The organism is Amycolatopsis saalfeldensis, assembly GCF_900110575.1.
Taxonomy (GTDB): Bacteria; Actinomycetota; Actinomycetes; order Mycobacteriales; family Pseudonocardiaceae; genus Amycolatopsis; species Amycolatopsis saalfeldensis.
Genome location: NZ_FOEF01000002.1, coordinates 1 through 461,373 on the forward strand (window position 1 = coordinate 1; position 461,373 = coordinate 461,373).

The window sequence follows — 461,373 nt, forward strand, 5'->3', positions numbered from 1 at the left end:
GTGGAGTTGAATGCGCGGGCGAATCGGCTGGCGCGGTGGCTCTGTGAGCGGGGTGCTGGTCCGGAGTCGGTGGTCGCGGTGTCGTTACCGCGTTCGGTCGAGTTGGTTGTGGCGTTGTATGCGATTCACAAGGCGGGTGCCGCGTATTTGCCGTTGGATCCGGACTATCCGGTGGCGCGTCGGGAGTTCATGCTGGCTGATGCGTCTCCGGTGGTGGTGCTGGACGCTGCGGTGGATGTGAGTGGGTATGACGGTTCGGATTTGGGTGTGCGGGTGTCGCCGGAGGCTGCGGCGTATGTGATTTATACGTCGGGTTCGACGGGGCGTCCGAAGGGGGTGGTGGTGCCGCATTCGGGGATTGTGAATCGTTTGTTGTGGATGCAGGGGGAGTATGGGTTGGCTGGTGATGATCGGGTTTTGCAGAAGACTCCGTCGAGTTTTGATGTGTCGGTGTGGGAGTTTTTCTGGCCGTTGATCACGGGTGCCACGCTTGTGGTGGCGAGGCCGGAGGGGCACAAGGATCCGGCGTATCTGGCTGAGCTGATTCGGACGGCGGGGGTGACGACCGTCCACTTCGTCCCGTCGATGTTGCGGCTCTTCCTGGAGGAGCCTGCCGCGGTGGGGTGCACCGGTCTGCGGCGGGTGATCTGCAGCGGTGAGGCCCTGCCGTCGGAGCTGGCGTCGCGCTTCCAGGACGTGCTTCCCGCTGGGCTGCACAACCTGTACGGGCCGACTGAGGCTTCGGTCGACGTCACGGCGTTCCGGGTCACCGGGCCGTTCGCCGGTGCGGGGGTTCCGATCGGGCGGCCGGTGTGGAATACGGGCGCTCAGGTGCTGGATGGGCGGCTGTGTCGGGTTCCGGTGGGAGTGGCGGGGGAGTTGTATTTGTCGGGTGTTCAGTTGGCGCGGGGTTATCTCGCGCGGCCCGGGCTCACTGCTGAGCGGTTTGTGGCGAACCCGTTTGGTGATGGTGGGCGGTTGTATCGCACGGGTGATCTGGCGCGGTGGACGGCGGGCGGGGTGCTGGAGTTCCTCGGCCGCGCCGACGACCAGGTCAAGGTGCGCGGGTTCCGGGTGGAGCTGGGTGAGATCGAGGCGGCACTGACCGAGTGTGACCCGGTCGGGACCGCTGCGGTGATCGCCCGGGAGGACCGGCTGATCGCGTACGTGACCGGTGCGGAGGTTGTCGTCGACGAGCTGCGGGCGCAGGTCGCGCGGCGGCTGCCCGAGCACATGGTGCCGGCGGCGGTCGTGGTGCTCGGCGAACTGCCCCTCACGCCGAGCGGCAAGCTGGACCGCGCGGCACTGCCGGACCCGGAGTTCACCGCCGGGGTCGGCCGCTCGGCCCGCGACGACCGTGAGCGGACCCTGATCGGGCTCTTCGCGGACCTGCTCGACGTGGCCGCCCCGTCGATCGACGACGACTTCTTCGCCCTCGGTGGCCACTCGCTGCTGGTGATGCGGCTCGTCTCGCGGATCCGGGCGGTGCTGGGTGCCGAGGTGAGCGTGCGCGACGTCTTCGAGGCGCCGACTGTCGCCCGGCTGGTCGAACGATTCGGCGCGCCTGCTTCACGGCCGGAGCTGGAATCGCGGGATCGGCCGGAGGTGCTGCCGCTCTCGGCCGCGCAACAGCGGCTGTGGTTCCTGCACCAGCTGGAAGGCCCGACCACGACGTACTCGATCCCGTACGCCTGGCGGCTGACCGGCCCGCTCGGCACCGGAGCGTTGCGTGCCGCCTTCGGCGATGTGGTCGAGCGGCACGAGGTGCTGCGGACGGTGTTCACCGCGCAGGGCGGTGTCCCGGCACAGCGGGTCCTGGACGAGGCCGTGGTGGATTTCGCGGTGGAACGCGCGGACGTCGCGGCGCGAATCCGGGCCGAAGTGGACATTCCGTTCCGGCTCGATGAGCCGCCGGTGCGCGTGCGCCTGTTCGAGGCGGGTTCCGAGGAGCACGTCCTGCTGGTGCTGCTGCACCACGTGGTCACCGACGAGTGGTCGGAAGGCCCGCTGCTGGCCGACCTGACCGTGGCCTATCGCGCCCGGCTGGCCGGTGAGGCTCCTAAGTGGACACCGATGCCCGTCCAGTACGCGGACTATGCCTTGTGGCATCGGGACTTGCTGTCCGATGTGGAGGAACGGCAGGCCGCCTTCTGGCGTGACCGCCTGGCCGGGCTGCCGGACGAACTGGCGCTGCCCGCGGACCGGCCACGGCCGGCGGAGGCGAGCCACCGAGGCGGCACCGTGACGTTCCCGGTGCCCGCCGGGCTCGCGGCCGACCTGCGGGCGCTCGCACGGCGGCACGACGTCAGCATGTTCATGCTCGCCCAGGCCGCGGTCGCCGTGCTGCTGCACCGGCTCGGCGCGGGCACGGACATCCCGCTCGGCGCACCGGTGTCCGGCCGGTCCGACGAGCGGCTGAACGACCTGGTCGGCTTCTTCGTGAACTCGCTGGTGCTGCGCACCGACCTGGCCGGCGACCCGGCGTTCGGCGAGCTGCTGCGCCGGGTGCGCACGGCCGACCTCGCCGCGTTCGACCACCAGGACCTGCCGTTCGACCGGGTCGTCGAGCTGGCCGACCCGGAACGGTCGCTGGCCCGGCACCCGTTGTTCCAGGTCATGGTCGTGTACCTGCCCGAGGCGGGCGGCACACCGGACCTGCCGGGACTCACCGCGACCCGCGAGGAACTGACGTCCGGCGCGGCGAAGTTCGACCTCGAGTTCGGCTTCCTGGAGCAGTCGGACGGCGGCATCGCCGGCGCGATCGAGTACAGCGCCGACCGGTTCGACCACACCACGGCCGAGGCGCTCGGCGGCCGGCTGGTGCGGCTGCTGGCCCAGGTCGCTGCCGACCCGGCCGTGCGGATCGGTGCGCTGGATGTGCTGGGTGAGGATGAGTCCGCGCGGTTGGTTTTGTGGAATGCGACGGCGCGTGGGGTGCCGTGGGTGAGTTTGCCGGAGTTGTTCGAGGGTCAGGTTTCGCGGACGCCGGATGCTGTGGCGGTGGTTTTCGAGGGGACCACTCTGTCCTATGTGGAGTTGAATGCGCGGGCGAATCGGCTGGCGCGGTGGCTCTGTGAGCGGGGTGCTGGTCCGGAGTCGGTGGTCGCGGTGTCGTTACCGCGTTCACTTGAGCTGGTTGTGGCGTTGTACGCGATTCACAAGGCGGGTGCCGCGTATCTGCCGTTGGATCCGGATTATCCGGTGGCGCGTCGGGAATTCATGCTCGCGGACGCGTCCCCGGCGGTGGTCCTGGACGCTCCGGTGGACGTGAGCGCCTATGACGACTCCGACCTGGGCGTTCGGGTCGACCCGCTGGCGCCGGCGTATGTGATTTACACGTCGGGTTCGACGGGCCACCCCAAGGGGGTGGTGGTGCCTCATGCGGGCATCGTGAACCGCCTGTTGTGGATGCAGGGGGAGTATGAGCTGGCCTGCGATGATCGGGTTTTGCAGAAGACTCCGTCGAGTTTTGATGTGTCGGTGTGGGAGTTCTTCTGGCCGTTGATCACGGGTGCCACGCTTGTGGTGGCGAAGCCGGAGGGGCACAAGGATCCGGCGTATCTGGCTGAGCTGATTCGGACGGCGGGGGTGACGACCGTCCACTTCGTCCCGTCGATGCTGGAGGTCTGGCTCGCCGAGCCGAAGGCGGCGAACTGCACCGGACTACGCCGAGTGCTGTGCAGCGGTGAGGCGCTGCCCGCCGACGTGGTGACCCGGTTCCACGAGCTGCTGCCCGCGGAACTGCACAACCTCTACGGCCCCACCGAGGCTTCCGTCGACGTCACAGCAGCACCGGCGCGGGTGGCGGCGTCCGGACGAGTTCCGATCGGGCGTCCGGTGTGGAATACGGGTGCTCAGGTGCTGGATGCCCAGCTGCGGGCGGTTCCGGTGGGAGTGGTGGGGGAGTTGTATTTGTCGGGTGTTCAGTTGGCGCGGGGTTATCTTGCGCGGCCGGGTTTGACGGCTGAGCGGTTTGTGGCGAGTCCGTTCGGTGACGGTGAACGGTTGTATCGCACGGGGGATCTGGCGCGGTGGACGGCGGACGGGGTGCTGGAGTTCCTCGGCCGCGCCGACGACCAGGTCAAGCTCCGGGGCTTCCGCGTCGAACTAGGGGAGATCGAGGCCGCGCTCGCCGCGCACCCGGCGGTCGCGCAGGCTCGGGTGACTGTCCACGATGGACGACAGCTGGTCGCGTACGTGGTGCCGGTCAGGGAGACCGTGGACGCCGGGGAACTGCTCGCTCACCTCGCCCGGACGCTGCCCGAGCACATGGTGCCCGCGGCGGTCGTCCCGCTGGAGCGCTTGCCGCTCGGCCCGAGCGGCAAGCTGGACCGCCGGGCGCTGCCCGCGCCGGAGTTCGAGGTCACCGACGACGCCCCGGCCACCGGTGACGAGGCCACCCTGGCGGAGCTGATGGCCGGCGTGCTCGGGCTGCCGAAGGTCGGCGTGCGCGACGACTTCTTCCGCCTCGGCGGGGACAGCATCGTCGCGATGCAGCTGGTGGCGCGCGCCCGCGAGGCCGGGCTGGTGCTCAGCCCGCGGGACGTGTTCCGGCACCGCACCGTCACCGGGCTCGCCGGGGCGGCGGGCACGCCGCTCGCCACGCCGGCGACCGGGGACGGCCGTCCGCTGCTGGAGCTGGACGAGGCCGAGCGCGCCGAGCTCGGTTCGGTCGCGGCCGAGGTCTGGCCGCTCACCCCGTTGCAGTCCGGCCTGCTGTTCCTGGCCACTGTGGACACCGAGGGACCGGACGTCTACACCGTCCAGTTCGGATTCGATCTCACTGGCCCGCTGAACGAGGCGCGGTTGCACGACGCCGTGCGGAAGCTGTTGGCGCGGCACCCGAACCTGCGCACCAGCTACCGCTACCTCGGCTCCGGCCGCCCGGTCGCGCTTGTCTCACGCTCGGCCGAGCCCGAATGGCGGGAGACGACCGGCGAGGCGCTGGAGGACGAGCTGGCCCGCGAGCGGCGCCGGTTCGACGTCGAGTCCGGGCCACTGCTGCGCTTCTTGCTGGTGCGGTTCGGCGAGGACCGGCACCGGCTGGTCGTCTCGCATCAGCACCTGCTGCTCGACGGCTGGTCCGTGCCGCAGCTCCTGGCGGAACTGTCGGCGCTGTATGCGGGACGTGCGCTGCCCGCCGCGCGGCCGTACCGGGATTACCTCGGCTGGCTGCGCGACCAGGACCGTGAGGCGGCGACGGCCGCGTGGCGGGCGGCGTTGGACGGTCTCGCCGAGCCGACCCGCCTCGCCCCGGCGGATCCCGATCGGGCACCGGCCCTGCCGTCGAAGGCCACGGCCGAGCTGTCCGCCGAGGCGACCGCCGCGCTCACCGCGTTCAGCCGCGAGCGTGGGCTGACGGTGAACACGCTGGTCCAGACCGCGTGGGGGCTGCTCCTCGCCGCGCAGACCGGGCGTACCGACGTGGTGTTCGGCGCGACTGTCGCCGGACGTCCGCCGGAGCTGCCCGGTGTGGAGCGGATGCTCGGGCTGTTCATCAACACCGTGCCGGTGCGGGTGCGGTTCGACCCGGCCGAGCCGCTCGGCGCGGTCTTGGATCGGGTGCAGGAGGAACAGTCCACGCTGCTGGCGCACCAGCACGTCGGGCTCGCCGAGATCCAGCGCGAGGCCGGGCTGGGCGAGCTGTTCGACACGCTGATGGTGTTCGAGAGCTACCCCGGCGCGGACGAGGAGCCGGACCCCGACGGCCTGCGCGCGGAGATCGTGGACCACCGTGACTCCACGCATTACCCGCTGACCTGGGCCATCGAGCCCGGGGAGCGGCTGCGGCTGACCGCCGAGTACCGGGCCGATCTGTTCACCGAGGACACCCCCGCCCGGCTGCTCGCCGGGATGGAGCTGCTGCTGGCCGCGATGGTGTCCGATGTGGACCGTCCGGCCGGGACGGTCGAGGTGCTGCCGGAACCGGACCGGCAGCGGATCCTGCGCGACTGGAACGACACGGCGCTCGAAATCGAACCGGATACCGTCGCCGGGCTGTTCGAGAAGCAAGTCCGCCGGTCACCGGACGCCGTGGCCGTCGTCGGCGGTGCGTCGTGGACGTACCGCGAGCTGAACGCACGCGCCAACCGGCTCGCCCGGGCGCTGGTGGAGCTGGACGCCGGCCCGGAGAGCCTGGTCGCGCTGGCGCTGCCGCGCTCGGCCGACCTGCTGCTGGCGATCCTGGCCGTGCACAAGGCCGGGGCCGCGTACCTGCCGCTGGACCCGGACTACCCGGCCGAGCGGCTGGCCGCGATGCTCGTCGACGCCCGGCCCGGGCTCCTGCTGACCGTGCCGGAGCTGAGGCCCGCGCTGCCCGAGGTCACCGACACCGTGCTGCTGCCGGACCTGCTGGCCGTCGGCCTGCCGGACACGGACCTCGGCCAGGACGACCGGCTCCGGCCGTTGCTGCCCGGCCACCCGGCGTACGTGATCTACACCTCCGGCTCCACCGGCACGCCGAAGGGCGTGGTGGTGACGCACGCGAGCGTGGTGAACCTCTTCCACAGCCACCGGGAGACGCTCTACCGGCCGGCCGTCGAACGCACCGGGCGCGCGCAACTCAACGTGGGGCACGCCTGGTCGTTCTCCTTCGACGCCTCCTGGCAGCCGCAGCTGTGGCTGCTCGACGGGCACGCCGTGCACGTCGTCGGCGACGAGGCGCGGCGGGACCCCGAGCTGCTGGCCGGGCAGATCCGCCGCGACGGGTTCGACTTCATCGAGGTCACGCCGTCGTTCTTCGCGCAGATGGCCGACGCCGGGCTGCTGGACGGTGAACGCTGCCCGCTCGCCGTCGTCGGGGTCGGAGGTGAGGCGGTGCCGGACGCGCTCTGGCGGCGGCTGGCCGCGCTGCCCGGCACCGAGGCGTTCAACCTGTACGGCCCGACCGAGTCCACTGTGGACGCGCTGGTGGCGCGGATCGGGGACAGCGAGCGCCCGCTCGTCGGCCGCCCGGTCGCGAACACCCGGGCGTACGTGCTGGACGGGGCGTTGCGCCCGGTCGCGACGGGCGTCACGGGCGAGCTGTACCTCGCGGGCGGCGGGCTGGCGCGGGGTTACCTCGGCCGGCCGGAGCTGACGGCGGAGCGGTTCGTCGCCGATCCGTCCGGCCCGCCCGGCGCCCGCATGTACCGCACGGGCGACCTCGCGCGGTGGACGGCCGACGGGCGGCTCGACTTCGGCGGCCGCGCCGACGACCAGGCGAAGATCCGCGGCTTCCGGGTGGAGCCCGCTGAGGTCGAGGCGGCGCTGGACCGGCACCCGGCCGTCGCGCGGAGCGTGGTCGTGGTGCGGGAAGACCGCGTCAAGCAGCTGGTGGCCTACGTGGTTCCTTCGTCCGAAGTGGATGCCGGGGAGCTGCGGCGGCACGCGGCCGGGACGTTGCCGGATTACCTTGTGCCCGCTGCGTTCGTGGTGCTGGAGGCGCTGCCGGTGCTGGCGAACGGGAAGCTCGACCGGGCCGCGCTGCCCGCGCCGGACTTCACGGAGCTGGCCGGCGGGCGGGCGCCGTCGACCGACCGGGAGCGCGCGTTGTGCACGATGTTCGGTGACGTGCTCGGGGTGCCGGGCCTGGGCGTCGACGACGACTTCTTCGCCCTCGGCGGCGACAGCATCGTCGCGATGCAGCTGGTCAGCCGCGCTCGCACCGCCGGGCTGCGGATCTCGCCGCGCGAGGTGTTTCGGCACCGCACGGTGGCCGGGCTCGCCGAGGTCGCTGCCGAGGTGGTCGCCCCGGCTGTCTCCGACGACGGCACGGGCACGGTCGGGCTGACGCCGATCATGCACGCGATGCGCGAGCTGGGCGGGCCGATCGCCGGGTACCACCAGGCGGCGCTGCTGCTGACGCCCGCGGGCATGACCGGGGACCAGCTGACGGCGGTGGTGCAGGCCGTCGCCGACCGTCACCCGATGCTGCGCGCGCGGCTGGACCGGTCCACGGCCCGGTGGGCGCTGCAGGTGCCGGGGCCGGTGGACGTCGGGGATTGGGTGTCTGCAGTGGACGTCCGGGGGGTGGCCGAGCTGGGGCCGGTCATCGCGGCCGAGGCGGTGGCCACCCGCGCGCGGCTCGACCCGGACGCCGGCGCGATGCTGCGGGCGACCTGGTTCGACGCGGGCGACGGCGCCGGCCGGCTGCTGGTGCTGATCCACCACCTGGTGATCGACGGCGTCTCGTGGCGGGTGCTGCTGCCGGACTTCGCGGCGGCGTGGGAGGCGGTCTCGGCGGGCCGGGTGGTCTCACTGCCCACTGTGGACACGTCGTTCCGGCGCTGGTCCGACGAGCTGGCGGCGCGGGCGACGTCGCCGGAGCGCGAGGCGGAGCTGGACCGGTGGCGCGCGGTGCTGGGCAGTGCCGTGCCGCTCCCGCTGGACCGTCCGCTCGACCCGGCCCGCGACGTCGAGTCCACTCTGGACGGCCTGGCGCTGACCCTGCCGGCGGAGCTGACCGGGCCGCTGCTGGGCCGCGTGCCCGCGGCGTTCCGGGCGACGGTGAACGACGTGCTGCTCACCGGCCTCGCGCTGGCGGTCGCCGACTGGCGCCGTCGGCGGGGCTCGGACGGTGCGGCGACCCTGGTCGACCTCGAGGGCCACGGCCGCGAGGACGAGCTGGCGGGCGGGACCGACCTGTCCCGGACCGTCGGCTGGTTCACCAGCGTGGTGCCGGTGCGCCTCGACCTCGGTGCCGTCGACGTGGCCGACGCGCTCGCGGGCGGCCCGGCGGCCGGGGCCGCGCTGGAGCGGGTGCGGGCGGAGCTGGACGCGCCGCCCGCAGGCGGGACCGGGTTCGGGCTGCTGCGGCACCTCAACCCGGTGACCGGGCCGGAGTTGGCGGCGCTGCCGCGGCCGGAGATCGAGTTCAACTACATGGGCCGGTTCGGCCACGCCGACTCGGCGGACTGGGCGTACGCGCCCGAGGCGGACGCGGCGGACCTCGGCGCCGACCCGGGCAAGCGCGTCTCGCACGCGCTGACCGTCAACGCGCTCACCGAGGACAAGCCGGAAGGGCCGGCACTGGCGGCCTACTGGTCGTGGCCCTCGGCCGTCGCCACGCCGGACGCGGTCCGCGATCTGGCCGAGACGTGGTTCCGCGCGCTGGAGGCACTGATCCGCCGCGCGGCCGTGCTGGACGAGAACTGAAGCAGGGAAAGGAAATGCAGATGACGAACCCGTTCGAGAACCCCGATGGCACCTACCTGGTGCTGGTGAACGACGAAGGCCAGCACAGCCTGTGGCCCGAGTTCGTCGCCGTCCCGGCGGGCTGGCGCACGGCCTTCGGGCCAGGCCCGCGTCAGGACTGCCTCGACCACGTCGAGCGGAACTGGACCGACCTGCGGCCGAAGTCGCTGATCGAGGCCATGGAATCCGAGCCGCGCTGAAGGGCGCCGGCCGCGCGCCCGGGTCAAGACCTGACCCGGGCGGGCGAGGGGGTCAGCCCCAGATGTCGGTGATCGGCGTCGCCGAGGCGCTCTGGCCCGCGTGAGAGAGGCCGTACGCGTCCTCGATGGTGCGAAGAACGTTGTAGTGGCTGATGTTTTCGCTGTAGTTGCCGGTGGTGACGCCGGCGCCGGTGATGATGGTCGGGATCTGGTTGTCCGGCCCGTTGTCGTCCTCGTCGAAGGTCAGCACGAAGACGCTGTTGTGCGTCTTGGCCCACTGGACGTAGCCGTCGAGGTTCTGCTTCAGCCAGCTGTCACCCTGGGCGACGGTGCCGTCGTGCATGTCGTTGTCGAGGTTCGGGACGACGAAGGACACCGCGGGCAGCTTCGTGTAGTCGGTCGGGAAGCTGTCGAAGGTGAGGTTGCTGGTGGCGGGCACGTCGGCGAAGTCGACCCACGGGTTGTGCTTGCGCGCGTACGGGCCCGAGGTGCAGCCGGTGTAGCCGTCGCTCGGCATGCTTTCCGAGTACCCGGCGAAGGTCAGGTTCGCCGCGAGTGTTTCGCCCCCGAGGTCGGCGGTCGTGAACGCCGTCTTGGGGCAGGTGTCGTTGGTGACGCCCTGTGCCGACCCGGAGAACAGGGCGAGGTAGTTGGGCTGGCTGGGGTGGGTGATCGCGTGGGAGTTCGTGAAGTTGGCGCCCTGCTGGGACAAGCCGGTGATGTACGGCGCGTCCGGGCTGCCGACGATTTCACCCTGGGCGTGGTTCTCGTCGATCAGGACGACGATGTGGTCCGGCCGGGGGACGGCGGCGTGGGTGGCCGCGCTGGCGGTGGCGGTCGTGAGCGCGGTGGCGGCGATCAGCACGAGGGCGCCGGACGCGGCGCGTTTCGCGGGTGACAAGGACATTCGGGCTCCTGTTCCGGTCGAGCACGGTAGTGGGATCGGTGAGCACGGTGAGATCGCGGTGGACCCCTCGGCGATCGGTCGGGATCGTGTCAGGACCGGCCGACAGAAAGTAGCGACTTTCGTCGAAGAACGGTTAAGCAAAAACAGAATTTGCCTTCGGCGGACCGGCGCCGGGCAAGCGATCGGTTAACGCAGGGCAAGGTCACGGTTTAACCCGGACATTCCGTCCGGAAGGCGGGTCTCGGCCAGGTTCCGTTCGGCTCCCGTTCACCGGGTGCGCCTGCAGAAGGACATGTACTATCCCTAGGTTTCTCACGCGCATCGCACAACCAGGGTGAGGAGCTATGGGCAGACCTGCCGCAGTCCGGGCTCAGGGGATCACCAAGTGCTTCGGCGACGTCGTCGCACTCGACGGAGTCGACCTCGACGTGGCGCCGGGGCAGATCCACGGGCTGGCCGGCCCGAACGGCGCCGGCAAGACCACGTTGCTCGGGTTGCTGCTGGGCCTGGCGCTGCCCGACGACGGCAGCCTGGAAATCCTCGGCACGCCGGTGAAGCGGGCGCTGGCCGCTCCCGACGGTGTCGCCGGTTTCGTCGACGGGCCGGGCCTCTACCCCTCGCTCACCGCCCGGCAGAACCTCGCCGCGCTGGCCGCTTTGCGCGGCGGCGCGCGGACGGCGGGGATCGACGACGTGCTCGGCGAGGTCGGGCTCACCGACGTCGCCGACGACCGGGTCCGCGGGTTCTCCCTCGGCATGCGCCAGCGCCTCGGGCTGGCGGCCGCGCTGCTCACCCGGCCCCGGCTGCTGGTGCTCGACGAGCCGGCCAACGGCCTCGACCCGGCCGGCAAGAAGCACGTGCACGGCGTCCTCACCCGGCTCGCGGACCAGGGCGCCACGGTGGTGCTTTCCAGCCACCGCATGGACGACCTCGAAGCGCTGTGCTCGGAGGTCACCATCGTGGCCACCGGACGCGTGGTCTTCACCGGCCCCCTGGCCAAGCTGTCGGCCGAAAGCGGTGAACTCGACTACCGGCTGCGCACCTCCGACCCGGAAGCCGCGCGTCGCCTGGCCGCCGGGGTGCCGCGGCTGCGGATCGCCGAGGACAGCGGGACCCGGCCGGACGCCGAGGTGCTGGTGGTGTGCGGGCCGGTGCCCGCCCTCGACGAACTGGTGGTGCGGCTGGTGCGCGAGGGCGTCGCCGTGCGCGAACTCGCTCCCGTGGTGTCGCCGCTCGAAGCCGCTTTCCTCGCCCTGACCGAGCAGCGGGAGACCAGCCGATGACCGCCACCCTCACCGGAGCCGACGCGCCCGCCCGGCCGGTTTCGGTAGCCCGCAGCTTCCGTTTCGAGCTGGTCAAACTGCTCGCGCAGTGGCGGATTCGGTTGCTGGTACTGGCTTGCTGGATCGCGCCGGCCCTGTTCGTCGCCGTGGTGAGCCAGCAGAGCGACCTGCCCGTCGACACCCTCTTCGGCCGCTGGATGAACGCCACGGGCTGGGCCGGGCCGTTGGTGATGCTCGGATTCGCCGGCACGTACGCGCTCCCGCTGCTGACCTCCGTGGTCGCCGGAGACGTGTTCGCCTCCGAGGACCGGCTCGGGACCTGGCGCCACCTGCTGGTGGCGGTCCGCTCGCCGCGGCGGATCTTCGCGGCGAAGGCGCTGGCCAGCCTGACGGTGATCCTGGTCCTGGTGGCCGGGATGGCCGTTTCCAGCGCGGCCGGGGGAATCGCGGCGGTCGGCAGCCGTCCGCTGGCCGGGCTCGACGGCCACCAGCTCACGCCGGGCGGCGCGGCCGGGACGGTCCTGCTCGCGTGGGTCTGCGTGCTCGCCCCGGCGCTGGCGCTGGCCGCGATCGGGCTGCTCGGGTCCGTCGCCTGGGGGCGTTCGCCGATGGGCCTGCTGCTGCCCGTGGTCGTCGCCATCGTGCTGCTGCTCGCGCAGATGCTGCCGCTGCCGGTCGCGGTCCGGCTCGCGCTGCCCAGCTACGCCTTCATCGCGTGGAACGGCCTGTTCACCAGCCCGGCCCAGCTCGGCCCGCTGCTGATCGGGATCGCGGTCAGCCTGGTCTGGGCCGTGGTCGCGACCACGCTGGCGTACCGGCTGTTCCTGCGGCGTGACTTCACCAGTTCCGGCTACGACGGCTCGGGGCGTCGCACGGTCGCCGTCGCCGGGCTGCCGCTCGTCGGGCTCGTCGCCGTCGCCGCGGCGGTCTTCGCCGTGGTGATCCCGGCGACCGGCTCGGGCATCGACCAGGCCAAGGTGCAGAGCTCGCTGGCCACGGCGTTCGGGCACCTCTATCGCCTCCAGACCGGGGAACTCCACCGCCCCGGCGTCACCGAGGAGCAGCTGGCGGCGACGGCGGCGTGCACCAAGGGCGGCGGCCTGATCGCCGCCGAAGGCCCCGGAAACGACTGGCGCTGCGTCGTTTCCTGGCATCTGCCCGGGGTCGAGGCCACCGGCTCGGCCATCTACCAGCTCGACATCACCTCGGACGGGCACTACGTCGCCGACGGCGACGGGCCGAAGGAAGTCAACGGCTACTTCCAGGTGCGCACCCCGGACGGCGACCAGCCCAACCCCCTCTGGCAGTTCGACGCGAACGTCGATCTTCTCTCCGCCACCCCGAAGGGATGAATCCCATGCAGGTAACGCGCCATCGACGGACCGGGAAGCGCCGGCAACGCGGCCGCCGGGTCCGGCTCACGATCACCGGCGCCGCCATTTTCGCCGTGGTCGCCGGCACCGGCGTCGCGTCCGCTTCGACGCAAGGGTTCGGGACCGACCAGGTCGGCCAGAACACCGACCGGGGCCTGGTCCTGTCCAGCGACCAGTACATCGCCCCGGTCGGCGATCGCCTCGTCGTGAACAACGGCAAGATCATGGCGTCGACGGTCAGCCCGGACGGCGGCCACCTCGCCGCGCTGACCACCGACGGCGGGATCGCGCTCACCATCGTGGACCTCAAGAGCTGGAAGGTGCAGCAGCTCGTGGGGAACTCCGCGACGGCGAACCTGCGCATCCCCGGGAACGACGTCGGCCAGGAAGGCCCTTCGTACTCGCCCGACGGCAAGACGCTGTGGATGGCCCAGACCGACGGCTACCGCCGGTTCACGGTCAACCCGGACGGCACCGTCGCGAACCCGTCCTTCGTGCCGATCCCGGCGGACGGGCCCAAGCACGGGCTCCCGGCCCAGGCGGTGTTCTCGCCCGACGGCAAGACCGTGTACGCCGCGGTGAACGGGCAGAACCGCGTGATCGCTATCAACGCGGGCACCGGGGACATCCAGCAGAGCTGGGCCGTCGGCAACGCCCCGCGCGACCTGGCGCTGGTCGGCTCCCGGCTCTACGTCGGCAATGAGGGCGGGCGCGCGCCCAGGCCCGGCGAGACCACGATCAACTCCTACAACACCCAGGTGCCCGCCGACCCGGTCACCGGCTCCACCACCACCGGCACGGTCAGCGTCATCGACCTGGCCAAGCCGGCGGCCGCGGTCGGCAGCATCGACGTCGGCCTGCACCCGACCGCGCTGTACGCCAAGAACGGGACGCTGTTCGTCGCGAACACCAACAGCAACAACGTGTCCGTGATCGACACCGGCCGCAACAAGGTGATCCAGACCATCGCGACCCAGCCGTGGCCGGAGGCGACGGTCGGGTACGAGCCGGACGGGATCACCCTCACCAACGACGGCCACCTGCTCGTGACCCTCGGGCGCGCCAACGCCCTCGCCGTCTACCGGTACTCCTCCCCGAAGGAGCCGGTCAGCTACGTCGGCCTGCTGCCGACGGACTACTTCCCGACGGCCGTCACCACGGTCGGGAAGGACGTGCTGATCTCCAACACCCGCGGCATCGACGCCCGCCGCCCGACCACCGCCGCCGGGCACGGCACCCACGACACCACGGCGAGCCTGCAGCGCTTCACCCTGCCGGACGACCGGGTGATCCGGGCCGACACGGCCAAGGTCTTCCAGCAGAACGGCTGGACCCCGGGGTCGGTCCAGGTGGCCAACGGCCAGGGCGGCAAGCGGCCGGTGCCGGTGCCCGCGCGGCTCGGCGACCCGTCGACGATCAAGCACGTCTTCCTGATCGTCAAGGAGAACCGGACTTACGACCAGCTCTTCGGCGACATCCCGGCCGGCGACGGCGACCCGGCGCTCGCGCAGTTCGGCGCGAACGTGACCCCGAACCAGCACGCGCTGACGAGTCAGTTCGGGTTGTACGACAACACCTACGACATCGGCACGAACTCCGCCGAGGGGCACAACTGGCTGATGCAGGCCGACAACCCGGAGTACACCGAGTCTTCGGCCGGCGAGTACCTGCGCAGCTACGACACCGAGGACGACGCGCTCGGCCACCAGAGCTCCGGGTTCCTCTGGAGCGGCGCCCAGGCCACCGGGAACACGGTGCGGGACTTCGGCGAGTTCAACCAGTTCGAGACGACCCCGGCCGGCTCGAACTGGCAGTCCTTCTACTGCGACAGCAAGAACATGGCGGCGACCGGGGAGCCCACCGCGCTGCCCACCGTCACCTCCTCGCCGATCCCGTCGCTGAACGACGTGACCGTGCACTCCTTCCCGAAGTTCGACACCGGCATCCCGGACGTGTACCGGTACCAGATCTGGAAGCAGGACTTCGAGAAGAACGGGCCGGCCAACCTGAACATGTTCTGGCTCTCCAGCGACCACACCGGCGGCCCGCCCAGCCCGGCCGCCCAGGTCGCCGACAACGACCTCGCGGTCGGCAAGATGGTCGACACCATCTCGCACAGCCCGTACTGGAAGGACTCCGCGATCTTCGTGGTGGAGGACGACTCCCAGGCCGGCCTCGACCACGTCGACGGCCACCGCGCCCCGATCCAGGTCATCAGCCCCTGGGCCCAGCACGGCACCGTCGACAACCACTACTACTCGCAGATCACGATGATCCGCACCATCGAGCAGATCCTCGGGGTCCAGCCGATGAACCAGAAGGACAGCGCGGCCACCCCGATGGCCGGGGCGTTCACGAAGAAGCCCGACTACACGCCGTTCAACGCGGTCCCGAACCGCACCTCGCTCACCGCCGGGCTGCCGACGCCGCCGGCCTGTGGTGCGGACACCACCGCGCCCGCACCGTCCACTGTGGTCCCGGCTAGCCAGCAGCCGGTCGCCGCGCAGTGGCAGGAGTGGACCAAGCACCAGCGCCTGACCGGGCCGAACGCCACGGCCGACTACGCCAATCCCACGCAGATGAACCACTTCACCTGGTACCAGATGCACGGGTGGACGCAGCCGTACCCCGGCGAGAACAAGATCTTCACGCCGGACCAGGTGCCCGGCGCCGCCATCCCGTCGGCCGAATCCGACGGCTGATCGAGCTCGTGAGTGTTCGGGACGGTGAGAACCGTCCCGAACACTCACGGGCCCTTGGGCACGGAGGGAGTCCCGGCTGAAGCGGCGTCTCGGGGTGCGCGACGCGGTGGTGATCGGGCTGGGCTCGATGATCGGCGCGGGAGTCTTCGCCGCGCTCGGCCCGGCAGCGGCCGCCGCCGGGAGCGGGCTGCCGCTCGGGCTGGCGCTCGCCGCGATCGTGGCCTACTGCAACGCGACCTCGTCGGCCCGGCTGGCGGCGCGTTACCCGTCTTCGGGCGGAACCTACGTCTACGGCCGCGAACGCCTCGGCGATTTCTGGGGTTTTCTCGCGGGCTGGGCCTTCGTCGTCGGGAAGACCGCGTCCTGCGCGGCCATGGCCCTCACCGCCGGCTTTTACCTGTGGCCGTCCGGCGCCCATGCGGTCGGCGCCGGGGCGGTGGTCGCGCTCACCGCGGTCAACTACTTCGGGATCCGGAAGTCCGCCTGGCTGACGCGCGTCATCGTCGCCGTGGTGCTGGCGGTGCTCGCCGCCGTGGTCGTCGCGTGCCTGACCTCGCCGGCTGCCGACGTCGCCCGGTTCGGCCCCGGCGACGGCGTCAGTGCGGGCGGTGTCCTGCAGGCCGCCGGGCTGTTGTTCTTCGCGTTCGCCGGGTATGCCCGCGTCGCCACTCTCGGCGAGGAGGTCCGTGACCCGGCGCGGACCATCCGCCGCGCGATCCCGCTCGCGCTGGGCATCACCCTGGTGGTTTACGCCGCGGTCGCCCTGGCGGTGCTGGCAGTCCTCGGACCCGACCGCCTCGGCGCGGCTGTCGATCCGCTCGCCGAAGCCGTCCGGGTGGCGGGTGCCGGTTGGCTTGCCCCGGTGGTCCGGGCCGGTGCCGCGATCGCCGCGCTGGGGTCCCTGCTGGCGTTGATCCTCGGTGTCTCCCGGACGACGCTCGCGATGGCGCGCGACCGGCACCTGCCCCCGGCGCTGGCCGCGATCCACCCCCGGTTCGAGGTGCCGCACCGCGCCGGACTCGCCGTCGGCGCCGTGGTCGTGGTGCTCACCGCGACGGCCGATGTCCGTGCTGCGATCGGGTTTTCCTCCTTCGGCGTGCTGGCCTACTACGCGATCGCGAACGCCTCGGCGTGGACCCTCACCCCGGCGGAGGCCCGGCCACCGAGGGTCGTGCCGGTGGCCGGGTTCGCCGGGTGCGTGGTGCTGGCGTTCGCGCTGCCGCTCGCCTCAGTGGTAGCCGGTGCCGCCGTCCTCGCGCTGGGCGCACTCCTTTTCGGGGTGCGCCGCACGCTGAGGGGACGGCTCAGCCGAGCGCGGTCAGCAGATCGGTGAGCGCGGGCTTCTCCTGCTTCGGGTCCGGGCTGGTCGCCCGCAGGCGTCGCAGGACCGTGTCGATCTTGCCGTCGACGGTGCTCCAGGCGGCCTCGTCTTTCGGCTTCAGGCGTGCTTCGGCGTTGTCCCAGCCGGTTTCGAGGTCGTCGACCCGGCTGGTCGCGCCGGACTGGTCCCCGGCGTTCAGCTTGCCCAGCGTGTCCTGGGTGATGGTGCGGAACTCCGAGAGGTCGCCCAGCGGGGAGACCTTCCCGGCAGCCGCGGGAGCGGCACCGGGCGGTGCGGCGACGGGCGTGGCGGAATCGGACTGGAGGGCGGACTTCCGGAGGGAGTACCCCGTTCCCGCGGCGACCAGGACCAGGACGAGGACCACGGCGGTCTGCCAGAGCCCGCCCCGGCCCGGTTCCGGCGAGTCGGCCGGGATGACGTCGGTCTTGGTCACCGACAGGTAGGTGACGACCGCGAGGATGCCGGCGACGAAGATCAGGCTCGTGACGGTCGTGCCCAGGCCCAGCCCGCCCTGGCCGGGGGACTGCGCGAGGTAGTCGCCGATCGACGCGCCGAGCGGGCGGGTCAGGATGTAGATGAACCAGAAGGCCGGCACCGGGTGCATCCCGAACCGCCAGGCGAGCGCGAGCACCGCGATCAGGCCCGCGACGATGCCGCCGGTCACCAGGTAGCCCAGCCCGAGCACCTCCGCCATGAGGTCGCCGGTCGCCGTGCCGAGGGCGAAGGTGAACAGCACCGCCAGCCAGTAGAACGCCTCCCGCCGCCGGGTGACGATGGAGTGGATGGACAGCGTCGCCTCGCTCGAGTACCAGGCCACGAAGGTGATGGCGAGCAGGACGGCGAAGACCAGCGTGCTCGTTTCGAGCGGGACGCCGAGGCTGTCGGTGAGGTTGTCGGTCACCAGCGTGCCGAAGACGCTGACCAGCGCCACCGTGAGCCAGTAGGTGGCCGGCACGTACCGCTTGGCCCGGAACTGGAGGACCAGCGCGACCACCAGCAGCGCGCCGGTGAGGACGGAAACGCCGGTGAGGCCGAAGTTCAGGTTCACGTTCAGGAAGTCGGCCGCGGATTCGCCGACCGTGGTGCACAGGACCTTGACGATCCAGAAGTAGAGGGTCACCTCCGGCACCTTGTTGAGGAGCCGGGTTTCCTGGGCGAGGGTGCGGTGCGAGGTCATGATCCCTTTCGGCCGGCGGGTTCCCGACGCAAGATCGCGTGAGGACCCGTCAGACGGTAGGGGGTGCCGGATGAGGTATCGGCTCGGTGACGGTAAGTGTGCGGTAAACAATTCCCGGATTACCGCCGGGGAATGTCACCGGAATGCGGGCCGCCGTGCCGCGGTCAGATAACCGACGAGCGCGGCGATCACCAGCAGCAGGACGAGGCTGACCAGGCCGGTGCCCAGGTCGAGCCCGCCGCGCACGGGCGGCACGCCGAACCAGTCGGCGAACGAGGCGCCCAGCGGCCGCGTCAGGACGTAGGCGGCCCAGAACGTCGCGATGGCGCCGAGCCCGGCGAACCGGCGGGCCAGCGGCGGGATCGCGATGGCCACCGCGAACATCAGTCCCGAGCCGAGGTAGCCCAGGCGCAGGGTCGTCGCGGTCAGGTCGCCCACGGCGGTGCCGAGCGCGAACGTGGTGACGACGGTGAGCCAGTAGAACAGCTCCCGGCGCGGCGTGGTGATGCTGTGGATCGACAACGTCTTCTCGATCCGTTGCCACAGAACGAAGACAACCGCCAGCACGACCGCGAAGAAGACGGTCGACACCGCGTACGGCACACCGAGCCCGACGTGCAGGAAGTCGGCGGCCATGGTCCCGAACACGCTCACCATCACCACGGCCGTCCAGTACACCCAGGGCACGTACGTGCGAGCGCGGAACTGCGCGACCAGCGCCGCGGCGAACGCCAGCCCGCCCAGTGCCACGGCGATCACCGGATCCATCAGGTGCGCGAGGAAGTCGCTCGTCGTCTCGCCCATGCCGGTCGTGAGCACCTTGACGATCCAGAAGAGCGCGGTGACCTCCGGGACCTTGCTGGCAGCGACGCGGCCGGCCACGGGACCGCCCTCGCGCAGTTCTGCTGAAGTCATGGCGGAATTCTCGCAGCCGGGCCGGTCCCGCCGATGGCCGGAATGATTCTTCCGCCGGCGTCCCCGTTGCTGGTTTTGCCGGTTTCGTGATGGCGGAAAGATAACCTCGGGCGAACCTGCCGCTAACCTTCGCGACGGTATTGTGCCGCCGTTTTTCCCGGCCGGCGACTGAATCCAGTTCATTCGATGTTCGCCCCGCTGTCTCCCAGGATCTTTCTCGGCAGCCTGGAATACGTCGGGCGCCGGAGTTCCCGGGCGCCGGAGAAAGCAGGAGGAGATTCGTGTCGAGAATTCGCACATGCTCGGTGCTCGCCGCGGCGGGGCTGTTCGCCACCGCTGTGCCGGCGACGGCGGACCAGCCCGGCCAGCAGCAGCGGCACGTGCTGCTCGTCTCGGTCGACGGGCTGCACCAGTCCGACCTCGCCTGGTACACGGCGGCGCACCCGCAGTCGGCGCTGGCGGGACTGGTCGGGCACGGCACGTCGTACACCCACGCGAGCACGCCGGTGCCCTCCGATTCCTTCCCCGGCATGGTCGGCCAGGTGACCGGCGGCAACCCGGCGACGACCGGCGTCTACTACGACGCCACGTACAACCACGCGCTGCTTCCCGCGGGCACGAAGAACTGCGCGGGCGTGCAGCCCGGCGTCCTCGTCGACTACACCGAGGATCTCGACCGGAACAAGGATTCCGTCGACGCCGGGCAGGGCCTCCCGAACCTGCCGGACGGCGTGCTGAAGATGACCGGCGACCCGCGCACGCTGATCGATCCCGCGAAGCTGCCGGTGGACCCGCGGACCTGCAAGCCCGTGTACCCGCACCAGTACCTGCGGGTCAACACGGTGTTCGAGGTCGCCCGCCAGGCCGGCCTGCGGACCGCGTGGTCGGACAAGCACCCCGCGTACGAAATGCTCAGCGGCCCCTCCGGGACCGGCATCCAGGACCTGTTCACCCCGGAGATCAACAGCGTGGTGGGCAGCGGTGACTGGACCACGGACAACGCCGCGACCCAGCGCTACGACGGCTACAAGGCCCAGGCGGTGCTCAACGAGATCGACGGGTACGACCACAGCCGCACCACGCAGACCGGCACGCCGGCGGTGTTCGGGCTGAACTTCCAGTCGGTGTCCACCGCCCAGAAGCTCCCGGTCTCGGGCGGTCAGCCCGGCGGGTACCTGCCCGGCGGCGCGCCGGGACCGGTGCTGCGCTCGGCACTCGACTTCGTCGACCGCCAGATCGGGGCGTTCACCGCCGAGCTGAAGCGCCGTCACCTCGACAAGAGCACCACCGTGGTGCTTTCCGCCAAGCACGGCCAGTCGCCGATCGACCCGGCCGCGCTCACCCGCATCGATGACGGCGCCCTCCTCGACGGCCTGAACGCCGCCTGGCGCGCGGCCCACCCGGGCACGCCGGACCTGGTCGCACTGTCCACTGACGACGACGCCATGCTGCTGTGGCTCTCGGACCGCTCGCCCGCGGCGACGTCGTTCGCCAAGAACTACCTGCTGGCCCAGTCGGGGAACGGAAACGGGATCACCGGCGCGGCGAAGCCGTTTGTCCACTCGGGACTGACGGCGGTCCACGCGGGAGCCGACGCGGCCCGTTACTTCGGCGTCCGGCCCGGCGACGCCCGGGTCCCGGACCTCGTCGGCGTGGTCGTGCCCGGGGTCGTGTTCACCGGCGGCAAGTCGAAGATCGCCGAGCACGGCGGCGCGTCCGCGGACGACCGGGCCGTGCCGCTGGTGGTGAGCGGGACCGGCCGCGGCACGGTCGAGACCGGGGCGGTCGAAACCACGCAGATCGCCCCGACGATCCTGCGGCTGCTGGACCTCGACCCGCGCTCGCTCGACGCGGTGCGCGCCGAGGGCACGCGGGTGCTGCCGGGGCTTCGTGAGTGAACCGGATTTGCCGCGCGCTGGCCCTGCGCTAACCCGGACTTCAGCTCCGCATTGGTAACTTCCGGCAAGGAGGACACGGAGGTTTCGGGTGCACGTCGTGATCGTCGATGACGAGGCCGCGCTGCGGGACTCGCTGTCGCGCACGCTGCGCTTCGAGGGCTACACGGTTTCCGTCGCGACGGACGGCGCCAGCGGACTGGAGCTGATCCGCTCGGATCGGCCGGACGGGGTGATCCTGGACGTCACCATGCCGGTGCTGGGCGGGCTCGACAGCTGCCGGCTCCTGCGGGCGGAGGGCAATCACGTGCCGATCCTGATGCTCACCGCCCGCACGGCGGTCGGTGACCGTGTGGCCGGGCTCGACGCGGGCGCCGACGACTACCTGGTGAAGCCGTTCGCGCTGCAGGAACTGCTGGCCCGCGTCCGGGCCCTGCTGCGCCGCACCGAGTACGGCTCGGCGGCCGAGCCGGAGGGGCCGTCCTCGCTGGAGTTCGCCGATCTGACCCTGGATCCGGGCACCCGCGAGGTCCTGCGCGGGGACCGCCCGGTGCGGCTCACCCGGACCGAGTTCTCGATGCTCGAGACGTTCCTGCGCCATCCGCGGCTGGTGCTGACCCGGGCGGTGATGTTCGAGCAGGTCTGGGGCTACGACTTCGGCGCCGCGTCCAACGGGCTGGACGTGTACGTGGGCTCGCTGCGCCGCAAGCTCGAAGCGGACGGAGAGCCGCGGCTGCTGCACACGGTTCGTGGCGTCGGCTACGTGCTGCGCGAGGATCCGTTGTGAGACCACGGATCCGGGCCTTGACGCTGCGGGCCCGGCTGACCGTGCTGGTGGTCTCCGCGGTGGCCGTCGCCGTGGTCGCGGTCTCGCTGACGTCGTGGCTGGTGACGCGCGCGAACCTGTACCGGCAGTTCGACGCGCAGCTGCAGGCGTACGCGCAGGTGGCGGCCAAGTCCGCGTCGCCGGCCGAAGCGCTGGCCGCGTTGCGATCGACCGACCACGACGGCGGGGACACCGGGCACGGCCTCGGCCTCACCGTCCAGTTCCTCGACGCCGCGGGCGCGCCCACCGCCGTCGGCGGGGAGGCGCGCGCCATCCCGGTCGGCGCCGAGGCCCACCAGGTCGCCGCCGGTGCCGCCACGATCGGGTCGGAGGAGGACAAGATCGGCTCGGACCGGTACCGCGTCTGGATCGCCGCCCGGCTGGGCGGCGGCGCGGTGCAGGTCGCCCGCGACTCCGAGGGGGTCGAGCGCACCCTGGCCGAGCTGGGACTGTGGGAGCTGGCGGTCGGCCTCGGCGTGGTGCTCGCCGCGGCGCTGACCGGGCGCGCGGTGGCGAGAACGGCGTTGCGGCCGGTGGAAACGCTGACCGCCGCGGCGGGGGAGGTGGCCCGGACCCAGGCCCTGTCGGCGGAGATCACCGTCACGGGGCGGGGGGAACTCGCGTTGCTGGCCGAATCCTTCAACGAGATGCTGACCGCGCTCGCCACCTCCCGCGACGACCAGCGCCGCCTGGTGGAGGACGCCGGCCACGAGCTGCGGACGCCGCTGGCCAGCCTGCGCAACAACATCGAGCTGCTGATCCACGCGCAGAGCCGCTCCGGCCTGCCCGCCGACGACCACACCCGGCTGCTGGCCGACCTCGACGCGCAGTCCACCGAACTGACCGACCTGGTCGGCGAGCTGGTGGAGCTGGCGACGGGGGACCGGTCGCCCGAAACCGTCGAACCGGTGGAGCTGGGCGAGGTCGTGCGGGCCGCGGTGGACCGGGCCCGGCCGCGCGCGCCGGGTGTCCGCTTCGAGCTGTCGGCGGCCGAGGCCGTGGTCCGCGGCCGTCCCGCGGCGCTCGAACGGGCCGTCCTCAACATCCTCGGCAACGCGGCGAAGTGGAGCCCCTCCGGCGGCGTGGTGACCGTGACGCTGGCCGCGGAGGACGGCGTCGCCCGGCTCGTGGTGGCCGACGAAGGCCCGGGCATCGCCGAAGCCGACCTGCCGCACGTGTTCGAGCGGTTCTACCGGGCGGCGTCCGCCCGCGCGCTGCCGGGTTCGGGGCTGGGCCTGGCGATCGTCGAGCAGGTGGTGGTCCAGCACGACGGCCGGGTCACCGCCGCGAACGGGGAGCCGGCCGGTGCCCGGTTCGAGGTGACCCTGCCGCGGGTTTCTTAACCAAACCCGGCCGGATCTTCATCGAGTTCTCATCCGCGCGCACAATCGTGGGTGAGGTGACCACGACCTCGTTGCGGGCGCCGCGCCCCGCGCCGCTCCTGTGGACGGCGATCGGGATGTGGGCCCTCGCGCAGCTGCTGATCGGCGGGCTGGCGGTGGGGCTCGCGCAGCGGGTCGACCCGTGGCGCGACCCGGTCAGCGACTACGCGCTGCAGCGCTGGGGCCGGGCGCCGTTCCTGCTCGCGGTGGCGCTGCTGCTCGCCGGCGGGATCGTGCTGGCGGTGGCGGCGCAGCTGGCCGGGCTGCCCCGCAGCCGCGGCGTGATCGTCCTCTTCGGACTGTGGGTGGCGGGCCTGCTCGTCGTGGTCCTGTTCCGGGAGAACCCGAGCGCCACCGTGGTCACCCTGCACGGCGAGATCCACCGCTTCGGCGGCGCGGTGCTGTTCAGTTGTCTCCCCTTCGCCGGCCGCGCGCTGGCCCGGGCCCTGGGCACCGATCCGCGATGGTCGGCGCACGCCGGGCGGCTCCGCTGGTACGCGGCGCTGGCGCTGTACACCGCGGCGGCGTTCGGCCTCGCGCAGTTCGTGTCCGCGCTGCCGGAAGGGCTGCTGGAACGCCTGGCGCTGACGGCCGAGCTGGGCATGCTCGTGACCACCGCCCTGGTCGTGCGGGCGGCCGCGCGATGACCGTCCTCGCGATCGCCTTGGCTTTGCTGGGCGCCTGTTTCTTCGCCGGTTCGGTCTCGCTCCAGCACGACGCCGTCCGGGCGCAGCGAAACGGCGCGGTCCGCTTGACCCGGCTGGCCCGGTCACGGACTTGGCAGGCGGGCGCGCTGCTCGGCGTCGCGGGCACCGGGCTGCACTTGACCGCGCTGTCGCTGGCGCCGCTGGCCATCGTGCAACCGCTCGGAGTGCTGAGCCTGGTGCTGACCGTGCTCGCGGGCCGGGCGACGGCGACGCGCCGGGTCCGGATCGCGGCGCTGGCCGTGTGCATCGGGGTCGGCGGCTTCGTCCTGGTCTCGGCGTCCGGCGGCTCGGCGTCGCCGGACGTGACGACCGGCGCCGTGGTGCTGGCCGTGCTCGCCGGGCCGGTGGTCGCCGCGGCCGGGCTGAGCTGCCGGGGCCGCGGCCGGTGCGCCGGTCTGGCCGCCGCGGCCGCGGTGCTGTTCGGGCTCGGCTCGGCCGTGCTCCGCGCGGCCGCCCTCGAACTGTCCACAGTGGTCACCGCCGCCGGGTTCGCCCTGGGCGGCGCGGCACTGCTCGCGGCCGGCGGCTGGCTGCTCCAGCAGGCCCACGCCGCCGGTCCCACCGCGGTCGTCGTCGGCGCCACGACGGTGCTCGACCCGCTCACCGCCGTGACCGCGGACCAGCTGCTGTACGGCGAAACACCCCACCTCGTGCCGGCCATGGCCGTCGCCCGCCTCGTCCTGGCGCTGCTCGCCGTGACGGGTGTGCTCGTGCTGGCCGGTTCGCTCAGCGATCCGCCCGAACTCGACAAGGAACCCCTCATGGCCGACCCGCTTCCCCCTGCCGGACTCCGGATCCTGCTCGGCGCCGACACGTTCCCGCCCGACATCAACGGGGCGGCGCACTTCACCGCCCGGCTCGCCCACGGCCTGGCCGGCCTCGGCCACGACGTGCACGTCCTGCGGCCCCGCCCGCGCGCCGACGCCACCGACCACGGCCCGCTCACCGTGCACGACGCGCCCTCGCTGGGCACGCCGTTCCACCCGACGTTCCGGATCGGCCGCCCCGGCGTCGGCCGGGCTGCCGAGGAACTGCTGGACCGCATCCGCCCGGACGTCGTGCACGTCCAGTCGCATTTCGCGGTCGGGCGCGCGCTGCTGGCCGCCGCCCGTCGCCGGGGTGTGCCGACGGTCGCGACCAACCACTTCATGCCGGAGAACCTGCTCGGTTACGTCCGCCTGCCGTCGGCGGTCCGTGAGGCGCTGATCCGCTTCGCGTGGCGTGACCTGGTCCGCGTCTACCGCGGTGCCGACACGATCACCACGCCGACGCCGCGGGCCGCGGACCTGTTGGCGCGCAACGGTATCGGGCGTCCGGTCACGGTCATCTCCTGCGGTGTGGACCTCGAGCACTACGCCGCGCGGGCCACCCCGTCCGGTGGTGACGCGGCGGTGGTGTTCGTCGGGCGGCTCGACGCCGAGAAGAACGTCGACGAGCTGGTCCGCGCCGTCGCGCGCGTGCCGCGGATCCGCGCCGAGATCGTCGGTGACGGCTCCTGCCGGGCCGCGCTCACGGAGCTGGCCGCGGAACTGGGCGTGGCGGACCGGGTTCGGTTCCACGGCTTCGTGCCGGACGCCGAACTGGTCCGGATCTACGGCCGTGGCCAGCTGTTCTGCATGCCGGGCACCGCCGAGCTGCAGAGCCTCGCCACGATGGAGGCGATGGCCGCGGGCCTGCCCGTGGTGGCCGCCGACGCGATGGCGCTGCCGCACCTGGTCCACAACGGACACAACGGTTACCTCTACCCGCCGGGTGACGTCGCCGCCCTGGCCGCCCGGCTCGCCGAACTGGCCGGGAACGAAGACCGCCGCGCGGCGATGGGCGCGGCCGGCCGGCAGCTGGTCGCGCGCCACGACCTCACCCGCACCCTCAACCGCTTCGAAACCCTCTACCGTCCGGCGGCGGCGCTTCAGACCGCGGTGGCCGATTCGGGCCTGGAGCCGGCGCGCCCTTGATTCCCCGGGATTTCCGGCCGCCCCGCTGGCCCGCAGCATCTACAAGTATGTAGATTTACGACGTGCCTGTAGATACTGCGGAAGGCGAGCGCATGGAGCGTGTGGTGATCGTGTCCGCCCGGGTCGGCGCCGGGCACGACGGTGCGGCCCGGGAGCTGGCGCGGCGGCTGACGGAGCGGGGGATCCGCGTCAGCCGGGTGGACTTCCTCGACCTGCTGCCGGGGCGGCTCGGGCGGGCGTTGTGCGGGGCCTACCACCGGCAGCTGGAGATCGCCCCGCGCAGCTGGGACTGGCTGCTCGGGGCGCTCGGCTCGCCGGCGCCCGCGGCGGCCGCCCGGCGCTTCGCGGCGCTGGCCGCCCCCGGCCTCGCGGAAGCGGCCGGGGACACGCAGCTCGTGCTGTCCACCTACCCGCTCGCCACCCACGCCGCGGCCCGGCTGCGCGCGCGGGGACGGCTCGAACCGGCGTTGGTGGCGTACCTGACGGACCCGTCGGTGCACCGGCTCTGCGTGAGCCGGTGGGCCGACTTGACCATCGCGCCCAACGAGATCGCGGCCCAGCAGGCACGGGCGTTCGGCGCGGTCCGCACGCTGGTCACGCCGCCGCTCGTCGGGCCCGCGTTCCGCCCGGTCACCGGCACCGCCGAGCGGGCGCGGCTGCGGCTCGCGCACGGCCTCCCGGCGGACCGCCCGCTCGCCCTGGTCGTCTCCGGCTCCTGGGGCGTCGGCGAAGTCGAGCGGACGGTAGCCGACCTCGTCACCGACGGCGCGACAGAACCGGTCGTCGTCTGCGGCCGCAACGACGCACTGCGCGCCCGCCTGGAACGAGCCGGGCTCCGGCACGTGTTCGGCTGGGTGGACACGATGGCGGACCTGATGCGCGCGTGCGACGTCGTGGTGCAGAACGCGGGCGGCCTCACCACCTCGGAGGCCCTCGCGACCGGGCTGCCGGTGCTCACCTACCGCTGCCTGCCGGGCCACGGCCGTGCCAACGCCGCCGTCCTCGACCAAGACGGCACCGTGCCCTGGGTCCGCTCGCCCGACGGACTGGGCGAGGCGGTCCGCGCGGCCCTCGCGACCGGCCCGGTGACGTCGATGGCGTGGCCGGTGGAGGTGGCGGGGTGACGGTGGGTTCGTTCGGTGGGCTTGGCGAGGCGGCCGGCCCGCTGGCGACTGGCCCGATGACGCCGATGGTGGCCGGCCGAGGACGCCGGGCGGCGGTGGTTGCGGGTTTGCCCGGTGGTCGTCGCCTTCCGCGCGGTGCTCGCGAGCGGTCCGGTGGTGGAGGTGGCCGGGTGACCCGGGCGGCGGTGTGGGTGCGTTCACCCGGCGGGCTCGGCCACGCGGTCGGCGTGGCACTGACGACTGGTCCGGTGGAGGTGGCGGGATGATGCGGGTGATGGTGGGTTCGCCCTGGGGACTTGGCGAGGCGGTCGGCGCGGTGCTCGCGGTTGGTCCGGTGGCGCCTGGTGGTGTGGCCGGCCGAGGAGGCCGGGCGGCGGTTGTTGCGGGCTCGCCCGGCGGCCAGGTCGCCTTCCGCGCGGTGCTCGCGAGCGGTCCGGTGGTGCCGCTGGGGGAGGTGGCCGGGTGATGGTGAGTTCGTTCTGCGGACTTGGCGAGGCGGCCGGCGCGGTGCTCGCGGCTGGGCCGGTGGCGCCGGTGGTGGCCGGTCGAGGAGGCCGGACGGCGGTGGTGGGGGGTTCGCCCGGTGAGCTGGGCGATGCGGTCCGTCCGGTGCTGGCGACTGGTCCGGTGGCGGCCGGTGGAGGTCGCCGGGTGATGCGGGCGGCAGGGGTGGCAGGTTCGCCCGGTGGGTTGGGCGAGGTGCCCGAGAGCAGCCCGGTAGAGGTGGCCGCGTGATCCGGGCGGCCGCGCTCGCCGCCGTCGCCGCGCATGCGGGGCCGGCTGCGTTGTTCATCCCGCCGGTGCGGGTGGCGGTGGCGCCGGGGCTGGCTGGGATCGGGGATGCCGGGCATGTCGCGCTGACGTTCGACGACGGGCCGCACCCGCGGTCCACCCCGCACTTCCTGAGGCTGCTCGACGAGGCCGGGACCCACGCCACGTTTTTCGTGCTCGGCCGGGAGCTCGCGCGCACCCCGGATCTCGGGCGGGCGATCGTCGGCGGCGGGCATGAGATCGCCGTGCACGGCTGGGATCATCGGTGTTTCCTGCGCCGCGGTCCGCGAGCCCTGTACGACGACCTCGCGCGCACCGTCGAGCTGACCACCCGGATCACCGGCGTGCGGCCGGCCTGGCTGCGCGCGCCCTACGGGGTGTTCTCGGCCGGGTCCCTGCTCGCGGCGCGCAAGCTGGGGCTGCGACCGGTGTTGTGGACGGCGTGGGGTCGCGATTGGACCAGCCGGGCGACACCGGCTTCAGTCACCGCGACTGTCCACAAGGGCCTCAAAGGAGGCGGCACGATCCTGTTGCACGACTCCGACGTCGCCGCCTCCGTCGGGGCCTGGCGCTCAGCGCTCGGCGCACTCCCGGTGATCCTCGCCGGTTGCCGGGAGCGAGGCCTGGCCGTCGGTCCCCTGCGCGAGCACGGGCCGGCATTCCGCCCGTTGCGCGGATTCGATCCCGGCGTGCAGGTCGGCCGCGGCCTGGAGGCTGGCGACCGCCGACCAGGCGGAGCAGCCCAGCACGAAGGCCACCGCCAGCGCGGCGAGCGGGCCCCGGCCCGGCGGGGCTGACGCCTTGTCCAGCAGGGCGTGGACCCGTAACGGCACCGGGCCGCTGGTCGCCGCGAGCGCGTACGCGGCCTCGGCCCGGCCCGCCAGCGCGGCCTTCGCGACCGCGGTCGCCACCAAGCGACGGTCGCCGACCCGCTCGGCCGCGGCCTCGTCGGCCCAGCGCTCCATCGCGAACCGCGCCGCTGTCCCGAGTGGACGGACGAACGGGTTCAGCGCGCTCGCGAGGGTGGCGGTCGCCGCGTACACCGGGTGCCGAAGCCTGAGGTGGGCGCGCTCGTGGGCCAGCAGGGCGACGCGTTCGTCGGGGCCCAGCACGGCGAGCATCCCGCTGGAGAGCGCGATCCGGCCACCGCGCCCGGCGATGGCGAAGGCGATCGGCTCCGTGCCGGGCAGCACCACCACGCCGCCGTCGAGGGTCTGCCCGTCGAGTTCGGCGTGCACCCGCCGGTACCAGCGCCGGTAACGCAGGGCCGCGCGGACGACCGCGCCCGCGACGGCGGCCAGCAGCGCGCCACTGGCCACCGCGACGGGGATCGGCACCGCCGTGGCCGCGCTGAACGCGGTGGGGGAGAACTCGCCGAGCCGCGCGATCACCGGCAGCTGCGAAAGCCCGGCCGCAGCCGCCAGCAGCAGCGCCGCCGTGCTTCCGGCGGCGAGCACCAGCGCGATCGCGGGGAACAGCGCGCTCGCGAGCCGCGGGGCCAGACGGGGCGCCAGCCACTGCGCGACCGGCCAGGAGGCCAGCGGCAGCAGGAGCGGCACAAGCAGGTCCAGTCCCATCCCGTCAGCCTTCCGCCGGGTCGCGCCGCAGCAGCTCCAGCAGCGCCTGCTCGTCCCTGGCCGGCAGGTTGGACACGAAGCGGGCCAGCACACTGTCGCGGTCGTGCTCGCTGTCGAGCACCGCGCGCATCCGCCGGGCGGCCAGCCCGGGCTCGTCGTCCACCGGGCTGTACGTGAACGACCGGCCCTGCTTCTCCCGGGTGACCACGCCCTTCTCGTGCAGCCGCGAAAGGATCGTCACCACGGTCGTGTAGGCGAGCGGGCCGTCGAGCCGCTTCCGCACCTGTTCGGCCGACGCGGGTTCGCGGCGCTGCCACAGCACGGCCAGCACCTCGGCCTCCAGCTCACCGGGTCCTCTGCGCATACCCCTGAATCTACACCGCTGTCATAGTTCACCCGGTGACCGGCGGGGGAAAGCGCAAGGTCGTCGCGAAGAAGTCGCGCTGGTCGGAGCTCAGGTAACGGTCCACCTGGCCGGGCATGGCGGGCAGCAGCTTCCGCGGTGACGAACCGGCGAGATCGGGCCGGTAGCTGTTGAAGGTGACCATCGGCGAGTGGATGTCGAGCTCCATGCCCTGCTGGATACCCGCCTGCGCCATGGCGGCGGCGAGGGTGCGCAGCGTCAGCCCGCCGCCGCCGACGAAGATCAGGTTGCCGTCGCGGTCGGTGCCGAAGCCGGAGCGCCAGGTGTACTGGAACTGGTTGGACGCGCTGCCCCAGTGCCCGGCCGGGTTCTTCTCCAGGCCGGGCACCGGCGCGCCGTGGTCGATCACCAGGTCCAGGTTCTGCCGCACGGCGGTGACGTGCGGGCCCATCGTGGCGTCACGGCCCCACTGCGCCACCGAAACGCGGCCGGTGTCGTCGATCACGGCCGACGCCATGCCGTCGCGAAGCGGGGCGGCGGTGGTGCCGTCGAGGTAGTAGCCGCACTGGCAGTCCTTGAGCTTGAAGCCCGAGTTGAACGCGGCGACCAGCGTGCCGCGCAGCGCGTCCGGGATCGCCGACGGGCCGGGGCCGCCGGGGTCCTTCGTGCCCGAGAACAGCCGGGTGCGCACCAGGGACTGGTTCAGCCACGCGACTCCGGCGACCACACTGGCGTGCCCCGGGTCCGGCTGCACGAACGTGGTGTACTCGGCGACCTGGGTGCCGCTGCGGGCGCCGGCCGTCCACACGCCTTCGCCCGCGGGCGCGAACCGGCCCACCGGGAGGTCCGGCGGCCGCAGCCCGGCCGCGGCCCCGGCGCTGCTGCCCGCCGGCGGCAGATCGCGGGCTGGGGGCGGGGCCGTCGACGGCGGATGCCGTGTGTACCACCAGTTCTCGACCGTGTTGACCACGCCGCCCAGGCCGATGTCACGCAGCCAGTCGACCGTCCGGACGGAAAAACTCGCGTCTCCGGGATAGGTGAGGTCATAGCCGTACATCCCCGCCGGGTAACAGAACAGGGCCGCGATCAGCAGCACGGCGATCCGGCCGCGCCGGCGGGGTTTCGGGCGCGGGGCGAGCGCGGGCGGGACGAGGTGGTCGACGGACATGTCCGAAAGCTATTGCGCGCCCGGTGCACGCCCGGAAAAGCCGGGGTTAGAGCCGGGGAAAAACGCATTCCGGCCGCGGAAAGCGGCGGCGGCGATGAGAAAGCGGGTGATTTCCGGTTAGCGGAAGGCAAAATGATCGCGGCCGTGACCGGCGCGCGGGCAATCGCGGACGCGGCGGATAGTCTCGGGGCATGGCCCGAGTCCTCCTCGTCGAAGACGACCGCACCATCGGTGGGGTCCTGCAAACGAGCCTCACCCAGCACGGGCACGAGGTCGCCTGGTTCACCGAGGGCCGCGCGGCCTTGCGCGACGCCGCGGAACGGCCGTGCGAGCTGGTGCTGCTCGACCTCGGCCTGCCGGACCTCGACGGCGCCGAAGTGTGCCGCGAACTGCGCAGCCTCCAGCCCGCCTGCGTGATCGTCATGCTCACCGCGCGCGGCGACGAAATGGACGTGGTCGTGGGCCTCGAGGCCGGCGCGGACGACTACCTGGTCAAACCGGTGCCGCTCGGCGAGCTGCACGCCCGGCTTCGCGCCCATCTGCGACGGCATTCGGTCGCCCGCGGGCCCGCGGAGGTCTGCCTCGGCCGCCTGAGGATCGACTCGGCCGCGCGACGGGTCACTGTGGACGGTGCCGAGGTGAGCCTGCGGGCGAAGGAATTCGAGCTGCTGCAACGGCTCGCCGCCGAGTCGGGCACCGCGGTCAGCCGGGAGACGCTGATGGCCGACGTGTGGGACGCGCACTGGTTCGGCTCGACCAAGACCCTGGACGTGCACATCGCCGCGTTGCGGCGCAAGCTCGCCGAGGCGGGCGGCTCGGGCCCGATGCCGGAGATCGCCACGCTGCGGCGGCACGGCTACCGGCTCGAGGCCCCGGAGGGCTGAGCGGGTGCGCCGCCGCATCGTCGCGACCACCCTGCTCGCCGCGCTGGTCGCGATCGGCCTGTTCGGCATCCCGCTAGCCGTCGCCGTCTCCCAGTATTACGTCACCGCCGAGCGCGCGGAGCTGGAGCGCGCCGCGGACGGGTACGCGCTCGACGTCTCCGCCGACATCCTCCGCCACCGCGCCCCGGACCGGATGCCGGAGACCGAGGACCCCACCTTCGTCGCCGTCTACACCGCGGCGGGCGCGCAGCTGGCCGGTGCCGGGCCGCAGACGCTCGACAACGCGGACGACGCGGTGCGGGCGGGCGGGGTCGTGGTCGCGGACACCGGCGATGAGCTCGTGGTGGTCGTGCCGATCAGCGACGACGGGACGGTGGTGGCGCTGGTGCGGGCCGCGACCGCGCGGACGGAGGTGTTCCAGCGCACGGTGCTGACCTGGCTGGGCATGGCCGGTCTCGCCGCGGTGGCGCTGCTGTCCGCCTACGTCGTGGCCCGCCGCCAGAGCCGGCGGCTGGCCCGCCCGCTGGAACAGCTGTCGGCGACGGCCCGCGACCTCGGCGACGGCGATTTCTCCATCCGGGCCGGCCGCGCCGGGATCCCGGAGATCGATTCGGTCGGCGAATCGCTCGACTCGACGGCGGTGCGGCTGGACGACCTCCTGGCCCGCGAGCGCGCGTTCTCGGCCGACGCGTCGCACCAGCTGCGGACGCCGCTCGCCGGGCTGCGCCTGCAACTGGAAGCGGCGCTGGAGGACCCGGGAACCGATCTGCGCGAGGTGGTACTGGCCGGGATCGGCACCACGGGCCGGCTCGACCGGACCGTCACCGATCTGCTCGCGCTGGCCCGCGACACCCCGCCGGTCCGGGACGCCGCCGCCGTCGGCGAGGAGCTGGTCGCCGTCGAGCAGGAGTGGGCCCCGGCGTTCTCCGGCCGGGGACGCGCGCTCGTGCTGACGATCGAGCCCGCGGTCGCCGGGGCACGGCTGTCCGGCCCGGTGCTGCGGCAGATCATGACGGTGCTGCTCGACAACGCGGCGCGCCACGGCGGTGGCACGGTGACCATCACGGTCCGCGACGCGGGCGGCGCCCTCGCGGTCGACGTGGGCGACGAGGGCGAAGGCGTGGAGAGCGGCACCGACGTGTTCAGCCGCCGCTCGGCGGGCGCGCACGGGACCGGGATCGGGCTGGCGCTGGCGCGGCGGCTCGCCGAGGCGGAGGGCGGCCGGCTGCGGCTGGCCCGGCTCCGTCCCCCCGTTTTCACCTTGTTGCTGCCGCTGGAGCAGTAAAACGGCTTACTACTACGTTGGTGTAGAATTTCTACATCAACGTAGTAGCAAGCTGGAGGAGTGGTCCGTGGGGTTCGCTGTGCATGCCGCTGTCGCGGTGCGGGAGTCGCTGGGCGGCAGCCTGCTCGACCCGAAGTCGCTGCTCGCCACGTTCGGCCCCATCGGGGTTTTCGTGGTGATGTTCGCCGAAACCGGGCTGCTGATCGGGTTCTTCCTGCCCGGCGACTCGCTGTTGTTCACCGCGGGGGTGCTGGCGGCGACCGGCGCGGGCTCGGCGCTGCACGTGTCGCTGCCGGTGGTGATCGTCGCGGCCGCGGTGGGCGCGATCGCCGGTGCGCAGGTCGGCTTCCTGCTCGGCCGGCGGGGCGGCAGCGCGGTGCTGGCGCGGGTGAAGAACCGGCATGTGCACGAAGGCGTCGCGCGCGGCTCGGCGATGCTTTCCCGCTACGGGTATGGGAAAGCCGTGGTGCTGGCCCGCTTCATCCCGGTGGTGCGGACGGTGCTGAACCCGCTGGTGGGCGTCACCGGGATGCCCGCGCGGCAGTTCGCGCTGTGGCAGCTGCTCGGCGGTCTGCTGTGGACGGTCGGGGTGACGCTGGCCGGGTACGCGCTCGGCGCTTCGGTGCCGAACATCGACAGCTACCTGCTGCCGATCATCGCCGTGGTGGTGCTGGTGTCGTTGAGCCCGCTCGTGGTCGAGGTGATCCGGGCCCGTCGAGGGCGGGCGTGATGTTCTTCGATGCCGGGCTGTACAAGGACGTCACCGATTTCGCGGGGTCGGTCGGCTGGCTGGCGGGACCCGTGGTGGCGTTCAGCGAGTACGGCGTTTTCCTGATCGTGCCGGTGATCCTGGCGCTGCTGTGGCGGGCCCGCGGCCGGGGGACGGCCGAGCTGGCCGCGGCGCTGTGGGTGCCGGTCGCGGTCGCGGTGGCGCTGGCGTTCGACACGGTGCTGAAGGCGGCCTTCGCCGAGGTCCGCCCGTGCCGGGTGGTCCCGGCGGTGCACACGCTGCTGCCGTGTGACGCGCCGACGGACTACGCGTTTCCCAGCAACCACACGGTGATCGTGGCCGCGTTCGCCGGCGCGATGCTGCTGGTGAACCGGCGCTGGGGCTGGTGGGCGACCGGGTTCGCGGTGCTGGTGGGCATTTCGCGGGTGTACATCGGCGCGCACTACCCGCACGACGTCGTGGCGGGCTTCGTGCTCGGGATGGCGGTGGGGCTGCTCGGCCTCGCCGTCGTGCCCCGGCTCGCCCGAGCCCGATTACTGCTGATGCGGAGGCAACCATGACATCGGACGACCCCGTGCCCTCAGGCGTGCGCTGCTCCGACGCCGAACGTGAGCGGACCGCCGCGGCGCTGCACCAGGCCGTCGGCGAAGGCCGGCTCTCCTTGGCCGAAGTCGAGGAGCGGACCACGGCGATCTACGCCGCCCAGTACCGCCATGAGCTGGACGCCGTCGTCGCCGACCTGCCGGCCGCCGAGGCCGCCGCCGCTCCCGGCTGGCGCCCGCTGCTCACCGGCCTGGGCCAGCAGGTCACGGCGGACCTGATGTCCCTCACCGCGGCTCGCCGGAAAGCGATGCTGATCGCGCTGGTGGTGCTCGCCGTCGTCGCCGCGCTGATGCTCGCGGTGCACGGCATCACCGACGAGGGACACGGACCCCACAGCTTCGGCCACGACTGATCGGCCCGGCCGCCGGGGAAACGTCGAAGTGCCGGTCCCCGGCGCGATCGGACATGATGGCCGCATGCCGCACCGCGTACTGCTCGCCGACGACGACCGGGCCATCCGGGAGTCGCTGGTGCGCGCCCTGGAGCTGGAGGGCTACCGGGTCACCGAGGTGACCGACGGGGTGGCGGCGCTGGCGACCGCCCGCCGGGAGGAGTTCGACGTGCTGATCATCGACGTGATGATGCCGGGCGTGGACGGGCTCGGCGTGTGCCGGGTGCTGCGCGCCGACGGCGACCCGACCCCGGTGCTGATGCTGACCGCGCGGGTGGAGACGGCCGATCGCGTGGCCGGTCTGGACGCGGGCGCGGACGATTACCTGCCGAAGCCGTTCGAGCTGGACGAGCTGCTCGCCCGGTTGCGCGCGCTGCTGCGCCGCGGCCTGCCGGACCCGGGCGGGGCGGCCCAGCGCGTGCTGCGGCTGGGGGAGCTGGCGGTGGACCCGGCGGCGCGGCGGGTGTGGTGGTCCGGGAGCGAGATCCCGTTGTCCAAGACGGAATTCGACCTGCTGGAGCTGCTGGTCCGCAATGCCGGGATCGTGCTCGACCGGGGCACGATCTACCAGCGGATCTGGGGTTACGAGTTCGGGCCGGAGTCGAAGAACCTGGCCGTCTACATCGGATACCTGCGCCGGAAGCTGGAGAAGGCCGGCGCGGACGGCCTGATCCACACGGTCCGCGGCGTCGGCTACTCGGTGCGGCCGGCGTGAACCTGCGCAGCAAGCTGGCCTTCGCACTGGCGGGCGTCGGCGCGGCGACGGCGATCCTGGTCGGCGTGTTCAGCTACCAGACGGCGTCGGCGCGGATCAGTGAGGAGCTGGACCGCTCGCTGCTGACCTCGTCCTCGGAGGTCGCCGCGGGGGCGACGCAGGTGCTGGCGCCCAGCCCGCTCACCCGCGGCCCGGACGACAACGACCACGACGAGGCCCAGCCCATGGTGGCGCAGGCGATCGCGCCCGACGGCTCGGTCCGGCCGATCGGCGGCCGCCCGGTCCGGCTGGCGGTGGGCGCCGCGGACCGGGCGCTGGCGGCGACCGGGGCCCCGGGCAGCCGCGGCTACGAAGACCTGACGGTGCCGCCGGACGACTACCGGGTGATCACCGTCGCGCTCGGGCCGGGGCGGGGCGCGATCCAGCTCGGCATCGACGTCGACGAGACCCGGCACGTGCTCCAGGACCTCGCCACGCGCATCGCCGGCCTGAGCGTGGTGGTCCTGCTCGGTGCCGCGCTGGCGGGCTGGCTCATCGCCCGCCAGATCACCCGGCGGCTGGTCCGCCTGACCCGGGTGACCGAGCAGGTCAGCGCCGGCCGGCAGCTGGACGTCACGGTGCCGACCGGCGGCCGGGACGAGGTCGCGCGGCTGGCCGCGTCGTTCGACCGCATGCTCGGCCGGCTGGCCAGTGCGCGCGAGGACCAGGAACGGCTGGTGCAGGACGTCGCGCACGAGCTGCGGACGCCGTTGACCAGCCTGCGCACCAACGCCAGCGTGCTGCGCCGGTTCGACGAGCTGCCCGCCACCGCGCGGGGGCGGCTCGTGGACGATGTGGACGGTGAGACCCGCGAGCTGACCCACCTCGTGGACGAGCTGGTCGAACTCGCCACCCGCCACCAGGACGAGGAGGAGGCCGCGCCGGTCGAACTGGGCGCGATCGCCGAGCGGGCGGCGGAGCGGGTGCGCCGCCGGTCGGGCCGCACCGTGGTCGTCGACGCGGACGGCACCCGCCTGAACGGCCGGGCCAAGGGCCTCGAACGGGCCGTGTCCAACCTGCTCGAGAACGCGGTCAAGTTCGACGCCGGGGCCGGGCCGCTGCGGGTGCTGGTGCGCGACGGCCGGCTGGAGGTGCTCGACCGCGGCCCGGGCATCGCCGACGAGGACGCCGGGCGCGTCTTCGACCGGTTCTACCGCGCGGACGGCGCGCGCGGGCTGCCGGGATCGGGGCTCGGCTTGGCCATCGTGCGCGAGGTCGCGCGCACACACGGGGGTGAAGTCTTCGCGGGGCCGCGCTCGGGCGGCGGCGCGGTGGTCGGGTTCACCGTCGGCACCGAGGTTCTCTTACCGTTTTCACAACTTGATCACGCCGGGGACTAACCGGGCTCGGACAGGGTGGTGGGGACGCTTCGCATCCGCGAGCGCAGCCCCCGCACCGGGAGACCGATGTCCGCCACCACCCTGCCGATCCGGCGGCCGCCGCTGTCCCGCCCGCCCGCGCCGGTCCGCCGGTGGTGGCGGGACGCCGCCGGGCTGGCCACCTGGCTGAGCCTGCTGTTCGTGGTGGCCCTGTGGGTTTCGGGCCGGGGCCTGCAACAGCTGTCCGGTGTGGCCGGCCTGCTCACCTCGACCGGACGGCTCACCGGGCTCGTGGCCGCGGACCTGCTGCTGATCCAGCTCCTGCTGATGGCACGCATTCCCTGGGTGGAGCGCAGTTACGGCCAGGACGAGCTGGCCCGGCGGCACCGGCTGGTCGGCTTCACCTCGTTCACCCTGACGCTGGCGCACATCGGGCTGATCAGCCTCGGGTACGCGGCCACCGACCGGTCCGGGCTGGTGGCGGAGGTCTGGGACCTGGTGACCACCTATCCGGGCATGCTGCTCGCGACCGCCGGGACCGCCGCGCTCGTGCTCGTCGCGGTGACCTCGGTGAAGGCGGCCCGGCGCCGGCTGCGCTACGAGTCGTGGCACCTGCTGCACCTCTACGCCTACCTGGGCGCGGGACTGGCCCTGCCGCACCAGCTCTGGACCGGTGCCGACTTCACCGCCTCACCGGTGGCGACGGTGTTCTGGTGGGGCGCCTACGCCGTGGCGGCCGGCGCGGTGCTGGTGTTCCGGATCGGGCTTCCCTTGTGGCGCAACGGGTATCACCGCCTCGTCGTGGACAGGGTCGTGCCCGAGGGTGACGGCGCGGTGTCGGTCTGGCTCCGCGGCCGCGCCCTCGACCGGCTGCCGGTCGCGGCCGGCCAGTTCTTCGTCTGGCGCTTCCTGACCGGCCCCGGCTGGACGCGCGGCAACCCGTTCTCGCTCTCGGCCGCCCCCGACGGCCGCCGCCTGCGCATCACGGCCAAGGACCTCGGCGACGGCAGCGCACGGCTGGCGAACCTGCCCGTCGGCACCCGGGCGCTGTTCGAAGGCCCGTACGGCCGGCTCACCTCGTCCGTCCGAAGTGGACCGCGGGTGACGATGTTCGCCTCGGGCATCGGGATCACGCCGCTGCGGGCGCTGCTGGAGGAAATGCCGTACCGCCCCGGCGACGCGGTGCTGCTCTACCGGGCGAGCACCCAGGCGCAGCTGCTCTTCCGGCACGAGCTGGACGCTCTCGCCGCGCGTCGCGGGGTGCGGGTGTGCTACCTGCCGGGACGGCGGGCGCGCGACCGGGACTCGTGGCTCCCCGACCGCTACGCGGCGGTCCCGGACGACGTCGTGCTGCGTCATCTCGTGCCCGGCATCGCCGAGCACGACGTGTTCGTCTGCGGTCCCGGCCGCTGGACCGAGGCGGTGATCGGCTCCGCGCGCCGGGCCGGCGTCCCGGCCGGGCGGATCCACTTCGAACGGTTCGGCTGGTAGGGGAGAAGACGATGCGCAGAATCGCCATCGCGGTCGCGGCGACCGTGTCGATCGTCGTGCTGCTGTTCAGCTATCACACCAGCACCGGCTCGGGCGGGCTGCCGGTGGCCGGGGTGCAGCCGAAACCGGTGGTCCGGACCACTGCGCCCAGCTCGCCGGCCGCGCCGTCCTCGGGGCCGTCGCCGGCGCCGTCTTCCGGTGCCGGCGGGACTTTCACCGGCGACGCCGCCGACACCCAGTACGGCCCGGTGCAGGTGCAGATCACCGTGTCCGGCGGGAAGATCACCTCGGCCCAGACGGTGCAGGTGCCCCAGGAGAGCAGCCGTGACGTGCGGATCAACTCCGCCGCCGTGCCGATCCTGAACCAGGAGGCGCTGACCGCGCAGAGCGCGCAGATCGACACCGTCAGCGGCGCCACCTACACCTCCGAGGGGTACGCGCAGTCCTTGCAGTCGGCGATCGACGCGGCGCACCGGTGACGGCTCCCGCGGCCGAGCGCCGGTCCTGGGTGGTGCAGGTGATGGGCCTGCCGGTCAGCCTGCACGTCCGCGGCGAAGGGGCCCGGTCCGCGCCCGCGGTCCGGCGCGCGGTGCCGGTGGTGTTCGGGCGGCTGCGGTTCGCGGACCGGCTGTTCAGCCCGTATCGCGAGGACAGCGAGGTCAGCCGGATCCGGCGGGGCGAGCGTCCGTCCGGGCATCCGTGGGTGGCCGAGGTGCTCGCGTTGTGCGAGCTGGCCCGCGAGCGGACCGACGGCTACTTCGACGCCCGCCTGCCCGGCGGCTTCGACCCGTCGGGCCTGGTGAAGGGCTGGGCCGTCGAACAGTCCGTCGCCGCGCTGGCGGACCTCGAGGGCTTCGACTACTGCCTCAACGCGGGCGGTGACGTCGTAGCCGCGGTCCGGTCGGCTGCTTCGCCCGCGTGGCGAGTGGGCGTCGAGGACCCGCGGGACCGCTCGCGTCTCGTCGCGGTGCGCGAGGTCCGGACCGGTGGCGTGGCCACGTCGGGCAGCGCCGCGCGCGGAGCGCACATCGTCGACCCGCACACCGGCGCCCGGCCGGACGCCCTGCTTTCGGTCACGGTGACCGGCCCGAGCCTGCTCTGGGCCGACGTCTTCGCCACGGCCGCGTTCGCCCGCGGCGGTGACGTCGCGGGCTGGGTGCGGGCGAGGGCGCCCGGCTACGAGGCCTTCGCCGTCGGGCCGGACCCGTGATGTCCTCCCGCCCGGCACGTCACCCGAAACCCTGACTCCAGAAGGACTTCATGACCACCCTGAACGGTTTGCCCGCCCATGTCCTGCTCGTGCACGCGATCGTCGTCCTGCTGCCGCTGGCGTCGCTGCTGCTGGTGCTGAGCGCGCTCTGGCCCGCGGCCCGCCGGAAGCTCGCCGGCCCGAACGCGCTGTTGTCCCTGCTGGTCGTCGCCCTGGTCCCGATCACCACCGACGCGGGGGACTGGCTGGAGCACCGGGTGGCGTCCACCCCGCTCATCCGCGCGCACACCCAGCTCGGCGACACCGCGCTGTACGTCGCGATCCCGGTCGCGGTGCTCGCGCTGGCCGTGTGGTGGCGGCAGCGGGAAGCCGCGAGGACCGTGCCGGCCTCGCTGGAATCCCCTGCCACGGAGTCCGTCGTCGCCTCGCCGGGCGGGCCTGGTGCGGCGAAGCTCGCCACCCGCCCCGCCGTCGCCCGCCGTGTTTTCCTGGCCCCGGCGTCCACTGTGGTCACTGTCGTCGTGGCGGTGCTGTCGGTCGCCGCCGCGGGCGCGGCGGTTTACGACGTCTACCGGATCGGCGATTCCGGTGCCCAGGCCAGCTGGCAGGGCCAGTTCAGCCCGGCGCCCGTGCCGGGCGGCCACGGCGGCTGAGCGCCCTCGTCGACCGGCCGGATCCCGGTCAGCCCGCCTGCCGGTAGCGATCGAGGATCGCGGTGCGCAGCGCCGGGCCGGAAGTGCCGAGCGCCAGCAGGATCGAGGGCACCAGCCCGCCGTCGGCCCGGATCAGGCCGAGCGCGAGGTGTTCGACGCCGACGTGCTGGTCGTGGCGCGCCTTCGCTTCGCGGACGGTGTACTCCAAGCCCTTCTTGGCCCGCGTGGTGAACGGGAGATGCCCGCGGGGGACCGGTTCCGGGGCGTGGTAACGGCCGGTCGCCGGCGGGACCGGTGCGGTGATGGCCGCGCGCCGGTGCGCGGTGAGCGCGAAACGATGGTGTCCGACCCAGCGGCGCAGGCCCGGCGGGATCGCGCGGCGGGGGTCCAGCCGGGACGGGCGCGGCCGCGGATGGAGGACCTCGGCCGCCCGGGTGAGGGCTTCGGCGCTGAAGGACGCTTCGATCCGGGCGCGCACGGCGTCGAGGTCGATTCCGATGGCCGACAGCGCTTCCTGGTCGAGATCGCCGAACAGGCCGCCTCCGCCGCCGAGGCCGACGCTGCGGACGATCTCCTCCTCGACCGCCTCCGGCGTGATCCCGTGGCCGCGCAGGACCTCGCCGACGGGCTCGCCGGTGGCGGCGGCGGCGAGCAGGAGGTGCTCGGTCCCGATGTAGCGGTGGCCGAGCCGGCGGGCGTGCTGCTGTGCCTGCACCACGACCGTCCGGGCTTCCGGGGTGAAGAGCTCGAACATCATCGGCTCCCGACTCGCCGGCCGTACTTGCGGTGCACCGTCTGCTTGGTGACGCCGAGCCGCGCGGCGATGTCCTGCCAGGACCAGCCCAGCTTCCGCGCGTTCTCGACCTGGAGGATTTCCAGCCGTTCGCTGAGTGACCGCAGAGCGGCCACCGCGCGCAACCCCACTTCGGGGTCGTCGCTGGTGGCGCTCTCGGCGATCTGCACTGTGGATTCCATGCCTGTCAGCATATGCTGACGGAGGATGGTCGTCAACATATGCTGACAGGCACGGGTCACTTGCTGGCTTGCACGAACTTGTCCGTGTAGGTCTTCGTCAGGTCGATGGTCTTGCCCTTGACGTCGGGGTTGAAGGCCTGCAGCACCTTAAGGTCGGTCGGCGGCCCGCTGGGCGGCATGATCCCGGTCAGGTTGTAGATCCCCTTCTCGTTGTCGAAAGCCTTGGCGTACGCGGCTTTGCCGGAACCGGCGTAGTAGTCCGCGGGCATCACGTCGGCGAGCTGTGTGCCGTTGTGGGCCTGGATCCACTTGAGCGTCGCGACGTAGGCGTTGACCAGCTTCTGCACGACGTCCGGGTGCTGGTTCACGTACGCGGTGCTCATGTACAGCGAGGTCGCGGGGTACTCGCCGCCCAGCTGCTGCGTGGTGCCCGACGCGGTGCGCATGTCGAGCAGGATGTAGGCCGAGCCGGTGGCCAGCAGGGTGGAGACGGTCGGCTCGGTGGTCATCGCGCAGTCGACGTTGCCGTGCTGCATCGCGCCGATCAGCGTCGAGCCGGACTGCACGCCGATGCGGTGGATGCTCGCCGGGTCGACGCCGTTCTTCTGCGCGAGGAACTGGGTGAGGAAGTCGGTGGACGAGCCGATGTCGGTGATGCCGAGGTTCTTCCCGGCCCAGTCGGCCGGCGACTTGATCTTGCCCTTCAGGTCGTTGCGGCACAGCTCGACCTCGCCGGGCGTGGTCAGCATGGAGATCACGGATTCCATGGACTGGCCCAGACCCTGCATGGCGATGGTGTGGTCGTAGAAGCCGCCGACGCCGTCGACCTTGCCGGCGACCATGTTCGTGGTCGCGTCGACGCCCGCGCCCTCGTCCTGGAGGGTGACGTTGAGGCCCTGCTGCTGGTAGTAGCCGAGCCGCTGGGCGAGCATGAACGGCAGGTAGATCTGCTTGTTCAGGCCGCCGACCATGATGCTGACCGGCGTGCCGGAGCCGCCGGAGCTGCTGGTGCCCCCGGACTGGCTCGCGGTCGAGGCGCAGCCGGAGAGGCTGAGCGCGGCGGCGGCCGCCAGGGCGACCCACATCTTCTTCGACACAGGTTTCTCCTTCGGTGATTTCTTGGGCGAGGGCTCAGAGTTCGGGGCCGGCGAGCTGGGCCGGGCGCCAGCGGAGCAGACGGCGCTCGAGCCGGGTGATCAGCCATTCCGCGAGCAGCGCGACGATGCCCATGATCACCATCGCGGCCCAGACCCCGTTGGCGTCGAAGGTGCCCTGGGCGTTCTTGATCAGCACGCCGAGGCCGGCGTAGCCGCCGAGGAACTCGCCGACGATCGCGCCGATCAGGGCGAAGCCGAAGCTCACGTGGAGGCTCGCGATGATCCAGGTGAACGCCGACGGCAGCACCACCTGGCGGGTGACCTGCCAGCGGGACGCGCCGAGGATGCTCGCGTTGGCGATGAAGTTCCGGTCCACCTCGCGGGTGCCCTGGAAGGCGTTGAAGAAGACGCCGAAGAACACCAGCACGATGACCAGCAGGATCTTCGACTCCAGTCCCAGCCCGAAGGCGAGCACGAACACCGAGCCGAGCACGATCCGCGGGATCGCGTTGAGCACCTTGATGAACGGGCCGAACACGTCGGAGAGGAACCGGATCCGGCCGAGGGCGATGCCGCACACGATGCCCAGCGCGGTGCCGATGACGAAGCCGATCAGGGCCTCCTGCAGCGTGGTCCAGATCTGGGCGCCGAGCGAGCCGATGGCGGTGCCTTCGGTGATCCAGGTCTGCAGCCGGGACACGATGCCCGAGGGCAGGCCGTAGAGGATGATGCCGCGCTGGTCGCCTTGCACGAGCAGCTGCCACCCGCCGAGGACGACGACCAGCACGAGCACCTGGGCCAGGTGCACCAGGGCCTGGCGCCGCCGGTGGCGGGCGCGATGGGCGGCCTGGAGCTCGGCCGGCCGGGTGCCGGCGGCCGCGGTGCCCGCGGCCAGGTCCGTGTTCGTCACGAGGCCTCCTGTTCCCGCAGCTGGGTGGTCTGCGTGTAGGCGAGGTCGACCTCGGCGCGCAGGGCCTCCCAGATCTGCTGGTAGAGATCGACGAACTGGCGCTCGAACCGGATTTCCTGCACCACCCGCGGTCGCGGCAGGTCGATCGGGAAGCGGGCCTTGACCGTGGCCGCCGGTCCCGCGGTCAGCACCACGACGGTGTCCGCGAGGGCGATGGCCTCTTCCAGGTCGTGGGTCACGAACACCACGGCCGGGCGGGTGAGGTCCCACAGGGACAGCAGCTCGTCGGACATCTTCGCGCGGGTCTGCACGTCGAGGGCGGAGAACGGCTCGTCCATGAGCAGGATCCGCGGCTCGTTGATCAGGTTCTGCGCGAGCGCGACCCGCTTGCGCATACCGCCGGAGAGCTGGTGCGGGTAGCGGTCCTCGAACCCGGCGAGGCCGACCCGGCGGATCCAGTCGCGGGCGTCGGTCAGCGCCGTCCGCTTGGCGACGCCGCGGAACCGGGGACCGGCGGACACGTTGTCCAGCACGGTTTTCCACGGCAGGATCGCGTCGGCCTGGAACATGAAGCCGACGCCCGGGGTGATGCCGGTGACCGGCTCGCCGTGCACCGCGACCGAGCCGGCCGACGGACGCTCCAAACCGGACACCAGGGTCAGCGTCGTGGACTTGCCGCAGCCGGTGGGGCCGACGACCGCGCAGAACTCACCCGGCGCGACCCGGACGTCGAGGTCTTTCAGTGCGGTGTAAGGCAAACCGCCGTCGGTGGTGAACTGCTTGGTCACCCCCGCGAGTTCGATCGCCGGGCTCAGTCCCGGTCCTGGGCTGGTTGCGTGCACCGCCTGCTCCTTCCGCTCGGTTGTCGGGGCAGGACGTTAAGAGCGGGAGACGCCGGGGAAAACGTTGTGTGCGTTACCGGCCGTGCTGCGCGTTCCGCAGTGTTTAGCTCGTTTAGCTCAGGGGAGATCCGGACGATCGGGATCTTTCGGCGGTCGGCGCTTGGCAGGGTGCGCACGGCGTGGTGTCATGCGAGCGGCCCCAATGACCAGTGGCCTGTAGTGCCAGCAACAGAGTGGAGCGGCCATGTGGCGACAGCGCCCTCTGGCGACCCAGATCCTGCTCGCGGTGCTGGGCATCCTCCTCGTGACGGTGTCCGCGGGTGCGCTGCTCTACGCCCAGCTGACTGGGGACACCCTCGACCGGCAGTACGAGCAGCGCGCGCTCGGGATCGCCGCCACTGTGGCGCAGATGCAGCCGGTTCGCGACGCGCTGGCCCAGCATGATCCCGGCCACCGCATCCAGGCCATCGCCGAACAGGTCCGCCGCAGCACCGGCGCGGCCTACGTGGTGGTGACCGACCGGTCCGGGGTCCGCTACTCCCATCCGATGCTTTCCCTGATCGGGCAACGGATCGAAGAGCCCGTGGTGGCGTTGGACGGGCAGGGGCACGCCGGGATCGACAACGGCAGCCTCGGGCGGTCGGCCAACGGGCGGGCTCCGCTGCCCGGCGCCGACGGCTCGGTCGAGGGCCAGGTGTCGGTGGGGATCCTCGAGGAGCAGGTGACCAGCCAGCTGGTGCACCAGATTCCCGAGGTGGTGCTCTATTCGGCGCTGGCGCTGGCCATCGGCGTCCTGGTGTCCTGGCTGCTGGCCCGCAGGCTGAAGCGGGCCACCTTCGGCCTCGAGCTGGCCGAGATCGCCACCCTGCTCCAGGAGCGGGAGGCGATGCTGCACGGCATCCGCGAAGGCGTCATCGGGGTCGATGCCGCCGGGGGCGTGAGCGTGATCAACGACGAGGCGCGCCGGCTGCTGCGGATTTCGGCGACCGCGGGCGGGCAGTCCGTCGAACAGCTGCTGCCGCCCGGCCGCCTCCGCGACGTCGTGGCCGGGCAGAGCCCCGGTGCCGACGAAGTCGTGCTCACCGACGATTACCTGCTGGTGGTGAACCGGATGCCGGTCGTGCTGGCGGGCCGCCCCGCCGGGCACGTGATCACCCTGCGGGACCACACCGAGCTCGAGGGCCTGGTGCGCGAGCTGCACGCGCTGACCGGCTTGACCACCGCGTTGCGCGCGCAGGAGCACGAATTCAACAACCGGCTGCACGTGCTGTCCGGGCTGCTCGGCCTCGGCGAGCCGGAGGAGGCCACCCGGTACCTGGCCGAGATCTCCGGCGAGTCACTGGCCCAGGCCGGCGATCTGCGGGCCCGCATCGCGCCGCCGGAGCTCGCGGCGCTGCTGCTCGCGAAGGTGACGATCGCGGCGGAGCGCGACGTCCGGCTCACCGTCACCGCCGAGTCCCATGTGGACCGTCCGGCAGGGGAAGCCGGCGCCCTGCTGACGGTGCTGGGCAATCTGATCGACAACGCGGTGGAGGCGACCGCCGGCGGGCCCGGGCCGCGCGCCGTGACGGTCCACCTCGCCGAGACGGGCGACGACCTCCACCTGGTCGTGACCGACACCGGGCCGGGGGTGCCCCCGGACGCGCTGCAGGCGGTGTTCGCCGACGGGTACTCGACGAAGACCGAGCCGGGCGGCCCCCGCCGGGGGCTCGGGCTCGCGCTGGTGCACCGCCTGGTGCGCCGCGCGGGCGGGACCATCGGGGTCACCGCTGGCCCCGGCGCGCGCTTCGAGGTCCGCCTCCCGCTCGCGGGCCTGGTGAAGCCGCCGGAACCCATGACCTCGGGAGTATGACGATGATCAGGACGCTGGTGGTCGACGACGACTACCGGGTGGCGAAGATCCACGCGGCCGGCATCGACCGCGTGCCCGGTTTCAGCTGCGTCGGCCAGGCCCACAGCGCCGCCGAGGCCCGGCAGGCGGTCGCCGACCTCGCGCCGGAGCTGCTGCTGCTCGACATCTACCTGCCCGACGAGGACGGGCTGGCGATCCTGCGCGGGCTCAATTCCGCCGGTGGCGCCGGGCCGGACTGCATCGTGATCACCGCGGCGCGCGACCTGGAGACCGTGCGGACCGCGATGCACCTGGGCGCGGTCTACTACCTGGTGAAGCCGTTCGGGTTCGCGCAGCTGCGCGACCAGCTCGACGCCTACCGGCGCTGGCGGCAGCAGACCAGCGGCAGCGGCGACGCCGACCAGGCCACCGTCGACGCGCTGTACAACCTGCTCAAGGGCCCGGCCGTGAAGTCGCCGCCCGCGGCCGCGCTGCCGCCCACCATGCAGAAGATCCTCGAGGCGATCCAGGACGCGCCCCGGCCGATCGGCGCGAGCGCGCTCGCCGGGCAGCTCGGCCTCAGCCGGCCCACCGCGCAGCGCTACCTCACCGAGCTGCACCGGCGGGGCGCGATCCGGCTGCACCTCGAGTACGGCCGCGCCGGCCGCCCGGTGCACCGCTACGCGATGCCGGATCCCGGGGGTCACGCCCCGACGAAAGCGACAACAGTGTAGAAATACTACAAAGGTGTCGAAGCCTGGCCCGGCGTTCCGCCCGCCGGGTGCCCGACTCGTTCTTGTCCCTTTGTGGTGAAGGAAAAACACCGTGAGCGCGATCGACATCGGCCAGTCCGTGATCCTCGGGATCGTCGAAGGCCTGACCGAATTCCTGCCGGTGTCGTCCACCGGGCACCTGAAGATCGCCGAAGGGCTCCTCGGCATCCCGGTCGGCGACCAGTCCGTCGTCGGCTTCACCGCGGTGATCCAGGTCGGCGCCATCGCCGCGGTGCTGGTCTACTTCTTCCGCGACATCGTCCGGTTCGCCGCCGCCTGGGGCCGCGGCCTGGTCAATCCCCGGGCCCGCCAGGAGCACGACTACAAGTTCGCCTGGTGGGTCATCTTCGCGACGCTGCCGATCGTGGCCGCCGGCCTGCTGTTCCAATCCCTGGTGAAGGGGCCGCTGGCTTCGCTGTGGGTCGTCGCCGGCTCGCTGATCATCGGCAGCGCGGTGATGTGGTTCGCGGACCGGGCCGGCAGCGGACGTCGCAGTGAAGCCGAAGCGACGCTCACGGACGCGATGCTGGTGGGCGCGTCACAGATCCTCGCCCTGCTTTTTCCCGGGTTCTCCCGCTCCGGCGCGACGATCTCGACCGGCTTGCTCCGTGGCCTGGACCGGGTGGCCGCGACGCGCCTGTCGTTCTTCCTGTCGATCCCGGCCCTGACCGGCGCCGGGCTCTACGAGCTGAAAGACGCCCTCGGCGGCGGTGCCGGCGCGCTGTCGCTCGTGGTCGGGACCGTGGTGTCGTTCATCGTCGCCTACGCGTCGATCGCGTGGCTGCTGAAGTTCGTCGCCGGCCACACGTTCACCGCGTTTGTCGTCTACCGCGTCATCGTGGGCGTCGCGCTGCTGGCTGTGCTGGGCACCGGCGTGCTGGCGCCCTGACCGGTCACTTCCGCCGTCCGCGTTTCGCCGCGCGCAGCCGTTCTTCCCGCAGGGAGCCGACTTCCGGCAGCGGCAGCGCGGACGGCGGGGTGCCGAGCGCCCATGCCAGCAGCAGGTCCGCCAGTGCCGGGTTGCGGGCGAGGACCGGCCCGTGCAGGTAGGTCGCCAGCACGCGGCCGGTGACCGCGCCCTCGGTGCCGTCCCCGTTCCCGACGCCGGACCGCACCCGTCCCAGTGCGTGGCTGCCGCCGGCCACCCGGGTGCGGCCGCGGTGGTTTTCGAAGCCGGTGAGCGGTTCCGTGCCGAGTTCGGGCCCGACGTCGACGACCACCTCGCCGACCGCGCGGCGCGGCCCGGGCACGGTCGCGGCGTCGAGCAGGCCGAGCCCGGCGTGCCGCATACCGTCGGAGGTGGTGAATTCGGTGCCGAGGATCTGCAGCCCGGCGCAGACGCCGAACACCACGGCCCCGCGCTCGACCGCGTGGTGCAGGCCGGGCCGGGCCCGGAGCCGGCTGACCGCGAGGGTCTGGGCGTCGTCTTCGCCACCGCCCAGCAGGTACAGGTCCAGAGAGGACGGCAGCACCTCGCCGTGGTCGAAGCCGGCCACGGTGGCGGTGATGCCGCGCCACTGCAGCCGGCGTTGCAGTACCTCGGCGTTGCCGCTGTCGCCGTAGGTGCCGAGGATGTCGGGCAGGACCAGGCCGATGCGCAGGACGGAATCAGTCATCGCTGCGCGGATCGGGCGGGGGCCGGGTTCTTCGGCATGAGGGGACACATGGGCCGAATGTAGGTCGGGGCCGCTGAGCGCGAGGTTCGCGCAGGGTTAACCCCAGGCTGCGTCCCCCGTCCACAGTGGACATGATTAACGGGCGGTTAGTTCCGCTTGGCCCACGCCTTGCCGCAGCTTTGGTTAGCTGAGGCTTGCCAAACCGACGAGAGGACGGGTGCCCATGTGGGCCGAGGGCGTGCCGAACCTGGTGATCGGCCTGCGCGAGGGGCTGGAGATCGGCCTGGTCGTCAGCATTCTGCTGGCTGCCCTGCGCAAAACCGCGCCGGGCACCTCGGCGAGCCCGCTCTGGACCGGGGTGCTGGCCGCGGCGGTCCTGTCACTGGGATTCGGCGCGGCGCTGACCTTTTCCCGCGCGGAGCTGACGGCGCGGTCCCAGAGCATCTTCGCGGGCGTGCTGAGCCTGGTCGCCGTGGTGCTCGTCACGGTGATGGTCTTCTGGATGCGGCGGGCGGCCCGGGCGTTGTCGGGGGAGCTGCGGGCGAAGATCGGCGCCGCGGTCATGGTCGGCGGCGGCGCGCTGGCGTTGACGGCCTTCCTCGCGGTCGCCCGTGAGGGGCTCGAGACGGCGCTGTTCGTCTGGACCACCGTGCAGGCTTCGGGCCGCACCTGGATTCCCCTGCTCGGTGCGGCGGTGGGGCTCGCGGTGGCGTTCGGACTGTGTGTGGTGCTGTACCGCACGAGCGTCAAACTCGATCTCGGCAAGTTTTTCACCCGCAGCGCCGTCGTGCTGGTGGTCATCGCGGCGGGCGTGCTGTCCTACGGGGTCGGCGAACTCCAGTCGGCCGGGCTGGTCCCGGGGCACACGTGGGTCGCGTTCGACCTGTCCCGCGTCGTTTCGACGGACGCCTGGTGGGTCTCGATCATCACCGGCATCACCAACCTGGCGCCGGTGATGACCTGGACGCAGGTGATCCTCTACGTGGCGTTCGCGGCCACCGTGCTGGTGATGTACTTCCGCCCCCAGGCCGTCGCGGCGCCGGCGCGCGTTCGCAGCGCGGCATCGCGTCCCCTGCGGCGGCCTTGGCTGTACCTGGCCGCCGCCGTGCTCCTGCCGCTGGCGGCGGTCGCCGGATTCGTGCTCGCGGCCCCGTCCAACGGCGGCGCGCAGGCGGCCGCGGTGACGGTCTCGGCCGGCGGCTGCGCGGACGACTGGGCCGGGGCGGGCGCGGGGCGGCGCACGTTCACCGTGGTCAACGAGTCCGCCCACGGCGGCGAGATCTACCTGGTCCGCGCTGCGGACGCGTCGGTGATCGGGGAGATCGAAGGGCTCGGGCCCGGCACCCGCCGGTCGATCTCGGTGGACCTCGCGCCGGGCACGTACGCGTGGCGCTGCGTGGTGCCGGGACAGCTGGATCAGCGTTCGCCCGCGGCCCAGGTGACGGGTACCGGACCGGCCGCGGTCGCGGCGCCGGTGCTGCCGATCTCCGCGCCGGACCTGGCCGGGCCGCTGCGGGCGAACGCGGCGTACGTCCTCGCCGCGGTGCGCACGACGGCCGTCGAAGCCCAGCGCGTGCGCGATGCGCTGCAGCACGGCGATCTGCCGGGTGCCCGGGCGGCCTGGCTGCCGGCGCAGCTGGCCTGGGAACGCACGGGCGCTGCCTACGGAGCGTTCGACGACCTCGGCGTAGCCATCGCGGGGCTTCCGCAAGGCTTGCCGGGCGGCGTCGCGGACCCGGGGTTCACCGGCCTGCGCCGGCTCGAATACGGGCTCTGGCATGGGGAATCCGCCGCTTCGCTGGTGCCTGTCGCGGCGAAGCTGGGCGACGACCTGCAGGCGCTCACGGTCAAACTGCCGACGCTCGAAGCCGATCCGGCCGACCTGCCCCGCCGGGCCCACGAAATCCTCGAGGACGCCGTCCGGCGGCACCTGACCGGGCTTTCGGACCAGGGATCGGGTTCCGGCTACGCCGAGACGCTCGCCGACGTCGACGCCACCACCGCGGTGCTCGACCAGTTGCGCGGGCTGATCACGGCGCGTCGCCCGGAACTGCTGCCCACCCTCGCCCGGGAAGCCCAAGCGCTGCGTGACGCGCTGAACGCCACCCGGGCCGGCGGGGCCTGGCGCGCGCCGTCGGCGGTCCCGCTCGCGCGGCGGCAACAGGTCGACGCCGCGACCGGCGCGATCCTCGAAAGCCTCGCCACCGTCCCGACCCTGCTCGAAATCCGCGCCGGCTGACCCGGCCGCCGCACCGAACCCGGAGAATCCCCATGTCCTTGAACCGCCGACGTTTCCTGCAGGGCGCGGGTGCCGGGGTCACCGGCAGCGCGCTCGCCGGAGGACTCTTCGCCGCCGGCGCCCGCGCCGACACCCCGCCGTCCGCCCCGAGCGCGGAACCGGTTGTCTTCCACGGTGAGCACCAAGCGGGCGTCCTCACCCCGGCGCCGGCCGCCGGCACGTTCGCCGCGTTCGACGTCACCAGCCCGGACCGCGCGGGACTGGTGACGCTGCTGAAAACCCTGACCACTCGCGCCCGCGTGCTCACGGCCGGCGGGCCTCAGCCGGACCTCGGCGTCGGCGCGCCCCCGGCCGACAGCGCGGTGCTCGGGCCCGACGCGCCGGCCGGCAGCCTCACCATCACGGTGTCCGTGGGGAACTCGCTGTTCGATCAGCGGTACGGCCTCGCCGGCCGCAAACCGTTGCACCTCACCACGATGCCCGTGTTCCCCGACGACGCGCCGGAACCGGCCTCGTGCCACGGCGACCTGATGCTGCAGATCTGCGCCGCCACCGCGGACACCGCGCACCACGCCCTGCGTGACCTGATGAAGCACACGCGGGCGTGGATGCAGCCGCGGTACCGCATCGACGGGTTCGTGCCACCGCCTCGCCCGTCCGGCGCGCCGCGCAACCTGATGGGGTTCAAGGACGGCATCGTCAACCCGGCGCCCGCCGACGCCACGGACGTCGTCTGGGTCGCGGCGGACGGGAAGGAGCCGGCGTGGGCGACCGGCGGTTCGTACCAGGTGGTCCGGCTGATCCGGATGCTGATCGAGTTCTGGGACCGGGTTTCGCTGACCGAGCAGGAACGCATGTTCGGCCGCCGCCGCGACACCGGCGCGCCGCTGGACGGCTCCGCCGAAACCGACAAGCCCGACTACGCCCGGGACCCCGGCGGCACCGTCATCCCGCTCGATTCCCACATCCGGCTCGCCAACCCGCGCACCGCCGCGTCCGCGGGCAGCGCGATGCTGCGCCGTCCGTACAACTACGACCGCGGCTTCGCCCCGACCGGTGAACTGGACTCGGGGCTGATTTTCTGTTGCTACCAAAGAAACTTGGCCGCACAGTTCGAAGCCGTGCAGGCCCGCCTCGCCGGCGAGCCACTGGCGGACTACTTACGCCCCTTCGGCGGCGGCTATTTCTTCACCCTGCCCGGCGTCCGCGGCGACCAGGACTGGTACGGCAGCGGCCTGCTGCGCTGAGCAGGAGCGCGATGGTCAGCACCGGCGCCGTGACGGCCACGGCGCGCGCCGTGAGGACGGGCAGTCCCGCGTGGGGCACCGGGGCGCCGGGCGGGGAGGGCGGCGGGGTGAAGCGAAGCCGTGAATCCATGTGGTGCCAGCGGTTCACCTCCAGGTACAGCACGCGCCAGCTGCCCGCCCAGGCCACCGCGGCCAGCGCCGGCAACCAGGTCCGAGTAGTCATGGCGTCAGCATAAGCTGACGAGTGCCGTCCGGCAAGAGAATCAGCTGGCGGGCTTGACCTCGGTGGCCGGGTTCCCGTCCACGGCGGCCGCCAGTTGCGGGACGAGCCGCTGCAGCTGGTAGGGCAGGCTCAGGACGCTGACGAACGACGTCGCGCTGCCGTAGGTGCTCGAGTCTTCGATGAAGACCTCGCGCTTCTGCTTCGCGACGTTCAGGCCCGAGTAGAGCTTGTCCTTCGCCAGGGTGGCCTGGCCGTTCGCGACTGTGTCGACGATCCAGACGAGCGCGTCGACGTTCAGCAGGTCGGTGCGCTCGGCGCTGATGTTCGCGCCGAACTTGTCGCCGATGGCCTGGTCGAGGTTCGCGGGCAGCTTGAAGCCGAGGTCGGTGAGGATGCGGGAGCGCGGGTCCTCGCTGCCGTAGACGAAGTAGCCGTCGTACTGCGTGGCCATCAGGGCCGTCTGGCCGGCGAACTCCGGGTGCGCCGCGCGCGCCTTGGCGAGCTGGTCCTCGACGCCCTGCACCAGCTGGTCGGCCTCCTTGGCCTTGCCGACCGCCTTGCCGACGGCCTTCGTCTCGTCCTGCCACGGGATGCCGTAGTCGTTGAACCCCTTGGGCTGCGCGATCGTCGGCGCGATCTTCGACAGCGTCGAGTACTGCTCCTGGGTCAGCGCGGAGTACAGGCCGATGATCAGGTCCGGCTTCAGCGCGGCGATCTTCTCGAACTGCGGGCCGTCGGTGCCCTTCAGCACGGTCGGCACCGGCGCGCTGCCGAGCTTGTCCTTGGCCCACGGGCCGATCGCGCCGGGGAAGTTGCCCAGGTACTCCGTGGTGCCGACCGGGACGACGCCGAGGGCCAGCAGCGCGTCCTGCTCGGTCAGGCCGACCGTGACCACGCGCTGCGGCGCCTTCTCGATCTTCGTCGAGCCGTACTTGTGGTCGATGGTGACCGGGAACGCGCCCGGGTCCGTGGCACCGGCCGCGGCACCCGGCGTGGCGGCGGTGTCGGAGCCGCAGGCCGTGAGCGCGCCGGCCAGCAGGAGCGCCGCGGTCAGCGCCCCGGCGGCCCGGGCGCGCCCGCGCACGGCGGACAGGAGGGAGAAGCGGGCCATCATCGGTCCTTTGCATCGCACGGTTAATCAGGTTTGGCTAACCTAAGACGTCGGCGGTCATCGACGCAAGGACGGCGACTGCGGCGCCGCTCACGTCGATCCTTGACGCTGCCCTGACCAGGCCGCCCACAACGTCGCGTACGCACCGCCCGCGGCGACCAGCTCCTCGTGGGTTCCGGTCTCCACCACCGCACCCGCGTCGAGGACCACGATCCGGTCCGACGCCGCCGCTTGGGTGAGCCGGTGGGCCACGACCAACCCGGTCCGCCCGGACAGCGCCGCCGCCGCGGCCGCTTCGAGCGTCTTCGCGCCGGCGCTGCCCGCCTCGGCGGTGGCCTCGTCCAGGATCGCGACCGGCGGATCGGCCAGCACCAGCCGGACCAGTGCGAGCTGCTGCGCCTGCGTGACGGTGAGCTGGTGCCCGCCGTCGCCGACGACGGTGGCGAGCCCGTCCGGCAGGGCCTCGGTCCAGCCGAGCGCGCCGACAGCGGTCAACGCCGCCCGCAGCTCCTCGTCGGTCGCCTCGGGGCGGGCGAGGCGCAGGTCGTCGGCCAGGGTGCCGCTGAAGACGTGCACCTCCTGGCTGATCAGCGCGACCGTACGCCGGGTCCGGTCCGGGCCCAGTTCGTCGAGCGGGACGCCGCCGAGCGAGACCTCGCCGGAGCCGGCGCGGTGGATGCCGGCGATGAGCTTCGCCAGCGTGGTCTTGCCCGCACCGCTCGCGCCGACCAGCGCGACGCGCTCGCCGGGGGAGAGGTCGAGGTCGACCTCGCGCAGCACCGGGTGACCGTCCACATAGGAGTGACCGACCGCGGTGGCCTTGACCGAGGAGTCCACCGGCCGCCCGGGCCGCTGCGGTTCGGCGGGCGCGGGCAGGTCCGCGACGCCGATCAGCCGGGCCAGGCTCGCGGTGGCCGCCTGCGCGTCGTCGACCAGCGCCAGCGCGGTGTTGATCGGCCCGAACAGGCTGTGGAAGTACAGGGCGGCCGCGGTGGCGACGCCGACCGTCGCCAGGTTCGCGCCCACCAGCAGGTAACCCGCGGCGAGCACGGCGGACAGGCCGACGAACTCGGCCAGGTTCAGCCGCCCGAAGAACCGGGTCACCAGCCGGATCCCGCGCAGCGCCAGCTCCACCGCGCCCGCGGACCGCTGCCGGACCCGCTCCACGTGCTCGTCGGCCAGCCGGAACGCGCGCACGGTCTTGGCGCCGCCGATGGTGTCCAGCAACTGCTGCTGCTGTGAGCCGACGGCGGCGCGTTGCGCGGCGTAGAGCGGTTTCGCCTGCCGCACGTACCAGCGGACGGTGTGCAGCTGGATCGGCACCGACAGCAGCGCGGCGAGCAGGAACCGCCAGTCGAGCACCGCCATGGCGCCCAGCGTGAGCACGATCGTCAGCACCGAGCGGCCCAGCTCCGGCAGCGCCTCGCGCACCCCCTCGGCGACCACCGCGACGTCGTTGGTGACGCGGGTGGTCAGGTCGCCGGAACCGGCCTTCTCGACCTGCTCCAACGGCAGTCCCAGCGCGCGGTCGACGAACCGCTCGCGCAGGTCGGCCAGCATGGTTTCGCCGAGCCGGGCGAGCATCGACACGCCCAGCGCCGTCGCGATCGCCGACACCACCGCGACCAGCACCAGGGTCACCACGGGGGTGACCAGGTCCGTGGCCGGCCGGTGCTGCGCGACGACGTCGACGACCCGGCCCAGCAACGGCGCGGTGAGCAGGCCGACCGCGGTGGCGCCGACGATGAAGGCGAACGAACCGAGCGCGCGGCCCTTCGAACGGCGCAGCAGTTCGCCCAGCACGGCGCGGATCCGCGGCCCGTCGGCCGTCGGCAGCAGCTCCCGGCCGGTCGCGGCAGCACCGTTTTCCGTGACAGCGCCGCCGCTCGTGGCAGCACCGTTGGTCATGACAGCACCGCCGCGCGGTAGTCGGCGCGCTCGCGGACCAGCCCGGCGTGCTCGCCCTCGGCGACCACGCGCCCGTCGGCCAGCAGCACCACGCGGTCGGTGGCCGCGAGCAGCGCCGGGCTGGTGGTGACGACGATCGTGGTGCGGCCGCGGCGCAGGCGGGCGACCCCGTCGGCGATGCGTGCCTCGGTCACCGTGTCCACCGCTGTGGTCGGGTCGTGCAGCACGAGCACTGGGGCGTCCTTGGCGAGCGCGCGGGCGAGCGCGACCCGTTGCCGCTGCCCGCCCGAGAGCGAACGCCCGCGCTCGGTGACCGCCGTCGCCGTGCCCGCGGGCAGCGTGCTCGCCACCTCGTCGGCGGCCGCGGCGGACAGCACGCCTTCGGACCGGCCCGTCGCTCCCGCTCGCACGTTCTCCTCCAGGGTTCCTTCGAACAGGTCGGCGTCGTGCGCGGCGACGAGCACGACCTCGCGGACCCGGTCCGGGTCCACAGTGGACAGGTCGGTGGCGTCGACCCGCACGGTGCCCGCCGCCGGGTCGGTGAAGCGGCCGAGGCAGTCGAGCAGGTCGGTCGCCGTGGCGGGGTCGGTGGTGACCACACCGAGCAGCTGGCCGGGCGGCACGGCGAGGTCCAGCCCGCGCAGTTTCCCGTGCGTCACGCCGGAAAGCTCGACCCGGCCGCCGGCGGGCGAGGGCAGCGCCGCGTCCCCGCCGGGTACGGCCAGCGGCGCGTTCAGCACCGCCGCGACCCGCGCGGCCGAGGCGCGGCCCTGTGCCAGCTGGCCGTTGACCATGGCGAAGATCGAGAACGGCGCCTGCAGGAACTGGGCGAGACCGACCGCCGCGACCAGGTCGCCGACGGTGATCTCGCCGTCCGCCGCGAGGTTCCCGCCGACCAGGGCGACCAGGGCGATGAAGATGCCGGTGAGCGCGAGCAGCGCGCCGTTGTGCCAGGCCTGCGCGCGGGCCGCTTTCACCGTGGCCAGCAGGGAATCCTGGCTGGTCCGGCGGTAGCGCGCGACCGCCGCGGGCTCCGCGCCGATGCCCTTGAGCACCCGCAGCCCGGCGACGAGGTCGGTCGCCACCCCCGAAGCGTGCGCCGCGCGCTCCTGCTCCACCTCGCTGCGCCGCTCCAGCGGCTTGCCGATCAGGTGCGCCAGGAACAGCAGCGGCGGGGTGCCGAGCAGGACCAGCAACCCGAGCGGCACGGACATGCGCAGCAATGCGATCGCGCTGACCACCAGCCCGCTGAGCGCGGCGAACCCGAACGGCAGCATGGCGTCGACCATGCCGACGCGACGGGCGTCCGAGGTGCCGATGCTCGCCAGCTCCCCGGCCAGCGCGCCGGTCTCGGTGCCGCCCCTCGGGTGCAGCACCCGGCGGCTGATCCGCAGCCGGAGGTCCTGCGCGGCGAGTTCCGAAGCCCGCTCGGCCGCCCGCGCGCCGAAGCGGTAGCTGGAGGACAGGACGAGGAACACCACCCCGAGCACGCCCAGCCACAGCAGCAATGTGAGCACCGAGCTGTCCGCCACGGCGCGGTCGATCACCACGCCGATCACGACCGGCACCAGTGCCTCGCCGCCCTGGTGGGTGGCGGCCAGCACGGAGGCGAGCACCACCGGCCTCCGCTGCCCGGCGACCGCGCTCCGCAGCACGTCCCGCCCGGTGATCGCTGCTGCCGTCGTCACCGGCGCCCTCCTGTCCGTCCCGGCTGCGCTCTGTCTTGATAGGTAAGGCTAGTCTAAGAACGGCTCCCGATGTGGTCCGGTCCCGGAGGAGGTTTCGTGGTCGTGAGCGCCAGTCCGCCCGCGGCGCGGGCGGATCCGCCGCCCGCGCCGCGCGCGCGATCCCGGGCCCTGCGCGGGGCCGGCCTGCTGTGCGCGGCCGGCGTGCTCGTGCTGGTCATGCTGCTCAGCATCTGGGTCGGCTCGAAGGGCATCCCGTTCGCGTCCACCTGGTCGGTGCTCTGGCACAACGACGGCTCGGCCGACGCCGTGATCATCCACGACCAGCGGATCCCGCGGACCCTGCTGGGCGCGCTGGTCGGCGCCGCGCTCGGCCTGGCCGGTGCGGTGATGCAGGCGCTCACGCGCAATCCGCTCGCCGACCCGGGCCTGCTGGGGGTCAACAACGGCGCGTCCGCGGCGGTGGTCTCGGCCATCGCCTTCGCCGGGGTGAGCGGCGTGCTGGGCTACGTCTGGTTCGCGTTCCTCGGCGCGGCCATCGCGTCGGTGGTCGTCTACCTGCTGGGCACCGCGGGGCGCGCGGGCGCGACGCCGGACCGGCTGGTGATGTCGGGCGCGGCGCTGACCGCCGTGCTCCAGGCCTACATCGGCGCGGTGCTGCTGATCGACCCGGACACCTTCAACCAGTTCCGGTTCTGGAACGTCGGCTCCCTCAGCGGCCGTCGCGGCGACGTCCTGCTTCAGGTCTCCCCGTTCATCGCGGTGGGTATTGTCCTGGCGTTGCTGCTCGCGCGGCCGTTGAACGTGCTGGCGCTCGGCGAGCAGACCGGCAAGGCGCTCGGCGCGCACATCGGCCGCACCCGGGTGCTCGGCGCGATCGCGGTGACGCTGCTGTGCGGCGCGTCGACGGCGGCGATCGGGCCGATCGCGTTCATCGGGCTGGCCGTGCCGCAGGCGGTGCGGATCCTGGTCGGCCCGGACCAGCGGTGGGTGCTGCCATATTCGATGGTGCTTTCGCCGGTGCTGCTGATCGGCGCCGACGTGCTCGGGCGCATCCTCAACCCGCCGGAAGAACTGCAAGTGGGCATCGTGACGGCGTTCCTCGGCGCCCCGGTGTTCATCGCGCTGTGCCGCCGCCGGAAGCTGGCCCGCCTGTGAACGCGGTCAAGGAGAAGCCGGTGGGCACCGGCCGCGTTTCGGTGCGGGTGGCGCCGCGCGCGCTGGTGGTCGGGATCGTGCTGTTCGTACTGGTCTTCCTGCTGAGCGCGGTGAGCATGACCACCGGGGATTACCCGATTTCGTTCGGCGACGTGGTGAAGACGCTGTTCGGCTTCGGCGACGCCGGGACCGAGTTCATCGTGACGACGCTGCGCCTGCCGCGGCAGCTGGTGGCACTGCTGGTCGGCGGCGCGCTCGGGGTCAGCGGCGGCGTTTTGCAGAGCCTGTCCGGAAACCCGCTGGGCAGCCCGGACGTGATCGGCTTCACCGAGGGCTCGGCGACCGGGGCGCTGCTGGTGATCGTGCTCGCGCACGGCGGGTCCTCGGAGGTGGCCCTCGGCGCGCTGGCCGGTGGCCTGCTGACCGCGCTGGTGGTCGGGCTGCTGGCGTTCCGCCGTGGCGTGCAAGGGTTCCGGCTGATCCTGGTCGGCATCGGCGTGGCCGCCATGCTCACCGCCTTCAACTCGTACCTGATCACGCGCGCGTCTTTGCAGGACGCCTACTCGGCGCAGGCCTGGCTCGTCGGCGGGCTCAACGGGCGCGGCTGGGAAGAGGTCGTGCCGGTCGGGATCGCGGTGGTGATCCTGCTGCCGATCGCGTTCGGCCACGGGCGGCGGCTTTCGCTGCTGGAGATGGGCGACGACGCGGCGAAGGGCCTCGGCGTGCCGGTCGAGCGCACCCGGATGATCATGATCGCGGTGAGCGTGACGCTGTGCGCGGTCGCCACCGCGGCGGCCGGGCCGATCGCGTTCGTCGCGCTCGCGGCCCCTCAGCTGGCGAAGCGGCTGGCCCGCTCGGCGCGCCCGACGCTGGTGTCGGCGGCGCTGATGGGCGCACTCCTGCTGGTGGCGAGCGATCTGGTGACAAGGCTGGCGTTCGGCGAGCAGGGCCTGCCGGTCGGCATCGCGACCGGCGCCATCGGCGGGCTGTACCTGATGTGGCTGCTCTCGAGCCAGTGGCGGCGCAACCGGGGCTGAGGGCCGGGCTCAGCGGGCGGCGGCCTGCTGCTGCGGTTCGATCGGGGCGGGCTCGCCGAACCGGGCGAGGGCCAGTGCCGCGGTGACGGCGAGGACGAACCCGGCGACCGCGACGAGCACGAACCCGGGCCGGGTGCGGTCGCCGAGCAGCACGATGCCGATCAGCGACGGCAGCACGGTTTCGCCGAGCACCATCATCGCGGTGGAGGTGGTGACGCTGCCGCGTTGCAAAGCCGTGGCGTAGAACAACATCGCCAGGCCGCCGGCGACGGCGACGATGTAGAGCGCCGGGTCGGTGAGCAGGTCGAGCGGCGCCAGGCTGGGCATGACCCGGCCGGAGATCGCGACGACCCCGAAGCAGAGCCCGGCGACGAGGCCCAGCGCCGGCGTCCGCACGCGGCGGCTCGCCCGGCCCGCGGCGACCCCGGCGAGCCCGAGCACCACGACGGCGCCCGCGAGCACGAGCCGGAAGCCCAGCCCCACCTGCGTCGAGCCCTCGCTCTCGGCCGAGCCGCCGAGCAGTGCGAGCCCCGCGCACACCACGGCGACGGCCGTCCACTCGCGGGCCCCGAGCCGCACGCCGAACACCCGCGCGGCCACCGCCGTCACGGCCAGGCTGGCCGCCTGTGCCGCCTGCACGACGAACAGCGGCAGCACGTGCAGCGCGGCGATCTGCGCGACGAAGCCCAGCACGTCGAAGCCGAGCCCGAGCACGAACTTCCACTGCCGCAGCACGCGCAGCAGCAGCCTCGGGTCCACGCCCGCCCCGGCGTCCGGCGCCGCCTTGGCCGCGACGGCCTGCATCACGGACGCGACGCCGTAAGCCACCGCGGAAAGCAACGCGCACAGCAGTCCCCACACCATGATCCCCACCCTATGCCGGGCGGCCTGCGCTACGCTGCGCGCCATGTCGAACAGCAGTTCGAGCGTCGAACGGGCCTGGCCCGACCCGCTGAGCGGGGACGAGCTCACCGTGCAGACGCGGTTCCTGGACTTCCTGCGGGCCACCGCGGTCAACAAGCTCGCCGGGCTGACCCGCGAGCAGGCCGTGGCGGCACCGCTGCCGGCCTCGCCCCGGACGAGCGCGCTGGGCGTGGTCAAGCACCTCACCGCGGTCGAGCGCTGGTGGCTCTCGATCGAGGCGGGCGGCGCGGAGCTGCCGTCGTTGTGGGACGGCTCGCCCGACCCGAGCTGGGATCTCGCGCCGGAAGACGACCCGGCCTCGGTGGCCGCCGCCTACCGCGTGGAATGGGCGCGCTCGGCGGCCTCGCTGGCCGGGCTCGCCGCCGGCGACCGGACCAGGCGCGCGGGGGAGTTCACCGTGCGCTGGGTGCTGGCCCACGTCGTCCAGGAGACCGCGCGGCACGTCGGCCACCTCGACACGCTGCGCGAGCTGGCCGACGGCGAAGTGGGGGAGTGACCGCCGCCGGATAGGCTGCCCGGCATGGCAGACCAGCTGTACTTCCGCCAACTGCTCGCCGGCCGGGACTTCGCGGTGGGCGACCCCCTCGCGACGCAGATGGTCAACTTCGCCTACCTGATCGGCGACCGCGAGAGCGGGGAAGCGGTGGTCGTCGACCCCGCGTACGCGGTGCGGGACCTGCTGGACGTGCTGGCCGCCGACGGCATGCGGCTCACCGGCGCGCTCGCCACGCACCATCACGCCGACCACGTCGGCGGTGAGATGGCCGGCCTGCCGGTGGCCGGCATCACCGAGCTGCTCGCCCTCGCCCCGGTGCCGATCCACGTCAACGTCGACGAGGCCGAGTGGGTCCGCCGCGCCACCGGCGTCTCGGCCACCGACCTGACCGCCCACGACCACGACGACGTCCTGACCGTCGGCTCGATCGGCATCCGCCTGCTGCACACCCCGGGCCACACGCCCGGCAGCCAGTGCTTCCTGGTCGGCGACCGCCTCGTCTCGGGCGACACGCTGTTCCTCGAAGGCTGCGGCCGCACCGACTTCCCGGGCGGTGACGCCGACGCGATCTACCGCAGCCTCCAGTCACTCGCCGCGCTGCCCGGCGACCCGGTGGTCTACCCGGGCCACCAGTACTCGGCCGAACCGTCGGCCACGCTTTCTTCGGTGAAGCAGGCGAACTTCGTCTTCCGGCCGCGCTCGCTCGCCGAGTGGCACCGGATGTTCGGCATGCTCGGCGGCTGAGCACGGATCCTCCCGCGGTGCGGGGAGAACAAAGGCGCATCGCCGGGTCCGCGGTTTCACTGCGTGGGAGCACGCCGTCGCGGATTGACTTCGCGGGCCGGCGACTCGATGCTCGGGGCCATGTTCCTCGTCGCTGAGCGCGACTTCCCCTTCCCCGCACCGAAATCCGGGAGAAATCCGTGTCGGTCTCCACCACGGGCGTGCTGACGCGCGCCGATCCGGCCGCGTCCGGGGCACCGCCGCGGCGGGCCCGGCGGCGGCTTCCGTCGCTGCGCCGCTGGATCAGCCCGGTTGCGCTGCTGGTGGCGTGGCAGGTCGCCAGCGCCACCGGCGCGCTGTCGCCGGACAAGTTGAGTTCACCGTGGACAGTCCTGCAGAGCGGCATCGAGGTCGCGCGCACGGGCGAGCTGGGCGACGCGTTCGTCGTTTCACTGGCCCGGGTCGGCGCGGGTTTCGCGCTCGGCGCCGCGGTCGGCGTGGTCCTCGGGATCGTCGCCGGGCTGTCGCGCTGGGGCGAGGCGCTGGTCGACCCGCCCGTGCAGATGCTGCGCACGCTGCCGTTCCTCGGGCTGATCCCGTTGTTCATCCTGTGGTTCGGCATCGGCGAGGAGACGAAGATCGTGCTCGTCGCGCTCGGCGTCGCCTTCCCGCTGTACCTCAATGTCCACTCGGGAATCCGCACCGCGGACGAGCGGCTGGTCGAGGCCTCGCGCGCGCTCGGCTTCACCCGGGCCGAACGGCTGTGGCACGTGGTCCTGCCGGGCGCGTTGCCGCAGGCCTTGGTGGGGCTGCGGCAATCGCTCGGCCTCGCGTGGCTCGCGCTGATCGTCGGCGAGACGGTGAACGCGGACGCCGGCATCGGCTACCTGATCAACAACGCGCGCGAATTCCTGCGCACGGACGTGGTGGTGGTCGGCCTCATCGTGTACGCGGTGCTCGGCCTGGTCACCGACGCGCTGGTGCGCCTGCTGGAACGGAGGGCCCTGCGATGGCGAGCCCGGTGATCGAAGTCCGCGGCCTCACCAAGAGGTTCGGCGACCGGACCGTCCTGAGTGGACTGGACCTGGAGATCGGCCGCGGCGAGTTCGTGGCGCTGCTGGGCCGCAGCGGCTCCGGCAAGTCCACGCTGCTGCGGGTCCTCGCCGGGCTGGACGGCGAGATCGAGGGCACCGCGGAGGTGGACGGCACGGTGTCCGTCGCCTTCCAGCAGCCGCGGCTGCTGCCGTGGCGCAAGGTCTGGCGCAACGTCGTGCTCGGGCTGCGCCGCGAGGGCCGGTCCCAGGCACGTAACCGCGCGATCGTCGAACGCGCGCTCGACGAAGTGCGCCTGACCGCCCACGCCGACGACTGGCCGCTGACGCTGTCCGGCGGCGAGGCCCAGCGCCTCTCGCTGGCCCGGGCGCTGGTGCGCGAGCCGGACCTGCTGCTGCTCGACGAGCCGTTCGGAGCCCTCGACGCGCTCACCCGGATCGCGATGCACCGGCTCGTCGAAGACCTGTGGCGCAAGCATGGCCCGGCCGTGCTGCTGGTGACCCACGACGTCGACGAGGCCTTGCTGCTCGCCGGCCGGATCCTCGTGCTCGACGAGGGCCGGATCGTCGCCGAACACGTCCTCGGCCACCCCCGGCCGCGGACGCCGACCGACCACGCCGGCCTGCGCACGCGCGTGCTGGCCGACCTGGGAGTGACCGAAGGTGCACCTGCGTAACGTGCTGGCTGTGGCTCTGCTGCTGGGCGGGCTGACCGCGTGCTCGTCCACGACCGCGGCGAGCGGTCCCGCGCCCGTGCCCGCCGCCGTTTCCCCGGCCGAGCTGGCGAAGGTGACTCTGCGCGTCGGCGATCAGAAAGGCGGCGTGAAGTCCTTGCTCACGGCCGCGAACCAGCTCGGCGCCGTGCCTTACCGGATCGAATGGTCGACGTTCACCTCCGGGCCGCCGCTGCTGGAGGCGGCGTCGGCCGGCGCGATCGACCTCGGCCGGGTGGGCAACACGCCGCCGATCTTCGCGGCCGCTTCGAGGGCGAAGATCTCGGTGGTGAGCGTCGCGAAGAGCAATGTGGAGCGTGAGGCGATCCTGGTCCCGCCGGACTCGCCGCTGGCGAATGTCCAGGCGCTCAAGGGAAAGACCATAGCCGTGGCGAAGGGCAGCTCCGCGCACGGGCAGCTGCTGAACACGCTGAAGAACGCCGGGCTGACGACCGAGGACGTCAAGCTTTCCTTCCTGCAGCCCTCGGAGGCGTACGCCGCGTTCACCCAGCATCAGGTGGACGCGTGGGCGATCTGGGACCCGTACACCGCTCAAGCCCAGCTCGACGCGCACGCCCGCGTACTCGCCGACGGCCGCGGCAGCTCCAACGGGCTGGCGTTCGAAACCGCGAGCACGGCGGCGCTGGCCGACCCCGGCAAGAACGCCGCGATCAAGGATTTCGTCACGCGGGTGGTCAAGGCCCAGCTGTGGTCCGATTCCCACCACGACGAGTGGGCGAGGGCGTGGGCCGCCGAGACCGGGCTTTCCCTTGCGGTGGCGCAGAAGTCGGTCGACGCCGGGCGTGACGTGCCGACGCCGCTGGACGACTCGATCGTCGCGTCCGAGCAACAGCTCGCGGACGCCTTCACCGAAGACAAGACCCTCCCGGGGAAGGTGGACTTCGCGTTGTTCGCCGACCGTCGTTACGGCCCGGAGATCGAAGCCGCGAGGAGCAACGGATGAGCCTGAAACTGCACTGGTTCCTGCCGACCACCGGAGACGGCCGGACGATCGTGGAACGCTTCCACGCCAGCAAGTCCTCCGGTCCGCGGGCGCAGCGCCCGGCTGACCTCGAGTACCTCGCGCAGGTGGCTCGCGCCGCCGAACAGCAGGGTTTCGAGGGCGTGCTGACGCCGACGGGCACCTGGTGCGAGGACGCGTGGCTGACCACGGCGGCGCTGATCCAGCAGACGCGGAAGCTGAAGTTCCTGGTCGCGTTCCGGCCCGGGGTCATCTCGCCGACGCTGGCCGCGCAGATGGCGGGCACCTTCCAGCGGCTCTCGCAGGGCCGGGTGCTGCTGAACATCGTCACCGGCGGCGACGCGGTGGAGCAGCGCCGGTTCGGCGACTGGCACGACCACGACGCCCGGTACGCGCGGACGGACGAGTTCCTGACCATCGTCCGCGGCGTGTGGTCGGGCCGGCCGTTCGACTTCGAGGGCGAGCACCTGAGGGTCGAGGGCGCGACCACGCTGGCCGCGCCGGACCCGGTGCCGCCCATCTACTTCGGCGGCTCGTCCCCGGCCGCGCTCCCGGTCGCGGCCCGGCACGCCGACGTCTACCTGACCTGGGGTGAGCCGCCCGCGCAGGTGGCGGAGAAGATCGCCAAGGTCAGGGCGCTGGCGGAGGCGGCGGGCCGCACGGTGCGCTTCGGCGTGCGGCTGCACACGATCACGCGCGACACGTCGGCGGAAGCGTGGGCGGAGGCGCAGAAGCTGCTGGACGCACTGAGCCCGGAGCAGGTGGCGAAGTCGCAGGCGGTGCTGGCCGCCAGCGAATCCGTCGGCCAGCAGCGCATGGTCGCCCTGCACGGCGGCCGGGCCGACGCGGGCGTACGCGGCCTGGAGATCCATCCCGGCCTGTGGGCCGGCATCGGCCTGGTCCGCGGCGGCGCGGGCACGGCACTGGTCGGCAGCCACGAGGAGGTCGCGGACCTGATCGAGGAATACCACGCGGCGGGCGTCTCGGAGGTCGTGCTGTCGGGTTACCCGCACTTGGAGGAGGCCTACTGGTTCGGCGAGGGGGTCCGGCCGGAACTCGCGCGCCGCGGGCTGCTGGCGGATGTGCCCTTGCTCCACCGGGACGACAACGCGGAACGGGCCGCGGCGGCGTTGTGACTTGGTGGGTGTCTCGACGCCGGCTCCATGGTCACCGAGGTGGGCCGGCGTCGCCGAGCTGGCGCGGTTCCGACAGTCGCCGCTCGGTCTGGGCGCCACCCTGGTCGACGAGGGTGACCGGAAGCGGATCTTCGCGGACCCCGCCGGGCGTGCCGTTCTCGGTCTGGATCACCCGGAACTGGCCGCTCAAAGGTCTTTCCTCAGCGTCCGCGACAGCGCGAGCGCCACGGTCCGAACGGCCGGCGCGACGCGTTCCGTCCGCATCCGCGTCGCCCACCCCGAGATCGAGACCGCGGCAACCGCGTGCCCGCCCGGGGCCACGAGCGGGCTGGCCGCGCACACCACCCCGACCCCCGATTCCTCGCGTTCGAACGCGATGCCGTCTTCGCGGATGCGCGCCAGCTGGCGGCGCAGCAGGCCGGGCGCGGTGATCGTGCGGCTGCTGACGCGCGGCAATCCGGCCTCGATCACTTGCGCCACCACGGATTCCGGCGAGTACGCGAGGATCGCCTTGCCGACGCCGGTGGCGTGCGCGGGGAACCGGCCGCCGATGCGTGAGGGCAGGTCGGGGGCGTCCGGGCCGCGCAGCACGTCGAGGTAGACCACCTCGGTGCCCTCCAGCACGGCCAGGTGCACGGTGTTGCGTGTCGCCTCGCGCAGGTCGGCCAGGTAGGGCCGGGCGGCGTCGACCAGGCCGCGGCGGCGGACGGCGAGCTGCCCGATCTCGAACAGCCGCAGGCCGAGCCGCAGCGAGGTCCCTTCGCGCTCCAGCAGGCCGGCGTCGGCGAGATGCCCGGCCAGCCGGTGCACGGTCGTCTTGGCCAGCCCGGTCCGCCGCGCCAGCTCGGACACCCCGACGGTGTTGTCGCCCGGCCGGAACGCGCCCAGCACCGTCGCGATCCGGGCCGCGACGAGCCCGTCACCCCGCTCGCCGTCGTTCCGCCCAGTGGTACGCACAGGTTGAGTGTGCCCTACCCGGGCGAGGACTGTCGGCAGCATGGCGGAACGGAAGGTCACGGCCGCGATCGTCGGCCCGGGCAACATCGGCACCGACCTGCTGGCGAAGCTGCGGCGCAGCGAGCGGGTCGAAGTGCGGTACATGGTGGGCGTCGACCCGGCGTCCGACGGTTTGGCGCGGGCGGCGAAGCTCGGGCTCGAGACCTCGGCCGAAGGGGTGGACTGGCTGCTGGCTCGCGCGGAGCCGCCGGAGATCGTCTTCGAGGCGACTTCGGCCAAGGCGCACCTGGCGAACGCGCCGAGGTACGCGGAGGCGGGCATCCGCGCGGTCGACCTGACCCCGGCGGCGATCGGGCCGTTCACCTGTCCCGCGGTCACCCCGCCGGAGCGGCTGGACGTGCCCAACGTCAACCTGATCACCTGCGGCGGGCAGGCCACCATCCCCATGGTGGCCGCGATTTCCCGGGTGACCCCGGTGCCGTACGCGGAGATCGTCGCCTCGGTCTCCTCCCGCTCGGCCGGGCCGGGCACGCGCGCCAACATCGACGAGTTCACCGAGACCACCGCGCTCGGGCTGGAGCGCGTCGGCGGCGCGGCGAAGGGCAAGGCGATCATCATCATCAACCCGATGGACCCGCCGATGATCATGCGGGACACCGTGTTCTGCGCGGTCGACCCGGAGGTGGACTTCGCCGCGGTGACCGAGTCGATCCACCGCATGGCCGAGGAAGTGCGCAGGTATGTGCCGGGCTACGCGCTGAAGGCCGAGCCCCAGTTCGACCCGCCGCGGCCGGAGTGGCGGGGTCAGGCGCGCGTCGGCGTCTTCCTGGAAGTCGCGGGCAACGGCGACTACCTGCCGACGTACGCGGGAAACCTCGACATCATGACGGCCGCCGCGGCCCGCGTCGGCGACCTCTTCGCGGCGGAAATGGCGGCAGCATGACCGGCACGAACGCGGTGAGGCTGGTCGACACGACCCTGCGCGACGGCAGCCACGCGATGGCGCACCAGTTCACCGAGACGCAGGTGCGCGAGACCGTGCGCGCGCTCGACAACGCCGGGATCTCGCTGATCGAGGTGACCCACGGCGACGGCCTCGGCGGCTCGACCTTCAACTACGGCTTCTCGCTCACCGACGAGCGCGAGCTGATCGCGGCCGCGGTCGACGAGGCGAAACAGGCGAAGATCGCCGTCCTGCTCCTGCCCGGGCTGGGCACCGTCACCGATCTGCGCGCGGCCGCGGACCTCGGCGCCGGCGCCGTGCGGATCGCCACGCACTGCACCGAGGCCGACGTTTCGATCCAGCACTTCGGCGCCGCGCGCGACCTCGGGCTGGAGACGGTCGGCTTCCTGATGCTGGCGCACATGTCCACGCCCGAGGACCTGGCCGAACAGGGCCGGATCATGGTCGACGCGGGCTGCCAGTGCGTGTACGTGGTCGACTCCGCGGGCGCGCTGATCCTGGAGGAGGCGTCCGACCGGGTCGCGGCCCTCGTCGCGGAGTTCGGCGCAGACGCGCAGGTCGGCTACCACGGGCACCAGAACCTGAGCTTCGGCGTGGCCAACTCCGTGCTCGCCCAGCGCGCGGGCGCGCAGCAGATCGACGGCTCGCTGGCGGCGCTCGGCGCGGGCGCGGGCAACTCGCCGACCGAAGTGCTCGCGGCGACGTTCGAACGGCTCGGCGTGCGCACCGGCGTCGACAAGGACGTGCTGATGGACGCGGCCGAGAACGTGGTGAAGAAGTACCTCACCCGGCTGCCGGTGATGGACCGCTCGTCGATCGTGCAGGGCTTCGCCGGCGTCTACTCGAGCTTCCTGCTGCACGCCGAACGCGCGGCCGGGCGCTACGGCGTGCCGGCGCACGAGATCCTCTACCGCGTGGGCGCCGAGCGGTACGTCGGCGGCCAGGAGGACATGATCATCGACATCGCTTTGCGGCTGCAGCAGGAAAAGGCAGCTCAGTGATCGAATTCGTCCGCTTCGAGCACCAGCCGGACGCAGTGCGCCACCAGGCGTTCGCGGCCGGCGCGCAGGGTGCCGTCGAGGTGGGCGATGAAGATGTTGCTCAGCGCGCCGACGAGGCCGATCGCCACCAGCCGGCGGCCGGTCTCGTCGCCGCGGGTGAGCTGTTCGCCGACCAGCGCGGCGAACACCGGCATCAGGTGCAGCCCGCGGCGGGTCAGCGCCGGGTCGGTCAGCGGCGCGAGCAGCAGCACGCGGCCCCGGCGCGGGTCGTCGAGGACCAGCTCGACGAACGCGGTGACGGCGCGCTCGGCCCGCTGCCGGCCATCGGGCGCGTCCCGGACCGCGGCCACGAGTGCTTCGCGGGCCTGTTCGCCGACATCCTCGTAGACGGCCGCGACCAGTTCCTCGCGGTCGGCGAAGCTCTCGTAGAAGTACCGCTCGGTGAGCCTCGCCTGGCGGCACACGGCACGGACGCTCACCGCCGCGCTGCCCTCGGTGCCGAGCAGGTCGAGCCCGGCGGCGACCAGCTGCTCCCGCCGGGCCGCGCGGCGATCGTCCAGCGTCGTGCCCGCCCACGTCCGGCCCGGCATACGAACTCCTCTGTTGACCACGTGCGTTGTCACATCCTAACCTGACAACGCACGTGGTCAGTTGTCCGACGGGCGAAGGAGCCGCTGATGAGCCGGGACGCACCGGAGCCGCTGGGCCCGGACTCGCTGACGTGGCGGTACTTCGGCGACTGGCGCGGCCTGCTGATCGGGCTGTGGGCCGGCTCGATGCAGAACATGCACCCGGGCCTGGGCGCCGGCGTCGAGCAGCACTCGCGGTTCTTCGAGGAACGCTGGCAGCGGCTGTTCCGCTCGCTCTACCCGATCGGCGGCGTGGTCTACGACGGCCCGCTCGCGCACCGCACCGCGCTCGAGGTGCGGGGCTACCACGACCGGATCAAGGGCGTCGACGCGAAGGGCCGCCGCTACCACGCGCTCGACCCGGACAGCTTCTACTGGGCGCACTCCACGTTTTTCGTCAGCACCATCCTGATCGCCGACCATTTCATGGGCGGCATCGGCGAGGAGGAGAAGCGGCAGCTGTTCGACGAGCACGTCCGCTGGTGGCGGATGTACGACATGACCATGCGCCCGGTGCCCGAGTCCTGGGAGGACTTCCAGCGCTACTGGAAGCACATGTGCGCCGAGGTGCTGGAGGACAACAAGGCCACCCGCGACGTGCTCGACCTGCGGGGCCTGGCGAAGCCGCCGTTCCTGCCGTGGCTGCCGGACGCGCTGTGGCGGCCGCTCTCGGTGCTGATCGCGCGGAACTTCGTGTGGCTCACTGTCGGGCTGTACGACCCGGAGGTGCGCGAACTGCTCGGCTTCCGCTGGTCCGATCGCGACGCCCGCCGCCACCGCCGCTTCGGCCGGCTGGTCAACGCGGTCTTCAAGCTCGTCCCGCGCGACCGCCGTTACCACCCGCGGGCCCGGGCCGGCTGGCGCCGGGCGCGCGGGGAGGTGGCCGCGGCCGCGCCGTTGGTCGAGACTCCACGCAGGAACCTGCCGCCGCTCGCCGAACGCGGCAAGCCGGAGCACTACTCGCCGAACGTCTGAAGGGACGCGTCATGAAGCTGGGCTATCACCTCGGGTACTGGGGCAGCGGGCCGATCCCGGGAGCGCTGGAGTCCGTGCTCGAAGCCGAGCGGCTGGGCTTCGACTCCGTCTGGTCGGCCGAGGCCTACGGCTCCGACGCGTTCACCCCGCTCGCCTGGCTCGGCGCGTCCACGAGCACGGTGAAGCTCGGCACCAACATCGTGCAGATGTCCGCGCGCACCCCGACCGCCACGGCGATGAGCGCCCTGACGCTCGACCACCTCTCGGGCGGCCGGTTCGTGCTCGGGCTGGGCGCGTCCGGGCCGCAGGTGGTGGAGGGCTGGTACGGGCAGCCGTACCCGAAGCCGCTGGCGCGCACGCGGGAGTACATCGAGATCGTGCGGAAGGTGCTGGCGCGCGAGGAGCCGGTGACGATCGACGGGCAGTTCTACCAGCTGCCGCTGCGGGGCGGCACGGGGCTGGGCAAGGCGCTCAAGCCCACCGTGCACCCGCTGCGCGCGGACCTGCCGATCCACCTCGCCGCCGAAGGGCCGAAGAACGTCGCGCTGTCGGCCGAGATCTGCGACGGCTGGCTGCCGTTGTTCTTCTCGCCCAAGGCCGACGCGTTCTACCGCGCGGCGCTCGCCGAAGGCTTCGCGCGCCCGGGCGCGCGGCGGACGTTCGACGACTTCGAGGTGTCGGCTTCGCTCCCGGTGATCGTGCACGACGACGTCGAGGAGGCGGCGAGCTGGATCAAGCCGGCGCTGGCGCTCTACATCGGCGGGATGGGCGCGAAGAGCGTGAACTTCCACCACGACGTGTTCGCCCGGCTCGGGTACGCCGACGTCTCCGACAAGGTGCAGGAGCTGTACCTGGCCGGGCGGAAGGCCGAGGCCGTCGCCGCGATCCCGACCTCGCTGGTCGAGGACACCTCGCTGATCGGCCCGGCCGCGAAGATCCGCGAGGAGCTGGCCGTGTGGGAGGAGACCGTGGTGACCACGCTGCTGCTGCGCGGTGACGCCGGCTCGCTGGCGAAGGTGGCCGAAGCGCTGTCCTGACCGGTGGCGTCCCGGCGGCGGACGGTGCGGGGTCGGCCCGGTACGCGCCGTGCATTACGACGGTGGCACGATTCCTCCCGACCACTACCGGGGACCGGCGAAGATCGACTAGTCATGGCGTTCGTCGGACCGCCCTCGAGGAGGACCCTTGGCGTCGCTGCCCCGCCGGACGAGATTCCGCTACTCGCTCGGCTCGTTCGTCACCGGCGCCTTCGGCACGGTGCCCGGACTGCTCCTCCTGCCGTACCTGACCGACACCATGGCCGTGCCGGCCGCGGTGGCCGGCGTGATCGTGTTCGTGCCCAAGGCGTGGGACGTGCTGTTCAACCCGGTGGCCGGCCGGCTCTCGGACGCCGACCTGGTGAAGACCGGGAGCCGGCGGCGGTTCCTGCTGCGCGGCGGCATCGGCGTGGCGATCCTGTTCGCCGCGCTGTTCGCCCACCCCGGCTTCGGCAGCCCGGGCCCGGACGCCACGTACGTGGTGGTCGTGTTCTTCCTGTGCGCCACCGCGTACGCGTTCTTCCAGGTGCCGTTCAACGCGCTGCCCGCCGAGCTGACCGAATCGGCCGAGGAGCGCACGAAGCTCACCAGCGTGCGGATCGGCGTGCTCGCCGTCGCCATCCTCGTCTCGGGCGGCGCGGCGCCGGCGATCACCGACGTGCTCGCCGGGGTCGCGGGCTACCGCGTCATGGGCATCGTGATGGCGGTGATCATCCTGGCCGCCACGATCGGCGTCTACACCGGCCTGAAGGGGGCGCCGGTCGGCTCGCTGCGGCCGAACGCCCTCAGCTTCAAGCAGCAGCTGCGCACCATCGCGCAGTGGCGCCCGTTCCGGTGGCTGATGGGCACCTACTTCATCCAGGCGCTCGGCGTCGGCACGGTGCTGGCGGCGATCCCGTACTTCGCGGAGCACGTGCTCGGCGACCCGGGCTACCGCACGGCGCTGTTCGTCGGGTTCGTCGGCCCGGCCCTGGTGACCATGCCGCTGTGGCCGCGGCTGGGCCGCCGCTACGGCAAGCTCAACGGCTTCCGGATCGCGACCGCGGTGTTCACCGTGGGGCTGCTCGGGATCATCCTCGCCGAGGTGGCGCCGTTCGCCGTCACCCTGGTCTTCGTGGCGCTCGCGGGTGTGGGCTACGCCGGGATCTCGGTGTTCCCGCTGGCTATCCTGCCGGACCTGATCACCGCCGAGGAGGAGCGCACCGGGGAGACCCGCGCGGGCATCACGGCCGGGGTGTGGACGGCATCGGAGACGCTCGGGCTGGCGCTGGGCCCCGGCCTGTTCGGGATCGTGCTGCAGCTGGGCCACTACGTGTCCAGCACGAACGCCACGGCCGCGCAGCCGGGCTCGGCGGTCACCGCGATCCTGCTCGGCTCTTCGGTGCTGCCGGCCGTGCTGGTCGCGCTCGCCGGTCCGCTGCTGCGCCGCAAGGTGCTGGAGCCGAAGCCGGCCGCGCAGCCGTGAACGAGGTGCTGGCGCAGTTGCGCGAGCTGCGCGCCGGCGACCTCCCGACCCACGGCGGCCGCACGCTCGCGTACGTCTACGACAGCGGTCTGTCCGAAGTGGACGAGATCGCCGCGGCGGCGCACGCGCTGGCCTCCTCGGCGAACGGGCTGGACCCGACCGCGTTCCCGAGCCTGCTGCGGATGGAGAACGACCTCGTCGCCACCGCGGCGGGGCTCCTCGGCGGGGACGCGGAGACGGTCGGCACGGTGACCTCCGGCGGCACCGAGTCCTGCCTGCTCGCGGTCCTCGCCGCCCGCGACGCCCGGCCGGGCCTCGCGGCGCCGGGCCTGGTCCTGGCGGAGACCGCGCACGCCGCGTTCCACAAGGCGGCGCACCTGTTCGGCGTGCGCAAGGTCGTGGTGCCGGTGGACCCGGTGACGTTCCGCGCGGACCCGGCGGCGATGGCGGCGGCGATCGACGAGTCCACTGTGCTCGTCGTGGCCAGCGCGCCGTCCTACGCGCACGGCGTGGTGGACCCGATCCCGGAGATCGCGGCCGCGGCCGCCGCCCGGGGCGTGCGGATGCACGTGGACGGTTGCATCGGTGCCTGGGTGCTGCCGTACCTCGCGCGGCTCGGCGCCGACGTGCCGCCGTTCGACTTCCGGGTGCCCGGGGTGACCAGCATTTCGGTGGACCTGCACAAATACGCGTACTGCGCGAAGGGCGTTTCCGTGCTGCTGCACGCGAACGCCGGGCTGCGGCGGACGCATTACTTCGCGAGCGCGGACTGGCCGGGTTACACGATGCTGAACCCGACGCTGCAGAGCACCCGCTCCGGCGGCCCGCTCGCCGCGGCGTGGGCGGTGGTCCGCCACCTCGGCGACGAGGGCTACCTGCGCCTGGCCGAGGTGACGCGGGAGGCCGTCGCGCGGATCCGCGCGGGCATCGAGGGGATCAACGGCCTGCGCGTCCTCGGCGACCCGGACTCGACCCTGATCGCCTTCACCGCCGCCGCCCCGGGATTCGACCTGTTCACCGTCGCCGACGAGATGAAGGTACGCGGCTGGTACGTGCAGCCGCAGTTCGCGCACGGGTCCTCGCCGCTGAACCTGCACCTGACGGTGACGGCGGCGAACCACGGCAGCGAGGCGGAGTTCCTGGCGGACCTGACCGCCTCGGTGCTCGCCGCCAAATCGGCCGGACCGGTGACGGTCGATCCGGACGTGGCCGCGTTCGTCGCCGCCCTCGACCCGGAAACCCTTACCACGGAACAGTTCGGCGACCTGCTCGCCGCGGCCGGCCTGACCGGCGGCGACGGCCTGCCCGACCGCATGGCCCCGATCAACGCCCTGCTCGCCACCGCCGCCGAGCCCCTGCGCGAGCGGCTGCTGCTGGAATTCCTGGGCGCGCTGTACACGCCCGGCCCGCATTAGTTCCCCTTGCCGGACAGCGCTTTCCCGAAAGGTGAAACGGTCGGTTTCGGCGTTGTCGCCGGCGGCTCGGTTCCGGTCCCGATCCGGGCCGCCGCGTCACTCGTCCGACTGATAACCATTGTGCCGCCGCCCGGCCGCCGCTGGACTGGTCGGAGATACCGGGTAAGTCCGAGCGGGAGGAAATGGCGATGTCCGGCTATTCAGGTCGTTGGCTGTCCGGGGTGCTGCTTTCCTTGGCCACGGCCACTTTACTGGCTACCCCGGTCGCTTCGGCGGCCGGCGCGCACCAGCAGTCCACTGTGAACGGTGGCGATGCGATGTACACCGTTTCGCCAGGGCCCGGCCGTGAACCGTATTACTGCTCGGCGGGGTTCGCGATCGTGGTCAAGGGCGTCCGGTACCTGCTCACGGCCGGGCATTGCACCGAGCACGGGCTCGACTGGAAGGACATCGGCGCCAACCTGGACACCCACTTCCCGGTGACCGACTACGGCCGCATCCGGGACCTGAACGGCTCGGGGCCCAGCAGCGTCGACCTGTACAACGGCCGGACCCAGCGGATCCTGCGCGCGGGCATCCCGCGGGTCGGGCAGCCGGTCTGCCGCAGCGGGATGACCACGAAGAAGCAATGCGGAAAGGTGCTCGGCCTCGGCCAGACCGTGGACTACGGCGGCGGCAAGCAGGTGGTCGGGACCATCGTCACCGACATACCCGTCTCCAGCGGTGACAGCGGCGGCCCGTTGTTCGCCGGCGGAATCGGCTACGGCGTCCTGTCCGGCGGGAACAGCCAGGTCAGCTTCTTCCAGCCGCTGCCGCCCGTGCTCGCCGCCTACGGCGCCGCCCTCGCCTGACGCCCGGATGGGGATTTCTGTCCACAATGGCGGAGGCAGTCCCTGGGGAAGGCGGAGTTTGCCCGGAGATAACCTCCGATTTAAGCCGATGATGAATTCCCGCGGAGACAGGGACAAAAGCGGCACCAATTCCGGTACTTGAGCAGGGCGGCCGAGAGAATGCCCGTGCGTGCAGGATCCTTGCCTCTTGGCGCCGGTTTTGCTTTCTTGTCTCCTTTTTGCTGATATACCAAGGGCGCTGATAGGACGGGAGGGCCGTCATGTCGCGTCACCCGGAAGCCGGTCCGGGCCTGGTCGGGCGCTCGGCGGAACTGGCCGTGCTGGCCGCCTCGTTCGATGCCGCGCGGGCGGGGTCCGGGCAGCTGGTCATCGTGCGCGGGCCTTCGGGGATCGGGAAGACCGCCTTGCTGGATCGGGCCGGTGACGGCGGCACCGTCCTGCGGGCCTCCGGCGACCCGGCCCCGTACGCGACGGTCCGGAACCTGCTGGGGCTCGATCCCGCGCATCCGGTGCCCGACGGCGAATACCCGGCACTGCAGGAGCTCCACCGCCTCGCGCTCGACCGAGTCGAGGTGGCGCCACTCGTGCTGGTGCTCGACAACGCCGATTGCTGTGACGACAAGTCGTTGCGCTGGTTGGAGTTCCTCCTGCGCCGGGGCGCGGACCGGCCACTGCTGGTGGTGCTGGCCGAGTGCTCGGACGGCCCGGTCCCGTACGACCGCCGGCTGGCCGGGGTCGCCGCCGCTGGCCGCGCCAAGGTGATCGAACCGGGCCCGCTCGGCCCGGACGACGTCGCCGACGTCATCCGGCGGGAGCTGCGCCGGGCGCCGGCCCCGGACTTCACCACGGCGTGTGCCGAGGCCTCCGAAGGCAATCCGAGGTCTCTGCTCCGGTTGCTCGCCGCGGTCCGGGAAGAGGGCGTGCGGCCGGACAAGGCGGGCGCGTCACGGGTGGCCGGACTCGGCGCCGGCCTGGTGCGGATGGCGGTGCGGGAGCGAGTGGCCCACTGGTCCGAACCGCTTCGGCGGGTCGCCCGCGCGGCCGCCGTGTTCCAGGCGTTCGACGCCGGCCTGGTGTCGAGCCTTTCGGGCCTGCCGATCGCGGCGGTCGTCGCGGCTTTCGCCCTCCTCAGGGGACACGCCCTCCCCGGAGAGGGCGACGACGAGTGCCAGCTCGACGTCCTCTCGACGGTGCTCGACGAACTCGGCGACGCCGAGCGCGGCGAGCTGAGGCGTCGGGCGGCACGCATCCTCAACGACGCGGGGGAGCCCGTCGAGCGGGTCGCGGAGCAACTGCTCGCCCTGGATTCGCTCGGCGAGCCGTGGATGCGCGGCCTGCTGGCCAGGGCCAGCCGGCGCACCGGGAGCCGGTTCGCGCTGCGCTGCCTGGCCCGGCTGGCCGAGACCGACCCCGGCGACGTGGGCGCGCGGGTGGACCTCGCGCAGGCGCTGGTCGAGGTGGACCCGTGGCGGGCGGCTCCGTTGCTGGAAGAAGCACTTCCCCAGGTGAGCGAGCCCCACGCGCGCGCGGTGATCGCCGAGCTGCTCGGCGCGATTTCCCTGACGGTGCGCGGGGTCTGGGCTCCGTCGGTGGTGTTGTCGGAGGCTTTGGCCGCGCTCGGCACCGGCGGTGGCGAAGCCGAGACGGCGGACGAGTTCGAAACGCGGGTGCGCCTGGAAACGCTGGTGCGGCTCCGGCGGGCCGGTTCGCCCGCCATGCTCCGCGAGCCGCCGGACCATCCCGGCGACACCCCCGCCGAGCGTCAGGCGCTGGTGGCGCAGGCCCTGATCACCACGATGCGCGGAACCTCCGCGACCATCGCGGCCGATTTCGCGCGTCGCGCGCTGAGCGGCCCGCAGCCGAAGACGGGCTGGACGGCCTCGGCCGCGGCGTCGGTGCTGTTCCTCGCCGACGAGTTCGACGAGGCGATCACCGGTGTGGGCAAAGCGCTCCTCGGCGCCGAGCGGCGCAGCGCCCCGTGGACCGACCTGCTGGCGTTGAGCACGAGGGCGTGGATCCTGGCCGGCGCGGGGGAGATCGCCGACGCCGCGATCGACATCGCCGACGCCGCCGAGATCGTCGAGCGGGAGCCCTGGGGCCCGAAGACGACCCTGCACCTGGCGACGCACGCGCTGGTGCTGTCCAACCTGGGTGACATCGACCGGGCCGTGGCGGTGCTCGAGCAGGCCGAAACGACCGCCGGTGACGGGATTTCCCCCGAGGACCACTACTTCCTGCTGGCGAAGTCGGCGGTGGCCTGGCACCGGCAGGACTTCGACTCGGCACTGGCCCACGCCCTGCGCTGCGGTGAGCTGCTGGACGAGGCCGGGATCAGCAACCCGGTCTTCGCCCCGTGGTGGCTGCACGCCGCCAGCCTGCTGGCTCGGCTGGGGCGGGCGGGCGAGGCCGCCGGCCTGGTCGAGCGCGGTGAGGAGATGGCGGCGGCCTGGGGCACCGGCCGGGCGAAGGGCCTCGCGTTGATGGCCAAGGGGACGATCACCCGCGGCCCGCGGGCGCTGGACGCGCTCACCGAGGCCGCCGAGGTGCTGGCCGGCACTCCGGCGAAGTCCGACCACGCGCGGGCCGAAGCCCTCCTCGGCATGGCGCTGCTGCGGGCCGACGACGCGGTGGCCGCGCGCGAGCACCTCCGCCGTTCGGTCGACCTTTCGGTCCGGCACGGCGGCTGGGCGTCGGCGACCACCGCCCGGGCCCTGCTGGTCAGTGCCGGCGGCCGGATGTCGCGGGTCACCGACCGGGTCGACCTGCTCACCGGGCGGGAGCAGAAGGTGGCCGGGATCGCCGCGCGCGGGGCGAGCAACTCGGAGATCGCCGACACGCTGTCGGTCACCCTGCGCACCGTGGAGGTCCACCTGACCAGCGTCTACCGGAAGCTCGGCGTGGTGAACCGCGCCGACCTGGCGCCGTTGTTCGGCTCCGCCACCGCCTCGGCGGAAAGCTGAGGCGGCCGTGCTCGAACGGGAATCCGAACTGGCGGTGCTGGGCCGCGTGGCCGGCGAGGCCGCGGCGGGCACCGGCGCGGTGGTCCTGATCAGCGGGCCGCGGGGATCGGGGCGGACCGCGCTGCTGGACGCACTGGCCGGGATGGCGCCGGCGGGGACCCGGGTGCGGCGGGCGGTGGGCGCCGAGCCGGAGCGGGGCTTCCCGTTCGGCATCGTGCGCCAGCTGTTCGGGAATCCGGGGCCGGCCGGGGAGATCGCGCTGGGCACGCTGCTGGACGAGCTCGACGGCGACCGCACCACGCTGTTGCTGATCGACGACCTGTGCTGGATCGACGCCCCCTCCGCCGACCTGCTCAGCCGGCTGGCCCAGCGCCTCGACGGGCTGCGGGTGGTCATCGCCGGCACCGTCGGGGACAACGGGCACGCCTCGGCCCAGGCACTGCGCCGGGGACTGGCGGCCGCGACCTGCGAGGTCCGGGCGGCGAACCTCTCGGTCGCCGGTACCGCGCGGTTCATCGCCGATCGGCTCGGCGAAACCTGCGACGACGGGTTCGCCGCCGCGTGCCAGGCGATGACGACGGGCAACCCGGAGCTGCTGACCGTGCTGACCGGCGGTCTCGTCGCGGCCGGGGTCCGGCCGACGGCGGCCGGCACCGAGAGCGTCCTGCCGCTGAGCGAGGAGCTGCTGCTCGCCCCGCGGCTGGCCCGGCTCGAAGACGCCAGGGACTCCGTGCGCGAACTGGCCGGCGCGATGGTGGTGCTCGGCGTCCGGGCCGAGCCGGACCTGCTCGGCACGCTCACCGGCCTCGACCCGGTCGAGGTCTCGGAAACCCTGCTGACACTGGAAAGTCTCGGCCTGGTGGTGGACGGCAAGCCGCCGCGGTTCATCTGCTCCCGCATCGGGGAGGCCGTCGCCGGCGCGCTGTCGGTGGAGCGGCACGACCGGCTGCACCGCGCGGCGGCACGTGCTCTGCACGCCGCCGGGGCGTCGGCCGAAGTGGCGGCCGACCACGTGGGCGCGATCGCCGGCAGCCTGGACCGCTGGGAGGCCGACGTGCTGCGCCAGGGCGCGGCGGTCAGCCTGCGCCGCGGCAGCCCGGAGGACTCCGCGCGGTACCTGCGCCGCGCGCTGCTCGACGTCCCCGGCACCGGCTCCGAGCGGGCCCGGCTGCTGGCCGGGCTGGCGGTCGCCGAGCGGGGGGTCGACCCGGCGTCGTCGATCCGGCACGTGTGCCAGGCGATGCCCGAGCTGGGCACCCTCGGCGAACGCGCGGCCGCGGCGCTGCTGATCTCGCCGGCCACGATCCGGTACGACCCGCCGGCCGCGCGGATCGTTTCCGGGGTCGCGGCCGAACTCGGCGATCCGGCCCGCGCGGGCGGCCCGACCCGCGAGACCGCGGTGCGGCTGGACGCGCGCCTGCGCCACGCCCGGCTGGAGAACCCGCGGGAGGTCTCCGTGACGACCGGGCTGCTGCTGGAGCAAGGCCGGGAGCTGCCGCTGTCGACGGGTGCGGACCGTGAACTGGCGGTGGTGCTGCTGCGGGCGGGCACGGTTTCCGCGGCGCTGCCCGCGGCCGAGGTGTCCTGGCTGGGGCATCGGATCCTGGAGCGTGAGCCGGCGTCGGCCACCCATGTCCACTCGGCACTGGCGTCGCTGGTGGAGATCCTGGTCGCGGCGGATGCCACCGAGGACGTCGCGGGCTGGCTCGACCTCGCGCTGACCCAGGCGATGCGGCAGCGGGCCGTCGCGGCCGAGTCGCTGATCCAGGCGGAGCGGGCGCTGGTGTTCCTGGCCACCGGGCAGCCCGCCCGGGCACAGGCGAGCGCGGCCTGCGCGGCGGAGCTAGCCGACCTGGACTGGCCGGAGACCGCCATGGCGTCGATGGCCGCGCAGGCGTCGGTCGCCATTGTGACCGGAGACAAGGAGCTGGCGGAGCAGGTCCTCGCGGCGCGGCAGTACGACCGCACGGATCCACGCGGCACCGCCGTTTTGGGGCTGCTGCGCGGTTTCCTGGCCGCCACGGCCGGCGATCCGGAGGCCGCTCTGGACCACTTCGCCGGCTGTGGCCGGCAGCTGGCACGGGCCGGCTGGCGCAACCCGGCGTTGTACGACTGGCGCGCCGGCGCCGCGGTGCTCCAGCACCGGCTGGGCCGCGACGCGGAGGCGGCGGCGCTGGCCGAGGAGCACCACGCGCTCGCCGAGTCGTGGGGCGCGCCGGCGACGGTGGGCCGCGGGCTCCGGATCCGCGGCATGGTCACCGGCGGCGCCCGCGGAGTAGCGCTGCTCCGCGAGTCGGTCGAAGTCCTCGGCCGGTCGGCGGACCGGCTCGAACTGGCCAAGGCGCAGCTCAACCTGGGCCGCCGGCTGGTCGAAACCGGCGGCCCGGACGGCCCGAAACACCTGTGGCAGGGCCAAGAACTGGCCAAGGCCTGCGGGGCGGGCTGGCTGGTCAAGGAGGTGGCACCCCCCGCCGGCGCGACACCCCCCGGTTTCGCCGCCGGCGGCCGCGCCGCGCTGACCCCCGCGGAGAACATCGTCGCCGGAATGGTCCTGCGCAACCTGACGAACGCGGAGATCGCGGAGAAGCTCGGCGTCTCGCGCCGCGCGGTGGAGAAGCACCTGACGAACTCGTACCGCAAGCTGGGCGTGGATGGCCGCGCCGGCCTGGCCGGTTTGCTCGGTTCCGGGTACGACGGTCCGGTGGGGGCGGGGCGTTGAGTGTGGCTGGGTTTGGGTGGTAGTGCGGAGCTTGAGCCGCAAGTGGGGTGTGGCCGGGCCGGGTGGGGCGGTTCGCTCGGCTCGGCCTGCGACGGTCCGGTGGTCCCGGGGCGTTGAGTGTGGCTGGGTTTGGGTGGTGTTGCGGAACTCAAGCCGCAGGCTCGGTGTCGACGGTCGGGCCGGGGTGGCCGACCCGCTCGGCTCGGCCTGCGACGGTCCGCTGGTGTCGGGGGCGCTGAGCCCGGCCGCGTCGGGCCGGTGTTGCGGCGCTTGACGAACTCCAACCGCAAGCGGGGCGTGGCCGGGCTGGGCGTGGTCGGCTCGCTCGGCTCCGCACACGACGGTCCGGCGGTGTCAGGCCCGCTGAGCGTGCGGCCGAATCGGCGGGGGCCAGGCGGTGATGGCTGGCCTGGCCGCGCCGGGTGGTGTTGCGGTACCTGACGAACCAAGCCGCGAGCCGGGCGTGGCCGGCTCGCTCGGTTGGGCCTACGACAGGCCTGGCGATTCCGGGCCACTGAGCGTTGTGGCTCGCGGGTCAGGCGGTGATGACCGTGGGCCCGGCGGCGCCGATCTCGGCGGCGACTGCGGAGTCGATGCCCGCGTCGGTGATGAAGGTGTCGATGTCGCTGAGGTTGGCGAAGCGGGCGAAGTGGTCGTTGCCGACCTTGGTGTGGTCCGCGAGCAGGACGGTGCGCCGGGCGCTGGCGATGGCGGCGCGTTTGACCATCGCCTCGGCGGAGTCGGGGGTGGTGAGGCCGCGGTCGGCCGATACGCCGTTGGACGCGATGAAGGCGACCTCGACGAAGGTGTCCTGAAGCGCCTGCAGGGCCCACCCGTCGACGGAGGCGAGGGTGCGGCTGCGCAGCCGTCCGCCGACCAGCATCACGGTCAGGTTGGGGCGCGTGGTCAGGGTCAGCGCGATGCTGACGGAGTGGGTCACCACGGTGAGCTCGCGGTCCGCGGGCAGGATCTCGGCCAGGCGGGCCGTGGTCGAACCGGCGTCCAGCAGGATCGTGCCCTCGTCGGGCAGCTCGGCGAGCGCCGCCTTGGCGATGCGCTCCTTCTCCGCGATCATCACGCCTTCGCGGGCGGCCAGCGCGGGCTCGAAGCCGAGCCGTTCGACCGGGATGGCGCCGCCGTGGACGCGCCGGAGCACCCCGTGGCGTTCGAGGACGGTGAGGTCGCGGCGGATCGTTTCGGTGGTGACGGTGAACTCGTCCGCCAGCGCGGTCACGTCGACGCGGCCCTTGGCGCGGGCGCGTTCGAGGATGATCTGCTGTCGTTCCTCGGCGTACATCTCCACCACCTCTGGCCCCTCGACTCGGTGACGTGTGAGTTTATGTGGTTTTTTGCCTGACCGCAACATGCCGACCAAGCGGCTTCCGGCGGCGTCCACCTGGTCGACCCGCTCCGTCCATGCCCGAAAGCACTTGATTAGTGTGGGAAAACCCGCGGACACTTGAAAAGCAACGTGAAACCATGCAAAATCACCTCCAATACCGTAGAAAACCAAGCTTGAACCCTCGCGCACCGAGGGGCTGAAGACGTCCCGACCCGGGGGTTTGAAGTGATCGTGACCGTGACCGCGAACCCCAGCCTGGACCGGACCCTGGAGGTGGCCGGGCTGCGGCGAGGGCAGGTGCACCGCATCTCCGCCGTGCACGTCCAGCCCGGCGGCAAAGGGGTCAACGTCGCGCGGGCGCTGGTGTCCAACGGCGTCGCGGCGCGGGCGATCGTGCCGACCGGCGGCGTCGAAGGCCGGCAGCTCATCGCGCTGCTGACCGACTACGACATCGAGGTGTGCCAGGTCCCCTCCGCCGGCCCGGTGCGGATCAACGTGAGCGTGGTGGAGCCCGACGCGACCGTCACGAAGCTCAACGAGCCCGGCGCCACCCTCAGCGAGACCGAGGTTTCTGGCCTGCTCGACGCGATCCTCGGCAACATCGCCGACGCTTCGTGGGTGGTGCTGGCCGGCAGCCTCCCACCCGGGATCGACCCGGCGTTCTACGCCGAGGTCATCCGGCGCCTCGACGGCCGGGGGATCCGGGTCGCGGTGGACACCAGCGGCCCCGCCCTGCGCGCGGCCGTGGCCGCCGGTCCGGCGCTGATCAAGCCGAACCGCGAGGAACTCGAAGAGGTCATGGGCCGCAAGCTGCCCACGGTCGCCGACATCGGCGACGCGGCGAGGGAACTGCGCGACTCCGGCGTCGGGGCGGTGCTGGCCAGCCTCGGCGGGGACGGCGCGCTCCTGGTCGACGCCGACGGCATCTGGCACGCCGAGGCGCCCGCGGTCGTCCGCAGCACGGTCGGTGCCGGCGACGCGACCCTCGCCGGTTTCCTCGCGGCCGGGGCCCACGGGTTTTCCGCGCTGCGCCAAGGAGTCGCCTGGGGCGCCGCCGCGGTGTCGCTGCCGGGCAGCACGATGCCCCGGCCCGGCGACATCCGCCCGGAGTCGGTCCGGGTCCGCGCCCGGATCGACGGCGGGCGGCTGCTCCAGGCCGGCTGATCAGTCCGATGTGGACGGGGGAAGCCGCTCCAGCGCGGCGGGCAGCGCGCTGCGGCCGGGCACCCCGAGCTTGCGGTAGACGCTGGTGAGGTGCTTCTCCACGGTGCGCGGGGTGACGTCGACCTCGTCGGCGATCAGCTGATTGGTCAGCCCCTGGGCCGCGAACTCGGCGATCCGGCGTTCCGAGCCGGTCAGTGCGCCACGGGGAGCAGGTGCCGCGGACGCCCCTGCGGTGGCGGGCACGAGCCACGGCGTCTCGTGCTCGAGGCCCTGCCCCCGGCGGCGGTGCGGCTCGGCGGCGTCGCTCTGCCCGAGCCGCTTGGCCAGCAGCCGTCCCGTTTTGGTCTGCTCCAGCCGGTTGACCGAATCGTTGAGCACCGCGGCGGAACGCCGGAGCAGCTCGATCCCCGCGGTGCCTTCGGTGATGGTGCCCCAGACCCGCAGCGCCCGGCCCTGGCCCTGCGGCGTCCCCCATTCGACCGTGCGGGCGTGCTCCTGTTCGATCAGCTCTTCGGCGGCCGCCTGCTGGCCGAGCCGGTGGTGCAGCAGCGCCGCCCAGCTCCGCCACGGCACCAGCTCGGGATTGCGCCACCCGGCGGCGTCCAGCTCCCGGCCGCAGGCGTGGAAGTGCTCGAGCGCGACCGCGTGATTTCCGGCGGTGGCCGCGATTCCGCCGTGGACCAGCTTGCCCAGCCACGACGCGCCGCCGGCGTCGTACTCGGCGCAGCGGCCGAGCAGCCGGGCGGCCGTCGTGGCGTCGCCGGTCCCCATCGCGGCGAGGACCAGTGCGTGCGTGCTGCCTTCCGACGCGGAAGAGAGCGAGGCGTTCGCCAGGTCGAGTGCCAGCCCGGCGAGCCCGGCGGCCTCCTCCGGCTTGCCCCGGCGCACGGCGATCAGCGCCCGCTGCACCGCGACGAACGCGCGGGCCGCCGGGGCGCCGACCTCGCGTTCCTGCGCGGACACGGCATCCAGCCAGGCGCCGGCCTCCTCCAGCGCGTCGGCGAGGACCAGCGAGCGCACGACCAGCGGGGTCGCCGTGTGCACCTGCTCCAGCGCGGCCGGTTCGTGCCGCATGATCCGTTCGCCCAGCTCGGTCACGCGCGCCGAGCCGGTGCCCGACATCGTGGCGGCGAAGACCAGCGAGCCGATCAGCTCACGCTCGCCGGCGGTGCCCTGCGGCGGATGCTCGCCGAGCCCGGCCAGCCGCTCGGCGGCGTCGGCGAGGTCGGCGGGATCGCGATGGCGCGCGTACCGGACCCGGGCTTCGAGCTTGAGCGAGATCTCGCGGGACTCGCCGGACAGCCCGGCCGGATCACCGAATTCGGCCCGCAGTCCTTCGAGCAGTTCCACCACCGGCCCCGGATGCCGGCCGAGCGTCAGCGGTTCGATCCGGACAGCCGCCCGGCCACGGTCCAGAGTGGACTCGAACAGCGGCAGTGCCTCGGACAGGTGCTGGGCGGACAGGAACGGGTCGAAGCGGCGCTCCGCGGCGGAAAGGTCGACCAGCAGCCGGGCCCGGCCGGCGTCGTCGGGCGGGCAGCTCAGCAGGGCCCGCCGCAGGTACCGGGTGGCGGACCCGCAGTCGCCCCGCGCGCCCGCCGACCGCCCGGCCGCCCGCAGCACGTCGACGGCCCACGGCGCCGGTGGGTGGTCCGCGTGGACCAGGTGCGCGGCGACGTCCTCGGCCGGGGAATCGCAGCCCTGCAGCAGTTCGGCGAGTTTCGAGTGCAGCGCCGACCACTGGTCGGTCACCATCGAGTGCTCGACGGCGTCGCGGACCGCGTGGTGGACGAAATGCTGCGCGGGCCCGGGGTCCAAGAGCCCGAGCCGGGCCAGCGAGTCCGAGGCGGCGTCGCAGTCCGCCGGGTCGAGGCCGGCCAGCGCGCACAGGAGGTCGCGGCTGTCCCGCTCGCCGAGGACGGCCAGCGCGTGCGCGAACCGCCGCACCGGCTCGGGCTGCGACCGCAGGCACGCCATGATGCGCTGGCGCAGCGCGGAAGGCAGGAGCAGGCGCGCGGCTTCGGTGTGCTCGGCGATCGGGTGGTAGCCGAGCCGGCGCAGCTCGGCCAGGATCGACATCAGGAACAGCGGGCGCCCGGCCGAGGTTTCGTGGCAGCAGCGGACGAAGCCCTCGTCGCCGGGCTCGCCGAACTCCTCGGCGACCGCGATCCTCGTGGCCACCGGCGAAAGCGGCCCGAGGGTGACGTTCCCGGCGGCGCGCCCCGCCAGCTCGCGCAGGGCCGGCCGGCCGCTCAGCGGGTCGCCCTCGCGAACCGTGACCACGACGACGATCGAGAGGCCGTCGAGCCGCCCGGTCAGCCGGTTCAGCCAGTCGAGCGAGGCGTCGTCGGCCCAGTGCGCGTCGTCGACCAGTACCAGCAGCGGGTTCCGCCCGCTCGATTCCCGGACCAGCTTCTGCAGGTTCTCGAGCACCTGGTCTTCGGCCGTTTCGGAAAACGCGCGCCGGCTCGGTTCGGAAAGGCCGAGCAGCAGCGCGGAATCGAGGAGCTGGTGCACGACTCCGTACGCGAAATCGCGTTCCGGCAACGCACAGCCGGCCTGAAGCGCCGGCACGCCTTCGCCGAGTGCGTGCTCTCTCATCGCGTGGAGCAGGTGGGACTTGCCCGCCCCCAGCGGTCCGCCGATCACGACGAGCCGGCCGCGGCCCGTCCGAGCCTCCCGCAGGGAAGCAGTCAGCGACTCGATTTCGGGTTCCCGCTCGAGCAGCACGTGGTCCAGACTCCTCACGGAATTCGACGGCGGTGAGCGCACCAGCTTAAGGACGGGGGTGGTGGTTGTCGATCGACCGGTCGGTCGGTGGCGCAGGTGCCCGTCAAAAGAAGTCAAGCGCATGGGGCGCCGATAAATCACTAGTGTTGTGTGAATAGGACGGGGTTTCCGTGGCCTTCGCCGGAACGCACGGGCGAAATCGTCGAGACGACCGATTCCGCCCGCGGCGCGTCACCTCAGCGTTGCGCGGGTTCGCGCTCGAGTGCGGCGCGCAGGCCGGCGCGTCCGGTGACGTCGAGCTTGCGGTAGATCTTGGTCAGGCGGAGCTCGACGGTCCGGGTGGTGACCGAAAGCGAGTCCGCGATGTCCGCATTGGACCAGCCGGAGACGGCCAGCGTAGCGAGGTTTTCTTCGGACTGGGTAAGCATTCCGTGCGGGGAGGCGGGCGGAGCGGCGGCCGGGGCCGCCCGCCGGGAAGCGAGCAGCTCGGTCAGGCGCGCCACTTCGAGCCGGAGTTCGTCCGCCCAGTGCAGGGAAGCCACTTTTCCGGCATCGCGGAGCAGCGCGGCCGCGTCGTCGAGTTCGCCGGCGTCGATCCGGGCCCCGGCCAGGCCGGTCGCGGCGGCGGCGAAACGCAGCCGTGCCGGGGAATCGCGCAGCAGCCGCACGGCCTCCTCGAGGTCTTCCGTGGCCTCGGTGCCGTTCAGCGCCTGCCAGGCGTCCAGGTGGGCCGAGCCCAGCGTGCTCGGAGCGCCCCATTCCTTGGCCAGCTTGAGTTCTTCGGTGACCAGCCGAAGCGCGGGGGCATCGGCGCCGCAGCCGCGGTGGGCCAGGGCGGCGAGGCTGCGCCAGCTCGCGATGGCCGGGTTCGTCCACTGCCGGGTCGAGAGCAGCCGCCCCGATTCCTGGAACGCCCGCAGCGCGGCTTCCGGGTTGCCGGTGGCCAAGTCGACCGCTCCGCGCGCGCACAGCAGGTAGGACCAGCCGATGCCGTGTTCGGCGTCCGGGAGCAGTTCCACCGCGGCCGCGCGCGCCGCGAGGTCGAGGTGCCCGCGGTCGAGGTTCAGCGCTATCTCGAGACCGAGCAGGCCCGTCAGCGCCCGGGGAGTCCAGCAGCTGAGCGGGAGCTGGGCCCTGGCGGCGGCCAGGTCGTCGGCCGCCTCGTTGAGCCGGCCGCACCGCCGGACCACCGCCGCACGGGCGACGAGGGCCTGGGCGGCCGCCGCCCGGGCATCGCGCCGGCGGGCGTCGGCGAGCACCCGGTCCAGTCCGGCCAGCGCTTCGGCCGTGTCGTCGGCGTACATCAGGGCGACGCACGCGGCCACGCGCGGGCTCAGCGGGCGGTCCCGGTCGCCGTCCCGGGTCAATCCGACGCGGGCGAGCGCGCGGGCCCTGGCCCTCCCGCGGCCGCGGCACGCGAGCTGGAACGCGACGACCGCGGCCTGGGCCGGGTCGGTGGGCAGATCGGGCAGGCCGGGCAGGGAGTAGGCCGGGAACGCCTCTTCGCCGGCACTGTCCTCTTCGGCCAGTGTGCCGAGCGCGATCAACGGTGCCAGCGCTGCCGGGTCGAGGTCGGGCCGCGCGCAGACCGTCGCGATCACCGGCCCGCTGGTCAGCGCGTCCCCGCGGGAGCACAGCAGATCGGCGGCGGGGACCAGCAGAGTGCCGTCGGACGCGCTGTCGGCGGCCAGCAGGATCTGTTGCAGCCGCCGGTCGCTGCCGTCGGGGGACTCCCTGAGCTCGGCCGCGGCGAGGTCCACCAGGAGGCTCCGCCGCTGTGCCGCGTCGAGCGGTTCGCGCAACGCGCGGTAGAGAAGCGCGGGGGTGGCCGACGCGCGGCCCTCGAGCCGGCTGCGCGCCACCGCCCGCGTCAGCACCTCGACCACCCACGGCTGTCCGATGGGCGAAGTGCCGAGCAGCAGCCTGCCCAGTTCGAGGTCGCCGATCGCGGCGTGGTGCCCGAGGCGGGCGGCGCGGGTGTAGAGGTCCTGGCGGACGGTCACCGGCATGCCGGCCAGCACCTTCGCCGCGATCTGCGCGGTGGCGAGGCGGGGGCCGCCCGGGAGGGTCGCGAGGCCGTTGCTGACCAGGAGCCCGAGGGACCTGGCGGTCGGAGTGGCCTGCGGTGCGGCGAGTGTCCGCACGAGGTCGAAGGCGAGGCCTTCGCCGGCGACGGCCATCGCGCGCACCAAGGCGAGCGCGTCCGCGGGAAGGTCCCCGGTGAGGTCGTCGAGGTACTGCCCCATGGCTTCGGACGCGCGAAGCGACAACGCGGGCAGCTGGTCGGCGCCGGCCCGCAAACCCAGCAGCGCGAACCGTTCGGCGACGGACTTGAGCACGGCGGGGAGGCCGCCGGTGGTGGTGAGCGCGTGTGCCGCGAACTCCTCGTCGACCGGGCCGGGACACTCGGCCGCGATCAGCGTGCGGACCCCGCTTTCGCTGAGCGGGCGCAGTTTCAGCGTGCGCGCCGGCACCACCTGGCCGCCGTCGGCGGGCCACGGCCCGTCGCCGGGCTCGTCGCCGAGTTCGGGCGAGTCGCCCCGCACCGCGCACACCAGCACGGCGGGGGTGGTGTGCAGCCGCCGGACCAGGGACCGGATCCACAGCCGCGACGCGGGGTCGGCCCACTGGGCGTCGTCGACCGCGATCAGCAACGGCTGTTTTCGCGCCAGGGCAAGGAATCGGTCGATCCGGGCGGGCAGCTCGCCGGCCGCCGGGCCGGGCCCCCGGCTCCAGGTGAGCGCGGTCGTCAGCTGGGCGGCCAGGCTGTGGGGGAGTTCCGCGTCGGCCCGCGAACACCGGACGTGGAGCGCGCGGATGCCGGCGCCCCTCGCCAGCGTCACGATTCTCCGCAGCAGCGCGCTGCGGCCGGTGCCCGGGCGCCCGGTGAGGGTGAAGACCGAGGAATGTCCGAAGTCCAGCGCTGCCAACGCGTTGCGGAGGGTTTGTTCCTCGCCCGCGCGCTCGACCAGGGATTCGCCGGGGGCGCGCTCCGGGCGGAGTAGGCGGAGGTTCACGGTTGCGCGCACCGCTGCCGGTGGGTGGACTGCCGGTGGGGGGACGGGCGGTGCAGGCACTACCGGTGCGGGGACTGCCGGTGCGGGGATTACCGGTGAAGGGACTGCCGGTCGAGGAGCTGCCGGTGGAGGGCGATCGGAAACCGTCGGCTCGGACATGATCGCCTCCCGTCCTGTTTCTCTTCTCTGACCTACGCTGGCCCGCCCGCGTCTCGGTGCGCGAACGGGGACTTCTATGCCGGGTGGGGAAGTGTGCCGGGGTGGGGAAGCCCGTTCAGCAATGCCGGCGCGTACCGGGTTTCACTGCCGAGACGGGTTCGGTGCCGGACCGCGTCGTCCGTGAGGGCGATGCCGGGTGGTGCAGGACCGGGTGGCGAACAACCGGCCAGGGCATCACCGGGAGCGGGGCGGCTGGGCGGCACAACAGTGTTTCGGTTGTCCCGGACCTGATCGGCGGAGCCGAGATGATCACGTCCCTTCCAGCGTCTCCCAGGTGGGGTGCGGCGGGTGATGGGTAACCCGTTCGAGCGAGCGGTGCGGACCTCACTGTAATGAGGGCAATGTTGGTTTGCAACTCACTTGATGTCGGTTTATGCCTGTTCGTCCCGATCATCGGCCTGCGTTTACTTGCGTAGCGGAAGCGTTGCCGCCAAACGCGAATAAGATTCCACAATCGGCGGTGACTCTGCGCTAGGCGTCCGCGGTGTCCGAAACGCCGGTTGTCTCGACTGTCGGCGGTGATCGGGTCCTCGCGCGCCGGAAGGTCCATTAAGGACGGTCGAACCGGTCTGGCGACGGCGTCATCCAGCTCGGATGCGGACTCGTCCGTTCGGGTGTCGGTGGAGCTCTTGGCCCGTTCGGGATTAAACGAAGGTAAAACCATGCACAGGGCTTGCGAACCAACATCAAGGTCACTACTCTCCCCAACAGGGTGACACAAGGGAGCCGATCGAGTGCTCAGCGCAGCGATCCGGCTCGGTGAAACGGAAGGAGAGCGAACCCGGAGGCCGGGACCTACCGGCTCATCGGGTGAGGCCAGGGTCCGCCGGCTCGCCGGACGGGTCCGAGGTCAAGGCCCGGCAGACAGGTCCGAGGTCAAGGTCCGCCGGCTCGCCAGAGGGGTCCGAGGCTAAGGCCCGCCAGGCGGGTCTGACGTCGGGGACCAGTGGCCCGCCAGGCGAGTCCCGACGTTGGGGGCCAGTGGCCCGCCAGGCGAGTCCCGAGGTCGGGAACCAGTGGCCCGCCAGGCGAGTCCCGAGGTCAGGGCTCATCGGCCCGGCAGGCGAGCCGAACGATGTGCGTGTGACGGCAGGCCGCCGCGTGCATCGGTTGTTCTCCGGTCTCGCCGCATTCGGCTCGTGCCGGGCTTACGGTTCGCTTACCTTGAACGTTTTCTTACCTTTCGATGAACCGCGCCAGCGGCCCCCTTTATGTCCCCGGCAGTCTTCCGGTGAGGCGTCCCGGAATGGCCGACTGTTAAATCCACATCAAGTCCGCCTGAGGCTTTCCTCGGCGTGATTCGCCATTTCGTCCCGTGCTTAAATCGCGTGGTTGGAACGCTGTCTTTCCGGCGGGTGAACGCCGGCCGACGAGTTCACGGTCATCGGGACGGCGAGGCAGGCTTCCGTCAAGTGTCACAATAGTTGCTGGTCAGAGCCTTGCTCTCGGCAGATCGCCTGGAATCTTCGGGGTACCGAACCGCACCGAACCCCGCACCCCGCATCCGAACCATGGGGGTCCGCAACCACAGTATTTGGCTTTGTTCTTGGTTTCTTGTTGACTTGTTTTGGCGGGGACGCCCATAGTGTGAAAAGAACGACATGGGGTGAGTTCTTCCCAGCACAACAGGATCTTCAGTTCAGTGAAGAGAGGAATGGTCGTCGATGAGTACGGACACCGCTGCCACCTTGGTGCCCCGGACGAGCAGTGCCATTTCAGCGGCTCGGTCCGAAGGTTTCGTCGATGTCTTTCGCCCGTTCTTCGACCGGTCGGGGATGTGCCTGGCCAGCCTTGACCCCCGGGTCCGGGTCGTCGAGGCGAATGTGGACTTCTTCCGCCAGTTCGGCCGTTCGGCCACGGAGGTGTGCGGCCAGAGCTTCTACGACCTGCTGCACCCCAGCGTGCGGGAGAAGGTCGAGCAGCAGTTCGCGCGGCTGACCGAAGGACGGCGGGTGCGCTTCGCCGAGCGGATGGTCGCCGTGCGCCCGGGTGAGCCCGCGTTCGCCGGCGAGCTGACCGGAATCGCGGTACACGGGGAAAACGGGCAGGTCGAAAGCATCATGGTGATGGTCCGCCCGGAGAAGTACGAGCGGGACCCGCAGGTGCTGACCGGCCGCAAGAAGCTGCTGACCGCGATGGACGCTCGCATCCTCGAGGGCGTCGCCTCCGGGGTGTCGACCGTGCAGCTCGCGGCGATGCTCTACCTCAGCCGGGGCGGGGTCGAGTACCACGTCAGCACCCTGCTGCGGAAGCTGAAGGTGTCGAACCGCCCGGCCTTGGTGTCCAAGGCCTACTCGATGGGGATCTTCGGGGTCGGCTCGTGGCCCCCGCGAGTTCTGCCCGACTACGTGAAGTAACAGTAGTTGCCCGTCGGAGGTCTTGTGCTCCAGAACCGTGCCGGAGAAGCCAGGGTGACCGCCCTGGCTTTCCGCATGCGCCGGGCACGGGGGAGTTCTCCTTGCGGTGTATCAGACCGTGACGACGCGCGGGCCCGCTTCGGCGAGCTCGGCCGCCATCCGCTCGTCGAGGCCCGCGTCGGTGATGAACGTGTCGATGTCCTTCAGCTCGGCGAACCGGGTGAAGTGGTCGGTGCCGACCTTGGTGTGGTCGGCGAGCAGGACGCAGCGCCGGCTGCTCGCGATCGCCGCCCGCTTGATCATCGCCTCCGCGGCGTCCGGGGTGGTGAGGCCGCGCTCCGGCGAAACGCCGTTGGTCGCGATGAAAGCCACTTCGACAAAGGTGTCGCTCAACGCGTGCAGTGCCCAGGCGTCGACGGTGGCCAGCGTGCGGCTGCGCAGCCGTCCGCCCACCAGCATCACGGTGAGGTTCGGCCGCGCGGTGAGCGTGAGCGCGATGTTGACCGAGTGGGTCACGACCGTCAGCTCGCGGTCGTTCGGCAGCTCGTCGGCGAGCTTCGCGGTGGTGGTGCCCGCGTCGAGCAGGATCGTTCCCTCGTCCGGGAGTTCCCGGAGCGCGGCCCGCGCGATGCGCGTCTTCTCTTCGATCATCACGGATTCGCGGGCCGAGACCGCGGGTTCGAATCCCAGCCGTTCCACCGGGATCGCGCCGCCGTGCACCCGCCGGAGCACCCCGTGCCGCTCGAGGATGGTCAGGTCGCGCCTGATCGTCTCGCTGGTCACGGTGAACTCGTCGGCGAGCGCCGCGACGTCGACCCGGCCGCGGGCGCGAGCCCGTTCCAGGATTGCCTGCTGCCGTTCCTCCGCGTACACGGGCCGACTCCTTCCGCGCGAGGCGGTATCGGATGTGAGGTTATGTGGTGTTTGTGGCCTTGGCAACAAACCGTCTACATCGGAGCACTAGATTCCTCTTGTTCTTCAACGATACCCGCGGAACATGTGTGCGGAAGCAAACCGCGACGACGTGGGAACCCACGTGAACGAAGTCAAAGTCACTCAAGGTCACGACGGCTTGCTGCCGGTGTGCCCACGCTGACCGGACCGGGTCCCGAAGCGGCCGAACGGCCATTGTGGACAGTCCGTGCGCCGGTCGCGCCGAAGGAGATCGCCCGAGGGTCGCCCCGGTTCATCCAGGGCGCATCGACCGGCCGCCGGCCGGCCGCGCCCGGTCCCCGTCTCGCTGCCGAGCCCGAAACGCGGCAGTGGTCCAGTTCGCTCGAACGCAACGCTGGGAAGGGTCAATGATGACGAAGACGGAAGTCGCACCGACGAAGTCGATCCAGGCGCGGGTGGTGGTGCAGCGGTTCGGCGGCCGGCTCGCCGGCATGGTCATGCCCAACATCGGCGCGTTCATCGCGTGGGGCCTGATCACCGCCCTGTTCATCCCGGCCGGGTGGACCCCGAACGCGCACATCGCGCAGCTGGTCGACCCGATGATCAACTACCTGCTGCCGGTGCTGATCGGGTACACCGGCGGCCGGATGGTCCACGGCCAGCGCGGCGCGGTGGTCGGCGCCGTCGCCACGGTCGGCATCGCGGTCGGCGCGTCGATCCCGATGTTCCTCGGCGCGATGATCGTCGGCCCGCTGGCCGGCTACCTGGTGAAGCTGTTCGACGAGCACCTCGGCCACCGCAGCGCGCCGGCGTTCAAGATGCTGGTGGACAACTTCAGCGCCGGCATCATCGGCGCCCTGATGGCCGTGCTCGGCATGCTGGGCATCGGGCCGGTGGTCCAGTGGATCACCCAGGGCCTCGGCAACGGCGTGCAGGCGCTGATCAACGCCCACTTGCTGCCGCTGGTGTCGGTGATCGTCGAGCCGGCCAAGATCCTGTTCCTCAACAACGCCGTCAACCACGGCATCCTCGGCCCGCTCGGCATCGCGCAGGCCGCGCACGCCGGCAAGGCCGTCGAGTTCCTGATCGAGCCGAACCCCGGCCCCGGCCTCGGCATCCTGCTGGCGATCACCTTCTTCGGCAGCACCAGGGCCGCCCGCGCGACCGCGCCCGCCGCGATCGTCATCCAGTTCCTCGGCGGGATCCACGAGATCTACTTCCCGTACGTGCTGGCCCAGCCCCGGCTCGTGCTCGCCGCCATCGCCGGGGGCGCCTCCGGCGTCCTGTTCTTCAGCATCACCGGGGCCGGCCTGGTCGCCACGCCGTCGCCCGGCAGCATCATCGCCGTCCTCGCGATGACCCCGAGCGGCAACTACCTCGGCGTGATCCTCGGGGTGGCGGTCGCCGCCGGAGTGTCCTTCGTGGTCGCTTCGGCCCTGCTGAAGTTCGGCCGTGGCAAGGAAGAGAGCGAAAAGGCCGTGCAGGTTTCCGCCGGCGGGGCACTGCCCGCCTAGTCCCGCCGGTTTCCCGAACCACCTCCCTGTACCTCAACGAGGAGAATGCCATGAGCACGATTCACGGATCCGACATCAAGAAGGTCGTCATCGCCTGCGACGCCGGGATGGGCAGCAGCGTGATGGTCGCCGCGCAGCTCGCGAAGCGGCTCAAGCCGTACCGGGTCAAGGTGGAGCACACCCCGGTCAACGAGATCCCCGACGACGCCAAGCTGGTCCTGTGCCAGGACTTCCTCGTCGCCAGCGCGCGCAAGGGCGCGGCGGACGCGGTGATACTGGGGTTCCAGAGCTTCCTCGGCGACCCGGTGTTCGACCAGGTCGAGGCGGCCATCCGGGACGGTGGGCACCTTGCCGACTGAGCATTCGCTGCTCGACGCCGCCGGGATCAGGCTCGGCCGGACGGCGGCCGGCCGGTCCGACGCCGTCGACCAGACCGGCCGGACGCTGCTCGAGATCGGCGCGGTGGAGGCGGGCTACCTGCCGGCCATGCACGAACGCGAGCGGCTGGTCTCGACCTTCGTCGGTGAGGGAGTGGCGATCCCGCACGGCACCGACGAGGCCCGGAAGTACGTCCGGCGCACCTGCCTGGTGGTGCTGCAATTCCCCGAAGGCGTGGACTGGGGCGGCCATGACGTGCGGATGTGCGTCGGGATCGCCGCCAACGGCGACGAGCAGGTGGGCATCCTCGCCTCGCTCGCCAGGGTGCTGGTGGACGCCGGCCGTGCCGCCCAGCTCCGCGAGGCCACGGACGCCGAGACGGTGATCCGCATTCTGCAGTCGACGAACGAGGAGTCAGATCAGTGAAGGTCGCGCGTTTCTACGCCCCGGGTGACATCCGCATCGAAGAGGCACCGGAGCCCTCGCCGAAGGCCGGTGAGCTGAAGATCCGGGTGCACAACACTTCGACCTGCGGTACCGACCTGAAGATCTTCCGCCACGGCCACCACCACATCGACCCGCCGCGGGTGATCGGCCACGAGATCGCCGGCGAGGTGGTCGAGGCCGGCGAAGGCGTGACCGGCTGGGAGGAGGGGGCCCGGGTCCAGGTGATCGCCGCCATCCCGTGCGGCGACTGTGCGGAGTGCAAGCGCGGCCGGATGACCGTCTGCCCCAACCAGCTCTCCATGGGGTACCACTTCGACGGCGGGTTCGCCGAGTACATGATCATCCCGGAGAACGTGCTCAAGGTCGACGGCGTCAACCGCATTCCCGATTCGCTCGCTTACGCCGAAGCTTCCGTCGCGGAGCCGTTCGCGTGTGTCCTCAACGGACAGACGCTGGCCGGCGTCGGAGAGGGGGACGTGGTGGTGGTGATGGGCGCCGGTCCGATCGGCTGCCTGCACGTCCGGCTCGCCCGCGCCCGCGGTGCCGAAGCGGTGTACCTGGTCGAGCTCAACAAGAGCCGGCTCGACATGGCGGCGAACCTGGTCAAGCCCGACGCGGCCATCTGCGGCTCGGAGGCCGACGCGGTCGAAGAGGTGCTGGCGCTGACCTCGGGCCGCGGCGCCGACGTCGTCATCACGGCGGCGGCTTCGGGCAAGGCGCAGGAGGACGGGCTCAAGATGGCCGCTCGCAGCGGGCGGATCAGCTTCTTCGGCGGGCTGCCGAAGGACAACCCGGTCATCGCCTGCGACTCGAACCTGGTCCACTACCGCGAGCTGACCATCGTCGGGGCCAACGGTTCCACGCCGTACCACAACAAGCAGGCCCTCGACCTCATCGCCACCGGCGCGGTCGGAGTCGACGACCTGATCACCCACCGGCTGCCGCTGGACGGTGTCCTCGACGCGATCCGGATCGTCAGCAGCGGCGAGGCCATCAAGGTGACCATCGAGCCCGGCCGCGTCTCGGTTTGAGCCCGCGTGGGTGGCTGCCCGGCGGATCGGGGATTCGAGGACGCCCGATCCGCCGGGCTCACTGTCCATCGTAGACACCACCCGGCGAGGAAGCTCTAGGGGAAAAGCCAGTGTTGGCGCGTGGCTGTGGACCCGGCCCGGCGTGGGGGCGCACCCTGTTTCGGAACAGGGCTCTTCCGCTCGGGAAAGGGATGATCGCTATGGGCAGCCTGCGGATCGTGCTCACCGGTGGACCGGACCGGCTCCAGGACGGGTGGGTCGAGGAAGTCGACAGCCTGGACGACAAGGTCAAGATCTCGTTCGCCTCCGGGTACGAGCATTTCTCGCCCACCGGCGAGGTGACCGAGGTGGACGGCGCGGTGCTCCCGGTGTTCCACTGGTGCGCGCGGACCGAGATCGCGGAGTAGCCGGGGCGTCCCGCCGTCCATTGCGGACAGAGCGAAAGTCCCGGAAGTCTCGGAAAATCCTTGGTGTGCCGGGCATCTGTTGACACCGCTCACGAGCTCCTGCGACGGTCGGGCCCGGATTCGTCCGCGCACAGGGGCGATTCATCCTTGGTCGAGATAGGGGTTGGCATGTCCAGGCGCGCATTGATCACCGGGATCACCGGGCAAGACGGTTCGTACATGGCCGAACACCTGCTTTCGCAGGGTTATCAGGTGTGGGGATTGATCCGGGGGCAGGCGAATCCGCGCAAGTCGCGGGTGAGCAAGCTCGCCGCCGATCTCAACTTCGTGAACGGCGACCTGCTCGACCAGGCCAGCCTGGTCTCGGCCGTCGACAAGATCCAGCCCGACGAGGTCTACAACCTCGGGGCCATCTCGTTCGTGCCGATGTCCTGGGAGCAGGCGGAGCTGGTCACCGAGGTCAACGGCATGGGCGTGCTGCGCATGCTCGAGGCGATCCGGATGGTGAGCGGGCTGTCGATCAGCTCGCGCCCGCCGGCCAGCGGCCAGATCCGGTTCTACCAGGCGTCCTCCTCGGAGATGTTCGGCAAGGTGATGGAGACGCCGCAGTGTGAGACGACGACCTTCCACCCGCGCAGCCCGTACGGCGTGGCGAAGGCGTACGGCCACTACATCACCCGCAACTACCGCGAGTCCTTCGGGGTGTACGGGGTTTCGGGCATGCTCTTCAACCACGAATCCCCCCGGCGCGGGGCCGAGTTCGTGACCAGGAAGATCTCGCTGGCCGTGGCCCAGATCAAGCTGGGGCTGCAGGAAAAGCTCCACCTGGGCAACCTCGACGCGGTCCGCGACTGGGGCTTCGCCGGCGACTACGTCCGCGCCATGCACCTGATGCTGCAGCAGGACGTCGCCGACGACTACGTGGTCGGGACCGGCCAGATGAACTCGGTGCGCGACGCGGTCCGGATCGCCTTCGAGTGCGTGGGCCTGAACTGGGAGGACCACGTGGTCATCGATCCGAAGCTGGTCCGCCCGGCCGAAGTCGAGACGCTGTGCGCGGATTCCGGCCTCGCGCGCAAGGTGCTGGGCTGGGAGCCCACCGTGACCTTCGACGAGCTGATGCGCATGATGGTCGAGGCCGACCTGCAGCAGGCCACGCGCGAGCGCCAGTTCGACGACCTCTCGCTGACCGGCGCCTGGTAGCCCGTCGCCGCCGCCCCCCCGCCCGGCCTGGGCAGTCTAGGGATTTCCCAGGCGGCCCGGGACGAGACTGGCGTGGCGGGAAAGGCCGCCTGACGGCGTGGTTTCCGTGTTGTTCCAAGGGGACTTTGTGCGATGCGGGCCGCGACTCGCCGCTCGCGGTCGAGATGGGTTGAGTTGGTATGGACAACGAACAGAAGCTCAGGGACTACCTCAAGCGGGCCAGCGCCGATCTGCAGCGCGCCCGCCGGCGGGTGGACGAACTCGAGGAAGCCGCGACCGAGCCGATCGCCATCGTCGGCATGGGCTGCCGCTTCCCGGGGAACGTCGCCGGCCCGGAGGACCTGTGGCGGATGGTCCTCGCCGGTGAAGACGGCATTTCGGGCTTCCCGGCCGACCGCGGGTGGGACCTGGAGCAGGACGGCCTCGGCTCGTCCGCGCCCGACGCGGGCGGCTTTCTGCGTGGTGCCACCGAATTCGACGCCGACTTCTTCGGGATCTCACCGCGTGAAGCCCTCGCGATGGACCCTCAGCAGCGGGTACTGCTCGAAACCGCTTGGGAGGCCTTCGAACGGGCCGGGCTCGATCCGGCCCTGGTGCGGGGCACCCGGACCGGGGTCTTCGTCGGGGCGATGGCGCAGGACTACCGGGTCGGCCCGGGTGAGGGCGTCGAGGGCTTCCAGCTGACCGGCAGCACGACCAGCGTGATGTCCGGGCGCCTGTCCTACACCTTCGGCCTCGTCGGTCCCGCGGTGACGGTGGACACCGCGTGTTCCTCCTCGCTCGTCGCGATGCACTTCGCCGCCCAATCGCTGCGGGCCGGTGAATGTTCGCTGGCGCTGGCCGGTGGCGTCACCGTGATGTCCAGCCCGGCCACCTTCGTCGAGATGAACCGCCAGGGCGGCCTCGCGGTCGACGGGCACTGCCGCTCGTTCTCCGACGACGCCGACGGCACCGGCTGGTCGGAAGGGGCCGGAGTCCTTGTCCTGGAACGGCTTTCCGACGCCCAGCGCAACGGGCACGAGGTGCTGGCGGTCATCCGCGGCTCCGCGGTCAACCAGGACGGCGCGTCGAACGGGCTGACCGCGCCGAACGGCCCGTCGCAGCAGCGGGTCATCCAGCAGGCCCTGGCCAACGCCCGGCTCTCCGCGGCCGAGGTCGACGTCGTGGACGCGCACGGGACCGGCACCACCCTGGGCGACCCGGTGGAGGCGCAGGCCCTGCTGGCGACCTACGGGCGGGAGCGCGACGCGGCGCCGTTGCTGCTGGGCTCGGTGAAGTCGAACCTCAGCCACACCCAGGCGGCCGCCGGGGTCGCCGGGGTGATCAAGATGGTCATGGCGATGCGGCACGGCGTGGTTCCCCGCACGCTGAACGTCGGCACCCCGTCGTCGCATGTGGACTGGACGGCGGGCGCGGTCGAGCTGGTGACCGAACCGGTCGGCTGGCCGGAGACCGGTGCGCCCCGCCGGGCCGGCATCTCTTCGTTCGGCATCAGCGGCACCAACGCGCACACCATCATCGAGCAGGCACCGCGCGTCGAGGCCGCCGAGCCCACTGGGGACGCCGGTCGCGTCGATCCCGGTGTCGTGCCGATGCCGGTTTCGGGCAAGACCGCCGAGGCACTGCGCGCGCAGGCCGCGGCCCTGCTGTCCTTCGTGGACGAACAGCCGGACCTCGACCTCGGCGACCTGGCTTTCTCCCTGGCGACGTCGAGGTCGAGTTTCGAACACCGCGCGGTGCTGAGCGCGGCCGATCGTGAGGCGGCTGTCGCCGGGCTGACGGCGTTGGCCGGGGGTGCTTCCGCGCCGGGCCTGGTCCAGGGAACCGTCCAGGGCAGGACGAAACTGGCGTTCTTGTTCACCGGCCAGGGTTCGCAACGGCTGGGGATGGGCCGGGAGCTGCACGCCCGTTTCCCGGAGTTCGCCGCCGCGCTGGACACGGTCGCCGCGGCCCTCGACGTCCACCTCGACCGTCCGCTGAAGGACGTGATGTGGGGCGAGCAGCCGGAAACGCTGGAGCGGACCGACTACGCCCAGCCCGCGTTGTTCGCCGTCGAGGTCGCCCTGTTCCGGCTGATGGAGAGCTGGGGCGTCAAGCCGGACTTCCTCATCGGGCACTCGATCGGCGAGCTGGCCGCGGCCCACGTCTCCGGTGTCTTCAGCCTCGAAGACGCGGCGACGCTGGTGGCCGCGCGCGGGCGGCTGATGCAGGCCCTGCCGGGCACCGGCTCGATGGTCTCGCTGCAGGCCTCGGAAGCCGAGGTGGCGCCGCTGGTGCAGGGCCGGGAAGACCTGGTCTCGATCGCCGCCGTCAACGGGCCCGCTTCGGTGGTCGTGTCGGGTGACCGCGAGGCCGTGGACGAGATCGCGGCCCACTTCACGGCGCTGGAGCGCAAAACCCGGAAACTCGAGGTCTCGCACGCCTTCCACTCGCCCCAGCTCGAACCGATGCTCGGCGAGTTCCGCGCCGTGGTGGCGGGGCTTTCGGCGCAGGCGCCGCTGATCCCGATCGTGTCCACGGTGACCGGCGAGCCGATGACGGCCGAGCAGGCGCGGTCCGCGGGCTACTGGGCCGATCAGGTCCGCCACACCGTCCGGTTCGCCGACGGCGTCGGCTGGCTGGGCGAGCACGGTGCCGGAGTGTGGCTCGAACTCGGCCCGGCCGGCGTGCTGTCCGCGATGGTCCAGGCCTCGCAGGAGGACGCCGCCGCCTTCCCGGCGTTGCGGGCCGGCCGGCCGGAGGGCGCGGCGATCGCGTCCGCGGCGGGCAGCCTGCATGTGCACGGGGTCCGCGTCCGGTGGGACGCCTTCTTCGCCGGCACCGGCACGCGCCGGGTGGACCTGCCGACCTATGCCTTCCAGCACCGCCGGTTCTGGCCGAAGACCATGGGCGCCGAGGCCGGTGACCTGCGGGCGGCGGGGCTGGGCGCGGCCCACCACCCGCTGCTCACCGCGGCCGTCGCGCTGGCGGACTCCGACGGGTTCCTGCTGACCGGCCGGCTTTCCCGGCAGTCGCACCCGTGGCTCGCCGATCACGTTGTCGGCGGTGCGGTCCTCCTGCCGGGCACGGCCTTCCTGGAGCTGGCGATCCGGGCCGGCGACGAGGTCGGCTGCGACCGGGTCGAGGAGCTGACCCTGGCCGCTCCGCTGGTGCTGCCGGAGCACGGCGGGGTCCAGGTCCAGGTCTGGGTCGGCGCGCCCGACGAGTCCGGGAGCCGTTCGCTTTCGCTCTACTCACGGCCCGATGACGCCGACGCCGAGCTTCCGTGGGTCCAGCACGCGGCCGGGGTGCTGTCGATCGAGGACCCCGCGGAATCGTCCGATGCGGACTTCACTGTCTGGCCGCCGGCCGACGCCGAGGCGATCGACCTCGACGGCCACTACGACCGGCTCGCCGAGGGTGGTTTCGAGTACGGTCCGGCGTTCCGTGGTCTCACCGCCGCCTGGCGGCGCGGGGACGAGGTCTTCGCCGAGCTGGCGCTGCCCGAAGGCACGGACGCCGAGGCGTTCGGCATCCACCCGGCGCTGCTCGATTCCGCCTTGCACGCCTCGGCTTTCGCCGACCTCGACGGTGGCCTCCCGTTCGCGTGGGAGGGCGTCTCGCTCCGCGCGACCGGCGCCACGGCCGCGCGGATCAAGATCACCAGGCTGGCCGGCGACAGCATCTCCGTCGCGGTGGCGGACACCGCGGGCGAACCCGTCGCCTCGATCGACACCCTCGTGCTGCGCGCGATGGACGGGCACGCGCCGTCTTCTTCGATCGAGCGCGATTCGCTGTTCACCCTCGGCTGGAAGAAGGTCCGGGCCACCCGGGCGACGACGGCGTCCGTCGGCTTGCTCGGCGAGGACGTCTTCGGACTGGCCGACGCCGTTCGTGAATCGGGCCTGGCCGTCGAGACGCAGCTCGGTTCGACGTGGTCCGGCAGCACTGTTCCGGAGATCGTCCTGGTGCCGTTGAGCGGGGCCGGAACCGAGATCCCCGCCGAGGCGCACCGTCTGGCCGCCGAGGCGCTGGGCGTGGTCCAGGCTTGGCTGGCCGAGGAGCGGTTCGAGGCGTCCCGGCTGGTCTTCGTGACGCGCGGCGGCGACCTGTGCGCGGCGACAGTCTGGGGTCTTCTCCGGGCGGCCCAGAACGAGCACCCCGATCGCTTCACCTTGCTTGATCTCGACCCGGAGGCCACTGCGGCCGCCGGGCTTGTCGCCGCGCTGGGCGTGGCCGAACCGCAGCTGATGATCCGCGACGGCGTTGTGCTGCAGGCGCGGCTGGCTCGCGTTTCCCCGGCGGCCCCGGCCGAATCGCCCTGGAGTGCGGACGGGACGGTCCTGATCACCGGCGGCGTCACCGGGCTGGGTGGCGTCTTCGCGCGCCACCTCGTCGCCACGCACGGAGTGCGGCGCCTGCTGGTGCTGAGCCGGCGGGGTGCCGCGGCCGAAGGTGCCGCCGACCTGGTCGCAGAACTTGCCGAGCAGGGTGCCGAACTCACGATCGCCGCCTGCGATGTCGCCGACCGGGCCGCGCTGGCCGCGGCGCTGGAGTCGATTCCGGCCGCGCACCCGCTGGCCGCGGTGGTCCACACGGCCGGGGTGCTCGACGACGGGGTCATCTCCGCCCTGACGCCCGAGCGGCTCGACGCCGTCCTGACACCGAAGGTCGACGCCGCCTGGAATCTGCACGAGCTGACGCGTGAGCTCCCGTTGACCGCGTTTGTGGTCTTCTCTTCGGTCGCCGGGACCTTCGGCGCGGCCGGGCAGGCGAATTACGCGGCCGCGAACGCCTTCCTGGACGCACTCGCCGCGCACCGCCGCCGTGCAGGCCGGCCGGGAACCTCGCTGGCGTGGGGTCCGTGGGCGCAGTCCGGCGGCATGACCACCACGCTGACCGATGCCGATCTGGAGCGCCTCGCGCGGGCGGGGACACCGCCGGTCAGCGTGGAGCAGGGGGTCGCGCTGTTCGACGCCGCGCTCTCGGTGCCGGAAGCGGCGGTGCTGCCGGTCCGGCTCGACCTGGCGGCGCTGCGCGGGCTCGGCGACGTCCCGCCCTTGCTGCGCGGGCTGATCAAGACCTCCGGCCGGCGCTCGGTGATCGCGGGCAGCGGCACGGCGTCCGCGCTGGTGCAGCGGCTGGCCCGGCTCACCCCGGCCGACCGCGCCGACACGGTGCTGGACCTGGTGCGCACCGAGGTCGCCGCGACCCTCGGGCACACCGGGGCCGAGGCCATCGAACCCGCCCGGGCGTTCACCGACCTCGGCTTCGACTCCCTGACGGCCATCGAACTGCGCAACCGGCTCAGCCGCGCCACCGGGCTTCGCACCTCGGCGACGGTGATCTTCGACTACCCGACCTCGAGCGCGCTGGCCGCGCACGTGCTCGCCGAGCTGACGGAGTCGGAAGCCGCGGCCGACGCCCCGGCCGCCGTCACCCGCGCGGTGGCCGACGACCCGATCGTGATCGTCGGCATGAGCTGCCGGTACCCCGGCGGCGTGGCCTCGCCGGAAGACCTGTGGCGGCTCGTCCGCGAAGGCACGGACGCCATCTCGGGCTTCCCGGTGAACCGCGGCTGGGACCTGGGCTCACTCTACGATCCGGACCCCGACCACCTGGGCACGACGTACACGCGCGCCGGCGGTTTCCTGCACGACGCCGGCGAGTTCGATCCGGGCTTCTTCGGCATGAGCCCGCGTGAAGCGATGGCGACGGACTCGCAGCAACGGCTGCTGCTCGAGGCTTCCTGGGAGGCCATCGAGCGCGCCGGGATCGACCCCGTGTCGTTGCGCGGCAGCCGGACCGGCGTGTTCGCCGGGGTGATGTACAACGACTACGGCGCGATCCTGGCCGGCGGTGACTTCGAGGGCTTCGCCGGGAGCGGGACGTCGCCGAGTGTGGCTTCGGGCCGGGTTTCCTACACCCTCGGGCTGGAGGGCCCGGCCGTCACCATCGACACGGCGTGCTCTTCGTCGCTCGTCGCGATGCACTGGGCGATGCAGGCATTGCGCGCGGGGGAGTGCTCGCTGGCCCTCGCGGGCGGGGCGACGGTCATGTCCACTCCGGCTTCGCTGATCGAGTTCGCCCGTCAGCGCGGGCTTTCCCCCGACGGCCGCTGCAAGTCCTTTTCGGACGGCGCGGACGGCGTCGGCTGGTCCGAGGGCGTCGGCATCCTCGTCCTCGAACGACTTTCCGACGCTCGCCGCAACGGTCACGAGGTACTGGCGGTCGTGCGCGGGTCCGCCGTGAACTCCGACGGCGCGTCCAACGGCCTGACCGCGCCGAACGGCCCCTCGCAGCAGCGAGTCATCCGCCAGGCGCTGGCGAGCGCCGGACTGTCCACTTCGGATATCGACGTGGTGGAGGCGCACGGCACCGGCACCAGGCTCGGCGATCCGATCGAGGCACAGGCGCTGCTGGCCACCTACGGCCGGGACCGGGACGAGGACCGGCCGCTGCTGCTGGGCTCGGTGAAGTCCAACCTCGGCCACACCCAGGCCGCGGCCGGGGTGGCCGGGGTGATCAAGATGGTGCTGGCGATGCGCCACGGCGTGCTGCCGCGGACGCTCCACGCCGCCGCGCCCTCGTCCGAAGTGGACTGGACGGCCGGAGCCGTCGAGCTGCTGTCCGAGGAGGCCGGGTGGCCGGCCACCGGACAGCCCCGGCGGGCGGGGATCTCGTCCTTCGGGATCAGCGGGACCAACGCCCACACGATCATCGAGCAGGCACCGGCCTCGGCCCCGGTACAGCCGACGAACCCGCCGACGGATCAGCCGCGGCGTGAGCTGATCGTGCCGTGGCTGGTGTCCGGCAGGACCCGGGACGCGCTGCGCGCCCAGGCCGCGACCCTCAAGTCCTTTGTGGAATCCCGTCCGGAGCTGAGCACGGCCGACGTCGCGCTGTCGCTGGCCACCACCCGGTCGGCGTTCGACCGGCGGGCGGCGGTCGTCGGCGTGGACCGCGCGGAGCTGCTGACCGCGCTGGGCGCGCTGGCCTCGGATGCTTCGGCGAGCGGACTCGTCGAAGGTGAGACCGGCGGCGGGACCAAGCCCGCGATGCTCTTCGCGGGCCAGGGCAGCCAGCGTCCCGGCATGGGGCGCCACCTGGCCGGACGGTTCCCGGTGTTCGCCTCGGCCCTCGACGAGGTCACCACCCTGCTCGACGGTTCGCTCGACCGGCCCCTGCGCGAGATCCTCTTCGCCGAGGAGGGCACGGCCGAAGCCGAGCTGCTGGATCAGACGGGCTGGACCCAGCCCGCGCTGTTCGCGTTCGAGGTCGCGCTCTTCCGGCTGCTGGAATCGTGGGGGGTCAAACCCGCCGCCGTCGCGGGTCACTCGATCGGCGAGCTGGCCGCGGCCCACGTCGCCGGAGTGCTTTCACTGGCCGACGCCTGCGCCCTGGTCGCGGCGCGGGCGAAGCTCATGCAGGCCCTTCCGGCAGGCGTCGGCGCCATGGTGTCCTTGCAGGCCACGGAGGACGAGGTCAGTCCGCTGCTGACCGGTGGCGTGTCGCTGGCAGCGGTCAACGGGCCCGCGTCGGTGGTCATCGCCGGCGACGAGGACGCGGTGACCGCGCTCGCCGCCCACTTCGCCGGGCTGGGACGCAAGACCAAGCGCCTGCGGGTCAGCCACGCGTTCCACTCGTCCCACATGGACGCGATGCTCGACGAGTTCCGCGCGGTCGCGCAGGGACTGTCCTACGCGGAGCCGGTGATCCCGCTGGTGTCCAACCTGACCGGCGGGTTCGCCGCGGCCGAGCAGGTTTGTGCCCCGGAGTACTGGGCCGAGCACGTGCGCGGCACGGTCCGGTTCGCCGACGGCGTGACCGCGCTGCGGGACTCGGGCCTGACCACCTTTTTCGAACTCGGCCCCGACGGGGTGCTGTCGGCCATGGCCGCGGACGTCCTGGCCCAGGACGATCAGGGGGCCGAAGCCGTGCCGGCCCGGCGCGGGGACCGGCCGGAGGAACTCGCGCTGACCGAGGCGCTGGCGCACCTGCACGTCCGCGGCGTCTCGGTCGGCTGGCCCGCGTTCTTCGCCGGCACCGGCGCGCGCCGGACCGGCCTGCCGACCTACGCCTTCCAGCACGAGTTCTTCTGGCCCGAAATCGCCGCCGCGCCCACCGCCGACCCGGCCGACGAGCGGTTGTGGGCCGCGGTGGAGCAAGGCGACGCCGATCACCTCGCCGCCCTGCTGGGCCTGCGCGAGGACCAGCTTTCCTCGCTCGGCTCGGTACTGCCCGCGTTGACCTCCTGGCGGCAGGGACGGCGTGAGCGCTCCGTGCTGGACTCGTGGCGGTACCGGCTCGAATGGAAGCCGCTCCGCCTGCCCGTCACCCCGGCGCTCAGCGGCACCTGGCTTGTGGTCACCACCGAGGCGGTTGACGCCGAGGAGGTCACTGCCGCGCTCACCACGCACGGGGCCGAGGTCCGTCACTTCAGCGTCGACGAGCCGGGCGCGGATCTCGCCGAGGCAGCCGAGGGCGTGACCGGGATCGTCTCCCTGCTCTCCTCGGACGAGCAGGCGGACGAGGCCCTGCCGGTGCTGTCCCGCGGTCTGTCCTCGACCCTCGCGCTCATCCGGGCGATCGGTGCCGCCGGTCTCGAAGCTCCATTGTGGACGCTGACCCGGGGCGCCGTCTCGACCGGGCACTGGGACCCCGTGACGAGCCTGTACCAGGCCGCGGTGTGGGGGCTCGGCCGGGTCGCGGCGCTGGAGTACCCGCACCAGTGGGGCGGTCTGGTCGACCTGCCCGCGAGCCTGGACGAGGCCGCGGCCCGGACCTTGGTGAGCGTGCTCGCCGGGCTGGACGGGGAGGACCAGGTGGCCGTCCGGTCCGCCGGCGCGTCCGGCCGCCGGCTCGCGCGCTACCCCGTGGACGAGCTGCCCGGCGAGTTCACCGCGACCGGCAGCGTCCTGGTGACCGGCGGGACCGGTGCGCTGGGCGCCGAGTGCGCGCGCTGGCTCGCCGGCAGCGGCGCGGAAAACCTGATCCTGGTCAGCCGCCGCGGCGAGGACGCGCCCGGCGCGGGCGAACTGCGGGCCGAGCTGGAAGCGCTGGGCGCGCGCGTCGAGATCGTGTCCTGCGACGTCGCCGACCGCGCGGCGCTGGCGGCCGTGCTGGAGCGGGTCCCGGCCGAGCACCCGCTCACCGGTGTGATCCACACGGCGGGGACCGGGCAGTCGTCGCCGCTGCACGAGACCGACGCCGAGACGTTCGCCGGGATCATGTCGGCGAAGGTGTCCGGCGCGATCAACCTCGACGACTTGCTCGGCGAGACCGAACTCGGCTTCTTCGTGCTGTTCTCCTCGATCGCCGGGGTGTGGGGCAGCGGCGGCCAGAGCGCTTACGCCGCGGGGAACGCCTACCTGGACGCACTGGCCGGGCAGCGCCGTACCCGGGGCCTGGCCGCGACGTCGATCGCCTGGGGACCGTGGGCCGAGGCCGGGATGGCCACCGAAGAGGCCGTTTCCGACGACCTCGCCCGGCGGGGACTTTCGTTCCTGCGCCCCGAAACCGCGATGGCCGAACTCCGGCGGGCCGTGGCCCAGCAGGACGTCACCGTCACGGTCGCCGACGTGGACTGGGAGCGGTACTACCCGATCTTCACGTCGCTGCGGCCCAGCCCGCTGCTCGGAGATCTGCCCGAGGCCCGAGCCACCCTCGCCGCCGAGCCCGACGCCGCCGGCTCGGATTTCGCCGTCCGCCTGCGCGCGATGGCGGAGCCCGAACAACGCCGGGTGCTGCTCGACCTCGTCCGCACCGAAGCGGCCGTGGTGCTCGGGCACGCTTCCGCCGAAGCCGTCACGGAGCGACAGTCGTTCCGCGACGCCGGGTTCGACTCGATGACGGCGGTGGAGCTGCGCAAGCGGCTGGCCAAGGCCACCGGCCTGGCGCTGCCGGCCACGCTGGCCTTCGACTACCCGAACCCGGCCGCGCTGGCCGCGTTCCTGGGCGACGAAGCACTCGGTGCCGGCGACGCACTGGTCCCGGCGGTCACCGCAGCCCCGGCCGACGACGACCCGATCGCCATCGTCGGCATGAGCTGCCGCTTCCCCGGCGGCGTCCGGTCGCCCGAGCAGTTGTGGGACCTCGTCTCCCGGGGCGCCGACGCCGTCACCGACTTCCCCGCGGACCGGGGCTGGGACGGCGAAGGGCTCTACGACCCGGACCCGGACCGCCCCGGCCGCACGTACACCACCCAGGGCGGATTCCTGCACGACGCCGCCGAATTCGACCCCGGGTTCTTCGGCATCTCGCCGCGTGAGGCACTGGCGATGGACCCGCAGCAGCGGCTCCTGCTGGAGACCGCGTGGGAGGTCTTCGAACGGGCGGGGATCGATCCCGAGACGGTCCACGGCAGCCGCACCGGCACGTTCATCGGCGCCAGTTACCAGGATTACGGCGCCGGCGCGGACCTCGGCGGGTCCGAGGGCATGATGGTCACCGGCACCAGCCCGAGCGTGCTGTCCGGCCGGGTGGCCTACCTGTTCGGGCTGGAAGGCCCAGCGGTCACCGTCGACACCGCGTGCTCGTCTTCGCTGGTGGCGCTGCATCTGGCCTGCCAGTCGCTGCGCCGCGGCGAGAGCTCGCTCGCGCTGGCCGGTGGCGCGCACATCATGGCCAACCCCGGGCCGTTTGTCGCCTTCAGCCGTCAGCGCGCGCTCGCCTCCGACGGCCGCACCAAGGCTTTCGGTGACGGCGCCGACGGCATGATCCTCGCCGAGGGCGTCGGGCTGGTGCTGGTGGAACGCCTCTCCGACGCGCGCCGCCACGGGCATCCGGTGCTCGCCGTGGTGCGGGGCTCGGCGATCAACCAGGACGGCGCGTCCAACGGGATGACCGCGCCCAACGGGCCGTCCCAGCAGCGTGTCATCCGGCAGGCGCTGGCCGACGCGGGTCTGTCCACAACGGAGATCGACGCCGTCGACGGCCACGGCACCGGCACCGCGCTGGGCGACCCGATCGAGGCGCAGGCGCTCCAGGCGACGTACGGCCGCGACCGCGACCCGGAAAGCCCGCTGCTGCTCGGCTCGATCAAGACCAACATCGGGCACACGCAGTCGGCGGCCGGGGTCGCGAGCGTGATCAAGATGGTCATGGCGATGCGGCACGGGACGCTGCCGAGCACGCTGAACTCCGAAACCCCTTCGCCGCACATCGACTGGTCGCCGGGCACGATCTCGTTGCTCAACGACGCGGTGGGCTGGCCCGAAACCGGCCGCCCGCGCCGCGCCGCCGTGTCGTCGTTCGGCATCAGCGGCACCAACGCGCACACGATCCTCGAACACGTCCCGGAAGACGCTCCCGCCCCGGTGCTCGAGGGGCCGGCCGGCATCGTCCCGTTGGTTCTTTCCGGCAAATCCCCGGCCGCGCTACGCGGACAGGCGAGGGCGCTGAAGTCCGTTGTGGACGCCGAGCCGGATCTTCGGGACCTGGGGTATTCGCTCGTCACTTCGCGGACGCTCTTCGAACACCGCGCGGTGGTCCTCGGCAGCGACCACGTCGACGCTCTGTCCGGTTTGGACGCCCTGGACCGCCGCGACGGCTCCGCGGCCGGGGTGGTCAGCGGGACCTCGGACGTCGACGGCCGCACGGTCTTCGTATTCCCCGGCCAGGGCTCGCAGTGGGCCGGCATGGGCGCCCGCCTCCTGACGGAGTCGCCGGTGTTCGCCGAGCGGATCGCCGAATGCGCGGCCGCGCTGTCGCCGTTCGTCGACTGGTCCCTGATCGATGTCTTGCGCCAGGCCGAAGGCGCGCCGACCCTCGACCGCGTCGACGTGGTCCAGCCGGCCACCTGGGCGATGATGGTTTCGCTGGCGGCGCTGTGGCGCTCGCGCGGGGTCGAGCCCGACGCCGTGGTGGGCCACTCCCAAGGTGAGATCGCCGCCGCGGTGGTGGCGGGCGCGCTGTCGCTGTCCGACGGCGCCCGGGTGGTCGCGCTGCGCAGCCAGGCGATCGGCCGCACGCTGGCCGGCCTCGGCGGCATGATGTCGATCGCGCTGCCGGTCGGCGACGTCGAGGCGCGGCTTTCCGGCCGTGGCGCGGGAATCTCGGTCGCGGCGGTCAACGGGCCGAACTCGGTCGTCGTGTCCGGTGAGCCCGGGCTGCTCGACGCCCTGTTCGACGAGCTGACCGCAGAAGAGATCCGCGTGCGCCGGATCGCGGTGGACTACGCGTCGCACTCCGCGCAGGTGGAACTGCTCGAAGAAGAGCTTTCCTCGGTCCTGTCGGAGGTCCGTCCGCAGGCTTCGGAGGTCCCGTTCTTCTCGACAGTGACCGGTGACTGGCTCGACACCACCGTGATGGACGCGGGTTACTGGTACCGCAACCTGCGTCAGCGGGTCGAGTTCGGGCCCGCGATCGCCGAACTGGTGGCGCAGGGCCACCGCGTGTTCATCGAGTCCAGCCCGCACCCGGTGCTGACCACCCCGGTGCAGGACGTCGCGGACGCGGCCGGGGTCAAGGCCGTGGCCGCCGGTTCACTGCGGCGCGACCAGGACACCGCGGGCCGGTTCCTGACTTCGCTCGCCGAGGTCTTCGTGCGCGGGGTGCGCGTCCGCTGGCCGGATCTGTTCGACGGCGCACGCCGCGTCGAGCTGCCGACCTACGCTTTCCAGCGGGAGAGCTTCTACGCCGTCCCGATCGAGCCGGAAGCCGGCCTGGCGGCGGACGACGCCGAGTTCTGGACCGCCGTCGAGGAGCAGGACTTCGAGTCGCTCAGCGCGAGCCTCGACGTCGACGGTGCTTCACTGGCCACAGTGCTGCCCGCGCTTTCTTCGTGGCGGCGGCAGCGGCAAGACAAGTCCACGGTGGACTCGTGGCGCTACCGGGCCACCTGGAAGCCGCTCAAGGGTGTGGCCCCGGCCGCGCTGTCCGGGACCTGGCTGGTGGTGTCCACTCGAGACACCGAAGACGCTGAACTCGTCGCAGTGCTGGAAAGCCATGGCGCGCAAGCGGAACGGCTCGTGCTGGACGAGACCGCCATGGACCGTGGGGTTCTCGCCGGGCAGCTGAACGCGTTCGAGGGCGTTTCCGGAGTCGTCTCCCTGCTGGCCTTCGCGGAGCAGCCGAGTGAACTCCACCCCGAACTCGCCCTCGGCCTCGGGTTGAGCGTCTCGCTCGTCCAGGCACTCGGCGACGCCGGGATCGACGCTCCTTTGTGGAGCCTCACCCGCGGCGCGGTTTCCACCGGCCGTTCGGACCAGGTGCCCAACCCGGTGCAGGCGCAGGTGGCCGGCCTCGGCTGGACGGCAGCGCTGGAGGCCCCGCACCGCTGGGGCGGCGTCGTCGATCTGCCCGAATCCCTTGACGCGCGCGGCGGCCAGCGTCTCGTGAGCGTGCTGGCCGGGACCACTGGCGAGGACCAGGTCGCGATCCGCTCGTCCGGTGTGCTCGCCCGGCGCGTGGTCCCGGCCCCGGCCGGTGAGCCGGATCGCGCCTGGACCCCGCGCGGCACCACGCTGGTCACCGGCGGCACCGGGACGCTCGCCAAGCACCTGGCGCGGTGGCTCGCCGCGCAGGGCGCCGAGCACATCGTGCTCACCAGCCGGCGCGGGATCGAGGCGCCCGGCGCGCCCGAGCTCCTGGCCGAGCTGGTCGAACTGGGCGCCGACGCGGAAATGATCGCCTGCGACGTCGCCGACCGGGACTCGGTCGCGCGGCTGCTGGGCGACCTGAAGTCCGCGGGCCGGACCGTGCGCACGGTCGTGCACACCGCCGCGATCATCGAGCTCAGCTCGATCGACGGCACCGACATCGAGTCGTTCGCGCGGGTCATCCGGGCCAAAGTCCTGGGCGCGCAGCACCTCGACGAGCTGCTGGACGACGAGGAACTCGACGCCTTCGTGCTCTACTCCTCGACCGCGGGGCTGTGGGGGAGCGGGCTGCACGCCGCCTACGTGGCGGGCAACGCCTACCTGGCCGCGCTGGCGGAAAACCGGCGGGCGCGCGGACTAGCCGCGACCTCGGTCTCGTGGGGCATCTGGGCCGACGACCGCGAACTCGGCCGGGTCGACCCCGAGCAGATCCGGCGCAGCGGCCTCGTGTTCATGGAGCCCGCGCTGGCACTGGCCGGGCTCCGGCGCGCGCTCGACTCCGGCGACACGGCCGTCGCGGTCGCCGACGTCGACTGGGCGCGCTACCACCCCGTCTACACCTCGGTCCGGCCCACGGAGCTGTTCGCCGAGGTGCCCGAGGTCCGCCGGCTCACCGAAGCGGCCGAGGAAAGCCAGGGCGCGGCCGGGGAAGGCGAGTTCGCCGCGCGGCTGCGGTCGCTGCCCGCCGCCGAACAGGACCGCCTGCTCCTCGACCTCGTGCGCGGCGAAGCGGCGACGGTGCTGGGGCACGACTCGGCCGACGCGCTGTCGGAGCAGCGGGCCTTCCGTGACGTCGGCTTCGACTCACTCACTGCCGTGGACCTGCGCAACCGGCTGGCCACCGCCACCGGGCTGACCCTGCCCAGCACCATGGTGTTCGACTACCCGAGCCCGCTCGTGCTGGCCGCCTTCCTGCGCTCGGAAATCGCCGGCGCCGAGGTCACCACGATCGCGCCGGCGGCGTCCGGTGCCGATTCCGGCGATCCGATCGCCATCATCGGGATGAGCTGCCGTTACCCGGGCGGGGTCAGCTCCCCGGAGGACCTGTGGGAGCTGGTCACCCGCGGCGCGGACGTCATCTCCGGCTTCCCCGCCGACCGCGGCTGGGACGGCGACGGCCTGTTCGACGCCGACCCGGACAGCTCGGGCAAGACCTACTCGACGCAGGGCGGTTTCCTCGACGACGTCGCCGACTTCGATCCCGGGTTCTTCGGCGTCTCGCCCCGGGAAGCGCTGGCGATGGACCCGCAGCAGCGGCTCCTGCTGGAAACCGCGTGGGAGGCCTTCGAACGCGCCGGCATCGACCCCGCCGCCCTGCGCGGAAGCCGGACCGGCACCTTCGTCGGCGCCAGCTACCAGGACTACAACTCCCTGGGCGAAAGCGCTGCGGAGAGCTCCGAAGGCCACATGATCACCGGCACGCTCTCGAGCATCCTGTCCGGCCGGATCTCGTACCTGTTCGGGCTGGAAGGCCCGGCGGTCACGCTGGACACCGCTTGCTCGTCCTCGCTGGTGGCCCTGCACCTCGCCTGCCAGTCCGTGCGCAGCGGCGAAAGCTCGCTCGCGCTGGCCGGCGGGGTCAGCGTGATGTCCACTCCCAGCGCGTTCATCGGTTTCAGCCGCCAGCGCGCGATGGCTCCGGACGGCCGATGCAAGGCCTACGCCGAGGCGGCCGACGGGATGAGCCTGGCCGAAGGCGTCGGTCTCGTGCTCGTGGAGCGGCTGTCCGACGCGGTGCGCAACGGACACCAGGTTTTGGCCGTGGTCCGCGGCTCTGCGGTGAACTCCGACGGCGCGTCCAACGGCCTGACCGCGCCGAACGGCCCTTCGCAGCAGCGCGTGATCCGCCAGGCGCTGGCCAATTCCGGACTGTCCGCTTCGGACATCGACGTCCTCGAAGGCCACGGCACGGGCACGGCGCTCGGCGACCCGATCGAGGCGCAGGCGATCCTCGCGACCTACGGGCGGGACCGGGCGCGGCCGTTGCTGCTGGGTTCGGTGAAGTCCAACATCGGGCACACGCAGATGGCCTCCGGCGTCGCGAGCGTGATCAAGGCAGTGCTGGCGATGCGGCACGGAGTGGTCCCGAAAACCCTGCACATCGACGAGCCTTCGTCGCATGTGGACTGGTCCTCGGGCGCCATCCGGCTGCTCACCGAGCAGATCGAGTGGCCCGACAGCGGCCGTCCGCGCCGCGCCGGGGTTTCGTCGTTCGGGTTGAGCGGCACCAACGTCCACACGCTGCTGGAGCAGGCGCCTGCACTCGAGGCCCCGGCTCAAGAACCGGCCGACGGCGTCGTGCCGGTCCTGCTGTCCGGGCGGAGTGACCAGGCGCTGCGTGACCAGGCGGCCCGGGTGCTTTCGCTGCTGGAGAACCGGCCCGAGGTGCACCCGGCCGATCTCGCGTTCTCGCTGGCCACCTCGCGGTCCGGGTTCGAACGCCGCGCCGCCGTGGTCGCCCTCGATGGCGACGACCTGATCCGTGGCCTGACCGCGCTGCGCGACCGGACGCCGGCCACCGGTTTGGTCGAGGGCACCCCGGCCCGCGGCCGCCTCGCGTTCCTCTTCACCGGGCAGGGCAGCCAGCGTCCGGGCATGGGCCGGGAGCTGCACGAGCGGTTCGAGGTCTTCGCCGAGGCCTTCGACGCCGCGCTGGCCTGCTTCGACGTCGAACTGGACCGCCCCTTGCGGGACATCGTCTTCGCCGAGGCCGGAACGCCCGAAGCCGAGCTGCTGAACACCACCGCGTACACCCAGCCGGCGCTGTTCGCGCTGGAAGTCGCGCTGTTCCGCCTGGCCGAGTCCTGGGGCGTGCGGCCGGACTACCTCGCCGGGCACTCGATCGGGGAGATCGCCGCCGCGCACGCCGCCGGTGTCTTCTCGCTGGAAGACGCCTGCGCGCTGGTGGCTGCCCGCGGCCGCCTGATGCAGGCGCTGCCCGAGGGCGGGGCGATGGTTTCGGTGGAGGCGAGCGAGGACGAGGTCACCCCGCACCTGACCGAGCGCGTGTCGATCGCCGCGATCAACGGCCCGGCTTCGCTGGTCGTCTCGGGTGACGAGGAGGACGCACTGGCCATCGCCGCGCGGTTCGAGGCGGACGGCCGCAAGACCAAGCGGCTCACCGTGAGCCACGCGTTCCACTCACCGCGGATGGACGCGATGCTGGACGAGTTCGCGGCCGTCACCGCCGGGATCGCCTACCAGGCGCCGGAGATCCCGCTGGTGTCCACTGTGACCGGTGCTCTGGCGACCGCCGACCAGCTGTGCGACCCGCAGTACTGGGCCGGGCACGTCCGCGGCACCGTGCGGTTCGCCGACGGTGTCGCCGCGCTGGCCGCCGAGGGCGTGACCACGTTCGCCGAACTCGGTCCCGACGGTGTTCTTTCCGGTATGGCGCAGCAGGTTCTCGGCGAGGGGCCCGAGATCGTGCCGTCGCTGCGCCGCGACCGCCCTGAGGTCACGGCGATCACCACGGCGCTGTCCCGGCTCCACGTCCACGGCGTCACGGTGGACTGGGCCGCGTTCTTCGCCGGTTCCGGCGCTCGCCGGATCGACCTGCCGACCTACCCGTTCCAGCACGAGCGGTTCTGGCCCGAGCCCGGCGAGCGCGTGGTCGCCGCGGACACCGATCCGGTCGACGCGGAGTTCTGGGCCGCCGTCGAACGCGAAGACCTCGGTTCGCTGGCCTCGACACTCGACCTCGACGACCGGACGATCACCGCGATGGTGCCCGCGCTGTCGTCCTGGCGCCGCCGCCGGCGAGATCAGTCCACAGTGGACGAGTGGCGTTACCGGGCCGGGTGGAAGCCGCTGCCCGCCACCGCGGAACGCGCGAAGGCCACCGGCACCTGGCTGGTCGTGACCACTCCGGGCGCCGATGCCTGGACTGACACCGTGGCCGGCGGGCTGGGCGTCGAGACTGTCCGGTTCGAGGTGACCGCGCACGATCGTGCCGCGCTGACCGAACAGCTGCGGCCGCTCGGCACCGGGTTCGCCGGGGTGCTTTCCCTGATGGCACTGGACAGTGAGACGGCAAGCGGGCCCGTAACGGTGCCCGCCGGGCTGACGCGCACCGCCACCCTGGTGCAGGCGCTCGGCGACGCCGGGATCGTCGCGCCGCTGTGGTGCGTCACCCGCGCCGCGGTGGCCATCGGGTTGTCCGAGCAGGTCGCCGACTCCGTCCAAGCGGGTGTGTGGGGCTTCGGCCGGGTGGTCGCGCTCGAACACCCGGACCGCTGGGGCGGTCTCGTCGACCTGCCGGCCGAACTCGACGACCCGACCGCGCGGCGGCTCGCGTCGGTGGTGGCCGGTGCCGAGGACCAGGTGGCCGTCCGGGCTTCCGGAGTGTTCGCGCGGCGGCTGGCCCACCGGCCGTCGGGTGGTCGGGAAACCGGCACTTACACGCCGTCGGGCACCGTGCTCGTGACCGGCGGGACCGGTGCGCTCGGCGGGCACGTCGCCCGCTGGCTCGCCGGGGGCGGGGCCGAGCACGTCGTCCTGCTCAGCCGCCGCGGGCCGGACGCTCCCGGTGCCACCGAACTGGACGCCGAACTCACCGGCCTCGGCGCCGTCGTCACCATCGTGGCCGGCGACGCCGCGGATCGGGACACCCTGGCCGAGGTCTTCGGCCGGTTCCCGATCAGCGCGGTCTTCCACACCGCCGGGGTCGTGGAGGACACCGTCGTCGACGCGCTGACACCGGAGAAGTTCGCTGCGGTCTGGCGGTCGAAGGTGGTTTCGGCACAGGCACTGGACGAGCTGACCCGCGACGCCGACCTCTCCGCGTTCGTGCTCTTCTCCTCGACCGCGGGCACGCTCGGCGCGCCCGGGCAGGGCAATTACGCGGCGGCGAACGCGACCCTGGACACGCTCGCCGAACAGCGCCGCGCGGCCGGGCTCCCGGCGACCTCCATCGCCTGGGGACCGTGGGCCGACGGCGGCATGGCCGACGGAGCCTCGCTCGGCAGTCGTCTGCAGCGCGGTGGCTTCGGCCTGCTGACGCCGGAACTCGCGATCTCGTCGATGCGGCACGCGATCGAGCTGGGCGACCCGGCCGTGGCCGTGCTGAACATCGAATGGGACCGGTTCGCCGAGGCCTTCACCACGCTCCGGGCGAACCCGTCCCTGTCGGATCTGCCGGAGGTCAAGCGGCTCGAGGCGGTGGCACCGGACCCGTTCGAATCAGGGCTGCGCCACCGTCTCGGCCAGCTGCCCGAGGCGGAGCGCGGCGCGGCGGTGCTCGACCTCGTGCGCAGCCAGATCGCCTTGGTGCTCGGCCATTCCGACGCCGCCACGGTCGAGGCCGACCGGGCGTTCAAGGACCTCGGCTTCGACTCGCTGACCACGATCGAACTGCGCAACGCCCTGTCCGCGGCCACCGGCCTGAAGTTCGCCGCGTCGATGATCTACGACTACCCGAACGCGGCCGGGCTGGCGGAGTTCCTGCTCTCGGAGCTGCTCGGCTCGATCGCCGAGCCGGCCGTCCCGGCCGCGGCCCGCCGCGCGGTGGCGGACGACCCGATCGTGATCGTCGGCATCAGCTGCCGTTTCCCCGGCGGAGTGTCGTCGCCGGAAGACCTCTGGCAGATGCTCGCCGACGGCCGAGACGGCATCTCGTCGTTCCCCGCGGACCGCGGCTGGGACCTCGAAGCGCTCGCTGCCGGCGCGTCCGACACCCGCGAAGGCGGCTTCCTCACCGGGGTCGCGGACTTCGACGCCGCGTTCTTCGGGATCTCGCCGCGTGAAGCGCTCGCGATGGACCCGCAGCAGCGCCTGCTGCTCGAGACGAGCTGGGAAGCGCTGGAGCGGGCCGGGATCGACCCGGCCGGCCTGCGCGGCAGCGACACCGGCGTGTTCGTCGGCACCAACGGCCAGGACTACACCGGCATGCTGCGGGAAGCCGCCGCGGACGTCCAGGGCCACATCGCCACAGGCAACACCGCCAGCGTGATGTCCGGGCGCCTTTCCTACACCCTGGGGCTCGAAGGCCCCGCGGTCACCGTCGACACCGCGTGCTCGTCGGCGCTGGTCGCGCTGCACTGGGCCACCCGGGCCCTGCGTGACGGGGACGCCTCGCTGGCGCTGGCCGGCGGCGTCTCGGTGATGTCCACTCCGGACTCGTTCGTCGAGTTCAGCGCCCAGAGCGGCCTCGCGCCCGACGGCCGCTGCAAGCCCTTCGCCGACGCCGCGGACGGCACGTCGTGGTCCGAGGGCGTCGGGATCCTGGTGCTGGAACGGCTTTCCGACGCCGTCGCCAACGGGCACGAGGTCTGGGGCGTGGTGCGCGGCACCGCGATCAACTCCGACGGTGCGTCCAACGGCCTCACCGCGCCCAACGGGCCGTCCCAGCAACGGGTCATCCGCGGCGCGCTGGCCGACGCCGGGCTGGGCACGGCCGACGTCGACGCGGTGGAGGCCCACGGCACCGGCACCACCCTCGGCGACCCGATCGAAGCCCACGCGCTGCTGATGACCTACGGCCGCGACCGCGAGGAGCCGCTGCGCCTGGGCGCGGTCAAGTCGAACCTCGGGCACACCCAGGCCGCGGCCGGGGTGGCCGGGATCGTGAAGATGGTCATGGCGATTCGCCACGGCGTGCTGCCGAAGACCCTGCACGTCGACGCGCCGACCTCGCACGTCGACTGGGCAGCCGGCGCGGTCTCGCTGGTGCGCGAGCCGGAGGCCTGGCCCGAGTCCGGGCACGCGCGCCGCGCCGGGATCTCGGCGTTCGGGGTCAGCGGGACCAACGCGCACGTCATCATCGAGCAGGCCCCGGCTGTCGAGCCGGTGACGGCCGACGTGCCGATCACTCCGGCTGCTGTGCCGTGGCTCGTGTCCGGCAAGAGCCGCGCCGCGCTCGAGGCCCAGCTCGACCGGCTCGGCGCCTTCACGGCCGATGCGTCCACTGTGGACGTCGGCTACTCGCTGGCCACCGGCCGGAGCGCCTTCGCCCACCGCGCGGTGCTGCTCGCGGGCCCGGACGGGCTGGCCGAGTCCGCGCGCGGAACGGTGACCTCGGGCAAGACCGCGTTCCTGTTCTCCGGGCAGGGTGCCCAGCGGATCGGGATGGGCCGCGAGCTGTACGCCCGGTTCCCGGCCTTCGCCACGGCGCTGGACGAGGTCTTCGCGCACCTGGACGTCGAACTCGACCGCCCGCTGCGTGAGGTCGTCTGGGGTGACGACGCCGGACTGCTCGACGAAACCGGCTACACCCAGCCCGCCTTGTTCGCGATCGAGGTCGGGCTCTTCCGGCTGCTGGAATCCTGGGGCGTCAAGCCGGATCACGTCGCCGGGCACTCGATCGGCGAGGTCGCCGCCGCGCACGTCGCCGGGGTGCTTTCGCTGGCCGACGCCGTGCGGCTGGTCGTCGCCCGTGGCCGTCTGATGCAGGCGCTGCCGGCCGGGGGAGCGATGGTCTCCGTGCAGGCGACCGAAGCCGAAGTCCGCCCGCTGCTGACCGGCGGGGTGGCGATCGCCGCGGTGAACGGGCCCGCCGCGGTGGTGATCGCCGGAGCCGAGGCCGAGGTGACCGCGATCGCCGGGCGGTTCGAGGCCGACGGCCGCAAGGCCAAGCGGCTGCGGGTGAGCCACGCGTTCCACTCGCCGCTGATGGACCCGATGCTCGACGGCTTCCGCCGGGTGGTCGAGGGGCTTTCGTTCGCGGCGCCGCGGATCCCGCTGGTGTCGAACGTGACCGGGGCGCTCGCCACCGCCGAGCAGCTGTGCTCGCCGGAGTACTGGGTGGGTCACGTCCGGGGGACCGTCCGGTTCTCCGACGGCGTGCTGGCACTGCGCGACGCCGGGGTGTCGACGTTCGTCGAGGTGGGGCCGGACGGCGTGCTGTCCGCCATGACCCAGCAGGTGCTCGACGACGGCACCGAGCGGGTCGCCGTGCCCCTGCTGCGGGCGAACCGCGACGAGGAGACTGCGATCTCCGCCGCGCTCGGCGCCCTCCACGTGCGCGGTGTGCCCGTGGCCTGGGAGGAGTTCTTCGCCGGGACGGGTGCGCGCCGGATCGCGCTGCCGACGTACGCCTTCCAGCACGAGCGGTTCTGGCCGGAAACCCCTCTGCCGCGCGCTGCCGGGGTTTCCACCGACCCGGCCGACGTCGAATTCTGGTCCGCCGTCGAGCGGGAAGACCTCTCGTCGCTGTCCACGATCCTCGAACTCGATGACGACTCGGTGGCCGCGATGGTCCCGGCGCTGTCGAGCTGGCGGCGCAAGCGGACCGACCGGTCCATAGTGGACGGCTGGCGTTACCGGGAGAGCTGGAAGCCGCTCACCGACCTGCCCGGGGCGGTCTCCGGACGCTGGCTGGTGGTCGTCCCCGAGCGCACCGATGACTGGCTGGACCCGGCGGTCGCGGCCCTCGGCGATGACGTTGTGCAGGTCGGGCTCGGCGACGACGTCAGCGGGTTCACCGCGCGGCTGATCGAAGCGCAGGAGGGCTCCGGCGGCCTGACCGGAGTCGTCGCCCTCGCCGTGCCCGGATGGCCGGCGGACTTGCTGCGGTCCCTGTCCGACGCCGGTGTCGAAGCCCCGCTCTGGTGGGTCACCCGCGGCGCCGTGTCGGTCGGCCGGTCCGATCACCTCGAGCACCCGGACCAAACCGCCGCGTGGGGCCTCGGCCGGGTGCTCGCGCTAGAGGAACCGGCCAGCTGGGGCGGTCTCGTCGACCTTCCCGAGGTGCTCGATTCCCGGGCGGCCCCACGGTTCGCCGCCGTGCTGGGCGGCCGGGAGGACCAGGTCGCGGTCCGCGCGTCCGGGGTCTTCGCCCGTCGCCTGGTCCAGGCTCGTGACGACCACGCCGGATCCTGGACGCCGGACGGCACCGTGCTGGTCGTCGGTGGCGCGCAGGCCATCGGCGCCCAGGTGGCCCGCCGGCTGGCGGCCCAGGGCGCCGACCGCCTCGTGCTCACCTCGAAGCACACCGGTTCGGCTCCCGAGCTGGAAGCCGAACTGGCCGGCCTCGGTGCCGCGGTGACCGTCGTGCAGTGCGACGCCGGTGATCGTGACGCGCTCGCCGCGGTCCTGGACGCGGTCGAGGGACCGCTGACCGCCGTGATCCACGCCGACGACGAGCCCGGCGAGCTGACCGGTGACCTGACCGCCGACGTCGCCGCGGCCGTCGCCGGGGCGGAGAACCTGGACGCGCTGCTCGCCGGCCGTCCCCTGGACGCGTTTGTCCTGTTCACCACGGTCGCCGGGGTGTGGGGCTCGGCCGGACGCGGGACCGAAGCCGCGGTCGGGGCGCACCTGGACGCGCTCGCCCGCCGTCGCCGCGACCGCGGGGAGTCCGCGCTCTCGATCGCTTGGGGCGCTTGGGCCGACGGGGTTTCCGGCAGCCTCACCGGGCACCTGCGCCTCAACGGTGTCCCCGCCCTGGAGTCCGGCCTCGCGCTGGCCGCGCTCGGTCACGCGATCGCCGACGACACCGCCGCTTCCGTGGTGGTCGCCGATGTCGCGTGGGACCGCTTCGCCCCCGCCTTCACCGCGAACCGGCCGAGCACCCTGCTGGACGAGCTGCCCGAAGCGCGTGCGGCGCTCGCGCCGGCCGAGGACGCGGAGTCCGCGACCCTGCTCCGGCAGAAGCTGCGTGCCCTGCCCGAAGCCGGCCGTACCGCCGAAGTCCTCGGCCTGGTCCGCGAGAAGGTCGCGGCCGTGCTGGGACACGCCGGCGCGGACGCGGTCGAGGCCGGCATCGCGTTCAAGGATCTCGGGTTCGACTCGCTGACCGCGGTCGACCTGCGCGGCCAGCTCACCGCGGCGACCGGCCTCGCCCTGCCCGCGACACTGGCCTTCGACTACCCGACGCCCGCCGCGCTCGCCGACCACCTGCGGGCCGAGCTGCTCGACGAGCGGACCGGCGCCGTGGCCACGGTGCCCGCGCCGCGCTCCGTGGACGAAGATCCGATCGCCATCGTCGGCATGAGCTGCCGCTACCCCGGTGGTGTCCGGTCGCCGGAGGACTTCTGGCGGCTGGTGTCCGGTGAGGTCGACGCGATCGGCGCGCTGCCGGTCGACCGGAACTGGCCGCTCGCCGAGCTGACCGGCGACGGCCCGGGCAGCACGCCCGCCCGCGGCGGCGGTTTCCTTTACGACGCCGGGGATTTCGACCCGGGCTTCTTCGGCATTTCGCCGCGCGAGGCCCTGGTGATGGACCCGCAGCAGCGGCTCGTGCTGGAAGGCGCGTGGGAAGCGCTGGAGCGGGCCGGGATCGACCCGGCCGGCCTGCGCGGCACCGACGCCGGGGTGTTCATCGGCGGCGGCAGCGGCGACTACCGGCCGAACGCCGAGGAGAGCGGGCAGTGGCAGACGGCCCAGTCCGCGAGCCTCCTGTCCGGCCGCCTGGCTTACACCTTCGGGCTGGAAGGGCCGACTGTCTCGGTCGACACGGCGTGCTCGTCCTCCTTGGTGGCGCTGCACCTGGCCGCCCAGGCGCTGCGGACGGGCGAGTGCTCGGTCGCGATCGCGGGCGGGGTGACGGTGATGTCCACGCCGGCCAACTTCGTCGAATTCGGTGACCTGGGCGCGCTTTCCGCCGACGGCCGCTGCAAGGCCTTCTCCGACCGCGCGGACGGCACCGGCTGGTCCGAGGGCGTCGGCATGCTGGTCGTCGAACGGCTCTCCGACGCGCGGCGCCACGGTCACGAGGTGCTGGCCGTGGTCCGCGGCTCGGCGATCAACTCCGACGGCGCGTCGAACGGCCTCACCGCCCCGAGCGGGCCCTCGCAGCAGCGGGTGATCCGCAAGGCACTGGCGAACGCGGGCTTCACCGCCACCGACATCGACGCCGTCGAGGCGCACGGCACCGGCACCGCGCTGGGTGACCCGATCGAAGCCCAGGCGCTGCTCGCGACCTACGGGCAGGACCGGGAACGGCCGTTGCTGCTCGGCTCGGTCAAATCGAACATCGGCCACACCCAGGCCGCCTCGGGTGTCGCGGGCGTGATCAAGATGGTGCTCGCGATGCGGCACGGCGTGCTGCCCAGGACCCTGCACGTCGACGCGCCGTCGTCCCATGTGGACTGGAGCAGCGGTGCCGTCGAACTGCTCACCGAGACCCGGCCGTGGCCCGATTCGGGCCGGGCGCGCCGGGCGGCGGTGTCGTCGTTCGGGGCCAGCGGGACCAACTCGCACGTCATCGTGGAACAGGCGCCCGCGGCGGAAGCGGCCGAGCCGGTGCGCGAGACCGGCGTCTTGCCCGTGACTCTTTCCGGTAAGACGGGCTCGGCACTGCGGGAGCAGGCCGGCCGGCTGCTGGCGCGGTTGCGGACCGCGCCGGAGCCCGCGCTCAGCGATCTGGCGTTCTCGCTGGCCACCTCGCGCTCGGCGTTCGAGCACCGCGCCGCCGTCGTCGCGGGTGATCTCGATGAGCTGCTCGGCGGGCTGGCGACGCTGGCCGAGGGCGACACGTCGTCCATCGCGCTGCGGGGGAGCGCCGGGCGCAGCGGCAAGCTCGCGTTCCTGTTCTCTGGCCAGGGCTCGCAGCAGCCGGGCATGGGGGCCGCGCTCTACCGCCGGTTCCCGGTGTTCGCCGAGGCCTTCGACGCGGTCCTGGCGCACCTGGAAGCCCACCTGGACCGGCCGCTGCGCGACCTCGTGTTCGCCGCACCGGCGACCGAGGAAGCCGAACTGCTCGACCAGACCGGGTACACGCAGCCCGCGCTGTTCGCCGTCGAAGTGGCGCTGGCCCGCCTGGTGCGGTCCTGGGGCCTCGAGCCGGACTTCGTCGCCGGGCACTCGGTCGGCGAGCTCGCGGCGGCCCACGTCGCCGGGGTGTTCTCGCTGGCCGACGCGTGCACGCTGGTCGCGGCGCGCGGCCGGCTGATGCAGGCGCTGCCGGCCGGGGGCGCGATGGTTTCGCTCCAGGCGACCGAGGACGAGGTCACGCCGGTGCTCACCGCCGGTGTCTCCATCGCCGCGGTGAACGGCCCGAGGGCGGTGGTGATCGCCGGTGACGAAGCCGCCGTGACCGCGATCGCGGGCCGATTCACCGCCGACGGGCGAAAGACTAGGCGTTTGCGCGTCAGCCATGCGTTTCACTCGGCTCATATGGACGCCATGCTGCAGGACTTCGACCGGGTCGCCCGGCGAGTGTCGTACACCGCGCCCGTCGTGCCGCTCGTTTCCGCCGTCACCGGCGAGGTGGCCGACGCGGAGCGGCTGTGCGACCCGGGCTACTGGGTCGGCCACGCCCGCGAGGCGGTCCGCTTCGCCGACACGGTGAGCACGCTGGCCGGGAACGGCGTCACGAGGTTCCTCGAAATCGGCCCGGACTCCGTGCTGTCCGCGATGACCCGGGACAGCCTCGGCGAGGCCGACGCGCTGGTGGTTCCCTTGCTGCGCAAGGACCGTGACGAGGAGACGACCGCCGTCACCGCGCTGGCCCGGCTGCAGGTCGACGGCGTCAGCCCCGCCTGGTCCGGCTTCTTCGCCGGAACCGGCGCGCGGCGGGTGGACCTGCCGACCTACGCCTTCCAGCACGAGCGGTTCTGGCCCGCGGCCACGGCCGAGGCGAGCGGCGGCAGCGAAGCCGACCACGAGTTCTGGGCCGCGGTGGCGAAGGAGGACTTCGGCTCGCTGGCCGCCACGCTCAACGTCGACGGCGACGCGCTCTCGAAGGTGCTTCCCGCGCTGATGGACTGGCGGCGGCAGCGCACGGAACAGTCCACGGTGGACGGTTGGCGGCACCGTATCGGCTGGCACCCGCTCACCGCGGCGCCCGCCGGCGACCTCGCCGGAACCTGGCTCGTGCTCGCCCCGGCCGGCAGTGCTGACGAGTGGGTCCCGGCCGCGATCGACGCGCTGGGCAGCGACGCGGTCCGCGTCGACGTCCCGGCCGGGCAGGACCGGGAAACGCTGGCCGGCTCGCTGAGCGCAGCCGGTACGGACTTCGCCGGTGTCGTGTCGCTGCTCGCCATGACCGACTTCGAATCGGGTGTGCCGGCCGGGGTCACTTCGACTGCCACGGCGCTGCAAGCACTGGGCGACGCGGGAATCACCGCTCCACTGTGGAGTGTCACGCGGAGCGCGATCTCCGTGGAGCCCGGCGAGGCACCGGTCCGTCCGGACCAGGCCGGGGTCTGGGGTCTCGGCCACGTGGCCGCGCTCGAACACCCGGACCGCTGGGGCGGTCTCGTCGACCTGCCCGAGGTCGCCGACGCCCAGGCGGCCGAGCGGTTCGCCGCGGTGCTCGCCGGGCTCGACGGCGAGGACGAGGTCGCCGTCCGCGCGTCCGGCCTGTTCGGCCGCCGGTTGAGGAAAGCCGAAGCGCACGGCTCCGCCCCGGTCTGGGAGCCCAGCGGGACGGTCCTGATCACCGGCGGCACCGGTGCGCTGGGCCGGCAGCTCGCCCGCAAACTCGCCCGTGACGGCGCCGAGCACTTGCTGCTCGCGAGCCGCGGCGGTCTCGACGCTCCCGGCGCCGCGGAGCTGCGTGACGAACTCACCGCCACCGGGGCGCGCGTCACGATCTCCGCCTGCGACGTCGCGGACCGGGCCGGACTCCAGGCCATGCTCGACGGCGTCCCGGCGGAGTACCCGTTGACCGGCGTCGTCCACGCGGCCGGTGTCCTCGACGACGGGGTGCTCGACGGGCTCACCCCGGACCGGTTCGAAGCGGTGTTCCGGTCGAAGGTCGGCTCGGCGTTCCTGCTCGACGAGCTGACCCGGGACCTGGACCTGAAGGTCTTCGCGCTGTTCTCCTCGGCGTCGGGCGTGGTCGGCAACCCCGGCCAGGCCAGCTACGCGGCGGCGAACACCGTGCTCGACGCGATCGCCGAACGCCGGCACTCGCTCGGCCTGGCGGCGACCTCGATCGCCTGGGGCGCTTGGGGCGGCGAGGGCATGGCGTCGAACGCCCACGCCGAGGAGGCGGCCCGCCGCACCGGCATCGGGGCGATGGATCCGGAGCTGGCCTTCGCCGCGCTCCGCCAGGTTGTCACCGAAGACGAGCCGACCGTGCTGATCGCCGCGGTCGACGCGGGCCGGTTCAGCGCCACCGCCCGGCCGAGCGCGCTGCTGCGGGAAATGCCCGGCTACAACGAGCTGGCCGCCGCGCCCGACGCCGGGATCGGCTTGCGGGCCAAGCTCGCGGACCTGGCCGGCGGCCAGCGCTTCGAGACCGTGCTCGACCTGGTCCGGGCACGCGCGGCGGAGGTGCTGGGCTACACCGATGTCGAGCTGGTCGGCGCGGAGAAGGCCTTCCGGGACCTCGGTTTCGACTCACTCGGCGCGGTGGAGCTGCGCAACCAGCTCAACGCCGCGACCGGGCTGAGCCTGACCTCCACGCTGGTGTTCGACCATCCGACCCCGGCCGCGCTCGCCGAGCACATCCTGGCCGGAGTGCTGCCGGGCGAGACGGCCCAAGACGACGGCGAAGACGACGACCTCCGGGTTCCGTTCGCTTCGGCGGAGGAAGCCGGGCCGTCCATCGACACGATGGAGATCGACGACCTGGTCCAGGCGGCACTCGACGGCCAGTCCGACCGGTCGAACGACTGACGGAGTTGATGATGACATCGCCCAGCGAGAAGGTAGTCGCAGCGCTCAGAGCTTCACTGAAGGAGACCGAACGGCTGCGGCGGCAGAACCGGCAGCTCGTCGAGAGCGTGGCGGACCCGATCGCGATCATCGCGATGAGCTGCCGGTTCCCCGGCGGCGTGGCCTCACCGGAAGACCTGTGGGACCTGGTGGACTCGGGCACCGACGCCGTCTCGGGCTTCCCCGCCGACCGCGGCTGGGAGCTGGACGCCCTCGGCGGGGCCGGGGTCGACGAGCGGGGCCACGGCGTCAGCCAGCAGGGCGGTTTCCTCAGCGGTGCCACCGAGTTCGACCCCGGGTTCTTCGGGATCTCGCCGCGTGAAGCGATGTCGCTGGACCCCCAGCAGCGGTTGCTGCTGGAGACCTCGTGGGAGGCCGTCGAACGGGCCGGGATCGACGCGACCCGCCTGCGCGGCACCCGGACCGGGGTGTTCGTCGGCACCAATGGGCAGGACTACGCCTACCTGGTGGTGCGCGCGCCCGCCGAGTCCACCGGCGACGTCGGCACCGGGTTCGCCGCGAGCGCGATGTCCGGGCGCGTTTCCTACACGTTCGGCCTGGAAGGGCCGTCGGTCACCGTCGACACCGCCTGCTCGTCTTCGCTGGTCGCGCTGCACCTGGCCGCGCAGTCGCTGCGGGCGGGGGAGTGCTCGCTGGCGCTGGCCGGCGGGGTGAACGTGATGTCCACCCCCGGTTCGCTGGTCGAGTTCAGCCGTCAGGGCGGGCTCGCCGCCGACGGCCGCTCCAAGGCGTTCTCCGACGGCGCGGACGGCACCGGCTGGGCCGAGGGGGTCGGGATCCTGGTCCTGGAACGGCTTTCCGAGGCCCGGCGCAACGGTCACCAGGTCCTCGCGCTGGTCCGCGGCTCGGCGGTCAACTCCGACGGCGCGTCCAACGGCTTCACCGCGCCGAGCGGGCGCGCGCAGCGGCGGGTGATCCGGCAGGCGCTCTCCAGCGCCAAGCTGACCGCGGCCGACGTCGACGTCGTCGAGGCCCACGGCACGGGAACCCCGCTGGGCGATCCGATCGAGGCGCAGAGCCTGCTCGCGACGTACGGCAAGGACGCCGGCCGCGAGCACCCGCTGCTGCTCGGGTCGATCAAGTCGAACTTCGGCCACACCCAGGCGGCGGCCGGCGTCGCCGGCGTGATCAAGATGGTGCTGGCGCTGCGGCACGGCGTGCTGCCCCGGACCCTCCACGCGGACCCGCCTTCGTCGCATGTGGACTGGTCGCAGGGCCGGGTGGAACTGCTCGCCGAGCGGCGCGACTGGCCGGAGACGGGCCGTCCCCACCGCGCCGGGGTCTCTTCGTTCGGCGTCAGCGGCACCAATGCCCACACGATCCTCGAACAGGCGCCGGTGCCGGAAGCCGAGGAGGACAGCGCTCCGCTGCCGGCGGTCGTTTCCTGGCTTCTTTCGGGAAAAACCGAAGCCGCGCTGAAGGACCAGGCCGCCGCCTTGCTGTCCGCTTTGGACAGTGGCCCCGAACTCCGCCCCGCGGACGTGGCGCTTTCCCTGGCAACGACCCGGGCCGCCTTCGAGCACCGGCTCGCCGTGACGGCCGACGATCCCACCGAGCTGCGTGGTTTGCTGAGCGCCTGGCACGCGGGCGAAGCCGCCCCGGGCGCAACTCAGGGCGAGGTCACCCGGCGCACCAAACTCTGCGCGGTGTTCTCCGGCCAGGGCGCGCAGCGAGCCGGGATGGGCAAGGAACTCTACGAGACGTCCCCGGTGTTCGCCGAGGCGCTGGACGCGGTGCTGGCGCAATGGGACGAACCGGTCCGCGCGGCGCTCTTCGGCGCTGCTTCGCTGGACGAAACCGGGATCACCCAGCCCGCGTTGTTCGCAATCGAGGTCGCGCTGTTCCGGCTGATGGAGGCCTGGGGCGTCGTCCCGGACTTCGTGACCGGGCACTCGGTCGGCGAGATCGCCGCGGCGCACGTGGCCGGAGTGCTGTCTCTGGAAGACGCGTGCACCCTCGTGGCGGCCCGCGCGCGGCTGATGCAGGCCTTACCCGCGGGTGGGGCGATGACTTCCTTGCAGGCCCGTGAAGCCGAGGTGCAGCCGTTGCTGACCGAGGCCGTCTCGATCGCGGCGGTCAACGGGCCGGAATCTGTGGTGGTGGCCGGTGACGCCGATGAGGTCGGCCGGATCGCGGCGAAGTTCGAGGAGCTGGGGCGCAAGACCAAGAAGCTCGTGGTGTCGCACGCCTTCCACTCGCCGCTGATGGACCCGATGCTCGACGAGTTCCGCCGGGTCGTTCGCGGGCTGACCTTCAGCAAGCCGGTGATCCCGCTGGTCTCGAACCTGACCGGCGAGGTGGCGACCGGGGATCTGGTGTGCTCCCCGGAGTACTGGGTGTCTCACGTGCGTCAGCCGGTGCGGTTCGCCGACGGCGTCCAGGCCGCCCGCGCGGCCGGGGTGACGGCCTTCTTCGAACTCGGCCCGGACGGCGTGGCCTCGGCCATGGTGCAGGACGTTCTGGGGGACACCGCGTTGGCTGTCCCCGCGCTGCGCAAGAACCGCGGCGAGCAAGCCGCGGTCGTGTCGGCGCTGTCCCGGCTGCACGTCGCCGGGGTCCAGGTCGACTGGGCGGCGCACTACGCCGGAACTGCCGCGCGGCGGGTCGGGCTGCCGACCTACGCGTTCCAGCACGAGCGCTTCTGGCCTGAGGTGGCCGAGCCGGTACGGAACACCGTTGACGGGCGATTCTGGGACGCCGTCGAACGTGAAGACCTCGACGGGCTCGCTGCCGACCTGGGCGTCGAAGGGGCCGCCCTCGGTGCTGTGGTGCCCGCGCTGGCCTCTTGGCACCGCAAGCGTCAGGAACAGTCCACTGTAGACTCCTGGCGGTACCGTGAGAGCTGGGTGCCGCTGACCGGGCCCCAGGCGGTCGGCCTCCGGGGCTCCTGGCTCGTCGTCGTCCCGCAGTCGCTTGCCGGGGATGACTGGGCCGCGTCGGTGGTCGAAGCCATGGGTCCGGCGGCCGTTCGGCTCGACGTCGGCGCGACCGGTCGCGCGGAGGTGGCGCGGCGGCTGCGAGACGCCGGTGAGGTCGCCGGAGTGGTGTCCCTGCTGGCTTTCCTCGACTCCGGCGCCTCGGCCACCACGGAACTGTTGCAGGCCCTGGGCGACGCCGGATCGGCCGCGCCGGTCTGGGCCGTGACCCGCGGCGCGGTGTCGACGGGACGCGGGGAACGGCTCCTCGAGGTCGGCCAGGCCGCGGTGTGGGGGCTGGGCCGCGTGGCCGCGCTGGAGTACCCCGAGATCTGGGGTGGCCTGATCGACCTCCCAGAGGTGCTCGACGAGCGCGCGTCACGACGGTTCGCCGGACTGCTCGGCCGGGCGGACAACGCCGAAGACCAGGTCGCTGTGCGGGATTCGGGGGTGTTCGCCCGTCGTCTGGTTCCCGCTCCGGCGGCCGACGGGCTGAGGGCCTGGGTTCCCACCGGCACCGTTCTGATCACCGGCGGCACCGGCGCGCTCGGCGCGCATGTCGCCCGGGATCTGGCGGCGAAGGGTGCTCCGCATCTGGTGCTGGCGAGTCGCCGTGGGGCGGACGCGCCGGGGGCGCAGGACTTGTGTGATGAGCTGACGTCGTTGGGTGCTCGGGTCACCGTGGCTGCTTGTGACGTTTCGGATCGTGACGCGGTGCGGGAGTTGCTGGTGGGGCTTCCGGGTGAGTTTCCGTTGACCGCGGTGGTGCATACCGCGGGTGTCCTTGACGACGGTGTGCTCGATGGGCTGACTCCGGATCGGTTCGAGGCGGTGTTCCGGGCGAAGGTCGCCTCGGCGCTGGTCCTCGACGAGCTGACCCGCGACCTCGGGCTGGCCGTGTTCGCGCTGTTCTCCTCGGTGGCCGGTTCGGTCGGAAACCTCGGGCAGGGCAACTACGCGGCGGCGAACGCGGTCCTGGACGCGATCGCCGAACGCCGTCGCGCCGACGGGCTCGCTGCGACGTCGATCGCTTGGGCGGCGTGGTCCGGTGGCGGCATGGCCGACGACGCCAAGGTCGAGGAGCGCTCACGTCGGCTCGGCACGTCGGTGCTGGAACCCGGCACGGCCCTCGCCGCGCTCGGCCAGGCCGTCTCCGAACCGTCGGCGACCGTGGTGATCGCCGATCTGCAGAATCCCGCCCTCCTCACCGCCCTGCTGAGCCTGCGGCCGACGCCGCTGCTCGCGGAGCTGCCCGAGGCCCGGCGCATCCGTTCGGCCGCCGCGCCCGCCGACGCCGGGGCCACCGCGCCCGCACTGCGCGCCCGGCTCGCCGGACTGTCCGAAATCGACCGTGTCGCGGCGGTGCTCGAACTCGTCCGCGGTGACGCCGCCGCCGTGCTCGGGCATGGCTCGCCGGCCGCCATCGGGGCCGAGAAGGCGTTCCGGGATCTGGGCTTCGACTCCTTGACCGCGATCGAGATCCGCAACCGGCTCGCCACCGCCACCGGGCTGACCCTGCCCGCCACCCTCGTCTTCGACTACCCGACGCCGGCCGTGCTCGCTGCTCATCTGGTGGCTCAGCTCCTCGGGCTGACGGCCGAAACCACCGAGGTGACGAAGAGCGCGTCCGCCGTCGACGAGCCGATCGCGATCGTCGGCATGGGCTGCCGGTTCCCCGGTGGGGTCGCTTCACCGGAGGACCTCTGGCAGTTGCTGTCCGACGGCCGCGACGCGATGTCGGACTTCCCCGCCGACCGCGGCTGGGACCTCGACGCCCTCGCCGGCGACGGCCGGGGGACCAGTGTCACCGGGCAGGGCGGTTTCCTTTACGACGCCGCAGAATTCGACGCCGGGTTCTTCGGTATTTCGCCGCGTGAGGCCATGGCGATGGACCCGCAGCAGCGGTTGCTGCTCGAGACGTCTTGGGAGGCTGTCGAGCGGGCCGGGATCGACCCGGGGACCTTGCGCGGCAGCCCGACCGGGGTGTTCATCGGGACCAACGGGCAGGACTACGCGAGTCTCGTCGTGAGCTCACGCGAGGACGTGGAAGGGCACGCCAGCACGGGCTTGGCGGCGAGTGTGGTGTCGGGCCGGATTTCTTACACGTTCGGTTTTGAGGGTCCGGCGGTGACGGTGGACACGGCGTGCTCGTCGTCGTTGGTGGCGTTGCATTGGGCGGCGCAGGCGTTGCGGTCTGGTGAGTGTTCGCTGGCGTTGGCCGGTGGTGTGACGGTGATGTCGACGGCGATGGGTTTTGCGGGGTTCAGCCGTCAGGGCGGGTTGGCTCCGGATGGTCGTTGCAAGGCGTTTTCCGACGATGCGGATGGGACCGGGTGGGCTGAGGGCGCGGGAGTCCTCGTCGTCGAACGATTGTCGGATGCCGAACGCCGGGGGCACCGGATCCTCGCGGTGATGCGGGGTTCGGCGGTGAATCAGGATGGTGCGTCGAACGGGTTGACGGCGCCGAATGGTCCGGCGCAGCAGCGGGTGATCCGGCAGGCGTTGGCCGGAGCGGGATTGGCTGCTTCGGATGTTGATGCGGTGGAGGCGCATGGGACCGGGACGGTTTTGGGTGATCCGATTGAGGCGCAGGCGATTCTGGCGACTTATGGTCAGGGTCGGGAGGTTCCGTTGTGGTTGGGCGGGATCAAGTCGAATCTCGGGCATACTCAGGCTGCGGCTGGGGTGGCGGGTGTGATCAAGATGGTGATGGCGATCCGGCATGGGATTTTGCCGGAGACCTTGCATGTGAGTGCGCCGTCGTCGCATGTGGACTGGTCTTCGGGTGCGGTGTCGTTGTTGACGAAGCAGACTGCGTGGCCGGAGGTGGATCGTCCGCGGCGGGCGGGGGTGTCGTCGTTCGGGCTCAGCGGGACCAATGCGCACGTGATCCTCGAGCAGGCGCCGGGTGCCGAACGGGCGGTGGAAACGGTTTCCGGGGCAGTGGTGCTGTGGCCGCTGTCGGCGAAATCGGAAACCGCGCTGGCGGAGCAGATCCGCCGGATCAAGTCCTTCGCCGACGCCAACCCCGGCGTTCCCGCGGCCGAGGTGGGCCGTTCGCTGGTCCACGGCCGGGCCCTGTTCGAGCACCGCGCGGTCCTCCTGGGCGGTTCCGAGCCGGTGACCGGGAGCGCCGGGCCACGGTCCACGGCCGTGCTGTTCTCCGGCCAGGGCAGCCAGCAGCTGGGCATGGGACGCGAGCTGTACGACCGCTTCCCGGTGTTCGCGGACGCCTTCGACGCCGTGGCCGCGGAGCTGGACCGGGGCGCCGACCGCCCGTTGCGTGAGGTCGTCTGGGGCACCGACGCCGAGGCGCTCGACCGGACCGGTTACGCCCAGCCCGCGTTGTTCGCGATCGAGGTCGCGCTGTTCCGGCTGGTCGAGGCCTTCGGGATCAGGCCGGCCCGGGTGGCGGGGCACTCGATCGGCGAGATCGCGGCGGCCCATGTCGCTGGGGTCCTCTCGCTGGCCGACGCTTGCACGCTGGTGGCGGCGCGGGCTCGGTTGATGCAGGCGCTGCCGGCGGGTGCCGGGGCGATGGTGTCGGTCCGTGCGGCCGAGGCCGAGGTGCTGCCGCTGCTGGCGGGCCACGAGGACCGCGTGTCGATCGCCGCGGTGAACGGCCCGGACACGGTGGTCGTGGCCGGTGCCGAAGACGCCGTGCTGGCCATCGCCGAGCAGCTGACGGCCGCGGGCCGCAAGACCAAGCGGCTGGCGGTGTCGCACGCGTTCCACTCGCCGTTGATGGACCCGATGCTGGACGAATTCGCCCGCGCGATCGCCGGCTTGTCCTTCGAGAAGCCGCGGATCGCGTTCGTTTCCACCGTCACCGGGAAACCGGCGACTGACGAAGAACTGTGCTCACCCGGGTACTGGGTGCGGCAGGTGCGGGAGCCGGTGCGGTTCGCCGACGGCGTCGCGACGCTCGTCGCCGAGGGTGCGGACACCTTGGTCGAGCTGGGCCCGGGCGGGGTGCTTGCGGGCCTGGCCCTCGCCCTGGTCGATCCCGCGACGGTCACCGTGGTCCCGGCGCTGCGCCGGGGACGCGGCGAAGAAGCGGCGCTGGTGACCGCGCTCGCCGAGCTGCACGTGATCGGTGCCGGGGTCGAGTGGAGCCCGTGGTTCACCGGCTCGGACGCCGTCGTGGACCTGCCGACCTACCCGTTCCAGCGCGAGCGCTACTGGCCGACCCCCGGCACGCCCGCGGCCGACGCCGCCGGGCTGGGCCTGCTCGACGCCGGGCACCCGCTGCTCGGCGCGGCGACCGCGGTGGCCGGTTCGAAGGGCGTGCTGCTGACCGGCCGGATCTCCGCCGCCACCGCACCGTGGCTCGCCGAGCACGTGCTCAACGGCGCGTTTTCCCTTCCCTCGGCCGGTTTCGCCGAACTGGCGCTCCGCGCGGCCGACCAGGTGGGCTGTGAGCGGGTCGAGGAACTGACCGTCACCACCCCGCTGCGGCTCGGCCCGGAGGACGCCGTCGCCGTGCAGGTGTGGGTCGGCGAGCCGGACGACACCGGGCGCCGGGCGATCACCGTCCACTCGTGTGTTGCCGACGCCGACTGGACCTTGCACGCGACCGGGAGCCTGGCCGCCGGGCCAGCCGCCCCGTTCGACCTCGGCAGCTGGCCGCCCGAAGCCACCCCGCTCGACCTCGACGGCATCTACGACGAGTTCGCCGCGGACGGCCGCGAGTACGGACCGGTGTTCCGAGGCCTGCGCGCAGTGTGGCAACGCGGCGACGACGTCTTCGCCGAAGTCGCCCTCCCGGACGGCACCGAGGATGTCGCCGCGTTCGGCCTGCATCCCGCGCTGCTCGATGCGGCCCTGCAGACGGCGAACTTCACCGTGCAGGCCGAGAACGGGCTCGACGCGGTGTCGTGGGCGGGACTGACCTTGCACGCGGCCGCCGCGTCGGTCTTGCGGGTCCGGCTGACCGCCACCGGTGACAACACCGTCTCACTGTCCGCTGTGGACGCTGAGGGCGCGCCGGTGCTGTCGGCCGAGTCGGTGCGGCTGCGGCCGTTCGACACCGCGAAGCCCGAGACCGTGACGGACGGCTCGCTGTTCCGGCTGGGCTGGATCCCGGCGGAGCCCGCACTGCCGGAGCCCGGCCGGACCTGGGCCGTGCTGGGTGCCGACGAACTCGGCCTGACCGGCGCGGTCAAAGCCGCCGGATACCGGGTCACGGCCGGCGAGAAGCTCACGGACCTGGCCGGGGAGACCGTGCCGGACTTCGTGCTCGTGCCGGTGACCGGGGCCGGTGACCTGCCCGCCGCCGCGCTCGCGACGACCTCCCGGGTCCTGGAAGTGGTGCAGGACTGGGCTTCGGACGAGCGGCTCGCCGAAACGCGGCTGCTGTTCGTGACGCGGAACGCCGCCGGTGAGACGGTGACGGACCTGGCCGCGGCCCCGGTGTGGGGGCTCGTCCGCGCCGCCCAGCTGGAGAACCCCGGCTCGTTCCTGATCACCGACCTGGACGGGGAAGACGCTTCCCCAGTACCGCGGCTCCCGGGCCTGCTGGCGGCAGGCGAGACACAGGCCGTGGTACGAGACGGAGTGGTCTGCGTGGGACGGCTCCAGCGCGCGCCCGCCGGAACCGGCGGCCGGGCCTGGGATCCCGACGGGACGGTCCTGATCACCGGTGGCACCGGCGGCCTCGGCGGGCAGCTCGCGCGCCACGTGGTCGCCGAACGCGGCGTCCGGCATCTGCTGCTGGCCAGCCGGCGCGGCCCGGAGGCGCCCGGCGCGGACGAACTCCGCGCGGACCTGCTCGCACTCGGCGCCGAAGCGACCATCGTCGCCTGTGATACCGCCGATCGCCAGGCCGTCGCGGACCTGCTGGGCCAAGTCCATTCCGGACACCCGCTGACCGCGGTTGTGCACACGGCCGGCGTGCTCGATGACGGTGTGCTCGGCTCGCTGACCGCGGAACGCCTCGCCACCGTCGCCCGGCCGAAGGCCGACGGCGCCTGGCATCTCCACGAACTCACGAAGGACGACGATCTCGCGGCGTTTGTGCTGTTCTCCTCGGTCGCCGGGGTGATGGGCAGCCCGGGACAGGCCAACTACGCGGCGGCCAACAGCTTCCTCGACGCCTTGGCGCAGCTGCGCGCCGCCGAGGGACAGGCGGCCACGTCGCTGGCGTGGGGCCCGTGGGCGTCCGGCAGCGGCATGACCAGCACGCTGAGCGACACGTCACGGCGGCGGATCGCGGGCGCCGGCCTCCCGGAGCTGTCCCCTGAGGAGGGCCTGGCGCTGTTCGACCGGTCCACCGCGTCGGACGAGGCGCTGCTGGTGCCGCTCGCGCTCGGCGCCGGCTCGATGCGGGCCCAGAGCGTGGTTCCGGCTGTGCTGAGGAGCCTGGTCAAGACGACGCGGCGCACGGCGGCCGCCGAAGCGGCCGTCTCGCAGGCCGGGTTCGCCGAGCAGCTCGCAGAAATGCGCGAGGGCGACCGGCAGCGTCACCTGGTCGACCTCGTGCGGAACGCGGTGGCCGCCGTGCTGGCCCACGGCTCGCCCGAAGCGATCGGGGCCACTCGCGAATTCCGCGAACTCGGCTTCGATTCGCTGACCGCGGTCGAACTCCGCAACCGGCTGACCGCCGCGACCGGCCTGCGCCTGCCCGCGACGCTGGCCTTCGACTACCCCACGCCGGCGGTGCTCGCGGAGCACCTCGGCACCGAATTGCTGACCGGCGATCCCGCCGACGCCGGGCCGTCCCTGCTCGCCGAACTCGATCGGCTGGAAGCCGCGCTCGCCGCGAGCGAACCCGACGACGTCACCCGGGGCGGGGTCGCGGCGCGGCTGCGGCGCCTGGTGGCCGGCTGGAGCGGGCCCGCCGGCGAGCCCGGAACACCCGACGTCACCGAGAGGATCCAGTCGGCCAGCGCCGATGAGGTCTTCGACTTCATCGACAGGGAACTCGGCCGGCTGAAGTAACGGCTGACCCGTGGCCACGGACAGGAAAGGTTCACTCACGATGCCGGACGACCAGAAACTCGTCGAATACCTGAAGTGGGTCACGGCTGATCTGCACCAGACCCGCCAGCGCCTGGAGGAGGCCGAGTCGGGCCGCCAGGAAGCCGTCGCGATCGTCGGGATGGCCTGCCGGTTCCCGGGCGGCGTCGGCTCGCCCGAGGACCTGTGGGAGCTCGTCTCGTCCTCTTCGGACGCCATCGCCGGATTCCCGGTGGACCGGGGCTGGGACCTCGGCGTGCTGGCCGGCGACGGCCGCGGCCGCAGCGCCACCACCGAGGGCGGTTTCCTGGACGACATCACCGGTTTCGACGCCGGGTTCTTCGGCATCTCGCCGCGCGAGGCACTGGCGATGGACCCGCAGCAGCGGCTGCTGCTGGAGACCTCCTGGGAGGCCGTCGAGCGCGCCGGGATCGACCCGTCGAGCGTCCGCGGCAGCCGGACCGGCGTGTTCGTCGGCACCAACGGCCAGGACTACGCGAACCTTGTGCTTGCTTCTGGTGAAGACGTCGAGGGCCATGCCGGCACCGGGCTCGCGGCGAGCGTGGTCTCCGGCCGGATCTCCTACACGTTCGGCTTCGAGGGCCCGGCTGTCACGATCGACACGGCGTGCTCGTCCTCGCTGGTGGCCTTGCACCTCGCCGCGCAGGCCCTGCGCGCCGGTGAATGCACGCTGGCCCTGGCCGGCGGTGTGACGGTGATGTCGACCTCGCTCGGCTTCGCCGGTTTCACCCGGCAGGGCGGGCTGGCCCCCGACGGCCGCTGCAAGGCGTTCTCCGACGACGCCGACGGCACGGGCTGGTCCGAGGGCATCGGCATGCTGCTGGTGGAGAAGCTGTCCGACGCCGAACGCCACGGCCACCCGATCCTCGCCGTGGTCCGCGGCTCCGCGGTCAACCAGGACGGCGCGTCGAACGGCCTGACGGCGCCGAACGGGCCCTCGCAGCAGCGGGTGATCCGCCAGGCGCTGGCCGGCGCCGGACTGTCCACTTCGGACGTCGACGCGGTCGAGGCCCACGGGACCGGCACGGTGCTGGGCGACCCGATCGAGGCGCAGGCGGTGCTGGCGACCTACGGCCAGGACCGGGAGATCCCGCTGTGGCTGGGCGGGATCAAGTCGAACCTCGGGCACACCCAGGCCGCGGCCGGGGTCGCCGGGGTGATCAAGATGGCCATGGCCATGCGGCACGGGATCCTGCCCGAAACGCTGCACGTGAGCGAGCCGTCCACGCACGTCGACTGGTCGGCCGGCGCGGTATCGCTGCTGACGGAGCGGACGGAGTGGCCCGCGGCCGGCCGTCCGCGCCGCGCCGGGGTGTCGTCGTTCGGCATCAGCGGCACCAACGCGCATGTGATCCTCGAGCAGGCGCCGGAGCCGAAGGCCGAGCCGGGCGAGCCGGTCGCCGCCGGGGTGATCCCGTGGGTCGTCTCCGGCAAGAGCGTCCCGGCCCTGCGTGCCCAGGCCGGCCGGCTGTTGTCCGCTGTGGACGGTCTGCCGGTCGCCGACGTCGGCCTCTCGCTCGTCGAAAGCCGGTCGGCGTTCGACCGGCGCGCGGTGGTGCTGGGGGAGTCCCGCGACGAGCTGACGGCCGGGCTGGCCGGGCTGGCCGGTGAAGAACCCGCCGCGGTCACCGGGCTCGCCGACGTCGACGGCCGCACGGTTTTCGTCTTCCCGGGCCAGGGCTCGCAGTGGGCCGGCATGGGCGCTCGCCTGGCCGAGCAGTCACCGGAGTTCGCCGACGCCCTGGCCGAGTGCGCCGCCGCGCTCGCACCGCACGTCGACTGGTCGCTGCTCGACGTGCTTCGCGGGGCTGAAGGCGCGCCGTCGCTCGAGCGCGTCGACGTGGTCCAGCCCGCGTCCTGGGCGGTCATGGTCGCGCTGGCGGCGCTGTGGCGTCACCACGGGGTGCTTCCCGACGCCGTGGTGGGCCACTCACAGGGTGAGATCGCCGCGGCCGTCGTCTCGGGGGCACTGTCCATCTCGGACGGTGCCCGCGTGGTCGCGTTGCGCAGCAAGGCGATCAGCCGTGCCCTGACCGGTCGCGGTGGCATGATGTCCGTCGCGCTCCCGCTGGCCGGCGTCGAGGCGCGGCTGGGCGGGCGCGCGATCTCGGTCGCGGCGGTCAACGGGCCGAAGTCCGTGGTCGTGTCCGGTGAGCCCGCGGCGCTCGACGCGCTCCTGGCGGAACTGAAGGCCGACGAGGTGCGCGCCCGCCGGATCGCGGTGGACTACGCGTCCCACTCGGTCCAGGTCGAGGAACTCGAAGACGAACTGCGCGGCGAACTCGCGGGCCTCGCGCCGCGGGAGTCCGACATCCCGTTCTTCTCCACCGTGACCGGCGATTGGCTGGACACCACCGGGCTGGACGCCGGCTACTGGTACCGGAACCTGCGTCAGACGGTCGGTTTCGAGCCCGCCGTACGCGCGCTGCTGGACCAGGGGCACCGGGCGTTCGTCGAGGTGAGTCCGCACCCGGTGCTCACCGGCAGCGTCCACGAGACGATCGACGAGGTCGGCGGGCCGGCCGTGGTCGCCGGGACGCTGCGCCGCGACGACGGTGACCTGCGGCGGTTCCTGACCTCGCTGGCGGAGGTGTTCGTCCGCGGCGTCGACGTCGGCTGGTCCGCGTTCTTCGCCGGCACCGGCGCGCGCCGGGCCGACCTGCCGACCTACGCCTTCCAGCACGAGCGGTACTGGCCGCGGTCCGCGCCGCCGCGCGCCGACGCGTCCGGGCTCGGCCTGCTTTCCGCGGAGCACCCGCTGCTCGGCGCGGCGGTGTCGCTCGCCGGATCGGACGGCCTGCTGCTGACCGGACGGCTTTCGCTGGCGACCCATCCCTGGCTGGCCGATCACTCGGTCGGCGGCGTGGTGCTCTTCCCCGGCACCGGGTTCCTGGAACTCGCCATCCGCGCGGGCGACCAGGCCGGCTGCGACCGCGTCGACGAGCTGACGCTTTCGGTCCCGCTGATGCTGCCGGCCGAGGAGGCGGTGGCCGTCCAGGTGCGCGTGGGCGCGCCCGATGACGACGACTGCCGTGACCTGCAGATCTTCGCCCGGCCGGCCGACGCGCCGCCGGAGGCCGAGTGGACCTGTCACGCCACCGGCGTGCTGGCCTCGGGCGAGCGGCAGGCGGGATTCGACGTGAGTGCCTGGCCCCCGGCCGATGCCCAGCCCATCGACCTCGAAGGCTTCTACGACCGGCTCACCTTCGGCCCGGTTTTCCAGGGCCTGCGCGCGGCCTGGCGTGACGAGAGCGCGGTTTACGCCGAAGTCGGCCTGCCTTCGCCGGTCGACGACGCCGACCTGTTCGGCATGCATCCCGCGCTCTTGGACGCGGCCCTGCACGCGGTGTCGTTCGTCGATCCGGACGGTGGCGGCAAGAGCCTGCTCCCGTTCGCGTGGAGCGGGGTTTCGCTGCACGCCGGCGGCGCTTCGACGCTGCGCGTGCGCCTGACCGGCGTCGGTACGGACGCGGTGTCGCTGGCCGCGGTGGACGTCGAGGGTGCTCCGGTGCTGTCGGCGGATTCCCTGGTCCTGCGCTCGGCGTCGGCCGGGCTCGCGGCCGGCGCGCGGGGTGAGCAGGAGTCGTTGTTCCGGCTGGACTGGATCGACGTCCCGGTCACCGCGCCGCCGCCGACCCGGTGGACGATCCTGGGTGGCGACGCGTTCGGCTTCGCCCCGGCGGCGAGCCTCGCGGGCCACACCATCGCGGGTTTCGCCGATTCCCCCGCCGACGGTCCCGTGCCGGACGTTTTCCTGCTGTCGGCCACTGGCGACGGCGACGGCGACGGCGACGGCGACGGCCCGGCCGCCGTCCACGCCTTGACCGCGCGGGTGCTCGGGCAGGTCCAGGGCTTCCTCGCCGAGGACCGGTTCGCCGGGGCCCGCCTGATCGTGGTGACCCGGGGCGCCGTGGCCGGCGGTGGCGAGGACGTCACCGATCTCGCCGCGTCCGCGGTCTGGGGCCTCATCCGGTCGGCGCAGACCGAGAACCCCCGGCGGTTCCTGCTGGCCGACCTCGACGAGACCGACGAGTCCGTCGAAGCGCTGCCGGCGCTCGCCGGGCTGTTCACCGACGGCGAGTCGCAAGTCCTTCTGCGCCAAGGGCAGGTCCGCGCCGGCCGGCTCGCCCGGCTCGTGCCCGGCGGCAGCCTGCTGCCGCCCGCCGGCGACGCGCCGTGGCGGCTCGGCACCAGCAACCGGGGCAGCCTGGACGACCTGGCCCTGCTGCCCGCCCCGGAGGTCGCGGAACCGCTGTCCGGGCGCCAGGTCCGGATCCGGGTGGCGGCCGCGGGCGTCAACTTCCGCGACGTGCTCAAGGCGCTCGGCATGTACCCGGGCCGTGACGGCCTGCTGGGCGCCGAGGCCGCCGGCGTGGTGACCGAGGTCGGGCCCGAGGTGACGGCGGTCAAGCCCGGCGACCGGGTGCTGGGCATGATGGACGGCGGGTTCGGGCCGGTGGCCGTGGCCGACGAGCGGTATCTCGGACTGGTGCCCGAGGGCTGGCCGGACGAGCAGGCCGCGTCGGTCGCGCTGGTGTTCCTGACGGCGTACCACGCGTTCGTCGACCTGGCCGGGCTGCGCCGGGGCGAGACCGTGCTGGTCCACGCCGGCGCCGGCGGTGTGGGCATGGCGGCGATCCAGCTGGCCCAGCACGTGGGCGCCGAAGTCTTCGCCACGGCCAGCGAAGCCAAATGGGGCGAACTCCGCGCGCTCGGCGTCGCCGAGGACCACATCGCGTCTTCGCGCACGACCGAGTTCGAGCAGCGTTTCCTGGCCGCCACGGGAGGACGCGGGGTCGACGTCGTGCTCAACGCCCTCGCCGGCGAATTCGTCGACGCGTCGTTGCGGGTGCTCGCGCCGGGCGGCCGCTTCCTCGAGATGGGCAAGACCGACATCCGCGACGACGTCGGGGGAGCGGACTACCGGGCGTTCGACCTCGGCGCCGTCCCGGCGGACCGCATCCAGGAGATGCTGGGCGAGCTGCTGCGGCTGTTCGCCGACGGGGCGCTCCGGCCGCTGCCGGTGACCGCGTGGGACGTGCGGCGGGCGCCGGACGCGTTCCGCCGGATGAGCCTGGCCAAGCACGTCGGCAAGATCGTGCTCACGATCCCGCCCGCCTGGCGCCCCGAGGGCACCGTGCTGATCACCGGCGGGACCGGGGTGCTGGGCGGCCAGCTGGCCCGGCACCTCGTCGCCGAGCGGGGGGCGCGGCACCTGCTGCTGACGTCGCGCCGCGGTCCGGAGGCGCCGGGAGCCCTTGAGCTGCAGGCAGAACTCATCGCGCACGGGGCCGAAGTCACCATCACTGCCTGCGACACCGCCGACCGGGAAGCTCTCGCGGGCCTGCTCGCGTCGGTCGACCCGGCGCATCCGCTGACGGCCGTGGTGCACACGGCCGGGGTCCTCGACGACGGCGTCGTCGCCTCCCTGACCCCGGACCGGCTCGATACCGTCCTGCGGCCCAAGGCCGACGCCGCCTGGCATCTGCACGAGCTGACCGCGGGGCTCCCGCTGGCCGCGTTTGTCCTGTTCTCCTCGGTGTCGGGTGTGACCGGTGCTCCCGGACAGGCCAACTACGCCGCGGCGAACGTCTTCCTCGACGCGCTCGCCCAGCATCGGCGAGCGGCCGGGCTTCCGGCGACTTCGCTCGCGTGGGGGCTGTGGGAGCAGGCGAGCGAGATGACCGGCGCGCTCACCGGCAACGACGTCAAACGGATCTCCTCGGCCGGGCTGCCGGTGATCGGCACCCGGCAGGGAATGGCGATGTTCGACGCCGCGGTGGTGTCCGACGTGCCGCTCATCGTCCCGCTGCGGGTCGACGCTTCCGGGCTCGGCCGGCGCGGCGAGGTCCCCGCGCTCCTGCGCGGCCTGGTCCAGTCGAGCCGCCGGAAGGCCGCCGCCGGCACCACGGACGTCTCGACGGCGACCCTGCAGGATCGGCTCCGCGGACTCAGCGCTTCGGAGCAGGAGGATGTCGTGCGGGCGCTGGTGGTGGACTATGCCAGTGTGCTGCTCGGGTTCCGCGATTCGGACCGGCTCGATCCCGAGCGGGCCTTCCTCGAATCCGGTTTCGACTCGCTGATCGCGGTGGAGCTGCGGAACAAGCTCGCCGAGACCGTCGGCCTGCGGCTGCCGTCCACTGTGGTCTTCGACAGCAAAACCCCGGCACAGCTGGCGAAATGGCTGTGCGGTGAGATCGCGGGCACCCTGGAGGCCGCGCCCGCCAAGCCTGCGCCTCAGGATGCCGACGACACCGTTTCGAAGCTGTTCTTCGGCGCGCTCGACGAGGGGCGGGTCCAGCAGAGCATGGGACTGCTCAAGGCCGTCGCCGCGCTCCGGCCGACCTTCGAGACCCCCGCCGAGCTGGACGAGCTGCCGCTCCCGATCACCTTGTCCGAAGGCGCCGAGGAGCCGATGCTGATCTGCATCAGCTCGCCGGTGGTGACCGGCGGGGTCCACCAGTACGCGCGCATCGCGGCCCAGTTCCGCGGCAAGCGCCGGCTGGCGGCCCTCCCGCTGATCGGGTTCGCCTCGGGCGAAAGCCTGCCGGCCACCCCCGCGGCGGCGTCGAGGGTGATCGCCGAATGCGCGCTGAACGCCAGTGACGGCAAGCCTTTTGTGCTCGTCGGGCACTCCTCGGCCGGCGCGCTCGCCTGCTCCGTCGCCGGGGTGCTCGAGAACACCTGGGGGATCCGGCCGGACGCGGTGGTCATGCTCGACACCCTCAGCCTCCGGCACGGCAGCGACGAGGTCGTCGACTTCGGCGAGATCAGCCGGAACTACCTGTCCGGGCTGGAATCGACCTCGGTGACGCTGACCAGCGCCCGGCTCTCGGCGATGAGCCACTGGTTCAGCATGATGGCCGGCCTGGAACTCCCGCCGACCACGGCGCCGACCCTGCTCGTCCGGTGCACCGTCCCGCTGGCCGGCGCCGAAGCCGCCGGTCCCGACGACAACCCGGTGCCGGCCGAGAAGGTGATCACCATCGAAGCCGACCACTTCTCCCTGGCCATGGAGGATTCGGCGACCACCGCCGCCGTGCTGGAGGACTGGCTCGCCTCCCTGGTCCGGGCCGGCTGACCGCCACCGGAAAGCAGCCGACCCCGGGCCGAGGTGGCCCGGGGTCGGTTTCACGTAGCGGCAGCCGATTCACCACCTGACGGGCAGGGCGTGCAGCCCGAACAGGATCCCGTCGTACTTGAAGGGCAGTTCCTCGACCGGGGCGGCGATCTCGAGCGTGGGGATCCGCTCGAACAGCGTGCGGTAGACGATCTCCATCTCGGCCCGGACCAGGTTCTGGCCGAGGCACTGGTGCACGCCGTAGCCGAACGCGACGTGGTGGCGGGCGGGCCGGGCGGGGTCGAAGCGTGCCGGGCCGTCGAAGGCGCCGCTGTCGTGGTTCGCGGCGGCGACCAGGGGGATGATGCCCTCGCCGGCCTTGATCAGCTGGCCGCCGATCTCCACGTCCTCGACCGCCACGCGCAGCGCGACCAGGTCGGCGACCGAGTGCAGGCGCAGGAGTTCCTCGACCACCCGCTCGTCGCCGATCCACTCGCGGTTCGCCAGCAGGGTGATCACGCCGAGGGAGATGTTGTTGGCCGTGGTCTCGTGGCCGGCGATCAGCAGCAGCATCGCGACACCGGAGAGTTCCTGCGGCGTCATGGTGCCCGCGGCGAGCAGCCGGCTCAGCAGATCGTCGCCCGGCCGTTGCTGCTTGAGGGTGATCAGACGGGTGATGTAGCGCAGGATGTGCTTCCCGGCGGCTTCGCGCTCGTCGTCGGTGGAGGCGAAGCTGACCAGCACGCGGGTCTTGGCTTCGAAGAACTCGTGGTCGGCGTAGGGCACCCCGAGCAGCGCGGTGATCACCAGCGACGGCACCGGCAGCGCGAAGTCGGCCACCAGGTCGGCGGAGTTCCCGGCCGCGAGCATGGCGTCGATCCGCCCGTCGACGACCCGCTGGATCTCCGGCCGCAGCTCCTTGATCTTGCGGACGGTGAACTCCGGGATCAGCGTCTTGCGGAACCGGCCGTGCTCGGGCGGGTCCATCCCGACGAACCAGCCCGGCACCTGGTCCGGCGCGGGCACCCCGCCGGTCCGGCCGAAGCTCGGGAAACCGGCGTGGGTCGGGTTGGAGCTGATCCGGCGGTCGGTGAGCACGGTGCGGACGTCCTCGTGCCGGGCGACCAGCCAGACTTTCGTGTCGGCGCCCAGCGCGGTCCGGACCAGCCCCGGCCGCGCGCGGATGTCCGCGTATTCGGGCGGTGGGAAGGAGACGCCCGCCCGGCGGCCCGGAAAATCGACGGTGTTCTGCTCGGTGGTCGTCATTCCTGTATTCCCTGGTAGAACTCGCGGACCTTCCCGGTGATGAACGTCTGGTCGGCTTCGGTGAGGCCGGTGTAGGTCGGCAGGTAGAGGCCGTCCTCGCTGAACGTGCTGGCGTTCAGTGCCGGCCAGCCGGGGTCGAGGTAGCCGGGCTGCCTGCTCATCGGCTTGAAGAACAACCGGGTCTCGATCCCCGCGGCGGCCAGGAATGCACGCAGCTCGTCACGGCGCTCGGCGCGCAGGTCGTACATCCACAGCACATCGCGCGCCGGCATCAGGGTGATGCCGCTGATCCCGGCGAGCCCTTCGTCGTAGCGTTTTTCGATGTCCCGGCGCAGGGCGAGGATTTCGTCGAGCTGCTCGGTCTGCGCCAGCGCGACGGCGGCCTGCATGCTCGTCATGCGGAAGTTGTAGCCGAGCTTCTTGTGCAGGAAGGTGTGCCCGGAGTCGAACGCCATCCCGCGCAGGTGGGCCAGCTGCCCGGCCAGGTGCGGATCGCGCGTCAGGCAGATCCCGCCCTCGCCGGAGGTGATGATCTTGTTGCCGAACAACGAGAAACACGCGATGTCACCGACCGGGCGGACGCCGTGCGCCTCGGCCGAATCCTCGACCACGCGCAGGTTGTACTCGTAGGCCAGCTTCATGATCGCGTCCATGTCGCAGCGCCGCCCGTAGATGTGCACGGGCATGATCACCTTGGTGCGCGGCGTGATCTTCGCTTCGATCTTCGAGACGTCGATGTCGAGATCGTCGCCGCAGTCCACGAAGACCGGGGTGGCGCCGGTGTAGGTCACCGCCCAGGCCGAGGCGATCATGGTGAACTCCGGCACGATCACCTCGTCGCCGGGGCCGATGCCGAGCGCCCGCAGCGCCAGGGTGAGCGCGGTGGTCCCGGACGAACAGGCGACGCCGTGGGCGATCCCGTTGTAGTCCGCGAACGCCTGCTCGAACCGCTTCACGAACGGGCCCTGGGAGGAGAGCCAGCCGTCGCCGACGGTCCGGGTCACGTATTCCAGCTCGCGCCCTTCGAGCCAGGGCTGGGAAACCGGGTAGTGGATCGCCATCGTCTCCTCGTTCTTCCGGGGTGGTTCTTCCGGGTGGTCACTGCAGGGACGGGGAGGCGAGCACGACGTCGGCCGCAGCTTCCCGACCGCCCGCTTCCCGTTGCTGTACGGCGAAATGCTCGGCCCGCGCCCGGAAGGAGTCCTCGCCGATCACCCGGGTGAGCTTGTCGGCCACGTCGTCGGGATCGATCGTCTCGGGCCGGTCGAGGGTGAGGCTGACGCCGAAGTCCTCGCCGCGGATCGCCTGGTCGTGGCAGTCGACCCAGAGCGGGCGCACCACCAGCGGCTTGCCGAAGTAAAGTCCTTCGTGGTAGCCGTTTCCGCCGGCGTGGGTGAAGAACACCTTGACGCTGGGATGCGCCAGGACGTCGAGCTGCGACGGCACCCAGGTTTCGACCCGCAGGTTGGCGGGCAGCTCGGCCGGCAGGAACTCCTGCTGATCGGCCGGCAGCTTCCAGAGGAACTGGTGCTTGCCTTCGAGCCGGCGCGCGACCTCGACCAGCGAGCCGACCTGATCGCGGGTCAGCCGGGTGATCGTGCCGAATCCCATGTAGACGACGGAGTCCTGGGCGTCGAGCCAATCGGCGACGCGGCGGTCTTCCGGCGCCTGGGGGAGCGGGGGCACCATCGCGCCCACGAGCCGCATCTTCTCCGGCACCGGGAAGGGGTAGTCCAGCCCGGCGACCGAGTAGGCCAGGATGCTTTCCGCGGCGTCGATCCGGGCCATCTGTCCGCGGGCCTCGGGGGCGATCCCCAGCTCCGCGCGGATCGGGCCGTCCTGCGAGACCACCTTCGCCAGCTTGGGACCGAGGAACAGGGCCAGCGTGCGCAGTTTGAAGAGCCGGTTCTCGATCCGCTGCGCCAGGGACATCCGGTACGGCAGACCTGAATGCGGCACCGGGAAGCTCGGCGGCGTGTAGCTCCTGGAGAACGGGGTGTGCGAGGTCAGCACGTTGCTGGGCATGAACGGGACGCTCAGGATGAACGGGATCTTCCTGGTGATCGCCAGTTCGACGGCGAACAGGCTGAGGCTCTCGATGACCATCAGGGCGGGCTGGATCTTGTCGACCGCGGTTTCCAATGCCCGGTACTTGCCCACGCGCAGCTTCGGGTCCACTGTGTGCCGGAGGACCGCGGCGTGGGCTTTGAAGCGCGAAGACTGGGTCACCGCCCGGTAGGTCTCGTCGTCCCAGGTCACCGCGGACATCTCGGGCACCACCTCGCCGAGCGAGGCGAACTCCACCGGAGTCCCGCCGCCGATGCCTTCGATCTCGCCGCGGCGGGGCTCGTCGGTGGCGAACCAGAGGTCTTCCACCCCGCGGCCGGACAGCTCCGCGGCGAGGATCAGCAGCGGGTTGAGCAGGCCGCTTTCGGGGGAGCTGACGAGCAGGATCGGCCGGCGGGTCGAGTCCATGGGCACTACCTTTCCGCGCTGCGCGGGTGGCTTCGGAGTCCGAGACCCTGCCTTTGTCCCACGGGGCGGCCCGGCAAATCACTAGAGCCGGCCGATTCCTCGCACCGGGCCCGCGGTTTCTGGGGGTTTCCTTGGTGGTGACCGCGAACACTGGGCACCGGGCACCCCGGAGTGCCGTGTTGTCTCTCGAAGTCGAAGGAAGAGGTTCGGCCATGGCGAAGATCTGCGGCGCCGACAGTGTCCGCACTCTCGAGGAGTGGGAAGCCGACGCGGTCCGGATGGCAGGCGAGCTGCGGGACCGCGGGGTGCGCCGGTCCGACCGGGTGCTGCTCAAGGCGGAGAACTCACCGGGTTACCTCACCGCGCTGCTCGCGCTGATGCACCTCGGCGCCTCGATCGTGCTCATCGACTACCAGGAGCGGCCCGAGACCACCGCCCGCCTGATCGCCCAGGCCCGCGTGAAGGTCTGCATCAGCGGCGATACCACGGTCCTGCCCGAGCTGGACATCCTGGGCTTCACCATCTACGAGCTCCAGCTGTACTCCGCCGGCCGCACCGCGACCGCGGCGGAGCTGGACGTCCAGCCGTGGTGCGACCTCCCCGACGGCCTGCTCATGTTCTCCTCCGGCTCGACCGGCGCGCCGAAGGCGATCATCAAGTCCGGCGGCTCGTTCCTGGCCAACCTGCGCCGCAACCTCAACCAGGTCGGGCACGTCGCGAGTGACGTGCTGGTGCCGCTGCTGCCGTTCTCCCACCAGTACGGGCTGTCCATGGTGCTGATCGCCTGGCTCACCCGGTGCTCCCTGGTGGTGGCCCCGTACCGGCGGCTCGACCACGCCCTGCAGATGGCCGGGCTGTGCGGGGGGACGGTGTTCGACGCCACCCCCGCGACCTACCGCAGCATGCTCAACATCGCCCGCCGCCGGCCCGTGCTGATGCGGGTGCTCGCCGAGGCGCGGATGCTCTGCGCCGGCGCCGCACCCCTGGACCCGGGCCTGGTGGACCGTTACGCCGACGAGGTCGGGCACCACCTGCTCGACAGCTACGGCAGCACCGAACTGGGCAACGTCTCGTTCGCGACGCTGGACAACCCGGTCGCCTGCGGGCGCGCGGTCGAGGGCGTGCGGCTGGCCGTGGTGGACGACGAGGGCGCCGAGCTGCCCGCCGGCGAGGTCGGCGAGGTCATGGTGCTCACCCCGGACGTCATGGCCGGTTACCTCGGCGAGGACGGCGAGGTCCAGCCGATCAGCCGGGGCTGGTACCCGAGCGGCGACTTCGGCCGCCTGACCGAAGACGGCAGCCTGGTCATCCTGGGCCGCAAGCGCGCGGTCCACCGCATGGGCTACACCCTCTACCCCGAGATGATCGAACGGCGGATGGCGGAGGCCGGCTGCGTCGCCAAGATCATCGCGATCCCGTGCGAGCGCCGGGGCAGTGAGCTGATCGCCTTCGTCGAGGACGACGAGGACCGCGGACCGGACCACTGGCGCGCCGTGGCCAGGACGGCGCTGGCCGACTACGAGGTGCCCGACCGGATGGTCGTCATCGACAGTTTTCCGCTCAACGGCAACGGGAAGCCCGACAGCAAGCGGCTCCAGGAGCTGGCGGTCTCGGCGTGAGCGAACCCCGCAGTGCGGTCGCCGTGGCCTTCCCCGGGATGGGCTCGTCGACGTTCGACGAGGTCGGCCGGTTCATGGTGCTGGACCGCTACGCGCGCCGGCGGATCGCGGTGGCCGACGAGGTGCTCGGCCGCTCACTGCTCGACGGTTTCCGTGCCGCCCAAGGGGTTTACGACGTCCACGCGCAGGTGGCCTTCCTGGTCAACTCGCTCGCGCTGGCCGACCGGGCCGAGCAGGAACTGGGGCTGCGTCCCGATTTCTGCGTCGGCGCGAGCGTCGGCCAGCGCGCGGCCGCGGCGTACGCCGGCTCGCTGGACTTCGCCGACGCTGTCCGGCTCACCGTCGACCTCGTCCGCTGCGAGGACGAGTATTTCGCCGGTGAGCCGGACGATCTGGTGACGCACTGCTTCGTCCGGGTGCCCGGTCAGGAGTTTCTGGCGCTGGTCGAAGAGCGGTCCGCCCGGGGGGAGTGGATCGAGATCTCCGGGTATCTCGACGAGGGCGCCTACCTGGTTTCCCTGCGTGCGGCGCAGCTCGACGACCTCATCGCGGCGGTCCGCGCGCTCGGCGGCTATTCCATGCAGACCATGCGGCCACCGGTGCACGCGCGGCGGTTCACGCCCTTACGGCTGAAGGCCGACGCCGAAGTGTTCACCCGCTACCCGCTCGCGGAACCGGCCCTGCCGGTCATCGCCGACCAGGACGGCCGCCGGATCGGCTCGGCCGCGGAGCTGCGCACCATGCTGCTGGACACCTTCGACCGGCCGATCCACTGGCCGGCCGTGGTCGGGGCGCTGAAGGACGAGGGCGTCTCGACCCTGTACGTGACGGGCCCCGACCTGCTGTTCCACCGGCTCGACGTGACGGCCGGGAACTTCGAGGTGATCCCGGTGACCCCGAAGACGGCGGCGAAGCCCGTTCCCGTGCCTTGACGCTGCCGGTCCCTTTCGGACTGTCCTCAGAAGGGCAGGTCCACCGGGGCGAGTTCGTCGAAGCGGTCGCCGGGGCCGGGGTTCTCCGGGGCGGTCGCGCCGCCGAGGTGGTCGAGCACTCCCCAGACGGCGTTCAACGCGGTGGTCACGGCGCCCTCGGCGAACCCCGCGGTCCACGAAACATCGTCGCCGCAAAGGAAGAAGCCGCGCCGCGCGTCGGGTTCCCCGCGCTGCATGAACTGGGTGAACAGGCGCCGCTGATAGCGGTAGTGGCCCGGCAGGCTGGCGCGGAACGCCCCCATGAAGTGGGGCTCGCGCTCCCAGGTGACGGTGATCGGGTCGCCGATCACGTGCGAGGCGATGTCGACGTCCGGGTAGATGGCCTTGAGCTGGCGCAGGACGACGGCGAGGCGCTGGCCGTCGTCGAGGGTGAGCATCTTCGAGGAGTCGTCGTTCCAGCTGTAGGACAGGCACATCACGCCCGGCCGGTCGGGTCCGTCGTCGAACAGGTACACCCCGCGCGGGCTGCGGTCGGTGAGGGTCATGCCCATCACGTCGCGGCCCGTGCGCGGGTCGGTGTCCCGCCAGAACGGCCGGTCGGTCAGCACGAACAGCTTGGAGGAGTTCATGTAGTGGGTGCGCTCGACCGCGGTCCACTGTGGAACGCTGAGCAGCTCCGGCGCGCAGTCGATCCGGCCGAGCAGCGTCCACACGTGCGGGGTGAACACGGCGGCGGCGAAGTCCTGCCGCGCGCCCGAACTGTCCTCGACGGTGATGGCCTCGCCGGTGCGGCTCAGCCGGGTCACCGACGGGCGGGGGCGGCCCGAGTTGAGCGACGAGAGGGAGGTGCCGGCGGGCCAGTGCGCCAGGCGCCCGGGCGTGCGGGTCCACAGCCCGGCCGGGACCTGCCGGGCGCCGCCGACGATGCTGACCTGGTCGTCGTCGGCGTGGGTGTAGATGACCCGCAGGATCTCCAGGATCGAGTTCGGGAAGTCGGTGTCCCAGCCGCCGGTGCCGAAGCCGACCTGGCCGAAGATCTCCCGGGTGCGGAAGGACTCGAAGGCCGAGGACGCCGCCAGGAAGCCGTAGAACGACTGATCGTCCATTTCGGTCACCAGCCGGTTCCAGATGGACTTGATCGCCGGGACGTCGCGCCGCCGGATGGCGTCCTCCATCGAGGACAGTTCCGCGCGGTCCTGCAGCGCCTTGTCCCAGGCGTCGGCGACCGCCTGGTAGTCGGTGGGCAGCTCGTCGGCGGTCCGGACGCGGTGGACGACTCCGCCGAGGTCGAGCACCGTGCTCGGCGTGCAGGCCGAGAGCGGATTGGGAAACGGGCGGGTGGCCAGGCCGAGCAGGCCGATGTAGTGGAACAGGGTGCTCGCCGAGGGTGGAAAACGCATCGCGCCCAGCTCCGCCAGTGAATCCGGGTGGTCGGCGAAGGCGATCGAGCGCATGCGCCCGCCGAGTTCGCCGGCCTCGTAGAGCACCGGCCGCAGCCCGAGTCTCATGAGCTCGTACGCGGCGACGAGGCCGGAGACCCCGCCGCCGACCACGGCCACCGGGGTGCCGAGGCGGTGCTCCGGCAGCCGGCCCAGACCGGCCGGGTGGCTCAGCCAGTCGTCGTAGGCGAAGGGGAAGTCCGGGCCGAACATGGTCATGGGGTGCTGACTGGCCAAGGTCATAGCGGGGTGCCCCTCCGGAGAGAACGCGGCCGGCGACTACTCGGCATGGCGCGGGCCGGCCTCTTGCGCCGGCGTTCCATGCCGCGGCCTGGTGTCGCCGAAGCGTCCCCCAGCCGTTCGCGGGAAAACACCAGTTCTGGCGGCGGTGACCGGATGGCGTGCGGAAACCGGTGCGTCCTCTAGGAAAAAGTACAGGGTGCGGACTTCTACGATCGGGGCCGAAGGCAGTTGGCGGACCAGGGTGCAAAGGTTGGTGGCGCGGCGATATGACGAGCGAAGCCTGCAACGTGTCCTCGGCCGGCGAGGGTGACGGCGGTGCTCCCGAAGCGTGGCGCGAGCTGTCGGGCTCGCGCGGTGAAGCCGTCCGGAAGCTGCTGGCGATGGTCCAACGGTTCGCGGCCACAGCGCTGGGCGTCGAACGCGCCGAGGTCGAAGATCCGCTCCGCCGCTTCGCCGACCTCGGCCTGAACTCGCTGGCGGCGGTCGAGCTGCATCGCCTGGTCCAAGCCGAACTCGGGATTTCCTTTCCGCTCACCGACATCTACGACCATCCCACGGCGAGCAGCCTCGCCCACGGCCTCGCTGCGCACCTCTTCGGCGAAGAACCGGCCGCGCAGGTCGTCGCCGGGGGAGCCGAGGCCACCGACGCCGGCGACCCGGTGGTGATCGTCGGCACCGCCTGCCGCGCCCCCGGCGGGGTGTCCTCCCCGGAAGAGCTGTGGCAGCTTCTCGTCGAGGGCAAGGACGCTATCGGGGGCTTCCCCGAGGACCGCGGCTGGGACATCGAGGGCTCCTACGACCCCGACCCGGACCGGCCCGGGCGGACGTACTCCCGGTTCGGCGGCTTCCTCGAGGGCGCGACGGAATTCGACGCGGACTTCTTCGGGATCTCCCCGCGTGAGGCCGCCGCGATGGATCCCCAGCAGCGCCTGCTGATGGAACTGGCGTGGGAGCTGTTCGAACGGTCCGGCATCGATCCGCAGTCGGTCGCCGGCAGCTCCACCGGGGTGTTCATCGGCGCGGAGAACCACGAGTACGGGCCGGGCATGCAGGACGCGCGTGACGGCGCGGAGGGTCACCTGATCACGGGGACCGCGGGCAGCATCGCGTCCGGGCGGATCGCTTACGAGTTCGGCCTGCACGGACCCGCCCTCACGATCGACACGGCCTGCTCCGCGTCGCTGGTGGCGCTGCACGTCGCCGCCCAGGCCCTCCGGCGGGGCGACTGCGACCAGGCGATCGTCGGCGGGGTCGCGGTGATGGCCACCCCCGGTTCGTTCATGGCGTTCAGCCGGGTCCGTGGTCTCGCCGAAGACGGGCGCTGCAAGGCTTTCGGCGCGGGTGCCGACGGCACGGGCTGGGGCGAGGGCGTCGGCATGCTGCTCGTGGAGCGCCTTTCCACGGCCAAAGCGCGCGGACACCGGGTCCTGGCGGTGCTCCGGGGTTCCGCGGTGAACTCCGACGGTGCCAGCGCCGGCCTGACCGCCCCGAACGGGCTGGCCCAGCAGCGGGTCATCCGCCAGGCGCTGGCCGACGCCGGCCTTCAACCGTCCGATGTGGACGCCGTCGAGGCGCACGGCACCGGCACCGCACTCGGCGACCCGATCGAAGGCGCCGCGCTCCAGGCCGTCTACGGCGCCGGGCGGGAGGCCGGGCAACCACTGCTGCTGGGGTCGGTCAAGTCCAATATCGGCCATGCCCAGGCCGCGGCCGGGGTGCTCGGCGTGATCAAGATGGTCTCGGCGATGGGCGCGGGGGTGCTGCCCCGGACGCTGCACGCGGATCCGGCCACCCCGCACGTCGACTGGTCCGCGGGAACGCTGGAACTCCTTACCCGGCAGCGGGAATGGCCCGACCGTGGCGAGCCTCGGCGGTGCGCGGTCTCGTCGTTCGGCTTCAGCGGCACCAACGCCCACGTTCTCCTGGAGCAGGCTCCCGAAGCCGGCGCGCCGGTTGACGTCGCGGACCCGGGAGGCCCGACGCCACTCGTGCTTTCCGCTCGCAGCCTGCCCGCCTTGCGCGCCCAGGCCGCTTCGCTGCGAGACGTGGTGCGGTCCGGCGCCCGGCCGTTGGACCTCGCGTTCTCCTCGGCGTGGAGCCGAGCGGCGCTGCCGCACCGGGCCGTGGTCGTGGACGCCGGCCTCGCCGGCCTCGACGCGCTGGCCGAGGGCGAACGGCACCAGACGGTCCACGAGGGAACCGCCCAGCACGGGCGGCTCGCGTTCGTCTTCCCCGGCCAAGGCGCGCAGCGGCTCGGCATGGGCCGTGGGCTGCACGCGCGGTTCCCGGCGTTCGCCAAGGCTTTCGACGACGCGTGTGCCGAGGTGGACCTGCATCTCGACCGCCCGCTGAAGTCCGTGGTGTTCGCCGAGCCCGATTCGGCCGAAGCCGCGCTGCTGGTCGAGACGGCGTACACCCAGCCGGCCCTGTTCGTCTTCCAGGTTGCGCTGTTCCGCCTGCTGGAGTCGTGGGGCGTGCGGCCGGACGTCGTCACCGGTCATTCGATCGGCGAGGTCGCCGCGGCGCACGTGGCCGGGATCTGGTCACTGCCGGACGCCGCCGCCTTCGCCGCCCATCGCGGCCGTCTCATGCAGGACCTGCCCGCAGGTGGCGCGATGGTCGCCGTCCGGGCGAGCGAAGACCGGGTCCGCGAGCTGCTTTCCGAGCACCCTGGCGAGGTCTGCGTCGCCGCGGTCAACGGCCCGGAGGCGGTGGTCCTTTCCGGACCTGAGGCCGGTGTGCGGGTGCTGTCCGCGGAGCTGTCCGGGCAGGGGATCAAGTGCACGCCGCTGCGGGTGAGCCACGCCTTCCACTCTTCGCTGATGGAGCCCGCGCTGGACGATCTGCGCTGGGTCGCCGACGTGCTCACCTACCGGAAGCCGAAGCTGCCGGTGGTGTCCACTGTGACCGGTGAGCTGAGTTCCGCCCAGGGCTTCGGCTCGCCCGATTACTGGGTGCGCCAGGTCCACGAGCCGGTCCGCTTCGCCGACGCGGTCGCGACGCTGGGTGCCGAAGGCGTCACCTCGGTACTCGAACTCGGGGCCGGCGCCGTGCTGTCCGGAATGGTCGCGGAGATCCTGGCGGACGGGGACACCTTCGCGGCGCCGGCACTGCGCGTCGACGAGGACGAGGCCGCCTCGGTCGTCGCCACCATGGCCGCCCTGCACGTCCGCGCCGCCGGACCGGACTGGTCACTGTTCTTCGCCGGCCGGGGCGCCCGCCGCATCGACCTGCCGACGTATGCCTTCCAGCGCAGCCGCTTCTGGACCGGCAGCGGGGCCGGGCGAGTGAAGTCCACTTTGGACCACCCGGTTCTGGACACGGCCTTCGAACTGGCCGCGACCGGCGAGACGCTGTTCACCGGCCGGGTTTCCCGGCGCACCCACGCCTGGCTCGGCGATCACCGCGTGCGCGGCCGGGTCCTCGTCCCGGGCACGGCGCTGGTGGAACTGGCGATCCGCGCCGGGGACGAGGTCGGCTGCGACCGCGTGGCCGAGCTGGTCCTGGAGGCCCCGCTGGTGGTCGGCGAGCACGACGACGTCCAGGTGCAGGTCACGGTCGGCGCGCTCGACGAGGCCGGCACCCGGGCGGTCACCCTCCACGCGCGGAAGGACGCGATGGCGTCCTGGACCCGTCACGCCGCCGGGCTCCTCGCCTCGGGCACGCCCGCGTTCGAGTTCGAAGGCGCCTGGCCGCCGGGCGGGGCGTCGGCCGTCGACCTGTCCGGGTGTTACGAAAGCCTGGTGCAGGCCGGTTTCGAGTACGGTCCGGCGTTCCAGGGGCTCACCGCGGCGTGGCGGCGGGGTGAGGAGGTCTTCGCCGAGGTCCGGCTGCCCGATTCCGGCTCGCCCGAGACCTTCGGGCTGCACCCGGCGCTGCTGGACGCGGCCCTGCACGCACCGGCGCTGAGCGGTCCGGCCGGGACCGTGCCGTTTTCCTGGACCGACGTCACCCTGCACGCCACCGGCGCGTCGGCGCTGCGGGTGTGCGTGAGCCCCGCCGGTGACGACGCCGTGCGGATCCTGGCGACCGATCCCGCCGGTGCCCCGGTGTTCTCGGCGGAGTCGCTGGTCCTGCGGCCGCCGTCGTTCGCCGCTGACGACGAGGGCGCCTTCGAGCACCTCTGGCGCCTGGACTGGACTCCGCTGCCGGTCGACCTGGACGCGCAGGACTGTTTCACCGTGCTCGGCGCCGACCCCCAGGACGTGGCGAACGGCCTGCTGGAGGCCGCGAACTCGGTGGAGTGCCACCCGAATCCCTGTGCGGACGGCGCGACGGTTTTCGTCCTGCCCGTCGACGGGACGAGCGGCTACCGCGCCGCGCTCACGGAGACCCTTTCGACGGTGCGCGAGTGGCTGGCGGATAGCCGGTTCGACGACACCCGCCTGGTCGTCGTCACTCGGGGCGCGGTGCAGTCCGCCGGTGAGCCGGTCACGGACCCGGCCGCCGCGCCGGTGTGGGGCCTGATCAGGTCGGCGCAGGCGGAGAACCCGGGCCGGCTCGTCCTCGTCGACTTCGACGCCGAGGCCCCGGTGCCGGCTTCGGCCGCCGCACTCGCCGGGCTGCTGGCCTCCGGCGAACCGCAGGCGGTCGTCCGCGGCGGCGAGGTCCGCGTCGCCCGGCTCTCCCACCTCACCGGCTCCAGCGACGCGGGTCTGCTGCCGCCGGGTGGAACCACGTGGCGGTTGGACAGCCCGCGCCGGGGAAGCCTGGACGAGCTGACCCTGGCGCCGATGGCCGTCACGCCGCCTTCCGGCCGGGAAGTGCGCTTGCGGGTCGGCGCGGCCGGGATGAACTTCCGCGACGTGCTCAACGCGCTCGGCATGTATCCGGGCGAGGCCGGTCCGCTCGGCGCGGAAGCGGCCGGCGTGGTCGTCGAGACCGGACCGGAGGTGCGTGCGCTCCGGCCGGGCGACCGGGTGATGGGCATGGTCGACGGCGGTTTCGGCCCCGCTGCCGTGGTCGACGAGCGCTTCCTGGTCCCCGTGCCCGCGCAGTGGTCCGAAGTGGACGCCGCGGCGGTCCCGCTGGTCTTCCTGACCGCCTGCTACGCGTTGAGCGACCTCGCCGGGCTCCGGCCCGGTGAGTCCGTGCTGATCCACGCCGGGGCGGGCGGCGTCGGCATGGCCGCGATCCAGTACGCGCGGCACCTCGGCGCCGAGGTCTTCGCGACGGCCAGTGAAGGCAAGTGGGACACGCTCCGGGCGCTCGGCGTCGCGGAAGACCACCTCGCGTCCTCCCGGACGACCGACTTCGAACAGCGCTTCCTGGACGTGACCGGCGGCCGCGGCGTCGACGTGGTCCTGAACTCGCTCGCGGGCGAGTTCGTGGACGCCTCCCTGCGCACCCTCGCCCCCGGCGGCCGGTTCCTCGAAATGGGCAAGACCGACATCCGCGAGCCGGCCGGGGTCGCCTACCGGGCGTTCGACCTGTCCGAGGCCGGTCCGGACCGGATCCAGGAAATGCTGGCCACGCTGGTGGAGCTGTTCGCCGCCGGGGTCCTGTCGCCGCTGCCGGTCAGGTCCTGGGACGTGCGGCGCGCCCCCGAGGCGTTCCGGTACATGAGCCAGGCCCGGCACGTCGGCAAGCTCGTGCTGCGGATCCCGGGCGACTGGGACCCCGAGGGCACGGTCCTGGTCACCGGGGGCACCGGTGGTCTCGGCCGGCTGCTCGCGCGTCATCTGGTGACCGAGCGAGGCGTCCGGCACCTGGTGCTGGCGAGCCGGCGCGGCCCGGAAGCCGAAGGCGTGCAAGAACTTCTGGCCGAACTCGGCGAGTCGGGCGCCCGGGTCGAGGCGGTCGCCTGCGACCTGGCCGATCGCGGCGCGGTGGCGGATCTGCTGGCGGCCCTGCCCGACGCGCACGCGCTGACCGCCGTGATCCACGCGGCGGGGGTCGTCGACGACGGCATGCTGGACTCGCTCACCCCGGACCGCCTCGACACGGTGCTGGCCCCGAAGCTCGACGCCGCCTGGCACCTGCACGAGCTCACCGCGGACCGGGACCTCGCCGCGTTCATGCTGTTCTCCTCGGTCGCGGGCTCGCTCGGCAGCGCCGGGCAGGGCAACTACGCGGCCGCGAACGCCGGGCTGGACGCCCTCGCCCAGCACCGCCGCGACCTCGGCCTCCCGGCGACCGCGGTGGCCTGGAGTGCTTGGGCGCCGGGCAGCGGGATGACCGCGGCGCTGACCGAAGCCGACCTCGCGCGCATGGCGCGTGAAGGCCTGCCCGTGCTCACGGAGGAGCGGGCCCTGTCCTTGTTCGACGCCGCGCTCGGCTCGGCCGCCCCGGTGATCGTGGCGGCGACCGTGGACCTGTCGCGGCAGCGTGACGAGGTGCCGCACGTGTTCCGCGGGCTCGTCCGGGCCCCGGTCCGTCGTTCGGCCGCCGCGAGCGCCGCCGGTGCGGCACCCCTGGCCGCCCGTCTTCGCGGACTGTCCGAAGAGGACCGTGAACGCACTCTCGTCGAGCTGGTCCAGGCCGAGGCCGCCGGCGTGCTGGGGCACGGACGGGCCGCGGAGGTCGAACCGGGCCGGGCGTTCAAGGAGCTGGGCTTCGACTCGCTGACCTCGGTGGAACTGCGGAACAAACTCACGGCGGCGACCGGCTTCCGGCTCACGCCGACCGCGGTCTTCAGCCATCCGACCCCGTCGGCGCTGGCCGCGCACCTGCTCGCCGAGCTGGTCCTGGACGACGGGCCGGCCGAGCCCGCCGCCGCCCCGGCCGGCCCTGTGGACACTGTGGACACTGTGGACACTGTGGACCCGATCGTCATCGTCGGGATGAGCTGCCGTTATCCCGGCGCGGTGCGGTCGCCGGACGAGCTGTGGGAACTCGTCTCCTCGGGCCGTGACGCGATCGGCGGCTTCCCGGCCGATCGGGGCTGGGACCTCGACGGCCTCTACGACCCGGACGGCCTGCGCCCCGGCACCTCGAGCACCCGCTCGGGCGGATTCCTGGCCGACGCGGCCGATTTCGACGCCGGGTTCTTCCGGATGAGCCCCCGCGAGGCGCTGGCCGCCGACCCGCAGCAGCGGATCCTGCTGGAGGTGTCCTGGGAGGCGTTCGAGGCGGCGGGCATCGTGCCCGGATCGCTCGCCGGCACGCCCACCGGGGTGTTCGTCGGGGCGTCGAGCAGCGATTACGCGTCGCTGCTGTCCGAGGCCAGCCGCTCGGAAGGCTTTGTGCTGACCGGGAACACCAGCAGCGTGATGTCCGGCCGGATCTCCTACACCTTCGGCCTCGAAGGCCCCTCACTGACCGTCGACACCGCGTGCTCGTCTTCGCTGGTGGCCCTGCACATGGCCGCGCAGGCCCTGCGGCTGGGGGAGTGCTCGCTCGCGCTGGCCGGCGGGGTGGCCGTGCTGTCGGAGCCGTCGATGTTCGTCGAGTTCAGCAAGCAGGGCGGCCTGGCCGCGGACGGCCGGTGCAAGTCCTTCTCCGAGGACGCCGACGGCACCAGCTGGGCCGAGGGCGCCGGGATGCTCGTGCTGGAGCGGCTTTCCGACGCCCGGCGCCACGGCCACCGGATCCTCGCGACACTCCGCGGCAGCGCGGTGAACTCCGACGGCACGTCGAACGGGCTCACCGCCCCGAACGGCTCTTCGCAGCAGCGGGTGATCCTCGCCGCGCTGGAGGGCGCGGGCCTGTCACCGTCCGAAGTGGACGTCGTCGAGGCACACGGCACCGGGACCGCGCTGGGCGACCCGATCGAGGCGGAGGCACTGCTCGCCACCTACGGACAGGACCGGGACCACCCGTTGTGGCTCGGGTCGATCAAGTCCAACTTCGGGCACGCGCAGGCGGCGGGCGGGGTCGCGGGCGTGATCAAGATGATCATGGCGATGCGGCACGGCCGGCTCCCGCGCAGCCTGAACGTCGGCACTCCCTCGTCCCAGGTGGACTGGTCGGCCGGCTCGGTCGCCCTGCTCGCCGAGCCGGTGGCCTGGCCGGGCGGCGGTCCCCGCCGGGCCGGGATCTCGTCGTTCGGGATCAGCGGCACCAACGCCCACGTGATCGTGGAGGAACCGCCCGAGCGCGAGCGGGTGCCGGCCGAACCGCGGCAGGTGCCGTGGCTGGTGTCGGCCAAGACCGAGGGCGCGCTGGCGGCCCAGATCGACCGGCTCACCTCGTTCGCCGAGGCCAATCCGGAGCTGACCGCGCTGGACATCGGCTACTCGCTGGTGACCAACCGGTCCGCCTTCGGGCATCGGGCGGCCTTGTTGCCGGGGCGCGACGGTGTACGCGAGATCGCCCGAGGGGTCGCCGGCGGCGGTCCGCTGGCGGTGCTGTTCACCGGCCAGGGGTCGCAGCGGCTCGGCATGGGCCGGGAACTCCACGCGCGGTTCCCCGCGTTCGCCGAGGCCTTCGACGCGATCGCGGCGCACGTCGACGCCGGAGTGGACCGCCCGCTGCGCGACGTCCTGTGGGGTGGGGAAAAGGACCTGCTCGATCAGACGGGATGGGCCCAGCCCGCGCTCTTCGCGGTCGAGGTCGCGTTGTTCCGCCTCCTGGAGTCTTTCGGTGTGCGGCCCGGTTTCGTCGCCGGCCACTCGGTCGGCGAGGTCGCCGCGGCGCACGTGGCCGGGGTCCTGTCGCCGGCCGATGCGGTGCGGCTGGTGGTGGCCCGGGGCCGGTTGATGCAGGCGTTGCCGGGCTCGGGCTTGATGGTCTCGGTGCAGGCGGCCGAAGCCGAGGTCCGGCCGTTGCTGGCCGGCCACGAGGCCACGGTCTCGATCGCGGCGGTCAACGGCCCGGACGCCGTGGTGATCTCCGGCGCGGAAGACGCCGTGTCGGTGATCGCGGCCGCCTTCGACGCCCGGGGCCGCAAAACCACACGGCTGCCGGTGTCGCACGCCTTCCACTCACCGCTGATGGCACCGATGCTCGCCGAGTTCCGGGGGGTGGTCGAGGGACTCGACCTGCGTCCGCCCGTGCTTCCGGTGGTGTCGACGGTGACCGGCGCGCTCGCCGGCGCCGAACTCCTCCGTTCGCCGGACTACTGGGTCCGGCACGCGGCCGACACCGTGCGCTTCGCCGACGCCGTGGCGGCGTTGCGTGACGCGGGCGCGGCCGGCTTCCTCGAAGTGGGCCCGGACGGCGCGCTGTCCGCCATGGCCAGGCAAAACCTGCCGGCCGACGCGGTGGTGATCCCGGCGCTGCGCCGCGACCGCGGTGAGGAGGCCTCGGTCGTCGCGGCGCTCGCCGGCCTGCACGTGCTGGGCGCGCGGGTGGACTGGCCGGGGTTCTTCGCCGGCTCGGGCGCCCACTGCGTGGATCTGCCGACCTATGCGTTCCAGCGCGAGCGGTTCTGGCCCGAAGCCGGCATCGGTGGTGACACCACGGACTCCGGGACCGACGACCGGTTCTGGGCCACGGTGGAGGGCTCGGACCTCGGCACGCTGGCCGGCGACCTCGGGGTCGCCGGGACGGCGCTGGAGGAGGTGGTGCCGGCGTTGTCGGCCTGGCGCCGCAAGCGCCGGGAGAAGTCCAAGATGGACTCGTTGCGGTACCGGGAAAGCTGGCTGCCGCTGGAGGAAGCGCCGGCACCGGTGCCGCTGGGCCCGTGGCTCGTGGTGGTGCCGCGGGCGCTCGCCGAGGACGCTTGGGCCGCGTCGGTGGTCGAAGCGATGGGCCCGGCGGTGGTCCGGCTCGACGTCGGCGGTACCGAGCGAGCCGACCTGACCGAGCAACTGCGGGCTTCGATTCCCGACGGCCTGGCCGGAGTGGTGTCACTGCTCGCTTTCGCCGAGTCCGCCGCGGCCGCGACCACCGGGCTGCTGCAGGCACTGGGCGACGCCGGGGTCACTGCCCCGGTCTGGGCCGTGACGCGCGGCGCGGTCACCACCGGTCGCGCCGATCCGCTCCGCGCCGTCTCGCAGGCCGGTGTCTGGGGCCTGGGCCGCGTGGCCGCGTTGGAGCATCCGCGGTCCTGGGGTGGCCTGATCGATCTTCCCGAGGTGCTCGACGAGCGCGCGTCACGACGGTTCGCCGCGGTCCTCTGGCACGCGGACACCGCCGAGGACCAGATTGCCGTCCGGGCTTCGGGGGTGTTCGGCCGCCGTCTGGTGCCCGCCCCCGCCACGGCCGAGGCGACGGCCTGGAGCCCGGCCGGGACGGTGCTGATCACCGGCGGTTCCGGCGCGCTGGCGGCTCATGTCGCCCGGGATCTGGCGGCGAAGGGTGCTCCGCATCTGGTGCTGGCGAGTCGCCGTGGGGCGGACGCGCCAGGGGCACAAGACTTACGTGACGAGCTGACGGCCCTGGGCGCCCGGGTCACTGTGGCTGCTTGTGATGTCTCGGACCGTGACGCTGTTCGGGAGCTGTTGGCGGGGCTTCCGGGCGAGCTTCCGTTGACCGCGGTGGTGCACACCGCCGGTGTCCTTGACGACGGTGTGCTCGACGGGCTGACTCCGGATCGGTTCGAGGCGGTGTTCCGGGCGAAGGTCACCTCGGCGCTGGTCCTCGACGAGCTGACCCGCGACCTCGAACTCCAGGTGTTCGCGCTGTTCTCGTCCATCGCCGGTTCGGTGGGCAGCCCCGGGCAGGGCAACTACGCGGCGGCGAACGCGGTCCTGGACGCGATCGCCGAACGCCGTCGCGCCGACGGGCTCGTGGCCACCTCGATCGCTTGGGCCGCGTGGGCCGGTGGCGGCATGGCCGACGAGGCACGGGTGGAGGAACGTTCCCGGCGGCTGGGCGGCGCCCTGCTCGAACCGGGGCCGGCGGCGGCCGCGCTCGGCCGGGTCGTCACCGCATCGGCGGCGACGGCGGTGATCGCCGATCTGCGTGATCCGATGCTGCTGACCGCGTTGCTGGGCTTACGGCCGGGCCGGTTGCTCTCGGAGCTGCCCGAAGCCCGCCGTGTGCTCGAGGCGGACGAGCAGGCACCGGGCTCGGCGGGGGCGCAGCTGCGCGAACGGCTGGCGGAACTGCCCGAAGCCGACCGGGCCGGAACGCTCCTGGAGCTCGTCCGCACCCACGCCGCGGCCGTGCTCGGTCACGGCTCCGCGGCCGCCGTCGGGGCCGGCACGGCGTTCCGGGATCTCGGCTTCGACTCCCTGACCGCGGTCGAAGCGGCCAACCGGCTGGCCGGTGTCACGGGCCTGGCGCTGACGTCCACAGTGGTCTTCGACTATCCGACACCGGCGGAGCTGGCCGGGCACCTCCTGCGGGAGCTGCTGGGTGAGGCCCGGCGGACCCACACCGAGGTCCGGACGCCGCCGGTCGTGGACGAGCCGATCGCGATCGTCGGCATGGGCTGCCGGTTCCCCGGGAACGTGCGTTCGCCGGAGGACCTCTGGCAGCTGGTCGACGAGGGCTGCGACGCGATGTCGGCCTTCCCGGCGGACCGGGGCTGGGACCTGGCCGCGCTGGCCGGCGAGGGCCGCGGTACCAGCGTGACCGGTCACGGCGGTTTCCTCGACGACGTCTCGGAATTCGACGCCGGGTTCTTCGGCATCTCGCCGCGTGAGGCGCTGGCGATGGACCCGCAGCAGCGGGTGCTGCTGGAGACTTCGTGGGAGGCCGTCGAACGCGCGGGGATCGACCCGGCCGGCCTGCGGGGGACGTCCACCGGGGTGTTCGTCGGCACCAACGGGCAGGACTACGCGAGCCTGGTGGAGAACTCACCCGAGGACGTGGAAGGCCATGCCACCACGGGTCTGGCGGCGAGTGTGGTGTCGGGCCGGATTTCTTACACGTTCGGTTTTGAGGGTCCGGCGGTCACGGTGGACACGGCGTGCTCGTCGTCGCTGGTGGCGTTGCATTGGGCCGCGCAGGCGCTCAGGTCCGGTGAATGCTCGCTGGCGTTGGCCGGTGGCGTGACGGTGATGTCCACCGCGACGGGTTTCGCCGGGTTCAGCCGTCAGGGCGGGTTGGCTCCGGACGGTCGTTGCAAGGCGTTCTCGAACGACGCGGATGGGACCGGGTGGGCCGAAGGCGTGGGTGTCCTGGTCGTCGAGCGGCTGTCCGATGCGGAGCGCAACGGGCACCGGGTGCTGGCGGTCGTGCGGGGTTCGGCGGTGAACCAGGATGGTGCGTCGAACGGGTTGACGGCGCCGAACGGTCCGGCGCAGCAGCGGGTGATCCGGCAGGCGCTGGCCGGGGCTGGACTGTCTGCTTCGGATGTTGACGCGGTGGAGGCGCATGGGACCGGGACAGTGCTGGGTGATCCGATTGAGGCGCAGGCGATTCTGGCCACGTACGGTCAGGATCGGGAGATTCCGTTGTGGTTGGGCGGGATCAAGTCGAACATCGGCCATACTCAGGCTGCCGCTGGGGTGGCGGGTGTGATCAAGATGGTGATGGCGATCCGGCGCGGGGTGTTGCCGGAGACGTTGCATGTGAGCGAGCCGTCGTCGCATGTGGACTGGTCGGCTGGTGCGGTGTCGTTGTTGACGAAGCAGACTGCGTGGCCGGAGGTGGATCGTCCGCGCCGGGCGGGGGTGTCGTCGTTCGGGCTCAGCGGGACCAACGCACACGTGATCCTGGAGCAGGCCCCGCCGAGTGCGGCGGAGGTCGAGGACTCCGGCCGGGCGGACGTGGTGCCGTGGCTGCTGTCGGCGAAGTCGGAGGCGGCGCTGAGCGAGCAGATCACGCGGCTGCGGGAATTCGCCCGGCTCAACCCCGGCGTTCCCGCGGCCGATGTGGGCCGTTCGCTGGTCACCGGCCGCGCGCTGTTCGACCACCGCGCGGTGGTGCTGACCGGAGTGGACGGTGAGCCGGCGGTGATCACGGGACTGGCCGCGCACCGTTCGGTGGCCGTGGTGTTCTCCGGCCAGGGCAGCCAGCGGCTCGGGATGGGGCGCGAGCTGTACGACCACTTCGCCGCGTTCGCGGACGCCTTCGACACCGTGGCCGCCGAGCTGGAACGGGGCCTGGACCGTCCCCTGCGCGAGATCGTCTGGGGCACCGACGCCGAGGCGCTCGACCAGACCGGTTACGCCCAGCCCGCGTTGTTCGCGATCGAGGTGGCGCTGTTCCGGCTGGTGGAGTCGCTGGGGGTGCGGGTTTCCCGGGTGGCGGGCCACTCGATCGGCGAGATCGCGGCGGCGCACGTCGCCGGGGTCCTATCGCTGGCCGACGCCTGCGCCCTGGTGACGGCCCGGGCGCGGTTGATGCAGGCGCTGCCGGCCGGTGCGGGCGCGATGGTCTCCGTCCGCGCGGCCGAGGCCGAGGTGCTGCCGCTGCTGGCCGGCCACGAAGCCGCATTGTCGATCGCCGCGGTGAACGGCCCGGAGGCGGTGGTGCTCGCGGGCACCGAAGAAGCGGTGTCGGGTGTGACCGCGCAGCTGGAGGACCTGGGCCGCAAGACCAAACGGCTGGCGGTGTCGCATGCTTTCCACTCGCCGTTGATGGAGCCGATGCTGGCCGAGTTCGCCGAGGCGATCGCCGGCCTGACCTTCGGGGAACCCCGGATCGCGGTGGTTTCCGGGGTGACCGGCAAGCTCGCCGGCGCCCGGGAACTGGCTTCGCCCGGCTACTGGGTGCGGCAGGTGCGCGATGCGGTCCGGTTCGCCGACGGCGTGCAGGCACTGGTCGGCTCGGGCTCAGACACTGCGGGCTCGAATGTCATTGTCGAACTCGGTCCCGGCGGGGTGCTCGCCGGGATGGCGCTCGACCTCGTGGATCCGGCCGAAGTGACGGTGATTTCCGCGCTGCGCCGGGACCGTGGTGAAAAGGAGGCGCTGCTCGGCGCGCTGGCCCGGTTGCACGTCAGCGGGGCCGGCGTCGAATGGACCTCGTTGTTCGCCGGGGCGGAGGCGAATATCAGCCTGCCGACCTATCCGTTCCAGCGCGAGCGCTACTGGCCGGCCCCGGCGGCCTCCGCTGCCGGTGACGCCGCGTCGGTCGGCCTCACGTCCGTCGGCCACCCGCTGCTGGATGGCTTCGTCGCGCTGGCCGACGACGCGGGCGTGGTGTTCACCAGCCGCCTGTCGACGCGGACCCACCCGTGGCTCGCCGACCACGTGGTGCTGGGCAAGACTTTGCTGCCCGGCACGGCCTTCGCCGAGCTGGCGATCCGGGCGGGCGACGAGGTCGGCTGCACGCGGATCGACGAGCTGACACTCGAATCGCCGCTGGTCTTCTCCGGTCAGGGTGCCGTGCAGGTGCGCGTTTCGGTGGGCGCTCCCACCGACACGGGCAGCCGCGTGATCCTGATCGACTCCCGTCCGGCCGGCGCCGACGACGCGTCCTGGCTGCGGCACGCCTCGGGCAGCCTCTCCCGAGGGGTGGCCGCTCTGCCTGCAGAGAGCGCGGTCTGGCCCCCGGCCGGGGCGGAACCGGTCCTCGTGGAGGGCTGCTACGAGGACTTCGCCGGCCTCGGCTTCGACTACGGACCGGCTTTCCAGGGGCTGCGGGCGATGTGGCGCCGCGACGACGAGATCTTCGCCGAAGTGAGCCTGCCGGACCACGTTCTGGCCGACGCCGGCGCGTTCGGGCTCCACCCGGCGCTGCTCGACGCCGCGTTGCACCCCTGGCTGGTCCCGGCCGCAGGGCGTGACGGCACCGGTGCGGTCCCGTTCTCGTGGGAGGGCGTCTCGCTCCACGCGGCGGGCGCCGCTTCGCTGCGGGTGCGGCTGGTGCCGACCGGCGAAGAGACGATGTCGATCACGATCACCGATCCCGCCGGGCTTCCGGTGGCCACCGTCGAGTCGCTGGTCTCGCGGGCCTTCTCCGGAGCGCAGCTGCGGGCGGCCGACGCGGTCGCCGGGGACGCACTGTTCGGAGTGGACTGGACGCCGGTGGCGGCCGAGTCCGCGGGGCCGAAGTCCGTGGCCCTGCTGGGCGAGGATCCGTTCGGCGTCGCGCGCGCTTGCGATGTCACCGTGAGCGAAGATTTCGGTGCGCTGGAAGAGGTTCCGGACGTTGTCCTGATCTGCCTCGCCGGCGGCCGCGATCGACCGGTGGACTCCGCGCACGCGCTGAGCACCCGCACCCTCGAACTGCTGCAGGGCTGGCTCGCCGAAGAACGGTCGTCGCGGCTGGTGTTCCTCACCCGCGGCGCGACGAGCGGCGAAGACCTTCCGGCGTCGGCGGCGTGGGGGCTCGTGGGCACCGCGCAGTCGGAACACCCGGGCCGCTTCGGGCTGGTGGACCTCGACCCACGCGAAGACCTCGGGCCGGCCGCGCTGAGCACGGCGTTGGCGATGCCCGAAGAGCCGCAGCTCGCGATCCGCGGTGGCGAGGTTTCGGCCGCCCGCCTGGCCCGGCGGTCGCCGGCCCCGGGCCCGCTCGGCTGGGCCCCCGAAGGAACCGTGCTGATCACCGGCGGCACCGGCGGGCTCGGCCGGCTGCTGGCCCGGCACCTGGTGACCGAGCACGACGTACGGCGGCTGGTGCTGGCCAGCCGGTCCGGGCCGGCTTCGCCGGACGCGGAGAAGTTCGTGGCGGAACTGGCCGAGCTGGGCGCCGACGCGTCGGTGGCCGCCTGCGACGTCGCGGATCTCGACGCGGTGCGCGCCCTGGTCGGCGCCATCCCCGCCGACCACCCGCTCACCGCCGTCGTGCACACCGCCGGGGTGCTCGACGACGGGGTGATCGGCGCGCTGACCCCCGGGCGGATGGCGGCCGTCCTCCGCCCGAAGGCCGACGCGGCCTGGAACCTCCACGAGGTCACCCGGGAGCTCGACCTCGCCGCCTTCGTGCTGTACTCCTCGGTCGCCGGCGTGCTGGGCAGCCCGGGACAGGGCAACTACGCGGCGGCGAACACGCTCCTGGATTCCCTTGCCCGGCAACGCAAGCGCGAAGGACTGCCGGCCGTTTCCCTGGCGTGGGGGCCGTGGGCGCAGGAGAGCGGCATGACCGCGGCCCTGTCCGGCACCGATCTGGCCCGGCTGGACCGGGACGGGGTGGCCGCGCTGCCCGCCGAGCAGGGGCTGGCGCTGTTCGACCTCGCGATCGGCTCCGGCGAACCCCTGGTCGTGGCGGCCACCATCGACACCGCGGCGCTGCGGGCCCAGCGTGTGGTGCCGTCGATGCTGCGGGGCCTGGTCCCGGCCGTACGCCGTGCCGCGGTTCAGACGGGCGAGCCGGCGGCGCAGCGGGTCGCCGGTCTTCGGGGCGAAGAGCGGGCGCGGTTCGTGCTGGACCTCGTGCGCACCGAGGTGGCCGCGGTGCTGGGCCACTCCTCGCCGGCCACCATCGGCGCCACGCGGGACTTCCGGGACCTGGGCTTCGACTCGCTGACCTCGGTCGAGCTGCGCAACCAGCTGAACGCTGCCACCGGGTTGCGGCTGCCCTCGACCCTGGTGTTCGACTACCCGTCGCCCGAGGCGGTCGCCGGGTACCTCTCGGCGCGGCTGCCCGAGGACGGGGCCCGCCCGCCGGGTTCGGCGCTCGAAGAGCTGGGCCGGCTCGAGGTGGCCCTGAAATCGGACGACGCCGAGCACGAAGCGGTCGCGAAACGGCTCGAAGAGATCATCGCCCGGCTGCGGCGCCCCGCGGCGTCGCCGGCCGGGAATCCCCAGGCGCCCAAGGAAGACATCGCTTCGGCGTCTCTCGATCAGCTGCTCGGGATCATCGACGAAGAATTCGGCTGAGGTCAGGGCCGTACACACCCTGCCGTTCACCCCCTGCCGCGACTACGACGTGATGAGGACAAGCCAGTGGAAGACCAGCAGGACAAGATCGTCGAGTATCTGCGACGCGTGACCGCTGATCTTCGCGGCGCGCGCGAGCGGGTCCACGAACTCGAGTCGCGGGCCCACGAGCCGATCGCCATCGTCGGGATGAGCTGCCGGTACCCGGGCGGGGTCGGCTCGCCGGAGGACCTGTGGCGGGCCGCGGCCGAGGGCGTCGACGCGATCTCGGACTTCCCGGCCAACCGCGGCTGGGACGTCGGGAGCGTTTACCACCCGGACCCCGAGCACCCTGGCACGTCCTACACCCGCTCCGGCGGATTCCTGCACGGCGCGGGGGAGTTCGACCCGGAGTTCTTCGGCATCTCCCCGCGCGAGGCACTGGCGACGGACGCGCAGCAGCGGCTCCTGCTGGAGATCTCGTGGGAGGCGATCGAACGGGCCGGCATCGACCCGGTGACGTTGCGGGGCAGCCGGACCGGCGTGTTCGCGGGGGTCATGTACAGCGACTACGGCACCGCGCTCAAGGGCCTGGAGTTCGACGGCTTCCGGGGCAACGGCAGCGCGCCGAGCATCGCTTCGGGTCGCGTGGCCTACACGCTCGGCCTCGAAGGCCCGGTTGTCACTGTGGACACCGCCTGCTCGTCTTCGCTGGTCACGATGCACCTGGCCGCTCAGGCGCTGCGCGGCGGTGAGTGCTCGCTGGCGCTGGCGGGCGGCGTCGCGGTGATGTCGACGCCGGAAATGTTCGTCGAGTTCTCGCGGCAGCGGGGCCTCGCGGCCGACGGCCGGTGCAAGTCCTTTTCGGACGACGCGGACGGCGTGGGCTGGTCCGAAGGCGTCGGGATGCTGGTCCTGGAACTGCTTTCCGACGCCCGGCGCCACGGGCACCAGGTGCTCGGGGTGGTGCGGGGCAGCGCGGTGAACTCCGACGGCGCGTCGAACGGGCTGACCGCGCCGAACGGGCCGTCCCAGCAGCGGGTGATCCGGGCCGCGCTGGCCGACGCCGGACTGTCCGCAAGGGACGTCGACGTGGTCGAGGCGCACGGCACCGGCACCCGCCTCGGCGACCCCATCGAGGCCCAGGCCCTGCTCGCGACCTATGGGCAGGATCGCGAACGGCCGCTGCTGCTGGGCTCGCTGAAGTCGAACTTCGGCCACACCCAGGCCGCCGCCGGCGTGGCCGGCGTGATCAAGATGGTGCTCGCGATGCGAGAGGGCGTGGTGCCGAAGACGCTGCACGTGGGCACCCCGTCCACACAGGTCGACTGGGCCGAAGGCGCGGTCGAGCTGGTCACCGAGCCGGTCGCCTGGCCGGCGGTGGACCGCCCGCGCCGGGCGGGGGTTTCCTCGTTCGGGGTCAGCGGCACGAACGCCCACGTGATCGTGGAACAGGCCCCGGCCGCCGTGCCCGCGGAGGCCGAACCGGTGGTGGCCCCGGCGGTGGTGCCCTGGCTGGTCTCCGGCCGGTCGGCGGCGGCGCTGGACGCCCAGCTGGCCACCATGAAGTCCTTTGCGGACAGTCACCCGGACCGTTCTTCGCTGGACATCGGCTATTCGCTGGCCACAACTCGTTCGACCTTCGAGCACCGGGCGGTCCTGCTCGGCGACGAGGTCGTCCGGGGGGTGGCCGAAGAGCGCTCGCTCGCGGTGCTGTTCCCGGGGCAGGGCAGCCAGCGGGCCGGGATGGGCCGGGAGCTGTCCACGCAGTCCGCAGTCTTCGCCGAAGCGCTCGACGAGATCTTCGCGGCGTTCGAGGGCCTGCTCGACCGTCCGCTGCGCGAGGTCATGTGGGGCGAGGACGAGGACGCGGTCACCCAGACCGAGTTCGCCCAGCCCGCGTTGTTCGCCATCGAGGTGGCGCTGTTCCGCTTGGCGCGGTCGTGGGGCATCGAGCCCGCCTACGTCGGGGGCCATTCGATCGGTGAGGTCGCCGCCGCCCACGTGGCCGGGGTGTTCTCCCTGCCGGACGCGTGCGCGCTGGTCGCGGCGCGGGCCCGCTTGATGCAGGCGGCCGCGGGCGGGGTGATGGTGTCGCTGCGGGCGAGCGAGGACGAAGTCACCCCGCTGCTCGGCGAAGACGTCTCGATCGCGGGGATCAACGGCCCGGACGCGGTGGTGGTCTCGGGCACCGCCGAAGCCGTCGGGCGGGTGGCCGCGGTCTTCGAGGCGCAGGGCCGCAAGACCAAGCGGCTCGCGACTTCGCATGCGTTCCACTCGCCGCTGATGGACCCGCTGCTCGGCGAATTCGGCCGGGCGATCGAAAACCTGACCTTCGAGGCCCCGCGGATCCCGGTGGTCTCGAACCTCACCGGCGAGATCGCCGACGACGCGCTGCGCACGCCCGGGTACTGGGTGCGCCATGTGCGGGAAGCCGTCCGGTTCGCCGACGGGATCCGGACGCTGCGCGCCGCGGGTGTCAACGGCTTCGTGGAGCTGGGTCCCGGCGGGGTGCTGTCGGCGATGACGCTTGAGGTCTTGGCCGACGAGACGGCGGAAGTCGTGGCGGTTCCGTTGCTGCGCAAGGATCTCCCGGAAGGCGAAGCGGTGCTCACGGCGTTCGCCCGGCTGCACGTCGCCGGGGCCGAGGTGGCCTGGAAGCCGTTCTTCGCCGGGACCGGGGCCCGCCGGATCGACCTGCCGACCTACGCCTTCCAGCACGAACACCTCTGGCCGGCGGCTTCGGCGGACCCGGGCGACGTGACCGCGGCCGGTCTGGTGGCCGCCGCGCATCCTCTGCTGGGCGCGGCGGTCGCGCTGGCCGGCACCGAGGGCGAGCTGTTCACCGGCCGGCTGTCCGTGGCGACCCACCCCTGGCTCGCCGATCACGCGGTCGGCGACACCGTGCTGTTCCCCGGCACCGGATTCCTGGAGCTGGCGATCCGCGCGGGGGACCAGGCCGGCTGCGACCGCGTCGAAGAGCTGACCCTGGCCGCGCCGCTGGTGCTCGGCCCGGAAGACGCTGTGGTGCTCCAGGTTTCCCTCGGCGGTCCGGACGACTCCGGACGGCGGGCGATCACCGTCCACACCCGCCCCGCCGCCGTCCCCGGCGCGCCGTGGACCCGGCACGCGACGGGCACCCTGATCGCGAGCCCGCCGGTTGCCGGGCCCGGCACCGCGGCCTGGCCGCCCGAGCACGCGACCCCGGTCGGGCTGGACGGTTTCTACCAGGCCGCCGGTGAGTCGGGATTCGCGTACGGCCCCGTGTTCCGTGGCCTGCGGGCGGCGTGGCGCGCGGGCGACGAGGTCTTCGCCGAAATCGAACTGCCCGACGAGGCCGGCGGCGGCGACCGGTTCGGCCTGCACCCGGCCCTGCTCGACGCCGCCTTGCACGCCACGGCTTTCGCGGGACTCGGCAGCACGGACGAACGGCTGCTTCCGTTCTCCTGGAACGGTGTTTCACTGCACGCCGAGGGCGCCGAGCACCTCCGCGTCCGGCTGGGCAAGACCGCCGACGACACCATCACGCTGGCCGCCTTCGACGTCGAGGGCGCACCGGTCATCACCGTGGACTCGCTGGTGCTGCGCGCGGCCCCCACCGGAGCGACCGCCACCGGCACCGGAGCGTCGGATTCGCTGTTCCGGATCGACTGGATCGAGGCCGGCACTGACCGGGAAGCGGCCGCCTGCGTGGTGCTCGGACCGGACGAACTCGGCCTGGCGCTCGGATCCCCCGTGGTTCCGGCGTTCGCCGAGCTGACCGACGTTCCCGACGCCGTGCTCGTGCCGATCGCCGGTGCGCCCGGCGCCGCGGACGTCCACGCGGTGACGGCCCGGGCGCTCGGCCTGGTGCAGCAGTGGCTGGCCGAGGACCGGTTCGCCGATGCCCGGCTGGTGTTCGTCACCCGGGGCGCCGTCTCGGTCGCGGGTGAGGACGCACCGGACCTCGCGGCCGCCGCGATCTGGGGCCTGATCCGTTCGGCCCAGGCCGAAAACCCCGGGCGGTTCCTCTTGATCGACCTCGACCCGGCCGCCGATCCCGGCATCGTGCCGGGCCTGGTCGCGTCCGAAGAGCAGCAGCTCGTCGTGCGTGGCGAGCAGGTGTTCCACGCCCGGCTGGCCTCGCTCACCTCCGGTCCGGCGCTGGTTCCCCCGGCCGGCGGCGAGCCGTGGCACCTGGTCACCAGCCGCCGCGGCAGCCTGGACAATCTGGAGCTGAAGCCGGCGACCGCGGCCGCCGAACCGTTGACCGGCCGCGAAGTCCGGGTGAGCGTGCGGGCCGCCGGGCTGAACTTCCGCGACGTGCTCAGCGCGCTCGGCATGTACCCCGGTGAGCCCGGCCCGCTGGGCGCCGAGGCCATGGGCACAGTGGTCGAGGTCGGCCCCGACGCGACGGACCTGCGTCCGGGCGACCGGGTCATGGGCATGATCGCGGGCGGCATCGGCCTGCTCGCGGTGGCCGACGAGCGGGTGCTGACCGTGGTCCCGGACGACTGGTCGGACTGCGGGGCGGCGTCGGTGCCGCTGGTCTTCCTGACCGCGTACTACGCGCTGGTGGACCTGGCCGGGCTGCGGGCGGGCGAGTCGATCCTGATCCACGCCGGGGCCGGCGGCGTCGGCATGGCCGCGATCCAGCTGGCGAAGCACTTCGGCGCCGAGGTCTACGCCACGGCCGGCGAAGGCAAGTGGGACACCCTGCGCGGGATGGGGATCCCCGACGACCACATCGCGTCCTCGCGCACGGCGGAGTTCGAGGAGGTGTTCGGCGGGGGCATCGACGTCGTCCTGAACGCGCTGACCGGCGAACTGCTCGACGCGTCGGTGCGCCTGCTCGCGCCCGGTGGCCGGTTCCTGGAGATGGGCAAGACCGACCTCCGCGACGCCGCCGAGTTGCCCGGGATCACCTACCGGGCGTTCGACGTCGTCGACGCGGGACCGGACCGCACCAGGGAAATGCTGCGGGAGCTCGTCGAGCTGTTCGAACTCGGCGCGCTGAAGCCGCTGCCGGTGACGACCTGGGACGTCCGGCGCGCGCGGGACGCGTTCCGCCACATGAGCCAGGCGAAGCACGTCGGCAAGATCGTGCTGACGATGCCGCGCGGCTGGGACGCGGAAGGCACCGTGCTCATCACCGGCGGCACCGGTGGCCTGGGCAGCCTGCTCGCCCGGCACCTGGTCACCGAACGCGGCGTCCGGCACCTGCTGCTGGCCAGCCGCCGCGGCCCGGACTCCCCGGGCGCGCCCGGACTGCGTGACGAGCTGGTCTCCCACGGCGCCGAAGTGACGATCGCCGCGTGCGACACCTCCGACGGTGAGGCCGTCACCGCCCTGCTGGCGGGAGTCCCCGCGCGGCATCCGCTGACCGCCGTCGTCCACACCGCGGGTGTCCTCGACGACGGCCTCGTCGAGTCACTGACCCCGGAGCGCCTGGACGGTGTGTTGCGGCCGAAGGTCGACGCCGCCTGGCACCTGCACGAAGCCACGCGCGGCCTCCCGCTCGCGGCGTTTGTCGTGTTCTCCTCAGTCGCCGGAGTGCTGGGCAGCCCGGGGCAGGGCAATTACGCCGCGGCGAACACGTTCCTGGATTCCCTTGCCCAGCAACGCAAACGTGAGGGCCTGCCCGCGACGTCGATCGCCTGGGGGCCGTGGGCGCAGAGCAGCGGCATGACCGCCGACCTGACCGACCTCGACCTCCGCCGGATGGACAACGCGGGGCTTCCCCCGGTGACTGCGGAAGAGGGCCTGGCCCTGTTCGACGCCGCGCTGGCCGCCGACGAGGCGCTGGTCGTCGCGATGCGGATCAACGCGCGGGCCCTGCGGTCCAGGAGCGACCTCCAGCCGCTGATGCGCGGGCTGGCCGGCGGCGCCCGTCGCACGGCGGCGAAAGCCTCCTCCGCCGCAGCGGCTTCGACCTTCGCGGCCCAGCTCGCCGGCCTGGCACCGGCGGAACGCCTCCGCTTCCTCGTCGACCTCGTGCGCAACGACGCCGCCGCGGTCCTCGGGCACTCGTCCTCCGGGTCGATCGATGTCCGGCAAGGATTCCGCCAGCACGGCTTCGACTCGCTGACCGCGGTCGAGCTGCGCAACCGGCTCACCGAGATCACCGGCCTGCGGCTGCCTTCGACGCTGGTGTTCGACTACCCGACGCCCGCGCAGCTGGCCGAGTTCCTGCTCGGCGAACTCGTCGGCACGGACGGGCCCGAGCCGCTCGCGGCCGCCGCCGAGCCGGGCGCGCACGCCGAAGACCCCGTGGTCATCGTGGGCATGAGCTGCCGCTTCCCGGGTGGCGTCCAGTCCCCGGAAGACCTCTGGCAGCTCGTCGACTCAGGCACCGACGCCATCTCGGAGTTCCCCGCCAACCGGGGCTGGGACCTGGGCATGCTCGCCGGAGGCGGCCCCGGCAGCAGCGAAACCCGCGAGGGCGGATTCCTCTACGACGTCGCCGATTTCGACGCCGAGTTCTTCGGGATCGCCCCGCGTGAGGCGCTGGCGATGGACCCGCAGCAGCGCCTGCTGCTGGAAACCACCTGGCAGGCCCTCGAGAACGCGGGCATCGCGGCGCACACGCTGAAGGGGCGTCCGGCCGGCGTGTTCGTCGGCGCCAGCCACACCCACTACACCGAGACGCTGGGCAGCGCGGCCGCGGACCTGGAAGGGCTCATCCTCACCGGCAACACCTCCAGCGTGATGTCCGGCCGGCTGTCGTACACCCTCGGCCTCGAAGGCCCCTCGATCACGGTCGACACCGCGTGCTCGTCCTCGCTGGTCGCGCTGCACATGGCCGTGCGGTCGCTGCGCAGCGGTGAGTGCGCGATGGCGCTCGCCGGCGGCGTGACCGTGATGGCGACCTCGGACAGCTTCAGCGAGTTCGCCCGCGCGGGCGGCCTTTCCCCGGACGGCCGGTGCCGCGCGTTCTCCGACGATGCCGACGGCACCGGCTGGTCCGAAGGCGTCGGCATGCTCGTGCTGGAGCGGCTTTCGGACGCGCGGCGACAGGGCCGCGAGGTGCTGGCCGTGGTCCGCGGCGCGGCGATGAACTCCGACGGCGCGTCCAACGGCCTGACCGCCCCGAACGGTCCCTCGCAGCAACGGGTGATCCGCGCGGCGCTGGCCGACGCCGGACTGTCCACATCGGACGTCGACCTGGTCGAGGCCCACGGCACCGGCACTAAACTGGGCGATCCGATCGAGGCGCAGGCGCTGCTGGCCACCTACGGCCAGGATCGTGAGCGGCCGCTGAGGCTGGGCTCGCTCAAGTCGAACCTCGGCCACGCCCAGGCGGCGTCCGGCGTCGGCGGAGTGATCAAGACGGTGCTGTCGCTGCGCGAGGGCGTGATGCCGAAGACGCTGCACGTGGACGAGCCGACCTCGCATGTCGACTGGGCCGCGGGCGCGGTGGAGCTGCTGACCGAGAAGACGGCCTGGCCGGAGCTGGACCGCCCCCGTCGAGCGGCGGTGTCCTCGTTCGGCATCAGCGGCACCAACGCCCACGTGATCCTGGAACAGGCGCCGGCCGCCGCCGAACCGGGACCGCGGGCCGAGACCGGCGGGGTGCTGCCGTGGGTGCTCTCGGCGGCGTCCGTGCCGGCGCTGCGGGAGCAGGCGGCGCGGCTGCGATCCTTTGTGGACGGCCGATCGAGCCTGGCGCCGGTCGACGTCGGCTGGTCGCTGGCCACCACGCGCTCACCGCTGGCGCACCGGGCCGCCGTGCTCGGGGAAACCCGGGAGGAGTTCCTCGACGGCTTGGCCGCGCTCGCGGCGGACGGCCCGTCGGCGTCGGTCGTGCTCGGCCGGGCCGGCAGCGAGAGCCGGCCGGTGTTCGTCTTCCCCGGGCAGGGCTCGCAGTGGTGGGGGATGGGCCGCGAACTCCTGGCCGCCTCGCCGGTGTTCGGCGAAAGCGTGCGCGCCTGTGCCGACGCGCTGGCGCCGTTCGTGGACTGGCCGGTGTACGACGTCGTCGCCGGTGTCGGCGCCCCGGCGATCCTGGACCGGGTCGACGTCGTCCAGCCCGCGCTGTTCACGATCATGGCCGGATTGGCCGCGGTCTGGCGCGCCCACGGAGTCGAACCCGCCGCCGTGATGGGGCATTCGCAGGGCGAGATCGCCGCCGCGTACGTGGCGGGCGCGCTCTCGCTCGACGATGCCGCCCGTGTCGTCGCGTTGCGCAGCCAAGCGCTGCTGAGCCTTTCGGGTCTCGGCGGGATGGTCTCGATCGCCGGGTCCGCCGAGCGGGTGGCCGGATTGCTCGCGCCGTGGGGCGACGACGTTTCGCTGGCCGCGGTGAACGGACCGTCCTCGGTGGCTGTGTCCGGCACGCCCGCTGCGCTCGACGCCGTGCTAGCGGAATGCGCGCGCCAGGACGTGCGCGCCCGCCGGATCGTCGTGGACTACGCCTCGCACGGCCCCCAGGTCGAGGCCGTCCGGGAGGAATTGCTGCGAGTCCTCGCCCCGATCCGCCCCCGGTCCGCGACCGTGCCGTTCTACTCCACGGTTTCCGGCGCGAGGCTCGACACTGCCGGACTCGGCGCGGAGTACTGGTACACGAACCTCCGGCAGACGGTCCAGCTCGAACAGGCGACCCGCGCGCTGCTGGCCGACGGGCACGAAGTGTTCATCGAGGCCAGTCCCCACCCGGTTCTGCTGGGCGGCGTTCAGGAGACCGTCGAATCCGAGGGAGGGGACCCAGGCGCGGTGCTCGGCTCGCTGCGCCGGGATGAAGGCGGCACCCGCCGTTTCCTGACTTCGCTCGCCGAGGCGCACGTCCACGGAGTGCCGGTCGACTGGACGACGGTGTTCGCCGCGGGCGAGCCGCGGACAGTCGGCCTGCCCACCTACGCCTTCCAGCGCCGCCGGTTCTGGTCGGACCAGGCCGCGACCGCGCCGGCCGGGACCGGGCCGGATTCGGAGTTCTGGGACCTGGTCCGCAGCGGTGACGTGAAATCGCTGGCGGGGGAGCTGTCCCTCGACGACGAGTTCTCCGCGCTCGAGACGGTGCTTCCGGCGATTTCGGCGTGGCACGCGCGGTCGGAGCAACGGTCGGCGGTCGACGGCTGGCGCTATCGCGTCCAGTGGGCTCCGGTGCCGGTTCCCGACGCTCGGCTGAGCGGCCCCTGGCTGCTGGCTGAACCGGCCGCTTCGGAACTCGGCGACGAAGTGGCTGCCGCGCTCGCTGCGGCCGGAGCTGTCGTCGTGCGTCAGGACATCACCGGGGGCGGCCGTGAACTCGTTGCCGGGCAGGTGAAATCCGCGCTTGACGGGGTCACCCCGGCGGGAATCGTTTCGCTGCTCGGTCTGGTTGAGGAACCGCATGCCGACGTGCCGCGCGGCCTCGCCGACACCGTCAGCTTGGTGCAGGCGGTGGGTGACTTGGAGATCGAAGCGCCGCTCTGGTGTGTGACACGAGGAGCGGTCGCCGTCGGTTCGGAAGCTGTCCGGCCGGTGCAAGCCGCGCTGTGGGGGTTCGGTCGTGTCGTGGCCCTCGAACACCCCTCGCGCTGGGGCGGCCTGATCGACCTGCCCGAGGTGTTCGACGGCGTCGCGGCGGCCCGGTTCGCCTCGGTGCTGTCCGGTGTGGACAGTGAGGACCAGGTGGCGCTCCGCCCTTCGGGTGCCTTCGGCCGGCGGCTGGTGCACGCCCCCGCTACTGAACGTCCCGGTGCCGCACGGCGCTCGCACGGCACTGTGCTGGTCACCGGCGGCACCGGCGGTCTGGGCGCCCGCGTGGCCCGATGGGTCGCCGAGAACGGCGCTGACCACGTCCTGCTGGCCGGCCGTCGCGGGCCGGCGGCGCCGGGTGTCGAAGAACTTCGCGCCGAACTGGAGAACGCGGGGGCCAGCGTGACCATCGCGGCCTGCGACGTCGGTGACCGCGCCGCAGTTGCGGAGTTGCTGTCGCGGACCCCGGCGGAGTTCCCGCTGACCGCGGTGTTCCATGCCGCGGGCGTGCCCGACGACGACGCGGTCGAGGCGCTGACCCTGGGCGGGCTCGCGACAGTGCTGCGGGCGAAGACGGCCGGCGCGTGGCACCTCCACGAACTCACCGCCGGCCTCGAAGCGTTCGTGCTGTTCTCCTCGGGCGCCGGGATCTGGGGCAGCGGAGGGCAGCCGGGTTACGCGGCGGCGAACGCGTATCTCGACGGGCTGGCCGAACTCCGGGCGAGTGAAGGACTTCCGGCGACGTCGGTGTCGTGGGGCTCCTGGGCCGGGATCGGGATGGCGGCCGGAACCGGTGCCGCGGAGCAGTTCCGCCGGGCCGGGGTCGGCGCGATGGACCCGGACCTGGCGATTTCCGCGCTCCGGCGGGCGATCGACGACGGCGAGACCACCCTGACGGTCGCGGACGTCGACTGGGCGCGCTTCGCCCCGCAGTTCACTGTGCTCCGCCCGAGCCCGCTGCTGGCCGCGCTGCCGGAGGCCGTTCCGGCGGCTCCGGACGCCGTCGAAGAGCCGGCCCTCAAACGGCGTCTGCTGGATCTGCCGGACGCCGAACGCGGCCGCACGCTGCTGGAGGTCGTCCGCGCGGAGGTGGCGGCGGCACTCGGGCACGGCTCGGCCGCGACCGTCCCCGCCGATCGCGCGTTCCGGGAACTCGGGCTCAACTCGGTGGTCGCGGTGGCCCTGCGCAACCGGCTGACCGGGCTGACCGGGCTGGCGCTGCCCGGCGCGCTGGTCTTCGACTACCCGACACCCCAGGCGCTGACCAGCCACCTGCTCGCCGAGCTCTTCCCCGGCGGCGGCGAGGAAGCAGCGGACGACGAGGAAGCCGCGGTCCGGCGGGCGCTCGCCGCCATCCCGATCAGCCGCCTGCGGCAGTCCGGCCTGCTGGACATGCTGCTCGGCCTGTCCGGCGAGGGGCCGGACGAGGGCGGCGACCCGGGCTCGATCGACGACATGGACGCCGCGAGCCTGCTCCGGCTGGCCGCCGAGAGCACCACGAACTGACGCGGGAGTGGAACCGATGACAACCGAGCCCTATGTCGAGGCCCTGCGGAAGTCGCTCAAAGAGGTCGAGCGCCTCCGCCGGCAGAACGAGCAGCTGGTCGCCGCCGCGGTGGAGCCGATGGCCGTCGTCGGCATCGGGTGCCGGTTCCCGGGCGGGGTGAGTTCGCCGGAGGCGTTGTGGGACCTGGTCGAACAGGGCCGTGACGCGGTCGGTGGCTTCCCGGACGACCGCGGCTGGGACTTCGAAGCGCTCGGCGGCGAAGGCCGCGACCGCAGCGGCGCGAGCGAGGGCGGGTTCCTCGACCGCGTCGCGGACTTCGACGCCGGGTTCTTCGGGATTTCCCCCCGCGAGGCGGCGGCGATGGACCCGCAGCAGCGCGTCCTGCTGGAGACGTCCTGGGAAGCGCTCGAACGCGCCGGGATCGACCCGCAGTCGTTGCACGGCAGCCGCACCGGCGTGTTTTTCGGCACCACCGGGCAGGACTACGGCGAACTGGTGGCGAACGCGGGCGCGGAGGCGGACGCCCACGCCGCCACCGGCCTGCTCGCGAGCGTGCTGTCGGGCCGGGTTTCGTACTCGTTCGGCTTCGAGGGCCCTTCCGTCACGATCGACACCGGCTGCTCGTCGTCGCTGGTTTCGCTCCAGCTGGCGGCGCAGGCGCTGCGCAACGGCGAGTGCTCGCTGGCGCTGGCGGGCGGGGTGACGATCATGGCGACCCCGTCCGGGTTCATCGAGTTCACCCGCCAGGGCGGGCTCGCGCCGGACGGGCGGTGCAAGTCGTTCGCGGACGCGGCCGACGGCACCGGCTGGTCGGAAGGCGCCGGGGTCCTGGTGGTCGAGCGGCTTTCCGACGCGCAGCGCCACGGGCACGAGGTCCTGGCCGTGCTGCGCGGCGGCGCGGTCAACTCCGACGGCGCGTCGAACGGCCTCACCGCGCCGAACGGCCTTTCGCAGCAACGCGTGATCAAGGCCGCGCTCGCCAACGCCGGCCTCACCCCGGCCGACATCGACGCCGTCGAAGGCCACGGCACCGGCACCACCCTCGGCGACCCGATCGAAGCACAGGCGCTGCTCGCGGTGTACGGCCCCGGCCGCGAGCCCGGCCGTCCCTTGTGGATCGGCTCGGTCAAGTCGAACCTCGCGCACACCCAGGGCGCGGCCGGCGCGGCGGCCGTGATCAAGATGATCATGGCCATGCGGCACGGGGTCCTGCCGCCCACCCTGCACGTCGACGCGCCGAGCACCCACGTGAACTGGTCGACCGGCGGGGTCTCGGTGCTCACCGAGCGCCGGGAGTGGCCGGCGACCGGCCGTCCGCGCCGCTGCGGGGTCTCGTCCTTCGGCATCAGCGGCACCAACGCCCACGTGATCCTGGAGCAGGCCCCTGTTGCCTCAGTGGCCCGGGTGCAGGCAGCCCCCACCCCGGCGGCCGCGGGGGCGCAGGCCGCTGCCGCCCCAGCCGCCGAGGCGCTCCACAATGCCGCCCCAGCCGCGGAGGCGCCGCACAATGCCGTCCCGGCTGCCGGTGTGTCGACCAATGCCGCCCCGGCCGCCGAGGCGCTGCACAATGCTGTCCCGGCCGCCGCTGTGTCGATCAATGCCGTCCCGGCCGCCGAGGCGCTGCACAATGCCACCCCAGCCGCCGCTGTCCCGGTCACCCCTGTGCCGGTCGATGCGGCGGACCACGTCCTGCCCTGGCTGCTGTCCGGCCGCACCGAGCGTGGGCTGCGGGCGCAGGCGCGGTCCCTGCTCGCGCACCTGGCCGAAGTGCCGGACCAGGCACCGGCCGACACGGCGTTCTCGCTGGCCACCACCCGCGCGTCGCTCGAGCGGCGGGCGGTGGTCGTCGGCGCGGGCCGCGAAGCTTTGCTCGCCGGGGTGCGGGCGCTCGCGGAGGGAGACCCGGCGCCGGGCCTGGCCGTCGGCTCCGCCGCCCGCACCCGGGGCGCCGTCCTCGTCTTCCCGGGTCAGGGGTCGCAATGGCTGGGCATGGGTGCCGGGCTGCTCAAGGCCTCGCCGGCGTTCGCCGCGCGGATCGCGGAGTGCGAGGAAGCGTTGCGGCCCTTCACCGACTGGTCGCTGACGGCGGTGCTGCGGGGTGACGAGAACGCGGCCGACCTCGGTCGCGTCGACGTGGCGCAGCCCGCGCTCTGGGCGATGATGGTCTCGCTGGCCGCGGTCTGGCGCGCCCACGGCGTCGAACCCGCCGCGGTGATCGGTCACTCGCAGGGCGAGATCGCCGCCGCCTGTGTCGCGGGTGGACTGTCCCTTTCGGACGGTGCGCGGGTGGTCGCGGTCCGCAGCCAGGCCATCGCGCGCACCCTGTCCGGGCACGGGGGCATGGTGTCGGTGACCGCGAGCCACGAAGACGTCCTGGCGCGGCTGAAGCGCTGGGACGGGAAGGTGTCCGTCGCCGCGGTGAACGGACCGTCCACTGTGGTCGTCTCCGGCGACGTCGCCGCGCTCGACGAACTCCTCGAGTCCGGCCAGGCCGACGGCGTCCGGGCGAAGCGGATCGCGGTGGACTACGCGTCCCACTCGGCGCACGTCGACGCCCTGCACGACGAGCTGGCCTCGACACTCGCGCCGATCGAGCCGCGCAGCTCCGGCGTGCCGTTCTTCTCCACCGTCACCGGCGACTGGATCGACACCGCCGAGCTCGGCGCCGGGTACTGGTTCCGCAACCTGCGCGGCACAGTCCAGCTGGAGGGAGCGGTGCGTTCACTGCTCGGCGGCGGGCACGACGTGTTCATCGAAGCGTCCCCGCACCCGGTGCTCTCCGCCGGCCTGCAGGACACGATCGACGCCGCCGGCGCGACCGAGGCGGTGGTGCTCGGCTCGCTGCGGCGTGACGACGGTGGCCGCTCCCGGCTGCTCACCGCGCTGGCCGAAGCCCACGTGCACGGCGTGCGCGTCGACTGGCGCGAACTCGTCGCCGGCGGGAGCCGCGTGGACCTGCCGACGTACGCCTTCCAGCGCGAACGGCACTGGCTCGAGCCGCAGGAAGGCTCCGCGAACGCGGCGGACCTCGGCTTGGAGCCGGCGGATCATCCGATGCTCGGTGCCGCGCTGGGCCGGGCCGACACCGACGGCGTGGTGCTCACCGGCCGGATCGGGCTGAAGTCGCACCCGTGGCTCGGTGACCACGTCGTGCTGGGCGCGGTGGTGGTCCCGGACACCGCGTTCGCCGAGTGGGCGATGCGGGCGGGCGACGAGGCCGGCTGCGGTGTGCTCGACGAGCTGACCGTCCACCGGCCGCTGGTCCTCGACGGCCGCGACTCCGTCCAGGTGCAGGTCGTCGCCGGGGCGGCCGCGGGATCCGCGCTCCAGGCCGTGGCGGTGTACTCCCGGCGTGACTCCCGCGGGCCGTGGATCTGTCACGCCACCGCGACGATGTCGGCGACGGCCGCCGCTCCGGCCGGACCCGCACCCTGGCCGCCGGAAGGCGCCCAGCAGGTCGACGTCGGCGAATTCCTCAAGACCGCCGAAACGGCCGGGCACGAGCCCGGGCCCGCGTTCCGGAACGTCGTCGAGGTGTGGCGGCGCGACGAGGACCTGTTCGTGCGAACCGAACTCCCCGAAGACCTGCATCCCGCCGCGGCCCGGTTCGCCGTCCACCCGGCGCTCCTGCAGACCGCGCTGGCCGCCGGTCTCGCGACACCGGGCGACGTCAGCCTGCCGTCGAGCTGGCGCGGGGCCGAGGTCCACGCCACGGGCGCGACCGCGCTGCGGCTGCGCCTCTCTCCGGACGGCCATGGCGGCCTGTCCGTCGCGGCCGAGGATCTCACCGGAGCCCGAGTGCTCACCGTGGCTTCGGTCCGGCGGGGCACGATCTCCGCGGACCAGCTCGCGCCCGCCGGACCCGCCCACCGCGACGCCCTGTTCCAGGTCCAGTGGGTCCCGGCCCCCGTCGGAGCCGCGGAACCGGCGGGCGACTGGGCCGTGGTCGGCACCGGTTCCGCGATGTCCACGGTGTCCACAGTGGAGCGCGCCGGGGTCCCGGTGGTGGCGGTGCCGGGCCTCGACGAACTCGGTACGGCGGGGGAGCCGGTGCCGGACCTGGTCCTGCTGCCCGTCGCTTCGGACCCGGCTGACGGCGTTGCCGCGGCCGCGCACACCGCGGTCCGCGACACCCTGGCCGCGGTGCAGACCTTCCTGCGCGAGCCCCGGTTCGACGGCGCCCGCCTGGTGGTGCTGACCCGCCAGGCGGTGGCCGCCGGGCCGGCGGAGAACGTCGCCGGGCTGGCCGACGCGGGGGTCTGGGGCCTGGTCCGCTCGGCCCAGTCCGAGAACCCCGGCCGGATCACCCTGGTCGACATCGACGAGGAAGACAGCTCGGCGAAGGCGCTCGTCGCCGCGGTCACCGATGCCGTGGCCGCCGATGAACCGCAGCTGGCCCTGCGATGCGGCACCGCGACCGCCCCCCGGCTCGTGCGGGCGCGGACAGCGGAAGAGCCCGCGGGATGGCAGCTCGACCCCACCGGCTCCGGCACCGTGCTCGTCACCGGCGGCACCGGCACTCTGGGCGCGCTGCTCTGCCGTCATCTGGTCGGGCAGCACGGGATCCGCCGCCTCCTGGTGACCAGCCGGCGTGGCCTGGACGCCACCGGCGCCCGTGCACTGCGCGACGAGCTGACCGGCCTCGGCGCGGAGGCCGACATCGTTTCCTGCGACACGGCGAACCGCGAAGAGCTGGCCGGAGTGCTGGCCGGGATTCCCGCCGAACACCCGTTGAGCAGCGTCGTCCACCTGGCCGGCGTGCTCGACGACGGGGTGCTCGACGCGCTGACCGGCGAACGCGTCGACAAGGTGCTCGAACCCAAGGTGGACGCCGCGCTCAACCTCCACGAGCTGACCCGTGAGCTGAACCTGTCGGCGTTCGTCCTGTTCTCCTCGTTCTCCGGCGTCTCCGGGGCCGTCGGCCAGGCCAACTACGCGGCGGCGAACACGTTCCTCGACGCGCTGTCCCAGCAGCGCCGGGTCAGCGGCCTGCCCGCCACTTCGCTGGCCTGGGGCTTCTGGGCCCAGCGCAGCGAGCTCACCGGGCAGCTCGACGAGACCGACCTCGCCCGGTTCCGCCGTGAGGGCGTCCTCGCGATGACGGCCGGGCAGGGCCTCGCGCTGTTCGATCTGGCGTCCACTGTGGACGACTCGCTGGTCGTCACCGCGCCGCTGGAGTTGCGGTCGATCGCCCGGGACGGCGTCCCCTCGCTGTTCCGCGGGCTCGTGCGTCCTGCCGTGCGCCGGGCCGCGGGGGCCGAGACCGGGCGGGCCGAGCCCCGCCTGCTCGACCGGCTGGCCGGGCTGAGCGCGGCCGAGCAGGAGAACCTGGTGCTGGGGCTGGTGAATCGCCACGTCGCCGCGGTGCTCGGGCACGGTTCGCCGGACGACGTCGAGTCCGAACGCGGGTTCATCGAGCTGGGCATGACGTCACTGACCGCGGTCGAGCTGCGCAACCGGCTCGCGGCCGACCTCGGCGTCCGGCTGCCGGTCACGCTGATCTTCGACCACCCGACCCCGCTCGCGCTGGTCCGGCACGTCCGTGCGGAACTCGGCGCGGACGCCGGCCCGGTCCCGCTCCTGGCGGAACTCGAGAAGCTCGAAACGGCGGTTTCGGCGGCCGAGCCGGACGCCGCGGTCCGGGCGCAGCTGGTCAAGCGGCTGTCCGCGCTGCAGTGGCGGCTGGAGGCGACCGACGCGCCAGGCACGCCGGAGACCGGTGCTGCCGAGGAACTCACCGAGGTGAGCGACGACGAGATGTTCGCGTTCATCGACCAAGAACTCGGACGCGGCTGAGCCGGCCCGCGTCAGCCGTTCCCCTCACCTGGGAGGCAGTACCCGCATGACGAGCAACGAAGACAAGCTCCGCGACTACCTCAAGCTGGTCACCACCGACCTGAGGCAGACGCGGCAGCGCCTGGGCGCGGTCGAGGCGAAGCACACCGAGCCGATCGCGATCGTCGGCATGGGCTGCCGTTACGCCGGGGGAGCGAACTCTCCGGACCAGCTGTGGCAGCTGCTGCTCGACGGCGGCGACGCGATCTCCGGGTTCCCGGCCGACCGCGGCTGGGACGCGGCCGCGATCTACGACCCGGACCCGGACCGGCCCGGCAAGACCTACGTCGTGGAGGGTGGCTTCCTGCACGACGCGGCGGCGTTCGACCCCGGGTTCTTCGGGATCTCGCCCCGCGAGGCGCTGGCGATGGACCCGCAGCAGCGGCTGCTGCTCGAGGTGGCCTGGGAGGCGATCGAGCACGCGGGGATCGATCCGCTTTCCTTGCGTGGCAGCGATGTCGGCACGTTCGTCGGCGCGGTCGAATCGACCTACGGCGCGGCCGCCGAGCTGCCGGAGACCGCCGAGGGACATTTGCTGACCGGCACCGCGGCCGCCGTGCTGTCCGGCCGGATCTCCTACTTCCTCGGCCTCGAAGGGCCGGCCGTCACGGTCAACACCGCTTGCTCGTCCTCCCTGGTGGCGCTGCACTGGGCGGAGCAGGCCCTGCGCGGCGGCGAATGCTCGATGGCGCTGGTCGGCGGGGCGACGGTGATGGCGACCCCGAGCGCGTTCGTCGAGTTCGCGCGTCAGCGGGGCATGTCGCGTGACGGGCGGTGCAAGGCTTTCGCCGAGGGCGCCGACGGGATGGCCTGGGGCGAAGGCGTGGGCGTCGTCCTGCTGGAGCGGCTTTCCGAGGCGCGGCGCCAGGGCCACCGGGTGCTCGCCGTCGTGCGCGGCTCCGCGGTCAACCAGGACGGCGCGAGCAGCGGGCTGACCGCGCCGCACGGGCCGTCGCAGCAGCGGGTCATCCGTGCGGCGCTGGAGAACGCCCGCCTGACCCCCGACCAGATCGACGTCGTGGAGGCGCACGGCACCGGCACGAGCCTGGGTGACCCGATCGAGGCCCAGGCGCTGCTCGCGACCTACGGGCAGGACCGGGAGAACCCGCTGCTGTTCGGCTCGGTGAAGTCGAACCTCGGGCACGCCCAGGCCGCGGCCGGGGTGGCCGGGGTGATCAAGATGGTGCTCTCGCTGCGGGAAGCGGTGGTGCCGAAGACGCTGCACGCCGAGACGCCCACGACCAGCGTCGACTGGACGGCGGGCTCGGTGGAGCTCGCGACCGAGCAGCGGCCGTGGCCCGAGGCCGGCCGTCCGCGCCGCGCGGCGGTCTCCGCGTTCGGCATCAGCGGGACCAACGCGCACGTGATTCTCGAGCAGGCCCCGGAAGCCGAGTCCGCGCCGGCCCCGGCCGTCACCGGCCTGGTGCCGTGGCTCCTGTCGGCGAAAACCCCGGAGGCACTTCAGGCTCAGGCCGAGCGGCTGCTCTCGCACCTGACGACGCGCCCGGACCTGCCCGCCGCCGACATCGCCGTCTCGCTGGCGGGCCGTTCCCCGTTCTCCCACCGGGCGGTGATCACGGCCGGCGACCGCGAGAGCGCCCTGCGCGGCCTGTCGGCGCTGGCGACCGGCGAGCCGGACGTCGGGCTTGCCGAGGGTTCGGTGGCCGGCGGCAGGACCGCGTTCCTGTTCTCCGGCCAGGGTTCGCAGCGCCTCGGCATGGGTCGCGAGCTCCACGAGCGGTTCCCGGTCTTCGCCGGGGCCTTCGACGCGGTGGCCGCGGAACTCGACCCGCTGCTGGACCGTCCGCTGACGGAGGTCGTCTGGGGCGCGGACGCCGGGATCCTCGACGAAACCGGCTGGACGCAACCGGCATTGTTCGCGGTCGAGGTCGCGCTCCACCGGTTGGTGACCTCCTGGGGCGTCACCCCGGACTTCCTCGCGGGCCATTCGATCGGCGAGGTCGCGGCCGCGCACGTGGCCGGCGTTTTCACGCTCGGGGACGCGGCCAAGCTCGTCGCCGCGCGGGCCCGGCTGATGCAGGCGCTGCCCGCGTCCGGCGCCATGGTCGCGATCCAGGCGACCGAGAGCGAGGTGTCCCCCCTGCTCGACGCGAGCGTCTCGATCGCCGCGATCAACGGCCCTGAATCGGTGGTCGTCTCCGGCGCCGAAGCCGCGGTCTCCGCGATCGCGGACCGGTTCGCGGACCAGGGCCGCAAGGCCTCCCGCCTGCGGGTGTCGCACGCGTTCCACTCTCCGCTGATGGACGGGATGCTGGAGGAGTTCCGCGCGGTCGTCACGGAGATCTCCTTTGAGAATCCGGAAATTCCGGTCGTCTCGAACCTGACCGGTCAGCCGGCGGCCGCCGGTGAACTCGGCTCGCCGGACTACTGGGTCCGCCACGTCCGGGAAACCGTCCGGTTCGCCGACGGCATCCGGGCGCTCACCGCCGAAGGCGTCCGGACGTTCGTGGAGCTGGGGCCGGACGGCGTGCTGTCGGCGATGGCACGCGAATCCGAAGCCCCGGCCGCGATCCCGGTCCTGCGCCGGGACCGGCCCGAGGAGCAGACCGCGGCCGGCGCGCTGGCGCAGCTGCACGTCCGGGGCATAACCGTGGACTGGAGCGGCTTCTTCGCCGGTGGGCGCCGCGTGGATCTGCCGACGTACGCCTTCCAGCACGAGCACTTCTGGCCGGACACCCTGGCCGGCGGGCCCGGGGACGTCACCGCGGCCGGTCTCGACGCGGCCGGGCATCCGCTGCTGGGCGCGGCCGTCGTGCTGGCCGGCGCCGACGGGGTGGTGCTGACCAGCCGGCTTTCCCCGGGCTCTCACCCGTGGCTGGCCGATCACGTGGTGCGGGGCCGGGTGCTGCTGCCGGGCACGGCCTTCGTCGAGCTGGCGATCCGCGCCGGCGACGAGGCCGGCTGCGGTCGGCTCGAAGACCTGACGCTCGCCGCGCCGCTGGTTCTGCCGGAGCAGGGCGGGGTCCAGGTCCAGCTGCGGGTGAGCGCCGCGGGGGAGTCCGGCCGCCGGACGTTCACGATCCACTCGCGGCCCGAAGGCTCGTCCGAAGAATCCTGGGAACGGCACGCGACCGGTGTGCTGTCCGAAGAAAGCCTCGCGGGGGAGCGGTTCGATACCACGGCCTGGCCGCCCGAAGGGGCGACACCGGTCGACCTCGGCGGGGCCTACGACTGGTTCGCCGAGGGCGGTTTCGAGTACGGCCCGGCGTTCCAAGGGGTGCGCGCGGTGTGGCGCCTCGGCGAGGACGTCTTCGCCGAAGTCGAGCTGCCGGACCACATCGGGGACGCCGAGGCGTTCGGCCTGCACCCGGCGTTGCTCGACTCGGCGCTTCAGGCCGCCGCCCTCGCCGAGCGCGGTGAAGACGGCCGCAGCGGCATGCCGTTCTCGTGGGAGGGCGTTTCACTGCACGCCTCTGGTGCGGCCTCGGCGCGGGTCCGGCTGCGGCCCGCCGGCGAGGACGCGGTCTCACTGACCGTGGTGGACGCCACCGGCGAGCCGATCGCTTCGGTCGATTCACTGGTCTTCCGGGGCATCCCGCAGGAGCAGGGGGCCGACCCGCACCGCGACTCGCTCTTCCGGACCGGATGGGTCCCGGTGCCGCCCGCCGGGGTGACCGCCGCGTCGGTGGCGCTGCTCGGCGCCGACGAGCTGGGACTCGGCGATTTCGTTGTGCCGCAGGAGGATCTGGCTGCTCTCTTGAGCGGTGAGGTGCCGGACGTCGTGCTGGTCACGGTGGCCTCGGCGCCGGTCGAAGCCGTCCCCGCGGCGGTCGTCGGTGAGCTGGAACGGCTACAGCAATGGCTGGCCGAAGAGCGGTTCGCCGGCTCCCGGCTCGTGTTCGTCGCGCGCGGGGTGACCACCGGCGAGAATCTCGCCGCCGCCGCGGTCTGGGGCCTCGTGCGGTCCGCCCAGACCGAGCACCCGGGCCGGTTCGGCCTGATCGACCTCGACGCCGACGCGGCGTCCGCGAGCGCGTTGCCGCAGGCGGTGGCCTCCGCCGAGCCGAGCCTGCGCGTCCACTGTGGAGAGGTGCTCGCCGCCCGGCTGGAGCGGCTCCCGGCACCGCCGGACACCGCCGGGTGGGACAGCGACAGCACCGTGCTGATCACCGGCGGCACCGGCGGTCTCGGCAGCATCCTCGCCCGGCACCTGGTTTCCCGCGGCGTCCGCAAGCTCGTGCTCGCCGGGCGGCGCGGGCTGAGCGCCGAGGGCGCGCCCCAGCTCCGCGACGAGCTCACCGGGCAGGGCGCCGAAGTCACCATCGCCGCCTGCGACCTCGCCGATCGGGACGCGCTGGCGGAATTGCTCGCCGCCCACCCCGTCACCGCGGTCGTGCACGCCGCGGGCGTCCTCGACGACGGAACCGTCGCTTCCCTGACGCCGCACCAGGTCGAGACGGTGCTGCGGCCCAAGGTGGACGCGGCCTGGAACCTGCACGAACTGGCGGGCGAGCTCTCGGCGTTTGTCCTGTTCTCCTCGGTGGCGAGCCCGTTCGGCGCCGCCGGCCAGGGCAACTACGCGGCGGGCAACGCCTTCCTCGACGCGCTCGCGCAGCACCGCCAGGCCCTCGGCCTGCCCGGGACCTCGCTGCAGTGGGGGCCCTGGACCCAGGACGCCGGGATGACCGGCGGCCTGACCGGCGCCGACATCGAGCGCATGATCAGCTCCGGCGTGCCGCCGCTGGCCCCCGAGCAGGGTGTCGCCCTGTTCGACGCCGCGATCACGAGCCCCGAAGCCGTGGTGCTGCCGGCGAAGCTGGACCTGCCGGTGCTCGGCGCCCAAGGCGACGTCCCCGAGCTGCTGCGCGGGCTCGTGCCGGCCCGGCGCCGTCGCGCGGTGGCGGCCAGGACCGGCAGCGGCGGCGGCCTGGCCCGGCAGCTGGCCGCGCTGGCGCCCGCGGACCGGCGTGAAGTCCTGCTCGACGTCGTGCTCAGCCGGGTCGCCCTGGTGCTGGGGCACGCCGGGGCCGGCTCGATCGACGCCGCCCGGTCGTTCCAGGACCTCGGGTTCGACTCGCTCACCGCCGTCGACCTGCGCAACCGGCTCAGCGGCGCTGCCGACGTGCGGCTGCCCGCGACGCTGGTGTTCGACTACCCCACGCCGGGCGCGCTGGCCGACTACCTGCTCGAAGAGCTGCTCGGCACGAGCGATGCCGGCGTCCCCGCCGCGGCGCTCGAGCCGGTGGACGACGATCCCATCGCCATCGTCGGGATGGCCTGCCGTTACCCCGGCGACGTGAGTTCACCGGAAGACCTGTGGCGGCTCGTCGAGAGCGGCGGCGACGCGATTTCGGCGTTCCCGGAAAACCGCGGCTGGGACACCGCCGCGCTCTATCACCCGGATCTCGACCACTTCGGCACGTCCTACACGCGCTCGGGCGGATTCCTGCACGACGCGGGCGCGTTCGACGCCGGCTTCTTCGGCTTGAGCCCGCGCGAAGCGCTCGCGACGGATTCACAGCAGCGGCTGCTGCTGGAGGCGTCGTGGGAGGCGATCGAACGCGCCGGGATCGACCCGATGTCCCTGCGCGGCAGCCGGACCGGCGTGTTCGCCGGAATCATGTACAGCGACTACGGCCATCTGCTGTCGGGCAAGGAGTTCGAGGGGTTCCGCGGCAACGGCAGTGCGCCGAGCGTGGCGTCCGGCCGGGTTTCCTACACCCTCGGGCTTGAAGGCCCGGCGGTCACCGTCGACACGGCTTGCTCGTCCTCGCTCGTCGCGATGCATTGGGCGGCGCAGGCGCTGCGCGGCGGGGAGTGCTCACTCGCGCTGGCCGGCGGCGCGACCGTGCTGTCCAATCCGGACGTCTTCGTGGAGTTCTCCCGCCAGCGCGGCCTGGCCGTCGATGGCCGCTGCAAGTCCTTTTCGGACGACGCGGACGGGGTCGGCTGGGCCGAGGGCGCGGGCGTGGTCGTGCTGGAGCGCCTTTCCGACGCGCAGCGCAACGGTCACGAGATTCTTGCCGTGCTCCGCGGCTCCGCGGTGAACCAGGACGGGGCGTCGAACGGCTTGACGGCGCCGAACGGCCCGTCGCAGCAGCGGGTGATCCGCCAGGCGCTGGCCGCCGCGGGTATGTCCACTTCGGACGTCGACGCAGTGGAGGCCCACGGCACCGGCACGACTCTGGGTGACCCGATCGAGGCGCAGGCCCTGCTGGCGACCTACGGCCAGGACCGGGAGACGCCGCTGCTGCTGGGGTCGGTGAAGTCGAACCTCGGGCACACCCAGGCCGCGGCCGGGGTGGCCGGGGTGATCAAGATGGTCATGGCGATGCGCCACGGCGTGCTGCCGAAGACCTTGCATGCCGGCTCGCGTTCGTCGCATGTGGACTGGGAGGCCGGAGCCGTCGAGCTGCTCACCGAGCGCACCCCGTGGCCGGAGACCGGTGGCCCGCGGCGTGCGGCGGTGTCGTCGTTCGGGATCAGTGGCACCAACGCCCACGTCATCCTCGAACAGGCGCCGCGCGTCGCCGAGCCCGAACGTCCGGAGCACCCCGGTCTGGTCCCGTACCTGCTCGCCGGCAAAACGCCGGAGGCACTCGCCGCCCAGGCCGGACGGCTGGCTTCGCACCTGGAGTCGCATCCCGAGCTGGCGCCTTCGGATGTCGCCTTCTCGCTGGCCACCACGCGTTCGGCGTTCGCCCACCGGTCCGTGACGCTGACCGGCGCCGAGGCGATCGAGGGTTCGGTGCTTCCGGGCAAGGTGGCGTTCTTGTTCTCGGGTCAGGGTTCGCAGCGGCTTGGTATGGGCCGGGAGTTGTATGCGCGGTTTGCTGTGTTCGCGGAGGCGTTTGATGCTGTCGCCGAGTTGCTGGATGGTTCGGTGCTGGAGGTCATGTGGGGCGAAGATGCCTCGGTGTTGAATGAGACGGCATCAGCGCAGCCTGCGTTGTTTGCGGTTGAGGTCGCGTTGTTCCGTCTGGTGGAGTCGTGGGGTGTTCGGCCGGATTTTGTGGCGGGTCATTCGATTGGTGAGGTCGCGGCGGCGCATGTCGCGGGGGTTCTGTCGCTTGTGGATGCTTGCACGTTGGTGTCGGCTCGCGCACGGTTGATGGGCGAGTTGCCTGCTGGTGGTGCGATGGTGGCGATTCAGGCCACTGAGGATGAAGTCCGGCCGCTGTTGAGCGGTGGTGTGTCGATCGCGGCGATCAATGGTCCGGAGTCGGTGGTGGTGTCCGGGGTCGAGGCTGAGGTCGCCGTGTTGGTGGCTGGGTTTGAGGGTCGGAAGTCGTCGCGGTTGCAGGTGAGTCATGCGTTCCATTCGCCGTTGATGGATCCGATGCTCGACGAGTTCCGCGCTGTGGTGACGGAGTTGTCGTTCGCTGCTCCGCGGATTTCGGCGGTGTCGACGGTGACCGGTCAAGCGGCTGAGTGGGGGTCGCCGGAGTATTGGGTTCGGCAGGTGCGTGAGCCGGTGCGGTTCGCTGATGGTGTCCAGATGCTGGTGGGTGAGGGGGTTACCAAGTTCGTCGAGTTGGGTCCGGATGGGGTGTTGTCGGCGATGGCTCAGCTGTCGGCGCCCGAAGGCGCGGTGGTGGTTCCGTTGCTGCGTAAGGATCGTCCGGAGGAACTCAGTGCGCTGAGCGGGTTGGCGCGGTTGCATGTTCACGGGGTCGGCGTGGATTGGGGCTCGTTGTTCCCGGGGGCGCGGCGGGTCGATCTGCCCACCTACGCCTTCCAGCGCAGCTGGTTCTGGCCGGACACCCTCCCGGAGGGCGACGCGGCCGCGTTCGGGCTCACCGCTCCCGGTCATCCGCTGCTTACCGGCTCCGTCGAACTCGCCGGCGACGACGGGCTGCTGTTCACCAGCGTCCTGTCCGTCCGCACGCATCCGTGGCTCGCGGACCACTCGGTGCACGGCCGTGTCCTCGTGCCCGGGACCGCGTTGCTGGAGTTGGCGATCCGCGCCGGCGACGAGGTCGGCTACGGGCGGATCGAGGACCTGACCCTGGCCGCGCCGATGGTCCTGCCCGAACAGGGGGCCCTCCAGGTGCAGCTCTCGGTCGCCGCGCCCGACGATGCCGGGTTCCGCCGGGTGGCCGTCCACTCGCGGGCCGGCAGCAGCGGTCCGTGGACGCAGAACGCGGCCGGGCTCCTGGCCGAAACCGCACTGCCGGACTTCGGCTTCGACGCGACCGCCTGGCCGCCGGAAGACGCCGTCGCCGTCGACGTTTCCGATTGCTACGAACGGTTCGCCGAGGGCGGCTTCGCGTACGGCCCGATCTTCCAGGGCTTGCGGGCGGTCTGGCGCCGCGGCGAGGAGGCCTTCGCCGAGGTGAGCCTCCCCGAGGACGACACTGCCACCGAATTCGGCCTGCACCCGGCGCTGCTCGACGCGGCGTTGCACGCGATTTCCCAGGCCGGGCTGGACATCGAGGCCGGCGCGCTGCCGTTCTCCTGGGCGGGCGTCTCCCTGCACGCCACCGGCGCGTCCTCGGTGCGGGTTCGGCTCGTGCGCACCGGCACCAACACGGTGTCGATCACGCTCACGGACACCACCGGCGGCCCGGTTGCCACCATCGAGGCACTGGCCGTCCGCGCAGTGCCCGGCGACCGGCTGGCCACCACCGCCGACGCCCTGTTCCGGCCCGGCTGGGTCACCGCGGCGGGGCCGGCCACGGTCGCCGAGTCGGTGTCGGTCCTCGGCGCCGAGACCCTCGGGCTCGAAGACGCCTTGCGGTCGGCGGGCGTGCAGGTGGGCGAGGACTCCGCGCCGGTGGTGCTGTACCCGGTGATCGGCGACCGCTCGGACCCGGCCGCGGCGGCCCATTCCGTGACCGCCGCCGTGCTCGGGCACCTCCAGCAGTGGCTGAGCGAGGACTCCCGCCTCGTCTTCGTGACCAAGGGCGCGACCACCGGCGACGATCTGGCCGGAGCCGCCGCGGCCGGGCTCGTCCGGTCGGCCCAGACCGAGAACCCCGGCCGTTTCGGCCTGGTCGACCTGGACCAGGACCCAGCCTCGATGGCAGCGCTGCCCCAGGCGCTGGCCTCGGCCGAGCCGGAGCTGGCGATCCGCGGCGGCGAGATTTTCGCCGCGCGCCTCGACCGCGCGTCCGTCGCCGAGCCGCGGCGCACCTGGGACCCCGACGGCCCGGTCCTGATCACCGGGGGCACGGGCGGCCTCGGCCGCGTGCTGGCGCGGCACCTGGCCGGCGAGCACGGCGTCCGGAACCTCCTGCTGGTCAGCCGCCGGGGCGGGGCGGCCGAGGGCGCGGCGGAGCTGGTCGCCGAACTCGCCACGCTGGGCGCCGACGCCCGGCTGGCCGCCTGCGACGTGTCCGATCGCGAAGCGCTCGCGGACCTGCTGGCCCGCCACCCGGTTTCGGCGGTCGTGCACACCGCCGGAGTCCTCGACGACGGGTTGATCGATTCCCTGACGCCGGAACGCCTCGACGCCGTCCTGAGGTCCAAAGTGGACGCGGCGTGGAACCTGCACGAACTCACCCGCGACAACGGGCTCACCGCGTTCGTCACCTACTCCTCGGCCGCCGCGACGTTCGGCTCCGCCGGCCAGGGCAACTACGCGGCCGGGAACGCGTTCCTCGACGCGCTGGCCCGGCATCGGCACAGTCTCGGCCTGCCCGCGGTGTCGCTGGCCTGGGGCCCGTGGACCCGCACCGGTGGAATGACCGGCGACCTCACCCAGGCCGAGCTGGACCGCATCGCGCGCTCCGGGATGCCGCCGCTGACCGTCGAGCAGGGCATGGCGCTGTTCGACGCCGGGCTGAGCGGCGAGGAAGCCGTCGTCGTGCCGGCCCGGCTCGACTTCGGCGCGCTGCGGGCCCAGGGCGAAATCCCGGAGCTGCTGCGTGGCCTGATCCGCGGCTCGACCCGCCGGACGGCCGCGGCCGGCGCGGGTTCGGCCCTCGCGCACGGCCTGGCCGGGCTCGGCGCCGAGGAGCAGGCCGAGGCTCTGCTCGACCTCGTGCGCACCCAGGTCGCGATGGTGCTCGGGCACGCCGGGGTCGCGGAGATCGATCCGGAACGGGCGTTCACCGACCTCGGCTTCGACTCGCTGACCGCGGTCGAACTGCGCAACAAGCTCAACGCCGCCACCGGGCTGCGGCTGCCGGCCACGCTGGTCTTCGACTACCCGACGGCCGCCGCGCTGGCCGCGCACCTGCTGGACCAGCTCGTCGGCTCGGCCGCCGAGACGGCCGTGCCCCTGCGGGCCCTCCCGCCGGTCGCCGACGATCCGATCGTGATCGTCGGCATGGGCTGCCGCTACCCGGGCGGCGTGGACTCGCCGGAAAGCCTGTGGCGGCTCGTCGCCGGCGGGGCGGACGCGATCTCGGCGTTCCCGGAAGACCGCGGCTGGGACCTCGACACCCTGTACCACGCCGATCCGGACCATCTCGGCACCTCGTACACGCGGTCGGGCGGGTTCCTGCACGACGCGGCCGACTTCGACCCCGGTTTCTTCGGGATGAGCCCCCGTGAGGCCCTGACCACCGACTCCCAGCAGCGGCTGCTGCTGGAAACCTCGTGGGAGGCACTGGAACGCGCCGGCATCGACCCGAGGTCGCTGCGCGGCAGCCAGACCGGGGTCTTCGCCGGAATCATGTACAACGACTACAGCTCCCTGCTCGACGGCGCGGAATTCGAGGGCTACCAGGGCAGCGGCAGCGCGGGCAGCGTCGCTTCGGGCCGGGTTTCCTACACCTTCGGCTTCGAGGGCCCCGCCGTCACCGTGGACACGGCGTGCTCGTCCTCGCTGGTCGGACTGCACCTGGCCGCGCAGGCCCTGCGGTCCGGTGAGTGCGCGCTGGCGCTCGCCGGCGGGGTCACGGTCATGTCCACCCCGGGCACATTCGTCGAGTTCTCCCGCCAGCGCGGGCTGTCCGCCGACGGCCGCTGCAAGTCCTTTTCGGACGACGCGGACGGCGTCGGCTGGTCGGAAGGCGCGGGCATGGTCGTCCTCGAGCGGCTTTCCGACGCGCGGCGCAACGGCCACGAAATCCTCGCGGTGCTCCGCGGCTCCGCGATCAACCAGGACGGGGCGTCGAACGGCTTGACGGCGCCGAACGGCCCGTCGCAGCAGCGTGTGATCCGCCAGGCGCTGGCGAGCGGCGGACTGTCCACTTCGGACGTCGATGTGGTCGAGGCCCACGGCACCGGCACCACCCTCGGCGACCCGATCGAGGCGCAGGCGGTCCTGGCCACCTACGGCCAAGACCGGGAGATCCCGCTGCTGCTGGGCTCGCTGAAGTCGAACATCGGCCACACCCAGGCCGCGGCCGGCGTCGCCGGGGTGATCAAGATGGTCATGGCCCTGCGGCACGGCGTGCTGCCGAAAACCCTGCACGCGGGGACGCCTTCGTCCAACGTGGACTGGGAGAGCGGCGACGTGACGCTGCTGGCCGAGCAGATCCCGTGGCCGGAGACCGGCCGCCCGCGCCGCGCCGGGGTCTCGGCGTTCGGCATCAGCGGCACCAACGTCCACGCCATCCTCGAACAGGCCCCGCCGGCCCCCGCGCCCGAGCCGGCCGCCGAACCGGCTGTGGTCCCGTGGGTCCTGTCGGGCAAGACCCCGGACGCCCTGCGCGCCCAGGCGGCGCGGCTGAGCGAGTCCGGCCTCGGCGAATCGTCGGCTGACGTCGGTTTCTCGCTGGCCACCAGCCGGTCGGCGTTCGATCACCGCGCGGTAGTCCTGGTGTCCCCGGACTCGAGGCAGGGTCTTGCCGCGCTGGCCGCGGGGGAGCCGGATGCTTCCGTGATCGAAGGCTCGATCCTGGCGGGCCGGACGGCGTTCCTGTTCTCCGGTCAGGGTTCGCAGCGGCTTGGTATGGGCCGGGAGTTGTATGCGCGGTTTGCTGTGTTCGCGGAGGCGTTTGATGCTGTCGCCGAGTTGCTGGATGGTTCGGTGCGGGAGGTTATGTGGGGTGAGGACGCTTCGGTGTTGAATGAGACGGCATCAGCGCAGCCTGCGTTGTTTGCGGTTGAGGTGGCGTTGTTCCGTCTGGTGGAGTCGTGGGGTGTTCGGCCTGATTTTGTGGTGGGTCATTCGATTGGTGAGGTCGCGGCGGCGCATGTCGCGGGTGTTCTGTCGCTTGTGGATGCTTGCACGTTGGTGTCGGCTCGCGCACGGTTGATGGGCGAGTTGCCTGCTGGTGGTGCGATGGTGGCGATTCAGGCCACTGAGGATGAAGTCCGGCCGCTGTTGAGCGGTGGTGTGTCGATCGCGGCGATCAATGGTCCGGAGTCGGTGGTGGTGTCGGGGGTCGAGGCTGAGGTCGCCGTGTTGGTGGCTCGGTTTGAGGGTCGTAAGTCGTCGCGGTTGAAGGTGAGTCATGCGTTTCATTCGCCGTTGATGGATCCGATGTTGGCTGAGTTCCGCACGGTGGTGGAGGGGCTTTCGTTCAGTGTCGCGCGGATTTCGGCTGTGACCGGTAAAGCGGTGGAGTGGGAGTCCCCGGAGTATTGGGTGCGGCAGGTGCGTGAGCCGGTGCGGTTCGCCGATGGTGTCCAGACACTGGTGGATGAGGGGGTTACCAAGTTCGTCGAGTTGGGTCCGGATGGGGTGTTGTCGGCGATGGCTCAGCTGTCGGCGCCCGAAGGCGCGGTGGTGGTTCCGTTGCTGCGTAAGGATCGTCCGGAGGAACTCAGTGCGCTGAGCGGGTTGGCGCGGCTGCATGTGCACGGGGTCGGCGTGGATTGGGGCTCGTTGTTCCCGGGGGCGCGGCGGGTCGATCTGCCCACCTATGCCTTCCAGCGCCGGCGTTTCTGGCCGTCCGGGGCGGGAAAACCGATCGGTGACGTCCGGGCCGCCGGGCTTGGTGCGCCGGCCCACCCGTTGCTCGGCGCGGCCGTGCGGGTTGCGGGTTCGGACGCCCTGTTGTTCTCCGGCCTCCTGTCCACCCGGACGCAGCCGTGGCTGGCCGGCCACGTTGTGCTCGGCTCGGTGCTCCTGCCCGGCACGGCGCTGCTGGAGCTGGCGATCCGCGCGGGCGAGGAGGTCGGCTGCGACCGGGTCGAGGAGCTGACGCTCGCGGCCCCGCTGGTCCTGCCCGAGCAGGGCAGCGTGCAGCTGCAGGTCGCGGTCGCGGAGCCGGAGGAGTCGGGCCGGCGCGCGGTGACCGTCTACTCGCGACACGAGGGCGAGGAAGACGGGCCGTGGACCTGCCACGCCACCGGGGCGCTGGCCGTCGGCGAGTACCACGCGGAGCCCGGCACCGGGGTGTGGCCGCCCGCCGGGGCGGAACCGGTCGAACTGGCGGACTTCTACGAGCAGCGCGCCGCGGACGGTTTCGAGTACGGCCCGATGTTCCAAGGCCTGCGGGCGGTCTGGCGCTCAGGCGGAGAGGTGTTCGCCGAAGTGGCCCTGCCCGAAGGCTCCGGGGCCGAAGCGTTCGGCCTGCATCCGGCGTTGCTCGACGCGAGCCTGCACGCCGGTGCCTTCGACGGCCGGGCGGCCGACGACCGGCGGTCGGTGCCCTTCTCGTGGACCGACGTGTCGCTGCATGCCAAGGGCGCCAAGGAACTCCGCGTCAAACTCGGCTGGGACGCCGAGGGCGCGATGACGATCGCCGCGACCGACCGATCGGGTGCGCCCGTGGCGTCGGTCGGCGCGCTGCGTGTCCGCGCCGTGTCCGCCGACCAGCTCAGCAGCACCGATCGTGACTCGCTGTTCGGCCTCGACTGGGTTCCGGTGCAGGCGGACGCGGCGGGCCTCGGCACCCCGATCGTGCTCGGCCCCGATTCCCTCGGGCTCGCGGACGCCCTTCAGGCCGCCGGAGCAGACGTGGAGTGCCACGCCGATCTGGCTTCGGTCGGCTCACCGGCCGGGCCGGTGCTGGTGGCACTGGCGGGCACGCCCGGCGAGGTCCCCGAGTCGGTGCACACGACGAGTGCCTGGGCCCTGGCGCTGCTGCAGGAGTGGCTCGCCCAGGAGCGGTTCGCCGGATCGCGGCTCGTTTTCGTCAGCCGGGGCGCGAACTCCGGCGAAGACGTCACCGCGGCCGCGGTACAGGGCCTCGTCCGCTCGGCCCAGTCGGAGAACCCGGGCCGGTTCGGGCTGGTCGACCTCGACGAGGAGCCGTCCGGCCTGCTGGCGGCGGCGCTGTGTGCCGAGGAACCCCAGCTCCTGGTGCGTGACGGAACACTGCTCGCGGGACGCCTCGTCCGCGTCGCCGCCGGCACGGCCGACCGCTGGGACAGCGAGGGCACCGTGCTGCTGACCGGCGGCACCGGCGGCCTCGGCGCCGTCCTCGCCCGGCATCTCGTCGCCGAACGAGGCGTACGGCACCTGCTGGTGCTGAGCCGGCGCGGCCCGGCGGCCACGGGGGCGGCCGAGCTGGCCGCGGAACTCACCGATCTCGGTGCGGACGTGCGCGTCGAGGCCTGCGACGTCTCGGATCGCGCGGCACTGGCGGACACCCTCGCGGCGATCCCCGGTGACCATCCGCTGGTGGCGGTCGTCCACACCGCCGGCGTCCTCGACGACGGGGTGATCGGCTCGCTCACGCCCGAGCGGATGGACACCGTCCTGCGGCCGAAGGTCGACGCCGGGTGGAACCTGCACGAGCTGACCCGGGACCTCCCGCTGTCGGCGTTTGTGGTGTTCTCCTCGATCGCCGGGGTGTTCGGCAGCGCCGGGCAGGGAAACTACGCCGCCGGCAACGCTTTCCTCGACGCGCTGATGCGGCGCAGGAACGCCGAAGGCCTGCCGGGGGTGTCGCTCGCGTGGGGACCGTGGGCCCGGACCGGCGGCATGACCGGCGAGCTGAGCGCCGCCGACCTGGAGCGCATGGCCCGCTCCGGCATCCCGCCGCTGCCGGCCGAACGCGGGGTCGAGCTGTTCGACGCGGCGCTCGCCGCCGGCGGGCCGCTTGTCCTCCCGGTCCGCCTCGACCTCCCGGTGCTGCGCGCCCAGGACGAGATCCCGGCCCTGCTGCGCGGCCTGATCCGGGCCGCCCGCCGTCCGGCCGGTTCGGCCACCACGGCCGGGCTCATCCGGCGCCTGTCGGGGCTCACCGAAGCCGAACGGCGGGCCGACCTGCTGGAGCTGGTCCGGACGCAGGTCGCGCTGGTGCTCGGCCACGACGGCGCCGGCGAGATCGACCCGGGCCGCGCCTTCCGCGACCTCGGCTTCGACTCGCTGACCGCGGTCGAACTCCGCAACCGGCTGAACACCGGCGCGGGGCTCAAGCTGCCCGCCACCCTCGTCTTCGACTACCCGACGCCGGGCGCGCTGGCCGAGCACCTGCTCGAAGCGTTGTTCGGCGGCGAGGCCCCGGCCGAGCCACCAGCACTCGCGGCGGTCGAGGGCGACCCGATCGTGATCGTCGGCATGAGCTGCCGCTACCCCGGCGGCGTCGACTCGCCGGAGGGCCTCTGGCAGCTGGTCGCCGACGGCGTCGACGCGATCTCCGGGTTCCCGGAAGACCGCGGCTGGGACGTGGAGTCGCTCTACCACGCCGATCCCGACCACCACGGCACCTCCTACACCCGATCCGGCGGCTTCCTGCACGACGCGGGCCAGTTCGATCCCGCGTTCTTCGGGATGAGCCCCCGCGAGGCCATGACCACCGACGCCCAGCAGCGCCTGCTGCTGGAGGTCTCGTGGGAGGCGCTCGAGCGCACCGGGATCGACCCGGTTTCACTGCGCGGCAGCCGGACCGGGGTGTTCGCCGGAGTCATGTACAACGACTACAGCTCAACGCTTTCGGCCGCCGAATACGAGGGCTACCAGGGCCACGGCAGCGCGGGAAGCGTCGCCTCGGGCCGGGTTTCCTACACCCTCGGCCTGGAGGGCCCCGCGGTCACGATCGACACGGCGTGCTCGTCCTCGCTGGTGGCCATGCACTGGGCGGCGCAGGCGTTGCGCAGTGGTGAGTGCTCCCTCGCGCTCGCCGGCGGTGTGACGGTGATGTCGACGCCCGGCACCTTCGTCGAGTTCTCCCGGCAGAAGGGCATGTCGCCCGACGGGCGCTGCAAGGCGTTCGCGAACGCGGCCGACGGCGTCGGCTGGGCCGAGGGCATCGGCATGCTGGTGCTGGAGCGCCTTTCCGACGCCGAGCGCCACGGTCACGAAGTCCTCGCGGTGTTCCGCGGCTCCGCGGTGAACCAGGACGGGGCCTCGAACGGGCTGACCGCGCCGAACGGCCCTTCGCAGCAGCGCGTGATCCGCCAGGCGCTGGCGAGCGCCGGACTGTCCACTTCGGACGTCGACGTGGTCGAAGCGCACGGCACCGGCACCAGCCTCGGCGACCCGATCGAAGCCCAGGCCCTGCTGGCGACCTACGGCCAGGACCGCGCGGCCCCGCTGCTGCTGGGCTCGGTGAAGTCCAACATCGGCCACACCCAGGCCGCCGCCGGGGTCGCGGGCGTGATCAAGATGATCATGGCGATGCGGCACGGCGTGGTGCCCCGGACCCTGCACGTGGACGCGCCGTCGGGCGAGGTCGACTGGGCCGCGGGCGACATCGAGCTGGTCACCGAGCCGGCCGCGTGGCCGGAGACCGATCGTCCGCGCCGGGCCGGGATCTCCTCGTTCGGCATCAGCGGCACCAACGTCCACACGATCATCGAGCAGCCCGCCGCGCCCGCCATGATCGTGGACGCCGGCCCGGCTCCGTCCGGCGTGGTGCCGTGGGTGCTCTCGGCCCGGACCCCGGCGGCGCTGCGGGCCCAGGCCGGGCGCCTGCTGTCCCGGATGGACGGTCTGCACCCGGCCGACGTCGGGCTCTCGCTCGCCGAGGGCCGGTCCCGTTTCGACCACCGCGCGGTGGTGCTCGCCGGAGACCACGACGAAACCGTGCGCGCCCTGACCGCGCTTTCCGACGGCGAACCGGCCGCCGGGCTGATCGAAGGATCGGTGCTCGGCGGGAAGACCGCGTTCCTCTTCTCGGGCCAGGGTTCGCAGCGGCTCGGCATGGGCCGTGAGCTCTATGACCGGTTCCCGGTGTTCGCCCAGGCCTTCGACGCGGTCACCGGCGAACTCGACCGGCACCTGGACCGGCCGTTGCGTGAGGTGATCTGGGGCGAGGACGCCGAAGCACTCGACGACACAGGCTGGACCCAGCCCGCGCTTTTCGCCGTCGAAGTCGCGCTGTTCCGGTTGGTGGAGTCCTTCGGCATCACCGCCGACCAGTTCGGCGGCCACTCGATCGGCGAACTCACCGCCGCGTACGCCGCGGGCGTGTTCACTCTCGAGGACGCCTGTGCGGTGGTCGCCGCGCGGGCTCGCCTGATGCGGGAGCTCCCGGCCGCCGGCGCGATGATTTCGCTCCAGGCCGGCGAAGCCGAGGTCGCCGCCGCGTTGGACGGCCGGGAGAAGGAAGCCGGGATCGCCGCGGTCAACGGGCCGCTGTCGGTGGTGGTGTCCGGCCGGACCGAGGTGGTCGAGGAGCTCGCGCGGCACTTCGAGGGCGAAGGACGGCGGACCAAGCGCCTGCCGGTCAGCCACGCGTTCCACTCGCCGTTGATGGAGCCGATGCTGGCGGGCTTCCGGACGGTGCTCGAAGGCGTGTCGTTCGCCGAGCCCGTGGTGCCGGTCATCTCGAACCTGACCGGCCGGCCCGCGGCGCCGGGAGAGCTGGGCACCCCGGATTACTGGGTCCGCCACGTTCGCGAGGCCGTGCGGTTCGCCGACGGGGTCGGGGCGCTGGCCGGGAACGGGGTCACGGTGTTCCTCGAACTCGGACCGGCCGCGGTGCTCACGGCGATGGCCCAGGAAACCCTCGCCGGCACCGAGGTCGCCCTTCCGGTGCTGCGCAAGGACGGGTCCGAGGTGCGCTCGCTGGCCTCGGCGCTGGCCGGGCTGCACGCCCACGGCGCCGAAGCGGACCTCTCCGCGTTCTGGCCCGGCGCCCGGCGCGTCGACCTGCCGACCTACGCCTTCCAGCACGAACGCTTCTGGCCGGCCCCCGACTTCTCCGGTGGCGACGTCACCGCCGCCGGGCTCGGCACGACCGGCCACCCGCTGCTCGGCGCCGCCGTCCAGCTCGCCGGGACGGCCTGGATGCTGTTCACCAGCCGGCTCTCCCTGCGGACCCAGCCGTGGTTCGCCGATCACGTGGTGATGGGTGCGCCGATGGTGCCCGGCACCGCGTTCGTCGAGCTGGCGCTGCGGGCGGCCGACGAGGTCGGCTGCGCCCGTGTCGACGAGCTGACCCTGGCCGCGCCGCTGGTGCTGCCGGCGATGGGCGCGGTACAGCTGCAACTGTGGGTCGGCGACGCCGACGAGTCCGGCCGCCGTCCGCTGACCGTCCACTCGCGACTCGACGGCGACGGCGAGCGACCGTGGACGCAGAACGCGAGCGGTGTGCTCGCCGTCTCGGGCCACACGGCCGAGTTCGACGCGAGCGTGTGGCCGCCCGCCGACGCCGAGGCGCTGTCGCTGGAGAACTGTTACGAGGAGTTCGCCGAGGCCGGTTTCGGTTACGGTCCGGCGTTCCAGGGCCTGCGCGCGGCCTGGCAGCGCGGCGACGAGATCTTCGCCGACATCGTGCTGCCGGAGGCGGTGGGGTCCGGTGCGGCGGCGTTCGGCGTGCACCCGGCGCTGCTCGACGCCACGCTGCACGCGTCGATGCTCGCCACCGGCGAAGGCGAGGGCGGGGGACTGCCGTTCTCCTGGGAGGGCGTTTCGCTGCACGCTTCCGGTGCGTCCGCGGTGCGGGCGCGGCTGACCCGCACCTCGAACGAATCGATGGCCATCGCGCTGGCCGACACGTCCGGGCAGCCGGTCGTCTCCGTGGATTCGCTGCTCGTTCGCGCGGTCGCCCCCGACCAGCTGCGCGGCGCCGAGGACGACGCGCTGTTCAAGCTGGAGTGGGTCGGCCTCGCCGCGGAGCCGGTGGTGCCCGGCTCGATCGCCGTGCTCGGCGCGGACGGCTCCGCGCTCGTGGAAGCGCTGAGCGGTCACGACGTCCGTGCTGCCGCGGACCTGGCGTCTCTTGTGGACGGTGAGGTGCCCGGGATCGTCCTGGTCCCGGTCCGCGGTGACTCGGCCGACGTGCCCGCTTCGGCCCACGAGCTGTCGTCGCGGGCGCTGGGCCTGGTCCAGCAGTGGCTCGCCGAGGAGAAGTTCACGGATTCGCGGCTGGTCTTCGTGACCGAGGGCGCGGTCGACGGCGGCGACGTCGCGGCCGCGGCCGTGTGGGGTCTGGTGCGCTCGGCCCAGTCGGAGCATCCGGACCGGTTCGGCCTGCTGGACTCCGGCCCGGTCCCGGGGCCCGTGCTGCTGGCCGCGCTCGGCTCGGGCGAGCCGCAGGTCGTCGTGCGGGACGAAACCGTCCTCGCGGGACGGCTGGCCCGGGCCACCGCGGGGGAGGCCCCCGCCTGGGACCCGGAAGGCACCGTGCTGATCACCGGCGGCACCGGTGGGCTCGGCGCGCTGCTGGCCCGGCATCTGGTGGCCGGGCGCGAGGTCCGCCACCTGCTGCTGGTCAGCCGCAGCGGCCTCGCCGCCCCGGGTGCCGGGACGCTGGTCGAGGAGCTGACCGAACAGGGCGCCGAGGTGACGGTGGCGGCTTGCGACGTCTCCGATCGGGCTTCGCTGGCCGAGCTGCTGTCCACCGTGCCCCGGCTGACGGCGGTGGTGCACACCGCCGGGGTGCTCGACGACGGTGTGGTCGAATCCCTGACGCCGCAACGGTTGTCCGCAGTCCTGCGGCCGAAGGCCGACGCCGCCTGGCACCTGCACGAGCTGACCCGGGAGAGCCCGCTGGCGGCGTTCGTCGTGTACTCCTCGATCGCGGGCACCTTCGGCGGGGCCGGCCAGGCCAATTACGCCGCGGGCAACGCGTTCCTGGACGCGCTGGCGGCCCGGCGCCAGGCCGACGGACTGGCGGGCGCGTCGCTGGCCTGGGGCCCGTGGGCCCAGGGGGCCGGGATGACCGGCTCGCTGAGCGAGGCCGACCTCGAGCGGCTGCGGCGCTCGGGAATGCCCGCGCTGTCACCGGAAGAAGGCGTCGCCCTCTTCGACGCGGCACTGGGCACGGGCGCGGCGGCCGTGGTGCCGGCCCGGCTCGACCTCGCCGCGCTGCGGGCGCAGGGGGAGATCCCAGCCCTGCTGCGCGGGCTGATCCGGACGCCGTCACGACGTTCCGCCGCGGCCGGCCAGATCACCGTGGACACCCTCGTCGACCGCCTGCGGGGACTGGCCGACGACGCCCGCGACGAGGTGCTGCTCGACCTCGTCCGCGGCCAGGCCGCCCTGGTGCTCGGGCACGCCGACGGCACCGGGATCGAGCCGGACCGGGAGTTCCGGAACCTGGGCTTCGACTCGCTGACCGCGGTCGAGTTCCGGAACCGGATGAACACCGCCACCGGCCTGCGCCTGCCGGCCACGCTGCTGTTCGACTACCCGACCCCGGCCGGGCTCGTCGAGCACCTGCGCGGTGAACTCGTGGTGGCGGGCCCGGAATCCCCTTCGCTCATCGGGACGCTCGACCAGCTGGAAACCGCCTTCGCCTCGGCGACCGTCGACGAACAGCTGTTCAAGCAGATCGAAGGGCGCCTGGAGGTCCTGCGGGCCAAGTGGGCGGCGCTGCGGACCGGCTCGACGGACGCCGGGGACACGGAATTCGACTTCGACGCGGCCAGCGACGACGACGTCTTCCGGCTCCTCGACGACCAGCTCGGCCTCTCGTGAGGATCACTCGGCCGATCGTGAGTTCTTTCGCTGGTTGGCCATGAAGCGGGCTTTCTTCTGACGATTCCCGCAAGTGCCCATGTCACACCATTTGCGGGTGCGGCTCTGGCTGGTGTCGAAAAAGGCGGCTCGGCAGCTGGGAGAGGCGCACAAGGCCAGCTTCCCGTCCCGTTCGCCGGCGAGGATGCCGATCGCGTCGGCGGCGATCACACCGAGCGCGTCTTCCACACAGGAAGCCGAGCCGAGCTGCCATCGCCGCTTGCCCTCGGGCGTCAGCACGGCCGCGGCCCGGCCCTGCGCGCTGCGGTCATTGATGACTCGGACGGCCGCCGCGGGGAGGGGGCCCTGGATCGCCGCCGCGGTCGCGGCGGCGTGAATCGATTCCCTCAGCTCCCGGGCGAGTTCGAGCTGGGCATCGGTGCAGGAGTCGACGGCGAGGCCGCTCACCGCCAGCCAGTCGACGAGCCGGCGCGGGGTGGGAATGCGCTCCACCGCCTCGCCATGACGCTCCGACAGAGTGCCGGTGAAGCTGGTCGCCAGCACGGTGCCGAGCCGAAATTCGGGGAACTCCACGCGCATGGAACCAGCTTAGCAGGTTGCACCCAGGCATCGAGGCCTGCTAGAACCATCTAAGACGGTTCCCTGCTGACCGGGAGGTTCTCATGTCCCATCCGACCAGTGACGTGCAGGCATTCGAAGCCCACGCACCCGACGCAGACCTCGACGATCTGCGGGCGAGGCTCGCCGCCGCGCGGCTGCCGGAGGCCGAGACGGTCTTCGGCGCCCCGCCCGGCCCTCGGCGATGGGACCAGGGCGTGCCGCTCGCCGACCTCGTCGACGTCGTGCACTACTGGCGCACCGGGTACGACTGGCGGTCGTTCGAGGCGCGCCTCGACGAAATCGGCCAGTTCCGCACCACCATCGACGGCCTCGGAATCCACTTCCTGCACCGCCGGTCCGCGCGCGCGGATGCCACTCCGCTGATCCTGACGCACGGCTGGCCGGGCAGTATCGCCGAATTCGTCGACGTGGTGGACGAACTTGCCGATCCTGAAGACGGGCCGGCGTTCCACGTCGTGGTCCCGTCGCTGCCGGGCTTCGGCTACAGCGGCAAGCCCGCCACCACCGGGTGGGGGACCGAAAAGATCGCGGCCGCCTGGGTGGAACTGATGGGCCGGCTCGGCTATGGCGAGTTCCTCGCCCACGGCGGCGACTGGGGCGGCACTATCACCACGGTGCTCGCCGGCCGCTTCCCGGAGCACGTGCTCGGCATCCACACCACGTTCGCGGAGGGACTGCCCGGATCGAGCATGGACGGGCTGACGGCGCTCGAGCGCGAGTGGACCGAAGGAACCCGCCATTTCTGGCGCCACCGCGCGGCGTACGCGAAGCAGCAGGCGACCCGGCCGCAGACCATCGGCTACTCGCTGGTCGACTCGCCGGCCGGGCTGCTCGCCTGGATCCTCGACAAGTTCGCCGAATGGTCGGACACCGAAGACAGCCCGTTCGAAACGATTTCGATCGATCGTCTTCTCGACGACGTCACCCTGTATTGGCTGACCCGCAGCGGCGCGTCGGCGGCCCGGATCTACTACGAAAGCCACAACTCGCTGGATCCCGGACTCCGGGTCGACGTCCCGGCGGCCGTCACCATGTACCCCCGCGACATCGAAAGGTATCCGCGCCGCTGGGCGCGGGAGCGGTACCGGCAGATCGTCCGCTGGCGGCAGCCCGGGGCCGGGGGGCACTTCCCGTCGCTGGAGGTGCCCGGGTATTTCGTCGAGGACCTGCGAGAGGGCCTGGCGGCCGTGCTGGCCGTCGCTAGGGCGTGAGCGGACGGCGGAAGCCCAGCACCGCGAAGCCGAACGACACGATCACGATCACCGCGCTGATCACCACGGCGGGCGCCAGGGCCGCCGACCCCGGAATGCCCAGCGCGACCGCGCGGGTCGCGTCGACCGCGTAGGTCAGCGGGTTGGCCCGCGCGACGACCTGGAGCCAGGCCGGGAGATCGGCCACGGGCACGTAGGCGCTCGAGGCGAACATCAGCGGGAAGAGCGCGATGCCGTTGATGGTCTGCATCGGCTCCGCCTTGCGGATCCAGGTCCCGACCGCCAGGAAGACCCAGCCGAGGGCCCAGCTGACCACCAGCGTGAGGCCGATCGAGATCAGGATGCCCGTGACCCCGCCCTTCGGGGTGTAGCCGAGCAAGGCGATGGCCAGCACCAGGATGAGGATGATCTGCACCGCGCTGCGGCACAGATCGGACAGGCTGCGCGCGATCAGCAGGGAAGCCGGCTGGATGGGCAGCGACCGGAGCCGGGACACGACGCCGTTCTTGAGGTCCTCCACCAGCCCGACCCCGCTCTGCAGCGACGACTGCACGGCGTTGTCGATCAGCACGGCCGGCACCAGGTAGTCGACGTAGGAGATGCCCTGCGGGAAGTGCGGCGTCATCAGGAGGTTGGCGAACACCTGGGTGAACAGGAACAGCAGGATGACCGGCTGCATCAGCCCGAACACGACCAGCTGCGGCTCCCGGACGAGCGCGCGCAGGGAACGGTCGGTGAGGACCAGGATCTGGGACGCCACCGAGCTTCCCGGCCACCGCGCCCGGGTCGTGGCTCCGGGGGTGCGGGCGAGGGTCGAGGTCATGCGGGACTCCACGAGGCTCGGGCCGGATGGGGCGCGGACTTGTTGGCGAGCGCCAGGTAGACGTCGTCCAAGGTGGGTTCGCCGAAGGCCAGCTCGGCGGCCTCGATCCCGCCGTCGTCCAGCGCCCGGATCACCGCGGCGAGGTCCTTCGAGGCGCCGACCGGGGTGATGATCGTGGCGCCGTCCGGCCCGATCGAGGGCGTCATCCCGGCCTGCTCCAGCGCGGCACAGGCGGTGGCCGGATCGTGCCCGGGTTCGAGCACCACGGTGACCGACCGGCGGCCCACCTGCTCCTTCAGCTCGGCGGCGGTGCCCGAAGCGACCACGGTGCCGGCCGAGAGCATCACGATCGAGTCGGCGAGCCGGTCGGCCTCGTCGAGGTACTGGGTGGTGAGCAGGACGGTCGTCCCCTCCGCGACGAGGCTTTCGACGATCTCCCACAGGTTGATCCGGCTCGACGGGTCGAGCCCGGAGGTGGGCTCGTCGAGGAAGATCACGTCCGGGCTGCCGACCAGGCACGCGGCCAGGTCGAGCCGCCGGCGCATGCCCCCGGAGTAGGTCTGGCTCAGCCGGGTCGCGGCCGCGGTGAGGCCGAACACCTCCAGCAGGTCGTCGGCCCGGCGTTTGGCGGCCTTGCGGTCGGCGCCGAGCAGGCGGGCGATCAGGACGAGGTTGTCGCGCCCGGTGAGCCGTTCGTCCACCGAGGCGAACTGGCCGGTGAGCCCGATGACCTCACGCATCTTCTTCGGCTCGGCGCCGACGTCGAAGCCGGCGACCCGGACCGTGCCCGAGGTCGGCGGGGTCATCGCGGTGAGGATGTTGACGAGCGTGGTCTTGCCCGCGCCGTTGTGCCCCAGCAACGCGAGCACCGAACCCTGCGGGGCGGAGAGCGTCACCGAATCCAGGGCGCGCACCGAACCGAATTTCTTGCTGACGCCGATCGCTTCGATCATCGGTCGCCGGTCTGAGCGGATCGCGGTCATGGACAGAACTCCCCGCAACTGCGTGGTCGATGTGGGTCAGGTCGGGCCCAGCCGGTCGCGGACCACCTGCAGGACCGCTTCCTGGTGCTGGGTCAGGTAGAAATGGCCGCCCCGGTAGACGTTCAGGTCGAACCCGGCGGAGGTGTGCTCGCGCCACCGCCCGACCTCCTCGAGGGTGGCTTTCGGGTCGCTGTCGCCGGTGAGCGCCGAGATCGGGCACCGCAGCGCCGGGCCCGGCCGGTACCGGTAGGTCTCCGCGGCCGTGTAGTCGGCGCGGATCGACGGCATCGCCATCCGCATGATCTCCTCGTCGCCCAGCGCGCGGGAGTCCGTCCCGCTGAGCGCGCGGATCTCGGCGAGCAGGCCGTCGTCGTCCTTGAGGTGGACCCGTTCGTCCCGGTGCGCCGAGGGCGCGCGCCGGGCCGAGACGAACAGCCGGAGCGGGGCGGGCAGACCGGCCCGCTCCATCCGCAGGGCGATCTCGAAGGCCAGGGTGGCGCCCATGCTGTGCCCGAAGAACGCCACCGGGCCCTCGAGTTCCGGTTGCAGTGCCTCGAAAGCCGCGTCGGCGAGCCGGCCGAGGTCCTCGATGCACGGTTCGCGCCGGCGGTCCTGCCGCCCCGGGTACTGCACCAGGCCCACGTCGATCCCGGGCGCCAGTGGCTTGGCCATCGGCACGTAGAAGCTGGCGGAACCCCCGGCGTGCGGCAGGCAGATCAGCCGCACCGCACCGGGACGAGCCACCGCCGGGTGCCGTATCCAGAGATCACGGTCGAGTTCGGTGTTCGTCACGGCTTCCTTTCCGGTCGGGGGAGCACTTGACCGGCATCATGGGAGACGGCTGAGTCTTGCGGCCAGCCGGCATAACACCGAACTTCTCGGGTTACTTCTAGTGTCGGGCGCCCGAGGTTTAGTGAGAACCGCAGTGGCGACCGGGTCATAGTTGCCCCGGCGAGCGGCGTCGAATCCTTCCGGCCGCGGCCCCACGTCGAAGGACTGAGGAGCTGAAGTCGGATGAGCGGCGACAGGACCGGACCCGGGAGCACAGACCAGCCCTTCACCAGGCTCGTGGCGCCGTTCGAACGCTGGTACTTGGCGTTTCCCGCGTCGATGGCGCCGGTGATGACGTTCTGCGTCGAAGGGTTCGGGCACGTCGACGCCGGGCAGTTGCGCGAAGCGGTGGCTGTGGGCTCGGAAGCCTGCCCCGGCGCCCGGCTTCGCCTGCATGGGCGGAACTGGGTCGACAGCGGTGAGACTCCGCCAGTGCGTGTCGTGGCGGGCCCCGGCCCGGATTCCTCGGCCCTGCACGAAATCCCGGAGCTGCGGTCCGCTTTGCCCGATGCGGCGGGGGCCAACTGCGAGGTGCTGCTCTTCGACGGCCCGTCGCCGACGATCGTGTTCCGGGTGTTGCACATCGTGATGGACGCCCGGGGCATGCTGCTGTGGATCGCCGACGTCTTCCGGGCGCTGCGCGGCGAGGCGACGACGGGCGCACGGTCCACAGTGACCATCCTGGACCTGGAAGATCCGCTCTACCGCAAGGCCGACGTCTCGAAAGAGGAGTACGCCACCCCGTCGCTGCTGGGCCTGCCGGGCAACTCCGACCGCGCCGGGACGATGTGGCGCCGCCGGACGATCGACGGCACGTTTCCGGCGCTGGCCGCGAAAATCGCCACCCGGCTCGCCGCGGGCAGCGGCCGGCCGAAGGCCGCCATCAGCTTCCCGGTCGACCTGCGGCCGTTCCATCCGCAGGTGCAGTCGGACCGGTCGACGTCGAACCTCTCCCTGACCGTCGCGCTGGACATCCCGGCCGGCCAGGACTGGGAAGCCACCTACGAGCAGGTGCTCACGATGCTGTCGGAGCGCTCCGGCGAGGTCCACGCGCCCGGTCCGGAGATCCTCGGCACGCCGTTGTGGGCGTTGAAGCGCGTGATCAAGGGAATCGACCGCCGTGCGCGCCGTCGTGACCGGTTTTCCCTGCTGGTCAACGTCAACAACCTCGGCCGGCTCGACCCGCTCGCGTTCAGCACCGGGGAGTTCGAGGCCACCGGGATGTACCTGCTCGAGAGCCAGGAGCCGGCCAGCCCGCTGAGCCTCGCCGTGACCGAAGTGGACGGCCGTACCGAGCTCACGCTGGCGTGGTGGGCCGGCGCCGAGCAGGAGAAGCGGGCGGACGCCCTGCTCGACGACCTCTGCGAGCTGTTGTCCCCGGCGGAAAACCGCCGCCACAGCGAGATCCGCCCGCCGGCCCCGCCGGAGGACGGCACTGCCGGACGGGGCGTTGTCGAGCAGTTCCGGGCGCAGGTCGAGGCGGCCCCGGACGCGGTCGCGATCAGCGGCCCGGAAGGCGACATCAGCTACGCCGAGCTGGCGCGGCGGGCACGGGTGGTGGCCGCCGCGCTGCGGGACCGCGGGATCGGGCGGGACACCGTCGTCGGCCTGCTGGCGGACCGCACGGTCGCCGCGGTCGCCGGCGCCTGGGGCGTCCTGCTCGCCGGCGCCGCGTACCTCCCGATGGACACGAAGCACCCGGACGGCCGCGTCCGCTCGCTGCTCGAGGACGCCAAGTCCCCGGTCTGCCTGGTCGGCAAACCCCACGACGGCCGCGACAACCTGCCCGGCGGCTGCGCCCGGATCGTCCTGGACGACCTGCCGTTCTCGGCGGAGCCGCCGGAGATCGACGGGACGCCGTCGCCCGGAGACCTCGCCTACGTCGTCTACACCTCGGGGTCCACCGGGAAGCCCAAGGGCGTCGAGATCGAGCATCGGAGCCTGAGCAACTACGCGAGCTGGGCCGTCCGGGAGCACGGAATCGACGCTTCGACGCGCCTGCCGCTGCTGTGCTCGCTGTCGTTCGACGTCGCGGAGATCTCGCTGATCCTGCCGTTCCTCGTCGGCGGCACCCTGCTGCTGATGAAGGACGAGCTCAGCCACGTCGCGATCCAGGAGGTACTGGACAACGGCGCCACGATGCTCTCGCTCACACCGTCCCATTTGGACCTGATCACCAGGCTCGACCTGGAGCCCCGCGACGTCCGGGCGCTGATCGTGATCGGCGAGCAGTTCACTCGCTCGGTCGCGCTGCGGGCGCGGGAGCTGTTCGGCCCGGACTGCCGGATCATCAACCTCTACGGGCCGGCCGAGGCGACCATCGGCGTCAGCCACCATTTCTTCGACGCCGAGCGCGACACCGGCGCGGCCGTGCCGATCGGCGAACCACTCGACGGCGTCACGTTCCACCTGCTCTCACCCGACCGGCAGTTCGTCGCGCCGGGGGAGCCCGGTGAGCTGTACATCGGCGGGGTCCAGCTCGCCAGGGGCTACCGCGGCCGGCCGGACCTGACCCGGCAGCGGTTCGTGCGCCTGGCCGACGGCAGCCGGGTCTACCGCACCGGTGACATCGCGCGGCGGCTGGAGTCCGGGGCCGTCGAGTTCTGCGGGCGGATCGACGACCAGCTCAAGCTCCACGGCCACCGGATCGAGCCGGCGGAAATCGCGCAGACCCTGGAGACCCACGACGCCGTCGCGAGCGCGGTCGTCGTCGCCCGGGCCAAGCCGGGCAGCAAGGACAAGGCGCTGTGCGGCTACTTCCTGACGGTCGCGGACGTCGGGATTCCGGAGCTGGTGGCGTACCTCGAACAGCGGCTGCCGCACTACATGATCCCGGCGGTGCTGCTCGAGGTCGACGAGATCCCGCGCTCGGTCAACGGCAAGGTGTCCGTCGGATCACTGCCGGATCCCTTCGCCGCCGCCGGCACCCCGGCCGCCGCGGGCACCGGGCCGCTGGACGACGTGGAGAGCGAGGTCGCCAAGGTCTGGTCGCAGGTCCTCGGCGTCGAGACCGGCGCGATCGAGAGCGCGAGCGACTTCCACCGGCTGGGCGGCGACTCGGTTTCGCTGATCACCATGGTGGCCATGGTGGCCCGCCAGGTCGTCGGGCCGGCCGGCGAGCGGGCCTTCACCGGGCGGATGCCCGAAATCATCCGCGACGCCACCGTGCGCCAGGTCGCCGAACTGGCCAAACAAGCCAAAGCGGCCTGATCCGGCCACCGGCCCGCGCTCCGGCCGGGCGGCCCTGCCCCGCGTGCACCGGAGACCGGGACATCTCCGGGAAATCTCCGCGAAGTTCTTACGTGACCGGGGTCACCAGTGGTTCACTATGTTAGGAAGGTTTCCTAATAAACGCTGGAGGTCCCCCGGTCATGTCATCCCCCCGCAGGCGCTTCGCGGTGGTCGGCGCTGCCCTAGCGCTCGCCACGCCTCTCGCAGTCCGGTCCGCCGACGCCGCCACCACTATCACGTCGGTCGCGGCCGCCCCGTCGTACACGGCCGCCCAGGTGCTGGCCGGTGTGAAGAAGAACAGCACGAAGGCGAACCAGGTCAACTCCAAGCCCCACATCAACACCATGACGCGGGCCAAGAACGTGAACGCGTACCAGGTGGCGAAGGGCGTCTACGCCTACAGCTCCAGCCTGGCCGTGGACACCGACGGCAGCGACCCGGATCCCGATCCCGACCACCAGGGCTCCACGACTTTCCAGGACAGCAACGGCAAGCAGCTGGGCGCGCACCACGTGCCGTTCTACGTGCTGGGCGACGACTGCTACGAGAACACGAGCCCCTGCCCGCACTTCTTCTACAAGGAACACAACATCAAGGGCCGTCAGTTCGCGCTGATGTTCTACAACGGCAAGGTGATCGGCTCGATCTTCGGCGACACGCAGACCGGCAACGACCAGACCACTTCGGACAACGACTCCCGGGAACTGGGGGAGGCGTCGGTGAAGGCGGCCTCGCTGCTCGGCATCAACAGCAGCGGCACCGACGGCGGCGTCGACAACGGCGTGACCGTGGTGATCTTCTCCGGCTCGGACTGGGTCGTGAACGGCAGCAACAGCAACCTGAACGCCAACGCCCAGGCCTTGGTCTCCAAGGCACTGGACACCCTCGGCTCGAGCATGGGCCTGTGACTGCCGCCCCCCGGTCTTTCGCTCGGCGAACGACCGGGGGGTGCAGGGTCACTGATCGCGTGAGGCGAGCCCGGCCGGCGCGGCGTTCAGCGCGGTGTGGATCGCGTCGGCGAGCGCCAGTGCGTCCTCTTCGGTCAGTTCCAGCGCGACGCGCGCGGACGGGCCGATCGACGGGTTGAGGAAGTCGATGTTCACGGTGTGCGCGTAGCTCGCGTGCGTCGGGTGGTCGACGTACACCGTGGCCTCACTGAGGCCGAACCAGCCCTGGGCGCCCTTGCCGCTGCCCTCGACGGCGATCTTCTCGGTCAGGTAAGTGCACATGCTTCAGTGTCCTTTCCGGACAGTCAGACGGTCAGGCGGCGAGGTGGCGGCCGTAGAACTCGAGGATCTTGCCCCAGCCGTCCTTGGCCGCCTCGGGGCGGTAGCTCGGCCGGTCGACGGCGAAGAACGCGTGGCCGGCGCCGTCGTAGGTGTGGAACTCGTGCTCCTTGCCGAGCCGGTCGAGCTCGGCGGCGAGCACTGCGGTCTCTTCCGGCGCGGGGAACTTGTCCTCGGCGCCGAAGATGCCCAGCAGCGGGGCGGACAGCCGCGGGGCGAGGCCGAGCAGCGGCTTCATCGTGGCCGGCATGCCGGGCGGCGGCTCGTTGACCACAAACGCGCCGTAGCAGTCCACGGCCGCGTCCACCGGCAGCGAGCAGGCGGCCAGGAAGGTCTGACGGCCGCCGGAGCAGTGCCCGATCACGCCGATCCTGCCGTTCGCGTTGTCCAGCGACTTCAGGTGCGCGGCCGCGCCCTCGACGTCGCCGACCAGCCGCTCGTCCGGCACCCCGCCGGCGGCGCGGACGGCCGCGGCGGCGTCGTCCGGGCTCGCGCCCGGCGCCTCCCGCGAGTAGAGGTTCGGGCACAGCGCGGCGAAGCCCTCGGCGGCGAAGCGGCGCACCATCTCCTTGGTCGAGGCGTCGTAGCCGGGCATGTGGTGGATCACCACGACGCCGCCGCGCGGCGCGGGGTCCAGCGGCCGGGCCAGGTACGCCTCGATCTCGTCACCGCCGTGCCCGGTGATCGTGATGCTGCCCGCGGTGAGCGTGTCGTTCATCCGTTCTCCTTGCCTGGTACGGGACTGTCCGGTTCGGTGTGGAAGTAGCGCTTGCCGCGGGAGACCGAGGCGATCCCGGCGACGAGCGCCATCACGGCGGCCGCCGTGAAGACGATGACCAGCCCGTGGTGGAACGGGCCGGAGATCAGGCCGGGGAAGAACTCCTTGCCGGTCAGCGCGGCCGCGTCGGCCGGCGACAGTCCGGAAAGGACACCCGGGCCGAGCAGGTGCGCCATCGGGTTGCTGCCGAGGAACGCCGCGAACAGCGTGCTCACCGGCGGCAGCTGCGCGACGTTCGTGGCGACGCCGGCCGGCACGCCGTGGGCCAGCAGGCCGCCGGTCAGCGTCTGCGGCAGCGAGCCGGCCAGCCCGGCGATCATCAGCGAGAAGAACACGCCGATCGACAGCGCGGTGCCGGAGTTCTGGAAGGTCGCGCGCATGCCCGAGGCGACCCCGCGCTGGTGGTCGGGCACGCTGCTCATGATCGCCGAGGTGTTGGGCGCGGAGAACATGCCCTGCCCGAGCCCGCTGACCACCAGCAGCGTGGCGAACGCCGGGTAGCTGAAGTCCACCGGCAGCGCGAGCAGGCCGAGGAACGACCCGGCCACCAGCACCAGCCCGCCGGTGGAGAACAGCCGCGCGCCGAACCGGTCGGAGAGGTAACCCGACACCGGCCCGGCGATCAGGAACCCGATCGTCAGCGGCAGCAGGTAGATGCCCGCCCACAGCGGGGTCTTCTCGTAGTCGTAACCGTGCAGCGGCAGCCAGATCCCCTGCAGCCAGATGATCAGCATGAACTGCAGCCCGCCGCGCGCGATCGCGGTGAGCAGCGCGGCCAGGTTGCCCGCGCTGAACGCCCGGATCCGGAACAGCGAGAGCTGGAACATCGGCGCCTTCACCCGCGTCTCGATCACGCAGAAGGCGAGCAGCAGCAGGATTCCGGCGCCGATCCCGCCGAGCACCCACGGGCTGCCCCAGCCGGTGGCCGCGCCGCCGTAGGGCTGGATGCCGTAGGTGATCGCGGCGAGCAGCAGCGCGGTGCCCACGGCGAAGGTGAGGTTGCCGCCCCAGTCGATCCGGGCCCGGCGCGGCGCGCCGATCTCGCGCAGGCTGCGGATCGACCACACCGTGCCGAGGATGCCGAACGGCACGCTCACCCAGAACACCGCGCGCCAGTCGATCTCGGCCAGCAGCCCGCCGACGACCAGGCCGAGGAACTGCCCGGCCAGCGCGGTGATCTGGTTGATGCCGAGCGCCATGCCGCGCTGCTCGCGCGGGAACGCGTCGGTGAGGATCGCGGCCGAGTTGGCGGTCAGCATCGACCCGCCCACGGCCTGCACGATGCGCCAGCCGATCAGCCACATCGCGCCGCCGGCCGCGTGGAACGGGTCGAACGACAGCGCCACCGAGGCGACGCTGAAGATCACGAACCCGACGTTGTACATCTTCACCCGGCCGAACATGTCGCCGAGCCGGCCGAGCGTCACCACCAGCACGGCCGACACCAGCAGGTAGCCCAGGATCATCCAGAGCAGGTAGCCGATGTTGCCCGGCGCCAGCGGGTCCAGCCCGATGCCGCGGAAGATGGCGGGCAGCGAGATGATCACGATCGACCCGTCGAGGGCCGACATGAGCACGCCGAGGGTGGTGTTGGACAGCGCGACCCACTTGTAGCGGCTGCCCGGTGTGGTGGCGGTGGTGGTCACAGTTCGTCCGCCAGCCGTTCGAGCAACGGGATCACCTCGATGAGTCGGCGGCGCTCTTCGTCGCTGAACTTCCCGGCCAGCGCGTGGACGAGCCGCCGGGTGTTGGCCGAGCGCCGGTCGGTCAGGATCTTGCGGCCGGAGCCGGTGACGGACATGACCACTCGCCGTCCGTCGGCCGCGTCGGGGCTGCGGGAGACCAGGCCGCGCTCGACCAGCCCGGCCAGCGTCACGCCCATGGCCTGCGGCTTGACCCGTTCGAGCTCGGCCAGGCAGCCGGGCGTGGCCGGGCCGTCGCGGTCGAGCCGGGACAGCACCGAGGTTTCCGACAGCGTCGCCTCGCCGACGACGTACCCCTGTCGCATCCGCCGCACCAGCCGCCCGAGCACCACCCGCAGGTCGGCCCCGGCCTGGAGCAGCTCCTTGCTGATCCGCTCCGTCATAATCGTCAACCTAGACTGATAAACCTGGGTTGATCAACCTTCGCGAAACGCCCTGACCGCACCGAAAAGCGCAGTTCGGTCAGGGGGTCTGGCTGCCGAGGTTCAGCACCAGGGAAGCCGCGGCCAGGGCCAGGAACACGACCCCGCCGACGAGCTGGCGGGAGCCCACCCGCAGGTGCGCGGCGAGCGCGCCGATGAAGTACAGGATCAGCCCGCCGCCAGCGCCGCGCCCAGCAGCGGTACCCAGAACGTGGATAGGCGCATCCGCCTGCGCCAACGGGTAGTCGTGCCGGATCAGGTAAAACGTGGCGGCGGTGCCGGTGAACACCGAGGTAACCAGGGTGCCGGTGAGATAAGCGGCGAACATGGGCTTCCTTTCCGCGGGGCTGTCCGCCCAGGGACGGGACGGCCCCGCGGAATGTGACCGGCCGGCACCTCAGTGGACGTGGACCGGCGCCCACTCCGGGAAGGGGTCGCCGGTGACCGGCTCGTCGGTGAGGCAGCCGCCGAGCGCGGCCAGCAGGGCGCCGCCGTCCAGGCCGACGCCGATGAACACCAGTTCCTGCCGGTGCCCGCCGGCGACCCCCTGCGGCTCGAACCGCGCCACGCTGCCCGCCTGCGACCACAGCCCGAGCGTGCCCGGCCGGGAGGCGAGCGTGAAGAACCCCTTCGACCGCAGCACCGTGCCGAACTCACCCGGGCCGGACTCACCTGTGCCCAACTCACCTGTGCCCAACTCACCTGGGCCGGGCTCACCCGGACCGAGCCGCTTGGTCACGAAGTCCCACAGCCGCCACGGGTCGAACGCCCGCCCGGCCCGGAAAACGACGCTGGAGATGCCGTACTCCTCGGTCTCCGGCACGTGGTCGCCGTTGAGCTCGGCGACCCAGCCCGGCGCCTCCTGCGCGCGCTCGGCGTCGTAGCGCCCGGTGCCGAACACGCGGTCCAGCGGCACCCGGCCGAAGCCGGCGGTGACCACGTCCGCCGCCGGGTTCAGCCGCCGCAGCGCGGCCACCAGCCGGTCCCGCTCGGCGGCCGGGACCAGGTCGGTCTTGTTCAGCAGCAGCACGTCCGCGAACTCGACCTGGTCCATCAGCAGGTCGCTGACCGTGCGCTCGTCGCCCTCGTACTGGTCGAGGTGCCGCTCGACCAGCGAGTCGCCGCCCGCCAGCTCGCGGCCGAAGTTCACCGCGTCGACGACGGTGACCATGGTGTCGAGCCGGGCGTCGCGCAGCACGGGCGCGCCGTCGTCCCCGGCGAAGGCGAACGTGGCCGCCACGGGCATCGGCTCGGAGATCCCGCTCGACTCGATGAGCAGGTGGTCGAACCGGCCCTCGGCGCCCAGCCGGGCCACCTCGTCGAGCAGGTCTTCGCGCAGGGTGCAGCAGATGCACCCGTTGGTCAGCTCGACGAGCCGCTCCTCGGTGCGCGAGACGCTGCCGCGCACCAGGGCGGCGTCGATGTTCACCTCGCTCATGTCGTTGACGATCACCGCCACCCGCTGCCCCTCGCGGTTGGCGAGGATGTGGTTGAGCAGCGTGGTCTTCCCGGCGCCGAGGAATCCGGAAAGGACGGTGACCTTCACCGGCCCAGCCGCTGGAAGTGCTTGATCAGCTTGCGCGGCACCAGTTTCCGCTCACCGTCCACCGTGATCGGGACCAGGTCGGGCACGGCCGCCTTCCACTGCGCGCGACGGGAACGCGTGGTGCTGCGCGACTTCCTGCGCTTCGGGACGGCCATCAGCGGGCACCGCCCGGCGTGCGGCGGCCGTACCGGCGGTGGAACTTCTCGACCTGGCCCGCGGAGTCCATGATCCGCTGGTTCCCGGTCCAGAACGGGTGCGACCACGAGCTGATGTCGACGGTCACGAGCGGGTACCTGCACCCGTCGGCCCACTCGATGGTCTTGTCCGAGGTCGCGGTGGAGCGGGTCAGGAACGCGTCGCCGGTGGAGGTGTCCTTGAAGACCACGGGGTGGTAGTCGGGGTGGATGCCGGGTTTCACTGCGTGTCGTCCTTTCGCTGGGCGGCCGGGACGTGCCGGTCCGCCTCGGTTTCGTTGTCCTCGCACGGGTCTTCGTGCCATTCCCCGAACGGGTCGGGGTAGCCGCGCCAGGCCGCCTCGCCCTCGGCCAGCTCCCCGTCGGTCAGCAGCGCGCCGAGCAGCGCCTGTTCGATCTCCTCGGGCGCCGCCTGGTCGGTGACCACGACGAGCTCCTGCGCGCGGTCGCCGTGCACCGGGTCCCAGCGCAGCGACGCCAGCGTGCGGCGCTCGGGGGAGACCTCGACCCAGTCCGGGCCGCCGGGGGAGGCGAGCCACGGCCCGGCGTGCCCGATGCCGAGGCCGCCGCCTGCCGACTCGATCCAGAACGCCACGTCCGGCTGGCTGGCCACCCAGGCCCGGCCGCGGGTGCGGACGACGCCGTCGAGCAGCAGGTCGATCGCGTCGTGCAGGCGCTCCGGGTGGAACGGCCGCTGCGCGGTGAAGACGAGCAGTTCGATGCCGCAGTCCGGGTGAAGTGGTGGCTGGCCGCGAAGCAGCGCGCCGTGCATGTCGCCGACTTCGCCGCGGCGCGCGTCGGCGGGAACGGCGGCGTACAGCCCGGCGACATCGGTCCGGCTCAGCTCGACGCGCGGCACCGACGGGGCGACGCGGTCGAGCACCGCGGCCGACTTCGCCGCGCTCCAGGCGTCCGTCGCCGCGCCGGCGAGCACCAGCACGTCGGCGAACTCGGCTTGCGCGAGCGCGACCTGCGCCACGGTGCGCTCGTCTTCGGGACTGCCTTGCAGTGCCCGCTCGACCAGCAGCTCGTCACCGGTGGCGTCGTCGAGCCAGGTGGCGCAGTCGACGACGGTGAACACCGCCTCGATCTCGACGTCCTCGCTCACCGGCCGCTCGCCGACCAGCACGTGCTGGATCGCCCAGCTCACCGGCTCGGGCTCCATGGCCTCGTCGAGCCGCACGACGATCCCGTTCACCGCCGGCATCCGGGCGAGCCGGCGCAGCAGCGGCAGCAGGTCCTCGCGCAGGGTGCAGTTGACGCAGCCGTGGGCGAGTTCGAGCGCGGTCAGCTCGTCACGCGGGCCGAGGCGGATCCGCCGCCGGACGACGCCGTCGCCGATCCGGCGCAGATCGTGGTGGACCACGGCGATGCCGGGGCCGGCCCGGCGGAGCAGTTCGGACAGCTCGTCGTTCGGTTCCGGGGCGAGCCCGCTGACGAGCACGAGCGGGACACGCGGGTGTTGGGTCACTGAAGCTCCAGTTGACGGGGCGGGGTACGGTGGCAGCGTAATTGAAAACGAATGTCACTACCAACTCGGGAGGGTCCGTGTCAGCCGTGTGCCAGGTCACCGGCCGCAAGCCGGGCTACGGCAAGCAGGTCTCGCACTCGCACCGCCGGACGTCACGGCGCTGGGAGCCGAATCTGCAGACCCGCCGCTACTTCGTGCCGAGCCTCGGCCGCACCGTGCGGCTCAAGGTTTCGGCCAAGGGCTTGAAGACGATCGACAAGCGCGGCATCGAGTCCGTCGTGGGCGAGCTGAAGGCGAAGGGGGTGAAGCTCTAGATGGCCAAGAGCACCGACATCCGGCCGATCATCAAGCTGCGGTCCGCCGCCGGCACCGGATACACGTACGTCACGAAGAAGAACCGCCGGAACGACCCGGACCGGATGGTCCTGCGCAAGTACGACCCCGTGGCGCGCAAGCACGTCGAGTTCAAGGAAGAGCGCTGATGGCGAAGAAGTCGAAGATCGCGAAGAACGAGCAGCGCAAGGTCGTCGCCGCGCGCTACGTCGAACGCCGCCGGGCGCTCAAGGCGGTCATCGCCTCGCCCGCGTCGTCGCCGGAGGAGAAGGCGGACGCCGTGGTGGCGTTGCAGAAGATGCCGCGCGACGCGAGCGCCACGCGCGTCCGCAACCGCGACACCGCCGACGGGCGCCCGCGCGGCTACCTCCGCAAGTTCGGCCTTTCGCGCGTGCGCATGCGGCAGATGGCGCACAACGGCGAGCTGCCCGGCGTCGCGAAGTCCAGCTGGTGAGCCGCGAGCGCGTCTTCCGGCGCAAGGCGAACCCGTTGCACGCGGCCAAGATCACCGAGGTCGACTGGAAAGACGCGGACCTGCTGCGGAAGTTCATCTCCGACCGCGGGAAGATCCGCGCCCGCCGCGTGACCGGGCTGACGCCGCAGCAGCAGAAGCAGGTGGCCACGGCGATCAAGAACGCGCGCGAGATGGCGCTGCTGCCGTACCCGTCGGCATCGAGGGGCTGAAGGACCGGCCCTCCCGCAGCGCCGGGAGGGCCGGCCCCGGTTGTGCGAAACTGGCGGCCATGACCGCTGTCCCGCCGGACGGGGAAATCGATCCGCGGCTGCTCGACCTCTGGGCCCGGGTGTTCGGCATGGCGCGCTCGGGCGACACGAAGAGCCTGATCGCCTACGTCGAGGCCGGGATCCCGGCGAACCTGACCAACGATCGCGGCGACACCCTGGTGATGCTGGCCGCATATCACGGCCACGCCGAGGCCGTCGCCGCCCTGATCGAGCGCGGCGCGGACCCGGGCCGGGTGAACGACCGCGGCCAGAGCCCGCTGGCCGGCGCGGTGTTCAAGAACGAGCCGGACGTGGTGAAAGCCCTGCTCGACGGGGGCGCGGACCCGAGGGCGGGCAGCCCGTCGGCGATCGAGGCGGCCACGATGTTCGGCAACACCGAGCTGCTGGCCCTGCTCGAGCGCTGACGAGCGCGGCCAGGCAGACTTCCCGGCATGGACGACCCGCACTACCTCTCCGGACTCCAGCTCGCCGGCCGCCGCGTCGTGATGGTCGGCGGCGGCACCGTCGCCCAGCGCCGGCTGCCGCGCCTCGTGCGCGCGGGCGCGCGGGTGGAACTGGTGTCCCCGCACACGAGCCCGTCGGTGAGCGGCATGGCGGACGCGGGCGAGATCGTCTGGCATCAGCGCCGGTACGCCGAGGGCGATCTGGCCGACGCCTGGTACGCGCTGGCCTGCACCGACGATCCGGAGGTCAACGCCGCGGTCTGCGCCGAGGCCGAGCGCTCGCGCGTGTTCTGCGTCCGCGCCGACGAGGGCGAGTCCGGCAGCGCCGTGACCCCCGCTTCGGGCCGTCACGGCGGGCTGCTGTTCGGCGTGCTCTCCGGCGGTGAGCCGCTGCGCTCCGCGGCGGTGCGCGACAGCGTGCTGGACGCCCTGCACGCGGGCACGGTCGCGGACGGCCGGGCGCCGCGCCGCGAGGAAGCCGAGCTGCCCGGCGTCGCGCTGGTCGGCGGCGGGCCGGGCGACCCGGACCTGATCACCGTGCGCGGCCGGCGGCTGCTCTCGCGCGCCGACGTGGTGGTGGTCGACCGGCTCGCGCCGCGGGAGCTGCTGGACGAGCTGGCGCCGGAGGTGGAGATCGTCGACGCGGCGAAGATCCCGTACGGCCGCGCGGCGAGCCAGGACGTGATCAACCGGACGCTGATCGAGAAGGCCAAGGCGGGCAAGTTCGTCGTCCGGCTCAAGGGCGGCGACCCGTACGTGTTCGGGCGCGGCTTCGAGGAGGTGCTCGCCTGCGCCGAGGCGGGCGTGCCGGTGACCATGGTCCCGGGCATCACCAGCGCTTTCGCGGTGCCCGCGGTGGCGGACGTCCCGGTCACCCACCGCGGCGTCGCGCACGAGGTCGTGGTGGTCTCGGGCCACGTCGCCCCGGGAGACGACCGTTCGCTCGTCGACTGGTCGCTGCTGGCCCGGATGCGCGGCACGATCGTGCTGATGATGGGCGTCGAGCGGCTGCCGCAGTTCGCCAAGGCACTGCTGGAAGGCGGCCGCCCGGCCGAAACCCCGGTCGCCGTCGTCGAAGACGGCACGATGCGGACCCAGCGCGTGCTGCGTTCCACTTTGGCGAAAGTGGCCGACGACGCGGCCGCCGCCGGGGTGCGCCCGCCCGCCGTGATCGTGATCGGCCCGGTCGCCGGGCTGGCTCACGAGTCCGAGTAGCGCTCCTCGGCGAACTCGCTGATCGCGGTGGTCAGGCGCTTCGGGTCGAAGCGCAGCTCCACCGGGCTGCGGGCCTGGACGAACTGCGCGTGCGGCATGTCCAGCGCCAGGGTGTCCGCGTCGCCGAAGGGGTGGATCGGGTCGCCCTCGTGGCCGATCACCAGCGCGGGCACGGCGATCTGCCGCCGGACCGACTTCGGCGGCGCGATGCGGCCGAACAGCACCCCGTGCAGCAGCGCGGCCATCGACGCGGGCTCCTGCGAAAGCGTGTCCGTCACCACGTCCACCCACTGGCTGCCGTGCGGCACCAGATTGGCCGCCAGCGCGACGCCGCGCACCGAAACCGGCAGGAAGCGCGCCGCGAACAGCAGCGGGGCGAAGGTCAGCAGCCCGGCGACGATCGCGTTGTCCAGCACCGGCATCTCCACCACCAGCCCCCGCGCGCGTTCGGGCTGCGAGACGGCGACCTCCAGCGCCACGTTCGCGCCCAGCGAGGTCCCGCCGATCACCGCGCGGTCGATCCCCAGGTGATCGAGCAGCGCCACCGCCTGCTGCCCGAACGCCGGCATCGAATACCGCCACGACTCGGTGGGCCGGTCGGAGTCGCCGTGGCCGAGCAGGTCGAGCGTGATTACGCGGAAGCCCGACCGGGTCAGCCGCCGGGCCAGCGGCGCGTGCATCCGGCGGGTCAGCATGATCCCGTGCATCAGCACCACGACCCGGTCGCCGGCGCCGAACTCGGTGTAGCAGAGCCGCTGGCCCTCGTGGCTGAACGAGCCGGACAGCTCGATCGGGCGGGTGCGCCGGACCGGCCGGGGCTCGGGGGCCGGTTCGTCCACCGCCGGTGCTGGGGCCGGAGCCATGAGGCCACCTTCTTCCGCTGTGGTCTTCGCCGGTGCTGCCTGGTCCAGGAAAGCATCTCCCGGCCGCGTTGGCACAGCGTCAACCGGATGAGTCAAGATGACCACCATGAGCGCACCCGTTGACGTCCTGCCCGATCTCGTGTCCCTGAAGGTCGCCCTCGACGGCCCCGTCGCCGAGGTCACCCTGCTCGGCCCGTCGAAGGGCAACGCCATGGGGCCCGACTTCTGGCGTGAGCTGCCGCAGGTCTTCGCCGCCCTCGACGCCGACGCGCGCGTCCGCGCGGTCGTGCTGACCGGCAGCGGCAAGCACTTCTCCTACGGCCTCGACCTGCCCGCCATGATGGGCGGCTGGGCGCCCCTGCTGGCCGGCGACGCGCTGGCCGGGCCGCGCACCGAGTTCCACACCGAGGTCAAGCGGCTGCAGGAGGCGGTCAGCTCGATCGCCGAGTGCCGCAAGCCGGTCGTCGCCGCGATCTCGGGCTGGTGCATCGGCGGCGGCGTCGACGTGGTCACCGCCGCCGACATCCGGCTGGCCAGCGCCGACGCGAAGTTCAGCGTGCGCGAGGTGAAGGTCGCGATCGTCGCCGACATCGGCAGCCTGCAGCGGCTCGCCCCGATCATCGGCGAGGGCCACCTGCGTGAGCTGGCGCTGACCGGCAAGGACATCGATGCCGCGCGCGCCGAGAAGATCGGCCTGGTCAACGACGTCTACGAGGACCAGGAGACGCTGCTGGCGCGGGCACGCGAGCTGGCCGCCGAGATCGCCGCGAACCCGCCGCTGGTCGTCCAGGGCACCAAGCAGGTCGTCTCGGCCACCACCGAGCGGCAGGTCGCCGAGGGGCTGCGGTACGTCGCGGCCTGGAACGCCGCCTTCCTGCCCAGCAAGGACCTCGCCGAAGCCGTGCAGGCGTTCCTGGAGCGGCGGGCGCCGGAGTTCAAGGGCGAGTAGAAACGGGGTTCGACCCGCGAGGACGAGGGAGTACGACGTGAGCAATGGCGCTTCGGAGAGCTATCAGGCGTTCCGCGCGGCACGGGACTACCTGCAGGCGCACCGCGAGGACTACGACACCGCGGTCCGCGAGTTCGCCTGGCCCGAGCTGACCGAGTTCAACTGGGCGCTCGACTGGTTCGACGTGGTGGCCCGCGACCCGGCGAACGCCGAGCGGTACGCGCTGTGGATCGTCGAGGAGGACGGCACCGAGAACCGGTGGACGTACCCGGAGATGGCCGCGCGCTCGAACCGGGTCGCGAACTGGCTGCGCCGCCTCGGCGTGACGCGCGGCGACCGGCTGATCCTGATGCTGGGCAACCAGGGCGAGCTGTGGGAGACGATCCTCGCGGCGATCAAGCTGGGCGCGGTGGTCATCCCGGCGTCGACCCTGCTCGGCCCGGCCGACCTCACCGACCGCGTCGAGCGCGGCCAGGCCAAGCACGTCGTGATCCGTGCCGCCGACACGGCGAAGTTCGACGGCGTCGCGGGCGGCTACACGCGCATCGCCGTCGGCGAGCCGGTGGCGGGCTGGCACTCGTACTCCACGGCCTACGCCGAGCCCGCGGAATTCACCCCGGACGGCGTCACCCCGGCGGGCGACCCGCTGCTGCTGTACTTCACCTCCGGCACCACGGCGAAGCCGAAGCTGGTGCAGCACACGCAGGTGTCGTACCCGGTCGGCCATCTGTCCACAATGTACTGGATCGGCCTCGAGCCGGGCGACGTCCACCTCAACATCTCCTCGCCGGGCTGGGCGAAACACGCCTGGAGCAACGTGTTCGCGCCGTGGAACGCCGAGGCCACGGTGTTCCTGTACAACTACAACCGGTTCGACGCGCCGGCCCTGATGGCGCAGATGGACCGCTGCGGCGTGACCAGCTTCTGCGCGCCGCCCACGGTCTGGCGGATGCTGATCCAGGCCGACCTGAGCGCGCTGCGGACCCCGCCGAAGAAGGTCGTCGGCGCGGGGGAGCCGCTGAACCCCGAGGTGATCGAGCAGGTCGAGCTGGCCTGGGGCGTCACCATCCGGGACGGCTTCGGCCAGACCGAGAGCAGCGTCCAGATCGCCAACACCCCCGGCCAGGACGTCGTGCCGGGCTCGATGGGCCGCCCGCTGCCCGGGTTCGCCGTCGCGCTGGTCGACCCGGTCACCGGCGAGCGCGCGGCCGAGGGCGAGATCTGCCTGGACCTGGCGCACCGGCCGGTCGGGCTGATGACCGGCTACACCGGCGACGACGAGCGGACCGCGGAGGCCTTCGCCGGCGGCTACTACCACACCGGCGACGTCGGCTCGGTCGACGAACGCGGCTACATCACCTACGTCGGCCGCACCGACGACGTGTTCAAGGCCTCGGACTACCGGATCTCGCCGTTCGAGCTGGAGAGCGTGCTGCTGGAGCACGAGGCCGTCGCCGAGGCCGCCGTCGTGCCGGCCCCGGACGCGATCCGGCTCAACGTGCCCAAGGCGTACGTCGTGCTCGCCGCCGGCCACGAGCCTTCGGCAAACACCGCGAAGGCCGTGCTGGCGTACGCACGCGAGCACCTGGCGCCGTACAAGCGGATCCGCCGGCTGGAGTTCGCGGAACTGCCGAAGACGATCTCCGGCAAGATCCGCCGTGTCGAACTGCGCGGCCGCGAGCACGCCGACACCCGGCCCGAGGGCGAGTTCCGCGAGGAGGACTTCCCGGACTTGAAGTCCTGAGCGGGCGCTATTCGGACGGGACGACGGCGGCGAACACCGTCTGCTCGCCCTTGCCGCAGGTGGTGCCGCCCTGGGCGGCGGGCGGGCCGGAGGTGCACAGCCAGCCCTCGACGGTGTCGTTCACTGCGTCGTTCGACCCCGAGCCCTGACGGCCGGCGATCTTCGCGTGGAACTCCTTCACCAGGCGCATCGCCTCGGCGCAGGGCACGCCGCCGGCCTGGCTGTCGAACACGTTGAGGGTCAGCCCGCTGGCGGCGGTCACCGTGCCGCAGGCGCCGGGGGCCTTGGCCGGGGCGGCCGGCTTCTTCGGCGCGCTCGAGGACGGCTTCGCGGTGTCCGGCAGCGGCGGGGGAGCGGCCTTGGATGACGGAGCCGCGGAGGACGTCGTCACCGGCGCGGGCACGGGCGGTGGCGAGGACCGGGGCGAGGGCTCACCCGAACAGGCGGCCAGCGCCGGCAACAGGAGCCACGCCGCGAGCAGCGGCCGCCACACGGTCTGCGACTGGGGCACCGGCGGTCCTTTCGGCAAGGGGTCGTCCGGGCCATTCTCACCCCCGCGAGCACGCACGACGCGCACCGACACCCGGCGCGGGAGGGCGAAGATACCGCCGGGCGAGTGGTCCCGCCGCGCCTGTCGCGCGGGATCTATGTCCACTGTGGACGATTAATCTCGTGTTTACACAGTGAAACACCGGGCGGTCATCCCGAATCGATCGGACGAATCAGGGCCGCAGCGGTTAACGCGCGCGCTCCGGTCGCCGAAGAACAAGGTGAACGCCCGAAGCGTTCTTCGTCCCCGAAACCCACCGTCCCGAACCCAGAGAGCGATGACTACCTCAGCAACCAGCGAGCCCAGCGCCCCGCCGCCAGCCACCCCGCCGACCGTCCCGTGCAGCGTCGTCTGGTGCGACGGCCGCCCGTACGTCCTCGAGGGCCGCCCCGGCCGAGCCCGCTGGGTCGGCACCGACTACCGAGGCCGCCCCGAAGCCCTGAGCAGCGCCGAAGTCCAACGCCGCGGCTGGACCCACAGCCGCCGCCGCGCCTGCTGAGATCCCCGGGATCCGGCCCCGGATCACCCGAGGCCACCGTGCTTCAGCCCGGAAACGGCGGGCGCCTCCGGACTTGGCCCGCCCGGATCGCCTGACCCGCCCGGATCACCTGAGGCCACCCGGCTTCAGCCCCGGAGCGACCGGCGCCCCCGGACCCGCCCGGATCACCTGAGGCGACCGGCTTCAGGCCCGGACCGGCCGACGTTCCCCGGACCTCGCCCCCGGATGCCCGCCTGCCGGTCTCGGCCCCAGGCCCGGTGAAGTCCCCGCGGCCGGGTCGCGGCGCCATCGAGGCCCGCAGCCTGGCCGCGTGACCATCGGTTCGCGAAGGCCGCGCGGTCTCCGTGTGCCTGCCCCGTCACTCCGGCGTCACCGGGCTGCTCCGTGCCTGGCGGCGTGCCCATCGCTTTGCGAAGGCCGCGCGGTCTCCGTGTGCCTGCCCCGTCACTCCGGCGTCACCGGGCTGCTCCGTGCCCGGCGGCGTGCCCATCGGTTCGCGAAGGCTGCGCAGTCCCCGTGTGCCCGCACCGCCACTCGGGTCACTCCCTGTCCGGCCACCTGACCATCCTGCCAAAGCCGTTCCCCTCGCCACGCCCGCACCAGCCCAGGCCGCCACGCCCGGTCGCGTGACCATCGGTTCCCCCGCCCGGCCGCCCCTCTAGGCTGGGCGCGTGACCACGGTCCCCGAGCCCAAGACGGAGCCTTCCCTGCTGCGGCAGGCGTTCAACGTCCCCAACATGCTGTCCCTGCTGCGGCTGGCCGGCGTGCCCGTCTTCCTGTGGCTGCTGCTCGGCCCGAAGGAGGACGGCTGGGCGCTGGCGGTGCTCGTCTTCTCCGCGCTGACCGACTGGCTCGACGGCAAGCTCGCCCGCTGGCTCGACCAGATGTCGCGGCTCGGGCAGCTGCTCGACCCGGCCGCGGACCGGCTGTACATCCTCGCGACGCTCGTCGCCTTCCTGCTGCGCGGGATCATCCCGTGGTGGGTGGTGGTGCCGCTGGTGCTGCGCGAGCTGGTCCTCGCCGTGTGCGTGCTGGTGCTGCGCCGCCGCGGCTTCGCCCCGCCCGAGGTCACCTACATCGGCAAGGGCGCGACCTTCGTGCTGATGTACGCCTTCCCCTTCCTGCTGCTCACCCAGGGCGGCTCGGACCTGGCCGCGGTCGCCCGGCCGATCGCGTACGCGTTCACCATCTGGGGCGGGGTGCTCTACCTCTGGTCCGGGGTGCTCTACGTCGTGCAGGTCGTGCGCGCGCTGCGCCCCCGGTGATGGAAGACTGCGCGTAGCTGACGGCACGAGGAAGGGGAGCGGCCTTGTCCACTCCGGAAGAACTCCGCTACACCGAGGAACACGAGTGGGTCGCCGCGCGCGCGGGCTCCGTGGTCCGGGTGGGCATCACCGAGTACGCGCAGGACCAGCTCGGCGACGTCGTGTTCGTCGACCTGCCCGAAGTGGGCCGGCAGGTCGGCACCGGCGACGTGTTCGGCGAGGTGGAGTCGACCAAGAGCGTCTCCGAGCTGTTCGCGCCCGTGGACGGCGAGATCGTCGCGGTGAACGACGCGGTCGCGGAGTCCCCCGAGCTGATCAACTCCGACCCGTACGGCGAAGGCTGGCTCGTGGAGATCCGGCTCGACGAGGGCGCGGGGCTCGAGGCCCTGCTCGAAGCCGAGGCCTACCAGGCGCTCATCGCCGGCTGAGCCCGGTCCGCACCTGGCCCGGGGCGTGCGCCCGCGGAAGGGGGAGCCGCAGGGTCCGGAACCGATCAGGCACGGTACGTTGGCAGCCACACGTTCTTGGTCAATGGTTTTATCTTGTGTAGAGGAGAGCTCAGGTGAGCACGAACGACGGGCCCGGCGTTCCCCCGGAGCAGTCTCCGGAGCGGACCTCTGTCTTCCGGGCCGACTTCCTGGCCGACGTCGAAGGCCACGAGTCCGCCCCGGCAGCCGAGGCACCGGTCCAGGGCGTCGACGCCCTGCCGCCGGGTTCCGCGCTTCTGGTGGTGAAGCGCGGCCCCAACGCGGGTTCGCGCTTCCTGCTCGACCGGGACACCACCAGCGCCGGGCGGCACCCGGACAGCGACATCTTCCTCGACGACGTCACCGTCTCCCGCCGGCACGCCGAGTTCCGGCGTGAGGGCGGCGAGTTCGTGGTGATCGACGTCGGCAGCCTGAACGGCACCTACGTCAACCGGGAGCCGGTCGACCAGGCCGTGCTGGCCGGTGGCGACGAGGTGCAGATCGGGAAGTTCCGCCTGGTCTTCCTGACCGGCCCGGGCCACGGGGGCCAGGGGGCACAGTGACGGCGGCCGGGCAGCCCGGTCGTTCGGAGGCCCGGCGCGACGGGTTGAGCATCGGGGCGGTGCTGGCGCAGCTGCGCGGCGACTTCCCCGATGTCACCATCTCCAAGATCCGGTTCCTCGAGGCGGAAGGCCTGGTCCAGCCGGGCCGGACCGCCTCGGGGTACCGGCAGTTCGCCGTGGCGGACGTGGAGCGCCTCCGCTTCGTGCTGTCCGCGCAGCGGGACCACTACCTCCCGCTCAAGGTCATCAAGGAACAACTGGACGCGGCGGACTCCGGCCTGGAGCCCGCTGCGGTCACGCCGCGGCTGCCGCGGAAGCTGGTCCCGCTGGAAGCGCCGGGGGAGAACGGCGGCCTCCCGGGGCCGTCGGACTTCGAGACCGGCCGCGAGGTCCGGCTGACCCGGGAAGAGCTGCTGGCGCAAGCCGGCATCGACGCCGCGACGCTGGCCGAACTGCAGCAGTACGGCCTGGTCCGGCCCGGCGCGGCCGGCTTCTTCGATCCGGACGCGGTGCAGGTCGCGCGCACCGTGAAGGCGATGACCGAATTCGGTATCGAGCCGAGGCATCTGCGGGCCTTCCGCGCCGCGGCCGACCGCGAAGTCGGTTTGCTGGAACAGATTGTGACGCCCGTGTATCGCCACCGTGACACCGGCGCCAAGGACCGGGCCGACGAAGTCGTCCGGGAGCTGGCGGCGCTGTCGGTGACGCTGCACACGCTGCTCGTCAAAGCCGGGATCCGGGGCGTCACCGGGGGCTGAACCGGTTTTCCCGCCACAATCCCCTTTCACTTCGAATGTCAATGACTGAATGTTCGCGCCCGTATGCCGTACCGTGAGGGAACGGTTTGCGGCGCCGCGAACCGAGAAAGTCCGCCACTAGCGAGCACAGCGCCCGGAGGACGGGTAGCGTCGGAACCATCGGCGCGAATACGTCGTCAAGCGCTGCGGCCCGTGCGCATGAGAGGGAGGCGAAGCCCGATGAGCGAGATGCGCGTCGTGGGCGTGCGGGTGGAGCTGCCCGCGAATCAGCCGATCTTGTTGCTGCGGGAGACCGACGGCGAGCGGTACCTGCCGATCTGGATCGGCTCGGTCGAAGCCACCGCGATCGCCTTGGAGCAACAGGGAGTCCGTCCCGCCCGGCCGCTGACCCACGACCTGCTCAAAGAGGTCATCGGGGCGCTCGGCCGCGAGCTGGAGCAGGTCGTGATCACCGACCTGAAGGAAGGCACCTTCTTCGCCGAGCTCGTCTTCGACGGCGACATCCGGGTCTCGGCCCGCCCGAGCGACTCGGTCGCGCTGGCGCTGCGGATCGGCGTGCCCATCCACGCCGTGGACGCGGTGCTGGAAGAGGCCGGCCTGATCATCCCGGACGAGCAGGAGGACGAGGTCGAGAAGTTCCGCGAGTTCCTCGACTCCGTGTCCCCGGAAGACTTCCGCGGCGCCGACACCTGAGCCACGAGGGCGAACGCGGCCGGACCGCGGACGCGTTCGCCACCTCGGTGCTGCGCCGGTGTCAGTTCTTTTCCGACGGCGCGGTCGCCCGCTCGAACAGGTCCGCGAGCTCCCGGCCGTACCGGTCGAGGTCGGTCGCCGGGTCCGCCGAGTACGCCGCCGCCACGCCGTCGATGGCCTGGGCGATCGACATCGCCATCACCTCCGGCGCGAACTCGCCGAACGCCCCCTCCGCCTGACCCTGCTTGAGCTGCCGGTGCACAGCGCCGACGCGCAGCTCGGTGACCAGCACCGAGGTCATCGCCCAGCCGTCCGCGTCGTCGGCGTTGGCGGCGAACTCCACCAGTACCCGGACGCACTCGGGATAGTCGCGCAGGAACGCCACCGACGTCTCGACGTGCGCCCGGAGGTTGCCCGGCCGGTCGCCGGGGTCGAGCCCGGCGCTGCGCTGCTGCAGGAACATCGCCTTGGTCTCGGACACCGTGCTCAGCACGGCCTGCATCAGGCCCGCCTTGTTCGTGAAGTGGTAGGAGATCATCCGCGTGCTGCTCAGGCCCGCGCGCTCCTTGATCTTCGAGAACGTGGTCCGGCGGTACCCGAGGTCGGCGATCGTCGCGATGGTGGCGCCGATGATCTGCGCCCGGGTCGTCGCCTCCGTGACGCTCAGCCCCAGTTCGGCTTGCGTGTCGAAATTTACTTGCATGAGTAAAAAGTAACACAGTCGAGTAAATCCGCCCAAATCCGTACGGCGAACGGACCAAAGGCTCAAGACGGGCTTGAGGTCCGCCGCGCGTCGCGTTGACCGCCCCGCGGTGCGGGCTTACCGTCAAAGGCGGTAAATCGCCACGATGTGATTCGCTGACTGGGGCGCGATCGTGGCGGTTCTCCCCGGCCGATCCCGCTCTGGGCTCGACCGGCTGTCATTCGCCGGCCGCCAGGTCGGGCGAGGGGAGGCTTGCGTGGTCGAGGCTGGTAGTCCGGAGAGGCCGCCTGTTCGTGCCGCCGACGGCGAGCAGGGCGAGCTGTTCCCCGACGCCTCGTTGCCGGACGAGCTGGTCGGCTACCGCGGTCCCGCCGCGTGCCAGATCGCCGGGATCACCTACCGGCAGCTCGATTACTGGGCCCGGACGAAACTGGTGGCCCCGAGCATCCGGACCGCGCACGGCTCGGGCTCGCAGCGGCTGTACTCGTTCAAGGACATCCTGGTGCTGAAGGTGGTCAAGCGGCTGCTGGACACCGGGGTCTCGCTGCAGAACATCCGCGTCGCGGTCGAGCACCTGCGGGTGCGCGGCGTGCGCGACCTCGCGCGCGTGACCCTGTTCTCCGACGGCACCACGGTGTACGAGTGCACCTCGCCGGAGGAGATCGTCGACCTGCTCCAGGGCGGGCAAGGGGTGTTCGGCATCGCGGTCAGCGGCGCCATGCAGGAGATCAGCGGCACGATCCACGAGTTCCAGGCCGAGCGGGCCGACGGCGGGGTCGTCGAATCGGTCGAGCCGGACGAGCTCACCCAGCGCCGCAACGCCCGTCGCACCGGTTGATCACCGGCCGCGGGCCGGGGGTAAAGTAGCGAGCGCGGTCGACGAACCCGCGCGGGAGAGACCGAGCCGGCATCCACGAGCTCGGCGCCGAAGGAGCAACTCCTCCCCGGAACCTCTCAGGCACCCCGGACCGCGCGGACCAGACGCCTCTGGAAAGCGGATCGGCAGGTGACCACCCGCCGATCCCGCCGACGGTGCAAGCCCGGCTCACCACGCGGGTGAAACTCTCAGGCGCCCCCTCGGGGGTACGGACAGAGCGGGGAGGACCCGGCTCGAGCCGTTCGGCTCGCCGGGTTTTCTTGTTCTGCACGGGTTTTCGCGCCGGCCGATCCGGTAGCGCGAGATGGTCCGGACCAGGTGGCCGCTCGAGGTCTGGACCAAACGGCGCCGCGTGGTCTGGACCGGATGGCCCATCGCCGGGTGGTCCGGACCTCGTGAGCCGGGCGGCGGGCCCGCGGGATCCGGGCCCACCGCCGGGAAACGGCCCGGTTCAGCCGGGGACCCGGTCCAGGAACCCGTGCACCTTGGTGATCCGGCCGCCGTCCAGCTCCACCACGTCGAAGCCGATCGCGACCGGCTCGGTCACCCCCGGGGCGCTGAGGTACCACTGGAACCGCGCCAGATCGTGGTGGGCGTCCGGGGCCGCGGGCAGCCGGAAGGACAGGCCCGCGAACTGCGCCTGCGCGCCGGCGATGAAGCCGTCGATCCCGTCGTGGCCGCGGACCGCGCCCAGCGGGTCGGTGTAGGTCGCCTCCGGGGTGAACAGCTCCGCGATGAGGGCCTTCCGGCGCTCGGCGTCGGTCTCGTTCCAGACGGCGATGTACTGCTCGACCGTGTTGTGCACATCGGACACTGTGCTGCTCCTGTTCCTCCTGGGGGACAACGGGTTCGCTGTCCTCGTCGACGCCAAGACTGCCGGGAGCGCGGCATCGGGTCGATTACGCGAGAGGTAACGCCGACGGCGCGGATTCCGGCCGCCGGGCGATTACCCGAAAGGTAATGGCCCCGGTTCGCCGTTGGCCGTAGCGTCCTGGGGGTGACGACTTCGGTGAAGGCCCCGGCGCGCAGCGCGGTCGGCGTGCTGCTGCGCGAATGGCGCGACCGGCGGCGGATCAGCCAGCTCGACCTGGCGATCTCCGCGGACATCTCGACCCGGCACCTGAGCTTCGTGGAAACCGGCCGGTCCCGGCCGAGCCGAGAGATGGTGCTGCGCCTCGGCGAGCACCTCGACGTGCCGCTGCGGGAGCGCAACCAGCTCCTGCTGGCGGCCGGGTACGCGCCCGCGTACGGCGAAAGCGAGCTGGCCGCGCCGGAGCTGAAGGCCGTCCGGGAGGCGGTGCGCCTGCTGCTCACCGGGCACGAACCGTATCCGGCCGCCGTCGTCGACCGGGCCTGGAACCTCGTCGACGCGAACGCGAGCCTGCAGGTGCTCGTCGACGGCATCGCGCCCGAGCTGCTCACGCCGCCGGTGAACGTCCTGCGCGTCACCCTGCACCCGGACGGCATGGCGCCGAACGTGCTGAACCTGGGGGAGTGGCGGGCTCACCTGCTGGGCCGCCTGCGCCGCCAGGTCGAGGCGACCGCCGACGCCGGCCTCGCCGAGCTGCTGGCCGAACTGCGCGGCTACCCGTGCGACCAGCCGGTGCCGGAGGTCGAACTGCCCGGTCCCGGCGACATCTTCGTGCCGCTGCGCTACCGCCACCAGGGCACCGAACTGACGTTCTTCAGCACGGTGGCAACCTTCGGCACCCCGCTCGACGTCACCGTGGCCGAGCTGGTGATCGAGTCGTTCTACCCGGCCGACCCAGCGACGGCGGCCTACCTGCAGGAGCGGGCGGCGGGCTGAGGTCAGCAGAAAGCTTCGGTGGCGCGGTGAGGGTGTCGGTCTGCGGCGTGCGCGGCTTCGACGGTTTCCCGAGCGAGAATGCAGGCCCCGTCCACCCTCGTCATCGGCCTGGCCGCGGGCGAAGCGGACACCCCAGCCGCCCGATGCGATGGTGAGCCCGGGCGAGCGATGGCAGGATTGGCGGCGACAGTCCAGGAAACCGCAGTGAGGATCCGCCTCCATGGCCATGCCGCCCCTGCTCACCCTGAACAACGCGGTGACCGTCCCGCAGCTCGGCTTCGGCGTCTACAAGGTGGACGCCGACCAGGCCGGGAAGGTGATCGCCACGGCCATCCAGGTCGGGTACCGCAGCATCGACACCGCCACGCTGTACGGCAACGAGGCGGAGGTCGGCGCCGCGATCAGGGACTCCGGCGTGCCGCGCGAGGAGTTCTTCGTCACCACCAAGCTGTGGAACACCGACCACGGGCGCGACCGGGCGCTGCGCGCGTTCGACCGCAGCGCCGACGCGCTCGGGCTCGGGCAGCTCGACCTGTACCTGATCCACTGGCCGCAGCCGCGGCTGGACCGTTACGTCGAGACCTGGCGGGCGCTGGGGGAGCTGCAGCGCGAGGAGCGCGTGCGCGCGATCGGCGTGTCCAACTTCGGGGTGACGCACCTGCGCCGGCTGCTCGACGAGACCGGCGTCGTCCCGGCGGTGAACCAGGTCGAGCTGCACCCGTGGCTCCAGCAGACGGAGCTGCGCGCGTTCCACGCCGAGCACGGCATCGCGACCGAGGCCTGGGCCCCGCTGGCCCGCGGCCGGCTGCTCGGCGAGGGCGTGATCACCGCGCTGGCGGCCAAGTACGGCAAGACGCCCGCCCAGCTGGTGCTGCGCTGGCACCTCCAGCTGGGCACGATCGCGATCCCGAAGTCCGCCACGCCCTCGCGGATCCGGGAGAACTTCGACGTGTTCGACTTCGAGCTGGCGGACGACGATCTCGCCGCACTGTCCGAACTGGACAATGGCACGCGCACCGGGCTGGACCCGGATACCGTGGGCTGAACGCCCTTGGCACAAGAGAAGCGCCGGCTCCCGCGAAGGGAACCGGCGCTTCTCCTACGATCCGGGGCTCAGTACGGCCGGATGCCCGCGGCCGCGAAGTCGGCGCGCTGGGCGGGTTCCTTGAGGAACGCGCGGAAGCTCTGCGTGCCGCGCTGCTGGGTGTCGTCGATCGACGCGCCCGCCAGCCCGACGAACGGGTAGTCGGCGGGCGGGAACGAGCCGATGGTCATCGGCGGCGACCCGATCATGTCCGGCTTGGCGCTGGAGAGCTGACCGGACCAGCTCGAGGACTCGGGGATCCAGCCGTCCGGCAGCCCGCCGATGCTGTCGAGCGAGGCCCGCCCGGTGAGCGCGCTCAGCACGTCGGCCGAGTCCTTGGTCTCGACGGTGACCTGCACGCAGCTGCCGTGCACCACGGTGAGGTCGGAGTTCCAGCGCGCCGCGGCGGCCTGCACCGGCGTGGTGATCTGCGGGGCCACCACGATCCGGATCTGCGACCGGCCGCCGGTGCAGCTCGCCGCCTGGGCCTCCGCGCGGTTGTTCAGCACGCTGTCGGCCCAGTTCCAGCCGAACACGCCGAGCACGATGAGGACCACCAGCCCGGCCACGGCGATCGGCCAGCCGGCGATCCGGCGGCGGGGGGCCTTCTTGGCGACGATCCGGTGCGAGCCGGTCGTCTCACTGCGCCCCTGCTGGGGTTTCGGGGGGTCGAGAGGGTGCGGCACCGGCTCCTCGGCCAGGCTGTGTCGCCCCATCGTTGTCCTTTCGGTATGTGCGCACACGCACAGCTACGCAATCACATCGTTATCACTCTAACAGGCCAGCGACCCTGCGTGAATATCGTTACCGAGCGTGGCTTTCGTGGTACAGCTCAGCTCTCACGGCCCAGCAGGTGCCGGCACAGGGCGATCAGCCGTGCGCGCAGCGGCTCGGCCCGGCGCGCGAACGCGGCCTGGGACCGGGCGTACTCCGCCCGTCCCTCGGCCGTCTCGATGCGGACCGCGGGGTAACCATACGCGGCGAGGTCGTACGGGCTCGCGCGCATGTCCAGCGCCCGCACTTCGGCGGCCAGCTCGAAGCAGTCGCCGACCAGCTCGGCGGGCACGAACGGGTCCAGCTTGTACGCCCACTTGAACAGGTCCATGTTCGCGTGCAGGCAGCCCGGCTGCTCCAGCTCGACCTGGTTCTCGCGGCTGGGCGCCAGCCCGTTGCGCGGCCGCGCGGGATCGGTGAAGAAGCGGAACGCGTCGTAGTGCCCGCACCGGATGTCCAGCGATTCGACGACCGTGTCGGTGCCCGCCGAGCCCAGCCGCAGCGGCACCTGCGCGTGCCGCACCGAGTCCGCGGGCTCGCGGTAGACCATGGCCCACTCGTGCAGCCCGAAGCAGCTCAGCCGCGGTGCGCGTGAGGCTGTCGCGGAGAGCAGGCCCAGCACGAACTCCGCGGTCTTCGCCCGCCGCCCGGTGAACGCGGCCGGGTCGAGCGCCACGCCGTCGGCGGTCTCGGTGAAGGCCGGCCGTTCGAGGAACCGCCGGGCGGCCGGGCCGGCGAGCACGACGCCCGGGCCCGGCTGCCAGCGCTCCACGTGCCCGGGCCGGTGCGAGTAGTAGGTGAACAGGAAGTCCAGCACCGGGTGCTTCTCGCCGCGGGCGCGGCGCTCCTGGTGCGGCCCGGTCCAGGCCCGCATCCGCTCGGCGTGCGCGCTTTCGCGGGCCAGCCACTCGGGTTCGGCGAGCACGACCGGCCCGGTCATGCCGTCACGTGCGTGCCGTCGCGCACGGTCCCCACGTACTCCTCGACCAGGTCCTCCAGCGCGACCACGCCGACCGCCCTGCCCGCGGCGTCCAGTGCCCGGGCCAGGTGGCTGCCTTCCTTGCGCATGGCCGAAAGCGCGACGTCCAGCCGCGCGTCGGAGGACAGCTCGGTGAGCGGGCGCGTCTTCGAATCCGGCACGTACGTGGCCGGGTTCTGGCCCACCAGGTCGAGCACGTCCTTCACGTGGATGTAGCCGGTGAGCGTGCCGTCTTCGGTGCACACCGGGAACCGTGAGAACCCGGTGGAGGACACCGCGCGCTCGACGTCGCCGAGCGTCGGTCCACAAGGGAGGGTGGTCAGCTCGGCGGTGGGCACCAGCACGTCGGCGACGGTCTTCTCGACCGACGACAGCGTCTGCGAAAGCCGCTGGTGCTCCGACTGGTCCAGCAGCCCCTCGCGGCGGGACTCGCTCAGCAGCTCCGCCAGCTCGTCGGAGGTGTACGCGGTCTCCAGCTCGTCCTTCGGCTCCACCTTCACCGCCCGCAGCAGCGAGTTCGAGACGAAGTTGAGGAACCAGATGATCGGGCTCGCCAGCTTCACCCAGCCCACGTGCACCGGCACCAGCCACAGCGCGAGCCGCTCGGGCTCGGCGATGGCGAGGTTCTTCGGCACCATCTCGCCGATCAGCACGTGCAGCATCGTGATGAAGGCCAGCGCGATGGCGAACGAGATCGGGTGCAGCAGCTGCTCGGGCAGGCCCAGCAGGTCGAACAGCCCGGACAGCTGGTGCGCGACCGCGGGCTCGCCGAGGCGGCCCAGCAGCAGCGAGCAGATGGTGATGCCGAGCTGGGCGCCCGCGAGCATCCGCGAAACGTGCTTGCTCGCGTTGATGACGATCTGCGCGCGGGTCTTTCCCTGCTCCAGCAACGCTTCCAGCCGGTCCCGCCGCGAGGAGATCAGGGTGAACTCGGCGCCGACGAAGAACGCGTTGGTGAGCAGGAGGACCGCGACGAGCGCGATGTTCAGCCAGTCGTTCACGCCGGCACCCCCCGTCCCGCGGCGGTCGGCTGCGCGTCGGCCTGTGCCCCGTCGGGCCGGTCCACCGGCCGCACCTGGACCTCGGCGATCCGGTGCCGGTCCATGCTGGTGACGGTGAGCAGCCAGCCGTCGACCTCGGCGGCGTCACCCTCGGCGGGGATGCGGCCGAGCCGTTCCAGCACCAGGCCGGCGATGGTCTCGTAGTCGCCGTCGGGCATCCGGAAGCCGGTGACGTCGGTGACCTCGTCGGCCCGCAGCTGGCCGGAGACCAGCCAGCTGTCGGTGCCGAGCTGCTGCGAAGCCGGGGCCTCGCCCTCGTCGTGCTCGTCGCGGACGTCGCCGATGATCTCCTCGACCACGTCCTCGAGCGTGACCAGCCCGGCCGTGCCGCCGTACTCGTCGACGACGATGGCGAGCTGGTAGCGCGAGTCGCGCAGGCGGTTCAGCAGCGCGTCGCCGGACAGGGATTCGGGCACGGTCGGCACCGGCCGCATGGCCGAGCCGATCCGCATCGTCGCCCGCTCCTCGGCGGTGATGGCGAAGGCCTGCTTGATGTGCACGGCGCCCTGGACGTCGTCGAGATCCTCGGTGTACACGGGGAATCGCGAGAAGCCGGTGCGGCGCGAGATCTCGATGAGGTCGTCCACGGTGTCGTCCACGGTCAGTGATTCGACCTGCACACGCGGGGTCATCAGCTCCTCCGCGGTGCGCTCGCCGAAGCGCAGCGAGCGGTCCAGCAGCTCCGCGGTGGAGGTGTCGAGCGTGCCGCTTTCGGCGCTGGAGCGCACGATCGAGCCCAGCTCCTGCGGCGAGCGCGCCGAGCGCAGCTCCTCCTGCGGCTCGACGCCGAACTTGCGCACCAGGAAGTTGGCGCTGTTGTTCATCAGCGTGATCAGCCAGCGGAACAGCGCGGAGAACCGCGAGTGGTAGCCGGTCACCGCGCGGGCCGTGGCCAGCGGGCGCGCGATGGCGAGGTTCTTCGGCACCATCTCGCCGAGGATCATCGAGAGGAAGGTCGCCACGACCAGCGCGACGGCGATGGAAACGCCTTCGGCGACCGCGTCGGACAGGCCGCCGAACAGCGGCCGGACCAGGTCGCCGATCAGCGGCTCGGCCAGGTAACCGGTGATCAGCGTGGTCAGCGTGATCGCCACCTGGGCGCCGGAGAGCTGGAAGCTCAGGGTGCGGTGGGCCTTCTGCACCGCCAGCGAGCGGCGGTCGCCGGTCTGGCGGACGTCGGCGTCGACCGTGCTGCGCTCCAGCGCGGTGAGCGAGAACTCCGCCGCCACGGCCAGGCCGGTGCCGGCGGTCAGCAGGAGGAACAGGAGCACGCCGAGGACGGAAAGCAGGGCGTGGATCATGCCGCGCCGCCCTTCGTGGCGGGGGGAACGGCTATCGGGAAGCCGGGTTGCTCACCCGGCCCGGTACTGTCACCGGGCGACTGCGCAGCGCGCACGTATGGAGTCACTCCTTGCGAGGAAATCGGCTTGTACTGCGACGATGCCGACAATCTTAACGTGTTCCCCACGCCGGGCGGGGGCGACCGTGGTGTGTCGGGCGGCTCAGCGCGGATGGCGCCCGAGGAGCGCGACGAGGCGGGTGGGCGCGCTCGCGGTCCGGCTCACGGCCACCGGCGGGTCGAACACGCCGAGCCCCTGCCACTCCTCGACCATGGGGCGCAGCATGTCCAGCAGCCGCGCCGCCAGCTCGCCCGGCACGGGGTTGGGCGCGCCGAGCGCGGTGGCCAGGTCCCAGCCGTGCACGGCGAGGTCGAGCGTCATCTGCCAGCCGTAGTCCTCGGCCGGGATCAGGCCGAACGAGACGTGCACCGTGCGCTGGACGGCGCCGGGGGACAGCCACGCCGCACGGGCGGCTGCCGAAGCCTGCTCCCAGGCGGCCAGCGGGTCGTCGCCGAGCACGTCGCCCTCGTACTGGTCGCCGACCTCGTCCAGCGTCGCGCCCGCGAGCAGGTGCGGGACCCACAGCTGCTCGGCGACGAGGTGGTTGACCAGGTCGCGGGCGGACCACTCGGTGCAGGGGGTGCCGCGGCGCCAGTCGCCGGGGCCGGTCTCGCGGACGGCGCGATCGAACACGTCGAGGGCCCGGCCGTGTGCGTCGAGGAGGTCCACGGGCACATTCAACACGAAGGCGCGGGCGGCGCAGCGCGGGGAACCTATCGGGTGGCGCCGGGCCGGTGCCGCCGGACGGTCTCCTCGACCAGGTCCAGCACCGGGCCGAGGTCGTCGCCGGGCAGGCCCATGGCCAGGTGCGAGACCAGGCCTTCGAGGACCAGCTCGAGGAACGCGGTGAGCACGTCCACGTCGACGTCGTCGCGCAGGTTGCCGGCTTCGCGCTGGCGCTTGAGCCGCTCGCGGGTCGCGACGGTCAGCTGCTCGGAGCGCTCGGCCCAGCGCGCGCGGAACTCGGGATCGGTGCGCAGCCGCCGCGAGACCTCCAGCCTGGTGCCGAGCCAGTCGGCGGGGTGCTCGCTGTCGCCGGCCAGCAGCTCGCGCATCACCTGCACCAGGCCCTGCTCCGCGACGACGTCGGCCATCCGCACGGCGTCGTCCTCCGCGAGGGCGAGGAAGAGCGACTCCTTGTCGCGGAAGTGGTGGAAGATGGCGCCGCGGGAGAGCCCCGTCGCTTCTTCGAGGCGGCGTACTGTGGCACCCTCGTACCCGTAGCGGGCGAAGCAGACGCGCGAGCCGTCAAGGATCTGGCGCCGGCGTGCGTCGAGGTGATCCTGGCTGACCCGTGGCATCCTGAAATCCTGACATCCGAGACAGGGTTCTCGCAATCCGTACGTACGTACTGTGACGTGGAGTCGCCGGAACCGATCCGCGCTCCCCGCCGTCCCACAGCCGCTGTGCAGTGCGCGTGTACTGCTGACACGGGCTGAAGCCGTGACTACTCTGTGCACATCACGGTGAGTGAGACTGGGGAAAGGAACGGCCTTGATCATCGGCGAAGCGGGCCGGGCGGCACAGGCGGTCTTCGGCGACGTCCTGCCCGGGGGCCCGGTGTACGGCGGGTCGAGCGGGGGCGGCGGGCGGTTCGAGATGGACGCGGCCGAGCTGGCCTCGGTCATCGGGCTGTGGCAGGACCAGCTGGAGAAGATCACCGCCGACGGGGTCACGATCAAAGCCATCTCGGACGCGATGAAGCCACCGGGCCAGGACCCGGCGAGCGGCGGCTACACCACCACCGGCCTCGATTCGCTGGCCGCGCTCCAGCAGCAGAACGACTCGATGAAGGTGTACGTGCAGGGCTACATCAAGAAGCTCCAGGCGGCCAAGGACAAGACGGTCGCGGCCGACCAGGCCGGCTCCGAATCGTTCGGCCGCGCCCAGTGACTGCGCTGGTGCGGCGGGTTTCCGGGACGGCAGCCGTTGTCCTGGCCGCGCTCTGTGCGTCTGCCTGCTCCGGCACGACGGGCGGCACGGCGGAGCCCGGCCCGTCCTCGTCCGCGCCGGCCGACCCGAACGTGCCCAAGGTCCCGGCTCCGCTGGACGTCTCCGCCTACACGGCCAAGCCTTGCGAGACGGTCCCGTCGTCGGTGCTGTCCTCTTTGGACTACACGGCACCCGGCCAGGCGCACACCGGCTCTGCAGGGGACACCGCCGCGGGGCCCTACTGTGCCTGGATCGCCGGGGCGGCAGGGCTGAGCGTCCAGGTGGGGCTGCTCACCGGCAACCGCGACCGGGGCATCGGCGGGCTCGCCGGGCTGTACGCGGGCAAGGCCTCGGGCCAGGTCGGGTTCCTGGCACCGGCGCCCGACGTGGCGGGCTACCCCGCCGTGTACACGGACCTGCGGGACCGGCGTGCGAGCGGTGACTGCAGCCTGGACGTGGGCATCGCCGACGATCTCGTGTTCTCCGTGTCCGCGCAGGGGTACCAGGGGCAACAGGATTCCTGCCAGGCCGCGGGGACGGTCGCGGCCGCGGTGGTCAGCACGCTCAAGGGGGCTTAGGTGGACGGCAAGCAGATCTACGAGAACTTCAGAAACGGCGACACCGCGGGCCTGCGCAGCGCGGCCACGCAGGTGCAGCAGCTTTCGGCCGCCTACCTGGAACGCGCGCAGGGCATCCGCGACCTGCAGGACCGGATGGCGAAATCCTGGACCGGCGGCGCCGCGGACGCCGCGAAGGCCGGGGCGGGGCCGCTGGAGCTGGCGTTCCACGACACGGCCGACCCGCTCGACATGACCACGGCGTCGGTGGACATGCAGGCCAGCAGCTTCGAGAACTCCAGCCACTCCGTGGTCGAGGTGCCGCCCAAGCCCGACAAGCCGAACCCGTGGACGACCGGGCTGAAGGCGGCCATCCCGATCGCCGGGCCCTTCATGGCGGCCGGCGACGAGAAGTCCTATCAGGACAGCCTCAACCGGTACAACACCGCGAACGAGACCAACGTCCGCGTGATGGACCAGTACAACGGCGTCACCACCAGCACGAAGTCCGTGCTGCCGACCGTGTACGGCACGCTCGAGCCCGACGGCGCCGCGATCTCGCTCAAGACGCCGGTGCCGCCCGGGCACGTCGGCCCGCCCGCCACGGGGAAGCCGGCGCGGACCGGAGGCGGCAGCGGCCAGGGCGCGACTCCCGCGGGCGGCAGCGTGGTGCCCGGCGGGGGATCGGGCGGCCACACGGTGCCCGGCAGCGCGCCCGGCGGCGGGCACCACGGCCCGACCGGCGGCGGCACGACGGGCAGCGCGGGCGGTGGCACAACGGGTGCCGCGGGCGGCGGCACGACCGGCGACACCACGACGTCGCAGGGCAGCAAGTCCGGCCCGTCCCTGGTCACCCCGCCCGCACCCGGCGTGGACGCGGGCGGCGGCCGGGCGAACGGGCCCGGCGGCTCGGCCGTGTTCGTGCCCGGCGGCCCGGGTGGCCAGAATCCTTCCGGCGTAACCGATCCCGAAGGTGGCCTCGGCGGTCGTGGCGGGGCGGGTGGCATCGCCGAGCGTGGCGTGGGCTCGCGTTCGGGCGTCGGCGGAATGGGCGGTGCCGCGGCGCAGGATGCCGCGGCGGCCCGGGCGGCGCAGGGCCGCGCCGGGGCAGCGGGTGGTCCGATGGGCGCGGGCGGGCGCCGCGGTGAAGGCGGCGAAGACGAGGAGCACCAGCGCCCGGACTATCTCGTCGAAGCGGACCCGGACGCGATTTTCGGCACCGACCAGCGGACCAGCCCGCCGGTCATCGGAGAGTAGGCGGTGACCGCGGTGGCGGGACGGGTCGACGTTCCGATCGAGGCGCTGGCGGCGCTGGCCGAGCGTGAGCAGGTCGGCCGGCTGCACGTGACCCTGCGCCCGGAGCCGGTCTGGTTCTCCGACACCGAGCACGACGAGGCGGCCAAACGGGTCGACGACGCGCTGGCGGTGGCCGGGCTGGTCGACGGCCGGGGCCGCGCCACCGTCGACTTCCTCGACTGGCTGCCGCTGCTCGTCAAGCCGTCGCTGGAGTACTACGGCTGGGTGGGCGTCGGCGACACCACGTACGGCGTCCTGGCCGCCGCGAGCGGCCTGCAGGCGGTGCTCGCGGTGTCCGACGGCGAGCACGTCGGCGTCCAGGAGATCGACCGGCAACGGCTGGTGGAGACCCTCGTCGAGCAGTTGCCCGCGGCGGTCGCGGGCGGCGGGAACCCGCGCACGGTAAGGGTTTCCGACCTCGACGACGCTGCCCGCCGCGGCGAGGACGCGTACCCGCTGGACCCGGCGCTGGCCGACGTCGTCAGCCTGGTGCAGCGGCCGGTCCACGGCAGCGGTGAGCTGTACGCCGGCCGTCGCGACGAACTCGGCCGGTACGTCCACCTGGAGGAGCCGCTGCACTACGCCGACACGGACTGGGGCCGCTACCTGAGCTACACCGCCGGCGAGGGCGCGGACGCGGTGATCCACCTCGGCCCCGCCGGTCCGGCCGAGCTGTGCCGCGCCCTGCGGGAGCTGGCGGCCGGCCTGGCCGGCTGAGCGGCCTGCGCGCGCCGCGGAAACGGATAGAGTGCTCGTCGTGGACGCCGCCGAGAGTTCCCAGCCCGCTGCCCTGCTCAACCTGTCGATCTTCGAAGTCAACAAGGTCGCCGTCCAGCTCGCCGAGGCGCAGCGCAGCGGCGACTTCAGCGGTGTCGCCGAGGCCGCGCGCGAGCTGCGTGAGGCCGCCGACGGCCTGGACCGGCTGGCCGAGCTGGTGGCACACCAAGCGGACAGCTGAGCAGTACGGAAAAACGGCGGGCCCGCCGAGTTGTAACAGCGCTAATATAATGGCGCTGTCATAACTCGACCGGAAGGATCCGCCGTGCCCGGCCTCTATCCCGAGATCGAACCGTACGACCACGGAAAGCTCGACGCCGGCGACGGCCACTCCGTCTACTGGGAGGTCTGCGGCAACCCGGCGGGCAAGCCCGCGGTGGTCGTCCACGGCGGCCCCGGCTCGGGCTGCTCGACGGGCCTGCGCCGCTACTTCGACCCGGACCGGTACCGCGTGGTCCTGTTCGACCAGCGCGGCTGCGGGCGCAGCACACCGCACGCCGGCGAGCCCGTCGCGGACCTCTCGGCCAACACCGCCGGGCATCTGCTGGACGACATGGAGCTGCTGCGCACCACACTCGGCATCGAACGGTGGCTGCTGTTCGGCGGCTCGTGGGGCTCGGTGCTGTCGCTGACCTACGCAGTGCGGCATCCCGAGCGCGTCACCGAGCTGGTCCTGATGGGCCTGGCCACCGACCGGCAGCTGGAGATCGGCCTGCTCACCCGCGGGCTGGGCGGGATGTTCCCGGCCGAGTTCGCGCGGTTCCGCGACCTGGTCCCGGAATCCGAGCGGGACGGCGACCTGGCGGCGGCCTACCACCGCCTGCTGATGGACCCCGACCCCGCCGTCCACCACCCCGCCGCGCGCGCCTGGTGCGACTGGGAGGCCGCGATGCTGCCGGGAGTGCCGCCTTCGCCGCGGTTCGACGACCCGGCGTACCGGCTCGCCTTCACCCGCATCGTCACGCATTACTTCTCGAACGGCTGCTTCCTGGAGGACGGCGCCATCCTCCGCGACGCCGCGAAGCTCGCCGGGATCCCCGCCGTGCTGGCCCAGGGCGTCCTTGACCTCAGCAGCCTCACCGGTACGCCGTGGCTGCTGGAGCGGGCGTACCCGGACGCCGAACTGGTGCTCGTCGGCGGCACCGGGCACACCACGTCGACGGACGCGATGCAGAACGTGCTCGTCGGCGCGACCGACCGGTTCGCGGCCGGGTGATCGGGTCTTCCTCAAACGCGGCGGATGACGCTTTCGCCGCACCGAGCGAGAGAAAGCGTCATCCGCCGCGGCGGGGTTTCGTGGTCAGGGGATGAGCAGCGCCGGCGCGCCATCTTCCGCCATCGCTTCTTCGGCCCGGGCCGAGCGCGTGGTCTCGGCCAGCTGCAGCCCGGTGACGCGCGGCGGCACCCGGTCCAGATTCCACTCGGCCAGCAGCAGCGCGACCTTCGACTGCATTTCGGTGCGCAGCCGCAGGAACGAGTCGGCCGGGTCGGCGCCCACCTCGCCGAGCAGCAGCCACCAAGCCCACGCCGCGGCGCCCGCGTTCGCGACGAAGTCCGGGATCACCGCGACTCCGCGCGCCGAAAGCGAGGCCTCGGCTTCCGGTGTCGTGGCGGCGTTGGCCGCTTCGACGACGACCGTGGCCTTCACGAGGTTCTCGTTGTCCACGCGCAGCGCGTACGAGATCGCGGCCGGCACGAGGATGTCGCAGTCGGTGGACACCACGGCGTCGCGCGGCAGCAGGCGCACGCCCTCGGGCAGCTGCGAGCGGTCGACTTCGCCGAAGCGGTCGCGCAGTTCGAGCAGGGCCGGGACGTCGAGGCCTTCGGGGTCGTACAGCGTGCCGGCGGCGTCCGCGACGGCGACGACCTTCACACCGGCCTCGTGCAGGTACCAGGCGGCCCCGCCGCCCATGGTGCCGATGCCCTGGATCGCGACGGTGGTCTCCGGCGCCGTCCAGCCCCAGGCGCTGGCCGCGCCGAGGCAGGCCTGCGCCACGCCGTAGCCGCCGATCACGTCGCCGAGCAGCAGCCCGCCGGGCACCGGCGCGTTGAGACCGGCCTGGACGCGGCGCAGGGTGCGCGCCGGATCCGCCGAACGGCCGATCGCGGCGTGGTAGGACTGCTCCAGCCCGAGCTTCTCGAAGACGGAGTCGATCAGGTGCTGCGGCACGCCGAGGTCTTCGGCGGTCACCCAGCGCGAGTCCAGCCACGGGCGCAGGAACTCGCAGAACCGGGTGAGCACGCCGAACGCGCGCGGGTCCTTGGGGTCGAAGTCGAGGCCGCCCTTGGCGCCGCCGACGGGGAGGTTGAAGGTGGCCGTCTTGTTCGCCATGCCGCGGGCCAGGTCCTCGACCTCTCCCATGGTGCAGCCCGCCCGCATCCGCGTGCCGCCGGTGGCCATGCCGGAAACCAGGCTGTGCACCACGAGGTAACCATGCGCGCCGGTCACGGGATCGGTCCACGTGAGCCTCATCAGCGGTTCGGCGTTCTGCGAGATCATCAGGCCATTCACCTCCAAGAGTCCGGGGCGGCCCGTCACGGCCGCCTCAAGTCGAGGGTGCGCGCGCAAGTGGCTTCGCGTCTATTTAACGAAGCTGCACGAAGTTGTTTAGGGTTGCTGCATGGAGCTTTCGTTGCACCGCTTGCGGATGCTCCGCGAGCTGCACCGCCGTGGCACGGTGACCGCGGCCGCGGTGTCCCTGCACTACACCGCTTCGGCGGTGTCGCAGCAGCTCGCGCAGCTGGAGCGGGACGTGGGCGCGAAGCTGTTCGAACGGCTCGGGCGCCGGGTCCAGCTCACCGAGCTGGGGGTGCTGCTCACCGAGCACGCCGAGGAGATACTGGGCTCGGTCGAGCGCGCGACGCTCGCCTTGGAGGAGGCCCAGGGCACTTTGTCCGTGCGGCTGACGGCCGGGGTGTGGGCGTCGGTGGCCTCCGGGCTGCTGCCGACGGCGCTGACCGCGCTCGCCGCCGAGTACCCGGGCATCCAGGTCCGCACGCGGGAGCTGGCCCCCGAGGACACCGCCGAGGCGGTCCGCGACGGCACGCTGGACCTGTCGTTCGTGATCGACTACTCCGACGCCCCGATGCAGTGGGACGCCGGCCTCGAGCGCGCGGTGGTCGCCGTGGAACGGCTGCACGCGGCGGTTCCCGCGGGCGCGGTGCCGGCCGGGACGGCGTCGCTGGACGAGCTGGCCGAGCACCCGTGGATCCTGGCCAGCCCGAAGTCGCACTTCGGCCGCGCGATGCGGATGGCCTGTCACCGGCACGGGTTCTCGCCCAAGATCAACCACGAGGTGGAGGAGCAGTCGACGGCGATGGCGATGGTCGGCGCCGGGCTGGGCGTCACCCTCGTCTCGGACCTGGGCCTGCGCCTGCTGCGCCCGCCCGGGATCGACGTCGTGACGCTGACGACCCCGCTGCTGCGGACCGTCTCGATCGCCTACCGCCGCACCGAGATCCGGCGGCCTTCGCTGCACCTGGTGATCGGCGCCGTACAGGCCGCGGCGGCGGAGCTGGGGCTGGGTACGGAACCCGCGCTGCCCTGATGGTCGGGGTGGGATGTTCCGGCGGGACTGAGCGTCACCTGACGATGGGCTGCTCCGGCTCGGGGTGGTGGTCGGCTCACGTGGTGCAGCGGCCGGGCCTTTCGCCTCGCTGAGTGCAGTGGATGACGCTTTCCCCGCGTCGGCGCGGCGGCCCGGCGATCGGCGCGGCGCAGGCCGCGGCGGCGGAGCAGGGACTGGGCGCCGAACCCGCGCCGCCGTGATCATCCGGTTGGCGCAGCGGTGTCGGCAATCGGGATGAACTGCCTGCTCACAGCACCTTACGAGCTGCTTATGGATCCTGCCCGCGACGTTACGCCGCTGTTTTTGTCGGACCCTCCGTGTAGCGTCCGAGACAAGTGGTCCGACCCCGCGGACCCCCTCTGCCTAGGACGATTCAGTGGACGGCGATCGATGACTACGGTGCACGATTTTCCGGAGAAATCCGGGAGTGCGTCGAACCTGACCGCGCGGGTTCTTTCCGACCGCGCGGCGGGGGAGGCGTACGTCGCCTCGGTGTGTTTCAAACACGGCCCACCGAGACTGCTCGGCGTGGAGCTGGAGTTCACGGTGCACCACACCGGCGACCCGGCCCAACCCCTCGACCCCGACCTATTGGCCACGGCGCTCGGCCCGCACACCCCGCGGACCTTGCGCCCCGACAGTCCCGCGGCCCCGCTCCCGGCCGGCTCGCCCCTGAGCCTCGAGCCCGGCTGCCAGGTGGAGATCTCCGCCCTTCCCCAGGCCTCGCTGCGCGAGCTGCACGCAGTCGTCTCGGCCGACCTCGACTACCTCGTCACCCTCCTCGCCCGGCACGGCCTCGTGCTCGGCGAGTCGGCGATCGACGCCCACCGGCCGCCGCGGCGAGCGCTGCGCACCCCGCGGTACGCGGCCATGGAGCGGCGGTTCGCGCCGCTGGGCGAGGGCGGCATCACCATGATGTGCAGCACCGCGGGCCTGCAGATCTGCGTCGACGCCGGTGAGGCCGACCAGTACGCGGCCCGCTGGGCGGCGGCCCACGCCATGGGCCCGCCGTTGCTCGCCGCCTTCGCCAACTCCGCCGTGCACGCCGGCCGGGATACCGGCCTCGCGTCCGCGCGGTGGCTCGCCGTGGCCGAAACCGAGCCGGTGCGCACCGTCTCGGGCGAGCCGGGGCCGGACCCGGCGGCGGAGTGGGCCCGGCGGATGATGGACACCCCGCTGATGGTGCTGCCCCGCGGTGAACGGCCGTGGGACGCACCGGAGGGCCTCACCTTCGCGGACTGGATCGGCGGCCGCGGCGCGGCCGGCATGCTCCGCCGTCCGACGACCGAGGACCTCGACTACCACCTCACCACGATGTTCACGCCGGTGCGGCCGCACGGGTACCTGGAGATCCGGTACCTCGACGCCCAGCCGCCCGGCGAGTGGCTGCCCCCCGTCGCGCTCGTCACGGCCCTGCTCGCCCGTCCGTCCACTGTGGACCGGGTCCGGCAGCTGTGCGCGCCGGTGGCGGGGCGCTGGGCCGACGCGGCCCGGCTGGGGCTGGCCGACGCCGGCCTCGCCGCCGTCGCGCGGGAGCTGGCCGAGCTCGGGATCGCCGAGCTCGGCACCACCGGCCTGCCCGCCGAGACCATCACGGAGATCACCGGGAGCGTGCGCGCACGCGTGAACGGATCCAGGAGTCAGGAACGATGAGTGTCACCCCGGAGCACAACCCGCTGCTCGAACTGAGCCCGCAGAACCTGCGGGCGCACGCGGCCGAAGCCCTCACCCGGGCCCGGGCGCGCAGCATCGCCCTCACCGACGCGGTCGACGACGAAGACCTCGTGCGGCAGCATTCGAAGCTGATGTCGCCGCTGGTCTGGGACCTCGCGCACATCGGCAGCCAAGAGGAGCTGTGGCTGGTCCGCGACGTCGGCGGCCGCGAGCCGCTGCGCCCGGAGATCGACGACCTGTACGACGCGTTCCAGCACGCGCGCGCCGACCGGCCGTCCCTGCCGCTGCTCGGCCCGGCCGAGGCCCGCGCGTATGTGCGGGAGGTCCGTGAGAAGGCCTTCGACGTGCTGGAGAAGGCGCCGCTGGAAGGCAGCAGGCTCACCGAAAGCGCGTTCGCCTTCGGCATGATCACCCAGCACGAGCAGCAGCACGACGAGACCATGCTGGCCACCCACCAGCTGCGACAGGGCGAGCCGGTGCTGCACGCGCCGGAGCCGCCGCGCCCGCCCGCGGCCCGGCTGCCCGCCGAGGTGCTGATCCCCGGCGGGCGCTTCACCATGGGCACCACGGCCGAGCCGTGGGCGCTGGACAACGAGCGCCCGGCGCACGAGGTCGACGTGCCGGCGTTTGTCCTCGACACCGCGCCGGTCACCTGTGGCGCGTATGTCGAATTCCTCGATTCCGGCGGGTACCAGGACCGCCGGTTCTGGAGCGAGGCGGGCTGGGCCTATCTGAACGACCACGCCATCACGGCGCCGCGGTTCTGGCGCCGTGAGCCGGGCGGCTGGTGGCGGACCCGGTTCGGGGTGCACGAGCCGGTGCCGTCCGGCGAGCCGGTGGTGCACGTGTCGTTCCACGAGGCCGAGGCGTACGCGCGGTGGGCGGGCAAGCGGCTGCCCACCGAGCCCGAGTGGGAGAAGGCGGCCCGGCACGACCCGGTGTCCGGCCGGTCCCGCCGGTTCCCGTGGGGCGACGAGGAGCCGACGGCCGAGCACGCCAACCTCGGCCAGCGCCACCTGCGCCCGGCCGCGGCGGGCGCATACCCGGCCGGCGCGTCGCCACTGGGCGTGCACCAGCTGATCGGCGACGTCTGGGAGTGGACGAGCACGAGCTTCCACGGCTATCCCGGGTTTTCGGCGTTCCCGTACCGGGAGTATTCGGAGGTGTTCTTCGGGCCGGAGTACAAGGTGCTGCGCGGCGGCTCGTTCGGCACCGACGCGGCGGCGATCCGGGGCACGTTCCGCAACTGGGACTACCCGATCCGGCGGCAGATCTTCGCCGGCTTCCGCTGCGCCCGCGACCCCCGTCCCGGCGAGGTGACGTAGACGGCATGTGCCGGCACCTCGCGTACCTCGGCGCGCCCACGTCGCCCGCCGAGCTGATGTTCGCTGCCCCGCACGCGCTGCTCGTGCAGTCCTACGCACCGCGCGACATGCGGGGCGGCGGGTCGGTCAACGCCGACGGCTTCGGCCTCGGCTGGTACCCGGAACCGGGTGCGGCGCCGCTGCGCTATCGGCGTCAAAGTCCACTGTGGACGGATCAGGTGCTGCCCGCGCTGGCCGCCTCGGCGCGGACCACCGCGTTTGTCGCCGCGGCCCGCAACGGCACCACCGGCATGCCGGTCACCGAGGCGGCCGCCGCGCCGTTCGTCTCGGGCCGCTGGCTGTTCAGCCACAACGGCGTCGTCCGCGGCTGGCCCGGCTCGATGGCCGGGCTCGCCGCGGGGCTCGACGTCACCGAGCTGCTCACGCTGGAGGCGCCGACGGACTCGGCGCTGCTGTGGGCGTTGCTGCGGGAGCGGCTGGGCGCGGGTCAGGACCCGCTGGCCGCGGTGACCGCGCTCGTCGGCGAGGTCGAAGCGGCCGCGCCGGGCTCACGGCTGAACTTCCTGCTCACCGACGGCGAGACGCTCGTCGCGACCACGTGGACGCATGCGCTGTCGATGCTCCGCACCCCCGGCGGGGTCGTGCTGGCCTCGGAGCCGTGCGATCCGGACCCGGGCTGGACGGCTGTCCCGGACCGTCACGCCGTGCGGGTCACCGCCGACGGCGCGGAACACTTCCCCCTGACTTTCGATCGGAGTGCCCCCTGATGACCGAGGCCGACCTGGAAAGCCATCGCAGCGACGTGACGGGCGAGCTGCGCGAAGACGTCCGTGCCGGGCTTACCGCGGCGCAGAAGTGGTTGCCGCCCAAGTGGTTCTACGACGCGGACGGCAGCGAGCTGTTCGAGGAGATCACCGCGCTGCCGGAGTATTACCCGACGCGTTGCGAGCGCGAGGTGCTCGCCGCGCGGGCGGGCGACATCGCGCAGCTCACCGGCGCGCACACGCTCGTGGAGCTGGGGTCCGGGTCGAGCGAGAAGACCCGGCTCCTGCTCGACGCGCTGACCGGGCACGGCACGCTCGAATCGTTCGTGCCGCTCGACGTCTCGGAGTCCGCGCTCGCCGAGGCCACCGAGGCGATCGCCGCCGACTACCCGAAGCTGGAGGTCCGCGGCGTCGTCGGCGATTTCACCCGGCACCTGGGCCTGCTGCCCGGCGGCCGGCCGCGGGTGGTCGCCTTCCTCGGCGGCACGATCGGCAACTTCCTGCCCGAGGACCGCACGACCTTCCTGCGGTCGGTGCGTGAGGTCCTCGACGAAGGCGAGTGGCTGCTGCTCGGCACCGACCTGGTGAAGGACCGCGAGACGTTGGAGCGCGCGTACGACGACGCGGCCGGGGTCACGGCAGCGTTCAACCGCAACGTGCTGCGCGTGATCAACACCCGCCTCGGCGCGGACTTCGACCTTGACGCGTTCGAGCACGTTTCCCATTGGGACAGCGAAAACGAGTGGATCGAGATGCGGCTGCGCGCGCGGCGGGCGCTGACCGTGGAGATCCCGGGCGCGGAGCTTCAGGTGCGGTTCGCCGAGGGCGAGCACATCCGCACCGAGATCTCGGCGAAGTTCCGGCCCGGTGGCGTCGAGGCGGAGCTGAAGGCCGCCGGGTTCGGCCTGGAGCGCTGGTGGACCGACTCCCAGCAGCGGTTCGGGGTGAGTTTGGCAAGATCTGTCCGTGGCTAACCCTCTCGCGAACCTCGCCCGCAAGCTCGGCACCCAGCCCTGGGTGATGGAGGCCTCCCGCGGAATCATCTGGGCCGACAAGAAGCTTCACCGGTGGTTCGGCGGGAAGGTGAGCCTGGTCGGGATCGCGGGGCTGCCCTCGCTGCGCCTGACCACGGTCGGGCGCAAGAGCGGGCTGCCCCGCTCCACGAACCTGCTGTACTTCCCGCACGGGGCCGACTTCGTGCTCACCGGCTCGAACTGGGGCCGGCCCCGGAACCCGGCCTGGACGTTCAACCTGCGCGCGCTCTCGGAGGCGGAGGTGGCCATCCGGGGGCGCGTCGTGGCGGTGAAGGTCCGGGAACTGGAAGGGGAGGAGTACGAGCGGATGTGGGCGGAGCTGCTGCGGTTCTGGCCGGGCTACGAGATGGAGCGGGTGGCGGCGGGGAGGCCGCTGCCCGTGTTCGTGCTTTCGCCGCAGTAGCCCCGGCCGCAGTAGCCCTGGCCGCGGTGGCCGAGGCTGTCTTTGGTGGGGGTTTCGTGTCGTGATCTCCTCCTTTCGGCCGGTGCCCCGGTTTGACCGGTTGTGCGAGTCTCGCCCGTGGTGACGGACCGTGCCCGCGTGGGCGCGGACGTGCAACGGGAGGGTGTGAGGTCGTGCGGGGATCGAGAAGAGTGCGGGCGGCCGCGCTGGTGGTGGCGCTCGGCGCGGGGGCGGCGCTCACCGGCGCCGGCTCCGCGGGGGCGGCGACCGCGGCCGGAATTCAAGCGGCGCAGGCCGAGGCGGTGGCCGGGGTCGCCTGGGGCGCGTGCCCCGAGGGGACGTTGGCGGGCGTGCCCGCCGACCAGCTCAAGCTGTACAGCTGTGCCCGCTATCGGGTGCCGGTCGACCATGACAACGCGGCGCTGGGGACCATCGACATCGCCCTGCTCAAGCGGGCGGCGAAGGTGCCCGCGCAGCGGATCGGGTCGTTGTTCCTCAACCCCGGCGGCCCGGGCGGCTCCGGGCTGCGGATGCCGATCGCCGGCTCCGGCTACTTCCCGGGCCCGGTGCTGGACCGGTTCGACCTGATCGGGTTCGACCCGCGCGGGGTCGGGGACAGCAACCCGCTGCGCTGCTTCACCACCGCCGAGGACGCCGGCGAGGTGCTCGGCTCGACGACGCCCGTCCCGCTGTCGCGCAGCGAGATCTCCACGACGCTCGCGGCGTACAAGGACTACGGCCAGTTCTGCAAGAACAACGCCGGCGCCCTGCTGAACCACATGTCCACCAAGGACGTGGTGCGTGACCTGGACCAGCTCCGCGCCGCCGTCGGCGACCAGAAGCTGACCTACGTCGGCTTCTCCTACGGCACGTTGATCGGCTCGACGTACGCCGCGATGTTCCCGAAACAGACCCGGGCGATCGTGATCGACGGCAACGTCGACCCGCAGCTGCGGACCACCGACGGCGTCGCCTACGACCTCCAGCGCGCGCAGGGCTTCGAGATCTCGCTCGACGCCTTCCTCAAGCGCTGCGACCAGGCCGGCGACAAGTGCGCGTTCAGCTCCGGCGACCCGCGCGCCAAATTCGACGAGCTGCGCGCCTCTCTTCGGCAGCAGCCCATCCAGCTGCCCGGCGGCCAGACCGTGGACATCAGCACCTTCACCGGAGGGGTTTCGGGCACCCTGTACTCGCCGTCCGGGTTCGGCTACCTGGCCGCCGACCTCCAGACGCTGTACGACGCCATCCACCCGCTGGCCGCGCAGTCCCAGAGCGCCGCGCCCCACCGGCTGAAGACGCTGGGCACGGCCAAGAACGGCCTCGCCGACCTGGCCCCGGACAGCCCGTACACCGGCGACGACTCCTACTTCGGCGTGAACTGCGCGGACAAGCCGATGGCCATCAGCCAGGCGCAGGTGCCGGGGATCGCCGGCCAGGCGGACCGGCAGTCGCCGACTTTCGGGCGCTACCAGGTGTTCTCCGACATCGCCGCGTGCCCGGTCTGGCCGTCGGCGAAGAAGTCGGACCGGTACTCGGGCCCGTGGCACGCGAACACCGACGTCCCGGTGCTCGTGATCAGCAACTTCTACGACCCGGCCACGCAGTACGCGTTCGGCCGGCGCATGGCCGCCGAGCTGGGCAACTCCCGGCTGCTCTCGGTCGACTCCTTCGGCCACTGCATCCTGGGCGGCTCCCGCACCGTGGACCAGACCGTGGCCGAGTACCTGACCGATCTGAAGGTGCCGGCCGAAGGCCAGGTGTTCCAGCCCGACACCCAGCCGTTCGAGACCCCGGCGACCGCCCGGGGCTGAGCGCGGCGACGACCGGGCCGTCCGCGACCCACGCGGGCGGCCCGGCACCGGGGTAGTTCGGCCCGAAAATCGGGCATAACCGGACAAGACTCTTGTCACCACGGCACCAACCCGCCAAAGTGGCCGCCAGAAGTTCACCGGAGGGGAGTTGACGTGCGGCGCTCGGTGGTCGTGCTGGGTGCTGCCGGGTTCGCGGTCGTGGTGGTGGGTGCCACCGTGGCCGTGTCGCTGATGCCCGGGGACGACGCCCGCCAAGCCGCCGTCATCGAGGTCTCGCGGTCCGTGTGCGGCAACGGCTGGACCGCGCCGCAGTCCGGCTCGCAGACGCTGCAGGTGCGCAACAACGCCGCGGTCACCATGGAGGTCGAGGTCATCGACCCCGCGACCGGCACGGTGTTCGGCGAGCTGGACGGCGTCGGGGCCGGCACCACGCGCGCGCTCCCGGTCAACCTCGGCAACGGCGGGTACGCCCTGCGCTGCGTCCCCGACGACGGCACCCCGTTCGTCGGCGCCACGGTGCAGGTCACCGGCGGCGCGGACCGGCCGGGCCCGGCCGTGGTGCCCGTGACGAACGCCGACCTGCTCGGGCCGCTCAAGCAGTACCACGCCTACGTCACCGACGGACTGGGCACGCTGGCCGGCCAGACCGCCGCGCTCAAGCGGTCCGTCCACAGTGGAAACCGGGAGTCGAGCCGGCGCGCCTGGCTCACCGCGCACCTGACCTACGAGCGCCTCGGTGCCGCCTACGACGCGTTCGGCGACTCCGACGGCGCCATCAACGGCACCACCGACGGCCGGCCCGGCGGCGCGGCGGACCCGGGCTTCACCGGTTTCCACCGGCTCGAGAACGGCCTGTGGCACAACGAAAGCCTCGACGCCCTGGCACCGGTCGCCGATCGGCTGGATGCCGACGTGTCAGCCCTCAGGACAGCCTTCGCCGACGCCCAGATCGACCAGAACGACCTCGGCCTGCGGGCGCACGAGATCATGGAGAACACCCTGCAGTCCGAGCTGACCGGCCGTTCCGACTACGGCAGCGGCAGCACCCTGGCCACCGCCGGCGCGAACCTCACGGGCACCCGCGCCGTGCTCGACGTGCTCCGGCCGTTGCTGGCCACCCGCTTCCCGGGCCTGAAGGACCTCGACGCCTGGTTGGACCGGACCGAGCGCGACCTGAAGGCCGTCGAGGGCAGGTCGCTGGCGGAACTGGCGCAGCCGCAACGGGAACGCGTCAACGCCGACGTCTCCGAACTCACCGAGCGCCTGGCGCCCATCGCCGCGATCGCCGAGCCGAGGAGGGTCTCGTGACGCTCGGGCGGCGCGCGTTCCTGCGCGGGGCGGCGGCCGCGGGCGCCGGGGCGGGGCTGGCCGGGATGGCCGGCAGCGCGGCGGCGAGCAACAGCGCCAGCGGGGCCTCGTTCTACGGGCGGCGGCAGACGGCGATCCTCTCGGACCCGCCGCGGCACTCGATCGTCGCGGCCTTCGACGTCGTCGCGGAGGACCGGGCCGAGCTGACCGGCCTGTATCGCGAGCTGACCGACCGGGCGCGGTTCCTGACCCGCGGGGGAGCGCCTGCCGCCGTCGGCATCACCGGCCCGCCCGCCGACTCCGGCGTGCTCGGGCCCGAGGTGCCGCCGGGAGACCTGTCGGTGCTGCTCGGCGCCGGCTCGTCCCTGTTCGACGACCGCTACGGACTCGCGCCGCGCAAGCCCGCGAAGCTCAAGCCGATGACGATGTTCCCCGACGACGCGCTCGACCCGGCCTGGTGCCACGGCGACCTGAGCCTCACCCTCAGCGCCGAGGAGCCGGACACCGTGCTGCACGCCCTGCGTGACCTCGCCCGCGCCACCCGCGGCGGCATGCAGCTGCGCTGGAAGATCGACGGCTTCACGTCACTGCCGCGTCCGTCGGGCGCGCCGCGAAACCTGCTGGGCTTCAAGGACGGCACGGCCAACCCGGAGCCGCCCGAGCTGGACAGTCTGGTGTGGACGGACGACGGCGGCAGCTACCAGGTGGTCCGGCTGATCCGGATGCTGGCCGAGTTCTGGGACCGCGTCTCGCTTTCGGAGCAGGAGAACATGATCGGCCGCCGGCGCGACAACGGCGCCCCGCTCGACGGCGACCAGGAGCACGACGAGCCGCGCTACGGCCAGGACCCCGTCGGCACGGTGATCCCGCTGACCAGCCACATCCGCCGCGCCAACCCGCGCACGCCGCAGACCGACGGCGAGCGCATCCTGCGGCGCGCGGTGAACTACGACCGTGGCGTGGACGCGAACGGCAACCTCGACCTGGGGCTGGTGTTCACCTGCTACCAGCGTGACCTCGAGCGCCAGTTCGAGACGGTGCAGAAGCGGCTCGCCGGCGAGCCGCTCACCGACTACGTCTCACCGTTCGGGGGCGGGTACTTCTACCTGCTGCCCGGCGTGACCGGCCCGGCCGACCACTACGGCCGGGCATTACTGGTTTAGGCACCACTGGGCGAGCGGAAAGGGGCAGGCTGTGGGCAGGAGCAGGAGGAGGACCGCGCTGGCGACGGGTGCGCTGGCCACAGCCGCGCTGCTGGCGTCGGCGTGCGCGAGCAGCGAGGCGGCACCGGTGCCGGGTCACGCGGTGGACGCGGCGGCCTTCGCCACCGCGACGCCGATCAAGCACGTCGTGGTGATCTTCGGCGAGAACATCTCGTTCGACCACTACTTCGGCGCCTACCCGAAGGCCACCAACGAGAACGGCACCCCGTTCCGCGCCGCGCCCGGCACCCCGGCGGTCAACGGGCTGACGCCGCGGCTCCTGACCGACAACCCCAATGCCTACAACCCCAAGCGGCTCAGCCCGGACCAGGCGCTGACCTGCGACCAGGCCCACGACTACAACAAGGAGCAGGCCGCCTTCGACGGCGGGAAGATGGACAAGTTCGTCGAGCACACCGAGAAGGACAAGTGCACCGGCCAGCCGGTCCTGTTCGGCGAGCCCGGCCTGGTGATGGACTACTTCGACGGCAACACCGTCACCGCGATGTGGAACTACGCCCAGCACTACTCGCTGAACGACAACTCCTTCGACGCCGTGTTCGGCCCGTCCAGCCCCGGCGCGATCAACCTGGTCTCCGGCCAGACGCACGGCCTCCAGCCGGTGGACTCGGTCACCGGCGAGCCGAAGGTGGACCCGAAGACGGCCGCTTCGCCGGACGCCAAGGGCGTCGGCACCATGATCACCGACCCCGACCCGGCGTTCGACGACTGCTCCGACAACAACCACACCGCCACCGACAACCTCGGGGCGTTCCAGGGCCGCAACGTCGGCGACCTGCTCAACGCCCGCAACGTCACCTGGGGCTGGTTCGAAGGCGGGTTCAAGCCGACCGGCGCCGCGAACGGCCACGCGGTCTGCGGCACCCAGCACCCGAACGTCGGCGGCCAGGCGTCGGTGGACTACAGCCCGCACCACGAGCCGTTCCAGTACTACGAGTCGACGGCCAATCCGAAGCACCTGCCGCCCAGCTCGCTGCCCGCCGTGGGCCAGACCGACCAGGCCAACCACCAGTACGACGTGAGCGATTTCAACGACGCGCTGGGCGCGGGCACCATGCCCGCCGTCAGCTTCCTCAAGGCACCGTCCTATCAGGACGGTCATGCCGGGTACTCGGACCCGCTCGACGAGCAGGCGTTCGTGGCCGCCGAGGTGAACAAGATCCAGGCTTCGCCGCACTGGCGCGACACCGCGATCGTGCTCGCCTACGACGATTCCGATGGCTGGTACGACCACCAGGCCCCGAAGATCGTGAACGGCTCGCACGACTCCGCGCAGGACTCGCCGGTCTGCACCTCGCATCCGGTGAAGCTGGGCGGCTACGCCGACCGCTGCGGGTACGGCCCGCGCCTGCCGCTGCTGGTGATCTCGCCGTACAGCAAGGTCAACCAGGTGGACCACGCGATGACCGACCAGACCTCGGTGCTGCGCTTCATCGAGGACAACTGGCACCTCGGCCGGATCGGCGACAGCTCCTACGACGCGCTCGCGGCACCGTTGACCGGGATGTTCGACTTCTCGTCCCCGAAGGCGAAAACCCTGAAGCTGGACCCGAAAACCGGCGCTGTCGTCCCCTGATCAGGGGCGCCGTTCACCCGCGCCTCCCGCGCACCGATGAGTTTCCGCGCCCGGTCCGGTCTACCCGGGCAAAAGGCGTGACAACGGGAGGCTCTGATGGGCAGCACGGCAGAAGGCAAGGTGCGCTGGCACCTGATGATGTCGCTGGACGGGTTCGCGGCCGGGCCCGGCCATTCGCTGGACTGGGCGGCCGGGACGACGGTCCGCCCGGGCTGCCACGAGGAGGCGATCGGCAGCCTCGGGGCGGTGCTGGGCGGCCGCCGCGGTTACGACGCGATCGCCGCGCGGCATCCGGGCCAGGCGGGCCGGCAGCCGTACGGCGGCGCGTGGAGCGGGCCGGTGTTCGTGCTGACCCACCATCCCGAGGACGCGATCCCGGACCCGGGCATCACCTTCCTCGACTGCGACGTGGCCGAGGCGGTGGCGATCGGGCTGGCCGCGGCGGCGGGCAAGGACCTGGAGATCCACAGCCAGGACATCGCCCGCCAATGCGTGGAGCGCGGCTTGATCGACGAGTTCCACGTCCACCTGGCGCCGGTCATGCTCGGCTCCGGGGTGCGGCTGTTCGACGCGCCGGGCATCGACCCGGTGCGGTGGGCGCGGATCCACGACGGCGATCCCGCGCGGGCCGTCGAGCTGCGCTACCGGCCCGCCTGATCCGACGGCGAAGGCCGCCCCGGGGAGACCCGGGACGGCCTTCGCTTGTGGTGTAACGGAAATCAGCTGCGGGTCATCTTGCGCAGCACGTACTGCAGGATGCCGCCGTTGCGGTAGTAGTCGGCCTCGCCCGGGGTGTCGATGCGGACGTCCGCCTCGAACTCCACCTTCGTCCCGTCCTGCTTGGTGGCGGTGACGTGCACGGTGCGCGGGGTCTCGCCGTCGTTCAGCCTGGTGATGCCGGCGATGTCGAACGTCTCGGTGCCGTCCAGCTTCAGCGACGCGGCCGACTCGCCGGCCGGGAACTGCAGCGGGATGACGCCCATGCCGATCAGGTTCGACCGGTGGATCCGCTCGAACGACTCGGTGATCACCGCGCGCACGCCCAGCAGCGAGGTGCCCTTGGCCGCCCAGTCCCGCGACGAGCCGGAGCCGTACTCCTTGCCGCCCAGCACGACCAGCGGGGTGCCCTGCGCCGCGTAGTTTTGCGCCGCGTCGTAGATGAACGCCTGCGGGGCGCCGTCCTGGGTGAAGTCGCGGGTGTAGCCGCCCTGCACGTCGTCCAGCAGCTGGTTGCGCAGCCGGATGTTCGCGAAGGTGCCGCGGATCATCACCTCGTGGTTGCCGCGGCGCGAGCCGTAGGAGTTGAAGTCCTTCCGGCCGATGCCGTGCTCGGTCAGGTACTGCCCGGCCGGGGTGTCGGCCTTGATCGCGCCGGCGGGGGAGATGTGGTCGGTGGTGACCGAGTCGCCCAGCTTCGCCAGCACGCGCGCGCCGGAGATGTCGGCGACCGGCGCCGGCTCCGCCTGCATGCCCTCGAAGTACGGGGGCTTGCGCACGTAGGTGGACTCCGCCTCCCACTCGAAGGTCTTGCCCTCCGGGGTCGGCAGCGCCTTCCAGCGCTCGCCGCCGTCGAAGACGTCCGCGTAGTCCTTGGTGAACATCTCCTGCGTGATCGAGGAGTCGATGGTCTCCTGGATCTCCTGCGGCGTCGGCCAGATGTCCTTCAGGAACACGTCGGTGCCGTCGGTGTCCTGCCCGAGCGGCTGGTGCTCGAAGTCGAAGTCCATCGTGCCGGCCAGCGCGTACGCGATGACCAGCGGCGGCGACGCCAGGTAGTTCATCTTGACGTCCGGGTTGATCCGGCCCTCGAAGTTGCGGTTGCCCGACAGCACGGAGACGGCGGTGAGGTCGTTTTCCTGGATGGCCGCGGAGATCTCGTCCGAGAGCGGGCCCGAGTTGCCGATGCAGGTGGTGCAGCCGTAGCCGACCAGGTGGTAGCCCAGCTTCTCCAGGTACGGCCACAGGCCGGCCTTGGTGTAGTAGTCGGTGACGACCTGCGAGCCCGGCGCCATCGAGGTCTTGACCCACGGCTTAACCGTGAGGCCCTTGTCGACGGCGTTGCGCGCCAGCAGCGCGGCACCGAGCATCACCGACGGGTTCGAGGTGTTGGTGCAGGAGGTGATCGAGGCGATCACCACGGCGCCGTGGTCCAGCACGAACTCGCCGCGGTCGCTCGTCTTCACCGTGACCGGCTTGGACGGGCGGCCGGACGCGCCGTTCGCGGCGGACTGGATGTCGACCGCGTCCTCGTCCTTGAACGAGAGCGAGGCGGGGTCGCTGGCCGGGAAGGACTCCTCGACGGCCTCGTCGACCTTGGTGTGCGGGGTGCGCTGGTCGTCGTCCACGTAGTCGTGCACCGACTTGCGGAACGAGGACTTCGCGTCGGACAGCTCGATGCGGTCCTGCGGGCGCTTCGGGCCGGCGATCGACGGCACGACCGTGGACAGGTCCAGCTCGATGTACTCGGAGTACGCCGGCTCGTGCGCCGCGTCTTGATCAGCAGAGTGCCAGAGGCCCTGCTCCTTGGCGTACGCCTCGACCAGCGCGACCTGCTCGGCGGAGCGGCCGGTCAGCTTCAGGTAGCGGACGGTCTCCTCGTCGATCGGGAAGATCGCCGCGGTGGAGCCGAACTCCGGGCTCATGTTGCCGATGGTGGCGCGGTTGGCCAGCGGCACCGAGGCGACGCCCTCGCCGTAGAACTCGACGAACTTCGAGACCACGCCGTGCTTGCGCAGCATCTCGGTGATGGTCAGCACGACGTCGGTCGCGGTGACGCCGGTCGGGATCTCGCCGGTCAGCTTGAAGCCGACCACGCGGGGGATCAGCATCGACACGGGCTGGCCCAGCATGGCCGCCTCGGCCTCGATGCCGCCGACGCCCCAGCCCAGCACGCCCAGGCCGTTGACCATGGTGGTGTGCGAGTCGGTGCCGACGCAGGAGTCGGGGTACGCCTGGCCGCCCCGGGCCATCACCGTGCGCGCGAGGTGCTCGATGTTGACCTGGTGCACGATGCCGGTGCCCGGCGGGACGACCTTGAACTCGTCGAACGCGCCCTGGCCCCAGCGCAGGAACTGGTAGCGCTCGCGGTTGCGCTCGTACTCGATCTCGACGTTGCGCTCGAAGGCGTCGGCGCGGCCGAACACGTCGATGATCACGGAGTGGTCGATCACCAGCTCGGCCGGGGCCAGCGGGTTGACCTTGTCGGGGTCGCCGCCGAGATCGGTGACGGCCTCGCGCATGGTGGCGAGGTCCACGACGCACGGCACGCCGGTGAAGTCCTGCATGATCACGCGGGCCGGCGTGAACTGGATCTCGATCGACGGGTCGGCGCTGGGGTCCCAGCTGCCGAGCGCGCGGATGTGGTCGGCGGTGATGTTGGCGCCGTCCTCGGTGCGCAGCAGGTTCTCGAGCAGGATCTTCAGGCTGTAGGGCAGGCGCTCGGAGCCCTCGACCTTGTTGAGGCGGAAGACCTCGTACGAGGCGTCTCCCACTTTCAGCGTGTCTTTGGCGCCGAAGCTGTCCTTGCTGGCAGGTGCAGTCACGTCTAACTCCAGTGGCATGGATCCCGCGCCGGTGCGGCACGTGAGTCCCGGGTCAGTTCGGTGTGTAACGGGGTCGTCGGGCCGACCACGAGCGAGTCTTGCGCACCCCCACCGTAGGACCGGAATCGGGATGGCACACCTCGTCCGTCGCTCCAAACAGTACGCGTGTCCTGTATTAACTTCAAGACGACACGCGGAGTGAGCTGGGCCATTCGGACACGCCGGGCCGCCGGGGTCCCCCGATGAGGGGAATTGATACCTACGGTGTGTGAGTTCCGCCTGAGGCTTGTGATAGTGGTGTGACTGCAGTGGCACGGGGTGTGCGCGCTGCGGAGTTGTGCCTGGTGGGCGTTGTCCCTGGTGAGCGGAGGTGGCGGGTCGTGGCGATCCGGAGTGCACGCGGTGCCCGGCCCGGAGTCCGGCGCGGCCTGACCGTCGGCACGTTCGCCCTGGTGGTGCTGTTCGGCGCGACCGGCACGGGCCTGGCGGTGCCGCCGCCCCCGCCGAACCCGAGCGACTCCGACCTGAACTCTTCGAAGGCGGCGGCGAACGAGAAGGCCGGCGAGGTCGGCCGGCTGACCAACCAGCTCGCGCAGGCCGAGGGGAAGCTCAGCTCGCTGCAGGACGACCTCGAGCTGAAGCAGGAGGAGGCCAACAAGGCGCTGGTCGACCTGCAGACGGCGCAGGACGCGGCCACGCAGGCGGAGCAGGACGCCCAGTCCGCGCGCACGCAGGCCGACACGGCCGCGGCGGCCATCGAAAAGGCCCGCGAGGACTTGAAGAAGTTCGCCGCGGCGAGCTTCGAGCAGGGCAGCACGATCGGCTCGATCTCCGCCTACCTCACCGCCCAGAGCCCGCAGGACCTGCTGGCGCGCGCCCAGCTGCTGGACTCCATCGGCGGCTCACGGCTGAACGCGCTGGACCGGCTGCAGCAGGCGCAGACGGACAAGTCCAACAAGGACTCCGCCGCCCGCAAGGCCCTCGATGTCGCGCAGCAGAAGCAAGCGGCCGCGCGGCAGGCGAAGAGCGGCGCGGACGCGGCGCAGTCCGCCGCCGTCGAGGCACAGCAGGCGCAGGCGGCGCAGAACACGCAGCTGCAGGCGAACAAGTCCTCTGTGGAGCAGCAGCTCTACGCCGCGCAGTCGAAGGTCAACGGCCTGCAGGGCCAGCGGCAGCGGTACCAGGACTGGGTCGCGCAGAAGCAGCGTGAGGACGAGGAACGCGCCCGTCAGGCGGCGCTGGCCGCCAGCCACAGCGGCGGTGGCAACGACGGTCCCTCCGGTGGCGGCGGCCGTCCTTCCCCGGCGGCGGGCTCCTCGATCGAAGCGGTGATCGCGCGGGCGCTGTCCCAGGTGGGCCTCCCGTACGCCTGGGGCGGCGGCAACGCGAGCGGCCCGACCCGCGGCATCCGCGACGGCGGCGTCGCCGACATGTACGGCGACTACCGCAAGATCGGCTTCGACTGCTCGGGCCTGATGATCTACGCCTTCGCCGGCGTGCAGTCCCTTTCGCACTACAGCGGCTACCAGTACACGTCCGGCCGCCGCGTGCCGCTGTCGCAGATGCGCCGCGGCGACATGCTGTTCTACGGCGGCTCCGCCGGCATCCACCACGTCGCCCTGTACCTCGGCGGCGGGCAGATGGTGGAGGCCCCGCAGTCCGGCTCGTACGTCCGCGTGACCTCCGTCCGCTACGGCGGCATCATGCCGTACGCGACCCGGCTGGTCGGCTGAGGCGCCGTCCACCCGGGAAAGGCGGTATCAGCCGCGATTCGAGCCGGGGCGCCAAGTGCCGTCGAGCGGAACACCCGCGGCCGCGGCGATCCGGTCGCGCGAGGCCAGCAGCCGGGCTTGGAGCGCCGGCAGGTCGACGCCGAGCAGACGGCCGTCCCGCTTGACCACTTCGCCGGCGACGAGAACCGTGTCGACCAGCCCGGGGTGACCCGCCGTGACGACGGTGCCGGCGGCGTCGGCGACCGGGAAGACGGTCGGGTCGTCGGCGCGGAGCAGGATCACGTCCGCCTCCTTGCCGGGGGTGAGGCTGCCGGTACGGGCGCCGAGGCCACAGGACTGCGCCGCGTCGACCGTCACGAAGTCCAGCAGGTCCCGGGAATTCAGGCTGCCGTCGAGCCCGCGCTGCACGGCGAAGGCGGTGCGCATCGTGGCGAACAGGTCGCCGGCCGCGGACGGGCAGTCGTCCGCGGACAGTGTCGGGCGCAGTCCGGCCGCCAGCGCGCGGCCGGTCTCGGGCCAGCCGAAGCCCATCTTCGCCTCGACGTCCGGGCTGATCGACACCGAGCTGCCGGCGTCGGCCAGCATCCGCAGCTCGTCGTCGCCGAGCCCGTTGGCGTGCACGAAGGTCGTGGTGTCCGACAGGAGCCCGTGCGCCCGGAGCGCGTCGATCGGCCGGCCGCCGGACAGGCCGTCGACGTGCATGCTGGTCCGCAGCCCGAGTTCGGCCGCCAGCTTGAGGTCCCCGGCGACGGTGTCCATGGCGACCTCGCCCGGGCCGCGCAGTCCCAGCGCCATGGTGACCGGGCCGGTGCCGCCGACCTCGGCCCGCACCCGGCGGACTTCGGCTTCGATCCGGTCGGTGGTCCGGTAACCCGCGCCGTAGCAGAAGATCGACCGCCCCCGGCGCGTCCCGGAGGCCGGCCAGCGCGGCGTCCGCGTGCTCGGGACTCTGCGTGGCGTGGAACCAGTCCAGCATGGTGGTCACCCCGGAGTGCAGGGCCTCCAGCCGGCCGAGCAGGTTCCCGAGGTGGACGTCCTCCGGCCGGTAGTGCGGCTTGAGCGTGCCGTGCATCGCCGTCACGTAGTCCTCGAACGCCCAGTCGGCGCCGATGCCGCGGAACGCCGTCTGCCAGGTGTGGCGGTGGTTGTCGACGAAGCCGGGCAGCACGATCCGCGCGGTCCCGTCGATCACTTCGGCGTCCGGCGCGTCGATCCGCGCTGCGACGGCTTCGATCACGCCATCGCGGATCAGGACGTCGCCGCGGGTGAAATCGCCGACCGCCGGGTCCAGGCTGAGGACCGTGCCGCCGGTGATGAGGGTTTTCATCGGGTGAACGCCTTTCTCGGTCATTTGACGGAGTCGGCCGCCGCGAGCACGTCGGCGACCAGGTCTTCGGTGTCCTCGGTGCCGGCGGCCAGCCGGACCAGGCCGAGCGGCACGCCGGACTCGGCGATCTGCTGCTCGCTGAGCATTCCGCGCCACATGGACGCCGGGTGCACGGCGAGCGACTCGACCCCGCCGAGGCCGGCCGATCGGCGGGCGTAGCGCAGGCGCCCGAGAAACGCGTCCGCCGCTTCGAAACCGGCGGCCAGCTCGACTGCCAGCACGCCGCCGAAGCCGCTCATCTGCTTGGCCGCGAGCACGTGCTGCGGGTGGGTGGTGAGGCCGGGGTAATGCACTCGTCCCACGGCCGGGTGATCCTGCAACGCTTCCGCGAGCGCCTGGCCGTTGGCGTTGTGCCGGGGCATCCGCAGCGGCAGCGTGCGCAGGCCGCGCAGCAGCAGCCACGCGTCGAACGGGCCGAGCACGGCGCCGGTCAGCAGCGCGACGTCCCAGATCCGGTCCAGGAGTTCGGCCGATCCGGCCAGCACCCCGGCCGACACGTCGCTGTGGCCGTTGAGGTACTTGGTCGCGCTGTGCCAGACCAGGTCGACGCCGACGTCCGCCGGCCGCTGGTTCACCGGCGTGGCAAAGGTGTTGTCCGCCATGGTCAGCGCGCCGTGCGCGCGGGCCAGACCGGCGACGGCGCCCAGGTCCGTGATCTGGAGCAGTGGATTGCTCGGCGACTCCAGCAGGATCAGCCGGGTCCGCGGGCTCAGCGCCCGGCCGAACGCCGCCAGGTCGGTCTGGTCGACCTGCGTGACCGAAATCCCGAGCCGTGGCAACAGGTTCAGCAGTACCGACGCGGTGCCGCCGTAGGTGGACTTCTGCCCGATCACGTGGTCGCCGGCCGACACCAGGCCGAGCACAGCGGTGGTGAGCGCGGCCATCCCGGAGGCGGTGACCATCGCCGCCTCGGTGTGTTCCAGTTCCGCGACCACCGCCGCGACCTGCGCGTGGTTCGGGTTGCCGTACCGGGTGTAGAAATCGTGGCCCCGCCGGTCCACCGCGACCCGGGCGAACGCTTCGGCGTCTTCGGCCGCGAACGTCGCCGTCTGGTGGATGGGCGGTGCCACCGCGCGGCTGGGAGCGATGCCGCGATCGGCATGGATGGCGACCGTACTGCGGCCAGGCATGGTTCCCCTTCCCGGGATCGGGTCGTCCGGCCGCACCAGCGTGCCCGGCCGTCCGCCGCCGCGGGCCGATCCGGCGCAACTTCGGCAGCAAATGGCGTCGCTGACCAGGCCGGCCGATGTGCTAGGTCGCCCGGGCGCGCAATAATCTGCCCTCATGGACGAAGTGGACCGGTCGATAGTGGCCGTGCTCGAAGCGGACGGCCGGATCAGCAACGCGGAGCTCGCCGCCCGGGTCGGCCTGTCGCCGTCGCCCTGTCTGCGCCGGGTGCGACGGCTGGAGGAGACGGGGGTGATCCGGGGTTACCGTGCCGTGCTCGATCCGGCCGCGGTCGGCCGCGGCCTGCGCGTGTTCGCCGGCGTCCGGCTGGTGCGCCACGGCCGCGCGGACGTGGTCGCGTTCGAGCGCGCGGTGGTCCGGCTGCCCGGCGTGGTGCAGTGCCACCACGTCACCGGCGACTACGACTACCTGCTCCACGTCGAGGTCGCGGACTTGCCCGCCTATGAGGACTTCCACGCCAACCGCCTGGCCGGCCTGCCCAGTGTGGCCGCCGTGACCAGCTACGTCACCATGAAAACCCTCTCGGCCGGCTCCCGTTGATCAGCCGTTCAGGCCGCGGAGCAGGCCCTCCAGATCACGCTCGCCTTCGCGGGTCTGGGCGCCGTGGGCGAGCCCGCCGCGGATCAGCTTCTCGGCGGCGGGGCGGACGAACTGGCTTGCCCAAGCGTCGTTTTCCCGCTGGAGGCCGGCGGAGAGGTCTTCCGGGGGGAGGGCGCGTTTCGCCGCGGCGATCACGCCTTCCGGCAGGGCGGCGATAGTGCGGGCGAGCCGGTCGACCACCTCGTCGAGTTCCCCGGCGGGCACGGCGCGGTTGACCCAGCCGTAGCGTTCGGCGGTCTCGGCGTCGAACAGTTCGGCGCCCAGCACCGCCTCCAGCGCGCGATGGCGGCCGGCCCGGTTGGCCAGATACTGCGTGCCGCCACCGCCGGGGACGATGCCCATGAGGGCCTCGATCTGGCCGAGGCCGGCGCGGCCGATCGCGGCGAAGGTCAGGTCCGCCGCCGCGACGAACTCCGCGCCGCCGCCGCGCGCCAGGCCGGCCAGCTTGACGATCGTCACCTGGGGCTGGTGGCGCAGCAGTTCCCCGAGGGCCTGGAAGACGTTGACACCGCTGGTAATGCCGGCCGCGAGCCCGTCGAAGGCCGCCGGGGTGTCCACAAGGGACATGTCCACGTGGGCGATGAAGAAGTCCGGGTCGGCGCTGCCGAACACGATCACGCGGGCCGAATCGTCGTCCCGCAGGGTCGCCAGCAGGCGCCGCAGGTCGGTCATGAGGGCGACGTCCAGGACGTTGACCGGAGGGTTGTCGAGGGTGACGCGGACGATGCCGGCCTCGCGGCTCACCCGCAGGGTCGCGTAGGCGTCGTGGGACATGGAGATCTCCGATTCGTGCCTGGCCGGTAGCTAGGTTCCTGATGTATACCTAGCCTGGGACGGCGGGTCTCCGGCGTCAATAACGCACTCTCGGCATCGTTGGGATCATGGAGGATACCCGGATGGCCACTCCGCGGACGGATCCCGGCCTCGACGGCGCCGTCTACCGGGCCGACTGCCCCAGCCGCCCGATCCTCGACCAGATCGCCGACAAGTGGTCGATGATGGTGCTGGCCGTGCTCGAGAAACCGCGCCGGTTCAACGACATCAAGCGCCACCTCGAGGGCGTGACCCAGCGGGTGCTCACCCAGACCCTGCGCCGCCTGGAGCGCAACGGGATGATCGAGCGCCGCGTGCTGCCCACCTCGCCGATCGGCGTCGAGTACTCCCTGACCCCGCTCGGCGAATCCCTGCGCGAGCCGTTCGGCCGCCTCTACGACTGGACGGTCGCGCACACCGGCGAGATCCAGGACTCCCAGCGGGGGTACGACCGGCGGCTTCAGGCCGGGCGGCCGTAGCCCGGCCTCGCCGGTGCGCGCGGGCCGATCAGGCCGGTTGTGCCGGGCAGAAGGCGTCGTGGGCGGGACGCTGCCCGGTGACCAGGTAGCCGGTCACCGCGTCGTTGCCGCACTTGTTCCCGGCCCCGTAGGCCACGTGCCCGCCCTGGTCGACGGTGACCAGCCGGGCCCGGCCGCCGAACGCCGCCCGCGTCCGGAGCGCGCCGGCCAGCGGGGTCGCCGGGTCGCGGAGGTTCTGGACCATCAGCACGTCCGACGGTCCGCGCCCGGTGATCCGCACCTTCGGCTCCGCCGGAGCCGGCCAGAACGCGCACGGCCGGATCTCGGCCGCGATCGGGCCGTACATCGGGTAGCGCGCCCGGTCGGCCGCGACGTCCCGCTGGTAGTCCCGCACCGATGCCGGCCACTGCGAGTCGTTGCAGATCACGCTCAGGTAGCCGACGGAGACGCGGCCGCGATCACTGAAGGGGGCGTTGCCGGGGTCGGGCTGGGCGAGCTCGGGAGGGAGCGGCCGGCCGGTGTCGAGGTCGCGCCACAGCGTCGCGAGCAGGGGGAACGTGCTGTCCGAGCGGATGTAGGCCGCGGCGGACGCGCGGAACGCCGTGCCGTCGTACCCCTGCGCCGGAGTCTTGTCCAGGCGCTCGGCGAGCTGGAAGTAGCCGGCGTTCACCGCGGCCGGGGTGGCACCGAGCCCGTACTGCTTCGGATCGGCAGCGGCGAACTTCGCGAAGTCCGGGAAGCGGGTCTGGAAGCCCGCGCCCTGGCTTCGCAACGCCCCGATGTCGTAGCCCTCCGGGGGCAGGCTGCTGTCGAGCACGATGCGGTCGCTCCGGTCCGGGAACAGCGTCGTGTACACCGCGCCCAGGTAGGTGCCGTAGGACTCGCCGTAGTACGAGATCTTCCCCTCGCCCAGCGCCGCGCGGATCCGGTCCATGTCGCGGGCGGTGTTCGCGGTGGTGACGAACGGCAGGACGTCGGAGGTCTCCGAGGTGGCGCACTGCCGGGCGATGGTTTTCGCGGCCTCGGCCTGCTTCGCCACGTCGGCCGCGTTGTACGGATAGGGCGGGGTGGTGGCGATGGCGTTCTGCTCCCTGGTCAGGTCGCAGGTCAGCGGCGCGCTGCGGCCGATGCCGCGCGGGTCGAACCCGATCACGTCGTAGCTGTCCCGGACCTGCTGGGGCAGGCCCAGCAGGGGCACGGCCAGCTGCCCGGGCAGGCCGGGGCCGCCGGGGTCGGTCAGCAGGGCGCCGCGGCGCTTCGCCGGGTCTTTGCTGGGCAGCCGGGAGATCGCGAGGTCGATCTTCCGCCCTTCGGGATGGCGGTAGTCCAGCGGAACCGGGAGCGTCGCGCACTGCAGGGCCGGGTCCGTGCCTTTCGGGCAGGCACCCCAGGCCACGGGTGCCTGCGGCGGTCCGGCCGGCTCCGCGTTCGCCGCGACAGCCGCGGTCACCGCCGCCACACTCGCCATCACGGCCGCGGCGGCGAGGGCCGCGGGCAAGATCCTGCGCATGGGATTTCTCCTTGGTCCATCGTGAATCGCGCGGGGAAGAACCCAAGGACAGCAGTACTCGACGGAGGGGACCCCTGCCGGATGTCATGGCCCATCGAGTGACGGATGGGTGGGGCGGGGAGCCGTCCGGCCCGGACGCTTGTCGCATGATCGAATCACCGGACCGCTCCCGTAGCATCACCGCGGTGGTGCCTGACGAGCCCGAGGAGTTCTCCGTCCGGTCGTGGCCGGATTGGAGTTTCCGGGGCGAACCGCTGGACGGTCAGCGGCGGCGCGGCCGCAGGGCGGTGGCGGTCGTCGCGATCGCGAACCTCTCCTCGCTCTTCCTGATCGCGCGGTTCGCCGGTGTCGCCGGCGGCGACCACGACCCGGTGCGCGCCGGGGTGGTGCTGGGCCTGGTCGTCTGTTACGGCGTCGGCTGCCAGCTGGTTCCGTGGTACGGGCCGCGGGCCTCGCACCGGCAGCGGATCGCCATCGTGGCCGCGGTGTTCGTGCTCGGGGCCGCGCCGGCCGTGCTGCTGGGCTCGCCCGACTACCTGACCGACCTGACCTACGCCGTCGCGGCCGGGCTGATGCTGTTGCCGCTGCGGTATTCCCTGCTGCTCGGCCTCGCCACCGTGATCGGCCAGATCGGCTGGATGCAGCTGGCCGAAGGCCGGGTGAACTGGGCGCTGGTGGCCACGCTGGCCGGGGTGACCGCCGCCCTCGGCACCGTGTTCGCGCTGGTCTTCACGATCGGCCACTTGCGGGCCGCGCGTGCGCAGGTCCGGCGCCTGGCCGTGGACCAGGAACGGGAGCGGGTCGCCAGGGACCTCCACGACGTCCTCGGGCACACTCTCTCGACGATGACCGTCAAACTGGGGCTGACCCGGCGGATCCTGGAGTCCGGTGGGGACACCGCTCCCGCCGTGACCGAGGTCGGCGAGCTGGAAAGCCTGTGCCGGCAGGCGCTTTCCGACGTGCGGGCCACCGTCTCGGACTACCGCACGGTGTCGCTGACCACCGAGATCGCCGGTGCCCGGATGGCCCTGCGCGCCGCCGGCGTGCGGGCCGACCTGCCCGCGACGGCCGACGACGTGCTGCCCGGGCTGCACGGGGTTTTCGGTTACGTGGTCCGGGAAGCGGTCACCAACGTGCTGCGGCACTCCGACGCCGGCCGCTGCCGCATCCGGCTCGGCCGCGACTGGGTGGAGATCACCGACGACGGCACCGCCGCGGCCGCGACCGTGGCCGGGCACGGCCTGACCGGTCTCGCCGAACGGCTGGACGCGGTGTCCGGCGCGCTCGAACACGGGCGGGCCCCCGGCGGCGGCTTCCGCGTACTGGCCCGCGCGCCGGCACCGCGGCCGGCCGACGGAACGGGGCCCGCGTGATCCGGGTCCTGCTGGCCGACGACCAGGCGCTGGTGCGCGGTGCGCTGGCGTCGATGCTGCGGCTCGAACCCGACCTCGAAGTGGTCGCCGAGCTCGGCGACGGCACCGAGGTGCTCCCCGCCGCGCGGCGGACCGCTCCCGACGTCGCGCTGCTCGACGTGCAGATGCCGGGCCGGGACGGGCTGGCCGTGGCCGCCGAGCTCCGCCACGCCCTGCCGTCCTGCCGCGTGATCATCTGCACCACCTTCAGCCGGCCCGGCTACCTCTCCCGCGCGATGTCGGCGGGCGCGGCCGGGTACGTGGTGAAGGACTCCCGTCCCGAACAGCTGGTCAACGCGATCCGCCGCGTCCACGCCGGGCTGCGGTTCGTGGATCCCGCCCTCGCGGCCGAATCCCTCGCGAGCGGCGCCAGCCCGCTGACCGACCGCGAAGCGGACGTGCTCCGCGCCGCGGCCGAGGGCGGCACGGTCGCCGACATCGCCAGGACCGTCGGGCTGTCGGAAGGAACCGTGCGCAACCACCTGTCGTCGGCGATCGGCAAGACCCAGGCCCGCACCCGCGCGGAAGCGGCCCGGATCGCGGAAACGAACGGCTGGCTCTGACGCCCGTCGCACCGGTGGGAGTTTCGCAGGTCAGGCGGGCGCGTCTCCGGAACTGCTCCCGGCCTTCACGCGCCGGGGCCGGGTCAGGACCATCGCCTGGCAGCCCGGCAGCACCCGCAGCTCCTCGTGGTCGCCCGCGCGGTAGGAGCTGGGCGTCTGGCCGACGAGCTCGGTGAAGCGCGCGCTGAACGAGCCCAGGCTGGTACACCCGACGGCGAAGCAGACATCCGTCACGCTCAGATCGCCGCGGCGCAGCAGCGACTTCGCCCGCTCGATGCGGCGCGTCATGAGGTAGGAGTACGGCGTTTCGCCATACGCGTCGCGGAAGCGGCGGCTGAAATGCCCGGCCGACATCAGCGCGGTGCGGGCGAGCGCGGCCACGTCGAGCGGCTGCGCGTACTCCCGGTCCATCCGGTCGCGGGCTCGCCGCAGCCGTCGCAGCTCGTCGAGGTCGGGGCTCATGCCGCCATTGTGCCTGGTGGCTGGGCCGGCGTCAGCGGAACCCGCGGGTCACCGGGTTCGGGCGGGAGGCCGATCTTCTCGGCGAGGCCACCTCGCGGCAGGCGGCCGCGGGCTCATCGGACTTCCGCCGCCGGCGGGCTCCAGACGTAGGGCGTGGTTGTGGTGACGGCCGTGAAGCCGAGCCGTTCGAGGATCGGGCGGCTGTCTTCGGAGGCGTCCACCTGCAGGTAGCGGACGCCGCGGGCCGCGGCCAGCCGGGCGCGGCGCGCGACGAGCGCGCGGTACAGGCCCCGGCCGCGCCACGCGGGCAGGGTGCCGCCGCCCCAGAGGCCGGCGAACTCGGTGCCGGGCACGAACTCCAGCCGTGCGGCGGAGACGAGCCGCCCGTCCGCCTCCGCGACCACGTGCGTCGCGGCGTCCGGGCGGCCGACGAGGTCGGCGGCCAGCGCGTCCTCGTCCGTGCCGAACACCTCGGCGCTCAGCGCGGCGATCCGCCGCAGGTCCGCCTCGCCGCGGACCTCGCGCACCAGCACGCCGTCCGGCGCCGCGGACTCCGGCCCCAGGTCGGCGATCGCCGCGATCACGACGGTCTCCCGCGGCTCCGGCTCGAACCCCGCCGCGAGGAGCCGCTCCGCGAGCGACGCCGGCCGGTCGTGGCCGCGTGTCTTCCACTCGACGGCCTCCCCGCGGGCGGCGAAGTGGTCCCGCTGCCGCGCGATCAGCTCGTCCAGCGCGGGCCCGGTGACACCGAGGTCGTGCCGTCCGGTGACGAGCCCGCGGCGGCCGCCGGTCACGCGGACCACCGGGCCGTCGGGGTCCAGCCGCAAGCCCGGCTCCGGGATCGTCAGCTCGGCGTGGCGGACCTGCTCTTCATAAGCGGCGAGCAGCCGCGCGGCGTCGGGCATCCCCGGACGCTAGCGTGGACCCGACCCGGCAGGGGAACGGTTTTCCGGAGCGCCGTTTTTCCGGGGGACAGGGAGGCGCGAATGCCGTACGCGGGGATCGTGCTCGCCGGCGGGGCCGCGCGCCGGCTGTCCGGTGTGGACAAACCGGGGCTGGTGGTGGGCGGTTCGTCGCTGCTCTCCCGGGCGGTGGCCGCCGTCGGCGGCGCGGACCCGGTGGTGGTGGTCGGCCCGCGGCGCCCCGGCCACGACGGGGTGGTGTGGACGCGCGAGCCCGTGCCCGGCACCGGCCCGGTGGCCGCGCTCGCGGCCGGGCTGGCGCTGGTGGCCGGCGACGGTGTCGTGGTGGTGCTGGCCGCCGACCTGCCGGGGGTGCGGAAGTCCACAGTGGACCGGCTGCGGGCGGCGCTCGCGGACGCCGACGGCGCCGTGCTCGTCGACGCGGCGGGGGAGCGGCAGTGGCTGCTCGGCGCCTGGCGCCTGGCGGCGTTGCGGCAGGCGATCCCCGAGCCGCCGGAGAACGCGTCGCTGCGCCGGGCGCTGGGCGGGCTGTCCCTCGTGGACGTCCCGGCCGAGCCGGGCGAGAGCGACGACATCGACACGCCGGCGGACCTGGAGCGCCACCGCTAGGGCGTCTTCACAGCTGTCATACCGGTGGTGCGGTTGCATGGTCGGACGGATCGCCGTGGTCCGCCTGGGGTGTGCGTGGCGGGCGGACGGCGGTCCCCGCGAGGCAGTACGGTCGCGGGGCGAGCCGCAAGCACAGAACCACAGGAGGCAGAGTGACCGAGCCCGGCTACGCCGAGGGCGCGAACGGGCAGCAGCCCGGCACGCCGGCGCGGGACGCCCAGTTGCTGGAACGGACCGTGTTCGAGGTCAAGCGCATCATCGTCGGCCAGGACCGGCTGGTGGAGCGCATGCTCGTCGGGCTGCTGGCCAAGGGCCACCTGCTGCTGGAAGGCGTGCCCGGCGTCGCCAAGACCCTCGCCGTGGAGACCTTCGCGCGGGTGGTCGGCGGCTCGTTCTCGCGGGTGCAGTTCACCCCCGACCTGGTGCCCGCCGACATCCTCGGCACCCGCATCTACCGCCAGGGCGCCGAGGTGTTCGACGTCGAGCTCGGCCCGGTGGTCGCGAACTTCGTGCTCGCCGACGAGATCAACCGCGCGCCGGCCAAGGTGCAGTCGGCGATGCTGGAGGTGATGGCCGAGCGGCACGTGTCGATCGGCGGCCAGACCTTCCCGATGCCCGACCCGTTCCTGGTGCTGGCCACGCAGAACCCGATCGAGAACGAGGGCGTCTACCCGCTGCCGGAGGCCCAGCGCGACCGGTTCCTGTTCAAGATCCTGGTCGAGTACCCCACCGCCGAGGAAGAGCGCGAGATCATCTACCGGATGGGCGTCACGCCGCCGGTGCCGCACGAGGTGCTCAGCCCGGGCGAGCTGGTCCGGCTGCAGGGCGTCGCCGCGCAGGTGTTCGTGCACCACGCGCTGGTCGACTACGTGGTGCGCCTGGTGCTGACCACCCGCACACCGGCCGACCACGGCCTCGCCGACGTCGCCGGCTGGGTGTCCTACGGCGCCTCGCCGCGCGCGAGCCTCGGCATCATCGCCGCCGCCCGCGCGCTCGCGCTGGTCCGCGGCCGTGATTACGTGCTGCCCCAGGACGTCGTCGACGTCGTGCCGGACGTGCTGCGCCACCGCCTGGTGCTGTCCTACGACGCGCTGGCCGACGGCGTCCCGGTGGAGCACATCATCACGCGGGTGCTGCAGACCGTGCCGCTGCCGCAGGTCTCCGCCCGGCCGCAGGGCGGGAACGGGCCGGGTGCCCCGGTCCCCGCCGGCGCGCCCGTCAGGTAGGCCGGTGGCGAAGAAGGAGCAGCGCGAGCGCCCCGGGTGGGCGCCGCCGGTGCTGCGGGGCGACCGGCTGGAGGCCGGCCTGCGGACGCTGGAACTCGACGTGCGGCGCCGGCTCGACGGGCTGCTGCAGGGCAATCACCTCGGCCTGGTGCCGGGGCCGGGCTCGGAGCCGGGCGAGGCGCGGATCTACCAGCCGGGCGACGACGTGCGCCGGATGGACTGGGCGGTCACCGCCCGCACGACCACCCCGCACATCCGCGAGACCGTGGCCGACCGTGAGCTGGAGACGTGGCTGGTGGCCGACCTGTCGGCGAGCCTCGACTTCGGCACGGCGCTGTGCGAGAAGCGTGACCTGGTGGTGTGCGCGACGGCCGCCGTCGCGCACCTGACCGGCGGGGGCGGCAACCGGATCGGCGCGCTGGTGTCGAACGGCGAGCGCACCGACCGGATCCCGGCGCGCGGCGGGCTCGCGCACGCCCGCGGCCTGATCCGACGGCTGGCCGAGACGCCGCGCGCGCCCGAGGGCGTCCGCGGCGACCTCGCCGACGCGCTGGAACAGCTGCGCCGCCCGCCCCGGCGCCGCGGGCTGGCCGTGGTGATGTCCGACTTCCTCGGGCCCACGGACTGGCAGCGGCCGCTGCGCGCGCTCGGCGGGCACCACGAGCTGATCGCCATCGAGGTGCTCGACCCGCGTGACATCGACCTGCCCGACGTGGGCACCGTCGTACTGGCCGACCCGGAGACAGGGAAACAGCGCGAAGTGCACGCTTCTGCCTTGCTGCGCAAGGAGTTCGGCGCCGCGGCGCACGCCCACCGGCAGGAGGTCGCGGCGGCGCTGCGCCGCGCCGGCGCCGCGCATTTGGTGCTGCGCACCGACCAGGACTGGATCGCCGACATGGTGCGGTTCGTCGTGGCCCGCAAGCGCCGCTGGTCCGGGGGTGTCGCGTGAGTTTGCTTGCGAGGGAAGCATTCGGCGCCGCGTTTTCGGCTCAGGCCGCGCCGGGCAATAGCGAGGCGGGCGCATGAGTTTGACCGGTTTCACCGCACCCTGGTGGTTCCTGCTGCTGATCGCGGTCGCCGCGGTCGCCGTGGCGTACGTGCTCGCCCAGCGGGCGCGGCGCAAGCGCGTGATGCGGTTCGCCAACCTGGAGCTGCTCGACAAGGTCGCGCCCAAGACCCAGGGCTGGATCCGGCACCTGCCCGCGGTCCTGATCGTGCTGTCGCTGCTGGTGCTCACCGTCGCGCTGGCCGGGCCGACCGCCGAGCAGAAGGTGCCGCGCAACCGTGCCACGGTGATGCTGGTGATCGACGTTTCGCTGTCGATGGAGGCCACCGACGTCGCGCCGACCCGGCTCAAGGCGGCGCAGGACGCGGCGACGCAGTTCGCGAAGAACATGACCCCGGGCGTCAACCTGGGCCTGATCTCGTTCGCGGGCACGGCGACGGTGCTGGTCAACCCGACCACCGACCGGGCCGGCGTGGTGAAGGCGATCAGCGATCTGAAGCTCGCGCAGTCCACGGCCACCGGCGAGGGGATTTTCGCGGCCCTGCAATCGATCGAGAGCTTCTCGGCCGTGGTCGGCGGCGCGGACGGACCGCCGCCCGCGCGGATCGTGCTGATGAGCGACGGCAAGCAGACCGTGCCCGAGGACCTGTACGCCCCGCGTGGCGCGTACACCGCGGCGCAGGCGGCGAAGCAGGCTCAGGCGCCGATCTCGTCGATCTCGTTCGGCACCACCCACGGCTCGGTCAACATCGAGGGCCGGCCCCAGGACGTGCGCGTGGACGACGATTCCCTGCGCGAGATCGCCCAGCTCTCCGGCGGCCAGTTCTACAAGGCGGCCAGCGCGGACGAGCTGAAGAAGGTCTACGCCGACCTCGGCGAGCAGATCGGCTACGAGCTGAAGGACGCCGACGCGAGCAAGCCGTGGCTCGTCATCGGCACGCTGGTGCTGATGATCGGCGCGGCGGCTTCACTGCTGATCGGCCAGAGAATTCCCTAGCCGTGGTGCTCGGTCACGGCGAAACCGTTCTGGCGCCAGGCTTCGTAGATGCTGATCGCCGCGGTGTTGGCGAGGTTGAGCGAGCGGCTGGTCGGCAGCATCGGCAGCCGCACGCGGTCGGTGACCTCGGGGGCGTGCTGGACCTCGGCGGGGAGGCCGGCGGATTCCGGGCCGAACATCAGCACGTCACCGGGCTCGTACGCGACCTCGGTGTGCAGCCGGGTGGCCGACGCGCTGAAGGCGTACACCTTGGCCGGCAGCAGCGTCCGCCACGCGGCCGCGAGGTCGGCGTGCACGTGGACGCGCGCGAGGTCGTGGTAATCGAGCCCTGCGCGGCGGAGCTGCTTGTCCTCCAAGGAGAAGCCGAGCGGCTCCACCAGGTGCAGCTCGCACCCGGTGTTGGCGGCGAGCCGGATCGCGTTGCCGGTGTTCGGCGGGATCTCGGGGTGGTAGAAGAGCACGCGGAACATGGCTGGCCTTACGAGGTGGCGGAGGCGGGCAGGTACGCCGCGTAGGCCTCGCGGACCTCCGGCGGCGGCGGGGACTTGCGCAGGGTCGCGGGGTCGATGAAGACGTAGCGGAGGGTGGCCTCGGTGGTGAGCTTGCCGTCGCGGCGGATCTCGGACTCGTAGACGATCGACGTGGTGCCGAAGTGGCTGAGGAACACCGAGACCACCAGCTCGTCGTCGAAGCGGCACGGCGCGCGGTAGCGCAGGTTCGACTCAGCCACGACCATGTCGGCCCCGGTGGCCAGGAACGCTTGGTGGGAGCCGAAAAGCGCCTTCTCCACCTCGAACGCAGCCATGTCCACATAGGCCAGGTAGTGCGCGTTGAACACGATGCCCTGGCCGTCGCACTCGTGGTAGCGCACGCGCAGCGGCATCTCGGCGAGGGGGCGGCGGCCGGGGCTCATCCGTCCAATCTAGCGAGGCCCGGATCAGCCGTGCAGCGCCCGGTAGGTCTCGGCCGCACCGGCCTGCAACGGCACGGGCCGGGTGCCGATCAGCGTGCGGACGTCGAGGAACTGCGTGCCGACGGCCTGGGCGGGCACCAGGTCCGCCGCCCGGCCGGCGAGCACGCGCACCACCGCGGCGGCGACGTCGTCGGGCAGGGCGGGGGAGCAGACCAGCAGGTTCGCGACGCCGATCGTGGCGAGCGCGCCGACCCCGCGGTAGGCGTCGGCGGGCACCTGGACCGGCTCGTAGACCGGCCCGTGCGCCGCCCGCAGCTGGGGGATGACGGTGTTCAGCGGCAGCAGCGCCAGCGGGGTCCGGCGGTTGAGGTCGGCGAGCGCGGGGGTCGGCACGCCGCCGGACCACAGGAGCGCGTCGATGGTCCCGCCGGCCAGCGCCGCGACGGCGTCGGCGAGCTGCAGGTGCTGCGCTTGGACGCGCACGCCCGCCGCGCCGAAGACCCGTTCGCCCAGCTGCGCCGCACCGGACCCGTTCGCACCGAGCGAGACGGCCCGCCCGGCCAGCGACGGCAGGCCGGCGAGCCCGTCGGCGGCGCGGACGACCAGCTGGAGGTAGTTCTCGTACACCCGGCCGAGCGCCCGCAGCGGCACCGGCGAGGGGAACGGCGCCGCGCCCGTGAGGGCCGACTGCGCGACGTCCGCGAGCACCAGCCCGAGGTCCGCCTTCCCGTCCCGAACCAGCTCGACGTTGGCGACGCTCGCCTCCGTCGGCACGGCGGCGCAGCGCAGCAACGGCTCCGCACGGCTCACCTCGGCCGCCAGCACTTCGGCGAACGCGAGGTAGAACCCGCCCGGCTCACCCGCGGCGATCGTCACGTCCCGCCCCGGGCCACGGTAACCACTGGCACAGCCCGCGAGCGCCAGGCCGAGCCCACCGAGCAGCGCCGCGCGGCGGGTGATGCGTGTGGGGGTGTGGCGCGGGTTTCCGGGTGGCGTGGTGCGGTGGCTGGTGTTCACGGTGTTGCCTCCGCGGGCGGCGTGAGCGGGTTTCCGGGCAGCGCGGGTCGGCGGGTGGTGCTGATGGGGTTGCGTGCGAGGGAGGTGTGGCCCGGACTTCCGGGCGGCGTGGTGCGGTGGGTGGTGCTCGCGGTGTCGGCTCGGTGGGCTGCGCGGTCCGGGTTTTCAGCCTGCGTCGTGTGGTGGGTGGTGCTGATGGGGTTGCGGGCGCGGGAGGTGTGGCGGGGGCTTCCGGGTGGCGTGGTGCGGCGGGTGGTGCTCGCGGTGTCGGCTCGGTGGGCAGCGCGACCCGGGTTTCCGGGCTGCGTCGTGTGGTGGGTGGTGCTGATGGGGTTGCGGGCGCGGGAGGTGTGGCCTGGGTTTCCGGGCGGCGTGGTGCGGTGGGTGGTGCTCGCGATGTCGGCTCCGCGGGCAGCGCGACCAGGGTTTCCAGCCCGCGTCGTGCGGCGGGTGGTGCTCACGACGTCACCTCCGCGGGCAGGGTGACCCGGACTTCCAGCCCGTGCGGCTCGGCGGCCCGAAGCTCCAGCGTGCCGCCGCGGGCGCGGGTCTGCTCGCGGACGATGGCCAGGCCCAGCCCTGTTCCGCGGGGCGCTCCTTCGCCGCCGGCGCGCCAGAATCGCTCCGTCGCGCGGGCGCGGTCCGTTGTGGACAGTCCGGGGCCGTCGTCGGTGACCACCAGGGTGGTGGTGGCGCCGTGGGGTTCCCAGCCGGCGGTGATGGTGGCGCCGTGGCCGGCGTAGTGGACGGCGTTGTCCAGGAGGACGTCGAGGATCTGGGCCAGCTCGCCCTCCGGGGCGTGGACCAGGACCGGCTCGGCGTGGGCGGGGCACGGCACCAGGGTGGCGCCCGCCCGGTCCGCCGCCGGGCGCCAGGCGTCGACGCGCTCGGCGATCACGGTCGCGAGGTCGGCCGGCTCGGTCAGCTCGGCCGATTCAGCCAGCTCGGCCGGCCGGTCCGCGCCGCCCGCCGCGAGCCGGGTCGCGGTGCTCTCCGCGGTCGCGAGCGCGAGCAGGCCGTCGAGGATCCGCTCCAGGCGCTCCACTTCGGCGACGGTCGCGTGGTAGGCGTGCCGGTCGTCCAGCTCGGCGCCGAGAGAGTCGACGCGCAGCCGCAGCGCCGCCATCGGGTTGCGCAGCTGGTGGGAGGTGTCGGCGACGAGCCGGTGCTGCTGGTCGGCGGCCTCCACGACGGCGTCCGACATCCGGTTGACCGACGCTGCGAGCGTCCGCAGCTCGCGGGGGCCGGACCGTTCGGGCACCTGCGCCCGGTGCCCGCCCGCGACGGCGAGCACGCCGGTCTCCAGCTCCAGTAGCGGCCGCACCATCCACCGCGCGAGCAGGACGGCGAGCAGCACGAACACCGCGGCCACCAGCAAGGCGCCCGCCGCGATCGCGCTCCACGCCGCCGTGACGTCCGCGGCGGCCGCCGTCACCGAGGCCCGCAGCACGACCACGCCCGAGACCCGCGTCCCGGTGCCGACCGGGCGCGCGAACAGCACCGGTGTGGCCGACCACGGGCTCAGCGCCTCGACGCGGGCCGGCGGCTCGTTGCGCATCGTCGCCTCCACCAGCGCGTGCACGGCCGGTTCCGCGGCGGACATCCCGCCCGCCTGCACCAGCGGCGTCCGCTGCGCGTCGACCACCACCACCGCCTCGCTGTATAACGACGAATACTGCGCCGCTTCGGCCGCGAGCGCCGCCGGGTCGCGCGAATCGACCGCCTGCTGCGCGAGCACCACGAAGCGGTCAACGTCACTGCTGCGCGAGATGACCAGCTCCTGCGTCCGCTGCCCGGCGGTGGAGGACAGCAGCGGAACGGCGAACGCGGCGACGACCAGCAACGCCAGCGTCACCAGCACGACCAGGAGCCGGGTGCGCACGCCTCAGCCCCGGCCGAGCCGGTAGCCGAAGCCCCGGATCGTGGTGAGCAGGCCCGGCCGGTCGAGCTTCGCGCGCACCTGGGTCAGGTGCACGTCCAGCGAACGGGACACGGCCAGGTGGGCGTCGCCCCACACCTCGTCCATCAGCTGCTGGCGGCTGACCGCCGTGCCCGCCCGCGCGGCCAGCACCGCGAGCACGTCGAATTCCTTGGTGGTGAGCCCGATGTCGCGGCCGGCGACGAGCACCTGCCGCCCGCCCAGGTCGATCTCGACGTCCTCGACCCGCACCACCGCGTCCCCGGCCGGGGCGGTGCGGGCTCGGGCCCGGCGGACGACGGCGTCCATCCGGGCCAGCAGCTCGGCCAGGCGGACGGGCTTCGTCAGGTAGTCGTCGGCGCCGAGGCGGAGCCCGCGGACCACGGACCGCTCGTCACCGCGCGCGGTGAGCACGATGACCGGCACGCCCGAGACCTGCCGGATCTTGCGCAGCACGTCCAGCCCGTCCAGATCGGGCAGGCCCAGGTCGAGCAGCAGCAGGTCGGCGCCGTGGTGCCGGTGGAGCGCGTCGGCGCCCCGGCCAGCGCTGGTGACGGCGTGGCCGTGCGCGTGCAGCGTCTCGGCGAGCGCGCCGGCGACCCCGGCGTCGTCCTCCACGAGCAGCACGCGCACGGCCATCCTCAGCCTCAGTCCTCTTCGCGTTCGAGGGCGGACGAACGCGACGTTTCGCGCATTGTCCCGTACACCACCAGCGACACGAGGATGCAGGCCGCGACGTACCAGAAGAACAGCGACTCGTGGCCGGCCTTCTTGAGCGCCTGCGCGATGAGTTCCGCTGTGCCGCCGAAGATCGCGACGGTCAGCGCGTAGGGCAGGCCGACGCCGATCGCGCGGATCTTCGTCGGGAACAGCTCGGCCTTCACGATCGCGTTGATCGAGGTGTAGCCGGTGACGATGACCAGCGCGCCCAGCAGCAGCAGGAACGCGAGCACCGGCTGTTTCGTGTGCGCCATCGTCGTCATGATCGGCACGGTCAGCACCGTGCCCGCGATGCCGAAGAACATCAGCAGCTTCCGGCGCCCGATCCGGTCCGAAAGCCGGCCCGCGAGGGGCTGGACGATGGCGAACACCAGGAGCGCGGCGAAGAGGATCACGGTCACCGTCCGGCGGGGGATGCCGGCGGTGTTCTCGAGGAACTTCTGCGTGTACGTCGCGTACGTGTAGAAGGCGACGGTGCCGCCGAGTGTCAGGCCGACGACGAGCGCGATCTCCTTCGGGTACTTCACGAGCGCGCGCAAGGTGCCTCGTTCCCCGGCTTCCGAGCCCGTCTCGGCCGAGACGCGTTGGTAGCTGGCGGATTCGTCCATCCCGCGCCGCAGTGCCATCACCACGACGGCCGCGATGGCGCCGACGACGAACGCGATGCGCCAGCCCCAGTCGCCCATCTGGGCCTCGGTCAGCACGCTCTGCAGGATCAGCTGCAGGCCGAGCGCGAGCAGCTGCCCGCCGACCAGCGTCACGTACTGGAAGCTGGAGTAGAAGCCGCGTTTGCCGGGCGTGGCCACCTCGGACAGGTACGTCGCGGAGGTCGAGTACTCACCGCCGACGGACAGGCCCTGCAACAGCCGCGCGAGCACGAGCAGGATCGGCGCGGCGACGCCGATGGTCTGGTAGCCGGGCGTCGCGGCGATCATCAGCGAGCCGAACGCCATCATCGACACCGACAGCACCAGCGCCGAGCGGCGGCCGAACCGGTCCGCGAACCGGCCGAGCATCCAGCCGCCCAGCGGGCGCATGAGGAAGCCCACGGCGAACACCGCCGCGGTGTTGAGGAACTGGGCCGTCGCGTCCCCGCCGGGGAAGAACGACTTGGCGAAGTAGATGGTGAACGCCGAATAGGCGTACCAGTCGTACCACTCGACGAGGTTGCCGATCGAGCCGCGCAGCACGTTCGCGACGACCCGCCGCTCGCTCGCGGGGCCGGCCTCGCCGTGGATCCGGGTAGTCATCTTTGACCTCCTGTGTCGCGACTCACGGTGACCAACCGGCGGGTAACCATCAAGGTCGAAGCGCGGTTCCTTACCTCGCCTTAGGACACCCGCGCCACGCCGGGAGGCTGAGGTGGCGCCGGGTGCGGAGCCGCCCGGCCGGGGGCGATAGCCTCGTGCCGGCACGTTGGTACGAACAGAGGAGAGTCGCAGTGGGACGGTCGGTCTTGGTCACCGGCGGCAACCGGGGGATCGGTCTGGCGATCGCGCTGGACCTCGCCGGGCAGGGCCACCAGGTGGCGGTCACCCACCGCGGCTCCGGCGCGCCCGAAGGGCTCTTCGGCGTCGAGGCCGACGTCACGGACACCGAGCAGGTCGACGCCGCGTTCAAGCAGGTCGAGGAGCACCAGGGGCCGGTCGAGGTGCTGGTGTCGAACGCCGGGCTGACCGACGACACGCTGCTGATGCGGATGACCGAGGAGCAGTTCGAACGCGTCGTGAACGCGAACCTCACCGGTGCGTTCCGCGTGGCCAAGCGCGCCTCCCGCGGGATGCTGCGCGGCAAGTGGGGCCGGTTCATCTTCATCTCTTCGGTGGTGGGCCTCTCCGGCTCCGCGGGCCAGGCGAACTACGCGGCCTCGAAGGCGGGCCTGGTCGGCTTCTCGCGGTCGCTGGCCCGGGAGCTGGGCTCGCGCAACATCACCTCGAACGTCATCGCGCCCGGCTTCGTGCGCACCGACATGACCGACGCGCTGGGCGAGGACCGCAAGAAGGAGATCCTCGCCCAGGTGCCCACGGGCCGTTACGCCGAGCCCGCGGAGATCGCCGCCGCCGTGCGGTACCTGGCCTCCGACGACGCCGGCTACGTCAACGGCGCCGTGCTGCCGGTCGACGGCGGCCTCGGCCTCGGCCACTGACCTTCTGACACCGACCGTTTTTCCCGAGCTGACCCCACGACCTGGAGGAACCCGTTGCCCGGACTGCTCGAAGGCAAGCGGCTGCTGATCACCGGCGTCATCACCGACGCCTCGCTCGCGTTCCACGCGGCCAAGATCGCGCAGCAGGAGGGCGCGAAAGTGGTGCTCACCGGTTTCGGCCGGATGTCGCTGGTCGAGCGCATCGCCAAGCGGCTGCCGGAGGAAGCACCCGTCCTGGAGCTGGACGTCACCAATACCGAGCACCTGGACAGCCTGGCCGACCGCGTGCGTGAGCACGTCGACGGCCTCGACGGCGTGCTGCACTCCATCGGCTTCGCGCCGCAGACCTGTCTCGGCGCGCCGTTCCTGGACGCGCCGAGCGAGGACGTGAAGGTGGCGGTGGACGTCTCGGCGTTCTCGTTCAAGTCGCTGGCCGTCGCGGCCCTGCCGCTGCTGGCGCCGGGCTCGTCGATCGTCGGCATGGACTTCGACGCGCGCGTGGCGTGGCCGGCCTACAACTGGATGGGCGTGGCGAAGGCCGCGCTGGAGTCGGTGAACCGGTACCTGGCCAAGGAACTCGGCCCACGCGGCATCCGCGTGAACCTGGTCAGCGCCGGCCCGATGAAGACGATGGCGGCGAAGTCCATCCCCGGCTTCAACGAGCTGGAAGACGGCTGGAACGACCGCGCCCCGCTCGGCTGGGACAGCTCCGACCCGACCGCGACGGCCAAGACCGTCTGCGTCGCGCTCTCGGACTGGCTGCCCGCCACCACGGGCTCGATGATCATGGTCGACGGCGGGGTGCACGCGCTCGGCATCTGAGCCATGACCCGGTGAGCGGCCCTCGTGCGGACATCCGCACGAGGGCCGCTCACTGCCTTCAGTGTCCCTAGTGGACGGTCGCGGGCGCTGGGGGCAGCGGCGAGGATCGCGCGTCGTCCGAGCGCTGGACCCGGAGGGCGGACGTCAAGGCGGCCAGCGTCAGCACCCCGAGGGCCGCGCTCACCCAGGCCACGCTCGGGAGCCCGAGGCCCGCGTTGATGGCCGTGCCGCCGAGCCACGGGCCGGCCGTGTTGCCGACGTTGAAACCCGCGGTCGTGCTCGCGCCGACCATGGTGGAGGTGCCGCCGGCCACGGAGTACGCGCGGACGTTCAGGGCCGGGTTGGCGGCGAAGCCGGCCGCGCCCAGCACGAGGACCGCGACCACGGCGACCACCGCGTTCGAAGTCAGTGCCAGCGTCGTGAGCGCGACGAGGGCGAGCCCGAAGCTGCCGTACAGCGTGGCGAACGGATGGGTGTCCGCGAGCTTGCCGCCCGCGGTGATGCCGATCAGCGCGCCGGCGCCGAACAGCCCGAGCACGAGCGGGACCTGGGCCGATGGCAGGCCGTCGGCAGTCGTGAGCAGCGGCGCGAGATAGCTGAACGTCGCGAACACCATGGCCTGCGAAAGCGCGATCACGCCCAGCGCCAGCCAGACCCGGCCGTTGCGGAACACGCTCAGCTCGGTCCGCACCCGCACGGCGGAAGCGTCCACGGCGGTGTGCGGCACGAACGCGAGCACCCCGGCCGCCGCCACCACGGTCAGCGCCGCCACCGCCCAGAACGCCGTGCGCCAGCCCGCGTGCTGGCCCAGCAGTGTGCCGGCCGGGACGCCCGCGATGTTCGCCACGGTCAGGCCGCCGACCAGCACCGCGAGCGCGCGCCCGCGCCGGGCCGCGGGCACCAGCGAGATGGTGGTCGCCGCGGCGACGGCCCAGAACCCCGCGCAGGCCAGCGCGCTCACCACACGGGTCGCGAAGAGCAGGGCGTAACCGGGGGAGAGCGCGCCGACGACGTGCGAGGCGCCGAAGACCACCAGCAGCGCCAGCAGGGTCGTGCGGCGGGGCAGCCGAAGCGTCCCCACGGCGAGCAGCGGCGCGCCGACCACCATGCCGACGGCGAACGCCGAGATCAGCAGGCCGGCGTCGGGGATGCTGACCCCGAGGTCGGTGGCCATCCCGGGCAGCAGCCCGGTGATCATGAACTCCGAGGTGCCGAGCGCGAAAATGCTCAGCCCGAGCACGAAGACGGCGAGGGGCACGGGTCTCCTCCTTGTGGATTGATTGGTACAAAATGAGCCCGGGTGCCATCAACGCTGATGAGCGGAAAGGGGTTTCGGTCAGCGGCGGGCGAGCGCGGAGACGGCGATGTCGGCCACCGCCGCCATCGCCGGGCGTTGCGCGCCGCGGCGCGACATCAGCCGCAGCCCGCCGACGGTGCTGTGCACGAACTGCGCGATGTCGGCCGGGTCCCGGTCGCGGGTGACGCTGCCGTCCGCCTGGCCGAGCCGGGCGTAATCGCCAAGGGCGGCAAGGAAAGCCGCCGTGTCCGTCTCGACCTTCGCGGTGACCTCCGCGTCGGCCGTGCCGAACTCGGCGATGGTGTTGACCATCAGGCAGCCGCGGCGGCCGTTGCCGAGTTCGTCCTCGATCAGGTCGGAGAGAAGCCGGCGGATCGCGTCGAGGCCGTCCTCGGCCTGCTCCAGTACCTCGGCGCGGCTGCGGGCGCCGCGCTCGGTGTAGTGCTCGAGCGCCCGCTGGAACAGGGCGTGCTTGCTGGTGAAGGTGTTGTAGACGCTGCTGCGGCCGAGTCCGGTGGCAGTGCACAGGTCCTGGGTCGAAGTCGCCTCGTAGCCGTGCGCCCAGAAGGCGTTCATGGCGCCTTCCAGCGCGACCGTCTCGTCGAACTCCCGTGGCCTGGGCATGCGGCGACCGTAGCACGTTTTGGATGGATCAGTACATAACGAGCCCGGCTCGCCGTGGGCCCCGCCACAGCGGCAAGATGGGCTGGTGGGTTACGACGCGTTGTTATGGCTTTCGTTCGGCGGCCCGGAGGGGCCCGACGAGGTGATGCCGTTCCTGGAGAACGTCACCCGGGGCCGGGGCGTGCCGCGCGAGCGGCTGCTCGAGGTCGCCGAGCACTACCAGCACTTCGGCGGGGTCTCGCCGATCAACCGGCTCAACCGCGCCGCGATCGCGGCCGTCGAAAAGCAGCTGGCGGCCGAGGGCGTCGAACTGCCCGTGCGCTTCGGCAACCGCAACTGGCACCCGATGGTCGAGCAGACGCTGGCCGAGATGAAGGCCGACGGCGTGCGGCGCGCGCTGGTGTTCCCGACCAGTGCGTACGGCGGCTACTCGGCCTGCCGTCAGTACGACGAGGACATCGAGCGCGCCCGGGCCGCGGTGGGCGAAGGCGCGCCGGACCTGGTGAAGCTGCGCCAGTTCTTCGACCACCCGTTGTTCGTCTCGGCGGTCGCGGACGCGGTGCGCGCCGCTCACGCGCGGCTCGGCGACCGGCCGGACGCCCGGACTGTGTTCACCGCCCACTCCGTGCCGGTGAGCGCGGACCGGGCCGCCGGGCCGCCGTCCGAAGGCGGTCACCGCTACTCGCAGCAGATCGCCGAGGCGGCCCGGCTGGTCGCGGCGGAGGCGGGGATCGCGGAGTACGACGTGGTCTGGCAGTCGCGTTCCGGCCCGCCGCAGGTGCCGTGGCTGGAGCCGGACATCGTCGACCACATCGACGCGCTGCACGAGCGCGGCGTCGAGTCCGTGGTGGTCAGCCCGATCGGCTTCGTCTCGGATCACCTCGAGGTGATCTGGGACCTCGACAACGAGGCCGCGGAGCGCGCCGCCGGGCACGGCATGGCCTTCGCCCGCGCCGCGACGCCCGATTCGGACCCCCGTTTCGCGGAGCTGGTGGTCGAGCTGATCCGCGAACACGTGGAGGACGCCCCGGCCCGCAAGCTTTCCGGGTTCCCGGTCGCGGGCTGCACCGTGAACGGCGCGCCGTGCGCGATCGGCTGCTGCGAACCGGCGAAACGCCCTTCGCCCCGCCCGGCCTGACCAGGGGCCGGCGTCAGGGGTGCCGGTCGCCCTGGTCGGCGAAGACGCGGACGGCCTCGTTGACCGCGGCGGTGCGGGCCGTGCGGACGGCGTCGGCCAAGGGGCGCAACGCTTCCGCGCGCTGGACCGCCGCGGAGGCGGACAGCGCGCCGCCCGGGTCGTCGGTGCGGGCGATGGCCAGGATGGCCGAGATCTCCTCGGCGCGCTGCAGCACGCGCAGCGAGCGCGCGGGCATCCCGGCCGGCCACTCGACCTGGGGCTGGGAGCGCAGGTGGGCCGACAGCTCGGCGCGCACGCTCGGCCGGTCGCTCGCCACGTCCAGGGTCTGCAGCGCGCCGGCGCTCGCGCGGATGGCGTCGGTGAGGCCGTGTTCGGCGTCGGGCAGCGACTGGTACTCCAGCGGGGCCGGCGCGCTCAGGGAGTAGACGGTCCAGCGCATCAGGCCCTCGGCGATCGGCTCCGGGACCAGGCCGAAGCCCAGCTCGGTGAGCACCACCGCGTCGCCGCAGCGCAGCGCCGCCTCGGTGAACGGGCCGCCGCCGCCGAGGCCGCGGACGTCGCCGGGGACCGGGAGCACCAGCTGGGCGCTTTTCGCGCCCTGCGCGCGCAACGCCATCATCAGCTGGACCGGGGTGGCCGCGCGGTTGAACGCCAGCGGCAGCTCGAACGCCTCCGCCGCGGGCGCGTCGGCGGCCACGACGTCGTGCGCCTCACCCCAGGCTTCGAGGGAGTCGAGCACATCGTCGGAAGCCGCGGCTCCGTTCAGCCACGCGGAGGACCAGACGGCGAGGGTCGCACTGGGACGGCACACGACGCCCTATTTTACCCGTCCGCCGGGCGGGCCCGCCGATCGCCCACGCTGGAGTCGCTCCACGTCGACGTACACCCGAACGGTAAGTAGCGTCGAGGGGGTGAACGCTGTTCCAGACGGTTTTCCCCGTACCGCCGGCGAGCTTCGCGCTGCCGGCCACGCGCCGCGCCCGATCGCGCGCGAGATCCACGACAACCTCCTCGAAGCCCTCCGTGACGGCCGCGACCCGTGGCCGGGCATCGTCGGCTTCTCCCGCACGGTCCTGCCGCAGCTCGAGCGCGCGCTGCTCGCCGGCCACGACGTCGTCCTGCTCGGCGAGCGCGGCCAGGGCAAGACCCGCCTGCTGCGCACCCTGGCCGGCCTGCTCGACGAGTGGACGCCGGTGATCGAGGGCTCCGAGCTCGGCGAGCACCCGCTCGACCCGATCACGCCCGCGTCCGTCCGCCGGGCCGCCGAGCTGGGCGACGAGCTGCCGGTGGCCTGGCGCCACCGCAGCGAGCGCTACACCGAGAAGCTGGCGACGCCGGACACCTCGGTCGGCGACCTGATCGGCGACGTCGACCCGGTGAAGGTGGCCGAGGGCCGCAGCCTCGGCGACCCGGAGACGATCCACTTCGGCCTCGTGCCGCGTGCCCACCGCGGGATCGTGGCGATCAACGAGCTGCCCGACCTCGCCGAGCGCATCCAGGTCTCCCTGCTGAACGTGATGGAGGAGCGCGACATCCAGGTCCGCGGCTACACGCTGCGGCTGCCGCTGGACGTGCTGCTCGTCGCCACGGCGAACCCCGAGGACTACACCAACCGCGGCCGGATCATCACCCCGCTCAAGGACCGGTTCGGCGCCGAGATCCGCACGCACTACCCGCTGGACGTCGAGTCCGAGGTCGCGGTGGTGCGGCAGGAGGCGAACCTGGTCGCCGAGGTCGGCGAGCCGCTGCTGGAGGTGCTGGCCCGGTTCGTGCGCAATCTGCGCGAGTCGCCGGTGATCGACCAGCGCTCCGGCGTTTCCGCGCGGTTCGCGGTCGCCGCCGCCGAGACCGTGGCCGCCGCCGCGCTGCGCCGGTCCGCGCTCACCGGCGAGGAGCCGCCGGTCGCGCGCCCGGTCGACCTCGACGCGGTGCCCGCCGTGCTGCGCGGCAAGATCGAGTTCGAACCGGGCGAGGAGGGGCGCGAGGTCGAGCACCTGGTGCACCTGATGCGCCGGGCCGTCGCGGAGACCGCGCGCGAGCGGTTCGCCGGGCTGGACCTGCGCCCGTTGTCCGACGCCGTCGCCGACGGGCACCTGGTCGCCACCGGCGAGCGCGTGCCGGGCAAGGACGTGCTCGCCGCCCTGCCGGAGCTGCCGGTGCTGCACGAGGTCGCCCAGCGGGCCGGAGTGTCCTCCGACGAGCCCGCGGGCCGCATCGCCGCGGCGGTGGAGCTGGCCCTGGAGTCGCTGTTCCTGGCCCGGCGGCTGGCCAAGGACTCCGACGACAACATGACGGTGTACGGCCAGTAATGCACCCGCCGACGTACTTTTTCCCGCGGAGGCGGCATTGACACAGCTTCCGGAGGGTTACGCGTACGGGCCGTGGCACGACGGGCCGGATCCGCTGGCGCCGCCGGCGGACCTGCGGGACGCCCTGGACGAGATCGGCCGCGAGGTGATGGCCGGCTCCTCACCGCGTTCGGCGCTGGAGGAACTGCTGCGGCGCGGCACCGAGCGCACGGCGGGCCTCGACGAGCTGTCGCGGCGGTTGTGGCAGCGCCGTTCCGAGATCCAGCGGCGCCACCGGCTCGACGGCACGCTGCAGGAGGTCCAGCAGCTGCTGAGCGAGGCGCTGACCGCCGAGCGCCGGGAGCTGTTCCCCGACCCCGACGACGAGGCGCGGTTCCGCGAAGCGCAGCTGGACGCGCTCCCGCCGGGCACCGCCGCGGCCGTGCGGGAGCTGAGCGAGTACGACTGGCGCTCGTCCGAGGGCCGCGAGAAATACGACCAGATCCGCGACCTGCTCGGCCGGGAGCTGCTCGATTCGCGGTTCCAGGGCATGAAGGAGGCGCTGCAGAACGCCGGGCCCGAGGACGTCGAGCATGTCAACCAGATGCTCGGCGACCTCAACGCCCTGCTCGCCGCCCACGCGCAGGGCGCCGACGACATCGAGGAGCGGTTCGCCGAGTTCATGAACCGCCACGGCGAGTTCTTCCCCGAGAACCCGCAGAACGTCGACGAGCTGATCGACGTGCTCGCCGCCCGCGCGGCCGCCGCGCAGCGGATGATGAACTCGATGTCCGCTGAGCAGCGCGCCGAGCTGGCGGAGCTGACCCAGCAGGCGTTCGGCGACCCTCGGCTGGCGCAGCAGCTTTCGGCGCTGGACGCGCAGCTTCAGGCGTTGCGGCCGGGCGAGGACTGGACGTCTTCGGAGCGCTTCCGCGGCCAGGACCCGTTGGGCATGGGCGAGGGCGCGCAGGCCATGGCCGACCTGGCCGAGCTGGACGGGCTCGCCGAGCAGCTGGGCCAGTCCTACCCCGGCGCGCGGCTGGAGGACATCGACCTCGAGTCGCTGGAGCGCCAGCTGGGCAAGGACGCCGGCGTCGACGCGCGGCGGCTGTCGGAGCTGGAACGGGAGCTGCGCCGCCAGGGCCTGTTCGAACGGGCCGCCGACGGCTCGCTTCGCTTGTCGCCCAAGGCGTTGCGGCGCCTGGGCGAGACCGCGCTGTCGGACATCGTGAACGCGTTGCGTGGCAAGACCGGCGATCGGGAGACCGAGTCGGCCGGCGCTGCGGGCGAGCCGACCGGGGCCAGCCGGCCGTGGCGGTTCGGGGACATGCAGCCGTGGGACGTCCCGCGGACGGTGCGCAACGCCGTGCTGCGGTCGACGTCGCTGGGCTCGGGCGCGGTCACCCTCGACGTCGAGGACGTCGAGGTGGTGGAGACCGAGCACCGGTCACGGGCGGCGGTGGCGCTGCTGGTGGACACGTCGTGGTCGATGGTCCAGGAGGACCGCTGGCTGCCGATGAAGCGCACGGCGCTCGCGCTGCACCAGCTGATCAGCACCCGGTTCCGCAACGACGCGCTGCAGCTGATCACCTTCGGCCGCTACGCGATGCCGGTGGACCTGCCGGAGCTGGTCGGGCTGGAGGGCACCTGGGAGCAGGGCACCAACGCCCACCACGCGCTGCTGCTCGCCGGACGGCACCTGCGCCGGCACCCGGACGCCCAGCCGGTGGTCCTGATGGTCACCGACGGCGAGCCCACGGCCCACCTGGAACCCGACGGCGAGGCGGTTTTCGACTATCCGCCGGACCCGCGGACCATCCACAAGACACTGTCCGAAGTGGACCGCCTGGCGAAGCTGGGCGCCTCGGTCACGGTGTTCCGGCTCGGCGACGACCCGCGCCTGGAGGCGTTCGTCGACGTGATCGCCCGCCGCTCCGGCGGCCGGGTGGTGGCGCCGGACGTCGACGGGCTCGGCGCCGCCGTGGTCAACGACTACCTCCGCACCCGGCGCCGGTAGCGCGGCGAATTCAGCGGCGGTGGACGACGATCCGCGCGCCGCGGCCCGGCACGAGCGTGATGTGCCGGGTCTTCGTCGGCTCGGGGCGCGGGTCGGCGGCCGTGACGCGGTAACGGGTGAACAGCTCGCGCAGCACGATCGTCGCTTCCAGCAAGGAGAATCCCGCGCCGAGGCAGCGCCGCGCGCCCCCGCCGAAGGGCAGCCAGGTGCCCGTTTCCGGGCCACCGCCGAGGAACCGCGTGGGGTCGAAGACCTCGGGAGACGGGTGGTTCGCGCCGTCGGCGTGGACCATCGAGATCGACGGCAGCACAGTGTGCCCGGCCGGGACGGTGTAGCCGCCGAGGGTGATGTCCTCGGTCAGGCGGCGGGCGACCTCGGAGATGATCGGGTGCAGCCGCATCGCCTCCTTCGCCACCGCTTCGAGGTACTTCTCGTCGCCCTCGTCCGCGGCGCGCGTGGTCGCGGCGGCCACCGCGGGGTTCCGCGCCAGCTCGTGGAACGCCCAGGCCAGCGCGGTCGCCGTGGTCTCGTGACCGGCCAGCAGCAGCGTGACCAGCTGATCGCGCAGCTCGGGGTCGGTCAGCTGATCGTCGCCGGGCACGGACAGCAGCCGGGACAGCACGTCGGTGCGGCCTTCGAGGTCCGTGGCGGTGCGCCGGTCCGCGATCTCCGCGTACAGCAGCTCGTCCACGCGGTCCTGGCGCTCGCGGTTGCGCCGCCACCGGCCGACCTTCTGCAGCGCCGGGCTGTGCCAGCCGAACAGGTCGAGCGCGCCGACGTCGACCACGTGCCCCAGCAGGGCCCGCAGCTCGTCCAGCCGCGGGCCCTCCGCGACGCCGAACACCACGCGCAGGATGATCTCCAGCGTCAGCGCCTGCATCCGGTCGTGCGCACGGAACGGGGTGCCCGAGGGCCACCGGTCCAGCTCCGCCGTGGCCAGCTCGGTGACCAGGTCGCGGTAGCCGCGCAGCGCGGCGCCGTGGAAGGCCGGCATGAGCAGCCGCCGGGCCCGCAGGTGCTCCTGCTCGTCGGTGAGCAGGACGGAGTGCTCGCCCATCACCGGCTTGAGCACGACGTTGCCCTCGCCTGCGTGGAAGGTCTCCACCGGGCCGGCGAACACCGCCTTGATCAGCTCGACGTCGCCGACGAGCACCACGTTGCGCTCGGGGTAGATCCGAAGCCGGAACACGGTGCCGTAGCGCCGTTGCAGCAGCGGCTGGAACACGTGGCGGAAGGCGCCGAACAAAACCGTCTGCACCACGACGGGCAGCCGCGGGCCGGGTGGCCGGGGCGACGTACGGGAACGGGACAGCGTCCGCAGGGCCATGCTGTTGTTGGTACTCGTGCGGGAACCCGGTGTCCACCGGACTTGACCCTCACGCGACGTGAGGCGCGATCGTCGTTCAGGACAGGGCCCGCAGGGGCCGGAAAGGCGGGGGAGATGGGCTACCGGGTGGGTGAGGTGGCGGCGCTGTCCGGCGTCACCGTCCGCACGCTGCACCACTACGACGAGATCGGCTTGCTGTCGCCGGGCGGGCGCACGTCCGCGGGCTACCGCCACTACAGCGACGACGACCTCGACCGGTTGCAGCGCATCCTGCTGTACCGGGAGCTCGGCTTCCCCCTCGAGACGATCGTGACCATGGTGGACGACCCGGGGGTCGACGCCGATGCCCACCTGAAACGGCAGCGCGAGCTGCTGGTGGAGCGGCAGGGCCAGCTCGGGCGCATGGTCGCGGCCGTCGATCGTGTACTGGAGGCGAGAGCCATGGGCAACGCGTTGACGCCCGAGGAGAAGTTCGAGGTGTTCGGCGGCTTCCGCGAGCCGGAGGGCTACCCGGAGGAGGCCGCCCGCCGCTGGGGCGGCACGCCGGAGTGGCAGCGCCGGACGCTGCCGGGGACCAAGCAGGAGTGGGAAGACGGCGAGGCCGAGCGCGTCGCGTGGGTCGGCCGGCTCGTCGCGCTGGTCGACGCGGGTTCGCCGGCCGACGGCGCCGAGGCGGGGGAGCTGGCGGAGGCGCGCCGGGCCATGCTCGGACGCGTCATGGGGGAGTGCGGCTACGAGGTGCAGCAACGCATCGGCGAGCTGTACGCCACCGAACCGGTCCAGCTCGGGTTCCTGATCCGGGAGGACGAGCAGCGGCCGGGGATCGGCGCGTACGTGCGTGACGCCATCCGGGCGAACGCGGCAAAGCACTGACCGCGGGGGAGCGGCGGGTCCGGCACCCGTCGCTCCCACCGGGTGGGAAAGCGTACGGCCGTCACGCTTACAGTCGGGGGTATGCAGACTTGGTCATCCGTCGACGTGCCCCGGCTTCCGGGCACCCCCCGCCCCCTCCGGCTCCACGACACGGCGACCGGGCAGATCCGCCCGACGGCGCCCGGTGCCACTGCCCGGATGTACGTCTGCGGCATCACCCCGTACGACGCCACGCACCTCGGCCACGCGGCCACGTACCTGGCGTTCGACCTGGTCAACCGGGTGTGGCGGGACAACGGCCACGAGGTGCACTACGTCCAGAACGTCACCGACATCGACGAGCCGCTGCTGGAGCGCGCCGAGCGCGACTCCGACGACTGGGTGGTGCTCGGGATGCGCGAGACGGCGCTGTTCCGCGAGGACATGACGGCGCTGCGCGTGCTGCCGCCGCGCCAGTTCGTGGGCGCGGTCGAGAGCATCCCGGAGATCGTCGAGGTGATCGCGAAGCTGCTGTCCAACGGCAGCGCCTACCGCGCCGACGACCCGGAGTTCCCGGACGTCTACTTCGACCGGGGCGCCACCGGCCGGTTCGGCTACGAGTCCAACTACGACGCCGAGACGATGAACAAGTTCTTCGCCGAGCGCGGCGGCGACCCGGACCGGCGCGGCAAGCGCCACCCGCTCGACGCGCTGCTGTGGCGGGTGGCGCGCGAGGGCGAGCCGTCGTGGGAGTCGGAGCTGGGCGCCGGGCGGCCGGGCTGGCACATCGAGTGCAGCGCGATCGCGGTCAACCGCCTCGGCCTCGGCTTCGACCTGCAGGGCGGCGGCTCGGACCTGATCTTCCCGCACCACGAGTACAGCGCGGCGCACGCCGAGGCGGTCGCGGGGGACCACCCGTTCGCCCGGCACTACGTGCACGCCGGGATGATCGGCCTCGACGGCGAGAAGATGTCGAAGTCGCGCGGGAACCTGGTGTTCGTCTCGCGGCTGCGCGCCGACGGCGTCGACTCCGGCGCGATCCGGCTGGCGCTGTTCGCCGGGCACTACCGCGAGAACCGGCCGTGGACCGACGGGCTGCTGACCGAGGCGCAGGAGCGGCTCGCCCGCTGGCGGGAGGCCGTCGCGCTGCCGGCCGGCCCGGACGCCACCGAGGTGCTCGCCCGGCTGCGCGACCACCTCTCCGACGACCTCGACACGCCGAAGGCACTGGCCGCGGTGGACGCGTGGGCGGCCGCGGCGCTGCGGCGCGACGGCACCGACACCGCCGCGCCCGCGCTGATCCGCACCGCCGTCGACGCGCTGCTCGGCATCCAGCTCTGAGCGACGCTCAGACCTCCTTTTCGAGGGCGGTGACCAGCCTGGGCCGAGACGGCTCCCAATCCAGGGTGTCGCGGGTGTCCGCGGAGGGCCAGCGGCTGGCACCGTCGCCCACGTAGCCGGACACGCCGGCGGCACGGGCGATCTCGATCAGGCCCCGAGGCGAAGCCGTAAGCACCGTGGGCTGCAGGCGGACGACGGTGCGGCAATGGCTGCGGCCCGCTTCGGCCAAGCGATCCCTCCGGGACCACCTGGCCGAAGCGCAGCTCTCACTCCGCACCATCCTCGGAACTGTATAACGACCTATACGGACGCCGTCCGGCGAGCATCAAGCTCTAAGTGGTCACCCTCCCAGTCCCGGCGCAGCCACCGGTCATGAGACGCGATGACGACCGCGCCCGGCGCGCTGCCGAGCGCGGCGAACATCTCCTCGGCCAGCGTCAGCGAGATGTGGTTCGTCGGCTCGTCGAGCAGCAGCACGTCCGGCGGATCGGCGAGCAGCACGGCGAGCGCGACCCGCCGCCGCTGCCCGACGGACAGCTCGCCCACCGGACGGCCGAGGTCGCGCGGCCCGAGCAGGCCCAGCTGGGACATCGGCGGGGCCGACTCGCCCAGCGCGGCGAGGTACACCTCGTGCGCCGAGCGCCCCGGCTCGTCGAACTCCACGTCCTGCTCCAGCATCCCGACCCGCACCCCGGGTCCGAAGTGGACGGTCCCGGCCGGCGGCGCGAGCCGGCCCGCCAGCACCGCCAGCAGCGTGGACTTGCCCGCACCGTTGCCGCCGGTCACGAGCAGCCTCGCCGAACCGGTGACGTCCAGCTCCATCAGGCTGAGCCGTCCCGGCACCTCGATCCCGCGCACCGAGATCGCGGGACCCTCGCCCGGCGTCCGCGTGGTGAGCGTGCCCCGGAAACGCAGGGGCGCGGGTGGCTTCCGCACCTGGCCGCGGGTCAGCTCGTCCAGCCGCAGCCGGGCATTCCGGATGCGGCGGGAGACCTGCTTTTCGACCCGCCCTCCCTTGCGGTCGTAGAGCGTCTTCGCGTTGTCCGGCTGCGGCCGGTTGTGTGCGACCCGGCGGGCGGTCACCGCCACCGACTGACGCAGTTCCTTCAGCTCGTCCTGCTCCTCGGAGTAGCGCTGTTCCCAGCGCGCTCGCTCAGCGCGTTTCTCCTTCAGGTAGTCGGTGTACGCGCCGCCGTAACGGGTCGCGCCGCCGGTGAGCCGGTCGGCCGGGACCGGGTCGACGATGCCGGTGCAGACCGCGTCGAGGAACACCCGGTCGTGCGAGGACAGCACGACCACCCCGGTCAGCTCGGCCAGGTGCTGCTCCAGGAACTCCATCCCGGCATCGTCGAGGTGGTTGGTCGGCTCGTCGAGCAGCATCGTGGCCGGCCGCCGGATGAGCAGCGCGGCCAGGCCGAGGCGGGAGCGCTGGCCACCGGACAGTGTGGACAGCCGGCGGCCGGGGTCGACGCCGCCGAGCCCGAGCCCGCCGGTGACCAGCTCGGCGCGCCGGTCGGCGTCCCAGAGGTCGTGCGCCTGGGCCCACTCCAGCACCCGGCCGTACTCCTCCAGCAGGGCCGGATCATCAGGCCGGTCGGCCATCGCGGACGTGAGCCGCTCCAGCCGGCCGGCGGCCGAGCGGATCTCGGCCAGCGCGCTGTCGACGACGTCGGCGAAGGTCGCGGTGCCCGGGAACGGCAGCTCCTGGAGCAGGAACCCGAGGTCGTCACCGCGGACGATTTCGCCTGAGCGCGGCACTTCGAGGCCGGAGAGCAGCCGCAGCAGGGTGGACTTGCCGGAGCCGTTCTCGCCGACGAGGCCGAGCCGCTGGCCGGCCGAGGCCGTCAGCGAGACGCCGTCGAGGACGGTATGGGTGCCGTAGCCGAAGACGACGTCCTTGGCTTGCAGGAAAAGAGACATGAGCGATCACCGGGCCTGGGATGGAAATGGTTCCCCGACGGGACTCTTGGCTCACGGGAGCGGATGGCTCGACCGGAGCGGCCTCGATGCGGGGAAGGGCTCGGTTCAGCTGTACATGGTGGCGACAGCCTAACGCGACGGCCGCCCGCTCGGTCAACCCGTTATTTCGCGGGCCGCTTCGTCGTCTCCGGCGAGCAGCGTGGCGGCCTCCTGGTCGGCCGCCGTTTCGCCGTCGGTCAGAAACGCCACCAGCGCGGTCAGCTGACGCCGGTCGAACGACGCCATCCGCTCGCCGAGCCGCTGGGCGAGCGGGGCGTAGAGGTCGGTCAGCTCCGCCATCCGGTCGGGCAGCGGGCGCACGCGCAGCCGCCGCCGGTCGGCCGTGTCGGTGGCGCGCTCGACGAGCCGGGCGCGCTCCATCCGGTCGAGCATCCGGGTGAACGCGCCGGTGGTCATCCCGAGCAGCCGGGCCAGCTCGGTGGGGGAGTCGGTGGCGCCGCTGTGCACGAGCTGGAGGCAGTGCAGCTCGGCCGGCGTCACGCCGAGTCGGTCGGCGACCGCGGTGTGGAAGCGCACGGTGGAGCTGACGAAACGGGGCAGCGCGAGCGCGGCGGCGGTGGCGAGTTCTCGCTGGTGGGGCAACAGACCGTCCTCAGGGCTCACGGGCGCAGTCGCTGCTTCGTGCAGTAACTGTCCGTGATGGTAGCGAAGCCGGTTGACAGCAGGTCAGGCGGCTGCAAACCTGAAGGAAGTCTTTCGAAAGAATCCTTTCAGGTATCGGAGCGAACCATGGCCGAGCTGCCCCCGCGCAAGCGCGTCGACGACGCCGAGCTGCTGCGAGCGCTGGCGCACCCGCTGCGGACGGCGCTGTTGCAGTACCTCACCGCCATCGGGCCGAGGACCGCGAGCGAGTGCGCGGACGCGGTCGGGTCCACGGCGTCCAACTGCAGCTGGCACCTGCGCCAGCTGGCGCAGTACGGCCTGGTCGAGCGCGCCGAGGGCGGCGACGGCCGCGAGCGCCCGTGGTCGGCCCGGCAGGTCGGCCTCGACCTGGGCGACTTCAGCGACGACCCGGTGCTGACCAGTGCGCAGCTCGCCGTCGTCGGCACGCAGCTGAGCCAGGAGCAGGAGCTGACCCAGCGGTACCTGGACTCGTTCGACGGGCTCGGCCCCGAGTGGCGCGATGCCGGCGGGATGACCAACTACACGCTGCGGGTCACGCCCGCGGAGCTGGAACGCCTGGTCACGGCGATCGACGCGCTGGTGCGCCCGTACGTCGGCGCGATCCGGCAGGACGCCCCCGACAGTGCGCGCCCGGTGCACATGGGCGTGCGCGCCTTCCTGCGGATCGAGCACGACGGGAAGCCGAGCGCGTGAGACAGCTGCTGGCGATTCCCGCCTTCGTACGGCTGTGGGTGGCGGCGTTCTTCGGCGAGACGGCCGAGTGGATCCTGCAGGTCGCGGTGCCGCTGTTCCTGTTCACCAGCACCGGCTCGGCCGTGGCAACCGGGCTGAGCATCGCGCTCGGTCTGCTGCCGACCGTGCTGCTCAGCCCGGCCGCGGGGGTCGTGGCCGACCGGTGGAACCGTCGCGCGGTGCTGGTCGTGGTGTGCGCGGCCCAGGCTGTGGTGGTGCTGCCGCTCCTGGCCGGCGCGGGGATCCCGGTCGCGCTGGTCTACGTCGTGATGGCGGCGCAGGCCGGGCTGGCGTCGGTCTTCGAGCCGGCCCGCAACGCCCTGGTGCAGGAGCTGGTCGGCCCGGGGGAGGTGACCGGCGCGATCGGGCTGATGAGCGTGAACGGCAGCGTCGCCCGGCTCGCGGGCGGCTGGGCCGGCGGGGTGCTGCTCGGCTGGGGCGGGCTGGAGAGCGTGGTGCTCGGCTACCTCGGCGCACTCGCGCTGGCGGGCCTGCTGCTGGTGCGCCCGTTCCGGCGCGTCGGCCCGGAAACCGTTGTGGCGACGGTGAAGGAGCCGGTGTTCAAGGCGTGGCTGGCGGGCTTGCGAGAGCTGACGGGTGACCCGCGGCTGCGCGCCACCGGCGTCGCCACGGTGCTCGCGGCCGTCGCGCAGGGCATGTTCCTGGTGCTGTTCGTGGTGTTCGTGCTCGAGGTGCTGGGCGGCAGCGAGGCCGACGCCGGGCTGCTGCGCGGAGTGCAGGCGATCGGCGGGCTGGCCGCGGGGTTCGCGGTGGCGACAGTGGCCCGTCGCGTCGCGCCGGTGCGGCTGCTCGCGTGGGGCTCGCTCGTGACCGGGGCGCTGTCCGCGCTGATCTGGAACCTGGCGTTCGCCACCACGGCACTGGGCCTGTACGTCGGGCTGTTCATGGTGGTCGGCGCGCCGGCCGTGGTGACCGGTGCTGGGCTGCTCTCGCACCTGCAGGGGGTGGCCGCGCCGGAACGGGCCGGACGGGTGCTGAGCACCGTGTTCGCGGTGATGGCGGCGGGCACGGCCGCGGGGGCGCTGCTCGCGGGCACGCTGGTGGTGGTCACCGGGCCCGCGGTGCTGCTGGACGTCCAGTCCGGGATCTACGTGCTCGCCGGGCTGGTGCTGCTGGGAGCGGGTAAGGGGCGGTTCCGGCGTTCTGCCGGCCCGGGAGTGGTTACGGTGGAGGAGTGCCGTCTCTCTTCGCCACCAGCGACCTCCATGTGACCCACGAAGGCAACGCGCCGATCGTCGACCGCGTCGTGCCCGACGCGCCGGAAGACTGGCTGCTGGTCGTGGGCGACGTCGCCGAACGCGCGTCGTCGATCCGCGACACGCTCGCCACCTTGCGCGAGCGGTTCGCGAAAGTCGTGTGGGTGCCCGGGAACCACGAGCTGTGGACCACGCCGAAGGACGAGGTCCAGCTGCGCGGGCAGGCCCGTTACGAGCACCTCGTCGAGCTGTGCCGCTCGATCGACGTGCTCACCCCGGAGGACGAGTACCCGGTGTGGGAGCACGGCGCGCGGCCGCTGACCATCGCGCCGCTGTTCGTGCTCTACGACTACAGCTGGCGCACCCCGGCCGCCGAGGGGAAGTCCCGCGAGGTCGCGCTGGCGCAGGCGCGCGAGGCCGGGGTGGTCTGCACCGACGAGTACTTCCTGCACCCGGACCCGTACCCGAGCCGGCAGGCCTGGTGCGCCGAGCGGCTGAAGGTCAGCACCGACCGGCTCGACGCGATCCCGGAAGACCACGGCACGATCCTGATGTCGCACTGGCCGCTGCACCGCCACCCGACGGCGCCGCTCTACTACCCGGAGTTCGCGCTCTGGTGCGGCACCACGGAGACCGAGGACTGGCACCTGCGCTACCGCGCCGAATTGGCCGTGTACGGCCACTTGCACATCCCGCGCACCACCTCGGCCGACGGCGTCCGGTTCGAGGAGGTCTCACTCGGCTACCCGCGCGAGTGGAGCCGCCGGGCCCGCGGCGCGGTCCCGATCCGGAAACTGCTCACGGCCTGACGTCCCTTCAACCGAATCGGCTGCGGTCCGCGTCCGCCTACTTCCGGTCGGATTGGCAACCGGGGAACCCCTTGGTACGCACGGTGCTCGGCGACGTTTCCCCGGCCACGCTCGGGGAGCTGTCGGCCGCCGGGCAGCTGACCGTCCCCGGAAACGACGGAGGGGCCGCGCACCGTGATGGCGCGCAGCCCCTCCGATCGTCGCGGGGATCAGCGCAGGCCGAAGCCGCCGCCCTCCTGCCCCGGACGGCGCCGGCGCAGGTACCGCTCGAACTCCGCGGCGATCTTGTCGCCGGAGACCTCCTCCATGGTGACGTCGGTTTCGGCGTCGCCACGCTCTTCGAGGCCGCGGACGTACTCGGCGATCTCCTCGTCCTCGTCGGCCATCTCGGTGACCGTGCGCTCCCACTCCTCCGACTGCTCCGGCAGCGCGCCCAGCGGGATCTCGACGTCCAGGACGTCCTCCAGCTTGTGCAGCAGCGCCAGCGTCGCCTTCGGGGACGGCGGGTGCGAGACGTAGTGCGGCACCGCGGCCCAGATGGACACCGCCGGGATGCCGGCCTGCACGCAGTAGTCCTGCAGCACGCCGACGATGCCGGTCGGGCCCTGGTAGTTGTTCAGCTCCAGCCGGAACTGGCTCGCCGTGTCCTTGTCGTACGCCGTCCCGGTGACCGGGACGGGCCGGGTGTGCGCGGTGTCCGCGAGCAGGGCGCCGAGCGTGACGACGGTGGCCACGTCGAGCTGCATGATGTGCTCCAGCAGCTCCGCGCAGAACGCGCGCCAGCGCATGTTCGGCTCGGGGCCCTGCACGAGCACCACGTCGTGGTCGAGGCCCTCGGGGCGGCAGACCGACAACCGGGTGGTCGGCCAGTCCACGCGGCGGGTGACGCCGTCGACCATGCGCACTGTGGGCCTGCTCACCTGGAAGTCGTAGTAGTCGTCCGGCTCCAGCTCGGCCAGCGGGGTGGCGTCCCAGTTGAGCTGCAGGTGCTCGACCGCGCGGCTGGCCGCGTCACCAGCGTCGTTCCAGCCTTCGAAGGCCACCACCATCAGCGGGCGGTTCGGTTCCGGGCGGGCGCGATCCGGCTCGGGGGGTCGCTGGGTCTCGTCGACGGGCTCACTCACCTGACCAGCCTACGACCCTGCGCCCGTACGCTGTGCAGCATGTCCGACCGCAGGCCGTGACCGGATCGAAGACCACACTTTCCGGGCGGGCCGGCACCCGGCGTGGCGCCGCCGTGGCGCCCGACAAGACTAGGAGACACCTGTGACTGCACCGTCCTCTTCGGACGGATTGGCTGCCGTCCTGTGGGACATGGACGGCACCCTCGTCGATTCCGAGAAGCTCTGGGACGTCGCGCTGTACGAGGCCGCGGAGATGCTCGGCGGGCGGCTCAGCGAGGAAATCCGGCTGACGCTGGTGGGGTCCAACATGGACGCCACCTCGACCGTGCTGCTCGAAGCGACCGGTCGTCCGGTCACGCCCGAGTCGGTCGCCGAGACCGGCGAGTGGATCCGGCGGCGCACCGCGGGGCTGTTCGACGACGCGCTGCCGTGGCGCCCGGGCGCCCGCGAGGCACTGGCCGCGGTGAAGGCCGCGGGCGTGCCGTCCGCGCTGGTCACCTCCACCGAGCGGGCCCTGACCGAGCTGGCGCTGAACACGATCGGGCGCGAGTTCTTCGCCGTCACCGTCTGTGGCGACGAGGTGGACGGGCTGAACAAGCCGCACCCGCGCCCGTACCTGAAGGCCGCCGAGCTGCTGGGCGTGCCGGCGGAGCAGTGCGTCGCGGTGGAGGACTCGCCGCCGGGCGCGGAGTCGGCCGAGTCGGCGGGCTGCACGGTGCTCGTCGTGCCCAACGACGTCGACGTCCCGCCGGGGGAGCGGCGGGTGTTCCGCGGTTCGCTCGTGGGCGTCGACGCCGCCACGCTCGCCGGGCTGCGGAGCCTGGTGTGACGCGGGCGTCAGCCGGGTCACCCGGGGCGGCGGACGCGCACGCGGGGTGGAAGGATCTGCAGACCGTGAAGACCTTCGATGAGCTGTTCGCGGAGCTTGCCGAGCGCGCGCGTACCCGTCCCGACGGGTCCGGCACCGTCCTGGCCCTGGACGCCGGAGTGCATGCCCAGGGCAAGAAGGTGCTCGAAGAAGCGGGCGAGGTGTGGATCGCCGCCGAGCACGAGTCCGACGACCGCCTGGCCGAGGAGATCTCGCAACTGCTGTACCGGGTCCAGGTGCTGATGCTCGGCCGGGGGATCTCGGCCGAGGACGTCTACCGCTACCTGTGACGCGCTCGCGCACCGGAGACCGAGGAGAGACCGAAATGCTGCGTGTTGCCGTGCCGAACAAGGGAGCCCTCGCCGCCACGGCGTCGGAGATGCTCGGCGAGGCGGGCTACCGCAGGCGGCATGAGCAGCGCGACCTGACGGTCCTCGACCCCGTCAACGAGGTCGAGTTCTTCTTCTTGCGCCCCAAGGACATCGCCATCTACGTCGGGTCCGGCGACCTGGACCTCGGCATCACCGGCCGGGACCTCGCGCTCGACTCGGGCGCGCCGGTCACCGAGGTGCTCGCGCTGGGCTTCGGCGGCTCGACCTTCCGCTACGCCGGCCCGGCCGGCCAGGAGTGGAAGCCCGCCGACCTGCACGGCAAACGCCTGGCGACGTCGTACCCGCGGCTGGTCCGCGAGGACCTCAAGCGCCACGGCGTCGAGGCCGAGGTGATCCGCCTCGACGGCGCGGTGGAGATCTCGATCCAGCTCGGCGTCGCCGACGCGATCGCCGACGTGGTCGAGTCCGGCCGTTCGCTGCGCCAGAACAACCTGGTGGCCTTCGGCGACCCGATCTGCGTGTCCGAGGCGGTCCTGCTGGAGCGCGAGGGCAGCGCCGCGTCGAAGGCGAAGTCGCAGGTGGCCGCCCGGTTGCGCGGGGTCGTGTTCGCGCAGCAGTACCTGATGCTGGACTACGACTGCCCGCGCGGGATCCTCGAGCAGGCCATCGCCATCACCCCCGGCCTCGAGTCGCCCACCGTCGCCCCGCTCGCGGACGACAACTGGGTCGCCGTCCGGGCCATGGTGGCGCGCAAGGCGGTCAACCAGGTGATGGACGAACTGGCGGACGTCGGCGCGAAGGCCATTCTCGCCTCGGACATCCGGTCCTGCCGCCTCTGACCGCGCTCGCCGGATCCGCCGCGCGTCAGCCGAGCTGATCGCGGCGGCGGGTCAGCGCGGCGGTCTCGGCGGTGTTGCCTGCCAGCTCGATGGCTCTGTCGTACGCGGCGCGTGACTGCCGGCTTCGGCCCAGACGGCGAAGCAGGTCGGCCCGGGTCGCGTGGTAGGCGTGATAGCCGGCCAGTTGGCCGTCGAGCCGGTCGACGGTCGCCAGTGCCACCTGAGGGCCGTCGATCTCGGCGACGGCGATGGCCCGGTTGAGTGCCACGATCGGTGACGGGTCGAGGTGGGCGAGCTGGTCGTAGAGGGCGAGGACCTGTGACCAGTCGGTGTCGCCGACGTCGCGGGCGGAGGTGTGCACGGCATTGATCGCGGCGAGGATCTGGTAGCGGCCCGGGGGTGTCCCGGCGGCGGCCGCGGCGAGGCGTTCGCGCACCAGCCGGTGCCCCTCGGCGATCAGCACGGTGTCCCAGGCCCCGCGGTCCTGCTCACCGAGGGCGACCAGTTCGCCGTCGGCCGAAATCCGGGCGCTGCGGCGGGCTTCGGTGAGCAGCATCAGCGCCAGCATCCCGGTCACCTCGCCGTCTTCCGGCAGCAGCGCGCGGATCAGGCGGGTGAGGCGGATCGCCTCGGCGGTGAGGTCGTGCCGGACGGGATCGGTGTCCGGGCCGGTCGCGAGGTAACCCTCGTTGAAGACGAGGAAGAGGACGGTGAGCACCCCGGACACGCGGGCCGGCAGGTCCTCGGCGGACGGCACGCGGTAGGGGATGCGGGCCGCCTTGATCTTGGCCTTCGCGCGGGTGATCCGTTGCCCCATGGCGCTTTCCTGCATCAGGAAGGCGCGGGCGATCTCGGGCATGGTCAGGCCGGCGACCATCCGCAACGTCAGCGCGACGCGGGTCTGCAGCGCCAGCGCCGGGTGACAGCAGGTGAAGATCAGCCGGAGCCGGTCGTCGCCGACGGCGCCGTCGGGCTCGGGTGGGTCGTCGTCGTGCCTGGCCCGAGCCTCCTTCTGCTTGTCGTCGCGCTTGTTCTCGCGCCGGATCCGGTCGATGGCCTTGCGGTTGGCGGTGGTGGTCAGCCAGGCGCCGGGGTTGGGCGGCAGGCCGTCGGCCGGCCACCGCTCGACGGCGGTCGCGAACGCCTCGGCCGCCGCTTCTTCGGCGATGTCGAGGTCGCCGAACCGCCTGGTCAGCGCGGCCACCACCCGGGTCCACTCCGCGCGGTGGACCCGGGCGATGGCCTCCCGGACGTCGGCGCTGCTCACCGGAACGGGCGGACCTCGACCTTGCGGTTGCAGGCTTTCGAGCCTTCGGCGGCGAGCTTGAGCGCCACGTCGAGGTCGTCGGCGTCGATGATCCAGAAGCCGGCCAGGTACTCCTTGGACTCCAGGAACGGCCCGTCGGTGATCAGCGCCTCCCCGCCCCGGTTGTCGATGACCGTGGCCGAGCCGGGGGCGCCGAGCCCGCCGGCGAAGACCCAGTGGCCCTCGGCCTGGAGCCGCTCGTTGAACACGTCGATCGCCGCCTGCTCCTCCGCGTCGGCGAGGCTGGGCTGGTCGTGGATCACGGAAAGCAGGTACTGCATGCTCATCTCCCGTGCGGTGGACGGTTCACTTGCCGGCGTACCGCGCTCGCATCCGTTCCTGCGGTCCTCTTCCGACGCGCCGCCGTTTCCCCGCGCCACTCCGGCGACGGTGACCTGCGTGATGGTCGTCAGCTTCATGGTCGCGGTTCCCTGCTGCTCAGGGGTTTTCCGGCGCGGCCGAGTTCCCGAGTGGACGGTCAGCGGGGCCGTTGCGGGCGCTTGGGCATCAGGTCGTAGAGCTTCTTGCGGGCGCCGTTGTCGTTGACGTTGCGGGCCACCGCGACCTCGGAGATGAAGTCCTCGAAGACGAACTCGTCGTCGGCCGGGACCTCGGTGGGGCCGGGGTTCTGGGCGAGGTAGCCGTCGAGCGTGTCGGCGATCTCGCGGAACGACAGGGCTTGCAGCGTCTCCGGCGCGTACGTGGTGACCGGGACGCCGTGGGCGGCCGCCTCGTTCATCACCACGCCGAGCGGGACGTGCGAGAGCATCGGCACGCCGAAGTTGTACATCTCCTGCAGCGCCGCGGCCGCGTAGTGCGAGATGGGCCGCCGGTAGAGGCCGGGCACGATGCCGTACCAGGCGAGCGGCGAGCGGCCGGTGGTCTGCTCCACGTAACGCACCTGGTCGGCCAGCAGCCGCATCGCGCGGATGCTGGTCTTGTCCGGCTGCACCGGCACCAGGATGCCGTGCGAGGCCGCGAGCGCGTTGTTGGTCAGCACGTCGAGCGCCGGCGGGCAGTCGATCACCACGTGGTCGTAGTGCGCGAACTGGATCACCCGGGCGAGCTGCCAGCCGGGCACGCGGAACTGGTCCAGCCGCCGGATCAGGTCGAACATGCCCGGCGAGGTCGGGATGACGTCGAACGCGCCGCCGCGGCCGATGTTGCTGCGCGGATGCGGCACGGCCAGTTCTTCGATCGAGCCCTTCCACAGCTTGGTCAGCGCCTTCGCCAGGCTGGGCATGTCCGAGGCGACCTCGTCCAGGCCGAGCATCTCGGTGGTGGCGTGCCCCTGCGGGTCGAGGTCGATCAGCAGCACCCGCCGGCCGCGCTCGGCGAGTGCCGCGGCGGTGCCGACGCTCAGCGAGGTCTTGCCGACCCCGCCTTTCTGGTTGACCACCGAGGTGATCTGCATGCCGGAGCGCTCCCTTGTCGGTCGTTCCGCGAAGGCTATTGGATCCGGGGCGGGTCCGCGCGGTTATTCGCCTCCGGCCTGTCGCGGACGGACGAGCAGGGCCTGCGCCCCCGTGCCGACCGGACCGGAACCGTCGTGCAGGGTACTCGTGGCCGTGCCGATTCCGTGTGGGCCGACCAGCGTAACCGCGTCGAGCCCCATCCATTCGCCCTCGGGCTCGCGGCGCAGGTGGACGGTCAGCTCCGAGTTGATGAACCACCAGTCGCGCGCCGGGAGGAAGTGCGACACCCCGTTGCCGGAGTCGGCGATCGCGAACAGCCGCTGCAGCCCGGTCGGCTCCTCGCCGTCGACCAGCGGGATCCGCTGCCGGCCCCAGACCGCGGCGGGCCCGGGCGCGGAGATCCCGCCGCGCACCGCGCGCCACTCGATGGCCTGCAGGTAGCCGCCGGCCCAGTCGTCCGGGAACGCCGTCTCGGTGCCGGCCTCGGCCGAGGGCAGCAGCGGCCCGGCGTCGGTGGCCACGGCTTCGGTGCCGGTGGTCGCGATCCGCCACGCCGAAGCCCGGGCGACGACCCGGCCCGCGGCGGACAGCTCCGACTGCAGCAGCTCGACCGAACGGCCCGGCCGCTCCACCCACGACCGCTGGTCCAGCTCCGCGACCGGTGCGGGGCCGAGTATCTCGACGGTCACCCGCGCCAGCAGCGACGGGTGCGGTGCCTCGATCCGCTCGAGCCCGCGCACGAGCAGCGCCGACGGCGGGCCGAAGTGCTGCGCGCCCGGCGCCCACGGGCCGCTGGTGTGCTCGGTGGCGGCGTACCGCTCTTCGCCGAGTGGCGCGTAGAAGGCGTCGGCCATCAGTCGGCCCGGTCCAGTGCGGTCTCTTCGCCCGCGTCCGGTTCCGGCCAGCCCGGGTACTCCGGGGGCGTGCCGCCGAACTCCGGGCAGTGCGCCTGGTGATCGCACCACGAGCACAGCTTGCCGGGGTTGGGCCGGAAGTCGCCGGTCTTGCCCGCCTTGAGGATGGCCTGCCAGATCGCCTCCAGCGTCCGCTCGAAGCGGACCAGCTCCGCCTCGTCCGGCGTGTACGCGAGGGACTGCCCGTCGGTCAGGTACATCAGCTTCAGCTGCCGCGGCACCACGCCGCGCAGGCGCCAGAGCACCACGGCGTAGAACTTCATCTGGAACATCGCCTTGGCCTCGCCGATCTCGCGCGGCGCGGCCCCGGTCTTGTAGTCCACCACCCGGATCTCGCCGGTGGGCGCGACGTCGACCCGGTCGATGTAGCCGCGCAACAGCACCCCGGAGCCGAGTTCGATCTCCACGTGCAGCTCACAGGCCTCCGGCTCCAGCCGGCGCGGGTCCTCCAGGCCGAAGTACGAGTCGAGCAGCTTTTCCGCGGACTGCAGCCACTTGCCGGTCTCGTCGTCGTCTTCGCCCTCGAACAGCTCCGTCCATTCCGGACTGCCCGCGGACAGCTCGGCCCAGGTGGGCTCGATCAGCTCTTTCGCGCGCGGCGGGACGCGTTCGTCCGCGGGCAGCGCGAAGAGCCGCTCCAGCACGGCGTGGACGAGCGTGCCGCGCAGCTGCGCCCGCGTGGGCACCTCCGGCAGCCGGTCGACGGCCCGGAAGCGGTAGAGCAGCGGGCACTGCTTGAAGTCGCTCGCGCGGGACGGCGACAGCGCGGGCCGCCTGCGGACGGGCGCGCCACCGGCCTCGGGGGGAGTGGTGACCGTAGCGGTGTCGGGCATGGCCAGAGCGTAACGCCGGGCACCGACACTTCCGCTCGCGCGACTCGCGGGGCACGGCATGAGGACCGCCACCATCGTGGGCCGGCCCGGCGCCACCGGCTCGCGCCGGGCGGGAAAAGCCAGGCTGGGCCACCGGCCGGGAACGGGGGGAGGGCTGGGGCCGCAGGTCTGGCGGGAGGCCCGGATGAGGGTGACTGCGGTGGGTGTGGGGCGTGTCGGGCCTGGGGCGGGCCGGGCTGCGGTGGGTGTGGGGCGTGTCGGGCCTGGGGCGGGCCGGGCTGCGGTGGGTGCGGGGCGTGTCGGGCCCGGGGCGGGGCCGGGATGCGGTGGGCACCCTGGGCTGCGGTGGGCGCGGCGTGTCGGGCCTGGGAGCGGGTCGGGCTGCTGTGGGTGCGGGGCGTGTCGGGCCCGGGGGCGTGTCAGGCCAGGGGAACGGGCCGGGCTGCCGTGGCCGTCCCGGGCTGCGGTCGGCGTGTCGGGCCTGGGAGCGGGGCCGGGTTGCCGTGGCAGCAGACCAGGAAGCCCCCGCACCCGGCCTGGCCATCGCCATCGAGCTACCGACAGCCGCCCCCCGCCCCGAACGGCTCTGACCGGCCGGAACCGGCGACACCACTCGTCCGCGCGGGGCGGATAACCGCCTTCCCACACCCTGCCCTTTACTCTTGCCCGCATGGCCGCAACCCGTCAGCACAGTGCCCGGCCGCCCCGGCGGGCCGCCAGCGGCGACGGCGGGCTGCTGCTGTTCCGCGTCGGCGGGGTCCCGGTCCTGCTCGCGCCGTCCTGGTGGATCGGCTCGGCCATCATCGTCGTGCTCTACGCGCCGCTGGTCGGCCGGTTGCTGCCGGACGCGTCCACGCCGATGTCGTGGCTGCTGGCGGCCGCGTTCGCGGTGCTGCTCGGGCTCTCGGTGCTCGCCCACGAGCTGGGGCACTGCCTGGTCGCGCTGCGGCTCGGAATCCCGGTGCGGCGGCTGCGGCTGTTCCTGCTCGGCGGACTGTCCGAAGTGGCGCGGACCCCGCGCAAGCCGGGGCAGGAAGGGCTGGTCGCCGCGGCGGGCCCGGCCGTTTCGCTGGTGCTCGGCGGGTTCTGCGCGCTGCTGCTGCTCGCGGTGCCGCCGGACGGCGCGGTGTGGCTGCTGATCGCCGAGTGCGCCGTGGCGAACTTCGCGGTCGGGCTGTTCAACCTGCTCCCGGGACTGCCGCTGGACGGCGGGCGCCTGGTGCGCGCCGGCGTGTGGGCGGCGACCGGGCTGCGCGCCAAGGGCACCCGCGCCGCGGTGGCCGGCGGCGCGCTGGTCGCGACCGCGCTGATCGTGTGGGCGCTGTGGGGTCTGGCGACCGCGAGCGAGGACCGCTGGCTGCGCCTGGGCGTCTGCGTGGTCACGGCGTGGTTCGTCATCCTGGGCGCCCGCGCCGAGCTCGTCGCCGAGGCCCGGCGGAGCTGGCCGGACGGGCTGGAGATCACCGAGCTGGTGCGGCCGGTGCTGCAGCTGCCCGCGGAGAGCCCGGTGTCCGACGCGCTCGCCGCGTCCGCCGGCCGCGGCGTAGTGCTCGTGCGGGCGGACGGAGTCGCGGCCGGCCTGCTCGACGAGCAGGCCGCCGAACAGCTCGCCGCGGCCAATCCGCATGCGCCCGCGGAGCTGGCGGCCGAGCCGATCCGCGCCGAGACCGTGCTGCTGGCCTCCGAACCGGGCGAGGAGATCGCCGAGCGGGTCCGCGAAACCCCGGCGTGGCAGTTCCTCGTGGTCGACGACGAAGGCCGGCCGGCCGGGGTGCTGCGCCGGGACGATCTCCGGGCCGCGCTCGTGCGCGATCGCCGCGGGTACTGACCCCAGCCGCGGCCCGCGCGGGCGACCTGGGAAGATCTGACGCCAGCGTTTCGCGTGAGGGTGGAGGACGAAGTTGTCGGTCAGCGGACCGTTCAGTGTGGGTGACCGGGTTCAGTTGACGGATTCGAAGGGCCGCCACTACACCCTGACCCTCGCCGACGGCGGGGAGTACCACACCCATCGCGGCGCCCTCGCCCACGACGACCTGATCGGGCTGCCCGAGGGCTCGGTGGTGACGTCCGCGGGCGGCAGCACCTACCTCGCGCTCCGGCCGCTGCTGCCGGACTACATCCTGTCGATGCCGCGCGGCGCCCAGGTGATCTACCCCAAGGACGCCGCGCAGATCGTCATGTTCGGCGACATCTTCCCCGGTGCGCGCGTGCTGGAAGCGGGTGCCGGGTCCGGCGCGCTGACCTGTTCGCTGCTGCGCGCGGTCGGCCCGGCCGGGCGGGTGTCGTCGTACGAGATCCGCGACGACCACGCCGAGCACGCCGAGCGCAACGTGGTGAAGTTCTTCGGCGGGAAGCCGGACAACTGGTCGCTCACCGTCGCCGACCTCGCCACGCACACCGGCGAGGTGGACCGCGTGGTGCTGGACATGCTGGCGCCGTGGGACCAGCTGCCGAACGTCGCCGCGCACCTGGTGCCGGGCGGCGTGCTGACCGTCTACGTGGCGACGGTGACCCAGCTGTCCCGGGTGACGGAGTCGTTGCGGGAGCAGCAGTGCTGGACCGAGCCGGAGTCGTGGGAATCGCTGGTGCGCCCGTGGCACGTGGTCGGCCTGGCGGTGCGGCCGGACCACCGGATGGTCGCGCACACCGCGTTCCTGCTCACCGCGCGGCGGCTGGCGGACGGCACGGTGTCCCCGCGGGTTTCGCGGCGGCCCAGCAAGGGCAAGGGCTGAACCTCAGCCCGGCACGCACCAGCGGCCGTTTTCACGGTGCATCGGGAAGGGCGTCTGCTTGCGGCCGCCGGTGCCCTCGACGTGGATGTTCACGCTGGCCGAATCACCGTCGACGGTCGGCGCCTCGGGCAGGGTGACGGCCATCGGCCCGGCCGCGTCCCAGCGCTTCTGCAAGGCGGACAGCGCAGCCGAGGTCTGCGGACGGCAGGTGAGGGTGCCGAACTTGGTCGCGTCCCGGCGCTGGATCGCGTCGGCGATGGCGTGCGCGAGGACCGTGACCGCGGCGACGTCGGCATCCGGCGCCGGAGTCGTCGAGGTGGGGCGCGCGGCGGTCGTCGTCGAAGGCGGTGATGCCGGGGGAGCGGCAGCGTCGTCGGGGCCGGCGGGGGCGACCAGGAGCAGCCCGATCACCACCCCGGCCACGAGCGCGCCGAGCAGGGCGAGCCCGGCGGTGAGCCGTCCGCTCACCGCCGGGGTTTCACTTCTTGTCCGCTTGGGCGTCCACGAGGCACCAGACGCCGGACTCGCGCTTGGACGTCATGGTCCCGTTCGCCGTCTTCGTTCCCTGCGTGGCCGTGTAGCGCACGGTGGCGCTGTCGCCGTTCTCCTGCGCGGTGCCGGTGAGCTGGACCTGGATGGTCTGGATGTCCACGGCGCCGCCGGAGTAGATGCTGCGGCAGGCGAGCGTCGAGAGCGCCTTGCCGTCACCGGCGCTGAAGTCGGCCGCGGCGGCCTGGAACAGCTCCTGTGACGACGCCTTGCCGCCGGGCGCGGGACCGGTGCCGCCGGCCCCGGTCGCCGGGGCGGACCCCGAACTGGACGGCTGGGTCGGCGAGCTGCTCTTCGGCTGGCTCGGCGCGGGGTTCTTCGGCGCGCTCGAGGCCGGCGGCGCGGCGGTGTTCGAGGAGTTGTCGTTGTTGCCGGACAAGCCGATGACGAGCCCGACCGCCCCGCCGACGACGACCACGGCGCCGATCGCGATGCCGATGATCAGGCCGGTTTTCTTTTTTTTCGGCGGGGGCTGCTCACCGTAGCCGCCCTGCGGATAACCACCCGGTTGGCCGTACTGGTCGCCGAATCCGCCCTGCTGGTAGGCGTCCTGCTGCGGGAACTGCTGTGTCCCGCCCGGGTAGCCCGGCTGCTGCTGCGGGCCGGACTGGGGGTAGCCCGGCTGCTGCTGCCCGTAGCCGGGCTGCTGGGGGTAGCCGCCCTGGTACCCGCCGGGCTGCTGGCCGTACTGCGGTCCGGCCCCGGGGTAGCCGGGCTGCTGCTGCGGGCCCGACTGGGGGTAGCCGGGCTGCTGCGGCTGGCCGTACGGATCCGGCTGCTGCCCGTAACCGCCGCCCTGCTGGCCGTAGCCGCCGGGCTGCTGCGGCGGGTAGGTCATGTCTGTGCCCCCTAGCTGCTGCGCGTCGAGACCCGGCCACCAGGTGTGGTGAGGTCGCGGCCGATGCTAGCCATCGGCGGCCGGATCCGTGCGCCGAGGCCGGATCTGGGCCGAAAACAGGGTTCGACGGGCAGCGTGGCGGGTATCTCTGTGCTGCTCGCTTTCGCCTGGTGGAACACGGCGTGTCGCGGTCCGGTGCCCGGGCACCGAAATGGCCGCTTGCGCTGCGGTGGCCACCGTGCTGGGCGGGCGGAGAAGACGCGACGCGCCGATCTTGTAATGCGGAAAGGCCTTTTCTTGTCGGTGATCGCCGGTACCGTGGAATGAAAAGCACTCCGAGGAGGTGCCCAATGCATCATGACCTTCCCGGAGGTCGGCGCGAGGAGGCCGACCCTTCAGCAACGAGCGGAGCAGGGCAGCCATCGAACGAGGAAGCCCGGCAGATTCGTTTTCTCGAGGAGGAAGTGGCGCTGCTGCGCCGCAAACTGACCGATTCGCCGCGACAGAACCGGGTTCTCGAACAGCGCCTCGCCGAGGCGTCGGAGCGGGTGAGCCAGCTCACCGAGCGCAACACCAAGCTGGTCGAGACCCTGCGTGAAGCACGGGGACAGCTGCTCGCCCTCCGCGAGGAGGTCGACCGGCTGGCCCAGCCGCCCAGCGGCTATGGCGTGTTCGTGGCGGCGTACGAGGACAACACGGTGGACGTCTACACCTCGGGCCGCAAGATGCGGGTCTCGGTGTCGCCGGCCGTGGAGGTCTCGTCGCTGCAACGTGGCCAGTCGCTGCGGCTCAACGAGGCGCTCACCGTCGTCGAAGGCGGCGGCTTCGAGCGCACCGGTGAGGTGTGTTCCCTGCGTGAGGTGCTCGCGGCGGAGGTGGAGGGCGAAAGCCTTCGCGCACTCGTCGTCGGGCACGCGGACGAGGAGCGGGTCGTCCTGCTCTCCGATCTGCTGGCCGAGCAGCCCCTGAAGCCGGGGGACTCGCTGCTCGTCGACTCCAAGGCCGGGTACGCCTACGAGCGGGTGCCCAAGGCCGAGGTCGAGGACCTGGTGCTGGAGGAGGTGCCGGACGTCCGCTACGAGGACATCGGCGGCCTCAGCCGGCAGATCGAGCAGATCCGCGACGCGGTGGAGCTGCCGTTCCTGCACGCCGACCTCTACCAGGAGTACCAGCTGCGGCCGCCGAAGGGCGTGCTGCTGTACGGCCCTCCGGGCTGCGGGAAGACGCTCATCGCCAAGGCGGTGGCCAACTCCCTGGCCAAGAAGGTGGCGCTGGCCCGGGGCGACAACGAGGACGGGAAGTCCTACTTCCTGAACATCAAGGGTCCCGAGCTGCTCAACAAGTTCGTCGGCGAGACCGAGCGGTCCATCCGCCTGATCTTCCAGCGGGCTCGCGAGAAGGCGTCCGAGGGCACCCCGGTCATCGTGTTCTTCGACGAGATGGACTCGATCTTCCGCACCCGTGGCTCGGGCGTGTCCTCCGATGTGGAGACCACGATCGTGCCGCAGCTGCTCTCGGAGATCGACGGTGTCGAAGGACTGGAGAACGTCATCGTCATCGGCGCCTCCAACCGCGAGGACATGATCGACCCGGCGATCCTGCGGCCGGGCCGGCTCGACGTCAAGATCAAGATCGAGCGTCCGGACGCCGAAGGCGCGAAGGACATCTTCTCCAAGTACCTGGCCGAAGGCCTGCCGATCCACGCCGACGACCTGGCGGAGTTCGGCGGGGACCAGAAGGCGACGTTCGACGCGATGATCCAGCACACCGTCGAGCGGATGTACGAGGAGAGCGACGAAAACCGGTTCCTCGAGGTGACCTACGCCAACGGGGACAAGGAGGTCCTGTTCTTCCGGGACTTCAACTCGGGCGCGATGATCCAGAACATCGTGGACCGGGCGAAGAAGTCGGCGATCAAGTCCGTGCTGGAGACCAACCAGCCCGGCCTGCGCGTGCAGCACCTGCTGGACGCGATCGTCGACGAGTTCGCGGAGAACGAAGACCTGCCGAACACCACGAACCCGGACGACTGGGCCCGGATCTCCGGCAAGAAGGGGGAGCGGATCGTCTACATCCGCACCCTCGTCACCGGCAAGAACCAGGACTCGGGGCGGGCGATCGACACCGCCACCAACACGGGTCAGTACCTGTAAGAGGCACGGAGCATGTGGGGCCGCCGGTTCGCCGGCGGCCCCACATGCCGTGTCCGGGCCGGAAAATCCCTCAGGGACCGGCGGTGAGCGCGGCCTTCCGGCGCGGCCGGAGCCGTCCGTGCGAGGCCAGGATCCCGAGCACCACCAGGACCGCGCCGACGGGTTCGTTCCAGTGCACGGGCTCGTTCAGCACGACCACTCCGAGCACCACGCCGACCACTGGTGTGAGGTAAGTCACCGCGGACGCGTTGGCGGCTCCCCAGGCGGCAACGATGGCGGTGTTCCACGCGTACGCGACACCTGTCCCGAACACGCCGAGCACGAGCATGCTGAGGACCACGGCGGTGCTGAGGTGGACCGGCGAGGTGGCTACCGCGGGGGCCAGCAGTCCCAGGATCACCGTGGCGAAGCCGACCTGTCCGAACGCGACGGTGACGGGGTCGGCGCCGCGCGGCGACACGAAACGGCGCAGGTAGACGAACGCCGCGCCGTAACAGGTCGTGGCGCCCAGGCAGGCCAGCTGTGCGGTCAGCTCATGGGTCAGGTCGATGCCCTGCCACACACCGACGAGCGTCAGCACACCCGCGAAACCGAGCAGCAAGCCCACAGTCCGCGGTCGGGTGAGGCGCTCCGCCGGGAGCGTGGCGGCGGCGAAGAGCATCGTCAGCAACGGTGTGGTCGCGTTGAAGATGCTGGCCAGCCCGGACGGGATGTACTGCTCCGCCCAGGAGAACAACAGGAACGGCCCCACGCACAGCAGCACCGAGACGACCGCGAGATGGCCCCAGAGCGCCGGGTCGCGGGGGAGTGGGCGCCGTCGTACCACCAGGATCACGGCCAGTCCGAGCGCGCCGAAGCCGGCCCGGGCCAGCGCGACCTGCGCGGGGGAGAGGCCTTCGAGGCCCACCTTGATGAACAGGAAACTGGCACCCCATACCGTCGCCAGCGCGACGAACCGCGCCGTGACACCGAACCGCCTGGGCATGGTCCTCCCGGTCTTCGTGAATTCCAGCCCAGTCAACGGGTCGCCGCGCCGCGGGGCCAGCGGTTTTCGGACCGGACGCCGAAGACCGCTGTATAACGCCCTATACTTCCAGTCGTGAGCTCAGATGACGCAGGTCGGCCGCGCGCGCCGATCACCGAAGCCGACGTCATGGCCTGGCTGGAGACGACGGCGGCCGCCGTCCGGGCGGGGGAGGTGGGCGCGCCGGAGCTGATCGAGCTGCTGGGGGAGCTGCGCCGCGCCTCGGCCGCGTGCGCCGACGCGTCCGACTGGGCACTGCTGGCCGCCCGCGAGGAGGGAGCGAGCCTCCGCCAGATCGCGCCGGTCTTCGGCAAGGGCTACGTCCGCGCCCCGGCCGCGCGACTCGAGAAACTCCACCGCCAAGCCCAGAACTCCGGCCAATGGCTGGCCATCCTCCGGCACAATCAAAGTGTATAACGACCTATACGGCCTCGCGTTCCAGAAAAATCAGTCGTAGTCACCTGACTCAAAAACTCAGCAACGACAAGGGAAGTCATGGATCGCATCGCGGTGGGGCTCGCCGCACTGGGCCGGCCCGCGTACATCAACCTGGGCCGGGACCTGCCGGCGTCACGGGACGTCGCGGCGATGCGGGCCGCCACCCACGCCGTGCTGGACGACGCCTATCGCGCGGGCGTCCGGTGGGTCGATGTGGCGCGCTCGTACGGGCTGTCGGAGGAGTTTCTGGCCGGCTGGCTCGACGAGCGCGGCCACACCGACGTGACGGTGTCGAGCAAATGGGGCTACCGCTACGTCGGCGACTGGCGGTTGGACGCCGACGTCCACGAGGTCAAGGAGCACACGGCGGCGCGGTTCCGCGAGCAGTGGGCGCAGACGCGCGCGCTGCTGGGTGACCGGGTGAGCCTCTACCAGGTGCATTCGCTCACTGTGGACAGTCCGCTGTTCTCGGACGAGCCGCTGATCGAGGCACTGGCTGAGCTTTCCGCGTCCGGGGTCGAGGTGGGGTTCTCGACGTCCGGGCCGGCGCAGGCGGACGCGGTGCGGCGGGCGTTCGGGCTGGAGGTGGCGGGGCGGCCGGTGTTCACGTCGGTGCAGTCCACCTGGAACGTGCTGGAAACCTCGGCCGGTGCCGCGCTCGCGGAGGCGCGGGCGGCCGGGAAACGCGTGCTGGTCAAGGAGACGCTGGCGAACGGGCGGCTCGCGGTCGAGGCTCCGCCGGTGGTGGCGCGGATCGCCGCGGCGCACGGGGCGGGGCCGGACGCGGTGGCGGTCGCGGCGGTGCTGGCGCAGGAATGGGTGTCGGCGGCGGTGATCGGGCCGTCGAGCCCGGCTCAGCTGGCGGCGAACCTGGCCGCCGCGGAGGTCTCGCTGGGCGCGGAGGAGCTGGCCGGGCTGGCTGCGGTCGCCGAGGAGCCGGTCGGGTACTGGCAGCACCGGTCCCGGCTCGGGTGGGACTGAGGGGCTGCACTACCCTCGCTGCATCGCGTTCCGGCTGGGCGGGGCGCGGATCTTGCGGAGGGGCAGCAAGTGCGTCATCGGCAGGTGCTCGCCGTGGCCGCGGTCGCGTTCGTCGGGCTGGCCGGGTGCGGCAATCGGCCCAACAATCTCGAGACGTACTACGACGATCCGGCGCCCGTGAGCGATACGCCCTCGGCCACTGCGGCGCCGCGCCCGCCGGCCGTGCCCGTGGTGCCGAAACCGGACCCGCCAAAGGCGGCGGTCGCGGCGGTTCCGGGCGCGCTGCTGTCCGATGAGGACGTTGCCGAAGAGGGCGTGCACCCGGGTGCGGGCAAGGTCTCGGGCTGTCTCACCGGTTTGGCGCCGGGGGAGCAGCGGTCGGCGAGCTGGGTGTATCCGAGTGGCTCGGTGCTGGATCACCAGGTGACGGCTTATCCGGACCGGTCCGGTGCGGACGTGGTGTCCGGGGCGGACTGCGCGGGGACAGTGCTTTCGCTGCCGGCGCAGGAGGGCGTGACCGGGCTGCGCGCGTGGTGTGAGGGTTCGACGTGCACCGTGCTGGTGGCGAAGGGGAATCTCGTGTCGGCGCTGAGTGTCGCGGCGAGCACGCCGACGAGGGCGGCGGACGTGGCGAAGCGGTTGTTGCCGAAGCTGGTGGCGAAGCTGGTTGCTCAGCGGTAGCGGCGGAACCATTCGAGGACGCCGGCGCGGCCGTCGGGGATGAACGGCCGGGTGGGGTCTTCGACCCAGGCGCGTAGCTGTTCGAGCGGGATCCAGCGGCCCTCGACGATCTCCTCGGGCTGGTGGCGGATGGGTCCGTCCCACCGGACTTCGAAGGCGAAGTTGTGGCAGTGGACTGTGCCCTGGTCGTAGACGAGGGTGAACAGCGGTTCCGGTTCCACTCCGTGGACGCCGAGTTCTTCGGCGAGCTCGCGGCGGGCGCATTCGGCGGGGGTCTCGCCCGCGGCGACCACGCCGCCGGCCCAGCAGTCCCAGGTGGACGGGAAGACGTCCTTGTCCGGGGTGCGGAGGTGGACGTAGACGGATTCGCCGTCGCCCGAACGGACCAGCACGACGCCCGCCGCGTGCCACAGTCCTTCCGCGCGGACGCGGGAGCGGAGGACCTCGCCGGTGGCGCGGCCGGTTCGGTCATAGAGGGCAACGAGTTCGTCACTGCCTGGCATGGGGGCATCGTCGCACGGGTGTACCCCGTAGGGTGGGTGGCATGCGTCGGATCATGGGAACCGAAGTCGAATACGGCATCGCCGTGCCCGGGGACGCCACGGCGAACCCGGTGCTCACCTCGACTCAGGTCGTGCTCGCCTACGCGGCGGCGGCGGACATCCCGCGGGCCCGGCGGGCCCGCTGGGACTACGAGGTGGAGTCCCCGCTGCGGGACGCGCGCGGGTTCGACCTGACGGGTCCGGGCGGCCCGGGGCACGATCCGGACGTGGAGGACCTGGGGGCGGCGAACGTCATCCTGACCAACGGGGCGCGGTTGTACGTGGACCACGCGCATCCGGAGTACTCGGCGCCCGAGGTCACGAACGCGCGGGACGCGGTGATCTGGGACAAGGCGGGCGAGCGGGTGATGGAGGAGGCCGCGCTGAAGGCGGCGACCGTGCCCGGGCAGCCGCCGTTGCAGCTGTACAAGAACAACGTGGACGGCAAGGGCGCGAGCTACGGCACGCACGAGAACTACCTGATGGCGCGGTCGACGCCGTTCACCGCGGTGATCGCGGGGCTGACGCCGTTCTTCGCGTCGCGGCAGGTGATCACGGGCTCGGGCCGGGTGGGGATCGGGCAGCAGAGCGAGGAGGCCGGGTTCCAGCTCTCGCAGCGCGCGGACTACATCGAGGTCGAGGTCGGCCTGGAAACGACGTTGAAGCGCGGGATCATCAACACGCGGGACGAGCCGCACGCGGACGCGGACAAGTACCGGCGGCTGCACGTGATCGTGGGCGACGCGAACCTGGCGGAGTACTCGACCTATCTGAAGGTCGGGACCACGGCGCTGGTGCTGGACCTGATCGAGTCGGGGATCCGGTTCGACGAGCTGAAGCTGGACGAGCCGGTGCGCGCGGTGCACCAGATCAGCCACGACCCGACCTTGAAGGTGCAGGTCGAGCTGGCGAACGGGAAGAAGTTCACCGGGTTGGACCTGCAGTTCGCGTATCACGAGATCGCGGCGGCGAACCTGGAGCGGACGAGCGCGGACGAGGCCTCGAAGGAGGTGCTGCGGGTCTGGGGCGAGACGCTGGACGCGCTGGCGCGGGATCCGCAGGAGTGCGCGGACCGGCTGGACTGGCCGGCGAAGCTGCGGCTGCTGGAGGGGTACCGGGAGCGGGACCAGCTGGCGTGGGGCGCGCCGCGGCTGCGGCTGGTGGACCTGCAGTATTCGGACGTGCGGCTGGGCAAGGGCCTGTACAACCGGCTGGTCACGCGGGGCTCGATGAAGCGGCTGGTGACCGAGGAGGAGGTCCAGGCGGCGATCACGACGCCGCCTTCGGACACTCGGGCGTATTTCCGGGGCCGGGCGCTGGAGAAGTACGCGTCTTCGATCGCGGCGGCGTCGTGGGATTCGGTGATCTTCGACGTGGGCCGGGAGTCGCTGGTGCGGATCCCGACGCTGGAGCCGCTGCGGGGGACGAAAGCGCACGTCGGGAAGCTGCTGGACGCTTCGGCGACGGCGGAGGAGCTGGTCGAGGCCATCACCGGTTCGGACTAGGGCGTCCGGGGGATCGCGGTCGCGGCGTGGCCCCGAATGTCGGGGCCGCTGGGTAGGCTAGGAATCATCAGCCACACCGGGAGGCGAGATGGCGCAGGAGAAGGTCGAGAAGCACGGCGGCGGCGACTCCGACGAGGAGTTCGAGGCGGCCGGAGCGGCGGGTCAGGAACGGCGCGAGAAGCTCGGCGAGGACGTCGACACGATCCTCGACGAGATCGACGACGTGCTGGAGGAGAACGCCGAGGACTTCGTGCGCGCCTACGTGCAGAAGGGCGGCGAGTAGTCGTCTCCCGTGGTCGCCGTCCCCGGGATGTCACGGTGTCACTGTGACCGTGTCGCGGGGCGGTGGTCGCGGGTGCGCGATGGGTTCGTCGGGACAACCACAGCACAGATGGGAACCAAGAGCACGTATGGACAACACCTCCCCTCGCGCGGGGCTTTCCGGTCCGGGTCTGCCTGCCGCGTACTTCTCGCCGGCGTCGTCTTCGTTCGCGGACTTCCTGCGGGACCAGGCGCCTGAGCTGTTGCCGGCGCGCCGGGTGCCGTCGGGGGCGGGCGAGCTGGGCGTGCCGCACGGGACGACGATCGTGGCGCTGACTTTCGCCGGGGGCGTGCTGATCGCGGGTGACCGGCGGGCGACGTCGGGGAACCTGATCGCGAGCCGGGACATGGAGAAGGTCCATGTCACCGACGAGTACTCGGCGGTGGGCATCGCGGGCACGGCCGGGCTGGCCGTGGAGATGGTGCGGCTGTACGCGGTGGAGCTGGCGCACTACGAGAAGATCGAGGGCGTCACGCTGTCGCTGGACGGCAAGACGAACAAGCTGGCCGGGATGGTGAAGGCCAACCTGGACATGGCGATGGCGGGGCTGGCGGTGGTGCCGTTGTTCGTCGGGTACGACCTGGAGGCCGTGGACGCGAAGCACGCCGGCCGGATCGTGTCGTACGACGCGGCGGGCGGCCGGTACGAGGAGAACGCCGGGTACGCCGGGGTGGGTTCGGGTTCGCTGTTCGCGAAGTCGGCGCTGAAGAAGCTGTACGACCCCGATGCGGATGCCGAGGCGGCGGTGCGGTCGGCCGTGGAGGCGTTGTACGACGCGGCGGACGACGACACGGCGAGCGGCATGCCGGACATGGTGCGGCGGATCTTCCCGACCGTGGTCACGATCACCGCGGAGCACGGTGCGGTGCAGCTGCCGGCCGAGGAGACGGCCGCGGTGGCGGAGGCCGTGGTGGCAGGTCGGGCCGAGCGGACGCACCACCGGACGAGCTGAGGCCTGTGATCGCGCTCAGCACTGGACCATCGAACGCCGTTACACCGAGGAACGTGGAGCCGACACCGTGACGATGCCGTTGTATGCCTCTCCCGAACAGCTGATGCGGGAGCGTTCCGAGCTGGCGCGCAAGGGCATCGCGCGCGGCCGGAGCGTCGTGGTGCTGAAGTACCGGGGCGGGATCCTGTTCGTGGCCGAGAATCCGTCGGCGACGTTGCACAAGGTCTCGGAGATCTACGACCGGATCGGGTTCGCCGCGGTCGGCCGGTACTCGGAGTTCGAGAACCTGCGGGTGGCCGGGATCCGGCACGCGGATCTGAAGGGCTACCAGTACGACCGGCGGGATGTGACCGCGCGGGCGTTGGCGAACGCGTACGCGGCGACGCTGGGCAGCATCTTCACCGAGCAGCTGAAGCCGTTCGAGGTGGAGGTCTGTGTGGCGGAGGTGGGGTCGAGCCAGGCCGAGGACCAGCTGTTCCGGCTGACCTACGACGGTTCGATCTTCGACGAGTCGCCGTATGTGGTGATGGGCGGGCAGACCGAGCCGATCAGCACGAAGCTGAAGGACACGGTCGACCCGGACCACGACCTCGAGACCGCGCTGGGCACGGCGGTGGAGGCGTTGAAGGCGACGGTCGCGGCTTCGTCGAACGGCAATGGCGGGGTGCCGGACCAGATCAAGCTGGAGGTCGCGGTCCTGGACCGGGACCGTCCGCGGCGGGCGTTCCGCCGGTTGACCGGTGCGGCGCTGGACGCGCTGCTGCCGGCTCCGCCGGAGAAGAAGGACGACGACGCGAAGGACGAGAAGGACAAGGGCTCCGACGCGAAGGGTGACTCCGCGAAGGAGTGACGGTCGGGTTGTGCCCGGATGGGCCGCGCCGGGTTTTCCCAGGTGCGGCCCGTCTTGCGTTTCCGGGGGAGCTGAGCCTCATCCGGTGCGGGACGGAAAATGGCTTGGTGGTCTCCGTAATCTGAGACGGATCCGAGGGGGGACGTATGTCCGGACTGGAATTCGCGACACTGCGTGAGCAGGTGGCGGCGCTGGGGGCCAGGAGTGTGTCGGCTGCCGAGCTGCTGGAGCTGAGCATCGCGCGGATCGAAGAGCTCGACGAGAAGGTCAACGCCGTGGTGGTGCGGGACTTCGACCGTGCCCGCGCGGCCGCGAAGCAGGCGGACGCGGCCCTGGCGCGGGGTGAGCGCGCGCCGCTGCTCGGGGTTCCGGTGGCGGTGAAGGAATCGATCAACGTCGCCGGCCTGCCGACCACCTGGGGGATACCGGAGGCGGAGGGCTGGGAGCCGGCCGAGGACGCGGTGCTGGTGACGCGGGTGAAGGACGCGGGCGGGGTCGTCGTCGGGAAGACGAATGTGCCGCACCTGCTGCACGACTGGCAGTCCTACAACGACATCTACGGCACCACCAGCAATCCTTGGGATCTGGCGCGCTCCCCGGGTGGCTCGTCCGGTGGTTCGGCGGCGGCGCTGGCGGCGGGGTACGTCTCGCTCGCGCTCGGCTCCGACATCGGCGGGTCGCTGCGGGTGCCGGCGCATTTCTGCGGGGTGTTCGCGCACAAGCCGTCGCTGCCGCTGTTGCCGGGTCGTGGCAGCGTGCCGCCGCGGGTGCCCGCGCTGCCGGCCCCGCCGGACCTCGCCGTGGTCGGGGCGATGACCCGCAGCGCGGCCGACCTGACGCTGGCGACCCTGCTGCTCGCCGGTCCCGACGAGGTCGAGGCGATCGCCTACCAGCTGACGTTGCCACCGTCGCGCGGCGCCGGACTCGGTGACTTCCGGGTGCTGCTCGTCGACAGCCATCCGCTGGTGCCGACGGCGGCGGTCATCAGTGAGGGGTTCGACCGGATCGCGCAAGGGCTCGAAAAGGCCGGCGCCACCGTCGCGCGGCACAGCGAGCTGCTGCCCGACCTGGAGCTGACCGCGAAGACCTATTTGACGCTGCTGGCGTCGCGATTCGGCGTGGATATGCCGCCTGAGGCGCACGAGGCGGCAGCGGCCGCTGTCGCCGACCTTCCACCGGGCACCGACACGGTGCAGGCGATCATGACCCGGGGAATCGTGGCGAGCCACGCCGATTGGGTCCGGGCGGACCGGGTTCGGGTGGGCCTGGCCGACCAGTGGCGGCGCCTGTTCCGGGAGTTCGACGTGGTGCTGTGCCCGAGCTCCCCGACACCGGCGTTCCCCCACGACCACGCGGACCGTTACGCCCGTGCGTTGGAGATCGACGGCACGGCGTACCCCTACGACAGCCATCTGCTCTGGCCGAGCGTCGCCACGCTGACCGGGCTGCCGGCGACCGCGGTGCCGATCGGGCGCTCCCCGGAAGGGCTGCCCTTCGGCATGCAGATCGTCGGCCCGTATCTCGAAGACCGCACCACACTGCGGTTCGCGGAGCTGGTCGAGCAGGAGTTCGGCGGATTCACCCCGCCGCCCGGTTTCTCCTGAGCCGCCGGGGGCGATCGTGCCAGGATCGGTTGCATGCCTTCCGTTTCCGAGAGTTCCGAGCGTTCTGCCGACGAAGCCGTGGTCAACGACTACAACACCTTCGGCGAGGCTTATACGGCCGAAACCGAGACCAGCCTGATCAACGCCTACTACACGCGGCCCGCGATCCTGGACCTGGCCGGGGATGTGGCCGGCCGGCAGGTCCTGGACGCCGGCTGCGGCGCCGGGCCGCTGTTCGCGCAGCTGCGTGACCGCGGCGCGACCGTGACCGGCTTCGATGCCAGCACGAAGATGGTGGAGCTGGCCCGGCAGCGGCTCGGTGAGGACGCGGCCCTGCAGGTCGCCGACATCGCCGAGCCGCTGCCGTTCGCCGCTGGGGCGTTCGACGACGTCGTCGTGTCGCTGGTCCTGCACTACCTGGAGGACTGGACCGCGCCGCTGGCCGAGCTGCATCGGGTGCTGAAGCCCGGTGGCCGGCTGATCCTGGCCGTCAACCACCCGATCATCTACAAGATGGTCCACCCCGAAGGCAGCTACTTCGCGATCGAGAAGTGGTCCGAGGAGTACACCTTCAGCGGCCAGAAGGCCGTGCTCACCTACTGGCACCGGCCGTTGCACGCGATGACGGACGCCTTCACCGCGGCCGGGTTCCGGACCGCCGTCGTCAGCGAGCCGTATCCGGCGCCGGGCGCCCGCGAGCGTTTCCCCGAGACGTTCGGCGACAAGCAAGCGTTCCTGTGCTTCCTGTTCTTCGTCCTGGAGGCGGAGTGACCTTCCCGCTGGAGCCCACTCCGATCCGGGTGCCCGACGCGGTCCTCGACGATCTGCGCGCCCGGCTCGCGTCGACCCGGCCGCCGCTGGACGAGGGGAACGAGGACTGGTCCTACGGCGTCCCGGCGAGCTACGTCGGTGAGCTGGTCGCCTACTGGCGCGGCAGCTACGACTGGCGCAAGTACGCAACCGGCCGCTGAGCGAGGACCAGCCCGACGACGTCCGCGCCCGGATCCTGGAGCGCTGGAACGCCTGGAGCGACAACGGTGGCGACGTCGAGTCCGTCTTCACCAAGGACGACCTGCTCACCCACGCCACGATCTACTGGGTGAACAACTCCATCGCCACTTCGATGCGGTACTACGCCAATGCCAACCGCCACCCCTGGACCCGCGCGCACGACCGCACCCCGGTCGTGGCGGCCCCGGTCGGCCTCACCCTGGTCACCTACGAGAACCCGCCCGGCATCCACTCCGCCGAAGAGCGGGTCCGGGCGTTCAAAGCCGGTCCGCAGGCCGGGTGGTTCAACCACGTCAACGTCACCGCGCACGAGCACGGCGGCCACTTCAGAACCCCGACGTCTGGGTGGGCGACCTGCGCCGCACCTTCCACGGCCGCCGACCTTGACGTTTTTTGGCTAGCACGAAACTTTGGCGAAACCAAAGTTTCGTGCTAACCTGGGTTCATGGTCAAGGAGACAGGGCTCCGGGAGCGCAAGAAGGCGCAGACGCGCCGGCACATCGCCGACACCGCCGCGCGGTTGTTCGCCGAGCACGGTTATGACCAGGTTTCGATCGTCGACGTCGCGCGGGCGGCGGAGGTGTCGGACCAGACCGTCTACAACTACTTCCCGGCCAAGCAGGACCTCGCGTTCGACCTGGCCGAGGAAATCCGTGACCTGTATGCGAAAACGGTCCTCGAACGGCCGGACGGGACGAGCCCGGCCGTGGCGTTGCGCCCCTTGGCCCTCGAGCACATCGAGCGGCATCGCGGCGCCGACCTCGGGCTGGCGCGTGGTGCGCTCCCCGCGCTCTGCGTCAGCAGCCCCACCATCCGCCGGCTGACCCTCGAGGCCTACGACCAGCACGCCGAGGTGATCGCCGCCGCGATCACCGAGACCTGCCCCGACGTCCATCCCGCGATCGCCCGCGCGCACGCGGCCGCACTCGTCTCGGTGTTCCAGCTGCTGTTCGAGCGCATCGGCCACAGCGTCGTGGACGGAACGTCCCCGGCGGCGGTGGCCGACGAACTCACGCCCGCGGTCGAGGCCGTGTTCGACGACCTCGACCGGCATTTCCGGAGCTTCCACGCCCCGGCGGCGGAAGCCACCTAGCCAAGGAGTTTCACCATGCCCACTCCCGTCACGATCATCGGTGCCGGACTCGGCGGCCTCACCCTGGCCCGCGTCCTGCACGTCCACGGAATCCCGGCGACGGTCCACGAGGCGGAGCCCTCCCCGTCGGCGCGTTCGCAGGGCGGGATGCTCGACATCCACGACTACAACGGACAGCGCGCCCTCGAGGCCGCCGGCCTGACGGACGAGCTCCGCGGACTCGTTCTCGAGGGCCGCCAAGCGATCCGGATCCTCAACACGGACGGCACTGTCCTCTTCGAACAGGACGACGACGGCACGGGCGGACGCCCCGAAGTGCAGCGCGCCGATCTGCGGCAGCTGCTGCTCGACTCGCTCCCGGCCGGCACCGTCCACTGGGGACACAAAGTCGGCAGCGTCCAGACCCTGGACGGCGGCGGTCACGAGGTGACTTTCGCCGACGGCACAACCATTGCCGCGAGCCTGCTGGTCGGCGCGGACGGCGCGTGGTCACGCGTCCGGCCACTGCTTTCCGGCGCCACGCCCGAGTACGCCGGCACGACGTTCGTCGAGACCTATCTGTACAACGCCGACACCCGCCACCCCGCCGCCGCCAAAGCCGTCGGCGGGGGAGCGCTGATGGCGCCCGCGCCGGGCCGGGAAATCCACGCTCACCGGGAAAGCGGCGACACCTTGCACGCCTACGTGGCGCTCACTGAGCCCCAGGACTGGTTCGCCGCGATCGATTTCGCCGACGCCGCCGCGGCGACCGCCCGGATCGCGCGGGAATTCGACGGCTGGGCCCCGGAACTCACCGCACTGATCACCGAAAGCGACACCCCGCCGGTCCTGCGCCCGCACTACACCCTGCCGATCGGGCACCGGTGGAACCGCCTGCCGGGCGTCACCGTGCTCGGCGACGCTGCCCACCTTTCGGTCCCCAACGGCGAAGGCGCCAACCTGGCCATGCAGGACGGTGCCGAACTCGGCCAGGCCCTCGCCGCCCACCCCGGCGACGTCGAGGCCGCGCTCACCGCATACGAGCAAGCCCTGTTCCCCCGCAGCGCCGCGGCTTCGGCAGCGGCCGCCGCCGAAGCCGCCAACACTCCCACGCTGGAGGACGCGAAGAACTTCTTCGGCCGGGACGAGCAGACCGCCTGAGGAAACCACCGATCATGGCTGAGCCGCACGGCACGTCCGCGCTTCGAGGCTGTTCACGGTGCGCTGCAACGAAATCTCGGACTCCGGAGCGGGAGCCGGGTGCCTGGACGACCGTCGCCTGGCCATCTCCTCCGCGATGGACAAGAAGCCCCGGCTCAGGACGCCGGCCCAGCACCCCGGAAGTTCTGGTCGGCGAAGGCGAGCAGGTACGGCAGGGTCGCCCGCGCCGTGTGCCAGGTGTGGTTGAAGCCGTGTTCGGAGTGGACGACGGCTTCCTGGCCGCGTTCGTGGAAGGCGGCGGCGATGCGGCGGGCGGTGGCGACGTCCGTGGGGGCGCCGGTGCCGACCGCGAGCATCACCGAGACCGGCGCACTGAAGGCCATGGTGGGCAGGTAGCGGCGCGGGGTGTTGGCGGCGATCGCGGCCTGGTTGCCGTTGAGCACCCCGATGGAGTCGTTGAGGTCGTCGTAGGGCAGGGCGATGACCAGGTTCGAGAACTCGTCCACGTGGTGCAGGCCGATGTTGAGCGCGCCGAAGCCGCCGCCGGACATGCCGCCGAGCGCGCGGTGCCGCCGGTCGGCGACGGTGCGGTAGCGGTGGTCGACGGCGGGGACGACGGTCTTCGCCAGGTAGGTCTCGAGCTGGGGGCCGCCGGGCACGTCGAGGCACTCCCAGTCCTTGCTGGGCTGGCCGGCGGTCATGTCCACGCTGACCACGATCATCGGCTCGATCACCTTCGCCGCCTCCAGGCTGCGGAGGGTGTCCGGGGCCGAGCCCGAGGTCAGCCAGTCTCGCGGGCCGCCGTACGGGTAGCCGTGGATGAGGTAGACGACGGGGTAACGGTGGTGCGCGTTGGCCGGGTCGGAGTAGCCGGGCGGGAGGATCACGTAATTGTCGCCCGACGGCACGTTGCGGGCGGGGTCGGCGACGCTGAACACCTGGATCGCCTGGCCGCTGCTCGGCTGCTGGTGCGCGGCGGTGGCCTGGCTGGCAGGGGTGATGGCGTCCGACTCGCCGCCGCCGTCGGTGAGGAGCTGGCCCACCGCGCTGGCGGCACCGGAGCCGCGGGCGAAGAGGCGGCCGAGGTCCTCGGGCGTGCGGACGTAGCCGACGTAGCTGTTGACCGCGGTGACGGCCGCGACGAGGAAAAGCGCCACCGCGCCCGAGATTCCCCAGCGCCGGGCGCGCCGGTTGCGCGACAGCGCGATGGTGACGGCGAGGATGGCGACCGCGGCGCCGGCGGCGGTGAGCCAGATCAGCGGGGATTCCAGCGGTCCCAGGTCACGGGCCTGCGCGGTGACCTCGGGCGGCAGGACCGGGTCGACGGCGGCCTGGGGGATCACCGGCGCACCGCCGGTCGGGTGCAGCACGAGCCGCCGCGGGAAAGCAAACGCAACTGGGAATCCCTGCCATGAGCCGGTGCGGGCAAGGGTCGCCCGCACTTCGAAAGCTCATCTTAGGAACCGGTTGCTGTGGATTTGTTGAGAAAAGGTAAAGAGTGCCTCAAATACCCTGTTCACGGCTGCGATAGATGGTGAGGGCGCTGGGCCTGGCGCGGAAGCGGAACTCCTGGCCGAGCGGGCCGACCTCGCCGTCGGTGGCCACGCGGCGGTTGCCGTCGAGCAGCCGCACGTGCAGTTCGGGCCGGTCGAGCTGCTGGTAGACGTGGCTGGCGTTGAGGCTGTTGGTGACCATCGCGAGCAGGAAGCGGGCCCGCGAGTACGGCAGGTCGGCGCGCAGGTAGCGGACGTCGAGCAGGCCCGTGTCGAGTGCCGGGCGGCGGGACGGGGCGAAGCCCTTCGGCGAGTAGGTGCCGTTGCCGACGAAGATCAGCCAGACCTCGGCGGGCCGGCCGTCGAGCAGGATCCGCAACGGCTTGGCGCGGCGCAGGACCCGGGCGAGCGCGATCGCCGCGGCCGGCCATTTCGGGTGCTTCTCCTGGAGTTTTTCACGCAACCGCACCATTTCCGGGTAACCGCCGAGGCTCGCGGTGTTGACGAACCAGCGGTGCCCCGGCTCCCCGGCTCCGGTCACCTCGACCTCGCCGAGGTCGATGCCGACGGCGTGGCCGGCCTCGGTCGCGGCGTCGGCGTCCGGCATCGAGCGGACCCCGACGTCACGGGCGAAGTGGTTGAGGGTGCCCGCGGGGATCAGGGCCAGCGGCAGGTTCCGCTCGGCGGCGATCGAGGCGACCGCGGCCACCGTCCCGTCACCACCGGCCACGCCCAGCGCGCGGACGCCGCCGATCCGGGCGTCGATCTCGGCGTTGAGCTGGTCGCGCAGATCCTGCGACGGGTCCGGGTAGAGGATCGTCGCCTTCGGCCAGGCGTAGCGGACGTCCTCGGTGGGGTCGTGCCCGTCGACGCCGGAGTGCGGATTGACCAGTGCCAGCATGTCCTCGCCGTCGCGCATCTCGGGCGCTTCGGCGGGGTGCGCGGTGCGGGCGGGCCGGTCGGGCCCCAGCGGCCACCAGTGCCGGGTCAGCGCGGCGACGCCGACGCCGATCGCGATGCCCGCGCCGACGTCGCTGGGCCAGTGGACACCGGTGTGCACGCGGGAGTACGCGACCGCGCCGGCGAGCGGGACGAGGGCGAGGCCGGCGCGCGGCGACTCCATCGCCACCGCCGTGACGAACGCGGCGGCCGAGGCGGCGTGGCCGGAAGGGAACGACGAAGAGGACGGGCGCTGCCGCAGCCGGCGGTGCTCGGGCACCTCGTCCTCGGCCGGGCGGCGGCGCGGGAACAGCGGCTTGCCGATCAGGTTCGCCGCCGCGCTCGCCCCGGCGATCGCGGCCACCCCGCGCAGCGCGCCCCGGCGCGCCGGGCCCTTGCGCGCCGCCAGCACCGCGGCGGCGGCCCACCACAGCCGGGACTGGTTCGCCGCTTTCGACAGCGATCCCAGCACGTGGTCGGCGGGCGTCTCCGGCAGCGCCGCACTGCGCCGCATCAGGGCGCGATCGGTCCGGCCGACCCGCCGGAACGTCCGGCTGAGCTGCGAGAACACGCTGGGGGACCTCCGGTCCGTCGAGCCGGGCGCGCGATCGGCGGGCGCCTGATTCGCGCGCTTTTTCACCGAACGCAACGTACCGACCGCGTGTCGCCGCCCGAACGGCGCACCGTCGGAGGGGGTCCAGCGCCTACTCTGGTGGGATGCAGCGGCGGATCTTTGGCATCGAGACCGAGTTCGGGGTCACGTGCACCTTCCACGGCCAGCGCAGGCTCTCGCCCGACGAGGTGGCGCGCTATCTCTTCCGGCGGGTCGTGTCCTGGGGGCGCTCGTCGAACGTGTTCCTGTCCAACGGCTCCCGGCTCTACCTCGACGTGGGCTCGCACCCGGAATACGCGACGGCGGAGTGCGACGACCTGGTCCAGCTGGTCACCCACGACAAGGCGGGGGAGCGGATCCTGGAGGACCTGCTCGTCGACGCCGAGCGGCGGCTGGCGGACGAGGGCATCGGCGGCGACATCTTCCTGTTCAAGAACAACACCGACTCGGCGGGCAACTCCTACGGCTGCCACGAGAACTACCTGGTGACCCGGGCCGGGGAGTTCTCCCGGATCGCCGACGTGCTGCTGCCGTTCCTGGTCACCCGGCAGCTCATCTGCGGCGCGGGCAAGGTCCTGCAGACCCCGCGCGGCGCGGTGTACTGCCTGTCCCAGCGGGCCGAGCACATCTGGGAAGGCGTGTCGAGCGCGACCACGCGCTCGCGGCCCATCATCAACACCCGCGACGAGCCGCACGCCGACGCCGAGCGCTACCGGCGCCTGCACGTCATCGTCGGCGACTCGAACATGGCCGAGCCCACCACGATGCTCAAGATCGGGTCGGCGAACCTGGTGCTCGAGATGATCGAGGCCGGCGTCCAGTTCCGGGACTTCACCCTGGACAACCCGATCCGCGCGATCCGCGAGATCAGCCACGACCTGACCGGGCGGCGGCAGGTCCGGCTCGCGGGCGGGCGCGAGGCCTCCGCGCTGGACATCCAGCGCGAGTACCACGCCCGCGCCGTGCAGCACCTGAAGGAGAACGGCTCCACCCCGGCGAACGACCGCGTGATCGAGCTGTGGGGCCGCGCGCTGGAAGCGGTCGAGCAGCAGGACTTCAGCAAGATCGACACCGAGATCGACTGGGCCATCAAGCACCGCCTGGTCGAGCGCTACCGTGCCAAGCACGACCTGGACCTGTCCAGCCCGCGGGTGGCGCAGATCGACCTGGCCTACCACGACATCCGCCGCGGCCGGGGCATCTTCGACCTGCTGCAGCGCAAGGCCCTGGTCCGCCGGGTCACCGAAGACGGCGAGATCGAGGTCGCCAAGGACACCCCGCCGCAGACGACCCGCGCGAAGCTGCGCGGCGACTTCATCGCCGCCGCGCAGGCCGCCGGCCGCGACTTCACCGTGGACTGGGTGCACCTGAAGCTCAACGACCAGGCGCAGCGGACCGTGCTGTGCAAGGACCCGTTCCGCTCGGTCGACGAGCGCGTGGAACGGCTGATCAGCTCTCTGTAGCCGGTACCGGATGGGGCCGTCCCGCTGGGGCGGCCCCATCCGCGTTTCCTACGAAAGTCGCCGGCCCGGTGCGGCAGGATCTGGCGCATGCGTCTGCTGCGTGCGGTGCTCGTCCTGATCGGTGCGGTCCTGCCCCTGCTGGCCCCGATGGCGGCCTCGGCCGCGGAACGGCTGCCGTCGTGGCAGCTGGAACCCACCGGGGTGACCGCGCAGTTCCGCGGCCTTTCGGCGGTGAGCGGCCGCGTCGCCTGGGTCAGCGGGACACAGGGGACCGTGCTGCGGACCGTCGACGGCGGGCGCAGCTGGTCGTCGGTCGGCCCGCCCGGGACCGGCACGCTGGAGTTCCGCGACATCGAGGCGTTCGACGCCGAGCACGCCGTGACCCTGTCGATCGGGCCCGGCCAGGATTCCCGCGTCTACCGCACCGACGACGGCGGGCGGCACTGGCGCCAGACGTTCCAGAACCCCGACGCGAAGGCCTTCTACGACTGCCTGGCCTTTTTCGACCCGTGGCGCGGCCTGGCGATGAGCGACCCCGTCGACGGGAAGTTCCGGATGCAGGCCACCTCCGACGGCGGCCGCAGCTGGCACCGGATCCCCGACGCCGCGTTCCCTCCCGCGCTGCCCGGCGAGGCCGGCTTCGCCGCCAGCGGCCAGTGCGTCACCACCTCCGGCCCGGCCGACGCCTGGCTCGCCACCGGCGGCGGCGCGCAGGCCCGGGTCCTGCACTCCGGCGACGGCGGACGGCACTGGAGCGCCGCCGTCACCCCATTGCCCAGCAGCGCGTCGGCCGGGGTGTTCGCGCTCGCGTTCCGCACGCCGTGGCAAGGCGTCGCCATCGGCGGCGACTTCGCCAACCCCACCGCGCCCGGCCCCGCTGTCGCGCTGAGCGGCGACCGCGGCCGCACCTGGCACACCCCGCCGCAGCACCCGGACGGCTACCGCTCCGGGCTGGCCTGGCTCGGCGGCACCGTGCTCGCCGTCGGCCCGGGCGGCAGCGACCTCAGCCCCGACGGCGGACGGCACTGGACGTCGTTCGACACCGGCAGCTTCGACACGGTCGACTGCACCGCGTCCGGCAGCTGCTGGGCCAGCGGCGTCCAGGGCCGCGTCGCCCGGCTCGGCCGCTGACGCCGCCTACCCGCAGAACCCGCGGGGAGCTACTCTCCGACGGGAAGCAGGGTCGGCAGCACCAGGAGGTCCGTCGTGGCGACCAGCACCGCCGAGCAGGACGGCCAAGCCGAAGAAGCCGCGTACAACGCCTATCTGGCCGCCTGCCCGACCCGGAAGCTGCTCGACGAGATCGCCGGCAAATGGGTCAGCCTGATCCTCGTCGCGCTCGGTGACGGCCCGCAGCGCTACAGCGACCTCTCGCGCCGCATCGCCGGCGTCAGCCAGAAGATGCTCACCCAGACCCTGCGCGTCCTCGAACGCGACGGCCTGGTCACCCGCACCGTCACCGCGGGTGTGCCGGTGCGCGTCGACTACTACGCCCTGACCGGCCTCGGCGCCGGCCTCCAGGCACTGATGACCGGCTTCAAGGACTGGGCGGAGACCCACTTCGACGAGGTCGACGCCGCGCGCGCCGGTTACGACGCGCGCACGCCGGACCTCACGATCGGGAACCACGGCGCGGGCTAGGGTTGTCAGGTGTCCACCGCACGCGCCGAACGCCTGGTCAACCTCGTGCTCGCCCTGCTCTCCACCCGGCAGTACCTCACCGCCGAGCGGATCCGCGGGATCGTGCCGGGGTACACCGACGCGGCCAGCGACGAGGCGTTCTTCCGCACCTTCGAGCGGGACAAGACCGAGCTGCGCGAGCTCGGCATCCCGCTGGAGACCGGCCGCAACTCCGCCTTCGACGCCGTCGAGGGCTACCGCATCGCCCGCCGCGACTACGAGCTCGGCGAGATCGACCTGGCCCCCGACGAGGCCGCGGCCGTCGGCCTGGCGGTGCGGCTCTGGGACTCGCCCGAGCTGACCGGGCAGGCACTGGGCGCGCTGGTCAAGCTGCGCGCGGCCGGCGTCGAGGTGGACGACCAGGCCCCCACCGTGATCGAGCCGCGGGTCCGCGCGGAGCCGGCTTTCGGGCCGCTGCTCGCCGCCGTCCAGAACGGCCGCGCCGTCCGCTTCGAGTACCGGCGCGTCGGCTCGCCGGAGCGGATGATGCGCACCCTCGAACCGTGGGGCGTGGTGTCCTGGCGCGCCCGCTGGTACGTCGTCGGGCACGACCGCGACCGCGGCGCCACCCGCTGCTTCCGGCTCTCCCGCGTCACCGGGCAGGTCACCGCCGTCGGCCCGGCCGGCGCGGTCACCCGGCCCGAGGGCGTCAACCTGCTGCAGCTGGTCTCGGTCACGAGCGGCGGCGAAGAGCCCGCGCCCGTGACCACCGCCCGCCTCTGGATCGCCGACGGCCGCGCGGCCGGGGTCCGCCGCCGCGGCCAGGTCGTCGGCCGGGAGACCGTCGGCGGGGAAACCGGCGACCTGGTCGAGATCGGGCTCAACTTCCCCGAGTCCGCCGCCGACTGGATCGCCTCCCAGGGCCCCGACGTGCTGGTGCTGGAGCCCGACGTGCTCGCCAAGGCCGTGCAGCACCGGCTCGAGGACGTCCTCGCCCGCACCGCCGCGGGGAGCGGCCGATGAGCAGCTCCACCGAGCGCATGCCCCGGCTGCTCGCGCTCGTGCCCTACCTGCTGGCCCGGCCCGGGATCCGGGTCGACGACGCCGCGCAGGACTTCGACGTCACGCCCAAGCAGCTGCGCAAGGACCTTGAGCTGCTGTGGATGTGCGGGCTGCCCGGCTACGGCCCCGGCGACCTGATCGACCTGTCCTTCGAAGGCGACACCATCGTCGTCACCCACGACGCCGGCATGAACCGGCCGCTGCGGCTCACCGGCAGCGAGGCCACCGCCCTGCTCGTCGCCCTCCGCGCGCTGGCGGAGACCCCGGGAGTGGTCGACGCCGACGCCGTGCGCCGCTCCATCGCCAAGATCGAGGTCGCCGCCGGCCAGGCCCAGCCCGCCGGCGTGGTCGTCGCCGGCGGGGTCCGCGAGGGCAAGCGCACCGCCGAGACCCGCGAGGCCGTGGCCGCCGCCCTGCAGGCCGGGCGCGCGCTGCGGATCCGCTACTACACCGCGTCCAAGGACCAGGTCACCGAGCGCACCGTGGACCCGATGCGGCTGCTCATCGTGCAGGCCGTCGGCTACCTCGAAGCCTGGTGCCGCCGCGTCGAAGGCGTCCGGCTCTTCCGCCTCGACCGCATCGACGAGCTGACCGTGCTCGACGAGCCCGCCGCGCCGCCCGCGCACGCCCGGCCCACCGACCTGTCCGACGGCCTCTTCGCCCCGCGCCCGGACCAGCAGGAGGCTGAGCTCGTCCTCGGCCCGGACGCGCGCTGGGTCGCCGAGTACTACCCGTGCGAGGAGCTGGCCGAGCTGGCCGGCGGCCGGCTGCGGATCCGGATGCGCTACGCCGACGAGTCCTGGATGGTCCGCCTGGTGCTCAGCCTCGCCGGGGACGCGCTGGTGGAGAGCCCCGCCGCACTCGGCGAAGCGGTCCGCCGGCGCGCAGCTGACGCCGTGGCCCGTGCCCGTCACCTACCGTCAACCTACGACCGTTAAGGTAACGCCGTGCCTTACCTGCCGACCGTCGTGCTCCTCGCGGCGGGTCTTCTTGTCCTGATTGTCCTGCTCGTGCGGACGCTCAGGGTCTTGCGCGGTTTCCGCCGCACCATGAGCATGGTGGCTACGAATACCCAGGACCGGACCGGACTGCTCCGTGCCCGCTCCGCCGCACTTCGCGTGGCTGTGGTGCAGCGCCGCGAGGCACCGGAAAACCAGTAACATCTCCCTGAGACGGAAAGAAGGAGGCCACCGACCATGAACGCGCTGCAGCCGTGGCACATCATCATCCTGGTGCTTCTCGTGGTTCTGCTGTTCGGTGCCAAGAGGCTTCCGGACACGGCCCGCGCCATCGGCAAGTCCATGAAGATCTTCAAGGCCGAGACCAAGGACTTCTCGGGCGAGAAGAGCGCCGAAGACGCCGAGCCGGCCGAGACCAGGCAGATCCCGCCGGTCGCCGCCACCAGCACCACCAGCGGCGTCACCAGCCAGGACGACAAGGTCGCCGACCTGCAGCGCCAGCTCGAAGAGCTGAAGAAGCAGCAGGCCGCCGACCAGCCGCAGAAGAACGCCAGCTGACCCAGCCGGCCCCACCCGGTCCCCCCTGCCGCGCAGCGCGCTGACCACCCGGCGCGCTCGCGCGGCCGACGATGAGAACGGAACGACCAGTGGCGGAAGCCGTCAACGGCAACGGCAGCCGGAGCAACCGTCGGCGCCGCAGCCGACGGGTCAACCCCGACGGCACGATGACGCTCATCGAGCACATCTACGAGTTCCGCCGCCGGCTCGGGTTCGCCCTGCTGTTCATCGTCATCGGCGGCATCTTCGGCTGGATCTGGTTCGAGCAGCACCTCGGCCCGATCCCGTCGCTGGGCAACATCATGACCCAGCCGTACTGCGCCATCCCGGCTTCGCAGCGCTTCGGCAGTGACCAGGGCGGCTGCAAGCTGCTCCAGACGGTCCCGTTCGAGATCTTCATGGTCCGCCTGAAGGTCGGCATCGCCGCGGGCACCGTGCTGCTCTCGCCGTTCTGGCTGTACCAGTTCTGGGCGTTCATCGCCCCGGGCCTGTACTCCAAGGAGCGCAAGTACGCGCTGACCTTCGTCGGGTTCGCCTCGGTCCTGTTCGCCGCCGGCGCCGTGCTCGCCTACTACCTCGTGCCGCACGCGCTGGCCCTGCTCGCCGGCTTCGGCCAGGAGCAGTTCGTCACCGCGCTCACCGCGGACAAGTACATCTCGTTCATCCTGTCGCTGCTGGTGATCTTCGGCGTCAGCTTCGAACTGCCACTGCTCGTGGTGATGCTCAACCGCGTCGGCGTGGTGAAGTACCAGCAGCTGAAGAAGTGGCGCCGCGGTCTGGTGTTCGCGCTGTTCGTCTTCGCCGCCTTCGCCACCCCCGGCTCGGACCCGTTCTCGATGCTCGGCCTCGCCGCCGCGCTGACCGTCCTGTTCGAGATCTCCATCCAGATCGCGCGGTTCCACGACCGCAAGCGCGACAAGGTCCGCAAGGACGAGGGCTGGGACCAGCTGGCCGACGACGAGGCCGCGCCGTTCGACTACACCCCGAGCACCGCCGACGACGAACCCGTCGCCCGCGGTGGCGGCAACCGCACCGACGACATCACGTAACGCTCGCATGGGCCTGCACGCGGCACTGGCCGTGCACCCCGCTTCCGGACACGGCGCCGCCGCCCGCATCGCGGACACCGTCGCCGCCCGGCTGCGCCCCTGCGTGGACCGCCTCGACGTGCTGGTGGCCAACACCGTCGAGGAGTCCCGCGCCCTGATGCGCACCTCCCACGACGCGGGCCTCGACGTGCTGATCGTCCTCGGCGGCGACGGCGCGGCCCACCAGGGCGTGCAGTTCTGCGCCGACCACGACGTCGCCCTCGGCCTCGTCCCCTCCGGCACCGGCAACGACTTCGCCCGCGCGCTCGGCAGCCCGCCGGACGCGCCGTCCGCCGTCACCGCCCTCGTCACCGCGCTGGAGAACGGCGCCCGCCGCCGCATCGACCTCGGCCGCACCGGCGACACCTGGTTCGCCACCGTGCTCTGCTCCGGCTTCGACGCCAGCGTCAACGCCCGCGCCAACCGGCTCCGCTGGCCGTCCGGCCCCCACCGCTACGACGTCGCGATCCTCGCCGAGCTGGCCGCGTTCCGACCCAGCCCGCTCACCCTGACCGCCGACGGCACCACCCTCGACCTCGACGCCACCCTCGTCGCGATCGGCAACACCCCGTTCTACGGCGGCGGCGTCCCCATCTGCCCGGCCGCCACCCCCGACGACGGCCTCTTCGACGTCACCGTCATCGGCGCCGCCACCCGCCTCCAGCTGCTGCGCCTGCTGCCCGGCCTGCGCTCCGGCGGCCACGTCACGCACCCCGCCGTCCGCACCCTGCGCGCCCGCGAGCTGACGCTCACCGGCCCCGGCTGGCCCGCCTACGCCGACGGCGAATCCCAGGGCACCGCGCCGTTCACCGTCACCTGCGTGCCGGACGCGCTGACCGTCGTCGCCTGACCACAGCACTGAAAAGCGGCGCTGATCGTCACGCGGCGTGCGGACTGTCGGTGCCGTGTGGAACCCTGGCGGAGTGGCCAGTAGCCCTTCTCAGTCCCCGGCCGAGGCCTATGCGGTCTCGCGGCGCCGCGGGAAGTACCCCCGGCTGACCCAGTTCGCCGGCGAGGTGTCCTTCGAGTTCGACGATTTCCAGGTCCGCGGGTGCGAGGCGCTGGAGAACGGCCACGGCGTGCTGGTCTGCGCGCCCACCGGCGCCGGCAAGACCGTGGTCGGCGAGTTCGCCGTGCACCTGGCGCTGGCCGAGGGCCGCAAATGCTTCTACACCACGCCCATCAAGGCGCTGTCGAACCAGAAGTACGCCGACCTCGTCGCCCGGTACGGCGCCGACGCGGTCGGCCTGCTCACCGGCGACACCTCCATCAACGGCAACGCCCAGGTGGTCGTCATGACCACCGAGGTGCTGCGCAACATGCTCTACGCCGGCAGCTCGGCCATCCCCGAACTCGGCTACGTCGTGATGGACGAGGTGCACTACCTCGCCGACCGGTTCCGCGGCGCGGTCTGGGAAGAGGTGATCCTGCACCTGCCCGAGCACGTGCGCGTGGTCGGCCTGTCCGCCACGGTCAGCAACGCCGAGGAGTTCGGCGAATGGCTGGTCGAGGTCCGCGGCGACACCACCGTCGTCGTCGACGAGCACCGGCCCGTGCCGCTGTGGCAGCACATGCAGGTCGGCAACCAGCTGCTCGACCTGTTCGCCGGCCAGGACGAGGCCGACCCCGGCGGCGAGCTGCGGATCAACCCCAGCCTCCTGCGCCGCACCGAGGAAATGGGCCGGTTCGCCGGCCCCAGCGGCTTCCGCGGCCCTCGCGGCGGCGGGCGGCGCGGCGCGCCCCAGCGCGGGCCCCGGTTCCGCCCGCCCTCCCGCGTGGACGTCGTCGAACGGCTCGACCACGCCGGCCTGCTGCCCGCGATCGTGTTCATCTTCTCCCGCGCCGGCTGCGACGCCGCCGTCACCCAGTGCGTCCGCTCCGGCCTGCGGCTCAACGGCCCCGAGCAGGTCGACGAGGTCCGCCGCATCGTCGAGGAGCGCACCAAGGACCTGCCCGAGGGCGACCTCGGCGTGCTCGGCTACTGGGAATGGCGCGACGCGCTGGAGCGCGGCATCGCCGGGCACCACGCCGGGCTGCTGCCGGCGTTCAAGGAGACCGTGGAAGACCTGTTCGTCCGCGGCCTGGTGAAGGTCGTGTTCGCCACCGAAACCCTCGCGCTCGGCATCAACATGCCCGCCCGCACCGTCGTGCTGGAGCGGCTGGTCAAGTACAACGGCGAGGCGCACGTCGACCTCACGCCCGGCGAGTACACCCAGCTCACCGGCCGCGCCGGGCGCCGCGGCATCGACATCGAGGGCCACGCCGTCGTGTCCTGGCAGCCCGGCGTCGACCCCAAGCAGGTCGCCGGCCTCGCCTCCACCCGCACGTACCCGCTGCGGTCCTCGTTCCGGCCCGGCTACAACATGGCCGTGAACCTCGTCGCCCAGGTCGGCGCCGACGCCGCCCGCGACCTGCTGGAACAGTCGTTCGCCCAGTTCCAGGCCGACCGCTCGGTGGTCGGCACCGCGCGGCGCATCGAGCGCAACAAGGAAGCCCTCAAGGGCTACGCGAAGGCCGTCACCGGCGACTTCGCGCAGACGCTGGAGTACGTCGAGCTGCGCGCGAAGATCTCCGACCGCGAGAAGGTGCTGGCCCGGCAGAACACCGCGTCCCGGCGCGCGGGCACGGCGGAATCGCTGGAGAAGCTGCGCAAGGGCGACGTGATCGCGGTCCCGGCCGGCCGCCGCGCCGGGCTCGCCGTGGTCGTCGACCCCGGGCTCGACCCGATTCGCGAGCCGCGCCCCGTGGTCGTCACCGAAGACCGCTGGTCCGGACCATTGTCGGTGGCCGACTTCCCGGCGCCGGTCGAGCCGCTCGGGCACATCCGGCTGCCCAAGCACATCGAGCTGCGCTCACCGCGGACCCGCCGCGACATCGCTTCGTCGCTGCGCAACGCCGGGATCGCGCTGCCCGGCCGCCAGCGCCGCCGCGGTGGCGCGGACGACGACGCCGAGCTGGCCAGCCTGCGCCGCGCCCTGCGCTCGCACCCCTGCCACGGACTGGCCGAGCGCGAGGCGAACCTGCGCTGGGCCGAGCGCTACCAGCGGCTCACCGAAGAGACCACCCAGCTGGAGCGCAAGGTCGCCGCGACCACCCACTCGCTCGCCAGGGCGTTCGACCGGATCCTCGCGCTGCTCGGCGAGCGCGGCTACCTCGGGCCGGCGACGGCGGGCGACGGCGAGGACCGCGTCACCGAGCACGGCCAGCGGCTCACCCGGCTCTACAGCGAGTCCGACCTGCTGGCCGCCGAGTGCATCCGCCACGACGTGTGGGCCGGCCTCGGCGCGGCCGAGTTGGCCGCCGTCGTCTCCACGCTGGTGTTCGAAGCCCGCCGCGACACCGCGGGTGAGCCGCGCCTGCCCAGCGGCGGTGTGCCCGCCGCCTGGCAGGAGACCACCCGGCTGTGGGTCGAGCTGACCGAGGACGAGCGCCGCCACCGCCTCGACCGCACCCGTGAGCCCGACGCCGGGTTCGCCTGGCCGGTCTACCGGTGGGCCCGCGGCGAGTCGCTGGAGAAGGTGCTCACCGCCGCGGAGACCAACGGCCAGGAGCTGTCCGCGGGCGACTTCGTCCGCTGGTGCCGCCAGGTGATCGACCTGCTCGACCAGATCCGTGACGTGCTGGGCAAGGCCGACCCGGTCGGCGCGACCGCGGCCGAGGCCGTCCGCGCGCTGCGCCGGGGAGTCGTCGCGGCCGGGGCGGCGTGAGCGTGGGCAGGGTGACCAGGCGAGCGTGAATTCCCCGTTACCCGGGAGCGTTCGGGGGCAGCTGTGGCGCACCTGGCGGACAGGGTGTGCGTGGGCGCGTGTGCTCGGCCCCGACCTGTGGTTGGATCGCGCTCGAGACCAGGCGAAGCGAGGCGGAGGCGAACGATGAGCACGCCGTATGGCGGCAACGACCCGCAGCAGCAGCCCCCTTACGGGCAGCAGCCGGGCGGCGCGTACCCGCCGAGCGGGCCGCAGGAGCAGCCCTACAACCCGCAGCAGTACGGGCAGCAGCCACCCCAGCAGCCCTACGATCCGTCGCAGCCCACCCAGTGGGTCCAGCCCCCGTCACCGCAGCAGCCGCAGTACGGCCAGCAGCCCGGCGGCTACACCCCGCCGCAGCAGACCCAGTGGGGCCAGCAGCCGCCGCCGCAGCAGTACGGCCAGCCCTACGACCCGAACCAGCCGCAGTACGGGCAGCAGCAGCCCGGCGGCGCGTATCCGCAGAGCGGGCCGCAGGAGCAGCCCCTGTACGGCCAGCCGCCGAGCCAGCAGCAGTACGGGCAGCAACCGCAGCAGCAGGGCCAGTACGACTACGGCCAGCCCGCGCCCGGTGCGGGGGAGAAGGAGCCGGGCGGCTCGAAGAAGGGCCTGTTCATCGGCATCGGCGCGCTGGTGGTCGTGGTCGCGGTGGTCGCGATCCTCGGCTTCGTCGCCCCCGGGTTCTTCCGCACCGAGGTCTTCAACAACACCCAGATGCAGACCGACGTGGCGAAGCTGCTCACCGACACGTACAAGATCACCGGCGTCACCGGCGTCACCTGCCCGGCCGAGCAGAAGGTGGTCGACGGCGCGAAGTTCGAGTGCACCGCCACCATCAGCGGCAAGCCGCAACAGGTCCCGATCACGGTCAAGGGCACCGACGGCAACTACGAGGTCTCGCCGCCCAGCTCGCAGTGACCGCGGCACAGTACGCAACGGACGGCTTGGCCGGGACGCGGAGCGCGGTGGGGTGCGGTACTTTCTGCTGACCTTGACCAAGGGCCTTCGGGGCGGAGGATCGTGGGCATGCGCGCGGTGCGGGTGCTGGGTTTGTGCGTGATCGGGCTGCTGGCCGCCGCGGGCTGCGCTTCCGGCCCGCAGCCGGGGCAGCCCGAGTGGACGACGACTTTCGGCCGCTCTTCCGCCGTCGCCTCGTCCCCGCCGCCGGTCCGGGTGTTCGACGCCAAGGCCATGAGCGCCGGCGTCACGAAGGTCCTCTCCGAAAACTACGGGCTGCACGACCTCGGCGAGGTCACCTGCCCCGACCGGCAGGCCGTGACCGACGGCAACCGGTTCCAGTGCACAGTGGACGTCGCGGGGGAGCGGAAAGGCGTGCCCATCACCGTGACCGGCACCGGCGGCCAGTACCGGGTGGACGCGCCCCGGTAAATCGCGTGGCCCCGGACCGGCCGGCTTGGTTTGATCAGGGCATGACGGACTTCGCGGTACGCCCTATCACCGAGGACGAGCGCCGGCCCACCTTCACGCTCCTGATGCAGGCCCTGCACTCGCGCGTGCCGAGTGACGAATCCTGGCGCGAGTACGCCGGCTCCTGGGCCGCGGAGCGGAAGTTCGGCGCGTTCGCCGGAACCAGCCCGATCGGGATCACCGGCTCGTTCGACACCGAGGCGGTCGTGCCGGGCGGCGCGCGCCTGAGCACCGGCGCGGTCGACGGCGTCGGGGTCCGCGCGGACTGGACCCGCCGCGGTGTCGTCAGCGCGCTGATGCGCACCCAGCTCGAGGACTTCGCCGCCCGCGGCGTCACCCTCGCCGCGCTTTACGCCAGCGAGGCGGTGATCTACGGCCGGTTCGGCTACGGCGCCGCCACGTTCAGCCGGTCGATCCGGGTCGAGCACCCGGCCCGGATCCGGGACAGCGCCCCGCGCACCGGCACCGTCCGGCTGCTCGACGAAAACGAGGCGGTGGTGCAGATCCCCACGCTGTACCAGCGGATCATCGCCCGCGCCCCCCGGCCTGGCCTGCTCGCTCGCCCCGCCTACTGGTGGCCGGGCGAGCACAACCGCCAGGTCCGGTACGGCGGCGGGTACCGCGTGGCCGTCCACACCGGACTGAACGGCGAGGACGACGGGTTCGCCGTCTTCCGCAGCGTGGACCGGGCCAGCACCGACGACCCGGGGCGCCGCGCGCTGCTGGACGTGCGCGACCTCAACGGCGCGGACCCCGCGGCGATCGCCGGGCTGTGGCGCTTCCTGCTGTCGGTCGACCTGGTGGGCACGGTCGTCGCCCGTGACCGTCCGGTGGACGACCCCGTCGGCGTCCTGCTCACCGACCCGCGCCGCGCCCACACCACCGAGCTGGGGGACCAGCTCTGGCTGCGGCTGGTCGACGTGCCCGCGGCACTGACCGCCCGCACCTACGGCGCCGCCGCCCCGGTGGTGCTCGGCCTCACCGACCCGCAGCTGCCCGCCAACACCGGCCACTACACGGTCGGCCCCGACGGCGCCCACCGCACCGACGCGCCGGCGGACCTCCAGCTCGACCCCGAAGCCCTCGCGATGCTCTACCTCGGCGAGTGGCGCGCGACGACCCTGCTGCAAGCCGGCCGCCTCACCGCGACCGACCCATCCGCCGCCGCCCGCGCCGACACCCTGTTCACCACCGAGCGCAGGCCATGGTGCGGCACGCACTTCTAGCCACCGGCGTCTGTCCACTCTGGACAATCCACGCTTCGCCGTCGCCGGGGATCAGTCCTTCGGCAACGCCGCGAGCAGCCGGTCCACCGACCGGCCCAGGTTCCACCGTTCGGCCAGTTCCGCGACCCGCTCGGGGTCGGCCGGGGTCGTCGGCACCGCGTCCGGGCCGGACACCTCGACCGGCGCGTCCACGGCGACGCGCACCACGGTGGGGGCGACCGCGAGGTAGTCGGCGGCGTCGGAAAGCCGCAGGCGCGTCTTGAGCGGCACCCGCGCGTCGCCCGAGGACGACGCGGCGATCAGCTCCTCCAGCGAGCCGAACTGCGTGATCAGCTTCGCCGCCGTCTTCTCGCCGATGCCGGCGACCCCGGGCAGGCCGTCGGACGGGTCACCGCGCAGGGCGGACATGTCGGCGTACGCCGGGCCCGCGTGCTCGACCGGCACGCCGTAGCGTTCGGCGATCTCCTTGCGGCCCAGCACTTCCGCCTTCGCCCAGCCCTTGCCGACGTACACCACCGCGGTGGGCGTCGGCTCCTCGCGCACCAGCTGGAACAGGTCGCGGTCGCCGGTGATGACCTCCACCGCGGCGTCCCGCTCGCGGGTGGCGAGCGCGCCGATGACGTCGTCGGCCTCGTAGCCCGCGGCCTCGGCGGTGGCGAAGCCGAACGCGGCCAGCACGTCGAGGATCACCGGCACCTGCGGGGTGAGCGTGTCCGGCACCTCTTCGACGTCCGCTTCGCTCTCGCCGTGGCCCGGCACCGCGACCCGGTGGGCCTTGTAACTGGGCAGCAGGTCGGTGCGGAACTTCGGCCGCCAGTCCGCGTCCAGGCACGCCACCAGCCGCGACGGGCGGCGGTCGGTGAGGATGCGTGCGATCGTGTCGGTGAAGCCGCGCACCGCGTTCACCGGGGTCCCGTCGGGCGCGGTCATCGAATCGGGCAGCGCGTAGAACGAGCGGAAGTACAGGCTGGCCGAGTCGAGCAGGGCGAGTGGTCCGGTCACCCGCACAGCGTGCCATGCCGGGCGCCGGACCGTCGGTGCCGCGCCGGTTGCCCCGGGCCCGGCCGGGGTAACCGGGCGGGGACGAGCCAGGAGGGGAGCACGATGTCCACACCGGACGAACAAGGGCAGGCGACGAGCGGGGGACGGCCGTGAAGGTCTTGGTGACCGGGGCGTCCGGCTTCGTCGGGAGCCGGCTCGCGCCCGTGCTCGCCGAGGCCGGGCACGAGGTCCGCGCGATGACACGGCGGCCCGCGGAGTACACCGGGGCCGGCACCGCCGTCCGCGGCGACGTGGCCGAGCCGCGCTCACTGCGCACCGCGATGGAAGGCGCCGACGCCGCGTACTACCTCATCCATTCCCTCGACGCCGCCGACTTCGAACGCCGCGACGCCGCCCACGCCCGCGCGTTCGCCCTGGCCGCCAAGGAGGCGAAGGTGGGCCGCATCGTCTACCTCGGCGGGCTCGGCGACGACACCGACGACCTGTCCGCCCACCTGCGCAGCCGGCGCCTGGTGGAGCACCTGCTCGGCTCCACCGGCGTGCCCGTCACGGCGCTGCGGGCCGGCATCGTCGTCGGCCACGGCGGCATCTCCTGGGAGATCACCCGCCAGCTGGTCGAGCACCTGCCGGCCATGGTCACCCCGCGCTGGGCCGCGACCCGCACCCAGCCGATCGCGATCGCCGACGTCATCCGCTACCTCGCCGGGGTCCTCGAACCCGCCGAGGCCGAGGGGCGCACGTTCGACATCGGCGGCACCGAGCGGCTCGCCTACGTGGACATGCTGCGCCGCCTGGCCGAGCTGGAGGGCCGCAGCCCGCTGATCGTGCCGGTGCCGCTGCTGACGCCGCGGCTGTCTTCGTACTGGCTGGCGCTGGTCACCGACGTCGACGTCACCACCGGCCGCACCCTGATCGACTCGATGGCGAACGAGGTCGTGGTGCGCGACGACGGCATCCGGAAGGTCGTCCCGTTCGAGCCGATGGACTACGACGCCGCCGCGCTGGCCGCGCTGGGGGAGCGCGCCCGCGAACGGCGGGCGGCTTGACGGCGTCACGCGGCCGGCCCACCTCCTTCACGACCGGCGGCCGAGGGCGGCGCGGCCTCCTGACGGCCTTCACGGCCGCGGGCACCGGACTGCTCGGCCTCTCGCTGGCCACCCGGCCCGGCTCCGGCCGCTTCTACGTCCTCACCAACGCCGTCGCCGCCACCTGGATCGCGGGCGGGCTCGCCGCCGGGCCGCCCCCGCGCGGCCGGTCCCGTCACCCGGTCGCCACCCCGGTGCTGATCGGCGCCGGCGCGTTCGGCGTGTTCTACGCCACGGCGCTGGTCGCCCGCCGCATCCCGGTGCTCTCCCGCGCGCTCACCGGCGTGCTCGCCTACGCCCACCGCGGCTCCGGCCCGGCGGTGCTCGCGACCACCCTCGCCACGGGCGCGGCCGAGGAGGTCTTCTTCCGCGGCGTCGTGCAGGAGCCCGGCACGGCGGTCGCGGCCTCGACCGCGGTGTACGCGCTGTCCACGGTCGCGACCCGCAACCCGGCGCTGGTGCTCGCCTCGCTCGTGATGGGCACGGTGTTCGGGCTCCAGCGGCGCGCGACCGGCGGCGTCCAGGCCCCGCTGCTGACCCACCTCGTGTGGTCCGCGCTGATGCTGCGCTACCTCCCGCCGCTGTTCGAAACTCCGGCCCAGCCCGGGTGACGGACCACCGTCCGCACCGGTACTAGGCTCCATCGCATGTCGCGCCGATCCCTCCACACGCCTGCCCCCGACGCCGCCGCGCTCCGCGCCCGCCTCGACCGCGCCGCCGCCGCGGCCGCGAAGGCGGACACCGACGCCCTGCTCATCGCCCCCGGTTCCGACCTGCGGTACCTGCTCGGCCAGGCGGGCGGCTCGTTCGAGCGGCTGACGACTCTCGTGGTGCCCGCCGACGGCGTCCCGGCGCTGGTCGTGCCCAAGCTGGAAGCCCCCGGTTACGCCGACGTGCCCACCGCCGAGCTCGGCATCGAGGTGCTCACCTGGGTCGACGGCGACGACGCGTACCGGCTGGTGGCCGACCGGCTCGGCAAGCCCGGCCGGGTCGCGGTCAGCGACTTCACCCCGGCGCTGCACGTGCTCGCCCTGCGAGCGGCCCTCGGCGACGCCGAGCAGACCCTCGCCGGGCCCGTGGTGCGCGAGCTGCGGATGCGCAAGGACGCCGCCGAGATCGCCGCCCTGCGCGCCGCCGGCGCCGCCATCGACCGCGTGCACGCGCGCGTCGGCGAGTGGCTCCGCGCGGGCCGCACCGAGGCCGAGGTGGGCGGGGACATCACCGCCGCCATCGTCGAGGAGGGCCACAGCCGCGCCGACTTCGTCATCGTCGGCTCCGGCCCGAACGGCGCGAGCCCGCACCACGACGTGTCCGACCGCGTGATCCAGCGCGGCGACGTGGTGGTCGTCGACATCGGCGGCCCGCTGCCCGACGGCTACAACTCCGACAGCACCCGCACCTACTCCGTCGGCGAGCCGCGCGACGCCGACGTCGCCGAGACGTACGCGGTCTTGCAGCGCGCGCAGCAGGCCGCAGTCGACGCGGTGCGCCCCGGCGTCATCGCCGAGCGGATCGACGCCGCCGCCCGCGAGGTCATCGAGGCCGCCGGGTTCGGCGAGTTCTTCATCCACCGCACCGGCCACGGCATCGGCCTCGACGTGCACGAGGAGCCCTACATCATCGCCGGCAACCAGCTGCCGCTCGAGCCGGGCATGGCCTTCAGCGTCGAGCCCGGCATCTACCAGGCGGGCCGCTGGGGCGCCCGGATCGAGGACATCGTGGTGGTCACCGAGAGCGGCGTCGAGGCCTTCAACACCCGGCCGCACGAGCTGACCGTGCTGGACGCATGACCGTGCCCGGCCTGGAGCCGCTCGACCAGTCGATCGTGCAGGAGCTGGCGGCCGACGGGCGGCGCAGCTTCACCGACCTGGCCGAGCGCGTCGGCCTGTCGGTTTCGGCCGTGCACCAGCGCGTCCGGCGGCTCGAGCAGCGCGGGGTCATCCTCGGCTACACCGCGCGGCTCGACGGCGAGCAGATCGGCCTGCCGCTCACCGCGTTGATCTCGCTGACCCCCAACGACCCCGCCGCCCCCGACGACTACCCGCAGCGGATCCAGCACATCACCGAGATCGAGTCCTGCTACTCGGTCGCCGGGGACGAGTCCTACATCCTGCTCGTCCGGGTCGCGTCCCCGCTCGGCCTGGAGGACCTGCTGCGCCGCATCCGTGAAGCGGCGAAGGTCTCCACGCGGACCACGGTGGTGCTCTCGACGCCGTTCGAGGGCCGGTCGCCGACGCTCTGAGCAAGGAGAACCGCTCCCGACGGTGCGGTCACTGGTACGATAAAAGGTATGGCAACACGTAAGGTGACACTTTCCCTGGACAGCGGGGCGCTCGAGTTCGCCGAGCGGGCCGCGAGGGCACACGGGATCTCGGTCTCCTCCTGGCTGTCGAAAGCAGCCCGGCGTGAGGCGGTACGCACCGGTTACACCCCGCAGCATGCGCCCGCCGCGCCGGCCGCGGAGTCCGACGAGGCCGAGCGGAGCGCGGCGGAAAAGGACATGCGTGCGCAGGGGTGAAGTCTGGACGTACCACCCCCCGACCGATCCGGCCAGGACCCGCACCGTGGTCCTGCTGTCCTCGGACGGGGTGAACGAATCCGAGCGGCCCTGGCTGCTCGGCACCGAACTGCTCGACCGCGACCCCCAGGACATCCTCGGGGTCGCCGTGGACGCCCGTTATTGGGTGTCCACGCTCAATCTCACGCGCCTGTACCGCCCGTGGTTCGACGAGCGCATCGCCGAGATCGACGCCGAGGTGCAGGAGAACATCGACGTCGCCCTCCGCGCCGCGCTCGACCTCTGACCACCGCCCGCTGATCAGCGGGCGGTGACCTCCGGGACCGCGTGGAGCTTGCCGTCGGGCCCGCTCAGGCAGGCGGCGTCGCCCTCTCGCACGGCGAGGAACTCCGTCAGGCAGTCGGCGATCGCGGCGTGGCCCGCGGCGTTGGGGTGAAAGGACTCCTGCAGCGCGTGCTGAGCCCGGTCGGTCTGCCCGAGGTCGCTCAGGTGCAGCGTCAGCCGGGTGAACCACTCCTTGGCCGGGTCCGCGCCGCCGCTGCACGCCTCGTGGTTCGCGCCCGCGCGCGCCAGGTCCAGGAACCGCGCGCCGCTCTGGACGGCGGCCTGCTTGAGGCCCGCCGAAAGCGTCGTGATGCCCGTGCTCGCGATCCAGCTCAGGTCGTCGGTGCGGAACGGGCAGCCGTCGAGGCTCTGCAGGTTCGCCGGGATGCCGGGGCCGACCGGGGTGGCGTAGGACTGGAGCACCAGCTGGTAGTCCGCCGGCACGTAACCGGCCTGTGCCAGCACCTTCTTCACATCGCCGACGGCGTTGACCACCTTCGGCACCATCGCGTCCACTTTGGACTTCCAGGTCCGTTGCAGCGCCACGTTGCACGACGGCCCGCCGATGCTGAACCAGGCCTTGAAGCAGTCGGTCACCTGCGCGGAGAACTGCGGGTCGTCGTTCGCGCCCACGGCGATCACCACCGCGGCCACCCGATGGTCCTTCACGACCTTCGCCAGCTGCCCGGCCTGCGAGGGCTCGCCCCACTGCGGCTGCCCGCCGAGCGCGACCTGTCCGGACGGCGCCCCGGAGCAGGCGAAGTTCACCCGCGCCGTCACGCCGGGGATCCGCACCTTCTGCACAAACGCGTCCGCCGAGCGGTGGCACCAATCGCCGTTCCGGCCGTCGGTGTCCGGGGTGTAACTGCCCGCGCCCTCGCCGGACACCGTGCTGTCGCCCATGGCGACCACGGTCAACGGGCCCGTGCCCGGCGGCCCCGGCCGCGGCAACGGCTGCCCGGACCGGCTCGAAGCGCCGAAGAGAAGGAAGAACCCCGCCAGAACGGCCACGCAGCCGAGGACCAGCGCCCCCCACCACCACCTGAATCGTCGCATCGCCGCCCGAGTCTAGCGAGCGATCAGCGCGAAATCGTGGCCATGCCGCCAGAGCGCCGGGTGGTGCGGATCCGGCAAGCCTTGCGCTGGGCCGTAACGCCTGGTCCGTCCCTCGGCGCCGCAGCGGCGGTGAGCAGCGCTGGGTGCACGTCGGGCAGGGCAGCCGCCCGGTGGCGGTGGCTAACCGCGAGCGACCTCAGCGGTGTGCGCGGGGGTGTAGCGCTCGCCCAGCACCTGGTCGCTCAGCGGGGCCAGCGCGGCCAGTGCCTCGGCGTCCAGGGTGAGCTCCAGCGCGGCCGCGTTCTGCTCCAGCCGAGCCGGGCTGCGGGTGCCCGGAATTGCCGCCACCGCCACCCCGAGCCGCTCGGCCTGGGCGTACACCCAGGCCAGCGCCACCTGGGCCGGGGTGGCACCCAGCCGTCCGGCCACCTCGCGCACGGTCTGCGCGATCTTCTCGTTGGCCTCGCCCGCCTCGCCGGCGAAGCGGGGGTTGGTGCGCCGGAAGTCCTTCTCGCCCAACGTGGAACGGTCCAGAGCGCCGGTCAGGAACCCCCGCCCCAGCGGCGAATACGGCACCAGCCCGACCCCCAGCTCGGCCATCACCGGGGTGACCGCCTCGACGTCGCGCGTCCACAGCGAGTACTCGCTCTGCACCGCGGTGATCGGGTGCACCGCGTGCGCCCGGCGCAGCAGCCCGCCGTCGACCTCGGACAGGCCCAGATGGCGGACCTTGCCCGCCTCGACCAGCTCGGCCATCGTCCCGACGGTCTCCTCGATCTCCACGTCCTGGGGCGGGCGGTGGGCGTAGTACAGGTCGATCACCTCGACGCCCAGCCGCAGCAGCGAGGCGTCGCAGGCGCGCAGCACATAGTCCCGGGCACCGCGGATGCGGCGCGCCCGATCGCCGGCGCTGCGGTCGATGCCGAACTTGGTGGCCAGCTGCACCCGGTCGCGGCGGCCGTGGATGGCCCGGCCCACCAGCACCTCGTTGTGCCCGGTGCCGTAGGCGTCGGCGGTGTCCAGGAACGTGACGCCCAGCTCCAGCGCCCGGCCGATGGCGGCCAGGCCGCCGTCCCAGTCGGCGGCGCCGTAGCTCTCGCTCATCCCCATGCACCCCAGGCCCATCGAGCTGACGGCGAGACCGGGCGAGCCGAGCGTGGTTCGGGTGATCATGCGCGGATACTCCTCCTGCCCGGGGACCGGGCGGCACCTCGAGAGCTGACGGACGCCTCCGACGCTAGGACTTGGAGCACGCTCCAGGTCAAGCCGGCTCGCGCTCGACGCTGCCTTGGCCCATGGGGTTTCGGCTCCGATGCGGCGAGAGCCTGCTTACAGCGCGGCGCGCTTGCGTTCCAGCAACTGCCGCTCGGCCTCGTTCCCGCTGAGCTTGATCGCGTCGGCGTAGGCGGCCGAGGCCTCGCCGGTGCGGCCCAGCCGCGCGAGCAGGTCGGCGCGGACCGCGTGGAACAGGTGGTAGCCGTCCAGGCCGAGGGCGTCCACCAGGTCCAGCGCCGGGCCCGGGCCGTCGACCTCCGCGACGGCCACCGCCCGGTTGAGCGCGACCACCGGCGTCGGGCTGAAGGTGAGCAGATGGTCGTAGAGCCCGACGATCTGGGCCCAGTCGGTGTCCTCGACGGCCCGGGCGTCGCTGTGCACGGCGTTGATCGCGGCCTGCAGCTGGTACGGGCCCGGCCGGTCCCGGCGCAGGCACCGGCGCACCAGCTCCTGCCCCTCGGCGATCAGCGCGGCGTCCCAGCGCGTGCGGTCCTGGGCCGCGAGCAGCACGACGGCGTCGCCGGCACCGGTGCGCGCGGGCCGGCGGGACTCGGTCAGCAGCATCAGCGCGAGCAGGCCGAGCACCTCCGGCTCGTCCGGCATCAGGTCGGCCAGCAGCCGGCCCAGCCGGATCGCCTCGGCGGCCAGGTCCGGCCGGTCCAGCGCCGGGCCCGCGCCCGCGGTGTGGCCCTCGGTGAAAACGAGGTAGACGACGGCGAGCACGGCCGTCAGTCGGTCCGGCAGGTCGGCGTCGCGGGGCACCCGGTACGGGATGCCCGCGTCGCGGATCTTCGCCTTGGCGCGCACCAGCCGCTGCGCCATCGTCGGCTCGGGCACGAAGAACGCGCGGGCGATCTCGCCGGTGGTGAGCCCGCCCAGCAGCCGCAGGGTCAGCGCGACCCGCGCCGCCAGGCCCAGCGCGGGGTGACAGCAGGTGAAGATCAGCCGCAGCCGTTCGTCACGCACAGGTCCCTCCTCGACGGGTTCGCCGCGGGCGTGCAGCAGCGCGGCCTGGGCGTGCCGGTCGTCGCGGGAGGATTCGCGGCGAAGCCGGTCGAGCGCCCGGTTCCGCGCCGTGGTCACCAGCCAGCCCGCCGGGCTCGGCGGGAGCCCGGCGGACGGCCAGCGGTCCGCGGCCACGGTGAACGCCTCCTGCACCGCCTCCTCGGCGAGGTCGAGATCGCCGAGCACCCGGGTCAGCACGGCGACAGTGCGGCCGTACTCCGCCCGGAACACCCGCTCCAGCGTCTCGGCGTCCACAGTGGACACGTTCAGGCCTCGCCCTGGAACGGCCGGACCTCCACGGGCAGGGCGGTGATCGCGGCGATCCGGCCCGCCCAGCCGAGCGCGGCGTCGAGGTCCGGCGCCGCGACGATGGTGAACCCGCCCAGGTGCTCCTTGCCCTCGGTGAACGGGCCGTCGGTCATCAGCACGTCGCCGTCCTTCGCGCGGACGACGGTGGCCGAGCCGGGTTCGTGCAGGCCGCCGGAGAACACCCAGGCGCCGGCGGCCTTCAGCTCCGCGTTGAGCGCGTCGAGCCGCCCGGCGATCTCGGTGAGGACCTCGGCGGCGGGCACGGGGCCGTCGGGCTGGTAGACGCTCAGCAGGTACTGCTTCATCGGGAACTCCCTCTCCTCGGGTGCGGTCACTCCCTCTCGCGTTCGGGACTCGGCCGTTTCGACAGCCCTCAGCCGGAACCGGTGAGATCGGTGGCGGCGGCCAGCGCGGTCACGACGCCGGCGAGGTCGCCCAGCGCGGACGAACGGTGCCCGGGCCGCCACACCATCTCGGTGCGCGCGGAATCCCCGGCGAGCGGCACGAACACCACCCCGGTGCGGCGCAGGCTGTGGGCCGAACGCGCCAGCCGCGTGACGCCCACGCCCGCAGCCACCAGCCCGAGCAGCCCTTGCACGGTGACCGCGCGCTGCACGACCCGCGGGGTGAATCCCGCGGCGGCGAAGTCGGCGTCGTACTTGCGGTGCCACGGTTCCCAGCTCGCGCGCGGGGTGAGCACCCACGGCTCGCCGGCGAGGTCGGACAGCGTCAGGCCGGCCCGGTCCGCGAGCGGGTGCCCGTCCGGCAGCACCGCGCAGACCTGCTCGGTGATCAGCGTCCGGCCGGCCAGGTCGTCGACCAGTGGCGGACGGGTGAAGGCGGCGTCGAAACGGCCGGCGCGCACGCCGTCGACCAGTTCGGCGATCGACACTTCCGCCGTGCTGAGCGTGAGGCCGGGGAGCTGGTCGCGCGCCGCCCGGACCACCGGTGGCAGCAGGTAGTTCGCCGTGGAGGCCAGGAACGCCAGCCGCAGGGTGCCGATCTCGCCTCGCACGGCGCGCGCGAGCGTCGCGACCGCCTCCTCGGCGCGGTCCAGCACGGCGCGGGCCTCGGGCAGGAACACCTCGCCGGCGGCGGTGAGCCGCGCGCCCCGGCCGTCGCGGTCGAACAGCTTCGTGCCGAGAATCCGTTCCAGGACGGTGATCTGCTGCGAAAGCGACTGCTGCGCGACGTGCAGGCCGGCCGCGGCGCGCGTGAAGCTCGTTTCGTCAGCGGCAGCGACGAAGTACCGCAACTGCCGAAGCTCCGGGGTCACAGGCTCCGACTGTAGCCCCGCCAGGAAACCGGTGCTGGCACCGGTGCCCGGGCGTCGCCAAGATCGGGAACCAGGACCACATCAGGAGGGAAAACCGATGACGAACACCGACGGCCGCGTCTGGCTGATCACCGGCTGCTCGACCGGCTTCGGCCGCGAGCTGGCACTGGCCGCAGTGGCGGCGGGGGACCGGGTGCTCGCGACCGCGCGCCGCCCGGAGACGCTGGACGAGCTGGTCGAGCAGGGTGCCGGACGGTTGCGCGCGGCGGCGCTGGACGTCACCGACTCCGCGCAGGTGCGAGCGGCGGTGAAGACCGCGCTGGCCGAGTTCGGCCGGATCGACGTGGTGGTGAACAACGCCGGCCACGGCTCGGTCGGCGCCGTCGAGGAGCTGGCCGTCACCGACCTGCGGGCGCTGATGGACGTCATGTTCTTCGGCGCCGTCGAGGTCACCAAGGCGGTGCTGCCCCACCTGCGCGAGCAGGGGAGCGGCGTGGTCGTGCAGATGAGTTCCATGGGCGGGCAGACCGCGCCACCGGGCTTCGGCGCCTACTGCGCCGCGAAGTTCGCGCTGGAGGGCATTTCGGAGTCGCTGGCCGCGGAGGTCGCGCCGTTCGGGGTGCGGGTGCTGATCGTCGAGCCGGGTGCCTTCCGCACGTCCTTCGGCGGCGGCGCGATGCACCGCTCGCGTGAGCTCGACGCGTACGCCGCTTCGACCGGCGACACCCGCGCAGCCGTCAACAGCATGGACGGGGCCCAGTCCGGCGACCCGGCCAAGGCGGCCGCGGCGATCGTCCGCGCGGTCGGCGACCCGGACGCGCCGCTGCGGCTCGCCCTCGGCGCCGACGCGGTCGAGGCGATCCGGGCCCACCACGAGTCCGTGGCCACCGACCTGGCCGCGTGGGAGGACGTCAGCCGGGCGACCGCGTTCTCCTGACCCGGCCAGCGGAACGCGTCAGCCCGCGTCCTGCCACGGGCCGACGCTGCGCAGCAGCACCCGCACCTGACCGGGATCGGTGATCTCGGCCTCGACGCCGTTCGGCAGGGCGATGATGAGGTGCGTGTCCCGCGCGACGCAGGCCGCGGCCGTCTCGGCCAGCACCGCGGAACCACCGGCGTCCAGCGCCGTCGTCCGCGTCAGGTCGACCACCACGCGGCGGGCCTCCTGCTCGAATGCTTCTTCGATGAGACGGTGGTAGGCCGGGGCGGCGGCACCGTCGAGCACCCCGTCCACGGTCAGTAGGACTTCTCCGTCAAGAAAGACGCTCAGCAGGCTCATCCTGGCCTCCAACCGCGGCTTCACCGGGAAAGTCCAGCGTACGACAGGTATCCGGCCCGCTGCGCGCTCAGCGGGGACTGGAATAGTCACGCTTCGGCAACCGGAGATCACGCACCGCGTTCACGCCGGCGCGCCCGTTCCCGCCGGGCCGCCCGCTCAAACCCGCCACCGCGGGCCGTGCCCGCGCGTACCGGGAGGTCTTCCTGGCCGGGCACTGTTCTTTGACCCGTGCGCGAGCGGTCACCGACAGTGGATCGGAATCGATTCCGATCCACTCCGATCTCAACGACGAGAAGGCGGACTCATGCATCGACGCAGCTCGGCGCGCCGGACCACCAAGCGCCTCTCCATCCTCCTGACCACACTGGCCTTCCCGCTGGCCACGGCGATGGCGGGCGCTCCGGCCCAGGCGGCCGAAACCTGGACGACCGTCTTCCAGGACAACTTCGACGGGGCGGCCGGTACCGGGCTGAACACCCAGGACTGGCTCTACGACAAGGGGACCGGCTACCCCGGCGGCGCCGCGAACTGGGGCACCGGCGAGATCGAGACGTCCACCGACTCCATCGGCAACGTCTACCACGACGGCAGCGGCCACCTGGTCATCAAGCCCCTGCGCGACGGCGGCGGCAACTGGACCTCGGGCCGGATCGAGACCCAGCGCACCGACTTCGGCGCGCCCGCCGGCGGCCAGATGGAGATGAGCGCGACCCTGCAGCAGCCCAACCCGGCGAGCGGCCTCGGCTACTGGCCCGCGTTCTGGGCGATGGGCGCCGACGCGCGCCCGGTCGGCGCCACGAACTGGCCCAGCATCGGCGAGATCGACATCATGGAGGACGTCAACGCGCTCAGCAAGCACTCCACCACGTTCCACTGTGGACAGTGGGCGGGCGAGTGCCACGACCCGGACGGCATCACCAGCGACCTGCAGGACTGCGCGGGCTGCCAGACCGGCTACCACACCTACTCGGTGGTCGTCGACCGCCGCGACGCCGCCGCGGAGGAGCTGCGCTTTTCCCTCGACGGCGTGCAGACCTACTCGGTCAAGCAGAACCAGGTCTCCGACGCCACCTGGAAGGCCGCGGTCGACCACGGCTTCTTCGCCATCTTCGACGTCGCGATCGGCGGCTCGTACCCGAACAAGGTCTGCGGCTGCACCTCGCCCTCGGCCGACATCACCCCGGGCGCGGGCATGAGCATCGACTCGTTCACCGTCAAGACCAGCACCAGCTGAGGGCCGGACAGCGAGATGGCCTCCTTGCCGGGTCGGGGGACCGGCAAGGAGGCCATCTGCTTTCTACCCCATCTCGGGGGCTAGGGGTAGCTCACCACGTCGACCGGGACGGTCCCCGATGGGGTGGTTCCGCCTGCGTCGTTGATCACATGGGTGATCGTGCCCCGGTAGTTGAGGGACACCGTGAGCAGGCTGTGGAACCGCACGCCTGCGTTGTTCGGCACTTCGAACGCGTGGTAGCTGGAGACCGCGGGGTTGGTGTCGAAGAAGCAGTAACTGCCCAAACCCCAGGCCTCGTGCGAGGTCACGTTCGCACCCACCTTGTACGCGGCGTACCCGGCGACGCCCGATGGCGCGTTCCAGGACGCCTGGTCCGGCACGTCGTAGGGCATCTCGTTCTGGAAGAAGATGGTCTTGCCGCCCTGGCCGTTCCAGATCACCTGGTATTTCTGGTAATGCTCGACGAACAGGCCGGTGGCCAGCACGTTGTTGCCGTTGACGAGCACGCCGGTGTCGGCGGTGTTGGTGGTCCAGCCGACGGTGCCGGCATTGCCGTGGTCGGCCCGCCAGGCCCAGGTGTGGTCGATGATCGTGTTGTTGCTGTTGACGACCAGGCTGTTCGTGGCCTTGCCGGCGATCTGGCCGCCGATGCGGAAGAACACGTCCTGCAGGGTGGTCGGGTTGCCCGCGTGGTCGGCGGTGGACCCGGACGCGCCGACGGTCAGCAGGGCCGGCGAGTTCGTGGTGCCGGCGTCGAACAGCAGGCCCTTGACCCGGACGCCGTCCACGTCCGCGACCTGCATGGCGGTGACGCCGTTGTCCGGCACCAGCGTCGGGTAGCCGACGCCGAGCACCACGGTGTTCGCCCGGCTGACGTTGAGCGTCTGGTTCAGGTGGTAGATGCCCGGGGTGAAGAACAGGTTGCAGCCCGAAGAAAGCGCGCTGTTGATGGTCGCGGCCGTGTCGCCCGCCTTGACCACGTAGAACTGGCTCATCGGCAGCGACGAGCCCGGGGTGCTGCCGCCGGCCCAGCTCGGCCCGGACGCGTTCGTGCGCAGGGAAGGAAGGAAAACGCGGTAGTTGCCGTCGCCGTCGACGTAGAGGTACGGCACGTCGCGCGAGACCGGGGTGGTCGCGAGCGTCGTCTCCGGCGGGTTGGGGAAGGTGTTCGCCGGGGCGCCCGTGGTGCCGGAGAAGACCATGTTCCAGACACCGCCGGCCCAGCTGCCCAGCGACGAGTCACGGGTGTACCACTGCTGCTGCGAAATGGACGCGGTTTGCCCGGAGACGCGGGTGTCGGCGATGTAGCCGCCGCTGGCGTAGCCGTAGCTCGCCGGGTACAGCTGGAGCCCGCCGCGCACGTCCATCCGGCGGAACGGCGCGGCCTGCGCCACTGCCCACCGGTCGTTGCCGCTGGACGGCGTGACCGCCATGTTCTCCGCGGAGCGCCAGAAGTTCTGCAGCGCGACACCCTGGTCGGAGGCGTTGAACGCGTCCACCGTGAGGTCGCCGTTGATCTGCACGTCGTCCGGGTTCTGCCCGAGGCCGGCGACCGAGGTGTAGAAGCCGACGTTGTCGTGCACGTTGTAGGTGCCCGGCTTGAACAGGTGCGCCACCCGCCGGTCGGCGAACTGCGCGGTGAGAGTGTCCTTCTGGGCGTTGAAGTCGGTGTCGAGCTGCGACTGGATGGCCGCGGCGGACATGCCGGGGTCGAAGATCCGCACGTTCGGCCCGAAGTCGGGCACGTTCGGCTGCGTGGTGCAGCCCGCCTGCGCGCCGATCGTGTAGGTCGCGCTGGCGACGGGGGAGTTCGCCGAGCCGGACTTGAGCGCGATCGCCGAGACCGTGCGCGAGGTCGGCACGCGGATCGGCGCACTGTACAAAGTGGACGATGCCGTGGGGGTCGAGCCGTCGGTGGTGTACCGGATGCTCGCGCCGGACGTCGCCGACGTGAGGGTCACCGTCTGGGCGCTGGGGTAGCTGCCGCCCGCGGGGCTGAAGGCGGGTGCGGCGACTGTCCCGGTCGCGCCGCCCTGGGTGTAGCTGAAGTGCGGGGTGTCGTACTGCGGCCCGCCTTTTTCGTAGGTGAACCAGTAGTCGAGCACGGTGCCGGTGCTCAGGCCGCCGACGGTGTAGGTCCAGGTGCCGGAGTTGTCGGCCATCCGGACGTTCTGCTGACCGATCCCGGGGACGCCGGTGTAGTGCACGTCGACGTAGAGCGACGCGGTGGCCGGGGTGAAGGCGATCTGCGCCTGGGTGCTGCTGAGCTGGGTCGCGCTCTGGGTGTAGTCGGCCGCCGCCGAGGCGACGGGGGCGACGAGTCCCGCGCCGGCCAGCAGGCCCGCCGCGGCGAGCGCGATCGCGGCGAGGGGACCCCGCCGTCTTCGGGATGCCTGAGGTCTTCGGGACAACACCAAGGTCCGGTTCACGCCGTGACACCTCCGCCGTTGGGAATGCCGTGGGGAATGCGCTGACGAGCTTTTTGTTGCGAGTCACAACAAAGTAGCTCCCGGCCTGCGGGACTATCGTCACGAGTGGGTAACATTTGTCTGGACCAATGATCAAAAAAGTCACGGTCTGCGAATTACATCCTTCGGATGGGTGATTCACGACCGGGTGACGTGCGACCATCTTCTGTCTCACCGTGTTCGCGTTCTCCGAGGAGGCAGGATGTCACCCTCTCGCGGCAAAACCCTGGTCCGTGCGCTCGCGGCGGCCGTGCTGGCCGCGGCCGCCGTCGTCCCGCTTTCCCTGGTCACCGCGACGAGCGCCGAGGCGACGCCGCTCCTGCGCGGCGGCCTGGTGAACTTCGCCTGCTCGGCTTCGGGCCAGCTGCACTGCCTCGGCAAGGCGGTGAAGTCGCCGAAAGGCTCCGGCCCGCTGCTCACCTCGACCCCCGTCGGCTACGGGCCGGCCGAGATCCAGGCCGCGTACAACCTCGGCGGGCTGCACGCGGACGGCCGCACCGTCGCGATCGTCGACGCGATGGACGCGCCGACCGCCGAGGCCGACCTCGCGCAGTTCCGCTCCGCGCGCGGGCTTTCGCCGTGCACCACGGCGAACGGCTGCTTCAAGAAGGTGAACCAGAACGGCGCGGCGAGCCCGCTGCCCGCCGGCGACTACGGCTGGGCCGAGGAGATCAGCCTCGACCTCGACGCCGTGTCGTCGGCCTGCCCGGACTGCCACATCCTCCTGGTCGAGGCGAGCTCCGCGGACACGGACCCGCTGATGACGGCCGTCGACACCGCCGCGGCGACCCCCGGCGTCGTGGCCATCTCCAACAGCTACGGCGGCACCGAGGACCCGACCATCACCGCCGCCGACGCCCACCTGAACCACCCGGGCATCGCCGTCACCGCGTCTTCGGGCGACTCCGGCTACGGCGTCAGCTGGCCCGCGTCCTCGCCGTACGTCACCGCTGTCGGCGGCACGACGCTGAGCAAGGCGGCGGGCACCACCCGCGGCTGGTCGGAGACGGCATGGTCGGGCAGCGGCAGTGGCTGCTCCACGATCGAGACGAAACCCACCTGGCAGCACGACGCCGGCTGCGCGAAGCGGACTGTCGCGGACGTCGCCGCGGTGGCCGACCCGAACACCGGGCTGGGCGTCTACGACACGTACAACAGTTGCGGCAGCTCGGCTTTCTGCGACCTGCTGCTCTCGCTCGGGCTCGCCCAGGGCGCCGACGGCTGGGTGCAGGTCGGCGGCACCAGCCTGTCCTCGCCGGTGATCGCGAGCGTGTACGCACTGGCCGGGAACTCCGTCACCGCGGGATCTTCGCCGTACGCGCACCCCGATGGCCTGTACGACGTCACGTCCGGCAACAACGGCAGCTGCAGCGGCTCGTACCTGTGCACCGCGGGGCCCGGCTACGACGGTCCGACCGGCCTCGGCAGTCCCCACGGCACGGCGGCCTTCTGAGTCGCCACTCGAGTTCCCCGTTGCCTCCGCCTGGGGCACGGCCGACGAGCTGGTCCTCATCGACCAGCTCACGCCTGGGACCCGGATGACGAGGACGTGACGATGCGCCCTCGTACGCCCCGGGTCAGCGGCCCAGCAACGGCGGCAGCACCAGCTCGGCGAAGTCCTGCACATCCCGCCGCTGGTCGTTTGAGCGGGCGACGCTGTAGAAGATCCGCACCGACTGGTTCGAGTCGTCGCGGAGCTTGACCTCGACGCCGCCGTCGCCGTCGAACCGGGCGGGGCGGCCGGCGACGGTGTCCGGCCAGCTCTCCTCCTGCTCCCGGAACGTGGGCGGGACGTACGAGGCGGTCGCGAAGGCGGCTTGAGTGCGGACGGTGTCGCAGGCGCCGTTCGCCTTGGGCTTCGTTTCGGCGATCGGCACGCTGAGCGCCTTGGCGAGCTGGGTGCACAGCTGCCAGGCGGCCATCGGGTAGGCGCTGTCGGCGATGCCGAACCCGGGCACGCCGCCGACCTCACGCGGGGGCAGCTCGCCGGCGGCCGCGGTGATCGGGGGGAGCGGCAGGCCGGGCGCGGTCACCGCCGGCACCACGGCGTCCCCGACGGCCTGGACCATGGCGACCAGGTCGCGGCCGGAATCGGCGCGGAAGTCCTCGGTCAGGTCGAAGTCCAGCATCGGGTACACCATCCCCGGGACCGCGCTGGTACGGGCGACCGTGACGAACAGCGTCGCGATGGTCTGGCCCTCGTCGGCGGCCAGAATGGCGTCGTGCCCGCCGACCCGCACCGGCTTGGTGGCGCCGGTGGTGAAGGGCTTGGCATCGACGGGGTGCACGTCGAGGCTGAGGGTTGCGGTGACGACGTGGCAGTAGCCGAACACGTCGACCTCCAGCGCGATCGGGCCGCCGAGCAGCTTCGACCAGGTCTGCTCCGGGATCGCGGTGCAGAGCGCGTCGGCCGCCGTCCGGGCCGGCAGCGCCGCCACCATCTCGCCGGTCGGCAGCGGCACCGTCCGCACGGCCGACCCGCCCGCCGACGGCCAGGGCGAGGGCAGGCTCGTCGGTGCCTGCGGGCCGAACACCTTGTCCCACACCAGGATCAGGCCGTATCCGACCAGCGCCCAGAACGCCATCACGGCGACGATGAGCAGGGAAACGGTGCGGTACGGGTGCCTTCCGAAGTTCACCGCGGAGACTTTAGCGGCCGATCACGACAATCTGTTCGAGGCGGTGATCCCGGGTTGTTTCGGCCGGTCGGGAACCGGGTGGCGCCATTCGTAGTCGGCCAGCGGGAAGTGGCGGGCCCGCCACCACACCTTCGCGCTGGATTGGGGCCGGACGATCGACGGCTCGCCGTGCCGATCGAGGTAGTAGGTGTTCGAATCCGCGCAAGAAGCACTGGTGAACAACGATTTCCGGTGCCCCCGTCGCATCGCCCGGTAGAAGCGGTCGTGCGCGGGCCGGCGGATGCCCACGTACGTCGCGCCCTGCGCGCGGGCGTGGGTGATGCAGCGCAGCGCGTGCGCGGTCTGGTTCTCGGCCATCACCAGCCACGACCAGCTGGTCGCGAAATGCGGGCCGGGAATGAGGAACAGGTTCGGGAAACCGGGCACGGTGATGCCCTCGTACGCCTGGAAACGGTTCTCCGCCCACCAGTCGCGCAGGTCGACCCCGTCTTCCCCGCGCACCGCGTAACCCGGCACGCTGTCGTATTCGAAGAATTTGAACCCGGTGGCCAGTACGAGAGTGTCGATCTCGCGGACCGTGCCGTCCGCGGTTTCGATGGCGTGCGGGTGGACGCGCTTGATGCGGTCGGTCACCAGCTCGACGTTGCGTTTCTCGAACGCGCTCCAGTAATGGTTGGACAGCGCCGGTCGTTTGCAGCCGAAATCGTAGCCGGGCTTCAGCCGTTCCCGGAGGCCCGGATCGGAAACCTGCTGCCGCAGGTGCCGCAAGGACAGCTTCTCGATGCGTTTGGTCAGGAACGGCAGCCGGGTGTAGTTCGTGACGCCGAGCCACATCGCCAGCTCGATGCCGGTGCTGACCAGACCGCGGCTCGCCCACCGCGCCGGGGCGAACCGGTCGAGGACCTTCCGCGCACGCGGGGACAGCTTCACGTCGGGCCGGGGCATCACCCAGATCGGCGTGCGCTGGTAGACGTCGAGCCGTTCGACCTCGCGCGCCAGCTCCGGCACCAGCTGCACCGAGGACGCCCCGGTGCCGATCACCGCCACCCGCTCGCCTTCGGGTGCGTAGTCCTGATCCCAGTGCAGCGTGTGGACGGTCCGGCCGGCGAACTCGCCTACGCCCTCGATGTCCGGGGTGCTGGCCTTGCCGAACACCCCGTGGGCGGAGACCAGGAACCGGGCGGTGAATTCGTCGCCGGCCGCCGTCCGCACCAGCCAGCAGTGCCGTCGCGCGTCGAACTCGGCGGAGACCACGTCCTGGCCGAGCCGGACGTGCGGGCGCAGGCCGTGCTCGGCGACCAGGCTGTCGGCGTACTCCTTCACTTCGGCGCCCTTGGCGAACACCCGCCGCCAGTTCCCGTTCTGCGCGAAGGAGAACTGATAGGTCACCGACGGGATGTCCACTGCCACGCCGGGATAGCGGTTGTCGCGCCAGGTGCCGCCGATGTCGTCGGCGCGCTCCAGGATCACGAAGTCGCGCAGGCCCGCCTTGCGGAGCCGGATGGCCATGCAGATCCCGGCGAACCCGGCGCCGATGACGATGACCTCGTGCTGAGGTGCTTCGGGCATAGCGCGGTACTCCCTCGTCAGCGTCCGGCGATGGTCAGGCGAGCAGGCCGGAATCGCGCCACAGCTTCTTGCTCGGGCCCCCGATGAGGTCGGCTTCCGCCAGGAAGCGCACCAGCCGGGAGGCGCCCGACGCCAGCGTTTCGCGGCGCTGGGGGTTCGCCCAGGCCAGCTCCGCGGCCCGCTTCGGGTCGGGCAGCCCGGCGCGGGCGTACTGCTTGGGCCGCGCCAGGATCCGGGCCAGCATGAGCGCGCCGACCGCCACCACGTCGCGGGTGAACTCCCGGACGGGCCAAGGGGAATGCTCCAGCAGGCGCATCAGGTCCTCGCGGGCGTAGCGCACGTGCCGGGCTTCCTCGGTGACGTGGATCCGCATCACCGCGCGGACCAGCGGCTGCACGGTTTCGTCCTTCAGGTGCTCGCGCTGCAGGGCGTCGAACACCTCCTCGCCGATCAGCGTCGCCACCCACATCGACGGGCCACGCAGGATCAGCGGCAGGGCCTGGGCGGTGAGCTGCAACGGCCTCGGGTTGCGGTACGGCCGGCCGCCGACCTTCTCGATCAGCATCGAGAACATGGTGGAGTGACGGCATTCGTCGGCGATCTCGGTCAGGGCGTACCGCACGTGGGCGGTGGTGGGATCGGTGTTGTACGACATCCGCAGCAGCATCTGCATGAGGATGATCTCGAACCAGATCCCGACGCTGACGGAGTTGATCAGCTCCTGGCGTGACAGCTCCACCCGCTGCTCGTGGCTCATCCGGTCCCACAGCGGTGTGCCGTACAGCGACACGGTGCGCTCCGGGATGAAGAAGCTGCCGTCGACCAGCGGGGCGTTCCAGTCGATGTCCACGTGCGGGTCGTAAGACAGGTTCGCGCTGGCCTTGAGGAGCCTGTTCGCGGTGGTCTCCCGATCGGTTCGCACCATCTCCGCCGCCTCCCGTCGCTGCTTCCGTACAGGAGAACGCATGTAACAATGTTAGTCAAGCTGTAAAGGCGTTAGGCTTTTCGCATGACGGTGGACGGGACGGGCGAGGACCTGCTGCGCCGCGCGCGGGCCAGCGAGCTGCCGGACGAGGGGTCCGAGCGCATCCTCGGCGCTGCGCTGGAGCAGGCGGAGGACTTCGGCCTGCGGCGGTTCACCATCGACGACGTCGCCCGCCGGGTCGGACTGTCCCGGGTGACGATCTACCGGTACTTCCCCAAGAAGGACCAGCTGCTCAACGCGCTGCTGATGCACGAGCTGCGCCGGTTCCTGACCAAGGTCGACGAGGTCGTCGCGAAGCATCCGCGCCCCGAGGACAAACTCGTCGAGGGGCTGCTGTTCTGCCTCGGGTTCCTGCGCGGGCACCGGCTGCTGAACCGGCTGCTGCGCACGGAGCCGGAGCTGATCCTGCCGCACCTGACCACCCAGGCGGGCGGGGTCGTGGCCGCGGCCCGGGCCTGGATCGCCGGCCTCATCCGGGCCGAGATCGCCGCGGACCACCTCGACCTGCCCGACCGCGACGTCGACAGCGCGGCCGAACTCCTCGTCCGCGTCGTGCTGTCGCTCGTGCTCACGCCCGAGACCGTGCTGCCGCTCGATTCCCCCGCCGAACGGCGGCGCCTGGCGGAGCTGTACCTGACGCCGATCGTGCGGGCCCTGCGCCCCCATCGGGACCACGCCGGCAGCTGAGGTCTGCCCGGAAGTCCATTCCCCTGTGGACGCTCGGAGTAGTCACAGCGACAGGTTTCAGACAAAACGCGGGCCAGGGCTGGACCGGTTCCGATCGGCTTCCCACACTCGGCGGGCAGTGGGTTTCTTTCCCCCGACCTTGGAGGAGTTCCGATGCGTCGAAGAATCACCCTAGCGCTGGCCGGTGCGGCCGTGCTCACGGCGAGCCTCGCCTCGGTGGTGGCACCCGCCGCCACCGCGCAGGCGTCCCCCGAACTGCTCGCCGCCATGCAGCGCGACCTCGGCCTGACCGCCGGCCAGGCGCAGGCCCGGCTCGGGCAGGAGCTGGCGGCGTCGAAGCTGATGCCGGCCGCGCAGCAGGCGGCCGGCGCGGCCTACGGCGGCGCCTGGTTCGACCCGGCCCTGGGCAAGCTGGTCGTCGGCGTGACGGACCCGGCCGCGGCCGACGCCGTTCACCGCGCGGGCGCCGAAACCGCCCCGGCCCGAATCAGCGCGGCGGCGCTGGACAAGGCCAAGGCGGCCATCGACGCCTCGACGAAGACGAAGCCCGCCCCGGCCCAGGTCAGCGGCTGGAGCACGGACCAGCGCACCGGCAGCGTGGTCGTCAGCCTCCAGCCGGGCGCGCACGGCGCGGACGTCGACGCCTTCCTCGCCCGCGCCCGCGCGGCCGGGCCAGTGACCGTCGCGACGGAGCCCCGGCCGCAGACGTTCTCGGCCGGCACCGTCGGTGGCGATCCCTACTACATCAACGGGAACACGCGCTGCTCGATCGGATTCTCGGTGAACGGCGGGTTCGTCAGCGCCGGGCACTGCGGCGGCGCGGGCAGCTCGGTGGTCGGCTGGGACGGCTCGGCGATGGGCACCTTCGGCGGCTCCTCGTTCCCCGGCAACGACTACTCGATCATCAACATCGGCAACGGCTGGTGGACCGCCCCGGTCGTGCTCGGCTGGGGGACGGTCAGCGACGTGATCGTCCGCGGCTCCTCGGTCGCGCCGGCCGGGTCGTCGATCTGCCGATCCGGCTCGACCTCGCACTGGCACTGCGGCACCGTGCTGACGCTGAACGACACGGTCAACTACTCGCAGGGCGCGGTCTACCAGGTCACCCGCACCAGCGTGTGCGCCGAGCCCGGCGACTCCGGCGGCTCGTTCATCACCGGTGACCAGGCCCAGGGCGTCACCTCGGGCGGCTACGGCGACTGCACCGCCGGCGGCAACACCTGGTTCCAGCCGGTGAACGAGATCCTGCAGACCTACGGGCGGTCCCTCGTCACGGGCTGACCCGGGCGACGGTGCCGGGCACCGTCTCGTGTCCACAGTGGAATCCCAGGCCGGCCCTGCGCCATTCGGCGCAGGGCCGGCCTGTCAAGCGGCGGATGCGGTGGTTTCCGCTGGCCACATCCGGACAGCTTTGGCCCCGTTCGTTGTTTTCCGCCCGGCCGTGGCGGTAGACAGATCCCGGCTGGGTGAAACGTTTTGACAACGGCGGGAGACGTTCATGCGCCGGTCGGGATTTTCGGGTTCGGCCCGGGTCTGGTTCGGCGCGCTGGCCGTGGCGCTCGTCGCCGCGGCGGTGCCCGCCCTCGCGTCCGCGGAGCCGGAGACGGCCCACGGACGGCCGCTCGCACCGACGGCCCTGCGCGCCGGGGGACAGGCCGCCGACGCGCTCATCGACAGCCCGCGTCCGAAGTTCGCCTGGACCGTGAACGACTCAGGCCGGGCGGAAACCCAGACGGCGTACCAAATCCGGGTCGACAGCGCCCACAGCCACTGGGACTCCGGCCGGGTCGGCTCGGCCGATTCGATCGACGTCACCGGTCCGGCCTTGGCGAGTAACCAGACCTACGAGTGGTCCGTGCGGACGTGGAACCGGGAAGGCGCGGAGTCCCCGTGGTCGGCGCCCGCGCGGTTCGACACCGGTCTGCTGAACCCGGCCGACTGGTCCGCGTGGTGGCTTCAGGCCGACGACGGCGCGCTCGTCCGCGGCCGCTTCGACGTGGCCAAGCCGGTCGCCCGCGCGCGGCTGTACTTCGGCGCGCAGGGGATCGCCGAGCCGCACCTGAACGGCGCGCCGGTCGAACCGGACCGGGTGCTCGACTCCTCGGTCACCGACTACGCCTCCCGCGTGCTCTACCGCGACTTCGACGTGACGAGCCTGCTCAAGCCCGGCCCCAACGCGCTCGCGTTCATGACCGCGAAGGGCCAGTTCGCCGGGCGTCCGACCCTCGTGGCCCAGGTCGATGTCACCTACACCGACGGCTCCTCCGCGCAGTTCGGCACCGGTCCGGACTGGAAGACCCACGCCGGCCCGATCACCGCTGACGACTTCTACAACGGCGAGTCCTACGACGCCCGCCAGGAGATCCCGGGCTGGGACTCGGCCGGTTTCGACGCGGGCGCCTGGCCCGCCGCCCACGCCGTCGCCCCGGCTTCGCACCTTCAGAGTCTCGCGGTGGGCAAGCCGGTGACCGCCTCGGACACGACCACCTGCTGCGGCTGGTCCCCGGCGGCCGCGACAGACGGCATCGACGGTTCCTCCGACGCGTCGGAGGGCTACCACTCGGCCATCGAACCGGCCGCGGACGCCACCAAGTGGGTGCAGACCGACCTCGGCGCCTCGCAGCGGCTGGGCTCGGTGTCCCTGTTCCCCGCGCGTCCGACGAACGATCCGGCGGGTGACTTCGCCGGCGCGGGATTCCCGGTGCGCTACCGGGTTCAGGTCGGCGACGACCCCTCGTTCGCCACCTCGGTGACCGTCGCCGACCGGACCGGCGCGGACCAGGCCAACCCGGGCACCGCTCCGGTCACCCTGCCCGCGGACGTCACGGGCCGGTACGTGCGGGTCACCGCGACGAAGCTGCCGTGCATCGGCACCAGCTGCACCTTCCGGCTGGCCGAGATCGGCGTCTACGCGCCGCATCCGGCGGTGACCGACAGCGGCCTCACCCAGCTGCAAGCGGACCCGTCCCCGGCTACCCGCGTGGTCGCGGACTTCGCGCCGGTCAAGGAAACCCGGCCGGCCGCGGGGGTGCGCGTCTACGACTTCGGCCAGAACCGCACCGGCCAGGCGACGCTGAAGGCCGCCCAGCCCGCCGGGACGACCGCGGTGCTGAAGAAGGGCGAGATCCTCGACGCGGCCGGGCGGGTCTCGACCGCGAACATCAGCTTCAGCGCCACCGACACGCAGCGGCAGACTGACCGCTACACCTTCCGCGGCGGCGGCACCGAGACCTACCGGCCGCACTTCAACTACGCCGGGTTCCGTTACCTGGAGCTGACCGGAGTCCCGGACGACGCGGCGGTCACCGTGACCGCGCAGGAGATCCACACCGACGTGCCGGCGACCGGCGCGTTCAGCACCTCCGACCCGGGGCTCGACAAGATCCGGGCCGCCGTCGCGCAGACCCAGCTGAACAACCTCGAGACCATGCCGATGGACTGCCCGACCCGGGAAAAGCACGGCTGGCTCGGCGACGCGGGGGATTCGGACCAGGAGGCGCTGGCCGGCTTCGACCTCCAGTCGCTGTACGGCAAGTGGCTCGGCGACATCGTCACCAGCCGCAACGCCGACGGCAGCGTGCCTTCGGTCGCGCCCACCGGCGGCCGCACGGACTGGCGCACCGACCCGGCCTGGGGCACCGCGTACCCGCAGATCGTCTGGGACTCCTACACCCAGTACGGCGACACCGGCCTGCTCGCCACGCATTACGCGGACGTGCGAGCCTGGGTGGACTACCTCGGCACGATCAGCGACGGCGACCACATCGTGGTCAACGCGCCGACCTCGTGGGGCGACGACTGGCTGTCGACGGTCAGCACCCCGCACAGCTACTTCCAGACCGGCTTCTCCTACCTCGACACGACCCTGCTCGCGAAAATGGCCACGGCGCTGGGGAAAACCGCCGACGCCGCGCACTACACCGCGCTCGCCGGGCAGATCGCGGCCGGCTTCCTCAAGCGCTATTTCGCCCCGGACACCGGCGTCTTCGGCACCGGCACCCAGCTTTCGTACGCGCTGCCGCTGGTGTTCGGGCTCGTCCCGGCCGGCCGGGAGCAGGCCACCGCGGACCGGCTGGTCGCCGACCTCGCGGCGCACCGGAACCACGTCACCACCGGGTTCGTCGGCACCACACTGGTGTTCCAGGCCCTGGGCCGCTACCAGCGCAACGACGTCGCGCTCGCGATCGCCCAGCGCACCGACTACCCGAGCTTCGGCTACATGGTCGACCAGGGCCCGGGCACGATCTGGGAGAAGTGGGACAACTCCTCGGCGCCGGACGGGACCTCGTCGAAAGACCACATCGGACTCGGCGGCGCGATCGGGCAGTGGTTTTACCAGCAGCTGGGCGGAATCCAGCCGGGCGCGCCGGGCTACCGCGAGTTCACCCTCGCGCCCGCCGTGGCCGGCAACCTGACCCACGCCTCCGCGAAGCAGGAGACAGTCCGGGGCACGATCCTCAGCTCGTGGCAACGGGACGGCAGCACGCTGACCTACCACGCGACAGTCCCGGTCGGGGCGACGGCGACCATCCGGCTGCCGTTGCCGGGCGGCAAGCAGTCCTCGGTGCGAGAGGGCGGCCGCACGATCTACGGCCACGCGGCCCAGCCCGACCCCGGGCTCGCCGTCGGCGCGGCCGACGATGAGGCGCTGACCCTGACCGCGGGCTCGGGTGACTACACCTTCACCGTCACCCCGCCGCAGACCCCGTTCACCCAGCTCAGGCTGACCGCCGGCACCCCCGCCGCGATCACCTCGGGCGGCGGTGGCGATGTCCCTGTGGTCCTGGAGGGCCGCTCCACCGCCGCCGGTTCGGCGACGCTGGGCGCCCAGGCCCCGGCCGGCTGGACCGCGACGGCCACGCCGGACCGGATCCCGTTGTTCCCGGCCACTTCCACGGCCTCGGCCACGGTTCACGTCACCGTGCCGGCCGGCACGAAGAGCGGCCTGTACCCGGTGACGATCACGGCGAAGGCACCGGGCGGCGCGAACGGGACGGCCACGGTCACCATCCCGGTGTTCGGCAGCTGGGCGAGCGGCACCACGGCGTCGGCCTCGAGCGAGCACCCGCCCAACACCGTCGACGGTGCGACGCGGACGTATGTCGCGGCCAACGCCGTCGACCACGACCTGGCGACCTTCTGGAACGACGACACCGACAACGCGTACCCGGACACGCTCACCGTGACGGCCCCCGCCGCGACCGCGTTGACCGGCGTCGGCTTCGCGTCCCACCCCGACGGCGTGCCGACCGACTTCACCGTGTCGACGTGGGACGGCGCGCAGTGGGCCGAGCAGGCGCACGTGACCGGCAATGCCTCGGTGTACCGGTGGGTGCCGTTCGGCGCGCCGGTGACCACGAACCAGGTGCGGATCGTCGTTTCGGCCGCACAGAACAGTTACACGAGGATCGCGGAGGTGACGCCGTGACGCGGCGTGGAGCAGCTCTGATCGCGGCCGTGCTGATCGCCGGCACCGCCTTGCCCGCCACAATTCCCGCCACCGCCGAGGCCGCTTCGACGCCGGGCTGCCCCTGGGTGGGCTCGACGGCGCCGATCGGCACCCGGGTCGCGCAGGTCCTCGGGCAGATGACGCTCGACCAGAAGATCACGATGGTGCACGGGACGGCGACCGGCGGCTACACCGGCCGCGTCGCGGGCAACGACCGGCTCTGCGTGCCGTCGCTGAAGATGGAGGACGGCCCGCTCGGGGTGAACCTCGGCAACACCACTCAGCTGCCCGCCGCGTCTTCCGTCGCCGCCTCGTTCGACTCCTCGCTGGCCAAGACCTACGGGTCGGTGATCGGCGCCGAGGACAAGGCCAAGGGGGTCGACGTCGACCTCGGCCCGACCATCAACATCGTCCGCGACCCGCGCTGGGGCCGGGCGTTCGAGTCCTACAGCGAGGACCCGTACCTGGCCGGGCAGATGGGCGCCGCCGACATCGAGGGCGTGCAGTCCCAGGGCGTGATGGCGCAGGTGAAGCACTGGGCGGTCTACAACCAGGAGACCAGCCGCAACACCACCGCCGACAACGCGGTGATCGACGACCGCACCGTGCACGAGATCTACGCCAGCGCGTTCGGCACGGTGGTCGACCAGGCGAAGCCGTCCTCGGCGATGTGCTCCTACTCCTCGATCAACGGCACGTACGCGTGCGAGAACTCCTACCTCGACGCCATCCTCAAGCAGGACTTCGGCTTCGACGGCTTCATCACCTCGGACTGGGGCGGCACGCACAGCGCGGCCGGCTCGGCGAACGCCGGGATGGACATGGAGATGCCCGGCCAGGACTTCTTCGGCACCGCGTTGAAGACGGCCGTCCAAAATGGACAGGTACCGCAGTCCCGGCTGGACGACATGGTCGGCCGGATCCTGCGAGAGGAGTTCCGCTTCGGGCTGTTCGAGCACCCGTCACCCGACACCCCGGGCGCGCCCGCGTCGACCCCGGCGCACCTCGACGTGGCGAAGAAGGCCGCCGAAGACGGCACGGTCCTGCTGAAGAACGACGGCGGCCTGCTGCCACTGGACTCGGCGAAGGTGCACTCCATCGCGGTCATCGGCGACGGCGCGGGCAAGAACACGCTCAGCTCCGGCGGCGGCAGCGCGCACATCGCGGGCACCGGCACCGTCACGCCGTTCGACGGGATCAAGGCGCGCGCCGGATCCGGCGCCACGGTGGCCTACGCGCAGGGCAACCTCGGCCAGGGCAGCGCGCTCCCGGCGATCGAGAGCGACTACCTGACACCGCCGTCCGGCACCGGCCACGGCCTGCAGGGCGCCTACTACCCGAACACGGACTCGTCCGGCGCCCCCGCCGTCACCCGGACCGACCCGCAGGTCGACTTCACCTGGACCGGCACGACACCCGCGCCCGGCCTGCCCGCGACGAACTTCTCGGCCAAGTGGACCGGCGCGCTCACCCCGCCCACGACCGGCACGTACACCCTCGGGCTGACCAGCGACGACGGCAGCAGGCTGCTGGTCAACGGGCAGACGGTGATCGACAACTGGGGCGACCACGGCGCGGCCACGAAGACCGCGCAGCTCCCGCTCACCGCGGGTCAGCCGGTGCAGGTGGAGGTCGACTACTACCAGGGCGGCGGCGACTCGACCGTCACCCTCGGCTGGCTGCCCCCGGGCCAGGACCCGGTCGGGGAGGCGGCCGCGCTCGCCGCGAAGTCCGACGTCGCGGTCGTCTACGCCAACGACTACGAGTCCGAGGGCAGCGACCTCGCCGACATCAGCCTGCCGGCCGACCAGAACAAGCTGATCGACGCCGTCGCGGCGGCCAACCCGAACACCGTCGTCGTGCTCAACACCGGCTCCGCGGTGACCATGCCGTGGCTGGCGAAGGTCAAGGGCGTCTTCGAAGCGTGGTACCCCGGCCAGGAATCGGGTAACGCCATCGCTTCGCTGCTCTTCGGCGACACCACGCCGTCGGGCAAGCTCCCGGTCACCTTCCCGGCGTCGCTGGACCAGGTGCCCGCCTCGACGCCACAGCAGTGGCCCGGCGTCGACGGCAAGGTCCAGTACTCGGAAGGGCTCGACGTCGGCTACCGCTGGTACGACCAGCAGAAGCTCGCCCCGCTCTACCCGTTCGGCTATGGCTTGTCCTACACCAGCTTCCGGTTCTCCAACCTGAAGGTCGACGGCCCCACACTGGGCGAGAACGGGCGGATCCAGGTCAGCGCCGACGTCACCAACACCGGCGCGCGGGCGGGCTCGGAGGTGGCGCAGCTCTACCTGGGCGACCCCGCGGCCACCGGCGAGCCGGGCAGCCAGCTCAAGGGCTTCCAGAAGGTCGATCTCCAGCCGCAGCAGACGAAACGGGTGCAGTTCGCCGTCACCGCGCAGGACGCGTCGTACTGGAGCAGTGACGCGCACGCGTGGGCACTCGGCGCCGGCCAGTACACCGTCCGCGTCGGCGACTCCTCGCGGAACCTGCCGCTTTCGGGTGGCTTCCGCGTCGACCGGACGTCCGGGCCGCGGTTCACCAAGGTGACCGCGCCGGCGATCGCGACCGGCGGCAAGACGTTCGCGGTGACCACCACCTTCACCAATGGCGCCACCGAGCCGGTGCGCGACGCCGTGACCAGCCTTTCGGTGCCGAAGGGCTGGACCGCGACGCCGCGCACCCGGCGCTCTCGCGGACCGTCCGATCAGGACAGACGGTGGCCACGACCTGGTCGGTGACCGCCGCGCCCGCCGCGGCGCCCGGCCCGGCGAACCTCGCGGGCACCACGCGGTACGCGGGCGGTTCGACCGGTGCCGGGACGGCGACCGTGCAGGTGTCCTACCCGAGCCTGGCCGCCGCGTACACCGACGTCGGCGTGACCGACGACGCGAACCCGGCCCCGGGCAACCTCGACGGCGCCGGCTTCAGCTTCTCCGCGCAGGCACTCGCTTCCGTCGGCGTGAGCCCGGGTGGCCAGGTGCACTCCGGCCCGGCGACGTTCACCTGGCCGGCCGTCCCGGCGGGCCAGGCCGACACCGTGACGGCCGCCGGCCAGAGCATCGCCCTGCCCGGCTCGGGCTCGGCGCTGTCCTTCCTCGCCGCCGGCACCAACGGCACCCAGAGCGGCCCGGTGACCGTGACCTACACCGACGGCACCACGTCCACCTCGACGCTCACCGTCGCGGACTGGTACGCCAACCAGGCCGTCGACGGCTGCGTGCTGGTGGCCACCGCGCCGTACTGGAACCGGCCGGCGGGGAGCACCTACCCACACGATCAGAAGGTGAGCCTGTACGCGGCGTCGGTGCCGCTCACGGCGGGGAAGCAGGCCGCCTTCGTGACCCTGCCGGTGGCCAAGCAGCTGCACGTGTTCGCGACGGCGTTCAGCGGGGCCTGAGCGCCAGCCGCTGTCCACTTCGTCCTCTTGCTGACCGCTTGGGGGCATCCGCGACCAATGGCCGTGGCAGCCGTGGGGTGGGAGAGTTTTAATCCGGTGGTACACCCCGAAAATCCCGCACCCGCGGGAGCCGCCGGAAGGAACAGAATGGCTGCTCAGCTCGGCAAGAACTCTCGTGCGCGCCGGACCCTCGCGCTGACTGTGGGGGCTGCTGCCGCCCTGTCGCTGTGCGCCGCCGGAGCGCCGGCGACCGCCGCGCCGGTGGCCAAGCACCACCAGTTCAGCTCGGCGGCGTCGCTGCTGGGCGGGGCGAAGTCGCCGCAGGAGCGGGCGGCGCTGACCGACCGCGCGCTCGCCGCGGCCGGCAACAGCCTCCAGACCTCCTACGACACGAAACCGTTGTACGACCAGGGAATCGACGGCACCGGCACCACGCTGGCGACGGTCGTCTCGTACGGGGACAAGGACATCCAGTCCTACATAGACAGTTACTCGAAGTCGCACGGCCTGCCCGCCGCCGACGTCCAGATCGTCGAGCCCGCGGGCAAGGTCCCGGCGTGCGGCGACCCCGGCACGCCCGCCGACTGCTCCAGCTGGGGCGGCGAGACCGACCTCGACGTCGCCATGTTCCACACGCTGGCGCCGAAGGCGAAGATCCTGGTCGTCGCCACGCCGACCTCGGAGACCCAGGGCATCGACGGGTTCCCGGACATGATGACGGCCATCGACTACCTGGCCGACCACCATTCCGCGAACGTGATCTCGATGAGCCTCGGCACGCCGGAGGACGACTTCGACAGCTCCGCGCAGCTGCACGGCCTCGACGCGCACTTCAAGAAGGCGACCGACGCGGGCATCACGGTCACCGCCTCCACCGGCGACGACGGCTCGACCGGCACGAAGAAGGACAACACGCCGTGGGGCAAGAAGGTCGTGAGCTTCCCGGCCGCGAACTCCTACGTGACCGCGGTCGGCGGCACCGTGCTGCACACGGACTCCACCGGCACCCGGACCTCGCCCGACACGGTGTGGCCGCTCTCGGGCGGCGGCGTGTCGCACGAGTACCCCGCGCCGGACTGGCAGGCCGACGTGGACCAGACCACCAAGGCCACCGGGCGTTCGCTGCCGGACATCTCGCTGCTCGGCACGTCGGGCACCTCGCAGTCCTCGCCGCTGTTCGCCGCGGTGGTCGCGCTCGCCTCGCAGAAGGCGGGCAAGGGACTGGGCTTCATCAACCCGGCGCTGTACAAGATCGGTGCCGGCGCGGAGACCAACGGCCTGGTCGACGTGACCTCGGGCAGCAACGCCACGGACGGCGTGGACGGCTACGAGGCGGGCAAGGGCTTCGACATCGTGTCCGGCTGGGGCACCCTCGACGCGGCCAAGTTCGTCCCGGCGCTGGTGCAGCAGATCGGCTGAGCCACCAGGATTTCCGCGGGGCCGCCGGACCGGGCACGACCTGGTCCGGCGGCCCCGTTCCCGTCCGGATGACCACGAACGGGTGACGGCGAGCAAGCGGGGACGCTACGGCGCGGGCACCATGATCACCGGACCTGCCAGTGCCGAGATCGGAGCCGGAATGCGCGAACTGCCGGGAAACGAGCGGAGCCGACGATGGCGGGCCGGGCTGCTGCTCGCGGCCGTCGCCGCGCTGCCGTGGGGGCTGATCACCGCGGGTCCCGCGGCCGCCGCCGACTATTCGCGGGCCGCCGGGAACTACGCGGGCTCGCAGATCGAGGCGCACGAGGGCGTGCACGGCCGCCCGGACACCGCCCGCGCGGACGTGAGCGGCGACCAGACCCTGGGCCACGACGTCAGCGGGCACCAGGGCCCGGTCGACTGGCCGGCGGCCAGCGGCTCGGGCGCGCGGTTCGCCTACGTGAAGGCCACCGAGGGCACCGGGTTCGTCAACCCGCAGTTCGGCGCGCAGTACAACGGCGCGCACGGCGCCGGGATCATCCGCGGCGCCTACCACTTCGCCCGCCCGGACGTCTCCACCGGTGCGCAGCAGGCCGAGTACTTCATCGCGAACGGCGGCGGCTGGAACGGCGACGGCAAGACACTGCCGGGCGCGGTCGACCTCGAGTACAACCCGTACGGCGACGCTTGTTACGGCAAGAGCCCGGCGGACATGACGAACTGGATCGCCGACTTCACCAGCACCTACCTGGCGAAGGAGAAGCGCAGCGCGCTGATCTACACCAGCACCGCGTGGTGGAAGCTCTGCACCGGCAACACGGGCCGCTTCGGCAACACCGACCCGCTGTGGCTCGCCCGTTACGCGCCGCAGGTGGGGGAACTGCCCGCGGGCTGGGACAAGCAGAGCATCTGGCAGTTCTCGCGGTCGGGCAGCCTGCCCGGCGACCAGAACTACTACAACGGGCCGATGGGCCGGGTCGAGGCCCTGGCCGCGGGCCCGTCCGCCGCCGCGGCCTGACGAGACGTCCGACCGGCCGATTGACTCGGGCGCTGGGCTGGCTAAATTCACTTCATGCCGCGTAGCACCCGCTGGATCGTTGTGGTGGTCCTGCTTGTCCAGTTGGTGTGGTCTGCGCCCTTGTCGCTGGTGTTCGGCCGCGCGTACCTGATCACGCCGGAGCCGGTCCTGCTGGTGCTGACGGCCGGCTTCGGCTTGGTCGCGGTGGGGATCGTGGCCACGACGGCCGCGTTGCTGGTCCGCTGGCGGGTGGCGGCCCGGACCCGCCGGAGGCTGCTGGACACCGGTTCACGCGTGCCCGCGTTGCTGGTCGACGTGTCCTACACCGGGACCAGGGTGAACGGGCACGCGGTGCGGAAGCTGACCTTCGAGTCGCGGTCGGCCGGCACGCCGATCCGCGCGGTCGAGCGGACCACGGCGGCGCTGCCCGCGGGCACCCCCGCCACGATCGCCTACGACCTGGCCGACCCGGCGAAGGCCGTGGTGGCCGACGACCTGACCGCGCTCGCCGCCGACCTGGCGCGGCGCGCGGACCGGAAGCGGCAGGCCTGGATCGACGAGATGTTCCGGCGGCAGGGGAAAACCGCGTCGAGCGGGCCAGCGGTGTTCACCACGAGCACGGTGTCCGGGTCCGACGGCGTCCCGAGCGACCTCGCGTCGCACATCCACGAAGCGAGCGCCCACGGCCTGGACACCGCGCTGGACCAGCTGCGCGCGATGGTCCGCGACGGCCGCCTCACCCAGCAGCAGTTCGACGAAGCCGAGCGGCAGTTCTCCGGGCTGTTCGGCCGGTCGGGCCACTGACCCGGGCACAGGTCAGACGGTCGCGGTGAGGAACTGCGTCTGGATCTGAACCGGCTGTCCGGCCACGGGCAGCGCGAAGTGGTCGACCGCCGTCACCTCGTCGGGGCCTTGGACCGTCCAGCCGGTCTTGGCGAACAGCGCCAGCCAGCCGTCGCGGTCCAGGACCGTGTGAAGCGGTCCGCAGCCACCGAACATCTCCTGGTCCACCACGGCGACAACCCGATCGGAATCGAGGCCGGCGGGGTGCACTTCGGCGGTGAGGGCCAGCGTGCTGCCTTCCGCGGCACGGCCGGAGAGCCCCGCCATGAGTGCGAGGACGTCACCTGGTTCGAGGAACAGGGCGAGGTGTTCGGCGATGAAGAGGGTCGGGCGGGCGGCGTCGTGGCCTGCGCGGGCGAGGGCTTCGCCGACCTCGTCGGTCCGGAAGTCCAGCCCGACGGGGATGGCGTGGCTGGTGTCGGTGCCCGTCGCTTCGAGCCGGCCGACCTTGTCCGCGATGACGGCGGGCCGGTCGAGGTCGAAGAACGTCGCGCCGGAGTGCCGGAACCGCAGCGCGCGGTCGTCGTAACCGGCCCCGAGGTTGACGACCTGCGGGACTCCCGCCGCGATGGCAGCCAGGACGAGCTGGTCGAAGTACGGCGCGCGGGGCGCCAGCAGGTCGAGGGACAGGGAGATGTCGCTGGGCTCGCCGGCCGGGTCCAGCGCTCGCAGTCCCCGGACGAGCGCGCGGCCGGCGTCGGGGTCGCCTTCGGCGGTGTGCGGCCGCTCGAACTCGACGCGGCCGAGGGCGCAGACCTCGCGGATCATCGTCAGCAGCGGGTTTTCCCGTGTGGTCATCAGGATTCCTTCGGGGGATTCTGGTCGCCGGGGTCCGGCAGACCGGCGGTGATCTTGCCAAGCAGCTTCCGGAAAGCCGCCCGCTCCGGCTTCGTGAGCGGGGCGAGGATCGATTCGTCCACCGCGGCCATCGCCTCGTCGCGCCCGGCGATGAGCTCGACCCCGGCGTCGGTCGCGAAGACGCGCTTGCTGCGTTCGTCGCCGTCCTCGTAACGGCGTTCGACGAGGTTCCGGGCCTGGAGGCCCCGCAGGACACCGGAGACGTTGGCCGCGCTCGTCCGGGTCGCCTGGGCGATGTCGCGCTGGATGGCGCCGGGGTGCTCCGCGAGGTAGCTCAGGACGAACGCCTGCTGCAGGCTGAGGCCCCGGGTGCGAATCCACTCCTGGCCCGCCTGCACCTGGGCCCAGTGGATGATCCTCAGCCGGTCGAGGGGTCCTTCCGCGTGCTCCATGTTGAGGACATTAACTGTTAACTACTTAACGGTCAACGCCTTGAACGCTAGGCCGGTGGCAGTTCCAGGCCGACCGACGCCAGGATCCGGCCGACGAGCTCGCGGGCCTCGTCGCGCCGGTACTCCGTGGTTTCCGGGCCGCCGAGCAGCTTGGCCGCCAGCTCGTCGACCGGCCAGGTGAGCAGGGTGCCGTGGCGGGCGAGCAGCAGGCCCGTGCGGCGGATGTCGTACCGGCCGCCGGTGTCGAGCCACGCGTAGAGCAGGACCTGCCACAGCCAGCGCCCGACGCGGGCGGGATCGCGGACGGCGGCGACCGTCTTGACGTCCACCAGGGTCGCGCCGCGCTCGTCGACGCCGGTTTCCGGGTCGATGGCGCCGAGCAGGATGTCGCCGTCGGCCCAGCCGGGCACGATGGTCGGGCCGGCGATGCCGAGCTGACGGCCCTCGGGCGGGTTTCCGGCGAGTGCGCGCATCTCCCACAGCGCGCCGCGTTCGTGCAGCCGCTGGGCGAGCCGCACCAGCTCGGCCACCTGGTCCTCGCCGGCCAGCCCCCGCAGGAGGTCGACGGTCGGGGCACCGCCGTCGACGGCGCGGGCGAGGCGGGGGTCGATGCCGCCGGAGCGGTAGATGTCCTCACACGCCGAGAGCACCCAGTTCGTGCGCGCCAGCCCGGCTTCGGCGCCCGGCTGGGCGAGGGTGCCGGGCGGCGCGTGCTCGGCGAGGTAGCCGCGCGAGCGTTCGAGCAGCTCGCCCCAGACCGCTTCCGTGCCGGGCACCGCTTCGGCGGCAGGGAACGGGTCGCCGAGGTCGAGCCACGTGGTCGCCGCGGGCCGGACGAACAGCGCCCGCGCGCGGTACTCCTCGGGCAGATCGCGGTGGGTCGGGTAGGCGGCGGCCTGCCGGTGCGCCCATTCACCGGTCGCCCACTGCGCGCCGACCAGGCCCAGGAGCGCGTAGTACGGCGGCGCGGGCTGCACGAGGTCGGCCACCCGCTGCCCGAACGCCCCGCCGATCTCCGCCCAATGCCGTCGCGGGACGTCGCGCCCGGCGGGCCGCACCGGCTTGACGTCCCCCACCGCCCGCGCGACCTCCGCCGCGACGGCCGGGGTGCCGGTGAAGACGCGCGCGCACCAGGAGGTGAGCACGCTTGCGGGATCGGCCAGTTCCGAAGTCAGCGACACGACGCGCAGTAGACCACGCGGCCCCGGCCGCGGGCGTGCCATGGTGGCCCAGACCGTTTTTTACTATTACTTGAGCCGTTCGGGAAACACTTTCCGGGGAGTCTATCGCGTCACAATCAGGGTGATTCCGGTGCGTTTTTCATCGTTTCACCGCGAGCTAACGGTCTTGGGTCCCCTTCGCGGGTGACCCCCATATGAGCAATCACTTTGTGCGAGTTCGGGGTAACGTTCGATCATCACCACAAGGCAGGGAAGGGGAGTTGAAATGAATGTTCGCAGTGTGCCGGCATTTCGGCGGTTCCTCCGCGGCGCCGTCGACATCGTGGGTGTGGTTGTGGCCGTCTGCGCCGTCGCGTGGGTGATGCTCTGGGCGGCATTCGCGTTCTGACCGATTCCGGCCGAGGGGGATGATCACGTGGACCTGCTCGTGAAAAGCGTCCTGCACCGCCTGCCGGAGGGCGCGGACGCCGTTCTCCGGGCGCAGGACGACGAAATGTTGTTCGCAAGCGCCGCGACGGGCGACCTGGACTCGTTCGAAGTCCTGGTCACCCGCTACAGCTCGGCGGTCCTGTGGATCGTGCGCTCGCGCATCGGCGACGGGGCACTGGCCGACGACGTGGTGATCGCCGTGTTCTGCCAGGTGTGGCACGCGGCCCAGCGGGGCGTCGCCGGGCAGGGGTTCGTCCGGGTCCTGAGCAAGGCCGTCGGCGCTTGCCTGACCGGTCTCGACCGGCTCCGCTGCGGTCCCCGTCCCGCATAGGTCACGGACGAGAGCGTTCAGCTGTTATGAGAGTTGACTTGCACGAATCGGAGAAAAGGCCGTAGTCTCCGCATGCAAGTTGACTCTCATGAAGGAGCGGACGTGACGAGCATCGCGATCGTCGGGCCGGAAGCCGGTGAGATCACCCTGAACGGGCCGATCCGGCTGAGGATCCTGGAGGACGGCAGCACCACCGGCCACCGTCTGGGGGTGGGGGAGCTCGTCGTGGCTCCGCACGTGACCGGCCCGCCGCAGCATCGGCACGCCGCGCACGACGAGGGGTTCTACGTCGTACGGGGGACGGTCCGGTTCACCGTGGGGGAAGACTCTTACGACGCCGAGGCCGGCAGCCTGGTCATGGTGCCGCCGGGGGCGCCGCACACCTTCGCCAACCCGGGTGACGAGCCGGCGGTCATCCTGAACACCTTCACCCCGGACCTGTACGTCCAGTACTTCCGGGACCTGCGGGACTTCGCGGCCGAGGCGGGGCGGCCGGCGAACGGCGCGGAGATCGCCGAGATCATGGGGAACTACCAGACCGAGGCCGCGACCACCTACGCCGGCGACGATCCCGCGACGCCCGTCGAAATCGAAGACTGTCACCTCGACGACGACCTGGTGATCCGGGTCGAGAGCCGCGGCAGCGGACGGCCGGTGCTGCTGGTCCACGGCGGCGCGGGCCCGGCCTCGGTCGCCGGTCTGGCCGCCGCGCTCGCCGCGCGCGGGGTCCGGGTGCTCACGCCGGTCCTCCCGGGGTTCGACGGGACCCCCGGCTCCGGGCAGGTGCGCGACGTCGCGGACCTCGCCCGGGCGTTCCGCCGGCTGATCGAGGCACTCGACCTGCGTGACGTGCTCGTCGCCGGCAACTCGGTGGGCGGCTGGATCGCGGCCCGGATGGGGGTCGATGAGCAGGAAGCCCGCGACACCGCGCCCGAAGGCGTTCGCCGGGTCGGTGGGCTCGTGCTGCTGAACGCGGTCGGGATCGCCGTCGACGGGCACCCGATCACCGATCTTTCCGCGGAGCCGCCGAGCCGCCTGGCGGATCTCGTGTTCCACGACCCCGACCCGTTCCGGCTCGACCCGGCCACTATGCCGCCGGGGCAGCTCGCCGCGATGAAGGACAACGCGGCGGCGTTGGATCGCTACGCCGGCAACCCGTACATGCACGACCCGCGGCTGCGGGCGCGGCTCGAATCCGTGCGGCTGCCGGTGCGGGTGGCCTGGGGCGAGAGCGACGGGATCGTTGATGTCGCGTACGGCCGTGCGTACGCGGCGTCGTTCGCGGGGGAGCACGACGAGGGCGCGAAGTTCGCCGTCATCCGGGAGGCGGGGCACCAGCCTCAGCTCGAGCAGCCGGAGCGCACCGCTGACGTGGTGCTCGGCGTCGACATCACGCATTGAGGCGGGAGCGTGTCCACTCCCTTGCTCCAAACCGTGGACGCTGCGCCCGCGGCACGAGCTACACCGGCCCGTCGACCACGACGATCACGGCGCCGTTGACCAGTATGCCGGTGCTGGTGAAATCCGGCGGAATCCTGCCGACCCGCACCGACTACACGCAGAACCAGCAGCAGCCGCTGACCCAGCTCACGCTCAGCGTCGCCGCGGGCGCCGACGGGAGCTTCTCGCTGTACCAGGACTCCGGCGAGGGCACGGGCCCGTCCGCCACCACGCCGGTCACCTGGAACGACGCCGGCCGGACGCTCACCGTGGGCGCCGCGACCGGCACCTACCCGGGCGCCGCGACCGCCCGCGCGTACACCCTGCGGCTGAGCAATGCCGTTGCGCCGACTGCGGTTTCGGTGGACGGTGCTCAGCTGCCGGAGACGGCCTGGGCCTACAACCCGGACTCCCGCACGGTCACGGTGAACACGGCGAGCCTGCCGGTGGGCAGCGCGCACACCGTGACCCTGACCGGCAGCGCGGCGGGAAACCCGGTGTCCGGCGAAGTCCTGGGGCCGGACGGCCGGTGCCTTGCCGTGCGCGGCGGGATTTCCGCGGACCGGCAGCCGATCGAACAACAGGCTTGCGACCATTCCGCGGGCCAGCTCGTCACCCCGCCGGCCGGGGGAGCGGTCAAGGTGCTCGGGAAGTGCCTGGACGCGGCCGACGGCAACACCGCGGCCGGCACGCCGGTCCAGCTCTACACCTGCAACACCACCGGTGCGCAGTCCTGGCAGCTCCGGGCGAACGGCACCCTGGTGAACCCGCAGTCCGGGCGCTGCCTGGACGTTCCCGCGGGAGGTATCGCCCAGCTCGCCGACTGCTCGGCCGCGGCCACCCAGGTCTGGCGATTCCCGCCCGCCCAGCTCAGCGGGCCGGGCGGGCAGTGCGCCGACGTGGCCGGCGCGGACCCGGCCTCCGCGACCGCGGTGCAGCTGTACACCTGCAATTCCAGTGACGCCCAACGCTGGTCCGCGCCCGGCGACGGCACGCTGCGGGCGCTGGGCAAATGCCTGGACGTGAACAACGGGCTCACCGCGAACAACACCCCGGTGCAGCTCTGGGACTGCAACGCCTCCGGCGCGCAGACGTGGGTCATGCAGGCGGATGGGTCGCTGCTCAACCCCCAGTCCGGCCGCTGCCTCGACGATCCGGACAACGCCGGCGCCCCGGGCGACCGGCTGCGGATCCACGACTGCAACCAGACCGCGGCCCAGCATTTCCGCCTGGGCACCTGACTGCGCTTGTTTAGAGGTCGATGACCACCTTGCCGTGCACGCGCCGGCTGGCCTGGAGTTCGGCGGCGGGGCGGAACTGTTCGACCGGGAAGCTCGCCTCGATGGGCACCCGGAGCCGACCCTCTGCGACCAGGCGGGCGATCTCTTCCAGCGCGTCGACGGGAGCGTTCGCGCCGTTGGCCGCCGGCACGCCGTCGAGTTTCGTGGCGATGGTGCAGATGCGGTCGTCCGGGAGGCCGAGTTCCCTTGCGGTGTGGACGGTTTCGGTGCCGTGCAGGTCGATGGCGGCGGTGACCCCGCCAAGCGCTCGCACCCGGTCGGCCAGGCCGTCGCCGTAGGTGACCGGCTCGGCTCCGAGATCGCGCAGGAAGTCGGCCGAGGTCGCCGATCCGGTCCCGATCACGCGCGCTCCCGCGGTCCGCGCCAGCTGGACGGCGAACACGCCGACCCCGCCCGCCGCGCCGCCGATCAGCACGGTGTCGTCCGGGCCGGGGTCGATCACGGCCAGTGCCGCAGCCGCGGTGCGGCCGGCGATCGAGAGGGTGGCGGCGGTGCGGTCGTCGACGCCGTCGGGGGTGTGGTGCGCCTCGTTGGCCGCGGTGCCCCCGACGGCGTCCACCACCACGAAGTCGGCGATGGCGCGGGACAGGGCGCCGCCGAACACCCGGTCGCCGGGCGCGAAGCCGGTCACCCCGGCACCGACCTGGTCGACCACTCCCGCGTAGTCGGTCCCGAACCCGGCCGGGAGGCTCAAGCCGAACCGGGCGGCGGTGTCCGCGTCGGCGGTCATGATCCAGTCCATCGGGTTCAGCCCGGCTGCGGTGACCCGCACCCGGACCTGCCCCGGGCCGGCCTGCGGCGCGGGAATCTCACGGACGTCCAGGACTTCGGGGCCGCCGAAGGAATCCAGCCGGACCGCCCGGCTCCGGCCCGTCGCCGGTTGCTCGCTCTGGTGCTGCATGTACGCCTTGTCTCCTTCGAAACCGAGGAACGATGAAACGGACTATGCTCCGTTTAACTGGACCAGCCTAACACAACCGGAGCGTGATCCGTTTTGACTGAGGGGGAGCTGCGCGCGCCACGGGCGGACGCGAGCCGTAACCGCGACCAGTTGCTCGCGGTGGCGACCCGCATGTTCGGGTCGGCCGACGCCGAGCCGTCGATGCGTGCGATCGCCCGCGAGGCCGGGGTCGGCATCGCCACGCTCTACCGGCACTTCCCGACCCGCGAGTCCCTGGTCGACGCGGTCTACCGGGACCAGGTCGGGCGGCTCACGGCCGGCGCCCGCGAGCTGCTCGGCCGGCTGCCCCCGGCCGCGGCGATGCGGCGCTGGATGGACCTGTTCGGTGACTGGATCGCGACCAAGAACGGCATGCTCGACACGCTGCTCACCATGATCGAGTCGGGCGAGATCGCCCATGCCCGGACCCGGGCCGAGCTGCTCGCGGCCATCACCACGATCCTCGACGCCGGCCGGGTGGCGGGCGACCTCCGCTCCGACGTCCCCGCCGACGACATCGCCGCCGCCCTCATCGGCATCTTCACCGTGGCGCCCCGGCCCGGGCACGAAGCCATGGCCGGCCGTCTGCTGAACCTCTTGATGGACGGCCTCCGGCCCGCCTGAGGCGTCCGGCCGGGCGCTGGGCGTTGCGCAATCGGGTCCGTCCGCTATACCGTCGAACAGAACTAGAACAGGTTACAGTATCGGCGGCGGTGGACCGAGGAGCGAACATGGCGAAGAGGCCGGTGCGCGGCGATCAGGCGGACTATGTGGTCGTCGGGTCTGGCAGCTCGGGCGCGGCGATCGCGGGCCGCCTGGCTGAGGCCGGGGCCAGCGTAATCGTGCTCGAAGCCGGGAAGAGCGACGAGCAGCTGCTGGTCCGGAAGCCGGGCATGTCGGCCCCGATGCACGCGGTGCCCCAGCTGAAGCGGACGGTCGACTGGGGCTACTACTCGGTGCCACAGAAACACGTTCTCGATCGGCGGCTGCCGGTGCCGCGCGGGAAGGTCGTCGGCGGGTCCAGCTCGGTCAACGGCATGGTCTACGTCCGCGGCAACCGGGCCAACTACGACTCGTGGGCGGCCGAGGGCAACTCGGGTTGGGACGCCGACAGCGTCAACGCCGCGTACAAGCGGATGGAGGACTTCGAGGACGGCGAGAACGCCTTCCGCGGCAAGGGCGGGCCGATCCGGATCACCCGCGCCAAGACCCCGCAGGAAGGCTCCCTCCAGTTCCTCGACGCCACCGCGGAGACGATCGGCTGCGAGATCCTCGACGACTACAACGCCGAGTCGCAGGAGGGCGTCAGCCGGATGCAGCAGAACGCCGCCGACGGCCTGCGTTACAGCGCCTCGCGCGGCTATGTGCACCACCTCGCGCCGCGGACGCTCGAACTGCAAACCCGCGTGCTGGCAAGGAAAGTGGTCATCGAGAACGGCCGCGCGACCGGCGTCGAGGTCGTCGACGCGAACGGCGGCACGCGGATCGTCCGGGCCGGCAAGGAGGTCATCGTCTCGGCCGGGTTCGTCGGGTCGCCGCAGCTGCTGATGCTGTCGGGCATCGGCCACGCCGAGCACCTCAAGGAGCACGGCATCGACGTCGTCGCGGACCTGCCGGTCGGCGACAACCTGCACGACCACATGTTCCACGCGCTGACCTTCCACGTCTCGTCCAGCCGGAACAAGGGCAGCGCCCCGTACTTCGCGCGCGGCCTGGCGAAGGAGCTGATCCGGCCCGGCAGCACCTTCATGGCGAACTCGGTCTTCGAGGCGGTCGCGTTCCTCCGGACCTCGCAGGCCGACGCGGTTCCGGACCTCCAGCTGCACGTCCTGCCCTGGGCGTACGTCTCGCCCAACCAGGACGCGCCGATCCGCCACGCCGTGGACAAACGCCCCGCGCTCACCGTGATGGCGACGCTGATCTACCCGAAGAGCCGCGGCACGGTGCGGCTCGCCTCGGCCGACCCCGCGACGGCGCCGCTGATCGACTTCCAGTACCTGTCCGACCCGGCCGACCTCGAGGTGCTCGGCGAGGGCTCGGAAATGGTGCGCGAGATCTTCGCGTCGAAGGCGTTCAAGGGCGCGGTCAAGGAAGAGATCCATCCGGGGACCGGGCTGCGGGGCCAGGAACTGCGCGACGCGATCCTGAACCGGGCGACGTCGGTCTACCACGGCGTCGGCACCTGCCGGATGGGCGTCGACGAGCTGGCGGTGGTCGATCCCGCGCTCAGGGTCCGGGGGGTCGAGGGCCTGCGGGTCTGCGACGCCTCGATCATGCCGTCCATCACCGGCGGCAACACCAACGCCCCCGCCATCATGATCGGCGAGGTGGGCGCGCAGCTCGTCCTCGCGGGGAAGTGAGCCGGCCATGACCGTGACCCCGCTCGGGCTGACCCGCCCGGCCTCGGCCACCGACGCGTTCCTGCGGCAGCTCGTGGCCCGGGTGCCCGGCTCGGCCGGCGCGACCTGGCCGCTCACCGAGGTCTACACCGGCGACGTGCTGGTCGGGCTGCCGCAGTCGACGCCGTCCGACATCGAGCAGGCGTTCGCCGTCGCGCGTGAAGCACAACGGAAGTGGGCCGCCACCCCGGTCAAGGAGCGGCTGGCGGTGTTCAAGCGGGCGCACGCGCTCTTCGTGGGCAACGCGCGGACCGTCGCCGACCTCATCCAGGTCGAGAGCGGCAAGAACCGGCGGATGGCGATCGAGGAGAGCTGCGATCCGCCGATGGTGATGAGCCACTACCTGCGCCGCGCGGCCAAGCTGCTGGCGCCGGTGAAGCGCGGCGGGCCGGTGCCGCTGCTGACGACCTCGACCGAGATCCGGCAGCCCAAGGGGGTCGTCGGCATCATCGCGCCGTGGAACTTCCCGTTCGCCACCGGCATTTCCGATGCCGTGCCGGCCTTGATGGCGGGCAACGCGGTGGTGCTGAAGCCGGACAACAAGACCGCGCTCTCGCCGCTCTACGGCATCCGGATGCTGGAGGAGGCCGGCCTGCCCGAAGGCCTGTTCCAGGTGGTGTGCGGTGAGGGCCCGGATGTCGGGCCCACGCTTATCGACCACGCCGACTACGTGATGTTCACCGGCTCCACGGCCACCGGCAAGGTGATCGGCGAGCAGGCCGGCCGGAACCTGATCGGCTGCTGCCTGGAACTCGGCGGCAAGAACCCGATGATCGTGCTGGAGGACGCGAACCTGGCCGAGGCCGTGGCCGGCGCGGTCTTCGGCGCGTTCGGCAACACCGGGCAGATCTGCATGCACGTGGAGCGGATCTACCTGCCGGAGTCGCGGTACGACGAGTTCAAGGACGCGTACGTAGCCCGGGCCCGGGCGCTCGACGTCCGTGCCGCGTACGACTTCGGCCCGGAGATGGGCTCGCTGGTGTCGCCTGACCACCTGCGCCGCGTCCAGTCCCATGTGGACGACGCCGTGGCCAAGGGCGCCACCGTGCTCTGCGGCGGCAAGCCGCGCCCGGACCTCGGCCCGGCGTTCTTCGAGCCGACGATCCTCGAAGGCGTCACGAAGGACATGCTCTGCGGCGTCACCGAAACCTTCGGCCCGGTGGTGGCGCTGTACAGGTACCGCACGGTCGACGACGCCGTGGCACTGGCCAACGACACCGACTACGGCCTCAACGCCTCGGTCTGGGGCCGGAATGCCGCCGCCGCGCGCGCCGTGGCCGCCCGCATCGAATCCGGCAACGTCAACATCAACGACATCCTGGCCACCGCGTACGCCTCGAAGGGAACCCCATCCGGCGGCGTGAAGAACTCCGGCGTCGGCGCCCGCCACGGCGACCAGGGCCTGCTCAAGTACACCGACGTGCAGAACTTGGCGGTGCTGAAGAAGCAGGTGATGAGCCCCCGTCCCGGCCAGGCGTACGAGAAGTACGTCGAAGGGATGCTCTCTGGGTTGAAGATGATGCGCCGGTTACGCATCCGCTAGCCGAAGCGTGGGAGGTCCGCGCTGCGGTTTTATTGGCGCTTGTATCAACAATCCACGGGTTGCCGTCGCAGGGAAGCTCGCCTCGTGCACTCGTCTGGTATTGGCAGAGCTTGCGATGTCGAGTCGGTGGGCCCGTTTCTTCATGTCAGGGCCAACGCCATTTCGTGCTCCTGTCGAGCGTGTAGCCGGGGAGGAACCCGTGGTCGGTTGGTACGACTCAGAAGTTCCTCCCCGGCTACACGTCAAGAACGAGGCTGCGTGTTCCACCAGGCCTGCCCGGCTTCCGGCAGCGTCGAAATCGGGTCGTAGTACGGGTAACGCCGGTTCAACGCCTCCGGGTCGTCCAGTTCGATCCCGGTGCGGTAGTTCTTCGTCCAGTACGAGATGCCCTTCTCACGGTCGTATTCCGCGAGCTGGTGCACCCACCGCTTTCCCACATACGGCACGTCGCAGACGATTCGCGGGGTCGCGTAGCCCGGCAGGTAGCCCATGATCGCGTGCTGCAGCTCCTGCGCCTCGTGCACGGAAACCCGCCAGTGCTCGGCGTTCGGGATCATGTCGCACATATAAAAGTAGTACGGCAGGATGTTCGCCTCGCCCTGGAGGGCGAAGCACAGGTCCAGCAGCGCGGCCGAGGTGGCGTTCACCCCGCGCATGAGGACGCCCTGGTTGCGGACGTCGCGGACGCCGACCTCCAGGGCGGTTCGCGCGGCCTCCGCGACCAGCGGGGTCACCGACTGGGCGTGGTTGACGTGCGTGTGGATGGCCAGGTTCACGCCGCGGCGCTGCGCGGTCACGGCGACGCGCTCGAGGCCTTCGACGACCTTCGGCTGGATCCAGTGCTGCGGCAGCGCGGCGAGCGCCTTGGTGGCCAGCCGGACGTCGCGCACGGTCTCGATGTCCATCAGGCGCATCAGGAACGACTCGAGCTGCGGCCACGGCACGTTGGCCACGTCGCCGCCGGAGACCACGACGTCGCGGACGCCGGGGGTGCGCTTGAGGTAGTCGATCATCGCGTCCTGGCGGTCGACCGGCTTGAGGGCGAGCTTGTGCTTCTCCACCTGCTCGGTCGAGTTCCCGACCAGGTCCATCCGGGTGCAGTGCCCGCAGTACTGGGGGCAGGTCGAGATCATCTCGGCCAGCACCTTCGTCGGGTACCGGTGGGTGAGGCCCTCGACGACCCACATCTCGGCCTCGTGCAGCGAGTCGCGCTCGGAGTGCGGGTGGTTCGGCCAGACCGGGTCGCGGTCGCTGCGCACCGGCATCATGTAGCGGCGGATCGGGTCGGCGTAAAACGCCTCGGTGACCTTCGCCGGGTCGGTGCCGGCCGTCGGCGCCATGGTGTTGATCATCTGCGGGGGCAGCAGCATCGACATCGTGGCCATCTCGCGCTGGTCGGCGAGCAGGTCCTCGTAGAAACGATCTTCCAGCAGGTCGCCCATCAGGGCGCGCAGCTGCTTGACGTTGCGGATGCAGTGCACCCGCTGCCACTGCGCGTCGCGCCATTCGGCATCGGTGACGTGCTGCCAGCCGGGGAACCTGCGCCAGTCGGGTTCGACCAGCTCGGCGCGGGCGTACCGATAGGGCTGGTCCTGGGCGGCGGCAGGCGTCACAGGTTCCTGGATCGCAGTCACTTGTACTCCTAGTCGTCGAGATCACGTTAAAATATCCTGTCATAACATTCTCACAGCGTAAATCTTCCTGCACAACAGCAGGGGCCCGCACCCCGGCAAAGCGGACCCGGAACGCCGGGGGAGACTCGTACACCGTGACGAACGACAGCACCACGCTCCTGCTCGGCGGCCGGATCTACACCCCCTCCTCGCCGGACGCGACCGCGATGGCGGTGTCCGGCGGCACGGTCGTCTGGGTCGGCCAGGACGCCCCCGCCCGCGCGCTGCACCCCGGCGCCCGGGTCGTCGACCTCGCCGGCGCGTTCGTCGCCCCCGCCTTCGTCGACGCGCACGTCCACGCGACCGCGACGGGCCTGCACCTGACTGGGCTCGACCTCACCGGCGTCCGCAGCGCCGCCGCCCTGCTCGCCGCGGTGCACGCGGCCGCCGTCCCCGGCCGTGTGCTGCTGGCGCACGGGTGGGACGAGTCGGGCTGGGCCGAGCCCCGCCTGCCCAGCCGCGCGGAGCTCGACGAGGCGGCCGGCGCGGCGCCGGTGTACCTGAGCCGGGTCGACGTCCACTCCGCGCTGGTGTCGACCGCGCTCGTCGAGCTGGCGCCGGAGGCCCGCGCCGCCGCCGGCTGGTCCGCCGACGGCCCGCTCATCCGCGACGCCCACCACGCGGTCCGCGCGGCCGCCCGCGCGGCGATCACGCCGGAGCAGCGCACAGCCGCGCAACGAGCGTTCCTCGCGACCGCCGCCGCCCGCGGGATCGTCTCCGTGCACGAGTGCGGCGGCCCGGACATCGCCGGCCGCGACGACTTCACCGGCCTCCTCGCCCTCGCCGCCGAGCCCGGGTCCCCGGAGGTCGTCGGCTACTGGGGCGAACCCGGTCAGGCCGGCCTCGACGCCGCCCGCGCAATCGGCGCGCACGGCGTGGGCGGCGACCTGTTCGTCGACGGCGCCCTCGGCTCCCGCACCGCCGCGCTCACCACGCCTTACGCCGACGAGCCCGGCACGTCCGGCTCGCTTTACCTCGACGCCGCCGCCATCGCCGATCACCTCACCGCCTGCACCGAAGCCGGGCTGCAGGCCGGTTTCCACGTGATCGGCGACGCGGCGACGGCCGAGGTCGTGGAGGGGTTCCGGCTCGCCGAGAAGGAGGTCGGCCAGCGCGCGCTCGCCGCCCGCCACCACCGGCTCGAGCACCTGGAGATGGTCACCGCCGAACAGGCCCGCGCATTGGCCGGCTGGGGCGTCGTCGCGTCCGCGCAGCCGCTGTTCGACGCGGCCTGGGGCGGCGGCGCCGGGATGTACGCCGACCGCCTCGGCGCGGCCAGGGCCGCGGACCTCAACCCGTTCGCCACGCTCGCCGCGGAAGGCGTGGTGCTCGCGTTCGGCTCCGACTCACCGGTGACCGCGCTCGACCCGTGGGCCGCTGTGCGCGCCGCGGTGCACCACCACACCCAGGGCGCCCGGCTGTCCGCGCGGGCCGCGTTCACCGCGCACACCCGCGCAGGGCACCGTGCCGCCGGCGTCAACGACGGCGTGACCGGCAGCCTGGTCCCCGGCGCCCCGGCGCATTACGCGATCTGGGACGCGACCGAGCTGGTCGTCGCCACCGCCGACGCCCGGGTGCAGCGCTGGTCCACCGACCCGCGCTCCGGCGTGCCCCCGCTGCCGCGCCTGGACGGGGAAACGCCGCTGCCGCGCTGCCTGCGCACGGTCCGCGACGGGGCGGTCATCCACGACGACTTCACCTCCGCCGCCTAGAGTTCGCGGTGTGCCAGTGAAAGTGGCGGATCCCGAACCGGGCGCCCCGGACTCCGATCAGAACACTCCGAAAACCGCCGGAAAACGGCGATTCACCCGGGCCTGGCTGCTGCGGCTCGCCGCCGCGGCGGTGGCCGGCTACGGCTACCAGCTGAGCTTCGCGCCGCGCCCGCTGTGGTGGCTCGCGCCGATCGCGTTCGCCGTCCTCGCGTTGGTCCTGCGTGGACGGACGTTCCGCGGCGGCTTCGGCTACGGCTTCGTGTTCGGGGTCGTCTTCTTCCTCACCCAGCTCCTGTGGCTGCAGGACTTCCTCGGCCGCGACTTCGGCCCGTGGCCGTGGCTGGGCCTGTCGCTCGTGCTGGCGCTCTACTTCGGACTCGCGGGCTGGTTGATCACGGTCGTCTCCCGGCTGCCGCTGGCGCCGCTCTGGGGCGCGCTGGTGTTCGTCGGGCTGGAGACGCCGCGGGCGTGGTTCCCGCTCGGCGGCTTCCCGTGGGGCCGGGTCGCGTTCAGCCAGCCCGAGGGGGCGTTCCTGCCGCTCGCGTCGATCGGCGGCGCCCCGCTGGTCGGGCTGGCCGTGGTGCTGACCGGCTTCGGCCTCGCCGCGCTGGTCGCCCGGCTGTGGACCGAGCGGAAGGCGCGGCCGCTCGTCGCGCCCGCGGTGTTCACCGTGGTGCCCGTGGTCGCGGGGCTGGCGCTGTGGCCGACGATCGGCACCGCCGCGCAGGACGGCTCCCTGACCGTCGCCGCCGTGCAGGGCAACGCCCCCGACATCGGCATCGCGCTGGAGGGCCAGCGTTACGTGCTGCGCGACAACCACCTCGCCGAGAGCGCCAAGCTGCTCGGGCAGATCCAGTCCGGCCAGGTCCCCAAGCCCGACCTGCTGCTGTGGCCCGAGACCGCGACCTCCTACGAAGGCGACGACCCCGGCATCGACCAGATGGTGTCCGCCTACGGCGTGCCCGCGATCATCGGCGCGCTGGTGCGCCTGCCCGACGGCAGCGCGCAGAACTCCGCGGTCGTCTGGGACCCGCGCACCGGCCCCGGCCAGCGCTACGCCAAGCAGCAGCTCGTCCCGTTCGGCGAGTACGTGCCCGCCCGCTCCATCGCCCGGCTGGTCACCCCGTTCGTCGACGACACCCGGGACATGACCACCGGAGACGGCAGCAACGCCGCGCTTTCGGTCGCGGGCACCAAGGTCGGCGTCTTCATCTGCTACGAGACGGCGTTCGACTACCCGGCCCGCGAGGCCACCGACGGCGGCGCCGAACTGCTCGTGGTGCCGACCAACAACGCCTGGTACGGGCGCAGTGAGATGAGCTACCAGCAGCTGGCGATGTCGCGGCTGCGCGCGGTCGAGCACGGCCGCGCCGTGGTGGTCACCGCCACCTCGGGGGTGAGCGCGATCGTGGCGCCGGATGGGACGATCACCAGCTCAACCGGCCTTTTCACGGCAGATGCCCTGGTCGGCCGCGTGCCGCTGCGGACGCAGACTACGCTGTCGGATCGACTCGGTGCGTGGACGGAGTACGGACTGCTGGCACTGGCGATCGCCGGTGTCGCCGGCGGGTTCGTACTCCGTTTTCGCACCCGGCGCGCGAGCGCCGGCAGGACAGCAGGGGAAGCGGCGGGTTGATCCCGCGGGATTCGGAGGAGAACGGATGGCGCAGGCGCCGCGGGGGGCCGAAGGAATCGAGCCGGTGCTGGTGGTGATCCCGACCTACAACGAGCGGGAGAACCTCGGCCCGGTTCTGGACCGCCTGCACAAGGCACTCCCGGACGTTCACGTGCTCGTCGTCGACGACGGCAGCCCGGACGGCACCGGTGAGCTGGCCGACGAGCGCGCGGACGGCGACGACCGCGTCCACGTGCTGCACCGCACCGAGAAGGCCGGCCTCGGCAAGGCCTACATCGCCGGGTTCCGCTGGGGCCTGGCCAAGGGCTACGCGACGTTCGTGGAGATGGACGCGGACGGCTCGCACGCCCCGGAGGACCTCCCGCGGCTGCTGGACGCCGTCGGCGACGCCGACCTGTCCATCGGCTCGCGGTACGTCCCCGGCGGCAGCACGGTGAACTGGCCGATGAGCCGCAAGGTCCTTTCCCGCGGCGCCAACGTGTACTCGCGGATCGCGATGGGCCTGAAGGTGTCGGACATGACAGCGGGCTTCCGCGCGTACCGCCGCCCGGTGCTGGAGAAGCTGGAGCTCGACGAGATCGCCTCGCACGGCTACTGCTTCCAGATCGACCTGACCCGCCGCACCGCCGACGCGGGCTTCGACATCGTCGAGGTCCCGATCACCTTCACCGACCGCGAGATCGGCGTGTCGAAGATGAGCGGCGACATCATGCGCGAGGCGTTCTTCCGCGTGGCGGCCTGGGGCGTGCAGCGCCGGGTGGGCCAGGTGAAGCGGCTGTTCGGGCGCGGCTGAGCGGCTCGCCCGGCAAACCGGACAGGGAACCAGAAGCGGAACTTCGACGTCCCAAAGCGGCACGGGTGTTACATTCCTGGTGAGGAGTGTCACTCGGGACTGCTGGGGGAGGAAGTTCTGTGGGCTTCGAGGTCAATGTCGCGAACATCGGCAAGGCGGCGGCACGGCTCGCCGCGGGCAAGCCGCCGGCGCTGTCCGCGGCCGGGGCGCCGAACGTCGGGAGCACAGGGCGGGCCGACGGGTACGCCGGTGACTACGACGTCTGGCTCCTGACCCGGCAGGAGGACCTGCAGGCCGCGCAGGAGCAGGTCGAGAGCCTGGTGGAGGGCATCAGGAACGCCGCGAAGAGCTACGACCGCTCCGACGACAACGCGCGAGACGTCTTCCTGAAGGCCCTGGACGGCGACTTCGAGCGGATCGACCGATGAGCGCGGTGTTCGACAAGATCCACCAGCTCGCCGACCAGGTCCAGAAGGGCAATCCGGCCGACCTCGACGACCGGGCGCGAGCCTGCCGGACCGCCAAGGAAGCCGTCAACGACGCCAAGTCACTGGTGGAGAGCGTCCGGACCGAGCTGGCCGAAGGCTGGCACGGCGGGGCCGGCGAGGCGGCGCTTTCCTCGCTGGAGGACTTCAAGAAGAACCGCGACGCACAGGCCGAGGACCTCGAAGACTCGGCGCGGTCGTTCGAGGTGGTCCGCGACGCGCTGGCGAAGGCCCAGCAGGAGGCCGGCAGCAAGCGCGCGGACGCCAAAACGTTGCAGGACAAGCTCGACGCCATGTGGAAGGACCACGCGCACGGCAAGGGCAACATCGTGCTCGCCTGGGCGAAGGACAAGATCGCCAAGGCCGAGGCGCTGGCCCTGCTGGCCGACCTGGAGCTGGTGGTCAAGACCTACGACGCGGTCCTGCTCGCCGAGGGCCTGAAGATCCGCGAGAAAACGGGTCAGGTGTGGGAGCTGGCGGGCTCCGAAAAACGGAACATCGCCGAAATCGGCGCGCTCATCCTCCGCGAAATCCCCGGTATCGCCGCGCTGGTCGCGAAGAACCCGAAACTCCGGCTCGCCCTGGCCACGGGCGATTGGGACAAGATCATGCAGGACCCCCGGGTCGCGCAGAAGATCTACGACTATTTCGGCTTCAAGTACGTCAAGGGCGGCGATTTCTACACCACCGGCGAGCATTCGGTGCAGCGTTACCTCGGCTGGCACGACCTCTACGACAAGCTGGAGAAGGTGATCGGCGCGCATCTCGACCACACCAGCGCCGATGGCGACAACATGGAGTTCACCGACCCGAAAACCGGGAAGAAGTACCGGCTGGAACTGTGGAAGGGCAGTTACGGATTCGGCGGCGCGTTCGGCGGCGAGGTCGGTTTCTACACCAGCGACGGCAAGGGCAATTCCGGTTATTTCTCCGCGGCCCAGGGCGACGACCAGATCAAGGTGACCCAGCAGATCTACGACAAGAAGAGCGGCCAGGTCTATTTCACCAACGACGGCCAGGGCGCCGACGGCACCGACAAACGGCACTTCTGGAACCTGGCGATTCGCACCCAACCCGGCGTGCACCCCGAGGACCTGGGCCAGCGGGCGACGATCGAGGTGCGGGACCCGGGCATGCGTGACCGGATGTACGACGAGATGACCCGCTACGCCACCGCGCACCCCGAGGAGCACCTCAAGATCACGAAGGGCTCCGATCACCCGCCGACGCTCAGCTACGACTGGCAGAAGTGACCCCCGGTCACCGCGCGGAAAGCGATTTGAGCTCCCAAGGCCCGTCGTCGTCCTTGCTGTCCGCGCCCGTCCCGGCGGCGTGGTCGTCCAGCCCGGCGAACACCCCGGTGACGTCGACCAGCCCGGCCACCTCATCGGCGACGTGCTGACCGTACTGGCCCTCGATCTCTTCCAGCCCCTCGCGCAACGCCCCGACCGCGGCACTCCTGGCCTTGGCTTTCAACAGGCGGGCCAGCTCCTCCGGGCTCCGCTCGGGCCCGTTCCGGGAAGCGTCACGTCTGGGCTCACTCATGACCACACAATATGCGGATTCGCCGCGAAGCGGTCGATATCCCCGAAACCCGCCACCGAGGCGCCCCCAGCGACCGGCGAGCCTCCCGGCGCCGGCCCGATCAGATGACGCCGGAGAAACCCGAGCTGACGCTCCAACACCCCCACGGTGAACGGCGACCCCATCACCTGGTGGCCGGCGCCGGGCAGGAGCAGGACCTCGTGCGGGCGCCCGGCAGACAGCAGCGCGGCGGAGAGGCGGACCGTGTTCGCCGGGTGGACATTGTCGTCGGCGAGGCCGTGGATCAGCAGCAAGGGCCGGGTCAGCGACGGCGCGGTCCGCACCAGCGACAGCGCCTCGTACCGCTCGGGGAAGTCGGCGGGGTGGCCGAGGAAGCGTTCGCGCCAGCGGGCGTTGTACAGCAGCTGATCGGTGACGCCCGCGCCGGCGACCGCGGCGTGGAAGACGTCCGGCCGGCGCAGGACGGCGAACGTCGCGAGCGAGCCGCCGAAGGACCAGCCGCGGATGCCGACGCGATCCAGGTCGAGTTCGGGGAACCGGCGCGCGGCCTCGTGCAGTGCGGAGACCTGGTCCTCCAGCACCGGGCCGAGCAGATCGCCGTACGCCTCGCGTTCCCAGGCGGGCCCGCGTCCGGGGGTCCCGGCGCCGTCGGCGACCAGGACGGCGAAACCCTGCTCCGCGAACCACTGCGCGGTCAGCGACCGCCAGTCCAGCCCGGCCGTGACCCGCTGGCGCGCCGCACCGCCGTACGGGTCGACCAGCACGGGCAGGCGCTCGCCCGGACGGTGCCACGACGGCAGGTGTAGCGCCGCCCGCAGCGCGCGCGGCCCGAGGACCAGCTGCGTCGCGTGGACGTCCAGCACCGGCCGCGCCACCAGTGACCTGACCGGCACCGTCGGTTTCCCGTCGCGCACGACCGTCACCCGGCCGCCGGGGGAGTCCGGGCCCAGGGCGACCTGGACCAGTGTGCCGCCGCGCCGTACGCCGGAGTGGACGCCCGGCCCGGTGCTGATCCGCCGGAGGCCGTCCGCGGCTCGCCAGCGCCAGAGGTGGGTTTCGGTGGGCTCATCGGACGCGGTGAACAGCACGTCGCCGCCGTCGACGTCCAGCACGGCCCGAAGCTGGAGGCCCGGCGGGGTGACGGCCACACCATCCACGGTGAGCCGCCGGGTGCCGGGGTCGTCGACGTGTGCCACGACGGCACCGCCGTCCGTCCGCGCGGGCAGTCCGGGCACGATCTGCACCCAGCCGGCGTCCCGTCGCTCGTGCAGGACGGTCGTCGCTCCGCCGGCCGGGTCGATGCCGAGGAACCGGACGGTCTGCTGATCGCGTGACTGCACGAGGGCGGTCGGACCGTGAGCGGTCCAGGCGGCATCGACCAGGTACTCGAACGCGTCCCGGTCCCACCGGACCTCGATGCGCTCGCCCTCCAGCCCCGCGATCCACAACGCGACGTCGGCGTTGGCCTGGCCGACCGCGGCGTAACGGAACGCCCGCGCGGGCCGGTCCGGCCTGGTCGGGTCGGTGGTGTGCCATAACGCCACCGCCGCGGCGTCCACGCGGGCGACCAGCAGCCGTGACCCGTCCGGCGACCACCAATGGCCGTCGTCGGTGTGCTCGCCGACGCCGTATGAAACACCGGGGGAGCCGGGCACCAGGATCGCCCGGTCGCCGGTCCCGTCGGCCTCGACCACGCGTAGGACCCCGTCACGGACATAGGCGACGCGCGTTCCGCCCGGGTCCGGCCGCGGGTGGGTGACCGGGCCTTCGACCGGCAGCCGCCGCGGGGACCCGCCGCCGACGTCGACCGTCCACAAGCTCCCGCCATGGGCGAACGCCACCAGCGCGCCACCCGTCTCGTAAGCGCCGATGCCCGCCGACGTGGTTTCGGACAGCCGCGCGGGATCCGCCAGCAGGCGCTCGGTTCCCGAGTCGAGGTCCAGCGCCCACAGGCAGTCCAGCGGGTCCTCACCGCCACGGCTCCGCAGGAACAGCACGACCGACCCGCCCTGGACCGGACGGAACCGGTCCGGCGCCCCGAGGGTGAACCGCCGCGTGCGGGCCAGCTGTTCGGGCAGGGAGGTCATCGCCCCAGCCTGCCATCCCGGCGACCGGCCCAGGACGGCGAAAAGCCCCCGTGGGGGGAGGTCACGGGGGCTTTCCTGTGGTGGGAGCCAGCTACTGGCCGAGGCTCACGCGGACCGGCTGGTCCGGCGTCCCTTGAGCTCGGCGAGACGTTCGTTCAACAGATCCTCGAGCTCGGGAATGGAGCGGCGCTCCAGCAACATGTCCCAGTGCGTCCTGGGGGGCTTGGTCTTCTTCTGCTCGGGCTGCCCGCCATCGACGATCTCGGACTCGCTGCCGTGCAGCCGGCACTCCCACACCGTCGGGATCTCGGCGTCGTCGGAGAACGGCACCTCGAACTCGTGGTTCTTGGGGCAGGCGTAGCGCACGGTGCGACGCGGGGCGAGATCGTGGTTGCGGTCGGTCTCGTAGCTGACCGCTCCCAGCCGGCTTCCACGGAGAACACGGTCGGCCATGATGGAGTCCTTTCAGTCAGCTCCGGGTGAAGCCAGGGTGGTGCTCACCCTATGCAACGATCGCGGCGTCCGAGGGATTCCCGGGACATCATGTCGTTGCTCACGATGAGCTGTGTCACCCCTCGGCGTCAGCTTCCACTACTAGGAGACGTTTCGCGCTCTGGCATGACGCGGTCACCGCCTTCTTAGTGCGGATATCCCCCAGTTGGGCTACTGACCCTGTGTTCATGACAACCGTAACTGACCGTGGTGCTCGGTCGCGGGACCCAGGTCGCCCGAACGGAAGTGTCGGCGGCACAGTACCTGATAACGGACCGTAGCCATTTCGGCATCAGATCGTGCTGAAGCTGAAGTTTCAACTATGACTCGCTCCGTATCAGCTACTACAACAGTGTCACCCTCGCGAAGTATTTTGTCATCCCTCACCCGCGCGTTGAACCGGCCCGGCAGTCCGCACCAGCACAGCACCTCCACCTGCACGGGCTGCAGGTCGTCGGCCACTTCGAACAGCCGCGCCGCCCCCGGGAACAGCCGGCTCCGGAAGTCCGTCGCGATGCCGAAGCAGTACACGTCGACGCCCGCCTCGTCGGCCAGCTCCGCCAGCTGGTCCACCTGCGCGGGGGAGAGGAACTGCGCCTCGTCCACGATGATGTAGTCCACGTGCTGCCCCAGCGCCCACTGCGCGCGCACCAGCTCCCGCACATCGGTGACCGCGGCGACCTCCGTGGCCCGCCGCGTGATCCCGATCCGGCTGGTGATCTGCGGCACGCCCGACCGGTCGTGGCGCACCAGCACCAGCCCGCGACGGCCCTGCCGCGCGTGGTTGTGGTCGATCTGCAGCGCGAGCGTCGACTTCCCGCAGTCCATCGGGCCGTAACAGAACTTCAGCCGCCCACCGGGGACCGCGCTCCGCCGCGCGCCCGCCGGGGGAGCCGGGGACAGGGCGTCGGTGGGGTCTTCCACGGGCGGCGGAGCATCGAGCCCGCTGTCGTTGAGCGCAGTCACGACGTTCGACCCTATCTGGGCTCACAGCACCTCCGGCGGACGGTTCCCCGCGGCCACGATCGCGCGCCGCACCGGCACCAGCGCCACGAACACCAGCCCGAGTACGAAGAACACCACCAGCGCCACGATCGCCAGCCGGAACGACCCCGTCGCCTGCCCGACCCCGGCGAACACCAGCGGACCTAGCCACGACGTGCCCTTCTCGCCCACGACGTAGAGCGAGTAGTACTGCGCGTCCTTCCCGGCCGGGATCATCTGGCTGAACAGCGACCGCGACAACGCGTTCGTCCCGCCCAGCACCAGCCCGATCCCCACCGCCAGCGCGTAGAACTGCAACGACTTCCCGGGCTGCACGAAGTACGCGCACCCCAGCACCACCACCCACAGCACCAGGCTGCCCAGGATCGTCCGCTTCGCGCCGAGCCGCCGCGCCACCAGCCCGTGCAGCGCCCCGCCCGCGTACGCCACGAACTGGATCACCAGCACCGTCACGATCAGCACCTCGTCGGAGAACCGCAGCTCGTCCTTCCCGTACTGCGCCGACACGCTGACCACCGTGTTGATCCCGTCCGCGAACAGCAGGTAACTGCCCAGGAACGCCAGCGTCAGCGGGAACCGCCGGGCCTCACGCAGCGTCTGCCGCAGCTCCCGGAACCCCGCCCGCAGCACCGACACCCCGCGCTCGGCCGCCACCGGCACGTGGATGCGGGGGAGCGCCCGCACCGTCGGCACCGTGAACACCGCCCACCACAGCCCCGAGGTCAGGAAGCAGATCCGCACCGCCGTCTCGGTGCTGACCCCCAGCGAGTCCCGGCTCAGGTAGAAGGCCAGCTGCAACGCCAGTGCCACCCCGCCGCCCAGGTAGCCGAACGCCCAGCCCTTCGCCGAAACGTCGTCCCGCTCGTCCGGCCCCGCGATGTCCACCAGGAACGAGTAGTAGACGACCAGCGAACCGCCGTACCCGATGTTCGCCACGATGAACAACGCCGCGCCCAGCTGCCAGTCCGAGCCCGCCATGAAGAACATCAGCGCCGACGCCACCGCGCCGAGCAGCGCGAACCCGCCCAGGATCCGCCGCTTGTTCCGGCTCCGGTCGGCCACCGCGCCCGCGATCGGCAGCACCAGCACCTGCACCACCGTCGCCGCCGACAGCAGGTAGCCCCAGGTCGAACCGGCGGGGAAATGGAGGCCGAACAGCGAGACGTCGCAGTTGTGCAGCTTGTCGTCCGCGCCCGTGACGCCGACACAAGGCCTGTCCCCGTTAAGGGTGATGTTCTGCTTCGCGTCCGTGGCCGCGATCGTGCTCATGTAGAGCGCGCCGAACACCGTCGTCACCGACGAATAGAACGGGGAATTCGCCCAGTCGTAGAAGTACCAGCCCCACCGTTCCCGCTTCCGGTCCCGGGCCTCGGCCAGCGTCATCCACAGCTCCTCGTCCGCCGCGTTCCTCCAGGTCAGGCGGCACACTACTGGGACGGCGACGGACCACACCGCCGGATGGGCGAAACCGTGTCCGGTTCGTCGCCGAAGATCATCAAGCGCTGCTCCGAACGGTCGCCGGAATCGCGATTCCCGCGTGTCGCTGATCCGGTTTCCCGATGGTTCATGTGAGACTGGTGTTTGTCGTGTGACTCTTGTGGACAGTGGGGCTGCTGCTTACTGTGCACCCATGACCAACCGCGTTCGCACTGCTCACCGGGCCGCGGCGAGATGCCTGATCCTCGCCCTGGCCGTGCTCGGCATGCAGCTCGCCGTCACCGGCGCCGCGTCCGCGGACCCCAGCTCCAACGCGTGGGCCAAACTCCGCATGTGCGAGGCGAGCGGCCGCTACACCACCAACACCGGCAACGGCTACTACGGCGCCTACCAGTTCAATCTCGACACCTGGCGCAGCGTCGGCGGCCAGGGGCGCCCCGACCAGGCCAGCCCCCGCGAACAGGACTACCGCGCGCTCTACCTGTACCGCATGCGCGGCTGGCAGCCCTGGGAGTGCGCCGGCATGCTCAGCCTCGCGGCCGACAACGACGCCCGCAGCAAGCGCGTCCCCTCCTACGACGAATCCGCGTACATGGGCGGCGGTGGCCAGCCCGCCCCGCCCGCGCCTGCACCGAAGCCGACCCCGGCACCGCCGTCGGGCTCAATGCCCGCGTGGCCCGGCCTCGTCTACGCCTACGGTGACTGCGCGCCCGCCCTCAAGACCTTCCAGCTCCGCATGAACGCCTTCGGCTACGGCTTCACCGGCACCGGCTGCTACTACGACAAGACGCGCGACGCCGTCCTCGCCCTCCAGCGCGCCAACGGCATCAACGACTCCGGCCGCCTCGGCCCCAAGACCTGGAAAGCCGCCTGGGAAGGCAAACCGCCCCGCTGACCCGGCCGCCGCCGTCACTCGGCCGGCTGCCAAGCGCCCCGCTCCGACAGCACGTCACGCAGCAGGTCCGGCCGATCCGTGACGATCCCGTGCACACCGAGATCGAGCAGCTCCTGCATCTGCGCCGGATCGTCGATCGTCCAGGTGTGCACCTCGGCGCCCGCCCGCTCCGCCGCCCGCACGAACGACCGGTCCACCACCGTCAACGGCCCCTGCCGCACCGGCACCTGCGCCAGCCAGCCCCGCGCCAGCCGTCCCACCGGCAGGAGCGGCACCCACCCCTGAGCCCACAGCGCCAGCACCGACCCCGGCCCCATCGCCGTCAGCAGCTCCGGCCCCGCCGACCGCCGCAGCCGCGCCAGCCGCGAGTCCGAGAACGACGCCGCCGCGACCCGGCCGTGCGCGCCCGTCCGCTCCAGCACTCGCACGAACGGCTCGACCGCGCTGTTCGCCTTCACATCGACGTTGAAGCACGCCTCCGGCAGCTCCTCCAGCACGTCCTCCAACCGCGACAACGGCTCCCGCCCACCGACCTTCACGTTCTTCAGCTGCGCCCACGTCTGCGCCGCGATCTCCCCGCCGCCGTCCGTGGTCCGGTCCAGCGTGCCGTCGTGGTGCACCACGACGACCCCGTCCGACGTCGCGTGCACATCCGTCTCCACGTACCGGTAGCCCTCGGCCACCGCCCGCCGGAACGCCGGCAGCGAGTTCTCCATCCCGGCCAGGTCGCCGAGGTGCCAGCCGCGGTGGGCGAACGCCCGGGGGAGCGGGCCGGCCAGGTACGGGAACTGTGGTCGTCGCATACGACCAGTGTGCGCTTCCGGCATGGCCCCGGCATGAGCGAGCCATGGCCAGCTATGGTCTGCCGGGTGAGGGATCTGGCCGAACACGCCCCGCTGACCGGCGACGAGCTCGTCGTCCCGCGACGCCCGAGCGCGCCCAAGCACTGCGGCTGGTGCGGCCGCCGCCTCCCCGAAGGCGGCAACGTCGGCCGGCGCCGCCGCTACTGCGGGCAGTCCTGCCGCCAGCGCGCCTACGAACGCCGCACCGCCCTCCAGCGCAGCGGCCTGCCCGAAGACGCCGTCGTGCTGTCCGACACCGAAATCGCCGCGCTGCAGGACCGCCTCTTCCAGCTCCGCTGCGCCGCCGAGGACATCGTCACGGCCGCCGAGGACGGCGCCGCCGCGGGAGAGCTGCGCACACTCGCCCAAGAGATCGTGCACGCGGCCAAAGACCTCGAACAGCTCCGCTGACCCGCTCGGTAGCCGGCTGCGGGACTGACTCAGGGGCAGCCTGCTCGCGACACCCTCGCGGCTTGCCCGCCAAAGCAGCTCACTCCGGCGCGCCCAGCCCGTCCAGCGCGCGGTAGGTCCGGTTGCTCGCCGCGGCCGCCCGCTGCTCGCGCCCGGTCGCCTCGATGTAGTTCTGGCTCGTCGCCAGGCTCGCGTGGCCCAGCAGGTTCATGATCTCCGACGCCGTCGCGCCGTCCTCCGCCAGCCGCGTCGCGAAGGTGTGCCGCAGGGCGTGCAGATTCGCCCCCGTCGGCACCCGGTCGTGCAGGCCGGCCCAGCGGTAACACGACTTCACCAGGTACTCCAGCGCCCCGCGCCCGATCGGCTCGCCCGCGCGATCCCGCAGCAACGGCTCCGACGAGGAGAACCGCTGCCGGGGAAACCGCCGCCGGCACGACTCGACGTACGCCTCGATCAGCTTCGCCAGCACCGGCTGCACCGGGATCGACCGGTCACGGCTGCCCTTGCCGTGAACGTGCAGCCGCAGCTCGCCGGCGCGCCCCACGACCGACCGCGGGGCCAGCGCCCGCATCTCCGCCGCCCGGAGGCCCGCGACCAGCCCGAGCGCCAGCACCAGCACGTCCCGCTCCGGCCACGGATCCCGCGCCCGCCGCGCGCCATCGGCCGCCGCGGCGAGCAGCCGCTCCGGGGTTTCCTCTCCCCGCAACGGTTTCGGCGTGAGCGGGGGAGTCTTGGGCCGGGCGACCGCGCCCATCGGATTGCCGGCCAGCAGCCCGTCCGACACGCAGAAGGTGAGGAACTGGTTCCAGGTCGACCAGGCCCGTAGCACAGAGCTTTTCGCGTGCCCGTCGGCGAACGCGCCGAACGCCGCCCGCAGCACCGGCGCGGTGAGATGCTCGACGTCCAGCTCCTCTTCGGACCGGCCCGCCTCGGCCAGCAGGAGAGTGGTGATCCCGGCGAGGTCGCGCCGGTACGCGGCAGTGGTGTGCGGCGAATCCTTGCGCGGCCGCCGGGCCGCGAAGAAGGCTTGCTGCGCTTGGGAAACCTGCATCTGGATCTTGTACCGTACGACACCGACAATCTTCGCGGCCGGATGACTATCCAGACTCATGCATAATTGCTATTATGCATGAAACGACGATATCGGGCGCCTGTCGCTCCGGGGGACTCTCGATCCTGCCGTGCCGTTGCGAATGGCTCACCGAAGCCATTTCGGCGACCTCGAGGTGCCGTGGGCGACATGCGTTCATCTGTTCGAGTCATCACCGGCTGACTTCCCAGGCGCAGGGCCGGTCTACGTTGATCGACTTCGCCGGATGTTCTCCAGGTGCTCCGCCCGAACGTCCGGCCACTCGACATTGTTTCGTCACGGTGACGAAATGAATCGGGGTAACCGCACGTCGAAGGCGTCGAACTCGGGGATCTCTCGGCATCCCGCCGGAGAGGTCACCGATGCAGTCAACGGTCGGCAGCTGTGGTGCGGGACCCGACTCGACGACGTGTGTGGACCGCCCACCCGCAGTGGGCCACCGGGAAACCTGCTCAGATCGCTTCCTGGAGCCCCTCCGGTGCTTTCTTCAGGACGTTATCCAAGCGCCGATAATGTACATTATGTCAAGTTGAAGGCTGGGGCCACTCCGGAGAGACTCCTCCAATGGCCAACACCCACGACTGGTCCCGGACGGTGGACCTCGAGCATCTCGAGTCGATCCGCCGGCGCCCGGACGTCTTCGCTCCCGGCGGTGCGCGGCACCTGTTGCTGGAGGTTCTCGCTTATCCGTCCGAGGAAGCCGAAGACCTAGGTACAGGACGCGCGTTCGTCACCTTCCATCCCGACGGCTCGATCTCGGTGACCGATGAAGGCCGCGGCACCGTCACCCAGGTGGACGGTCAAGGCCGGGCGGTCCGGAAACCCGTGATGGCGACCCGGGATCTCCGGTTCTTCGACTCCCCCACGCCACCGCTGCTTCCCGACGGCCATCCGCGCCGGGGCATGTCAGTGGTCGCCGCGTTGAGCGTGTGGCTGGTGCACACCAATCGCCGGGGCGGTGCCGCGTGGACGCAGCGGTACGAGCGGGGTGTGCCCGTCACGGATCTCACTCCGGTTCCGGTGGTCGGCCCGGCCGGGACGACCGTCCGCTTTCTCCCGGATCCGGTCCTGGCGCCCGTGCGCGAGCTGGGACAGGCCGGCTTCGGGCCGCACCTGGCGTTGACCGAAGTTATGAATTAGTGGTTCACTTCTTGACGTGCCCTATCGACGGACCCCGAAGGTGCAGGAGCGGCTGGACGCGTTGCGTGACGCGATCGTCGTCGCTGCGATGGAGCAGCTTGCTGAGCACGGGTATGCGGGGTGTTCGGTAGCCGCGGTCGCGGAGCGGGCCGGGATCGCGGTCGGGACGGTGTACCGCCACTTCCCCACCAAGGCCGAGCTGGTCGTGCGGGTGTTCCGGCAGGTCGTGTCGCGTGAGGTCGAGGCGGTGCGCGCGGCCTCGGAGCAGCCCGGGGACGCCACGGAGCGGGTCGTCGCGGTGTTCGAGACGTTCGCTGCGCGGGCGTTGAAGGCACCGCGGTTGGCGTATGCGCTGCTTGCCGAGCCGGTGGACGCGTTGATTGACGCGGAGCGCCTGGAGTTCCGGCGGGCGTTCCGTGATGTCGTGGCGGGGCACGTCGCCGACGGTGTACGGGCGGGGGTGCTGCCCGCGCAGGACGCGAAGATCACCGCCGCCGCGTTGGTGGGGGCCGCGGCCGAGGTGCTGATCGGTCCGCTGACCAGTGGCGGGACCGCTGATGTCGTCGAGTTGCGCACGTTTGTCGTGCGGTCTTTGGGAGGTTCGGATGTCCGTCACGCATGAAGTCACCAACCAGGTGCCGCCGTTGGTCTACGACGTGGCGGACGATCCGGCGCTGCTGGCGGCCGTCGGGCGGGCGGAGGCCGGCTGGGCGGTGGACGAGCTGCACGAGCTGGGCCGGCTGGCCGGTGGTGAGCAGGCACAGGAGTGGGGCCGGCTCGTCAACGAGAACGAGCCGGTGCTGCGCACGCACGATCGGTACGGGCATCGGATCGACGAGGTCGAGTTCCACCCGCATTGGCATGACCTGATGCGGGTGGCGGTGTCGCATGGCCTGCAGGCGGCGCCGTGGCGGGACAGCCGGGTGGGGGCGCACGCCGCGCGGGCGGCGAAGCTGTACGTGTGGGGTCAGGTGGAGGCCGGGCACACCTGCCCGATCTCGATGACTTACGCCGCGGTGCCGGCGTTGCGGGCGACGCCGGAGCTGGCGGATCGGTTCGAGCCGTTGCTGGCGTCGACGGAGTACGACTTCGGGTTGCGCGAGCCGGGCACGAAGCGCGGGCTGATCGCGGGCATGTCGATGACCGAGAAGCAGGGTGGCTCGGACGTTCGCGCGAACACCACGACGGCGCGGCCGGCCGGTGACGGCAGCTATCGGCTGGTGGGCCACAAGTGGTTCACCTCGGCGCCGATGTCGGACGTGTTCCTGACGCTGGCGCAGGCGCCGGGCGGGTTGTCGTGTTTCCTGCTCCCCCGGGTGCTGCCCGACGGCAGCCGGAACCCGATCCGGCTGCAGCGGCTGAAGGACAAGCTGGGCAACCGGTCGAACGCGTCGTCGGAGATCGAGTACGAGGACGCGGCAGGCTGGCTGGTCGGCGAGGAGGGCCGCGGGGTCCGCACGATCATCGAGATGGTGAACAACACGCGGCTGGACTGCGCGCTGGGCAGTGCTTCGGGGATGCGGCTGGGCGCGGTGCGGGCGGTGCACCACGCGACGCACCGGCAGGCGTTCGGGAAGGCGCTGGTGGATCAGCCGTTGATGGCGAACGTGCTGGCCGACCTGGTGGTGGAGTCGGACGCGGCGGCGACGGTGGCGATGCGGCTGGCGGCGGCGGGCGACCGGACGGGTGACGAGCAGGAGCAGGCGTTCCGCCGGCTGGGGCTGGCGGTGACGAAGTACTGGGTGTGCAAGCGGGCGCCGGCGCACGCGGCGGAGGCGCTGGAGTGCTTTGGCGGCAACGGTTACGTCGAAGAGTCCGGGATGCCGCGGCTGTACCGGGAGGCGCCGCTGATGTCGATCTGGGAGGGCTCGGGCAACGTGGCGGCGCTGGACGCGTTGCGGGCGATGGCGCGGCAGCCGGAGTCGGTGGCGGCGTACTTCGCGGAGGTCGAGCTGGCTTCGGGCGCGGACGGGCGCCTGGACGACGCGGTTGGCCGGTTGAAGAAGGAACTGTCCGATGTGGACGGCATCGAGTTCCGGGCGCGGCGGGTGGTGGAGTCGATGGCGTTGGTGCTGCAGGGTTCCCTGCTGGTTCGGCACGGGGACCAGGCGGTGGCGGACGCGTTCTGCGCGTCGCGGTTCGGCGGTGACTGGGGGCTCGCGTTCGGCACGCTGCCGTCCGGCACGGACACGTCGGCGATCATCGAGCGGGCGCGGGTGTAGTTGCGGCGTTTCCCGGACGCGTTGGCGGGCAAGGGTTTAGGGTCTGCGGTCATGACCGTCTCCCCCGATGCCCAGCCTGCTTTCGTGTCCGCGACGCGGACTGCCTATGACACCGTCGCCGTGAGCTACGCCGAGGTCCTCGACGGTTTGCTCGCGGAGAGCACTTGGGACCGGGCGATGCTGAACGCGTTCGCCGAGCTGGTGGGCCCGGCCGGCCCGGTGGGTGACCTGGGGTGCGGGCCGGGGCGGATCGCGGGGTATCTCGCGTCGCTGGGGCTGGACGTGTTCGGGGTGGACCTGTCCCCCGCGATGGTGGAGGTCGCGCGCCGGGCGTACCCGGGGCTGAAGTTCGAGGTGGGTTCGCTGCTGGCGCTGGAGCTGGCGGACGAGTCGCTCGCGGGCGCGCTGGCGTGGTACTCGATCATCCACACGCCGCCGGCGCGGCTGCCGGAGGTGTTCGGGGAGCTGGCGCGGGTGCTGGTGCCGGGCGGGCGGCTGTTGCTGGCCTTCCAGGTGGGTGACGAGGTGCGGCACATCGAGCAGGGGTACGGCCACGACGGGCTTTCGCTCGACGCGTACCGGCTGCGGCCGGAGCTGATTGAGCAGCTGGCGGCGGACGCGGGGCTCACGATCGAGTCCCGCCTGGTCCGGGCGCCGGAGCCGCCGCACGAGAAGACGCCGCAGGCGTACTTGGTGGCGCGCAAGGGCTGACTTCCTCCGCCGCGGTCGGCAGCCGCAGCGCGTGCTCGGACGCGCTGCCCGGCATCGTCGGCCGGGGTGAGTGCCTGGTTGGTGACGGTGAGGTCGCCCTTGGCGCAGGTCGGCGTCGAGGCGCAGCATGGCGGCGGCCCAGTCCGTGTACAGCTCCCGGGCGTGCGGGTCGAGCCCGCGGAACGCAGGAATCGGTGCGGCCGTGGTCAAGGTGGCCCACTTCGTCCCCCTCAGCAGTGGCATCGACAGTCCGCGATTTGTCGGGACGGCCCTATACTCGGCTCCGATCAGCTATGACGACTTCAGCCGAGCCTTCGCCCGACGAGCTGCTTGACGTGTTCAAGGCACTCGCCAACCCCGTGCGTCTCCAGCTGCTCCAGTGGCTGCGGGAGCCCGAACGGAACTTCCCCATCGAGGACGGGATCGCCGACCCGTACGAGGTCGGGGTGTGCGTGAGCCACATCCAGGCCAAGACCGGGCTCGCGCAGTCCACGGTGTCGGCCTACCTGTCGGTGCTGCAGCGGGCGGGCCTGGTCCGCGCCACCCGGGTCGGGAAGTGGACGCACTACCGGCGCGACGAGGAGCGGATCTCCTGGATCGTGGCCGCGCTCGGCCACTCGCTCTGACCCTCGCCGAAGACTCATATCGAAGTTCTGCGATACTTCGATCCGTCGGGTCACCCACCGGGCTGGAGGAGACATGGGCGCGATCGGCGGAATGGACCTGGGGCGTTTCGGGATCTGGACGTTCGACTTCGAGGAGCAGCCGGCGAGCCGGATGCGGGACTCGATCCAGGAGCTGGAGGGCCTCGGCTGGCCGGCGTTCTGGATCCCGGAGCGGGACGGGCGCGAGGCGATGACCCACGCCGGGTTCCTGCTCTCGGCCACCGAGCGGATCCGGATCGTCAACGGCATCGCGAAGATCTGGTCACGCGAGCCGCGCTGGACCCAGGGCGCCGCCGTGCTGCTCGCGGACGCCTACCCCGGCCGGCACCTGGTCGGCCTCGGGGTCGGCGACGCGCGCCCCGGCGTGAAACCGCTGGAGGCGATGGCCGGATACCTCGCCGAGCTGGACGCCACGACCAGCGCCAACCCGCGCCCGGAAGCCCCGATGCGGCGGCTGCTCGCGGCGTACGGGCCGAAGATGCTGCAGCTGGCCGCCGACCGCGCCGACGGGGCGCACACCTATCACGTGACCGTGCGGCATACCGCCCAAGCCCGGGAAGTGCTGGGAGACAAGGCTTTCCTCGGCGTCGAGCACGCGGTGCTGTTCGAGACCGACCCGGACCGGGCGCGCGCGATCGCGCGGGAGCACCTGCACGTGTACTTCACCCAGCGGTACAACATCGCCAAGTTCCTGCGCCTGGGCTACACCGAGGCCGACCTCGACGGCGGCCGCGGCAGCGACCGGCTCGTCGACGACCTCGTCTTCTGGGGCGACCTCGACACGATCACCCGCAAGCTGAACGAGCACCTCGACGCCGGCGCCGACCACGTCGGCATCCAGGTGATCGGCACCGAGCCCGGCGGATCGGCGATGCCGCAGTGGCGCCGTCTCGCCGAAGCCCTCCTGCCCGGCTGATCGGCTCAACCGGCGTCGTAACGGTCGCGGGCGCTCTCGATCTCCCCATGGTGGTCCGTGACCCATTGGGCGAGCGCGTGGACGATGGCGCGCAGGCTCTCGCCCAATGGCGTCAGCTGGTACTCGACGCGCGGGGGCACCTCGGCGTAGACGGCCCGGGAGACCACCCCGTCGCGTTCCAGGTGGCGCAGAGTCAGGGTGAGCATGCGCTGGGAGACGCCCGGAACCCGCCGGTGCAGGGCGCAGAACCGCAAGGGGCCGCCGCTGAGGATGCCGATCACCAGGACCGACCACTTGTCGCCGATCCGGTCGAGGGTCTCCCGGAAGCTCCGGCCGTCGTCCGGCCAGCTCTCGCACGGGTGCGGAGTGGTGGCCTGGTCAGGATCAGCGGTGTGCTTTGCGTACATCAAAGTGCCTTTTGTGAGGTCATCGCCACATCCCTATGGTGGGGTTACGTACCGATCGTAACCAAGCCAAGGAGTGACATGCCGGTCCAGCGTCTCAACCACGCCGTGCTCCACGTCCGCGACGTCGCGCGCAGCGTCGCCTTCTACGCCGACCTGCTCGGCTTCCGCACCGTCTTCAGCCTCCACGCCGACGGCGACCAGGTGCCCGAGGGCGCGTTCCTGCAGGCCGAGGGCTCGACCAACGACCACGACCTGGCCTTCCTCCAGGTCGACGGCCCGGCTTCCCCGCAGGGGCCGAGCCGACGACCCGGGCTCGCGCACCTGGCCTGGGAGGTGGACACCCTGGCCGAGCTGAGGCGGATCCGCGGCAAGCTGGTGGAGACCGGCTCGCTGGCCAACGAGATCGACCACGGCACCACGAAGTCGCTGTACGTCAACGACCCGGACGGCCTGGAGTTCGAAGTGTGCTGGCTGGTGCCCGCCGACCGGACCGACGGGGTGGAGCGCGAGGCCTTCACCCCGCTCGACCTCGACGCGGTCATCGCCCAATACGGCGCCGACCTCCCCGGCGGGACCGGCGTGTCCGCTCCGGCCCGTCGGTGAACGCCGTCCATGGCTGACGACACTGGCCCACTGGTGATCATGGGCGGAGAACCGGACGGCTACTGCGACCCGGACACGGGGGCCTGCATCCTGCCCGGCTCCGGCCAGAGCGCCGACGAGTCGGCCGGGCCCTCGCCGCACTGATCAACGGCGGGCAGCCCCGTCGGCTCGAAGCACCCACGGCGGGCCTCCGCCGATCCTGTACCTACTAGTATGTACGAGACGAAACGGAGGCCCGCCTTGCACGCCATGCACTACGAGATCACCCTGCCCGCCGACTACGACATGGAGGTGATCCACCACCGGGTGCGGACCCGGGGGCCGCTGCTGGACCACCTGCCGGGCCTCGGGCTCAAGGCCTACGGGGTGCGGGAGCGCGGCGTCGACGGGTCGGAGCTGAACCAGTACTCCCCCTTCTACCTCTGGCACGACCCCGCCGGCATGCACGCTTTCCTTTGGGAGGGCGGGTTCCGCGGCATCATCGACGACTTCGGCCGTCCGCCGGTGCAGCACTGGACCGTGCTGGCGTTCGAGCCAGGGCCCGCGTTCGGCACCACGCCGCGCGCGGCCGGGAAGCGCACCGAGCTGGTCCCCCGCGAGACGCGGCCTGCGGACGTCGTCCGGCCGGAGCTCGAGGCGTTGCGTGATCATGCGCGACGCGACGGCGTGCACTCCACGGCCCTGGTCATCGACCCGCGTGCGTGGGAGCTGGTGCGGTACACGCTGTGGCAGGACACCGCGCCGGCCGAGGACCCGGTGCGGTACCGCGTCGGGCACGTTTCGGCGCCGGAACTGGCCGCGCTGGAGCATGGTCAACAGTGGTGAAGTCTCCTACGGTGGCCAGTACGGCCGAAGGAGGACGATGACACGCTTGCACGATCGCCGGATCCTGGTCACCGGTGCCGGTTCGGGCATCGGCCGGGCCACCACGCTGCGGCTGCTTTCGGAGGGCGCGCGGGTCGTGGCCACCGACATCGCCGTGGACGGCCTCGCGGGCACCGCCGAACTCGCCGATTCCGAGCCTGAGTCCAAGGCGGGCCTGAAGACCTTGCCGATGGACGTCGGCGACGAGCAGTCCGTCGCCGACGTCACCGGGGAGGCGATAGCGCACCTCGGCGGGCTCGACGCGCTCGTCAACGCCGCCGGCATCCTGCGGGCCTCGCACACCCACGAGACGTCGCTGGAGTTCTGGAACCGGATCATCGCGGTCAACCTCACCGGCACGTTCCTCGTGACCCGGGAAGCGCTGCCCGCGCTGATCGCCGCCGGCAGGAGCGTGGTGGTGAACTTCAGCTCCACCTCGGCCAGCTTCGCCCACCCGTACATGGCGGCCTACTCCGCCAGCAAGGGCGGCATCCAAGCACTCACGCACTCCTTGGCGCTGGAGTACGCCAAACAGGGCGTACGCGTGGTCAGCGTCGCGCCGGGCAGCGTCAAGAGCGGCATCACCGACAGCGCCGCCACCTGGATGCCCCAGGACGTCGACTGGACGCTGTTCGGCCGGCTGCTGCCGATCCTGCCCACCGACGTCACCGCCGACATCGGCGCGCCGATGGCCAGGCCGGAGGCAGTCGCGGGCGTCGTCGCCATGCTGGTGTCGGACGACGGGGAGTTCATCACCGGCACCGAGATCCGGATCGACGGCGGCACCCACACCTGACCCGGTCAGCCGGCCAGCGCCGTGCCGTCCGCCTCGCGGGCAACCGCCAGCATGGTGTCCTCGGCGCGGCTCACCAGGTGGGCCGCCTCCCCCAGCCACTGCCGGGCGCCGGGTGAATCGGCCATCCGCGAATAGCCGCTCATGAACGGTTGCCCGTGCCCCGCATCCCGGCCAGGTGCCAGGTCCGTTGGACGGCGAGGCCGTCCACCGGGAGGACGGCGAACGAGAACACGTCGTCCACCAGCAGCCCGAGCACCGCCCACTCGGCGTCCTCGCAGCCGGACACCATCGGCCAGCGGCCGCGGATCCGCACTCCGCCGGACTCCCGCACGCCCCGGCCCGCCGGGATGCCCGATCTGAAGCACAACGCGTGCGGGTCGGCGAAGACCTCCCGCGTCCCGACGCCGCAGCCGGCGGCGATGTCCGGGCGACATCGTGCTCACCTCGGCCGGTGCCCAGCACGGGCTCGCCCGCGCCCGGGCCGTGCGACTTCGAGTTCCTCTGCGGCTCCTACCGGATGGAGCACGGCCCCGTGCCGCAGTACCTCCGCGTGCTGCCCGGCCTCATCGCCGTCTCCCCGGGCTACGAGCGCCGGCCGAACTGCTCAAGGCCGAGGTGGGCCGGGACCGGCCGGGCGGCGGGGCGACGCTGCGGTCATTGCTGGACCTGGTGCTGGTCCAGGTACTGCGGCAGTGGCACGAGACGCTCCCGGCCGCCGGCGATCGCCGCCGCACTGCGGCAGATCCACGAACACCCGGAGCACCCGTGGACCGTCGCCGGGCTCGGCGAACTCGCCGGGCTGCCGCGGACCGCGTGCACCCGGCGGTTCACCGAGCTGGTCGGCCAATCCCCGATGCGGTACCTGACCGGCTGGCGGCTCGGGCGCGGCGCGCGGCTGCTGCGGGAGACCGACGCGTCGCTGGCCACGATCGCCCGCCAGGTCGGGTACTCGACCGAATTCGCCTTCGCCGGCGCGTTCCGCCGTGAGTACGGCGTCGCCCCGGGCCGGTTCCGTCACGCGCCGTCCGCGTCTTGATCAGCGGCGTGGCACCGGCGTGAACTCCGCGAGGTCCGGCAGCGGCGGCACCGGGCGGGCGTAGGCGTCCGCGGCGAGCATCCCCTCCGGCGGGCGCGACGTCCGCCGGCCCAGTTCGTCGAGCACCTCGCGTTCCGTGCGGCCCCGCATCAGCAGTAGCACGAACGGGTCGGCGTCGAGCAGCCACGACACCTGGAACGAGAGCGCCGCGGCGTGCCGGCAGGGCAGCTCCCAGCCGGGGCAGTCGCACTCCGGGTCGAGGTCGCCGATGCCGGGCAGCAGGCCCACGTCGTCGGCCAGCTCCGGCGGCAGGTCGCGGTCCAGCAGCGCGGCCAGGTGGGCCGCCCGGTCCGCGGCGCGGCCGAGCAGCAGCTCCCAGTCCGTTGTGGACAGTTCGGCCAGGCGCAGGGCGGTGCGGTACGGGCCGCCGCCGGTGTCGTCCACCGTCGCCGCGATCCGGCCGGGGCTCACCGCGATCGGGCCGACCAGTCCCGCCACCGCGTACCCCCGCCCGCGGCGCAGCTGCCGCTGGTCCAGCGCCGTGTCCTCCATCGCCTGCAGCCACGCGCGGCCCCACCAGGAACGCGCGAACGGACCCCGTCCGGGACGTGCCGGAAACGCGGGGAAGCCCCGCACCCGCTCGGTCATCCGTGCCTCCTCAGCTGCACCAGCTCCGCCAGCTCGTCGTCGGACAGCTCCGTGAACGCCGCTTCTCCCCCGGTGAGCACCGCGTCGGCCAGCGCCCGTTTCTCCCGCAGCATCACCGCGATCCGGTCCTCGACGGTCCCCTCCGCGACGAGCCGGTGCACCTGCACCGGCCGGGTCTGCCCGATCCGGTACGCCCGGTCGGTCGCCTGGTCCTCGACCGCCGGGTTCCACCAGCGGTCGTAGTGCACGACGTGGTCGGCGCGCGTGAGCGTCAGCCCGGTCCCGGCCGCCTTGAGCGAGAGCAGGAACACCGGCACCGCCCCGTCCTGGAAGCGGCGCACCAGCTCCTCCCGCTGCCGCACCGGTGTTCCGCCGTGCAGCAGCTGTGCGCCGATCCCGCGCGCGGCGAGGTGGCGCTCCAGCAGGCGGGCCATGACCACGTACTGGGTGAAGACCAGCACCGCGCCGTCTTCGGCGAGGATGGTGTCCAGCAGCTCGTCGAGCAGCTCGAGCTTCCCCGACCGGCCGGACAGCGGCGTGTCGCCGTCTTCGCGGAGGTACTGCGCCGGGTGGTTGCAGATCTGCTTGAGCGCGGTGAGCAGCTTGACGATCCGGCCCCGTCGCGCCATCCCGTCGGCCGCGCCCACCTCCGCCATCAGCTCCCGCACCGCCGCCTCGTAGAGCGCGGCCTGCTCGGTGGTCAGCGACACCGGCCGGTCGGTCTCCGTCTTGGCCGGCAGCTCGGGCGCGATTCCCGGGTCGGACTTGCGCCGCCGCAACAGGAACGGCCGCAGCAGCCGGCCGAGCCGCTCCGCTGCCGCCGGGTCCGCGCCGGACTCGACGCGTTTCGCCCACCGTTCGCGGAATTCCGCGTGCGAGCCGAGCAGGCCCGGTGTCGTCCAGTCGAGGATCGCCCACAGCTCCGACAGCGTGTTCTCCACCGGGGTGCCGGTCAGCGCGACGCGAGCCGAGGACCTCAGCTGCCGCAACGTTTTCGCCGTCTCGGAGCGGTGGTTCTTCACGTGCTGGGCCTCGTCGGCCACCAGCAGGTCCCACTCGATCGCGGCGAGCGGTTCCGGGTCCGCGCGCAGGGTGCCGTACGTGGTCAGGACAAAGCCGTCGAGGTCGTCCAGCGACCGCTCGCCGCCGTGGAACCGGCGCACGTCGGCACCGGGCGCGAACCGGTGGATCTCCGCCTCCCACGTGCCCAGCAGCGACGCGGGGCAGACCACCAGCGTCGGGCCGCCGCCGCGGTGCAGGTGCAGCGCGATGAGCGTGACGGTCTTGCCGAGCCCCATGTCGTCGGCGAGGCAGCCGCCCAGCCCGAGCGCGGTCACGGTGCTCAGCCAGCGCAGGCCGCGCAGCTGGTAGTCGCGCAGCGTCGCGACCAGCCCCGGTGGCTGCTCCCCCGGCTCGGGAACCCGGGAAAGCCGTTCCCGCACCGTCTCCAGCCAGCCGCCGGTGACCACTTCCACCGGCTCGCCGTCGACTTCCGTGGTCCCGGCCAGCACCGCGCCGAGCGCGTCGACGGCGGTCAGCGGCTTCAGCGTCCGCTGCCGGGCCCGGTCCGCCGACGCCGGGTCGAGCAGCACCCAGCGGTCCCGCAACCGGACCACCGGACGTCGCGCCTCGGCCAGCTCGTCCAGCTCCGCCGCGCTCAGCACCGCGCCGCCGAGCGCGAGCTGCCAGTCGAACTCCAGCACCCGGCCGCCGCCGAAGAACGACGGCACGTCGCCGGGCTCGTCCCCGGCCGCCACCACGGCGCGCGCGGTCAGGCCCGTCAGCTCGGCCGGCCAGTGCACGCTGATACCCGCTTCGGCGAGGCGTCCCGCGCCGGCGGACAGCAGCTCGCCCACTTCTTCGTCCCCGAGCGGCAATTCGGACGGCACCGCTGCCGACAGCAACGGTGCCAGCGGCGGCCACGCCTCCGCGGCCCGGCGCAGCGCCAGCACTACCTCGTGGCGTGCCTCCTGGTCCCCCGACTCCCACAGCCGCGCGGCGTCCACCAGCGGCTCCGCCCCGCCGTGCACCTGCACGACCGCGCGGAACCGGCCGCCGGCCAGGTCGTCCGCCTCCACCCGCAGCGACACCCGGACCGCCAGGCCCGCGACGTCGCCTAAAAACCGCAGCAGCAACGGGTACGGCTCGGGCAGGCGGGTGTCGTCGCCCGGCACCGGGGCGGCGTGGGCGTGCGGTGGCATCGCTTCGGCCAGCCGGCGCAGCCAGCGGTCCTCGGCCGGCTCCAGCGGGCCCGTCCACCCGGCTTCGCGCAGCCGTATGCCGGCTTCCGCCGCCACGGCCCAGAAAACCGCGGACGGGTCGTTCTCCGGTGGGTTCGCCAGCAGCACCGGCACCGCGTCGGCGACGGGCAGCCGGCGTGCGGGCACCTCGCGGACGCCGTCCGCCAGCACCAGCCGCACCGTCCCGGCGGCGCCGGGACCACCGGGGTCACCACCGTCCGGATCCCAGAAAACGACCTGGCCAGGCTCCACGATCACGGCCTTCAGCTGCCCACCCCCGTAGTTTCCGCACGTTGTACTATGACGATACCAGAACTCTGTACAGCGTACGAGGAAGCGGCGGGCAGAATGTCCGGGATGAGCACGGAGTACACCGGCGCCGGCGACCCGCGGCGGGCCATCGAGCTGCTCTGGGGCGTGCCCGGCCCGCCGCGGCGCGGCCCCAAGCCCAAGCTCACGGTCGCCGACGTCGTCACCGCCGCCATCCGGCTGGCCGACTCCGACGACCTGGAGGCGGTCACCATGCGCCGGGTCGCCGAAGACCTCGGCGTCGCCCCGATGTCGCTCTACACCTACGTGCCCAGCCACTCCGAGCTGGTCGACCTGATGCTCGACCGCGCCCACGGCGAGCTGGCCGACGAGCTGCCCGCCACCGGCTGGCGGGACGCGGTCACCGCCGTCGCCGAGGACCTCTGGCAGCTCTACCACCGGCATCCGTGGCTGCTGCAGGTCACCACCGGCCGCCCGCCGCTCGGGCCGAACACCTTCGCCAAGTACGAACGCGAGCTGACCGCCCTCGACGGGCTCGGCCTCGGCGACCTCGAACTCGACGCCGTGGTCAGCCTGCTCACCGGGTTCGTCCGCGGCGCCGCCCGCGGTTCGGTCGACGCCGCGCGCGTGGTCCGCCGCAGCGGTCTCACCGACGTCCAATGGTGGGAGCGCAGCGCCCCGGTACTGGCCGGAATCCCCGCCGCCGACCCGGCGAACTACCCGCGCGCGAGCCGCGTCGGCACCTCCGCCGGCCAGGCCTACGGCGCCGCGGACAACCCCGAGCACCACTTCCGGTTCGGCCTCGCCCGCATCCTCGACGGCGTCGGGCAGCTCGTCTCACGGGGCTGACGAGCGGAAACTGTCGGTGCCCCGGGTTAGGTTCACTGCGGGTGGCGGCACGGGTCGTCGCCGGAGGGAGCAGTGGTGGAAGTGGACGGACGCACGGCCGAGGCCGCTGTCGCCCAGGCGTTCCGGGAGGAGCGGGCCCTGGTCGTGGCCACGCTCATCCGGGTCACCGGCGACTGGGACCTCGCCGAGGAGTGCGTCCAGGACGCCTTCGCCCTCGCCGTGCGCACCTGGCCACGCGACGGCGTCCCCGCCCGTCCCGGCGCGTGGCTCACCACCACCGCGCGCAACCGCGCCATCGACCGGATCCGGCGCGAAACGGTGGGGGCCGGCAAGCTCCGGGAGGCCGCGCGCCTGATCGTCCCCGAAGAACCCGGGAACACCGACGAGAGCGGCGTGCCGGACGACCGGCTGCGGCTGATCTTCACCTGCTGCCACCCGGCGCTGGCCGTCGAAGCCCAGGTCGCGCTCGCGCTGCGGACCCTCGCCGGGCTCAGCACGGCGGAGATCGCCCGCGCGTTCCTCGTGCCCGAGCCGACCATGTCCCAGCGGCTGGTCCGGGTGAAACGCAAGATCCGCACCGCGGGCATCCCCTACCGCGTCCCGCCCGCGCACCTGCTGCCCGAGCGCCTGGCCGCCGTGCTCGGCGTGCTCTACCTCCTGTTCAACGAGGGCTACACGGCCAGCGCGGGCCCGGATCTGCAACGCCCGGACCTCGCGGCCGAGGCCATCCGCCTCGCCCGGGTGCTCGCCTCGCTCATGCCCGACGAAACCGAGGTCGCCGGGCTGTTCGCCCTCATGCTCTTGCAGCACGCCCGGCGCGACACCCGCGTCACGTCCGACGGCGACCTGGTCCCGCTCGACGAGCAGGACCGCACCCGCTGGGACACCGCCGCGATCACCGAAGGCACCGCGCTTCTGGAAGCCGCCCTGCGCCGCGGCGAGCCCGGGCGTTACCAGATCCAGGCCGCCATCGCCGCCTGCCACACCCCTGAAGGCAGCGACTGGCCGCAGATCGCCGGGCTGTACGGCGAGCTGCTCAAACACCTGCCGACGCCGGTGGTCGAGCTCAACCGTGCCGTCGCCGTCGGCATGGCCGCCGGCCCCGCGGCCGGGCTCGCACTGGCCGACGAGCTGACCGCCCGCGGCGACCTGGCCGGCTACCACCTGCTGCCTGCCACTCGCGCCGATTTCCTGCGCCGTCTCGGGCGCACCGTCGAAGCGCGCGCGGCATACACCGAAGCACTGGCGCTGGCCGGCACCGGAGCCGAGCGCGCCTACCTCACCCGGCGGATCTCGGAACTGCCCGGCGCCGGGGTGTCGGTCCCGGCGCCCGCCGTTCGTCGGCTGGGCGAACCGACACCTGAGACGGAAGGACATCCCGTGATCGGCAAGACTTTGCGCCTGCCCGGCACCGAACTCCACTACGAACTCGACGGCAGCGGACCGGTGCTGCTCCTGGTACCCGGCGGCCCCGCCGACGCCACCGCGTTCACCGGCCTGCGCCCCCTGCTGACCAGCCGTTACACCGTGGTCACCTTCGACCCGCGCGGCATCTCGCGCAGCGCCGTCACCGGTGAGCCCGGGCCCGACCTGGTGGGCGACCACGCCGAAGACGTGCACCGCCTGCTGGCCGAGATCGGCGGCGAGCCCGCGTACGTGTTCGCCAACAGCGGCGGCGCCATCACGATGCTGGAACACCTCAAGCGCCACCCCGGCCAGGTCCGCACCCTCGTCGCCCACGAGCCCCCGGTCAGCCGCTACCTCGGCGAGATGCTCGCCGAAGGCCCGGACATTCCCGCGATCTACCGCGAGCACGGCACCGAGGCCGCGTTCGCCGCGTTCATGGCCGGCACCGGCTTCGAGGTCCCGCCGCCGCCCGCCGCCCCCACCCCCGAGGAAATCGAGCAGGGCAAACGGATGCAGGCCAACCTCGGCTTCTTCTTCGGTCACCTGATGGCCGCGATCGGCCAGTGGGAGCCCGACCTCGACGCCCTGCGTGCCTCCTCCGCCCGCCTCGTCATCGGAGTCGGCGCCGCCGCCGAAGGCACCCCCGCCCACACCGCCGGCCTCGGGCTGGCCCGCGAACTCGGCCTGGAGCCCGTGCCGTTCACCGGCGACCACGGCGGTTTCGCCGGGCAGCCGGGGCCGTTCGCGGAGCAGCTGACCGCCGTCCTCGACCAGCACTAGGAGAACCCCGTGCGCTACCTGCTGATGATCGCCGGCGAAGGCGAACCGACCGAAGAACAGATGGCGGTCGGCTGCGGCGGCTGGTCCGACGACCTGCTCGCCCGCGGCGTCCTCGTCAGCGGCGGCGGTCTGCACCCGCCGGCCTCCGCCACCACCGTCCGCGTGCGGGGCGGCGGCGTCCAGCTCAGCGACGGCCCGTTCGCCGAGAGCAAGGAGCAGATCGGCGGCTACGCCATGATCGACTGCGCCGACCTCGACGAGGCCGTCGACATCGCCTCCCGCCACCCCGCCGCGGCGTACGGCGCCATCGAAGTCCGCCCCATGCTGGGCTGAGCACCCGAGGAGAGAAGAGCCATGCCGTCCTTTGTGGACCGTCCTGCCCAGCGCTACGCGGGGTTCCGCGACACCGTCACCGTCGAGGGCCTGCGCGAAGTGGCCCACCGCATCGCCGCCATCGTCGGCGCGCTCGCCGCCCGGGGCGTCACGCCCGCCGGTGCGCCGTTCTTCCGCTACCTCGTGATCGGGCCCGGGATGAGCAGCCTGACCGTGGAAGCCGGCGTACCGATCGAGGCCCCCGTGGACCTCGGCGAGGAGTACTTCACCGACGTCGTGCCCGCCGGGAAGTACGCCATGAGCACCCACCACGGCGCCCCGGACGGCCTCCACGCGGCGACCGCCGCCATCCTGGCCTGGGGCGAACAGGAAGGCGTGCGCTGGGACCGCACCGAAACCCCCGCCGGCGAACACTGGGCCGCCCGCATCGAGGTCTACCGCACCGACCCCCGCCAAGAGCCCGACGCGACCAAATGGGAGACCGACCTGTACCTCCGCCTCGCCGACTGACCCACCCGAACTCGGCGCTTACCTACCCGAGTCCGCCCCTGCCCTGCCCGGCCAGATCCCGCCCGGCCAGATCCCGCCCGGCTCGATGCTGCCCAGCCCAGCCCAGCCCTGCCCGGCTCGGTGCGGCCCTGCCCGGCTCGGATCGGCCCACCCGTGCCGATCCGAGCAGGGCGGCCGAACCGGATCGAGCTGAACCGGCGCCTCTCTGCCGGCTCGACTGGCCGGACCGGGCAACCACCTCGGCCTGCCCCGGGCTGAGCCGGGGGCGAGCCCGACTCAGCAGTGGCCCCGGGCCAGCCAGCCGCCGAGTAGGCAGCCGAAGCCGGCGGTTGCGGTCAGGGCGCGGACGAGGTTCCAGCGGACCCAGGCGGTCTCGAATCGGGCCCGTAGCTCGGACAAAGGGGCGGTGCCGCGCTCGAGCGCGTTGTTCATCGGGATGTTCACCGCCGCCGTGATCACGATCGTGACCAGCAGCAGCGCGAACCCCGCGACCAGCCACGGCAACGCGCGGCGCCCGTCCGCGGGCAGGTGCAACACCGCGGCCGCCGCGGCGAGCAGGGGCGCGCCGAGAAAAGTGAGCAGGAACCAGCCGTTGACGATGGCGATGTTGATCTGCCGCATCGCCGTGACGAACGTGTGGTCGTCCGCCCGCGCCAGGCCCGGCATCACCGACACCGCGTACGCGTAGAACAAACCCGCGATCAGCCCCGCCGCGACGATCGCCGCCACGAGGACCACCCCGGACACCGAAGACATCGTACTTTCCTTTCCCGCAGCCGAAACCGTCATCTCGCCCAAGCCCGGGCGCAATCCGCGAACATCGCAGCCTCCTCCTCCGGCATCCCCGACACCGACGGCGATCTCGGCCGCCCAGGACCAGGGCTGTCGTTTCGGAAGTCATGAAAGTGAGTCAAGCTCGGCGGAGCGAGACGATCCATGGTTCAGGGGCTCGATATCATGTTTCAGCGTCTACGATGGTCGGCATGGACCCGCTCGCCGCGCTGCTCGACGGCCCTCGCGCCCACGGGGCGTTCCTGCTCCGCTCGGTGCTGCGGCCACCGTGGTCGCTGCGCATCGAGGACCGGGCCCCGCTCACGCTCGTGGCCCTGGTGACCGGCGACGCGTGGATCGTGCCCGACCACGGGACCCCGTCCCGGCTGGTCGCGGGCGACGTCGCGATCGTGCGCGGCCCCGAGCCGTACCTGTTCGCCGACGACCCGGCCACCCCGCCGCAGGCGGTGATCCTGCCCGGACAGGAATGTCGGACCCCCGACGGCGGGCACCTCACCGACCTCGTCGACACCGGTGTCCGCACCTGGGGCAGCCCGGCCGACGGCAAGGCTCGCGACGCAGCGGGTGCCGGAACCAGCGCCCGGGCCACCGCTGAGGCCAGCCCCCAGACCAGTGGCGGAACCAGCGCCGAGACCAACACCGGAACCGGCGCGCAGGCCAGTGGCGGAACCAGCGGCGAGACCAACACCAGAACCAGCGGCGAGGCCACCAGAACCGACGGCGGAACCAACCCCGAGACCGTGCTGCTCACCGGCACATACCCCGCCGTCGGCGAGGTGTCGCGCCGGCTGCTTGCCGCGTTGCCCCACGTCCTGGTGGTGCGCGCGGACGAGTGGGACAGCCCGCTCGTGCCCCTGCTCGCCGAGGAGATCGGCCGGGACGTCCCCGGCCAGGAAGCCGTTCTCGACCGGCTGCTGGACCTGCTGCTCATCGCCGCGTTGCGGACCTGGTTCGCCCGCCCGGACGCCGCCGCGCCGGCCTGGTACCGGGCGCACGAGGACGCGGTCGTCGGCCAGGCCTTGCGGCTGCTGCAGGATCGGCCCGACCGGCCGTGGACCGTCGCCGCGCTGGCTGCCGGCACCGGCGTCTCCCGTGCCGCGCTGGCCCGTCGCTTCACCGGCACCGTCGGCGAGCCACCGATGGCCTACCTCGCCGCGTGGCGCCTGGCGCTGGCCGCGGACCTGCTGCGCCAGCAGCCCGACACCACCATCGGCGCGATCGCCCGCCAGGTCGGCTACGGCAGCTCGTTCGCGCTGAGTGCCGCCTTCAAACGCGAGTACGGCCGCAGCCCCCAGCAGTACCGGGCCCGCGTGCCGGCCTGATCGCCGAAGCCGCGTACCCCACGCGCGGCTTCGGCAACGCGGCCCGGCTCAGGCGGCTGCTTCGCCGGTGACGACGCGGTCCACGAAGCCGTACGCCAGCGCCTCCTCGGCGTCGAACCAGCGGTCGCGATCAGCGTCGGCGGTGATGCGCTCGACCGTCTGCCCGGTCTGGCGCGCGGTGATCTCGGCCATGCGCCGCTTCATCTTCCCGAACACCTCGGCCTGGATCGCGATGTCGCTCGCCGCCCCCGAGATCCCCGCCGACGGCTGGTGCATCACCACTCGCGTGCTCGGCAGCAGGTATCGCTTGCCGCGGGTGCCCGAGGACAGCAGGAACTGCCCCATCGACGCGACGAACCCCAGCCCCCAGGTGGCCACGTCCGGCTTCACCAGCTGCATAGTGTCGTAGATCGCCATGCCCGCGGTGACCGAGCCGCCGGGCGAGTTGATGTAGAAGGTGATGTCCTTCTCGGCGTCGTCGGCCGCGAGCAGCAGCAGCTGCGCGGTGATCCGGTTCGCCACCTCGTCGGTGACCTCCGTGCCGAGGAACACGATCCGGTCGCGCAGCAGCTGCTCGTACACCGAGTCGTTGAGCGACTGTCCACCCTGGACTTCCAGCACCGGTACCGCGGTCATCGTCTTCTCCTGCCTGCGTTCGGATCCTCTGTCCTGACCGAACGTAGGACGTGCGGGGCCACCGGCGGGGCCTCGTTCGCTCACGGCGTGCGGGGTTCGCTCGTGGCGATCACCCCGGGGCTCAGCCCGCCATCAGTTCCGCCACCCTCGCGGCACCCTGCGGCGACAGGAACACCTCCAGGTTGGCGGCGGACTCCGCGGCCGCTTCGGCGGCGCGGGCCTGCATTGTCGCCTCGAAGTCCGCGATCGGGGTGCCGGCGGCGATCGCCAGCGCCAGCTCCGCGCCGTCGAGCATCGCCAGGTTCGCGCCCAGGCCGGCGAACGGCGACATCAGGTGCGCGGCGTCCCCGAGCAACGTCACTCCCGGGACGTTCGGCCAGCTCAGGCCCACCGGCAAGGCGGCGACCCTGACCTGCATGACCGAGCCGGTCGCCGCGTCCACCAGCTCGACGAAATCCGGCGACCAGCCCGCGTACAGCTCCTTGAGCGCCGCGCGGGTGGCGGCCGGGTCGTCGAACGGGATGCCCGAGGTGGTGAACCAGTCCTCGCCGCCACGCACCGTCAGGTTGACCCGGACGCTGCCGTCGCCGCTGCGCTGGGCCGAGAGCGCCCGGTTCACCCCGATCACCATGAGGCTGCCGCGTCCCACCCGCTCCGACAACGCGGGGTGGTCGCGGTCGATGGCCGGGATGTTCAGCGAGACGGCGTTCGCGCCGGAGTGCACCGGCTCCTCGGGCGTGACCAGCGGGCGGATCCGGGACGACGCGCCGTCCGCGCCCACCAGCAGATCGCATTCGGCGGTCGTGCCGTCGGACAGCCGCAGCCGGTGCCGGCCACCGGGCAGCGGCACCGCCTCGGTCACGGCCTGTCCCCAGTGGACGGTGCCGGGCGGCAGCGAGTCGAGCAGCAGCGTGCGCAGGGCCGGCCGGTCGGCCTCGGGACGCTCGAACGGCGCGGCTTCGTCCGGGGTGTCCTTGCGCAACACCAGGGCGCCGGTGTGGTCGTACACCAGCAGGTCCTGGCCGTCCGGGCGGGCGATGGCGCGGAAGCCCTCGGTCAGGCCGGCCTCGTGCAGGGCGCGCTGGCCGGCCTCGACGGTGAGGTCGAGGCTGCCGCCCTGGACCCGGGCGGTGGGCGAGGCGTCGCGCTCGTAGACCACGGACTCGATGCCGTGGACGTGCAGGACACGGGCGAGCGTGAGGCCGCCGAGCCCGGCTCCGGCGATGGCGATGCGGGTCATGAAGCACTCTCCTTCGATACGCTGTATTTAGACAATACACTGTATCGAACGGGGCGTTGTATCGTTACCCCCACCGAACCGGAGGAGAACGATGAGCGAGCTCGTGTGGGAGCGGCCCGAGCCGCCGGCCCGCCCCGCGCCCAGTCCGCTGAGCCGCGAGGGGATCGTCGCCGCGGCCTGCGAACTGGCCGACGCGGACGGCCTCGAAGCGGTGTCGCTGCGCAAGGTCGCGGCCGCGCTCGGCGCCGGCCCCATGCGGCTCTACGGTTACCTGGACACCAAGGAAGAGCTGCTCGACCTGATGGCCGACGCGGTGTACGGCGAGCTGGACCGGCCCGCCCCGGACGACGACTGGCGGACCGCCATGCGCTGCGTCGCCCGCTCGCTGCGCGATCTGGCCCACCGGCACGAATGGTTCGCCGACCTGATCGGCGGCCGCCCCAGCCTCGGCCCGAACGCGCTGGCCTACATGGAGGCCACGCTCGCCGCACTGGGCGACTTCGGCCGCCTCGAAGACGCGATGCAGGCCATGCACACCGTGAACTCCTACGTCATCGGCGCGGTCCGCGACGAGGTCACCGGCCGGCGTGTCGAACGTGCTTCCGGCCAGGACGAGGGCCAGTGGCTGCAGGCGTCCGGCCCCTACCTGGAGCGGGTGTTCGCCACCGGCCGCTACCCCACCCTCGAACGCGTCGTGCGCGAGACCACCCACCCCGACCGGGACACCGAGTTCGAGGTCGGACTGGAACAGGTGCTCAACGGGGTCGCGCCTCGCTGAACCCCGCGCACGGCGAGCCGGTTACCGCTTAAGCGGGGAGATTTGCCACCATGACCGCATGGACGAACTGGGCCCGACAACCCGCGTGATGCACGCGATGGAGCAGCTCTGGGCCGAGGTCCGGCGCCGGCACCCGGACGTGCCCGACGCCATCCTCGTGCTCGCGTCCGGGACGATGGGCACCACCACCGAGATCCACGGCCACTTCGCACGGTCGCGCTGGCACGTCGGCGAAGGCCACGAGCCGCGCGCGGAGTTCTTCCTCGGTGGCGAGGGGCTGCGCCGTCCGGCTGCCGCCATCCTCGGGACCACCCTGCACGAGGCGGCGCACGGCCTCGCCGCGACCCGCGACATCGTCGACGTCAGCGACGGCCGGTACCACAACAAGAAGTTCGCCGCCCTCGCCCGCGAACTGGGCGTGGCGGCCGAGCAGGCCGACCGGATCGGCTGGTCGGTCACCACCGCGCTGCCCGCGACCGTGGCGTCGTACCAGGCTCAGCTCGCCGTCCTCGGAAACGCGCTGAAAGTCTGGCGCCACACCGAAACCGAGGTCGCGCAGCGGGCCCAGGACCGTGCCGGGCCGCCACCCGACGACCTGGCCGAACCCGGCGATCCCGAGCAGCCGGTCCTGCCGCCGGTCAACGTCGCCCCGGTCGACGGCCGCGGCGCCCACCGCGGCGGCGCCAACTACTTCGCCGCCGTCTGCCGGTGCCCGAAACCCCGCCGCATCCGCGCGGCGCTGTCCGTCTTCGACCTCGGCGACATCACGTGCGGGGTGTGCGGCGAGGCGTTCAGTGTGGTCGGGAGCCAGATCCTTCAGCGGTGACGCGGCTCCGGGACTGGTCCCGGCGCGAGCGGTACATCATGGTGGCATGACGACGCTGACATTCCGTTGCCTGGCCATCACGGCAGGTGCGCTGATGACGACAGTTGTCTCGGTGGGTTGCAGCACCCAAGTGGATGGCACCGGTTCCGCGAGCGCGCCGCCCGCTGTCTCGAAGAGCGCGACCAGCTCGGCGCCGACGCAGCCGAGCGCGAAGGACGGCACGAACTACAAAGCCTGTCTCGGCGGCGACTGTGAGATCACAGTGTCCAAACCGGTCACGATCACGTTGTCCGATTCCCCGATCGACGCCGGACCCTTCACGGTGCAGAAGATAACTGCCGACAGCGTTGAGGTGAGCATGGCCCTCCCCGCCGGGCCCAGCCTCGGCGCCACCATCAAAAAGGGCTGCACGACCGCCTTCTACGCGAACAACGCCAGCGGATTGGCGGTCACATCGTGCTCGAGGGAACCCGATGACATCGTCGGCATGTATGTCAAGCAAATCGTGACCGTAAAGGGCATCACTGACGGCGACGCAATCCTGAACCTGAAATCCGAGTAAGGATCTACTGCTCCTCCAACGCTTGTTCGCGCATCTGGCGGACGGTGTCCGCGAGGGCGTCGTGGCGCTGCTGTAGCTCGGTTGCCGCTGCTGCGCGTTCGGCGAGTTCCGTGCGGAGACCGGCGAGCTGCTCGTGCAGCGGCGCCAGCGCGTCGGCGTACTGACGGGTGGCCGCGGTCAGCTGGCCGCTCAGATCGGCGATCCGCTGATCGGCGGCCTCCCGCGCGCCGTGCAGCTGATCGGCGAACTCGTCGGTGCGAGTCCGGAGCCGGTGCTCCCAATCCTCGGTGAGCGACGCACGGAGCTGCTGCTGTTGCCGGTCGGCGTCCTGCCGGAGCCGGTCGAGCCGCTCCACCGCCTCGGCCCGCTCGCCGGCCAGCGTGTTCTGCAACGCGGTCACCCGGTCCTGGGCGGCGGCCACCTGGTCGAGGGCGCGCTGGCGATCGGCCTCGGCGATGTCCTTCGCCTGCCGGGCGGACTGTCGCGCGGCGGCCGCCTGATCGCGTTCCTTGACGGCGGCACGCGCTTCCTGCCGCGCGGCCAAGAGGCCGGCGCGATCGTCTTCGGCCTGAAGCCGGGCCTGCTCGGCCTCGGCCGACGCCTGGTCCCGCTTCGCCGTCGCCTGATCTGCCAGCACTAGCGCCTGATCGCGCGCGGTGTCCGCGGCCGCCTTGTCGGACAGTGCGGACAGCGTCTCGTCCGCGATCCGGGTCCGGAGCGAGGTCAGCTCGTCCCGCACCGGCTCCAGCGCGGCCAGCAACGTCGCCGCACGATCGTCGACGACCTGGACGTCGACGTGTGTCATCGACTGGTCCGGCCCGTACACCTGGACCCAGATCTCCCGGTTTTCGTCCAGCATCGCGCAGCTGATCACCTTCGCGCCCCACTGGCCGTAACGGCCGGGGTCGGCCGGGCAGTACGGCGTGGGCCGGCCGCCACGAGACGGCAGCGGGGGCAGCCGGCGGCCGCAGTAGGCGCAGTGCCCCACCCCGTCCGCGGCGATCGCCCGCAACGTCGCCTCGCGCCGCTCCTCCCGGCTCCCCCGGCGCGCCGGGGCATCTTCGCTGGTCTCAGCAGCCTCTTGCTCCACTCTGACAGCCTATCAGGTTCGAGTTTTGAATCTAAAACCTATAGATTCTGATACACAACTACAACTGAAAGGCAAGATGGAACGCTAGAGGCATATGGATAAGGAGGATTATTCATATGAACTTTCTGGCGCGGTCGCTGTGTCGCGACGCGGCCTGCCAAGGGCGCTGTGCCAGACTGCGGTGGACCAGGGAAACCACGGCGGCACGGGAGAAATCGGCGTAACCATGACTGTTGCCCTGGCCCCAGGAACCGACGGCGCCAAGAGCGGGCCGGAGCGGTTCGCGGAGTTCCTGCGGATCTACGCCTCGGTCAACACCCGCATCGCCTACGCCACCGACCTGGGCATTCCCCTCGAGTGGGTGCCCGGGTACGTCGCGCCGGATCCGGGCCGACGCCGTGGCCGGCGGCGCCGCGAGCAGGCGAGCGGGCTGGAGTGGCTCGTCTGGTGTGTCCGCAACGGGATCGACTCGTTCGCCGAGGTCCGGGTCGACCACGTCGAGCGCTGGCTCGACGACCTGGCCCGCGCGGGGTACAGCGCCGCCACCCGCGGGCGGATGCTGTCGGCCGTGTCCGCGTTCTACCGGAAGTACCTGCTGCGGGAGGGGCTGGCCGCGCACAATCCCGTCGCCTTGGTGGATCGGCGGGCCCAGCAGGTCAACCGCGCGGCGGGCACGCCGTCCGCCACCAAGCGGTGGTCGTTCGAGGCGTGCCGGGCGTTGCTGCTGGCCGCCTACCTGCTGGCCGAGCACCGCCGCGACGGGCGCCGTGACCGGGCGATGGTCGAGATCCTGATCGGCACCGGGGTCCGCGCGGAGGAGCTCGTCGGCGTCAACCTGCTCGACTATCGGCGCGCCGCGCAGCGGGACATCGGCGTGCTGCGGGTGCACGGCAAGGGCGGTAAGGACCGTGAGGTCGCGCTGGCCGTTCCGGTCGCCGACGCGGTCGACGCCTACCTCGCCCAGCGCCGCCCGGCCGCGGTGCCCGCGCTACGCGGAGACGTCGGCCCCCGGCCCGCCGAACCGCTGTTCGTCACCAGCACCGGCCGTCGAGTCCATGTGTCCCATGTGGACGCCGTGCTGCGCCGGCTGTGCGCGACGTTCGCGCCGGAGCCCGGCACCGCGCCGCCGCGGGCGCGCTGGCTGGCCGATCTCCTCGCGACCGCGCAGGCGGCGTTCATCGCCACGCACCTGGGCCCGCTGCGGGACGCCATCCACCCGCATTCCGCCCGGCATTCCTACGCCACCCACGCGAAGGAACGGGGTGTGGGGCTGCGCCAGGTCCAGCAGGACCTCGGCCACACCTCACTGTCCACCACCGAGATCTACCTGCACGACGAGGACAGCATCCGCGACTCCGCGGCGCACGAACTGTCCCCCGCCCTGCACCGTGGCTGGCTGGCCACCGGCCCGCTCACTACGATCCGGGAAACCGTCCGGCCGCAAGAGGAGTGACCCGTGCCCGAACCCGCCGCGCTGAAGGCGGACTGCGCGAACTGCTTCGGGCTCTGCTGCGTCGCCCTCACCTTCACCCGCTCGGCCGACTTCGCGATCGACAAGGCCGCCGGGGACCCCTGCCACAACCTCCAGGCGGACTTCGGCTGCGGCATCCACGACCAGCTGCGGCCACGCGGGTTCCCCGGCTGCTCCGTCTACGACTGCTTCGGTGCCGGGCAGCGGATCTCGCAGAGCACCTTCGGCGGGCGCAGCTGGCGGGACGAGCCCGGGACGGCCCGGCAGATGTTCGCCGCGCTGCCGGTGATGCGGCAGCTGCACGAACTGCTCGCCTACCTGACCGAAGCGCGCAGCCTCGACGCGGCCCGCGAGCTGCACGAGGACCTCGGGGCCGCGATCGAGGAGACCGAACGGCTCGCCGCGAGTGACCCCGAAACGCTGCTCACGGTCGACGTCGGCGAGCAGCGCGGCCGCGTCAACGAGCTGCTCCTGCGGACGAGTGAGCTGGTGCGCGCCGCTGTCCCCGGAAAGAAGAAGGACCGGCGCGGGGCCGACTTGATGGGTGCGAAGCTCAAGGGCGCCGACCTCCGCGGTGCGAACCTGCGCGGCGCGTACCTGATCGCGGCGGACCTGCGCGGGGCCGATCTGCGGCTGGCCGACCTGATCGGCGCGGACTTCCGGGACGCGGACCTGCGCGGGGCCGATCTCACCGGTTGCCTGTTCCTCACCCAGTCCCAGGTCAACGCCGCCCGCGGGGACGCCGCGACGAAGCTTCCGCCGGGTCTCACGCGTCCCGCGCATTGGTGACTTTTCCGTTCCGCGCCAAGCAGTCCTGCGCCGAGGCGCGGAAGGCGGCCACCAGCGGGTTGTGGTCCGCGGCCCGGGTGGCCACGACGACCTTGCCCGGCTCTACGCCGTGCAGCGGGATCGTGGTGAGGTCGCCGCGGAGGCCGGCCGCGTGCAGGGCGGCCGGGACGATGGCCACGGCCTGTCCGGCGGCGATGTATTCGAGCTTGTCCTCGATGGACTCGGCCAGTGGCCCGTCGGGGGCGGGGCGGCCGTCCGGGCGCGGGTCGATGCGCCAGTACGCGTCGAAGTCCCGGTTCGGGAAGCGCGGGATCGGCTCGCCCTCGATGTCCTCGAGCGTCACCGACTCCTTGCCCGCCAGCCGGTGCCCGAGCCGGACGAGCAGCAGCTTCGGCTCGTCGTAGAGCGCCGTGACGTGCAGCCCGTCGGGGTCCAGCGGCAGCCGGGTGATCACCGCGTCCACCCGCTGGTCGGACAGGGCCTCGCGCGCCTCGTTCCATTCGAGGTGCAGCGTGTGCACTTCCGCACCGGGGTGGCGGTGACGCAGGTTCTGCACCGCGGGGGTGACGATCAGGCCCGCGGTGTAGCCGACGGTGATCCGGGTGGGCTGCGCGGCGGCGCGGGCGGCGGCCGTGGCCTGCTCGGCCGCACGCAGCAGAGCGTGTGCGCGGGGGAGGAACGCCTCCCCCGCCTCGGTGAGCCGGGTGCCTTGCCGCGTGCGGTCGAGCAGACGGGCGCCGACCTGGGCTTCGAGCTGGCTGATCTGCCGGCTCAGCGACGGCTGCGCGATCCGCAGCTCCGCCGCGGCCCGGCCGTAGTGCAGGTGTGACGCGACGGTGGTGAAGTACCGCACCAGCCGAAGGTCGAGATCCGTCATGCCTCGATCGTATTACCTGGTCCGAAACAGGTCTTTGATCATCGCGGGCGCGCGGTCCTAGCGTGGGATTCATGCCTGCTGACAACGAAATCCCGGTGCGCCGCTTCTATCAGGCGCTCGTCACCGGAGACACCGAGCTGGTCGACGCCGCCCTCGCGGCCGACTGGGAAACTGTCCCGCCGCTGCGCACCGGCAGCGGCCCGGAGGGGTGGAAGGCGACCATCGCCCACCTCCGGGGCGCCTTCGGCGAGCTGGAAACCGAGATCGAGGACGTCGTCGTGAGCGGGGACCGGGTCGCGGTGCGGGCGGTCACCCGCGCGAAGCACACCGGCCCGCTGCTCGGGGTCGAAGGGACCGGCCGCGAAGTCGAGTTCCGGGCCGCCGACTTCCACCAGGTGGTCGACGGCCGGATCGTGCGGACCTGGCACCTGGAGGACTACTTCGGGATCGCGCAGCAGATCGGCCTGGAGTTCACCCGTGGCGCTTGACGGGAAGACGGCGGTGGTCACCGGCGGGTCGCGGGGCATCGGGTACGCCTACTGCCGGCGGCTCGCCGCGGACGGGGCGAACGTCGTAGTGATCGACATCGACGACCCGTCGGACGCGGTCAAGACGCTGGACGGCGGCGACCACCTGGGCCTGGTGTGCGACATCGGCGAGCCGTCGCAGGTCGACGCCGCGGCTGCCGCGGTCCTCGACCGGTACGGGCGCTGCGACATCCTCGTCAACAACGCCGGCATCTTCCCGATCGCCGACCTCGACCACGTGACCCTCGAGCTGTGGCGCAAGGTGCAGGCGGTCAACGTCGAAGCGATCCTGCTGTTCGCCCGGGCGTTCGCGCCGGGGATGCGGGCCGCCGGGTGGGGGCGCGTGGTCAACACCGGCTCGGGCATCACCCTGACGCAGAACCGCGACCTCGTTTACCTGACCAGCAAGGGCACCGTGCACGCGCTGACCCGGGCGCTCGCCAACGAGCTGGGCGAGGGCGGCATCACGGTCAACGCGATCGCGCCCGGGCTGGTGCCGACCGAGGGTTTCCTCGGCCGCGCCCGGGCGAACGGCCCGACCGCCGACGAGGTGTTCGCCCGGGTGACGGCCTTGCAAACCGTCAAGCGCCCGTCGGTCCCGGCCGACCTCGCCAACGCGCTGGCCTTCCTGGTCTCCGACGACGCCGCCTTCATGACCGCGCAGATCCTGCACGTCGACGGCGGCGTCACGCGGACGGGGGCCTGACCGTGCTCGAAACGCTCGCCGACCGCGCGGAGGCCGGGGTCGTGATCGTCAACCACCCGCGGTTGTTCAGCCGCTCGGGCCTGCCGTCCCAGCTGGAGCCCTGGCGGTCGATGAACGCCGGGACCGGCTGATCGAGCTCCGCACCGGTTTCGGCCTCGACGAGATGTCGCCGGTCGGCGCGGCGGGCCGCGTCCGGGTGCCGACGTTCGTCTACCAGGTCCACGACGACGTCATGACCAGGCCGTCCGACGTCCAGGCGGTCTTCGACGCCATCCCCGGCGACGTGCCGAAGGAGCTGTCCTGGATCCACGGCACCACCCGCCGCTGGGACGGATACCGCCACTTCCAGCAGGAACCGGGCCGGATCCTGGACTGGCTGGCCCGGCACTCGCGCTGATCGTCACCTGCTCACGGGCCGGGTCGCGCCGACCACAACGCCGTTCACGCGGGCGAGCCAGCTGCCGCAGAAGCAGCGCACGTAGTCGGCCCGGCTGCCGGCCGAGCCGGGGACGGTCGCGGAGGCGGGCAGCTCGGCCAATGGCCAGCCGCAACGGGGGCAGCGGGTTTCTTCCATGACCCGAGCATGATGTAATGGTTCAGTGCACTTCAACCCTTACGGCGGTTCGGGCGCCCAGGTGGCCGCCGACCTGGCCACGCTGAGCCTGCGCGCGGACGTCGGCGCCGCCGAGGTGCTCGCTGTCGCGCGCACGCACGCGATGGCGTTGACCGAGGTCACCGAGGACGAAGCCGTGCGCATCCTGGCGTGGGGCCGCCGGCTGTGGGAGGTGTTCGGCGCTCCGCCCGGCCGCCGCGTCGACCTGGTGAACGACCTGCTCGCCACCGCGGCCTGCCGCCCGTACATCTCGCGTCACGACGGCAGGCCGCCGCACCTGCACTACTCGAGCGAGGGCGCGGGGCGCGTCGAGCGGGTGTACGGCTACACCGCGGGCGGCCTGGCGCACCTGGTGTGCGAGGAGCCGGACCGGCTCGGGCTGTGTGCCCGCGAGGGCTGCGGGGTCGCGTACGTGGACACCTCGCGCAACGGCCGCCGTCGTTACTGCTCCACCCGGTGCGGGACGCGGGTCGCCGTCGCCGAGCACCGCGCCCGTCAGGCGAGCGCGTAGGCCCGGGGTTCGTCTGTCCACACGGGACAAAAAAGGCGGGGAGCTCCCCCGCCTCTTCCAACTTATAGCGCACCCCGGGGCTTGCGGCAAGCCCCCCGTGCCGGACCAGAATCGCCTCCTCGGACCGTTCTATCAGGGGGTTTTCTTGTTCGACGTGATCATCGCCGGCGGCGGGTCGACCGGCGTCATGCTGGCCGCGGAGCTGCGGCTGCACGATGTGGACGTGCTCGTGCTGGAGCGGGACGCGAAGCCGACGAAGGTCGTCCGCGCGCAGGGCCTGCACACGCGCAGCCTCGAAGTGCTGGACCAGCGGGGGTTGCTGGAACGGTTCCTCGCGCTCGGCACGCAGCACCCGGTCGGCGGCTTCTTCGCCGGCATCCCCAAACCGCAGCCGGACCGGCTGGACACCACGTACCCGTTTGTCCTCGGCCTCCCGCAGACCACCACCGACCGGCTGCTGAACGAGCACGCCGCCGAGCTGGGCGTCGAGATCCGGCGCGGTGCCGAGCTGGCCGGGCTGAGCCAGGACGACGGCGGGGTGACCGCCGAGCTGGCCGACGGCACCCGGCTGCGCTCGCGTTACCTGGTCGGCTGCGACGGCGGCCGCAGCACGGTGCGCAAGCTGCTCGGCGTCGGGTTCCCCGGCGAGCCCGCGCGGCACGAGTGGCTGCTGGGCGCGGTGGAAGTCACTGTGCCCCAGGAGGAACTGATGCCCGCGGTGATGAAGATCTACAAGGAACGCGGGGGTTTCGGCGCCGTTCCGCTCGGAGACGGGGTGTACCGCTTCGTCACGCCGGCCGCCGGACTGGCCGAGGACCGCACCGTCCCGCCGACGCTGGAGGAGTTCAAGCAGCAGGTCCGGGCGCTGGCCGGCACCGACTTCGGCATCCACTCGCCGCGCTGGCTCTCGCGTTTCGGCGACTCCACCCGGCTGGCCGAGCACTACCGCGCCGGCCGCGTGCTGCTGGCCGGCGACGCGGCGCACGTCCACCCGCCGACCGGCGGGCAGGGGCTCAATCTCGGCATCCAGGACGCGGTCAACCTGGGCTGGAAACTGGCCGCCGAGATCACCGGCTGGGCGCCCGGCGGGCTGCTGGACAGCTACGAGGCCGAACGGCACCCGGTGGCCGCCGACGTGCTGGACAACACCCGGGCGCAGATCGAGCTGGGCTCACCCGAGCCGGGGCCGCGGGCGGTGCGCCGGCTGGTGTCGGAGCTGATGGACTTCGAGGAGGTGAACCGGTTCCTGATCGGGAAGATCAGCGCGACCGGGATCCGCTACGACTTCGGCGAGGGCCACGAGCTGCTCGGCCGCCGGCTGCGGGACGTCACGCTGAAGCGCGGCCGCCTCTACGAGCTGATGCACGAAGGCCGCGGGCTGCTGCTCGACCAGACCGGCCGGCTCTCGGCCGCGGGCTGGGCGGACCGGGTCGACCACGTCGTCGACGTCAGCGAGGAACTGTCGGCGCCCGCGGTCTTGCTGCGACCGGACGGGCACGTCGCCTGGGCCGGTGAAGATCAGGAGGATCTGGTGCAGCAGCTGCCGAGGTGGTTCGGCGCCGCCGTCGGCTGAATCGGCCGGGGCCCGGTCATCCGGAACGGGCCCCGGCTCACGCGAACTTGGCGTCGTGGTCGCGAATGCGGGCGATCACGGTGTCCAAAATGGCCTCGAGAGCGGCCGTGTCGTGATGGGCCTGCGCCAGGATCAGGCCGCCCTGCACGGCGGCCAGCAGGGCCAGTGCGAGGCCGTCGGCATCGGTCCCGGGCCGCAGCGTGCCGTTGTCGATCATCGCTGCCAGACCGCCGCGGATCGCGTCGGACCAGGCGGTGAAACTGCGCGCGAGAGCGTCGCGGGCCCACGGGCTGCTGTCGGACAATTCCGCGGAAAGGGTGCCCAGCGGGCAGCCGCCGGCACCGTGCTGCTGCCGGGCCGCTTCCACCACGACGTCTCGCCACGAGCTGAGGGCTTCGAGGCTGTCGAGCTTGGCCAGCAAGGGTTCCTGATGGGACAGGATGGCCCCGGCCTGGAAGGCGATGACCGCCTTGGTGAGGTCGTCCTTGTCCGCGAAGTAGTGGTAGATCTGCGACGAGCTGACCCCGGCGGCATCGCGGACCGCCGGGGTGCTGGTGCCGGCCACCCCGTGCCGGTACATGAGGCCGGCCGCGGCCTCGACGATCCGGTCCCGGGTCGCCCGGCCTTTCCGCGTGCTCGGCGGCTCCTGCTGCGCGACGTGTGACGACATCCGACTCCCTCGTTCTGGATTTGACTATCCAATCTTAGCGGGGCTATTTTGGATAGGTCGATCCATTCCGTCTCGAACCCGAAGGAACACGATGATCTTGGTCACCGGCGCGACCGGCAAGGTCGGCTCCGAAGCCGTCCGGCTCCTCGCCGCGGCACACCACCCCACGCGCGCGCTGGTCCGTGACCCGGCTCGGGCACCCGGCGGCGACGTCGACATCGTCACCGGCGACTTCGACCGGCGCGACACGCTGGACGCGGCCATGCGCGACGTCGACACGGTCCTGCTCGTCAGCCCGGCGGTGCCGGCCCAGGAGATGGCCGTGATCGACAGCGCGCTGGACCACGGCGTCCGGCACATCGTCAAGATCACCAGCAAAGCGTCCGCCGACTCCCCGGTGGAACGGCGGCGAGGACAGGCGCGCATCGAGGAACACCTGACCGCGAGCGGGATGGCGTACACACTGCTGCGGTCGAACGCGTACCTGCAGAATCTTCTCGTGATGGCCCCGATGGTCCGGCAGACGCGGAGCTTCGTGATGTCCGCCGGTGACGGCCAGGTCGGCATGATCGACGCCCGTGACGTCGCCGCCACCGCCGCGGCGATCGCGACGGCGCCGTCCGGGCACGCGGGCCGGGCCTACTGGCTGACCGGTCCCGATCTGCTCACCTATGACGACGTCGCGAAGGAACTCGCTGCCGCACTGGGACATCCGGTCGAGTACCGCCGGCTCTCGCCCGACGAGCACCGGGCGGTGATGGTCCGGGCCGGCGTGCCCGAGGCCGTCGCGAAATCCAATGCCGAAGCCTTCGGCCTGATCGCCCAAGGTGATGCCGCCTGGTTGTCGGACGACGTGGAATCGCTGACCGGGACCCGGCCGCGCAGCTTGCACACCTTCGTCGCCGATCACCTGAACGCCTTCGCCTGATTCCGGCCCTTATGGCTTACGCGCCCGGATCGAGAGCTGGAGCGGGCTGTCGCCGCCGCCTTCGGCGAAGCTGTCGAGGACGAGGCCGGCGTCGAGGAACATCGACAGCAGGTCCGGCAGTGGCCAGTGCGCGGCGCCGACCTTGTCGCGCAGGCCCCGGTCGGTCCAGGAGTCGGTGGTCCACCCGCGTTCGCGGTAGCCACGGCGCAGGACCAGCGCGGCCGGGTCCGAGCGGTCGGCGAAGCCGCCGCAGAAGCACGGGTGCACTCCAATGTGGACGAACACTCCGCCCGGCTTCAGCACCCGCGCGGCTTCGCGTACCACGCTCGGATAGCCGGGCATGTCGGTGTGCACGAGGACCGCGACCGCCGCGGGCACCGAGCCGTCGCGCAGCGGCAGGCGCTCGGCGTCCGCGCGGGCGACGGGCAGCCGGGGTTTCGCGTAGCGCAGCATCTCCCCCGACAGGTCGACGCCCACCGGGGCGCGGCCCAGCGCCCGTACGGTCTCGGCGTGCACGCCCGTGCCACAGCCGATCTCCAGGCACGGCCCGCTGCCAGGGCCGAGCAGCGTCGCCAGCGCGAGCCCGACCTCCAACGGGTCGTCGTCGCCCTGCCCGGCGAGGAACTCCTGCTCGTACCAGTCGGCGATGTCGTCGTAGCGTGCCCGCATGCCTCAGGTCTAGCGGCAGCCGGCCGGCCCGGCGAGCGTTTTTGCTGACGGCGTAAGGCTTGAGCGGGGGCCAGGGACGCGAGGACGATTTCCCGCGCCCCGCCCGCATGACGCCGGACAGCAGCTCCACGGTGAGGCGGTTCGCCGATGTCGCGGAATTCCCCGCGTGAAATGCCGTCCTGGACGACGTTCTCCACTTCGGCCACGATCTCGTGGAACGGGCTCTCCGGCCCCTTGGTCGGACGGCGGCGAGGCACTTGGCCGGAACATCAGCTGCACGACCGGGTCGGTGAACGCAGCCAAGACCGCCTCGACGATCCCCCGAGCCGCGAAGTCGCCGGCCGGACCGGGCCGCGATGTGGCCCATGGTGATCGATTCGCAGTCGCGCTCCAGCAGCAGTTGCCGCATCGCTTCGGCGAGGTCGGCCCACACCATCTCGTGGTGCTGGCGCCCCGGATCCGCGGCACCCCGTCATCCTCCCCTATCAGGGGTGCCACCCGAATACGCCAGAAAGGGGCCACTGAGTTGAGATCGGGCTGGTCAGGTGTGGTGCGGGTGTGGCGGGGTGTGATCTTTAAGCTGGTGCGGTTGAGGTTGGTGAGCGTACTGGGGTGGCGGGTTGACGGCGATCGATCGGACTGCGTACCCGCGGTTCAAGCGTGTGGTGTCGTCGAAGGAGCTGGTGGAGGCGTTCACGCCCTCTGAGGGGGAGGTGGCGTGGGCGAGGTCGAAGGTGCGGTCCGAGGCGCCTGACCAGGTGGTGGCGTTGCTGGTGTGGCTGAAGGCGCACGCGCGGCTGGGGTACTTCCCGAAGCTGGACGCGGTGCCGCAGCTGGTGGTGGAGCATGTCGCGGCCGCGATCGGGGTTGATTCCGGTGTGGCGGCGCGGGTGGCGGCGGTGCGGACGGCGAAGCGGTACCGGGAGTACGTGCGGGAGTTCCTCGGGGTGCGGTACGAGTCGGCGATCGTGCGGAAGGTCGCCGAGGAGGCTGTGCGGGAGGCGGTGACGAAGAAGGACAACCCGGCGGATCTGATCAACGTGGCGCTGGACGAGCTGGTGCGCCAAGGCTGCGAGCTGCCGGGGTATACGACGCTGGATGCGTTGGTGGCGGGGATCCGCACGGAGGTCAACGGCGGGTTGCAGGCCACCGCGTACGGGCGGATGGCGTGGGAGTCCCGCAGCCGGTTGGAGCGATTACTGGTGGTGGATCCGGCGACGCGGCGCAGCGAGTTCGACCGGCTGAAGGATCCGGCGCCGGCGGCGACGGTGGCGAAGTTCCGGGCCCGGCTGGCGCGGTTGCAGGTGCTGGACGCGATCGGCCCGACCGAGGAATGGCTTGCGGGTGTCACAGCCGCGAAGATCGCGCATTTCGCCGGTGAGGCCCGGGTCGCCGACGCCGATGACATGCGCAAGACGGGTGAGGCGAAACGGTTCACGCTGCTGGCGTGCCTGGTGCATCAGGCGAGGATCGAGACCCGCGATGACGTGGTGACGATGTTCTGCAAGCGGATCGCGGCGGTGCACAAACGCGGCAAGGACAAGCTGGACGAGCTGCGGGAAGCGCACCGGGGCGAAACCGAGCGGCTGATCGGCGTGTTGGGCAAGGTGGTCGCCGGCGCCCGCGACGCCACCGCGGTCACCGCGACAGGGCGGGGTCGTCCGGTGGGGGTGGCACGCCGACAGCAGCAGTTGGGACAGTCGGTGCTGCACACCCTCGACGCCGAAGGCGGGATCGAGGAGGTCGCCGCGGCGCTGGAGGCGGTGACGGCCTATCACGGCAACAACTATCTGCCGCTGCTGGAACGGTTCTACCTGCCGCACCGGCCGACCCTGTTCGACATGGCCGGCTCGCTGGAGCTGGTGGCCACCAGCGCGGACCGCGACGTGCTCGACGCACTCGATTTCGTGCGGGAGGCGCGGGACCGGCGCGCCGAATGGATCCCCGACGTGCTGCACGTGGAGCGGGACGGCGCGACGGTGACAGTGCGGGCCCAGGTGGAGAATTTCGCGTCACAGGCGTGGCGAAAGGTGTTGCGGGACAAGCACAAGCCGGGGATGGTAGCGCGCCGGCATCTGGAGGTGTGCGTGTTCTCCCACCTCGCGGCGGAGCTGCGGTCCGGGGACATCGCCGTGGTGGGCGCGGACTCCTACGCCGACTTCACCGCGCAGTTGCTGCCGTGGGAGGACTGCGAGCCACGCTTGGCGGAGTTCTGCGAGCAGGCCGGGATCCCGGCCGACCCGGATGAGCTGGTGGCGCATTTCCGGGAGCAGCTGGCGGATGCCGCCGAGACGACGGACGCGGGGTTCGAGGCGAACACCGATCTGCGGATCGTGGACGGCCGCCCGGTGCTCACCCCGCGCCGCGGCGGTGAACGCAGTGCCTCGGCGATCGCGCTTGAGCAGGCGATTCATCAGCGGCTGCCGGAGCGCAGCCTGCTCGACATCCTGACCCGCGCCGCGTACCTGACCGGCTGGGACCGCCATCTCGGACCGGCGTCAGGGTCGGATCCGAAGATCCGCGGGGACCGGATGGGCCGCTACGTGCTCACCGCCTACGCCTACGGCACCAACCTCGGCGCGACCGAGGTCGCCCGGCACATGCGCGGCACCGTGTCGGCGCACGAGATCTCCACCGCGGGCAACAAGCACTCCACAGCGGGCAAGGTCGCGCAGTGCTCCACCGACGTGATCAACGCCTTCGCCGAGCTGGACGTCGCGGGGGTGTGGGGTGACGGGAAGGTCGTGGCGGTCGACGGCTCGCAGATCGACACGTGGGAAAACAATCTGCTGGCCGAGACCCACATCCGGTACGGGGGATACGGCGGGATCGCCTATCGGCACGTGTCCAACACCTACATCGCGCTCTTTTCCCGATTCGTGCCCTGTGGCACGTGGGAGGCGATCCATATCGTCGACGGGCTCCTCAACAACGACTCCACGATCGACCCTGACACCATTCATGCCGATACGCAAGGCCAGTCCCTGCCGGTTTTCGGTCTCGCCGCGCTGCTGGGATTCGACCTGCTGCCCCGTATCCGGAATTGGGCGGATCTGAACTTCTACCGGCCTGACGAGGCAGCCGGCTACCGTCACATCGACAGTCTCTTCGGTGACGACGTCATCGACTGGGAGCTGATCAGCCGCCACTGGCAGGACCTGATGCGCACCACGATCTCCATCCGCGAGGGAGCCGTCTCGTCGGTGACGCTGCTGCGGCGCCTGGGTAACCATTCCCGCAAGAACCGTCTCTACCGCGCGTTCCGTGAACTCGGGCGGGCTATCCGCACGATCACGCTGCTGCGGTTTCTCAACGATCCGCGGCTGCGGGAGCAGATCACCGCGATCACCAATAAAGCCGAAGGGTTTCACAAGTTCTCCGACTGGATCATGATCGGCGATATTCTGGGGCACAACGACCCCGACGTGCACGAACGGATCGTGAAATTCAACGAGCTGGCCGCCAACTGCGCCATTTATTCGTCCGCGCTGGACATCACCGACGCGGCGAACACACTGGCCGCCGAGGGGCACCCGGTCGACTTCGACGACCTGGCCACGGTGACGCCGTACCTGACCCACACCATCCGCCGCATGGGCGACCTGGTGCTCGACCTCGCCGAACCCGAGCAACCGCAGACCCGTCTTGACCTGGAACCCAAGGTGCTCTTCCGCGCCGGCGCCTGACCCTGGCGACGTCGCCCAACTCGGGGCTACTGGCAGGCATCCCTACGGCGTCAGGCCAGGCCGGGTTCCGGCGGTAACTCGCTGGTCGGGCAGGATGTTGCTCGCCTCGGGCACCAGGTCCGGGGCGGTGGGTGTCCCCGGCGGTCGCGTGATCGGCGAGCGCCGGGGACCTGCCCGTGGCGGGTGTCAGGCGGGCCGGGGCGGATCGACCAGCTCGATGCCGATGGCCACGACGCCCAGCGCCTCGCGTTCGGGTGGGTAGATCTGGCGGATGTTGGCCAGCTGCTCGGCGCGGGTCGCCAGCGGGTTGACCGAGGCGACGTCCTGGTGGTCGAACATCTCCTCGAAGGTGGCGTACCGGTTGACGCCGGTGACGCGGGTGAGGACCTGGTCGCCCTGGCAGCGGAACCGGATCAGCGACCCTTCTTTGATCTTGCGGCGGCTGGAGTCGTTGACCCGGATCTCCGTGGTTTTCCGGCCGGTGGCGATCAGGTCGAAGTAGCGCTTGTAGATGCCCATCTCGTGGGCGCGGACGATGGTTTCGGTGGGGCGTGCGGTCATCAGGCGGCCTAGTTCCTTGACGGTGAACGAGCGGAAGAAGTGTTTCGGGTCGGTCAGCAGCTCGCCGACCAGCCAGACCAGGGCGTCGACGTAGTCGTCAACCGGGCCGGGCCAGGCGGTGGTGTCGAGCATCCAGGGCTCGACGTCGGCCGGCAGCGCGCCCTTGCCCTGCTCGCGCAGCAGGGACTTGGACAGTTTCGCCCCGGTCGGGGCGAGCACCTGCGGCGTGAAGATCCGGACCGGCATGTGCGCTGGCGGGGTGTCCAGGGCGCCGAGGGCGCCGTCGACGAGCTGGCAGCCGAAGACCCAGTCGCCGCCCTTCATCATCACGTGCAGCGTGCCGGAATCGCGGCCGAACGCGCGTTCCTTGACCAGGTTCCGGTACAGGGTGGCGAGGTCGAGGTAGGGCGCGTCGTCTTCGGGGTCGATGTGCGCCTCGTAGGGGCCGTGGTCGAAGCAGACCGCGGTGAACGTGGCGCCGTCCTCGTCCAGGTGCGCGAGTTTGGTGCGGTCACCGCGTTTCTCCGCCCACCCGCAGTCCGGGCACGGCACTCGGACGTGCACCTGTCCGTGGGAGGGGGCCATCCACCAGCGGATGTCCTCCAGCCGTTCCAGGGTGCGCAGGAACTCCACCCGGAACGCGGGGGTGGCCTGCTGGTCGGTGTAGGTCTCCACCGCGTAGTCGGTGTCGGTCGCCTCCGACAGCGACCGGAAGAAGCCCTGATAGTAGCCCTCGATCAGCTCGCCGATCTTCGCCTTGCCCAGGGCGTGGTAGTAGGTCTGCTGGTAGGCGTGGTGGGTCTCCGGGTCGAGGACGACGTCGTGCGGGGCGTTGTCCAGCGCGCCGAAGCGGACGACGGTGTCGATGGAGAACTCCCGGCGGGCGATCTTCGCGAGCAGGAACGCCGCGGTCTGCACGAGGTTCGTCCCGAGGTGCGGGGCGCCGTTGATCTGGGTGCCCACCACGAACTCGATCCGGGATGGCCGCGCGGCGAGCACGCGGGGGCGCAGGATGTCGATGGAGCGCAGCAGTGCGTTGGCCAGCACGCTGTTCGGCGAGATCAGCAGCGACGGGGTGCTGACTGGTTTCCCGTTGCGGTTCAACGAGTTCACGCTCCTCGGCTGGGTTTGGGCAGGCGCAGGTTGGCGCAGATGAAGTCCAGTCGCGCCGCGGCGGAGTCGGGGGCGACGAACACCGGTTCGTAGCCGGCGTCGTAGTAGCCCTGCACGATGAGTTCGTGCACGCGGCGGATCTCGCGGTCCTTGGCCCATACGATGTCGTCGGGGTCCTCGAAGGTGTCCAGCGGATCGAGCACGAAGATCGCGTCGTAGCGGTAGGTCCGGGTCGCCTCTTCCAACTCGGTGGTCGGCTTGAGGCCGAAGAACCCCTCCCAGCCGTAGCCGTCGGGGATGCCTCGGTTGTAGAACCTGATCCCGCCGGTGTGCGCGGTGTACTCGGCGATGAACGCGGAGAGGACCTCCAGCGAGTACTCGCGCCGGTCCTCGCGCAGCAGGTGGCGGCCGAGCCGTTCGCGGTGCTTGCGGTAGATCTCCCGGCCGGGTTCCTCGGCCATGCAGGGAATCCCGGCGGCGTGCACCGCCTCGATCAGGTCGTCCTTGCCGGAGCTGGGGCCGCCGGTGATGACGTAGCGGCGGGGATCGCCGGTCGCCGCCGCCTCCAGTGCGGCGGCCAGGGCGGTGTTGGTGCTGGTCACGACAACTGTCCGTTCTTCTCGGGGGTGTGTTCGAGGTCTGGGGTGCGGGGCAGGAAGCCCTCGGTCCAGGCGTTGCCCAGCCCGGTTTCGCCGTGCAGGGAGTGGACGAACTGCTCGCGGCTGGCGCCGCCGCCGGCGGCCTCGGTCAGCCGGGACGCCTGCGCTCCGGTCAGCGGCGGGGTCCAGCCGGTCAGCGCGACCAGCGCGTCGACGTCCTGGTCGGGGTCGAACGCGGTGGTGTAGCCGATCGCCTCGGCGCGGGCCACCGCCCACCGCCAGGCCGCGGTCACCGCTGTGTGGAGGATGTCCATCCGGTCCGCCCGCAGGCTGATCAGCCGCTCGACGGCCAGCAACTCGGCGCGGGCGGCGTAGATCGCCGACCACAACCGGGACAGCTGTTCCTCGTGCTCGGCGACCTCCCAGGCGAACGGGTCGGGCTGGACCGGCTGCCGCTCGGTCACCGGCGCCAACCTGGGGGCGATCATCGGGGAGCGGGTGAACCGGTCGGCATCGGCCAGCAATTCCCAGGCGACCTTCTCGATCAACCTGGGTTCGACCCGCTTGCGGAAGTGGTGCACCTCGTGCCCGGACTGCTCCGCGGCCAGGTCCCGGCGGACCGTGAGGTTCTGGCCGGGCTCCGCCGGGGGCAGCCCGAACAGCGCCCGCGCCGCCGGGGCGTAGCGGGTGTCCGGGAACCGGGCCAGCAGACCGCGCAGGGTGCCGTCCAGCGCCGCGGTGCGACTGGCGTCGTCGGCGGGGTCGACCGCTCTGGCGACGATCCCGCGCAGGTCGAGCAGCACCGGGTCCGCGGTGGCCGGGGTGACCGGCAGCCCGCGGCGCAGCAGCCGCCCGATCGCGGCGACCACCTCATCCTCTACTGGGCTTTTTGTGGGCATGGTGTCGAGTCAAGCACGGCGCCCACAAAAAGCCCAGTCCTCCGTGCCGGTGACAAGGAAACGAGGACAGGCCCTGACCAGGTCCGATCCGTCACGGTCGTGTGGTGGCCAGATCCGCCGGGAAGGGCGATGCTGGTGACATGACTACTGTGCATGAGCTGCGCCAAGCCGGGGCGGTGATCTGGAGAGCCGCCATCGACCTGGGAATCGGCGACGACGACACCGTGTCCGGCGTAGCCGAATCCGACCACCTCACCGAGGACGCCGCACGGAACTGGGTCGAGCGGGAGCTACCGCGAGCGGAGTTCCCGGACTGGGTCGCCCGGCGCCCGCACGGCGTCGCAGGGGCGTTCCTGTACGGCAGCGTCACCCGCGGCTACCTGACCGCCGACGAGCCGGAACCGTCCTGGGAACCCGACTTGGACACGCCGGACTGGGACGCCGACCTGGTCGACGGCACCGTGCGCTGGCGACAGAGCGATTGAGCGGCGGTGGATGTCGTGGAGCACTCGGCGCGATCGGAGATCCTCGGCCTGCTGTACGCGACCACCCGCTTCTACACCACCGCCGGGCGCCTGGCCCCGGCCCTGACGGGCCTCCCGCTGTCCGAGGAGGAGCGTGAGCTGGCGCGGGACCGGCTGCGGCGAGTCCGTGCCGCCGCCGACTGGGCCGAGCAGGCGGTGACCACTGGAGACACCACCATGCCGCCGGACGTCGCGGCCGTGCTCACTCACCGACGCCGCCGACACCGGCCAACCTGAGTCAGCCGCCGGCGGCGTACCGATCTCGCAGCTCGGCGCACTCGGCCTCACCAAGGCTGGCCACCTCGACCAGGCGCAGCCCGCCCGCGGTCAGCGCCTCGCGTGACCACCAGAAGTCGTGATCGCCCTCGTGGGCGTAACCCTCGCCTACCCACTCGTACTCATCCCCGGTGTCCAGGTCGATCAGGTCCGGGTTTGTGCTGGTGGCGGGCGCTTGATCAGGGCTGGTCATGGATGGGCTTCTCCGTGAAGTACGCGGAATCCGTCGAGCGTTCGCCCTTGAGCCATGCCGTGGTCTCGGCCATCGAGTCGGCGAGCCCGGACGGGTTGATCACGGCGTAGACGAGGTCGCTGAACTCCCGGCGGGCTTGCTGATCGGCAGCGGAGAGGCCGCGCTTTTCCTTGCGTGCCCAGTATTCCTGCTCGGCCTCCAACCGCGGCAACAGTTCGTCGCGGGTGTGGGTGGTCAGGTCGTCTCGGGTGAGCCGCTGGAATCGAGCCATCGGAACGCGCCCCTTTCTCAGTCGTAGATGTTGGACACGGCGAGCTGGTGGCGTTTGCCGGGGTGTCCCTCCGGCAGCAGGCACACCAGGTACTCGCCGGGCTCGGCATCCTCGGACATCGATTCGGCGGTGAACCGGCACCGGGGCGCGTCGACGTCGACCGGGCGCGCGGTGGTGTCGTTCACGCCGGTGACCGCCGTGGCGGGGTCGGACAGCTGCGCCAGCAGCTCGCCGGGGTTCCCGGCCGGGGTGAAGGCACCGGGAATCTCGCCCAGCTCAGCCCGCCATGCGTCCAGGTGGGGCGCGAAGAAGGAGGTGTCGGGCACCAGGCCCCAGCCGTGCTCGAACCCCTCGGGCTTCTCCGGCTTCGCGTCCGGGTCCTCGGCCAGCGCGGCCAGGTGCACCGCGAGCTGCTTGCGGAAGGCGGTGACGTCGCCGGCGAACCGCTCGTGCGCGGCCTGCTTGCTCGTACCCAGGCCCCGACCGATCTGCGTCCAGCTCAGCCCCCGCTCGTGGCTGGCGATCACCGCCGCGCGGAGCAGATCCTCGGCGCGGGCCCGCGCCCACGACGCGGCCTCGATCAACACCGTCGACGGCACTCCGTCCGGTCGGTGCGCCTCGGGCACGATCGACCGGAACGCGGCTTCCAGCGTCGACCACGCGGCTTCGGCCATCGCGACGCGGGCATGATCGGCGGCGGTGTAGGACCCGAACGGACGCGCGGCCTCGTCGGCCACCGGCCCGCCCGAATCCGGCGGCACGGTGCTCTCGCTCATTCAGCATCCTCCGACTCTTCGTTCGAGCGTCAAGATTACCTTGACGCTCGCCGACGGCGGAAGAAACCGTCAGGGTGAACTTGACGATGTGGATTCGCATAAATGACCAGTTGTGAGAGTTCTGCGAACGGGCCCATCCGGGCCGGAGATCCCCAGGTCGCGATTCGCACAACACCTCGCAGAACTACCCATGGTTTTGACAGAGTTCTGCGAGACTGACGGGCATGCAACTCGGACCCGACGACGCCGCGGCCGCGGTCGAACGCCACCCCTGCCCGCAATGCGACGTGCCCGCCGGCAGTGCCTGCCGCACCCGCGCCGGGAAGACCGCCGCGAAGTACCACACCGCGCGGTTCATCCTCGTGCCGTCGCTGCGCGACGACCTCACCGTGCCCGTCCCGGCCGACCGCGCACCCGGCAAGAAGTGGACACAGGGTCCGGAGGTCGCCCCGGCGGCACCGGAGCCGAGCGGGGCGCCGATCCGGATCGGCTACGCCCGCTGCTCGACCGCCACCCAGGAGTTGCAAAGTCAGCTCGACGCGCTTGCGGCCGCGAAGTGCACGCGGGTGTTCTCCGAGAAGATCAGCACCCGCATCCGGGTGCGCCCCGAATTCGAGGCCGCGCTCGCCCTGGCCCGCGAGATCAAGACCGCGGCACCGGATCAGCCGGTGATCCTGACCGTGCACGAGATGAAACGCTTGGCGCGCAACGCCGCCGAGCTGATGACGCTCTCGGCGACCTTACAGTCCACCGGAATCCAATTGGAGCTGCTGTCCGGGCCGCTGATCGGGATCTACGACCCGCACGGCATGGGCTCCATGCTCTTCGCCGTGCTCGCCGTCGCCGCCCAGCTCGACCGCGACTACATCCGCGATAAGACCCTCGAAGGCCAGCAGGCCGCCGCCGCACGCGGCAACCACGGCGGCCGGCCCAAAGTGATCGACGAAGACGACGTGCTCTTCGCCCGCGCGCTGCGCGACAAGGGCACCCCGATGCCCGACATCGTCAAGAAGCTCACCATCAAAACCGGCAAGAACGCCGGCGACCATCCCTCAGTCGCCTCGCTCTACCGCGCCCTCGCCGAGGAGGTGACCAGCTGATGGGCGCCACAGGATGGTCCCGGTGGAGGCAGAAGCGACGCCGCACCCCGGACGAGACAGCCGAACGTGCCGAGATCCGTGCACTGTGGCACCTCGCCAAGCAAGTCCCGACCAGGAAGTTGTTGCGCGATCCGGAAACCGGGCGGTACATCGGCGTCGACCGCCACCACAGCATGCTGGAAGTCCTTGTCAGCGACCTCGACTTCACCGACCCGCGCACCGACGACGTCCCCGACGCGGTCGTCACCGCCTACCACCTCGGCAGCGCGTGGCGGCCCATGCCACCGCCGATCATGCGGATGCACACCCCGCTCAACGACACCGGCACGTCCCGAACCTGGCGCGAGGCCGGCGACCTGCTCGACTTCAACGACCACACCGGCGCGATGAACACCTCCGCTGCCGAACTGGCAGACCTGCACGCACAACTGAACCGGGCGCTACACGCCTGACCAGGACCTACACGAAACAGTGGCCCCTTTCTGGCGTATTCGGGTGGCACCCCTATCACGGCCGGCGGTCACGCCGTGGCTCCCTTCGGGTAGTGGCGGCGCACGCCGGCGGCCATGACGCGGTCGAGCACACAGGTCAGACGGGTGCGCAGGGCGGCGAGGCGGTTCGCCGTAGCGACCCCACGTGCGGCCACCTCCGTGCGGACGCCGCCGGGCTCGATCACGACCACCTGCACGCCCAGCGGCACCAGCTCCCGGCGCAGCGAATCGCTGACCGCTTCCAGGGCGAACCACCCGCCGCCACTCCGCCATCGGCAGGGCTTCGGCCGGCGCGTTCACCTGGATGCCCGCGTTGTTGACCACTGCGTGCAGCTCTCGCGGGTCGTCGACGCCCCGGTCACGGCAATCAGCTGCTCGGCCACAACTCAGACGGTCCCCCGCCGCTTGGTCCAGATGTCGTAGGCCACGGCCGCGAGCAGCACGATCCCCTTGACCAGCATCACGCGCTCGCTCGGGGCGCCGATCAGGGACATGCCGTTGTTGATCACCGCCATGATCAGCCCGCCGGTGATCGCGCCGACCACCTTGCCGACGCCGCCCTGCACGGCCGCGCCGCCGATGAACGCCGCGGCGATCGCGTCGAGCTCGAAGTTCACGCCCGCCGTCGGCCCGGCCTGGTTGAGCCGCCCGGCGAAGATGATCCCCGCGAGCGCGGCCAGCACGCCCATGTTGACGAAGATCCAGAACGTCACCGACTTGACCTTGACCCCGGACAGCGTCGCGGCCTGGAGGTTGCCGCCGACCGCGTAGACGTGCCGGCCGAACACCGAGCGGCCCGCCACCAGTGAGTAGCCGACCACCAGCACGGCCAGCAGGATCAGCACCCACGGCAGGTTCTTGAACCGGGCCAGCTGCACGACGACGGCGAGCACCAGGATCGCGGCCCCGGCCACCTTCGCGACGAACACCGGGTACGGGTCGACCTCCTGGCCGTAACCGAGCTGCGCGGAGCGCTTGCGTTGCTGCGTCACGGCGATGGCGGCGACCGCGACCACCCCGGCGAGCAGGCTGGTCAGGTCGGCGCCGCCGAGCGGGCCGAGGCCGATGTTGCCGAGGTAGCCGTCGGTGAAGCCGTTGGACAAGGTGCGGATCGCGTCGGGGAACGGGCCGATGCCCTGGTTGCCCAGCACGGTCAGGGTGAGCGCGCGGAACGCCAGCATCCCGGCCAGCGTCACGATGAACGCCGGGATGCCGAAGTAGGCGACCCAGTAGCCCTGCCACGCGCCGATCACCGCGCCGGTGACCAGGGTGACCAGCACCGCGATCGGCCACGGCACGTGCAGGTTCACCATCAGCACCGCGGAGACCGCGCCGGTCATCGCCACCACGGACCCGGCGGACAGGTCGATGTGGCCGGAGATGATCACCAGGATCATGCCGACCGCGAGGATCAGCACGTAGGAGTTCTGCACGATGATGTTCGAGATGTTCTGCGGCTCCAGCAGCGCGCCGCCGGTGAGCACCTCGAACAGCACCACGATCAGCGCGAAGGCGACGTAGATCCCGCTCTGGCGCGGGTTGATCGAGATCCGCCGCGCGGGGGCGGCGTGCGGGGGCGCTGCGGGCCGGGCCGTGTCTGTTGCAGTCATTGCCGTTCCTTCGTCATGTACTGCATCAGCAGTTCCTGGGACGCCTGCGCCCGGGTGGCCTCACCGGTCACCCGGCCCGCGGACAGAGCGTAGATCCGGTCGCACAAGCCGAGCAGCTCCGGCAGCTCGGAACTGATCACCAGGATCGCCTTCCCCTGTGCGGCAAGGGAGTTGATGATCGAGTAGATCTCGAACTTCGCGCCGACGTCGATGCCGCGGGTCGGCTCGTCGAGGATCAGCACGTCCGGGTCGGTGAAGATCCACTTGGCCAGCACGACCTTCTGCTGGTTGCCGCCCGAGAGCTTCCCGGTCACGCTGCGCACGCTCGGCGCCTTGATCCGCAGGTCACGGCGGAACCGCGCGGCGGTGTCATGCTCGGCCGGCTCGTTCACCCAGCCGCGGCGCGCCAGCTTCGGCAGCCCGGCCGCCGAGACGTTGCGCTGGACGTCTTCGATCAGGTTCAGCCCGTAGCGCTTGCGGTCCTCGGTGGCGTACGCGAGGCCGTGGCGGACGGCGTCGCGTACCGAACGCACCTCGATCGGCACACCGTCCTTCACCAGCCGCCCGGAGATGGCGGTGCCGTAGGAGCGGCCGAACACGCTCATCGCCAGCTCGGTCCGGCCCGCGCCCATCAGCCCGGCCAGGCCGACCACCTCCCCGCGCCGCAGCGTCAGGTTGGCGCGGTCGACCACGACCCGGCCCGGCTGGGTCGGGCTGTGCACGGTCCAGTCCTCGATCCGCAGCACCTCCTCGCCGATGTCGGGCTCACGCGGCGGGAAGCGGTGCTCGAGGTCGCGCCCGACCATGCCGGTGATCAGCCGTTCCTCGGTCAGGCCGGCGGCGTCGAGGGTGTCGATCGTGCGGCCGTCGCGCAGGATCGTGACGGTGTCGGCGATCGCGATCACCTCGCCGAGCTTGTGGGAGATGATCACCGACGTGACGCCCTCCTCGCGCAGCCCGCGCAGCAGGTCGAGCAGGTGCGCGGAGTCGTCGTCGTTCAGCGCCGCGGTCGGCTCGTCGAGGATCAGCAGCCGCACCTGTTTCGACAGCGCCTTCGCGATCTCCACCAGCTGCTGCTTGCCGACGCCGAGGTCGCGCACCGGCGTCACCGGGGCCTCCGCGAGGCCGACCCGCCGCAGCAGCTCGGCCGCCTCGTGGTTGGTGCGGTTCCAGTCGACGAACCCGCGCCGCGCCCGCTCGTTGCCGAGGAAGATGTTCTCCGCGATCGAAAGCTGCCCGCACAGCGCCAGCTCCTGGTGGATGATCACGATCCCGCGGCGCTCGCTGTCGCGGACCGAGCCGAACCGGCACAGATCGCCGTCGAACCGGATCTCGCCCTCGTAGCTGCCCTGGGGGTGGACGCCGGAGAGCACCTTCATCAACGTCGACTTCCCGGCGCCGTTCTCCCCGCAGATCGCGTGGATCTCCCCGCGGCGCACGGAAAGGGTGACGTCGGCGAGCGCGGTGACCCCGGGGAAGGTCTTGGTGATCCCGCGCATGCCGAGCAGCTCGGTCGTCTCCAGCCCGGTCATTTCAGCTCGCCCGCGGTGTAGTAGCCGGAGTCGACGAGCTCCTTCTGGTAGTTGGCCTTGTCGACGACCACGGGCTGCAGCAGGTAGGACGGCACGACCTTCTTGCCGTTGTTGTAGTCGGTGGTGTTGTTGACCTGCGCCTTGCCGCCCTTGAGCACGCTGTCGGCCATCTTCACGGTGACGTCGGCGAGCTTGCGGGTGTCCTTGAAGACGGTCGAGTACTGCTCGCCGGCGATGATGGACTTGACCGACGCGACCTCGGCGTCCTGGCCGGTCACCGGGGGGTAGGGCTGGCCGGCGGTGCCGTAGCCGTTGCTCTTCAGCGCCGACAGGATGCCGATGGAAAGCCCGTCGTAGGGCGAAAGCACGCCGTCGACCTTCGCGCCGCCGGTGTAGGTCTTGGTGAGCAGGTCCTCCATGCGCCGCTGCGCGGTGGCCGGGTCCCAGCGCAGGATCGCGGTCGGCGCGAAGGTGGTCTGGCCGCTCTTCACGACCAGCTTGCCGCTGTCGATCAGGGGCTTGAGCACGGACATGGCGCCGTTGAAGAAGTAGGTCGAGTTGTTGTCGTCCGGGGAGCCGCCGAACAGCTCGATGGTGAACGGGCCCGGTCCGGTGCCGAGGCCCTTGAGCAGCGAGTTCGCCTGCTCGACGCCGACCTTGAAGTTGTCGAAGGTGGCGTAGTAGTCGACGTTCGGGCTGTTGGTCAGCAGCCGGTCGTAGGCGATCACCGGGATCTTGTGGTCGGCCGCCTCCTGCAGCTGCGTGGTCAGCGAGGTGCCGTCGATGGAGGCGATCACCAGCAGCCGGGCGCCCTTGGTGATCTGGTTTTCGATCTGGTTGACCTGGGTCGGGATGTCGTTCTCGGCGTACTGGAGGTCGACCTTGTAACCGAGCTTCTCCAGCGCCGACTTGATGTTGTCGCCGTCGTGGATCCAGCGCTCGGACGACTTCGTCGGCATCGTGACCCCGACCAGCGCCCCGGCCGCCGAACCGCCCGACGGGGCCTCGTCGGCGGTCTTCACGCTCGACCCGCAAGCGGCCAGCGTCAGGGCCAACGCCGCGGCTGTGACTCCTCGGATCCCTCGGATGAACTTCATTGTTCGTGCTCCTTTCAGAAGCCCTGGGCGAGCCGGTAATAGGCCTGGTTCCAGCGGATCCGGTCAGCGAAGCCGGGGCCGGTGGTGGCGTCGTCGATGACCAGCAGCTCGACGCCGAGCAGGTGGGCGAAGTCGCGCAGCGTCTCCAGCGGCACCGCCTGGGTCAGCACGGTGTGGTGCGGCGCGCCGGCGGTGATCCACGACTCCGCGGACGTCGCGAGCGAGGGCGAGGGCCGCCAGACCGCGCGCGCGACCGGCAGCCCGGGCAGCGGCTCGTCCGGCGGGACGACGTCGATTTCGTTGGCCACCAACCGGAACCGGTCGCCGAGGTCGGCCAGGCCGAGCACCACGCCGGGGCCGGGCGCGGCGTCGAACACCAGCCGCACGGGGTCCTCGCGGCCGCCGATGCCGAGCGGGTGGATCTCGCAGGACGGCCGGGCGGCGGCGATGCTCGGGCAGACCTCGAGCATGTGCGCGCCGAGGATCTTCGGCTCCCCCGGCCCGAAGTGATACGTGTAGTCCTCCATGAACGAGGTGCCGCGGCCGGTGCCCTCGCCCATCGCCTTCACCGCGGCGAGCAGCGCGGAGGTCTTCCAGTCCCCCTCGCCGCCGAAGCCGTAGCCGTCGGCCATGAGCCGCTGCACGGCCAGCCCCGGCAGCTGCCGCAGCCCGCCGAGGTCCTCGAAATTCGTCGTGAACGCGCCGAAGCCGCCTTCGCCGAGGAACTGCCGCAGGCCCAGCTCCACCTTCGCCGCATACCGCAGCGACTCGTGCCGGGCGCCGCGCTCGGTCAGCTCCGGCACCACCTCGTACGCCTCGGCGTACTCGGCCACCAGGCGGTCAGTGTCCTTTTCGGACACCCCGTCGACCAGCTCGACCAGGTCGTTCACGCCGTAGGTGTTGACCGAGACGCCGAACCGCAGCTGGGCCTCCACCTTGTCGCCCTCGGTGACGGCGACGTCGCGCATGTTGTCGCCGAACCGGGCCAGCCGCAGCCCGCGCAGGTGGTCCGCGCCGATCGCGGCCCGCGCCCACGCGTCGATCCGCCCGACCAGCGCCGGGTCGGCCGCGTGCCCGGCGACGGTCTTGCGCGGCACGGCGAGCCGGGTCAGCACGTGCCCGAACTCGCGGTCGCCGTGGGCGGCCTGGTTGAGGTTCATGAAGTCCATGTCGATGCTCTGCCACGGCAGCGCCTCGTTGAGCTGCGTGTGCAGGTGCAGCAACGGCTTGCGCAGCGCGGACAGCCCGCCGATCCACATCTTCGCGGGCGAGAAGGTGTGCATCCAGGCGATCACGCCGACACACTCGGCGTCGGCGTTGGCCTCGAGCAGCAGGCGGCGGATCGACGCGGCCTCGGTCAGCACCGGCTTCCCGATCAGCTCCGCCGAGAGGCGCCCGGATGCGGCCAGCAGCCGCTGGATCTCCAGTGACTGGCCGGCCACCTGCGCGAGCGTGTCCTCGCCGTAGAGCGCCTGGCTCCCGGTGAGGAACCAGACCTGGGGCTTGTTCTGCGAAGGCATCGTTCTCCTCGTCTGCTGCGAACGGCCGGGCTCAGCGCTGGCCGTAGACGTTCTGGTAGCGGGCGTAGAGCCGGTCCACATCGGCCGAGGGCAGCGGCTCGGGAGTGCCCAGCTCGAAGGCCTTGTGGACGGTCCGGGCCACGTCCTCCACCAGCACCGCCGCCTTGACCGCGTCCCGCGCGGTGCGCCCGACGGTGAACGGGCCGTGGTTGCGCATCAGGACGGCCGGGGACCGGCTGGCGCGCAGCGTTTCGACGATGCCGCGGCCGATGGAGTCGTCGCCGATCAGCGCGAACGGCCCGACCGGGATCTCCCCGCCGAACTCGTCCGCGATCATCGTGAGCACACAGGGGATCGGCTCACCGCGCGCGGCCCACGCGGTGGCGTAGGTGGAGTGCGTGTGCACCACCCCGCCGACCTCGGGCAGGTGCCGGTAGACGTAGGCGTGCGCGGCGGTGTCCGAAGACGGCGCGAGCTGGCCGTGGCGCAGCCGCCCGTGCAGGTCGGTGACGACCATCGTGTCCGCGGACAGCTCGTCGTAGGACACCCCGGACGGCTTGATCACCATCAGCTCGCGCCCGGGCACCCGCGCCGAGACGTTGCCCGCGGTCCACGCGACCAGCGCGTTGCGGGTCAGTTCGCCGTGCAGGCCCGCCACGGTCTGCCGCAGCTCGGCGACGGTGCCGGCCAGCTCGTCCGCCAGGGTCATGACTGTCCTTTCCGGACGGAGACGGCCTCGCGGCGGCGGGCGGCGAGGCGGTGCAGCACGTCGTTGCCGCCGCGGCCGAAGTGGTCGTGCAGCTCGCGGTACTCGGCGTAGAGCCGGTCGTAGGCGGCGACGTTCTCGCGCACCGGCCGGTAAACCCCGCGCCGGACCGAGCCCATCGCGCGCGAGGCCGCGGTGATGTCCGGGTAGGCGCCGGCCGCCACCGCGGCGTGGATGGCCGAGCCGAGCGCCGGCCCCTGCTCCGAGCCGATCACCGACAGCGGCAGGTTCACCACGTCGGCGTAGACCTGCATCAGGAACGCGTTGCGCACCAGCCCGCCCGCCACGACCAGCTCGGTGACCGGCACCCCGGCGTGCTGGAAGGATTCGATGATCACGCGGGTGCCGAACGCGGTCGCCTCCAGCAGCGCCCGGTAGGTGTCCTCGGCGCGGGTGGCCAGGGTCTGGCCGAGCACGACCCCGGACAGCTCGTGGTCGACCAGCACCGAGCGGTTGCCGCTGTGCCAATCGAGCGCGACCAAGCCGTGCTCGCCGATCCCCTGCTCCGCGGCCAGCGAGGTGAGGTGCTCGTGCAGCGAGACGCCCGCCCGTCGCGCCTCCTCGTGGTATCGAGGCGGGACGCCGTGCTCCACGAACCAGCCGAAGATGTCGCCGACGCCGCTCTGCCCGGCCTCGTACCCCCACAGCCCGGGCACGATCCCGCCGTCGACCACCCCGCACATTCCCGGGACCTCGCGCAGCTCCCGGGAATTGAGCACGTGACAGGTCGAGGTGCCCATGATCGCGACCATCCGGCCGGGCCCGACCGCCTGCGCGGCGGGCGCGGTCACGTGCGCGTCGACGTTGCCGACCGCCACGGCGATGCCCGCCGGCAACCCGGTCCACGCCGCGGCCTCGGCCGTGAGCGGGCCGGCGCGGTCGCCGAGGCGGCCGAGCGGCCGGTCGAGCTTGCCGGTCACGAAGTCGCCGAACCCGGGGTTCAGCTCGCGCAGGAAGTCGGCGCCGGGGTACTGGCCGTCCTGCAGAATGCCCTTGTAGCCGGCCGTGCAGGCGTTGCGGACGTAGTGGCCGGTGAGCTGCCAGACGATCCAGTCGGCCAGCTCGACCCAGTGCGCGGTCGCCGCGTAGACGTGCGGCGCCTCCTCCAGGATCTGCAGCGCCTTCGCGAACTCCCACTCCGAGGAGATCAGCCCGCCGTAACGCGGCAGCCACTTCTCGTCGCGGTATCGCGCCAACGCGTTGATCCGGTCCGCCTGCGGCTGGGCGGCGTGGTGGCGCCACAGCTTCACGTACGCGTGCGGCTCGGCGGCGAACTCCGGCAGCTCGCACAGCGGCGTTCCGTCCACAGTGGTCGGCAGCATCGTGCAGGCGGTGAAGTCGGTGCCCAGGCCGATGACGTCCGCGGGATCGGCGCCGGCGTCGCGGATCGCGGCGGGGACGGCGCTCCGGAGCACCCCGAGGTAGTCCGAGGGGACCTGCAGGGCCCAGTCCGGCGGCAGGGGCTCACCGGTGGCGGGCAGCGCCCGGTCGACGACCCCGTGCGGGTACTCGTACACGGCCGTGCCCAGCTCGGCCCCGTCCCGGACGCGCACGACGACGGCGCGGCCCGAGAGCGTGCCGAAGTCGACGCCGACCGTCAGCGGCTCGCCGCTCACCTGGACCTCCCGGTAGTGTTAGCGCTAACATTTTGACGACGCGAGTACACGGCGTCCTCCTTCGGCGGGGACCGCTCAGCGTGGTCCGGTGCTCTCCCGGACGATCAGCTCGGGCTCGACCAGATGCCGGGCGCGCGGGTCGCCGCCGCCCATCCGTGCGGTCAGCAGGCCGAAAGTACGCCTGCCGACTTCGATGAAGTCCTGGCGCACCGTGGTCAGCGGCGGGGTGAAGTACGCCGCCTCCGGAACGTCGTCGAAGCCCGCGACGTGCGCGTCCCCCGGCACCGCGACGCCCGCCTCGGTGAACGCGCGCAGCAGCCCGAGGGCCATCTGGTCGTTCGCGGCGAAAACCGCGTCCAGGCCGGGTTTTTTGACCAGCTCGCGGCCGGCCGCATAGCCGGACGCCGGGCTCCAGTCGCCGCGCAGGACGGGCGGCACCTCGGCGCCGTGGCGCTCCAGCGTCTCGCGCCAGCCGCGCTCGCGGTCGATCGCCTCCAGCCAGTCCTCGGGACCGGCGACGTGCCAGACCGTCCGGTGCCCGAGCGCGAGCAGGTGCTCGGTCACGCGGCGGGCGCCGTCGTACTGGTCCACCGAGATCACCGGGACCGCCGCGGACTCCCCGCCGCCGACGGCGACCACCGGCACGTCCGAGGGCGCGCCCGCCAGCGCCCGCCCGGCCGTCACATGCGGGGCGATCACCACGATCCCCTCCACCGCCTGGCGGCGCAGGCTCTCCACGGCGTCCGAAATGGACGACCGGCCCGGGCGGCTGACGCTGGAGATGGTGATGGCGTACCCGGCCTCGCGGGCCGCGTTCTCGATGCCGTGCAGGGTGCTCGCGGGACCGTACAAATTGGACTCGAGCGCGACCACGCCGAGGGTGCCGGAGCGCCCGGTGACCAGCGCGCGAGCGGCGGAATTGGGCCGGTAGCCCAGTTCCGCCACCGCGGCCAGCACCCTGGCCCGCGTCTCCGGCCGGACCGTGCCGGTGCCGTTGATCACCCGCGAGACGGTCATGTGCGAGACCCCCGCGAGCCCGGCCACGTCCGTCAGGCTGGCCTGCCGCTGACCGGCCACTCCCGCCATCCCGTCCACCGCCTTCGTCGCCGGGTGCTCCCCGTCACTCGTTCAGGCGACAGTGTTAGCGATAACAACGGCAGCGTCAAGCCTCAGCTCGGTCACGGCGCCAGGGCCTGCTCCCCTTCGCCGGCCATGGTGACCTCGCCGCGCTGGGGGAAGAGTTCGCGGACGAGGGTTTCGTGCGGAGCCGCGTTCGGATGGGCGCAGACGTCGGCCGGCGCGGTCACTCGATGCCCTGGGCGTCCAGGATCTGCCGCAGGTCGTTCCCGGCGAACGCGCTGATCACGGCGATCTCGCCTCCGGGGCGACGGCGGGATGGATGGCGATGAACACGTGCGGCGGCAGGCCGCCGAAGGTCAGGCGCCGGCCCCGCCGTCGACTGGGATGATCGCGCCGGTGACCATCGAGGCGCGGTCGCTGAGCAGCCAGGCGGCTGCTTCCGCGACCTCGCGGGGCTCGGCCATCCGCCCGAGCGGGATCGACGCCTTGATCTGGTCGACGACGCCGGGAGCCGCGGTCTCCCACGCGTCGATCATCTCCGTGGCGGTGCCGCCGGGGGTGATGCCGTTGACCCGGATGCCGTCGCCGGCCCAGCTCACCGCGGCGGTTTCGGTGATGCTGTTGAGCGCGCGCTTCATCGCGCCGTACGCCGGGAGCCGGGGGTTCGCGCGGCGGCTGCCGATGCTCGAGGTGTTGACGATCGCCCCGCCGCCGCTGCGGCGCATGAGTGCGGCTTCGGCGGTCATGGCGGTCCAGTGCGCGCGGAAGTTCACCGCGAACTGCTCGTCGATGTCGTCGTCGGTCGTGGTGTCGAGCGGGCCGGGCCGCTGCTGGATCGCCGCGCCGTTGTTGAAAGCGCCGTCGAGCCGGCCGTGCAGTTCTTCCACGCGGCCGACGGCGGCGCGGACGCCGTCCCGGTCGGCGAGGTCGAGGGCGACCGCGTCGGCGACGCCACCGTCGGCGCGGATCTCGGTGACGATGCGGTCCAAGGCGTCGGTGCCGCGGGCGGCGAGCACGACGGCGGCGCCCTCCTGGGAGAAGAGCCGCGCCGCGGCCTCGCCGATGCCGCGGCTGGCGCCGGTGATGAAGACGACCTTGCCGGTGAGCAGGCCGATCGGGTTGCTGTTGGTCATATCCCCAGCATCGGCGCGGTCTGGGAGCCGGAGACAGGCACAGACGGTACTAGGGTCCGCCGCCGTCGAAGGGGCACACTCGGGGTATGGACAAACAGGAACTCGGGGCGTTCCTCCGCAGCCGGCGCGAGCGGCTCAGGCCGGAGGACGCCGGGCTGCCGTCCGGCCCGCGGCGGCGGACCCCGGGGCTCCGGCGTGAGGAGATCGCGGTGCTCGCGCACATCTCCACCGAGTACTACGTGCGGCTCGAGCAGGGCCGGGCGCCCCGTCCGTCGGCCGAAGTACTGGCCGGGATCGCGGGCGCGCTACGGCTCACCGACGCCGAATCCGATCACCTGCACCTGCTCGCGGGCACCGCGCCGGCCCGGAACGGCCGGCACCGCCGCGATGTCCGGCCGAGCATCCTCGCGCTCCTCGAACGGCTCCCGCAGACCGCCGGGTTCGTGACGTCCGCGGTGTTCGAGGTGCTGGCGTGGAACGATCTCGCGGCGGCGCTGATGGAGGATTTCGCCGCGCTCGCCCCCGAGGACCGCAATCTCGCCCGGCGCGCGTTCCTCGGCCCGGTGCGGCCGGACGCGAGCCTGTACGGGATCTCCGACGCTTCGGAGTTCCGGCAGCACGTCGTCATGGAACTGCGGGCCACCCTCGCCCGGTACCCGTCGGATCCCGCGGTGACCGGCCTGATCGAGGACCTCCGGGCCGGCAGCCCCGAGTTCGCCCGCCTCTGGCAACGCCACGACGTGCAAGCCGCGCCGATGCTCACCAAGACCTTCCGCCACCCGGCCGTCGGCAAGATCACCGTCGACTGCGACTCCCTGGCCCTCACCGACCGCGACCAGCACCTCGTGCTCTACACCGCGCCGGCAGGATCTCGCGACGCGGAGGCGCTGGCCCTGCTCAACGTGCTGGGCACCGAGAGCCTCAACGCCGGCGGCTCGCGCTAGCCGTCGAGCTGCTTGTGGATCCAGGTGACCACGGCGTCCACCCGGGCGGTGGTTTCCAGGCCGGGCTGCGGGCAGTCCGGCCCGTTGTTCTCGACGGCCACGATCTGCCCGTTCTGGTCGCCGTCGGGGATGAAGTACGGGGAGCCCGAGTCGTCGGGGCACGGGCTGTTCTCGACGGTCCGCGGGTCGACCGAGTCGATCTCGAGCTCGTACTGGTGGACCTTCTTCACCGTGAACCGGCCGTGTTTGAGGTGGTCGGACTGAAGGGTGTCGGTGGCCGAGAGAGCGCCCCAGCCGGCGAAGGACAGCGGGTCGCCGACCTTCGGCGCGCGGTCCGGCAGGGTCAGCGGCTTGATGTCGGTGACCGGGGTGCTCAGCCGGGCCAGCGCGAGGTCGTTGACCGGCGACTGGCGCACGTCCACGACCTGCACCACGTGCCCGCGCGGGTCGTCGTCGCTGATCTTCCCGATGGTCACGTTCATCGTGAAGTCCGGCTTGCCACCGGTCCGGACCATGTTGACGTCGTGGAAGCAGTGCCCGGCGGTGATGATCCAGTCCGCGGCGATCAGCGAGCCGCTGCAGCCGCCGCTGCGCACCCCGCCGGTCGGCAGGGGGATGTTGTCGGAGTGCAGCTTCGCGTTGAACGGCACCACGCTCGGGGCCAGCGCCGGAGTGGACGGCGGCGTCGATGTGGGATGAGCGCCCTGCCCGGTGACCCCCTGGGCCACCGGGTGCTCGTCGGCGGCCTCCACCTTCTGCACGCTGACGTAGGTGCCGGCGACGCCCGCGCCGACAACGATGGCAAGAGCCAGCGCGCCGGGACGGGCCGGTTTCCGGCCGGAACTCTTCTTCACACTCACCTAGACGGGTGATAGGGGTCAGAAGTTCACCCGATCGGCAGATCATCGCCCGAAAGGCCACGATCGCCAGGCCAGACGGACGGGATCTCCGCGGAGTCGGTGAGGCGCAGCTTTCGGCGGGCGCGCTGGAAAAACGTGGTCATGCCGAGCCGGACCACCCGCGCGGCGCTGGGCCGCGAGCACAGGTCGATGCTGTCACCGGGCTCGACGTACCCGGCGACCTGCCCGTCCACCTCGACCGCCAGCCGGCCGCTGGACGGCAGCACCTCCAGCGCCACCGTGTCGTGCACGGACAGGACGACACCGCGGCTGTAGGCCGAGTGCGGCGCGGCGGGTGTGACGAGCAACGCCTCGACGGCCGGGCTGGTGATCGGGCCCCCGGCCGAGAAGCTGTACGCCGTGGAGCCGGTGGGGGTCGCGACGATCACCGCGTCGGCCGCGTAGCTGACGAACGGCTGGTCGTTCACCCGCACCGCGACCACGGCGCTGCCATCACCCGGCACCCGCACCACAGCCACGTCGTTGAACGCGGTCACGGTCTGGCCCCGCAGCGTCGCGTCGACGGCCAGGCGGGGCTCGACCGTGAACTCCTTGCCGTCGATGGCCGAAAGCGCGTCGGGCAGGTCCGGGACGTCGACCTCGGCCAGGAAGCCGAGCTTGCCCAGGTTGACGCCGAGCACCGGGGCGCGCTGGCGGTCGGCCAGCCGCATGGCGCGCAGCATGGTCCCGTCGCCGCCGAGGCTGACCACCAGGTCGGAGCGGCTGCCCAGCTCCGCGGGCGTGACCGGCACGGCGGCGCAGTCCAGCCGGTCGATCTCGTCCGCGATGCCGAGGATCTCGATGCCCCGGTTGGTAGCCCAGCCGAGGACCGCGGCGACCGCCGCCGCCGAGTCCCGTCGCGGGTGCAGCACCAAGCCTGCGGAGTGCATGGTCAGCAGGCCCCTTCGCGAAGACGTTCCCCGATGGTCATGGCGCCAGTCTCCCCCGGGACGGCCCGGCTTGGCGAGATCCCCGACGGGGCCACCGGTTAAGATCAGCGCCGTGACCAACCGCTTAGTTTGTTTGGGTGATTCCTTCACCGAGGGTGTCGGCGACGACGACCCCACGGCGCCGAACGGCGTGCGGGGCTGGGCCGACCGCGTCGCCGAGGTGCTGGGCGCGCGGGACCCGGAGTTCCGCTACGCCAACCTCGCCATCCGCGGCAAGCTGCTGCCGCAGGTGCTGGCCGAGCAGGTGGAGCCGGCGCTCGCGATGGTGCCGGACCTGGTCACGCTGTACGCGGGCGGCAACGACCTGATGCGCCCCAAGGTGGACGTGGACGCGCTGACCGACGCCTACGAGGGCACCGTCGAACGGTTGCGGGCCAGTGGCGCGCGGGTGGTGCTCTTCACCGGCGTCGACGGGGTCGAGGACGCGCTGTTCCGGACCATCCGCGGCCGCGTCGCGATCTACAACGAGCACGTCCGCGGCATCGCCGCCCGGCACGGCGCGCTGCTGGTGGACATGTGGGCCATGCGGCAGCTGCGCGACCGGCGGCTGTGGGCCGCGGACCGGCTGCACCTCAACGCGCTCGGGCACACCGAGATCGCGATCGAACTGCTGGGCCTGCTGGGCATCGAGCACGACCTCACCCCGGCCCGACTGGGCCCGCGGCCGCGGCTCAGCCCCCGCGAGCGCCGTGCGGAGAACCTGCGGTGGAGCCGCGAGCACGCGATGCCGTGGGTCCAGCGACGGCTCCGCGGCGAGTCCTCCGGCGACGCCTTGAGCCCGAAGCGGCCGACACTGGAACCGGCCGGCTCGGCCTTCTCCCCGCACAACTGACCCGCGGCGGACGCGCGGGGGCAGCGGCGGACGAACCGTGCCACCACGCGGACTGGCCACCACGCGGACATGGGCCGAACCGGCGGCGGACATTCGTGGCAGCCGGGCCGTCTGCCGGGCTGAACCGTCTGCCGGGGCAGGCCTTCGGGCGGCCGTAGCCGTTCAGGCGTGGTGGTAGGCGGCGGCCGGGCGGAGGCCGTCGAAGAGGACCGCGATGATGCGGTCGCGCAGGGCGTCGTCGGCGCCGACGTGCTCGGCCGCCTTGGCGGTGCCGATGATCACCGGGATCAGCTCGGCGACGACGAGGTCGGCCCGCACCGCGCCGGCCGCCTGGGCGCGGCCCATCAGCACGCCGAGCGCCCCGAGCAGCCGGACGCCGATCTCGTGCCGGGCGAACTCCACGTTCACGCCCGCGGCGCTGAGTGCCTCGAAGTAGGCGGTTTTGGCGCTGGACATCTCGACCCAGCTGGTCAGGAACGAGAAGAACGCGGCCCCTGCATCGGCCGAGTTCTGCGCGACGACGGCCTCCGCCTCGTCGACGAACCGGTGCAGCCGAGCGTGGAGGACCGCCTCGAGCAGTGCCTCCTTGGTCGGGAAGTGCCGGAACACCGTGCCGACGCCGACTCCGGCCTCCCGCGCGACCTCTTCGGTCGGCGCGCTGGTGCCCTTCGCCGCGAAGACCGTCTCGGCGGCTTCGAGCACCTTGGCGCGGTTGCGCCGGGCGTCGGCGCGCAGCGGTTTCGGGTCCGTCACGGTGCCTGATGGTAGTCGGAGCACTCCGGGCAGCACGCTGAGCACGTGTTCGGTGACGCGGACGGCGGTCATGGCGGGCCGCCCGGCAGGATGGGCCCGTGCCGCAGAACCCGCCGCAAGCGAGGCAACACCACCGCGGCCGGTCGGCCGGCTCCCCGGAGGAGACCCTCGACCGTGCAGGCGAGGTACACCTCGGCGTCGTCCCGTCGGCCGTCCGGGTGCCGGCCGGACTCGTCGTCCTCGTCGGCCCACCGGCCTCGGGCAAGACCAGCTTCGTCCGGGCACTGGTCGCGCGGCGGCGGATCGAGCCGGAAGCCGTGGTGTCCAGCGACGAGATCCGCGCGGAGCTTTTCGGCACCTCACCCGAGGAGGCAACCGACGCACGGATCTTCGAGGAACGTGATCGCCGGATCGTCGCCAGGCTCGCCGCCGGACACAGCGCGGTCGCCGAGTCCACGAACGTCACGCCGCAGGCACGCGCCCGGCTCATCGCCATCGCCAGGCGGTTCGACGCCGCGGTGACCATGCTGCGATTCGACCCGGACCTGTCCGATCTCCTGCAGCAGCACGCCGAGCGAGACCGCACCGACCTCGGCGCCGCGGACGTGCGCGCCTACGCCGCCATCATGACCCGCGACGCCAGCGCCGACCAGCTCCGCTCCGAGGGCGCAACCACCGTCCACGATGTTCCCGGACGCCGCCAGGGAATCACCCCCGACGAAGCCGCCGCACACTTCTCATTCCTCTGACGCCGCGGCGTCAGAGTCCGCTGCCCGCGGGCCCGAGTCTCGTCAAACGGGTGTCCTAGGCTCCCCGCCATGGACGAGCTGTGGGCCGAGTCGCTGGCCGGTGCCCGGCTGAGCGTGGAGCCCTTGCGGCCCGGGCACGCCGACGAGATGCACCCGGTGCTGGCCGACCCGCGGCTGTACGCCTTCACCGGCGGCCAGCCGCCGACGCCCGGTATGCCCGGCAGGCCGCCGGCCGGGCCGAGGACGGCAGCCAGTGGTGGCTGAACTGGGTGGTCCGCCATACCGGGGACGGACTCGCGGCCGGGTTCGTGCAGGCGACCGTCGCGCGGGATCTGGCGTCCGCGGAGGTGGCTTGGGTGATCGACGTGCGGTGGCAGGGCCAGGGGCTGGCCCGGGAAGCGGCGGCGCTGATGCTCGGCTGGCTGGAAGCCCGCGGCGTCACCGGCGTCTTCGCGCACATCCACCCGGAGCACGCCGCGTCGGCCGCCGTCGCCCGGCACGTCGGGCTCGCGCCGACCGGGATCGTCGAGGACGGCGAGCTCCGGTGGGAGCGGACGGTCACCTAGCA

358 protein-coding genes, 6 pseudogenes and 2 riboswitches are annotated in these 461,373 nt (G+C 72.2%); of the genes and pseudogenes, 225 read left to right on the forward strand and 139 right to left on the reverse strand.

Annotated features, from left to right (window positions below):
- Together BMY97_RS04500 and BMY97_RS04505 are read left to right on the forward strand one after the other, a co-directional pair.
- Nucleotides 1-9,135: non-ribosomal peptide synthetase (locus BMY97_RS04500; RefSeq protein WP_143086122.1), on the forward strand; the 9,135-nt coding region annotated here is incomplete at its 5' end.
- A gap of 20 nt (nt 9,136-9,155) precedes the next feature.
- The gene (locus BMY97_RS04505; RefSeq protein ID WP_091613008.1) at nt 9,156-9,374 is read left to right on the forward strand and encodes an MbtH family protein; all 219 of its coding nucleotides are present in this window, start codon (nt 9,156-9,158) and stop codon (nt 9,372-9,374) included.
- Nucleotides 9,375-9,426: 52 nt separating this feature from the next.
- Here the strand turns inward: BMY97_RS04505 and BMY97_RS04510 are convergent, their stop codons facing one another.
- Nucleotides 9,427-10,281, reverse strand: a complete 855-nt coding sequence (locus tag BMY97_RS04510; protein WP_091613011.1) for an alkaline phosphatase family protein — start codon at nt 10,279-10,281, stop codon at nt 9,427-9,429.
- A gap of 344 nt (nt 10,282-10,625) precedes the next feature.
- Here BMY97_RS04510 and BMY97_RS04515 point away from each other — a divergent pair, with 344 nt between their 5' ends.
- The 4 genes from BMY97_RS04515 to BMY97_RS04530 all read left to right on the forward strand — a co-directional run bounded on the left by BMY97_RS04515 (nt 10,626) and on the right by BMY97_RS04530 (nt 16,972).
- Nucleotides 10,626-11,564 carry an ABC transporter ATP-binding protein gene (locus tag BMY97_RS04515; RefSeq protein ID WP_091613013.1) on the forward strand — a complete coding sequence of 313 codons (939 nt, stop codon included), beginning with the start codon at nt 10,626-10,628 and terminating at the stop codon, nt 11,562-11,564.
- Nucleotides 11,561-12,916, forward strand: coding sequence for an ABC transporter permease (locus BMY97_RS04520; protein ID WP_091613016.1), 1,356 nt, complete (start codon nt 11,561-11,563; stop codon nt 12,914-12,916). Before BMY97_RS04515 ends, BMY97_RS04520 begins: the two co-directional genes overlap by 4 nt.
- A gap of 5 nt (nt 12,917-12,921) precedes the next feature.
- The gene (locus tag BMY97_RS04525) at nt 12,922-15,639 is read left to right on the forward strand and encodes a bifunctional YncE family protein/alkaline phosphatase family protein (protein ID WP_091613017.1); all 2,718 of its coding nucleotides are present in this window, start codon (nt 12,922-12,924) and stop codon (nt 15,637-15,639) included.
- A gap of 94 nt (nt 15,640-15,733) precedes the next feature.
- Nucleotides 15,734-16,972: an APC family permease gene (locus BMY97_RS04530; protein ID WP_281246877.1), complete on the forward strand. Its 1,239-nt coding sequence runs from the start codon at nt 15,734-15,736 to the stop codon at nt 16,970-16,972.
- On the opposite strand, the gene BMY97_RS04535 is transcribed toward BMY97_RS04530, so the two are convergent.
- Together BMY97_RS04535 and BMY97_RS04540 are read right to left on the reverse strand one after the other, a co-directional pair.
- Nucleotides 16,944-18,158, reverse strand: a complete 1,215-nt coding sequence (locus BMY97_RS04535) for a COG4705 family protein (protein WP_091613020.1) — start codon at nt 18,156-18,158, stop codon at nt 16,944-16,946. The genes BMY97_RS04530 and BMY97_RS04535 overlap by 29 nt on opposite strands.
- A 135-nt stretch (nt 18,159-18,293) precedes the next feature.
- Nucleotides 18,294-19,073 (reverse strand): COG4705 family protein, encoded by a 780-nt coding sequence (locus BMY97_RS04540; RefSeq protein WP_091613023.1) that lies wholly within the window; start codon nt 19,071-19,073, stop codon nt 18,294-18,296.
- Nucleotides 19,074-19,354: 281 nt separating this feature from the next.
- Between BMY97_RS04540 and BMY97_RS04545 the strand changes: the two genes are divergently transcribed.
- From BMY97_RS04545 to BMY97_RS48190, 8 genes and pseudogenes are all read left to right on the forward strand, one after another.
- The gene (locus tag BMY97_RS04545; protein ID WP_245787151.1) at nt 19,355-20,971 is read left to right on the forward strand and encodes an alkaline phosphatase family protein; all 1,617 of its coding nucleotides are present in this window, start codon (nt 19,355-19,357) and stop codon (nt 20,969-20,971) included.
- Nucleotides 20,972-21,059: 88 nt separating this feature from the next.
- Entirely contained in the window at nt 21,060-21,755 is a 696-nt protein-coding gene (locus BMY97_RS04550; protein ID WP_091613028.1) for a response regulator transcription factor, read from the forward strand.
- A complete protein-coding gene (locus BMY97_RS04555; RefSeq protein ID WP_245787152.1) occupies nt 21,752-23,137 on the forward strand; it encodes a HAMP domain-containing sensor histidine kinase in 1,386 nt (461 codons plus the stop codon). The genes BMY97_RS04550 and BMY97_RS04555 overlap by 4 nt, the downstream gene beginning before the upstream one ends.
- A gap of 56 nt (nt 23,138-23,193) precedes the next feature.
- Nucleotides 23,194-23,823, forward strand: coding sequence for a DUF998 domain-containing protein (locus BMY97_RS04560; protein ID WP_245787153.1), 630 nt, complete (start codon nt 23,194-23,196; stop codon nt 23,821-23,823).
- Nucleotides 23,820-25,838, forward strand: coding sequence for a glycosyltransferase (locus BMY97_RS04565; protein WP_091613031.1), 2,019 nt, complete (start codon nt 23,820-23,822; stop codon nt 25,836-25,838). The genes BMY97_RS04560 and BMY97_RS04565 overlap by 4 nt, the downstream gene beginning before the upstream one ends.
- Before the next feature lie 62 nt (nt 25,839-25,900).
- Nucleotides 25,901-26,962 carry a glycosyltransferase family protein gene (locus BMY97_RS04570; protein ID WP_245787154.1) on the forward strand — a complete coding sequence of 354 codons (1,062 nt, stop codon included), beginning with the start codon at nt 25,901-25,903 and terminating at the stop codon, nt 26,960-26,962.
- Nucleotides 26,963-27,224: 262 nt separating this feature from the next.
- The gene (locus BMY97_RS04575; RefSeq protein ID WP_091613033.1) at nt 27,225-27,428 is read left to right on the forward strand and encodes a hypothetical protein; all 204 of its coding nucleotides are present in this window, start codon (nt 27,225-27,227) and stop codon (nt 27,426-27,428) included.
- 346 nt (nt 27,429-27,774) lie between these two features.
- A pseudogene (locus tag BMY97_RS48190) lies at nt 27,775-28,149 on the forward strand (polysaccharide deacetylase family protein); the annotation flags it as partial.
- 156 nt (nt 28,150-28,305) lie between these two features.
- Here BMY97_RS48190 and BMY97_RS04585 read toward each other — a convergent pair.
- From BMY97_RS04585 to BMY97_RS46840, 3 genes are read right to left on the reverse strand one after another with little or no spacing between them, the layout of a single operon-like run.
- Nucleotides 28,306-29,310, reverse strand: coding sequence for a M56 family metallopeptidase (locus BMY97_RS04585; RefSeq protein WP_091613038.1), 1,005 nt, complete (start codon nt 29,308-29,310; stop codon nt 28,306-28,308).
- Nucleotides 29,311-29,314: 4 nt separating this feature from the next.
- Complete coding sequence (locus BMY97_RS04590; protein WP_091613041.1) at nt 29,315-29,674, reverse strand: BlaI/MecI/CopY family transcriptional regulator; 360 nt, start codon at nt 29,672-29,674, stop codon at nt 29,315-29,317.
- A gap of 28 nt (nt 29,675-29,702) precedes the next feature.
- A complete protein-coding gene (locus BMY97_RS46840) occupies nt 29,703-30,842 on the reverse strand; it encodes a phosphodiester glycosidase family protein (protein ID WP_177231185.1) in 1,140 nt (379 codons plus the stop codon).
- Nucleotides 30,843-31,033: 191 nt separating this feature from the next.
- Here BMY97_RS46840 and BMY97_RS04600 point away from each other — a divergent pair, with 191 nt between their 5' ends.
- The 11 genes from BMY97_RS04600 to BMY97_RS04650 all read left to right on the forward strand — a co-directional run bounded on the left by BMY97_RS04600 (nt 31,034) and on the right by BMY97_RS04650 (nt 40,162).
- On the forward strand, nt 31,034-31,726 hold the full coding sequence (locus BMY97_RS04600; protein WP_091613043.1) for a response regulator transcription factor: 693 nt from the start codon (nt 31,034-31,036) through the stop codon (nt 31,724-31,726).
- 4 nt (nt 31,727-31,730) lie between these two features.
- Nucleotides 31,731-33,011 carry a sensor histidine kinase gene (locus BMY97_RS04605; RefSeq protein WP_091613046.1) on the forward strand — a complete coding sequence of 427 codons (1,281 nt, stop codon included), beginning with the start codon at nt 31,731-31,733 and terminating at the stop codon, nt 33,009-33,011.
- Between the two features lie 67 nt (nt 33,012-33,078).
- On the forward strand, nt 33,079-33,741 hold the full coding sequence (locus tag BMY97_RS04610; protein ID WP_425425227.1) for a DedA family protein: 663 nt from the start codon (nt 33,079-33,081) through the stop codon (nt 33,739-33,741).
- Entirely contained in the window at nt 33,741-34,301 is a 561-nt protein-coding gene (locus tag BMY97_RS04615) for a phosphatase PAP2 family protein (RefSeq protein WP_091613049.1), read from the forward strand. The genes BMY97_RS04610 and BMY97_RS04615 overlap by 1 nt, the downstream gene beginning before the upstream one ends.
- A complete protein-coding gene (locus tag BMY97_RS04620; protein WP_091613051.1) occupies nt 34,298-34,696 on the forward strand; it encodes a DUF1707 SHOCT-like domain-containing protein in 399 nt (132 codons plus the stop codon). The genes BMY97_RS04615 and BMY97_RS04620 overlap by 4 nt, the downstream gene beginning before the upstream one ends.
- 64 nt (nt 34,697-34,760) lie before the next feature.
- Nucleotides 34,761-35,450 (forward strand): response regulator transcription factor, encoded by a 690-nt coding sequence (locus BMY97_RS04625; protein WP_091613054.1) that lies wholly within the window; start codon nt 34,761-34,763, stop codon nt 35,448-35,450.
- A complete protein-coding gene (locus BMY97_RS04630) occupies nt 35,447-36,829 on the forward strand; it encodes a sensor histidine kinase (protein WP_091613056.1) in 1,383 nt (460 codons plus the stop codon). The genes BMY97_RS04625 and BMY97_RS04630 overlap by 4 nt, the downstream gene beginning before the upstream one ends.
- A gap of 66 nt (nt 36,830-36,895) precedes the next feature.
- The gene (locus BMY97_RS04635) at nt 36,896-38,299 is read left to right on the forward strand and encodes a ferredoxin reductase family protein (protein ID WP_091613059.1); all 1,404 of its coding nucleotides are present in this window, start codon (nt 36,896-36,898) and stop codon (nt 38,297-38,299) included.
- A gap of 11 nt (nt 38,300-38,310) precedes the next feature.
- Nucleotides 38,311-38,778, forward strand: a complete 468-nt coding sequence (locus BMY97_RS04640) for an FMN-binding protein (RefSeq protein WP_091613061.1) — start codon at nt 38,311-38,313, stop codon at nt 38,776-38,778.
- A complete protein-coding gene (locus tag BMY97_RS04645; protein ID WP_245787155.1) occupies nt 38,775-39,509 on the forward strand; it encodes an FAD:protein FMN transferase in 735 nt (244 codons plus the stop codon). The genes BMY97_RS04640 and BMY97_RS04645 overlap by 4 nt, the downstream gene beginning before the upstream one ends.
- A gap of 50 nt (nt 39,510-39,559) precedes the next feature.
- Nucleotides 39,560-40,162: a hypothetical protein gene (locus tag BMY97_RS04650; protein WP_091613063.1), complete on the forward strand. Its 603-nt coding sequence runs from the start codon at nt 39,560-39,562 to the stop codon at nt 40,160-40,162.
- A 28-nt stretch (nt 40,163-40,190) separates the two neighbouring features.
- On the opposite strand, the gene BMY97_RS49495 is transcribed toward BMY97_RS04650, so the two are convergent.
- Genes BMY97_RS49495 through BMY97_RS04675 form a run of 5 tightly spaced genes read right to left on the reverse strand, consistent with a single transcriptional unit; the run spans nt 40,191 to nt 43,986 of the window.
- On the reverse strand, nt 40,191-40,916 hold the full coding sequence (locus tag BMY97_RS49495) for a Clp protease N-terminal domain-containing protein (protein WP_091613065.1): 726 nt from the start codon (nt 40,914-40,916) through the stop codon (nt 40,191-40,193).
- A complete protein-coding gene (locus BMY97_RS04660) occupies nt 40,916-41,137 on the reverse strand; it encodes a helix-turn-helix domain-containing protein (protein ID WP_091613068.1) in 222 nt (73 codons plus the stop codon). The genes BMY97_RS49495 and BMY97_RS04660 overlap by 1 nt, the downstream gene beginning before the upstream one ends.
- Nucleotides 41,138-41,193: 56 nt before the next feature.
- On the reverse strand, nt 41,194-42,234 hold the full coding sequence (locus BMY97_RS04665; protein WP_245787156.1) for an ABC transporter substrate-binding protein: 1,041 nt from the start codon (nt 42,232-42,234) through the stop codon (nt 41,194-41,196).
- Nucleotides 42,235-42,268: 34 nt separating this feature from the next.
- The gene (locus tag BMY97_RS04670) at nt 42,269-43,144 is read right to left on the reverse strand and encodes an ABC transporter permease (RefSeq protein ID WP_245787157.1); all 876 of its coding nucleotides are present in this window, start codon (nt 43,142-43,144) and stop codon (nt 42,269-42,271) included.
- Nucleotides 43,141-43,986: an ABC transporter ATP-binding protein gene (locus tag BMY97_RS04675; protein ID WP_091613071.1), complete on the reverse strand. Its 846-nt coding sequence runs from the start codon at nt 43,984-43,986 to the stop codon at nt 43,141-43,143. Before BMY97_RS04675 ends, BMY97_RS04670 begins: the two co-directional genes overlap by 4 nt.
- 244 nt (nt 43,987-44,230) lie before the next feature.
- Here BMY97_RS04675 and BMY97_RS04680 point away from each other — a divergent pair, with 244 nt between their 5' ends.
- The 3 genes from BMY97_RS04680 to BMY97_RS04690 all read left to right on the forward strand — a co-directional run bounded on the left by BMY97_RS04680 (nt 44,231) and on the right by BMY97_RS04690 (nt 47,479).
- Nucleotides 44,231-45,838: an ATP-binding protein gene (locus BMY97_RS04680; RefSeq protein ID WP_091613073.1), complete on the forward strand. Its 1,608-nt coding sequence runs from the start codon at nt 44,231-44,233 to the stop codon at nt 45,836-45,838.
- Nucleotides 45,835-46,551, forward strand: a complete 717-nt coding sequence (locus BMY97_RS04685; RefSeq protein WP_245787158.1) for a response regulator — start codon at nt 45,835-45,837, stop codon at nt 46,549-46,551. Before BMY97_RS04680 ends, BMY97_RS04685 begins: the two co-directional genes overlap by 4 nt.
- A gap of 91 nt (nt 46,552-46,642) precedes the next feature.
- On the forward strand, nt 46,643-47,479 hold the full coding sequence (locus BMY97_RS04690; protein ID WP_091613078.1) for an undecaprenyl-diphosphate phosphatase: 837 nt from the start codon (nt 46,643-46,645) through the stop codon (nt 47,477-47,479).
- 4 nt (nt 47,480-47,483) lie between these two features.
- On the opposite strand, the gene BMY97_RS04695 is transcribed toward BMY97_RS04690, so the two are convergent.
- Nucleotides 47,484-48,206: a type 1 glutamine amidotransferase gene (locus BMY97_RS04695; RefSeq protein ID WP_091613081.1), complete on the reverse strand. Its 723-nt coding sequence runs from the start codon at nt 48,204-48,206 to the stop codon at nt 47,484-47,486.
- Nucleotides 48,207-48,429: 223 nt separating this feature from the next.
- On the opposite strand from BMY97_RS04695, the gene efeU reads away from it, so the two are divergent.
- The gene (efeU, locus tag BMY97_RS04700) at nt 48,430-50,445 is read left to right on the forward strand and encodes an iron uptake transporter permease EfeU (RefSeq protein WP_091613083.1); all 2,016 of its coding nucleotides are present in this window, start codon (nt 48,430-48,432) and stop codon (nt 50,443-50,445) included.
- A 32-nt stretch (nt 50,446-50,477) separates the two neighbouring features.
- On the forward strand, nt 50,478-51,692 hold the full coding sequence (gene efeB / locus BMY97_RS04705) for an iron uptake transporter deferrochelatase/peroxidase subunit (RefSeq protein ID WP_091613086.1): 1,215 nt from the start codon (nt 50,478-50,480) through the stop codon (nt 51,690-51,692).
- Here the strand turns inward: efeB and BMY97_RS45795 are convergent.
- The 4 genes from BMY97_RS45795 to BMY97_RS04725 all read right to left on the reverse strand — a co-directional run bounded on the left by BMY97_RS45795 (nt 51,634) and on the right by BMY97_RS04725 (nt 56,622).
- Nucleotides 51,634-51,915 (reverse strand): hypothetical protein, encoded by a 282-nt coding sequence (locus tag BMY97_RS45795; RefSeq protein ID WP_143086124.1) that lies wholly within the window; start codon nt 51,913-51,915, stop codon nt 51,634-51,636. The two genes, efeB and BMY97_RS45795, sit on opposite strands and share 59 nt — an antisense overlap.
- Nucleotides 51,916-51,955: 40 nt before the next feature.
- Nucleotides 51,956-53,026 (reverse strand): iron-siderophore ABC transporter substrate-binding protein, encoded by a 1,071-nt coding sequence (locus tag BMY97_RS04715; RefSeq protein ID WP_091613091.1) that lies wholly within the window; start codon nt 53,024-53,026, stop codon nt 51,956-51,958.
- A 90-nt stretch (nt 53,027-53,116) separates the two neighbouring features.
- Nucleotides 53,117-54,934 carry an ABC transporter ATP-binding protein gene (locus BMY97_RS04720; RefSeq protein WP_091613094.1) on the reverse strand — a complete coding sequence of 606 codons (1,818 nt, stop codon included), beginning with the start codon at nt 54,932-54,934 and terminating at the stop codon, nt 53,117-53,119.
- Nucleotides 54,931-56,622: an ABC transporter ATP-binding protein gene (locus BMY97_RS04725; protein ID WP_245787159.1), complete on the reverse strand. Its 1,692-nt coding sequence runs from the start codon at nt 56,620-56,622 to the stop codon at nt 54,931-54,933. The genes BMY97_RS04720 and BMY97_RS04725 overlap by 4 nt, the downstream gene beginning before the upstream one ends.
- A gap of 96 nt (nt 56,623-56,718) precedes the next feature.
- On the opposite strand from BMY97_RS04725, the gene BMY97_RS04730 reads away from it, so the two are divergent.
- Complete coding sequence (locus BMY97_RS04730) at nt 56,719-57,777, forward strand: FecCD family ABC transporter permease (RefSeq protein WP_425425228.1); 1,059 nt, start codon at nt 56,719-56,721, stop codon at nt 57,775-57,777.
- A complete protein-coding gene (locus BMY97_RS04735; RefSeq protein WP_091613100.1) occupies nt 57,774-58,814 on the forward strand; it encodes a FecCD family ABC transporter permease in 1,041 nt (346 codons plus the stop codon). The genes BMY97_RS04730 and BMY97_RS04735 overlap by 4 nt, the downstream gene beginning before the upstream one ends.
- Nucleotides 58,815-58,823: 9 nt before the next feature.
- On the opposite strand, the gene BMY97_RS04740 is transcribed toward BMY97_RS04735, so the two are convergent.
- On the reverse strand, nt 58,824-59,678 hold the full coding sequence (locus BMY97_RS04740) for a DMT family transporter (protein WP_177231186.1): 855 nt from the start codon (nt 59,676-59,678) through the stop codon (nt 58,824-58,826).
- Between the two features lie 43 nt (nt 59,679-59,721).
- On the opposite strand from BMY97_RS04740, the gene BMY97_RS04745 reads away from it, so the two are divergent.
- The 6 genes from BMY97_RS04745 (at nt 59,722) to BMY97_RS04770 (ending at nt 64,840) form a co-directional block, all read left to right on the forward strand.
- Entirely contained in the window at nt 59,722-60,234 is a 513-nt protein-coding gene (locus BMY97_RS04745) for a mycothiol transferase (RefSeq protein WP_177231187.1), read from the forward strand.
- Between the two features lie 24 nt (nt 60,235-60,258).
- Complete coding sequence (locus BMY97_RS04750) at nt 60,259-60,978, forward strand: MBL fold metallo-hydrolase (RefSeq protein WP_091613105.1); 720 nt, start codon at nt 60,259-60,261, stop codon at nt 60,976-60,978.
- 179 nt (nt 60,979-61,157) lie between these two features.
- On the forward strand, nt 61,158-61,982 hold the full coding sequence (locus BMY97_RS04755) for an ABC transporter permease (protein WP_091613108.1): 825 nt from the start codon (nt 61,158-61,160) through the stop codon (nt 61,980-61,982).
- The gene (locus BMY97_RS04760; protein WP_091613111.1) at nt 61,967-62,686 is read left to right on the forward strand and encodes an ABC transporter ATP-binding protein; all 720 of its coding nucleotides are present in this window, start codon (nt 61,967-61,969) and stop codon (nt 62,684-62,686) included. Before BMY97_RS04755 ends, BMY97_RS04760 begins: the two co-directional genes overlap by 16 nt.
- Nucleotides 62,687-62,696: 10 nt before the next feature.
- Nucleotides 62,697-63,686: an ABC transporter substrate-binding protein gene (locus BMY97_RS04765; RefSeq protein WP_425425229.1), complete on the forward strand. Its 990-nt coding sequence runs from the start codon at nt 62,697-62,699 to the stop codon at nt 63,684-63,686.
- Nucleotides 63,683-64,840, forward strand: a complete 1,158-nt coding sequence (locus BMY97_RS04770; RefSeq protein ID WP_091613113.1) for an LLM class flavin-dependent oxidoreductase — start codon at nt 63,683-63,685, stop codon at nt 64,838-64,840. The genes BMY97_RS04765 and BMY97_RS04770 overlap by 4 nt, the downstream gene beginning before the upstream one ends.
- Before the next feature lie 31 nt (nt 64,841-64,871).
- Here BMY97_RS04770 and BMY97_RS46845 read toward each other — a convergent pair whose 3' ends face one another.
- Nucleotides 64,872-65,030: a hypothetical protein gene (locus BMY97_RS46845; RefSeq protein WP_177231189.1), complete on the reverse strand. Its 159-nt coding sequence runs from the start codon at nt 65,028-65,030 to the stop codon at nt 64,872-64,874.
- Entirely contained in the window at nt 65,027-65,797 is a 771-nt protein-coding gene (locus BMY97_RS04775; RefSeq protein ID WP_091613115.1) for an IclR family transcriptional regulator, read from the reverse strand. Before BMY97_RS04775 ends, BMY97_RS46845 begins: the two co-directional genes overlap by 4 nt.
- A gap of 40 nt (nt 65,798-65,837) precedes the next feature.
- On the opposite strand from BMY97_RS04775, the gene BMY97_RS04780 reads away from it, so the two are divergent.
- Together BMY97_RS04780 and dmpG are read left to right on the forward strand one after the other, a co-directional pair.
- Nucleotides 65,838-66,740 (forward strand): acetaldehyde dehydrogenase (acetylating), encoded by a 903-nt coding sequence (locus BMY97_RS04780; protein ID WP_091613117.1) that lies wholly within the window; start codon nt 65,838-65,840, stop codon nt 66,738-66,740.
- Nucleotides 66,737-67,762, forward strand: a complete 1,026-nt coding sequence (gene dmpG, locus BMY97_RS04785; protein ID WP_091613120.1) for a 4-hydroxy-2-oxovalerate aldolase — start codon at nt 66,737-66,739, stop codon at nt 67,760-67,762. The genes BMY97_RS04780 and dmpG overlap by 4 nt, the downstream gene beginning before the upstream one ends.
- On the opposite strand, the gene BMY97_RS04790 is transcribed toward dmpG, so the two are convergent.
- Nucleotides 67,756-68,352 (reverse strand): TetR/AcrR family transcriptional regulator, encoded by a 597-nt coding sequence (locus BMY97_RS04790; protein WP_091613122.1) that lies wholly within the window; start codon nt 68,350-68,352, stop codon nt 67,756-67,758. The two genes, dmpG and BMY97_RS04790, sit on opposite strands and share 7 nt — an antisense overlap.
- 87 nt (nt 68,353-68,439) lie before the next feature.
- Here BMY97_RS04790 and BMY97_RS04795 point away from each other — a divergent pair, with 87 nt between their 5' ends.
- The 7 genes from BMY97_RS04795 to BMY97_RS04825 all read left to right on the forward strand — a co-directional run bounded on the left by BMY97_RS04795 (nt 68,440) and on the right by BMY97_RS04825 (nt 79,813).
- Complete coding sequence (locus BMY97_RS04795; protein WP_091613125.1) at nt 68,440-69,366, forward strand: oxygenase MpaB family protein; 927 nt, start codon at nt 68,440-68,442, stop codon at nt 69,364-69,366.
- 11 nt (nt 69,367-69,377) lie between these two features.
- Nucleotides 69,378-70,403, forward strand: coding sequence for an LLM class F420-dependent oxidoreductase (locus tag BMY97_RS04800; RefSeq protein ID WP_091613128.1), 1,026 nt, complete (start codon nt 69,378-69,380; stop codon nt 70,401-70,403).
- 148 nt (nt 70,404-70,551) lie between these two features.
- Nucleotides 70,552-71,868 (forward strand): MFS transporter, encoded by a 1,317-nt coding sequence (locus BMY97_RS04805; protein ID WP_091613130.1) that lies wholly within the window; start codon nt 70,552-70,554, stop codon nt 71,866-71,868.
- Complete coding sequence (locus BMY97_RS04810) at nt 71,865-73,283, forward strand: pyridoxal phosphate-dependent decarboxylase family protein (RefSeq protein ID WP_091613133.1); 1,419 nt, start codon at nt 71,865-71,867, stop codon at nt 73,281-73,283. Before BMY97_RS04805 ends, BMY97_RS04810 begins: the two co-directional genes overlap by 4 nt.
- A 188-nt stretch (nt 73,284-73,471) precedes the next feature.
- Complete coding sequence (locus BMY97_RS04815; protein WP_091613136.1) at nt 73,472-74,134, forward strand: S1 family peptidase; 663 nt, start codon at nt 73,472-73,474, stop codon at nt 74,132-74,134.
- Between the two features lie 260 nt (nt 74,135-74,394).
- Nucleotides 74,395-77,094, forward strand: a complete 2,700-nt coding sequence (locus tag BMY97_RS04820) for a helix-turn-helix transcriptional regulator (RefSeq protein WP_091613139.1) — start codon at nt 74,395-74,397, stop codon at nt 77,092-77,094.
- Between the two features lie 7 nt (nt 77,095-77,101).
- Nucleotides 77,102-79,813, forward strand: a complete 2,712-nt coding sequence (locus tag BMY97_RS04825; RefSeq protein WP_091613142.1) for a helix-turn-helix transcriptional regulator — start codon at nt 77,102-77,104, stop codon at nt 79,811-79,813.
- A 535-nt stretch (nt 79,814-80,348) separates the two neighbouring features.
- Here BMY97_RS04825 and BMY97_RS04830 read toward each other — a convergent pair.
- Complete coding sequence (locus BMY97_RS04830; protein ID WP_091614502.1) at nt 80,349-81,110, reverse strand: DeoR/GlpR family DNA-binding transcription regulator; 762 nt, start codon at nt 81,108-81,110, stop codon at nt 80,349-80,351.
- Between the two features lie 276 nt (nt 81,111-81,386).
- Between BMY97_RS04830 and pfkB the strand changes: the two genes are divergently transcribed.
- The gene (pfkB, locus tag BMY97_RS04835; RefSeq protein ID WP_425425230.1) at nt 81,387-82,319 is read left to right on the forward strand and encodes a 1-phosphofructokinase; all 933 of its coding nucleotides are present in this window, start codon (nt 81,387-81,389) and stop codon (nt 82,317-82,319) included.
- Here pfkB and BMY97_RS04840 read toward each other — a convergent pair whose 3' ends face one another.
- Both BMY97_RS04840 and BMY97_RS04845 read right to left on the reverse strand, forming a co-directional pair.
- Nucleotides 82,320-85,067 carry an ATP-binding protein gene (locus BMY97_RS04840; RefSeq protein WP_177231190.1) on the reverse strand — a complete coding sequence of 916 codons (2,748 nt, stop codon included), beginning with the start codon at nt 85,065-85,067 and terminating at the stop codon, nt 82,320-82,322.
- A 218-nt stretch (nt 85,068-85,285) separates the two neighbouring features.
- Entirely contained in the window at nt 85,286-88,066 is a 2,781-nt protein-coding gene (locus BMY97_RS04845; protein WP_177231191.1) for a helix-turn-helix transcriptional regulator, read from the reverse strand.
- 1,883 nt (nt 88,067-89,949) lie between these two features.
- Here BMY97_RS04845 and BMY97_RS04850 point away from each other — a divergent pair.
- On the forward strand, nt 89,950-90,642 hold the full coding sequence (locus BMY97_RS04850) for a helix-turn-helix transcriptional regulator (RefSeq protein WP_091613152.1): 693 nt from the start codon (nt 89,950-89,952) through the stop codon (nt 90,640-90,642).
- Nucleotides 90,643-90,753: 111 nt separating this feature from the next.
- On the opposite strand, the gene BMY97_RS04855 is transcribed toward BMY97_RS04850, so the two are convergent.
- Nucleotides 90,754-91,515 (reverse strand): DeoR/GlpR family DNA-binding transcription regulator, encoded by a 762-nt coding sequence (locus tag BMY97_RS04855; protein ID WP_091613154.1) that lies wholly within the window; start codon nt 91,513-91,515, stop codon nt 90,754-90,756.
- 431 nt (nt 91,516-91,946) lie between these two features.
- On the opposite strand from BMY97_RS04855, the gene mtlA reads away from it, so the two are divergent.
- The 9 genes from mtlA (at nt 91,947) to BMY97_RS04900 (ending at nt 141,635) form a co-directional block, all read left to right on the forward strand.
- A complete protein-coding gene (gene mtlA / locus BMY97_RS04860; protein ID WP_177231192.1) occupies nt 91,947-93,050 on the forward strand; it encodes a mannitol-specific PTS transporter subunit IIC in 1,104 nt (367 codons plus the stop codon).
- Between the two features lie 50 nt (nt 93,051-93,100).
- The gene (locus BMY97_RS04865; protein ID WP_091613159.1) at nt 93,101-93,409 is read left to right on the forward strand and encodes a PTS lactose transporter subunit IIB; all 309 of its coding nucleotides are present in this window, start codon (nt 93,101-93,103) and stop codon (nt 93,407-93,409) included.
- Nucleotides 93,390-93,854, forward strand: a complete 465-nt coding sequence (locus tag BMY97_RS04870) for a PTS mannitol transporter subunit IIA (protein WP_245787161.1) — start codon at nt 93,390-93,392, stop codon at nt 93,852-93,854. Before BMY97_RS04865 ends, BMY97_RS04870 begins: the two co-directional genes overlap by 20 nt.
- Nucleotides 93,851-94,906 (forward strand): zinc-dependent dehydrogenase, encoded by a 1,056-nt coding sequence (locus BMY97_RS04875; protein ID WP_091613162.1) that lies wholly within the window; start codon nt 93,851-93,853, stop codon nt 94,904-94,906. The genes BMY97_RS04870 and BMY97_RS04875 overlap by 4 nt, the downstream gene beginning before the upstream one ends.
- 200 nt (nt 94,907-95,106) lie before the next feature.
- Entirely contained in the window at nt 95,107-95,313 is a 207-nt protein-coding gene (locus BMY97_RS04880; RefSeq protein WP_245787162.1) for a DUF5988 family protein, read from the forward strand.
- A 168-nt stretch (nt 95,314-95,481) separates the two neighbouring features.
- The gene (locus BMY97_RS04885) at nt 95,482-96,516 is read left to right on the forward strand and encodes a GDP-mannose 4,6-dehydratase (protein WP_091613164.1); all 1,035 of its coding nucleotides are present in this window, start codon (nt 95,482-95,484) and stop codon (nt 96,514-96,516) included.
- 179 nt (nt 96,517-96,695) lie between these two features.
- Complete coding sequence (locus BMY97_RS04890; protein ID WP_091613167.1) at nt 96,696-124,601, forward strand: type I polyketide synthase; 27,906 nt, start codon at nt 96,696-96,698, stop codon at nt 124,599-124,601.
- 5 nt (nt 124,602-124,606) lie between these two features.
- Nucleotides 124,607-134,515 carry a type I polyketide synthase gene (locus BMY97_RS04895; protein ID WP_425425231.1) on the forward strand — a complete coding sequence of 3,303 codons (9,909 nt, stop codon included), beginning with the start codon at nt 124,607-124,609 and terminating at the stop codon, nt 134,513-134,515.
- 40 nt (nt 134,516-134,555) lie between these two features.
- Nucleotides 134,556-141,635 (forward strand): type I polyketide synthase, encoded by a 7,080-nt coding sequence (locus BMY97_RS04900; RefSeq protein ID WP_091613172.1) that lies wholly within the window; start codon nt 134,556-134,558, stop codon nt 141,633-141,635.
- Nucleotides 141,636-141,704: 69 nt separating this feature from the next.
- Here BMY97_RS04900 and BMY97_RS04905 read toward each other — a convergent pair whose 3' ends face one another.
- The 3 genes from BMY97_RS04905 to BMY97_RS04915 are packed head-to-tail and all read right to left on the reverse strand — an operon-like array spanning nt 141,705 to nt 145,355.
- Nucleotides 141,705-142,880 carry a cytochrome P450 gene (locus BMY97_RS04905; RefSeq protein ID WP_091613175.1) on the reverse strand — a complete coding sequence of 392 codons (1,176 nt, stop codon included), beginning with the start codon at nt 142,878-142,880 and terminating at the stop codon, nt 141,705-141,707.
- On the reverse strand, nt 142,877-143,941 hold the full coding sequence (locus BMY97_RS04910; RefSeq protein WP_091613178.1) for a DegT/DnrJ/EryC1/StrS family aminotransferase: 1,065 nt from the start codon (nt 143,939-143,941) through the stop codon (nt 142,877-142,879). Before BMY97_RS04910 ends, BMY97_RS04905 begins: the two co-directional genes overlap by 4 nt.
- A gap of 37 nt (nt 143,942-143,978) precedes the next feature.
- A complete protein-coding gene (locus BMY97_RS04915; protein WP_091613180.1) occupies nt 143,979-145,355 on the reverse strand; it encodes a glycosyltransferase in 1,377 nt (458 codons plus the stop codon).
- Nucleotides 145,356-145,567: 212 nt separating this feature from the next.
- On the opposite strand from BMY97_RS04915, the gene BMY97_RS04920 reads away from it, so the two are divergent.
- Entirely contained in the window at nt 145,568-146,974 is a 1,407-nt protein-coding gene (locus BMY97_RS04920; protein WP_091613183.1) for a class I adenylate-forming enzyme family protein, read from the forward strand.
- Nucleotides 146,971-147,906, forward strand: a complete 936-nt coding sequence (locus BMY97_RS04925) for an ACP S-malonyltransferase (protein ID WP_218156696.1) — start codon at nt 146,971-146,973, stop codon at nt 147,904-147,906. The genes BMY97_RS04920 and BMY97_RS04925 overlap by 4 nt, the downstream gene beginning before the upstream one ends.
- A gap of 26 nt (nt 147,907-147,932) precedes the next feature.
- Here BMY97_RS04925 and BMY97_RS04930 read toward each other — a convergent pair whose 3' ends face one another.
- On the reverse strand, nt 147,933-149,588 hold the full coding sequence (locus BMY97_RS04930; RefSeq protein ID WP_091613187.1) for a flavin monoamine oxidase family protein: 1,656 nt from the start codon (nt 149,586-149,588) through the stop codon (nt 147,933-147,935).
- 266 nt (nt 149,589-149,854) lie between these two features.
- On the opposite strand from BMY97_RS04930, the gene BMY97_RS47725 reads away from it, so the two are divergent.
- The 6 genes and pseudogenes from BMY97_RS47725 (at nt 149,855) to BMY97_RS04975 (ending at nt 203,505) form a co-directional block, all read left to right on the forward strand.
- Complete coding sequence (locus BMY97_RS47725; protein ID WP_218156697.1) at nt 149,855-166,132, forward strand: type I polyketide synthase; 16,278 nt, start codon at nt 149,855-149,857, stop codon at nt 166,130-166,132.
- A gap of 102 nt (nt 166,133-166,234) precedes the next feature.
- Nucleotides 166,235-169,153, forward strand: a pseudogene (locus tag BMY97_RS49500) (type I polyketide synthase); the annotation flags it as partial.
- A 183-nt stretch (nt 169,154-169,336) separates the two neighbouring features.
- Nucleotides 169,337-169,657, forward strand: a pseudogene (locus BMY97_RS49505) (polyketide synthase dehydratase domain-containing protein); the annotation flags it as partial.
- Between the two features lie 33 nt (nt 169,658-169,690).
- Nucleotides 169,691-177,052: a type I polyketide synthase gene (locus BMY97_RS04965; RefSeq protein ID WP_425425237.1), complete on the forward strand. Its 7,362-nt coding sequence runs from the start codon at nt 169,691-169,693 to the stop codon at nt 177,050-177,052.
- A 7-nt stretch (nt 177,053-177,059) separates the two neighbouring features.
- Nucleotides 177,060-182,849, forward strand: coding sequence for a type I polyketide synthase (locus tag BMY97_RS04970; protein WP_425425232.1), 5,790 nt, complete (start codon nt 177,060-177,062; stop codon nt 182,847-182,849).
- Between the two features lie 46 nt (nt 182,850-182,895).
- On the forward strand, nt 182,896-203,505 hold the full coding sequence (locus BMY97_RS04975; RefSeq protein WP_091613192.1) for a type I polyketide synthase: 20,610 nt from the start codon (nt 182,896-182,898) through the stop codon (nt 203,503-203,505).
- 3 nt (nt 203,506-203,508) lie between these two features.
- On the opposite strand, the gene BMY97_RS04980 is transcribed toward BMY97_RS04975, so the two are convergent.
- Nucleotides 203,509-204,084, reverse strand: a complete 576-nt coding sequence (locus BMY97_RS04980) for a CGNR zinc finger domain-containing protein (protein ID WP_091613194.1) — start codon at nt 204,082-204,084, stop codon at nt 203,509-203,511.
- Nucleotides 204,085-204,167: 83 nt separating this feature from the next.
- Between BMY97_RS04980 and BMY97_RS04985 the strand changes: the two genes are divergently transcribed.
- Nucleotides 204,168-205,337, forward strand: coding sequence for an epoxide hydrolase family protein (locus BMY97_RS04985; protein WP_091613196.1), 1,170 nt, complete (start codon nt 204,168-204,170; stop codon nt 205,335-205,337).
- On the opposite strand, the gene BMY97_RS04990 is transcribed toward BMY97_RS04985, so the two are convergent.
- The 3 genes from BMY97_RS04990 to BMY97_RS05000 all read right to left on the reverse strand — a co-directional run bounded on the left by BMY97_RS04990 (nt 205,327) and on the right by BMY97_RS05000 (nt 207,935).
- Nucleotides 205,327-206,160 (reverse strand): ABC transporter permease, encoded by an 834-nt coding sequence (locus BMY97_RS04990; protein ID WP_091613198.1) that lies wholly within the window; start codon nt 206,158-206,160, stop codon nt 205,327-205,329. The two genes, BMY97_RS04985 and BMY97_RS04990, sit on opposite strands and share 11 nt — an antisense overlap.
- On the reverse strand, nt 206,157-207,113 hold the full coding sequence (locus BMY97_RS04995) for an ATP-binding cassette domain-containing protein (protein ID WP_218156698.1): 957 nt from the start codon (nt 207,111-207,113) through the stop codon (nt 206,157-206,159). Before BMY97_RS04995 ends, BMY97_RS04990 begins: the two co-directional genes overlap by 4 nt.
- Before the next feature lie 66 nt (nt 207,114-207,179).
- Nucleotides 207,180-207,935, reverse strand: a complete 756-nt coding sequence (locus tag BMY97_RS05000) for a thioesterase II family protein (protein ID WP_091613203.1) — start codon at nt 207,933-207,935, stop codon at nt 207,180-207,182.
- A 222-nt stretch (nt 207,936-208,157) separates the two neighbouring features.
- On the opposite strand from BMY97_RS05000, the gene BMY97_RS05005 reads away from it, so the two are divergent.
- The gene (locus tag BMY97_RS05005) at nt 208,158-211,184 is read left to right on the forward strand and encodes a non-ribosomal peptide synthetase (RefSeq protein WP_091613206.1); all 3,027 of its coding nucleotides are present in this window, start codon (nt 208,158-208,160) and stop codon (nt 211,182-211,184) included.
- A gap of 161 nt (nt 211,185-211,345) precedes the next feature.
- On the forward strand, nt 211,346-212,113 hold the full coding sequence (locus BMY97_RS05010; RefSeq protein WP_245787163.1) for a glycoside hydrolase family 75 protein: 768 nt from the start codon (nt 211,346-211,348) through the stop codon (nt 212,111-212,113).
- Nucleotides 212,114-212,161: 48 nt separating this feature from the next.
- Here BMY97_RS05010 and BMY97_RS05015 read toward each other — a convergent pair whose 3' ends face one another.
- The 9 genes from BMY97_RS05015 to mrf form a co-directional block, all read right to left on the reverse strand.
- Entirely contained in the window at nt 212,162-212,434 is a 273-nt protein-coding gene (locus BMY97_RS05015) for a DUF6295 family protein (protein ID WP_091613209.1), read from the reverse strand.
- 31 nt (nt 212,435-212,465) lie between these two features.
- Nucleotides 212,466-213,209 (reverse strand): dienelactone hydrolase family protein, encoded by a 744-nt coding sequence (locus BMY97_RS05020; RefSeq protein WP_091613211.1) that lies wholly within the window; start codon nt 213,207-213,209, stop codon nt 212,466-212,468.
- Nucleotides 213,206-214,915: an MFS transporter gene (locus BMY97_RS05025; protein ID WP_281246878.1), complete on the reverse strand. Its 1,710-nt coding sequence runs from the start codon at nt 214,913-214,915 to the stop codon at nt 213,206-213,208. Before BMY97_RS05025 ends, BMY97_RS05020 begins: the two co-directional genes overlap by 4 nt.
- Nucleotides 214,912-215,355: a MarR family winged helix-turn-helix transcriptional regulator gene (locus BMY97_RS05030; RefSeq protein WP_091613214.1), complete on the reverse strand. Its 444-nt coding sequence runs from the start codon at nt 215,353-215,355 to the stop codon at nt 214,912-214,914. Before BMY97_RS05030 ends, BMY97_RS05025 begins: the two co-directional genes overlap by 4 nt.
- 79 nt (nt 215,356-215,434) lie before the next feature.
- Nucleotides 215,435-215,722: a hypothetical protein gene (locus BMY97_RS05035; RefSeq protein WP_091613217.1), complete on the reverse strand. Its 288-nt coding sequence runs from the start codon at nt 215,720-215,722 to the stop codon at nt 215,435-215,437.
- A gap of 69 nt (nt 215,723-215,791) precedes the next feature.
- Nucleotides 215,792-216,940: a GTP-binding protein gene (locus BMY97_RS05040; RefSeq protein ID WP_091613219.1), complete on the reverse strand. Its 1,149-nt coding sequence runs from the start codon at nt 216,938-216,940 to the stop codon at nt 215,792-215,794.
- Complete coding sequence (gene rpmF, locus BMY97_RS05045) at nt 216,937-217,095, reverse strand: 50S ribosomal protein L32 (protein ID WP_091613222.1); 159 nt, start codon at nt 217,093-217,095, stop codon at nt 216,937-216,939. The genes BMY97_RS05040 and rpmF overlap by 4 nt, the downstream gene beginning before the upstream one ends.
- On the reverse strand, nt 217,095-217,358 hold the full coding sequence (locus tag BMY97_RS05050) for a type B 50S ribosomal protein L31 (protein ID WP_091613225.1): 264 nt from the start codon (nt 217,356-217,358) through the stop codon (nt 217,095-217,097). Before BMY97_RS05050 ends, rpmF begins: the two co-directional genes overlap by 1 nt.
- On the reverse strand, nt 217,355-218,605 hold the full coding sequence (gene mrf / locus BMY97_RS05055; RefSeq protein ID WP_091613228.1) for a ribosome hibernation factor-recruiting GTPase MRF: 1,251 nt from the start codon (nt 218,603-218,605) through the stop codon (nt 217,355-217,357). Before mrf ends, BMY97_RS05050 begins: the two co-directional genes overlap by 4 nt.
- A gap of 77 nt (nt 218,606-218,682) precedes the next feature.
- Between mrf and rpmB the strand changes: the two genes are divergently transcribed.
- The 6 genes from rpmB to cobA are packed head-to-tail and all read left to right on the forward strand — an operon-like array spanning nt 218,683 to nt 221,340.
- Nucleotides 218,683-218,919 carry a 50S ribosomal protein L28 gene (rpmB, locus tag BMY97_RS05060; RefSeq protein WP_091613231.1) on the forward strand — a complete coding sequence of 79 codons (237 nt, stop codon included), beginning with the start codon at nt 218,683-218,685 and terminating at the stop codon, nt 218,917-218,919.
- A complete protein-coding gene (rpmG, locus tag BMY97_RS05065; RefSeq protein ID WP_091613233.1) occupies nt 218,920-219,087 on the forward strand; it encodes a 50S ribosomal protein L33 in 168 nt (55 codons plus the stop codon).
- On the forward strand, nt 219,087-219,392 hold the full coding sequence (gene rpsN, locus BMY97_RS05070; protein WP_091613236.1) for a 30S ribosomal protein S14: 306 nt from the start codon (nt 219,087-219,089) through the stop codon (nt 219,390-219,392). Before rpmG ends, rpsN begins: the two co-directional genes overlap by 1 nt.
- Nucleotides 219,389-219,622: a 30S ribosomal protein S18 gene (gene rpsR, locus BMY97_RS05075; RefSeq protein ID WP_245787164.1), complete on the forward strand. Its 234-nt coding sequence runs from the start codon at nt 219,389-219,391 to the stop codon at nt 219,620-219,622. The genes rpsN and rpsR overlap by 4 nt, the downstream gene beginning before the upstream one ends.
- Before the next feature lie 59 nt (nt 219,623-219,681).
- Nucleotides 219,682-220,086, forward strand: a complete 405-nt coding sequence (locus tag BMY97_RS05080; RefSeq protein WP_091613241.1) for an ankyrin repeat domain-containing protein — start codon at nt 219,682-219,684, stop codon at nt 220,084-220,086.
- Between the two features lie 27 nt (nt 220,087-220,113).
- Complete coding sequence (cobA, locus tag BMY97_RS05085; protein ID WP_091613244.1) at nt 220,114-221,340, forward strand: uroporphyrinogen-III C-methyltransferase; 1,227 nt, start codon at nt 220,114-220,116, stop codon at nt 221,338-221,340.
- Here cobA and BMY97_RS05090 read toward each other — a convergent pair.
- Nucleotides 221,325-222,203 (reverse strand): alpha/beta fold hydrolase, encoded by an 879-nt coding sequence (locus tag BMY97_RS05090; protein ID WP_091613247.1) that lies wholly within the window; start codon nt 222,201-222,203, stop codon nt 221,325-221,327. The two genes, cobA and BMY97_RS05090, sit on opposite strands and share 16 nt — an antisense overlap.
- Nucleotides 222,204-222,309: 106 nt before the next feature.
- Between BMY97_RS05090 and BMY97_RS05095 the strand changes: the two genes are divergently transcribed.
- Together BMY97_RS05095 and BMY97_RS05100 are read left to right on the forward strand one after the other, a co-directional pair.
- Nucleotides 222,310-223,152 carry a crotonase/enoyl-CoA hydratase family protein gene (locus BMY97_RS05095; RefSeq protein ID WP_091614524.1) on the forward strand — a complete coding sequence of 281 codons (843 nt, stop codon included), beginning with the start codon at nt 222,310-222,312 and terminating at the stop codon, nt 223,150-223,152.
- Nucleotides 223,153-223,189: 37 nt separating this feature from the next.
- Complete coding sequence (locus BMY97_RS05100) at nt 223,190-224,896, forward strand: AMP-binding protein (RefSeq protein ID WP_091613251.1); 1,707 nt, start codon at nt 223,190-223,192, stop codon at nt 224,894-224,896.
- Nucleotides 224,897-224,903: 7 nt separating this feature from the next.
- Here the strand turns inward: BMY97_RS05100 and BMY97_RS48200 are convergent, their stop codons facing one another.
- The gene (locus tag BMY97_RS48200; protein WP_245787165.1) at nt 224,904-225,407 is read right to left on the reverse strand and encodes a hypothetical protein; all 504 of its coding nucleotides are present in this window, start codon (nt 225,405-225,407) and stop codon (nt 224,904-224,906) included.
- 316 nt (nt 225,408-225,723) lie between these two features.
- Between BMY97_RS48200 and BMY97_RS05110 the strand changes: the two genes are divergently transcribed.
- The 6 genes from BMY97_RS05110 (at nt 225,724) to BMY97_RS05135 (ending at nt 229,691) form a co-directional block, all read left to right on the forward strand.
- Nucleotides 225,724-225,945, forward strand: coding sequence for a hypothetical protein (locus tag BMY97_RS05110; RefSeq protein WP_091613254.1), 222 nt, complete (start codon nt 225,724-225,726; stop codon nt 225,943-225,945).
- A gap of 671 nt (nt 225,946-226,616) precedes the next feature.
- On the forward strand, nt 226,617-227,210 hold the full coding sequence (clsA, locus tag BMY97_RS05115) for a cardiolipin synthase ClsA (RefSeq protein ID WP_091613257.1): 594 nt from the start codon (nt 226,617-226,619) through the stop codon (nt 227,208-227,210).
- A gap of 44 nt (nt 227,211-227,254) precedes the next feature.
- Nucleotides 227,255-227,638: a glycine cleavage system protein GcvH gene (gcvH, locus tag BMY97_RS05120; RefSeq protein WP_091613260.1), complete on the forward strand. Its 384-nt coding sequence runs from the start codon at nt 227,255-227,257 to the stop codon at nt 227,636-227,638.
- A 134-nt stretch (nt 227,639-227,772) separates the two neighbouring features.
- Entirely contained in the window at nt 227,773-228,240 is a 468-nt protein-coding gene (garA, locus tag BMY97_RS05125) for a glycogen accumulation regulator GarA (protein WP_091613262.1), read from the forward strand.
- Nucleotides 228,237-228,998 (forward strand): transcriptional regulator FtsR, encoded by a 762-nt coding sequence (gene ftsR / locus BMY97_RS05130; protein ID WP_177231193.1) that lies wholly within the window; start codon nt 228,237-228,239, stop codon nt 228,996-228,998. Before garA ends, ftsR begins: the two co-directional genes overlap by 4 nt.
- Before the next feature lie 219 nt (nt 228,999-229,217).
- Nucleotides 229,218-229,691 carry a bifunctional nuclease family protein gene (locus tag BMY97_RS05135; protein ID WP_091613264.1) on the forward strand — a complete coding sequence of 158 codons (474 nt, stop codon included), beginning with the start codon at nt 229,218-229,220 and terminating at the stop codon, nt 229,689-229,691.
- 61 nt (nt 229,692-229,752) lie between these two features.
- Here BMY97_RS05135 and BMY97_RS05140 read toward each other — a convergent pair whose 3' ends face one another.
- On the reverse strand, nt 229,753-230,394 hold the full coding sequence (locus tag BMY97_RS05140) for a TetR/AcrR family transcriptional regulator (protein WP_091613267.1): 642 nt from the start codon (nt 230,392-230,394) through the stop codon (nt 229,753-229,755).
- Between the two features lie 256 nt (nt 230,395-230,650).
- Here BMY97_RS05140 and BMY97_RS05145 point away from each other — a divergent pair, with 256 nt between their 5' ends.
- The gene (locus tag BMY97_RS05145; protein ID WP_091613270.1) at nt 230,651-231,232 is read left to right on the forward strand and encodes a MerR family transcriptional regulator; all 582 of its coding nucleotides are present in this window, start codon (nt 230,651-230,653) and stop codon (nt 231,230-231,232) included.
- A gap of 42 nt (nt 231,233-231,274) precedes the next feature.
- Nucleotides 231,275-231,375: riboswitch (glycine riboswitch) on the forward strand.
- 4 nt (nt 231,376-231,379) lie between these two features.
- Nucleotides 231,380-231,489: riboswitch (glycine riboswitch) on the forward strand.
- Nucleotides 231,490-231,722: 233 nt separating this feature from the next.
- On the opposite strand, the gene BMY97_RS05150 is transcribed toward BMY97_RS05145, so the two are convergent.
- Complete coding sequence (locus BMY97_RS05150; RefSeq protein ID WP_091613273.1) at nt 231,723-232,085, reverse strand: nuclear transport factor 2 family protein; 363 nt, start codon at nt 232,083-232,085, stop codon at nt 231,723-231,725.
- Nucleotides 232,086-232,262: 177 nt separating this feature from the next.
- On the opposite strand from BMY97_RS05150, the gene BMY97_RS05155 reads away from it, so the two are divergent.
- Together BMY97_RS05155 and BMY97_RS05160 are read left to right on the forward strand one after the other, a co-directional pair.
- Nucleotides 232,263-233,078, forward strand: a complete 816-nt coding sequence (locus tag BMY97_RS05155) for a helix-turn-helix domain-containing protein (protein WP_425425238.1) — start codon at nt 232,263-232,265, stop codon at nt 233,076-233,078.
- Nucleotides 233,079-233,298: 220 nt separating this feature from the next.
- The gene (locus BMY97_RS05160) at nt 233,299-234,123 is read left to right on the forward strand and encodes an aldo/keto reductase (protein ID WP_091613276.1); all 825 of its coding nucleotides are present in this window, start codon (nt 233,299-233,301) and stop codon (nt 234,121-234,123) included.
- 68 nt (nt 234,124-234,191) lie between these two features.
- On the opposite strand, the gene BMY97_RS05165 is transcribed toward BMY97_RS05160, so the two are convergent.
- The 6 genes from BMY97_RS05165 to BMY97_RS05190 all read right to left on the reverse strand — a co-directional run bounded on the left by BMY97_RS05165 (nt 234,192) and on the right by BMY97_RS05190 (nt 239,677).
- Nucleotides 234,192-234,878, reverse strand: a complete 687-nt coding sequence (locus BMY97_RS05165) for a substrate-binding domain-containing protein (protein WP_177231195.1) — start codon at nt 234,876-234,878, stop codon at nt 234,192-234,194.
- A gap of 116 nt (nt 234,879-234,994) precedes the next feature.
- Nucleotides 234,995-235,876 carry a 3-methyladenine DNA glycosylase gene (locus BMY97_RS05170; RefSeq protein WP_091613279.1) on the reverse strand — a complete coding sequence of 294 codons (882 nt, stop codon included), beginning with the start codon at nt 235,874-235,876 and terminating at the stop codon, nt 234,995-234,997.
- Nucleotides 235,873-236,916 carry a hemolysin family protein gene (locus BMY97_RS05175; RefSeq protein ID WP_091613282.1) on the reverse strand — a complete coding sequence of 348 codons (1,044 nt, stop codon included), beginning with the start codon at nt 236,914-236,916 and terminating at the stop codon, nt 235,873-235,875. The genes BMY97_RS05170 and BMY97_RS05175 overlap by 4 nt, the downstream gene beginning before the upstream one ends.
- A complete protein-coding gene (locus BMY97_RS05180) occupies nt 236,913-238,277 on the reverse strand; it encodes a hemolysin family protein (protein WP_091613285.1) in 1,365 nt (454 codons plus the stop codon). The genes BMY97_RS05175 and BMY97_RS05180 overlap by 4 nt, the downstream gene beginning before the upstream one ends.
- Nucleotides 238,278-238,478: 201 nt before the next feature.
- On the reverse strand, nt 238,479-239,045 hold the full coding sequence (locus tag BMY97_RS05185) for a TIGR03086 family metal-binding protein (protein WP_091613288.1): 567 nt from the start codon (nt 239,043-239,045) through the stop codon (nt 238,479-238,481).
- A gap of 44 nt (nt 239,046-239,089) precedes the next feature.
- The gene (locus tag BMY97_RS05190; RefSeq protein WP_091613291.1) at nt 239,090-239,677 is read right to left on the reverse strand and encodes a TetR/AcrR family transcriptional regulator; all 588 of its coding nucleotides are present in this window, start codon (nt 239,675-239,677) and stop codon (nt 239,090-239,092) included.
- A gap of 193 nt (nt 239,678-239,870) precedes the next feature.
- Between BMY97_RS05190 and BMY97_RS05195 the strand changes: the two genes are divergently transcribed.
- The 6 genes from BMY97_RS05195 (at nt 239,871) to pip (ending at nt 244,154) form a co-directional block, all read left to right on the forward strand.
- Nucleotides 239,871-240,269, forward strand: a complete 399-nt coding sequence (locus BMY97_RS05195) for a hypothetical protein (RefSeq protein ID WP_091613294.1) — start codon at nt 239,871-239,873, stop codon at nt 240,267-240,269.
- The gene (locus tag BMY97_RS05200) at nt 240,266-240,886 is read left to right on the forward strand and encodes a DUF3558 domain-containing protein (RefSeq protein ID WP_245787166.1); all 621 of its coding nucleotides are present in this window, start codon (nt 240,266-240,268) and stop codon (nt 240,884-240,886) included. Before BMY97_RS05195 ends, BMY97_RS05200 begins: the two co-directional genes overlap by 4 nt.
- Nucleotides 240,887-242,122 (forward strand): hypothetical protein, encoded by a 1,236-nt coding sequence (locus tag BMY97_RS05205; RefSeq protein WP_091613297.1) that lies wholly within the window; start codon nt 240,887-240,889, stop codon nt 242,120-242,122.
- 3 nt (nt 242,123-242,125) lie between these two features.
- The gene (locus BMY97_RS05210) at nt 242,126-242,878 is read left to right on the forward strand and encodes an ESX secretion-associated protein EspG (RefSeq protein ID WP_091613299.1); all 753 of its coding nucleotides are present in this window, start codon (nt 242,126-242,128) and stop codon (nt 242,876-242,878) included.
- A 40-nt stretch (nt 242,879-242,918) separates the two neighbouring features.
- Nucleotides 242,919-243,119: a hypothetical protein gene (locus BMY97_RS05215; protein ID WP_143086125.1), complete on the forward strand. Its 201-nt coding sequence runs from the start codon at nt 242,919-242,921 to the stop codon at nt 243,117-243,119.
- 84 nt (nt 243,120-243,203) lie between these two features.
- Entirely contained in the window at nt 243,204-244,154 is a 951-nt protein-coding gene (gene pip / locus BMY97_RS05220) for a prolyl aminopeptidase (protein WP_091613305.1), read from the forward strand.
- 84 nt (nt 244,155-244,238) lie between these two features.
- Here the strand turns inward: pip and BMY97_RS05225 are convergent, their stop codons facing one another.
- Nucleotides 244,239-245,438, reverse strand: coding sequence for a Glu/Leu/Phe/Val dehydrogenase dimerization domain-containing protein (locus tag BMY97_RS05225; RefSeq protein WP_091613307.1), 1,200 nt, complete (start codon nt 245,436-245,438; stop codon nt 244,239-244,241).
- Between the two features lie 121 nt (nt 245,439-245,559).
- Between BMY97_RS05225 and BMY97_RS05230 the strand changes: the two genes are divergently transcribed.
- The 11 genes from BMY97_RS05230 (at nt 245,560) to BMY97_RS05280 (ending at nt 258,282) form a co-directional block, all read left to right on the forward strand.
- Nucleotides 245,560-246,486 (forward strand): LysR family transcriptional regulator, encoded by a 927-nt coding sequence (locus BMY97_RS05230; protein WP_091613310.1) that lies wholly within the window; start codon nt 245,560-245,562, stop codon nt 246,484-246,486.
- 411 nt (nt 246,487-246,897) lie between these two features.
- Complete coding sequence (locus BMY97_RS05235) at nt 246,898-248,160, forward strand: glutamate-cysteine ligase family protein (RefSeq protein WP_091613313.1); 1,263 nt, start codon at nt 246,898-246,900, stop codon at nt 248,158-248,160.
- Entirely contained in the window at nt 248,157-249,506 is a 1,350-nt protein-coding gene (gene egtB, locus BMY97_RS05240) for an ergothioneine biosynthesis protein EgtB (RefSeq protein WP_091613316.1), read from the forward strand. The genes BMY97_RS05235 and egtB overlap by 4 nt, the downstream gene beginning before the upstream one ends.
- Before the next feature lie 5 nt (nt 249,507-249,511).
- Nucleotides 249,512-250,273, forward strand: a complete 762-nt coding sequence (gene egtC, locus BMY97_RS05245; protein WP_091613319.1) for an ergothioneine biosynthesis protein EgtC — start codon at nt 249,512-249,514, stop codon at nt 250,271-250,273.
- Nucleotides 250,273-251,244 (forward strand): L-histidine N(alpha)-methyltransferase, encoded by a 972-nt coding sequence (egtD, locus tag BMY97_RS05250; protein WP_091613322.1) that lies wholly within the window; start codon nt 250,273-250,275, stop codon nt 251,242-251,244. The genes egtC and egtD overlap by 1 nt, the downstream gene beginning before the upstream one ends.
- The gene (locus BMY97_RS05255; protein WP_091613326.1) at nt 251,237-251,707 is read left to right on the forward strand and encodes a nitroreductase family deazaflavin-dependent oxidoreductase; all 471 of its coding nucleotides are present in this window, start codon (nt 251,237-251,239) and stop codon (nt 251,705-251,707) included. Before egtD ends, BMY97_RS05255 begins: the two co-directional genes overlap by 8 nt.
- 191 nt (nt 251,708-251,898) lie before the next feature.
- A complete protein-coding gene (locus tag BMY97_RS05260; RefSeq protein WP_091613327.1) occupies nt 251,899-253,518 on the forward strand; it encodes an alpha/beta hydrolase in 1,620 nt (539 codons plus the stop codon).
- Nucleotides 253,519-253,671: 153 nt separating this feature from the next.
- Nucleotides 253,672-254,826, forward strand: coding sequence for an EfeM/EfeO family lipoprotein (locus BMY97_RS05265; RefSeq protein ID WP_342744000.1), 1,155 nt, complete (start codon nt 253,672-253,674; stop codon nt 254,824-254,826).
- On the forward strand, nt 254,823-255,989 hold the full coding sequence (locus BMY97_RS05270) for a Dyp-type peroxidase (protein ID WP_177231196.1): 1,167 nt from the start codon (nt 254,823-254,825) through the stop codon (nt 255,987-255,989). The genes BMY97_RS05265 and BMY97_RS05270 overlap by 4 nt, the downstream gene beginning before the upstream one ends.
- A 31-nt stretch (nt 255,990-256,020) precedes the next feature.
- Complete coding sequence (locus BMY97_RS05275; RefSeq protein ID WP_091613330.1) at nt 256,021-257,625, forward strand: phospholipase C; 1,605 nt, start codon at nt 256,021-256,023, stop codon at nt 257,623-257,625.
- Nucleotides 257,626-257,721: 96 nt separating this feature from the next.
- Nucleotides 257,722-258,282 (forward strand): dihydrofolate reductase family protein, encoded by a 561-nt coding sequence (locus BMY97_RS05280; RefSeq protein WP_091613333.1) that lies wholly within the window; start codon nt 257,722-257,724, stop codon nt 258,280-258,282.
- Nucleotides 258,283-258,344: 62 nt separating this feature from the next.
- Here the strand turns inward: BMY97_RS05280 and acnA are convergent, their stop codons facing one another.
- A complete protein-coding gene (gene acnA / locus BMY97_RS05285) occupies nt 258,345-261,167 on the reverse strand; it encodes an aconitate hydratase AcnA (RefSeq protein WP_091613335.1) in 2,823 nt (940 codons plus the stop codon).
- Nucleotides 261,168-261,547: 380 nt separating this feature from the next.
- Between acnA and BMY97_RS05290 the strand changes: the two genes are divergently transcribed.
- On the forward strand, nt 261,548-262,900 hold the full coding sequence (locus BMY97_RS05290) for an NlpC/P60 family protein (RefSeq protein ID WP_425425233.1): 1,353 nt from the start codon (nt 261,548-261,550) through the stop codon (nt 262,898-262,900).
- A gap of 27 nt (nt 262,901-262,927) precedes the next feature.
- Here BMY97_RS05290 and BMY97_RS48205 read toward each other — a convergent pair whose 3' ends face one another.
- The gene (locus tag BMY97_RS48205) at nt 262,928-263,731 is read right to left on the reverse strand and encodes an amidohydrolase family protein (RefSeq protein ID WP_245787167.1); all 804 of its coding nucleotides are present in this window, start codon (nt 263,729-263,731) and stop codon (nt 262,928-262,930) included.
- Nucleotides 263,732-264,247: 516 nt separating this feature from the next.
- Nucleotides 264,248-265,417, reverse strand: a complete 1,170-nt coding sequence (locus tag BMY97_RS05300; protein ID WP_091613338.1) for a trans-sulfuration enzyme family protein — start codon at nt 265,415-265,417, stop codon at nt 264,248-264,250.
- A 154-nt stretch (nt 265,418-265,571) separates the two neighbouring features.
- Here BMY97_RS05300 and BMY97_RS05305 point away from each other — a divergent pair, with 154 nt between their 5' ends.
- A complete protein-coding gene (locus BMY97_RS05305; protein ID WP_091613342.1) occupies nt 265,572-266,015 on the forward strand; it encodes an Lrp/AsnC family transcriptional regulator in 444 nt (147 codons plus the stop codon).
- On the opposite strand, the gene BMY97_RS05310 is transcribed toward BMY97_RS05305, so the two are convergent.
- Complete coding sequence (locus BMY97_RS05310; protein WP_091613344.1) at nt 266,016-266,849, reverse strand: enoyl-CoA hydratase/isomerase family protein; 834 nt, start codon at nt 266,847-266,849, stop codon at nt 266,016-266,018.
- Between the two features lie 122 nt (nt 266,850-266,971).
- On the opposite strand from BMY97_RS05310, the gene BMY97_RS05315 reads away from it, so the two are divergent.
- Nucleotides 266,972-267,367, forward strand: coding sequence for a winged helix-turn-helix transcriptional regulator (locus BMY97_RS05315; protein WP_091613347.1), 396 nt, complete (start codon nt 266,972-266,974; stop codon nt 267,365-267,367).
- A gap of 28 nt (nt 267,368-267,395) precedes the next feature.
- On the opposite strand, the gene BMY97_RS05320 is transcribed toward BMY97_RS05315, so the two are convergent.
- On the reverse strand, nt 267,396-268,877 hold the full coding sequence (locus tag BMY97_RS05320) for an alpha/beta hydrolase (RefSeq protein WP_091613349.1): 1,482 nt from the start codon (nt 268,875-268,877) through the stop codon (nt 267,396-267,398).
- 146 nt (nt 268,878-269,023) lie between these two features.
- Between BMY97_RS05320 and BMY97_RS05325 the strand changes: the two genes are divergently transcribed.
- Complete coding sequence (locus BMY97_RS05325) at nt 269,024-270,250, forward strand: sensor histidine kinase (RefSeq protein ID WP_091613352.1); 1,227 nt, start codon at nt 269,024-269,026, stop codon at nt 270,248-270,250.
- On the forward strand, nt 270,247-270,852 hold the full coding sequence (locus tag BMY97_RS05330) for a response regulator transcription factor (RefSeq protein ID WP_091613355.1): 606 nt from the start codon (nt 270,247-270,249) through the stop codon (nt 270,850-270,852). The genes BMY97_RS05325 and BMY97_RS05330 overlap by 4 nt, the downstream gene beginning before the upstream one ends.
- A 30-nt stretch (nt 270,853-270,882) precedes the next feature.
- Here BMY97_RS05330 and BMY97_RS05335 read toward each other — a convergent pair whose 3' ends face one another.
- Both BMY97_RS05335 and BMY97_RS05340 read right to left on the reverse strand, forming a co-directional pair.
- Nucleotides 270,883-271,314, reverse strand: coding sequence for a helix-turn-helix transcriptional regulator (locus BMY97_RS05335; protein WP_091613358.1), 432 nt, complete (start codon nt 271,312-271,314; stop codon nt 270,883-270,885).
- Between the two features lie 113 nt (nt 271,315-271,427).
- Nucleotides 271,428-272,219: a GNAT family N-acetyltransferase gene (locus BMY97_RS05340; protein WP_091613361.1), complete on the reverse strand. Its 792-nt coding sequence runs from the start codon at nt 272,217-272,219 to the stop codon at nt 271,428-271,430.
- Between the two features lie 81 nt (nt 272,220-272,300).
- On the opposite strand from BMY97_RS05340, the gene mobA reads away from it, so the two are divergent.
- The 4 genes from mobA to BMY97_RS05360 all read left to right on the forward strand — a co-directional run bounded on the left by mobA (nt 272,301) and on the right by BMY97_RS05360 (nt 276,075).
- Complete coding sequence (mobA, locus tag BMY97_RS05345; RefSeq protein WP_091613364.1) at nt 272,301-272,846, forward strand: molybdenum cofactor guanylyltransferase; 546 nt, start codon at nt 272,301-272,303, stop codon at nt 272,844-272,846.
- A gap of 152 nt (nt 272,847-272,998) precedes the next feature.
- Nucleotides 272,999-274,072, forward strand: coding sequence for an AAA family ATPase (locus BMY97_RS05350; RefSeq protein ID WP_091613367.1), 1,074 nt, complete (start codon nt 272,999-273,001; stop codon nt 274,070-274,072).
- Between the two features lie 4 nt (nt 274,073-274,076).
- The gene (locus BMY97_RS05355; protein WP_091613370.1) at nt 274,077-275,021 is read left to right on the forward strand and encodes a DUF58 domain-containing protein; all 945 of its coding nucleotides are present in this window, start codon (nt 274,077-274,079) and stop codon (nt 275,019-275,021) included.
- 73 nt (nt 275,022-275,094) lie between these two features.
- The gene (locus BMY97_RS05360; protein WP_091613372.1) at nt 275,095-276,075 is read left to right on the forward strand and encodes a VWA domain-containing protein; all 981 of its coding nucleotides are present in this window, start codon (nt 275,095-275,097) and stop codon (nt 276,073-276,075) included.
- On the opposite strand, the gene BMY97_RS05365 is transcribed toward BMY97_RS05360, so the two are convergent.
- The 6 genes from BMY97_RS05365 to BMY97_RS05390 all read right to left on the reverse strand — a co-directional run bounded on the left by BMY97_RS05365 (nt 276,072) and on the right by BMY97_RS05390 (nt 281,893).
- Nucleotides 276,072-276,545: a tRNA (cytidine(34)-2'-O)-methyltransferase gene (locus tag BMY97_RS05365; protein WP_091613375.1), complete on the reverse strand. Its 474-nt coding sequence runs from the start codon at nt 276,543-276,545 to the stop codon at nt 276,072-276,074. The two genes, BMY97_RS05360 and BMY97_RS05365, sit on opposite strands and share 4 nt — an antisense overlap.
- An 8-nt stretch (nt 276,546-276,553) precedes the next feature.
- Nucleotides 276,554-276,988 (reverse strand): acyl-CoA thioesterase, encoded by a 435-nt coding sequence (locus tag BMY97_RS05370; protein WP_091613378.1) that lies wholly within the window; start codon nt 276,986-276,988, stop codon nt 276,554-276,556.
- 24 nt (nt 276,989-277,012) lie between these two features.
- Nucleotides 277,013-277,948 (reverse strand): TAXI family TRAP transporter solute-binding subunit, encoded by a 936-nt coding sequence (locus BMY97_RS05375; protein ID WP_091614549.1) that lies wholly within the window; start codon nt 277,946-277,948, stop codon nt 277,013-277,015.
- 514 nt (nt 277,949-278,462) lie between these two features.
- Nucleotides 278,463-279,887 carry a sensor histidine kinase gene (locus BMY97_RS05380; RefSeq protein WP_091613380.1) on the reverse strand — a complete coding sequence of 475 codons (1,425 nt, stop codon included), beginning with the start codon at nt 279,885-279,887 and terminating at the stop codon, nt 278,463-278,465.
- Between the two features lie 3 nt (nt 279,888-279,890).
- Nucleotides 279,891-280,562 (reverse strand): response regulator transcription factor, encoded by a 672-nt coding sequence (locus BMY97_RS05385; RefSeq protein WP_091613383.1) that lies wholly within the window; start codon nt 280,560-280,562, stop codon nt 279,891-279,893.
- A gap of 8 nt (nt 280,563-280,570) precedes the next feature.
- Nucleotides 280,571-281,893, reverse strand: a complete 1,323-nt coding sequence (locus BMY97_RS05390) for an MFS transporter (protein ID WP_091613385.1) — start codon at nt 281,891-281,893, stop codon at nt 280,571-280,573.
- A 191-nt stretch (nt 281,894-282,084) separates the two neighbouring features.
- On the opposite strand from BMY97_RS05390, the gene fabG reads away from it, so the two are divergent.
- Both fabG and fabI read left to right on the forward strand, forming a co-directional pair.
- Nucleotides 282,085-282,789, forward strand: coding sequence for a beta-ketoacyl-ACP reductase (gene fabG, locus BMY97_RS05395; protein ID WP_091613388.1), 705 nt, complete (start codon nt 282,085-282,087; stop codon nt 282,787-282,789).
- 54 nt (nt 282,790-282,843) lie between these two features.
- Nucleotides 282,844-283,611 (forward strand): enoyl-ACP reductase FabI, encoded by a 768-nt coding sequence (gene fabI, locus BMY97_RS05400; RefSeq protein ID WP_091613391.1) that lies wholly within the window; start codon nt 282,844-282,846, stop codon nt 283,609-283,611.
- A gap of 67 nt (nt 283,612-283,678) precedes the next feature.
- On the opposite strand, the gene BMY97_RS05405 is transcribed toward fabI, so the two are convergent.
- A complete protein-coding gene (locus BMY97_RS05405) occupies nt 283,679-284,869 on the reverse strand; it encodes a Cmx/CmrA family chloramphenicol efflux MFS transporter (protein ID WP_091613394.1) in 1,191 nt (396 codons plus the stop codon).
- Nucleotides 284,870-284,947: 78 nt separating this feature from the next.
- Nucleotides 284,948-285,532: a TetR/AcrR family transcriptional regulator gene (locus BMY97_RS05410; RefSeq protein WP_091613397.1), complete on the reverse strand. Its 585-nt coding sequence runs from the start codon at nt 285,530-285,532 to the stop codon at nt 284,948-284,950.
- Between the two features lie 85 nt (nt 285,533-285,617).
- Here BMY97_RS05410 and BMY97_RS05415 point away from each other — a divergent pair, with 85 nt between their 5' ends.
- Nucleotides 285,618-286,670, forward strand: coding sequence for a ferrochelatase (locus BMY97_RS05415; RefSeq protein ID WP_091613399.1), 1,053 nt, complete (start codon nt 285,618-285,620; stop codon nt 286,668-286,670).
- A 13-nt stretch (nt 286,671-286,683) separates the two neighbouring features.
- On the opposite strand, the gene BMY97_RS05420 is transcribed toward BMY97_RS05415, so the two are convergent.
- The gene (locus tag BMY97_RS05420; protein ID WP_091613402.1) at nt 286,684-287,481 is read right to left on the reverse strand and encodes a hypothetical protein; all 798 of its coding nucleotides are present in this window, start codon (nt 287,479-287,481) and stop codon (nt 286,684-286,686) included.
- A gap of 100 nt (nt 287,482-287,581) precedes the next feature.
- Here BMY97_RS05420 and BMY97_RS05425 point away from each other — a divergent pair, with 100 nt between their 5' ends.
- Together BMY97_RS05425 and BMY97_RS05430 are read left to right on the forward strand one after the other, a co-directional pair.
- Complete coding sequence (locus tag BMY97_RS05425; protein ID WP_091613404.1) at nt 287,582-288,979, forward strand: ATP-binding protein; 1,398 nt, start codon at nt 287,582-287,584, stop codon at nt 288,977-288,979.
- Between the two features lie 37 nt (nt 288,980-289,016).
- A complete protein-coding gene (locus BMY97_RS05430; RefSeq protein ID WP_091613407.1) occupies nt 289,017-290,975 on the forward strand; it encodes a vWA domain-containing protein in 1,959 nt (652 codons plus the stop codon).
- A gap of 10 nt (nt 290,976-290,985) precedes the next feature.
- Here the strand turns inward: BMY97_RS05430 and BMY97_RS05435 are convergent, their stop codons facing one another.
- Nucleotides 290,986-292,302, reverse strand: coding sequence for a cytochrome P450 (locus BMY97_RS05435; RefSeq protein ID WP_091613408.1), 1,317 nt, complete (start codon nt 292,300-292,302; stop codon nt 290,986-290,988).
- Nucleotides 292,303-292,416: 114 nt separating this feature from the next.
- On the opposite strand from BMY97_RS05435, the gene BMY97_RS05440 reads away from it, so the two are divergent.
- A complete protein-coding gene (locus BMY97_RS05440) occupies nt 292,417-293,175 on the forward strand; it encodes a MerR family transcriptional regulator (protein WP_091613410.1) in 759 nt (252 codons plus the stop codon).
- 81 nt (nt 293,176-293,256) lie between these two features.
- Nucleotides 293,257-294,495 carry a cysteine--1-D-myo-inosityl 2-amino-2-deoxy-alpha-D-glucopyranoside ligase gene (gene mshC / locus BMY97_RS05445; RefSeq protein ID WP_091613412.1) on the forward strand — a complete coding sequence of 413 codons (1,239 nt, stop codon included), beginning with the start codon at nt 293,257-293,259 and terminating at the stop codon, nt 294,493-294,495.
- 7 nt (nt 294,496-294,502) lie between these two features.
- On the opposite strand, the gene BMY97_RS05450 is transcribed toward mshC, so the two are convergent.
- From BMY97_RS05450 to BMY97_RS05460, 3 genes are all read right to left on the reverse strand, one after another.
- Nucleotides 294,503-294,724 (reverse strand): hypothetical protein, encoded by a 222-nt coding sequence (locus BMY97_RS05450; protein WP_143086126.1) that lies wholly within the window; start codon nt 294,722-294,724, stop codon nt 294,503-294,505.
- 71 nt (nt 294,725-294,795) lie between these two features.
- Entirely contained in the window at nt 294,796-296,415 is a 1,620-nt protein-coding gene (locus tag BMY97_RS05455; RefSeq protein WP_091613418.1) for an ABC-F family ATP-binding cassette domain-containing protein, read from the reverse strand.
- A 153-nt stretch (nt 296,416-296,568) separates the two neighbouring features.
- The gene (locus BMY97_RS05460; protein WP_091613420.1) at nt 296,569-297,057 is read right to left on the reverse strand and encodes a MarR family winged helix-turn-helix transcriptional regulator; all 489 of its coding nucleotides are present in this window, start codon (nt 297,055-297,057) and stop codon (nt 296,569-296,571) included.
- Nucleotides 297,058-297,204: 147 nt separating this feature from the next.
- Here BMY97_RS05460 and BMY97_RS05465 point away from each other — a divergent pair, with 147 nt between their 5' ends.
- Genes BMY97_RS05465 through BMY97_RS05475 form a run of 3 tightly spaced genes read left to right on the forward strand, consistent with a single transcriptional unit; the run spans nt 297,205 to nt 299,857 of the window.
- On the forward strand, nt 297,205-297,792 hold the full coding sequence (locus BMY97_RS05465; RefSeq protein WP_091613423.1) for an ArsR/SmtB family transcription factor: 588 nt from the start codon (nt 297,205-297,207) through the stop codon (nt 297,790-297,792).
- Complete coding sequence (locus BMY97_RS05470) at nt 297,789-299,063, forward strand: MFS transporter (RefSeq protein ID WP_091613425.1); 1,275 nt, start codon at nt 297,789-297,791, stop codon at nt 299,061-299,063. Before BMY97_RS05465 ends, BMY97_RS05470 begins: the two co-directional genes overlap by 4 nt.
- The gene (locus BMY97_RS05475; RefSeq protein WP_091613428.1) at nt 299,027-299,857 is read left to right on the forward strand and encodes a metallophosphoesterase family protein; all 831 of its coding nucleotides are present in this window, start codon (nt 299,027-299,029) and stop codon (nt 299,855-299,857) included. The genes BMY97_RS05470 and BMY97_RS05475 overlap by 37 nt, the downstream gene beginning before the upstream one ends.
- A gap of 209 nt (nt 299,858-300,066) precedes the next feature.
- On the opposite strand, the gene BMY97_RS05480 is transcribed toward BMY97_RS05475, so the two are convergent.
- Nucleotides 300,067-300,981 carry a PAC2 family protein gene (locus tag BMY97_RS05480; protein ID WP_091613430.1) on the reverse strand — a complete coding sequence of 305 codons (915 nt, stop codon included), beginning with the start codon at nt 300,979-300,981 and terminating at the stop codon, nt 300,067-300,069.
- A gap of 142 nt (nt 300,982-301,123) precedes the next feature.
- Between BMY97_RS05480 and BMY97_RS05485 the strand changes: the two genes are divergently transcribed.
- The 3 genes from BMY97_RS05485 to hisG all read left to right on the forward strand — a co-directional run bounded on the left by BMY97_RS05485 (nt 301,124) and on the right by hisG (nt 303,020).
- Complete coding sequence (locus BMY97_RS05485; protein WP_245787169.1) at nt 301,124-301,810, forward strand: HAD family hydrolase; 687 nt, start codon at nt 301,124-301,126, stop codon at nt 301,808-301,810.
- A 65-nt stretch (nt 301,811-301,875) separates the two neighbouring features.
- Nucleotides 301,876-302,139 (forward strand): phosphoribosyl-ATP diphosphatase, encoded by a 264-nt coding sequence (locus BMY97_RS05490; RefSeq protein ID WP_091614552.1) that lies wholly within the window; start codon nt 301,876-301,878, stop codon nt 302,137-302,139.
- Between the two features lie 35 nt (nt 302,140-302,174).
- Nucleotides 302,175-303,020 carry an ATP phosphoribosyltransferase gene (gene hisG, locus BMY97_RS05495; protein WP_091613436.1) on the forward strand — a complete coding sequence of 282 codons (846 nt, stop codon included), beginning with the start codon at nt 302,175-302,177 and terminating at the stop codon, nt 303,018-303,020.
- 25 nt (nt 303,021-303,045) lie between these two features.
- Here hisG and BMY97_RS05500 read toward each other — a convergent pair whose 3' ends face one another.
- From BMY97_RS05500 to BMY97_RS05520, 5 genes are all read right to left on the reverse strand, one after another.
- Nucleotides 303,046-304,287: an RNA polymerase sigma factor gene (locus tag BMY97_RS05500; protein WP_091613439.1), complete on the reverse strand. Its 1,242-nt coding sequence runs from the start codon at nt 304,285-304,287 to the stop codon at nt 303,046-303,048.
- On the reverse strand, nt 304,284-304,607 hold the full coding sequence (locus tag BMY97_RS05505) for a YciI family protein (RefSeq protein ID WP_091614555.1): 324 nt from the start codon (nt 304,605-304,607) through the stop codon (nt 304,284-304,286). Before BMY97_RS05505 ends, BMY97_RS05500 begins: the two co-directional genes overlap by 4 nt.
- Before the next feature lie 197 nt (nt 304,608-304,804).
- Complete coding sequence (locus BMY97_RS05510) at nt 304,805-305,740, reverse strand: ParA family protein (RefSeq protein WP_091613441.1); 936 nt, start codon at nt 305,738-305,740, stop codon at nt 304,805-304,807.
- 63 nt (nt 305,741-305,803) lie between these two features.
- Nucleotides 305,804-306,595: a thioesterase family protein gene (locus tag BMY97_RS05515; protein WP_091613444.1), complete on the reverse strand. Its 792-nt coding sequence runs from the start codon at nt 306,593-306,595 to the stop codon at nt 305,804-305,806.
- Complete coding sequence (locus tag BMY97_RS05520; RefSeq protein ID WP_091613445.1) at nt 306,595-307,488, reverse strand: RecB family exonuclease; 894 nt, start codon at nt 307,486-307,488, stop codon at nt 306,595-306,597. Before BMY97_RS05520 ends, BMY97_RS05515 begins: the two co-directional genes overlap by 1 nt.
- Nucleotides 307,489-308,158: 670 nt before the next feature.
- Here BMY97_RS05520 and BMY97_RS05525 point away from each other — a divergent pair.
- Together BMY97_RS05525 and BMY97_RS05530 are read left to right on the forward strand one after the other, a co-directional pair.
- Nucleotides 308,159-309,316 carry a M50 family metallopeptidase gene (locus tag BMY97_RS05525; protein ID WP_091613448.1) on the forward strand — a complete coding sequence of 386 codons (1,158 nt, stop codon included), beginning with the start codon at nt 308,159-308,161 and terminating at the stop codon, nt 309,314-309,316.
- Between the two features lie 73 nt (nt 309,317-309,389).
- On the forward strand, nt 309,390-310,220 hold the full coding sequence (locus BMY97_RS05530; RefSeq protein WP_091613450.1) for a tRNA (adenine-N1)-methyltransferase: 831 nt from the start codon (nt 309,390-309,392) through the stop codon (nt 310,218-310,220).
- A 3-nt stretch (nt 310,221-310,223) separates the two neighbouring features.
- Here BMY97_RS05530 and BMY97_RS05535 read toward each other — a convergent pair whose 3' ends face one another.
- A complete protein-coding gene (locus tag BMY97_RS05535) occupies nt 310,224-310,688 on the reverse strand; it encodes a hypothetical protein (RefSeq protein ID WP_091613453.1) in 465 nt (154 codons plus the stop codon).
- 10 nt (nt 310,689-310,698) lie between these two features.
- Nucleotides 310,699-311,607, reverse strand: a complete 909-nt coding sequence (locus BMY97_RS05540) for a hypothetical protein (RefSeq protein WP_091613456.1) — start codon at nt 311,605-311,607, stop codon at nt 310,699-310,701.
- 350 nt (nt 311,608-311,957) lie between these two features.
- Here BMY97_RS05540 and arc point away from each other — a divergent pair, with 350 nt between their 5' ends.
- Nucleotides 311,958-313,760, forward strand: coding sequence for a proteasome ATPase (arc, locus tag BMY97_RS05545; RefSeq protein WP_091613459.1), 1,803 nt, complete (start codon nt 311,958-311,960; stop codon nt 313,758-313,760).
- 70 nt (nt 313,761-313,830) lie between these two features.
- On the opposite strand, the gene BMY97_RS05550 is transcribed toward arc, so the two are convergent.
- Complete coding sequence (locus BMY97_RS05550; RefSeq protein ID WP_091613461.1) at nt 313,831-314,745, reverse strand: DMT family transporter; 915 nt, start codon at nt 314,743-314,745, stop codon at nt 313,831-313,833.
- A 168-nt stretch (nt 314,746-314,913) separates the two neighbouring features.
- On the opposite strand from BMY97_RS05550, the gene BMY97_RS05555 reads away from it, so the two are divergent.
- From BMY97_RS05555 to BMY97_RS05565, 3 genes are all read left to right on the forward strand, one after another.
- Nucleotides 314,914-315,201 carry a hypothetical protein gene (locus tag BMY97_RS05555; RefSeq protein ID WP_091613464.1) on the forward strand — a complete coding sequence of 96 codons (288 nt, stop codon included), beginning with the start codon at nt 314,914-314,916 and terminating at the stop codon, nt 315,199-315,201.
- 78 nt (nt 315,202-315,279) lie between these two features.
- Nucleotides 315,280-316,203 (forward strand): aldo/keto reductase, encoded by a 924-nt coding sequence (locus BMY97_RS05560; RefSeq protein ID WP_091613466.1) that lies wholly within the window; start codon nt 315,280-315,282, stop codon nt 316,201-316,203.
- Between the two features lie 69 nt (nt 316,204-316,272).
- Nucleotides 316,273-316,884, forward strand: coding sequence for a hypothetical protein (locus BMY97_RS05565; RefSeq protein ID WP_091613469.1), 612 nt, complete (start codon nt 316,273-316,275; stop codon nt 316,882-316,884).
- Here BMY97_RS05565 and BMY97_RS05570 read toward each other — a convergent pair.
- Nucleotides 316,875-317,387: an NUDIX hydrolase gene (locus BMY97_RS05570; RefSeq protein ID WP_091613472.1), complete on the reverse strand. Its 513-nt coding sequence runs from the start codon at nt 317,385-317,387 to the stop codon at nt 316,875-316,877. The genes BMY97_RS05565 and BMY97_RS05570 overlap by 10 nt on opposite strands.
- 41 nt (nt 317,388-317,428) lie before the next feature.
- On the opposite strand from BMY97_RS05570, the gene dop reads away from it, so the two are divergent.
- The 10 genes from dop (at nt 317,429) to BMY97_RS05615 (ending at nt 325,903) form a co-directional block, all read left to right on the forward strand.
- Entirely contained in the window at nt 317,429-318,931 is a 1,503-nt protein-coding gene (gene dop, locus BMY97_RS05575) for a depupylase/deamidase Dop (protein ID WP_091613474.1), read from the forward strand.
- A gap of 88 nt (nt 318,932-319,019) precedes the next feature.
- Complete coding sequence (locus tag BMY97_RS05580) at nt 319,020-319,214, forward strand: ubiquitin-like protein Pup (protein WP_091613477.1); 195 nt, start codon at nt 319,020-319,022, stop codon at nt 319,212-319,214.
- A 127-nt stretch (nt 319,215-319,341) separates the two neighbouring features.
- The gene (gene prcB, locus BMY97_RS05585; RefSeq protein WP_091613480.1) at nt 319,342-320,205 is read left to right on the forward strand and encodes a proteasome subunit beta; all 864 of its coding nucleotides are present in this window, start codon (nt 319,342-319,344) and stop codon (nt 320,203-320,205) included.
- A gap of 67 nt (nt 320,206-320,272) precedes the next feature.
- Nucleotides 320,273-321,055, forward strand: coding sequence for a proteasome subunit alpha (gene prcA, locus BMY97_RS05590; protein ID WP_091613483.1), 783 nt, complete (start codon nt 320,273-320,275; stop codon nt 321,053-321,055).
- 146 nt (nt 321,056-321,201) lie between these two features.
- The gene (locus tag BMY97_RS05595) at nt 321,202-322,659 is read left to right on the forward strand and encodes an amidase (RefSeq protein ID WP_091613486.1); all 1,458 of its coding nucleotides are present in this window, start codon (nt 321,202-321,204) and stop codon (nt 322,657-322,659) included.
- Nucleotides 322,660-322,692: 33 nt separating this feature from the next.
- Nucleotides 322,693-323,430, forward strand: a complete 738-nt coding sequence (locus BMY97_RS05600; protein ID WP_091613488.1) for a class I SAM-dependent methyltransferase — start codon at nt 322,693-322,695, stop codon at nt 323,428-323,430.
- A complete protein-coding gene (locus BMY97_RS47730; RefSeq protein ID WP_218156699.1) occupies nt 323,427-323,630 on the forward strand; it encodes an epoxide hydrolase N-terminal domain-containing protein in 204 nt (67 codons plus the stop codon). The genes BMY97_RS05600 and BMY97_RS47730 overlap by 4 nt, the downstream gene beginning before the upstream one ends.
- Nucleotides 323,631-323,758: 128 nt before the next feature.
- Nucleotides 323,759-324,106 (forward strand): hypothetical protein, encoded by a 348-nt coding sequence (locus tag BMY97_RS47735; RefSeq protein ID WP_218156700.1) that lies wholly within the window; start codon nt 323,759-323,761, stop codon nt 324,104-324,106.
- Nucleotides 324,107-324,115: 9 nt separating this feature from the next.
- The gene (locus tag BMY97_RS05610) at nt 324,116-324,763 is read left to right on the forward strand and encodes a TetR/AcrR family transcriptional regulator (RefSeq protein ID WP_091613492.1); all 648 of its coding nucleotides are present in this window, start codon (nt 324,116-324,118) and stop codon (nt 324,761-324,763) included.
- Between the two features lie 15 nt (nt 324,764-324,778).
- On the forward strand, nt 324,779-325,903 hold the full coding sequence (locus BMY97_RS05615; protein WP_091613494.1) for an FAD-dependent oxidoreductase: 1,125 nt from the start codon (nt 324,779-324,781) through the stop codon (nt 325,901-325,903).
- 155 nt (nt 325,904-326,058) lie between these two features.
- Here BMY97_RS05615 and BMY97_RS05620 read toward each other — a convergent pair whose 3' ends face one another.
- On the reverse strand, nt 326,059-327,246 hold the full coding sequence (locus tag BMY97_RS05620) for an alpha/beta hydrolase (RefSeq protein ID WP_425425234.1): 1,188 nt from the start codon (nt 327,244-327,246) through the stop codon (nt 326,059-326,061).
- Nucleotides 327,247-327,406: 160 nt separating this feature from the next.
- Nucleotides 327,407-328,906, reverse strand: coding sequence for a bifunctional phosphatase PAP2/diacylglycerol kinase family protein (locus BMY97_RS05625; RefSeq protein WP_091613497.1), 1,500 nt, complete (start codon nt 328,904-328,906; stop codon nt 327,407-327,409).
- 146 nt (nt 328,907-329,052) lie between these two features.
- Here BMY97_RS05625 and pafA point away from each other — a divergent pair, with 146 nt between their 5' ends.
- From pafA to BMY97_RS05690, 13 genes are all read left to right on the forward strand, one after another.
- Nucleotides 329,053-330,411 (forward strand): Pup--protein ligase, encoded by a 1,359-nt coding sequence (gene pafA / locus BMY97_RS05630; RefSeq protein WP_091613500.1) that lies wholly within the window; start codon nt 329,053-329,055, stop codon nt 330,409-330,411.
- 87 nt (nt 330,412-330,498) lie between these two features.
- Entirely contained in the window at nt 330,499-331,542 is a 1,044-nt protein-coding gene (locus tag BMY97_RS05635) for a WD40/YVTN/BNR-like repeat-containing protein (RefSeq protein WP_177231198.1), read from the forward strand.
- A 75-nt stretch (nt 331,543-331,617) separates the two neighbouring features.
- A complete protein-coding gene (locus BMY97_RS05640) occupies nt 331,618-332,052 on the forward strand; it encodes a winged helix-turn-helix transcriptional regulator (protein ID WP_091613503.1) in 435 nt (144 codons plus the stop codon).
- 9 nt (nt 332,053-332,061) lie between these two features.
- Nucleotides 332,062-333,054: a helix-turn-helix transcriptional regulator gene (locus BMY97_RS05645; RefSeq protein ID WP_091613505.1), complete on the forward strand. Its 993-nt coding sequence runs from the start codon at nt 332,062-332,064 to the stop codon at nt 333,052-333,054.
- Nucleotides 333,051-334,031, forward strand: a complete 981-nt coding sequence (locus BMY97_RS05650; RefSeq protein WP_091613508.1) for a helix-turn-helix transcriptional regulator — start codon at nt 333,051-333,053, stop codon at nt 334,029-334,031. Before BMY97_RS05645 ends, BMY97_RS05650 begins: the two co-directional genes overlap by 4 nt.
- A 9-nt stretch (nt 334,032-334,040) precedes the next feature.
- On the forward strand, nt 334,041-334,253 hold the full coding sequence (locus tag BMY97_RS05655) for a bacteriophage holin (protein WP_091613511.1): 213 nt from the start codon (nt 334,041-334,043) through the stop codon (nt 334,251-334,253).
- Nucleotides 334,254-334,289: 36 nt separating this feature from the next.
- Complete coding sequence (gene tatA / locus BMY97_RS05660; protein ID WP_091613514.1) at nt 334,290-334,610, forward strand: Sec-independent protein translocase subunit TatA; 321 nt, start codon at nt 334,290-334,292, stop codon at nt 334,608-334,610.
- An 89-nt stretch (nt 334,611-334,699) separates the two neighbouring features.
- The gene (tatC, locus tag BMY97_RS05665) at nt 334,700-335,659 is read left to right on the forward strand and encodes a twin-arginine translocase subunit TatC (RefSeq protein WP_091613516.1); all 960 of its coding nucleotides are present in this window, start codon (nt 334,700-334,702) and stop codon (nt 335,657-335,659) included.
- 7 nt (nt 335,660-335,666) lie between these two features.
- Entirely contained in the window at nt 335,667-336,548 is an 882-nt protein-coding gene (locus BMY97_RS05670; RefSeq protein ID WP_091613519.1) for a diacylglycerol/lipid kinase family protein, read from the forward strand.
- A gap of 73 nt (nt 336,549-336,621) precedes the next feature.
- The gene (locus BMY97_RS05675; protein WP_091613522.1) at nt 336,622-339,405 is read left to right on the forward strand and encodes a DEAD/DEAH box helicase; all 2,784 of its coding nucleotides are present in this window, start codon (nt 336,622-336,624) and stop codon (nt 339,403-339,405) included.
- Nucleotides 339,406-339,570: 165 nt separating this feature from the next.
- Nucleotides 339,571-340,362, forward strand: coding sequence for a DUF4333 domain-containing protein (locus BMY97_RS05680; protein ID WP_091613524.1), 792 nt, complete (start codon nt 339,571-339,573; stop codon nt 340,360-340,362).
- A 108-nt stretch (nt 340,363-340,470) separates the two neighbouring features.
- A complete protein-coding gene (locus BMY97_RS05685; RefSeq protein WP_091613527.1) occupies nt 340,471-340,833 on the forward strand; it encodes a DUF4333 domain-containing protein in 363 nt (120 codons plus the stop codon).
- A 41-nt stretch (nt 340,834-340,874) separates the two neighbouring features.
- Nucleotides 340,875-342,098 carry a GNAT family N-acetyltransferase gene (locus BMY97_RS05690; RefSeq protein ID WP_091613530.1) on the forward strand — a complete coding sequence of 408 codons (1,224 nt, stop codon included), beginning with the start codon at nt 340,875-340,877 and terminating at the stop codon, nt 342,096-342,098.
- A 51-nt stretch (nt 342,099-342,149) separates the two neighbouring features.
- Here the strand turns inward: BMY97_RS05690 and BMY97_RS05695 are convergent, their stop codons facing one another.
- A complete protein-coding gene (locus BMY97_RS05695) occupies nt 342,150-343,100 on the reverse strand; it encodes a 5'-3' exonuclease (protein ID WP_091614564.1) in 951 nt (316 codons plus the stop codon).
- 149 nt (nt 343,101-343,249) lie between these two features.
- On the opposite strand from BMY97_RS05695, the gene BMY97_RS05700 reads away from it, so the two are divergent.
- The 6 genes from BMY97_RS05700 to BMY97_RS05725 are packed head-to-tail and all read left to right on the forward strand — an operon-like array spanning nt 343,250 to nt 346,989.
- Entirely contained in the window at nt 343,250-344,146 is an 897-nt protein-coding gene (locus tag BMY97_RS05700) for an NAD(P)H-binding protein (RefSeq protein ID WP_091613533.1), read from the forward strand.
- Entirely contained in the window at nt 344,143-344,796 is a 654-nt protein-coding gene (locus BMY97_RS05705; protein WP_245787170.1) for a CPBP family intramembrane glutamic endopeptidase, read from the forward strand. Before BMY97_RS05700 ends, BMY97_RS05705 begins: the two co-directional genes overlap by 4 nt.
- Before the next feature lie 36 nt (nt 344,797-344,832).
- Complete coding sequence (locus BMY97_RS05710; RefSeq protein WP_091613536.1) at nt 344,833-345,975, forward strand: M24 family metallopeptidase; 1,143 nt, start codon at nt 344,833-344,835, stop codon at nt 345,973-345,975.
- Nucleotides 345,972-346,427 carry an Lrp/AsnC family transcriptional regulator gene (locus BMY97_RS05715; RefSeq protein ID WP_091613539.1) on the forward strand — a complete coding sequence of 152 codons (456 nt, stop codon included), beginning with the start codon at nt 345,972-345,974 and terminating at the stop codon, nt 346,425-346,427. Before BMY97_RS05710 ends, BMY97_RS05715 begins: the two co-directional genes overlap by 4 nt.
- Nucleotides 346,428-346,475: 48 nt before the next feature.
- Nucleotides 346,476-346,703, forward strand: a complete 228-nt coding sequence (locus tag BMY97_RS05720; protein WP_091613542.1) for a hypothetical protein — start codon at nt 346,476-346,478, stop codon at nt 346,701-346,703.
- Nucleotides 346,690-346,989, forward strand: a complete 300-nt coding sequence (locus BMY97_RS05725; protein ID WP_091613545.1) for a hypothetical protein — start codon at nt 346,690-346,692, stop codon at nt 346,987-346,989. The genes BMY97_RS05720 and BMY97_RS05725 overlap by 14 nt, the downstream gene beginning before the upstream one ends.
- A 14-nt stretch (nt 346,990-347,003) precedes the next feature.
- Here the strand turns inward: BMY97_RS05725 and BMY97_RS05730 are convergent, their stop codons facing one another.
- From BMY97_RS05730 to BMY97_RS05750, 5 genes are all read right to left on the reverse strand, one after another.
- On the reverse strand, nt 347,004-348,083 hold the full coding sequence (locus tag BMY97_RS05730; protein ID WP_091613548.1) for a GDSL-type esterase/lipase family protein: 1,080 nt from the start codon (nt 348,081-348,083) through the stop codon (nt 347,004-347,006).
- A 180-nt stretch (nt 348,084-348,263) separates the two neighbouring features.
- Nucleotides 348,264-349,256 carry an aldo/keto reductase gene (locus BMY97_RS05735; RefSeq protein WP_091613552.1) on the reverse strand — a complete coding sequence of 331 codons (993 nt, stop codon included), beginning with the start codon at nt 349,254-349,256 and terminating at the stop codon, nt 348,264-348,266.
- Nucleotides 349,257-349,412: 156 nt separating this feature from the next.
- A complete protein-coding gene (locus BMY97_RS05740) occupies nt 349,413-350,627 on the reverse strand; it encodes an RNA polymerase sigma factor (RefSeq protein ID WP_091613555.1) in 1,215 nt (404 codons plus the stop codon).
- A gap of 2 nt (nt 350,628-350,629) precedes the next feature.
- Nucleotides 350,630-350,977 carry a YciI family protein gene (locus BMY97_RS05745; RefSeq protein ID WP_091613558.1) on the reverse strand — a complete coding sequence of 116 codons (348 nt, stop codon included), beginning with the start codon at nt 350,975-350,977 and terminating at the stop codon, nt 350,630-350,632.
- 68 nt (nt 350,978-351,045) lie between these two features.
- Nucleotides 351,046-351,948, reverse strand: a complete 903-nt coding sequence (locus tag BMY97_RS05750; RefSeq protein WP_091613561.1) for a LysR substrate-binding domain-containing protein — start codon at nt 351,946-351,948, stop codon at nt 351,046-351,048.
- 97 nt (nt 351,949-352,045) lie between these two features.
- Between BMY97_RS05750 and BMY97_RS05755 the strand changes: the two genes are divergently transcribed.
- Nucleotides 352,046-352,885: an oxidoreductase gene (locus BMY97_RS05755; protein WP_091613564.1), complete on the forward strand. Its 840-nt coding sequence runs from the start codon at nt 352,046-352,048 to the stop codon at nt 352,883-352,885.
- 18 nt (nt 352,886-352,903) lie between these two features.
- Here BMY97_RS05755 and BMY97_RS05760 read toward each other — a convergent pair whose 3' ends face one another.
- A complete protein-coding gene (locus BMY97_RS05760; protein ID WP_143086127.1) occupies nt 352,904-353,227 on the reverse strand; it encodes an STAS domain-containing protein in 324 nt (107 codons plus the stop codon).
- 304 nt (nt 353,228-353,531) lie between these two features.
- On the opposite strand from BMY97_RS05760, the gene BMY97_RS05765 reads away from it, so the two are divergent.
- Nucleotides 353,532-354,461, forward strand: a complete 930-nt coding sequence (locus BMY97_RS05765) for a glycoside hydrolase family 16 protein (protein WP_218156701.1) — start codon at nt 353,532-353,534, stop codon at nt 354,459-354,461.
- Nucleotides 354,462-354,541: 80 nt separating this feature from the next.
- Here BMY97_RS05765 and BMY97_RS05770 read toward each other — a convergent pair whose 3' ends face one another.
- Nucleotides 354,542-356,890, reverse strand: a complete 2,349-nt coding sequence (locus BMY97_RS05770) for a chitobiase/beta-hexosaminidase C-terminal domain-containing protein (RefSeq protein WP_245787171.1) — start codon at nt 356,888-356,890, stop codon at nt 354,542-354,544.
- A 241-nt stretch (nt 356,891-357,131) separates the two neighbouring features.
- On the opposite strand from BMY97_RS05770, the gene BMY97_RS05775 reads away from it, so the two are divergent.
- On the forward strand, nt 357,132-358,382 hold the full coding sequence (locus BMY97_RS05775) for a S53 family peptidase (protein WP_091613570.1): 1,251 nt from the start codon (nt 357,132-357,134) through the stop codon (nt 358,380-358,382).
- Nucleotides 358,383-358,506: 124 nt separating this feature from the next.
- Here the strand turns inward: BMY97_RS05775 and BMY97_RS05780 are convergent, their stop codons facing one another.
- From BMY97_RS05780 to BMY97_RS05790, 3 genes are read right to left on the reverse strand one after another with little or no spacing between them, the layout of a single operon-like run.
- Nucleotides 358,507-359,568 (reverse strand): hypothetical protein, encoded by a 1,062-nt coding sequence (locus tag BMY97_RS05780; RefSeq protein WP_091613573.1) that lies wholly within the window; start codon nt 359,566-359,568, stop codon nt 358,507-358,509.
- Between the two features lie 21 nt (nt 359,569-359,589).
- A complete protein-coding gene (locus tag BMY97_RS05785) occupies nt 359,590-361,137 on the reverse strand; it encodes a flavin-containing monooxygenase (protein ID WP_091613576.1) in 1,548 nt (515 codons plus the stop codon).
- Nucleotides 361,138-361,171: 34 nt separating this feature from the next.
- The gene (locus tag BMY97_RS05790; protein ID WP_245787172.1) at nt 361,172-362,104 is read right to left on the reverse strand and encodes an AurF N-oxygenase family protein; all 933 of its coding nucleotides are present in this window, start codon (nt 362,102-362,104) and stop codon (nt 361,172-361,174) included.
- A 42-nt stretch (nt 362,105-362,146) separates the two neighbouring features.
- Between BMY97_RS05790 and BMY97_RS05795 the strand changes: the two genes are divergently transcribed.
- The 8 genes from BMY97_RS05795 to BMY97_RS05830 all read left to right on the forward strand — a co-directional run bounded on the left by BMY97_RS05795 (nt 362,147) and on the right by BMY97_RS05830 (nt 374,902).
- Entirely contained in the window at nt 362,147-362,809 is a 663-nt protein-coding gene (locus tag BMY97_RS05795) for a TetR/AcrR family transcriptional regulator (protein WP_091613582.1), read from the forward strand.
- 153 nt (nt 362,810-362,962) lie between these two features.
- A complete protein-coding gene (locus BMY97_RS05800; RefSeq protein WP_091613585.1) occupies nt 362,963-364,090 on the forward strand; it encodes a S1 family peptidase in 1,128 nt (375 codons plus the stop codon).
- Nucleotides 364,091-364,307: 217 nt separating this feature from the next.
- On the forward strand, nt 364,308-368,237 hold the full coding sequence (locus BMY97_RS05805; protein WP_091613588.1) for a family 78 glycoside hydrolase catalytic domain: 3,930 nt from the start codon (nt 364,308-364,310) through the stop codon (nt 368,235-368,237).
- Entirely contained in the window at nt 368,234-371,002 is a 2,769-nt protein-coding gene (locus BMY97_RS05810; protein WP_143086128.1) for a glycoside hydrolase family 3 C-terminal domain-containing protein, read from the forward strand. The genes BMY97_RS05805 and BMY97_RS05810 overlap by 4 nt, the downstream gene beginning before the upstream one ends.
- Entirely contained in the window at nt 370,981-371,661 is a 681-nt protein-coding gene (locus BMY97_RS05815; RefSeq protein WP_091613593.1) for a hypothetical protein, read from the forward strand. Before BMY97_RS05810 ends, BMY97_RS05815 begins: the two co-directional genes overlap by 22 nt.
- A gap of 147 nt (nt 371,662-371,808) precedes the next feature.
- Nucleotides 371,809-373,080 (forward strand): S53 family peptidase, encoded by a 1,272-nt coding sequence (locus tag BMY97_RS05820; RefSeq protein WP_091613596.1) that lies wholly within the window; start codon nt 371,809-371,811, stop codon nt 373,078-373,080.
- Between the two features lie 160 nt (nt 373,081-373,240).
- The gene (locus tag BMY97_RS05825; protein WP_091614572.1) at nt 373,241-374,098 is read left to right on the forward strand and encodes a lysozyme; all 858 of its coding nucleotides are present in this window, start codon (nt 373,241-373,243) and stop codon (nt 374,096-374,098) included.
- Between the two features lie 54 nt (nt 374,099-374,152).
- Entirely contained in the window at nt 374,153-374,902 is a 750-nt protein-coding gene (locus tag BMY97_RS05830; protein WP_143086129.1) for a DUF3592 domain-containing protein, read from the forward strand.
- A 12-nt stretch (nt 374,903-374,914) separates the two neighbouring features.
- On the opposite strand, the gene BMY97_RS05835 is transcribed toward BMY97_RS05830, so the two are convergent.
- The 3 genes from BMY97_RS05835 to BMY97_RS05845 are packed head-to-tail and all read right to left on the reverse strand — an operon-like array spanning nt 374,915 to nt 377,372.
- On the reverse strand, nt 374,915-375,739 hold the full coding sequence (locus BMY97_RS05835; protein ID WP_091613601.1) for a class I SAM-dependent methyltransferase: 825 nt from the start codon (nt 375,737-375,739) through the stop codon (nt 374,915-374,917).
- Entirely contained in the window at nt 375,739-376,191 is a 453-nt protein-coding gene (locus BMY97_RS05840) for a MarR family winged helix-turn-helix transcriptional regulator (protein WP_091613603.1), read from the reverse strand. The genes BMY97_RS05835 and BMY97_RS05840 overlap by 1 nt, the downstream gene beginning before the upstream one ends.
- A gap of 47 nt (nt 376,192-376,238) precedes the next feature.
- Entirely contained in the window at nt 376,239-377,372 is a 1,134-nt protein-coding gene (locus BMY97_RS05845) for a hypothetical protein (RefSeq protein ID WP_091613606.1), read from the reverse strand.
- Nucleotides 377,373-377,637: 265 nt separating this feature from the next.
- Here BMY97_RS05845 and BMY97_RS49040 point away from each other — a divergent pair, with 265 nt between their 5' ends.
- The 4 genes from BMY97_RS49040 (at nt 377,638) to BMY97_RS05860 (ending at nt 380,813) form a co-directional block, all read left to right on the forward strand.
- A complete protein-coding gene (locus BMY97_RS49040) occupies nt 377,638-377,760 on the forward strand; it encodes a hypothetical protein (protein WP_281246879.1) in 123 nt (40 codons plus the stop codon).
- Nucleotides 377,761-377,787: 27 nt separating this feature from the next.
- The gene (locus BMY97_RS05850; RefSeq protein ID WP_091613609.1) at nt 377,788-378,132 is read left to right on the forward strand and encodes an RNA polymerase sigma factor; all 345 of its coding nucleotides are present in this window, start codon (nt 377,788-377,790) and stop codon (nt 378,130-378,132) included.
- A 102-nt stretch (nt 378,133-378,234) separates the two neighbouring features.
- Complete coding sequence (locus BMY97_RS05855; protein ID WP_091613612.1) at nt 378,235-379,533, forward strand: alpha/beta fold hydrolase; 1,299 nt, start codon at nt 378,235-378,237, stop codon at nt 379,531-379,533.
- 104 nt (nt 379,534-379,637) lie between these two features.
- Entirely contained in the window at nt 379,638-380,813 is a 1,176-nt protein-coding gene (locus BMY97_RS05860; RefSeq protein ID WP_091613614.1) for a ricin-type beta-trefoil lectin domain protein, read from the forward strand.
- Between the two features lie 10 nt (nt 380,814-380,823).
- Here the strand turns inward: BMY97_RS05860 and BMY97_RS05865 are convergent, their stop codons facing one another.
- Complete coding sequence (locus BMY97_RS05865) at nt 380,824-381,774, reverse strand: NADP-dependent oxidoreductase (RefSeq protein ID WP_091613617.1); 951 nt, start codon at nt 381,772-381,774, stop codon at nt 380,824-380,826.
- A 93-nt stretch (nt 381,775-381,867) separates the two neighbouring features.
- Here BMY97_RS05865 and BMY97_RS05870 point away from each other — a divergent pair, with 93 nt between their 5' ends.
- The 3 genes from BMY97_RS05870 to BMY97_RS05880 all read left to right on the forward strand — a co-directional run bounded on the left by BMY97_RS05870 (nt 381,868) and on the right by BMY97_RS05880 (nt 385,755).
- The gene (locus BMY97_RS05870) at nt 381,868-382,437 is read left to right on the forward strand and encodes a TetR/AcrR family transcriptional regulator (protein WP_091613620.1); all 570 of its coding nucleotides are present in this window, start codon (nt 381,868-381,870) and stop codon (nt 382,435-382,437) included.
- 107 nt (nt 382,438-382,544) lie between these two features.
- On the forward strand, nt 382,545-384,173 hold the full coding sequence (locus BMY97_RS05875; RefSeq protein ID WP_091613622.1) for a GMC family oxidoreductase: 1,629 nt from the start codon (nt 382,545-382,547) through the stop codon (nt 384,171-384,173).
- A 7-nt stretch (nt 384,174-384,180) separates the two neighbouring features.
- Nucleotides 384,181-385,755 (forward strand): succinic semialdehyde dehydrogenase, encoded by a 1,575-nt coding sequence (locus BMY97_RS05880; RefSeq protein WP_091613625.1) that lies wholly within the window; start codon nt 384,181-384,183, stop codon nt 385,753-385,755.
- A gap of 242 nt (nt 385,756-385,997) precedes the next feature.
- Here BMY97_RS05880 and BMY97_RS05885 read toward each other — a convergent pair whose 3' ends face one another.
- Complete coding sequence (locus BMY97_RS05885; protein WP_177231200.1) at nt 385,998-387,389, reverse strand: KamA family radical SAM protein; 1,392 nt, start codon at nt 387,387-387,389, stop codon at nt 385,998-386,000.
- 134 nt (nt 387,390-387,523) lie between these two features.
- Here BMY97_RS05885 and BMY97_RS05890 point away from each other — a divergent pair, with 134 nt between their 5' ends.
- From BMY97_RS05890 to BMY97_RS05910, 5 genes are all read left to right on the forward strand, one after another.
- The gene (locus tag BMY97_RS05890; RefSeq protein ID WP_091613631.1) at nt 387,524-389,140 is read left to right on the forward strand and encodes an amidohydrolase; all 1,617 of its coding nucleotides are present in this window, start codon (nt 387,524-387,526) and stop codon (nt 389,138-389,140) included.
- Nucleotides 389,141-389,150: 10 nt separating this feature from the next.
- Nucleotides 389,151-390,776 (forward strand): apolipoprotein N-acyltransferase, encoded by a 1,626-nt coding sequence (lnt, locus tag BMY97_RS05895; protein WP_425425235.1) that lies wholly within the window; start codon nt 389,151-389,153, stop codon nt 390,774-390,776.
- A 25-nt stretch (nt 390,777-390,801) separates the two neighbouring features.
- Nucleotides 390,802-391,569 (forward strand): polyprenol monophosphomannose synthase, encoded by a 768-nt coding sequence (locus BMY97_RS05900; protein WP_091613634.1) that lies wholly within the window; start codon nt 390,802-390,804, stop codon nt 391,567-391,569.
- Between the two features lie 119 nt (nt 391,570-391,688).
- Nucleotides 391,689-391,997 (forward strand): hypothetical protein, encoded by a 309-nt coding sequence (locus BMY97_RS05905; RefSeq protein WP_091613637.1) that lies wholly within the window; start codon nt 391,689-391,691, stop codon nt 391,995-391,997.
- Nucleotides 391,994-393,307: a WXG100 family type VII secretion target gene (locus BMY97_RS05910; RefSeq protein WP_091613641.1), complete on the forward strand. Its 1,314-nt coding sequence runs from the start codon at nt 391,994-391,996 to the stop codon at nt 393,305-393,307. Before BMY97_RS05905 ends, BMY97_RS05910 begins: the two co-directional genes overlap by 4 nt.
- A 7-nt stretch (nt 393,308-393,314) precedes the next feature.
- Here the strand turns inward: BMY97_RS05910 and BMY97_RS45815 are convergent, their stop codons facing one another.
- The 5 genes from BMY97_RS45815 to BMY97_RS05935 all read right to left on the reverse strand — a co-directional run bounded on the left by BMY97_RS45815 (nt 393,315) and on the right by BMY97_RS05935 (nt 398,566).
- On the reverse strand, nt 393,315-393,599 hold the full coding sequence (locus BMY97_RS45815) for a hypothetical protein (protein ID WP_143086130.1): 285 nt from the start codon (nt 393,597-393,599) through the stop codon (nt 393,315-393,317).
- Nucleotides 393,596-395,686: a S9 family peptidase gene (locus BMY97_RS05920; protein ID WP_091613648.1), complete on the reverse strand. Its 2,091-nt coding sequence runs from the start codon at nt 395,684-395,686 to the stop codon at nt 393,596-393,598. The genes BMY97_RS45815 and BMY97_RS05920 overlap by 4 nt, the downstream gene beginning before the upstream one ends.
- Before the next feature lie 105 nt (nt 395,687-395,791).
- Nucleotides 395,792-396,139: an RNA polymerase-binding protein RbpA gene (locus BMY97_RS05925; RefSeq protein WP_091613651.1), complete on the reverse strand. Its 348-nt coding sequence runs from the start codon at nt 396,137-396,139 to the stop codon at nt 395,792-395,794.
- Between the two features lie 225 nt (nt 396,140-396,364).
- Nucleotides 396,365-397,144: a thymidine kinase gene (locus BMY97_RS05930; protein ID WP_281246880.1), complete on the reverse strand. Its 780-nt coding sequence runs from the start codon at nt 397,142-397,144 to the stop codon at nt 396,365-396,367.
- A gap of 21 nt (nt 397,145-397,165) precedes the next feature.
- Nucleotides 397,166-398,566 (reverse strand): MFS transporter, encoded by a 1,401-nt coding sequence (locus BMY97_RS05935; protein WP_091613654.1) that lies wholly within the window; start codon nt 398,564-398,566, stop codon nt 397,166-397,168.
- Between the two features lie 247 nt (nt 398,567-398,813).
- On the opposite strand from BMY97_RS05935, the gene BMY97_RS05940 reads away from it, so the two are divergent.
- Nucleotides 398,814-399,515: a transglycosylase family protein gene (locus BMY97_RS05940; protein ID WP_091613657.1), complete on the forward strand. Its 702-nt coding sequence runs from the start codon at nt 398,814-398,816 to the stop codon at nt 399,513-399,515.
- A 14-nt stretch (nt 399,516-399,529) separates the two neighbouring features.
- Here the strand turns inward: BMY97_RS05940 and BMY97_RS05945 are convergent, their stop codons facing one another.
- On the reverse strand, nt 399,530-400,318 hold the full coding sequence (locus tag BMY97_RS05945) for a glycerophosphodiester phosphodiesterase family protein (protein ID WP_091613659.1): 789 nt from the start codon (nt 400,316-400,318) through the stop codon (nt 399,530-399,532).
- Between the two features lie 66 nt (nt 400,319-400,384).
- Between BMY97_RS05945 and BMY97_RS05950 the strand changes: the two genes are divergently transcribed.
- The gene (locus tag BMY97_RS05950) at nt 400,385-400,768 is read left to right on the forward strand and encodes a hypothetical protein (RefSeq protein WP_091614581.1); all 384 of its coding nucleotides are present in this window, start codon (nt 400,385-400,387) and stop codon (nt 400,766-400,768) included.
- Between the two features lie 79 nt (nt 400,769-400,847).
- Here the strand turns inward: BMY97_RS05950 and BMY97_RS05955 are convergent, their stop codons facing one another.
- On the reverse strand, nt 400,848-401,819 hold the full coding sequence (locus BMY97_RS05955) for a tyrosine-type recombinase/integrase (RefSeq protein WP_177231201.1): 972 nt from the start codon (nt 401,817-401,819) through the stop codon (nt 400,848-400,850).
- 603 nt (nt 401,820-402,422) lie between these two features.
- Between BMY97_RS05955 and BMY97_RS05960 the strand changes: the two genes are divergently transcribed.
- The 6 genes from BMY97_RS05960 (at nt 402,423) to BMY97_RS05985 (ending at nt 407,512) form a co-directional block, all read left to right on the forward strand.
- A complete protein-coding gene (locus BMY97_RS05960; protein WP_091613665.1) occupies nt 402,423-402,998 on the forward strand; it encodes an ATP-binding protein in 576 nt (191 codons plus the stop codon).
- 16 nt (nt 402,999-403,014) lie between these two features.
- Nucleotides 403,015-403,620 (forward strand): TetR/AcrR family transcriptional regulator, encoded by a 606-nt coding sequence (locus BMY97_RS05965; protein ID WP_091613667.1) that lies wholly within the window; start codon nt 403,015-403,017, stop codon nt 403,618-403,620.
- Nucleotides 403,604-405,220, forward strand: coding sequence for an acyl-CoA dehydrogenase family protein (locus BMY97_RS05970; RefSeq protein WP_091613670.1), 1,617 nt, complete (start codon nt 403,604-403,606; stop codon nt 405,218-405,220). The genes BMY97_RS05965 and BMY97_RS05970 overlap by 17 nt, the downstream gene beginning before the upstream one ends.
- A 51-nt stretch (nt 405,221-405,271) precedes the next feature.
- Nucleotides 405,272-405,931 carry a class I SAM-dependent DNA methyltransferase gene (locus tag BMY97_RS05975; RefSeq protein WP_091613672.1) on the forward strand — a complete coding sequence of 220 codons (660 nt, stop codon included), beginning with the start codon at nt 405,272-405,274 and terminating at the stop codon, nt 405,929-405,931.
- A gap of 293 nt (nt 405,932-406,224) precedes the next feature.
- The gene (locus tag BMY97_RS05980) at nt 406,225-406,557 is read left to right on the forward strand and encodes an ArsR/SmtB family transcription factor (protein ID WP_091613675.1); all 333 of its coding nucleotides are present in this window, start codon (nt 406,225-406,227) and stop codon (nt 406,555-406,557) included.
- A gap of 91 nt (nt 406,558-406,648) precedes the next feature.
- Nucleotides 406,649-407,512, forward strand: a complete 864-nt coding sequence (locus tag BMY97_RS05985; protein ID WP_091614582.1) for a TIGR03620 family F420-dependent LLM class oxidoreductase — start codon at nt 406,649-406,651, stop codon at nt 407,510-407,512.
- A 5-nt stretch (nt 407,513-407,517) separates the two neighbouring features.
- On the opposite strand, the gene BMY97_RS05990 is transcribed toward BMY97_RS05985, so the two are convergent.
- The gene (locus BMY97_RS05990) at nt 407,518-407,919 is read right to left on the reverse strand and encodes a winged helix-turn-helix transcriptional regulator (protein WP_091613677.1); all 402 of its coding nucleotides are present in this window, start codon (nt 407,917-407,919) and stop codon (nt 407,518-407,520) included.
- A 78-nt stretch (nt 407,920-407,997) separates the two neighbouring features.
- Here BMY97_RS05990 and BMY97_RS05995 point away from each other — a divergent pair, with 78 nt between their 5' ends.
- The 4 genes from BMY97_RS05995 (at nt 407,998) to BMY97_RS06005 (ending at nt 410,182) form a co-directional block, all read left to right on the forward strand.
- The gene (locus BMY97_RS05995; RefSeq protein WP_091613680.1) at nt 407,998-408,522 is read left to right on the forward strand and encodes a VOC family protein; all 525 of its coding nucleotides are present in this window, start codon (nt 407,998-408,000) and stop codon (nt 408,520-408,522) included.
- Between the two features lie 9 nt (nt 408,523-408,531).
- Nucleotides 408,532-408,666: a hypothetical protein gene (locus tag BMY97_RS49045; RefSeq protein ID WP_281246881.1), complete on the forward strand. Its 135-nt coding sequence runs from the start codon at nt 408,532-408,534 to the stop codon at nt 408,664-408,666.
- Between the two features lie 69 nt (nt 408,667-408,735).
- Nucleotides 408,736-409,347 carry a DUF4865 family protein gene (locus BMY97_RS06000; protein ID WP_245787174.1) on the forward strand — a complete coding sequence of 204 codons (612 nt, stop codon included), beginning with the start codon at nt 408,736-408,738 and terminating at the stop codon, nt 409,345-409,347.
- A 37-nt stretch (nt 409,348-409,384) separates the two neighbouring features.
- A complete protein-coding gene (locus tag BMY97_RS06005) occupies nt 409,385-410,182 on the forward strand; it encodes an SDR family NAD(P)-dependent oxidoreductase (RefSeq protein ID WP_091613687.1) in 798 nt (265 codons plus the stop codon).
- 5 nt (nt 410,183-410,187) lie between these two features.
- Here the strand turns inward: BMY97_RS06005 and BMY97_RS46855 are convergent, their stop codons facing one another.
- Together BMY97_RS46855 and BMY97_RS46860 are read right to left on the reverse strand one after the other, a co-directional pair.
- The gene (locus tag BMY97_RS46855; RefSeq protein WP_177231202.1) at nt 410,188-410,325 is read right to left on the reverse strand and encodes a hypothetical protein; all 138 of its coding nucleotides are present in this window, start codon (nt 410,323-410,325) and stop codon (nt 410,188-410,190) included.
- The gene (locus BMY97_RS46860) at nt 410,322-410,549 is read right to left on the reverse strand and encodes a hypothetical protein (RefSeq protein WP_177231184.1); all 228 of its coding nucleotides are present in this window, start codon (nt 410,547-410,549) and stop codon (nt 410,322-410,324) included. Before BMY97_RS46860 ends, BMY97_RS46855 begins: the two co-directional genes overlap by 4 nt.
- A gap of 68 nt (nt 410,550-410,617) precedes the next feature.
- Here BMY97_RS46860 and BMY97_RS49325 point away from each other — a divergent pair.
- Both BMY97_RS49325 and BMY97_RS49330 read left to right on the forward strand, forming a co-directional pair.
- Nucleotides 410,618-410,821, forward strand: a pseudogene (locus BMY97_RS49325) (hypothetical protein); the annotation flags it as partial.
- Nucleotides 410,733-411,218 carry a helix-turn-helix transcriptional regulator gene (locus BMY97_RS49330; protein WP_342744006.1) on the forward strand — a complete coding sequence of 162 codons (486 nt, stop codon included), beginning with the start codon at nt 410,733-410,735 and terminating at the stop codon, nt 411,216-411,218. The pseudogene BMY97_RS49325 and the gene BMY97_RS49330, both read left to right, overlap by 89 nt.
- On the opposite strand, the gene BMY97_RS06015 is transcribed toward BMY97_RS49330, so the two are convergent.
- Both BMY97_RS06015 and BMY97_RS06020 read right to left on the reverse strand, forming a co-directional pair.
- On the reverse strand, nt 411,219-411,866 hold the full coding sequence (locus BMY97_RS06015; RefSeq protein ID WP_091613689.1) for an SWIM zinc finger family protein: 648 nt from the start codon (nt 411,864-411,866) through the stop codon (nt 411,219-411,221).
- On the reverse strand, nt 411,863-414,361 hold the full coding sequence (locus BMY97_RS06020; protein WP_091614585.1) for a DEAD/DEAH box helicase: 2,499 nt from the start codon (nt 414,359-414,361) through the stop codon (nt 411,863-411,865). The genes BMY97_RS06015 and BMY97_RS06020 overlap by 4 nt, the downstream gene beginning before the upstream one ends.
- Before the next feature lie 93 nt (nt 414,362-414,454).
- On the opposite strand from BMY97_RS06020, the gene BMY97_RS06025 reads away from it, so the two are divergent.
- The 5 genes and pseudogenes from BMY97_RS06025 (at nt 414,455) to BMY97_RS06040 (ending at nt 418,255) form a co-directional block, all read left to right on the forward strand.
- The gene (locus BMY97_RS06025; RefSeq protein WP_091613692.1) at nt 414,455-415,225 is read left to right on the forward strand and encodes a TetR/AcrR family transcriptional regulator; all 771 of its coding nucleotides are present in this window, start codon (nt 414,455-414,457) and stop codon (nt 415,223-415,225) included.
- Nucleotides 415,226-415,306: 81 nt separating this feature from the next.
- Nucleotides 415,307-416,527, forward strand: a pseudogene (locus tag BMY97_RS48225) (RNA polymerase sigma factor); the annotation flags it as partial.
- A gap of 153 nt (nt 416,528-416,680) precedes the next feature.
- Nucleotides 416,681-417,412 (forward strand): annotated as a pseudogene (locus BMY97_RS48230) (alpha/beta fold hydrolase); the annotation flags it as partial.
- A 9-nt stretch (nt 417,413-417,421) separates the two neighbouring features.
- Nucleotides 417,422-417,745 carry a YciI family protein gene (locus tag BMY97_RS06035; RefSeq protein ID WP_091613694.1) on the forward strand — a complete coding sequence of 108 codons (324 nt, stop codon included), beginning with the start codon at nt 417,422-417,424 and terminating at the stop codon, nt 417,743-417,745.
- 21 nt (nt 417,746-417,766) lie between these two features.
- Nucleotides 417,767-418,255: a GyrI-like domain-containing protein gene (locus BMY97_RS06040; protein ID WP_091613697.1), complete on the forward strand. Its 489-nt coding sequence runs from the start codon at nt 417,767-417,769 to the stop codon at nt 418,253-418,255.
- 276 nt (nt 418,256-418,531) lie between these two features.
- Here BMY97_RS06040 and BMY97_RS06045 read toward each other — a convergent pair whose 3' ends face one another.
- Nucleotides 418,532-419,011, reverse strand: a complete 480-nt coding sequence (locus tag BMY97_RS06045; protein WP_091613700.1) for an anthrone oxygenase family protein — start codon at nt 419,009-419,011, stop codon at nt 418,532-418,534.
- Nucleotides 419,012-419,238: 227 nt separating this feature from the next.
- Between BMY97_RS06045 and BMY97_RS06050 the strand changes: the two genes are divergently transcribed.
- On the forward strand, nt 419,239-420,369 hold the full coding sequence (locus BMY97_RS06050; RefSeq protein ID WP_091614587.1) for an AraC family transcriptional regulator: 1,131 nt from the start codon (nt 419,239-419,241) through the stop codon (nt 420,367-420,369).
- Nucleotides 420,370-420,417: 48 nt separating this feature from the next.
- Here the strand turns inward: BMY97_RS06050 and BMY97_RS06055 are convergent, their stop codons facing one another.
- Both BMY97_RS06055 and BMY97_RS06060 read right to left on the reverse strand, forming a co-directional pair.
- On the reverse strand, nt 420,418-421,005 hold the full coding sequence (locus tag BMY97_RS06055) for a ClpP family protease (RefSeq protein WP_091613703.1): 588 nt from the start codon (nt 421,003-421,005) through the stop codon (nt 420,418-420,420).
- Between the two features lie 121 nt (nt 421,006-421,126).
- Nucleotides 421,127-422,245, reverse strand: coding sequence for an FAD-dependent oxidoreductase (locus BMY97_RS06060; RefSeq protein ID WP_091613706.1), 1,119 nt, complete (start codon nt 422,243-422,245; stop codon nt 421,127-421,129).
- Between the two features lie 91 nt (nt 422,246-422,336).
- On the opposite strand from BMY97_RS06060, the gene BMY97_RS06065 reads away from it, so the two are divergent.
- From BMY97_RS06065 to BMY97_RS06075, 3 genes are read left to right on the forward strand one after another with little or no spacing between them, the layout of a single operon-like run.
- Nucleotides 422,337-423,023: a TetR/AcrR family transcriptional regulator gene (locus BMY97_RS06065; protein WP_091613708.1), complete on the forward strand. Its 687-nt coding sequence runs from the start codon at nt 422,337-422,339 to the stop codon at nt 423,021-423,023.
- A gap of 58 nt (nt 423,024-423,081) precedes the next feature.
- The gene (locus BMY97_RS06070) at nt 423,082-423,849 is read left to right on the forward strand and encodes a hypothetical protein (RefSeq protein WP_245787175.1); all 768 of its coding nucleotides are present in this window, start codon (nt 423,082-423,084) and stop codon (nt 423,847-423,849) included.
- A 46-nt stretch (nt 423,850-423,895) separates the two neighbouring features.
- Nucleotides 423,896-424,411, forward strand: a complete 516-nt coding sequence (locus tag BMY97_RS06075) for a hypothetical protein (RefSeq protein WP_143086131.1) — start codon at nt 423,896-423,898, stop codon at nt 424,409-424,411.
- A 4-nt stretch (nt 424,412-424,415) separates the two neighbouring features.
- Here the strand turns inward: BMY97_RS06075 and BMY97_RS06080 are convergent, their stop codons facing one another.
- Nucleotides 424,416-425,501: a coiled-coil domain-containing protein gene (locus BMY97_RS06080; protein WP_143086132.1), complete on the reverse strand. Its 1,086-nt coding sequence runs from the start codon at nt 425,499-425,501 to the stop codon at nt 424,416-424,418.
- 226 nt (nt 425,502-425,727) lie between these two features.
- On the opposite strand from BMY97_RS06080, the gene BMY97_RS06085 reads away from it, so the two are divergent.
- Both BMY97_RS06085 and BMY97_RS06090 read left to right on the forward strand, forming a co-directional pair.
- Entirely contained in the window at nt 425,728-426,954 is a 1,227-nt protein-coding gene (locus tag BMY97_RS06085) for a tyrosine-type recombinase/integrase (RefSeq protein ID WP_091613716.1), read from the forward strand.
- A 3-nt stretch (nt 426,955-426,957) separates the two neighbouring features.
- Complete coding sequence (locus BMY97_RS06090) at nt 426,958-427,761, forward strand: pentapeptide repeat-containing protein (RefSeq protein ID WP_091613719.1); 804 nt, start codon at nt 426,958-426,960, stop codon at nt 427,759-427,761.
- On the opposite strand, the gene BMY97_RS06095 is transcribed toward BMY97_RS06090, so the two are convergent.
- On the reverse strand, nt 427,739-428,638 hold the full coding sequence (locus BMY97_RS06095; protein WP_091613721.1) for a LysR family transcriptional regulator: 900 nt from the start codon (nt 428,636-428,638) through the stop codon (nt 427,739-427,741). The two genes, BMY97_RS06090 and BMY97_RS06095, sit on opposite strands and share 23 nt — an antisense overlap.
- Before the next feature lie 71 nt (nt 428,639-428,709).
- On the opposite strand from BMY97_RS06095, the gene BMY97_RS06100 reads away from it, so the two are divergent.
- From BMY97_RS06100 to BMY97_RS06110, 4 genes are read left to right on the forward strand one after another with little or no spacing between them, the layout of a single operon-like run.
- On the forward strand, nt 428,710-429,126 hold the full coding sequence (locus BMY97_RS06100) for an ester cyclase (RefSeq protein WP_091613724.1): 417 nt from the start codon (nt 428,710-428,712) through the stop codon (nt 429,124-429,126).
- Complete coding sequence (locus BMY97_RS06105; protein ID WP_091613730.1) at nt 429,116-429,871, forward strand: SDR family NAD(P)-dependent oxidoreductase; 756 nt, start codon at nt 429,116-429,118, stop codon at nt 429,869-429,871. The genes BMY97_RS06100 and BMY97_RS06105 overlap by 11 nt, the downstream gene beginning before the upstream one ends.
- 2 nt (nt 429,872-429,873) lie before the next feature.
- The gene (locus BMY97_RS49050; protein ID WP_281246882.1) at nt 429,874-430,002 is read left to right on the forward strand and encodes a hypothetical protein; all 129 of its coding nucleotides are present in this window, start codon (nt 429,874-429,876) and stop codon (nt 430,000-430,002) included.
- A 32-nt stretch (nt 430,003-430,034) separates the two neighbouring features.
- Nucleotides 430,035-430,268: an alpha/beta hydrolase gene (locus tag BMY97_RS06110; RefSeq protein WP_177231204.1), complete on the forward strand. Its 234-nt coding sequence runs from the start codon at nt 430,035-430,037 to the stop codon at nt 430,266-430,268.
- 3 nt (nt 430,269-430,271) lie between these two features.
- On the opposite strand, the gene BMY97_RS46870 is transcribed toward BMY97_RS06110, so the two are convergent.
- Nucleotides 430,272-430,445 (reverse strand): hypothetical protein, encoded by a 174-nt coding sequence (locus tag BMY97_RS46870; RefSeq protein WP_177231205.1) that lies wholly within the window; start codon nt 430,443-430,445, stop codon nt 430,272-430,274.
- 25 nt (nt 430,446-430,470) lie between these two features.
- Here BMY97_RS46870 and BMY97_RS06115 point away from each other — a divergent pair, with 25 nt between their 5' ends.
- Nucleotides 430,471-430,995, forward strand: coding sequence for a CGNR zinc finger domain-containing protein (locus tag BMY97_RS06115; RefSeq protein WP_091613735.1), 525 nt, complete (start codon nt 430,471-430,473; stop codon nt 430,993-430,995).
- A 145-nt stretch (nt 430,996-431,140) separates the two neighbouring features.
- Nucleotides 431,141-432,568, forward strand: a complete 1,428-nt coding sequence (gene rox, locus BMY97_RS06120) for a rifampin monooxygenase (RefSeq protein WP_091614593.1) — start codon at nt 431,141-431,143, stop codon at nt 432,566-432,568.
- Between the two features lie 37 nt (nt 432,569-432,605).
- On the opposite strand, the gene BMY97_RS06125 is transcribed toward rox, so the two are convergent.
- Nucleotides 432,606-433,238 (reverse strand): TetR/AcrR family transcriptional regulator, encoded by a 633-nt coding sequence (locus BMY97_RS06125; protein ID WP_091613739.1) that lies wholly within the window; start codon nt 433,236-433,238, stop codon nt 432,606-432,608.
- A 91-nt stretch (nt 433,239-433,329) separates the two neighbouring features.
- On the opposite strand from BMY97_RS06125, the gene BMY97_RS06130 reads away from it, so the two are divergent.
- Entirely contained in the window at nt 433,330-434,166 is an 837-nt protein-coding gene (locus BMY97_RS06130; protein ID WP_091613745.1) for an SDR family oxidoreductase, read from the forward strand.
- 9 nt (nt 434,167-434,175) lie between these two features.
- On the opposite strand, the gene BMY97_RS06135 is transcribed toward BMY97_RS06130, so the two are convergent.
- Nucleotides 434,176-434,835 carry a class I SAM-dependent DNA methyltransferase gene (locus BMY97_RS06135; protein ID WP_091613750.1) on the reverse strand — a complete coding sequence of 220 codons (660 nt, stop codon included), beginning with the start codon at nt 434,833-434,835 and terminating at the stop codon, nt 434,176-434,178.
- 620 nt (nt 434,836-435,455) lie between these two features.
- Between BMY97_RS06135 and BMY97_RS06140 the strand changes: the two genes are divergently transcribed.
- The gene (locus tag BMY97_RS06140; RefSeq protein WP_091613753.1) at nt 435,456-438,521 is read left to right on the forward strand and encodes a Tn3 family transposase; all 3,066 of its coding nucleotides are present in this window, start codon (nt 435,456-435,458) and stop codon (nt 438,519-438,521) included.
- 186 nt (nt 438,522-438,707) lie between these two features.
- Here BMY97_RS06140 and BMY97_RS48235 read toward each other — a convergent pair whose 3' ends face one another.
- From BMY97_RS48235 to BMY97_RS46880, 3 genes are read right to left on the reverse strand one after another with little or no spacing between them, the layout of a single operon-like run.
- Nucleotides 438,708-440,195 (reverse strand): ASCH domain-containing protein, encoded by a 1,488-nt coding sequence (locus tag BMY97_RS48235; RefSeq protein ID WP_245787176.1) that lies wholly within the window; start codon nt 440,193-440,195, stop codon nt 438,708-438,710.
- The gene (locus BMY97_RS06150) at nt 440,192-440,797 is read right to left on the reverse strand and encodes an AAA family ATPase (RefSeq protein ID WP_177231206.1); all 606 of its coding nucleotides are present in this window, start codon (nt 440,795-440,797) and stop codon (nt 440,192-440,194) included. Before BMY97_RS06150 ends, BMY97_RS48235 begins: the two co-directional genes overlap by 4 nt.
- The gene (locus tag BMY97_RS46880) at nt 440,794-441,693 is read right to left on the reverse strand and encodes a hypothetical protein (RefSeq protein WP_177231207.1); all 900 of its coding nucleotides are present in this window, start codon (nt 441,691-441,693) and stop codon (nt 440,794-440,796) included. The genes BMY97_RS06150 and BMY97_RS46880 overlap by 4 nt, the downstream gene beginning before the upstream one ends.
- Nucleotides 441,694-441,833: 140 nt before the next feature.
- Between BMY97_RS46880 and BMY97_RS06155 the strand changes: the two genes are divergently transcribed.
- A complete protein-coding gene (locus BMY97_RS06155) occupies nt 441,834-442,178 on the forward strand; it encodes a hypothetical protein (RefSeq protein WP_143086133.1) in 345 nt (114 codons plus the stop codon).
- Nucleotides 442,179-442,184: 6 nt separating this feature from the next.
- Nucleotides 442,185-442,454 carry a DUF6192 family protein gene (locus tag BMY97_RS06160; protein ID WP_091613767.1) on the forward strand — a complete coding sequence of 90 codons (270 nt, stop codon included), beginning with the start codon at nt 442,185-442,187 and terminating at the stop codon, nt 442,452-442,454.
- Nucleotide 442,455: 1 nt separating this feature from the next.
- On the opposite strand, the gene BMY97_RS06165 is transcribed toward BMY97_RS06160, so the two are convergent.
- From BMY97_RS06165 to BMY97_RS06175, 3 genes are read right to left on the reverse strand one after another with little or no spacing between them, the layout of a single operon-like run.
- A complete protein-coding gene (locus tag BMY97_RS06165; RefSeq protein WP_091613773.1) occupies nt 442,456-442,686 on the reverse strand; it encodes a hypothetical protein in 231 nt (76 codons plus the stop codon).
- On the reverse strand, nt 442,673-442,957 hold the full coding sequence (locus tag BMY97_RS06170; RefSeq protein ID WP_091613778.1) for a hypothetical protein: 285 nt from the start codon (nt 442,955-442,957) through the stop codon (nt 442,673-442,675). Before BMY97_RS06170 ends, BMY97_RS06165 begins: the two co-directional genes overlap by 14 nt.
- 17 nt (nt 442,958-442,974) lie before the next feature.
- The gene (locus BMY97_RS06175; protein ID WP_091613781.1) at nt 442,975-443,733 is read right to left on the reverse strand and encodes a hypothetical protein; all 759 of its coding nucleotides are present in this window, start codon (nt 443,731-443,733) and stop codon (nt 442,975-442,977) included.
- A 224-nt stretch (nt 443,734-443,957) separates the two neighbouring features.
- On the opposite strand from BMY97_RS06175, the gene BMY97_RS06180 reads away from it, so the two are divergent.
- The gene (locus BMY97_RS06180; protein WP_091613785.1) at nt 443,958-444,833 is read left to right on the forward strand and encodes a recombinase family protein; all 876 of its coding nucleotides are present in this window, start codon (nt 443,958-443,960) and stop codon (nt 444,831-444,833) included.
- Nucleotides 444,833-445,285, forward strand: a complete 453-nt coding sequence (locus tag BMY97_RS06185) for a hypothetical protein (RefSeq protein ID WP_143086134.1) — start codon at nt 444,833-444,835, stop codon at nt 445,283-445,285. Before BMY97_RS06180 ends, BMY97_RS06185 begins: the two co-directional genes overlap by 1 nt.
- Nucleotides 445,286-445,353: 68 nt before the next feature.
- Here BMY97_RS06185 and BMY97_RS48240 read toward each other — a convergent pair whose 3' ends face one another.
- The 10 genes from BMY97_RS48240 to BMY97_RS06230 all read right to left on the reverse strand — a co-directional run bounded on the left by BMY97_RS48240 (nt 445,354) and on the right by BMY97_RS06230 (nt 455,678).
- Nucleotides 445,354-445,533, reverse strand: coding sequence for a hypothetical protein (locus BMY97_RS48240; protein WP_245787177.1), 180 nt, complete (start codon nt 445,531-445,533; stop codon nt 445,354-445,356).
- A gap of 177 nt (nt 445,534-445,710) precedes the next feature.
- Entirely contained in the window at nt 445,711-446,934 is a 1,224-nt protein-coding gene (gene mmsB / locus BMY97_RS06195; protein WP_091613790.1) for a multiple monosaccharide ABC transporter permease, read from the reverse strand.
- Entirely contained in the window at nt 446,931-448,466 is a 1,536-nt protein-coding gene (gene mmsA / locus BMY97_RS06200) for a multiple monosaccharide ABC transporter ATP-binding protein (RefSeq protein ID WP_091613793.1), read from the reverse strand. The genes mmsB and mmsA overlap by 4 nt, the downstream gene beginning before the upstream one ends.
- On the reverse strand, nt 448,463-449,563 hold the full coding sequence (gene chvE, locus BMY97_RS06205) for a multiple monosaccharide ABC transporter substrate-binding protein (protein ID WP_091613795.1): 1,101 nt from the start codon (nt 449,561-449,563) through the stop codon (nt 448,463-448,465). The genes mmsA and chvE overlap by 4 nt, the downstream gene beginning before the upstream one ends.
- A 14-nt stretch (nt 449,564-449,577) precedes the next feature.
- Entirely contained in the window at nt 449,578-451,083 is a 1,506-nt protein-coding gene (gene araA / locus BMY97_RS06210) for an L-arabinose isomerase (RefSeq protein ID WP_091613798.1), read from the reverse strand.
- Between the two features lie 31 nt (nt 451,084-451,114).
- Nucleotides 451,115-451,792: an L-ribulose-5-phosphate 4-epimerase gene (locus tag BMY97_RS06215; RefSeq protein WP_091613800.1), complete on the reverse strand. Its 678-nt coding sequence runs from the start codon at nt 451,790-451,792 to the stop codon at nt 451,115-451,117.
- Nucleotides 451,789-453,465: a ribulokinase gene (gene araB / locus BMY97_RS06220; RefSeq protein WP_091613803.1), complete on the reverse strand. Its 1,677-nt coding sequence runs from the start codon at nt 453,463-453,465 to the stop codon at nt 451,789-451,791. The genes BMY97_RS06215 and araB overlap by 4 nt, the downstream gene beginning before the upstream one ends.
- A gap of 75 nt (nt 453,466-453,540) precedes the next feature.
- On the reverse strand, nt 453,541-454,551 hold the full coding sequence (locus BMY97_RS06225) for a LacI family DNA-binding transcriptional regulator (protein ID WP_091614597.1): 1,011 nt from the start codon (nt 454,549-454,551) through the stop codon (nt 453,541-453,543).
- A gap of 92 nt (nt 454,552-454,643) precedes the next feature.
- On the reverse strand, nt 454,644-454,772 hold the full coding sequence (locus tag BMY97_RS49055) for a hypothetical protein (RefSeq protein ID WP_281246883.1): 129 nt from the start codon (nt 454,770-454,772) through the stop codon (nt 454,644-454,646).
- 129 nt (nt 454,773-454,901) lie between these two features.
- Nucleotides 454,902-455,678: an SDR family NAD(P)-dependent oxidoreductase gene (locus tag BMY97_RS06230; RefSeq protein WP_091613806.1), complete on the reverse strand. Its 777-nt coding sequence runs from the start codon at nt 455,676-455,678 to the stop codon at nt 454,902-454,904.
- Nucleotides 455,679-455,764: 86 nt separating this feature from the next.
- On the opposite strand from BMY97_RS06230, the gene BMY97_RS06235 reads away from it, so the two are divergent.
- Complete coding sequence (locus BMY97_RS06235; protein ID WP_091613809.1) at nt 455,765-456,622, forward strand: helix-turn-helix transcriptional regulator; 858 nt, start codon at nt 455,765-455,767, stop codon at nt 456,620-456,622.
- Here BMY97_RS06235 and BMY97_RS06240 read toward each other — a convergent pair.
- Together BMY97_RS06240 and BMY97_RS06245 are read right to left on the reverse strand one after the other, a co-directional pair.
- Nucleotides 456,619-457,482 carry a S1 family peptidase gene (locus BMY97_RS06240; protein ID WP_245787178.1) on the reverse strand — a complete coding sequence of 288 codons (864 nt, stop codon included), beginning with the start codon at nt 457,480-457,482 and terminating at the stop codon, nt 456,619-456,621. The genes BMY97_RS06235 and BMY97_RS06240 overlap by 4 nt on opposite strands.
- A 26-nt stretch (nt 457,483-457,508) precedes the next feature.
- Nucleotides 457,509-458,411 carry an NAD(+)/NADH kinase gene (locus tag BMY97_RS06245; RefSeq protein ID WP_091613811.1) on the reverse strand — a complete coding sequence of 301 codons (903 nt, stop codon included), beginning with the start codon at nt 458,409-458,411 and terminating at the stop codon, nt 457,509-457,511.
- A gap of 112 nt (nt 458,412-458,523) precedes the next feature.
- Between BMY97_RS06245 and BMY97_RS06250 the strand changes: the two genes are divergently transcribed.
- On the forward strand, nt 458,524-459,303 hold the full coding sequence (locus tag BMY97_RS06250; RefSeq protein ID WP_245787179.1) for an SGNH/GDSL hydrolase family protein: 780 nt from the start codon (nt 458,524-458,526) through the stop codon (nt 459,301-459,303).
- 162 nt (nt 459,304-459,465) lie between these two features.
- Here the strand turns inward: BMY97_RS06250 and BMY97_RS06255 are convergent, their stop codons facing one another.
- The gene (locus tag BMY97_RS06255; RefSeq protein WP_177231230.1) at nt 459,466-460,056 is read right to left on the reverse strand and encodes a TetR/AcrR family transcriptional regulator; all 591 of its coding nucleotides are present in this window, start codon (nt 460,054-460,056) and stop codon (nt 459,466-459,468) included.
- Nucleotides 460,057-460,154: 98 nt separating this feature from the next.
- Here BMY97_RS06255 and BMY97_RS06260 point away from each other — a divergent pair, with 98 nt between their 5' ends.
- The 3 genes from BMY97_RS06260 to BMY97_RS48250 all read left to right on the forward strand — a co-directional run bounded on the left by BMY97_RS06260 (nt 460,155) and on the right by BMY97_RS48250 (nt 461,371).
- Nucleotides 460,155-460,805: an ATP-binding protein gene (locus BMY97_RS06260; protein WP_218156702.1), complete on the forward strand. Its 651-nt coding sequence runs from the start codon at nt 460,155-460,157 to the stop codon at nt 460,803-460,805.
- A 69-nt stretch (nt 460,806-460,874) separates the two neighbouring features.
- Nucleotides 460,875-461,069: a GNAT family N-acetyltransferase gene (locus BMY97_RS48245; protein WP_245787180.1), complete on the forward strand. Its 195-nt coding sequence runs from the start codon at nt 460,875-460,877 to the stop codon at nt 461,067-461,069.
- Nucleotides 461,066-461,371 carry a GNAT family N-acetyltransferase gene (locus BMY97_RS48250; RefSeq protein ID WP_342744007.1) on the forward strand — a complete coding sequence of 102 codons (306 nt, stop codon included), beginning with the start codon at nt 461,066-461,068 and terminating at the stop codon, nt 461,369-461,371. The genes BMY97_RS48245 and BMY97_RS48250 overlap by 4 nt, the downstream gene beginning before the upstream one ends.
- The last annotated feature ends 2 nt before the right edge of the window (nt 461,372-461,373 follow it).

Bases quoted from the DNA above. Each gene is read 5' to 3' on its own strand.
- BMY97_RS04505 (WP_091613008.1), top strand. From the start codon at position 9,156: ATGACGAACCCGTTCGAGAACCCCGATGGCACCTACCTGGTGCTGGTG.
- BMY97_RS04510 (WP_091613011.1), bottom strand. From the start codon at position 10,281: ATGTCCTTGTCACCCGCGAAACGCGCCGCGTCCGGCGCCCTCGTGCTG.
- BMY97_RS04515 (WP_091613013.1), top strand. From the start codon at position 10,626: ATGGGCAGACCTGCCGCAGTCCGGGCTCAGGGGATCACCAAGTGCTTC.
- BMY97_RS04520 (WP_091613016.1), top strand. From the start codon at position 11,561: ATGACCGCCACCCTCACCGGAGCCGACGCGCCCGCCCGGCCGGTTTCG.
- BMY97_RS04525 (WP_091613017.1), top strand. From the start codon at position 12,922: ATGCAGGTAACGCGCCATCGACGGACCGGGAAGCGCCGGCAACGCGGC.
- BMY97_RS04535 (WP_091613020.1), bottom strand. From the start codon at position 18,158: ATGACCTCGCACCGCACCCTCGCCCAGGAAACCCGGCTCCTCAACAAG.
- BMY97_RS04540 (WP_091613023.1), bottom strand. From the start codon at position 19,073: ATGACTTCAGCAGAACTGCGCGAGGGCGGTCCCGTGGCCGGCCGCGTC.
- BMY97_RS04565 (WP_091613031.1), top strand. From the start codon at position 23,820: ATGACCGTCCTCGCGATCGCCTTGGCTTTGCTGGGCGCCTGTTTCTTC.
- BMY97_RS04575 (WP_091613033.1), top strand. From the start codon at position 27,225: ATGATGCGGGTGATGGTGGGTTCGCCCTGGGGACTTGGCGAGGCGGTC.
- BMY97_RS04585 (WP_091613038.1), bottom strand. From the start codon at position 29,310: ATGGGACTGGACCTGCTTGTGCCGCTCCTGCTGCCGCTGGCCTCCTGG.
- BMY97_RS04590 (WP_091613041.1), bottom strand. From the start codon at position 29,674: ATGCGCAGAGGACCCGGTGAGCTGGAGGCCGAGGTGCTGGCCGTGCTG.
- BMY97_RS46840 (WP_177231185.1), bottom strand. From the start codon at position 30,842: ATGTCCGTCGACCACCTCGTCCCGCCCGCGCTCGCCCCGCGCCCGAAA.
- BMY97_RS04600 (WP_091613043.1), top strand. From the start codon at position 31,034: ATGGCCCGAGTCCTCCTCGTCGAAGACGACCGCACCATCGGTGGGGTC.
- BMY97_RS04615 (WP_091613049.1), top strand. From the start codon at position 33,741: ATGTTCTTCGATGCCGGGCTGTACAAGGACGTCACCGATTTCGCGGGG.
- BMY97_RS04620 (WP_091613051.1), top strand. From the start codon at position 34,298: ATGACATCGGACGACCCCGTGCCCTCAGGCGTGCGCTGCTCCGACGCC.
- BMY97_RS04625 (WP_091613054.1), top strand. From the start codon at position 34,761: ATGCCGCACCGCGTACTGCTCGCCGACGACGACCGGGCCATCCGGGAG.
- BMY97_RS04635 (WP_091613059.1), top strand. From the start codon at position 36,896: ATGTCCGCCACCACCCTGCCGATCCGGCGGCCGCCGCTGTCCCGCCCG.
- BMY97_RS04640 (WP_091613061.1), top strand. From the start codon at position 38,311: ATGCGCAGAATCGCCATCGCGGTCGCGGCGACCGTGTCGATCGTCGTG.
- BMY97_RS04650 (WP_091613063.1), top strand. From the start codon at position 39,560: ATGACCACCCTGAACGGTTTGCCCGCCCATGTCCTGCTCGTGCACGCG.
- BMY97_RS49495 (WP_091613065.1), bottom strand. From the start codon at position 40,916: ATGTTCGAGCTCTTCACCCCGGAAGCCCGGACGGTCGTGGTGCAGGCA.
- BMY97_RS04660 (WP_091613068.1), bottom strand. From the start codon at position 41,137: ATGGAATCCACAGTGCAGATCGCCGAGAGCGCCACCAGCGACGACCCC.
- BMY97_RS04680 (WP_091613073.1), top strand. From the start codon at position 44,231: ATGTGGCGACAGCGCCCTCTGGCGACCCAGATCCTGCTCGCGGTGCTG.
- BMY97_RS04685 (WP_245787158.1), top strand. From the start codon at position 45,835: ATGACGATGATCAGGACGCTGGTGGTCGACGACGACTACCGGGTGGCG.
- BMY97_RS04695 (WP_091613081.1), bottom strand. From the start codon at position 48,206: ATGACTGATTCCGTCCTGCGCATCGGCCTGGTCCTGCCCGACATCCTC.
- efeU (WP_091613083.1), top strand. From the start codon at position 48,430: ATGTGGGCCGAGGGCGTGCCGAACCTGGTGATCGGCCTGCGCGAGGGG.
- efeB (WP_091613086.1), top strand. From the start codon at position 50,478: ATGTCCTTGAACCGCCGACGTTTCCTGCAGGGCGCGGGTGCCGGGGTC.
- BMY97_RS45795 (WP_143086124.1), bottom strand. From the start codon at position 51,915: ATGACTACTCGGACCTGGTTGCCGGCGCTGGCCGCGGTGGCCTGGGCG.
- BMY97_RS04715 (WP_091613091.1), bottom strand. From the start codon at position 53,026: ATGGCCCGCTTCTCCCTCCTGTCCGCCGTGCGCGGGCGCGCCCGGGCC.
- BMY97_RS04720 (WP_091613094.1), bottom strand. From the start codon at position 54,934: ATGACCAACGGTGCTGCCACGAGCGGCGGCGCTGTCACGGAAAACGGT.
- BMY97_RS04740 (WP_177231186.1), bottom strand. From the start codon at position 59,678: ATGGTGTGGGGACTGCTGTGCGCGTTGCTTTCCGCGGTGGCTTACGGC.
- BMY97_RS04745 (WP_177231187.1), top strand. From the start codon at position 59,722: ATGTCGAACAGCAGTTCGAGCGTCGAACGGGCCTGGCCCGACCCGCTG.
- BMY97_RS04750 (WP_091613105.1), top strand. From the start codon at position 60,259: ATGGCAGACCAGCTGTACTTCCGCCAACTGCTCGCCGGCCGGGACTTC.
- BMY97_RS04760 (WP_091613111.1), top strand. From the start codon at position 61,967: ATGGCGAGCCCGGTGATCGAAGTCCGCGGCCTCACCAAGAGGTTCGGC.
- BMY97_RS04770 (WP_091613113.1), top strand. From the start codon at position 63,683: ATGAGCCTGAAACTGCACTGGTTCCTGCCGACCACCGGAGACGGCCGG.
- BMY97_RS04780 (WP_091613117.1), top strand. From the start codon at position 65,838: ATGGCGGAACGGAAGGTCACGGCCGCGATCGTCGGCCCGGGCAACATC.
- dmpG (WP_091613120.1), top strand. From the start codon at position 66,737: ATGACCGGCACGAACGCGGTGAGGCTGGTCGACACGACCCTGCGCGAC.
- BMY97_RS04790 (WP_091613122.1), bottom strand. From the start codon at position 68,352: ATGCCGGGCCGGACGTGGGCGGGCACGACGCTGGACGATCGCCGCGCG.
- BMY97_RS04795 (WP_091613125.1), top strand. From the start codon at position 68,440: ATGAGCCGGGACGCACCGGAGCCGCTGGGCCCGGACTCGCTGACGTGG.
- BMY97_RS04800 (WP_091613128.1), top strand. From the start codon at position 69,378: ATGAAGCTGGGCTATCACCTCGGGTACTGGGGCAGCGGGCCGATCCCG.
- BMY97_RS04815 (WP_091613136.1), top strand. From the start codon at position 73,472: ATGTCCGGCTATTCAGGTCGTTGGCTGTCCGGGGTGCTGCTTTCCTTG.
- BMY97_RS04820 (WP_091613139.1), top strand. From the start codon at position 74,395: ATGTCGCGTCACCCGGAAGCCGGTCCGGGCCTGGTCGGGCGCTCGGCG.
- BMY97_RS04830 (WP_091614502.1), bottom strand. From the start codon at position 81,110: ATGTACGCCGAGGAACGACAGCAGATCATCCTCGAACGCGCCCGCGCC.
- BMY97_RS04850 (WP_091613152.1), top strand. From the start codon at position 89,950: ATGAGTACGGACACCGCTGCCACCTTGGTGCCCCGGACGAGCAGTGCC.
- mtlA (WP_177231192.1), top strand. From the start codon at position 91,947: ATGACGAAGACGGAAGTCGCACCGACGAAGTCGATCCAGGCGCGGGTG.
- BMY97_RS04865 (WP_091613159.1), top strand. From the start codon at position 93,101: ATGAGCACGATTCACGGATCCGACATCAAGAAGGTCGTCATCGCCTGC.
- BMY97_RS04880 (WP_245787162.1), top strand. From the start codon at position 95,107: ATGGGCAGCCTGCGGATCGTGCTCACCGGTGGACCGGACCGGCTCCAG.
- BMY97_RS04885 (WP_091613164.1), top strand. From the start codon at position 95,482: ATGTCCAGGCGCGCATTGATCACCGGGATCACCGGGCAAGACGGTTCG.
- BMY97_RS04890 (WP_091613167.1), top strand. From the start codon at position 96,696: ATGGACAACGAACAGAAGCTCAGGGACTACCTCAAGCGGGCCAGCGCC.
- BMY97_RS04900 (WP_091613172.1), top strand. From the start codon at position 134,556: ATGCCGGACGACCAGAAACTCGTCGAATACCTGAAGTGGGTCACGGCT.
- BMY97_RS04905 (WP_091613175.1), bottom strand. From the start codon at position 142,880: ATGACGACCACCGAGCAGAACACCGTCGATTTTCCGGGCCGCCGGGCG.
- BMY97_RS04910 (WP_091613178.1), bottom strand. From the start codon at position 143,941: ATGGCGATCCACTACCCGGTTTCCCAGCCCTGGCTCGAAGGGCGCGAG.
- BMY97_RS04915 (WP_091613180.1), bottom strand. From the start codon at position 145,355: ATGGACTCGACCCGCCGGCCGATCCTGCTCGTCAGCTCCCCCGAAAGC.
- BMY97_RS04920 (WP_091613183.1), top strand. From the start codon at position 145,568: ATGGCGAAGATCTGCGGCGCCGACAGTGTCCGCACTCTCGAGGAGTGG.
- BMY97_RS04930 (WP_091613187.1), bottom strand. From the start codon at position 149,588: ATGACCTTGGCCAGTCAGCACCCCATGACCATGTTCGGCCCGGACTTC.
- BMY97_RS47725 (WP_218156697.1), top strand. From the start codon at position 149,855: ATGACGAGCGAAGCCTGCAACGTGTCCTCGGCCGGCGAGGGTGACGGC.
- BMY97_RS04975 (WP_091613192.1), top strand. From the start codon at position 182,896: ATGACGAGCAACGAAGACAAGCTCCGCGACTACCTCAAGCTGGTCACC.
- BMY97_RS04980 (WP_091613194.1), bottom strand. From the start codon at position 204,084: ATGCGCGTGGAGTTCCCCGAATTTCGGCTCGGCACCGTGCTGGCGACC.
- BMY97_RS04985 (WP_091613196.1), top strand. From the start codon at position 204,168: ATGTCCCATCCGACCAGTGACGTGCAGGCATTCGAAGCCCACGCACCC.
- BMY97_RS04990 (WP_091613198.1), bottom strand. From the start codon at position 206,160: ATGACCTCGACCCTCGCCCGCACCCCCGGAGCCACGACCCGGGCGCGG.
- BMY97_RS04995 (WP_218156698.1), bottom strand. From the start codon at position 207,113: ATGATCGAAGCGATCGGCGTCAGCAAGAAATTCGGTTCGGTGCGCGCC.
- BMY97_RS05005 (WP_091613206.1), top strand. From the start codon at position 208,158: ATGAGCGGCGACAGGACCGGACCCGGGAGCACAGACCAGCCCTTCACC.
- BMY97_RS05010 (WP_245787163.1), top strand. From the start codon at position 211,346: ATGTCATCCCCCCGCAGGCGCTTCGCGGTGGTCGGCGCTGCCCTAGCG.
- BMY97_RS05015 (WP_091613209.1), bottom strand. From the start codon at position 212,434: ATGTGCACTTACCTGACCGAGAAGATCGCCGTCGAGGGCAGCGGCAAG.
- BMY97_RS05020 (WP_091613211.1), bottom strand. From the start codon at position 213,209: ATGAACGACACGCTCACCGCGGGCAGCATCACGATCACCGGGCACGGC.
- BMY97_RS05030 (WP_091613214.1), bottom strand. From the start codon at position 215,355: ATGACGGAGCGGATCAGCAAGGAGCTGCTCCAGGCCGGGGCCGACCTG.
- BMY97_RS05035 (WP_091613217.1), bottom strand. From the start codon at position 215,722: ATGTTCGCCGCTTATCTCACCGGCACCCTGGTTACCTCGGTGTTCACC.
- rpmF (WP_091613222.1), bottom strand. From the start codon at position 217,095: ATGGCCGTCCCGAAGCGCAGGAAGTCGCGCAGCACCACGCGTTCCCGT.
- rpmG (WP_091613233.1), top strand. From the start codon at position 218,920: ATGGCCAAGAGCACCGACATCCGGCCGATCATCAAGCTGCGGTCCGCC.
- rpsN (WP_091613236.1), top strand. From the start codon at position 219,087: ATGGCGAAGAAGTCGAAGATCGCGAAGAACGAGCAGCGCAAGGTCGTC.
- BMY97_RS05080 (WP_091613241.1), top strand. From the start codon at position 219,682: ATGACCGCTGTCCCGCCGGACGGGGAAATCGATCCGCGGCTGCTCGAC.
- cobA (WP_091613244.1), top strand. From the start codon at position 220,114: ATGGACGACCCGCACTACCTCTCCGGACTCCAGCTCGCCGGCCGCCGC.
- BMY97_RS05090 (WP_091613247.1), bottom strand. From the start codon at position 222,203: ATGGCTCCGGCCCCAGCACCGGCGGTGGACGAACCGGCCCCCGAGCCC.
- BMY97_RS05095 (WP_091614524.1), top strand. From the start codon at position 222,310: ATGAGCGCACCCGTTGACGTCCTGCCCGATCTCGTGTCCCTGAAGGTC.
- BMY97_RS05110 (WP_091613254.1), top strand. From the start codon at position 225,724: ATGACTACCTCAGCAACCAGCGAGCCCAGCGCCCCGCCGCCAGCCACC.
- BMY97_RS05135 (WP_091613264.1), top strand. From the start codon at position 229,218: ATGAGCGAGATGCGCGTCGTGGGCGTGCGGGTGGAGCTGCCCGCGAAT.
- BMY97_RS05140 (WP_091613267.1), bottom strand. From the start codon at position 230,394: ATGCAAGTAAATTTCGACACGCAAGCCGAACTGGGGCTGAGCGTCACG.
- BMY97_RS05160 (WP_091613276.1), top strand. From the start codon at position 233,299: ATGGCCATGCCGCCCCTGCTCACCCTGAACAACGCGGTGACCGTCCCG.
- BMY97_RS05165 (WP_177231195.1), bottom strand. From the start codon at position 234,878: ATGGGGCGACACAGCCTGGCCGAGGAGCCGGTGCCGCACCCTCTCGAC.
- BMY97_RS05170 (WP_091613279.1), bottom strand. From the start codon at position 235,876: ATGACCGGGCCGGTCGTGCTCGCCGAACCCGAGTGGCTGGCCCGCGAA.
- BMY97_RS05180 (WP_091613285.1), bottom strand. From the start codon at position 238,277: ATGATCCACGCCCTGCTTTCCGTCCTCGGCGTGCTCCTGTTCCTCCTG.
- BMY97_RS05190 (WP_091613291.1), bottom strand. From the start codon at position 239,677: ATGCCACGGGTCAGCCAGGATCACCTCGACGCACGCCGGCGCCAGATC.
- BMY97_RS05225 (WP_091613307.1), bottom strand. From the start codon at position 245,438: ATGATCTCGCAGAACGCCGAACCGCTGATGAGGCTCACGTGGACCGAT.
- BMY97_RS05230 (WP_091613310.1), top strand. From the start codon at position 245,560: ATGGAGCTTTCGTTGCACCGCTTGCGGATGCTCCGCGAGCTGCACCGC.
- BMY97_RS05235 (WP_091613313.1), top strand. From the start codon at position 246,898: ATGACTACGGTGCACGATTTTCCGGAGAAATCCGGGAGTGCGTCGAAC.
- egtB (WP_091613316.1), top strand. From the start codon at position 248,157: ATGAGTGTCACCCCGGAGCACAACCCGCTGCTCGAACTGAGCCCGCAG.
- egtC (WP_091613319.1), top strand. From the start codon at position 249,512: ATGTGCCGGCACCTCGCGTACCTCGGCGCGCCCACGTCGCCCGCCGAG.
- egtD (WP_091613322.1), top strand. From the start codon at position 250,273: ATGACCGAGGCCGACCTGGAAAGCCATCGCAGCGACGTGACGGGCGAG.
- BMY97_RS05280 (WP_091613333.1), top strand. From the start codon at position 257,722: ATGGGCAGCACGGCAGAAGGCAAGGTGCGCTGGCACCTGATGATGTCG.
- BMY97_RS05300 (WP_091613338.1), bottom strand. From the start codon at position 265,417: ATGCCTGGCCGCAGTACGGTCGCCATCCATGCCGATCGCGGCATCGCT.
- BMY97_RS05305 (WP_091613342.1), top strand. From the start codon at position 265,572: ATGGACGAAGTGGACCGGTCGATAGTGGCCGTGCTCGAAGCGGACGGC.
- BMY97_RS05310 (WP_091613344.1), bottom strand. From the start codon at position 266,849: ATGTCCCACGACGCCTACGCGACCCTGCGGGTGAGCCGCGAGGCCGGC.
- BMY97_RS05315 (WP_091613347.1), top strand. From the start codon at position 266,972: ATGGCCACTCCGCGGACGGATCCCGGCCTCGACGGCGCCGTCTACCGG.
- BMY97_RS05320 (WP_091613349.1), bottom strand. From the start codon at position 268,877: ATGCGCAGGATCTTGCCCGCGGCCCTCGCCGCCGCGGCCGTGATGGCG.
- BMY97_RS05325 (WP_091613352.1), top strand. From the start codon at position 269,024: ATGATCGAATCACCGGACCGCTCCCGTAGCATCACCGCGGTGGTGCCT.
- BMY97_RS05335 (WP_091613358.1), bottom strand. From the start codon at position 271,314: ATGAGCCCCGACCTCGACGAGCTGCGACGGCTGCGGCGAGCCCGCGAC.
- BMY97_RS05340 (WP_091613361.1), bottom strand. From the start codon at position 272,219: ATGCCCGACGCCGCGCGGCTGCTCGCCGCTTATGAAGAGCAGGTCCGC.
- mobA (WP_091613364.1), top strand. From the start codon at position 272,301: ATGCCGTACGCGGGGATCGTGCTCGCCGGCGGGGCCGCGCGCCGGCTG.
- BMY97_RS05360 (WP_091613372.1), top strand. From the start codon at position 275,095: ATGAGTTTGACCGGTTTCACCGCACCCTGGTGGTTCCTGCTGCTGATC.
- BMY97_RS05365 (WP_091613375.1), bottom strand. From the start codon at position 276,545: ATGTTCCGCGTGCTCTTCTACCACCCCGAGATCCCGCCGAACACCGGC.
- BMY97_RS05370 (WP_091613378.1), bottom strand. From the start codon at position 276,988: ATGAGCCCCGGCCGCCGCCCCCTCGCCGAGATGCCGCTGCGCGTGCGC.
- BMY97_RS05385 (WP_091613383.1), bottom strand. From the start codon at position 280,562: ATGGCCGTGCGCGTGCTGCTCGTGGAGGACGACGCCGGGGTCGCCGGC.
- BMY97_RS05390 (WP_091613385.1), bottom strand. From the start codon at position 281,893: ATGACTACCCGGATCCACGGCGAGGCCGGCCCCGCGAGCGAGCGGCGG.
- BMY97_RS05410 (WP_091613397.1), bottom strand. From the start codon at position 285,532: ATGCCCAGGCCACGGGAGTTCGACGAGACGGTCGCGCTGGAAGGCGCC.
- BMY97_RS05435 (WP_091613408.1), bottom strand. From the start codon at position 292,302: ATGGCCCTGCGGACGCTGTCCCGTTCCCGTACGTCGCCCCGGCCACCC.
- BMY97_RS05440 (WP_091613410.1), top strand. From the start codon at position 292,417: ATGGGCTACCGGGTGGGTGAGGTGGCGGCGCTGTCCGGCGTCACCGTC.
- mshC (WP_091613412.1), top strand. From the start codon at position 293,257: ATGCAGACTTGGTCATCCGTCGACGTGCCCCGGCTTCCGGGCACCCCC.
- BMY97_RS05455 (WP_091613418.1), bottom strand. From the start codon at position 296,415: ATGTCTCTTTTCCTGCAAGCCAAGGACGTCGTCTTCGGCTACGGCACC.
- BMY97_RS05465 (WP_091613423.1), top strand. From the start codon at position 297,205: ATGGCCGAGCTGCCCCCGCGCAAGCGCGTCGACGACGCCGAGCTGCTG.
- hisG (WP_091613436.1), top strand. From the start codon at position 302,175: ATGCTGCGTGTTGCCGTGCCGAACAAGGGAGCCCTCGCCGCCACGGCG.
- BMY97_RS05505 (WP_091614555.1), bottom strand. From the start codon at position 304,607: ATGCAGTACCTGCTTTCCGTGATCCACGACCAGCCCAGCCTCGCCGAC.
- BMY97_RS05510 (WP_091613441.1), bottom strand. From the start codon at position 305,740: ATGCAGATCACCTCGGTGGTCAACCAGAAAGGCGGGGTCGGCAAGACC.
- BMY97_RS05515 (WP_091613444.1), bottom strand. From the start codon at position 306,595: ATGGCCGACGCCTTCTACGCGCCACTCGGCGAAGAGCGGTACGCCGCC.
- BMY97_RS05520 (WP_091613445.1), bottom strand. From the start codon at position 307,488: ATGCCCGACACCGCTACGGTCACCACTCCCCCCGAGGCCGGTGGCGCG.
- BMY97_RS05525 (WP_091613448.1), top strand. From the start codon at position 308,159: ATGGCCGCAACCCGTCAGCACAGTGCCCGGCCGCCCCGGCGGGCCGCC.
- BMY97_RS05540 (WP_091613456.1), bottom strand. From the start codon at position 311,607: ATGACCTACCCGCCGCAGCAGCCCGGCGGCTACGGCCAGCAGGGCGGC.
- arc (WP_091613459.1), top strand. From the start codon at position 311,958: ATGCATCATGACCTTCCCGGAGGTCGGCGCGAGGAGGCCGACCCTTCA.
- BMY97_RS05550 (WP_091613461.1), bottom strand. From the start codon at position 314,745: ATGCCCAGGCGGTTCGGTGTCACGGCGCGGTTCGTCGCGCTGGCGACG.
- BMY97_RS05555 (WP_091613464.1), top strand. From the start codon at position 314,914: ATGGCCTGGCTGGAGACGACGGCGGCCGCCGTCCGGGCGGGGGAGGTG.
- BMY97_RS05560 (WP_091613466.1), top strand. From the start codon at position 315,280: ATGGATCGCATCGCGGTGGGGCTCGCCGCACTGGGCCGGCCCGCGTAC.
- BMY97_RS05570 (WP_091613472.1), bottom strand. From the start codon at position 317,387: ATGCCAGGCAGTGACGAACTCGTTGCCCTCTATGACCGAACCGGCCGC.
- dop (WP_091613474.1), top strand. From the start codon at position 317,429: ATGCGTCGGATCATGGGAACCGAAGTCGAATACGGCATCGCCGTGCCC.
- BMY97_RS05580 (WP_091613477.1), top strand. From the start codon at position 319,020: ATGGCGCAGGAGAAGGTCGAGAAGCACGGCGGCGGCGACTCCGACGAG.
- prcB (WP_091613480.1), top strand. From the start codon at position 319,342: ATGGACAACACCTCCCCTCGCGCGGGGCTTTCCGGTCCGGGTCTGCCT.
- BMY97_RS05595 (WP_091613486.1), top strand. From the start codon at position 321,202: ATGTCCGGACTGGAATTCGCGACACTGCGTGAGCAGGTGGCGGCGCTG.
- BMY97_RS05600 (WP_091613488.1), top strand. From the start codon at position 322,693: ATGCCTTCCGTTTCCGAGAGTTCCGAGCGTTCTGCCGACGAAGCCGTG.
- BMY97_RS05610 (WP_091613492.1), top strand. From the start codon at position 324,116: ATGGTCAAGGAGACAGGGCTCCGGGAGCGCAAGAAGGCGCAGACGCGC.
- BMY97_RS05615 (WP_091613494.1), top strand. From the start codon at position 324,779: ATGCCCACTCCCGTCACGATCATCGGTGCCGGACTCGGCGGCCTCACC.
- pafA (WP_091613500.1), top strand. From the start codon at position 329,053: ATGCAGCGGCGGATCTTTGGCATCGAGACCGAGTTCGGGGTCACGTGC.
- BMY97_RS05635 (WP_177231198.1), top strand. From the start codon at position 330,499: ATGCGTCTGCTGCGTGCGGTGCTCGTCCTGATCGGTGCGGTCCTGCCC.
- BMY97_RS05650 (WP_091613508.1), top strand. From the start codon at position 333,051: ATGAGCAGCTCCACCGAGCGCATGCCCCGGCTGCTCGCGCTCGTGCCC.
- tatA (WP_091613514.1), top strand. From the start codon at position 334,290: ATGAACGCGCTGCAGCCGTGGCACATCATCATCCTGGTGCTTCTCGTG.
- BMY97_RS05670 (WP_091613519.1), top strand. From the start codon at position 335,667: ATGGGCCTGCACGCGGCACTGGCCGTGCACCCCGCTTCCGGACACGGC.
- BMY97_RS05680 (WP_091613524.1), top strand. From the start codon at position 339,571: ATGAGCACGCCGTATGGCGGCAACGACCCGCAGCAGCAGCCCCCTTAC.
- BMY97_RS05685 (WP_091613527.1), top strand. From the start codon at position 340,471: ATGCGCGCGGTGCGGGTGCTGGGTTTGTGCGTGATCGGGCTGCTGGCC.
- BMY97_RS05690 (WP_091613530.1), top strand. From the start codon at position 340,875: ATGACGGACTTCGCGGTACGCCCTATCACCGAGGACGAGCGCCGGCCC.
- BMY97_RS05710 (WP_091613536.1), top strand. From the start codon at position 344,833: ATGTCGCGCCGATCCCTCCACACGCCTGCCCCCGACGCCGCCGCGCTC.
- BMY97_RS05715 (WP_091613539.1), top strand. From the start codon at position 345,972: ATGACCGTGCCCGGCCTGGAGCCGCTCGACCAGTCGATCGTGCAGGAG.
- BMY97_RS05720 (WP_091613542.1), top strand. From the start codon at position 346,476: ATGGCAACACGTAAGGTGACACTTTCCCTGGACAGCGGGGCGCTCGAG.
- BMY97_RS05730 (WP_091613548.1), bottom strand. From the start codon at position 348,083: ATGCGACGATTCAGGTGGTGGTGGGGGGCGCTGGTCCTCGGCTGCGTG.
- BMY97_RS05735 (WP_091613552.1), bottom strand. From the start codon at position 349,256: ATGATCACCCGAACCACGCTCGGCTCGCCCGGTCTCGCCGTCAGCTCG.
- BMY97_RS05745 (WP_091613558.1), bottom strand. From the start codon at position 350,977: ATGAAGCAGTACCTGCTGAGCGTCTACCAGCCCGACGGCCCCGTGCCC.
- BMY97_RS05755 (WP_091613564.1), top strand. From the start codon at position 352,046: ATGACGAACACCGACGGCCGCGTCTGGCTGATCACCGGCTGCTCGACC.
- BMY97_RS05760 (WP_143086127.1), bottom strand. From the start codon at position 353,227: ATGAGCCTGCTGAGCGTCTTTCTTGACGGAGAAGTCCTACTGACCGTG.
- BMY97_RS05765 (WP_218156701.1), top strand. From the start codon at position 353,532: ATGCATCGACGCAGCTCGGCGCGCCGGACCACCAAGCGCCTCTCCATC.
- BMY97_RS05775 (WP_091613570.1), top strand. From the start codon at position 357,132: ATGTCACCCTCTCGCGGCAAAACCCTGGTCCGTGCGCTCGCGGCGGCC.
- BMY97_RS05785 (WP_091613576.1), bottom strand. From the start codon at position 361,137: ATGCCCGAAGCACCTCAGCACGAGGTCATCGTCATCGGCGCCGGGTTC.
- BMY97_RS05790 (WP_245787172.1), bottom strand. From the start codon at position 362,104: ATGCGTTCTCCTGTACGGAAGCAGCGACGGGAGGCGGCGGAGATGGTG.
- BMY97_RS05795 (WP_091613582.1), top strand. From the start codon at position 362,147: ATGACGGTGGACGGGACGGGCGAGGACCTGCTGCGCCGCGCGCGGGCC.
- BMY97_RS05800 (WP_091613585.1), top strand. From the start codon at position 362,963: ATGCGTCGAAGAATCACCCTAGCGCTGGCCGGTGCGGCCGTGCTCACG.
- BMY97_RS05805 (WP_091613588.1), top strand. From the start codon at position 364,308: ATGCGCCGGTCGGGATTTTCGGGTTCGGCCCGGGTCTGGTTCGGCGCG.
- BMY97_RS05820 (WP_091613596.1), top strand. From the start codon at position 371,809: ATGGCTGCTCAGCTCGGCAAGAACTCTCGTGCGCGCCGGACCCTCGCG.
- BMY97_RS05825 (WP_091614572.1), top strand. From the start codon at position 373,241: ATGCGCGAACTGCCGGGAAACGAGCGGAGCCGACGATGGCGGGCCGGG.
- BMY97_RS05830 (WP_143086129.1), top strand. From the start codon at position 374,153: ATGCCGCGTAGCACCCGCTGGATCGTTGTGGTGGTCCTGCTTGTCCAG.
- BMY97_RS05835 (WP_091613601.1), bottom strand. From the start codon at position 375,739: ATGACCACACGGGAAAACCCGCTGCTGACGATGATCCGCGAGGTCTGC.
- BMY97_RS05840 (WP_091613603.1), bottom strand. From the start codon at position 376,191: ATGGAGCACGCGGAAGGACCCCTCGACCGGCTGAGGATCATCCACTGG.
- BMY97_RS49040 (WP_281246879.1), top strand. From the start codon at position 377,638: ATGAATGTTCGCAGTGTGCCGGCATTTCGGCGGTTCCTCCGCGGCGCC.
- BMY97_RS05860 (WP_091613614.1), top strand. From the start codon at position 379,638: ATGCCGGTGCTGGTGAAATCCGGCGGAATCCTGCCGACCCGCACCGAC.
- BMY97_RS05865 (WP_091613617.1), bottom strand. From the start codon at position 381,774: ATGCAGCACCAGAGCGAGCAACCGGCGACGGGCCGGAGCCGGGCGGTC.
- BMY97_RS05875 (WP_091613622.1), top strand. From the start codon at position 382,545: ATGGCGAAGAGGCCGGTGCGCGGCGATCAGGCGGACTATGTGGTCGTC.
- BMY97_RS05880 (WP_091613625.1), top strand. From the start codon at position 384,181: ATGACCGTGACCCCGCTCGGGCTGACCCGCCCGGCCTCGGCCACCGAC.
- BMY97_RS05900 (WP_091613634.1), top strand. From the start codon at position 390,802: ATGGCGCAGGCGCCGCGGGGGGCCGAAGGAATCGAGCCGGTGCTGGTG.
- BMY97_RS05910 (WP_091613641.1), top strand. From the start codon at position 391,994: ATGAGCGCGGTGTTCGACAAGATCCACCAGCTCGCCGACCAGGTCCAG.
- BMY97_RS45815 (WP_143086130.1), bottom strand. From the start codon at position 393,599: ATGAGTGAGCCCAGACGTGACGCTTCCCGGAACGGGCCCGAGCGGAGC.
- BMY97_RS05920 (WP_091613648.1), bottom strand. From the start codon at position 395,686: ATGACCTCCCTGCCCGAACAGCTGGCCCGCACGCGGCGGTTCACCCTC.
- BMY97_RS05925 (WP_091613651.1), bottom strand. From the start codon at position 396,139: ATGGCCGACCGTGTTCTCCGTGGAAGCCGGCTGGGAGCGGTCAGCTAC.
- BMY97_RS05935 (WP_091613654.1), bottom strand. From the start codon at position 398,566: ATGACGCTGGCCGAGGCCCGGGACCGGAAGCGGGAACGGTGGGGCTGG.
- BMY97_RS05940 (WP_091613657.1), top strand. From the start codon at position 398,814: ATGACCAACCGCGTTCGCACTGCTCACCGGGCCGCGGCGAGATGCCTG.
- BMY97_RS05945 (WP_091613659.1), bottom strand. From the start codon at position 400,318: ATGCGACGACCACAGTTCCCGTACCTGGCCGGCCCGCTCCCCCGGGCG.
- BMY97_RS05955 (WP_177231201.1), bottom strand. From the start codon at position 401,819: ATGCAGGTTTCCCAAGCGCAGCAAGCCTTCTTCGCGGCCCGGCGGCCG.
- BMY97_RS05960 (WP_091613665.1), top strand. From the start codon at position 402,423: ATGGCCAACACCCACGACTGGTCCCGGACGGTGGACCTCGAGCATCTC.
- BMY97_RS05970 (WP_091613670.1), top strand. From the start codon at position 403,604: ATGTCCGTCACGCATGAAGTCACCAACCAGGTGCCGCCGTTGGTCTAC.
- BMY97_RS05975 (WP_091613672.1), top strand. From the start codon at position 405,272: ATGACCGTCTCCCCCGATGCCCAGCCTGCTTTCGTGTCCGCGACGCGG.
- BMY97_RS05980 (WP_091613675.1), top strand. From the start codon at position 406,225: ATGACGACTTCAGCCGAGCCTTCGCCCGACGAGCTGCTTGACGTGTTC.
- BMY97_RS05985 (WP_091614582.1), top strand. From the start codon at position 406,649: ATGGACCTGGGGCGTTTCGGGATCTGGACGTTCGACTTCGAGGAGCAG.
- BMY97_RS05990 (WP_091613677.1), bottom strand. From the start codon at position 407,919: ATGTACGCAAAGCACACCGCTGATCCTGACCAGGCCACCACTCCGCAC.
- BMY97_RS05995 (WP_091613680.1), top strand. From the start codon at position 407,998: ATGCCGGTCCAGCGTCTCAACCACGCCGTGCTCCACGTCCGCGACGTC.
- BMY97_RS49045 (WP_281246881.1), top strand. From the start codon at position 408,532: ATGGCTGACGACACTGGCCCACTGGTGATCATGGGCGGAGAACCGGAC.
- BMY97_RS06000 (WP_245787174.1), top strand. From the start codon at position 408,736: ATGTACGAGACGAAACGGAGGCCCGCCTTGCACGCCATGCACTACGAG.
- BMY97_RS06005 (WP_091613687.1), top strand. From the start codon at position 409,385: ATGACACGCTTGCACGATCGCCGGATCCTGGTCACCGGTGCCGGTTCG.
- BMY97_RS46855 (WP_177231202.1), bottom strand. From the start codon at position 410,325: ATGAGCGGCTATTCGCGGATGGCCGATTCACCCGGCGCCCGGCAGTGG.
- BMY97_RS06015 (WP_091613689.1), bottom strand. From the start codon at position 411,866: ATGACCGAGCGGGTGCGGGGCTTCCCCGCGTTTCCGGCACGTCCCGGA.
- BMY97_RS06025 (WP_091613692.1), top strand. From the start codon at position 414,455: ATGTCCGGGATGAGCACGGAGTACACCGGCGCCGGCGACCCGCGGCGG.
- BMY97_RS06040 (WP_091613697.1), top strand. From the start codon at position 417,767: ATGCCGTCCTTTGTGGACCGTCCTGCCCAGCGCTACGCGGGGTTCCGC.
- BMY97_RS06045 (WP_091613700.1), bottom strand. From the start codon at position 419,011: ATGTCTTCGGTGTCCGGGGTGGTCCTCGTGGCGGCGATCGTCGCGGCG.
- BMY97_RS06050 (WP_091614587.1), top strand. From the start codon at position 419,239: ATGGACCCGCTCGCCGCGCTGCTCGACGGCCCTCGCGCCCACGGGGCG.
- BMY97_RS06055 (WP_091613703.1), bottom strand. From the start codon at position 421,005: ATGACCGCGGTACCGGTGCTGGAAGTCCAGGGTGGACAGTCGCTCAAC.
- BMY97_RS06060 (WP_091613706.1), bottom strand. From the start codon at position 422,245: ATGACCCGCATCGCCATCGCCGGAGCCGGGCTCGGCGGCCTCACGCTC.
- BMY97_RS06065 (WP_091613708.1), top strand. From the start codon at position 422,337: ATGAGCGAGCTCGTGTGGGAGCGGCCCGAGCCGCCGGCCCGCCCCGCG.
- BMY97_RS06070 (WP_245787175.1), top strand. From the start codon at position 423,082: ATGGACGAACTGGGCCCGACAACCCGCGTGATGCACGCGATGGAGCAG.
- BMY97_RS06075 (WP_143086131.1), top strand. From the start codon at position 423,896: ATGACGACGCTGACATTCCGTTGCCTGGCCATCACGGCAGGTGCGCTG.
- BMY97_RS06085 (WP_091613716.1), top strand. From the start codon at position 425,728: ATGACTGTTGCCCTGGCCCCAGGAACCGACGGCGCCAAGAGCGGGCCG.
- BMY97_RS06095 (WP_091613721.1), bottom strand. From the start codon at position 428,638: ATGACGGATCTCGACCTTCGGCTGGTGCGGTACTTCACCACCGTCGCG.
- BMY97_RS06100 (WP_091613724.1), top strand. From the start codon at position 428,710: ATGCCTGCTGACAACGAAATCCCGGTGCGCCGCTTCTATCAGGCGCTC.
- BMY97_RS06110 (WP_177231204.1), top strand. From the start codon at position 430,035: ATGTCGCCGGTCGGCGCGGCGGGCCGCGTCCGGGTGCCGACGTTCGTC.
- BMY97_RS46870 (WP_177231205.1), bottom strand. From the start codon at position 430,445: ATGGAAGAAACCCGCTGCCCCCGTTGCGGCTGGCCATTGGCCGAGCTG.
- BMY97_RS06125 (WP_091613739.1), bottom strand. From the start codon at position 433,238: ATGTCGTCACACGTCGCGCAGCAGGAGCCGCCGAGCACGCGGAAAGGC.
- BMY97_RS06130 (WP_091613745.1), top strand. From the start codon at position 433,330: ATGATCTTGGTCACCGGCGCGACCGGCAAGGTCGGCTCCGAAGCCGTC.
- BMY97_RS06135 (WP_091613750.1), bottom strand. From the start codon at position 434,835: ATGCGGGCACGCTACGACGACATCGCCGACTGGTACGAGCAGGAGTTC.
- BMY97_RS46880 (WP_177231207.1), bottom strand. From the start codon at position 441,693: ATGCCCACAAAAAGCCCAGTAGAGGATGAGGTGGTCGCCGCGATCGGG.
- BMY97_RS06155 (WP_143086133.1), top strand. From the start codon at position 441,834: ATGACTACTGTGCATGAGCTGCGCCAAGCCGGGGCGGTGATCTGGAGA.
- BMY97_RS06165 (WP_091613773.1), bottom strand. From the start codon at position 442,686: ATGACCAGCCCTGATCAAGCGCCCGCCACCAGCACAAACCCGGACCTG.
- BMY97_RS06170 (WP_091613778.1), bottom strand. From the start codon at position 442,957: ATGGCTCGATTCCAGCGGCTCACCCGAGACGACCTGACCACCCACACC.
- BMY97_RS06175 (WP_091613781.1), bottom strand. From the start codon at position 443,733: ATGAGCGAGAGCACCGTGCCGCCGGATTCGGGCGGGCCGGTGGCCGAC.
- BMY97_RS06180 (WP_091613785.1), top strand. From the start codon at position 443,958: ATGCAACTCGGACCCGACGACGCCGCGGCCGCGGTCGAACGCCACCCC.
- BMY97_RS06185 (WP_143086134.1), top strand. From the start codon at position 444,833: ATGGGCGCCACAGGATGGTCCCGGTGGAGGCAGAAGCGACGCCGCACC.
- mmsB (WP_091613790.1), bottom strand. From the start codon at position 446,934: ATGACTGCAACAGACACGGCCCGGCCCGCAGCGCCCCCGCACGCCGCC.
- mmsA (WP_091613793.1), bottom strand. From the start codon at position 448,466: ATGACCGGGCTGGAGACGACCGAGCTGCTCGGCATGCGCGGGATCACC.
- chvE (WP_091613795.1), bottom strand. From the start codon at position 449,563: ATGAAGTTCATCCGAGGGATCCGAGGAGTCACAGCCGCGGCGTTGGCC.
- araA (WP_091613798.1), bottom strand. From the start codon at position 451,083: ATGCCTTCGCAGAACAAGCCCCAGGTCTGGTTCCTCACCGGGAGCCAG.
- BMY97_RS06215 (WP_091613800.1), bottom strand. From the start codon at position 451,792: ATGACCCTGGCGGACGAGCTGGCCGGCACCGTCGCCGAGCTGCGGCAG.
- BMY97_RS06225 (WP_091614597.1), bottom strand. From the start codon at position 454,551: ATGGCGGGAGTGGCCGGTCAGCGGCAGGCCAGCCTGACGGACGTGGCC.
- BMY97_RS06230 (WP_091613806.1), bottom strand. From the start codon at position 455,678: ATGACCAACAGCAACCCGATCGGCCTGCTCACCGGCAAGGTCGTCTTC.
- BMY97_RS06235 (WP_091613809.1), top strand. From the start codon at position 455,765: ATGGACAAACAGGAACTCGGGGCGTTCCTCCGCAGCCGGCGCGAGCGG.
- BMY97_RS06245 (WP_091613811.1), bottom strand. From the start codon at position 458,411: ATGCACTCCGCAGGCTTGGTGCTGCACCCGCGACGGGACTCGGCGGCG.
- BMY97_RS48245 (WP_245787180.1), top strand. From the start codon at position 460,875: ATGGACGAGCTGTGGGCCGAGTCGCTGGCCGGTGCCCGGCTGAGCGTG.